Raw genomic sequence first — 445,508 nt, 5'->3', positions numbered from 1 at the left:
TCATCCCGGCCAACAAATCCTGCTCAAACGGATCAGCACCGTTACCCGGTAGCACCAACAAGTTGTCGAGCATGCTGCTTGACACTGCAACGTCGAGCAAACCATCAGCATCGAGGTCACCCCAGGCCGCCCGCAGAATCGATGTCGGATCGGTCTCCCAGTCGGTGAGTGTTTGAGCCCAGGGCTTCGGTGTGACCACATCGAAGCCAATACCTCCATCGTTCTGGAGCACCTCCACCACCGTTCGCGGAATGAAGTCGGCACCAGTGCGCTGGCCGCTCACCAACAGGTCAAGCCAGCCATCTCGATTCCAATCGCCCCATTCGGCTTGATGGATGCGATCAAATGCCGGCAAATCGAAGCTCGTCGTGAAGCTGCGTTGACCGGCTTCATCAACATCGTTTATCAGAATCTGGGATTCTCCGTAGCCCAACTGATCAAAACCCCAATGGAGTAGATCCAGGTCACCGTCGTTGTCGATATCGCCCCAAGCCACACCGCTTTCCCATCCCTCGGTGTCGTGGTTGTAGAGATCTCGATTGAGTTGGGGCACAAGAAGGTCAGTGCTGCCCAGTACGTCAAAAGAAGTGACGGTGACGCCAGTGCGAAGACTGTCGCTGTCAATTGTCTTGAACGCATCGCCGTTGAAGCTCCACTCGAGCTTCACAGCGTGATCTCCAGAGGTACCGTTCACGGCTGGATCGCGCCAGCGAAGCTCTAGATCCACGGCCCGGTCGGCGCGAAGCTTCAGCTGCTCACCATCGCCATCGATCTTCTCGCCATCGATGAACAGCTCCCATGCATCCTGGCGACCTCCATCGGCGGTGACCCGGAAGCGGTAGTTGCCTTCCTGGCTGGGTGTCAGCTGACCATTCCAGCGGGCCGACAGCGCTCCATCCCAAGTGCTGGGTAGGTCTATTGCATTGTCGAGATCAATTCCAGTGGGCAGTAGATAACCCCAGTCGAAGTCAATCGAAGCATCGAGGCGGCGCAAGAAATGCTCCTCAAAATCGGCGCCGAAGTAGTAATCACCCACCAGTCCGTACTGGCGGATGGCACTGATGGCTCCAGACCCGGTGCCATCTCCCGAGAAATAGTCCTCAATCGTGAGGTCGCGATCGGGATTCACCACCCCATCGGCATCCAGATCGATGATCAAATCGTTGTTGCCGCTTCGGCCGGCGCCGTTGGCACGGACAAAGCCAATGCTGCCGCTCTGCACGCCATCAAGCGTGAGCAGCATGGGGAGCTCCAAAATCAATTCGTCTTCAGCTCCTGTCAGGCCACCTATGTCACGAATGACGGTGCCGCCTGCGGTATGACGCAACCAGCCAACCTGTTCATCAGCCGCAGCTCGTCTGTAGAGGAGTTGATCGGGCAGGAAGCCAAGTCGTTCATATTCATGCCACTGCACCTCACCGCGCCAACGGCGCGGATCGGCCCAGAGGCGGAATTTCTCCCAGCTGATCAGCTCACCATCGAGCTCGACCGGTTGCAGTGAATCAGGATCACCCCCGAGGGCCCGGAACGCCTCCTCCAACGTCAGAAGCGGCGTCCGCAAGCTGTAACGGTCATCACCGGAGCCACCGATCAGCAGATCTCGACCGCCGCCACCCTCGATCTCATCATGACCCTCGCCACCATGGAGTCGGTCGTTGCCAGGACCGCCATCGAGATGGTCATCACCACGACCACCCATCACCAGGTCGTGACCGCTGCCTGCGCGGATCGTGTTGTGCTGGGTGTCGCCTAGCAGCACATCATTAAAACTCGATCCATCAACGTTCTCGATCTGAGAGAGCACGCCGCTGAGAGCTTCAGCCACAGCGCGACTGCTGAGCGAAGACGGCTGCTCGCTTGCTATCGCCTGGGCAAAAGCATTGAGCCAAATCTCGAGATCACCGCTCTGACCCGACTCGATCAGCTCATCAATGGTGGAGACACTGAAGCTGTCACGTAACTGATTCCGGATCTCGTCTGCCAGAGGGGTGGCGGGCTGGGACTCTGGATCGTCGGCAGCCGAGACGTCCTGCAGCGTTTCCCATTCCTGCTGCAACTGAAGCGCGAGGTCTTGCAGGGTGTTCGTGGGAACAGCCAGCAAACGGGCTGCATCACGGGCAAGCGCTGCCTCTGCGACATCACTGCCAGGCAGATCAACAAGCAGGGTTTCAATGCGGTCGCTATCACCCCAGCCGTCTTGGCTTGCATAGGCGGAGACATCCGTGGTCAACAGCTTGAGGCTGCCAAGATCAACGAGCTGGCTTGAGGCGGCCAGTCGACTGGCTTCCACCACAGTGAGCGTTGAGCGAGGACTGACCCCCTGACGCAACAGAGCCGTTTCGATGCTGATGCGAACATCAGGGTCAACGTCCCGCAGCAGAGCATCACGGCTCAGACGTACCAGCATCCCGCTGGGATCGCTGGGGATCCAAAGCACCGGGTTCGATGTGGTGACGTCCGCAAGCTCAGGAAGCAAGGCTTGCTCGCCGATACTGAGCTCGACCGCGAGTTCTTCGAGCCGAGCTGAGGGATCAAAGCGACGGAAGCCACGGCTTGCCATCGCACTGAGCAGGTTCAGCAGCTCCGTGGGAAGGTCTGCAAGGGGCGTGTCGGGATTCAGCTGAAGGGCTTCACCACTGCCTGGGAGCACGAGCACCGGGCGTTGGCGCCAACCCAGGTTGACCTCAACTCCGGAAGGATCGTGGCGATGGCTGACCGCATCAAAGCCTTCTCCACCAATCAGGAGGTCTTCACCAGAGCCGCCGACCAAGGTGTCGTTGTTGAAGCCACCAACCAGGGTGTCGCTGCCACTGCCACCCTCCATCCGGTTGGGACCGCGCAAACCGGCGATGATGTCGTTGCCCTCCTGGCCCAGGAGCACATCGGTGTAGCTGTCAACATCACTGCCGATCAGGGTGTCATCACCCTGGCCTCCGTCGAGATAAACCACAGGAACAGCCGCCAAGGCGCGGCTTCCCTGCAAAAAGTCGTTGCCATCACCACCAGTGAGGACCCCAAAGAATTCCGGCAACTCGGTGAAGGCCTCTGTCAGCCAGTCACCCAGCAACGAGCTTCTGAAGGGAATCCGGTAAGCATCCCCTTCATCAAGGTTGTTGTCTCCATCGGTGCCGTTGTTGGAAACAATGAATCTCAGCTGACGTCGCGCATCGTCATCAGCTGAGGCGAAGCGCAGGCGACCTTCGTTGAAGCTGGTCTGGAACTGAAGAAGATCCTGATCGATGCCATCAAAGAAGATGAGTGTCTCCGGCGCACGCACCCCATCGATGATCGAATTGATGCGGAGCACAGCACCACGCAGACCCAGGTCCACGGAGGCATCGTCGAAATCATTGGGCCTGTATTCCTGCAGCACGTAGCTGTGAATCACTTCGCGGCCGTAGCTGTCGAGAATCGGCTGACTGAGGAAGCGTTCGGCGGCCCTTTCATTGCCCCCTTCATCCGAGGCAAGCACCCGATCAGCGAAACCATCCGGATCCTTGCGATACAGGATCTGATCCCAGACAAAGCTGGCATCCTCAGGAAGGTACAGTTCAACAGTGTCGAGGAAAGGATTGAAGTCATTGATGACGACGATCGAGCCCTCAGCCCCAGCCGTCACCGGAACCCCGTAGAGGTTTTGGCGGCTGTCACCAATCCGGAATTCGTCCTGCACAGCAGTGCCTTGAAGCACTTCAAGGAGGTCATAGTTTTCGATCTCCTGCTGTCTTTGACTCGCTGTGAAGAGTTCCAGTGCAATCAGGAAGTGCTCGGCTGGTGTTTTTTCGTTGTCGGAAGAATATTCACCGAGCCAGAAGTCCACAAAATCGGGGAACTCCGGGGTGCTGATCGTGTAATTGCTGCTTTCAGGGGTCCACTCCCAAATACCGTCTGCGATCTGAGCATCCAAACCAGCGGGGCTGGTGGTGAGCAGAGCAGCTTCATTTGAGGTCTGGGTGTATTGCGGCTCAGCGAAGATTCGCTCCATTGCCAGCACCACGCCTTCGGCTAGCTCGCGTTTGAATTGCTCGATGTTGTAGTTGCCGACAACACTCGGTCCGTTGTGAAGAGTACGATCGGGCTCGGTATAAGGATGGGTTGTCTCAATCCCGGCCCTGCGATGGTCGGTGGCATGAAGTTCAAGCTCATAAAGACCGGCCAGGGCATCGCGCTGCTCTGCACTCAATAGATCGAGAAGATCGAGTGTGCCCGTGTTGAGCAGATAATCCCTGTCGAGAGCAACAAGATCACTAGTATTTGTGTTATAAAGCGTGTCAAACAACTCATCACGGTTGAAAGCAATGAGATCAGAAGCGCTGGTGTTGATCTGATCCTGCTCATTGACAGCGACAAGATCGAATCTGCTGGCATTGAGGAGATCCTGTTTATTAAAAACAGCAAGATCAGAAGTGCTCGATTCAAGAAGCGTGTCAAGAAGATTTTGCTTGTCAAAGACAACCAGATCTGAAGCACTGGTGTTGACCAAATCTTGCTTATTGAAACCAACAAGATCAGCACTAACAGTGTTGAGCGATTGTGTTGTGAGTAGCGACCGCTCTGCTATGCCACTGTTGAATTGCGTGACCTCATATTCGAGGTCACCCACGTAATCGAGCGGGTCGTAATCATCGAAGAGGATGCTATCAAGCTGAGAGCCGTCATATTCGAGGTCAGCACCGTAATCGAGCGGGTCGTAATCGAAAAGGCTCGAATCGAACGAATCGTATAGGGAGCCGTAATCGATGCCGGACGGACTTCCATACCCCGCATCTGACACAGCAGAAAGCTCAGAAGCATCAAAGGCATAGTCGAAACTGGCCCAACGCGGATCGTGGATATTGGGCAAGAAAAGTGCGTTCTCAAAATCGAGATCGCCGGAATCGCCGTAACGAGCTCGGTTATCTTCGAGCAGGTTGCGATAGATCAGCGTGACCGGGTTTCCCCCAGCCTGACTGGAATCAGAAAGATTGTTTTCACTGCCGGGTAGAGCGAAGAAGTCCTCTCCATTGAGCAACAGATCAAGATCACCATCACCATCAATGTCGCCACTGCTGATCGTGCCGTTAGCGAGGCCGTAAAGATCCAGATCGGCATCGCGCAGGATTGGCGTGCCATCGGCCAAGGTGCTGTGGAAGAGGAAGAGATTGGTTTCCGGAATCGCCAGGGTGCTGCCATCGGCGGCGCGGCGGGTTCCGGCACCGAAGCCCGCCGTTGCCAAGTCACCAAAACCATCGCCATCGGCATCAAACACATGCAAATCACCGGCATAAATGCCAAAGGGCTGCAGCTCTCCCCCCTCTCCGTCGTCGATTAAGCCATCGTTGTTGGAATCACGCCAGATCATCGGGGTCACCCCCCGCCAGCCGCCGATCGCCTCGGGATCCTTCAACAGCAACGCCAATAGCGGATCGGCCTGACGGGGGTTGGCGCTGTTGCTTGTGTTTCCTGCCAACAACAGTGCTGCGTTGCCGAGAACAGAGCCCGGCTGCATCGCTTGAAATCCCGAATCGGGATCCACGTCGATCCACAGTGCTGCAGCTTCCGCCAAGTCCACGTCGCGGGGTGCAACATTCCCCCGGCTCGTGGTGAGGCCTTCCAAGCTGATGTTGAGGTCGAGATCAAAGCTTCCAGGGGTGTCGCGCAGCAAAAGCAGTGGCCGCTCCTGATAAGCGCCGGCAATCGTCGGATCGGGTCGGCTGATCACTCCCTGAATCAGCAGCGACTCTTCGCTGTCGTTCCCATCGAGATCGGCGGGAGCCTGGCGACGAATCAACGCCTGCTCATCGCTGCCTAGAGGGAGGCTCAGCTGATCGCTCAAATTCAGCGTTACAAGAGATTGGTCGCCTGCCTCATCAATGAACAGATTCAGGAGGGTGACTGTGCCTGTGCGCTGAAGCTGGACCTCCGCCAAAGACTGGTCCTGCACGAGGTCAAGCAAGGAGTAACGCTGACGGATCCAGGCCTGGGGAAGGATGGTTTCTTCCTCGGGCGGTGTTTCAAGACCCGAAACATCGAAACGGAGCAACTCCAAAGAACCGTCATCCCGCCTGGTGATGGCGTGCCCGTCTTCAATGATCTGCAGCAAGGTGCCGTAGGCATCGGGCACAACCCACCGGCCAGAGTCTTTGACCAAGAGTTGGCGCTGATCACCGTCAACGATGACTTGAAGAACTCCTGCATCAAAGGCATCAGCAGCAACTGTCGTTCCTTCGGGAATAAAAACACTGGCCAATTGAGTGTTCTCAAAAGCACCAGATTCAATCGATCTAAGTGTTTTAGGTAGCTCAACACTGGTGAGCTGAATACCCTGGAAGGCGCGGGGATTAATGACTGCAATCCCTTCCTTAACCACAACATCCGAACCTTGTTCATCGACTAACAATTCAGCAGCCGCTCGTGTCAAAGCGAGATTTATATCCACACCCTCATCAAAGGAATCAGGAGCAAATTTGGCCTTTTCAGGAATAACAACACTGCGCAGCTGAGTTCCAATGAAGGCGTTGGAACCAATTTTGACGACACTCTCAGGCATAAAAATATCTAGCAGTGGAACCCCTTCAAAAGCGCCAGCTTCAATCGAGACGACCCCTTGTGGAATAGCAATACCCTTATCTTGCTCCTCGATTTGTCTTTCGACCAAAGCCAAAGCAACGTCCCGCTTCAAATCATTGCCTATGACTTGAACAACACCGCCATCAAAGGCTTCGAGATCAACTGTTGCGGCCTCAGGGAGAACAACACTGTCTATCTGAGTATTCAGGAAAGCCCCATTTTTAATAGACTTAATTGTGCTGGGCAGGACAACACTGGTTAGCCCAGTATTCGCGAAGGCAGCAGAACCAATTGATGCAACCCCTTCAGGAATGACGACACTGGAAAGCTGAGTGCCCTCGAATGCTAGAGATTCAATAGCAACCACACCGGTTGGGATGACAACATCTTTTCCTTGCCTCTCAATCAAGGCACGGGCACTCTCTTTGGTTAACAGACCGTCAATGACCTGAATACCATCAATGACTTTGGCTTGAACAACCTCAGGATCAAAAGCATCAACAGCAACGAATACCCCATCAGGGATAACTACATTGGCGAGCGAAGTATTCTTGAAGGCACCAGCTTCAATTATTTCAAGCGTGCTGGGCAGAACAACACTGGATAATCCAGAATCCCTAAAAGCATCCGGCTCAACAATAGTTATACCCTCGGGAATAACAACTTCTGCACCCTGACGAGCGACCAAATCCAGTGCATTGTCCCGAGACAAAGCACTTCCTAGAACCAAAGTTACATCGTCATCAAAGGCATTGAAATCATCAATCTCAACCCCATTAGGAACCACAACACTGGCCAAGTGCGTGTCCTGGAAGGCATGAGATTCAATGGAGACAAGCGTGCCAGGAAGCTGAACACTGTTTAACTGAGTGCCCCAAAAAGCGCCTAAGCCAATAGACGTGACACCTTCAGGAATGACAACGCTTGTCAGTGGAGGATACCAACCGAAAGCAAACGTTTCAATTGAATTGAGTGTGGCAGGAAGGTCAATACTGGCCAGCAGAGTGTTCTCGAATGCATGGGGACCAATAGAAGTGACACCTTCAGGGATCACAACTCTTGTTAAGGGGGTATCTCTGAAGGTGCTGTAACCAATAGACGTAACACCTTTAGGAATGACGACACTGGTTAGAGGAGTGTTCCGGAAGGCTGACTCTTCAATAGAGGTAACACCTTCAGGGATCACAACATCCGTGCCCTGTTGAGCGATCAAAGCTGCCGCATTCGCTCTTGTTAAGACGCCATCAATGATTGGCAGCCCAGGGGACACCTGCAAGAGCTCAGTTGGCTCGACAAGTTCTGCAGACTGTTCGTTCTTGATGAGTGGGTCACTCCATAGCCAATTGCCAAGCAATAGATCAGGAGAGCCGTTTCCGTTCACATCGCCCCACACTGGCGTGAGCGACACATCGTCGCGCCAGGCTGGATTGTCTTCAGGAAGATGCAGATTGAGCGAACGGGCCAACGACGTCTTGACGTCATTGACGCGGTCATTTGCATCAACTTCTGCCTGAAGGTCGTAAACCCAGGCCTCGAAACTCAGCGGCTCGACGCTCAATTCATCAACTCCGCGGTGCCAGCCCGCCTGGAGCAACCGGTGAGTGAGTGGATCATCGTCAGAGATGAGACTGAAGCTTGCGTTGAGCTGCGGCTTTAGGCCAAAGGGATAACGGCGATCGCGCGAAGGATCGGAAAACACCTGGGGGCTGGAAGCCGAAGCAACACCGGACGGCAACATCGTGATCTCGCGGAAGCCCGTGCCTGCCTCGTCGAAGCGGGCCTCACCATCGCCATCGAGATCCGTTGCTCTGGTGGTGTTGAGATACAGAGCACTACCGGGAATGGCAGTGTTGATGCTCACGGTTACCCGACCGGTGGAAGCTTCGCTGGTGGGTTCGCCGGCATAAAACAGCTCTTCCACCAGCTCCCAACCGCCGGCGTTGACCACATCAGCCACGAGGTTGAGGCTGTAGTAGGCCGGAGCATCCAGATCATCAAGATCGGAGCCCCAAACTCGGATGTAGTCAAACGGCCCCGCCGGCTCTTGATTAGGCTCGATTCCTTCTGGGCGGTTGGTGAGCGGCAAAGTAAGGCGGTTATCGCCGTCCCCATCGACCCAAACCAGGTCGTTACTCCAAGGATCAGTGTTGGCTTCGACCGTGTACGAAAGAGCTTCGTAGGGCGGCCCACCGAGGGGATTGGGTACATCAACGCTGTAGTCCGCGGACAGATTCACAGCCATGGGCAAGTCTGCCGAGATCAGCAATTCGTTCTGATAGGCAGGGAGAGGGCTGTTGGGATCGCGGATCTGCAGTGCGGCTGCGCCGTAAACCCCGTTGGAGCCCAACAGACCATCGCCATCGAGATCGGTACCCCAAATCCGAAGTTGGCGATCAATCCGCTCCTGGATCGTGCTGCCGGCTGTAATCAGCAGCTCAAGACCATCGGCCGGGTTGTCGTTGAGATCGAACCAGTGACTGCTGCCGAACTTGGTGCCCAGCAGTCCCAAGCCCCGCCAGTTCTGCCAATGGCCCGTCGCAGTGCCATCAGGAGATATCTCAGTGATCTTGCGAATCTGGGCCTCAATCGCCGCCAGATCCGTGGCGCCATTGGGGTCGCGGGCCATGCCCTCAGGCACCGTGACCCGCTCGCTTGCGGAGAACACGGCTTTGCCTGGTTCAGCCACAAGCCGATCAGGAGGGACGTTCTGTTCATCGATGTTGTGCCGACCAATGGCGTCCTCGCTGACATTGAGGAAGCGGGCCAGAACCTGATCGGTGTCGCGATCGATCAGCGACATCACGCCCACACTGTTGTTGAACAGCTGGTTGGGGGCGTAGCTCTGGCTTAAAGCGATCCAGAGTTCGTGCTGGTTTTCAGCGAAAAACTCTGAAGTGGGCTCTTCTCGGTCGTCAACCGGTGTGTCGAAGTAATTCTGGATTGCATCCCAATTAAGAGAAACAGCATCGATGCCGCTGCCCGCCACACCTTCGTCTGGCAGGTCTCCAGCATTACGGCCCAGATACTGACCGAGCAAATTGAGGGCCTCGGCATCGCCCAAATCGCTCACCAATTGCTGGGTGAGATCGGGGATGCTCCAGCTGCGCCACTCCAGATCGATCGATCCGAAGCTGAGGCCAGCTGTGAGGTAAATCACATCAGTTTCGACTGGATTGAGATCGAGCGCAAAACGCATCTCGCTCTCGCCATCCACCAGCGCAACCTCGTTAACACTGAGGTCGAGGGTGTAAAGCTCACCGGTGATCGCGGCTTCAGCACCAGTGCCATCATTCGGCCGACGGCGGGTGCCGTCGTGGCTGCCGGCATAGAAATTCCACACCAGGTCCGTGCCGGCCCCTGGGGCCAGTTCAAACACCACCCCGTCCGTGCTGCGACGGTTGAGCACAAAACCACGGGTGCCTTCTTCTCCTTCGCTAAGCCGGAAACCGTTGTCATCGGTCAGATCGCTCAAGCCATCGATCAGCAACTCAGCGGTGTCACCAACCGAACCATCTGCCACCTCACCGTCTTCGTTGAGATCAATGCCGAGGTCTTGCTCCTTCCAAACGTTCAGCGACGCCAACAACTCAGCTTCGCCAACAGGGCGGAGACGGTGGCCAACCAGCGTGTCGCTGTCGATGCCACCCACCAGTTGATCAAAACCGAGGGAGCGAACATTGGTCGCCGTGTTGTTGAGCCCCTGCAGGAACTCAAACGCCGCGGCACTTAAATCCCCTTGATCAGGATCGAACAACGCAAAGCTGTCAGCAGCATCTGCGCCCCGATCCGAGCGCTCCGGCCCTTCACCTGCGAACAGAACATCTGCACCCAAGGCTCCGAAGACGGTGTCATTGCCGGTGCCGCCTGCGAGCACATCAAGGCCGGCATAGTTCTGTCCCGGCCGAGCGCGGCTCAGCAGAATCGGATCATCGGAATCGTCGCCGACCAGCTTGTCGTTGCCCTCACCTCCGGTGAGCAAATCGTTGCCGATGCCACCCCAGAGTTCGTCGTTGCCATCCCCCCCGTACAGGGCGTCATCGCCATCGGAGAACTGCTGCTCCAAATTGATGGTGGCCTGATAGCCGTAAAGCACATCGTTGCCAGTGCCGCCGAACAGGAGGTCGCTTTCAACGCCGCCTTCCAGCAGGTCGGGGCCGCTGCCGCCAAACAGCCAGTCGTTGGCCCCACCGCCCTGGAGTCGGTCTTCATTGACAGGGCTGCTCAGGGCCGAGTTCCCGGGATCGGCATCAAGCAGCCGCAGCAGTTGCCACTGCTCATCGGAAAGGTGGCTCCAGTGCTCTACACCGAGTTGTGCCTGCAACCAGCGCAAGGCCGGCGGCTGAGGGCCAGCAACCAGTTCGATCGATAAGTGATCCCCTCCCGCATTGCTGAAGATCTCGTTGAGCTGGAACGGCTCAGCATCCTGGAACTCATTCCCGACTCGGTGGGCAAGGAGGGCGGCAAAGCCGGCACGTGCTTCGCTCTCGTCATAAAGATCGCCAAACAACCAATCGTCGTCGTCTTCACCCACCAGCTGGTCCTTGCCGGACCCACCGATCAACAGGTCAGCACCTTCGCCGCCGAAGAGTTGGTCGGCGCCTTCAGAACCGGAGAGCTGGTCGTCACCTTCCTCGCCAAAGAGCTCATCGTTGCCGCTGCCTCCCTCTTGCTGATCATGGCCGCTACCACCACGCAACAGGTCAACCCCGGCACCAGCGATCAGGCGATCCTCGCCAGCACCACCCTCCAGCAGATCATCTCCCTCATCGCCAAACAACCAATCGTTCTCGGCCTCGCCTAGCAAATGGTCATCGTCGACACCGCCCATCAGCAGGTCTTGGCCATCTCCACCCTCGAGACGGTCGTCACCGCCACCACCTTCGAGGGTGTCGCTGTTGGCATTGCCCTTCAGCAGGTCGTTGCCACTCTCGCCACGCAACACGTCATCACCATCGTTGCCCTCCAGAAGGTCGTCACCCGTGCCACCGAACAGGCTGTCCTGATCGGTGCCACCACGCAGCGTGTCGTCGCCGCCATCGCCAGAAAGAAGGTCATAACCACTACCGCCCTCGAGTAGGTCACTGCCTTCGTCACCCTCAAGGGTGTCGTTCCCTGCATCACCCCTCAGAACGTCAAATCCTGTGCCACCCGCCAACAGGTCGTTCCCCAGGCCACCACTGAGCAGGTCCTCACCGCCACCACCCTCGATCAGATCGTTGCCATCACCACCCTCGAGACTGTCATTGCCCGACCCACCGCGGAGCAGATCTTCATCAGCTCCACCATGGATCAGATCGTTGCCATCACCACCCTCGAGACTGTCATTGCCTGCATCGCCATGGAGCTGGTCGTCACCTGCATCACCGAAGACTTGGTCCAGTCCTTCACCGGCATGAACGCGGTCGTCATCGTCTCCACCCCGGACCAGATCGTCGCCGGCCTCGGCAAAGATCAGATCGTCGCCAGCACCGCCATCAACGGTGTCATCCCCTGCACCAGCAGCAACTGTGTCGTCGCCAGAATCGCCATTGAGCTGATTGGCACCGGCATTGCCCACCAACAGGTCATCGCCGTCGCCACCACTCAACGTGTCGCTGTCGAAGCCGAGCACAGCACTGGAATCGCCGCTTCGGAACTGATCGAGAGGCAACGCGCCATCACCGGCAATAGTGCCGGCAATGAGCACGTCATCACCGGAATCTCCGTCGAGCTGATCAATGCCGCTAGCGCCGATCTGGGTGTCGTCACCATCGCCACCGCTCAGGGTGTCGGCACCAGCTCCACCATCGAGCCGGTCATTGCCGTCGTTGCCCTCAAGAACATCGTCACCCTGATCGCCGGCAAGGGTGTCATCGCCAACTCCACCCTGCAGGGTGTCGTCTCCCAGGCCACCGTCGAGCTCATCATCGCCAGCGCCGCCGTCAAGCGTGTCGTTGCCGAAACCGCCAAGCAAGGTGTCGTCTCCTGCATCACCGCGAAGCAGATCGGCACCGTCCTGGCCCTCAAGCTGATCGTTACCTTCTCCACCCTCGAGCGTGTCGTTGCCGGCGCCACCGAGCAGGTTGTCGGCACCTTCATTGCCCTGCAACAGATCCTCACCCTCATCACCCTGCAGCTGGTCGTTTGCTGCACCGCCCTTGAGGGTGTCGTCGCCGTCATTGCCGCGCATCTCCAAGCTGCGACTCACCGCATCGGCGTCGATGACGTCGTTGCCATCTCCGGTGTCGCCCTTGATCTTCTGGATGCCATTGAACTGCTCACTTTGGGCTCCAGGCCCCTCGATCACCACGGCATCGCCATCCATGCGCAGCGTCATCGACTCAGCGCCATCACTTGGGTCGATGTTGCGCTCTTCAGCACGCGGCCCGACATTCAGCAGCAGGACTGAGGCTTCGTCGGGGGCAGAGGCGTAGTAAGGCTTCGGGGGAGAACCACCGGGACGATCGACGCTGAACAGCTCGAATTCAGGCGTCTCGTAGATCGTGAATGACGCCGAGAAGGGCGAAAAGCCTGCTTCAACTCCAATCGAGGCCGCGAGGGCAACCCGCACGGACGCATCGAAAATCGCGAGGGGTTCGTAATTGAAGTTGTCGAAGAGCTCCTGAAAACGAACACGGCCGTCACCGTTCGGATCATTCAGTTCAATTTCAAGGTTGCCGCGGATGTGTGCATCCCCGCGGACCTTCAAGCCTGGGATGCCAACACTGACGCCACCACTGACTTCCAGACGCACTTCGGCACCAGCGCCCGGGTATTGGGTGCCATTGACCAAATTGCCGGGCTCGTCATCGAGCACATAGAAACCGTCGGCCAGGGCCATCAGCTCCCCGGTTTCGATCAAGCCGGCCAGACCGGTGAGGTCGTAGCCAAGAATTGTGGGGCGCAGATACGGCGTGATCGAAGCACCCACCTCGATACTCACCGGAGGAGGGGCATAGATCGGTCCGATGGACTGATCAAAACTCCAGCTGGTGGAGAAACCCTGGATCTGCAGGCGAATCAGATCAAGCTCATAGCGGCTTGCCGGTTCAGTGCCCAGCAAGAGATTGATCAATCGTTCGGAGGTGTACGCAAAATCGAGGAAGGGGAAGGTGACTTCTGTTTTCCCTAGATCGGGAGAGCTGTAGTCGTCGGTGTTAACACCCACGCCACCGCCATTGCCCATGGCACCGCTGAGGGTGTCGACTGCACCCTGCAGAACACCCTGAGGGGAGCCCGCGCCAGGGGAGCTGCCTCTGATTTCGTTTTCAATTCCGTTGGTTCGGAATATTTCTGCAACAGGCCCCGCAACATCATTCGAACCACGTAGAGCGACCGTGTGCAGATCGTTGTCCAAGAACAACCAAGAGGGGATGCTGATGCCATCGGAATCCTGTAGGCGAGCTACAGCATCAACAACTGAATCAATGCCCTTGTAGAGCGTCACCCACTGGGTAACGGCGCCGTTGGGGGTGTTCTCAACACCTAAATCAATGAGATTGTGCAGCTTGCCGTCTCCGATGAGATTGAGACCGGCAATCGAGAACTCGGTCTCGAGCAGCTCCACGAGAGGCTGGAGCGGATTGAGGAAATAGTCGTTGAGGAAGAGAGCAATCTTGGCGAAGGGTCCACTGGTTGCGGCCAATTCATCGCCAAGATTGAGATTGATATCCCCAGGGCGGAAGACAAACGGCGTAAAGCCGAATTCGGCGGGTTCAGAAGCTGAAGCATCAGCCCCAGGTTCAAGCTCAAACTCTGCATAACCGCCGACGAGCATCTCACCATCGATTCCAATCACATCCCCAAGAGACGCAGTGATCTGGGGATCGATTTCGAAGCCTGCCTTGGCACTAAAACTGGGCGAGAGCTGATCTAAATCGGTCAGCGGTAGAAGTCCATTTCCATTGCCTGGAACCGATAGATCCAGCCCGAGCAAAAGTGCTCCACTCAGGAATGGGTCGTTCTCCGGAGCAATCTCAGGGGCAACCCCTTCAGCAGCAGAGCCGACACCGAGAACGTTGGTGTCTGAGCTGGAGGCAGCCAGCTCGAGGAAGCCGAGGCGACCCACCAGATCTTGCGTGCTTTCCAAACTGGCGCCCACGACCAGCTCTGGAGCACCCTCTTCATCGCCACCCAGCAGCATCTCCATATCGTCAGACAGGAGATGACCAAGCTCCTCACCCGTGCCAGCGGCGCTGTCGAACAGGAACGTGGAGCCAAGATCAGGGGCGTTGGCGTCAAAGGCAAAACCAATCCCACCTTCAGCGAAAAGGTTGAGGTCGAAACCTCCGCTCAGTTCAAGGATGCCGGCAAGGCTGGTGTCGAAATCGAGATTGAGGGTGGTGGATAGTCCGTCGAGTTTGAGATCGAAGCGGTAGTAATCGGGGGCGTACTCGCCAAGACGAGTGGCGTCGGAGCGAACATCAGAGAGATAATCCTTCAAGTTCGCAAGACGATCACCAGAAGCTCCGAGCCGCTCGAAGTTACCCAGATCGTGTTCAGACTCAAAGTTGAGCTCACCACCATTCTCATCCTTAATTCTCGCGGAAGGATCATGGCCATCGAGACCTTGAATGATCAACAGATGCTCATGACCACTGGATGGATCCAGACGTTGCAGAACGGTGTAGACCTCGAGAGATTGATTCTCTGCCTCAGTAAGGTCTAAATCGATACGTTGGTATTCTTCCTGCAACCTGATTGTGTCGCCAGAATCCAAGAAAATATGAGTGGTGCGATCTTCTCCATTCAGTTCAAATAAATCAGGAATAAAGTAGGTAATTGGGCCACCCAACGCATTGGTATAGCGAGCACTAGTATCAAGCCGCACCTGCTTAAGGCCTTCGTCGTCGAGATTGGCGACACAGAAGTAGGCATCAAAGATCGGCCGGAACTTCAGCTCCAGGCTCAGAAACTCCGGGAGCACACTGTTGATAGTGGGGATCAGATTCCAGGGCAGGACCTGCTCACCGAGCTCACGCAAATCGGCCAAGGCCTGCTCCGCCGTATCAAACGTGCTGGTGAAACGTTTGATGTCCGCCCCCAGATCGGGAGCGAAGGTTTGCATCAAGGGGTTATCGGCGATCCCTACCTCGATGGCGTTCTGCAAGTTGTCGACCGTTTGCTCCAGCTGAGACAGGATGAACAACACCTGCTGGATGCCAAAACCGCTGCAATTGAGCAGATCAGCAGCATCTTCAAGGGCCTGCAATCCAGCGCCGTAGGCATCCTCAAAAGGCCCAAACATGTTGAGGGCTTCGTCACCCAACTGCTCCGCCAGTTCCAGCAGCAAGCCCGGATTGAACTCCAGGTCAGCATCAAAACCGCTCTCCAGACTCAGGACACCAGCAGACGCCTGGCCGGCCTGGACAAGTTCGGGGCGCAGGTAATCGGTGCCATTGCCATCCTGTAGTTGGAGATCCAAACCCACAGCCAGGCCGGCCTGCAGGAGAGACTGACCGTCTTCGCTGCTGGCGTGTAAACCTGTAAGGGTCATCTCCAGGTTGTTGACATCCAACCAGGCACTGGCAAACAACTCAGTGCCGTTGGCAGTGAGGTCGTCGAAAGCATCCGGTTGAAGAGCTGCCGGCAGGTTGAAGGCAGTCTCACCAGGTTCCGTGTCCAGCACGAAGAATTCACCCGCCGCGCGGGCATCTAAATCAAAGCCAAAGCCAAGTCGGGCATCAACATCGATGCCGAGGCTCCATTCACCCGTGATATCAAAGATGCCTTCTGGAAAATTGATATCGGCGAACTCACCGATCAGAGACGTAAGGCTGGCGTTGTCATCACCAACGCTCCAATCCAATCCGTCGCCGAAATCCAGCTCAAACAGATAGAGCATGGGCGTGCGCACAGCCGGATCGTGCTCGGGACACTCACCAGCGAAAGCATCCGGGCTGGCCTGCTCCACAAGACTGAGCGTGATATCGCCCAGCCCGGCCTGATCCATGGCCTGGTTGAAGCGCAGGACCCACTCATCGGGAGGCAGAATTTCATCAGTGAAGCTGCGCACCGTGTTGGCCACGGTGATGAAGCCATCGGCAACATCATCGAAATCGAAACCCAGCGCTCCGGCCACGCTGCTGATCAGCGGATCGGAGCCAAGATTGCCCACGAGGGCATCGCTCAGATCCTCAATGCGATCAGCCAAACCGGTGAGCATGGCCAGCCAGTTGGCGGGCGTCAGCGCTCCTTCATCAAGACCGCAAAGGGCTTCGTCGACGGCGTTGGTGACCGCATTGAGAGCATCAGCAATCGCATCAGCCGTGGAACCCAGGGGGTTTCCCGCCGTAATGAAACTGAGCAGCTGATCAAGATCAAGGTTGAGGGAGCCAGCGGCAAATCCAGCAGCCTCAACATCCTGGACAGGCACCAAGCCCTGATCACCAGCCTCAGTGAGCTCAGGATGGAACAGTTCGAAGGCCAAAGCCGCCTCCAAGCCCAGAAGAGCCCGGGTGTCGGGCAATTCCACCAGGGCAGTCGCACGGAGATCGGCATCTGCCACATCACCTGGATCGGCGTCTACTCTTAGACGCAGTGCAGAAGGCAGATTGGCCTTGTAGACGGGGTTTTCTGAATCGCTGCTGTCGAGGCTGAGAGCCAGGGTGATGGGCCCCTCCAACGGCGATGCGCCTGTTTCACCATCTGTTTCATGCACAAACAGATGGCTGGACTCCTGGACCGGCTCCAGTTCGAGCAGCAGGCTCGATGGGCGCTCATTGCTTTCGCTGAAGACCCGAAGCTGGGAAAGAGGATTGTTGGAGTCGGCGAGGGAGAAGCTGAGTTCGTCACCGCTCTGACTAACCCAGTCCGGCAGGAGCGTTGCTCCATTGAGCTTGAAGCGATCGGGGCGCTGAAGCCGATCCAGGCCAGCATCCAGGCGAAGCAATGCTTCAGCAAAGCCGGGGTCGTAGCCGTCCTGGGCGGTGTCGAAACCCCAAAGGTCCGAAGGCTGCCCTTCAACCCATTGGGCAAAGGGCAACACTCCGCGGGTGTCGATGTAGAAGAAGTCTTCGAGGTCGGCGGTGCGGGTGTCATAGCCCGCGATCAAGCCGCCATTCATGCCAAAGGCATAAGAGAATTCCGCCTCGTAGTCATCGGCCACAGAGCCAATGGCCTCGAGGAAGGGATTATCACCTAACAGACCAATGAGATCATTAAGCCGCAGATTTGCTGATCCACTGCTATTGAAACCATCGCCAAAATCAAGGCGGTAAACGTAGAGATCCGGAGGACAATCGAGACTGGGTGGGTTGACAATTAAACCGCCCTGAACAGGATTCTCCCCGCGGAAAGTAACAGCAACAAAGCGGTTGATTGGCTCATTCAGCCTTGCATCACCTGGCGCAACAGCACCACCTTCCGCATCAGGCATGTAAAGGTTATTAGGATCATTCTCAGGCAAAATGCGAATGTTCAGCTCAAAGTTTTTCCCAGGGACTTGTGTTGCCCCAGCTGGACCAGTGGCAAGATCAACAAGCTGTTCAGGGGTGATGATCCTCTGATCAACGAGCTCCTCTAACGCGCCTCCGAGCCGGAGTTTGGCAAGCGTGATATTGGCTGCATCATGCAGTTCCGCCCGTTCAAGCGCCGCAGCTGGCTCAAACCTTTCCTCAGGCAGATTGTGTTCATTGATATCGGTCAAATCTTCTTCATCCAGGAGTTCCCATTCGGATTCGGCTCGCTGGAGCAGCATTCCAATCGCTTCAGCTTTCGCACTGCCCGTGGTCATCGCCACGAGATCAGAGGCCATCCGACGCTCCAGATCTGCACTGATCGACTGATCATCAGTGGAGGCAATTAGGGTGATCTCTTGAAGACCAGTGGTTTCGTTCTCTCCATTCGTGAATTCGGCCCAGGCCGCAGCGATCTTGGCAGCACGATGTGGATCAAATTCATAACGGCCGCTGGCAAAATCAACCTGGCTGCCAACATCCGGTTGATCGATCGTGATATCACCAGCCGTCTCACGAACGAACTCAAGCTGTTCTGCCTTATCTGAATCGGCAAACAGACGCAACCGGCCAGAGCCACTGATGGCTTCACCGGTTGAGCCGTCGTCGGCCGTCACACTGAAATAAAAGAGACCATCCAGTGGTTGGCCATCGAGTGTCCGAAGCGGGTTTGAGGGATCCACCTGGCTGAGTCGGACCCTTAGCGAATCCAGCAAACTTTCGGCCGTTGCCTCGATGGAGATCTGCTGGGTTGAGTCATCCACCTCAGCAACAAGACGCGACCCCTCCGTCTCTGCGTCGTAAAGACCAAAGCCGGTACGGCTCTCATCCCATTCCAACCAAATTGAGGTTTGCGGCACCTCTGCGCCATCACCAGTACGCAGGGTTAGAGCATTATCTTGATCAGATATCGAAACTTCGATTCGACCACGATCACGGGAGATTCCAAAGAAGTTCTCTGAGAGATTGAGCACCCATGCGAGGTCATCCTCAGCGGCCACATTGCTGAAGAGGTCGAGCCGCACATCGCTGTTAACAGCTTCAGCGGTGAACGCATAACGTGTGACATCTTCAACCTGGATCCAGGAATCATTTCCTTCAGATCCGAAATCACCGTCCCGGGTGAGAAACACCTCGGGAGGCAGTGCTTCATACTCCTCATCGCAGCATGTGGTGGAAGGATCCGTTGGCTGCGCAAGAAGACTCAAATGAACATCAAGATCATTCGCACTGAAAATCGAGTTAATGCTTGAGACAAATCCTTCGGAGGTGAGCCAGCGATCGCGGAAAGCAGCAACGTCATCGGTGATGGCATCGAAACGATCGGCGATGCTGGAGACATCGGCGAGCCAGCTGGTGGGCACCCAGGCTGGGAGGGTCGCAGCTCGACTCTCAAGAGAGTCAACTTGATTCGCTAGCTGGTGCGCGATTTGGTCGACGGTGTCGACGAAGCCATCGACAAAGGCCAACCAACCTGCGGTGCACTCCGGTATGGAGAGATCACCGAAACCTTCCAGCAACGCATCAAATTCGCCCGCCAGAGCCAACCCGGCGGCACGGATGTCATCCCCAACTTTGGATGCCAGTGTGACGAGATCTGTTTCGCTGAGGTCGAGGGTGGTGCCACCCTCAAGCTGGGGTGCCGGTGCATCCGCGAGCGAAACAGAGGCCTCGGGCAGCGCATCGTCAAAAAGATCCAGCCCCATCCCCAATCGAAGACCAAAGGTCTGCTCCGGATCTCCAGATCCGATCTCACTGAGCAGATAGACACGGGGGTCTCCCTCTTGATCGGTTAGCAGAGGAGTGGAGAAACTGACCTCGCTCAGACGCAAGGCGGAGGCAATCGCCAGCTCCTGGTCCGACAGGCTGGGGGTGGCTTCGCCTGGAAGGGTGAAAGAGAAGAAGTGGGGCTCATCGAAAGCCGGCCATAGGCCCGCAAGCTCTGGATTGGCAGTGGTGTCGACAAGGCGAATGCCTTGCTCGCAAGATTCCACAATTGCGACGCTGCCGGCAGCGGCCAGATCAAACTCGAAGTCGGCGGTGAGCTCACCAAGGGTGAGCCCAAGGATGTCTTCCAACACGGTGCCGACCTGGCTGCCATTGCCGGCCAATGCCTGGGTAAAACCAGCGGCGTCAAGTGAGAACTGGCGGGTGAGATGCAGTTCTTCAGTGGGGGCAAGCTCCCAGCGGTGCTCCCTGCTCATCTCTTCGCCCTCTTCGCCTATCTCGCTGTGCATCAGCTCAAAAGGCAGATCCGCAGCCCTGAACAGAGCGTTCACCCGGGCCACCAGCGCCGCTGGCTCCAAGTAGGTGTCCTGGAAGGCCTGAATCGAATCGCTGATCTCGACAAGGCCGTCACCGATGCCACCCAGCAGCGAAGCAGGTTGATCAGGCATCCAGGCAGGTAGACGACTGAGCAGGTCCTCACCCGCCTGCAATCGACCACCCACTTCAGCGATGAGATCTGCAATGGCGGGCAACAAGGTGTGCCAACAACCCAATTGCGCTGCAGTGGGCAGTTCGATGTGGTCGAAGAGAACATCAACCTGAGCGGCCAGGTCGTCTCCAATGGATTCCGCCAAATCCGTCACCAGATCAAGCAGGGGCCGCTCATCAAGATCCAGATCAAGCCGCAGCCCCAGTGCCGTGCTGAGCTGTGGATCGGAGAGCAGTGCCAAAGAATCCGGCAATGCCTGACCATCGACATCAACTTGGTGTATGTCGACTGCAGCGCCGGCGTTGAGACGCAGCACTGACTCAGGATCGGACAGCTGCAAAGAGTGGAGGTCGGTCAGACCAGGAACCCCGGCAGACAGCACCAGTTCCTCAAGCTGCAGCTCCAATTGGGCGGTAATTTCAGCATTCTGAGGATTGAGCGTGTCGCCGACGCTGAAACTGAGGGTGTGGCCAGACGCAGAATCACCATCAGGCCAATCCAATCGAGGCTGATCCAGGCCGATGGTGTCGACGTAGAGAAATTCTTCGGTGCTGGTGCTGCGGGCGTCGTAACCAAACACCAACCGACCATCAACGTCGACATTGAGACCAAACGATCCCTGTAGATCGGCATCCACCAGAGATAGTGAGGCGTCAACGGCCTCGGCCAGTTCGCCACTGACACCAGCCAGCACTGATGTCACATCAGCACGATCCAAGCTAAAGCGCTCTTCAAGCTCGGCCCCATCGGCAAAGCTCAGTTCGTAGATGTACAAGGACGGATCGCAACCCTCCGGTGCAGGGGGACGCACCAACAACTCCACGGGAGGCTCAGCTGTGAGCTCCAAATCCACCTGCACAAAACGGTGCTCAGGATCAGGATCTCCCGTTGAGCCTGGCTCATTTTCAGGAAGAAGCCGCAGGTGCAAACCGCTGCCATCGGGGGCTCCAAGGATCAGCTGAGCAGCGGGCAGTTCCTGGCCGTCAGGCTGGTGGAAACGATCGATGGCGGCCTGGAGATCCTCCTTTGTAAGGCCCCTGACATCCGGTGCCAGCAAAGCCTTAAGTGCAGATAGAGCGCGGGTCTGAGCCAGCAGCTGGTTGGCAGAATCTCCTTGTTCGCCGACAGCTTCACCAGGTACATCGCCGAGCTCCCATTCGCGCAGAGCCCGCTGAAGCAGGGTGTACAACAGCGCGTCTTCGCTGTCCTCCGGGGCAGAAGCGAGGGCATCAATGGTCGTCGCAAGCGTGTTGGTCAGCGCATCGGAGACGCCCTCATCATCAGTGGAGGCCGTGATCAGGATGCGTTGCTGTGCAACAGGGATTGCACTCGGAACCGCCGCAAAGGCCCGAGCGTGTTGCTGCAGGCTTGTGAGGTCTGCCTCACCGAGGCCAAAGCCACCGCTTTCGAAAGAGGCAATGCGGAATGCCTGCAGGGTCACAGGGTCTCCAGCAATCCTCAAGCTCACGTTCTGATCACCAGAGCGCAGTTGAACCTCTGCGGGATGATCCGCCGTCGGGGACACGGCGCTGAATGAGAAGCTTTCGCTGGTCGCGAACGTCTCCCAGCTTTCGCCATCACGACTCAGTTCAAGCTCGCCACCGGGATGCACATAGCTGACGAGCCCGATCTGGCCGCTCCGCAAGGTGCCAGCAGGCAAGTGAAGCTCAAGCGTGTCATCGCTGCCGCTCTTGAAGTTCACCCGCTCGGGCATCACCGCTTGGTCGCCGACCAACACCACAAAACGACCCGGGTGGAGAGTGCTGGTGGTCAAATCAATGCCGACCAGAGTCAGATCCAGCTGTTGGTCGCCGCTGACGGTTGCCTCACGATTGAGGAATGGCGCCATAGCGCTGCCGTCGGCATTGCGAAGCGTGGCGCCATCGAGGCGGATCACCTCCAAGGTGGCATCGTCGCTCAACCCTTCCGGCAGAGTGAAACGAAGGGTTCCATCAGCACCAATGGTGCTGTCCGCAGCTTCCAGATCCAAACTGCGCAGAAGGGTTGGTGGAGCCAACTCGATGGGTGGCTGATCGCAGCACTCCGGATCTGGATTGGTAGGCTGCGCCAACAGCCGCAGCCGCAAGCTGAGGCCTGCATCGGCAAACAGGTCGTTGACGAGGCCGACAAAATTCTCTGCATCCAGCACTTGAGAGCGGAAGCGCTCCATCTGGCTGGCCACCACTTGCAGCCCTGCCGCCAAGCTGCCGTAAGACGATTCGGCTTCATTGGGAAGCCAGGCCGGAAGTGCTGGGAGCTGGTCCAGCCGTTCCGCAAGGGTGCTCACCAGACCGATGAACCGATCCACAAATGCCAGCCAGGCACCGGGACAGTCGCCGAGTGAACCAAGGTCGAGATCCTCTCCAAGAGAGGACAATTCATCGCTGATCGCCTGGCCGAAGCGCTCAAGCATTGCGTGGGCATCGACACCGCTGGCGAAACTCAAATTCAGGTCGACATCACCACGGATATCGAGCGATTGGCCGGCCTGGGCTAGAGGCAATACTCCCGAAGGAAGACGCGGATCATCCGCCAGGCTCACCAAGTCGACGTAGGCATCGCCATCAAGGCTCACCAGATCAGTGAGATCGATGCCATCCAACCAATCCGGCAAGCTCGCTGGATCGATAGACAAGTCGGCGCGGAAGTCGGCCAGCAGTTCAGCCCGGGTGCCATCAAAGGCCTCCAGGTCGCCGTTGGTATCGAGCCAAAGGGCCTGGGATGGCACGGTTGTCGCGAGATCAATGCCAAAGCGAAGTCCGCCTTGCAATTCAGCGGTGAGATTGGTGTTGAGCTCCGGCAGATCAACAAGGTTCACCCCAAGGGCTGAAGAGACAAGGGCATCGATCGGCAGTGGCAGCGAAACGCTTGTGCTCAGACCGGAGAAATCCAGTTCCAACCAATAGTTGGTTGGGGTTGCCGGCAGGTCACCGATGTCAGGGAGAGTCCCTCGAACGTCAACACGATGAGCACCCTCAAGCTCCAGTGGGTTGTTGATGGTGATGTCAATCAGGTCCTGGAGCCGCGCTACCAGCTGGTTGGGTAGCACTGGGCCCAACTGGAGCAGTTGGTTCTGAAAATCACGCAGCGGTTTACTGAGGGTGCTGGCATAGCGCTCTCGTTCCGACTCACTGAGTAGGGATGCAAGGTCAGCTGAATCGAGCAGACCACCTTCAAGCTGGTCTGCAACAACATCAGTGAGCATCACGAGCCCAGCCAACACGCAGTGCAGCGTGGAAAGATCCCAGCTCGTCAGGCCCGCTAAGGAATTGGTATCTCCATCGCGGATCGCCCTAAGGATGTGAAGCCCGTAGTTGTCGAAATCAAAATGGCGAATCGCTGACCAGACCCTTGGGCTCAGATCTGCAAGCTGTTGCCACTGGTGCAGTTCGTCGTGATCAAAAGCGTTGAGAATCGGCCAAGCGCTGGGATCGAGGCGCAGGATGCGATCACTCGGAGCTTTGTCCAGCTCAAAGAACCAATCCGACAGCGCTGCGTTGTTGGTTAACAACGTGGCAAGAATGTCGCGGGAATTGGAATCCTCCAAGAGCGGAGGCAACCCATCGACCAAATCGATGGCACAGACCAGGTCGCAGAGGTCGAGGTCGAAATCAGTGCGTTTAAACAGGTTGTAGATATCAACGACTGCACTTGGCGCGGCAACGAGAGCAGCAGCGCTGGTGATGCTGTTGCCAATGCTGTTAAAGCGAAAACCATCCTCGGGTGAGAGCCAGATCGGCAGCAGCGACACAGCAGGATCACCAAGAGCCGTCAACACCTCGCCGGCGACGCCAGGGAGAACAGCACTACGCAATTTCTCAGTTTCTTGACGGCTGGAAAGGGCCTCCTTGAACTGCTCCTCCAGGTTGTTGGGAATGCGATCAAGAATGCGGGTCAACATTCCACGATCACCTTGCGATTGGAGAGCGTTGTCGTATCCCCAAAGGAGCAGCCCAGCAGCTATTGCTTCGCCAGTTGCCCCCTCCCAAAACTCACTGTCATCGTCGCTATCCGGAAAGAGCAGGTTGAACACCCTGCGCAAGTCCTGCACCCCATAGGAGGCAGTGAAGCGGCAGAGCAAATCGCCAAGATCCAGCTTCAGCCCTTCGGCCTCACCGGGCTGCTGTTCACGGGTCGTCCAGTTGGTGAGAAGAGTCCCTGATCCCTCAAGGAGGGTTTGGACGGTGAACGTTGCTGTAGCAAAGCGAGCTGTGGGGTCTCGTGGGGTTGAACCCTGCTCCCAGGCCAGGGTGTAAATCTCATCTTGATATTTGCGATCTCCGGCGTTGGCGTCTGGACGCCGAGGCACGGGTGGAAGAAGCTCGCGGATCTCGTCGGCATCGAGGTCGGGCAAAGTCCCGAGTGCGTCAACCAGATAGCTCCGCATCGAATCGGCACGGGCCACTGCCAGGCCTCGATTGCTGCCTTCGTACCCCCGCCGAATCAGGGAGTTGGCGAGGTTGGTGCTGAGCGGTTCAGGATCAGTTGAGGCACTGATCCGCAGGTCAGAAACGGATTGGTTCCCCGATGCAATCGAATCGATTAATCGATTGAGTTCGTCCCGATCTGATTCGGGCAAAAGGAATTCACCCGAGTTGAGAAAATCACGCTGGGTGTAGGGAACATCTTCAAGCGCGGGCTCTAGATCGAGACGGCCCACCGGCAGACCACGGACATCTATCCCGGCGTAAAGCTCGAATAAATCGCTACCAACTTCAGAGGGTTTGAGGTAGAGCGACTGGGGCCTCCCTTCGTTCCAGCCACGTGGGACGGAACTACCGTCAGCGATGATTGGGAGACGGGTGCCAACGGCGAGGGTGAAGTCCAACATGCGGCCATCGCCTATGTGGGCCCTCAAGGCGGGATTCTCAATGAGTAGTAGATCGGTTTGGGTGTTGAGAGAACCCAGGTCAATACTGGCGTTGTGAGTGGTTTCACGCTCCTCGTCTTGAGGTGGCGCCTCCATCAGACGTCGCAAAAGGGCAACAAAGTCGTCGACCATCCCCATCACATGGAGGATCCGCTGGCGATGCAGCAGCCAATGAAGATCGCCGCTGTCTTCGAAGTTGCCTGCAGAGCTCCCGAATCCATCCATCAGGGATGCGGGGGACTCTTCATCTCCAGCAGGAACAGCACCGATCCTGTGGATGCCATTGGTCTCAAGACCTGGGGTCTCCAAAGACTCCAGCTGCAAGGGGATCTGGTTATCGATCAGCTGGATCAGCTGCTCGCCAGGCGCTTCTGCAAGATTGGAATACGCGGTTAAACCGACAGGATGGAATGCAAGGTTGCTGTGCAGATTGACAAAGCCACTGACCAGTCCATCGATATCTCCGGGCAGATGTGGAGAATTACGCAGGGGGTCGAAACCGCGGAAACTGACTTCACCAGGAAGGTGCAGATCACCGGCGAGAGCAACGACATCGCCAATCGACAACTGATATGAGACATCGGCGATCGGTTGGCTATCCCAAGACCTCGTCAGGGACTCGAACTGCCAATCCTGAATGCCTGGAGCATGGAAACCCACCATCCGGTAAAGAGGAAGACTCATGCCATCAACATCGGCATCGATGAGGTTGGAAATAGCCTCGCCATAGCCACGAATGCTGGCGACCAAATCCGAACCCAAAGCAGCGGCCTGGTCAAGCAGCCCGCCAGAGTCGCCGATCAAATCGTCGAGCAGCGCAATGTTGACGCTGGCGCTCAAGAAGCTCAGCAAGTTTTCGGGGTTGATGCTCTCGCCTTCTGGCATGGCTAAAGAGTCCAGCGGCCCCCTCAGCAAATTGGCCTCAATTCCCTCGAGGGTGCCCAGAGGGTCTAGAGCGGTGAGGGCGAACTGCTGGGCAAGTGCAGCCCCTAGGCTGTTTCCGGTGAAACTGAGAGGAGCAAGGCTGCCATCAGCAAGACCAGGCGTGATTGATGACGTGAGGTCGGCCATGATCTGACCGACATTGGTGAGGTACTGAATGACGCCGACCCCCAGAGGGTTGGCGTCATCGAGAATTCCCTCAAGATTGTCGGTGCCCTGCAGACCAAGGATTGGATAGGAACTCGCCGGCCGGACCATGGCTTCGGTCCAAAAGTCGTCTTCAGCAACGGGCAGAGAGCTATCACTGGGAATCAGCAACCCAGTCCCCTGCAACAGCGCATAGCTGCCCATAAAGCCGCTTGGCGAGGTTTCACCGAAAGGGGTATCGGCCTCAGTTCGCTCGCTCTCCGCTGTGACGCCGTAGATCTCCTGAATCAACAAGTGATCCCGAATGGTTTCTGACTGCCAGCCCCAGAGGCCGTACAGACGATCGGCGTCCAGCACCAGCTGATCGGCCAATGCCGGATCAGCTCCTTCAATCGCGCTGAGGCTCAGGGCCGCATCAGCAGCGAGATTGATAGCGTCCTGATCAGGATCAACTGCCGTTAGGGCACGAAACAGCTGTAATGCCGCCTCTGCATTATCGAAAAGTTTGTACCCCTGCAGCACGCCTGGGTCGACAGCATCCCAGAAGGGAACGGCATAGAGATGAGACTCTGAAGGCTCCACTCCCTCACCCAGCACGACGTCGCCATCAGCGTTGGTGATCTCCACCGAAGCGCCTGAACCGTCACCCACGCGCTGGAGATTGAGCACTAGTGGTTGCGACAGGCTGGTTTGGTTCTGAGCACCAAGCTGAAAACCGAAATCGTTCCGATCCCATTGACCGGGCTCAGGCAACTGGCTTTGCGAGACACCCTCGGGAATCAGCCGCAGCAGGTCGGCATCAGCATCGATCAGGTAGCTCGTCAACGCGACACTTTGATCCAGCGCATAAACCCGTGAACCATCGGCAACCCGGCTGGCGTAAGAATCCCTAGCCACCGAAGGCGTGCCATCAATCAGGCCGGTGGAAGTGGCGGAATTGAAACCAAAAGCCTGCTGCGCTGCGGCTGCCGCACGTGCGCTGAGATCAAGCAGCGGCACCTCGCCATTACCCAGTAGCCGGGTGAAGCGTTCGAAAAATTGATCGCTGAGTTCACCTAGCTCCAGGGACTGCACGGCAGTTGTGTCTGTGCCGTCCGCAAACAAATACCCAAGGTCGTCGCGCCGACGCAGGGCCTCAACAGTGCCTTCAGGCACAACACGCTCTGAGCCCACCGGAACAAGGCCGGCTTGTAAACGCAAAATACCTTCGGCAAAAATTTTCCCTTCATCACCCGTGGGCTCCGGCAAACCCAATCGCTCCTGCAACCAGTGTCCGGCTTGCTCCAGCAACATCTCGGCAAGATCGACAACCGGAGCGTGCTCTCCCCAGGCCCGACTGATGAGCAACTCCCCATCGCCATCTCCCTCGCCTGCCCAGCCCGCGGTAAAACCGGAAAAGCGATCTTCAAAAACACGGTCAAAACCAAGAACAGCCGGCTGACCTTCTTCAGCTGTAGAAGAAAGACCAGGAAAGATTTGCTCGAGGTCAACTGAGCCGCCAACAGTGCGGGCAGATTGCAGCTGCCCACCTTCAATCAAGGTGGAGGGGAGCTCGTTGAGGAGAACCTGATCGAATTGCTCAGCACCACCATTCGTGAGCTGACGCAACAAATCGCCGGGAGTTTGATCTGCCGGATCGAGATCAAAGGCTTCGCAGATCAGCCGCTCGACATCCTCAGGTCGATCAGTCCACAGAGCCTGCAGCCACTGAGAGGAGAGGCTCCCCGCCGCCGCCAACCGGCTCTGCAGAGTGCTGAGAGACGGTTGGCTAGCTGTCATGGCAAATAAAAGCTGAGCAGGTTTAAAAACTGAACCGTTGCAGGGGATTCAGGCGAATCCCCTGCTTTCCATCAAGCTAAAAACGGTTCAGAAAAAGGACAATCAGGCTGCTTCCGCGGCAGTCTCCTGATCAGGGCTCTGCAAACGCTGGAAAGCATCCGGATTTTCAACAGCAAGACGCAGCTGCGCCACAAGAGCCCTGCGGCCTACATCCATCAGCGCCAGCTGATTGCGAGTGCTCTTCATCTCCTCTTCCGAGGCACGGATTGCAGAAACAAGCTGCCGAGCAGGATCCGAGAGGTCGTTCAGGGCGTATTGCTTGCCCGCGAGGGTAATGGTTGCGCTTGACGAATTTTCAGAATTTGAATCCGTTGCAGGGGAGGAGTTGTCCAAATCAGAAAAAAACTCTCGATTACTTGTAGCCGCGATCAGTACTTGCCCTTGCGTCATTCACAAAAATTCAATGACAGCCCCCGCGCCTTGCCGTCCTCCAAGATCAACCATTAACCAAGGCTTCAAACCTTCACACAAAATTAAAACCGTGATCTCAGCCGAAGGTCGTAGCAATGGAAGACATACTGATCCATTGACCGACATGATCCTCAAGAATATCCCCCTCAAATTCATCTTGTCTGCCCAATCACCAAGCCGCTTAACAGGAACAACCTCTTACCAGAAAGGCAGGAGATATTTCAGACAAAACAAGAGCCGAGCAACAAACAATCTGAAACAGAAAGATAAAAACACCTGGCCATCACCAATGACCCTCAACAGCAAGACATTTCATCATTCAGGATTCCTGACACTCAAAAGCAATATTTTCGCATTTTGACGATTCAACGATTGAGCCGGGGGTAATCAACCTTCTTGGCGGTGGGAAGCCCGTTCCAATCCGAGACTGAATTCAGGTCGCAGATCAGACTTGATGAAGCTGCACCGCTGCCCCCCCCCCTCAGCATGAAAACGCACAAGCCCTTGAGACAACTGGTGATCCAAGGCTGGCCAGCGGAGAGACGTTGGTCATGATCGATGTGATCGGCACCGACGCCGGGGCGCCCGCCTCGTTGCCCGCTCCACAGCAGACATTGCTGCGGGCGGCGGCCGTGATTGCAGCACCACAGCGGTTGCAGGCTGCTCTGCAGGACTGGCTGGGGGACGCCAAGCCCGAGCTGCTCAGCAGCGATGACCCGCGGGCTCTGGTGGACAGCCTGCAATCCCGGCCTGCGGAAAAGCCTGTAGTGGTGCTGGCCAGCGGCGATCCGCTCTGGTTCGGCCTGGGGCGCATTCTTTGCGACCGCATCGGGGCAGAGCGGCTGCGGTTTCATCCCGCCCCCACATCGCTGCAGCTGGCCTTCTCCCGCATCGGGCGCCCCTGGCAGGACGCCGACTGGGTGAGCTTGCACGGACGGGACCCCGAAATCCTGGCCAGCACCCTGCAGAAGCGACCCGCAGCCCTGGCGGTGCTGACGGACCCAAACCAGGGGGGCGCCGGCACCGTGCAGCAGATATTGCGCAGCAGCGGGCTGGAGGCCAGCACAGACCTGTGGCTCTGCGAAAACCTCGGGCACCCCGATGAACGGGTGCTGCTGATCGCCCCCGGCACCGCACTACCAACAGATCTGCAGCCGCTGCTGATTGCACTGCTGATCGCCCGCGAACCCGCCGCACCGGATCCGCATCAACTGCCCTTGTTCGGGCTCGATGACGGGCTCTACCTGCAGCACAGCGATCACCCCGGATTGATGACCAAGCGGGAGGTGCGCATCCAACTCCTGGCCGAACTCGCCTTGCCGCCGCAGGGCGTGCTCTGGGATCTGGGGGCCGGCACCGGCAGCGTTGGTCTCGAGGCGCTGCGCCTGCGCCCAGGGCTGCAACTGCTGGCGGTGGAACGCCGCGCCGGTGGCGCGCAACTGATCCAACGCAATGCACAACGGCTCGGCGTCAGCCCCGCGGCGGTGCTGGAGGCCGACGCCACCACGGTGCTGAACGAAGGGCTCCCCGATGGCCTCAGCCAGCCCGATCGGGTTCTGCTCGGAGGCGGTGGCGCCCAACGGGAACGCCTGCTGCAGGAGGTGCTAACGCGACTGCGATCTGGAGGTGTTGTGGTGATCCCCCTGGCGAGCATCGAGGCCTTGGCCAGCGTTCGGCCGCTGCTCGAGAACGCTGGGTTGGCCGTGCGCGTGCAGCAACTGCAGGCCTGGCGGGGACAACCGCTGGGGGATGGCACCCGCCTGGCTCCGATGAACCCCACCTTGATCGTGACGGGAATGAAGCCGGCTTGAGCCGACCTCACGGCGAAAGCTGGAGCGGGGTGATCCGAACCGGATCGCCGATGCCAATGCCAAGCCGCTGCGCCTCACCGGCACCGATCTCAATCACCGCATCAACGAAATCAGCCCGTCCATTGCCATCGGCATCGGCGGCGTAGGAGCGACAGGGCAGGGCACCACAGGTGGGAACGGCAGGCACCAGATCGAGCACGCGCCCATCGCGCACAAAGATCATGTCGAGAGGCGCAAGGGTGTTGAACATCCAGAAGCGCTGCGGCTGGGGGGTGGCAAAGGGAAACCACATCCCGCGCAAGGGCGGCAGAGCCGGCCTCTGCATCAAGCCCAGCCGCTGCTGCTCCGGACTGCGGGCCACCTCGAGATCAATACAATGCTGCTGGGCCACGCACCAGCGGGCCTCAGCCGGCAGCCATTGCGGCGGTGACTCAGGGGGCAGAGCATCCATGGCCGCTCAAGCCTCCGGCAACACCTGCCCGAGGCAATAGCCCCGGCCGCGCACGGTGTGCAGCAAACGGCGTTCTCCACCGGCCTCCAGCTTCTGGCGGAGATAGCGCACGTACACCTCCACAACATTGCTGCTGGAACGCTCCCCCTGCCACACCTCCTGAAGCAGCAGCTCGCGGCTCAACACCTGGCCGCGCCGCCGCAAGAGCACCTGCAACAGCATGAATTCCCGGGCCGTCAATGCCACCACACGGTCTCCCCGCCGCACCGTTCGGTTGGTGGGATCGACACTGAGATCGTCCAGCTCAAGCAACGCCGGTCGCTGGCCCGAGCGCTGTTGAATCGTGCGGTGCAGGCGCAGACGCAGCAACAGATCGCTGGGCCCGATCTCCGAGAGCCAGAAATCATCGGCACCGGTCCCCAGGCAGGCGGCGCGGGCCTCAACGCTGTCGCGTTCCAGATCCAACAGGATCGGCATGGCCCCGAAACGGCTGCGCAGGTCTTGAATCAATGCGGCCTGATCGGCCGCCAGCACAGCGGCCACTGGAGATTCACCCGGTTCAGGGGCATGGGCCGAGGGCCCGGCACTGAGCCAGTCGAGGGTGGCGTAGCCCGATGCAGCCAGACGGGGCGCCAGCGACACCGCCGAAGGGCCTGCCAACAGCAACAGGGGATCAGCGTTCATTCCCGCTCGGGCTTGGCGATGTGGGGCAGGCCCCAACCCAATTTGTTGCGCAGCACCTGGAAGAACTCATGGTCGGCGAGACGCACAAAGCGCACGGGGTGATCACTCCGGCGGATCAGCACCCGATCTTCCGGCCAGACATAGCAACCGGCACTGCCGTCCACCACCATCATCAGCCGCTCCGGCGTGGCTGGAAAAATCGTGACGGGTTCACGGTCGCTGAACACCAGGGCGCGGGAGGCCAGGGAATGGGGCGCGATCGGGGTGAGTTGCAGCACCGGACAATCCGGCGTGATCACCGGCCCCCCGGAACTGAGGGCATAGGCCGTCGAGCCCGTCGGCGTGGAGAGGATCACGCCATCGGCGGCAATATCCACCGGAGCGTGGCGGCCGATGGCGATCTCGAAGTGACACATGCTCGTGAGCGGCTCACGGTGCAGGGCCATCTCGTTGAGAGAAAGCGCCTCCCAGCGGCGCTGATCGCCCCGCATCACGCTCACCACAAGGTTGCTGCGTTCTTCGATCGTCCATTGCTGGGTGAGCACCACATCAAGGGCCCGGTCCAGATCATCGAGATAAGCCTCGGCCAGGAATCCCAGGTGGCCCGTGTTGATCGTGAGAATCGGAATCCCCACAGGAGCGGTCTGCCGCGCGGCGGAGAGCACCGTGCCGTCACCCCCCAGCACGATGGCCAACACCATCGATTGATCGAAGCCCTTGGGCACACAGGCGCTGTAGCCGCGCAGGCGCAGATGCTGATCAGGGTTGGCAAAGCCCACCATGCCCCCGGAACTGCTGGCCCGCTCCACGGCATGGCCGGCCGCCTCCAGGCGCTGCTGAATCGAGTCCGCCGTCTGCACCGCCAGCGGTTTGCCGTCATTGACGATCAGTCCGATCCGGGGCACTGATCCACGACGGGTAGAGGTCAGCCTCAGCCTATGGGACGCGCGAGAACTGAACGCCGCTCAGTAACGAAGGTTCCCGATCAGAACTGCTCGAGGAAGCGCAGATCGCTGGTGTACAGCCGGCGGATGTCGTCAATGCCATGACGCACCATGCAGAAGCGCTCCACCCCAAGGCCCGCGGCAAAACCGCTGTAGCGCTCAGGATCGAGGCCCAGCCCTTCCAGCACAGCGGGATCGACCATGCCGCAGCCCATCACCTCCAGCCAGCGGCCGCGCCACTGCACATCCACCTCGGCGGAGGGCTCGGTGAAGGGGAAATAACTGGCCCGGAAACGCACCGGCAGGTCACCGAAGAAGGCCTTGAGGAAGGCCATCACCGTGCCGCGCAGGTGGCTGAAATCCAGACCCTCATCAATGGCCAGCACCTCCACCTGGTGGAACACCGGCGAGTGGGTGGCATCAACGGCATCACGGCGATACACCCGTCCGGGAGCCACGATCCGCACCGGCGGCGGGTTCTCTTCGAGGTGACGGATCTGCACCGGGGAGGTGTGGGTCCGCATCAGCAGGTCACCTCCGAGATAGAAGGTGTCTTGCATGTCCCGGGCCGGATGGTCCTCGGGGATGTTCAGCGCAGTGAAGTTGTAGTGGTCCCGCTCCACCTCAGGCCCCTCGGCCACGCTGTAGCCGAGGCCCAGGAACAGATCGACGATCTCTTCAGTGGTGGTGATCAGGGGATGGCGATGCCCCATCCGCACCCCGGAAGCCGGGGCGGTGACATCGAGGCTTTCCCTGGCGATGCGCTCCGCCATGGCCGCCTGCTTCACGGCCTGCAGCCGCTCTCCCAACAGCGACTGCACCTGCGTTTTCAGCACGTTGGCGCGCTGGCCCACCAGGGGACGCTCCTCACCGGGCAACTTGCCCATCGCTCCCAGCACACCGGAGATGCGGCCCTTCTTGCCCAGCAGCCCGACCCGCAGTTGCTCCAGCGCAGCGGCATCAACCGCCTCGGCGATCTCCGCCGCGGCCTGCTGCTCGAGGGCATCGAGTTGGTCGGTGAGCTGCTGCAGGGTGACCGGTGCGCTCACAGGGATGGAACAGACAGCTGCCGACTGTAAGCAGCCGTGCCGCTTAGGTTCACCTCAGTGCATATGACCCCATGGCCCCGCTGCGGATCCTGATCAGCAATGACGATGGGGTCTTCGCCGACGGCATCCGAACCCTGGCCGCCGCAGCGGCAGCCCGCGGCCACCAGGTGACGGTGGTCTGCCCGGATCAGGAACGATCGGCCACAGGCCATGGCCTCACCCTGCAGACCCCCATCCGCGCCGAGCGGGCCGATGAACTATTCGCCCCAGGGGTCACCGCCTGGGCCTGCAGTGGCACCCCCGCCGACTGCATGAAGCTGGCCCTGTTCGAACTGGTGAAGGAGAAGCCAGACCTGGTGCTCTCCGGCATCAATCACGGCCCCAACCTGGGAACCGATGTGTTCTGCTCCGGCACCGTTGCCGCAGCCATGGAAGGCACCCTTGAGGGGATTCGTTCCCTGGCGGTGAGCAGCGCCTGCTTCCAGTGGCGTCAGTTCCAGGCGGCCGCCGATCTTGCACTGGAGGTGAGTGAACAGGCCATCGCCGACCAGTGGCCCGACAACCTTCTGCTCAACCTCAACATCCCCCCCTGTGCCCGGGAGGAGATGGGGGCACTGCGCTGGACCCGTCTCTCGATCCGGCGCTACGACGAGCAATTCAGCCGTCGGGAAGACCCCCGTGGCCGCGCCTACTACTGGCTGGCCGGAGAAGCCGTGCAGGATCTGGAATCAGCCGGAGAAGGCCCAAGGGATTGGCCCAGTGATGTGGCCCAGATCCACGCCAATTCCCCCTCACTCACACCGATTCAGCCCGACCTGTTCTGGCGGGGCCCCCTCAGCGGACTGCCGCAGCTCAAGCTCAAGGATCAACTGGTGCGGTAAACCCGCTGCAGCAACCAAAGGGAGAACAACACCCCGATCAGGTGGGCGAACAGCACCTGGGTGTTGCTGAGCACAGACAGCATTTCCAGGGAGGTGATCGCCAGGTTGTCGGCCATGCCGCGGCCGCCGATGGCAATGCCGGGAGTCTGCATCGAGGCCTGCACGAACAGGCTGCCGGCGAGGGCCTGATAGCCGATGGTGGCGAAGGTAAGACCCAGAAGATCCGCCAACAGTCCCCGTTTGATCAGCCGCGCCACCTCGCCCCGACTGGGACGGGCCGCGCTGTCGATGGCCCGACCGGTCCGAACGATCAGCCAGCCCTGCCAGAGGCTGAACAGCAGCACGAGGAAGGCCAGGGATGTGAGCGAAAGGCCAGGCCCCAGGCCCACGGCACGTTCGGAATTGCGGGCCAGGCTGCCGCCGATGTTGTTGAACAGCAGAACGCCCACTACAACGATGCCGAGGACCACCTGGATCCAGAACCGAATCCATCCCATCCGACGCACGCCGAACGACAACTTCTGGAAATCGAGGCGGTCTGGCATGCCCTGGTGCTCGGTCGTTCAAACTTGCCACCAAAGCGCCCCTTCTGCACCTCTTTGATTCCGCTCTGCTCTCCAGAGGAAGCCCGTCGGCCCACTGCCCTGGCGCTGGGGAGTTTCGATGGCCTGCATGCCGGCCATCGCCGCGTGATCGCCGAGGCCATCCAGGACAGCCCGGACGATGCCGTTGCCTCGGTGGTGAGCTTCTGGCCGCATCCCCGTGAGGTGCTGTTCGGGGAGGCACGCCTGAGGCTGGATCTACCCAGCGAAAAACTCGCTCTGCTGGAACCGCTGGGGATCCAGCAGCTCGTGCTGGTGCCCTTCACCCGCGAGCTGGCTCAGCTGAGTGCCGAAGACTTCGTCACCAGCGTGCTGCTGAACACACTTCAGGCCCGGCGCATTGCCGTGGGCACCAACTTCCGCTTCGGTCATCAGCGGCGCGGTGACGCCGAGATGCTGGAACGGCTGGCGGCTCGCAGCGGCGTTGAGGTGAAGGTGGTGCCGATCGTTGAAGACCAAGAGGGCCGGATGAGCAGCAGCCGCATCCGCGCGGCCCTCGACCAGGCCGACCTCACCACCGCCAAAGCCTTGCTGGGTCGGGCCTACCGCTTTCAGGGACGGGTGGTGCGGGGCCGAGGCCTGGGGCGTGAACTGGGCTGGCCCACCGCCAATCTCCAGGTGGATGGCCGTAAGGCCTTGCCAGGGCTTGGCGTCTACGCCGCCTGGGCCCAATTGGATGGGGATGGCGATCGGCTACCAGCCGTGATGAACCTCGGGCCCCAACCCACGATCGATCCCACGTCCCCTTCAGCCGTGGAGGTGCACCTTCTGGATCAGAGCCTGGAACTGGAAGGCCGGCAGCTGGGCGTCGAGCCGGTGCAGCGCTTGCGCGGCCAGACCAAATTCAGCGGCCTCGAGGAGCTCAGCAGCCAGATCGGCCGCGACGCAGCCCAGGCCCGCGAAATTCTTCAGACCGGCTCTCAGGCCACGGTCGGATAGGCATTCACCAACCCCCAGACGATGAACACGCCGATGCCGCCGAGAAGGACGATTCCCCAGACCAGAACGTGCATGGTGCTCTCAGAACCACCGTTCTCCATGACCGACGCCGAAACCGTTGCCCACAGGGTGCCATGAATCCAACCCCAAGCGATGCATCCCTGGATCCACGGGTGGCACGCCTGATCGACGCCAACCTCGACCGTGCCCGGGAAGGCCTGAGGGTGGTTGAGGACTGGTGCCGCTTCGGGCTGGAGCAACAGGATCTGGTGGTGCGCCTCAAGGACTGGCGTCAACGCCTGGGTCAACTGCATCACGACAGCTACAAGCAGGCCCGCTCCACCAGCACCGACACCGGCGCCGGACTGGAGCATCCGGCCCAACTCGATCGCCACAGCCCCGACAACGTGGTGGCGGCCAACTGCGCCCGGGTGCAGGAGGCGTTGCGGGTGCTGGAGGAGTACGGCCGCACCATCGATCCTGCGCTGGCCGCTGAAGCCGCAGCGATCCGCTACGGGCTTTACGACCTGGAGGTGACCTGCCTCAACGCCACCCTGGGAGCACGGCGACGCAACAAGCTCAAGGACGCTCGCCTCTGCCTAATCACAACCCCCTGCGATGACCTGAGCGATCGGGTGGAGGCCGCCCTGCGGAACGGCGTGGGGATGGTGCAGTACCGCTGCAAAGCGGGGAACGACCGCGAACGCCTGCGGGAAGCTCAGCAGCTCAGGCAGCTCTGCAACCGCTTCGGGGCGCTGTTGTTCATCAATGACCGTGTGGACCTGGCCCTGGCGGTGGATGCGGATGGGGTGCACCTGGGCCAGGACGACATACCCAGCGAGGTGGCCCGCGATCTGTTGGGCGTTGATCGTCTGCTGGGCCGCAGCACCCACAGCATCGATCAGGTTCATCAGGCTCAGCAGGAGCCAATCGACTATCTCGGATTTGGCCCGATCCACTCCACGGCCGTCAAACCCGAGCGGCAGCCTGTTGGTGTGGAGCTCCTGGCACAGGCCACTGCGATCAGCCAACGCCCCGTCTTCGCCATCGGTGGAATCACCTCGACCAACCTGCCGGCCCTGCTCACGGCAGGGGGCCAGCGCGCGGCCGTGATCGGCGCGATCATGCACGCAGATGACAGCGGTCTGGCCTCGCGGCAACTGCTCCAGCAGCTGGACCACGCCACGTTCTGAGCCATGCCTCTCACCCTGATGGTCAACGGTGAAACCCGCGTGCTGGATCCAGCACCGGACCCCGCCAGCCTGGCGGCGGTTGTTGCCTTGCTGGCCAACAACCCCCAGCTGGTGGTGGCCGAGCACAACGGTGTGATCGCACCCCGCAGCCGCTGGGACAGCATCGTGGTGAAGGATGACGACACCCTTGAGATCGTCACCATCGTTGGTGGTGGTTCCTAGAGTCGCCGGATTAATGCTGTGGGCGCTGCTGTGGCCACTCCCCGACTGTTGACACGATCCCGACGACTGCTCGCATCGCTCCTGTTGCCGCTGGTGATTGTGGGGCTCTGCCTGTTGCAGGCACAGCCGGCTGATGCCGCCCGCGGTGGGCGCATGGGAGGGGGCAGTTTCCGCGCTCCCTCGATGCCGCGATCCGGTGGGAGTTACCGGGGTGGCAGCTACGGCGGTGGCTACCGCGGCGGCGGGATGGGCTTCCCCTTCCTCATCCCCATCTTCGGCTTCGGTGGGGGCGGGCTGTTTGGTCTGCTGATCCTGATGGCGGTCGCAGGCGTGCTGGTGAACGCCCTTCGTGGCGTTGGCAATGCCCCCTCGATCGGTGGTGCTGCTGCAGCGCCGGCCATGCCGCGCAACGTGAACATGATTCAGGTGCAGGTGGGCCTGCTGGCCAGTGCCAAATCCCTGCAGGACGATCTGCGCTCCTTGGCCGCCTCTTCAGACACCAGCAGTTCCTCAGGTCTGCAGAGACTGCTGCAGGAGACAACCCTGGCCCTGCTGCGCCAACCGGACCTCTGGGTTTACGCCAATGCCGAGAGCGGCAGTGTTCCCTTCAGTTCAGCTGAATCGACGTTCAATCGCCTCTCGATGAACGAGCGCAGCAAGCTGGACGCTGAGCTCACCAGCAACGTCGGCGGACAGCGGACGACGGACTCGAGTAACAGCACTGGAGACGCGGATGCCACCAACGAATTCATCGTTGTGACTTTGCTGGTGGCCTCCACGGCATCGGCCAAGCTCGCCGGGGCCGACACGGGAGAAGATCTACGCCAGACCCTGCGCATTCTTGGTTCCACAGCCTCCAGTGAACTCATGGCCCTGGAAGTGATCTGGCAACCGGAAGGCCGCGGAGATGTGCTGAGCGCCAACGACCTGGTGACGGCTTACCCCAACCTCCAGCACCTCTGAGACGCCAGAGCCATTGATGGCTCATCTACAGGTTTTCTGAGTATATCTCCCCAGCGATCAGGCCTAACTTGGCTTGATTAGATCTCGCACCTCCAGCGTTGGCTCCCGACCCCCGCTCCATGCAATGGCAACAGGACGGCGAGCTGGCGCAGGCTGATCTGGATGCTCTTGTGCATGCGCTTCAGCAGGTGGAGTGCGATCACAACAGCGCTGAACTGCAGCGTCTCGGCCAGATCGACCCTTCTGCTGCGGCTTGAAGCCTCAGCTTGAAGCGTCCGGGGCACAGCCCCTGAGCATCCGCAATGCAGCCATGGCTGCGCCGTAGCCGTTGTCGATATTCACCACTGTCAGGCCTGGAGCACAGCTGGCGAGCATGCCTTCCAAAGCGGTTCGTCCCCCTGCGCTGATTCCATAGCCAACGGAAACCGGGACGCCGATCACGGGTTGCGGCACCAGACCAGCCAGCACCGTCGGCAACGCACCCTCCATTCCCGCGCAGGCGATCAGGATCCGCGCCGTAGTGAGACGAGGCAGTTGATCCAGCAAGCGGTGCAATCCAGCCACCCCCACATCCATCACAGGATCCACGCCGATGCCATGGCAACGAAGGGCCAAGCTGATCTCCGCTACCACCGTGCGATCACTGCTGCCTCCGCTGAGCACCGCCACCGCAGCCGGTGGCGCAGGCGCAGGAGGCAGTGCACCCAGGGTGATGCAGCGAGCATCGGCATGCAGCTCCACCGCCGGCAACGCCTCACACACCCGTGACGCCTTTTCGGGAGCCACCCGGGTCACCAGACCCATTTCTCCTGCTGCGGCAAAGCTCTCAAGGATGGCGACGATCTGATCGGCTGTCTTGTGTTCTCCCCACACGGCCTCGACCATGCCCAAGCGCTGTCGGCGCTGCAGATCGAGGCGAGCGTCCGGCGTGGTCACTGCGGCAACAGTTCCCCTTCAAACACCAGCGGGAACGGATTGCCCTGGCGTTGCCCCGTTGCCTCACGGGCCAGCGTCTCGAAGCGCTCCTGAACCGTCTCCACCTCGGCCATGGAGATCGATTTCCATGCCTTACGACTGCTCCAACGAATCAGCAGGGTTCCCTCCTCGGTGGCCGGATCCCAGAACAGATCACGGCCCAGAAAACCCGGCTGTTGCTTCAGCCAAGGCTCCCAGCTGCCGCGTTCCGCTGCCATCCACTGCTCACGGCTCTCCCGGGGGACCTGCAGCCGCAGGTGCTCCACCACAGCCACAGCATCACCAAGATTCGGGCTGGCCTCTGCCCGCACCTCTGTCTCCGAAAGCCCGCCCAACAACAGAACCAGCGCCAAACAAGGTGCAATGACCCTAAGCAGAACAGACCTGAGGCGATGCACGGTTCAGCTCCGCTGCAGCAGGGCCACAGCCTGGCAACTGATGCCCTCTTCCCGTCCCTCCGGCCCCAGGCCTTCGTTGGTGGTGGCCTTCACACCCACGGCATCGGGGGCAATGCCGATCGCTGACGCCATCCGGCTACTCATCTCGGCGATGTGCGGCTTGAGCTTGGGGCGCTCGGCGATCACCACCGCATCGATGTTCACCACCGACCAGCCGCGCTCCTTCACCAGCTTCACCACCTGAACCAGCAGCTCCAGGCTGTCGGCACCTTTCCATTGGGGATCGGTGGGGGGGAAGTACTTGCCGATGTCGCCGAGGGCAAGGGCTCCGAGCAGCGCATCCATCACGGCATGCACCAACACATCGGCATCGCTGTGGCCATCCAGACCAAGACCATCGGGATGGTCGAGGGTCACACCCCCCAGGATCAGGGCCCGACCGGGCACCAGCCGATGGATGTCGTATCCGTTGCCGATGCGCAGCTCCATGCCGGGATCTGAAGGGTCGTTCATTGTCGCGGTCTGCCAGCGGGCAAACAAATCGGGCCGCCGCTCGCGGGTGCGCTGCTCCCGCTGCTCCTGGCGCCATCGGGCGATGGCACCGTGGTCGCCACTGCGCAGCACATCCGGAACGGACATGCCGCGGAAGTCGGCGGGGCGGGTGTAATGCGGGTGTTCCAGGAGGAGTGCACTGTGACTTTCCTCCACCAGGGAATCGGCGGTCCCCACCGTGCCGGGCAGCAGGCGCACAACACCGTTGATCACCGTCATCGCCGGCAGCTCACCACCGGTGAGGACGAAATCACCCATTGACACCTCCTCATCGGCCAGGCCGCGAATCCGTTCGTCGAAGCCCTCGTAGTGACCGCAGAGGAAGACCAGTTGATCGTGGTTGGTGGACCAACGCTGCAGATCTGCCTGCTGGAGGGGACGCCCCTGCGGTGACATCAACAGCACCCGGCTACGGGGACTGCGGGGGATCGCCTCCATCGCGGCGAACACCGGCTCGGGCTTAAGCACCATGCCGGCGCCGCCCCCGTAGGGCTCGTCGTCCACCTTGCGATGGCGATCCGTGGCGAAGTCCCTGGGGTTGTGCAGATGCAACTCGGCAATGCCCGCGTTGAAGGCACGACCGATCACCCCCAGCTCCAGCAGAGGAGCAAACGCCTGCGGCGCCAGGCTCACCACATCAAGGCGATAGGGCGCCATGCCGCCTCAGGCCGCGGGTTTGGACACCCTGCGGATGTCCGTGCAGAAACTGCCCTGCACCGGTGTTCCCTGGGCATCCACCGCCGTGGTACTGCGCAGGCGCAGGTTGGCCCGCGTGAACCAGATCCGCTCCTGAACCTGCACGCCGTCAGCCCGGCTGAGGTTCAACTCCATGCTGCCGTCAGGCCAGAACCTCCAGTTGCCTGGCGAATCACCATCGAGGATCAGCTGTCCATCAGCGGCGAAGGTGAGGGTGCTGCTGGTTCCACCAGGGGCCTGCACCTGCAGTTGACCGAGAGCCCCCTGCTCGCTCACGCAGCGAACGGTGAGTTCACCCCGTTCGCTGCTGTGCCACTCGTCATCACCACCGGCAGCCAGCTCAAAGCAACTGCGCAGGCTCATCCACTCCCCGTCGCAGAGGCTCAGAAAGGAGCCAGGGTCTTCCGGGGGAAAGGCTTGTTCACTCATGCCCCCATCCTCTCAGCCGGATCACCAGCTGATGGGGAGGAAGGGATAAGGGCGGTTCCAGCCGTAGAGCGCCAACCGCTGCTGCCCCTGGGCGGCGGCTCCGCGCCGGTGAAAGCCGAACACATCCGCCAGCACCAGGGTGTTGGCAGGGCAGGTGAGGGCAACAGGCCTTGGCAGACCCAGTTCGGCCAGGGACTCTTCCTGGATCCGGAACGATCCAGACACATCCGGCTGCCGGCGGTGTTCTGCAGCTGCCGTGGCTGTGGCCTGCTCCCACCGCAGGCGAGAAGGATCGAGACGATGGCTGCCCGGCACGTATTCGAAGGGACCGTCCTGACGTTGCACCGGCCGCAGAAAGAACCAGAACTTCAGAGCGCGGAAGAACGTGTCGCGATGCAGCACCTTCTGGAGATCCGGCGTGCGGGTCTCCTCGCCATGCACGGTGAGGTAGATGTCCAGCTTGCGCGGATTCATCGGCAAGCCGATGACCTGGCGCGATCCCGCACTGAGCCGCTGGTCATGGGAGAAGGCAGCGGCCCGAGCCATCTGCTCGGGGTCGATGTGGAGAAAGCGGTTGAGGGTTCCTCCATCGAAACGGTCAAACCCCCCGGGGAAGGGTTGTTTTGGGCGAAAGCCAGGCCGGCTGTTGTCCGGTGCCGGATGCAGGCGTGAGGCGCGAGCCACCACGGCCTCGACCTCGTCGCGCAGGGCCTCAAACTCCGGCTGCGGCAGAAAGTTTTCAAGCACCACAAAGCCATCCCGCTCCAGACTGGTCAGCTGAGCTGGTCGCAGCAGGCGCCTCCAGAGGCACAGCGTCTCCGCCAGCTGAACCCGGCGTCGATGCAGCTGCCAGCGTCGGTTCAGATCCGGGTGACCGACCCAGGGATCCCGAAAGCTCTTGGTGCGCGTCAGCAGCGAAAGCATGGGCGCGACGTTACGCGCTGATGCCGGAGAGCGGGCGGTTATTGATCCCCTGTGTAACCCAGCTCCGCCAAGCGGGCCGGTTTGCTGCGCCAATCAGGCACCACCTTGACGAACAGCTCCAGATACACCGGGCCATCAATCAGCACCTGCATCTGCAACCGCGCCCCCTGGCCGATCGTCTTGAGCATCGCCCCGCCCTTGCCGATCAGGATCCCCTTCTGACTCTTCCGTTCCACAAGAACCGTGGCCAGGACAGCCGTACGACCCGCACCCTTGCCCTTGGCCGGCAACTCCTCAACGCGATCGATGGTGACGGCAACGCTGTGGGGCACCTCCTCCCGCGTGTGCAGAAGCACCTGCTCGCGAATGAGTTCCCCCAGCAGCACCCGCTCCGGTTGATCACTCACCATCTCGGGCGGATACAGCTGTGGCCCCAAGGGCAACTGAGCCGCCATGGCTGCTGTGAGCTCAGCACAGCCATCGCCTGACAGGGCGCTGCAGCGGTGCACCGGCCAATTCGTCTCCTGCAGCAGGGCGGCATAGGCCTCTTCCGCTTCAGAGCGGTGCTCCTCCGCCAGCTTGTCCCACTTGTTCAGGGCCACCAGCACCGGCAGGGACTGCTGCTGCAGCAGATTCACGATGAAGGCATCACCGCGCCCCGGGCGCTCGCAGCCCTCCAACAGCAACACCACCAGGTCCACTTCACCGATGGCGCTGCGGGCACTCTTCACCAGCCGTTCCCCCAGCAAATGGTGGGGTTTGTGGATGCCAGGCGTGTCCACCAGAACCATCTGGGCCACCTCCGTGGTGAGGATGGCCCGCAGGCGGTTGCGGGTGGTCTGGGCCACGGGCGATGTGATGGCCACCTTCTCCCCCACCAGCTGATTCACCAGCGTGGATTTGCCCACGTTCGGGCGACCGATCAGTGCGATGAAGCCAGAGCGGTAATCCTCTGGCAGGGGAGTTGCATGCATCCTCTAAGTCTGCGCCGCCATTGGATCGACCCGTTGAATCGACCCATAGCCTTAGGGCAGGAATTGAACAGGTCCATGGCGGATCAACAGCCCACCTTCCAGCAGGCCATGGAGATCACAGCGGCCTGGCTGCAGCAGTGGGACAACGAGGAGATCAGCGATGAGGTGCTGGCCGACCGCATCGGTGAAATGGTGGCCAGCCGCGATGGTGCCCGGGGATTTTTCGTGGTGAGCCTGGCGGGCGAGAGCGTACTGATGGATCGTTTGCCCGATGCCGTCGTCGGCCAACTGCGGGGCGCCGGTGCTGGCGTTGTGGATCTGAGCGTTCGCAATCTGGCCATGAGCACCGCCATGGCCGTGCATCACCGGCGCGCGGGAGATGAGGCCCAGCAGGCCGGCTCGGAGCGGGTCAGCAGCCGTTGCATTGAACTGCTCAGACTGCTGGAACCAGCGGAGGTGAAGGAGCGCCTGGAGCAACTGCTGGCCGCAGCCCTCGACAACCGCGGGGAAGACGTCGCCTTCCTGGAGAGGTGGGGGTACGACGCCGAGCAGAAACAAGCCATCGGAGACAGCGTCTATGCCGTGGCTGAGGGCTGAGCCACAAAAAAAGCCCCGGACAGGCCGGGGCTAAGGCTGATTCGATTAGGTTGAAATCGTCAGTCGCGACGACCGCCACCGTTGAGCACGATGATCAGGCGCAGGATGAAGATGAACAGGTTGATGTAGGTGAGGTACATGCTCAGGGCACCTGCCAGGTATTGGTCATCCCGGTAGGAGCGGGGCATCGTGTAGAAGTCGACGAAGGCGGCGCCCACGAAGAGAACGGTGCCAAATCCGGCGATCATCAGCTCAAAGCTGGTGCCATGGAACATGGCAGGGGCAAAGATGCCGCCGATGAACTGGACGACCATCGCCAGAATCAGGCCGATCAATCCAAGACCCACCACTCCGGAGAGCGCCTGGCCAACGGAATCACTCATGCGACGGCCAACGATCGAGGCAATCACGAAGGTGATTCCAGTGGCCAGTGCGGCGGTGCCGACCGCACCCACACCCGCAACGGCTCCGGCCAAAGCCACGAGACCACTCAGGGTGAACCCGGTGATCAGGCTGTAGACCGACAGCAGCGGCAAGGCTGTGGCGTTGTTGCCCTTCAAGGCGACATTCTGCGCCACGAAGAACAGCACCAGGTTGCCGATCACAGCCACCCAGAACAGGGGCATGAACAGCGGTGTGGCCATCATCGAAAGACCACCAATCACCCCGATTGAGGTGAGCACCATGCCGCCGCCGACGTAGGGCAGCGCTTTATTGACAACGTTGGGGCCGACGAGGGCGCTCGATTGCGCCTCGCGGATCGCCTCCTGGAAATTGCTGCTTGCTGGCATGTCGACCAGGTCACCAAAGACTCATCACATCCTGCCAGCGGTGACAAGGGATTGGGGTGTGGATCTCCCTATCGACGCTGAACTTTGGGCGTTTTGCGTTCGTCCCGGCGGGCATAGGCCTCCACCACCCGCTGCACGAGGGGATGGCGCACCACATCCGCAGCGGTGAGGCGGCAGACCGCAACCCCTTCAACGCCCTCCAACACCTCGGACGCCTCCACCAAACCGCTCTGCACGGTGGACGGAAGATCCACCTGGGTGATGTCTCCGGTCACGACCATTCGCGAACGCTCCCCCAGGCGGGTGAGCACCATGCGCATCTGAGCCGGCGTGGTGTTCTGAGCCTCATCCAGGATCACAAAGGCATCGCTCAGGGTGCGGCCTCGCATGTAAGCCAGGGGAGCGACCTCAATCACGCCCTTCTCCAACAGCACAGTGGTTTTCTCCGCTCCGAGCAGGGAGTGCAAAGCGTCGTAGAGCGGACGCAGATAGGGGTCCACCTTCTGCTGCAGGTCGCCCGGCAGGAAGCCCAGGCGCTCCCCGGCTTCAACAGCCGGCCGGGTGAGAATCAAACGCTCCACCTTGCGTTCGGTGAGCATCCGAACCGCGAGAACGGTGGCGAGAAAGGTTTTGCCGGTGCCGGCAGGACCGAGGGCAAAGGTGAGGTCGTGGCGCTCCATGGCGTCCACGTATTTCTTCTGGCGCAGGGTGCGCGGGCGCAGCAGATTGCCCTTCTGGCTCTTCGCCAACACCTGCTCGCCCATGGCGGCATGGTCATCGCCGCGGCCGGTGTTGAGTGCTCCCAGCGCTGATTGGAGGTCCACCGGTGACACCGACTGGCCGTCCTGCCAGATCGGGCGCACCAATTCCACAACCGCAGCAGCCCTCTCAATCTGCGTTGGCCGCCCGGTGATCACCAGTTGAAGACCCCGCAACACCATGGAGGCTCCTGTCAGAGCTTCCAGGCGATGCAGGGTTGTTTCCGCTTCACCGGCGAGGGCCAGTGCAGCATCGGGATCAGGCAGGTCGAGAACGAAACGGCCGCGTTCGCCGTCGTCAGACACCGGAATGATCAGCCCTCGGTGGATTCGGATTCTGCGGAATCAGAGGCTTCAGCTTCTGCAGCCTTCTCCTCAGCAGCTGCAGCCTTGGCCTCAGCAGCCTCCTTGGCGGCTTGCTTGGCATCAGCTTCACGCTTGGCCGCTTGCTTGGCTTTGCCCACGGTCTCTGCAGGACGCACGGTCTTTTCCAGAAGACCGCCGCGCTCGAGCAGCGTGCGAACCACATCGGTGGGTTGGGCACCCTGACCCAGACGCTCACGGATGGCCTCGGTGTCGAGGCGCGTTTCCTTCGTCCGCGGGTTGTAGAAGCCCAGCTCCTGCAGGGGACGACCGTCCCGACGTGAGGTGCTGTTGCAGGCCACGAGGCGGAAGCTCGCTTCCCGCTTCTTGCCAAACCGCTTCAGGCGGAGCTTGATCATCGTGGCCCTGGAATGAAGGAAAAGAGGTGGTCCGGCGATGCCAAAAGGCCCGCCAAACAACCACCATACCGTTCCGCCCTCACAGATCCCCGAAGCCCTTCTTCTTCTTGGCGGGTCGCTGCCGCTTCGGTGGTCCACCGCGACCGGGACGACCTCCACCCCCGGGCATGCCACCCATTCCAGGCATTCCTGGCATTCCGCCCATGCCCGGCATGCCACCCATTCCGGGCATCCCAGGCATTCCACCCATCCCGGGCATGCCTCCCATGCCGGGCATGTTGCCCTGGCTCATCTGCTGCATGAAGCCGCGCATTTTCTGGAAGTCGGCCAACACCTTGTCCACATCTGCGGCCTGATGGCCGCTGCCGATGGCAATCCGGCGACGCCTTGAGGGTTGACTCGCCAGGAGGTCGGGATTTTCCCGCTCCTGCTGGGTCATCGAGCCGATCATGGCCTCGATGCGCTTGAGCTGCTGCTCCCCCTGCTTGAGCATGCCGTCATCGATCTTGTTCATACCCGGGATCATTTTCATCAGACCCCCCAGCGAGCCCATGCGCTTGATCAAGCGCATCTGCTTCACGAAGTCCGAGAAATCAAACGTCGCCTCCTGCAGCTTCTTCTGCATCTTTTCGACGTCGGCGAGTTCGACCTCCTTCTGGGCCTTCTCCACCAGCGTCAGCACATCACCCATGCCGAGGATGCGGCTGGCCATCCGTTCGGGATGGAACGGCTGCAGGGCCTCCACCTTCTCTCCGGTGCCGATGAACTTGATCGGCTGACCGCTCACCTTGCGGATCGAAAGGGCGGCACCACCGCGGGAATCACCATCAAGCTTGGTGAGCACCGCTCCGGTGATGCCCACCTGGTCGTGGAAGGCTCGGGTGAGTTCGGCCGCTTCCTGACCGATCATCGAATCCACCACCAGCAGCACCTCATCGGGCTGCACAGCGGTGCGGATCCGCACCATCTCCTCCATCATCTCGGTGTCGATCTGGAGGCGACCGGCGGTGTCGACCAAGAGCGTGTCGAAGCCTTCCTCTTTCGCTTTGGCCAAACCAGCGGCTGCAATGTCTTCCGGTTTGGCCTCGGCACCGAGGCTGAACACCTCCACATCGATCTGAGCACCGAGCGTTTTCAACTGCTCGATGGCGGCTGGTCGGTAAACGTCGGCGCCCACCATCAGGGCTCGTCGACCCTGATCCTTGAGGTGGAGGCCCAACTTGGCCGTTGCGGTGGTTTTACCGGCACCCTGAAGACCGGCCATCAACACAACGGTGGGAGCTTCAGCCGCCTTGGCCAGAGGAGCGTTATCGCCCCCCATGACCTGCACGAGCTGTTCATGGACCACCTGGATGAACTTCTGATCCGGGCTGACCCCGCGCACCACCTCCGCACCAACGGCTTTGTCGCGGACCTCAGCCACGAACTCCTTCACCACCGGCAGGCTGACGTCGGCTTCCAGCAAGGCCCGACGGACGTCCTTCAGGGCTCCATCGACGTTGGTTTCGCTGATGCTGTCTTGGCCACGCAGCCCCTTGACCGCATCCTCAAAACGGGCTGAAAGCTCGTCGAACATCGGCGTTACGCCCCTGGATCAATGGGGTGATCGTAAAAAGCGACGGTCAAGCAACCCAGGCAAGCAACTCAGGAGCCCGGGATGTAGTCGTGCAAACGCCATTGGGTTCCATCTCTGCCAAGCACGTAGGTGACGATGAAATCAGTCGGTGCCGTCTCATCAATCACGGTGCCGTCAGCAGCCTGAAGGCGATCGCTGTAGGCCACCTGGGCCAGCAGTTCGATCCTCTGAGGGCTGCGATCGACCACCTCGATAGTGGTGATGGAGGCATCAATCGACTTGGATCGCTCTGCAGCCTGATCAGCTTCCCGCTCCTGCTCTACGCGCTTCACCAGGGGCTCCCTCGCCACAACGGAAAGATCAGCCGGCTCACCGGAGAGCATCAACGCCTTGGCATCAAGCCATCCCTGGAGCAAGGCCTGAAGCTCGGCTTCCGTGGGGGCATCACTCACCAGTGGCTCAGAAGGTGCTGAAGGCTCAAGGTCGGGCTTCAGGCTTGCGATGGGCTCGTCATCCACAGGAGACGAAGCAGCATCGAGCTCCTGCGTCTCGTCAACCTCGTCACCTTCCTCCTCCTCAAAGGAGCGTGAAGCGGTTTCCGGCAACAGCGGCGCAGGATCCCAGTTGCGTCGAACCAGGCCAAAACCCGCAACAGTGATCCCGACCAGTGCAACAGCGGCAGCAGCGGGGCGAAACCAACTTTGCTGCCAAAAACGTTGCTGCCAGAACGGCGTGGCATCCGCGTCTTCGGCGTCAACGCCCTGGTCTGATTCAGCCGCTTCGCTCGAGGCACCAAGGGATGCATCGCCTGCCATTGCCCAGGCCAGGCTGATTTCTTCGGCACCAATCTGGCGCGACGCCTTGCGATCGAGACGATCGACAAAACCCTGCACGTCACGATCAGCGAACCAGGCATCTAAGTCAGCACCGGAGGCATCGACGTCGCGATATCCCGGCAAGACATCGCGTTCAAGCCAGGCCCGGCAGTACTCGCATTGCGCGGCCAGACGATCACCTGGGTGGTTCAAAAACCAAGCCTGCAGATCCGGATCCCGCAGGACGGCGAAATGCCGATCCGCATCCTTGACGTTGCCCAACAGCAGATCCAGGCAGCCAAGCAGCGGCATGGGATCGAGGTCTGCATTGGCAAGCGTCTGCAGCCGGTCGCGAGCCTGCTCGAGGAACTCAGGCTTGCGCCGCGAGAACCCCGCTGCGGTGAGCGCCAGAACCGTGAGGAAACCGGCATCGGCGGCACCCCCCTCAAACCAGCGGCTGAACAGATCGATCTGCTCCTGAACGGTGAGGAAACGGCGGATCTGATGGAAGAACGATTCAAAATCCTCCTGACTGAGGCTGCCGGGCTGATCACCATCAGCATCGGCAGCCTCCAGACCACCACGGGCCACGACCAGCTCATCCAACAGCGTTAAACCCCGTTGATGGGAGTCCTGATCGCCAAGATCACGGCTGAGCAAATCCAGAATTCTGAAAGGAGTCAGCCCTTGCAAGGCGTCTTCCAGCTGACGCTGCTGATCGGGCAGCTTGCCCATCCGCTGTTGCAGCTCAATGCCGTCAATCAAAAGTTGGGCCGCTGACTCGTAGCGCCGTTGGTCTTGTTCCTCCACGGCCGCATCGCGGCAGGCCAGGGCAGCCAGGAGCGTCAGGTCCGCTTCACGACCACTGCCGAGGGCCGGGGCCTGGGGGGGTTGGAGCCCCTGCCGTGCCAACTGAAAGGCCTCGAGAGCGCCATGGGCCTCCCAAAGCAACATCAGACCCGCCACCTCACTGCTGGTGGGAAGGTCCAAGCCCACCGTGCCATTGGGATGGGATTCACTGAGGCGCAACAGGGCTGCTTCGTACTCGGCCCTATCGGCGGGATCGGTCAACAGATCAGCTGAGCGGCGCAGCAGATCAGCCCGTTGGAGCAGAACCTCGTGGGTGAAGCCTTGATCCGGAGGACTGTCACAGCGGCTTTCCAAGCGGCGCAGAATCGCCTCTGGCCCTGCCGATGGACTGACGCCCAGAAGTCGGAAATGATCGATGGGCAGATCCAACAGCACCGCTGCGAGGAGACGCGGATCTTAGTCAGTGTCAGGGGTTTTGCCCATCGCTCATCGCTTGGCCCTTAAAGTTGAGCGCAATCCCCTAGGTGGACATGGGTCAGGACCTCGCTGTCGATTCCGCTCCGATTGGCACTGCGACTGCTGGTCCCCATGCCGAACGGCTCTCCAAATTGGTGACGGCACAACGGGCCACCGTGGACCGGGAGACCGGTCTGGAGCTGTACCGGGACATGACCCTGGGCCGGCGCTTCGAGGACAAATGCGCCGAGATGTACTACCGGGGCAAGATGTTTGGCTTCGTGCACCTCTACAACGGTCAGGAAGCGGTGAGCACCGGTGTGATCGGTGCGATGAAGCGTCAGCACGACTGGTTCTGCAGCACCTACCGCGACCATGTGCATGCCTTGAGTGCCGGCGTGCCGGCCCGCGAAGTGATGAGCGAACTCTTCGGCAAGGAGACCGGTTGCAGCAAGGGTCGTGGCGGCTCAATGCACCTGTTCTCCAAGGAGCATCACCTTCTTGGCGGCTTTGCCTTCATCGCTGAGGGCATTCCCGTGGCACTCGGATCTGCCTTCACAAGCCGCTACAAGCGCGACGCTCTCGGTGATGCCTCCAGCAACGCCGTGACAGCAGCGTTCTTCGGCGATGGAACCTGCAACAACGGTCAGTTCTTCGAGTGCATGAACATGGCGCAGCTGTGGAAGCTGCCGATCATTTTCGTGGTCGAGAACAACAAGTGGGCCATTGGCATGGCCCACGACCGGGCCACCAGTGACCCGGAGATCTGGCGCAAGGCCAGCTCCTTCGGCATGGCCGGAGAAGAAGTGGACGGCATGGACGTTCTGGCGGTGAGGGCAGCGGCCCAACGCGCCGTGGAACGGGCCAGGGCGGGTGAAGGTCCGACCTTGCTGGAGTGCCTCACCTATCGCTTCCGCGGTCATTCCCTTGCCGACCCGGACGAACTGCGGGCGGAGGAAGAAAAGCAGTTCTGGGCCAAGCGTGATCCCCTCAAAGCCCTCGAGCGGGACCTGACCCAAGCGGGTCTGGTGAACAGCGAAGAGCTGCGCGCCATCGAAAAGGAGATCGACGGCATCGTTCAGGACTGCGTTGACTTCGCCCTCTCGGCACCCGAGCCAGATCCCGCAGAACTCACGCGCTACATCTGGGCGGAAGACTGATTCAACCGAACGGGATCCGTTGAAACCAACGTCTCCCGAGGCGGCTCAGATGCCGCTTGGGAGAAGGCGGGTGAGGTTGCGCAGCTTGCGCAGCGCCTTGAGTTCAACCTGACGCACCCGCTCGCGAGACACCTCCATCAGGCGTCCGATTTCAGCCAGGGTGTGACGCTCGTTGCCTTCAAGCCCGAAGCGCATGCGCAGAACGTGCTGCTCCTGTTCGCTGAGGTGACTCAACCAGCGGCCCAGCTGCTCGTGATGAATCCGCTGTTCCACGATCTCGAGCGGTTCATCGAGGGATGAATCAGCGATCAGATCCCCAAGGAAGCTGCGCCCCTCCTCACCGTTGACGGGAGCATCCAAGCTGCTGGTGGTGAGCGCCTGACGCAGCAGCGAATCCAGCTCATCCAAGGGGATGTCCATGGCTTCGGCAATCTCCACACGGCTGGGCATGGCGCCGAGCTTGTGGGCGAGATCAAGACTCACCTTGCGGATCGTGGTGAGCCGCTCACTGAGATGAACAGGAAGCCGGATCGTGCGCGACTGGCAGGCAATGGCGCGGGTCATGCTCTGGCGGATCCACCAGAAGGCATAAGTAGAGAACTTGTACCCCCGGGTGGGATCGAACTTCTCGACAGCACGCTCCAGGCCGAGGGAGCCCTCCTGAATCAGGTCGAGCAATTCCAGACCTTTGCCTTGATATTTCTTGGCAACGCTGACCACAAGACGAAGGTTGGCCTTCATCATCCGCTCTTTGGCGCTGCGACCGATCCTCAGGAGACGGCGCTGTGCCGTGGTGAGTTCTCCATCCTCGAACTCACGGGAACCGTCTTCGGTGAGGGCCATCATGGCCTGCACCTGATTGCCCAACTCGATTTCTTCAGCTGGGGTGAGGAGTGGAATTCTGCCGATGGTGGCGAGATACCAACTGACGGGATCGCTGCTGCGCCGGCGTTGCGTCTCCAGCGGTTTGGAAGCTGTGGACACCTTGGGTGCTGCGGAAGTGAATTGACTTTCCTACGAACAGAAAGAATCTCGAAGTGTTTTCAGCAACCCTTCAGATTCAGAACAGTAAACCGCAACATTTCAGATTTGCGAAAGATTTAAAACCAAGAAAAGCTCTTTTCGGACCTGCCAGCCGAGGCAATCCAAACGACTCATTTGTTCAGACTTCGTTGAACATCGTTGTTTTCTTTTTCTGACACTGTGCTGTATTGATTTTCAGATAATCCGCAATCGCAGAAGCATCGCTTGAGCGAGCACGAACTGCCGCCAAACCATGCAAAGCCGCAGCGGCAGTGAAGCTTTCCAGCCCAGGCTGCTGCTCTGCCGCCACCGCCTGGGCGCCCCAACCGGTGGCAAAACCGGCCAGCACGTCACCCAGGCCGGTGCGGGCCACCCGAGGAGTCGTGCCGGTCAGCACCACGGCTGCACCTGATGGATCCGCCAGCACCGAATGCGCCCCCTTCAGCAAAATGCAGCAACCGCTGCAGCGGGCTGCGGACATCGCCCTTTCCAGCGCGTCACCCGCACCACAGTCTGGAAACAACCGCGCAAACTCGGCCGCATGGGGCGTGAGCCAGGTGGGCCCCCGCCGCTTCAACAACCAACGCCACCCCTCCGGACTGGCCGCCAGACCATTGATGCCATCGGCATCGAGCACCAGCAAACCGGCGACGTTGAGCATCTGCTCCGACCACTGGTTCCACCAATGGCTGGACTCCCCCAGACCGGGACCCACCAAAACCGCATCCAGCCGCTCTGGAATCACCCCGTCCTCCAGTTGCATCACCTCCGGCAACACCTGCCACAAGCCGGATTGCAGACGGGGCGGCACAACGGCCTGAACACAGCCGCAGCCACTGGCCATGGCCCCCCGCAGCGCCAGATGTGCTGCGCCGGGATAACGATCACTGCCCGCCACCACCAGGCAGCGGCCCCGTTCGTACTTCATCGCCGTGGGCGGCAGCGGCGGTAACGGGGCCGAGCAGGCCTCTGTCACTGGCAGGCGGCGCGGCAAGACCGCAGCGGCGTTGTCCATCACCGAAGGCGGCAAGCCCAGATCGATCCGCACCAGCGCACCCACCCAGTGACGGGCCGGGTCCAGACACAACCCGCGCTTGATCCAGCCAACGCTGAGGGTGACCGAGGCACAGGCTGCCTGCTCGCCCAGCACGATTCCTTGGTCGGAACAAAGGCCTGACGGCAGATCCAGACTGATCAACGACCCAGGCTGCAGCTGCTGCCGACGCCGGAACAAATCCGCCAAGAACTCAGGCAGGGGCCGACTCTGGCCGAGCCCGAACACCGCATCCAGCCACAATGCGGCTCCGCCGGGGTCGGGCTCGTCAGCCAGGCGCTGCAGACCAAGCCACTCGCCATGGCGCAGATGTTCAGCGGTGAGGGGCTTGCGAATCGGCAGGGGACACCACAACGACACCTCAACGCCAGCCAGGTGCAACTCCCGAGCCACCACCAGACCATCGCCACCGTTGTGACCGGGCCCCACCAGGACAACCACGCCATGGCGCAGCAGATCCCGGCGCGCCAGCAGCCAAGCCGCCATGGCCAGCCCCACCTTCTCCATCAAGGCCGCAACGGGCATGCCGCTGTCGAACAACCTCTGTTCGAAGGCGGCCATGGACGCGGCATCCACAAGCAGGTGATCAGAATCAGCGGGAGGCCACACCAGTTGCGGTTGCCGGGACCTCACTATGGAGAGAACTCCCTGCGCCGCCCATGGCCGTTGGATCCACCACAACCCGCGCTGGAGAGGCTGCTCTTGAGCGCCTGCGGCAATGGCCCGGGGAGCACCGCGTGGCCGTTGGTCTCTCTGGAGGCGTCGACAGTTCCCTGACGGCGGCACTGCTGGTGGAGGCGGGCTGGCAGGTGGAAGGACTGACCCTCTGGCTGATGAGCGGGAAAGGGGCCTGTTGCGCCGAGGGGCTGGTGGATGCAGCCGGCATCTGTGAGCAGCTCGGCATTCCCCATCACGTGGTGGACACACGGGAGACGTTCCAGCAGGAGATCGTGCAACGGCTGGTGGATGGTTATCGCGATGGGATCACGCCACTGCCCTGCTCCCAGTGCAATCGATCGGTGAAATTCGGACCGATGCTTGATTGGGCCTTGCAAGAGCGCAAGCTGCCCCGCATCGCCACCGGCCACTACGCCCGGATCCGCCATGGCGGCGATCAAGGGCGCCATCAGCTGTTGCGGGGCCTCGATACCCGCAAGGACCAGAGCTATTTCCTCTACGACCTGCCCCAGGAGGTTCTGGGGCGCATCGTTTTTCCCTTGGGGGAACTGACCAAACCCGACACAAGGCTCGAAGCCGCCCGCCACGGTCTGCGCACCGCAGAAAAACCGGAAAGCCAGGATCTTTGCCTGGCTGACCACCACGGATCGATGCGGGCGTTCCTGGATGCCTATCTGCCCCCGCGGCAGGGGGAAATCGTGCTTTCGGACGGAACTGTTGTGGGCGAGCACGACGGCATCGAACACTTCACCATCGGCCAACGCAAAGGGCTCGGTGTGGCCTGGCGCGAACCGCTTCACGTCATCCGCCTTGATGCTGCGATGAATCGAGTGGTCGTCGCACCACGGGCCGAAGCCGGCCGAGACAGCTGCGTGGTGGGTGCGGTGAACTGGGTGTCGATTGACCCGATCGAGGCGCCACGAACCGTTGAGGTGCAAGTGCGCTACCGCAGTACGCCGGTGCGTGCGGAGCTTTCACCCCTCCCGACCACCGAGGCCGATCAGCAGCGGGAGCGGCCCCACCGATGCCGCCTCAGCTTTGAGGAGGAGCAGTTCTCGATTACGCCAGGCCAGGCGGCGGTTTTCTACGACGGCGACACCGTTCTGGGTGGGGGGCTGATCCAACGGGAATAGGGCGTGACGCGCTGGCGCACCTGAACGAGGGCCTCAGCGACGCCTGAAGCCTCAGGCGCAAGCAACCACTGCACCGACCCATTGGCCGAAATCAGCGCCGTGGGGCCCGTGTTGCCGACGCTGAGCAGATCCCGTCCTGTCTCGATCGCCCGTAACTGCGCCAGGGCCAGGAACTGCTTCTGCAGCTGCAGCGGGTAGGGGTCGAGATTGGCAATGGCCAGGAGCCAGGTGGCGCCATCGGCAGCAGCGCGCGCCAGAGCCACACCATCGGCGATCTCGTAGCAGATCGCAACGGCCGCAGGGGGTTCAACCACCGCCATCGTTCTCGGGGCCGGACCGGGGGTCAACCCACCGACCGCAGACAGTCCTGCCGTCAGCCCGGCGGGCAGGGGCGGGATCCATTCCCCGATCGGCACCAGACGGTGCTTGTCAGCCAAGGGAACAGGAAACCAGTCGGGGGGCTCATACAGCAACAGAGAACTGCGTTGCTGCCCCCGAACCCAACGAAATCCGCCACTGATCAGAGGAATGGCTGGAGCCTCAACCGGCAGCTGAAAACGCGCCGGCAGCGCTCCTTCCGGAGCCACCACAGCAGCCGGATTGTTGGGCTCCAGCTGACGCATCGCCTCCACCAGAGCTTGTGGAAGCGCCCGTTGACGCTCCAGATCGAACTTTTCTCGGGTGGGAACGGCGGGTTGCCAGACCCCCAGAGCAACGGAGCCGACCGGCGGCGGCGGCGCCAACAACAACCAGCTGCCTAAACCATGGGCCAGCAGCACACTGGCCAATCCGAGCAGACCCCAGCGACGCCAGGCTGAGGGTTGCTCGAACAACACCAGCAGGCAGCAGCCCCAACACAACTGCAGCCACGTCAGCCCTCCGGAACCGAACCAGCGGGCCAATCCCGCCAGGGGGCGGTCCCAGGGAAGGGTGGTGCCGCCGACGCCGATCCAGAACAACGGCGTCCCCGACAGCACCAGTTCAGCCAGGGCCCAGAGCCCGGCCAACAGCATCAGCCGCACTGGACGCGGCCAACGGCGAGGCAGCCGCCGCGCCAGCACAGACCATCCGGCCAGAAGCAGAGCAGCAAGGCTCCCGCAGGCCAACCAGAGGGCCACTGCCACAGGCAGGCTGAGCCAGGCGGGAACGCCCATCCAGGTGAGTGGATGCAGGGCCAGCAACCAACGGTGGCTGATCAAAACGGCCAGCAGTCCCCAGGCCGCCGACCAGCGGGGACGCTCAACCACGGACCAGAGCAGCGCCAGGGCGGGGACCATCAGCAGGGGGCCGCCGAGGGATGGAGCCACACCAGCCAGAACGCCGCCCAACAGGGCCCGCGATCCGGCCTGCAGTTGGTGATTGCCCATGGTCAGCAGTCCCGGCCAAAGGCATCCTGGATCGGACACGCCCACCTGTCGCCATGGATGCCGCGAATCCTCTTCAGCAACTGCTGCTCCGCGGCCTGGGCACCACCACCCTCGTTGCTGAGCGTCTGCGCGGCGTCACCCAAAACTGGGTGAGCAGTGGCCGGCTGGATCCGAACGAAGCGTCCGCATTGGTGGACGACGTGCTCAAGGCCCTGCGCGGGGAAACCCCCGAACTGGAACAGCAGATGGGGCGCAACCTGGAACGCAACCGCGACAACCTTCTCCAGGACTTCGGCGTTCCAAGCCAGAAGGAAGTGGATGAGCTGCGCGGCCGCATTGATCGCCTCGAGCAACAGCTGCGGCAGATGAACCGGCCTGAATGAACGCCGACGCCGCGGACCGGGGGTCAGAATCAGCGCAACAGAAGCCTTTCCGTGCGCGACATCATCATCAGCACAACGGTCTGTGTGGCCTGCCTGCTCCTGGCCCTGGTCAGCCAGATCGTGGCCCCCTCCACCGTTTCCGCAGCACCGGCGCAGCCTGCTGCCGTTCGCAGCGAGGCTTCGAAACCCCAGAAGGCGTTGAGCTTCGAACTCGACCCTGACGACCCCAACCCGACTCTTTTCGCCATGGCCAACGATTCCGCTCCCACCGATGCCTCAGCCCTGGGCGGCCCCCTCGATGCACCAGACACCACCATCACCGCCAGTGGTCTGAAAATCATCGAGCTGGAGGTGGGCAGCGGCGACGAGGCCACCCCCGGCCAAACGGTGGTGGTGCACTACCGCGGCACCCTGGAAGATGGGCAGCAGTTCGATGCCAGCTACGACCGGGGAACCCCCTTCAGCTTCCCCCTCGGGGCTGGCCGGGTGATCAAGGGCTGGGATGAAGGCGTCGCCGGCATGAAAGTGGGCGGCAAGCGCAAGTTGGTGATTCCTTCCGACCTCGCCTACGGAAGCCGTGGCGCCGGTGGTGTGATTCCCCCCAACGCAACCTTGATCTTTGAGGTGGAACTGCTCGACGTGAAGAAGTAAGCGGAAGCTAGGCTCACCTCAAGCCAATTCCGCTCTGAACCGATGCTGCGCTCGGCCCTTTCCGCCCTTGCATGTGCCCTCCCTGCCCCCGTGGCAGAAGCCCACTGCGACGGTCCTTGTGGCGTGTACGACCCGGCTTCCGCTCGCGTGGCAGCCGAAGCCGTGCTTTCGATGACCAAAAAGCTGAAGGCGATGGAAGCTCCCGCCGCTGGTGACGCCGCTGCCCTGGCTGCTTACAACAACACCTTCGGCCGCTACGTGGCCATCAAGGAAGAGGAAGCACAGAAGACCAAAAAAGAGCTGTTGATCCTCTGGACCGACTACTTCAAGCCCGATCACCTGGCCACCTTCCCCGACCTGCACGACACCTTCTGGAAAGCAGCCAAGCTCTGCAGCGCCTGCAAGGTGAATATCGATCAGGCCAAGGCTGAGGAACTGATGGCCGCCGTTGAAAAAATCCACGGCATGTTCTGGCAGTCCAAGGGCCGTTCCGACGCCTGGGTCACCGCATCCTGAGTTCAAACAGAATCCATCCCCCCATCGCAGCAGCAGGTCTTCGCGACCTGTTGCTGCTTTTTTGTGGGCGACGTCTGCTGCTGCGCATCGAAGGACGATCGATGCAACCCACCCTTGAACCGGGAGACCGGGTTTTGGTCAGACGGCTTGGACAGAAGGCCGCACCCAGCCTGGGATCCGTGGTCGTGACCTGGCATCCCCAGCGAAGCGAGCTGCGCCTGATCAAGCGCCTCAGCCGAGTGGACACCACAGGGCTTTGGTTGCTGGGAGACAACCCCGCTGAAAGCACCGACAGTCGCCAACTCGGAGCGGTGCCAGCCAACCTGTTGATTGGTGAGGTGGTGGGCCGGCTCCAGCTCGGGGAATCAGAACAGAGCCGGTGAGGTCTTCTGCAGCCAGATGGCCCCGGTGATGATTGAGAGAGCACCCGTACCGCCCACGAGGAAGGGCATCAGACGGGCACCGCTGCGGAGGGTGAGAAACGAGACCACCGACACAACGGCCACCATGGCGCCGATGGATCCAAGCAAGTAGGCCACGAGGTAGCCCACAGCGGCATGGGGAGGCAGGGCCAAAGCAGGGATCACAGCCAGCAGGTGACTGGCCCCCGCCAGTCCATGCAACAAGCCCAGGCCCGAGGAGGCATGGACGTGGCGACGGTGGTTGCTGGCGCCGCGCACATGCAGATGTAGATGACGATGCTCTGCGGCACCGTCGTGGCGGTGCTCATGGGTGTGCAGTTCCAGCCCGAACGCCGTGCGCACGGCCAGGGCACCCACCACCAGCAGGGCCACACCTACCAAAAATTCCGCCCAAGACGACATGGCCTCCACGTGGGCCAGGTCTTTCAGACCAATGGCGATCAACGCCAGAACCACAACTCCGGTGGAATGACCAGCACCCCAAGCCAGGGCATGTCGAAAGGCGGCCCATGGCTTGCTCAGGGAGAAGGGCGCCATTGCCACCAGGTGATCAGCACCACCCACCACATGAACGGCCCCGGCTGCAACACCGGTCAAAACGCTAATCAGCACAAAGAACCGCCTGAATGTCGCAATTCTGCATCAGCAGTGAAAGAGGAACGGCCTTAACCGGGCTGGATCAACTGCACCAGACCAGCTTCAACATCCGTCTGCCGCATCAGGGCTTCCCCCACCAGCACAGCCCCGGCACCGGCGGCCTGCACACGGTCGAGATCGGCCCGACTGAACAGACCCGATTCACTCACCAGCAGCACCCCCTGTTGGTTCAACCGGTCGTTGAAGTCGACCAGCAGCCGTTCGGTCGTGGCCAGATCCGTCTCGAAGCTGGTGAGATCACGGTTGTTGATTCCAATCAGGGGGAAGTCACCAATGTTCAGCACACGGTCCATTTCGGTGGCGTCGTGAACCTCCACCAACACGGTGAGGCCCAGAGCCGCCGCAGCCTTGTTGAGATAACGAAGATCCTGATCCGAAAGGATGGCAGCAATCAGCAGCACCGCGTCAGCCCCAGCCGCCCTGGCCTGGAACAGCTGATAGGGGCTCAACACAAACTCCTTGCAGAGCAGAGGCAGGTCTACGGCCTGACGCACCTGCACCAGGACATCAAAGCCACCCTGGAAGAAGGTTTTATCGGTGAGCACCGAGAGGCAACTTGCACCGCCAGCGGCATAGGCCTTGGCGATCGCTACCGGATCGAAATCCTCACGGATCACCCCTTTGCTAGGGCTCGCTTTTTTCACCTCAGCGATCACCGCAGGTTTCGTGGCGGCCGCCTGAAGCGCCCCCAGGAAATCCTTGGTGGGGGGAAGCTTGGCAATCTGCTGCTTCAGGTTGTCGAGGGGAACCTTGTCGCGGGCGGCATCGATCTCACGATCTTTTTCCCAGACAATCTTCTCGAGGATGTGACGCGGTTCCTCGTCGTCGTGGGGCACCGCATATTCGAGATGGGCCACCCGCACCTTGGGGTTGGGGGGACGACGTCGGATCTCCATGGAAGAGGGAAAAGACTGGAACGAAAAAGTGGGACGGGATCAGGCCGCCAGCTGGGCGGCTGCTTGCTTGTAAGCGACCTCCACCACCTCGCTGAGGGTCGGGTGGGTGTGCACTTCGGTGGCGAGCTGACGCACGCTCTGGCGCCGGGCAACGGCATTGGCCACCTCCTGGATAAGGTCGGCGGCGTGAAGTCCATAGATGTGGGCGCCAAGCACTTCACCACTGGTTTTGTTGAACAGCAGCTTCATCAGGCCATCGCTATCCAGCTCAGCCAGAGCTTTGGAATTGGCCTTGAAGTAGCTGCGAACGGAACCAAGCTGGAAGCCATCCTTCTCCGCCAAAGCTTTGGCATCCGCCTCGGTCAGGCCAACAGAGCTGATCTCGGGATGGGTGAAGGTGGCTGCCGGAATGCTGCGGTAATCGATCTCGCGCCCATTGCCAAGGATGTTGTCCACCGCAACGGTGCCTTGGGCAGCAGCCGTGTGGGCCAGCATCAGCTTGCCGGTCACGTCGCCGACGGCCCAGAGATGGGGAACAGGTTGGCCATTCACCAGAACGCGCATGGCGTCGTCGATCGGAACGAAGCCACGGTTCGTCTCCACATTGAGTGACTCGAGGTTGAGGCCCTTGCTGCTGGGAACACGCCCGGTGGCCACCAGAACGGCATCCACCTCCAGGGTCTCCACCAGTTCACGGCTGTTGAAATCAGCCAGTTCGATCTGCACGGGACAGCCCGGGGTGACCTTGCGGGCCAGCAGACCGGAACGCGCATCGATATCGCGACCATCAATCAGATGACGCCCAGCGATCTTGGCGATGTCGGGATCAAAGGTGGGCATCACCTTGTCCATGGCCTCGATCATCGTCACCTCGCAACCGAGGGCGGTGTACACATCAGCGAATTCAAGGCCGATGTAACCGCTGCCGATGATGGCGATCCAACGGGGCAGCCATTCCAGGTTGATGGCTTCGTCGCTGGTGAACACCGTGCGGCCATCGGTTTCGATGCCTGGCGGCACAAAGGGATCAGACCCCGTGGCGATGATCACGTCCTTGGCGGTCAGCACCCTGTCCACCCCGCTGGGCTCCCGCAGCCCCACCTTCTGGCTGCCCTCCAGACGGCCGTGGCCTCGGAGGATCGTCACCCCTGCCCGCTCAAGGGTTTTGGTGAGGTTGGTGCGAATGGTCTGAACCAGCTGATTGGCGTGATCAGCGATCTTCTGCCGCTCGAACCGCACAGGAGCAGCATGAATTCCAAAGCTCGCGAGGTGCTTGTCGTCCGCCAGTTCCCGCACTTTTCCACTGGCAGCCAGCAGCGCCTTGGAGGGAACACAGCCCCTGTTCACACAGGTGCCACCCATATCTCGGGATTCAACGATCGCCGTCTTCAGGCCGTGTTCGGCGGCATGTTTGGCAGCGTCGAAGCCGCCGTAGCCGGCTCCAATAACAATGACGTCGAAGTCGAAGCTGGCGTCGCTCACCCGAACTGCTGCGATGTGGCGGTCATTGTCGCTCTTCGCCGCTCCAGAAGGAGAGGAACAGCTGCAGACGCCACATTCAGGGATTCCACCCGTGCGCTGTGGGGGAGCGTGACGGCATGGGTGCAGCAGGCTTGCAGGTCCGGATGCAGACCTGCACCCTCGGTTCCCAGCACCAGCGCCGTCGGCAGCGTCCAGTCGAGATCCCAGTAGGGAACAGGGGGGTCAGCCTTGGTCGCATCGGGCACAAGGGTGGCCACCACCTGCACACCCAAGGCCACCAGGTGCTTCAGTTCCTGCTGAAGCTGTGAAATCGCCATCGCTTCGCTCGGGCCAAAGCGTTGATGCGGCAGCTGAAGCAGAGCACCGGCAGAGGCCCGCAACACCTTCGTGCCGAGGGGATCAACACCAGCTCCCATCCAGACCGCGTTGACGTCAGCCGCCAGGGCTGTGCGCAGCAATGTGCCCAGATTTCCAGGATCCTGAATCCGATCCAGCACAAGGAGAAAATCCAGCTCTGAAGGGACAGTGGGCAGTCGATCCAGGGGGCTCAGGCAGGCAACACCATCGGGTGTGACTGTTGTGAGCGCAGCCCGCAACACCTCATCGGTGACGATCCGCCATCGCGCCTGAGAACAACGTGCAGCCAGGGCCGAATGACCTTGCAACCAGGCTTCGGTCGCGATGATTTCCTCGGGCGCGTTGCCCTGCCTGAGAACTTCCTGCAACAGGTGGGTGCCCTCAAGAAGCAACAGCCCCTCGGCCTCTCGCCCCGCACGGGTGGCCAGGGTTCTCAGCCGTTTGACCAGGGGATTGCGTCGGCTGCTGATCAGGGGAGAGGAGGAATCCAGGGAACGACTCAGAACGCTGCGTGTTTGCGCACGTTCAAGCCTTTGTGGACGCTCAGATTTTCGCCTTCCAACTCAAGGCCGTTGATGGCTGCGATCTCCCCCTTGATTCCCTCCGCCGCAAGGTTTTCGATCATCTTTTTGATCACTTGATCCTCAACGGTGGTGTGATCGATGGAATCAGGAGTGAGCAGCTCAAGGAACTTGCCAACCTTGGAAGCAACAACTTCCGAAGCATTGGAGATCTTGAGAACGATCATGGTTGTCGAGAGCTGCTACCCGACAAAGTTAGTGCGGATGGGGAGACTTGAACTCCCACGATGTTGCCACCACTAGTACCTGAAACTAGCGCGTCTACCAATTCCGCCACATCCGCTGGCGTGTCGTGTTCGACCGGATGAACATAGGGCATCGCCGATCCGTGGCTGCCCCTGCCCCGTAACAAACTGTCCAGTTTGGACGCCGGCCGTCTAGACGGTCTCAAAGACTGTTGCCAAAATCCGGACATAGGGGATCAGCTCATCGATGATGGCCGTTGCAGAAGCGTCTCAGGAGAGTCTCAAGCAACGCCTCAACGTCAGCGGCGGACACGCCTTGAAGGGAACGCTTCGCGTCAGCGGCGCGAAGAACTCCGCCCTGGTGCTGATGACAGCCAGCCTCCTGAGTGAGGAGACCATTGAGCTGACCAACATTCCCTCCCTGACAGACATCGATGGCATGAGCGCCATCCTTGAAGCTCTGGGGGTTCAGGTCGACAGGCAGTCGGACTGCATTCGCCTCACAGCCGCCGAGCTCAGTGGCTCGGCCCCTCCCTACGAGCTGGTCAACAGCCTTCGCGCCAGTTTTTTCAGTATTGGCCCCCTGCTCGGACGCCTGGGACACGCGCGGGTCCCCCTTCCAGGGGGTTGCCGCATCGGGGCTCGTCCCGTTGTCGAACACATCCGCGGTCTGAAAGCCCTCGGCGCCGTCGTCAACGTGGAGCACGGAATTGTCACGGCCTCAGTACCCGGCAGCAAAAAACGCCTGACAGGCGCTCAGATCGTGCTCGACTGCCCCAGCGTTGGCGCCACCGAAACCATTCTGATGGCAGCGGTGCTGGCCGATGGGGTCTCCACCATCGAAAACGCTGCTCAGGAACCTGAAGTGCAGGACCTGGCCAACCTGCTCAACAGCATGGGCGCCCAGGTGAGCGGCGCTGGCGGCCCGGTGATCACCGTTCAAGGGGTGGAGCGGCTCCGTGGTTGCACCAACTATCCGGTGATCCCGGATCGCATCGAAGCCGGAACGTTCCTGATGGCGGCCGCCATCACGCGCTCACCACTGGTGGTGGAGCCCGTGATTCCCGAGCATCTCAGCGCTGTGATCCAAAAGCTTCGCGATTGCGGCTGCTCCATCGAGATCAAGGGGAGAGCCGTGACGATCACCCCCGGCGAGATCACGGCCGTGGACATCACCACCCAACCGTTTCCCGGGTTTCCAACCGATCTTCAGGCACCGTTCATGGCCCTGATGTGCACCGCGAAGGGCACCAGCGTGATCAGCGAGAAGATCTATGAAAACCGGCTGCAACATGTGGCCGAGCTGCAGCGCATGGGGGCATCGATTCGGCTCAAGGGCAGCACAGCCATCATTGAAGGCGTGGCTCAGCTGAGCGCGGCGCCCGTCACCGGCACCGACCTCCGTGCAGCCGCTGCCATGGTGCTGGCTGGCCTCTCCGCCAAAGGAATCACCGAAGTGGCTGGTCTGAAGCACCTTGATCGGGGCTACGACGACCTCGAAGCCAAGCTCAGCGCTGCTGGCGCTGAGGTGAAGCGCAACATCCTCTGAAGAGGGGCCCTTCAATCAATACAATCCCTGTGCGGGAGCCTGGCGGAATTGGTAGACGCAGCTGACTCAAAATCAGCCGGCCACTGGTCTTGGGGGTTCAAGTCCCCCGGCTCCCATCCCTCCGCCGTCATGAACACCTACGGCCGTTTCCCTTTGGCTCTGGCCAAGGGAAAGGGCTGCTGGGTCAAGGACACCCAAGGGCGGCGCTACCTGGATGCTGTTGCTGGCATTGCCACCTGCACCCTGGGCCACAGCGACAGGGCCATGCAGCGGGCTCTGCGCAAGCAGCTGGGACGGCTCCAGCATGTGTCCAATCTCTATCGGATTCCGGAACAGGAAGAGCTGGCCAGCTGGCTGGTGCGCAACAGCTGTGCCGACAGCGTCTTCTTCTGCAATTCCGGCGCCGAAGCCAATGAGGCCGCGATCAAGCTGGCGCGCAAGCACGGCCATCAACGGCGCGGCATCGAACAGCCGGTGATCCTCACGGCAGCAGCCAGCTTCCATGGCCGCACGCTCGCGGCGGTCACCGCCACCGGTCAACCCAAGTACCACAAGGGTTTTGAGCCCATGGTGACCGGGTTTGATTATTTCCCCTACAACGATCTGAAGGCCCTCGAAGCCCTGATCCACCGCTACGAACAGTCCGGTCCCTCGATCGCGGCCGTTCTGGTTGAACCCCTGCAAGGAGAGGGTGGCGTCAACCCTGGAGACCGCGCTTTCTTCTCACGCCTGCGCGAGATCTGCACGGAGCGGAACATCCTGCTGATCCTTGATGAGGTTCAGGTGGGCATGGGGCGGAGTGGCCGCCTCTGGGGTTATGAGCAACTGGGGATCACCCCTGACGCCTTCACCCTGGCCAAGGGCCTGGGCGGTGGTCATGCCATTGGTGCCCTGCTGGTGAACGCGTCAGCTGATGTGTTTGAACCCGGCGACCATGCCAGCACCTTCGGCGGCAATCCCTTTGCCTGCCGGGCGGGGTTGACGGTGGCCACCGAAATCGAACGACGGGATCTGCTGACCAACGTCACAGCCCGAGGCGAACAACTGCGCGACGGGCTCCAGGAGCTTGTGAACTGTTTCCCCGAGCACCTGCAAGGCGTGCGGGGCTGGGGCCTGCTGCAGGGCATCGTGATCCGGGAGGGCAGCAGTTGGACGGCCCCCGCACTGGCGAAATCCGCCATCGACCACGGTCTGCTGCTGGTGGCGGCCGGCCCCTCGGTGCTGCGCATGGTGCCCCCACTGACCATCAACAAGCGCGAGGTGCGCGAGCTGCTGCGCCGTCTTGCGGCGACCCTCTCCACTCTCAGCTGAGTGGACGATCTGTCTGATCTGATCCCACGCTTCGACCTGCGTGGCATGGATCTGCAGTTGGATCGCATGGATGCGGCCCTGCACGAGCTCAACCATCCCTGTCGGACGATTCCCGCGATTCAGGTGCTGGGCACCAACGGGAAGGGATCCATCGTCAGCTTTCTGGAATCAGCCCTCTGTGCCGCCGGCCTCCGCTGCGGGGTCACCACCTCCCCTCACCTGGTGAGCTGGTGCGAACGCATCCGGATCAAGGGGACCCCCATTGCGGTTGAAACCCTGCGCAGCCGGTTGCAGGCGCTCCAGCCGCTGAGCGAACGGCATCGGCTCACCCCGTTTGAACTGCTGGTGACCGCCGCCCTGTTGGAGTTCCACCGGCACGCCTGCGAGCTGCTGGTGCTGGAAGTGGGGCTGGGGGGACGGCTTGATGCCACCACGGCCCATCCCTGCCGTCCTGTGGTGGCCGTCGCCAGCATTGGGTTGGACCACTGCGAGCACCTGGGCCACAGCCTCACCGCCATCGCAACCGAAAAAGCGGCAGCGATCCCGCCTCAGGCGACAGTGATCAGTGGCGCCCAAGCCCCTGAAGTGCAGGAGGTTCTGGAAACAACCTGCCGCACTCAGCAGGCCACGCTCCACTGGGTGAAGCCGCTGAATTCCAGCTGGCAACTGGGCTTGCCCGGCGCCATTCAGCGCAGCAACGCCGCTGTAGCCCTCGGTGCCTTGCAAGCCCTCTCGGGCCTGGGCTGGTCGTTACCTGAAGCGGTGATTCAGGAGGGCTTCGCCACAGCCCACTGGCCCGGTCGCCTGCAAACCGTGCATTGGGGCGTCCACACGCTTCGCCTCGATGGAGCCCACAATCCACCGGCCGCAGTGCAGCTGGCCGAAGAACGCAGCCAGTGGAGTGGTGCCCGCAACGGTGTTGTTTGGATCCTGGCGATTCAAGCCCATAAGGACGCTGTCGCCATGCTCCAGACGCTGCTGCAGCCCCAGGACCAGGCCTGGATCATTCCGGTGCCGAGCCACAGGAGCTGGAGTCGTTCGGCCCTCCTCCAGGCACTGCCCCAACTCGAGCACCAGCTGCAGGAGGCCGACGGCCTCGAAAGCGTGCTGCACCAGCTCAGCAGCAATGGATGGCCGACACCGATGCCGATTGTTGCCGGATCGCTGTATCTGATCGGTGACCTGTTCGCTCGCGGCGTTGTAACGGCAGAGTGAGCACAGCTTGGGCGTCAACTGTGCTGCGAATCTCCCGGTTGCTGGGCCTTCTCCTGCCCCTCCTGCTCATGGCAACGCCGGTCCCGGCCCTGGACACCTCAGCTGGGGTGGGACTGCAGGATCGTGCCCTGTTCCAGGAAAAGGTGGACTACACGCTCACCAACCAGAGCGACGGCGACTTCGAGGGGCAGAACCTGGCCAACACATCCTTCGCCGGTGCCGTGGGCCGCGGAGCGAATTTCCGAGGCGCCAACCTGCATGGCGCGATCCTCACCCAAGGGGCCTTCGCCGAAGCTGATTTCCAGGGAGCTGACCTCTCCGACGCCCTGATGGATCGCGCCGACTTCGTCGCCACCGATCTACGCAATGCTGTGCTGACGGGGATCATTGCCTCGGGCAGCAGCTTCAGCAACGCTCAGATCGAGGGGGCCGATTTCACGGATGCCCTGCTCGATCGTGATGATCAACGCCGGCTGTGCAGCGAGGCCGATGGCATCAACCCCAGCACCGGAGTTTCCACCTTCGACAGCTTGGGCTGCTGATCCTCAGGAGCGCTCCTCCCAACCTCGAAGCTTGCCGGGATTCAGCAGGCCCTCGGGATCAAAGCGCTGCTTGGCCGCCACTTGATCGGCATCGATGACGCCAAGGCCGCCGTCTTCCACCGTGATCACGTGGGGGTTGAACAACACGGCACCCGCGGCCCTGCAGTCGTCCATCACACGGTTCAGCTGATCTGCCCCCTGCCAACGCACCAGCGGTAGAGCCGCCAGCCGAGGACAGCCCTGCTGACGCACAAGCTCGAGATGCCAGAGCAGGGCATAACCCCAGCGCTGCTTCAAGGCCGCCATCGCTGGGGCCTCCGGTTGCGGCAACAACATCTGCAGGTAGGTCCATCCCGGCTCTGAAGCCCGCACATGCAGGGTGGTGTGGTTCCAGCTCAGCTCGCGCAAGCCATTGCCCCCGGAGAGATCCTCAGGGCCGAGATCCCGCAGGATGGCGCCAGCTGACTGCGCCATCCGTTGCAGGCTGTTGAGCCCATCGGGGGCAACGAGCAACAGCAGCCGGTGCGCCGAGACGACAGGACCACCCCAGCTGGGCATCCGGGGCAACAGCGGCTGTTCCAGCAGGCTCGCCAAATGGAGATCCAAGGCCGAGGCAGCGATCCGTTGCATCAGCTCAATCGCCTGCTCCCAGTGCTCGCAGTCCACGCTCACCTGGTGCCAGTTGACCGCTGGAGCTGTGGCCAGGCTGAGGGCCGTGATGATGCCGTTGGTGCCGTAGGCGTGATTCAAAGCCTCCGCATCCATCTCGCCGAGTTGATGGCGCCGGGCATCGGGGCGTAGCGGCACGATCTCCAACCCGAGCAGATGGCCTGGATCCCGCAGGAAGCCCCAGCGCAGGGAACCGATGCCCCCAGAGCCCCCTGCCACAAAGCCGCCAATGGTGGCGCTGCGCCAGGTGCTGGGCATCAAGCGCAGCTGGCGTCCATGGCGGCGCAACTCCTGATCCAGATCGCGCATCACACAGCCCGGTTCCACGGTCACCACCCCGGTGATCGGATCAATCGAGCGGATCTGCCGCAGGGCCGTGGTGAGCATCACCACGCCGCCCTGCAGAGGCACACACTGGCCGTAGTTCCCTGTCCCAGAGCCGCGCAGGGTTAAGGGAACCTGGTGCTCGGCGCAGGCCGAAGCCAGCCGTTCAACGGCATCCACCGTGCGCGGACGCACCACCAACTCAGCACGGCAGGCCTCCAGCCGCGGCGTCAGCACGGGGGAGTACTCAAAGGCGTCCCGGGAATGGCGCTGCAGCTCCCCCGGTTCATCCAACAACTCCAGTTCCGGATCAACGCTGAGGGCTTGCCGCAGGGCAATCAAGGCTTCGGCGCGACCCATGGCGTGGCGGAACACTGGTCAGGGTCTAGCGCCTGGCGACGACTGCCAGTGGCCGTCCACGAGAACCTGACGCTGCGGAGCAGAACGAATCAGGTCCGACCATCCCTGGCCCTCCATGCTGATCAGATCGGCAGGAGCGCCGGCCCGCAGCACCCCATCCCATTCCAGTTGAAGAATGGCCGGCGGTGCCGTGGTGAAAGGGGCCAGGCCCAGACGCTGCCAGGGCAACAACTGAGTCAACGGCATCGATGCAGCCAGCAGGGCCAAGGGGTCGAAGTCGCCTCCCGGGAACCAGGGGTCGGCCACATTGTCACCCGCCACCGCCACCGGAACACCGGAACGTTGCAACTGACGGATCGGGGCCTGCGGACGCTGAAGGGGGGTGGCATCGTCCGCCCGTGCGAGCAACCAGGCATTGGTCAGGGGCAGGGCAATCACACTGAGCTGCGCTGCTGCCATGCGCTCTGCCAACCGCGCCAGAGATGACGCCGACAGAAGGGAAAGACTGCTGGCATGGCTGCAGGTGACGGGAACCTGCACCGGCACGCGCTGCAGGGCCTTCAACAGCTGAACGATGCCCTGCGCCGCACCGTGATCCGCCTCATCGATGTGCAGATCGACGCCGCAGTTGTGGCGATCAGCCAGGCGCAACAACACCTCCAACTGCTCCGTGACCACGGCCGATCCACAAGGAGGTGTCAGAACACCACCAAGGCAGCCGCCACTGGCGGCCACACGACGCGCCAGAGCATCCGCTTCAGCTGAACACCAGAATTCCAAGGGCACCAGCGCCACCAGTTGCAAGTCGATGCGGCGGCGCCAGCGCTGCTGCAGGGTGAGCAAGGCATCCCAGCTGGGTTCAGCGCCAGGGCCACCACTGTCCACATGGCTGCGCATGGCCCGCAGCCCATGGGCGAATGCTCTCTCCATGGCGCGTTCTCCGCGTTGAAGCACGCAGGCCAAGGTTCGGGAGCTGTGCTCCCGCAGGTTGGCCTTCAGGGCACCCCCGTAGCTGCCGCTGAGGTTGGGATGCTCCTGCCAGGTGTAGGCCTTGTCCAGATGGACATGGCAGTCGACCAAGCGCGGCAACACCGTTCGAGATGGTGGCACGCGTTCGGCAGACAGGGGCTGGGGCTCCCGCAGACGCCCCTGCTCCCAGGCCAGGCGCACGGGCGTCAGCCCTTGCTTCTCGACGTCAGGCAGGGGCGTTGCAGGGGCGAAATCCAGCAGTCCCAGGGGTGCCCAGGCCTCAAGGGCACCACTCCCCGGCTGGGCCTTAAGCGACGGGGCGACCATCACCGCTCAGCTCCGTTGCTGGCATCGGTGCTGAGAACCACGAAACGACCAGCCACACCAAGGCTGAGCACTTCAAACCCAGGCAGGTGCAGACCGGGCAGCACCTCCTTCCTTTCCATCCGAGTGGAATACAAACTCGCCACAAACAAGTTGCGGCGGGTGGTGAACTGACCCGCCAGCGCCCCCAGTGCATCCCGCTGGGAGGCAATCAGTTCAGGGCAATTGCGAATCCAGAGACGCAGGACCATCGGCAGGGTCGGATCGTCGCACAGTTCCTTGGTGCCCAACTGGACCAGCTGATCACCGGCGTGAGCTTGGTAGTCCTCCAACGACGGGTTGGACACCACCAGCGAGAGCACCCCGACCGCTGCAATCCCCCCCGCCAACATCGCTAGAGCAGACCGACCTTGCGGACGCGATGAAGGGGACACCAGGCAGGCTGCAGCTCGTGTTGGTAGATTCTCACGGACGCGGCGGGCGTCGCCAAGTGGTTAAGGCAGCGGCTTGTGGCGCCGCTATTCGGGGGTTCGAATCCCCTCGCTCGCCCTTTCAACAACTCAACAAACCCCTGAGAAGCGGTTCTGCTCCCCAGCGGATCGGATCCGTGCAGGGCAGACCCAGCGTCTGGCGGATGCGCTCCACCTCGTCTCGAGCCTGAGCCTCATCAAGGCGGGCGGTGTTGAGGGCGACAGCGGCCACCTTGGCTGGCTCAGCAGCCCCATCAGGCCGCGCCCAGCTCGCCAGGGATTCTGTGGTGGCCACCAAGGCCTCAAGGCTTGGAAGCGGGATCTGAGGCAGCCGATCGATGGTCTGCTGTGCTGCCCGATGCACGAGCAACAGGGCCGTCGGCTGCGTGCCCCGCAACAGGGGCAACGTGGCCGTGGAGGCCGGATGGCAGAGCGATCCCTGACCCTCCACCAGCACAAGACCCTGCTCCGGCAGAGCCGCCGCCGCGCGAAGCACCGCCGCCTCCACCGCACCGGCGGCGTAATCGACGCGCACAGCATCCAGGGCGACCCCTTCTCCGCTGATCAGAATTCCGGCCTGCCCTGTGCCCACAAAGCGCGCGGGGATCCCGGAGCGCTGGGCTGCCTCCAGGAGAGACAGGCATGCGCTCATCTTGCCGACAGCCATATCGGTGCCAATGGCCAGAAGGCGCCGGCAGGGAAGCTCTGCGGCGCGTGCCTGGCCAACGTTGAGGCCTTCCGGCTCCCGGCGCAGATCCCAGATCCAACGGTCGCGCCAGCAGGCGTCTGCCAGTTCGGGATCATCGGCCAGGCGGGTGTGGAGTCCGCTGGCGAGATGAAGGCCTGCGCGCAACGCCGCCAAGGCGTCGTGGCGAACAGGATCAGGCAGCCGCCCCCCCGAAGGAGCCAGGCCCACCACAGCAACCTCAGGCGCGTAGGGCAGAGCCGCAGACAAGTCCGCCACCACCGGCACATCACGCTGGATGCCGGTGACGCGTTGCAGAGACTGGCCCGCATGGTTGGGATCGATCACCGCGACGATCGGTCCAGCACGGTGTCGGAGCATGGCCAGACCGGTCTTGCCGGTGAGGCTGGCCAAACCGCCGTGTTGGAGCAGCACCAACCGCATCTCCCGAAATCCCGACGGCGCTTGAATCCCGCTCATCACGCTGCTGTGCCTCCTGCCTGGCGGATCCCCAATCCAGCCATCGCCGAAGGCCGCAGACGATCGTCCTGCAACTCAAGGCCAACAAAGGGGTCATCCACCAAGTTGAGATGGCTGTCGAGATCCGGCCAACGAATCAGAGGCAAGATCTGGGCCGCTGCACCGTTCAACAACGAACTGTCGGAGTAGCAACCCACCATCAGGTCCAGCCCCTTCTTCTGTGCCACTTGGGCCATTAACAAGGCCTGACTGAGCCCCCCGGTCTTGAGCAGCTTGAGATTCACGCCATCCACCACTGGGGCCAGACGCAGCAGATCCTCCAGATCCCAGCAACTTTCATCCGCCACCAAGGCCATCGGACAGTGCGGGTGCAGCGCCGCGAATCCCGCTGTGTCCTGCGTGGGATCCAGATCTGGAGCCAGAGGCTGCTCCAGCAGCACCACCTGGTGTGCGGCCAGGGGCTCCAGCATTTGCCTGGCCTGATTCACAGTCCATCCGCCATTGGCATCCACCTGCAGTTCGATGGCCACACCCTGCCGCTGGGATCGATCCGTGATGGCCTGAGCCACCGCCCCCAACAGGTTGAGGTCGTGGTCCAAGCCGTCGGGGCTGCCCAGCTTGAGCTTCACCCGCGTCGCCGGCAGCTGCGTCCACCAGCGTTCGAGACGATCCAACACGGCATCCACAGAAGCCAGTCCCAAGGTGACGCTGGTGGCCACACCCTCGGTTGGGTCCAATCCCCAGAGCCGCCACAGCGGATGGCCGAGCCGTTGCCCATGCCAGTCCCACAAGGCCAGGTCGATGGCACAACGGGCCGGGGGACTCAGGGATGCAAGCAGGGGCTCAAACCGTTGCGGACGGTGGGGATCCAGAGCTTCCAGTTGCGGCAAAAGCCCCAGCAGTTCCTGTTCCACAGCCTCAAGGGCAAAGGCTCGGTGGCCGGTCTCAAATCCCCCGGTCTCGCCTCGGCCCACCAGCCCATCACGTTCCAACCTGAGCTCCAACCGCACCACGGCAGCGGTGGTGCCCCGGCTGATCGTGAGGGGCACGGCCTTGGTGAGCGAAAACCGTGTGAGGGCCCAGCCCATCGCCATCCGGCTGTCAATCTCCAAACTGACACAACACCGCTGTGACTCACACTGAGAAGGCTTGAGCCAGAGATTTGGTCGCCTCCGCCCCCCTCGCCACTGACGCCACCGCCAACCCCCAGCGCGGCAGCTACTGGATCACCACGTTCGGCTGCCAGATGAACAAGGCGGACTCCGAACGGATGGCGGGAATCCTGGAGGCCATGGGCTATCGGGAGGCGTCAGCCGAACTGGATGCCGATCTGGTGCTCTACAACACCTGCACCATCCGGGACAACGCCGAGCAGAAGGTTTACAGCTACCTCGGCAGACAGGCCCAGAGGAAACGCAGCAACCCCAACCTCACCCTGGTGGTGGCGGGCTGCGTTGCTCAGCAGGAGGGCGAGTCCCTGCTCCGGCGGGTGCCGGAGCTGGATCTGGTGATGGGACCGCAACACGCCAATCGGCTTGAAACCCTTCTGCTGCAGGTGGACAGCGGTCAGCAGGTGGTCGCCACCGAAGACCACCACATCCTTGAAGACATCACCACGGCCCGCCGGGACAGCAGCATCTGTGGCTGGGTGAACGTGATCTACGGCTGCAACGAACGTTGCACTTACTGCGTGGTGCCCTCCGTGCGCGGCAAGGAACAATCACGGCTGCCCCAGGCGATCAAGCTGGAAATGGAGGGTCTTGCCGCCCAGGGCTACAAGGAAATCACTCTGCTCGGCCAGAACATTGATGCCTATGGACGGGATCTGCCGGGCATCACGCTGGAGGGTCGCCGCCAACACACCCTCACGGATCTGCTCCATCACGTCCACGACGTGGAGGGCATTGAACGGATCCGTTTTGCCACCAGCCATCCGCGCTACTTCACCGAGCGGCTGATCGATGCCTGTGCCGACCTGCCCAAGCTCTGCGAACACTTCCACATTCCGTTTCAGAGCGGGGACAACGACGTGTTGCAGGCCATGGCCCGGGGCTACACCGTTGAGCGCTACCGGAGGATCATCGACCGCATCCGTGAGCGCATGCCCGATGCCTCCCTCAGTGCCGATGTGATCGTTGCCTTCCCCGGAGAGACGGATGCGCAGTACCGCCGCACCCTCGATCTGATCGAGGAGATTGGCTTCGATCAGGTGAACACAGCGGCCTATTCACCCCGGCCCAATACCCCTGCAGCCCATTGGCACAACCAGCTGCCGGAGGAGGTGAAGGTGGAACGCCTGCGCGAAATCAATGCCCTGGTGGAACGCTGCGCCCGCAAGGCCAATGCCCGCTACGAGGGGCGCACGGAAGAAGTGCTGGCGGAGGGCATCAACCCCAAGGACCCATCGCAGCTGATGGGGCGTACCCGCACCAATCGCCTGACCTTCTTCAGCTCCACCGGAGCGGATGGTCGTGCCTACGAAGCGGGCGATCTCGTGCCGGTGCGCATCGATGCGGTGCGCTCCTTTTCACTCAGCGGAAGCCCCCTGCCCCACTGAGCACAACGCTGATACCTTTGGCGCTCCCACCGCTCAGGGGTCGCCGCATTCATGCCGTCCAGTCCCATCACGGTCGGGCTCGTCTTTGGAGGCCGCTCTGGAGAGCACGACGTGTCGATCCGATCTGCGGCGACCGTCGTGCGAGGCCTGCGCAGCGGGCAGAACCGAGAGCGATACACGGTGCAGCCGATCTACATCGACCGTGATGGTCGCTGGTGGGGAACAGATCTATCCGAGGCAACCCTGGCCTCCGAAACCGCACCGGAGCTCAACCCACCTCTGCCCCCATCAGGATTCCAGGGGTTCCCGGAGGGATGTGATGCGGTCGACCTCTGGTACCCGGTGCTGCATGGTCCCAATGGAGAAGACGGCACCATTCAGGGGTTGTTCCAGCTGACCGGCAAACCGTTCGTTGGTGCCGGCGTGCTCGGCTCAGCCGTCAGCATGGACAAGCAGGCGATGAAATCTGCTTTCGCCAGCGCCGGCCTATCCCAGGTGCCCTATGTGGCCCTTCACGCGTCCGAACTCGAGAACGCGATCAGCCGATCGGCCCTCATGGATCGGATTGAACGCGAACTGAACTACCCCTGCTTTGTGAAGCCCGCCAATCTCGGCTCCTCGGTGGGCATCAGCAAGGTGCGTTCCCGCCAAGAACTGGAAGCAGGCCTCAATCAGGCTGCAGCGCTCGATCCAAGGCTGGTGGTGGAGCAGGGCGTCAACGCCCGAGAGGTGGAATGCGCCGTCCTGGGGGGACGCATGCTCGAAGCGTCGGTGATCGGTGAGGTTCGTTTTGATGCGGACTGGTACGACTACGAGACGAAATACACCGCAGGGCGCAGCACCACGTTGATTCCCGCTCCACTACCCGATGAAGTGGCTGACCGCATCCGCGCCCAGGCCCTGCAGGCTTGCGCTGCCGTGGGCGTCAACGGCATGGGTCGGGTGGATTTCTTCTACGACGACGCCAACGACCAGCTCTGGATCAACGAAATCAACACCCTGCCTGGTTTCACGGCCCAGAGCATGTTCCCGATGCTCTGGGCGGCCAGCGGCGTAACACTCGAACAGTTGGTGCACAAACTGATCCAAACCGCAGGAGAATGAACGCAGCGTCCTTCGCCTAACCCATGAGCCACGGACTGCTCTGGTTTCCTCTGCTGCTGGCCTTTGTGCTGCTGGCGTCGCTCGGATGGCTGGAACGGCGGCGCCAAAACCTCTTTCGCACCTGGGCCGAAGGCTCCGAACTCGCCAAGCTCGATGGTTGTGGTGGTGCCCGTCTGAAAGACGGTGAACTGCACTGGAGCAGCTTCGAAGCTGGAAGTTTTCAGGATCAGGGCTCGTTTGACGTCTGCAAACTCGAGCTTGTGGAACTGATGTCGCTGGCGTCCGGTGATGCGCCCCTCACCGACGAATCCCAGGGGCGTTGTCGGCTGCGCCTCATCGGGAAAAATTTGCAGATGGATGTGCCCTTTTCTGATGCCGACCGCGCGCGCAGCTGGGGTGAGCAGCTGATGGCACGGGCCCGATGCGACCTGTGAGCCGGGTCTCGACCAACAACAAATCCTCCCAACGGCCGGTTTCCGCGCAGGTCGCCCGGCGCCGGGACTTGCGCCGGCAGCGCCGCCAGACCCTGTTGCTTCAGCTCTGGCGCTTTGTGGCCTTGCTGCTGCTCAGTGGAGGATTCAGCTGGATCTTGCTGCGCCATGGCTGGACGCTGCGGAGCCCTGAGGCAGTCATCCTGACCGGAGGTGCTGCCCTTGAGAGCAATCAGGTGATCGAGGCGGCCAAGCTTCGCTTTCCCTCACCCCTGCTGGAGGTCAGTCCGAGGGAGCTGGAACAACAGCTGGTCGGGGTCTTGCCGGTTCACAGCGCTCACGTGCAGCGCCGGATGTTCCCCGCTCGCCTCGTCATCAGCCTGAAGCCGGAGATTCCCATCGCACGCGCTGAGCGTCGGGGACCCGCTGGACGGGAACGGGGGCTGCTCAACGCCGCAGGTGAATGGATTCCCTTGAGCGACGCCGTAGCAGATCCGCTCACGGAGATCATGGTGCGCGGCTGGAATAGCCCGCAACGCGGTCAGGTCGCTGCGCTGCTGCAACAACGGAATCGCTTCGCCGGGATGCTGAAAGCCATCGTGCTTGATCCCGACGGCAACATCAGTCTGATCACCACCGAGCTGGGCCGGATTGATCTCGGTGGCGAACCGGCCCTCTTAAACACCCAGATCGAAACGATCCTCCATCTGAACAAGACGTTGCCAAAGCACCTGCGCGGGGCCCATCACAGCAGCCTTGATCTCAGCAATCCGGACCGCCCGGAACTGCAACTGCCGGCGCCACCCGCCCCCAAGCAGCCCAAAACTGAACCCTGAAACCAACAGGTGGAAAATCTGGAGACCACAACCTCAGCTCCTGGTTTGTGATCTGTTGAAGCCGAGACAAGGCTTCAGGGACATAATGCAACGCAACCACACGGTTCTGCCTCGACGATGGAGATGGTGAGCGGCTCAGGGTCTTTCACGGCAGCGGGTATCCAGCCCAGCCAGTCCGCCCGCATCGAGGTCATCGGCGTTGGAGGTGGCGGCAGCAATGCCGTCAACCGCATGATCCTCAGCGACCTTGAAGGGGTTGGATACCGCGTTCTCAACACCGATGCCCAGGCCCTGATCCAGTCGCAGGCCCAGCAACGGCTGCAGTTGGGGCAGACCCTGACCCGCGGACTAGGTGCCGGCGGCAACCCCACCATCGGCCAGAAGGCAGCTGAGGAATCCCGCACGGATCTGCACGATGCACTGCAGGGCTCCGATCTGGTGTTCATTGCCGCTGGCATGGGCGGTGGAACGGGGACTGGTGCAGCACCAGTGGTGGCCGAAGTCGCCCGTGAAGTCGGTGCTCTCACCGTGGGCATCGTGACCAAGCCGTTCAGCTTCGAGGGCCGTCGTCGCATGCGTCAGGCCGACGAAGGCATCGCTCGGTTGGCGGAACACGTGGACACCCTGATCGTGATCCCCAACGACCGCCTGCGTGATGCCATCGGCGGAGCTCCCCTTCAGGAAGCCTTCCGGAGTGCGGACGACGTCCTGCGCATGGGCGTCAAAGGCATCAGCGACATCATCACCTGCCCGGGCCTGGTGAACGTTGACTTTGCTGACGTTCGCTCCGTGATGACCGAAGCAGGCACGGCGCTGCTGGGCATTGGCATCGGTTCCGGTCGCTCAAGAGCGGTGGAGGCTGCCCAGGCTGCGATCGCCAGCCCACTCCTGGAAACCGAGCGCATCGATGGCGCCAAAGGCTGTGTGATCAACATCAGTGGTGGCAAGGACATGACCCTCGAGGACATGACCACTGCTTCCGAGGTGATCTACGACGTTGTCGATCCTGAAGCCAACATCATCGTGGGCGCTGTGGTGGATGAGGCCCTCGAAGGGGAGATCCACGTGACGGTGATCGCTACAGGCTTCGAGAACAAGCAGCCGTACCGCAGCGAGCGCAGCCGCTCCGTGCCCGGAATGCTGAATCGTGGGGAGCCCGAAGAGAACGGCGCCCGCATTCCTGAGTTCCTGCGTCGCCGTCAGCAACAGGACAATGGCACGTTGTGATGCCCCCGTCAGGCCCACGGTCTGACGGCTCATTTGAATGTGGTGACCCGGAACCCACGCCTGCCCTGAGCATCCCGTGTGGCTGCTCCCTTCCGGTCCTGACCAGATTTGGGCGTCAGAGCCGCATGGGCCCGAATCGGCTGAATGCTAGCAATGAGCCCCCGAGGGGTTCTGAAGCTGCATGCGTCCTTCTGATCTGACCCGCTTCAAGCAGAAGGGCCAACCCATCGCCGTGCTCACCGCTTGGGACAGCCTCTCTGCAGCTCTGGCCGAGGCCGCCGGTGCAGACGTGCTGCTGATCGGTGATTCACTGGCGATGGTGGCGCTGGGCCATGCCACAACACTCCCGGTGAGCCTGGACCAGATGCTCCATCACACCCAGGCAGTCGCCCGGGGATTGACGGCCATGCCGGCCGACCAGCCTCTGCTGGTCTGTGACCTGCCCTTTCTCAGCTACCAGTGCGGCGAAGACCTCGCCGTGGCGGCTGCAGGGCGTTTGTTGAAGGAGTCCAGCGCAGCGGCGGTGAAATTGGAGGGGGCGGAACCCGAGGTTGTCGCCGTCATCGACCGTCTTGTGCGCATGGGCATTCCCGTGATGGGGCATCTGGGCCTCACCCCGCAGGCCGTGCATCGCCTGGGGTACAGGCGCCAGGCCACGGACGCCATCAGCCAGGAACGCCTGGTCGATCAGGCGCGCACCCTCGAGCAGAAGGGCTGCTTCTCCCTGGTGCTGGAACATGTTCCTGCCGAGCTGGCATGCCGGGTGCAGCAGGCCCTGACCATCCCGGTGATCGGCATCGGGGCAGGTGACGGCTGCGACGGCCAGGTGCGCGTCACCGCAGACCTGCTGGGGCTCACCGCCAAACAACCTCCCTTCAGCCCAGCGCTGGTGGATGGCCGCCGCCTGTTCATCGACGCGTTGAAGGATTGGGTCCAGCAGACCCGGAAGAACACTCTTCCCACCACAGAATCACCTCAATCAGCACCTGATTGCTGAGGGCCATGCCCTCGGGGTCGGTGAGGCACCAACGGCCTGCCCGCTGCTGCAGCCATCCACGCTCAACGAACGGTTGCCAGCGGCGCACCAGGGCATCGGCATCAAGACCTTGAAGGGTCACCCCTTCCCGGCGCCGCAGACCCACCAGCAATTGATCATCCAGGGGGAGTCCAGCCTCGGCGACTGATTCCTCAGGAGGATGATCCAGCCATTCCGCGTAGGCGGCGCGGGTGCGGGGTCGCGCCAAACGCACCCCCCAGGGTGCTGATGTCGCTCCCATGCCAAAACCCCACCAGCCGGCACCGCTCCAGTACACCCGGTTGTGACGGGAGGCATGGCCCGGACGGGCGTGGTTGGAAATCTCGTAGCGGCTGAGTCCAGCAGCCGACAGCCGTTGTGTGGTCCGCTCCATCAAGGCAACGGCCAGGTCGTCCTCCGGCAGCTGCAACAGGCCAAGCGTTCGTCGGCGATCAAACACCGTGCCCGGCTCCACCGAGAGGTCGTAAATCGAGAGATGGGGAGCCTGACTGGCAATGGCCTGATCCAACTGCGCATCCCACCCGGCCAGGGTCTGGCCCGGGAGGTTCTGGATGAGATCGAGACTCCAGGACCGAAGCGCGCCATCGCGCCAGGCCTGAACCAGCCAGTCGATCGCCGCATGGAGGTCGCTCTGGCGATGCCGACGCCCCAGCTGCTCGAGCACCGCATCATCAAAGCTCTGCCCCCCCAGGCTGATGCGGTTCACGCCATGGGCCAGAACGGAGGCCAACTGCGCGGCATCAAAGGTGGCCGGATCCATCTCCAGGGTGATTTCCGCACCCGGTTGAAGACCGAATTTGTTGGCCAAGGCATTGATCAGTGCTCCGATCTGATCGGGGCACAACAGCGATGGCGTTCCCCCGCCGATGTAAACGGTGGATAAGGGAGGACCCCCTGGGGCAGAGGCGATTTCCCGATGCAGCAGGCCTAGGTACTCACGGATCGAGCGACTGCCAGGCCCGTTGTCGGCGCGGGCCTGGTCCCCCAGGGGAACCACGGCGAAATCGCAGTAGTAACAGCGCCGGTGGCAGAAGGGAATGTGGAGGTAGGCGCTGCGGGGCGGGATGGGATAAGGCATGCTTCTGGCATCCGGATCGAGCTGCCACGACCTGAACCCATGGTGGATCCGCTCATCCTGCTTCTGTTTGTGGTTTCCGGTGCAGCTGCCGGGTGGATGGGGATTCACTTGCTGCCCGACGGCCTGGTGAGTGCAACCACCAATGCTGAACAGTTGCGTCTCCAGCTCAGCGGAGCGGGAGGTGGCATTGGCTTGATCGCAGGCCTGGTGTTCAAAAAGCTGCGCGTGCGCCTGATGCAGCAGGTGCGCACCATGCCCACCGATCTGCTGGTGAGCCGGGCTGTCGGCCTGATCCTGGGGCTGCTGGTGGCCAACCTGCTGCTGCTCCCTGTTCTGCTGCTTCCGTTCTCCGGAGGAATTGTTCTGCTCAAACCCCTTCTGGCGGTGGTGAGCAATGTCTTTTTTGGAATTCTCGGAAGCAACCTGGCGGAAGTTCACGGCCGCACGCTGCTGCGCCTGTTCAATCCCGCGAGCACGGAGGCGCTGCTGGTGGCTGATGGGGTGCTGACCCCCGCCACGGCCAAGATCCTGGACACCAGCGTGATCATCGATGGCCGGATCCGCGGCATGCTCGCCTGCGGATTGCTGGAAGGGCAGGTGATCGTTGCCGAATCGGTGATCGATGAGATGCAGCAGCTGTCGGATTCCACCAACATCGAAAAGCGGGCCAAGGGCCGACGTGGCCTGAAGCTTCTGAAGGATCTGCGGGAAACCTACGGGCGGCGGTTGGTGATCAACAGCACCCGTTACGACGGCAAGGGAACGGACGACCGATTGCTGCAGTTGGCATCCGACACCGGCGGCACGCTGGTGACCGCAGACTTCAACCTGGCGCAGGTGGCCCAGGTCAAAGACCTGAAGGTGATGAATCTGAGTGAGCTGGTGATCGCGTTGCGGCCTGAAGTGCAACCAGGCGATGAGCTCAAACTCAAGATCGTGCGAGAGGGCAAGGAGGACAGCCAGGGTGTCGGCTACCTCGATGACGGAACGATGGTGGTGGTCAACGAGGCGAAATCGCTGATCGGCCAACGCAAACCTGTGGTGGTGACCGGTGCCCTGCAAACCCCAACCGGACGCATGGTGTTTGCACGGTTGGACGAGAACGATGCATCAACGGACACCAAGCCCTCATCCAAATCGAAAAGTCAGGGAAAACCGGCCAAAACCAGCAACCGCAAGCCCGCTGACCCCGGCTAGGCTCGCCCCACCGCGATGGTGGAGATGACAACTTCGGCCCCGTACTACGGCGACAGCGCCGTGATGCGCACACCACCTCCTGACCTTCCCTCACTCCTGCTCAAGGAGCGAATCGTCTACCTGGGCTTGCCCCTGTTCTCTGACGACGACGCCAAGCGTCAGATGGGCATCGATGTGACTGAGCTGATCATTGCTCAGCTGCTTTATCTGGAGTTCGACAACCCAGAGAAGCCGATCTACTTCTACATCAACTCCACTGGCACCAGCTGGTACTCGGGTGATGCGATCGGATTCGAAACCGAAGCCTTCGCCATCTGCGACACCCTTCGTTACGTGAAGCCTCCGGTGCACACCATCTGCATCGGCCAGGCCATGGGCACGGCGGCGGTGATCCTTTCGGCAGGCACCAAAGGTCAACGGGCCGCGTTGCCTCACTCCTCCATCGTTCTGCACCAGCCCCGCAGCGGCGCCCGCGGCCAGGCGACGGACATCCAGATCCGGGCCAAAGAAGTGCTGCACAACAAGCAGGCGATGCTCGAGATCCTCTCCACCAACACAGGTCGTTCTGTGGAGGAGCTGAGCAAGGACTCCGACCGCATGAGCTACCTCACCCCTCAACAAGCCGTTGAGTACGGACTGATCGACCGCGTGCTCAGCAGCCGCAAGGACCTGCCTGGCAATCCCCCCGTCTGACCGACGGCATCAGACCCAACCCTTCTGCCCTTCCCTCATCAACGTTCTGAACCATGCCGATCGGTACCCCCAGCGTTCCCTACCGCCTGCCCGGCAGCCAGATGGAGCGCTGGGTCGACATTTACACCCGTCTCGGGGTGGAGCGGATCCTCTTCCTTGGCTCTGAGGTCAATGACGGCATCGCCAACAGCCTGGTGGCCCAGATGCTCTATCTGGACTCGGAAGACAGCAGCAAGCCGATCTACCTGTACATCAACTCCCCCGGCGGCTCCGTCACAGCTGGACTGGCGATCTACGACACGATCCAATACGTGAAGAGCGAGGTGGTGACCATCTGCGTTGGCCTTGCTGCCTCCATGGGCGCCTTCCTCCTCGCCGCCGGCACCAAGGGCAAGCGGGTCGCCCTGCCCCACAGCCGGATCATGATTCACCAGCCCCTGGGCGGCACCAGCCGTCGCCAGGCCAGTGACATCGAAATCGAGGCACGGGAAATCCTGCGGATGAAGGAGATGCTGAACCGCTCCCTGGCCGACATGAGTGGCCAGAGCTTCGAGAAGATCGAAAAGGACACCGATCGGGACTACTTCCTCAGTGCCGAAGAAGCCAAGGAATACGGCCTGATCGACCGCGTCATCTCCCATCCGAACGAGGCCTGAACCGAACGGGTCAGGCCGCTGCGTAAGCTCGTCCACTGCAGTGTTCCGCAAGCCCGCCCCGGATGGCCCAGCTCTTTTACGACTCCGACGCCGATCTCGGTCTGCTGAACGGCAAGACCGTGGCCATCATTGGTTATGGCTCCCAGGGTCATGCCCACGCTCTGAACCTGAAGGATTCAGGCGTGAACGTGGTGGTGGGCCTCTATGACGGCAGCCGCTCCGCCGAGAAAGCCAAGGCGGATGGTCTTGAAGTGCTGAGCGTGGCCGATGCCTCAGCCAAGGCCGACTGGATCATGGTCCTGCTGCCCGATGAATTCCAGAAGGACGTCTACGAGAAGGAAATCGCACCCCACCTGAGTGCAGGCAAGGTGCTCAGCTTCGCCCACGGCTTCAACATCCGTTTCGAGCTGATCAAGCCCCCCGCCGATGTGGATGTGGTGATGATCGCCCCGAAGGGCCCTGGCCACACCGTGCGTTGGGAGTACCAGAACGGCCAGGGCGTGCCCGCCTTGTTCGCCATCGAACAGGACGCCTCCGGCAACGCCCGCGGCATGGCAATGGCCTACGCCAAGGGAATCGGTGGCACCCGTGCCGGCATTCTGGAGACCAACTTCAAGGAAGAGACCGAAACCGACCTGTTCGGTGAGCAGGCTGTGCTGTGTGGCGGCCTCTCTGAACTCGTGAAGGCTGGTTTCGAGACCCTGGTGGAAGCGGGCTACCAGCCCGAATTGGCTTACTTCGAATGCCTGCACGAAGTGAAGCTGATTGTGGATCTGATGGTGAAGGGAGGACTGACCTCCATGCGCGATTCGATCTCCAACACCGCGGAGTACGGCGACTACGTCAGCGGCCCCCGTCTGATCACCGCCGACACCAAGGCCGAGATGAAGCGCGTTCTGGCCGACATCCAGGACGGCACCTTCGCCAGGAACTTCGTGGCCGAATGCGAAGCCGGCAAGCCAGAGATGAAAAAGGTGCGCGACCGTGATTCCCAGCATCCGATCGAGAAAGTGGGCAAAGGCCTGCGCTCGATGTTCAGCTGGCTGAAGGACGCCTGATCCAGCGCAAGCGCTGAACAGCCGGTGGCATCAGACACCATGACTCAGCTCACCCCCCGCTCTGTTGCCCTAACGGTGCAGAGCGGGGATTTTTGTTGGTTTCTGGCCACGCCCCTCCGATGAGTTCAGAAGCGTTGGGAGGCCTGCTGGTGATCGGGGCAGCCGTGCTGGATCAGTTGATCGGTGACCCGCGCCGGTGGCTCCACCCCGTGGTGGTGATGGGGTGGGGCATTCAGCAGTTGCGCCATTGGGTCGAGCCATGGGCGGGGGACCATCCGATCAAGCTGCGGATCGGGGGAGGCCTGATCAGCCTGATCGTGGTGCTTGTCAGCGTTCTGACGGGCTGGTGCCTGGAGCGGCTGCTGTGGCTTCCCTCCCCATGGGGATGGCTCAGCATTCCGATACTGACCCTGAGCCTCGCCAGCGCCCTGGCGGCTCGCAGCCTCAGGGACAGTGTGCTCGCCGTGGTGGATGCACTGCCCTCAGCGGCGGTGGGGGATCTCGAACCAGCCCGCCGGAACTTGAGCTGGATCGTTGGACGCGACGTTCAGAGTCTGGATCGCACGGGACTGCTCAGGGCCGCAGCTGAAACAGCCTCAGAGAATGCTGTGGATGGCGTGTTCGCACCGCTGTTCTGGATGGGGATCGGTGCCCTGCTGTGGATGGTCCTGCCCGCTGGCCCTGGTCCGCTGGCGCTGGCCTGGGGCTTCAAGGCCAGCAGCACGCTGGATTCCATGCTCGGGTACCGCAGCGGTCGGCTGCGCTGGTTGGGGACAGCCGGCGCTCGCCTCGATGATCTGCTCACCTGGCTGCCCTGCCGTCTGGTCATGCTGACGCTGCCCCTGGTCTGCCCACCCTGGACGCAATGGGTGCAACGGGTGCAGGCAGCAGAGCGGGATGGCTCTGCGGATCCATCCCCCAATGCAGGTCGTTCAGAAGCGATCTACGCCCACTGCATCGGGATCCAACTTGGCGGCGAGAACAGATACGGAGAGCGCTTGGTGCATAAACCTGTGCTTGGGGCCGGCCAACCAACAGCAAGCGGGCCTCTGGTTAGAGCAGTTCTGCAGGCATCAAGCCGACTGGAGATCGTCTGGATCAGTGGTCTTGGAATCATCCAATGGACCATGAGCCGCTGAGCACAAGTCAGTAAGCACCTCGGTCCATCGGCAGGAGCAACACGCCAAACGTGCGCAGGATGATGGCGAAGTCCAGGCCGAACGAACGACCACGGGCATAGGCCAGATCCAGCTTGACCCGTTTCTTGTAACTCAAGTTGTTTCTGCCACTCACTTGCCAAAGGCCGGTCAACCCAGGGCGGACTGAGGCAACTTCATCCATGTAGGGGCCATAACGAACCAGTTCTTTCTCGACGATTGGGCGTGGACCGACCACGCTCATCTCCCCACGCAGAACATTCAAGAACTGCGGCAGCTCATCAAGACTCGAGCGGCGCAGGAAACGGCCTAGGGGAGTGATTCGGGGATCACGTTTCAGCTTGAAGTCACGCTCGAACTCAGCACGCAGCGAGGAATCTGCCTCCAGAACACGCGCAAGAACGGCATCAGCATCCGCCCGCATGGTGCGGAACTTGATGCAGCCAAAACGTTGATAGCTCCGGCCCACCCGACGCTGGACGTAAAACACAGGCCCCGGTGAACTGAGCTTCACCAATCCCGCCAGAAGCAGCAACACCGGTGAGCCGATGCTGAGTACAGCCAAAGAAAAAACAATGTCTCCGGTGCGCTTGAAGACTCGGCCCCAACGGTTCTGGTGGCGGATCAGCGTGCCGGTCGACAGAACCGATGGCGGAGCTGAGATCAGCGCAAGGTGCGGCTTGTACTTGCCGCGGCGAGCGACACGCCCTGCGGACTGAATCAAGGATGGCCGGGAGGCCGAGGTCAATGGCTCAACCTGGGACTCACCACACTCAACGTCACAGGCGCAGCCCTGGCATCTCCGCAGGGTCACTCGCTGCAACGGCACAGCCCCGCCGATGGGCACTCCAGGCTGTTCGCAGAGCCGATTCAAAGCGCGCCGCGAAGGCTTCCGGTCTGAAGCGCTCGGCCCACGCACGAATGGCTTCTGCATCCAAAGAACGCCAAATCCGTTCTTGTTCAAACCACTCCACGGCCTGCACCAACGACTCGACGCTTTGATCCGGGAACAGAACCCCAGTGGGCTCAGAAATCCCTGCAGCAGCACAACGCACGGTGTCCAACAAACCGCCCCGCCCCAACCCAATCACCGGGGCTCCAGACGCCATTGCTTCCACCGGGGCAATGCCGAAGTCCTCCAGGCCGGCGTACACAAAGGCCCGACAACGAGCCATGAGCTCTTCCACCTGCTGCTGGGATTGACGGCCAAGCAAGGTGACCGTGGGACCCGCCAGTGCTTCCAATCGCGCCCTCTCCGGACCATCCCCAACCACAAGCAGGGGTAGACCCAAGCGGTTGAAGGCTTCCACCACAAGATCCACCCGCTTGTAAGGGACCAAACGGCACAGACAGAGGTAAACGTCGTCTCGATCGGCATTCCAGCGAAAGCGCTCCACCTCCACGGGGGGATGGATCACGCTGGCCTCGCGCCCCCAGTACTTGCGGATGCGACGCGCCGTGAAACGGGAGTTGGCAATGAGGTGATCCACCCGCTGGGCACTGAGTTGGTCCCATTGCCGCAGAGCATGCAACTGCCAGCGGATCAAAGGGCTCAGACCACGCCGAGCCAGCGCCGAACGCTGCAGATAAGCGTGCATCTGGTCCCAGGCGTAACGCACGGGTGTGTGCACGTAACTGATGTGCAGCTGATCCGGAGCCGTCAGCACGCCCTTGGCCACCAGGTGGCTGCTGCTGATCACCAGCTCAGCGGCACCAAGATCGATCTGTTCGATGGCAAAGGGCAACAGCGGCAGATACTGCTGCACATGGCTGCGACCCCAAGGCAGGCGCTGAATCGGGCTGGTGAGGATGGATCGTCCCTGCAACCAACTGCCCGGCCGTCGAGATTCGGCGTCGATCAGGGCCGCCATCTGCGGCTCGCAGCCGAGGCTGCGCAGAAGGGAATCAAGCTCTTGAACAACCTGCTCTGCCCCACCGACAGAACGAGGCGAGAACCACTCATGAACCAGAGCGATGCGCTGCGGGAGGAGATCCGAAGCCGAGGCCATCCCTCAGGAGTGAAGCGAACGCTACGAAGTCTCTCAGCTCATTGCAGGAGCAGGCCAAGATCACGATGCTGGTGCACATGTCCAGCACGAACATCACCATCAACATCCTCCTGGAGGAGGCATTGAACGAACCGGACATCGGCACAACGAGCCGATTCCGTTGGCATGCCACAGCGGTGGGGATAGCGGCACTTTGGATTGACAGCGCTCCGCCATCAACACCGCCCTTTGAGGACGCCCTTAAAGAAGGGCTCAATGTGGGACTCGACCTCAGCCGAGAGGAGCGAGAATTTCATCAAGTGGAGCAGGGGCTGGTTCTGCTGTTTCATTCATAAAAACAGCTCAGAAACACCCTCTAATAACCCAATCAATAAGCTCAAAGATCAAGCATTTGCGATAAACCACTAGAAGCCTTGATTCATGAATTCTTGATCCAGCAATCTCTTTATTAGACCAATTCAGCAATCAACAAAAACGGAGAGGGTGGGAGTTCATATAGGTTCTAGCAAGACCTTATGACTTGATTTAGGACAAAGAAACGAAGTCATCACTCATTTCCAACAACACATCCAACAACACAATAACGGGACAACCTGGGTCCTACTGACCCCTGGTATGGACTCCACGGGAAAACCGAAATCGATTTCACGAAGCAAACACCCCTACACGATTTCAAATCGTGCCTCTCAGGGTTCTGCGTCAGGACCCCAAGCAACAGACCAAGCACCTGCTGCTCTGGATGACTTGGTGGCATCTGTCCGCTCAAGCGAAGACAAGGACCCCAAAAAAAGGTGGGTCCCACCCCACCTGCTCGACGCAATCACCAACCTCGGCGGGTCAGCGCCTCAACCATAGGTTCGTCCCGCTACACAATCAACGGGAGAAATGCTTGCGCCCATACGCCCTACCCACCTCTGCCGTAGCGAGATCACCAGTGACTCACAAGTGTTGTGGCGTCAAGGGAACTTGCGCTAATTCCGCACTTATGGGATCACGCCTGGGATCAAGATGGACTTGATAAAACAATGAAGATCCATTTACGTGCAGCATCCTGGGTCTGATTTCCCGTCACCCGATAAAGAGCACTCCGCAAGTCGTGGTCAGGGACTCACAAGGTCAGTAAGGGTCCCGTCGCCATCCACGATCCTGAACCGCTTTCCTGTCGCCGCTGCCCGCGACTTAGCAGTCCTGTAGGCATCGCCCTCGTTGTGCTTCTCCTGGTAGAGATGCCATTTGCCGAACTAATCCTGGTATTGGAGGACGAACTTCATCTGAGCGAGTGCTGGAGCGGTGAGGGGCAGGAGCAATAGGGGGAGAAGCAGAAACCTCATCAGTCGCCCATCAAGGACTTGATATTGATGGATCCACTTCATGGAGGACTTCTCCGTCCTCGCCCAGAACTCGGGTCTTCCTACCAATCATCCTGGCGATCCTGTTCGCTTCCTTTGAGGCGACCTCTAACGAAGGCGCTGAGGCGTGGAGGTGCCATTCCATGAAGGGATTCAGTTCTTGGACACGGAACTGGTCTCCTGCCATCCCTCAGTCGTCCTCCACAATTGTCTCCACCACTGCGTCCTTCACCCTGTCCTGAAAGGTCTTGCCGTCTTGCTCAGGGGCAATCGCATTCGCAGTTGCTCTCAGTAGGTCTGCAGTGATCTGTCTTGCTTCTGGGTTGGTGAAGAGGAGGAACCCCAGACCGACTCCGATAAGGATCTTCAGCACGACACCGCCTCCTGTTCAGCAATGATCCGCCTAATCGTTGAGAGGGCGAGACCTGTCTGCTCACGAATGGAGCGATAGGAGCAACCTTCATCCCTCAGTCGCAGCACCAGGCGCTCCTTTGCTTCGTTGGTCTTCGGGCGACCGCCCAAGTTCCCACCTGTTGATCTGCGGTGCTGGATGCTCTCCAGGGTTCGCTCCTGGATCAGTGAGCGTTCCACTTCCGCCAAACCAGAGAGCAGACCAATAAGGACAGGTGCGAACTTCCCTAGTCCTTTGGTGTTGACCAATCCATCCAGCGTTCGGACATGGATCCCTTGCTCCTGCAGTTGGTGCAGACGGGAAACCACTTCAACCTGGGTTCTTCCAAGACGATCCAACTTCGCCACCACCAGTTCATCGCCTGCCACGACGGCATTCAGTGCCGCTTGTAGTTGAGGTCGGTCTTTCTCTTTGACCCTCGTACTGATGGTTTCCTCAAAGACGACCGCACAACCTGCTCCCTTCAACGCCGCAACCTGAGCGTCTGTCTTCTGGGATGCCGTGGAACAGCGGGCATATCCAACGCTGCGGGCAGTCATTGTTCCAAAAAGGGTGTTAGCGAAACTATAGCAACCGAACACCGTTATTGGAACACCCTGATCCAAGTGCCTGTTGATTTTCCTGGTGTTATCGCAACCGAACGGTTGTTGGAACACCTGCAAATCCATGCGTCTTCAGCAATGACCGCTGAGATCCCTCAACTGGGGGAGGCGTACTTGCCTAGATGGATTCAAAATCAGGACAGGTAGAAGACCTCCGTGACGGACTCGGCGAATAACCCTCTCGCTCAAGGTGTAGACCAAGCACCTGCTGGTCTGGATGATTTGGCGGCATATATCCTCTCGGGCGAAAAAGAGTTTCCGAATGAGTTAGTTAGACGTAAGAAGAGGGATACAACCATGTTTTTATGCGGTTTTCGAATAAAGGGATACAACCAGGTTTTATGCGGTTTTCGCATAAAATGCTGAATACCGTGACCGATCAATCGAGGAGAGGTATGGTTAGTTAGTTAGTTAGTTAGTTAACCAACTTGCTCAACACTTGATCGCATGAATTTTTGGTCAGTTGATAACAGTTGACGACCTAGAATTGCTGGACACCCTGATTTGGGTCGGGTCAGGCGAAGAGTGTGCAAGAAGGTGCTTCACTAATCAAAGTACTGTGTCAAGAAGAAATACTACCACTTTGGATTTCTTAGGGTTAAAGTTAGAAAGAAATGCAATGAGTGAATGGGAACTATGCGGTGATTGTGGACTGTTAAACATGGAAAGAAAAGTTCACCAGTATCGTAGATTTAGCCATAAAAAGGAATTTCTACGCTTAGAAGCAACCCCCTGGGCAGGACCGACGCTTGCAACCGCTGCTCCACAGAATTGGACCCAAGGAACATGGAACCACGTTGGCATGCAGCGCCCCCTGTATCTATTAAAAAATAGAATTATTGACGCGTGGATAGGAAGTTATCAACCAGACATGCCTGACAAGCAAAATCCTGATTTTCTTGTTATAGATTTATGCCAAACTCCCGTAAATCTGTGCGCTAATCAAGGACATCCACTAATTAAAAAAGAAAAAGTAACAAGAGAAGATTTGGACGACTTTCCCTCGCTGGCACTACCATCAGGATTTTTTCCAAAAACAGAACGAATACTCAGATCCCATGGGTTATGGTCAACCTCTGCGAGGATGAAAAAGTATAAACCAGAAAAATGGGAGGGCAGAACTAAAGACAATTCAACACTTTGTTACGCAACATGCTTAGGTCTAGAGATTATGACAGAACTTGAGAAAATAAATTATGATCTTGGTCTACTGTCAGGCGAGAGTTTGGTCGTACTTAGAGAATTTGCAAATGAAAAGAGGATTTTACAACTCTTGAAAAATCTGGGGCACAGAGTCATGGAGAAATCACGCATGCACCCTGACCTCACTCCGTGTTTTGATTCCACGTCTGCATTTGACTAAGCAATCAAGTACCACTCATGGAATAAAGATGCTGCTAATGGTGGCGTCATAGACAGTGCTTGACACCAAATAATCTTTAAATTCCCTGCCAATCAGAAAAATGCTGATATTGCATAAATTCTTGTCAATAGAAGCAACTAGCAACTAACTTTTACCAGTTGCAAGTTTCACATCACAGGTGGATCCTTCTGTTATACCAATTAAAGAGTTTATTAACCTTCTCGATAAATGCGAGAAGTTGCAAGCATTGGTCAAGGCGGCAAAGACGCCAGAGGAAATTATTCACATAGCAGAATCAGAAGGTATGAAAATAAGTATGAAGCAATTGCAATTTTGGTCAAAAGAATTGAAGGCGCCATATTTTCCTTGGGCACAAATGGGCAGGCAATGGCGGGAGGAATTCTTCGCAAGAAGTAATCATGAGTAGCAATCTTAGGCAGAGAACACGCTCCCGCAAGCGGGAACTCTTTTGCCCAAAACATCCTGAGCAAAGAATTAATGGTAATGGCAAGAAATACTTCTTGCATCTGCTATCTGCAGATGAATTACGCTCTAGAGGAATGCCAAGTGCCAAGGCAAAATTAATTATCAATGCTTATCCCGTTCTCGTCTTAAGCAATGAGTGGTTAGAAGAACTATTTTGCCCTTTATGTGGTCAAAACACTTGGTACCACGTTATAAGGCATGACCGAGTGAGGCATTCTGTCCGCATTGCGCCACGCGAATTATGGATGCAGGTTGCACATGTTGATCCTTATACGGCAAATCCTAGTGTAAGTGAATTTACAAGAAGATCGTCTAAGCGAGCAAGTTGCAAGCGATCAGATGGCAAAAGATACTGGGACAAGTAGAAAGTACAAGGCAGACGCTTGCAATTCATCAAGTATGTCAGGAGATTGGAACCGTCAGCAACATCTCCAAATACAGAGAGGAGTTAGAGCAACTGATCAAGGGAGAGGCGAAGACCCAGGCACTCGTTAGTCAGGAACCGACCGTCGAGGACGCCACCGTCTTCGCCCTGGAGAAGCACCTTGAGGACTTTCTGGTTGCGAACTGGTCCAGCACACCTCTTGGCAGAACCCATGACCTCTACGAAACGGAGGAATCGAGTGGGCAGCAGTTCCCTACGGATACGGGTCCGATTGACCTACTCGCTATCAGCAAGGACAAGCAGGAGTTGCTTGTCGTCGAACTGAAGAGGGGACGCGCCAGCGATGCGGTGGTCGGACAGATCCAGCGCTATATGGGTTACGTCAAGGAAGACGTTGCCGAAGACCACCAGAGGGTTCGGGGCGTGATCATCGCTTTGGACGATGACAAGCGGATCAGAAGAACACTTCAGATCGCCCAGGGCATCGACTTCTACCGATATGAGGTCAAATTCAACCTAATAAAGACCTGATCAATCAAGATCGGCATAGTTTCCCTGATCATCCCAAACACCCCTGAAGCGTCCTCTTTTGCTTGGGTTATACAGAGGGGCATACTCAATTCTTCGTCCTCCTGAGGGCGCTGCAGAGGTCTTTCCGTAGAACCTTTTACTGGTCATGAAGGAGACATCATCAAACTTCAGACCACGCTGCTTTCTGATCTCAGTTGCTTTGCTTTTTGCCTGCTCAAATCCCACTACCGTACCAAGCACAGATCTAGTGGCAGTCCGGAAGATGACAAATTTGTCCTGAGCGCCATAACCTTCGCAGATTGCAACGTATTCCTGAAAACTAATCATCGAAAATCTCACACGATTTACCCTCGCAAATATTTATATGCCTGAAGAATCAACAAAAACCGGTACAAGAAAAAGGGTCAGACACCACCCTGACCCTGGTCTGACAACCCAAGACGCCACGCACACCCAATATTCCTATCGCTTCTGCCCCTCAGGACGAACTCAAGGTAGCGACAGGCGTACATACGCACAAGCAATACGGACAATACGCGAACCGGTACATACCTCCGACGCATCCCGTCAATACCGTCCATACTGATCTCGTTCCACGCAGTCGAACCCATGGAGGTCTATCCCAAACCGCTCCACACCAGATGCATTTCAAGGAGATCCCGATTGAAGAGAGGGGAATCAACGACGCCCCCCTTTATCAAGCAAGCAGGAAGCACCAGTTACAACAAATCGATGACAACTGACCACAACACACCCAAAAATCAATGAACGCAAAGCACATTTCAAAATCCGATGGCATTCCTCAGGAAACCAATCCCATAGGCAACAGACAGATGAACACATATATACCAAACAGCACAATTCAAGTCCTTGAGAAATTCACCTCCCCCAGTGAAATAGCAAGGATTCAAAAGAAAGATGTACTTAGAACCCAGGGATCATCTACGACATGCGATTTCAGGGCAACAAGGCACAAACTAACTTGACAAACCATCTAAAATTGAATAGAATCTGTTTGTTCCCGTTGAAGAGAAAGATTAAGAACTTCAAGTCAATTAGGAGCAAATAAAACAAATCATTCCTTACTCTGAAAATGAACTCAGATTTCTTGCGTCTACAACAAGTCAAAGAACTGACCTGCCTTTCTAAATCGTCAATTTATCGCCTTATGGAGCAGGGGGACTTCCCAAAACAAGTCCCTTTGGGCGCTCGTTCTGTGGTCTGGGTGAAATCTCAGGTTGAGGATTGGTGCTCTAAAAAAGTTCACTCAGCACTTGGTTGAGCAGGCATAGTCGCTACACCGACTAAAAGTCCCATCGGGGAAACTCGAAAAAACACACACGTACCTCGTCTACTTTCATCATGGATTATTACAACATTTTCTTGATTCGGACACAGGATGTTCCCTGCATTGAACCAAAAACTTTTACGTACAAGGAGACCATCCTGTGGAATGGTATCGCCTCCGACGTACCAGATTATCTTTCTGGCGGATGTACGGGTCACATTGCTCTGGGTAACAACAAAGAGGCGAGATCTTTAGCAAACGAAATTCATCGATTACTGAAAGAAGAGAAGCACAGATTTGATCAAATTGATACCGAACAATTGACATCGCTTGCCGATGCAGTACGCAGCATCAAGGAAATGGATGGTGGACAGTATTCACTATTTGTTGACTAACAAAAATGACAAGCAAAAAACCTGCATCGTCTTACCACGAATCAAACATGAACCAAGACCTAAGCACATTATCAATCAAGTTTGACAAGAAAAAACTCAACCTAATTCTTCAAGAATATCCTAAGTGGAAGAAAAATTTCGATAATGAGATTGCCAAATCAGTTCATCATTCTTTCAGGGATCACCCACCATTCTCCGACTTTGGAGAATACCTCTACGAGGAATGGGACAATGTTCAAGGCAATGATAAGATCTCCACGACTTACAAATTCCTGAGAGACAACGGAATAGCAATTCGTCCCGCTGGATATGAATGCTATACTGTGGAGGAAGAAATAACTAAGAAAAGGGAGAGTGGACCTTATATGAGATTCCCATATAAGAACCAGTCAGGAAAGCACCAAGAGCAGTGAACTTTACCTGCAGTGCTTCGACTTCTAAGGCGAAAATACTAATCGGTCTAAATAACTTATATAAGTTATCGGACTTATCGAAGACAGGACATTTCAGTCAGGAATACTGCATGGTCACTGGGTGCTATTCATTCAACGACTGAATTGAGAGAACTATCCATCATCCGGAGGATGGGTAGTTCTCTTCTTGCACCCTTAAGATCCAATAACTTCCTATATCACATGAATACAAGAAGCATAATGAACCAAGATTACGACTCCCATGAATTAAATCCACTGGATACCACCAGGATTCAACCACTCATGAAAGAGATCAAATCAAAGAACTTATGTTTTGAGTTTTTCATTAGCAGCGTGTATTGGTCATCAACTCCTTATGTTGTGGTACAAAGACACAATAGGGAAATCAGAAGGACCATTAGATCCTTCTACAAAGAAAACATTCGCATGTGGTTTTTCATTGAGAAGCATAAGGAATCAAACTCTTGGCACCGACACATCCTCATGGAAGATGCATCAGCAGATCGATGGAAGTATCCGACTACAAGGATGAGGAACTTCCTGATAGAGAATCCAGAGGTTTACTTTGCCTCCACAATCGGATCAGGAATCACCAGTCAACAGAAGATGGAATTATTGAATCGGGTGTTCCGCTTAATGCCCTTTATTCCCAATGGTCGCAGTGGATTGGACATTAGGTCCATCCACAATCTTGAAAAACTGACTGCCTACTGCACCAAGCAGTTTGAGATAGTGAAACCCGCCTATGAAATCATCGACCCTGTAAGCAGTGATATTGACATCAACTATCTCTTGAAGTACACGCAAGATGGTACACATTGGACCACAAGGCATGAGAAAGAAACCACTAGAAGCAATCACTCACTACCAATCAAGATACCAAAATACTGTTTACCCATCATCTAAACCAAACAAGTCACTACAGGAAGAAAGCACAAATGAACATTTATCCCACTCAAAGAGAAAGAAACAGATACGCAGGCAATGACGTGGGCAAGTCAATCTGCATCAGTTTTGGATACCACGAACTTGACCTGATTAACGTACTTGATAAACTTGCCCATTCTGAATGCGTCAATCGCAGTCAGTGGATCAGACGACGAATAAGGGAAGAGAATCTCAAACTGAAAGAACAAGAATCTTCTTGGAACCAACAAGGAAATCAGAACTTTGTTCAGCAAATTTAAAAAATAAAATCTCCGAACTCTTGAATCAGTCGCCTTATAGAAAAAAACAACTCCAAGCAGGATTTTTAGGGAAAATCAGTTCATAACCATGCAAGTTTTTATGCCTATCCCAATGGAGCATTGACGAAGCATCAGGCGCATAGGTATTGTCGGTACATACGTCAATACCTTCATGCCTGCACGACCAGGTGCGTTTACCGCAAACTTTGCACCAGAGACCCTTAATGATTTCAGGGAAACCTGCAAAAGAAGTGGTCTTCAGTACACGAAAGTTCTAGAAGAACTTGCAAATGGATATTTGGTGCAGGAAGGAACCGTCATTCGGTGCCCTGATCCTGGAAAATTATATGTCTCGATGATGACGCGGCACACAGAAACGATTAGAAGAATTTTTGATCATCTAGAGTCAAAAAATCTTTTAGACAAAGAAACAAAGCGGGAGTTGACGCTAATTGTCGAATCCAGCAAGACAGTGAATCTGGACGATCTAACGAAAGTGGAACCTTCCGAAAAAGACGGTGCCCCGGAGAACCAATCAAGTGCTCGATCTAGCAAGTTCTCTACATCACCAGAGAAATCAACCAACCGCCAAGAGGATATCCACAATCTAAACGAAAAAATGCAATTATTTGAATCACAAAGGGAGGATCTAGTACGCCAACTTGAGGACATGAAAGAACAACTTGCTGCTATTGGCAAGAAAATTGAGTTCTAAATCCTCATGCCCTGAGCAAGCAGTGCATCGCACCACGCAACCATGAACTTTCTCCTCTCATTCAGCATCTCAGACCTATCGTATGCCTTGCGAACTTTGTCTCCGATGCTGTGCGATAACTGCCTCTGAATCAGTTCTGCAGGGAACCCAAGAACCTCTTGCCCTGCCGTCATCGGAATGGAACGCACTCCATGCGCCCTGAGAACGGACTTGTATCCCATCCGAATCAGGTGTTGGTTGATGGAAGCGGGGTTGATGTGAGGAGTGCCCCTAGACCTATGGGAGAAGAACACGAACTCTTCATCCCCATTTACCTTCCGCAGAGAGTCCAGAACCTCTTTAAGTGGATCCGTCAGAGGAACCAGGTGGTCTTGCCCGTTCTTCATACGGTTGCCTGGGATGACCCAGAGGTCCTCTGACTCATCCAGTTCATCCCATCGCATGGGAACTAAGGAACCAACCCTGAGGAAGGTCATGAAAAGGACCTTCACCGCACCCACCATCACCAGGGTTCCGTTTGCTTTGTTCCCCTCCAACTCCTGGAAGAACTGAGGAAGTTGGTCCCACCGCAAGGACGCATGGGGAGTGGGTTTGTGCTTGGTCTTGGTTCCTTTGGTTCCCAGAGCAGGGTTCTGGTCCCTCTCCATCCACCCCTGGTCAATCGCATGGTCAAACACCCCACGCATGACCATCAGGTTCTTCTGTGCCTGGACAGGTGCCCTGACCTCCATGGAACGGAAGTAATCCATCACCTGTTCCCGTCCCTTCTTCCCTCCTGTTCCTTTGTAGTCCCAGGACAGATGCTCCACGGGTGTCTCTGCTCCGAACTTGGGAATCACCTGGTTCCACAAGACATTTCGGTAGTCCTTCTTGGTTCTCTCCTTTGCCGTTGAGGTGGAGAGATAGGACTCACATGCCTGCTCGAAGGTCGGACCTGAGGACTGCTGAACCTTTGCCTGCTGTTCCTCCTTTTTCAGTTCCCTGGGGTCTCTGCCTGTCTCTCTGCTCCAAGACCTGATGCGGTCCCATTCGTCTCTTGCCTGCCTGAGAGACCACTTCCCAACACCTTTCCCATAGACACCAATACGCACAGGGACTTGCTTTCCCTTCCTTCCAGGAGGGAACCGCATCCGTCCCTCAAAGGACTTTCCACCTCCCCTGGATTCTGATTCGATGACCAGAATCAGAGAGTCCCCAACTGAGACATTTCGTTTGCGTGGTCCTGCCTGCTCTGCCTTGACTTGCGAGTCAGAGAGAGGCATCTCAAAAATCCAACAACACCAATTTTATCCAACAACACAACCCCTATTTCCAACAACACATCCAACAACACTTTTTCGGAACAACCTGGTTTTTCTTGGGACAAACCAGGACGACCAAACACTAAAAAAGTCCCTCACCGCAACGGGTTTGGGACTTTCAGGGTCTCAACAGGACTTACTCAGAACGGAGAGGGTGTTTGTCGATTTCATGTTCTGACGCCCCTGTGCGAACGAACACGAACTTATTTTCCGAAATCGTCGGCAAATACCCCATCACATACCCCATCACAAGATTACGGACGTCCACGAACTCCTGCGAACAACCCATCTCACGACAGAAATCGGTCTGGAGCATTTCGAATCGTGCGCAATCAGAAAGGTTCCATAGGGCACAAAAAAAGGCAGAGCACCCGTGAGTGCCCTGCCTGCTGAGGTCTATTGGTGCTGGGGTCATCGGTTCGCCATACGGTCTTCCATCCACTTGATGACCTCCTGCTCGTTCCAGACGACTGACTTGCCACCCAGTTGGATCTGCTTAGGGAAGGTCCCGTCGTTCATGCGGTCATAGATGAAGGTCTTGCCCATGCCCGTCATCGCAAGCACCTCTGGGAGTCGGAGGAACCGGGGTGCGGAAACTTGCTTAGGCATCAGACCGTTGCCTCAAGTGAATCGAAGAGGAAGTCGGAGAAACGTCCACCAGTCACAACGGGTTCCGGTTCAGGTTGAGGTTCCTGGGGGGTGTCACCGGACTCCGCACCAGTCATGACTCCCTTCTGGGCATCAAGGAGGTACCAGTCCTTGTTCTCACCGTTAACCGTCTTCAACCAACGACCATTAGGTCGATCCGGGTTGACCCGGTATCCCAGTCCAGTGCAGACGTTCTTAAAGGTGCTGGTCTTCCACTTGGAGGAGTACTCAGAGAACCGTTCGAACTCCGGGTAATACCCGTAGAAGGCAATGACCTCGTCCTTGCTGACCTCTGATCCGTTGGAGACCACACCCTTAATGAACTTGGTCAGTTCGTCCAGGAGCATCTGATCGCCGTAGCAGACCTTGAGCAACTGACGTTCTGCCATGACGTTGTCCTCGAATTTGACCAGACCGTTCTTGAGGTATTGGTCCAGGCAGTAGACGCAGGTCGAATAGAAGGCAGACCACTCATTGGAATCCCAGACCTTCTTGTCGCAGAGACGACCACCGTGGAAGTCAGCAGGGGTTTTTCCGGTCAGATCTTCCTGCTCGCCGTAGTAGGTGCTGATCGGTGCAAACCAGATACGACGACGGTCTGACCGGTGGGTCGTGGAGATCGTGTAATTGGTCGTGATGACCAACTTGGGTGCCTTGTCCTCATCGATTACCAACTTGTCGACACCCTTGTCCTCAACGGTGAAACCGTCGGTGATCTGGTTGTAGAGGGTCTCCAGTTCGAAGTCCTTGGTCGTGTCGGACAGCACAACGATCTCTTTGTCAGGGGTGAAACCGGACATCAGGAATCTGTTCTCCCCTGTCTTCTCCTTCTTCATGTCCACGAAGTGCCAGGGTTTGATGTGCTGGAAGGACTTGGCGATGATCGACTTGCCATTGCCCCCTGCCTTCCACTCCGTGGTGCGGTCGTAGAAGACGATTGCCCGTCGGTTCTCAGGTGGATAGAAGTTGTGGAGCAGGTATCCGTAAGAGGTCACGAGGGTCTTGAGCATCCCGTGATTGACCACCCAACGACCTGACTGCTTCTCCTGCGCCAGGTTCTGCATAAAGTCCCACCAAATGCCGTGGGGTCCTTCCTCCAGGTTCTCCTCCTGAAAATCGGCAGGACGGATCTGCTTCTCCCAGACAAAGATTTCGGGAGGCAAGGAGAAGTAGGGAATCAGGGTCGGGGGACGGTGCTTGGTGACCACAACCACCCCGTTCTGAAAACAGACGTGTGCCTGCTCGTCCATGTCCTTCAGGGGACGTTGGGGGACTAGATCGACCTTGCCCTCATCGTCGGTGGATTCCACCAGGGGGAGAGCAGGCAAGAACTTGAGGGTCCAGGTCGTGAACAGATCACTTCGGTCATGAACCCGTTCGATCAGGTGCTCGGTATTGATGTCCCCTGCCATCCCCCCGATGACCTCAAGGGTGGTGAGGGTCCAGTCGAAGATCTTCTCTGAAACCTCCATGTCCTTGACGGACCCAAGGACCTTCACACGACGACCAAGTTTCTGAACAATCAGGTATGGACCTTCCTCCTGGTCTGGTTCGCGAAATTTGTAGAACCCAAAAGCAGGGAGGAACTCTTTGACGTATCGGAAAGCATTGTGCTTCGAAAGTCTTGCAATTCTCTTCTTGTCTTTCTTATCCGGATACCAGAAGAAAGATTTGCGAAAAGAACCATTCGGATCGATCACCGACATAGTGTTCGAACCGATAATTTCTTTTGCTGTAAACATAGAACCCTCTGTTAATCTGTTATTGTGTTATTTGTATAAATTGTGGTATAATACAATCATATTTACTAGGCAAATATGCAAGTGGTTATCGATAAGGAAAAAGAGAAGGAAGTGAGCAAGTCGAAGACTCAACTCACTCTCAAAAGAACTTCCCCTTCACCCGGTGTGTATGTGTATAAGTGGGTGTGAGCAACAAATTAACGGAATAACACTTAGAAACTAAATTCCGGAGTGCTTTCCAATTGGAGAGAAGAGACAAAACGATTGACGTCATCCTGAAGACGTTTTTGATACGGACCACCGGCACCAGGACCAGGGACAGTAAAAGAACGTTTTTGTCCTCCGTAGAAGGCAACCAAACGTTGATGCCCACCACGTCTCTTGGAGACACGGAAGGTTCCGTCGTCAGAAATTTGATCCAGGAACTTCACTACCTTGCGAGTGTATGTAAGTGCAGTACTCATCTTTTTAGTTTTCAGCAGTTGCAGAGGTCATCCATTGGGAGTTAGCGAGATGGTCTTGAATCTGATAAGACAAAAGAGCAAGAGTCTCTAGCGGCATATCAATGCAGAGGAAGTCCCCCTCGATATGTGATGCAAGAGATCGATTCAAAAAAAGAATGCGATCTTCACAGCACGTACACTTGGAAACATGAGTATTAGGCATTAGGAGTCAGATGGCAAAACAACAATCGTTTGAAGACGAAAAAAGTTGTCGGGGTAGTTCACCCCAGACGTGGGACCAAACCATGAGTAGTCCCAATACTCACTTGCGCACTGAGGAAACTTGTTCTGAAAGTCAAGAGGTTTTAGTCGCGCATTATGGAATAACCAACCTGTGTTTTTCTCGAACCACTTGAAGACGGCATCTGCGTAATAGTCCACTCCTTCACTACCAGAGAGATCATCAATTTCGATAACCTCTCCAATCCACTCTTCCGCTAACTGCGTTTGTTTTCTCTTGTCCTCTTGGATAGGGTTTTTGTTTTGATGTGAACGGGTATCAAAAGAAATGTCTTCGATCTTCAGTTTCATAATGCTTTAAATCAGTTAGGAAAAGGTTTAATTAGACAGGTTCTCCATCTCTCTCATAGGTCCAGTCAGCATCTTCATCTTCGATCTCAGGTTCGATCTGCTGACGTTCTGCCTCTGCAACGATCGAATCAAGGTCATCAAGGATTTGATCAGAGTCAAACCAATACTTGTAGAGCATGGGTTTGCAGTAGTAATAGGAATAGGTCATGTCGTATTTGGATACAAGGAATTAAAGGGACTTTTACCAGCAGTTTCCTGGTCCCCTGCAGGGTTTAATGACGGTCTGAGGTCGTCAGGCAATCAGTCTTGGTCGTCACCTTGCTCAGACCATCCATCTGCCCTCATTTCATCTTCAATATCGCAATGACAGTATTCACAGATAGTTCTTTCTTCTTCTCCCTTATTCCAAACAAAAATAGAGATATTTTCGCGCAGGACTTGCCCGCACTCGTTGTCGCATAATGCTTCGTACTGATTCAAACTGAATAAGAAGAAGGGAACAAGAAAGCAAACTGTCCTTTGACGGGAATACCTACACGACGACAGAGACGTGCTGATCTTTCACAACAAACAACTGACGGAGCAACGAAATCGATTCGATCACGCACTTCATTCACAAGGGTCTGGAGTGAATCGAGGTCATCCATGACCATTGCCTGCCATTGCTTATAGACAACACTTCCGTATTTACGAGTGATATCTTCTTCGATTACATCTGGATGGAAACGGTAGCAGTTACCTACGCAGACAAGAATAGTGATATCCCATAATTTAAGATGTGTATCCCAAAGGACTGCGATACTCCACAGTCCTTTTTCAGCAAGAACCCGTACCTTTAGATGCATATGCGACGGGTTGACCCAATCATCATGCGGGTCAATATCAACAGACAAGTCTGTGTATTTTGGGTTTAGAAGATCCGATAAAGAGTAAGAGTACCTTCGTGACGAGTAATCCTTGTACCAATCTTCTTGCTGACCATAAGGATCAAATCTTGTTTGATTTTGCTTTAGAAAGTTTTTAATGTATTGATCAGAAGTTTCCGTTGTTTTGCCAAATCCAACTGCCATATCAGTTCTGAATTGCGATTGAGGTATTAGGAATTTGCTGAACACTCATGAAGACCTTTCCGACAACAAAGTCGACCAGATAGTCTTTGATGTGCTTGTAGTAGTGATCTGAATAAACAAGGTCTTCGATTTCGATATCAGAGAGTCGACCTTCTGCTTGCAAGTGCTCCGGGAAACGATCCAGAACACGTCCAATACAGTCTTCGAATTCGTGCGGTATTTCATCGCGCACGAAAACCATCGCAAGATTGCGCAGTTCTTTTTGAGTCATTTTTTAAAAGATGAGTAAGAGTGTTCTTTGCCCTTTGGAGTCCTTCCAGAACTGAATCTTCCAGACCCTTCCTAGAAACCACTTATGCCAGTACATGGTCCTCAAGTGATTCTTCGGACTTCTCCTCTACCCAAAGCAAGTCGTCTTCAGGCAAAGGCAGGTAGAGACCTTCTTCCAGTTCCTGGAAGATCTGTGCGTACAGGTTCATGAATAAGTAGCGAGTGAATATGACTGATCTGCTCAGGAGCAAATCGGTTGCTTCTTCTCTCGCGTATAGACAGAGGGCATACCTGCAAGCAGTTCCCCAGAGGTAATGCCCTCCTTCTGAACACTTGCCGGTGCCTTCCAAGTAGCAAGGGACTTATCAACCCACACACGGGCACGACCGGTGCGACGACGGTTGGAACGTTTGGGTGCTCCGGACGGTGCTGCCCCGGACCAGGTGCGTTGAGTCTTCCCTTTGAGGTGCTCAGCAGTGGTGGTGGCACCTGAACGAACCAGGGGGTTCACATGGAATGCCTGGTATCTCTTGAGAAAACGACCCTCTTCTCTGCTGAGGGTGGAATATCCAAATTTGTCTGCTTGCTCTTTGAGTTGGTTGTAGATCTCAGTGGCAGTGAGCAACGTTGATGCTGCGAAGGACAGATGACCCGTTGACCGAGGGGTCGTCTTGATCGAGGAAGTGCTCCTCTTTCGCGGGGGCAGAGGGTTTAGAGGCAGTTGCCGATTGCCTGGATGGAGAGGAGGTGTGGTGCCAACCCTTGCCCCCTCTCTGTTGAACTAAGTATAGGACGACATCTCCGCGCAGAGACGCAGTGGAGGACACCTTCTGAATCGTCCCTTCTTTACGACGGTCTCCGCACGGAGACGCAATATGGGTGTGTGCTGGAAGAGATGCCTTGAGGGGCACCACCAGCACTCCAAATCAGATTTCAAAACCAATGACTTTCCCTTGCATTGCCGTCTGGGCACTGGTCCTGCTGCTGCTGCCCCTCCATCTCCTGCTCTGGATCACTGAGAGCAAAAGCACCCGCATCCAGAGGATGAGGAAGAGAGGAGCAACGTGGAAGGAGATAGGTGCCCGTTATGGGTGCTCACCATCCACAGCAAGGAGGTGGTGCATGACCTGAGCACCTCTGGACTGACGGTCAGGTGTCGAGGTCTGGAAACTCCAGTTCGGCAGTCGGCAGGACCTGCTGGAGTGCCGTCTGGACATATCGAAAGGCAGCAAGGCAACCACTGTTGAAACCGTGGTTCCAGTCATCCGACAAGGCACTGACCTCTGAGGGGTATGCCTCCTGAACCCTTGCCCGGGCATTCAGAGCACCTTCACGGATGTGATCTGGGACCTTCTCCCAATAGGCAGTGTCTTCCTTTGGATGAGATCGGGCATACCAGACCAGATCGCAGTACTTCCGTTCCTTTTCAGAGAACCGGTCTGCGTGTTCCCTCCTGTAGATCCTCATCACCCGACCTCCACTGGTGGGGTGGTGGTCAAAAAAGAGACCTGCTTCAGGACCTGTTCAATCAGTTCATCCTCCTTGGCATCCAGGTGGTCGTATACGACCTCACCCATCTCATCGCACCAGAGGTCGAACAACTCATCCACGGCATCTTCGTCCTCAGGATTTTCTGCCTCCTCCCAAAGACCAGGGTGGTTCTCCTTTGCCCAGGACTCCTTCAACTTGCTGATCTCGGTGCAGTAGTCCAGAACCACTCCGTCCTTAGCGACGGTGACTCCGCAGAAGTCATCCCCTTCCTCGTCGTAGGAGTTGGTGAGGACGGCACCAGGGAACTGCTTGGAGAGGACCTCCATGCACTTCTCATTCAGAGGTGACCATGCCGTCTGAAAAGAAACAGAGAAGGAGTCAGACGGTTCCTCAAATTCGTTGAAACAGTTGTAGATGTCCCACTTAGTGCCCCAGTTATCGATCCTCCAGTCGTACCAACGTTGATCGGTAGTTCCATCAGGGAAGACCGGAGACTCTGCGAACACAGTCTTTGGAGTGAGGGCAGGCAAATCCCCGAACGGAAAGACAAATCCTCTCTTCTGGTAACCCCGTGAACTCATGTAGGAGGGACCTGGCAAATGTCCCTTTTTATTTGGGGTGTTCTGCCAATCGGGTTCTGGGAAGAAGGTCTTCAGAAAGTCCTGTTGATAACCCTCGCCACGAACTTGGAATGAATCAGCAAGTTGTTGCCATTGGTCAGCAGTGACCTTAGAAACAGTGAAATTATTAGAGCAGTCGTTAGGCATTTTTAGTATTCGGGAAATTCAGAAATCTTGTATTCAGAAAGGGCATGGAGCATCGTCCATACCCTTTCACCAGAAGCACACTGCTCATTGCAGAAATACTCCACCATATCTTCAGTTATCTCAAGCAGATCTTCTGCCTGATCAATGTATTCGCTAAGAGAGAATTCCAATGTTAATCCGTTAATCTGTTATTACCTGATAATTCTGATGTGAGGACCCGAAACAAGATCCATTAGTTCATCAGGGTCGAGATCATTGCCATCAGCAAAGTCTCTAACAATTTCACAGACATCGCTATGAATTGAGTCATATACTCGGTCTAAAGCACATTGGACTGACTGCTCCAGTTCATCAAGCAGTTCCTTCGTGAGTACTGTTGTTATAGAAAAATAGGCAAGAAAATATCTCAGTACTTCATGAGAAGCAGGGTTTAACGACGGTCTGAGTTGATCGTCGGCAGGTCTATGCGTTCGCCAAACGAATTAGATAATCAACCCACAGTTCATTTAGCACCTGATCTGGTTCAAGATAAGTTTTGGGAAAGTAATCCCATACAGAGCACCCATTTTTTACGGCATGCTCAAAGCAGTCCTCAATATCGTCTGACACAAAGAGACGGAAGAGATCAATGCCCTTTTGCAAGATCTCTGGATCTCCATCCGAAGTGTCACCAGTCATAAAGAGTGTGAGTAGTTCTTCCATTTCTATGATTTGTATTCAAAGCAATTGGTGACTATTTCCCAAGTCGTTCCATACATTTCCTGTGCCGCATCAACGTCCTCGACCAGAAGAGTGGCGAACTCCTTGGGGGTCATCCCATGCAGGTCAAGAATCCAACCCTCCTCAACAAACTCCCAGAAGGCATCCGTAGATGCCCTCTGAAATAGACGGGTCAGATGGTTGATCGCAGGTGACCCCTCACCACCGTGATCAAGCAGGTCCCAAGAATTGTCGAAGCAAATGCCACCCTGCCAAATGCGAGTGAGTGCCGGGAACGACTTGGAAAAGGTCATGGGTCAGTAAATGGGTGACCGTTCGGAACGGCATGTAGGGAGTGGCGAGTGCCCTCAACCACGAGCACTGCAATGTTTGGAGGTTCCACCGATGGCACCTGCTCCCTGAGCAAGTCCTCATATCCATCGGGGAGTCGTGGACGGAAGACAGAAAGGAACCTCTCCATCTCCTGAAGGGGGACAAAGAACTTGTCCCCGTTAATTCGTGGGAAATAAACCCAGAGACCCCTCTCAGTCGAAGGCATAGGAGTGCCCCCCTCAGTCGAGGTCTGCATAGTTCCCGTCTGCATCCCAGACACCCTTGAACCTGGTGCCCTTCGAGGGGTTGTAGTTGTTCGAGTACTCGATGCGGGCATAACCACGATCACCCCCCTGGTCGTAGTTGCGGGAGTAGTTGCGTCGGTAGTTGCCGGAACGGTTGTAGGTGCTCATGGAGTGTTTAAGGAGTGGTGTGGGAGGTGTGTACTGAATTCAGAACTGAGGTGCTTTCGAATAGATCGACAACTCGGTCAGTTGCTCCATGACCTCGGCGAAACCAATCAAGTCAGAGAGGCACATCTCGGTCTGAGGAGTGGTGTTCTCTTCGGAAGGAACGTCTTGGTTCAGAAAGATCGGCATTGAGTTCATGGGTTCAGAGGGCAGGGGTTGGTGCTGTCCTCAGAGGTCGGAGAGGCAGTCATTCAGTTCTTCGTGGTCCAGTGCTGGATCGGTGAAGGAGATGCCGTCTGGTGTCTCCGTCTTGCCGAAGGTGTGGACCAGAACTTCCGCAAGGTCCTGGTAAGTCCCACCTCCACTGGTAATGCGACGGGCAAGGACGTTGAGGGACTCTTCATTCCCGATCCACAGAGCAACGTTCCAGGTCTGGTGATTTGCCCAACCGTTGAAGGTGCTCATGGTGATCAGGAGGAGAGGGAGTGCGGAGAGGTCGTCCCTCCCCCTTGCTTGCTACTACCATAAACGACTCTCTCCGCACGGAGACGCAGTCTGTGCCACTTCTCCCAACCGTCCACTATCTACGACACTCTCTGCACGGAGAGAGTCATAGAAAAGCAGTTTTCCCCGTATTTCTGTGTGCTTAAGGCAAGGGAACACCCCTTGGCACAAGCAGAAATCGACAAAATTCGCCCTTTACAACCCTCGATACACAGAAACGACAACCAATCTCGGAGAAATCATTGAATCTCCGCAGAGAACGTCGTAGGGTTTGAGTACAGAGATGACCAGATGAGTAGCAAGACCACCACTGCCTTCCTGAAAGAACTGAAGGACGGAGACCTCAAGGGAACGGTGAACCAGGTGCTCGCTACCTGTGCCGTGATCGCACGTGCCAAGGACGTCCTATCCGATGAGGACTTCAGGGACCTGCGTGATCAGTCCCCATATACGGAGAAGGTCTGGTCGAAACTGCTGCAGGTCGGAATGGACAACCGACTGGAAGGGGTGAAGGAGCATCTGCCCCCCAGTTACACCACCCTCCACAAGATCCACTGCCTCACGGACGAGGAACTCAAGAAGGGAGTGCAGGACGGGCACATCCACCCCAAGGTCTCTCAAGGATCACTGGACCGATGGTTGAAATTCGAACGGTTCCAGAAGGACGAGGAAGCACCACCTGAAGACTTCTCATCACTGGTAACGATCCTTGGTCCCTCAGGCATCGAAGAGGACACCCTGAGTCGGTTCAAGGGAGACCTGGAAAAACTGGTGGGGATCTATGGGTTCAGAACTCAATACGAGGGAGGACAGACGATGGTTGCCCTCCGTCAGCAGAGATCGCAGGACAACGCAGGAGTGCTGGCACAGACCCTGAACAAGGAACTCAAGAGCACCTGGGAGGCAGCAACAGAAGAACTGAAAACCCAGTTCTCCCTCACCTCACTGGACGACCTGATTCAGGCACCCATGACCACCTTCACGGGGTTCCTCAATAGGCACCGGAAAGGCAGGGACGAGTTCTGGACATTCCATGCCCACGACTACATCCACAAGATTGCCCTGGAGTATCTGAAGGCATCGTCCCGTGCCCAACGATTCAACTACCGACGTCGACTCAAAGAAGTAGCAGAGACCCACGAGCACTTGGCATCCAAGGTTCAGGAGACTCTGGATGGAGTCATGAATTACTAGAAATATGCATTTGCATTGTTAATCTGTTATTCCGTTATTCATCAAACAAGAGTTGCAATTTTCGCTTTAATAATGTATAATTAAGAGATCTCAGTTAATCGCCAGGTTGGTATTCAGAAGCAAATACTCTCGTTAGTATTCAGAACTCAATACCCAGGTCGTGATTCAAAAAACTGAGACACTTTTATCGTTGACACCTGGCAGCAGGTGAGCATGGAAAACTCTTTTTTATAAACCCGATATCCTTTCATCCAATCTTCTGCCAGGTGAGATTGGATTTTTTGTACACATATTCCTAACCATATGAATACCAATGAGAAATCAATTAAAGTCCCATGTTGGGCAACACGTCTTGTGTCGTGGATGGATTACTGACTGGGAAGAACTAGAGGATGGTATTACACGCATCTACATCAATAATCCACTCATAAAAATACCAAACAAAGATGTTAGGTTCGACAACCTCGAGGTCCTTTCCAAAGAGGATCACATCAATCTTTTCATCAAGGATGAGCACATAGGCAGGCACACCCTTGCGATGTACAAACCTGTCGAATTTGCAGGCAGTGTTTATCACTACACTCGAAGCAATGGAACACACGACTACGGGATTCAGACAGAACCATTCTCCTTCTTTGACAAAAAACTAAACCGTTTTATCGAGACCTCAAATCGAATTACATCTGAGTTCTCTATCTCCATAGAGTCTCTTACGTGGACAGAAAAGATCGCCCCAATAATTCTTGAAAACATGCTGGAAGATCTTGAGGCATCGGGAGACCTCCTGCCAACCTTTGACGGGACTTACTCTGATTTCAAAGGATTGATAGAGAAAACAAAAACAACAACTGCCGAGAATGCACGTCAGATCAGGTGTATAGCAAGTAGTCGCAAACTCAGACGTGAGTATGGTGTGAAGTCAAATTTCTGCTTAGAACCAATAGATCTAGATTCCATTCGTCCAAGACTGGAGGCATTTTTCTAAGTTCTGGCAACTCGAAGTTGCCCTTCTGAACCGTTAAATAGAACTACGGGGCAAGGGGCAACAAAATAACAGATTAACAACAAGAAACCAGAAATGAGAACTAAGTCTGGGACTAGATTGGATAGACCCAAATGCAATTACCTCACAAGCACAGATCGATTAGAGGATGAACTCAGAGGTGTGCTGGTTGCCATGAGATGGAAACACCTCACCAATCGCACCAAAGCAAAAGTGCTCCTGAATATCCAAAAGGACTTCGGGTGAAATACCTGATACTTCTCAGGCAATCTCAGGGCACCACCCAATCTCCACTTCCCGTCTAACGGTCCAATGACGGCACTTCTTCGTCAGGTGCTCTCCATGGGGGATCAGACGTTCCCTGAGAGCACAGGTCAGCAGGGTGTGGCAGTGGTTGTCAGTCGTGTAACTGAAGTGCTGGCAGGTCATACAGACCCTGCTGGTGCGGGTCTGCCTAAGCACTCCGTGGTCCACGTAGTCCCATTCATCCATCAACCGAACAGCAAGTACACCTGTACTAGTTCAGCAGCAGATTTTTGGCAACCACGCAGCAACACAACCCCTACGACGGCAGACCAGGAGACGTAGTAGAACTGTCTCATTTCTCGTCTCAATTCCACCCGTAAATCCAAACCCACTGCAAACACTGGATTCCTTGGTTGGTCTTCTGTAAAAACACCAACCAACCACAAAAAGACGACCCTCTCCGCACGGAGACGCTATATGATTTGGGCATCCGCAAGGAACCCATGACCCTCTTTCACAAGGTCAACCGTTCAGGGAAGGCAAAAGTCCTTTCGAAGAACGAACGAGACCTGATCCACTCCCAACTGCCTGAGAAATACCGACTGATATCCGAAGTCCTCTATTGGTCAGCAGGACGAATCAGTGAGGTCTTGAGCATTCGTGTTCGAAACCTGGTTCCAAGCACCGGAATGGTGGTGCTTGAGAGCAGGACGACCAAAACCAAGAAGACAAGGGAGGTTTTTCTGCCAAAACCCCTTATGCAGCAACTGGTTTTAAGGGCATCAGGTCTTCGCCTCAAACAAAACGACTTCCTTTTCTTCAACCAGTCCCCAACACAGACGAACGGGAGATTCACCCAACCCTTGAGCAGTCAGTCCTTCGACAAGGAACTGCGTCGTGTCTGCGACTGGAACGGTCTGTCTGGCATCTCAACGCACTCCTTCCGTCGCACCCAACTAACGGAGTTGTACCGGGAGGGGTGGTCCCTCAGAGAGATCCAGCACATCTCTGGTCACCGTTCTCTTCAGTCCCTGCAGGAATACCTGGACATCGACAAAGAGAAGGTGGTCGACAAATTCCGGCAGCGGATGGAGGTTGGATCGTGACCTCCTGGTCCCAAGAACGTCGTCTGGAACTGATATACGACAAGACACTCAACGACATTCACCGACGAATGAAGAAAGTCTCCAAGGGGGACAGGAAGGCACTTAGAAGAGAGTTCCAGGGTTGCTTCAGCAATGACTGGAATGACCTGGACGTCCTGTGGTTGCAGCACTTTCAGCAATGGGGGGACAAATGAAGTTCGTCATCCAATGGCGTGACCAGTTCGGCAATTACCGCAACTACCAGACTCAGCACGGCAGAACCTCTCCCTACAGAACCGCTGAAACCAAGGCACAACAGACAGGCAAGGTCTTTCGAATCGTTGATGGGGACGGGAATTTGGTGGATCTCTTCTATCCCTAACTACCCGTCAAAGGGGGGCATATGCCCCCCTTTTTTTGTGCTCAATCCTCTTCTTCAGACCCACCAACGGGGATGAGGCGGATTGCCTTTTTGCCGAGTTTGATCTCGAACTCATCGCCAGGTTCCAGGTCGAGCATGGCGGTGTATGCCTTGCCCACGAGGAGGTTGCCGTTGCCTTGCACCTTTGTCGCGTAGGACAACTTGCGACCGCCTTTGCCTACGCCAGCACCAGCACCAGCACCAGCACCAAGGTCGATGCCTTTGGCGTTCAGGAGTGCCTCATAGAAGGCAGTGAAGTTGACCCGGTCAGACCCGTCTTTCTTCTTGGATACGTATCCGCAGGCAGTTGCCATTTCGGTCTTGGATACGTCCCCCAGTTCCTTCACCTTCGCAAGAATGTCAGCACCAGTAAGCATTAATCAAAGAGAGAAACGTACCGATCGGTTTTACCGTTTATCCAAGCAGTAGCAAGGCGTTATTTCGTTATTTCGTTAGTCGACTCTGCCTGTTCTGACCTCTGCTTTCTTCTATATGGAACGCTGTCGCTGCTGTTGTAGTTGGAGCAGCAGACGATGTGTGAATCCTTGACCACGAAGTTGCCAAGGTCATCGTCGAGATAGAACTTGGTCAGGAACTCAAATCCGGGATTGTCAGGGATGGGTTACCCGTCATGACGATGGAATCAGCGAGAACTTGACCTCGTAGCGATAGAAGTCGATGCCCTGAGCGACCTGAAGTGCTCTTCTTATCCGCTTGTCATCGTCCGAGGCGATGATCACGCCTCGCACCCTCTGGTGGTCTTCAGCAACGTCTTCTTTGACGTAACCCATATATCGCTGGATCTGTCCGACCACCGCATCGCTGGCACGTCCCCTCTTCAGTTCGACGACAAGCAACTCCTGCTTGTCCTTGCTGATGGCGAGTAGATCGATAGGACCGGTATCCGTCGGGAACTGCTGCCCACTCGATTCCTCCGTTTCATAGAGGTCATGGGTTCTGCCAAGAGGGGTGCTGGACCAGTTAGCGACCAAGAAGTCCTCAAGGTGCTTCTCCAAAGCAAAGACAGTGGCGTCTTCGACGGTCGGATCCTGACTAACGAGTGCCTGGGTCTTCGCCTCACCCTTGATCAGTTGCTCTAACTCCTCCCTGTATTTGGAGATGTTGCTGACGGTTCCAATCGACCCTGCGGAGTGGCGCAGCGAATCGCTCATGTCGGATCGATCAACGAGTTCCTCATGCCAGGAAACAGACCGCTGATGCGGTTGGTCACTACCAGCGACGAAGCGGTATTGACCCGTCACTTCGCCAACGAAATAACGCCCCTGCCCGTTTGGGGACAACACGATGTCGCCCACCTGTATCCCCTTTGAGATCGTCCAGAGAGCACCACAACTCAGACCCGCTGCGATCTTGCTCTTACTGGGATTCACCTCCAGAAAGATTGGGATGAACTCCTGGTTGAACTCACGCCAATTTTCTGGGAGGGAGTCCTTCAGGTCCTGCGTGATGTCGAACCCCGCGCCAATAAACCCCTGCTGTCGACAGACATCTGCATACTTGCTTCCTCTGCCCAGCATCACTCGGTAGTAGTTCCTCATCCCGCCTCCGCCAGGTCCTCGCCCAGGGTCTCTGCCTGCTGGAGCACCAAATCAATGGCAGTGACCTGTTGATCTGGCGGGTATTTGTATCGCTTGAGCAGCGTCTTGATCTTGAGGCGGAGTTTCGCTCTGACGTTCTCCTTGAACTGCCAGTCGATGGTGGCGTCACGTCTGAGCATCTCCGCCAGTTCCCGTGCCATGGTCGCCAGCACGTCTTCCTTCATCAATTCCTGTGCTGACGGGTTGTCTGCCAAGGCGTCATAGAAGGACTGCTCGGCATCAGTCAGACCGAGAGCAACACCACGCTCAAGTTCCTCTCGGAACTTTTTCGCCATCTCGATCAACTCAGCGATCACCTGTGCCGCCTCGACAGCACGGTTGGAGTATTTGTTCAGCGATGCCGTCAGCAGTTCACTGAACCGCTTCTGCTTGACGACGTTGGTCTTGAACTTGGTCTTCAGTTCGTCCTTGATCAGACGCTGGAGCAGTTCCACCGCCAGGTTCTTCTGGGGGATCTTGGCGACCTCTGCCAGGAACTGGTCCGACATGATGCTGATGTCGGGGTTCTTCAGACCAGCAACCTTGAAGACATCCATGACGCCCTCTGCCACCAGCGACTCAGACAGCAGTTGCTGGAGTTCGTAGTTCACATCGATTGGGTCCCCTGACCCGCTGCCATCACCCTTGATCAGGGGTGCTCTCACTGCCTGAAGGAACGCCACCTCTTCGGTGACCGCCATCGCCTCTTCAGTGGTGCCACAGAGGGCGAATGCCTTGGTGACCTTCAGAACGGTGTCACAGAACCGCTGCTTGCCATCGGCAATGCCAAGGATGTGATCCAGGCAGTTGGAGATCAGTTCAAGTGCTTTGCCCTTCTCCCTGAACCCGCTCCAATCGACGGGGTGAAGGATGTCCTTGGCGATCTGGAGTTGCTCCTTGAGGATCCGAACCGCCTCGCTGGTGTCGAGGGTGGGTTTGCCTTTGCCCTTCGCTGCTGTGTAGGTCGCCAATGCCTCCTTCAGTTGAGGAGCGATGCCGATGTAATCGACGATCAGACCACCTGGTTTGTCCTTGAAAACCCTGTTCACACGGGCGATTGCCTGAGCAAGGTTCGCCCCTTTCATCGGTTTATCGACATACATGGTCGCCATACATGGGGCATCGAAACCTGTTAACCACATGTCTCGGACGATCACGATCTTCAAGGGATCGGCAGGATCCTTAAACCGCTTCTCCAAGTCCTTCTTCTGCTGCTTGCTGGTGTGGTGAGGTTGAAGGTGCTGCTCGTCTGATGCCGATGCCGTCATCACGACCTTGAGGGCACCTTTGCTCGTATCGGTGTCGTGCCAATCAGGTCGTAGAGCAACGATGGCGTCATAAAGGCGGGCACAGATATCCCGACTCATTGCCACAACCATTGCCTTGCCTGGTTGGGTCTTGGATCTCTGCTCGTAATGAGAGACCAGATCTGCTGCTACTTGCTTCAGGCGAGGTTCAGCACCCACCAGTGCCTCCAGTGCTGCCCACCGACTCTTCGCTCGCTCAGCAGCAGGGATGTCGTCTTCATCGCTGAAGAGTTCATCCACTTGGTCGTCGACGCCAGAGAGGACGCTCTCCTTCAACCCCAACTTCGCTAGTCGGGACTCGTAGTAGATCGGCACCGTGGCGCCGTCTTCCACTGCCTGCTGGATGTCGTAGACGGAGACGTAATGCCCAAAGACCGCCTGGGTGTCACGGTCGTCTTGGGAGATGGGTGTTCCTGTGAAGGCAAGGAAGGTTGCCTCGGGGAGGGCATCCCTGAGTGCCTTTGCCAGTCCGTATTTGATCTCGCCCGTTTTGGTGTCGAGGCGTCCTTTGAACCCGTATTGGGTCCTGTGTGCCTCATCACAGATCACCACGACGTTGTTGCGGTCGCTCAGGGTGGGGAACTTGTCTTCCCCCTCTTCAGTGCCGAACTTCTGGATCGTGGTGAAGATGATTCCGCCGCTGGGTCGATTGGCGAGCAGGTCCCGTAGTTCTTGCCTGCTGTCTGCTTGCTGAGGGTTCTCGCCAAGAAGATCCCCTGCTCCAGCGAAGACCCCAAATAACTGCCCATCAAGGTCTTGGCGGTCGGTGACCATCACCAGCGTTGGGTTCTGGAGGCGTGGGTCGGTGAGCAACTTGCCCGCCAGACATGCCATCTCAATGCTCTTGCCAGCACCTTGGGTGTGCCAGACCACGCCACCCTTTCGGTCGCCGCCTGGTTTGCTTGCTTCTGCCACCCGCTCCACTGCTGCTCTTACGGCATGGAACTGGTGATAAGCAGCGATCTTCTTGATGATCTTGCCGTCGTCCTCAAACAGGCAGAAGGAGCGGATGAAATCGAGCAGTCGCTTCTGATCGAACAGACCACGGATCAACGTCTCCAGTTCACGGAACTTGCCAAGTGGGTCCAAGTCCTGCTCGGCATCGATCACCCGCCACTGCTGGAAGCGTTCCTTAGAAGCGGATAGCGATCCCACACGGGCATAGGTGCCATCACTGATCACCATCAGCACGTTGGAGGTGAACAGGTCGGGGATGTTGTCCTTGTAGGTCTGAAGTTGGTTGAACGCTGCCCAGATATCTGCCTTCTCGTCGGCAGGGTTCTTCAGTTCCAGAACTGCTATCGGGAGACCATTCAGGTAGACGACAACATCAGGACGGCGGTTGTGCTTCGGACCTTGGATCGCCAACTGGTTCACCACCAACCAGTCGTTGGATTTGGGGTCGTCAAACCCGATCACCTTGAGGCGGATACCGACTTCTTGGTTCCCATCCAAGTAGGTGATGGGCAGACCCGTCGTCATCCAGCGATGGAACTGACGATTGGAGGGCAGCAGACCAGGGGTATTGGGATTCGCCAGTTGAAGCACTGCTGACTCAATCGTTGCCGCTGGCACCCCTGGGTTGAGTTTCGTCAGTGCTGATCGAAGACGACCCGTGAGCACCACTTGGCGGAAGTCATCACGCTCAGGTGTCTCTCCATCAGGAGTAAGCAGTGGTCCATGGATAAAGGTGTATCCGATCTCCTGGAACCACTCCAGGGACATCTGCTCCAGATCGTCTTCTGAGATGAATGCCATCAGACACCTGCCTCCTCAAGCATCTTCTCGGCATCGGGGACCCTTAGTTCGCCAGAGATGAGGCGGGGCAGGAGGGCATCACGTAACTGCTCAAGAAGAAGATTCTGTTTTCCAAGATGAAACTGCCTTGCCGTGAGTGCCTCCGTCACCTCGGCGAAGACCTTGAGAACCGACTGGGCAGGTTTCACGAACACAGAAGATCTGACCTCCTGCTGATTCAGACCAGGTTGTGCCCCCTTTGAAGATCCCATGTGAATGATTTGCTCACGGACCAAATCAGACCCAAAAAGTTGATACAAAAATGATTGACCAAGTTCTACGCTTCTGAGCAGGAAGACGTGCTCATTGACCATAAACCTTCGGAACGGAAAATCACTTCCGTAAATAGCAACTCGAGGTTTGAACTCTCCTGGTTTTCCTCCATCTTTGTAAAGCGCCACGTCTAACTCACGAACCCAACCCTTCGTGACAGAAGAAGCAAACTCGTCGGAAACATACTTGGTCTTTCCAAAGTCAAACAACCCAGCAGCATCAACGCTTTCAGCGCCAACAGATGGCACTCCAGAAGCAAGTCCTTTATTTATTCCTCCCTTGGGGCGCTTGCCCGACTCAATCTCCAAAGAGCAATCGCCTGCTTCAGCGAGACTCCATCCACTCGGAATCTCACCCAGTTCCGACTCCTCAAATGAATCTGGGAACAACTTGCTGATTTCATCAGGCAGTCCAGTCGATCGCCCTTCTGCCTTTGCTCTTACAGGGTCAAAGTCTACAAACCAGGACTTGAATAGTGCCTTCGCTATACCTTCAAGGGTTTCGTTCGTCTTTCGATTGAGTTCGATCTTGTCGTCGAGAGTCCCGAGGACATGAGCGATTGCCTTCTGGTGTGCCAGCGGAGGGAGAGAGACATCGATATCCGCCAAAGCATCTTGAGATAGATTGAATATGGTTGTCCCATTGGCGATTCGCTGAAAGAGTTCTCGATATTCTGGAGATCGAAGAACGTAGTTCAGGTATTCGGGTATAGCGGTGTCGGCATCGCTAACTCTATACCTAATGATAAAACCACTGAAGATCAGATCCTTGGGTGGTCTTCTGACAATGGCAACCTGTCCAGACCCCTCTCTTTTAACTGAGGATCGAGCAAAGAGAATATCGTTGTCCTTTAGAAATAGGGATTCAGGTTTAGCAATGGAGGAGCAAATGACCTGATCAAGATCCTGGAAGCAGGCAAATCTGCCCCTGAACAACTGCTTGACATTCACTACTCCATACCCATCGCCGAAGTCCTTCTTGGAGAAGTTTGCTCCATTTCTGAAATCGCCAATCTGACCAAGTTTCACTTCTACATTTTGATCAGGATTCAAAACCAACCCTCCTCAGATTCTCGGCAATCTGTTGGTCTAACTTCGCCCCTTCTTCTTGCTGCTGCTTGAGCAGAGTAGTGAGGCGCTTCATCTTCTGGTCAAAAGGTTCGTCGTCTTCTTCCTGATCTGCTGCCCCCACATAACGACCAGGGGTGAGGACAAAACTGTTCTTCTCGATCTCGTCGAACTTGGCGGAGTAGCAGAACCCAGAGACATCCTCGTAAGGGGTCTCGACCTCACCATCACCACGCCAGGCATGAACGGTGTCAGCAACCTTGGCGATGTCTTCATCGGTGAGCACTCGCTCCACCCGACTGACCATTGAACCCATTTGGCGGGCATCGATGAACAAGGTCTCCCCTCTCCTATCCCGACCACGCTGGGTTTTGTCGTTGGTCAAAAACCAAACACAGACAGGTATGGGGGTATTGAGGAACAACTGCCCAGGCAGCGCCACCATCACCTCCACGGCATCACCACGAACCATCGCCTCACGGATCTGCCCTTCACCGCTGGTGTTGGCACTCATCGATCCATTGGCGAGCACTACACCTGCTTCACCACCAGGGCGAAGTTTCCAGAGCATGTGCTGTAACCAGGCGTAGTTGGCATTCCCAGCAGGAGGACGACCAAAGGTCCAGCGGGGGTCGCTGTCGTATTTCTCCCCACCCCAGTCCGAAATGTTGAAGGGTGGGTTGGCAAGGATGTAGTCGAACTTCTGGTCGGGGTGCTGATCACGAGCAAAGGTGTCAGCAGGTTCCTGTCCGAGGTCAGCAGCAAACCCACGGATCGCCAGGTTCATCGCTGCCAACCGCCAGGTGGTGGGGTTGCTCTCTTGCCCATAAATGGAGATGTCGTCACGACGTCCGCCGTGACTTTCAACGAACCGCTCGCTCTGGACGAACATGCCGCCCGATCCACAGCAGGGGTCGTAAACCCGACCCTTATGAGGTGCCAGCACGGCAACCAGGGTCTTCACCACATGGGCAGGCGTATAGAACTGACCGCCCTTCTTGCCCTCAGCACTGGCGAACTGACCAAGGAAATACTCGTAGACCTCGCCCAGAACATCTCCTGACTTCTTGCCTTCGCCAAATCCGATGGTGGATATGAGATCAACCAGTTCACCCATCCGCCCTGGTTCCAGTTGGGCGGCACCGAACCGCTTGTCCAACTTCCCCCGAAGCGTGGGGTTCTCGTTTTCGATGGCAACCAGTGCCCTGTCGATCAGTTGCCCGATGTCGGGTTGCTTTGCCTGGTTCCTCAGCGATTCCCAGCGAGCATCAGCAGGCACCCAGAACACGTTCTCCTGGGTGTAGTAGTCCCGATCTTCCAGCGCCTCCTGGTGGTCGGCAGGGTCATCGCCCAGGTAGTAGTCGGACTCTGGGTTGCTCACCGTCGCCAGCACCTTCTGCTGCTGCTCAACGAAGGTGTCGGAGATGTATTTGAGGAAGATCAGTCCCAGGACCAGATGCTTGTATTCGGCAGCATCCATCTGGGCACGGAGTTTGTCCGCTGATGCCCAAAGCACTGCCTTGAAGTCCTTGGCGGGAGACTCTTTCTTCGCCCTGCCACTGCCGCTGGTTGGAGCGGTAGGCGGTTCGTAGCGACTGCCCCCCTCGATGCCTTCACCCAGAGCAATGGATCCACCACGTCCACGTCCCTTCTTGATGGTGCCGAGCAGCAATGCCTTGTCCCTGATCTGGTCGTATTCCTCTTCCCCGACCTCTCGCTCCGCCACTTTGCTCAGTGCTTGACGTGCTGACAGGTTCCCGAGGGTGCTTCCGTCGGGCGGCAGGACCTCAAGAAGGAGATCTCCCAGTTCGTTGGCGTCCTGGAGGGGTGTGGTTGGCGCTGAGTCGGTCATTTTTCGGGATTTGCTGGTTGGTCGCTTGCAAGACTTGTAAATTTGTTCTCCATCCTTCCTTTCACTCTGTTTCTGACTGACTGTTTCCAGGTGGCATCGTCAATCAGGTTTGCCGCTTGGAACAGTTCTGGGTCAACATTCTTGGATAACCACTCATAGACAGCATCTCTTGCAAGAGCACTTACTCTGACTGCTCGTTCTTGAGCGCATTGCTCAAGCAACTGATACTTAGCGTTGTCTAAAAGGACTTGCAGATATTGTTTGTTCCCATGCTGTCTTGCCATGAGTCGTTACCCAAAGAAGTCACGAATAAATTCACGCAAATCATTTGCTGCGGCGGCATCACTCTCAATCCAACCGTCCTGGAACCAGTTCCAGTAGGGCAAGTACTTGATTGACCAGTCCGCTCTTTTTAGAGCATTCGCCCGCTCTAGATGTTCATCTGTATAACTACTGCCATCATCAAAGTAATGGTGTTTTCCATCAACCTCAATCCCTACCGCTTTTTTAGTGGTTTTGTCATACACAACAAAGTCCAGTCTGAATCCGCAGGTATAAACCTGGTTGTAGAGCGATAATTGAGTGGGGTACTCTCTTGCGATGAGATCCTCAAGTACACCTGCTACAACCAATTCAAAATTAGATTCGCATTCAGACTTCTTGTATGTCCAACCAATAGGAAGATAACCTTTGTCCATCTCTTTGATATCACTCTTACCTTGCCCCATCTTTGTAAGCATCTGCTGCATTAGAAGCATGTTTGACGGAAGTTTGCCATGAATAAAGTACTTAAAGTACTTTGCCCTGCTTGTCGCGACATTAAATCGACGTCGGTCTTCCATAAATGCTTTTGATCTCTTTTGCTCTTCGTCAATCGCAGGAGTGAATATCATTACATCCCTTTCATTGCCCTGGAATTCTTCTGGAGTTCCGATCATCAGTGATATCCGTTCCTGCTGCTCGTCGGTCAACCGACGCAGGACTTCCTCTTTCATAAAGTTCACTTGCTCTCTTATAAAGCAGACGACACCTACAGAAATCGGTTTGCCATACAATTGGGGTATTTCAAAAACCTCTCTAGTGAGATCTGTCGGCAAGACCTTCGCAAATGACTGAATCACTTCAAACGCCTTATCAACTTCCCCTTTGTTAATCTGTGAGTTCTCCTCTCTCTTAGTTGATACCTCTATATCCATAAATGCATTGAGTGCTTTCTTATCAGGAACTGCAGTCATGATCCGTAGTCCCGAGTCAGGACTCTCATCTTTATAAAACTGCTCGCTCGTGAATTCAGCGAGCATGGGCAACGATCTGAAGTGTTCGTTAAGAAGTACTGGCGCAGCAGTAACAGGATTCAGATCATTTCTTATTAGATCAAGGATAGATGATTCAGAAACCAGAAGATCCCTGTCTTGTGCTGACTTAAAATCCAGGGGGTATCCAGGAAGACCAGCGAATTGTTTTTGCCAAGTCAACTTCTCAAAAACCTTACTTATGAATATCACGCCACCTGCTTTGATCCCAAGTTGATTGTGGTCACCAACAATGCAGAATCTTTTTGCCCTAAATAGGATGGGGAAGATCTCTGCGAGATTGACTTGTGATGCTTCGTCCAGTATCAGTAGATCAATTGACTCTTCTTTGAAGGGCAAATAAGGATGCAAAGACTTGATTTCTCCCATCACAATCGGAAAGATTTTAAAAAGAAGGTCAAAATTAATCTTGGCGTTTGCGGACCTTGCTCTTCTGGCATTCTTCCACCTAAGTCTTCTGTGAAACGCATCTAAAGCATCTCTATACTCCTTGCCTTGCAGAAGTTTGTTGATTCGTACAGAGTGATGCGATGCCAGGTACTCTGCTAAAACTGAATCCTTTGGGTCTCTCGGGTATAACTCTGAATTCCTTCTGTCAAATGTCTTGCGTGTGACCTCAAGAGGTTGCCCCTTAATTACTCGTTGTATTGCCTGGGCATCTGCAAGGTTGGAAGAGTAAGTTAATGTCCTAACAAGAATTTCTTCTTGGTACTTTTTGTAGTACTCAATTTCAAAATCAAGTGCTCGTAGTACAGCACTTGAGAGAATCTTCAATCGCGCTCCATTCTCAAGTGTAGTCGTTCCGCCAGACTTTCTTGACTCTTCCCGAATACTTCGGCACTCATTGAGTAGCAACTTTGCCTTTTCTTTAGTCTCGTTCCCTCGCAGCAGATTAATCTTTTTTACCGAAATCTCGGGCAGACCAAAGTCCTCTTTAAGTACTTGGCGAGAATCTTGTGCTACTTGATTCGTATCATAATAATGACGCAATTCTGATTCATACTCCTGAATTCTCTTTGCGTAGTCAAGTCGCTCCGCAACGAGATTATCCACATGGTCAGACAGACGTCTGAGTTCACTCTCTTCACTTGTTGTCTGATAATCCGTTGCCTTGCTTAGTAAGCGGTCAATAATTCCTCGGGTGTTCTGTTTTCGTTGTTGATCATCCGAGATATACAGACACGCAGCGTCCCCCAGTACCTCTGTTACCTTCTCGTAAACAATGTCAACCGCTGGAGTCTTTTGTGACGCAACAAGAACCTTCAGACCTAGTTCACCTGCCGCTATCGCAAGCGCAGAAATCGTAAATGACTTACCTGTACCAGGAGGTCCTTGGATGTAGGAAATATCATTTCTTAGTGCTCGATAGATTGCCGTCCGCTGGGATTTAGACAGTGAGTATGGAAGTCTCGCGAGGATATTGAAGATTTGCTCCTCAGTAACTGGTGTGTGTTCTGACTCAAACTTCTTGCCGCTGAATACAGACTCTAGTAATCGCTCCAGTGTTGTCGTCATGACCCCACCTCCCTCGCAAGATCGTCCAGTGCTCTATATGTGCTGAGTCCAGGAGGAACAGGAGCAAAAAATATCCAGTCTCCAGGGCAGAAAAAGAATTTTCTAACCTTTTGAACATCCCTCGCTTCAATCGCTGCTTCTACACAGTGCAAGGGAGTCTCAACTCGTTCGCAAGTGGTTTCTGTGATTTCCTTGAAACCACTTAAATACTTCTCCGATAGCGGAAGCACACTGCCAAGATCCTTGGTGCTAACACTTTCTAATATATCCTCAATCTCTTGAACGATCTGACCTCCCGTCTGACTTGCTTCGGGGTCAAACGCAGCATATGCTTCTTCTTCTTCATCGGCATTTCTCCCGATAAGAGCAGTTGCAATGTCATAGTTCACTACCCACTCTGTAACTTCCGCCTCCCCACTGTCCTCAAAGACAACCTGACCGTAGATCGTCGGGGCAGCAATTAATCGCAGATTGCTTTTACTACCAACGCGCTTTGTGTAGGTGCCAGCAAGGATCCCTACACCACAGAAAATTCCGTTGCCTATCTTTTCCTGATCTAATTCTCTTCGATATCCCTCAGTTCCACTACTCATAACCTGATTCAAGTGCAAATCAGTTATGCGTTGGAACTTCTTTTGCGATTTCCTGCGTGATGTTGTTATTAGGACCTGTGAATAGTCGCCCGCTGCGCCAGAACCAAACACAACCTTCTTGCTCATATCTCTCAGATAGAGAAGATATCGCTCGCTTAGTGTTCTAGACATTTCTTCAAAGTGTCACGGTACTCTTGAGTGTTTCCTGTAATTCCTTGATTGATTTACTCGTATGACTGATTTCTAGAGTTAGTTTTGCAATCAAATCTGAGGAAGTTTTTGCTGATTCTGCTTGTGCTGTCTCTACACGCTTCACTTCTTCTGCAATCTGTTTCAGTGATTCTGAGGTCTTTGTTGCGAGATCAGCAATCGCCTGCAATGATACTTCCTTGCTGGCGACTTGTGTTGCCTCAACCCTGGCAACTTGTTCTGTCACTGACTTGAGTATTTCTGCTGTCTTATTGCTCAGTTCATCAATTGCATTGGCACTTGTATCACTAAACTTAGTTGATAAATCTGTGTTCTTGAGTGTTAGTTCAGAAATTGCCTGGGTAGATGCCTCCTTGCTGGCGACTTGTGCTGCCTCAACCTTTTTGATTTCTTCACTCACTGCCAGCAATGACTCGGCATTCTTTGTGCCTAGTTCGCTGACTGCAAGAGTTGATGCCTCCTTGCTGGCGACTTGTGCTGCCTCAACCCTGGCGACCTGATCGGCAACTTTATTGATCGCATCCGCTGTCTTCTTGCCTAGTTCTCCAATCGCTGTAGTACTTGCTGTGGAGACCTTTGTTGAAAGATCCGTAACCAATTCTGCCACTGATGTGGCATGTAACTGAAGTCCTTCAGTTACGCCTCCAAGTGCTTTTGCGCTCACTGCCGAACTATCCGTAAGGGCGGTTGAGAGTCCAATAAAGGTTGCTGCTGACTTTTCTGAATCTTTAGATAGTGCTTCTAATCTGTCAGCGATATTTGTGAAGTCCTGCTTCTGTGCCTCAATAGTCTTGACGACTGACGCATTTCCATCTTTAAGTGCTGTTTCAATGTCTACGGATCTTTTCCGTAATTTGTCTTTTTCTAAGAAGACAATAATTGTCAGAAGTGCAGTGATTACAGGGTTTGCAACCGCCATCGCAGCAAGCAGACCGTTCATCCTTGAGGAGTGCTGTTGTTACACAGTATGGTCCACTTGTATAGATCTGGCACCTTTTCTTCGCAGACCTTTGTCTGCACTTGGTGTCTGCGTACCCTCTGTATGAACCTTACGGGATCTGAGTGGCAACCCTTAAGGCGGTTTGTTAACCAATGCCCCCATGCTCCGTTGCCCCCATCTCTCTGTAACTTCTCTGAGGAGACCTCTTCAACTGCTGTCGTGCTGTCTGGTTGCCCATCTTGCTGCCATCGCCAGGGAGCACCTCCAGCAGCAGATCCCCCAAGTCCTCATCGCCTGCTTCGGGGGTGGTGAAGGTCGCTGAGTCGGTCACTGGGACTAGTCGCTTCCTCCCATTGTCGCCTCTGCGTCTGGGGTTTGCCCTCCCTCAGTTGAGGGAGAGAAACCATTCAATGCGAATGCGCGTTGTCCTTGACCGTTCGGAAATCCTTGTGGTGCCTCCCACACCCTCGTGTTTGCTTCGATCAGTCCGCCTTGTTACGGGTCTGAAGATCCAACCAGGACTTACCCGTTGAATCCGTGAACCAGGAACGGTTTGCCTTGCGTAATCCAAAGGCACAGTAGGCAGTGCTGATGCCGTGTCCAACCCGCTTACGGAACATCTCACCTGCCTGCTTCAACTCTTCCGCCTTGAACGATTGGGCGACCTCACCCCTGATCCGTTCCTCGAATTCGTCCTTGCCAATGAGGACACGTTCATCATCAAGGGAGTCCTCCAGACACCGCAGTGCAACCTCCAGAGCAAGAAGACGAGCAGGTTCACCACGCTCATAGCGTCTGTATCGCTTGGAGACGACCTCTTCCTTCTTCTTGCTCTTGTACTTCTGCTCTGCCTTCTTGGAGTTCTTCTTGACCTTGTCGAACTCCTTCTGGAACTTCTCCTTGTCCATCTCCTTCCCGATTCGGAAGGACGGATCTAGAAGATCCTCCCTAAGACGGGTGACCGCAGTGTCCTTGGCACCTTCACCTTCCAGGGTCTCCTCCACAAAGAGAATGAGGTCCTGTCGTCTGACCTCATAACGGTCATAGGAAGATCGACTCCTCTTCATTGCCCGGGCATAGGTCTCATAACTGCTCTGGGTGACCTTCTGCTCACCGATGGACTCCCTAATCAAGTCCTCCACTTCGCTGCGCTTATCGGCATCCAGAGTCGCCAGCAGAGATTGCACCATGGATTGCCCCAAAACCCAATCCACCAAAGCAGTCTTCTTCTTTCCGCTGACGTATCGCTTCTCATACCCCTTGCCCGTTGAGTAGTTCATCAACGAGTAGATGGCGATACCGATCTCCAGGGTCAGGTCCTCAAGGATCTCCTTGGCGACGTTCCCTGGATCTGAATGCGAACGTTGCTTCAGACGGAAGAGAAGGTCATAGATGGTCTCTTTGGAGAAGGCATCACGACATCCCTTTAGACGGGTGCTGACAAAGGTCCGATACCCCTTGCGAAGAAGGCACCATGCACGAAGGACGAAGACCCCGTCGTCATAGGCATAGACCTCCTCAACACGGATACGCCTCCTGGTGGCATTGCCTGACTTGTCGACGTAATCGATCAGGAGGTAGTCCTTGACCAGAAACTTCTCACAGAGGAGTGGACGCTGCTCCTCCTCTAGAACGTCGATCTCTGGTTCCTTGGGGGCAACCTTTGCCTCCTCCAACTCTGGAGCAGCAGCAAGTGCCTTGCTGGGAGAGACCCACTTGTATGTGGAGGCACCAACCGACTTCCACGCGGGATCACTCAGGTCTCCTGTTAACAGTTTGTCCCTCTTGTCCTTCTTCCGACCCTCTTCGAAACCCTCCTGCAGACCTTCCGTCACTCCCTCCCAAACTGCTTTGAGCATCGAGAACGGAAACTTGACCAGGATCTTGGTCAGGTCCCAGAGTTCCGAACGGAGACCCATGCATCAAGGGTGTAGTTGGATCGATTTTATCCCGATTCCCTACTCCAGTCCTTTCCAAATGGAGTCGTCATTTTTCAGATCTCGAATTTTCTGAGAACGATCATCCATTGGTTCTGCTCCTGGTCTTTTCCCCTTCTTCTTCCTACGACTTTTTTTCTCAGAAAGAAGGGATAAGTTTGCTTGCTCACGAAATTCTTTAAACGACTTAGTCGGGTACTTGCCGTTCTCTTTTGCTTCATGATACAGAGCATTACCTCCGACATAAATCAGGTTCTCATCTGATTCAGGTTTATCAGCACTCGGAGCATCAACAGTCTTGTCTATTTGATCAGGGGAAATTGCCTTCACCCTTTTGCTTTTGCTCTTTCTTTTCTTAGTCATTATTGCTGCAACTTCAAAAATGATTGTTAGCACTCCTTCGAATACTGAAGGTTCGATTTCCTTGTCCATGCCCTTCCCTGCAGTGAACTAATGAAGACCACTAGAGAAAGCATTTTGCATTGTCAGTGAACTCAGCAGTCTTGGATTAATCTCCTCCATTCCATCTGGTTTCGTGGAGACAATCCAATTGGTTATTTGTGGCGTAATTTTGTCCGCAAAAATATTTTATTGCATCCGAATGGTCCTACCTTGCTTGGAATCATCAGGGTGGGTTTGCCAGAAAACCTTTCCAATAAGTGGGTTCCACTGACGCATGTCTCTCATGTTTCTTTCATTTGGATCTGAATACATCTTTTACCTCGATTGGGTTTGTTAATTCGTTAATCTGTTGGAACACGGTTAGAGAACCTTCTTACCGGTCCTCTTCATCTGCTGATACATCATTGCCACCAAACTTTCCAACACTGCAGTTGGAGTCATGGCATGCTTCTTTGATAACTCCAACAACATTGAATTAGTTGGATCGTCAACCTTAACTTGCTTACTCATGAGGCAACCATCATATTCTCTTGGACTGTTTCAGGCAGTGCCTTATAGATCTTGTTTTTGATCCACGCAGAACGAGTGGAATACTCTTTCTTCCGCATAAGATCAAATGCTTCTAAAAGGCAAAGTTCGTCTTCGCTGAAATGGACGGTGATTTGCTTTCCTTTTGGTAGTGTACGCATAAACTTGCTTCCCTGATGTTTCGTAATTTGGTTTCTTGTTTGCAGAGTTCCTCTTCTAAAAAAGGATGTAACCAGTCAAGATTCTCATCGTCAAGTTTTGACTTGTAGTCTCCAACTAGTTCCGCTAAATACGAACAGAACCCCTTCCTTTCTGTCATGATTTCCCCTTCCATTTTTGGGAGGGGATTTTTTGTGCAAACTCAACAAAATCCCCTGTTTTTAGATAATATAAGGTAAAATAAAGTCAGGCACACTATTATTTATATAAATCTGCATCTCTGCGGCACTTTTTTCTTTAGAGTGCAGACTTAGATGCATCACGCAAGTATATTTAAAAAGGTTTTTAATTGAATCCAATACAACAGAATAACGGATTAACAGACAAATTTGCGATATAATTAGTATAGAATATACGTTAAACTTATGGACTTTAAGAGACTAGAAGACGGCAATAGACAGATCGTTATCAGCAGAAATGAGACGCAGGACTTTGAGATCTGCATGTGTGGTGAAGGTGGTTTATATCTGGCAGCAGACAAGAAGCATCTCAAAATTTTCCGTCATACACCAAGTCGCGCAGAAGATCCCTACCAACCTCTTTGTCAGATAGAACTGGTCGACAACTTTGCGCAACTAAAAAGAGATTGATTATATCGCCGCAGTCGTAAGTCTTCCTGCCCCTATCGTCATCAGGAAAGTCATCATGATCACAACATCCCATGCCTTCGATTTAATGAAATAAGGCACTGAGATAATCATTGCTGCCAGGTGAACAGCAACACCAGTCACAACATCAAGATTCAGAGTGATGAAATAGGCAGCAATGATTAATCCGCTACCAACAATCCTCATTCGTTGAAGTAAATCCACCGAACTACAACTAAAGTCTGTTAACCGTAAAGTTAACGTTGTGCTTTCTGTGAGCAATGGTCTTTAGTGATAACCGTCAGGAGGTGATAACCGGCATGAGTAATCATCGATACTTTTATGTGATTAACCCTTGTTCCACTAGGGCATCAGACCAGGCAACCATGAAGTCCCGTCGTTCCTCCATCATCTGACTCTTGTCATAGGAACCACGGATCTTGTCTCCAAAGGTGTGTGCCATCTGCCTCTGGATAATTTCGTGGTCGACCTTGAGCACCTCTTGACCAGCAGTCAGAGCAAGGTGCCTGAACCCATGAGCAGTGGTCAGACCCTTGTATCCCATGTTCTTGAGGTGATTGTTTAAGGAGTCCCGATGGATGTGCTGAAACGTCCGACCTCGGGGACTGAAGAACACAAACTCTTGGTCACCGTTGAATGATCGAAGTTTCTTGAGAACGTCTTTGAAAGGGTCTGTCAAAGGGACCTGATGCTCTCTACCCGTCTTCATCCGGTCAGCAGGAATCGTCCATAGGTCCTTCTTGAGGTCGAACTCCTCCCACCGAGCAGGAGTGAGTGATCCACCACGCAAGAAGGTCATCACCAGAACCTTGACCGCAAGCAAGGTCACCAGAGAGGCACCTGGTTCATTGCGTTCCAGGTCCTCAAAGAACTTGGGTAACTGCCCCCACTCCAAGGAAGGGTTGGGTTTGGGTTTGTGCTTTGACTTCGCCTGCTTCGACCCCATTGCAGGGTTGGGAGGTTGCATCCAACCCCTGTCGATTGCGTAGTCGAACATCCCCCTCATCACCATCAGGCACTTGTCCGACTGATACAGAGACCCTCTCTCCTCAATGGATTCCTTAAGGGACAAGACTTGCTGCCTACCCCCATTGCTCCACTCCAAACGGTTCACAGGAGTGTCAGGACCAAGTACAGGCAGCACTTGGTTGAACAGCATGTTGCGGTAGTCCTTGACCGTGCTGGGTTTGCTCTTGGATCGATCCAGGAACCCCTCTGCTGCCTTGATCAATGAAGGGGTTGTCGCCTGCTTGATCAGTTCCTTCTTGCTCTCCGACTTCAGGAGACGAGGGTCCTCACCTGCTTTGCGGAGTTGATCCAGACGAATGACCTCGTCCTTTGCCTGCTTGAGGGTCCACTTCCCTGGACCCTTCCCATAAGGACCGATTTGGTAGTCCCGGAACTGACCTGATCGGTTTGGAGGAAACCGATATTTCCAGACGAAGTACTTGCCACCATTCGGGTAAACGAGCACATACAGGGCATCGCCTACTGAAACGCGATACTTCTTCTCCTTAGGAAGCAGTGCCTTCAGACCACTGTCTGTAAGTGCCATTCGAGCAATACCCCATCACAGAATTTATACCCCATCACGCAAGAGAAATACCCCATCACATACCCCATCACAGGATTTGGACATAGACGTCCTCTTGCGAACGACTACGTGCTTTAAATTCGCCCAGATCCATTGCAGGGCAGTCGATTACGGACGAAGACGACCCTTCGCGGAAGTACTTGGAACGGAGAGGGTGGGATTCGAACCCACGAGGGTGTTACCCCTACACGATTTCGAGTCGTGCGCGATCAACCGGACTCTGCCACCTCTCCACACGCCATCGGGCGTCCCCGCAGTTTAAAGGCCGACGACCCGGGAACCCGCTCCATGCTTCAGAAGCCAACGGCGCTGGGGGGCGGAAGGCTTAAACCCCAGCCAGGTTCCGGTGATCAAGTCCTGGGGTTCTGATCGCTGCCGTTGCTGCAGTGCCCACAGTGCCTGAGGGCTTGGGACCAGCTGCCAGCGCTGATGCCCCACCCGCATCATCAGTGCGCCAGAGCGAGACTGCAGGCGCTGCACCGAGAGGCCATCGCTCCGCAGCACCTGGCCGATGGCGATGGGAGCTTGGCCTTGCTGGGGAGCCTCAACGCGGTGGGCCAGCGCTTGCCAGCAGGCCAGCACGTCTGTGGCCACAGGATCCAAAAGCAGCACCCAGTCCAGACGGGCGTGGCCGTGCACAGCGGCGAGCTTCTTGGCCATCCGGCAACTGCGCGCATCGCCATGGGTGCTCACCAGAGCGGCACGCCCACGATGGCGAGCCAGCAACCAGTGACGATCAAACCGCTCCACCGTCACCAAACCATCGCCCAACTGCACGAGGCCGTGGACGAGCAGGGCGGTTGCCAGGGGGATCAACGACCAGCAGCGGCGACAGGGCCCTGCCCCCAGCAACCATGGCAGCAAGCCCAGCACCAGCACGGCAACCACCCACATCTGGGGACGTCCGGTGAGCAGTTGAGCCCCAGGCCAGTGGCTGATCCAGCTGGCCATGGTGATCACCAGGCCCGCCAACTGATGAATGGGCCACAGCAGCAGGGGCAGCACAGCCGTAGGCCCCATGAGAACCAACAGTGCCGAGAGCATGGCCAGCAGCGTGAGCGGCGCCAGCAGCGGGCCAACGAGAAGGTTGGCCACCAGGGCGTACACCGGCATGGCACCGAAGTGGAGCAACTGCAGCGGCAGCGTCCAGAGCAAGGCCGCCAGAGGAATGGACAACGCTGCTGCCAGGCCCTGGCAGCGATCCGGCAACCACGCTTGAACAGCGTTCTCGAGACGAGGAGCCGTCAGGATCAGCCCAGCGGTGGCCGCCGCACTGAGTTGAAAACCAATCGATAGGGCCCAGGCCGGGCGCAACAGCAACATGCCGCTGAGCGTCAACAACAACACACCGACTGGACGGCTGTGATGACCTGCCTCTCGAGTCAGCAAGGCCATCGCAGCCATCAGCACCGCCCGCACCACCGATGGCTGGGCTCCAGCAAGGCAGAGAAACAGCAGCAGCGCCGTGGCCGCAAGGGGAAGCCGCAGGCCAGGAGGCCAGCGGCGGGCCAGCATCAGCACACTGCCGAGCAGTACGGAGAGGTGAAAACCCGATGCCGCCAGGGCATGGGACAAGCCGGCCATGCGGAACGCCGCTCGGATGTCTTCCGGGAGCTGCACCTGGGCGCTGCCCAGCACCAGAGCAGCCAGGAAACCGCCCCGCCGCGGCCCCACGGCCTGTTGCAGACGTTGAGCAACATCGCGCCGCAGATCAGCCAACGGCGTCCATGGACGCTGCAGCACTTCGATGCTCTCGACACGCAGCTGACTCCAACTGCCTTGGCGGGCCAGACGTTCTGCCGATCCCGGCAACAGCGGGTGCGCCGCTGGCAGCGGACGCCTCAACACCCCCGTGGCCTGGACTCGCCAGCCCTGCAGCAGGGGTGCAGGGCACTCAGGCAACTCCAGCTCGGTTCGCCCGTCGACCCGACGAGCCTCAACCCGATCCACCTCCAACAGACCGGAACACCCCGAGGGAAAACGGCGCACATCGGCAAGCAAGCGCCCGCTGATCGCCACGGCCGCCGGTGGCGTCTGGATCAGGCGAGATGGATCGGATCGGCTCGGCGTTGGCGCCCCCCACAGCACCCCTCGAAGCACAAAGAGCGCCAGAAGACAGAGGGCAATGGCATCAGCAGAACGACGTCGACGCAGAAACCATCAGGCCGCTGTCTCGAGAGTTCCCCCTTTCAAGAGCGGGAAACCAAGGGCGTCCCGTTCCGCCAGCCAGGCCTCGGCCACCTTGCGGGCCAGGTTGCGGATGCGGCCAATGGTGGCGGTGCGCTCCGTCACGGAAATCACGCCACGGGCCTCCAGCAGGTTGAAGGTGTGGCTGCACTTCAGAACGAAATCCAAGGCCGGTGCCGGCAGCTGCTTCTCGATCAGATCTGCCGCTTCCGCTTCATAGATGGCGAACAACTGCTTGAGCCGCTCGGGATTGGAGGCCTCAAAGTTGAAGTGGCACTGCCCCTTTTCAAACGGCAGCCAGATCTCGCCGTAACTGCGCTCACTGTTCCAGCTGAGGTCCCAGATGCTTTCCACGTCTTGGAGGTACATGGCCAGCCGCTCGAGCCCGTAGGTGATCTCAATCGAAACGGGCTTGCAATCGATGCCGCCGCACTGCTGGAAATAGGTGAACTGGGTCACCTCCATGCCGTCGAGCCACACTTCCCAGCCCACACCCCAGGCGCCGAGGGTTGGAGACTCCCAGTTGTCTTCGACGAAACGGATGTCGTGGTCAGCGGCCTTGATGCCCAACGCCTCCAGTGACGCCAGATAGGTCTCCTGGATGCCATCTGGGGATGGCTTGATCAGCACCTGGTACTGGAAATAGTGCTGGGCCCGGTTGGGGTTGTCGCCATAACGGCCATCGGTGGGGCGACGGCAGGGTTCGGGATAGGCCACGGCCCAGGGCTCCGGGCCAATGGCCCGGAGCACCGTGTGGGGGCTCATGGTGCCGGCACCCTTTTCGGTGTCGTAGGGCTGCAGCAACAGACATCCCTGGTCTGCCCAGAACCGGTTGAGCGTGCTGATGATGTCCTGAAAATGCACTGGGCCGGGGCGTCCTGGGTTCCGATTCTGCCCAGTGGCCGGTCAGCCCTCCAAAGCCAGGCAACGGTGCAGGTGCGCGATGGCGTGATGGCGATGCGGATTGTTGCCGCTGGGACCAATCATTCCGAGCCAGAAACTGCCATCCCCCTGAAAGACCAGGACTGGCTTTGCACCCCCCTTGCCATGGCAATCCAGTAAGGACATGCAGAGCTTTTCAGCGACCTCAGGGCCCTTGGGGCGCTGGCGCAGGCGACGCAACAGTGGATCCACCTGCGAGAAGGAGACGAAACAGGCGCGGTCGGAATCGGTGATCAGGATCAGGCCATCCAGCCACTGCACTTCCTGAAGCAGCTCTTCAATGCGGGGCAGCAGCTTCGGCAGCGGAAACGCCAAACCGGAACCTCCCCTTAACGTTCTCTTCAGCTTTCCTACGTCAGCAGCGGGGTGTGTCGCAAGCGACGCAGGTGAAGATTCATGCCCTAAGGATCAAAACGCCCATCTGCCCGGCCACGAGCGAGCGGTGGTTCGCTTCGGCAAATCCCGCCTGCCGTGCCAGCCGCTCCTGTTCAGGCCCCGCAGGAAAGTGCTCCAGGCTTTTCTCCAGGTAGGCGTATTCCTCCCGTAAGCCCACAGAGGCGGCAGCGGGAACCACCAGGCGACGCAGATAAAAGCGCTGAAAGGCAGCCGCCGCGCCGCTCTGGGGCAGACGGTTGAAATCCAACACCCCGGCACGCCCGCCGGGCTTCAAGAGCCGGCGCAGTTCCTTCAGCCCCTGCAGGGGGTCCGCGAGATTGCGCAATCCGTAGGCCATCACCGCACCATCAGCGCAGGCACTGGGCAGTCCGGTGTCGAGGGCATCCCCTTGCTGGAAGGTCACCGGCAACCAAGGCTGCTGGCGCTGGCGCTGGCGGGCGCGCTCAAGCGGAGCAGCGGCGGCATCCAGACCGGTCACCGCACCAGCGGGGCGGACCCAGCGCCCCAGTTCCAAGGCCAGGTCCCCCGTCCCGCAGCACAGATCCAGCCAATGCTCGCCAGCAGTCGGCTTGAGGGCGCGCACCAACTGACGTTTCCACTGGCGATGCAACCCGAAACTGAGCACATCGTTGAGGCGGTCGTAGCGGGGAGCGACAGCGTCAAACAGCTGTTCCACCGCCGCGGGATCACCAGGCTTCATGGACGGATCGTCAGGCCACGGGAAAGCAGATCTTGCTTGATCTGTTCCACGGTGAGAACACCGTCGTGCAGCAACGAGGCCAACAAGGCTGCGGAAGCATGGCCTCCCTCGGGGCCCACGTCCAACGCCTCAGCGATGTGATCCAGGCAACCCGCACCACCGGAGGCGATCACCGGGATGGGGACCGCATCGGCCACGGCCCTGGTCAGGGCGAGGTCATAACCAGCCTGGGTGCCATCACCATCCATGGAGGTGAGCAGGATCTCTCCAGCCCCGAGGCCAGCCACCCGCTGGGCCCACTCCACAACATCGAGGCCCGTGTTCTCGCGGCCTCCCTTCACGTACACATCCCAGCCGCCGGCATCACGACGACGGGCATCAATGGCCACGACGATGCACTGGCAGCCGAACTGATCGGCCCCCTCTCGCACCAGCTCAGGCCGCCGCACCGCCGAGGAGTTGAGACTCACCTTGTCGGCACCGGCCCGCAACAACTCGGTAATCCCTTCAACGGTGCTGATGCCACCGCCAACCGTGAAAGGAATCGTGACCGATTCAGCTGTGCGACGCACCATGTCGATCAGGGTGCCGCGCCCCTCATGACTGGCTGCAATATCGAGGAAAACGAGTTCATCCGCCCCTGCCCGGCTGTAACGGCAAGCCAGCTCCACTGGATCGCCGGCATCGCGCAGGCCAACGAAATTGACACCTTTCACCACCCGTCCCCGGGCGACATCCAGGCAAGGAATCAGACGCAGAGCAACCATCGATTCGGCGCAAAAGCGACTGTTAGGGTTGCGCCACTCTCCAAGCCTCGCAGGCCATGTCCCAGGCTGACGCCATTTCGATCGGCTCCAAGGTTCGCGTGACCCGCGTGCGTGATCGCATTCCCCAGGCCATGGTTGACCTTCTGAAGAAGGATGCCAACGGCACGGTGAAGGATTTCCGCACCGTCGACGGCAAAGGAATCGGTGTGGTTGTTGAGCTCAGCGATGGCTCCACCAGCTGGTTCTTCGAAGATGAAATCGCCGCCGCCTGAGGACTTTCTCTGTGAGCGACGCGCGTCAGCTGCTTGGGATGAAAGGTGCCTCAGGCACCACCAACATCTGGAAGCTGCGGCTGCAGCTGATGAAACCGGTCACCTGGATCCCCTTGATCTGGGGGGTGGTCTGTGGTGCTGCAGCCAGCGGCAACTACGAGTGGCGTGTGGATCACGTGCTCGCCGCCTTTGCCTGCATGTTGATGAGCGGCCCCCTGCTGGCGGGCTTCACCCAGACCATCAACGACTACTACGACCGCGAGATCGACGCGATTAACGAGCCGTATCGGCCAATCCCGTCGGGAGCGATTCCACTGGGCCAGGTGAAGCTGCAGATCTGGGTGCTGCTGCTCGCCGGTTTGGGCGTGTCCTACGGACTCGACCTCTGGGCCGACCACACCACCCCTGTGGTGTTTCTGCTGGCGCTGGGTGGCTCGTTTGTGAGCTACATCTATTCAGCACCTCCGCTGAAGCTGAAGCAGAACGGTTGGCTGGGGAACTACGCCCTCGGCGCCAGCTACATCGCCCTGCCCTGGTGGGCCGGCCAGGCCCTGTTTGGGCAGCTGACCTGGGGCACTGCACTGCTCACCCTGGCCTACAGCCTTGCGGGCCTTGGCATTGCTGTCGTCAACGACTTCAAGAGCGTTGAGGGCGACCTTGAACTCGGTCTTCAATCGTTGCCGGTGGTGTTCGGCATCAAGCGCGCCAGTTGGATCAGCGCCGCGATGATCGATGTTTTTCAGCTGGCGATGGTTGCCGTCTTGATCGGGATCGGCCAGCATTTTGCAGCGGTTCTACTGGTTCTGTTGATCGTTCCCCAGATCACCTTCCAGGACATCTGGTTGCTGAGAGACCCCGTGGCCTTTGACGTGAAATATCAGGCCAGTGCCCAGCCCTTCCTGGTGCTCGGCATGCTGGTAACCGCTCTGGCCGTGGGCCATAGCCCGTTGACCCAGGTGATGTGAACCGTTCCCGCCTGCACTGGGCACTGATCGCTGGCACAGCAGCTGCAGTGGGCGTGGGCGCTGCTCTAAGCATGCGCGCCCTGACGGAACTGGTGGATGCCACGCTTCCGGATGCCCGGGGGATAGCCAGCTTCAATCGGCCGGGAACGATCACCCTGCTCTCCACCAACGGCAAGGTGATCCAGAAGCTGGGGCCAGCCACGCGGGAGAAGGTGAAACCCGGTGCGATGCCGCCAACGGTGGCTGAGGCGTTCATCGCTGCCGAAGACCGTCGCTTCTATCAGCACGACGGTGTTGATGGCTGGGGCATCGCCAGGGCCATCGTCACCAATGTCCGCCAAGGGGCGGTTCGGGAAGGGGCCAGCACCATCACCCAGCAGCTGGCTCGAACCGTCTTCTTGAGCCAAGACCGCACGATCACGCGAAAACTCAAGGAAGCGGCTCTGGCCATGAAGCTGGAGCGCCAGCTGAGCAAGCAACAGATCCTCGAGCAGTACCTCAACTACGTCTACCTGGGCTCCGGCGCCTATGGCGTCGCCGATGCGGCCTGGATCTACTTCTCCAAAACCCCGGAGCAGCTCACGGTTCCTGAGGCAGCCATGATCGCTGGGCTGCCGCCGGCGCCATCGATTTATTCACCCCTGGTGAACCCGGATCTGGCCAAGGAACAGCGCTCGATCGTTCTGGACCGCATGGCCCAGTCCGGATTCATCTCCGCCAGCGAGGCAGAGCGCGGTCGCAACAGCCCCCTCGGCCTGAAGCCCGCAACACCCAAGTACTTCAACAGTTCAGCGCCTTACTTCACCACCTGGATTGCCCAGGAGCTGCCCAAATTCTTAACCCCCGAACAACTGGAGGTGGGTGGGGTCAAGGTGCGCACCAGCCTGAATCTCGACTGGCAAAAGAAAGCTCAGCAGGTGATTCGAGCCAATGCCCCCTTCGACACAGAAGGGGCGATGGTCTCGATCGATCCCGGCAACGGACTGGTGCGGGTGATGGTGGGCGGCAAGGATTTCTCCAAGAGTCAGTTCAACCGCACCATCCTGGCGCTGCGCTCTCCGGGCTCCACCTTCAAGCTGTTTCCCTACGCCGCGGCCATTGATCGGGGCATGAAGCCCGAAACCAAAGTGTTTGATGCCAAGCGGTGCTGGAACGGCTACTGCCCCAAAAACTTCGGCAACAAGTATTACGGCAACATCTCCCTGGCCGATGCCCTGAAGAACTCACTCAACACGGTGGCGGTTCAACTGCAGGACATCGTTGGATTTGATGCCGTCATTGAGGTTGCCAACAACTTCAACATCGGCACCGATCGGCCTCTCGGGAAGTACTACCCCATGGCCATCGGGGCCTACGAGCAAACCATCCTCGACATGACCGCCGCCTACGCCGGCATGGCCAACCGCGGCGTGTTCTTCTCACCCAGCCCCTTTGAGGAAATCCGTGGACCGAAGAATGAACTGCTTTGGAGCCGGCGCCTGAGCGACAACCGAGGCAAGCGAGCGATTGATAGTGATGTGGCGGACACCATGAACTGGATGCTGCAGCGGGTGGTGACCGGCGGCACCGGCATCGCCGCCAAACTCGATGATCGACAGGTGGCAGGCAAAACGGGAACATCAGAGAACACCCGTGATCTCTGGTTCATCGGTTCGATTCCTCAGCTCACAACAGGCGTCTGGTTCGGATACGACGACGACCGCGCCACCAAGAGCACCAGCGGCGAGGCGGCATGGGCTTGGAAACAGTTCATGCTCCAGATCAAGGACGAGATCCCCGTCCGAAACTTCCCCGACAAACCCAAGCTGAAACGCAAAGTGCGCTTGGCTGTCGACCCGAAAACGATCGCCAAGCCACCGAAGACCAAACCAGAGCAAGAGAAGGGGAATGGCAGCGGCGAGCCTGATGGAGCTCAACCGACGGGGCAGACCGACCTGCCCGATCTCACGCCCTTGGCGCCTCCGCCTCGCCAGATCCCCTATCTCTGGAGAGATAGCTCGCCAGGCAGGAGCGTCGATCGCCAGGGACGCCGCTGGACGCGGGATTGATCCAAGGCCTTAAGCCCGCTTGAGCACAGCCCAATAGAAGCCATCTCCTCCGCTGGCTTGATCCGGCCAGAGCTGGCTCTCCTGCTCCAGGCAGAGCCATGGATGTCGCTTCAACAACGCCTGGATCTGTTGTTGATTTTCATCGGGATGAATGGTGCAGGTGGCGTACACCAACACGCCTTGGGGAGCCAACAACGGCAAAAGCCCATCAAGGAGAGCTTGTTGTTGGGGCAAAAGACCACGAATGGATTGGGGCGTCACCCGCCAACGGGCATCGGGGTGACGAGCCAGGGTTCCCAGCCCTGAGCAGGGGGCATCGATCAGGATCCGCTGAAAGGATTCACGCCAGTGGGGGCGCTGCTCCAAAAGATTGGCAGCATCCGCAGCCAGGGCATTGATAGAGGCGAGGCCAAGCCGGGCGGCATTGGCCGCAACGCGCTTCAGCCGTCCGGCTGAACGGTCCACAGCCCAGATCTCCGCCTGATCTCCCACCAACTCCGCCAAATGGGTGGCTTTGCCCCCCGGAGCCGCGCAGGCATCCAGAATGCGATCTCCCGGCTGGGGATCGAGCAGAGGTGCAATCGATTGCGCCGAACAATCCTGCACACACCAATGGCCCTCGGCATAACCAGGCCAGTGGCGCAGATCGCCGCTGTGGCCTGAGATGCGCAGGCCGTCAGGACAGCCAACGATGGGCTCGCTGCTGATGCCAGCCACGGCGAGATCCTTCTGCACCTGCAGAGGGCTCGATCGCAACCGGTTCACCCGCAAATCCAGATCAGGTACGCGGTTGCAGGCGCTGGCCACCGCCGCGCCCCCCTCCGCACCGCGCCACTCGACCAACAACTGGGTGAACCAATCCGGCAGGGAATGGGCCTGGGCGAGCTGAGCCGGCAAATCGTTGGGCAATGGCAGGGTTTCGCCGGCCTCACGCGTCCGCAGCGCCGCCCGAAGAACCCCGTTCACCACAGGTGCTAGCCGGGCCAATCCCTTGCTGGTTTTGGCCAATTCCACAGCGGTATTCACCGCTGCTGAATCTGGAATCCGCTCCATCAACAGCAGTTGATAGAGCCCCACATGCAACAGCCAGCGCAGCTTGGGCGGTTGCTTCTCGGCCGGCACCTTGCCCAACCGATCCAGCCAGGCATCGAGAGTGCGCCGTTGGCGGATCGCGCCATAGGCCAGCTCGGTCACCAATCCCCGATCAGAAGGCTTGAGGTCCCGCTCCCGCAGCACCCGCTCCAGCGCCACATCGGCATAGGCCCCAGCCGCAACCGCCTGCAACACATCCCAGGCGAGGCGGCGCGGCAGCAGTCCAATCGGAGCCGAATCAGACAAGAGCGACACGCATCAGTCCCCAGCATGGGCGTCCGGGTGCCAGAGGAACTGACGCAGCGGCAAGCGTCCTTCCTCATCCACTGGAATGCCCTCAGCCAGCAGAAGATCCCGCTGGATCCAGTCACTGCCCTCACGGCTGAGGCTCATCGAAATCCGGCCCTGAGCGTTCACCACGCGGTGCCAGGGAACGCTGGACGGGAGCTTGAGCCGCCGCAAGGCCCAACCCACCTGACGCGCACAACCAAAGGCACCGATCAAATCAGCGATCTGGCCGTAGGTCGCCAACCGACCGTAGGGAATACGAGCCACCTGGCTCCAGACACGCTGATCAAACGTGCCGCCGGAGACGTACGGTTCAACGGAGGGATCCTTGGGCGGGATCTGGATGGCCACGGAAGCGCTGACTTCTTGATTGTCGTTCCAGACCCCAAAGCATGGAAGGACCCCACCTGTTTCTCTCTCCCGACTGACCGCCCATGCCCCTGCTGCCGCGACGGTTTGAGCGGCTGAAATCCGTGCTCAACCACCGCATGGCGGATCTCACGGTGCTGCTCGAACACGTGGAGAAACCGCACAATCTCTCCGCCATCCTGCGCAGCTGTGATGCCGTTGGAGCGCTGGAAGCCCACGCGGTGAGTTTTGACGGGCGACCACGCACGTTCAACAGCACGGCCCAGGGCAGCCAGAAATGGGTGCCTCTGCACGACCATCCCGACACCGAAACCGCCATCCGCCATCTCAAAGCGAAAGGGTTCCGGCTCTACGGAACCCATCTCGGGGTGGATGCCAAGGACTACCGGGAGTGCGACTTCACCGGCCCCACCGCCTTCGTGCTCGGGGCCGAGAAATGGGGGCTGACCGATCAGGCCCGGGACCTGATGGATGAAGCACTGTTCATCCCGATGCGCGGCATGGTTCAGTCCCTGAACGTGTCAGTGGCCACCGCGACCCTGCTGTTTGAAGCGCTGCGCCAACGCCAGGTGGCCGGACTGGCTCCAACCCAGGGCGAAGGCCTGAAGCCAGAGCAATACCAGCAGTTGCTGTTTGAGTGGTCCTACCCCGAGGTGGCCCGCTGGTGCCGGGAGCAGGAACGGCCTTACCCCGCCTTGAGTGAGGAGGGGGAGCTGATGGAGGAGTTGCCGCGAACTGTGAAGCTGCGCTGCTGATCCAAGGGAAGACTTGTATCTCCGTGAACCCTGGGCCATAACCAAAGCAGCGGATTGTCAGCAATGGACAACAAACAGCTGCACCAGTACGCGGTCACCTACCACTGCGGTAACGAATGGGGCGAAGAAATGCTCCAGTCCGCCGATCTCAGCCATGCCGTGGAAGCGGCCCACGCCATCTTCCCCAGCTCCTGCCGGATATCGATCCGTGAGGTGAAGGCACCGAAACCAGCCTGAGATCAGCGCGGTCGCCGCGGCACTCCAGGCAACTGAACCGCTGCGATCAACACCGCGGTTTCCAGCAGCAAATTGCGGCTGACCAGCACCACCACCAACATCAAGGTGGTGGCGAGGATCCGCTCGAGCAAGGCGATCACGTCATCGGAGCTGTCGCAGCTCTTTTTCCAGAGCAGCGCGGCCATGCTCAGCAACAGCAAGCTGATCCACCAGGCCATCACACCCGTGCCGATGGGGTCAGTCTGACGCGAGCCGGGCTTCTGCGCCGCTCACCCAGGCCTCAATGCCTTCCCCAAGGAAGGACAGCCCCAGCACCAGCACAAACATCGCCAAGCCCGGGAACAGCGCGGTCCACCACACCCCTGTGGGCACTGCGGCAAGGGCCAGATTGAGATCACCACCCCATTCAGGCACGGTCTCCGGCAGACCCAGGCCGAGAAATCCCAATCCGCCGAGCACCAGCACTGCATCGGCGGCATTGAGGGTGAGCAGCACCGGCACGGAGGTGATCACGTTGCGGAACAGGTAGCGCCGCAGGATCCAGAGCGGCCCCGCCCCGAGGCTCTGGGCGGCCTCCACAAACAGCTCGCTCTTCACCTGGGCGGTTTGGTTGCGCACCACGCGGAAATACTGCGGCACATACACCACACAAAGGGCGGCGGCGGCATTGGGGATGCCCTTGCCCAGCAGAAAGGCCAACACCACCGAAAGCAACAACACCGGCAGGGTGTAAAGCGTGTCCATCAGCAGCACCATCAGGCGATCGACAGCGCCGCCGAAATAACCACTCACCATGCCCAGGGGCACACCCACCAGCAAGGCCACACCCACCGCCAGCAACACCACCTGAAGCGCCACTCCACTGCCGGCCATGGTGCGCACACACACATCCCGGCCGAGCCGGTCGGTGCCGCACCAATGGGTCCAGCTGGGAGCGGAATAGATCGGGTTCTCCAGGCCGGCATTGGCGTCCGGAAGGACGCCAGCACTCACCAACAACGGTGTGATCAAGGCCACCAGCAGGTAGATCCCCACAATCACCAGGCCCCAACGGGCCATGCGGGTGGAGAGGCTGCGGGTCACAGGCAGGTTGGCCTCAGGCAGATGCATTGTCTCCCGAACCGCGGAAGAATGAAGCCATGGCGTCTCGCTACCGCTGGCGACAACAGCTGCTGGGCAGCCTGCAAGGGCAGCTGCAACTGGCCACCTATTTGGTGGTCTTCCTCGGCTTCACCGGGGCCTCATCGGTGGGGCTGTTGATCGGTCAACGCAATCTGCTGGTCAATGATCAACAGTTGGCCCGCCAAAGCATCGCGCTCTGCGACAAAGCCATCCGTGGCCTGCAAGACGACCCGGCCCGGCTCGAACAGGAGTTGCTGTTCCACTCCAACGCCAACACCAGCCTCTGGATCGAAGACAACAGCGGAACGCTGCTGAGGCCCCGCATCCACCGATCTCTTTCGGAGGCCGCCATCCAAACCGCCATGGCCACCAACCCCGGCCGTGAGCCGGGGTTGCAGCGCACGATCGACATCGGCAATGAGCGGCTGCTAACGGAGCTGGTGAAGCAGCTTCCTGATGGCTCCCATCTGTGGATGGCCCAACGGGCCAGCTCCAACCTTCAGGCCCTGAACAACTATCTGGTGTTGATGATCGTGGTCTGGGGCAGCTGCCTGGCCATCACCCTGCTGAGCGTGAGCTGGGTGGTGCGGCGGGTGGTGCAGCCATTGGATCAACTCAATGCCGCCAGCTCGCAACTCACCGCCGACACCCTGGCCACCGCCAAACTTCCGCTGGGCGAAGGCCCGATCGAAGTGATGCAGCTGAGCCGCACCTACAACGAGCTGCTGGAACGGCTGGCCCAATCCTGGAGCCAGCAACGCCAGTTCGTGAGCGCCGTGAGCCACGAACTTCGCACCCCCCTCACCATCGTTCAGGGCTATCTGCACCGCACGATCAAACGGGGCGACAACCTCAGCCCCAACCAGGTGAAGGGGCTGCAAACCGCCGAGGAGGAAAGCATCCGCATGCGCCGGCTGCTGGATGATCTGCTCGACCTCTCCCGCGGCGACTCCGGCCGGTTGGCGATCACCAAGGAGCCTGTGCGCCTCGCTGACCAACTGGAACAGGTGGCGGACCTGGCGCGCAACACCCTCAGCCGCAGCCTGCTGTTGGAGCTGCCTGAGGATCCAACGGCCCGTGATGCAGTGGCCCAGGCCGATCCGGCCCGCCTACGCCAGGTGCTGCTGGATCTGATTGAAAACGCCGCGAAGTATTCCGCTAAGGACGCGACCATCCGCTTGGTGCTGCGTCAGCGCGACGGTGCCTCGTTGATTGATGTAATTGACCAAGGCATCGGCATTCCTGAGACCGAGCTGAACAAGGTGTTTGAACGTTTTCAGCGCGGCAGCAACGCTCCGGAAAAAACAGGTCCGGGCTTAGGACTTTCCGTTGTGAAGCTGCTGGTGGAGGGCATGGACGGCAGCATTGAGGTGCACAGCCGCCTTGGCGAGGGCAGCTGCTTCACCGTGGTGTTGCCGTCATGATTCCGTTCTTGGTGTTCTGCTCACTGCTGATCCCGGTGAACCTCTGGGCTGCAATCACACCCCACATGCACAGCGATGTATCGATGCGGATCCTGCATGGCGTCTGCACGGTGGTGTTGCTGCCGCTGCTGTGGACGCTCTGGACGGAACGCCGTCTGCTGCGGCCTCTGCCTGCACTGCTCTTAGCGATCTTTGCAACGGTGATGGTGGTGGTGAACAGCTGGATCACCGCCATGGGCATGGGCGTGGAATTCGGCTGGCTGGATCACCTGTTCCTGGCCCTGTCTGAAGTGGCGCTGACGGTGTTCTTCCTGATGGCCCCGGAACCTGCTCCGATCAGCGAGCCTTAACCCACGCCCTGGAGGCGGACCCGGCCACCCTGACGGGTGCGTTGTTCGAGCTGCATCTGCAACACCGGCAGACCTGACGGCTGGTGGAGCTGAAAGCGATCCACACCATCCAAGACGACACGGTTCAGATAGCTGCTGCCGCTGCGGATCCCGCCCCTGAGATCAAAAGCAGGGCCGCAGCGCATCAACACATCACCACGCCAGATCGCCGACGGCGCTGGACCCAGGCTGTACACCACAGGATCGGAGCCATCTCGTGGCGTAATGGCGAGTTTGGGTTGTCGATCGGCCAAGGCACAGGGCCAATCGGCTGAAGCATCGGGGTCGATCTGCCACTTGGAGGCACGCTCCAGATCGTGCTTCACCAATTGCAGCGTGCGCCGTTGCCATTGCTTGAGCTGCAAGCTTTCAGCCAACGCGCCGCCCTGGCGGATTTCGGCAAACAACAGCTGAAACACCACACCGCAGAGAAACGTGCCCAGCAGAGCCGCCAGCATCAACTCCACCAGCGTGAAGCCTTGAGCGGAGCCGGACCTACACATCACTAGGAAGGCAGAGGGCACTGCTGAGGGGGCCGCTTGGATCACCGCGGTAAACACCGCTGCGGCTGATGCCCAAGGGCAGGCCAATCACCAGGCACAAGGCCTGGCCATGGCTGGGGTGAGACAACACCACCAGGCCGCCATCCAGGACCAGGCCATTGCTGCTGAAGCGAACGGCGTCCGGAAGGTTGCTGCGCAGCTCCAACACACCTTCACCGGTCTCCGTCAAAAGCGTCACGCCCCCACGGCAGGCCGGCAGGTCGCCTGCCGGAGGCGACTTCCAACCGGTCACACTGAGCTGCAGAGCGCAGGGCTGACGGTTCCGTTCTGCGGCCATCCGGCCCCGGTCGAGCCCCACCCGCAAGCGGCGTAGGCCACTGTCCAGTTCCAGGCGCCGTTGCACGGCACTGGAGCTGGGAATCGCCAAGGTCGCCAGGATCCCCAGCAGCGCCACAACAACCAGGCACTCCACCAGGCTGAAGCCATCGGGCTGATTCCTGCTCGACCCATCAGAACGCATCAAATCACTGGTCATCGTTGGCCTCCCGGGGGCAATGCCCCAGCCCCGCGGGGGTCAACAACTGACTCCGCTTGAACGCATTCGCAGCATTGGGACTCGACAGATCCGTCAGCTCAACAGCCAGCCAAAGGCCATCTGCTGAGGGTTCAAACCGCCAGGAGGTTTCGAGATCAGCGTTCTTGGGCAAACCCTCCAGAACCCCGACCACCGCCTCAGGCTCCCAACGGCAATCCACATCAGCGACGGCAGCACTGGCCAAGGCACGTCGACTGGCCAGGAGCCGTTGCTCCAGCAACCGCACCTGCTGATCGGTACGGACCGAACTGGCAGTGGCCTGGCTGGTGCGCGACCAACCCTGGAGGGACACCTGGCTGCTGATCCCCAGGATCACCGCAGAAACCACAACTTCCGTGAGCGTCATGGCAGCAGCTCCAGATCCAGGCGGCTCTGATGGCCATCGCTCCAACGCAGCTGCAGCGTCCCAGCCATCACGCCATGGGGTTGCCACTGCAGCAGTTGCCAATCGCGCTCGGCGACGCGGCCGGATTGAAGCGCTGCAGGGTTTGCACCGGGGCAGCGCTTTGATCCCTCCCACTCCGAGGAAGGCAACACCAACAGGCAGGCATGGACACCGGCGGCGTGCTGTTGAAAGGCCATCGCCACCGAACGCTCGGCATCGCGGGTTTTGGCGGTAGCCAACGCCTGGCTGCTGCGCTGGCGCGCATGCAAAACAAGGGTCTGCAACGACAAACTGCTGAGCAGCAGAACACCTGAAGCGGTGAGAGCAAGAGGCAACATCAGCAAAGTGGTGCTGCTGCAAAGCATTCCCCTGTGCAGTGGCCAACAATCTGAACAACCTCAAGAGCTCAATACATCAGCGCTCAAGATCGGTGGCTGACTTGATGGATGCACGATCCAAACAAGAAGCGAATACAGCTCAAGGATCGGGAAAGGAACGGCTGACAAGAAAACAACATCAGTTGCAAAAGCTTCAGGCCACCGGGTTCCAAACGAAGAGCTAATAAAGGTCTCCAAAACCCTCTAAGGCGACTCTCAGCAAGCTTTAGCCGTTCTTACCTACATAAGCCAGCGCGATAGGTAATGGTTGATCTGTGAGCACGTTCTGTGCCGAAACCAATCACCAAATACAGATCAATCATGACAACACTCAACAGCAACCTGCGGCTGGCCTCGCTCAACCACAACAAAACCGAGAGTGCCCTGCAAAAAGGATTCACCCTTATTGAACTCCTGATCACCGTTGTTATTCTTGGAGTACTTTCGTCCGTAGCAGTACCTGGCTTCCTGGCACAAAAAGACAAAGCAGATATTGCGGCAGCAAATGCACAAGGCAAGGCACTTATGACAGCCTGCAAGGCTGCGCTTCAGGAAAATCCGGTGGCAAAAGTTGATTTGAATCTTAGAGATCCAATCCCTTTCGGAAAAGTTACGTGGACACCAACACTAGGAACAGATTTCGGCGGCACAAATACAAGTAATACCAAATTATGCCAATCAACAACATCAGGAACAACGACACCTCAAGAATACTTGCTGAATGCGTCCACCGGCGAAGTCACAGATTTCGCTGCCACGCCAGCAAAAGCACAAGACGCTGAATGACACAAACAGCGGCTCAACACAACATTACCGCCTTCGATCACAAAACCCAGACAAAGCTCCCTGGGAGCAACCCCAGGGAGTTACTGAGCGATGCACAAAGATGGCACAGATACCTGATGGAAAAGGGAGCAAAAAGCTCACAGATTTAATACGCAAAGCAATGCACTTATCAAAACTGTGAGCAAACAAAACCACAACTCCGCCAGGAATACTGCAAAATATTTAAATTAAAAAATTCACCACTACGAACAAAATGACTAAGACAAGAACCCCAAAAAATACCACCAATCTGAGAAAAAATGGATTCAGCATCACAGAGCTAGTGGCTACCGCTGCCATGATGGGAACTCTTGGATCAATTGCCTATCCCAATTACATAGCAAGCCAACAAAAGGCAAAATGTAGTGAAACAAGGGCAAAATTAATGACAATCCCTCCAATCATCAGTGCTCACATTGATGCAACAGGAGAGGCGCCAAGAACCTGGGACGACTTATCAAGTATCGCTGCAGTCATGACAAGCAACGGACCTGCAACTGGTGATCTTGACACCCCAATCACACTACCGAGAACCAACTATGAACTCTCTGTAGAGGGTCCAAGTGAATCAACCTACTTACTAACAGCAAACTGTTTCGTCAAAACACCCGTCAGTGATCCAGACGATCGCGAGGAACAGGAACTTAAAGAAGCAGCTTTCCACAAAATCCGCAGCTGCTTCAACGTCAGCAACGGTGCCAGCGATCTAACCAGCGGCAGTGGCACAGATCCCGCCAATACCCCCAACTGCGGCTAAGCCATGACCAACCAAACCTTTCCCAACAAAGCCAACACATCAAAGCAACGAACAGTCGCGAAAGGCGAGGAAGGAATGGCCATGGTCATGGCCTTGTTGATGGGAACGGTACTGGTGGCAGGAAGCACAAGCTTGATGGTGCGTCAAATCATGGCACGCAAGCTTGGTGCATCAGAAAGTTATCAACAGATGGCTGAATCTGCAGCGCTGAATGGCCTGAACCGAATCATCAGCGACATCAACCGTGATGACCGCAACAAGTACACAGGCTATCTGCTCTCGCTCAACAACAGTGAAGGGCAATGGGGTTGGGCATCACCCAATTCAGAGGGTTTTGAACTGGTTGAGCTCTGCACACCAGTCAACAACTACACCAAAGCATACCCAGCGCAAACAGAAGCAGAAGCTCCAAACATAACCATTAGCAGCGGCACTGTTCGCAACGATGGAGGAAGCCAAGATGTACAGGTGGGCTACAGACTGCGGAGCTACAACACAACAGCCGCAGCAGGCAATGGAGAAGGAACGTTCTACATCGAAGGGATCGTCAGTCGCGGAGATACGGTCATGGCACGAGCGTTGTTGCGACGATCGCTTTATGTGAGCTCCAAAGTTGCTGGCGCTGGAGACTGGAGTGTGATGAGCGGCCACAATCTCCGCTTGAATGATACGAAGATCAATGGCCCAGGCAACATCTTCTATCTCACGAACACGCCAGGCAATTACCTGGCATCCCAATACGCAAGTGGCTGCAGCGATTCATCGCTCCTGGCAGATGTGGGATCCAGCAACGACGCCTTAGCAGGGAAAGACCTGGTCAACCAGGTGTGGCCAATCAATATCGACACCCAAAGACGTGGTGTGAGCGGTATGCCGCCGGCCAACCTGTTCGAAAAAGACCCCATCAACGACACCACCAATGGAAGCGGAGGAGAAACAATTCGCATGTGGAGCTTTGACGACAGTGCACCAGCAGCAGGTGATCGAGATGGAGACGGCGCTATTGACCTCAATGCCGATGGCACACCCATTCTTTATCCAGCACTTCCCTGTGGCGAAGCAGTGTGCATACGTGATGCTGATCAAACCGATGCTGGAGACTATGGCCTCACGAATTCAGGAGATTTTCGAACAGCAACAAACGAAGGAATCGAAATTAATTCAGATGCATCAATAATCACACTAACAACAGACATACTCTGCAAAGAATCAAATCAATTTGACTGTCATGTCTATCTTGACCATATCAATCTGAACGACACCGAGCTGCATATTGAGACAACAGATGAGAGGGCGGTTGTCTTGCATCTGGAACAACCAGTTGCTTACCCAGAAGACCCAAAGTTCACACGTGCAATCAACCTCACAGGTTCAGCAAAAATTTGCAGCGTGAATCCAGGAGGTTCAACCTGCAATGAGAACCCTGAACAACTGGTGATCATGGCAACCACGGGAGCTGCTCCAGCAGACTCCTGCAACACAAAGGTTCGATCACTAAGTTTCACCGGTGACAACCTCCCCTACGCCCTGCTTTATCTTCCTACCGGCACGATTCGGCCCAGCAATGCAATGCTCAACGGGCTCGCATGGGCAAGCAGCATCTGCGTTTTAGACGAGAACGACAATCCCGCATCATTCACGTTAAACACCAATCAAAGTGGGACACCTATCGTTCAACGAGCGAACGACAATTGGGGGTGGCTGAGCCGATTTAATTATGCAGGATATGGGCGAATGGTCACCAGAGCCATTCGAGGCACAAGCCTTGATACCTTTGAGCGCTGGTAGATACCTAGAGATGCAACAAAGATCCTCAGGGAACATTCAGCCATCCCTTCCAAACATTTAAAGCCGTTACACAGAAAAACTCAGATCAAGCAAATCGATCTCCCTTAAACTATTTTTAGTAAACGACGGAGGAATCAAGAAGCATTTAATGAACCATATCAGTGAAGTGAAGTCATCTCGATGAAACATCCATTCATTCAACTCCGATCCAGAGCCAAAAGATCTTCTGATGCTTCTGGTTTCACCATGATCGAAACCTTGATTGCCGGCCTCATCGTGGCCGCAGTGATGACAGCCGTCGGCCGCTTTGGGGTTAGCGCAATGGCGGCAAGTCACAACCAATCCTCGCGCAACAGGATTGAAGCTGCAATCAATGATCATATCCAATTGGTTCAAATGCAGGATTCCTACTTAACAGTGGATGCCATCGAATCCGAGACGGGGCTCGACACAAGTCTGGAGACAGCTTGCCAAGACCCCAGCACATTTCTAATGAATCACCTTCAAAGAGCTGATGTAGCAGGCAACAGTCCAAACCCTGAAGTAGCAATGGAATGGAACAACAGTGATCCATATCTCTTGGTATTGACCTACAGCTTCGAAGCACCTGAAACCGCAGTTGGTGGTGAACAACGGAGAATCGAAGTCAATCCAAACTTTTCGTCCCAATGCTATTCCCTCCTATGAAAAGGCAAAAAAATGGATTCACTTTAGTTGAGATGGTGGTTGCACTATCACTTCTATCGATCGCCACAGCCGCGACAGTACCAACGATTGCGAGAAATCGCTGGCAAAAAGATGTTAACGGCTATGCAATAAAACTTGAGTCTGGATTACTGGATTTAAAGGCAAAACTTGGCAAGCAAAAAACCAGCTGTGAAATCGAATTCCCAGTAGCATATTCATTTAAATCACCAAGTGATCTTATTGAATTTAGTCAACAGAGCAGTAAAAATACAACAACAATGCAATGCTGCAACTCTGAGATCAGCGAGCTCACCAATAACCCTGACTGCAACACCGGTGCACCTGGTTATTCACTCAGCACGCTGACAGGCAGAGATCAAGACAATCTCCGGATGGTTCAATTCGAATCAACGCCAGAGTCAAAGGCTGTGCGTGTCGCCGTTAGCTCAACAAATTTCGGATTTACACCGCCAGGCACAACCTTGAATGCAGAGCAAATCACATTTCTCATCTGCCACAACCAATCATTGTCTACAGAAGATGCCACAGCTTGCGTAGCCAACAAGAACAAGCTCGATATCCGCTGTGTACAAATTGATGGAACCGGTGAAGTCTCTAACGGAATCTGGAAACTCGAGGATCCAACATTACCAATCAGCACCGGCTCTTGCACAACAACATAACAGAATGATTCAGGATATTCTCAGGAACAACTCACAGCTAATTTCTTTAAAAAAGCCATGGTAATGGCAGATTTATTCTACGCACAATCATCAGGTAACAGGCGATGATTAGACTCTCAAAGCAACAAGGTATTGCTCAAAGAGGAAAAGAAACTGGCTTCACAGTTCCTGAACTATTGATTGGCGTCATCGCTGGAACACTCATTATTGGAGCCGCATCGACTGGGCTGCGCACAAGCCAAACGTTGATCTCTGAGTCCCATGGCAAGGCAACACTGAGGCAAAATACAACAAACGGCTTACGCCTGATGCGCTCCGAGATTGAACGGAGCATGAATATCCTGGTTGCACGCACCGAAGGGGTGCAAGAAGGGGAAGAAGATACCGATCTCACGCAATACAACGACATTATCAACGACTGCAAAGCCTTGCCTCAAGCGGCGGGATTCAATCCTGTCTTTGGAATCAACATGGTCGAACTGGATGATCCAGTCATTTATGGAATTGGTCTGAGCAGAGATGGACGCGGATATGCGCTGCTGCGTTGCGGTTCACCACTCAACATGGATGGTACATATTTTTCAGAAGAAGACAACAAAACCGATACTTCAATAGCCAATGAACAGATTGAATCCGACATATTCATCAGCAGAATCCTGGATGATATTGGCACAATTCCCTGCGAAGAAGATGATTTACCTGAAAATGAACAATGCCCAGAAAGAAAAACACTGAGCAATATTTTAAATCAGACAAGCTTTGCATTCACTGGAAGCAAGTCTCCCGCACGAGTATCACAAGAGCCAGCACTGAGAATCCAAACAGACATCAACACAAAACTTGTAAAATTTATCGATCCATATGAACTTGACGACACCAAAAGCAATCCCTACAAAATCTCTGCAAGCTTTCTTGAGAACACCAATGGTGTGAAGTCCCAAACCAAACAGGATCTATACTTTTCAGCCTTTGCACGAGCTGATAAACGCGTTCGGTTTGGCTACAACGCAACCGATAGTGGGGAAGGAAGCGGATACCCCGGTGGTGCTTTCTTCCAGAACATTACCAGTAGAAATTTACGTTTTATCCTCGATGGCTCAGGCTCGATGAGTGCCTGCGTGGCCTGGAGTGGTGAATACGGGAACACGCGCAGACGCTTCTACGATCCCGAACGCGGCTACTTCCGTACGACCAGAATTTGCAGCTTCACCCGGATGGAAGCACTCCAACATGAAATGATCGACATCATCAACAATCTTCCTGATTACACAAAAGTTGGCCTTGCATCATTCAGCACAAGTGGATACCGAAACAACAAAGTCTGGGAAGACAGTCGCAATGAACTTGTCGAGCTGGGACCTAGCAATTCAGAAACACGTCAATCAGCCATCAGATTTGTAAATAGCCTCAGCAACAGCGATCCCAAATACTGGGGAGGAACAATGCCGTGGGACACATTGGACACCGCATTTAGCGACAGACTCACAGACACAATCTATTTCTTATCTGATGGCAAACCCAATAAAGACCGCGATGGGTTCACATGGAGCAGCAATGATTACGACTCCGTCGCTGACCACTACGCTGCTCTAAACGCATCGCGAGTAAGCGATGGCGACAAATCAATCAAGCTCAACACAACAAGCGTAGGCCTTAATTCAGAGTGGATGCAACTTCTGTCGAGCAAAACCTCTGGCGAATACATAAGAGTTGATGATATTTAATGCATTCATTCTCTTGAAAGACATAACGAAGTCAATACAATTTGCATTCAACTTCAAACGATCAAACTTCAATTCCCACTAGCCATCATTCAGCTTCAACACAGCCATGAAGGCCTCTTGGGGCACATCCACCTTGCCCATGGCCTTCATCCGCTTCTTGCCCTTGGCCTGCTTCTTCAGCAGTTTCTTCTTGCGTGAAATGTCGCCGCCGTAGCACTTGGCGAGCACATCCTTGCGGATGGCACTGATGCTGGTGGAGGCAATGATCCGGCTGCCGATCGAAGCCTGAATCGGAATCTTGAACTGCTGGCGAGGAATCAGCTCCTTGAGTTTTTCTACCAACGCTTTGCCCACGTTGTAAGCCTTGTCTTGATGAACGATCGTGGTGAGGGCATCGGCCCGCTCACCGTTGATCAGCACATCCAGCCGCACCAGCTGGTTCTTGCGGTAGCCAATCAGGCTGTATTCCATCGAGGCGTAGCCCTGGGTGCGTGTCTTCATCTGATCGAAGAAGTCGGTCACCACTTCGGCCAGCGGTAATTCGTAGATCAACGTCACCCGATCGGTAGTGATGTACTTCATGTCGATGTAATCGCCGCGCCGCTCCTGGCACAGGCCCATCAAGGCGCCGTTGTAGTCGTTCGGCGCATAGATCTCCATACGCACGTAGGGCTCTTCAATCGACTCACGCTTCTGCGGATCGGGAAGTGTGGCGGGGTTGTCCACCATCACCTCGGAGCCATCGATCATGTTCACCTTGTAAATCACCGATGGCGCGGTGACGATCAGATCGAGGTCGTACTCGCGTTCGAGCCGCTCCTGCACGATCTCCATGTGCAGCAGGCCAAGGAAGCCGCAGCGGAAGCCAAAGCCCATGGCGCTGCTGGTTTCCGGCTCGTACTTCAGCGCCGCATCGGAGAGCTGCAGCTTGTCGAGCGCATCGCGCAGATCCGGGTACTGATCAGCCTCGGTGGGGAACAGGCCGCAGAACACCATCGGCTTTGCCTCGGTGTAACCGGGCAAAGGCTCATCCGCCGGTGCGTTCACCAACGTGATCGTGTCGCCCACACGCGCATCAGCCACCGCTTTGATTGACGCAGCTAGGTAGCCCACCTCACCAGCGTGGAGCTCATCCACCTTCTTCTGATCCGGCGCCATGATCCCGATCTCATCGAGCTCATAGGTCTTCTTGCTGGCCATCAACAGCACCTTGTCTTTGCAGTTGATCCGGCCGCTCATCACCCGGAAGTAGACGATCACGCCCCGGTAGGGGTCGTAATAGGAGTCGAAGATCAGGGCCTTGGTGGGTTCCTCCACCGCATCCTTTGGCGGGGGCACCCGGTCCACCACCGCCTGCAGGATCTCGGGCACACCCATGCCGGTCTTGGCCGAGCAGGGGATGGCATTGTCGCAATCAAGGCCGATGATCGCCTCCACTTCCTCCTTGATCCGATCCGGATCCGCACCGGGCAGGTCGATCTTGTTGAGCACCGGGATGATCTCGAGATCGTTGTCCAGCGCCAGATACACATTGGCCAGGGTCTGGGCTTCTACCCCCTGGCTGGCATCCACCACCAACAGGGCCCCTTCGCAGGCCTGAAGGCTGCGGCTCACCTCATAGGAGAAGTCGACGTGGCCTGGGGTGTCGATCAGGTTGAGGACGTACTGCTCCCCATCGGCCGCCGTGTAGTTCATCCGGGCGGCCTGGAGCTTGATCGTGATCCCCCGCTCCCGCTCCAGGTCCATGTTGTCCAGGAACTGGTCCTGCATGTCGCGGTTGGCCACGGTGCCCGTGTCCTGCAGCAAGCGGTCGGCCAGGGTCGACTTGCCGTGGTCGATGTGGGCAATGATGCAGAAGTTGCGGATCCGTGAGACGGGGGCGTCGGTCATGCAGCGGCGGAATCCCGTCTCGGGTCCAGAAAGCGTCGTTGGAACAATCCTAAGGAGCGGCACCAGTGGTCATGAGCAATCCCTGGACCCTGCTGCTGCTGGCGATCAGTGCTGAGGTGATCGGCACCTCCTGCCTGCGCTTGTCGGAGGGCATGACCCGGCCACTGCCCACGCTGCTGGTGTTCAGCGCCTACGCCCTTGCGATGGCCCTGCTCTCCAAGGTGGTTCTGAGCATCCCTCTGGGGATTACGTATGCCCTCTGGAGCGGCATCGGCACTGTTGTGATCGTGCTGGTGGGCCGATTTGCCTACAGCCAGATGCTGCAGCCCGCCCAGTTGATCGGCATCGCTTTGATCACAGCTGGAGTGGTGTTGGTGAACCTGGGGGAATGACGCTCAGGCGCTGAGCCCCAGCAGGGCATCGCTGCGTTCCCGCATCCGGTTCAGCACCTGCGGATCCTGCTGCGGGTCGTCATGGATGCTGGGCAACAACGCTTGCAGGCGTTGCTGCCAGGCGTCGCTGTCGAGCCGTTGCTTGAAGCAGCGCTGCAGGACCTCCAACATGATCGTCACCGCTGTGCTCGCTCCGGGAGAGGCCCCCAGCAGCGCCGCCAGGGAGCCATCGCCGGAGGCCACCACCTCGGTTCCCAGCTGCAGCCGTCCACCCTGCTTGCTGCGTTTGATGATCTGCACCCGCTGGCCCGCCACCGAGAGGGTCCAATCGTCGGCGCGGGCGGTGGGCATGAACTGCTGCAGCGCCTCATGCCGCTCTGCTGGGCTCTGGCGCAGCTGATTGATCAGGTACTGCACCAGTTCGAAATTGGTGGCGCCCACCTGCAGCATCGGCAGCAAATTGGTGGCCCGCACGGACGCAGGCAAATCCAACAGGGAACCCTGCTTGAGGAACTTGCTGCTGAAGCCCGCAAAGGGGCCGAACAACAGCGACCGCTTGCCATCGATCCAGCGGGTGTCGAGGTGGGGCACCGACATCGGCGGAGCTCCCACCGCCGCCTTGCCGTAGACCTTGACCCGCTGACGATCCGCCAGCTGAGCATCACCGCAGACCAACCAGAGGCCGCTCACCGGGAAGCCCGCGAAATCAGCCGCCTCCGGAATCCCGGAGCGTTGCAGCAGCGGGAGAGCACCACCCCCGGCACCGAGGAAAACGAAAGGAGCACGCACTTCTTTTTTGCCCGAGGGGCCTTTAAGCACAACGCGCCAGTCGGCCTCGGTCATGTCGCTGCGGCGCAGACGTTTGAGGTCTTGCACCTGGGTGCCGTACTCCACGCTGAGCGCTCCGCTCTGCTGCAACGGCATCAGGTAGGCCCGGGTGAGGGTGCCGAAATCCACGTCGGTGCCCCGATCGATCCGGGTGGCCGCCACCGGCTGCTTGAGATCGCGGCCTGCCATCACCAGGGGCATCCACTCGGTGAGCTCGCTCTGGTCTTCGCTCCAGCGCATCCGCGCAAAGGCTGGTAGATCCTTCAGCTGGCTGAAGCGCTGACGCAGGAAGGCGATGTTCTCCGGCGTCCACACGGCGCTGATGTGAGCCGCCTGGTGGAGGAAGCTGCTGGTGTCGAGATCGCCCCGCTCCTGCAGCGAGCTCCAGAACTCCAGGCTGCGTTCAAACGAGGCATTGATGGCCACCGCTTTGGCCGTCGCGACGGTGCCATCCGCCTGCATCGGGGTGTAGTTCAGCTCGCAGTTGGCGGCATGGCCGGTGCCGGCGTTATTCACCGCTGCGCTGCTCTCCAGAGCAGGCGCTTCAAGGCGCTCCACCAGAAGAATTCGCAGCTGCGGGTCGAGTTCATGGAGCAGCGCCGCCAGGGTGGCGCTCATGATTCCAGCGCCCACCAGCACGGCGTCGTAACGGGCCTCTGGGTTGAACGAACCGTCGTGCTGCACCGGAGCTGGAGGGTTAACCGCTCTCGTCACCCTATGGGGCCACTCCGTAACCTTGGGGTCTTGACGTCTGGTTCATCCCGATGAGCACTGAAACCATGGCCCTCACGCTGGAGAACGTGGAGAAGGTGCTGGATGAGCTGCGCCCCTTCCTGATGGCCGACGGCGGCAACGTTGAAGTGGTGGAACTGGACGGCCCGATCGTGAAGGTGCGCCTGCAGGGAGCCTGCGGCAGCTGCCCCAGCAGCACGATGACATTGAAGATGGGCATTGAACGCAAGATGCGCGAGTCGATCCCCGAAGTGAGTGAAGTGGTGCAGGTGCTCTGAAGCGCCTCTTCGTCTACGGATCACTCAAAAGCAACGGCAGCGCCCATCACTTGCTGAAAGGCGCACAACGAGACCGCGACGGCATCGTTGACGGCTTCATCGAGATCCAGCACCGGGGCTACCCGATGCTGCAGCAAGGCAATGGGGCCATTTCAGGAGAGGTGTACTGGGTGCCCGAGCCTTGTTGGCCCGCCTTGGATGATTGGGAGGAGGTGCCTGAGGTGTATCAACGCAGCAGCGTGACCCTCAGGGATGGCCGCAGCGTGTGGCTCTATGAAGCAGCCCCAAGAATTAATTAATCGAAGAAAGTAAAATCCACAAAGCTAAATTTTTCGCACTGCACATTTACAGAAAATAAAAAGATCATGGCTTAGACCATTGGCATGCCTAGCGAGGCAAGCCCATGCAGGCAGCACCCAAACCGATCAACGAAGCAGCCAGGCTGAGATCACTCAGTGAATATCGGATCCTGGGGACCAAGCCAGAAAAGGCCTTTGACAACATCACCCGGATGGCGTCTGAGATCTGTCAATCTCCGATTGCCCTGATCTCCTTGGTGGATGAAAAGCGTCAGTGGTTCAAATCGAAGGTGGGCCTTGAAGCCAGCGAAACCGACCGGGATATCTCCTTCTGTGCCCATACGATCCTCGATTCAAAACCTCTGGTGGTGGAGGACGCGCTGTTTGATGAGAAATTCCGCGACAACCCCCTCGTTCAGGAAGAACCCCACATTCGGCTGTATGCAGGCTTCCCCCTGAAAACAGACATCAACCACCGTATTGGAACGCTTTGCGTGATTGATCGCATTCCCAAATCGCTCACGAATTCGCAATACAAGGTGATGGAAGGCCTGGCGGAACAGGCCACCACACTTTTGGAACTCAGACGCCGATCCCTGGCCCTGATGGATGAGTTCTGTCAGATGCATCACGCCCAAGGCTTAATCACCACCTGCAGCTACTGCAAGTCGATCCGGGACAGCGAAGGGTTCTGGCAACCGATCGAACGATTCCTGATGCAGCACAGCACGCTGAATTTCAGCCATGGCATCTGTCCGGACTGCATGAACGAGCACTTTCCCGACGTGCAAAGCAGTCGAGCGTAGTCATCGAACAATCAGGGTTGAGGCAATTCGAACTGGGCGATTGGATCAGCACCATCAGACACACTTGACATCGCCGGAAAATAAAAGGTAGTTCCAGTCATTCGCCATGCGAATTGCAGATTTTCTGTATCGCAAACTCGGGCTGAATATCTTCAAGGCCGCACCACACCTGAGAACGCAAACGCCTGAGATTCCTGCCCCTGCTTAGGTTGAGCCGGAACCTCTGGAGCCACCAACCCCGATCAACACATCAACCACCGATGTGATTCACATCGGACCACGGGGGGGGGGGGGCGCTACAAAATTGATGCCAACGGACGCAAGATTTACCTCAAGGCCAGCTGAAGTCGTCCAAGCCCACAGATTGAACGACAAACTGAGTTGAAATACTGATCAATTGGGTTCGGTAGCAAACACAACCACCATCGATTCAGCCTGCACGACAAGGTTGATTCAGATCAGGAGCTCGAGATGAACGCTGGTCCTGCTTGCCCCATATGGTTTGAAACCCCGAACAACCAAAAGGAATCACTCGCCGATCAATGCCTGACGGCCGCGGAGATCGAATGGCGACGTTGGTCGGGATGGCAGATGGAACGAACAGCGGAAAAACAGTTCAGAAAAAAGTGGGTCTGAGTCGTTTAACCAAAGAGCGAAGACTCTGAAGTGCGGCAAAGCCACTGCCAACGTGGTGGGACCCTCTCTTCGGCTCAGGCCACTGCCGTGACCATGCGCGACCTCTGCCCTGCCCTGCAGAACAAGACGTACTTCAATTACGGCGGCCAAGGGCCTTTGCCCAGTCCATCCCTGGAGGCGATCACCGCAAGCTGGGCGCGCATTCAGAAGTTGGGGCCGTTCACGGCGGATGTGTGGCCCTACATCGCCAAGGAGGTGAACAGCACCCGCCGCCTCCTGGCCCAGTGCTGCGGTGTTCCGCCCCACCGGCTTGCCCTCACTGAAAACGTCACCAGCGGCTGCGTGCTGCCGCTCTGGGGGTTGCCCTTTACCGAAGGGGACCGGCTGCTGATCAGCGACTGCGAACACCCCGGTGTTGTGAGTGCCTGTGTGGAACTGGCCCGGCGCCAGAACCTCACCATCGATGTGCTGCCGGTGAAGCACTTGCGGGGTGATCAGACCCAATGCGATGCCGCCGTGGTCGAGGCGATTGAGCGAACCCTCACCCCCCGAACCCGTCTGGTGGTGCTGAGTCATCTGCTCTGGAACACAGGCCAGGTGATGCCGATTACCGCCGTCGCCAAGCAACTCCATCAGCACCCCCAACAACCTTTTCTGTTGGTGGATGCAGCCCAAAGCTTTGGACAGATCCCCGTCGAAGACGCCGCTGCAGCTGCGGACATCTATGCCTTCACCGGGCACAAGTGGGCCTGTGGACCGGAAGGCCTGGGGGGCGTGGCGATTTCAGAGCGTGTGGTGGCCGAGGCGTCTCCAACCGTGATCGGTTGGCGCAGCCTGCGTGATGAAAGCAAGGTGGATCTGAGCAGCACTGATCTGTTTCATCACGACAGCCGCCGCTTCGAAGTAGCCACCAGCTGCGTTCCCCTGATGGCCGGCCTGCGCTGTTCACTGCAACTGCTGGAGAACGCGGGATCAGCCCAGCAACGCTGGGACCACATCCGAAGCCTCAGCGGCAAGTTCTGGCAGGCACTCGAGGGGCTGGATCACGTCACACCCCTGCTGGAAGTGCCGCCCGCCAGCGGACTGGTGAGCTTTCAGATCATTGGCGATGTGCCCCCCACAGAGCATGTGAAGCAGCTGGGGGGCCAGGGGCTGTGGATTCGCGATCTGGCAGACCCCAGTTGCTTGAGGGCCTGCACCCACATCACCACCACAGACGACGACATCAACGCTCTGGTGGCCGCGATCAGCGCCCTTTGATCGGCTCAGATAAACCGCGTCAGAGCAACCTGTTTCAAGACAGCCTCAAACGCAGGGCGCGTTCCGCCTCCTCGCGATCATCGAAATGCACCTTTTCGGTGCCGAGAATCTGGTAGTCCTCGTGCCCCTTGCCAGCCACCAACACCAGATCGTTCGGCTCTGCTTCGGCGATGGCTGAGGCAATCGCCTTGGCTCGATCAGCCTCCACAAGCAAATCGCTACCCGCCGGAATCCCCGCCACCACGTCATCCAGGATCTGCTGAGGATCCTCGGTTCGGGGGTTGTCGGAGGTGACCACCACGCGGTCAGCCAGGCGTGCTGCAATCGCCGCCATCTGCGGACGCTTGCCCCGATCCCGATCACCACCGCAACCGAACACACAGATCAGTCGCCCAGTGCAGAACGGACGCGCTGCTGAAAGCGCGTTGTCCAGGCCATCGGGAGTGTGGGCGTAATCCACCAGCACCGGCGGCAAATTCGCTGCATCTACTCCGTTCAGGATCACCCGCTCCATGCGGCCGGGCACGCCACCGAAACGGCCGATGGCCTCCAGCAACACTGATAAGGGCAGCTGCTGCTGAAGCAGCACCCCCACCGCCTGCAGCAGGTTCATCAGGTTGAAGCGACCCAACAAGGGCGAACGGAAACGACCCTCGCCCACAGGACTGATCAAGCGACCCTCCACCCCAGCAGCCGTCATCTGCAGGTCGCTCATATGCAACTCGGCCGAGGGATCCTCAAGGGAGCTGCGCCAACAGGCGGCCCCAAGCCGTTCGGCCAGGCGCGCCCCCCAGGGGTCATCGCTGTTGACCACCGATCGCACTCCGTCGGCCAGCAGCAGAGGATCCGCAAACAGCGACGCCTTGGCCTCGAAGTAGTCCTCCATCGAGGCGTGGTAGTCGAGGTGGTCCTGCGTGAGGTTGGTGAACACCGCGCCCGCGAAGCGACAGCCCGCCACCCGCTGCTGCGCCAGGGCATGGGAACTCACCTCCATCGCCGCCAGGCCGCAACCTGCGGAGGCAGCCTCGGCAAGTTGCCCCTGCAGAAGATCGGCAAAGGCCGTTGTGTGGGTGGCCGTGATGCTGTGGCCCGGCCAGCGGTTCACCAACGTGCCGAACAAGCCCACCGATTGGCCGGCCGAAGCGGCCAGATGCTCGATCAAATGGGTGGTGGTGGTTTTGCCATTGGTGCCGGTCACTCCAATCAGGGCCATGCGCCTGCAGGGGTGATCCCAGTACGCCGCGGCGATCTCACCGATCCGACGCGCCACCGGCTCCTGGATCACCACCACAGGGTCATCAGCAGCTGGAGGTTGCGCAGCAGCGGCTTCAGCTCCAATCACGGCAGCGGCGGCCCCGGCCTCAAGGGCTTGAGCCCAGAAGCTGCCTCCATCGACCCGTTCGCCCGGGAGACCGAGAAACAAAGTTCCAGGGCCGACGCGACGGGAATCGGTGGTGATGGCCTCCAACCCAGGGTTCACCAGCCCCGGCGGCACTGCGATGCCCGCATCACTCAACAGGGCATGCAACACCTGCGTCATCCCATCTCCCCTGTGCTTGGGGGAGTTTTAAGCCGTTCAAAGCGCCGTGGACAGACAGCGTTGCAACCAATTCAACAGTCCCTCACCCGTGAGCCGCGGGGAAACCCGGGGAAGCTCAGACCCATCGAGCGCGAGCACAGGCACCTCAAGGTCGTAGCGGGCCTTCAGCTCCTGGGCGGTGCCGGGCGCATCGATATCGACCACGGTCAGCTCGATCGAGAGCCCCAGGAGATCGAGGTCGCGCAAGCGGGATTCCAGGCCTTCACACAGGCAGCAACCGGTACGGCTGTAGAGGGTGAGCTGCTTCATCAATCGGGCACCGGGTCACAGCCGCAGGGCGTGAAGGGATGACAGCGCAGCAGCCGTTTCACGGTGAGCCAGCCCCCTTTCCACGGTCCATGCTTCTGGATGGCCTCCAGGCCATAGGCGCTGCAGGTGGGCGTGAAGCGGCAGCGAGGCCCAATCATCGGGGAGATGAAGCGCCGATAAAACCCAATCCCTGCCAGGAGAACAGCCACCAGAGCCTGGTTCAAGGCCTGTCGCAGCTTGGCCATCGGGCCGCCAGATACAGTGGCAGATTCGTGCATCGCGGCAGATGCCTGGAGCTGTTTCGGTTCCAGCATGCCCAACAACCGCACGAACTCAACACACACCTTCCCACCTATGTCTCGTTACCGCGGCCCTCGCCTGAGGATCACGCGGCGCTTGGGAGACCTCCCCGGTCTCACCCGGAAGGCCGCCAAACGGTCCTATCCCCCCGGTCAGCACGGCCAAGCCCGTCGCAAGCGCTCTGAATACGCGATCCGTCTCGAAGAGAAGCAGAAGCTTCGCTTCAACTACGGCGTCTCCGAGCGTCAGCTCGTGCGCTACGTGAAGAAAGCGCGCGCCCAGGAAGGTTCCACCGGAACCAACCTGCTCAAGCTGCTCGAGAACCGTCTCGACAATGTTTGTTTCCGCCTCGGCTTCGGTCCCACCGTTCCCGGCGCCCGTCAACTGGTGAACCACGGCCACGTCACCGTGAACGGTCGTGTGACCGACATCGCCAGCTACCAGTGCAAGCCCGGCGATGTGATCGCCATCCGCGAACGCAAGTGCAGCAAGAAGCTGGCTGAAGCCAACCTCGAGTTCCCCGGTCTGGCCAACGTGCCCAGCCACCTCGAGCTGGACAAGTCCAAGCTGAGCGCCAAGGTCACCGCCCGTTGCGAACGCGAGTGGGTTGCCCTGGAGATCAACGAACTGCTGGTGGTGGAGTACTACTCCCGCAAGGTCTGATCCAGATCCGCAGTTCACAACCCCACGATGCGCAACCCTGGGTTCAGGGTTGCGTTTTTTTTTGGCTGATCCCCAGGCACTGCAGTCGCTCACCGGCCACGACTGGATGGGATTGATCCACCCCGTGCTGATGATCCTGTTCGTCTACCCGGTGGTGGGCGCCACGATCCGGCTGGGAATCCTGGCGCGGGAAAAGCGGCTCAAGATCAACCCAATCGCCGACACGGTGCCTGTGGAGCATGCGCAGCATGGGGCCTGGGTGACCGGCGGAGTGCTGGTGGCGGTGCTGATCGGCTTGGGCCACAGCCTCTGGAGCAGCCATCCCCTGGGTCTGATCGTCACCGGCAGCGCCGTGCTGTTCAGCTTCGGACGGCTGCTAACGACCCGGCTGGTCTGGCAGCGCTTTCTCTGGGCTATCGCCAGTGCCTGCGGCCTGCTTCTGCTGGGGCTGCATCCGGCCGTGGAGCGGTTCAGCGATGTTCCCTGGAGCCCCCTGTTCTGGCAGTCCCATTTCTGGATGGGACTGTTGCTCACCGCTCTGTTGCTGAGCTCAACGGCGCTGCAGCCCTTGATTGGTCATTCCGTGCAGGCCAGGCGCATTCACATCAGCAGCAATCTGCTGGTGGCTTTGCTGCTGGCCATGCAAGCGATCTCGGGAACGCGAAATCTGCTGCTGCACTAAGCCAACGCTGAAAGCTGCTGACGCAACCAGGGAAGGCTCAGGCCGATCACGTTGGAATAACAGCCATCCAAGCCATCGATGCAGAGGCCGCCGCGGCCCTCGAGGGCAAAGCCACCAGCGCATTGCAGCGGTTCTCCACTGGCCACATAGGCCTCGATCTCGGCCTGGCTGAGCGCGGCAAAGCGCACCACCGTTTCCACGCAGGCCATCAGCTCAGGTTGTCCGCGACGGATCAGGCAATGGCCCGTCAGCAGTGATCCGCAGCCGCCAGCCATGCGCTGCCAACGCTCGATCGCTTCGGCTGGCCCTGAGGGCTTGCCGAACACCTGCCCTTCAAAACTGAGCACCGAATCACAGCCCAGCACAGCCGTGATCTCGGCATCGCCCACCGGGTCAAGCGTCTGGGCAACAGCTGTGGCCTTGGCCTGAGCCAGCAGTTTCACTAGCTCTGCGGGCTCCGCATGCTGGATCTGGTCTTCATCCACACCGCTGACGCGCACCTGATGCGGGATTCCCGCTTGCTCCAGCAAACGGCGACGCGCCGGCGAGGCGGAAGCAAGCATGAGCACGGGAACACACCGCAGAACAACGCTCCGTAGGCTGCCAGGGACGGAAGGCTTCGCCATCGCTCACCCCACCGACCTGCTGGATCGACGCAGCCGTGACCGGGCCTGCCGGGCCATGGGATGCCTGCCCTTCTCTGAAGCCCTCTACCGGGATCTTCAGCAGCAAGGCTTGGATGCCGGCGACCTCTGGAGCGAACCCAGCCGCTACGGCCGCAAAACACGCTGGTTCCGCAACAGCGAAGCCCTCGAAGACGACCTGCGTTGGCTGATCAGCGTTGGCGTGCTGCGCCGGGAAGTGGATGGGCAAGGGCTGACCAGCCGTTTCAGGCTCACGCCCCTGGGTCGCCAACTGCTCGATGACGACCCTGCACTCCTGCAGCGTTCGATTCCGGTGTTGGAGCGTCTGCGTCACAGCCTGCGTCGGCACTGGCCGCTGTGACCGGCACCACGCCGCGACCCCTGATGGTGCTGGGCACCTCCAGCGGTGCCGGCAAATCGCTGATGACGGCGGCGCTGTGCCGGGTGCTCCAACGCCGTGGGGAACAGGCGTTGCCCTTCAAGGGGCAGAACATGAGCAACAACGCCTGGGTTGATGCCGATGGCGGGGAGATGGCCTACTCCCAGGCCATGCAGGCCTGGGCGGCGGGCCTTGAGCCCTGCTGCGCCATGAACCCCGTGCTGCTGAAACCCCGGGGAGACAGCACCAGTGAGGTGATCCATGGGGGCCAGAGCGTGGGGATCGCCCGCGCCGAGCACTACTACCGCGACTGGTTCCGCCCCGGTTGGCAGGCGATCCGCAGCGGGCTGATGCAGCTCCAGCAGCAATGGCCCCAAGGCCGGCTGGTGCTGGAGGGGGCGGGAAGCCCAGTGGAAGTGAACCTGCAACGCCGCGACCTCACCAACCTGCGCCTGGCCCAGTACCTGCGGGCCAACTGCCTGCTGGTGGCCGACATCGAGCGCGGCGGTGTCTTCGCCCAGATCGTTGGGACGCTCGCTTTGCTGCGCCCGGTGGAGCGCCCGCTGATCAAAGGCATCCTGATCAACCGCTTCCGCGGCCGTCGGGAGCTGTTTGATGAGGGTTGCCAATGGCTGGAAGCCAACACCGGGGTACCGGTGCTGGGGGTGATGCCCTGGCTCAACGAGCTGTTTCCACCTGAAGATTCCCTCGATCTTCTGGAACGCAAACCCACCCGCGGGGCCACCGATCTTGAGATCGCTGTGCTGCGGTTGCCCTCCTTGAGCAACTTCTCCGATCTCGATCCGCTCGAAGCCGAAGCCAGCCTGAAGCTGCGCTGGATTCAACCCGGGGAACCCCTGGGGCAGCCGGATGCCGTGATTCTTCCGGGAAGCAAGCAGACGCTGCGGGATCTGGAGACGTTGAACAGCTGTGGACTGGCCGATCAACTCCGGGCCTACGCCCAGGCTGGGGGATCCATCCTGGGCATCTGCGGCGGCATGCAGATGCTGGGCAAAACGTTGAACGATCCGGAGGGACTGGAGGGCACCGATCAGCGGGGACCCCAGAGCGGCCTGGGCCTCCTGCCCCTGGACACCACCTTCAGCGGCACGAAACGGCTGAGCCAGCGCAGCATCGATGGCCTCTGGCCCATGGAAACACCGCTGAAGGGTTTTGAACTGCACTACGGAACGACCACCCCGGATCCCGGTCTTCAGCCCCTGAGCAGCGACCCTGGTTTGGGGTGGTGGGCTCCCGGCCCGAAGGGTTCGAGCGTGGTGGGCACCTACCTGCACGGCTTGCTCGACAACGGCCCCTGGCGACGGGCCTGGCTCAACCGGCTTCGCGAGCAGCGCGGATTGCAACCGCTGGCCAACGATCCCAAGAACCACAGCGCCCACCGTGATCTGTTGCTCGATCGCCTTGCCGATGCCTTCGAGCAACATGTGAACCTTGCTCCATTGCTCCAGCCATGACGTCGATTCCTGTGCGCTGGCCCGATGGGCGCATCACCCACGAAACCATCGGCGAGGACTGGTTGGTGGCCGCCAGTGGAGCGGGCATCAGCATTCCCACCGGCTGCCTGGGGGGCAGCTGCGGGGCCTGCGAGATCGACGTCAACGGCAAGACGGTGCGCGCCTGCATCAGCACCGTTCCGGCGTCGAAATCAGCGAAACTCAGCGTTGAATTCGCCACCGACCCGCACTGGTGACTCGCCTTCGCCTCAGCCTGATAGCCCTGCTCACCGGCACCCTGAGCGGCGCCGGTGTGGCGGTTGTGATGGGCTGGATCGGCGGCTTAAGCCAGCGGCTCTGGGGAGATCCGGTGCTCGAGGGCTTGGATCGCGGCCTTCCCCTGGGCTGGTCGCTGCTGATCTGCGGCGGCAGTGGCTTGATCCTCTCGCTGCTGCATCGCCCCGGCCCCACCACGTTGCTACCGGAGCTGCGGGACACCCTGAGTGATCTGCGTGATCCAGACCAGGCGCCGAAACGCGATGAAGCTCGCGGCCTTCTCGGAGCGGCGCTGGCCCAGGTTGGGGGAGGTTGCATCGGGCCTGAAGCCCTGATGAGCCGCATGGCCGCCCTGATCAGTCAACGGATCTGGCGTGGTCGTGACCAGAAGCTTCAGGAAGCAACAGTGGCAGGCAGCCTCGCCTTTTTCGGAGCTCCACTACTGGGGGGTGCTGTGGTGGGCGAGGTCACTCACCCCAAAAACCGCAAGCAGGCCTTCCTCGACCGCTGGTTGCCGGGCAGCCTTGGCGGTGTTGCCGGTTTTGCCGCCTTCAATGGCATGGGAACCGCCAGCGGTGGATCGCTGCAACGGCTTCCCTACATCTGGCCCAGCAACCTGGGGGAAGATCTCGGCAGCCTCAGCGCAGGCCTGTTGGGGGGACTCATCGGTTGCGGCCTGGGTTTGTTGTTTCTGCAGTGGCGAGGCTGGCTGGAGCAGCGCCAACTCCTGGCCCGATGGCCCTGGTGGCCGCTGCTGACCGGCCTGCTGTTGGGGGCCTGCATGCACTGGTTGCCGTTGGTTCCCTTCGCCGGGGAAGAGCAGCTGCGGCCCCTGCTGGAAGGCCAGAACTCAAGTGAGGCCTGGGTTCTGCTCCTCTCCTCGATCGTGAAACTGCTGATGCTCGGCCTTTGCCTGGAAACAGGCTGGCGCGGAGGAGTGTTCTTCCCCTTATTCCTCGTGGCCTGCGCACTTGGGATGGGACTCCACCTGCTGCTGCCCGATCTGGGCAGCCTGGGCAGCTGGTGCGGCGCCCTCACAGGTGCGTTGTACCGCTGCGTGCTTCCTGCACCCTTGGCGGTTCTGGTGCTCGGGGTTGCCCTCCTGCAGGGTCACGGCACAGCCGGCCTGCTGGTGGGCCTCGGCATGGCGCAGCTGATCAGGCGCCGTGCTGAGCGGGATGGTGGCCCTCCACTTCGCCCTTGAACACACGGCTGGCCCGGATGTCGGCCTCCTCAATCGTGGTGAGATCCTGCTTGGTGAGGGCTTCTCCCATCCGCGAAAACAACCGGTTGGCCTGGCGCAGACGGGCCCGGTCCAAGGCATTGCGTACCGAGCGCGCATTGGCGAAGAAAGGCAGCTGACGCCGGCGGGAGACATACTCCGCAAAGGCCGTCTGGGCATCGGCACTGAACTGGTAGTGCTGGGCCTCCAGCAGCAGCCCTGCGATCGCCATCAGCTCGTCGTCGCTGTAGTCGGGGAAATCGAGATGGTGGGCCACCCGTGAAGACAGGCCTGGATTGGAGCTGTAGAAGGTCTCCATCCGATCTCTGTAGCCCGCGAAGATCACCACCACATCGCTGCGCTGGCTCTCCATCTCCTGCAGGAGGATCTCAATCGCCTCGGCGCCGTAATCGCGTTCGTTGTCTGGTTTGTAGAGGTAATAGGCCTCATCGATGAACAGCACACCCCCTTGAGCGCGCTTGAGCATCTCCTTGGTTTTGGGCGCCGTGTGGCCCACATACTGACCCACCAGATCGTCGCGGGTGGCCGTCACCACATGGCCTTTGCGCAGATAGCCCAGGCGGTGCAGGATTTGCGACATCCGCTGCGCCACGGTGGTCTTGCCGGTGCCGGGGTGCCCGGTGAACGACATGTGCAAACTGGGCGCCGTGCTGGGCAACTCCAGTTGCTGCCGCGCCTGATCCACCAGCAGCAGCGCAGCGATCTCGCGAATCCGGGTCTTCACCGGCGCCAGCCCGATCAGCTCTCGATCCAGTTGGTCCAACACCTCAGCCACACCGGAATCGGCGTAGGCCGAAGCCAGATCAACCGAGGAGGGCATCGATCTCTGCGGTAAAGGCGCGATCGGCTTCGCTCAGCTGGGCATCAGGGCCGTCATCCTCCGGCCGAATCGTGATGTTCACGTAAGTGCGCCCAAAGCTGATATCAGGAAAGCGCTGGGTCGCCTCGCTGTGGTCGCCGAGCTTGTCGAGAAAATCCCTGGTGGCGTCGTAGCTCTCAAACTCAAAACGACACTCGAGGCATACGGGTCGTTTCCTCTCCTGCCACTGATTCATCAGAGTCCCCGTTCAGCCTGAACCTGCTGAAAACCTAGAGGAGCGCCACCCGCTGACAGCCCATCAAGCGCCCAGACCAGGCCTCGGCGTAGGCCCGATTGGCGGCCTGCTGCTCAGGATCATCGGTGTCCAGCGGGTGGGGCATCGTGCCGGCGATGGCTGCATTGGTGACGCAGAACATCGACTTCTGAAAGCTGACGCAGATCTGCACGTGCACATCCGTCTGCCCACGACCGTTGTCGTCGTACCAGAGGCTCAGTTCTTCGGGCAGGTGGCGGTACATGTCCTGCATGCAGAGGCTGGGGGGAATGCCCGCACCCATGCTCGGAATCGGATCGGCATACAGGGCGCCGTACTTGAAATCACTGATGTCTGGTGAAATCTGCCGGGCCTGGGCGTTGTACGACACCGTTCCAAGGAAGGGCATGCCGCGGAAGAAAACGGCCTCCACGTAGGGCACCGCCACATCCACGAGGAAGGTGAGACCCGCCTCGGGGGGGAGGACCCAGATCTCCTCACCACCGATCGTCACCATGTATTCAATCGGGCTTCCGGCCGCCGCCACCAGGCCATCGCGGATGTGATGCACCACATCGTTGACGCAGGTGACTTCCTTGATCGCGTAGCGACGGGCCAGGTCGACAAAGATGTCGCTCATCACGCGCCAGAACAAGCCGAGGCAATAAATCGTGGTGAGCGAACGGATGGCCTCGGGGGCGAAATCGGGATAGAGGCGGTTGTTGAGGGCCAGCAGAGGGTCACGAGCCGACTTGCGCTTGATGATCCGCTGGCAGGCCTCGGCGAATTCGGGCGTGTCGAGGTAGGCATCCAGCCCGCCAGTGCCATGCCAGAACATCGCCTTCTGGCAGTACTCGGCGTACTCGAAGTTGATGCGATCCCCTATCAGATGGGTCCAGAGGCGCTTGAGGTTGAACCCCTCGTGGAAAAAGCGGAACACCGGGAAAGGATTGAGCATCTGCTGCTCGCCCTGATCCACCAGGTTCTTGCTGTAAGCATCGAGAACAAGCCCATAGCTCTCGAGCACATTCACCACCTGCAGCAGATGGTCGGGGGTGTCCTTGAGCAGCGGCGTGTCGCTGAGCAAACGACGGATCAACTCCTCCTGATCAGGAAGCACCGGGGGTTGAACGGGGGATGCGGTTGGCGGGGTCATGACAGATCTCCAGTGATCAGGCTGAGGCCCGTGGTGGCCGCCTCACTGAGGTTCGACAGCAGCTCCGGAGCAAGGCCAAGCACCAGCACACCGAGGCTGAGGGCGATTGCCGGAGCCTGCTCCCGCAGCGCCACGCGGTTGAGGATACGGGGATTCACCACCTCGCCGGGGGCGATCGCCAGGCGACCGAAGAAGGCGCGGTTCACCAACAGCAGGAAATACACCGCCGTCAGTCCCGATCCCACCATGGAAAGCAGCGTGGCCAGGGGGAAGGGCTGCAGGCTGCCGCGGAAGATCAGGAATTCGGAAATGAAGCCGGCCATGCCGGGGATTCCGGCACTGGCCATCACGCCGATGATCATCAGAGATCCAGTGAGCGGCAGGCCGCGCTGGGGGTTGAGCAGGCCACGCAAGACGTTGAGGTCGCGGGTGCCGGTCTGGGCGTAAACGACACCCACCACCAGGAACAGCACGCCAGAGATCAGGCCGTGGCTCACCATCTGGAACAGGGCCCCCATCAACCCGAGCGGCGTGGCGGCGGCGGCGGCCAGCAGCACGTAGCCCATGTGGCCCACCGAGCTGTAGGCCACCATGCGCTTCATGTCGGTCTGGGCAATCGCCGCAAGGGATCCGTAAAGGACCGAGATCGCAGCCCAGCCGGCCAGCCAGGGAGCAGCCAGCTGCCAGGCGTCGGGGAACAAGCCAAGGCAGAAACGCAGCAGGCCGTAAGTGCCCAGCTTGAGCAGCACACCTGCCAGAAGAACCGACACCGGTGTGGAAGCCTCGGTGTGGGCATCCGGCAGCCAGGTGTGGAAGGGGAAGAGGGGGATCTTGATGCCGAAGCCGATCAACAGAGCACCCATCAGCAGCAGCTGGGCGGTCATGCCCAGTTCACCGGAAAGGATCGGCCGCAGGCTGAAGTCCATGGTTCCGGTGACCAGAGCAATGCCGAGGAAGGCACCCAGGATCAGCACGCCTGAGACGGCGGTGACGATCAGAAACTTCGTGGCGGCGTAGGCCCGGTTGGCACCACCCCACACGGCGATCAGCATCCACAGGGGGATGAGTTCGAGTTCGTAGAACAGGAAAAAGAGCAGCAGGTTCTGGGCCAGAAAGGCCCCATTCACCGCGCCAGAAATCACCAGCAGCAGGGCGAAGTAGACCCTGGGGCGGTTCTCGATCGTGCGCGACGCGATCGCCGCCACCAGGCAGAGCACCCCGTTCATCAGCACCAGCGGCAACGAGAGGCCATCCAGCGCCAAGGCGTAATCCAGGCCGATGGCATGGACCCAGCGGGCCTGTTCCACCAACTGCAAACCTGCATCGGCGGCATCGAAAGGCAGCAGCAGGGCAAAGCTCGCCAGGCACTGCACCACCAGCAGCACGATGGACACATCGCGCAGGCGTGCACTCGACGGGGATCCTGGCCAGAGGATCAAAGCCAGAGCCCCGAGGAAGGGAATCAGAAGCAGGAGGGAAAGAAGCATCTCGGGGCGATCAGGTAAGGAACCAGCTCACCGCGGTGAGGAAAAGAACAATGGCCAGAAGCACCGTCAGCACGTACGACTGGCTCTGGCCGCTGACACTGAGCTTGAGGCTGTCGGCACTGGCCAGGGAGAAGCGAGCCACCCCATTCAGCAGCCCATCCACCACATTGCGGTCAAACCAGGAGGCCAGGCGAGAGAAGCCCGCCACCACGTTGACGATGGTGAGGCGATAAAAGCGCTCGGTGTAGAAGTCGTAGGCCAGCAGGTCCTGCCACCAACGCAGGACAGGATTGAGCGAGCGGGACCAGGCCTTGCTCAGGGGGAGAACGGCGCCGGCCAGCAGGCCCAGCAATCCACTTCCCACCACCAGAGCTGCTGCCCAGAGGGGAAACGCCAGCAAACCATCGAGGGATTCAAGCCGTACCAGCAGCAGTGGCGTGATCAGAACAATCACGGTGAGCGCCACCATCGGGAACGCCATCTGCCAGTTCACCTCGGCAGCCCTGCGGGACTTGATCAGGGAATTCCCCATGAACACATGGCGGAACACCCGCACCAGACCCATGGCAGTGAGTGCGTTGGTGAGCAGGAACACCGCCATGAACGGCACCGAGCGCACGCTCAGCAGTTCAATCGATTGGGCCAGGGCCAGGAAGCCACCCAGCGGCAGGAAGCCCACCAGACCAGCACCACCCACAAGAAACGCCGTTGTGGTCGCCGGCATGCGGCTGCCCAGTCCCCCCAGCTCGGTGATGTCCTGACAGTTGGTGGAGGCAATCACGCCGCCGATGCTCATCGACAGCAGCGCCTTGGACACGGCATGGGTGAACAGCAGCAACAAGGCCAGAACAGGGATCTGCAGCGCAATGGCGATGAAGACAAGGCCCATGTGGGCCGTTGTGGAATACGACAGCGTGCGTTTGATGTCCACCTGAGCCAGGGCCACCAAAGAGCCACCGATCGCACTGATGCTGCCGATCACGAGCATCACGCCGATGGCGATGGGCGAGAGCTGAAGGATGGGCATCACCTTCAGCAGCACGATGGCGCCGCAGGTCACCACCACCGAGTTCCGCAGAATCGAAGCAGGGTTCGGGCCCTCCATGGCTTCGTCCAGCCAGAGGTGCATGGGGAACTGGGCGCATTTGCCCGTTGGGCCAGCAACCAGGCCCAAACCCAACAGCGTTGCCGCCAAGGGAGAGAGGGTGTCTTGAGCGGCCCAGGCGTAAAGGTCGTTGAACCCCATCACGCCGGAATAGCTGCAGAGCGCCACCACACCCATCAGCAGCAGCACATCACCAACGCGCTTGGTGAGAAAGGCATCCCGGGCTGCTGTGACCACCAGGGGTTGGGCATACCAGAAGCCCACCAATAAATAGGTGGAGAGCGTCAGCATCTCCAGCAGGAAGTAGCTCTGGAACAGGGAGTCGCTGAGCACAACACCACTCATCGCACCCTCGAAAAAACCGAGCAGGGCAAAGAAGCGGGCCAACGCCCATTCCTTGTCCATGTAGCCCAGGGAATACACCTGCGACAGCAAGCTGAGGCCCGTGATCAGTTCCAGGGCCACCAGGTTGGTGAGCGACAAGCTGAAGCTGATGTTCAGCTCCAGATCAGCCACGCTGAGCCAAGGGAAAGCCAGATCCACCGGCCCTGATTGGTACACCTCCTGCAGGATCAGACTTCCGTGGGCGAAGGCCAGCAGGGTGAGAAGGATGTTGAGGTAGGCCGCCGGGCGATGGGCATCTCGGCGGAACCAGCCACAGGCCCAAGGGAGGGAAACCAGCATCCCGATGAACCCATAGAGCGGGATCAACCAAGCGGTCTGGATGGGAAGCGAAAGCTCCGGGGTCAAAACGGCGAGCGGGATGGTGATCGAGCTGGTCGCTGGTTGGCCGGCGAATCTAGGAGCCGGTCAGGAGCAAAAGGGCTCTTTGTGAACGGCTGTGAGGCAGCTTTTGTGCAATCAGCTGCGGCGAGCTGCACCACTGCCGGCCAACACCGGCTCCACCTCTTTGTGGGGACGGGCAATGATGTGAGCAGCCACGAGGCCGTCACCCACGCGCTCGCAAGCATCGGCACCGGCACGAACAGCTGCATTCACCGCACCGGTTTCGCCCCGCACCATCACCGTGACGTAGCCACCACCCACATATTCTCGGCAGATCAGGCTCACTTCAGCAGCCTTGGTCATCGCATCGGCTGCCTCAATGGCAGGAACCATGCCGCGGGTTTCGATCATGCCCAGCGCCACACCGGGAACGACGGGGGAAGGGGTGGCAGCGGGCTTGGTCACGGCTGATCCGCCGCCGGATCCGGTGTTGGAAGCGCTGCTGCGACGCGTTGAGGTGGTCGCGCGACGGGTGGTTGGAGCAGGAGCAGCCTTGGCGGGAGTCGACGCGGGAGCAGGGGTGCTGGCCACAGGCTTCACATCCACGGTCTTGTTCGCCGCGGCGGTGCTGCGGGTGGTGCGACGACGGGGGGTGGGGGAAGGAGTGGCCATGGATTGGTAGGTGTGGAAGCGGAACGGAAACGGCGGAGGGAAATGAAGGATCCCTATCCGTCCGGATTCCAGAAATCGATGATGCCACCGATGGTGAGATCGGTGAGAACGGTGTTGTCAGGGCAGGCATGCCGGGCAGCCGAACCGCTGGCGGTGAACACCCAGTTGCCCTCACGGGCACCCACGGGGTCAACCGCCACCAGCTTCTTGCCCTTGTTGTTCTTGAGAATGCGCAGGTGCATGTGATCCAGACCGGCAACCCGGTAGGAGCAAACCAGCGTTCCCATCACCTGCATGATCTCCATCAGCTGGCCTTGCCTCCCGCGGGTTTGCTGGGGCTGGGGGATGGGGAGGGAGCGGAGGTCTTCGGGGGGTCGGGTTCCCAGTGGTCAATGATCCCCACGATCGTGAGGTCACTGGGATACGACTTGCTGCCGGCAGCTTCTCGGGCGGCCGAGCTGCTGACGCAGATCACCCAGTCCCCAGGTTTCGCACCCACCGCATCGACGGCCACCTTCTTGGTGCTGCCATCCAGCACCACCTGGAGATGCTTGTGCTCGAAATCAGGAATCCGGTTGGTGGAAACGAGCGGCTTGACGACCTTGACGATGAGCATGATCAGTGAGCCTCCGGAAGTTGCGGGTCGAGCGTGGAACCGACGACCTCGGCCGGAGCCGTCTGGTTGCGGTCGCGAATGGTGAGACAAGTGTGGAGCAGACCCTCATCAACGAGAGCTGCGTAGCGATCAGCGATGGCCTGGTTCACCCGTTGGCAATCAGCGATGGCCCGTTCCCGAGCACCGGGCACACGGCCGGAATAGTCGAAACGCACCACAACCGGAATCGGCAGATCCCGGGACACATTCAGACCCTTGAAAATTTTCACGCCCACATCGAGATCGGGGGCGCCCTCCTCGACGGTGTCGAGGTGGGCGAAATAGGTGAGGTTGCGCAGATGCACCTCTTTGAAACCAATGCCAACGCCAATGAAACGCTCGGCGTGCCCGGCATCCGGGTAGGTGCCCCCGTGAAGATCCTGGACGTAGTCGATCTGGGAGAAGTTATTGGCGAGCAAACGGGTCAGGAACGACACCATCCCGGCATCCATGGGGCCAGGAGCAGAGCTCTCAACGGCTTCAGCAATCTGTGCCATGGCTTGATCGGCACTCATCGATGCCGTTGCGGCATGCAGTTCCCTGGCGCAGAGCCAACGGTCGAGCACCATCTCGCTGTCACGGCTTGGGGGATGCACCCGGATGGCATCGGTGTCGGTGTCGAGGCCGATCAGCAGAAGATCAACGGAGGCACCGCAACAGAAGCTGTTTTCAACCGACTCACGGAAATCGAGCAGGCGTTGATGACCAGCCGCTGCCGCCAGTTCGTCATTGCTGCCATGGGCAGCGCAGCCCTGATGGGAGGGATCGAGAGAACTGAAGTGGTACGTCACCACCTTCAGGTAACGGGTCGGTTCCGTGGAGGGATTGGGTGAACCTTCGCGGTAGCGACGGTGCTCGGTTTTGACCCAGCGGTTCACCGTGTTCTCCACGTCGAACATGGCGCCAGCGTGGGAACGGCGACGCACAGCGCTGAAGGGAATGCGCAGGGCATAAGCCACGGTGTGGGCCAACCGACCATCGGAACAGGGCGTCAGGTCGAGCAGATGGATCCCACAATCGAGCAAGAACTGTTCGAACTCCCGGGAGGCAGCACTGCCCGTACCGGCATCCAGGGGATCGTCCTGGAAGAAGCGGTCACTGAACAGCCGGTGGCTTTCGAACACACACCAGGCGAACAGGGCGCGCATGTCGAGGGGGCGAACCCAGGCCCGCTGCAGGATGTGATCCGGCAGATCAAAGCCGAGTTCGGCCCGGCACAACCGCTGGGCCTGGGGAATGAAATCGGTTTCGTGCTGAAGCGCTGAAACCTGCTGGAGCAGGGGAACGATCCGATCAAAGCGGCCCTTGATCTCCTGCTCGTAGGCCTGAAGACGGGCATTCGCCGCTGCATCCGTCAACGGATGGCGCCGATGGATGATCGGCAGAGAGCTGCGGCTCAGATTGAAAGGAACCGCCCGGGTGGCTGCCTTCTCACGGCGGACCCAGTTCGGCTGAGCGGGAGCGGGACGCTGAACGTCCTTGCTGGAGCGAATCCGACCACCACCAACCGAGCCGCCACCGAGTTGAGCGGCCTTGCCCGCTGTGGTGAGGGCACGGCGACGATTCAGAGCGGCCTTGCGGGTGGAGGACTCCACATCAGACGTGGTCTGAACGGAATCAGAGGTTGCGGCCAGCTGTTGCAGCTGACGACGGGTGGGTGCCGAGGGGGCCTGAGGTCGCCCGCCACGGAGAGGCTTGGAGCGAACCATCAATGAATCAGCCCCGTGCGCCGCCGGAGACGGTGATCAGGGAGCCCTTTTCGGTGTTGCCGCTGGAACCGGTCACGCGGCTCACAGGCCATTCGGTCTCCTCGTTGCGCTTGCGCTCGAAGGAAGACATGGCACTCATCGGGCCGGGACGGGTGGGGTTACGACGGCGGGCCGAAGCACCCTCAGTACCGGTGACATGCTCCCCACGATCCCAGTCATCGCCTGTGATCTTGGTGGAGGAACCCTCGCCGGTCACCCGGGATGCAGGCTTTTCAGAGGGCTCGCTGACCACAGCCACGGTGGGCTGGAACTGGCGCTGCTGCTGACGGTTCTGGAACTCGCGGTTGTCGAAGCGGAACTGCTCGGTACCGGTCACCTTGCCACCAGCCATGTCAAAAGGGCCGGTGATGCGATTCCCCTGCTCGTAGGAGGTGCCCGTCACACCGGACGCGGCCTCACGTTGCTGCTGGGCAGCACGGGCGGGAGACATCACGCTGAAGCGGGTCCAGGCGGCACCCTCAGGAGCTTGGCCGTGGGTGTCGGTGCCAGCGGGAGCATCAGCGCCGCAGGCAGCGGCCAGCTGATCAGCACCCACGTAAGGCGTGCCGGTGACTGCTTCACAAGCGCCACGCTTGTCGCCGGTCATCACACCACCCACACCGGGTTGGATGCCGGTCATGGCAGCAGAAGGGGTACCGACACGCACTGGTGTGCGCTCACGGATGGCCTGAACAGCAGGGGTTCCGCAGTGTTGGCCGGCCTGCTCAAGGCCTGCATAGGGGGTGCCGGTGACGGCCTGGCAGCTGCCGGGCTCGTCGCCAGTCACGTTCTCCGAACGACCCGTGCGGGTGCCGCTCACCACCTGGTTGCGGTTGGTGACGCTGAAACCAACTTTGGCTGCTTCGGGTTCGGGCTTGGAACCACAGAAAGCATTCACCTGCTCGGCACTGATGTATTGATCACCCGTCACGCGGTGGCAGGAGCCGAACTCATCACCGGTGACCTGAGCAGAACGGCCCACCATGGTGCCGGTCACGCCAGTGCCGGAGAGAGTTCCGGAAAGGCCCACCTTGGCGGCAGGACGACCTTCGGGCAGGGGATCTGAGCCGAGGTACTGATCGCCGGTGAGGCTGCGGTTGGCACCGGCTTCGTCGCCAGTGACGCTGGCGGAGCGGCCCACCATCACACCACTCACAGGACGCCCCTGTTCGGTGAGGCTGTGGCCCACCTTGCGCGGGGAGGTCAAGCCACCACCGCAGTAGGCAGCGGACTGATTAGCGGAGATGTACTCGGTGCCGGTCACGCTCTTGCAGGTGCCGGGCTCATCGCCGGTGACCTTTTCGGAACGGCCAACTTCATTGCCGGTGACGCGGTTGCCGTGGCTGGTGGCGGTGACGCGCACCTTGGCCGGAGTGGTGGCTGCAGGAGCGGTCTGACAGAAGGTCTGGAAGACTTCGGCGCCCAGGTACTCGGTACCGGTGATCGAACGGCAGGTGCTGGCTTCGTTGCCGGTGGTTTTCACCGAGCGGTTGGCCTGGGTGCCGGTCACGGTCTGGCCACTTGTGGTGGTGCTTTCACCCACCTTCCAGTGGGCATCAGCGGCAGCGGCTTGCTTGGCGCCGTGGCGGTTGGGACCGGTGGGGCGGGTCACACCAGCGCTTTGTTTGTTGCGAGCGCCGGACTTGGTGCGCAGCTCACGCACCTGTTGGGCCAACTCACGGCTGGTGAGGTCAGGGTTGGCCTGACGGGCAACGGCTGCGGCGCTGGTGGGTTGCTTGCCAGCGGTTTTGCCGTGCTTCGCCATGGCTTCACGGCGGGCCAGCACCAGCGCGCGGCTGGGGTTCTCGATGGCACGACGCTTCGGAGTGGCCGAACGGCGCTCCGTGCGGGCAGAAAACTTGGGAGCCGGTGCGCTGAGGGAAGCCTTTTCAGCGGCACGCTTGCCACCACAGCCACAGCTCTTGGTGGTTTCAGCGGGTGCAGCTGCAGGAGCAGAGGCGTTGGTCTGGCGGGCAACATCAGCGCGGTTGCGATCGCGGCTGGTGTCGGCGGTCTTGCCGCGGCGGGACAAGGCCTCACGACGGGCCAGCACCAACTCGCGGCTGGGATCGCGATGGGGCTTGACCTGGGAGCTGCGTCTTGCGGGAGCAGCTGCAAAGGACGTGGTCCGCTGCGGGGCTACAGCAGCGGATGTAGCAGGTGCCGAAGGGGGCTCAGCAACCGCGGCCGCATTGGTGCGGGTGGGACGGGCATCAGCAACGGTGCGAACACGGTTGGCGCCATCACCAGCCGCTACCGAGGACTTCTTACCGGAAGTGGTCAGCGCCTTGCGGCGTTCAAGTGCGAGTTCGCGACTGGAGAGTCTTGCCATGTCCGCCCGAGGATGTCGTCGTGAGGTGGAAGGGCACTTGCCCCTCCGGAAAAAGCTGGAGCCCTGATCAGGTCAGGGCTCGGAACCAAGGGTTCGAAGGATCAGCGTCCTTCGAAGACCACGAAGCAGGCACCCTGGCTCTGGGTGTAGGCGTCGTAACCGACGATGCGCACGTGGTGGTCGGGGTATGCGCGGTGGCAAGCCTCGAGCTCACTGACAACGACGTTCAGATCCTTCTCACCGAAGAAGGGGAGCTTCCAATACGACCAGTAGGTGGCCATGGAGTTGCTGGGGTGGACGTGCTCGACGAGCGGGCTCCAACCCTGGGCAATGATGTAGGCGATCTGGTCGTAGATCTCGTCCTGGGTCATCGGCGGGAGGAAGCCGAAGGTCTCCAGGGTGGCGACTGTTTGATAGTCACCCACGGTGCTCTGGAAAGGCATGGGGATCCTGGGTGTAAGAAAAAGGGGTGGCCGGTTGCATCAACCGGCCGTTGAGACGATCAGTTCTGGACGTCGAGCTTGTCGACGGTGTCGAACTCGAACTTGATCTCCTTCCAGGTCTCGAGGGCGATGGCCAGCTCAGGGCTGTGCTTCGCGGCTTCCGTGAGGATGTCGCGGCTCTCTTTCTCGAGATGACGGCCGGCGTTGCGTGCCTTGACGCAGGCCTCGAGGGCCACACGGTTGGCAGCAGCACCTGCAGCGGAGCCCCAGGGGTGACCGTGGGTACCACCACCGAACTGAAGAACGGAGTCGTCGCCGAAGATGGTGACCAGGGCGGGCATGTGCCACACGTGGATACCGCCGGAAGCAACGGCGAACACGCCAGGCATGGAACCCCAGTCCTGATCGAAGAAGTTGCCGCGGCTGCGGTCTTCGGGCACGAAGGATTCGCGCAGCTGGTCGATGTAGCCGAGGGTGGTCTGACGATCACCTTCCAGCTTGCCGACCACGGTGCCGGTGTGGAGCTGGTCACCACCGGACAGACGCAGACACTTGGCGAGAACGCGGAAGTGGATGCCGTGCTTGGGGTGACGGTCGATCACCGCGTGCATGGCGCGGTGGATGTGCAGCAACATGCCGTTCTTGCGGCACCACTTCGACAGACCGGTGTTGGCCGTGAAGCCACCGGTGATGAAGTCGTGCATGATGATCGGCATGCCGAGTTCCTTGGCGAACTCAGCGCGCTCGTACATCTCCTCGGGAGTGTTGGCGGTCACGTTGAGGTAGTGACCCTTGCGCTCGCCGGTCTCCTGCTCGGACAGCTTGATGGCTTCCGCAACGAATTCGAAGCGGTTCTGCCAACGCTGGAAAGGCTGGGAGTTGATGTTCTCGTCGTCCTTGGTGAAGTCCAGACCGCCACGCAGGCACTCATAGACAACACGGCCGTAGTTCTTACCGCTCAGGCCGAGCTTCGGCTTGATGGTGCAACCCAGCAGAGGACGGCCGTACTTGTTCATCCGGTCGCGCTCGACCTGGATGCCGTTCGGCGGGCCGTAGCAGCTCTTGATGAACGCCATCGGGAAGCGGATGTCTTCCAGACGGAGGTGGCGCAGAGCCTTGAAACCGAACACGTTGCCGACCAGGGAGGTCAGAACGTTGGTGATGGAACCCTCTTCGAACAGGTCGAGGGGGTAGGCGATGAAGGCATAGAAAGACTCCTTGTCACCAGGGACGTCTTCGATGCGGTAGCAACGGCCCTTGTAGAAATCGAGATCGGTGAGGAGCTCGGACCACACAGTGGACCAGGTGCCGGTGGAGGATTCAGCGGCCACAGCAGCGGCAACTTCTTCCTTGGGCACACCTTCTTGGCCGGTGCACTTGAAGCAGGCCAGCAGGTCGGTGTCGAGGGGGACGTAATCAGGAGTCCAGTAAGTATCCCTGTACTCCTTGACCCCAGCGTCGTACTTCTTGCTCATGGGAAAACTCCGTTAGGTCGGTGAAGAGGTTGAGACGTTCGCGTGCCTCGTCAGAGGCTCAGCGGAAGATCTCAGTCCTTCTGACCAAGGAAGTTGCCGTTGCCCAGAGCAGGCTCCACTTCGCGGTGGGGGCGGGCAATGATGTGAGCGGCGACCAGGCCGTCACCGACGCGCTCGCAAGCGTCAGCGCCAGCGCGCACAGCAGCGTTGACAGCGCCAGTTTCGCCGCGAACCAGAACGGTGACGTAGCCGCCGCCGACGAACTCACGACCGATAAGGCGCACTTCGGCAGCCTTGGTCATGGCATCAGCTGCCTCGATGGCGGGGACCAGACCGCGGGTCTCGATCATGCCGAGGGCGATGCCCATGGTTTCGTTAGCCATTGCCTACCGGGAGAAGGGGTGGAATGTTCGCTGGGGACATTGCTCCGCCAGAACCCTTCCCGTCAAGCGATTTGGACGACTTTCTCGATCACTGTCCATAGTGAACCAAATAAGCCAGGCTTATCACCCTGTGCCTCACTGTTCCGGTCTGCTGTGGGGGTTCGTGTGATCACATCCCCACAAGTCGTTGTCGACGCTGGTGAAGCTGCATAGGTTTACGTTGCGTCACCCTCCCAAAGCCTTGCTGCGGGGTGGAATGTTCAACCCAAACGGGTGTCGCTGGGTCGAATTCAGAGATTGTTAGTTCTTAACCCCAACCAGCCCGCACAATGGAGTGCCTCTTTTGATGGCCCTCCTTGGCGCTTCAGCTCACCATCGCCACGGGCAACCCGATCAAGGTTGCTGAAATCGAGGCCATGCTGGGACCACTCCCACTGGATGTGCAGCGTCAACCTGCCGATCTGGATGTTGAAGAGACGGGAAGCACCTACCGCGAGAACGCTGAGCTGAAGGCCACTGCAGCAGCCCTGCGCACAGGCAACTGGGCCTTAGCTGACGATTCAGGCCTTGAGGTGGATGCTCTTCAAGGGGCACCGGGTCTGTATTCCGCCCGCTACGCCGAGGGAAACGACGCCAAGGTGCAGCGAATCCTGGAGGAACTGATGGGATCGCCTTATCGGAGTGCCTGTTTCCGCAGCACGATGGTGTTGTGTGATCCCTCTGGCAACTGTCGTGCCGCGGCGGAGGGAATCTGCTGGGGCGAACTCCTGAGTGCCCCGGCCTACGCCGGCGGCGGATTCGAATCCTTGCTTTGGGTGCGGGAAGCCCGTTGCAGCTACGGCGAACTGAATGCAGCTCAGCTCAGCCGCCTGGGCAGCCGCGGCAAGGCGGCGCGCGCTCTGGCACCACAGCTGCGTGAGCTGCTGCACCTGAGCTGATCCGAGCTGGTCTGAGCGCTCAGCGCAGCCTTGCGTTGCTGTTGATGTGGTCGATGGCGCGCATCGCCGCCGCGGCCGCTTCCTCCACATCACCTTCTCGTCCTGCCAGGGTGAGTCGCCCGAAGGCACCCACCGCTTTCACGTCCACCAACGTGATGTTGGAGGCTTTTTCCGCTTCGTTGGCAGCGATCAACACGTATCCGGCTGGCTCCGTCTCCAGGATGAACATGCTCATCCCGGCTTCGATCATTGAGCCGCGTCGGTTCTGCCGGTTGATCAGCACGGCATGGTCGGGCGTGATCGCCCGGATCACTTCCGTCCAGCTCACATCGGCTGGAGAACGCTGATCGATGGTGCTCCCGATCGCTTCGAGCACCACATCTCCGGAATGGAGCACCGTGCTCTGGTCGCGGTGATACAGGGCCATCGAACCGAATGCCCGCTCCACCACCATCTGGCCGAGACGGACGTTGCTGGCCTTCAGTGCGATGTCCGTCACCCGGTGCACCGCCATGCCCGGTGACACCTCCATCCAGAGGCAGGCATCTCCGGGGATGGGCAGAAATCCCTGGCTCACCGAACCCATATAGGCCGCGAGTTGCGGCTGCAGCGAGTCGATGAACACGTGGGTGCGCAGTTCGATCGACTGCACATGACTGTTCTGCCGCAACAGCCGAGGCGACTCCGAATCCGTTGTCACAACACAGCTTGCCCCCCCCTGCTGGGGGGTCACCTCAGTGCCGGTGACGAGAGCTCTACCGCCGCGTCGCCGCTCCCGAGCATCGAAGCTGGCAAAACGGGTCATGGCGGGGAGTGTACCGGACGAATTCAGCTGAAAAGGGCCAATGAAGAGTTAGAGCCTGCGGTCTTGCGCCTTGAAAAACAGCCGATAACTTCCGAAGAACCCCTCTAGAGATCTTGCAATGACTGAGCAGTCTTCTTTGAAGCCAGTGGATCTCAACGCTGATCAGGCCCTTGGGATGGTGAGCTTCGGCCTGATGCAACGGCTTGCGCAGGATGGCCAGGTGGATCTGCCCTGGCTGGAGGCATCAGGAAATGCAGACAGTGAGCGTCTGCGCCAGCTGCGTCAACGGCTGGAACTGACGTCATTGGCCATCGAAACCGGTGCTCCCCTCACCACCGCGGAGGTGAGCATGCTGCTGGGGGCTCGCCCTGGAACGGAACGGGTGGAACGCGGTGGTCTCGTCGCCCGCCGGGTCAGCCGCAACGTCTGGCGCCTGAGCAAAGCAGAGGAGAGTGATCGATCCGATCGTTACGACGGATTCCGTCGCCGCCTTTGAGCTCAAGCAAGGGTCTGCCTGGCCGGAGTGATCCCGAAGAGTTTGAGCGACCTTTCCACTCCTCAGCGGATTTATTCGCAGCTTGGAGAGGTTGATCATCAAGGGAGCGGCCGATGGCCGGGCCAACGCTGCTGAAGGAGTCGGGGCCGCGCGAGGTGTTCTGCGGCCTCACATCGATTGTGTGGCTGCATCGGCGCATGCCCGATGCCTTTTTTCTTGTGGTGGGATCACGCACCTGCGCCCATCTGATCCAGAGCGCCGCAGGGGTAATGATTTTTGCCGAACCCCGTTTCGGCACAGCCATTCTCAGCGAGCGGGATCTGGCTGGCCTCGCCGATGCCCACGACGAACTCGATCGCGTCTGCAAGGAGCTTCTGCAACGCCGCCCCGAGATCCGCACGCTGTTTCTGGTGGGATCCTGCCCCAGCGAAGTGATCAAGCTGGATTTGGCCCGGGCTGCCGAACGGCTCAACGACGAACTGACCGGCCGGGTGCGGGTGGTGAACTACTCCGGTAGCGGCATTGAAACCACGTTCACCCAGGGAGAAGACGGGGCACTGGCAGCCCTCGTTCCCCTGCTCCCCGCCAGCGATGAACGGCAGTTGCTGCTGGTGGGAACCCTTGCTGATGCCGTGGAAGACCGGCAGATGCACCTGTTCCAACGGATGGGCATCGAAACGATTCGCAGCCTGCCGCCACGGCAATCGACTGACCTGCCCGCCGTGGGAGCGGGAACCACGGTGCTGCTGACCCAACCCTTTCTGACGGAAACCGCGCGCCTGCTCAGCGACCGCGGCGCCACGGTGCTCACGGCTCCCTTCCCTCTGGGGGCCGAGGGAAGTCGCCGCTGGATGGAGGCTGCTGCTGCTGCCTTCCATCTGCCTGATGAACGGGTCGCGGCTGTGCTCGATCCGTTGATGGAGCGGGCCCAGAGCGCCCTAGCCCGCCATCGCACCGTGCTGGAGGGCAAGCGGATCTTCCTGCTTCCCGAATCCCAGCTGGAACTCCCCCTGGCCCGGTTTCTGCAACGGGAATGCGGCATGGAACTGGTGGAGGTGGGCACGCCCTATCTGAACCGTGAACAGATGGCTGCCGAGCTGGCCTTGCTCCCCGATGACGTCCCGGTGATGGAGGGGCAACACGTGGAGCAGCAACTGGACCGGGTGCGCGCCAGCCAGCCCGACCTGGTGGTGTGCGGGATGGGCCTGGCCAATCCGCTGGAGGCCGAAGGCATCGCCACCAAATGGTCGATCGAACTGGTGTTCAGCCCGATCCACGGCATCGACCAAGCCGGGGACCTGGCGGAACTGTTTTCGAGGCCATTGCGTCGCCGGCAACTGATCCGACCTGGCCTCCACCCCAGCAGCCCCGACCCAACCGTGCCCGCCTGATCCCATGCAGCTCACGCTCTGGACCTACGAAGGGCCACCCCATGTGGGGGCCATGCGCATTGCCGCCTCCATGCGCGGCGTTCATTACGTGCTCCATGCCCCCCAGGGGGACACCTATGCCGATCTGCTGTTCACGATGATTGAGCGGCGCGGACAGCGTCCGCCCGTCACCTACACCACCTTTCAGGCCCGGGATCTCGGCGGGGACACCGCCGAACTGGTGAAACGGCATGTGCGTGAAGCGGTGGATCGCTTCCAGCCCGATGCCCTGCTGGTGGGGGAAAGCTGCACCGCGGAGCTGATTCAAGATCAGCCTGGTGCCCTGGCCCAGGGCATGGAGCTCACCATGCCGGTGGTGAGTCTGGAGCTGCCGGCCTACAGCAAAAAGGAAAACTGGGGGGCCGCGGAAACCTTCTACCAACTGGTGCGCAACCTGCTGAAGGAGCAGGCAACCGCCAACAGCCAGCACGACCCCAGGGCATGGCAACACCAGGGGCGCCGGCCCCGGGTGAACCTGTTGGGCCCATCCCTGCTGGGCTTCCGCTGCCGCGACGACGTGCTGGAGGTGCAGAAACTGCTCACCCTGCACGGCATCGATGTGGGCGTGGTGGCGCCCCTGGGGGCTGGCGTGGAGGATCTGAAGCGGATCCCCGATGCGGATCTCAACGTCTGCCTCTATCCGGAGGTGGCGGAATCCAGTTGCAGCTGGCTGGAGCGCAATTTCGGCATGCCCTTCAGCCGAACAGTGCCGATTGGAGTGGGCGCCACCCACGATTTCCTCGTCGAAGTGCACGAGATGCTCGGGATGGAGCCCCCCGCCCCGGACGAGGGCTACCGGCGCTCACGCCTGCCCTGGTATTCGGAATCCGTGGACTCCACCTACCTCACGGGCAAGCGGGTGTTCATCTTTGGCGACGGCAGTCACGCCCTCGCCGCGGCCAGGATCTGCAGCGAAGAACTGGGTTTCACGGTGGTGGGGCTGGGCACCTATAGCCGGGAGATGGCCCGGCCCGTGCGGGCCGCCGCCAAAGCCCTGGGCCTGGAGGCCCTGATCAGTGACGACTACCTGGCGGTGGAAGCGGCCATGGCCGAAGCGGCACCGGAACTGGTGCTTGGAACCCAGATGGAGCGCCACAGCGCCAAGCGGCTGGGGATTCCCTGCGCGGTGATCAGCACACCCATGCATGTGCAGGACGTGCCCGCCCGCATGAGCCCCCAGATGGGCTGGGAAGGGGCCAACGTGATCTTCGACGACTGGGTGCACCCGCTGATGATGGGCCTGGAGGAACACCTGATCGGCATGTTCCGCCACGACTTCGAATTCGTGGATGGCCACCAGAGCCACCTGGGCCATGCCGGTGGTGCCGGCGCCGCCGACAGTTCCGGCTTGAGTGATATCCCGGGGGAGGGCGATGGTGCTCTGCATTGGACGGCCGATGGGGAAGCCGAGCTGAAGAAGATCCCCTTCTTCGTACGGGGAAAGGTGCGCCGTAATACGGAGGCTTATGCCCGCGATGTGGGCTGCAGGGAGATCAGCAGCGAAACGCTGTATGACGCAAAAGCCCACTTCAAGGCATGAGCATTTGCACTCATTTCTTTTTATTTAATTGAAAGAAATTCTGCTCTTGACACTCAACCAAGAACCAGATCTTTCATTTCTTGGTGAAAACCAACCTCTGCACATCTGCTGCTGTTGAATGAAACCGACATCTCTCGCAAAGGTCGCTGCATGACCACAACCCTGACGCGACCGGCGGACGGTGAAGGCAGCGTGCAGGTCCACCAGGACCCGGCACTGAACATCCAGGAAGAAACCCTGGTGATCGCGGTCTACGGCAAAGGCGGGATCGGCAAATCCACCACCTCCTCGAACCTGTCAGCCGCCTTCTCGAAGCTGGGCAAGCGGGTGCTTCAGATCGGCTGCGACCCCAAGCACGACAGCACCTTCACCCTCACCCACAAGATGGTGCCGACGGTGATCGACATCCTTGAGGAGGTGGACTTCCACAGCGAGGAGCTCCGGCCTGAGGATTTCGTCTTCACCGGCTTCAACGGGGTGCAGTGCGTCGAGAGCGGCGGCCCACCGGCGGGCACCGGCTGCGGCGGATACGTGACCGGGCAGACCGTGAAGCTGCTCAAGGAGCACCATCTGCTGGAAGACACCGATGTGGTGATCTTCGACGTGCTCGGCGATGTGGTGTGTGGTGGTTTCGCCGCCCCGCTGCAGCACGCCAACTATTGCCTGATTGTGACCGCCAACGATTTCGATTCGATCTTCGCGATGAATCGCATCGTTCAGGCGATTCAAGCCAAAGCCAAGAACTACAAGGTGCGGCTTGGCGGCGTTGTTGCGAACCGCTCGGCAGACACCGATCAGATCGACAAGTTCAACGATCGCACCGGCCTGCGCACCATGGCCCACTTCAGGGATGTGGATGCCATCCGGCGATCCCGACTCAAGAAATGCACCATCTTTGAAATGGATGATGCCGATGAGGCCGTGCAAGCAGTGCAGAACGAATATCTGCGGCTGGCCCAGAACATGCTCGACAAGGTGGAGCCGCTCGAGGCCACATCCCTCAAAGACCGCGAAATCTTCGACCTGCTGGGATTCGATTGATCCTCACTTGATCAACAAAGCCCTGGCCGCTGCGACCGGGGCTTGGTTGTGAAGAGCTCAGCTCAAGCGCCAACGAGCTTCATCGAGAGCTCCCACACCCGGCGGGCTGTTTCTGGATCAGTGGCTTTGTCGGACAGTTCCTGGCTGAACTGCTGTCCATCCTTCTTCTGGCGGTTGCCCCAGCTCCAGTGCACACCGGATTCGGCGAAGTCAGGATTGGCCACTACATCAGCCACCCGTTCCCCCGCCAGGGCCTGGGAGACATAACCGCCGGTGATGTTCTTCTGGAACCAGGGAAAGATCGTCTGAAAGGCCTTGGGGGTGTTGCGGAACAACGGTGTGTCCGCCACACAGCCCGGGTAGAGCGAGGTGAAGGTGATCCCCGTGTCCCCGTGCAGACGACGATGCAGCTCCTGGGTGGTGATCATGTTGCAGAGCTTGCTGTCTTTGTAGGCCTTGCCAGGCTTGAACGGCTTGCCACTGGCCATGGCAACGGGGTCTTTGAAGCCAGCTTCAAAGCCGGAGAGATCCCCCAGGTCCGCCGGAGCGGGGATGGGAATCTTGCCCCCCAGCTCTTTGGAGTTGGCGGTCACGGTGCCGAGGATCACCACCCGCTTGGAGGGGTGGGTGGAGGCCTTGAGCCGACCCAAGAGCAGCTGCACCAGCAGGAAATGGCCGAAGTGGTTGGTGGCCATCGAAATCTCGTAGCCCTGGGGGGAACGTTCCGGCTGCTTCAGCTTCGGTTTGTACACAGCTGCATTGCAGACCACGGCATCCAATCGCTCAGGCAAGGCATCGACCGCCCTGCGCACACTGTCGAGATCTCCCAGATCCATCAACACGTGCTTGAGCCGGTCTTTGGGGAGATCCAACTCATCCGCCGCCGCCGCGGCACGCTGCGGACTGCGGTTCGCCGTGATCACCGTCCAACCCCGCTTCACCAAGGCGCATGTGGCATTCAGGCCCACACCGGAGGTGGTGCCGGTGATCAGAACGGTGCCGGGCGTGGACATCAAGACAGGGCCAGGAAGGCTGCCAGTCTGCCGGTCAGCACTCAATCCCAACGCCGCTGGTCACGAATCTCAGCGCCAGATCACACGCAGACGGTTGGGGGCGATCCACTGATCCTGCTCGCTGATCAGACGCTTCTCTCCACCGATGCTGAACAGACGATCAAAACGATGTTGCAGCGTTTCCAATTTCGCCGACTCAATCGACACGACCGCCGCGATTTCACTGTGGCGATCCATGCGTTCCTGATAGGCCACGGACAGACGGATCAAGCTCACAGCGCCCAACAGAACAAGCCCAGCCTTGGCCGCCAAGGCGAGAAGGCTGCACTGCAGTTCCTGTTGGTCGGTCTGCCGCTGAATCGCCGCAGCCATGCTGGCTGCATCCGTGCGGGGAGCTGATCTTTGAACCTGACTGGCGGTCACCGCATCAGCACGAACATCCGCTTGTAACGCAATCCGTTCGCAGTGCCAAGACCAGCTCTACGCCCGTTGATCTGGGCTGTCTTTGAAATCAGGCCTCGTAAAGGCTGATGGAGAGACGCAGAGCCAGAACAGCGGCATGGGCAGCCACCACGAGGGCAATGAACACCTCAGGTGCAGACAGAACGGTTTCCATGGGAGCCATGCATCAAACGGTCCCATTCTTCTCTGAGGGAAGGGCTGCAGGCCATCATTCGCAAAGGCCTGTCACACCAGCCCATGGATCCGGTTCTGATCGATGCCCCTGCTATCCGCGCCTTGGATCTACGGCCGCTGGAGATCTGGAGCACTCAGCCGCTGGATGCACTGCTGAGCCAGGGACCAGTGCTCGAGCTTCGTTTCGATTGGCCCCGGGCGCAGGATGACCCACGCGAACTGCCGGAATGCCCAGAGCCTCGGCTCTGGGCCCTGCGGGCCGATGCGCGCTACCCCTGGCTGCCGCTGTTGCTTGAACGCGACCAGGGCAGCCTGATTCGCCATGTGGCCCTGGTGGTGCCCCACAGTTTCAGCCGCAGCGAAGGCCTGCGTTTTGACCCGGAAGCCTTGGAACTCTGGGTAACGCATCGATTGATGCTGTTGGACGACCTCTGCCAGCGAGAGCTCGGACGCCCGATGCGGGGCAACCTCTCCCAGATGGCCGCAGCCCTGGGCTACGAGCTGGATGCGGGATTTTGGAACCTGTTGGGCTGACCAGTCAGCTCAGCCAAAGCTGCAGGGCCCGCCTGGAGCTGTCGATCGCCAGGATGATGGCGAGTCCTCGCAGACAGCGCACCAGCAGGGCCGCATCAAACTGATCGAGCCGGCTGGCCGTCCACTGCGCCGCGATCGCCGCCACCGCCCCCAGCAGCAGGCCCATCAGAGGAACGCCGCGTCCTTCATGCAGGAACTGGAGGGATGCTGCGCTGGCCGAGCAGAGCACCGCCACCGTGCTCAGCCGCACGGCCTGATGAATCGGCACAGACATCGGACCGCTCATCAGGGGCACCATCACAAGCCCCCCGCCCAGGCCCAACATCCCAGCGGTCCAGCCGGCGATGCAGCCCACACCCGCCAACTGCGGAGCGCTGCCGTCATCAACGTCATCATTGGCATCCGCCTCGGGCCGCTCGCGAACGCAGAACGCCAGCACGATGTACATCAGCGTCTGCATCGCCAGCAGAATCCAGCCCGCTGCCAAACCGGCCAAACCACCGAACAGCAGTGCCGAGCCAAAGGCCGCCAAGCCGATGGCGAGTCCCGGCCGGGTCGGCAGCCGCCCCTGGCGCAGATGGGTGATGGTGCCCGCCAAAGCCGTGGGCACAATGGCGAAACTGCTGGTGGCCAGGGCCTGATGGGGCGGGAGATCAAGCCAGAGCAGGAGCGGGGCAAAGATCAAGCCACCGCCGATTCCCAACAACCCGGCCAGCCCCCCCGCCAGCAGGCCCAGGGCGATCAGGATCGGCACATCCCACCAGGGCACCATGGCGTGCGATCGATTCTTCCCTCCAGCATGCCCGCAACCGGGCGTTTGCTCCCCACCCAGCAAGCGGATGGACACACCCAGATGGCTTTGGATGCCTGGCTTCTGAAGCACAGCAACGGTCCGGTTCTGCGTTTTTACCGCTGGGATGGGCCCTGGCTCTCGCTGGGACGCCATCAACGCCAATGGCCTGAGCACTGGAATGAGCTGGCCCGCCGCGGCCGCATCAGCCTGGTGCGACGCCCGAGCGGAGGTCGGGCCGTGCTTCATGCCGGCGGTCTCACCTATGCCTTGATCTGGCCGGATGCACCCCGGCGACGCCAGGAGGCTTACCGCCAGGCCTGCCAGTGGTTGATCGATGGCTTTCAGGATCTCGGGCTAGCGCTGCACTTCGGTTCCGATTCGGCGGGTGCTGAAGCCAACAACTGTTTCGCCTCGGCAACGGTGGCCGACCTGGTGGATCCGTCCGGCGTCAAACGGGTCGGTAGCGCTCAGCGCTGGCAGAACGGTCGCCTGCTTCAACACGGTGAAATCCTGCTGGATCCCCCTGCTGCGCTCTGGGAAGAGGTATTTGAGGAAGCGGCTCCAGCAGCGGCTCCAGCCCGGATCAACCGGCTGGAGCTGGATCAGCGACTGCGCCAGAGCCTGATTCAATCCTGGAGCCGTTGCCCGTGGCAGATGCAGCCTCTGAAGGCTGAGGAAGTTCAGGAGTTGGAGGTCGAGCTGGCGTCCGGCTCTGCGCTCTGAGCCTGCATCGACTGCACCATCTGGGGAAGCATCGCCAAACCCAGGGGGTATCCATTGCGCTTGCGCGCCTCATCGAGGATCGCGGGGGGCAGGGTCACCCCGAGCCGCTTCAGCACCGCATCGCCCACATCCATGCGGTCGAGGGTGCCGGAGGGAAGGCCCGCAGCACTCATCACCAACAGGCGTCCCTGGGAGGCCGCCTCCAGGGCCGGCACCGCCTCCACCAGGGAAGCCGAACTGGCGATGGACGGCAGTTCAGTGAGGGGGCGCAGATGATCCTCGAGGCGCTGTTGGTCCCATTGCTGCACCGGCAGCAGTTTCAAGGGTTGATCGTCAATCCAACCCACCCAACGGCCGCTCTTGCAGACCAGCACCCAATCGGCAGGTCCCTCCGCCTCGCTGGCGGTCAGCCGCAGCTGACTGAGGCGCCGCAAGGTCTGATCCGCCTCGAGCACGCGGAAACGTTTGCCTGCCGCAGCCTCCACCTTCAACTCCCGCAGCACCGTCTGCAACTGCAGCATCTGGGTCTGACTGCGGTTGGCACTCAGGCCGAACCAACCGATCAACATCAGCAGGAGACCGTTGAGCCCCCAGCCCTGCCAGAGCAGAACACCGCCCAACAGGATCATCAGCATCGACAAAACCCGTCCGGACGCCGATGCCACCTGAACGCCTTTCTGCTGACTGCCGCTCAGCTGCCAGACCAAGGCCTTGAGGATCAGCCCGCCATCGAGGGGCAGCCCGGGCAGGAGATTGAACAACCCGAGCATCAAGTTGAGCAAACCCACCTGGCTCAACAACTGTGTGGCCAGGGGCTGGGTGTCCGACAGGGCTGCAGCCCCCGCCAGCATTCCGAAGGCCAGCACCAAACTCACGATCGGACCAGCCGCCGCAATGCGCAGATTCCCCATGGCGGTGGGGCATTCCTTCTCCACCCGCGCAATGCCGCCCAGATGAAACAGGGTGATGCTCAACACCTTCACCCCTTCCCGCAGGGCCATCACTGCATGGCCCAATTCATGCAGCAGCACGGAGCTGAACAGCAACAAGGTGGTCAGCAATCCCAGCCCCCAACTCACCGTTACCGAGGCCGTGGTCGCGTAGCGGGACTGAAACAACGTGGTGAAGATCGCCACGGCAAACAACCAGCTGGGCTGAAGCCGCAGGGGAATTCCGCCAATCTTGAGCACCTGCCAGCCCTCTCCCACCGCCAATCCCGTCGTGTGCCGCTGCCGCGGACTGTCATCCACGATCCTAGGGAGAGCAACCCATACAGCCCTTGCGTGATCCCCGCCCCACTCCAAACCTCAAGATCTGTGGGATCACCGACCCCGAGCAGGCTCAAGCCATCGCACAGATGGGGGTGCAGGCGATTGGCGTGATCGGCGTTCCCGCCACCCCACGCTTTGTGGAACCAGCCCAGCGCAGGGCCTTGTTCCAGCTTCTGGAACAACAGCACCCCCAGCTGCATCGCGTTTGGGTGGTGGCCGATCCCGACGATGCCGCTCTCGAGGAAGCGCTCAACGGTGCTGGGCAGCCCTCCGTGGTGCAGCTGCACGGCAGAGAGTCAGACCAACGCTGCCAACACCTGAAACAGCGCTACCCCCGGCAGCAGTGGTGGAAAGCATTGCGGGTGCGTGAACCCGACGATCTCAAGCAGCTCGAGCAGTACGCGCCCCATGTGGATGCTCTGCTGCTCGATGCCTGGAGCGCCGATCAACTGGGCGGCACCGGGCACCGGATCCCCCTTGATTGGCTGGCCGAAACCGAGCTTTCGGTGCCGTGGTGGCTGGCAGGGGGAGTGAGTGCGGAGTGGGTTCCAGAACTGCTCAGCCGCGTCACGCCCCAGGGCCTCGATGCCTCAAGTCGGCTTGAGGAACGACCGGGATGGAAAAACCTCGACAAGGTTCAAGCCCTTGTCGAGGCTGTGAGGTCGAGACCGTGAAGTCGAGGAGTTGAAAGAGCGTTGAATCGCGGCTGATCAGGTGCTGAGCAGCGCTTCCTGCTGACGCACCAGCTCAAAGAACTCCTGCTTGAGGCTTGGGTCGTGGCGGAAATCGCCGCGCACAACGGAGTTCACCATGCTGGTTTGGGGCTCTTTCACTCCACGCCACTTCATGCAGTAGTGCTGCGCCTTGATGATGATGCCGAGACCCTGAGGCTCACAGAGCTTCTCGATTTCATCGGCAAGGATCATCACAGCCTCTTCCTGGATGTGAGGGCGGGAGAAGACCCAGTCAGCCACGCGGGTGAATTTGGAGAGACCGATCACCCGGGCACCAGGTTTGATCCCGATCCAGCAGTTGCCCATGATCGGCACCAGGTGGTGTGAACAGGCGGAACGAACCGTGATCGGGCCAACGGTGTAGATCTCATCCAGCTGTTTCACATTGGGGAAGCTGGCCACCTTGGGCTGCTGGTGGTAGCGCCCCTTGAACACCTCCTGGAGGTACATCTTGGCGACGCGCTCCGCCGTCTCATGGGTGTTGTGGTCGTTATCGATATCGATCACGAGGCTGCGCAGCAGGTCGCGAACCTTGTCTGCAACTTCAACCTGCAGCTGATCCAGCTCACCCGGCTGGAGATGATCAGCGATGTTGTCGTTCGCCAAGAAGGAAGCACCCGCTTCCCTCAGGCGCTCACGGATGCGCGCAGAAATCTGGGGATTCAGGCTGCCATTGCCGTTGCCGTTGGCGACGCCGTTGGAAACGAAAGGGACTGTGGAGGTCATGGTGTTCGTTCAGAAGGCGCCGGCGGCCGGCATAAGGGTGAGGTCTTCGATCAGCTGGTTGCTGGGTTGCAACGCCAGATTCGCCAGTGTTTCTGCCGCCTGATCGACAGAGAGCATGGCACGACGATCGAAATCGCTTTGTACGGTTTCCGCGTCCCACAGTGGTGTGTTCACGGCCCCAAGAGTGAGGGTGCAGGCACGAATGCCATTGCTCCGTTCCTCTTCCGCCAGGCAGCGGGTGAAGCTGGCCAAGGCAGCTTTACTGACGCAATACGCCCCCCATTGAGGGAAGGCATTACGGGCGGCGTGGCTGCTGATGTTGATCACCAGTCCGCCGTTCTCACGCATGGCGGGAACAACTGCAGAACAAACCTGCATCACGCTGGTGACATTCAGCTGTAGCAGCCATTGCCAACGCTCAATCGGCATGGCCAATAGATCGCCGGTGTAGGCCGCACCCGCGTTGTTGATCAACACGGAAGGGGTCTCACCCTGCTGCAACAAGCCAGCCATCGCTGCTGCGATGCCATCGGGTTGCGTCAGGTCAATGGCGGCAGAGGCCACAGAAACACCTTTTGAGCTGAGCTGAGCACTCAGCTGCTCCAGTTGATCAGCGCTGCGGGCGGTGAGCAGCAAATCCCATCCTTGTTGAGCCAGAAGCTCAGCAGTTCGGCGACCTATGCCTCGGCTCGCACCTGTGATTAGAGCCGTTGGCAAAAACCGTTAGCAAACCTCGACACCTTAAGCGGCTTTGTCGACATCCTGTGACGTTTTTTCGAGGAACCGTCCCATAGCCCTGAATTTGGAGTAACGGGCCTCGCGCAGTTGCTGTTCCGAAAGGCTCAGCAGTTGGTCGAGGTGACGCTCGATTGCCGCACGCAGGTTTTCTCCGGCCTCCAATGGTGCCCAGTTGTTGCCGCCGGAGGGCTCCTCAAGCACCTCATCCACCACCCCAAGCTCCAGCAGGTCCCGGCCGGTGATCCTCAAGGCTGCCGCCGCATCAGGCGCTTTGGCCGCATCACGCCACAGGATGGAGGCGCAGGCCTCAGGGCTGGCCACCGTGTACACGCTGTGCTCGAACATCAGCAAGCGATCGGCCACCCCGATGCCCAAGGCACCGCCGGATCCGCCTTCACCGATCACGGTGGCAATCACCGGAACGCGCAAGCGGAACATCTCCCGCAGGTTGACGGCGATCGCTTCACCCTGACCCTGCTCTTCGGCCTCAAGGCCGGCATAGGCCCCAGGGGTATCGATGAACGTGAGAATCGGTAGGCGGAAGCGATCGGCATGATCCATCAACCGCATGGCTTTGCGGTATCCACCCGGAGCCGCCATCCCGAAATTGCGGGCGACGTTCTCCTTGGTGTCGCGGCCCTTCTGATGGCCGATCAACATCACGGGGCGATCGCCCACACGGCCGACACCGCCGATCAAGGCCTGATCGTCATTACCGCGACGATCGCCGTGCAGTTCAACCCAGTCGTCGCAGAACATCTGGATGAAATCCAGCGTGCTCGGACGCTGCGGATGACGGGCGACCTGAATTTTCTGAGCGGGAGTCAGCCCCTGAAAGATCTCCTGACGCCGTCGGGCCGCGAGGCTTTCCAGTTGCTGCAGTTGCTGCGAGACGTCGACTTCCGAATCTCTGGCCAGCTGACGGATCTGCTCAATCTGCTGCTCCAGCTCGACGAGCGGTTTTTCGAACTCAAGCAGGGGGCGACGGGGCATGGCTCTGGCTCTTCGAAGGTCAGGCAGCAGTGGCCTGCAGGTTGGGTTGAAGGTTCAAGGTGCTGAACCCATGGCGCACCGATGCCGCACCGATGAAATCCATCTTCTCGAGGGTGATGTTGTTGCGCCCCCAGCTGAAGTTGGTGTGGCAGCGCTCAAACTCGAGCAGCATGGCTTCGGCAAAGCAGGCAAACATCTGGCGCTGCGGCCGCTCCATCTCGGCGATAGCCATCATCGACCAGCCGATGTCGCGGCAGAACTCAACGATTCCACCCTTGAGAACGTGGATGCCACCACCGGCAACCTTCGTATCAAGGTTCTTGGGGTAGCCCCCATCAATCATCAGACAGGGCTTCTTGAGGCTGTCTTGATCGATCTCAAGGGTGCGGGGCATGCTTGCCACCCAGACGACCACATCGGCCTCAGGCAGGGCCTCATCGAGCGACAAAATCCGGCCACCACCCAGTTCCTGCTGAAGATCAAGCAGCGGTTGCTGCTGACGCGCCACCAGCAGGAGCTCACCAACTCCGGTGCGTGCCTGCAGCCAACGGCAGACGGCGGAGCCGATATCACCAGTGGCACCAACGACGGCCACCTTGGCTTTGCTGAGATCGATCCCGAGACTTGGAGCGTTGTTCTCCACCTGACGGCAGATCACCCAGGCCGTGTGGGTGTTTCCGGTGGTGAACCGCTGCCAATCCAGGGTGGTGCTCCGCACCGTCTGGTGCTGGAGCAGGTTGAAATTCTCGAAAATGATCGAGGTGAAGCCACCCAGGGCAGTGATGTTGATGCCCTTCTTCTGGGCGAGTTCCATGGCGTTGAGCACCTTTCGCCGGGCCGTCTTGAAGCGGCTCAGCATCTCGGGAACGAAGCAGGAGTCGATGTAGGCACCCTCGATGGTCGTGCCCACCGGACTGGTGACTTCCACGTGCTCAACGAGCTGCGGAGGTGCACTGCACCAAACATCCAGATCACCATCGGCGATGTGATCGAACCCGAGTTCCATCGCCTTGCGGCGAGCAGCCTCAAAACTCGTTGAATGTCCGATCAGACCAAACATGTCTTACTGCTGACGTCTCAAAGAACACCTCGAACAACCATGCTCCCATGGCAACCGGTATCGACGGCAACGTGCCTGTCGATAAACCGGCGTTGGATCAAGACCTGAAACGGATCAAACAGCAAGCGCTGCTGCGGCCATGCGGGCGATGTCGCGGGAGGTGAAGCCGATTTCACCCAAGGCTTCCTGGTAAGCGATCAGGAAGTCCTCGATCAGGTCTTCCTTCTCCATGTGAAGGACGGCCGCATCAGCAGCCACGTCTTCCAGCATCGAGCGGATGAGGGGCAGGTTGGCTTTGTTGGCCTCGAACAGTTCGTCCTTGCTGGCCTCGAAGTTGGCCTTCAGCCATTCCTGGCCGTAGTTGAGGTGGGTGTATTCGTCCTTCACCACACCCTCAGTGATTTTGCGGGCAAAGGGATCGGCCACAGGGATATAGATGTGATAGGCCGAAATGGCGAATGCTTCGATCAGCAGGGCCTGAATCAGCAGGCAGGTGACCACCTTGCCCTCCTTGAGAGCGGCCTGAAAATTGCCGTGAAGGGGTTCGAAAAACTTCTTGGCGAAGGGAAGATCGGCTTCAACCCCGAGGTTGCGTCCGCAGGAGGTGAAACCCTTCATGTGCTTCATTTCCATCCGCGCCAGACGCTTGAGTTCCTCGGCCTGTTCGGGGATCAGCGTGCCCAGGGAGATGTAGTTGTCGTGGGCTTCCTGTTCGCCCTCGATCACGATGGCGTTGATCCGGCTGTAGGCGTCTTTGTAGGCCTCGGTTGTGAAATCGGGAAGTGCGTCCTGGCCCTCCAGCACGGGTGCTTCAGGTGCATTGAGGGTCGTCATAGGACGCTGTCCACCACGTTCAGTGGGACTGACAATAACCAGTGCCTCAAGAGTTGGGGACACATGCGTCCAAAGTTCAGGACTTGGGCGTGATGTTGGACGGTTGGGAGAGAAGACTTTGCGTGGGTGGCCAGTCACTGGCCAGAAGGGCTTGAAAACGCTCCTGCCAGTGGTTGATCAAGCGATCTTGCAGGCAACGTCCCAGATCAGCGGAGGCCTGGCGCGCATCACCGATCACTCCCGTCGCGCTGAGGTCGTCGGTGAGCCAAGCGCAGGGCGCCGCCCCCTCGAGACTCCAGCCCGCTGGAGGATCCTGCGCAGATCCTGGAGATGGACGTCCATCCACCGGGCGGGCAGATCCAACCAGCTCTGGGGCCATCTGCAGCATCAAGCTGGTTTCGGCTTGGCCGGCATGAAGTCCATGGGCTAACTCCTGCTCAGGCAACAGATCCGCCAGCCCCTCCACGCCACTCCAGAGGAAGCAAGGCAGAACAGCCAACGACGGACAGCGAGCGCGCAGCTGTCGGGCTGCCACCTGAAGCAAACCGATCTGGCCGCCATGGGCGTTGAACAGAACCAGGCGCTGCACCCCCATCGCCGCCAGCTTCGTGCCCACCTGGTCGACCAGATCCAGAAGCAGAGGAGCTGAAAGGCTGAGGGTGCCGGGAAAGTTCTGGTGCTCAGGCGAAAAGCCGATGGCCTGACACGGCAGTCGCCAAATCGGCAGAGCTGGCTCAAGCCCGCGCAACACCGAATCGAGGATGCCCTCAGCAAACACAGCGTCCGTCGAAAGCGGCAGTTGGGGGCCGTGTTGCTCACAGGCTCCGAAGGGCCAGATCACCGTGGCACCAGGTTGGCTGGCAGCACTGCTGGCCTCGGGCCAGGTCAGCTGATCAAATCGCTTGCGGAGCTGGTCCATGGCGTTGCACAGGCACGGGGGTGCTGATCCCAACCCAGCCTGTCAAAATGAGCGATCGACAAGCCCAATGGTCAATGCCCGCAGCCGGCAGTCCGCAGCCCAACCGCCCCAAGGCACCCAAGCCGGCAGCGACGAAACCGCTGCAGGTGATGCAGATCAACCGCCGCGAAGAGCAGGAAAAGCTGGCTCGTGAAGCGGCTGAAGCACGGGCAGCAGCAGAGGCTGCGGCGGAAAAGGCACGCATCCTTGAGGAACGGGCGGGTCTCGCCACCCCGCCGCGACCGATCCAGCAGGACTCCACATCGTCTCCAGGCACGGATGACGACGCTCTGTTCGACATGGGCGGCATGGAAGGCATGACCATGGCCGACCTGATGGGCGCGCCGGATCAACAACCCAAGAAGGAGCAGCGCAATCAGACGCGCAGCGTGGACGACTTCGATTTCGATGAAGAAGCCTTCCTCGCCGCCCTGGACGAGAACGCTCCGGTGGGCACCACCGGTGAGGTGATCAAGGGCACGGTGATCGGCATCGAAAGCGATGGCGTGTACGTGGATATCGGCGGTAAAGCCCCCGGCTACATGCCCAAGAGCGAGGCGGGCCTGGGCGTGGTGACCAACTTCAGGGAGCGCTTCCCCAAGGGCCTGGAGGTTGAAGTTCTGGTGACCCGTGAGCAGAACGCTGATGGGATGGTCACGATCAGCTGTCGCGCCCTTGAGCTGCGCAAGAGCTGGGACCGGGTGAAGGAACTGGAGAAACAGGGGAAAGTGGTTCAAGTCATCGTCAATGGCTTCAACCGCGGCGGTGTCACCTGCGATCTCGAAGGGCTGCGCGGCTTCATTCCCCGCTCTCAACTCCAAAACGGTGAAAACCACCAGGAGCTCGTGGGCAAGACCCTGGGCGTTGCCTTCATCGAGGTGAATTCGGAGACGCGCAAGCTGGTGCTGTCCGAAAAACGAGCCGCCGTGGCCGAACGCTTCCAAGATCTGGAAGTGGGCCAATTGGTGGAAGGTCAGGTTGCTGCGGTGAAGCCCTACGGCCTGTTCATCGACCTTGGTGGCATCAGCGGACTGCTGCACCAATCAGCCATCACCAATGGCAGCCTGCGCTCGATCCGTGAGGTGTTCGACCAGGGCGACCGCGTTTCAGCCCTGATCACGGAACTGGACCCGGGCCGCGGACGGATCGGCCTCAACACAGCCCTGCTGGAGGGGCCTCCTGGAGAGCTGCTGATCGAAAAAGACAAAGTGATGGCTGAAGCCGCCGATCGAGCCAGCCGCGCCCAGAACACCCTGAAACAGCAGGAGCAATCGGCCGGATGAGCACTGCTGCCCTGACAGCCGCCGAAGACTGGGAACTCGACTTCTACTCCCGACCCATCCTTGAGGCCGATGGCCGCAAGCGTTGGGAACTGCTGATCACCTCCACCCCCGCCGCAACCGGCGATGCTGAGCCATTTCGCTTCGCCAAGGTGTGCCCCTCGGGTGAGGTGAACTCGCTCTGGTTGAGCCAAGCCCTGGCTGAAGCCAAGCAGGCATCCGCAAGCGGGGGCTGGGGTTCGCCCGTGCGCCTGCGCTGCTGGCGCAGTTCGATGCGCACCATGGTGCAGCGCGCCGCAGCCGAACAAGACCTCGAGGTGATTCCCAGCCGCCGCACCTTCGCCCTGCTCGACTGGCTTCAGCAGCGCGAAAGGGAGGTGTATCCCGAGGAGGAGGGCTTCATGGCCGGCCCACTGGCACCACCGCCGGCGCCGGTTCCCACCCCACCGGTGCCCCTGCCGGAGGAAGTTCAAGGAGACGCCTGGAGCTGGGCCGCCCTGCCGGCGAGCCTCCTGCTGGAGGCATCGGAATGGCCGATGAGTTTCAGCGGGCTGCTGCCGGTGCCCGATGGCATCGACCCCGAGGCCTCTGTACCGGGTCTGCGCCTGTTCAGCCAGAGCCGCTCCCTCGCCATGGCGGGCTGGTTGGGGGGACTGGAACCGGTGCGGATGATCGTTGAAGACCGCCAGCTGGTGCTGGAAGCTGGTCAGGATGACCGCTGGTTGGTGAGCGACCTGGAGCCGGGCGTCGCCGCTGAAATCTCCGAGGCCCTGGCCACTTCGCAGCAGCAGGTGCGCGGCCTCCAGTTCATCGCCATCCAGTCCAGCCCCGAAGAACAGACCTTCGGCGGCTTCTGGATGCTGCGGGACATCCCCATGGCCTGATTGCAGGGCTGATGAAAGACGGGCCGTTTGATCGACCAGACAGCCGCTTCAACACGTTGAAGGGCTGGACCTGGATCGGTTGTTATGGGGGCTATTACCTCCAGAGCGATCTGCTGCATGGGCAGGGTTTCGAGCACGGCTTCTTCACCCGGCTCTGGCACGGCCGTGGTCCTGACGAACTGGCGGGGTACGTCAGCGCCGGCATCAGCGTCCACCGGCCCCAGCAGATCCACAGTGGGATCGTGCTGAACGCCAGCGATGCCCGTCAGGATCCCTGGCCTGAAGCCGATGGCCTGGTGAGTGATCGCGGGGGCCAGAGCCTCTGGGTGTGCGGTGCCGACTGCACACCGGTTCTGATCGCGGATCCCGGCACCGGGCATGCCGCGGCCTGTCATGCCGGTTGGCGGGGGGTGGCGGCTGGAATCCTGATCACGGCCCTGGATCGGTTGGTGGAGCGGGGGGCCCGGCGGGAGGATCTGGTGGTTGCCCTGGGCCCGGCCGTCAGCGGCCCCTGCTACCAGGTGGGCGATGAGGTGGTGAAGGCCGTTAGCGCCGCAGTCCCCAACAAGGCTTCCCTGTCCGATGCAGGGGCCCTGCTGCCGGATGAGCAACCGGGGCGGCATCGCCTGGACATTCGAACCGCCGCCAGAGTGCAGCTCCAGGGCGCAGGAATTGCCAGCGAACGAATCGCCCACTGCCCGCTGTGCACCGTCAGTGAGCCCGAGCTGTTCCATTCCTGGCGACGGGATCAGGTGAAAGCCGTTCAGTGGAGCGGAATCGTGGCGCAAGCCCCCGTCTGCAGCTGAAACTTAAACAGGCTTGCTCCCCAGGATCTGCATGGCCAAGGCTTCAGCAGCCCGAATGCCATCGATTCCGGCCGAGAGGATGCCGCCGGCATAGCCCGCCCCTTCACCCGCGGGCACCAGCCCCTTCACATTGAGCGATTCCAACGCTTCATCCCTGGGGATCCGCACGGGCGATGACGTGCGGGTTTCCACGCCGGTGAGCACCGCATCGGGATGGTCATACCCCTTCAGCTTGCGGGCAAAGGCCGGCAACGCCTCCCGCAAGGCCTCAACGATGGCAGCAGGGAGCAGGTCATCCAGATCGGCGGGATGCACACCCGGCTGATACGACGCGGCGATTCCACCCAGACGGGTGGAGGGACGGGCCGACAGGAAATCCTCCAACCGCTGCGCCGGTGCGGCGTAACTGCTCCCTCCAAGCCTGAAGGCGCGCTCCTCCAGCTCCCGTTGGAGAGCAATCCCCGCCAGCGGATCCCCGGGGAAGCGTTCAAACGGTGCCAGATCATCGGCGTCCAGAGCCACAACCAAACCGCTGTTGGCGTTGCGCTCGTTGCGGGAGTGCTGGCTCATGCCATTGGTCACCACCCGGCCTTCCTCCGAGGTGGCACCCACCACAAATCCTCCGGGACACATGCAGAAGCTGTAGACGCAGCGGCCGTTTTCAGCATGGTGAACCAGCTTGTACTCGGCGGCCCCGAGACGCGGATGGCCCGCCGCCTCTCCCCAGCGGGCTGCGTCAATCAGATGCTGCGGATGCTCAATCCGCACGCCCACGGAAAACGGTTTGCGCTGCAGCTGCACACCGATCTGCTCCAGCATTTCGAAGCAGTCGCGCGCGGAATGACCGGGAGCCAGCACCAGATGGCGGCAGGGAATCTCTGTTCCATCGGCCAGCACCAAGCCATCGAGTTGATGCGGCTTCCCAGCGCTGCTGTCGCTGAGCTGAAGGCGTGTCACGCGACTGTTGAAACGCACCTCACCGCCCAGGGCTTCAATCCGTGCCCGCAGGCCACGCACCACGGTGGCGAGCTTGAAGGTGCCGATGTGGGGGCGGTGCAACGTGAGGATCTCCTCGCTGGCACCACAGGCCACCAGCTCCTCCAGCACCTTGCGGCCGTAGTGCTCGGGATCGCTCACCTGGCTGTAGAGCTTGCCGTCGGAGAAGGTGCCGGCTCCGCCCTCACCGAATTGGGCATTGGATTCCGGGTTGAAGGGGCTGGTGCCCCGCCAGAAGCCAAAGGTGTCAGCGGTGCGTTGCTTCACGGCCTGACCCCGTTCCAGCAACAGAGGTCGGAACCCCATCTGTGCCAACAGCAGAGCAGCGAAATAACCGCAGGGGCCTGCCCCCACCACCACAGGCCGATCGGCCGCATCCAAGGGGAAGCCATCGGGGGCCTGACCCACAGACCGGTAGCGGGTGTCTGGAGCCAGACGCACCCGGCCTTTGTTGCCGATGCGCCGTAACAGGGCGGCTTCACCCTTCACCTGCACATCCACGCTGTAAATCAGCTGAATCCGGTCGCGACGCCGCGCATCAACACTGCGCTTCACCAGGGTCTGACCCAGAAGACGATCCGGCGGAATCCTCAAACGCTTGAGCACCGCTTCCTGCAGCGCTTCCTCCCCATGGTCGAGGGGCAGCTTCAGTTCACTCAGGCGCAGCATCTCGAGGTCGTGTCCTCAGACCTCATTCGATCAGACCGGCCATGGCCTGGCCCGATGGTGCCAGGCCAGCACGAAAGCGGGAATCACTGGCCACCGCCTTCAGTCGCAGACGCTCCCCGCGGCGACGCTGATCAAAGGCCTGGCAAATCGGAACGACCTCCTTCTGATCAGGGTCCAACCAACCCATCGCATCGATGCCCCCGTCAGCGGACAACGGCAAGGGTGCTGCATCGGCCAAGGCCAACAGCCGAGCTGCATCAAAGCCCGCCCCCGCGAGCAACGATGGAGCCTTGCCGGTGGACTGCTGGAAGTCCTGTTGAAACTCAGCCCAGGCCGCCCCACGGGCTGGGTGCTGCAACCCAAGCTGTTGCCAGGGCACCGCGGGCGCGTCCTGCAGGTCTTCCGCCTCGGTGAGCCAAATCCAGTTCGGCGCCTGCGGTGCACCACCGCCGAAGCGCCCCTGCTGCTGCTCAGCGCGCAGCTCTCGGGAGAGGGGACCGTTCGGAGCATCAGCCACCACAACGGTGGGCACCCAAGACCAGGCCATGTCGTCCTTGAACCGTTGCAGACGCCCGTTGTTGCTGGGATCCACCCGCTGGACGGGCTGTGCTTCGTAGCTCTCAACAATGCCGCCAGCGGCCTTGAACAGCTCCACAAAGGCCTTGGAGCTGGTGGACTCAAGGGCAGAAGGGGCTTCGACCACCATCGCCCGTCCCCAGCCGGCCTCCATCGCCGCCGCCACCATCGCCTTGAGATCCTCCTGGCGGGAAGGAACCAGCGGCCAGAGCCGTTCACGGCCTTCCAGCCCGCGCAGAGTGTCCAACGACTGTCCACGCTGATAGGGGAGCAGAACGGTGATTTCCCGCTCGTCAGCGAAGGCGGCAAAGGCCCGCAGATCCGCAGACGGGGGAGCCACTAGCAGCTTGAGCTCCGTCGAGGGCATCAGCTGCGGATCGGGCGCATCGCCGGAGTTGGTCCCATGCCAGGCAACTTGCGGGAAGGGCTCTCCACAGGCCTCCACCGACGCCTGGCCCAGACGAAAGCCCTGGAGGAAGTTGTGCCGCAATTCAGCATCGCGGTGCCCCATCGGCAGCAGCACAGCCAGCCTTGGGCGGCTGACGCCACTGGCCACGAGCGACTGGCAGCCGATGAGCGTGGCTGCAACAACACACCACGACAGCCAAGGCCAACGTCGCCACTCAGGCTTCGACATGGGATCGGAGGGAAGCAACCCGATCCCCGCAAACTAGGGAGAGGGGTCAGACTCGTCTAGTTTTGTCACAGAGGATTCAGGCCCACCCTCAGAACCGCCACCCAACTGGGACAGCCAACCCGCCAAAAGCAAGCCAGCACCGATGCCGATGGCCAGGGTGCGGTTTTCAGCTGCGGCGCCCTGCCCCCAGGCCGCTGTGGCCAGAAAGGCACCCCCCAGCAGCAGACAGGGCACCAAGACAATGCCCCGGGCAATGCGGTTATCAGCCATCGCCCCCACAGCTGTTGCTAGCCAAACCCGCGGCAATCAGGCCGGTGCTGAGGTCACGCTCAGCACCGATCGGGGTCACCCTGGCCATCAGCTGCCCCTCGCTGGAGCCGACCGGCCGCAGATTGACCTTGCGACGGCGCGGCAGTTCCTGACGCAGCCATGCGGTGGCCTCGGCCTCCTTGCTTGCATCAACGGCGGAACAGGCCAGGGCAACGGTGTAAGTGCGGTTGTGATCTCCCACCTGCAGCAGGGAACTGCTGCGCACCTGAAGCACCTCTGCAGCCTGCACCGGTACGGCCCAAAGCAGCAGCAGAACGCCGATTAAGACAAGACGAATCAAGAGATCGAGGCGTTGAGAACCGGCATGGGAGCCGGAAGGCCCACCATTTCAGCATTGCTTTTGCCCGGGGGAACCATCGGATAGCAGTTCTCACCACGACGCACGTGGATGTCGATCAACATCGGGCCGGGGGCCTTGAGGGCCGCCTCGAGATCACGCTTCAACGCGTCCCGCTCGCGGATGTGCACGCCGTCCACACCGAAGGAGCGGGCGAGAGCGACGAAGTCCGGCATGCCATTGAGCATGTCGGAGGCGGAATAACGCTCCTCGTAGAAGCTCTCCTGCCACTGACGCACCATCCCCTGCCAGTGGTTGTTGACGATCACCACCTTTACCGGAAGGCCATAGGCCGCCAGGGTTCCCAACTCCTGAATGTTCATCAAGATGCTGGCGTCACCCGCGATGCACACCACCTGACGATCGGGGCACGCCACCTGGGCGCCCATGGCGGCCGGCATGCCGAAGCCCATGGTTCCAAGACCGGCACTGCTGATCCAGCCCCGGGGCCCATTGCGCAGGTACTGGGCCGCCCACATCTGATGCTGGCCCACGTCCGTGGTGACGATGGCATTCGGTGCCAGCTCGCGAACGGCCAGCAGCACCTCCTGAGGGAAGAGGGGGCCTTCGGTGGGAGGCACGGTGAGGGGATAGGTCTGTTTCCAATCGGCGATGCGGGCCAACCAAGGGGCCGTGCGGGGTTGCACCTGCTGCTGCAGGCTCAGCTCCACCAAGCGCGCCACGCTCAGGCCCAGATCACCCAGCACCGCCACATCGGGGCGACGGGTCTTGCCGATTTCGGCCGGGTCAATCTCAAAGTGGATCACCCGGGCCCGGGGGGCGAAGGTGTCGAGCTTTCCGGTCACCCGATCGTCAAAACGGGCGCCAACAGCAATCAGCAGATCGCATTCGGTGACGGCGAAGTTGGCATAGGCCGTGCCGTGCATGCCGAGCATGCCCACCGAGAGAGGGTCGTTTTCATCGAAGGCACCCTTCCCCATCAAGGTGGTGGTGACAGGGATCTGATAGCGCTCAGCGATCACCCGCAGGCTGTCGTGAGCACCGGCTGAGATCGCACCACCGCCCAAGTAGAGCAGCGGACGCTCCGCCTCGGCGATCAGCTCAAGCGCCGACAGGATCGGTTCATCCCGGGGGGGCTGAGGCTTGCGGAAGCCTTTGGGAACAATCGATCCGGGCTCAACCGGCACGTAATCGAACATCTCCTGGCCAACATCCTTCGGGATGTCGATCAGCACGGGGCCCGGACGACCACTGGCTGCAATCAGGAAGGCCTGGGCAACGATGGAGGCGAGATCGGCCGGATCGCGCACCACCCAGGAATGTTTCACGATCGGCAGGGTGATGCCGAAGATGTCGGTCTCCTGGAATGCATCGGTGCCAATCGCCGGACGCGGCACCTGACCGGTGATCACCACCATGGGCACCGAGTCCATCTGAGCGGTGGCGATGCCGGTTACCAGGTTGGTGGCACCCGGCCCAGACGTGCCAAAGCAAACGCCCACCTTGCCGGTGGCACGCGCATAGGCATCGGCCGCGTGGGTGCCGGCCTGCTCATGCCGCACCAGGATGTGCTTCACCCAACCCTCGCTCTCGGCGATGTGGAGTGCGTCGTAGATCGGGAGAATCGCGCCGCCGGGGTAGCCGAAAATCGTGTCGACGTCATGGCGCCGCAACGCATCCATCAGGGCTGTCGCCCCAGACATTCTCTGGCCACCGTGACCGGCCTGCTGCCCAGTGACGGCCGAAGACGCTGAGGTGAGAGTCACAGAGGCGACGGGTCAATGACCCCCAAGGTTAAGGGCCCGCAGCTCCCCTGGCTTGGTCAGAGCAGGCCGAGGGCGTGCAGCGGCCCTTGACCACTAATCAGCTCGAGCAAAAAGGCTGAAAAACCAACCATGGCCAGACGGCCGTTCCAGACCTCGGAACTGTTGTTCCAACCCCATTCCCACTTCTCCTGGGGATAGAGCTTCACCTTGTTGGGCAGCTCCGCCGCCGCATCGAGACTCACCTCAGGGCCCTGCAGGCTGGTGGCCACGAGATCCGCCAATCCCTCGATGAAGGGGGCATAGGTGTCGAGAGCACGCACCCGGCGGAAATTCACCACACCGGCTTCGGTGGCCAACTCCCGGTATTCGATGTCGATTTCCTCAAGCGTCTCGATGTGTTCGCTGACGAAGCTGATCGGCACCACCACCAGATCATTGGTCTTGGCTTGCCCCAATTCCTCAAGGGCCTCCTCGGTGTAGGGCTTGAGCCACTCCACCGGACCCACACGGCTTTGGTAGGCCAGGGTGAAGGGGTTCTCGTGGCCCATCTGAACGGCCAACTCCTTCATGATCAGACCGGTGCAGGTTTCGATCTCCTTCTGATAAGGGTCGCCCGCCTCTTCGACGTAGCTCTTCGGCACACCGTGGGCACTAAAGAAGACGTGGGCCTTCGTGGGGTCGTCGCTGTTGCGAACCTCTGCCGCGATCAGCTCGGCCATGGCCTTCACATAGCCCGGGTGGTCAAACCAGCTGCGGATGCAGCGAATCGGCAACTTCTCAAAGGCCGGATCCGCCTGACGCAGGCGCTGCAGTTCACGGAAACTGGATCCACTGGTGCTGATCGAGAAATGGGGGTAGAGGGGGAGCACCACCACCTCATCCATGCCATCGGCCTTGATGTCCGCCACAGCGGATTCGGTGAACGGATGCCAGTAGCGCATGGCCACGTAGCTGGTGGCATCGATGCCGCGCTGACGCAGCAAGCTCTGGAGTTCACGGGCCTGCTGCTCGGTGATGCGCCGCAGCGGTGATCCACCACCGATGGAGCGATAAGCCTCCTGCGACTTGCCACTGCGCAGGGTGCTGATCAACCAAGCCAGCGGCTTCTGCAGCGCCGGACTGGGAAGCCGAATGATCTCCGGATCGGCGAACAGGTTGTAGAGAAACGGGCCAACGTCCTGGATCCGCTCCGGGCCACCCAGGTTCAGCAGGACGACACCGACGCGAGACATACCGATCAGAACGGTTTTCGGGGGTTGAGCGTAGCCGTCGCGGACGCGATCCTTGGTTCCAACGACACATTTATGGAGCTCAAAAGTGCGCTGGAGACCGCCAATGCGCAGCTGGCGGCACAGGGGTCACGCCTGCGCATCGAACAGCGGGGTCGGCGACTGAACCTGCGCGGATCTCTGCCGTTGCGCAGTGATCCGAGCCGGAACGGCCTGCAACGGATCAGCCTGGGGCTGATGGCCGATGCAGCCGGACTGAATCAGGCCCTCAGCACCGCTGCCCTGGTGCAGTTGCAACTGGAGCAGAGCAGTTTTGATTGGACGCTCTGGTCGGCCGCCACCTCTGCAGCCACGGCCAGAGGCCGTTCGATCGGGATCCAGGCCGCCATCGAGGGCTTCGAAGCAGCCTTTTTTGCCGACCCGCGCCGACGCCGTTCCCCGGCGAGCAGTCGCACCACCTGGACCAGTGCCTATTTGCCCTACCTGCGGCGACTGGCGCGTCAGTGCGGTGATCAGCCGCTGGAGCCAGCGCTGCTGATGCAGACGCTGACCAGTTACGAGGACGGCAGCCGCAGCCGGCAGCAATGCGCCACAGCCCTGGCCGCCCTGGCCCGGCACCTGGAGCTGCCCTTGCCAGAGGACTGGCGCCAGGAGGCCGGCGGCTATGGCCTGCACCGGGCCCGGTTCCGCCAGCTGCCCACCGATCCACAGATCCTCGAGGCCGCAGGCCGCATCCCCAACCCACAGTGGCGCCTGGCCTTTGCCCTAATGGCCACCTACGGCCTGCGCAACCACGAGGTGTTCTTCTGCGATTGCTCCTCCCTGGCAGCGGGCGGAGATCAGGTGCTGCGGGTGCTGCCCACCACCAAAACCGGTGAGCACCAGAGCTGGCCGTTCCACCCCGACTGGGTCGAGCACTTCGGGTTGCAGGAGCTGGCGGAGAACCCGGCCGCTCTGCCAGCCATCCAGACCGACCTGCGGCGCACCACCCTGCAGCAGGTGGGACGACGGGTGAGTGAGCAGTTCCGCCGCTACGACCTGCCGATCACCCCCTACGACCTGCGCCACGCCTGGGCGGTGCGCACCATCCATGTCGGCCTGCCGGACACCGTCGCCGCCAGGATGATGGGCCACTCGGTGACGATCCACACCCGCACCTATCACCACTGGATCACCCGGCGTGATCAGCAGCAGGCGGTGGATGCAGCCCTGGCCCGGCAACCGGCCTGACAACACCCTGTCTGCTTTTTTCACTTCAACGATGACCTCATTTCTGAGGCCGCTGGCCTACCGCTACCGCTGGATTTACGACACGGTCACAGCGGTGTCGTCGCTGAGTGTTGGCGGGGTGGAGCGCCTGCGAGGCCTCGGACTCGAGGCGGTGCAGCCCCATCTCAAGCCCGGCGCTGCGGTGCTGGATCTCTGCTGCGGCAGTGGCGAAGCAGCGGCCCCCTGGTTGGCGGCGGGCTACGCCGTGACGGGGCTCGATGTCTCGCCCCGAGCCCTGGATTTGGCCGCCCAACGCCACCCCAACCTGAAACGGGTGGAAGGGCTGGCCGAAGATCCGCCCCTGGCCGATGCCAGCTTCAGCGCCATCCAGCTGAGCGTGGCCCTGCACGAATTCCCCCGCAGCGATCGGGAACGGGTGCTCCGCAGTGCCCTGCGGCTGCTGGAGCCGGGCGGCTGGTTGGTGCTTGTGGATCTGCATCCCGCCGGGCCTTGGCTGAAGCTTCCCCAGCAACTGTTTTGTGCCCTGTTTGAAACCGACACCGCCACCGCCATGCTGGAGGACGACCTCCCCACCGAACTGGAGCAACTCGGTTTCAGCAGCGTGAGCCAGGAGCTGCTGGCGGGTCGGGCCCTGCAACGCATCACCGCCACTCGGCCTCGATAGAACCAACACCCCCTCTCCCCATGAGCACCAACGACCTCGATCAATCCGCCGCGGAACTGGGCATGGGGGGCAAGCTCGCCCCAGAAACCGACGATGCCGGTTACCGCAAACGGATGGAGCGGCGCCAGCAGGTGCAGAAGCAACGGGTAGAGGAACGCAACAAGGAGAAGGGGCTGGTGCTGGTGTTCACCGGTCAGGGCAAGGGAAAAACCACCGCCGGGCTTGGGCTGGTGCTGCGCACCCTTGGCCATGGCGAGCGGGTGGCGATTGTTCAGTTCATCAAGGGGGGCTGGGAGCCTGGCGAAGCACGGGCACTGCAGGCCTTCGGTGAGCAGGTGAGCTGGCATGCCCTGGGGGAAGGCTTCACCTGGGAAACCCAGAACCGAGAGCGGGATCAGCAACTGGTGGAGGCGGCCTGGCAGACGGCCCTGGGCTATCTGCGCGATGCCAGCGTGAAATTGGTGCTGCTCGACGAGCTGAACGTGGCCTTGAAACTGGGCTACATCGAGGCCGGTGCGGTGATCGCCGGATTGAACGAGCGACCGGAGCTCACCCACGTGGCGGTGACCGGCAGGGGTGCACCAGCCGAGCTGGTGGAGCGGGCCGATCTGGTGACGGAGATGACCCTGGTGCACCACCCCTTCCGCGAACAGGGGGTGAAGGCCCAGGCGGGCATCGAGTTTTAGGGGTTGAACCAGCCGGCCTCAGGCCGCTTCAGCCGCCTCGAGATCATCCTGAAGATGACGGGTGGCGGCGGTGAGCACCGACAGCCCGCTCACCAGCAGAGCGCGATGCACCACCGGTTCACGCCAACAGTCGGGATCCTGACTGGCCCGTTCCAGGGCTGAAAGCGTGAGACGGGCCATCACACCGCTTTGGGTGGCATCGGTCTCTGGCATCAAACAGCCGCGGTTTCCCCATCCAAGCGGCGATCAGAGGCTTGTGCCAGTGCTTGCTACTGTCGAAAGGATCTGGACCGTAGATGACCTACACACGCGTCCTGCTGAAACTCAGCGGCGAAGCTCTGATGGGATCTCAGGGCTATGGCATCGATCCCGCCATTGTTCAGTCGATTGCCTCCGATGTGGCCAAGGTGGTCGCCAATGGCACCCAGCTAGCGATCGTCGTGGGCGGCGGCAACATCTTCCGCGGGCTGAAGGGGTCTGCAGCGGGAATGGAACGAGCCACAGCTGACTACGTCGGCATGTTGGCCACGGTGATGAACGCCATCACCCTCCAAGACGGGCTAGAGAGGGCCGGTGTTCCAACCCGGGTGCAGACCGCCATCGCCATGCAGGAAGTGGCGGAGCCTTACATCCGTCGCAAAGCGATCCGGCATCTGGAGAAAAACCGGGTGGTGGTGTTCGGCGCCGGTTGCGGCAACCCCTTCTTCACCACCGACACCACCGCTGCCCTGCGGGCCGCCGAAATCAATGCCGATGTGGTGTTCAAGGCCACCAAGGTGGATGGGGTTTACGACAAAGACCCGGCCAAGCACGCCGATGCGGTGAAACACGCGCAGCTCAGCTATCAGGATGTGCTCAGCGGCGAGCTGGGCGTGATGGACAGCACCGCCATCGCCCTCTGCAAAGACAACAACATCCCGATTGTTGTCTTCAACCTGTTTGAACCTGGCAACATCGGCAGAGCCGTGGCCGGGGAACCGATCGGGTCCCGCATCGGCGACCCCTCCTAAACAACGCCAACCCAGTTCGCACGCCTCCTCCCTCAGCAACCATGTCGACCCAGGACCTCGAAGCCAGCATGCGCAAGTCGGTGGAGGCCACCCAGCGCAACTTCAACACGATCCGTACCGGCCGGGCCAATTCCTCGCTGCTGGATCGCATCAGCGTGGAGTACTACGGCGCTGACACACCGCTGAAGTCGCTGGCAACCCTGTCGACCCCGGACTCCCAGACCATCCAGATCCAACCGTTCGACATCAGCGCCCTGGCCTCCATCGAGAAGGCGATTGCAATGAGTGAGCTGGGCTTCACCCCCAACAACGACGGCAAGATCATCCGCATCAATGTGCCGCCCCTCACCGAGGAGCGCCGCAAGGAGTTCTGCAAGCTGGCCTCGAAGTACGCCGAAGAAGGCAAGGTGGCCCTGCGCAACCTGCGCCGCGATGCGATCGACAAGATCAAGAAGCAGGAAAAAGAAGGCGAGTTCTCCGAAGACCAGAGCCGCGACGAACAGGACGGCGTTCAGAAAACACTCGACAAGTTCATCGCCGAACTGGAACAGCACCTGGCCACCAAGGAGGCCGACATCCTCAAGGTGTGAGCAACGAATCAGATCGCACCCACGACGTCCTGATCGTTGGGTCCGGTGCCGCTGGCGGTGCGGCGGCAGTTCATCTCGCATTAGCTGGCCATGAGGTTCTGACGCTTGAGCGCGACGCCGAGCCGCGGATCAAACCCTGCGGAGGTGGCATGGCGGCCTCAGTTCAGCAGTGGTTCCCTTTTTCCTTGGAGCCAGCGGTGGAGCAGGTGATCCGGCAGGTGGATTTCAGTTGGTGCCTGGAGGATCCAGTGGTGGCAGAGCTGCCCGGAGATGCACCGTTCTGGATTGTGCGCCGGGAAACGCTGGATCAGCTGCTTTCAGACCAAGCCATTCAGGCTGGGGCGGAACGCCTTACAGGCGTTGAAGTCAATGACATCCAACGCCATGGAGACGTCTGGCACGTCACGGCAACCGACGGACGCCATTGGCAAGGGCGAGCCGTGGTGATCGCCGATGGTTCGGGGTCCCCTTGGCCCCAACGGCTCGGCCTGGGGGCCAAACAACCCCAGATGGCCACCACCATGTCGGTACGGCTCGAGGGGCAAGGCAAACTCAGCGATGGCACCACACGCTTTGAATTCGGCCTGGTGAAACAGGGCTTCGCCTGGGCCTTTCCCCTCGCCGGTGGTGTGAACATTGGTGTGGGCAGCTTCATCGGCAAGCAGGACGCCGACCCGGAGCAGGTGCTGGCTCAGCTGTTGCCGGATCTGGGCTTCGCCGCCGATGCAGGCATCCGTCAGCGCGGCCAACTACGGGTGTGGAACGGCCATCACCGTCTTGATGGCAACGGCATTGTGGTGGTGGGCGATGCGGCATCGCTGTGCGACCCCTTTCTGGCGGAAGGGCTGCGCCCAGCCCTGATGAGTGGCTGCGAGGCGGCTCGACATCTGAACCTATGGCTCAAGGGCGACAGCAAGGATCTGCGGGGCTATAGCCGAAGCATGCGGGAGCGCTGGGGTGAGTCGATGGCCTGGGGCCGGCGCATTGCCCAAGTGTTCTATCGCTTCCCCGGTGTGGGGTATCAGCTGGGGATCAAGCGGCCCACCGCACCACGGCGAATTGCTCAGATCCTCTCCGGGGAGATGGGCTATGGCGACATCGCCCAACGGGTGATCAAACGGCTGCTGCTGCAGCGCAATTAAAAACCGAGGCTGAGCTGCTGGCTGCCGTTGTCGGGCTGCTGTGGTGGGCGCCGGCGGCGGCGAGCCGTTGTTGGCTTCAACCCCGCCTTGCGGGAGCCATGCTTGCGCTGAATCGCATCGGCATGGCGATCAAAACCGGCTGATCGGCGAATCTCCCAGATGCGATCTTTAGCGTCCTGCATCGATGCGGTGACATCAACGATCGGTGCTGGCATGCCACCACCCAGCATCCAAGGCTCATGGATGTGAATCGTGGGCACATCCTTGAGTTCAGGGCACCACTGACGGATGAACAGCCCCTGGGGGTCGTGGTCCATGCCCTGCTTGATCGGGTTGTAGATCCGAATCGTGTTGATCGAGGTGCTGCCCGATTGCATCTGGCATTGGCTCCAGTGAATCCCCGGTTCGTAATCCACAAACTGACGGGCCAGATGCAGGCCACTGTCTCGCCAGGGCAGCCAAAGGTTGTAGCTGGCAAAAGACATCAACATCGCCCGCATGCGGAAGTTGATCCAGCCATGGGCTCGCAAGGCGCGCATGCAGGCATCCACAAAGGGGACGCCAGTGCGACCTTCGCGCCAGGCCGTCAAGCGCTCGGCGTCCGCTGCGCGAATGCCCCGCATGAACGGATGGAAATCGCTGAATTCAATCGCCGGCTGATCCTCCAGCTTCTGAATGAAATGGCAGTGCCAGTGCAGCCGTGATTCAAAGCTGCTGACGCCCCGACCGCTGTGGGTGCGGCTGGTCTGCAGCACTTCCCGCATCGAGAGACAACCCCAGGTGAGATAGGTCGAAAGCCGAGAACAACCCTTGAAGGCCGTGTTGGGGCTCGACATCGACCGTTGATAACGCTGGGAACGGTGCTGCAAAAAGTCGTTCAACTCCTCCAGACCGATCGAACGCCCTCCGATCTGACGCTGCAGACATGCATCCAAAAGCAGCTCTGAACAGGGGCGCTCCGGGATCACTCCGGGATCAATGTCCTCCAGCGATTGCAATGCAGCTGGCACGGGTGTGATTGGCTCCGTCATCTGAACCTCCCAGCGTTTGGCCCAGCCATTGCGGCTGCGCATCCGGCGCGTCACCCCGAACTGCGGGATTTCCGTCCAGGCGATGCCGTGCCGACGAGCCCAGGCGCCAACGCGTTTGTCGCGCTGATACGTCCAGCCGTTGCCGGTTTCCTCATGGCTCCACAGCCCATCGATGCCGAACTGACGACGGGCCCGTTCCAGCACCTGCACCACATCCCCAGCACGAACCACCAAGGGTTGGCCCCGATCCGCTAGGGCCTGGCGCAACTCGAGCAGCGACTCCCGGCAAAACATCCACTGCCGCTCGGAGGCATCGGGCTGCCGCCACAACTCCGGCTCCACCACATACAGCGGTAGCACCAGACCACGCTCAACAGCAGCCGCCAGGGGCCGGTGATCAACGATGCGCAGATCACGCTTGAACCAAACGATCTGCAGCGCTGCCATTCACTGCAATGGAAGGGACACGGTTCTAGTGGATCCGGAGCTCCAGCCAAGCTTCAATCCACTGCCATGTCCATGACATCGGAAAAGCGGGTTTTCACCGTGTTGCGGAAACCCACCACATCCAAACGGCGCGTCATCAACGCGGCAGCGAGGAAACAAACCATCTGCAGGCCGAACACGCCGCCATAGGCAGCAAACAAATCACCTCCGTTCCAGGCTTTGAGCAAGGTGAGCAGCCCGCCTCCACTGATGGTGGCCAGGCCGCAGGAATAGGCATATCCCGCCCCCCAAACACCAAGCAGAAAGCCGGTGCGGCCGGGCTGCACAAAGCTGAACATCAAGGTGAGGCAGGCATTCATGCACACCCCAATCGACAGGCCAAACAAACCAACGGCTGTCCGCAACAGGAGGATGGACTGGCCAGAACCGGCCCAAAGCATCAACAGCAACGCCAAAGCAGCCAACACTGCACCCACCCGGGCCGTTCTGATGTTGCCGGCACGCTCAATCAAGCAGAAGCCACTCAGACCCAGGCCAGCAAAGAAGCCCAGGGCAATCAACACATTCAGCGATGTGGTGGCACAAACACTCATGCCAAAGACGGCGGCGCCATAGGGCTCAAGCACCGCATCATTGAGGAACATGCTGAAGGTGAACAGGCACAGCACCCCGAGGAAGCGGCCGGCCTGGGGGAGGTTGCGGAGTTGCAACAACAACTGGGGCAAAGCCAACCGCTGGGGGACATCGGGGGGGGCCTGCCCGGCAGTCAGGATCAAGCCTGTGGTGCGGCGCTCCATGCCGAAGACCGACACCACCCCAAGCCCCAGCAACAGCAGCGGCGTCACCAGCGACAGACGCTCCAAACCAGTCAGCACCGCAGTTCTGCTGGCACCAGCCGCACAGGCACTGCCGAACACCTGATTCACCAGAACACTTCCCAGCAACACCCCCAGGAGACGCATCCCCCAAACCACCGACAGCACCCGCGGCCGTTCGGCTTCCGTGGTGCGATCCGCAATCAAGGCTGAAAACGCAGTGCCACCCGCGGCAATCGCGGTGCCGATCCCAACAAAAACCAGGATCAACAAACCCATCAGCAGCGCATTCAGCTCACCGCCGGAGGCCTCCATGCTGGTGGCCAAGCGCAGCACCAGTTGGCAGGCAACACCGAATAACAGGGCAATCGCCACAGTGCTGCTGATTATGAAAGGCGTGCGCCGTAGCCGGCTGATGGGGATGCGATCGGAACGATGGCCGAACCAGGCGCGGGTGAACCCCATCAACTGCTGACCACCAACGGCAACAGCCGCCAGCACCGCCGGGACCTGAATGTCTTGAATCAACAGACGATTCAGAAGTCCCAGGATCAGGACGCCGAGAATCCCCATGCTGAGCTGGAAAAAACCCAACTGCAGCGCCAGACGCAGGGGACGGCTGTGCACCAAGCCAGACTCAAAAGTTGAGCAATTATGCCGTTTTCGCTTTAAAAATCGCCCCGCCCATCGATCATCCGTCGGCCAACTTGATGTCCCGCAAACGGGCATCAATCGATGCGAGGAGTTGCACTGCGAACATCGGCGTCTCCTGAACCGCAAACAGGAACTTGTCGCGGTTCATGGCAATCAAACGGCAATCACTGGTGGCCGTGGCGGTGCTCAGACGCTGATGGTCCTCCATCACCAAGGCCCCTGCGCCGAACACATGACCCACAGGGATGTCTTCATGTCCCTCATGGCCTGCTGAATCGATCCAGGTGAGCCGCACCGATCCCTCCAGCAGGCCATACATGCAGGTGCCGGTTTCGCCGGTACGAAACAGCACGTCACCCTGGTTGAGATGAATCACTTCGGCCTTGCTGGCCAAAGCACGCATGGTGTCGAGCGCATGCATGGAACCAACTCGACTCAGACAGAGGTCAGCGTCAGAGCTGCGCCAAAGCCTTGGCGCACGTCCTCCTGAGAGATCAGGCCGTCGTGGTCCTGATCGAGGGCATCAAAGATGGCATCACTGCCGAGCCATTCGTCGCGGGTGATCGAGCCATCGCCGTTCATGTCGTTGAGCATGAAGATCTCGGAAACGGCATGGCGGAAGGCGGATCCACCCTCCAGTTCAGCCAGACGATGGGCCAGTTGATGCTCCAGCGTTTCAATGGCTTTGCTGAAGCCTTTAATGCCCTCGGTGAGTTTGTCGCTGGCCATCCGATCGTCCTGCATCAGCGCATCAAAGGTGGCGCGATCGACGTGGATCTTGGCTTCGCCATCGGTGGGATGGGTGGCATCCAATTTCTGGGTCAGCACAGCATCAGTCTCACGGAGCTGATCCAACAACTTCGGTGAAATCGTGAGCAGATCACAACCGGCCAACTCGGTGATCTCATCAATGTTGCGGAAGCTCGCCCCCATCACCTCCGTGCCGTAGCCGTGGGTCTTGTAGTAGTTGAAGATCTTGGTCACCGAAATCACACCCGGATCCTCAGGGCCGGGGTAGGAGTCGCGCCCGGTTTCAGCCTTGTACCAATCCAGGATGCGCCCCACGAAGGGGGAGATCAAAGTGACGCCGGCTTCGGCACAGGCAACGGCCTGACCGAAACCAAACAGGAGGGTGAGGTTGCAGTGAATCCCCTCTTTCTCCAGCACCTCGGCGGCTTTGATGCCTTCCCAGGTGGAGGCAATTTTGATCAGAACCCGATCGTTGCTGATGCCGGCATCGTTGTACAGACGAATCAGCTTGCGCCCTTTTTCAATCGTGGCGTCGGTGTCAAAACTCAGGCGAGCATCCACCTCCGTTGACACTCGACGGGGAACAATCTTGAGAATCTCTTTGCCGAAGATCACACTGATCTCATCGAGCGCTTCGCGCACCACGTCTTCCACCGCTGCATCGCTGCCCATCAACTTGCGCGACGACCGCAAAGCCTCATCAATCAAGCTCTGATAAGCCGGAATCTGTGCAGCAGCCAGGATCAACGACGGGTTGGTGGTGGCATCCCGAGGGGTGAACTTGCGGATCGCCTCCAGATCACCCGTGTCGGCAACGACCACGGTCATTTGGGAAAGCTGATCGAGCAGGCTGGCCATGATGTACGACGGCTCAATACCCGTAACGTAGCCGCGCTTTTTGATGCGTCAGCTGTTCAAAAGCTTGTTCAATTCAGCAGGTTTTGAGGGGGCAATGCGCTCCACAACCAGCAAGGCATCAATGATCTGTTTGGCGACAGGAACGGCCACGGTGGAGCCATAGGCGTGTTCACCTTGGGGCTCATCCACCACCACAAACACCACGTAACGGGGATTCTCGATCGGCAAGGTCGCCACAAAGCTGCAGATCTTTGCTCCTGGGAGATAGACCCCATTCAGGGCCTTCTGCGCCGTTCCTGTTTTGCCACCAATTCGGTAGCCGGGTGTTTTCACACCCTTGCCACTGCCCTGATCCACCACAGATTCCATCCACTGGAGCACCGTGCGCGTGACCTCCGGGTTCAGCAACTGCTGACCACTGGGTGCCGCCGCCGGAGCCAAGGCATCACCCGAGCGGAAGCCACGGGTGATGTGGGGACTGATCAACTTGCCACCGTTGGCCAGCATCCCGTGGAGCTGCACCAGCTTGAGCGGTGTGAGCGAAAACCCCTGACCAAAGGCCGTCGTCGCCGGCTCGATCGGCTGACTGGTGAACTGCTTCTTGCTCTTGAGCTGACCAGCAACCGCTCCAGGGAGGTCGGTGTCAGGACGCTGATTGATGCCAAGACGCTCCATCCAGTTCCAGTAGGCGTCGTCGTCGAGACGGCGCATGGCCTGGACCATGCCGACGTTGCTTGACACCTGCAGCACGGTGGCGAAATCCACCAAACCATGGGCTTTTTTGTCGTGGTTGTTGATCGGCCAACCACCAACCATCAACTTGCCCACATCATTGACCCGATCCGTGGCCTGAATGGCACCGTCCTGGAGGGCCAGAGCCAGGTTGATCGGCTTGAACGTTGAGCCTGGTTCATAGAGATCCTGAACAGACCATTCACGAAACCGCCCCGTGGGGAAGTCCCAGTAGCGGTTGGGGTCATAGGTGGGTGTCGATGCCAGCACCAACAACTCACCGTTGGTGGCATCCATCACGATTGCGGCGCCCTTCTGGGCTTTCCACTTGGCAACCTGCTCCGCAAGAGCTTTGAGGGCCACCTGCTGAAGCCTGGAATCCAGCGTCAGCTGCAGGCGTAAATCATCGCCATAGAAGGCTCCCGGGGCGAGGTTGGCCGGCAATGGCGTGCCATCAGCACCCCGGCGGAGGTATCGGGTTTGCTCATGGCGAGCCAGATCCCCATCACGGCTCTGCTCAAGACCCGCTTGAGGTTGCCGCTCCGCATTGAGAAAGCCCACCACGTTCGCGAACAACGACGCCTGGGGGTACACCCGCTGGGGATAGGCCTCCAGATCCAAGCCGCTGATTCCAAGGGCCCGGATGCGATCGGCCGTTTCGGGATCCAGCTCCTCAGCCAATTTGATCCCCGAGGCCTGGGTTCCCATGGCCCTCAGCAGCGCAGGCGCAGGACGAGCCAAGGGATCGGCCAACACCGCCGCCACATCTTCGGCAGGGCGAACGAGGTTGGGGGCATCTCCCGGCATGTTGAAGTAGCGGGGATGGGCCCAGAGCCGGAACCGCTTTTCATCCATCGCGACCAAACGGCCGGTGCGATCAACAATCGGACGGCGTTGCCCCAAGGGTTGGGTGCGCTGGGTTTGCAGCTGACGGGCACGCTGCTCCAGGTCGGGGGCTTGCACCAACTGCAGCCAGGCCATGCGACCCACCAGCCCCAGCAAGCCTGCCGCCAGGATCCAGAAAATGATCCAGAGCCGCTTGGGGGGGACCTGGGTCAGGGGAACGACCCGCGCGCGGGAGCGGCGCGAACGGATGGGTCGACGCCCTGAAACCCGTGTCATCAGTACCCCGCCCGGATGGGCTGATTCCCCAGGGCCTCAAGCGATGCCATGGGCGAGGAGGCGGAGGCTTGCAACGCGCCCAGATCAGGGCGATCAAGATGAACAAGATTGGCCACCTGCGTTGGCACCAGGCGGTTGGGCTGCTGAGACCGCAGCAACAGATGCTGTTCCATCACAGCGGTTGATTCCGTCAACCGGTGCGCCTGGGTTCGGGTTGCCTCCAGCAGGCGGAAGGCCACAGTCCAGCGATGCTGCCAGTGCAGCGTGAGACCAGCCAGAACGGCAACCGCCGCAATCAATCCCAGCAGCGTGCCGTCCATCAGGCGATGGAGTCCCCCAAGAAGAGGCGAGCGTCGTGCAATGCGTCCGGAGGACAGTGAACCTTGAATCAGCTCGAAAGCCGTGGTCGATGCACGCTGTTCCGGAGCGGCAACCACCGGGATCACAGGCGAATAGGCCAGTGAACCACCTGCAGAAAGGCGGGGCAAGGTTCAGAGCAGCAGCAGGTTCAGGAACGTCACGGCGTTCCACAGCCCATGCATCAGCACCGAAGGCCACAGGCGTCCGCTGCGCAGCCGCACCAAACCGAGCCCAACCCCCAACACCGTGAGCGGCGCCAACTCGCCAACACTGATGTGGGCCATGGCAAACAACAGGCCACTGAGCAGGACCCCGGGGAGGGGACCAAGTCGCATCGCCAACACCGGCAGCAAGGCACCGCGGAAAATCGTTTCCTCGAACAGCGGCGCCAGCACAACCGCAGTGAGGGCAAGCAAGGCCAGGGCAAGCGGATCACGGCTGCCAAGCACCAACTCCAACAGGGGATTGCTGCCCCCTGGATCACCGACCAGGCGCACAAGCAACCACCCCGTGAGCATCACCACCGGCGTCACCATCAACCAGCCCGCCAGGGCATCCCGCAGAGCTGAAAGCAGCGGACGCACGCGCCACTGCATCCATCCCCCCAGTGGTGCCCTCTCCTGGGGCAACGAACGCAGTTGCCGCCAGAGGATCAGCAGGCTCGGCAGTGCCATCACGCCGTAGTTGATCACCACACTGACGGCTTCACGACGAGGACTGCCCAGCCCCGCCGTCAGTGCACCCACCAACGGGAACGCCACCAGCGGAACGCCAACGGCACTGATCACCACAAAGCCACCGGCCACCAGCAGGGCCATATCAACCAGGGTCAGCTCCGGCCCCTGAACATCGGACCAGGCCATCAGCCGACCTCGCAGCAGACGCCAGGCCTGACCAAGCAGCAACAGTCCACCGAGCAGGGCCGTCACCAGGGGCAGCACCGTGCTGACGGCCAAACGGAACGCCGCTTGCCCCGCGGCTGCAGCATCGATGCAGAGCGTCGGGTCAGAGGCGCCCGCTTCGCAATGCAACTGCTGGAGCAACGGGTCGTCGCCTTGGCGATCGAGCTCCGCTGATGCGGAACCTTGGCCCTGCAACAGCAGAAGCATCTGTTGCTGCCGCTCATTGCGCTCCTCTGGGCTGATGCCCTCCAGGGCCTTGAGCAGCGCATCCCGCGGCGACTCCCCCAGGAGAGCGTCCCGCAACGGAGGAGGCACCGCTGGTTCAGCCAGAAGCGTCAGCTCCTGCTGCTGAAGGCTCAGGGCCGGTGCCACCGAAGGTCGCGAGAGGCTGTCCATCAAGCCCGACAACCAGATGAAACCGGCCAAAGCGAGGGACAAGGCCGCCAGAAGTCCCTTCCAGCGCGGGGAAACCGGTTGTGGGGAACTGGGCACCAGCGGGCGTCAACTGCCCACGATTGTCCCCCCGAAAGGACGCTTCCATACGATGGCCGCGCCCTGACGCTGAACCGTGCCCCTTCGTCTTCTTCTGGTCCGCCACGGTCTCAGCAGTTTCAACAAGGAACGGCGGATCCAGGGCCGCGATGATCTCTCGAACCTCAGCGAGGAGGGGCATGAGCAGGCCCGGGCCCTGGGCCGCTCGCTTCAGGACGTGAGCATCCAGGCCGTCTACAGCTCCCCCCTGCAGCGGGCGGCTGCGACGACGGCGAGCCTGCTGGAGACCCAAGGCGGCCAGGCCCCAGATCCAGTCTTTGATGACGGACTGCTGGAAGTGGATCTTGAGCCCTGGTCCGGCCAGACCATCGACGAGCTGATGCAAGGCTCAACGGAGGCCTACAAGATCTGGAAGCAGCGGCCCATGGAGCTGGAGCTCCAGCGCCGTGATGGTTCGAGCTACAAGCCACTGCCTGAGCTGATGGAACAGGCGCGGGGCTTCATCAGCACGCTGTTGGAGCGCCATCCCGCCACCGGCAACGACACGGTGCTGGTGGTGGCCCACAACGCCATCCTGCGCTGCCTGATGCTGGTGCTGCTGGGGGAACCCGACCACGGCTTCCGGCGTCTCCGCGTCGACAACACTTCCCTTTCGATCTTCAACATCCGGCCGGGAGACAACGGCCCCCAGGTGCAGATCGAATGCCTGAACAGCACCACACACCTGCAACCGCTGCCGGAGAAGGGCAAAAACGCCAGGCTGATTTTGGTGCGCCACGGCGAAACCGACTGGAACAAAGCCGGGCGCTTCCAGGGGCAGATCGATATTCCGCTGAATGAGAACGGTCGCCGTCAAGCCGCGGCCGCCCGCGATTTCCTCAAAGACATCCCCATCGATCGGGCCTGGAGCAGCACGCTGTCGCGCCCAACCGAAACGGCCCAGATCATTCTCGAGGCGCATCCCGATGTGCCCCTGACCCAGATCGACGGACTGGTGGAGATCGGACACGGAGTCTGGGAAGGCAAGCTCGAATCCGAAATCAGAGAGGACTGGTCGGAGCTGCTGGACACCTGGAAACGGGCGCCGGAAACCGTGCAGATGCCTGAAGGGGAAACCATTCAGGACGTGTGGGCCCGTTCCGTCCGGAGCTGGGGGGAGATCGCTGGCGAGCTGAAGCCCGAGGAAACGGTGCTGGTGGTGGCCCACGACGCCGTCAACAAAACGATCCTCTGTGACCTGTTGGGACTGACCCCGGCCGACATCTGGGCCGTCAAACAAGGCAACGGTGGTGTCACGGTGGTCGACATCGCCGCCGATCCAGGCCAGCCTGCAGTGGTGACCTGCCTCAACCTCACCTCCCACTTCGGAAGCGTGATTGACCGCACGGCAGCAGGCGCTCTCTGACGTCATGAACGACACCTTGCTGCTGGATCCGGTGCGCGTCCTGCGTGGCCCCGGACATTCAGTGCAGCTCGGTGCAGTCCTGATCCACCAGGGGGTTCTCGTCGGCTTTGACGACGAGGCCCGGCAGCAGGCCCAGGGCCTGAGCATCAAGGCCAGCCCAGCACCGGATCAACTGGTCGCCCCCTGCCTGGTGGATCCCCATTCCATCCTTGAGACCCCCTTCAGTGGGGATCAAGAAACAGCCGTGAGCCTGCGCCACTGTGCCGCCGCAGGGGGCTATGGCCAGATTGGCCTGCTTCCCCGCAGCAGCAGCTGGCGCGATTGTCCGGAGCGGCTCCAGGGATTCAGCCTCGAGCAGGATCAAACAGCAACGGTTCGTCTGCACCTTTGGGGAGGCTTCAGCCGCGGCGGCAAGGCGGATGAACTCGCCCCCCACGGCGATCTTCTCGAACACGGTGCCATCGGACTGGCGGACGATGACGCCATGGTTCCAACCCCGTTGCTGGAACGGGGACTGCTGCTCGGAGAAATGGGGGGATGCCCAGTGCTCGTGGCACCCCGGGATCCCACGCTGCAGGGGGAGGGTCTGGTGCGGGAAGGCGTGGAGACGCTGCGGGCCGGGTGGCCAGCGGATCCAATCACCAGCGAGACCGTTCCCCTCAGCCAGTTGCTGCTGCTGCATCAACGCCATCCGGAACGACAGCTGCGGCTGATGAACCTCTCCACAGCAGCAGCGGTGCAGCAGCTTTCAGCCTGCGAGTTCCCGCCCCTGAGCAGCGTGAGCTGGTGGCATCTCCTCACCGACCGCAGCATGCTGGCCAGCAGCGATCCGGGCTGGCGCGTCTGCCCCTCCCTCGGTGGTCCGGACGATCGCGAGCAGTTGATCCAGGCCGTTCAGCAGCAAACGATCACTGCCTTGGCTGTGCATGCTGTTCCTCTGGATGCTGAGGACATGCTGTTGCCGGGCGATCAGCGCCCCGCAGGCCTCAGCGGCCACCATGTGGTGCTTGCTGCGCTGTGGAATGCCCTGGTGCGGCCGGGCCGCTGGACCGCGGAAGATCTTTGGCAGGCCCTCAGCTTTGGGCCTTCGGCTCTGATCGACCAGCCCCCTGAACAGCTTGAGCAGGGCAGCCGGCGCTGGCTGCTGTTCGATCCGGATCAACGCTGGACCATCAGCAGCAACACCCCCGGTGCACCGCGTGCCGCCAACATTCCCTGGCTGGGCCGCGAGCTTCAGGGACGCGTTGTGGCCTGTGGCCTCAATTGCTGAGCGAACCGATGCGCGAAGGGGGCCAAAAGCGGAAGACGGCACGGCCAATGATCTGATCGTCTGGCAAAAACGGGCCGCCTGGCCAACGACGGGCATCCTGGCTGTTGCGGCGGTTGTCGCCCAGAACAACAACGTTGCCTTCGGGGACCACGGCGTAGAGGCCCTTGCAGCCAATCATTCCGTCTCGATCGGAGCAGAAGTTGGTGACGTAGGGCTCCTTGAAGGCCGTGCCGTTGATGCTTACGGCACCACGGCTGTTCACCTCCACGACATCACCAGGGACACCCACCACCCGTTTGATCCAGGCCTCACATTCGGGATAACGCTGCAACAGCACACGATCCACAACCCAGCTGATGCCCGGGAAGGTAACGAAGCCGCACTTCAGTGGATTGGGTTGCCCACCCTCTAATTTCCACACAGGATCAAAGGCACTGGGGGAATTGAACACAACGATCTCCCCCCGCTGAGGAGGTCGGGAGCGGTAGGACAGCTTCTCGACGATCAACTTGTCGCCCACCTGAAGACCCGGCAGCATTGATCCCGAAGGGATGTAGCGGGCTTCAAAGGCGAACTGCCGAAGCAGGAGATACAGCGAAACCGTGAACAGAAAAGGGGCCCAGAACTCCCAGATCGCGCTCACTCTGCCCTTCACATCGGAAGGTTCTCTCTCCGCGTTCAATGTGGGCAGGCTCAATCTTTCGACCCACGATAGGGGGAGCCTGCAGGCCCCATGATCCGTCCACGCTGGCAAGCCCTCAAGCCCCAACACGGCCTGTTCAGCTGGCGCCGGTGGGACCAGGCCATTGCTGTCATCGCTGCAGTCAATCTCACCTGGGTCGCCATCGACCTCACCTACATCCCCCTGCGCAACTTCTGGCTGCAGCGCAATCTTTATCCGGTGCCATCGCTTCCCCTGGTGGTTCCCCTGCCCTGGCTACCGGACATCACCCCGTGGCTGGATCCCCTCAAGGGCATCGAGCCCCATCGCGACACCGAGGCTTACCTCAAGGCCTACACCGCCCTGGATCAGGCCCTGCAGCAAAACGGCCCGCGCACGGCGGAAAGCAACGATCTGCTGCAGCACCAGGTGGTGCTCACCACAGCGCTGATGGACAGCAATCCGTTCATCAGTTCAGGCCAAGCCGGCGCCCTTGAAAAATTCAAGAACCGACTGCGCGCCCGCACCGGCCTGGAATCAGCCCGTGACTCCGCCAACCTCCTCCTGAGCCCCGAACATCTGGAACGCTCCCCCTGGAGCCAGGAGCGTCAGTTCTGGAGCCAGCAGATCCTTCCGCTGGTGGAAAGCAACTACTGGCGAAGCATCGATGAAAACGGCCGCCCCAGCGATTTGAGCTGGCGCATCGACACGCCATTTCAACTGCTGTTTCTGCTCGACATTCTTCTGCGTGCCTGGCGCCTGAAACAGCGCTATCCGGCGATCCGCTGGCGCGATGCCCTGTTACGCCGCTGGATCGACCTGCCCCTGCTGCTGCCGTTTGCGCGCTGGCTCAGGGTGGTTCCGGTCACAGAACGGCTTTGCGGAGCGGGCCTCTTGCAACTCGAACCGCTGCGTGCCGTGATCAGCCGCGGCGTGGTGGCCCTGTTGGCTGTGGAGCTGTTTGAAGTGATCGCCATCAGGGTGGTGGATGCTCTTCAGCAACTGATCCGATCACCACAGCTGCCGGAGAGGATTCGCGGACTCTGCAGCTACAAGAGCAGTGATCTGAACGATGAGCGGGAAGTGATCGAGCTGCTGCGGTTGTGGCTTCCCCTTCTGCTCACCCGCATTGGCCCGGCCATGCGACCGCAACTGCAAGCCGTGATCAGCCATCTGGTGCAGCAGAGCTTGGACCGGAACGTGGTGCCGGATGCCCTGCGGCGGCTTCCTGGACTGCAAAACGCCGAATCGGAATTCAGCCGCCAGCTGGCAGAAAGCATGGTGACCTCCGTGCTCGACCTGTCCAAGGGAGCAGGAAACCGCATCGGTCAGCGGGATCCGGTTTTGGAATCGCTTGGATCCGAAGCCTTAGATCGGCTCTGGGAAGAGCTGGCCCACACCCTGGAACAGGGGCCTGTGCTGAGCCGCAGCCAGGATCTGCTGGTCGCCCTCCTGGAAGAGATCAAACGCTCAAGCTTCCGTCAGATCCGCGACCAAGGCGATGTGAACGCCCTGATCAGCGAATTGGATGGCTTGAACTTCAACCCTGGAAGGCCGACTCCCAAAGATCAGGCTTGAAACCGGTCAAATACGTGGAGGAATTCACCTCCACGAACGGACGTTTGATCAACTTGCCATCGGCAGCCAAGGCCTCGAGAGCCTCGTCATCTGACAGTGCCTTCACTGCTGCCGCGCCCATGGCGCGATAGCTCTGACCACTGGTGTTGAACAACAGCTTCCTATCGCCGAGGGATTGGTGAGCGGCCACCAACATGTCCTTGGACGGTGGAGTCAGGGTGATGTCGTGCACTTCATGGGCAATGCCTCGCTCAGTAAGCCAAGTCAATGCCTTTCGACAGGTGCTGCAACGGTTGTAGCTGTAGACCTGGAGAGTTCCGGCCAAAACTCAGCGGCCGAACAGGGATTTGATCGCACCAACGAGGCTGTTGGAGCCGCGGCCCACACCTTCAGCGGGACGGGTGCGAACGGTGACATCACCAAACACTGTGGTGCGGCAGCTCAGGCGGAAGTTTGCAGGACGGTCTGCCAAATAGACCTCTTCAACGTCGCTGCGGGGGGAGAGGTTGGCTTGCCCTTCAACCACCTCCATCACGCAAGTGCCGCACTGACCAACGCCACTGCAGTTGTTGAGGTTGTTGAGACTCTTGTAGGGGTTGACGCCCGCATCAAGTGCAGCCTTACGCAGATTCGCGCCCTCGATGCAGCCAACCTGCTGGCCTTCCTGCTCGAATCGGATGGTGGGCACGGTTACCGCAAATCTCTGTGCGCACCAACTTACAAGCATCCGGCCTGATCACGGGGCTCTTGCCTGAGATCAATCGGCTGCATTGATGCAGGAATCAAGCAACGGCTGAACCGCATCGAGGTCGCGCCATCCATCAATCGACACGACGCTGCCCTGCAACGTGCGGTATGTCCTGAAAAATTCCGCAACGTCCTCCAGCTGGGATGCGGCGATCTGACGAATGCTTCGGATCTCGTCCTGACGGGGGTCTGCGTCCGGGACACAGAGAATTTTCCCGTCGTAAACATCCCGGTCGTGGAGGTCCAACACGCCGATGGGGCGAGCCTTGATCAGGCAACCAGCGAAGGTGGGTTCAGCCATGATCACCATGGCGTCGAGGGGAGATCCATCCGCCGCCAACGTGTTGGGGATGAAGCCGTAATCAAAGGGATAACGCACTGAGGAGTGCATCACCCGATCGAGAACCATCACGCCGGCTTCGGCGGAGTACTCGTATTTATTTCTGCTTCCTGCCGGAATCTCAACGATGAGATTCACCAAGCCTGGCGAAGGTGACGGGGGGAGCTGATGGAGATCCATGCCGATCCGAAGCGGTGGGGATCAGTCGCGGAGAAGGAAAGGTTCGATCCGTGATCACAGCCACGAGAGGAGCACTGAAACTGACGACAGCAATCAGCAGTCCTTTGATGGCCGTCAATGAGGCGCGACGACTGAACGGCTCATCCGCCTCCGAAGACGCCATGGCGTCATCGTGAGACGGGTGGGGAACATCTGAGGCCATAAAGCGGGGAGCGGGAAAGCCCCCTCCTTCTTTAACAAGGTTGTTCAGTTCATTCTGTCACTGCCAAAAGCAGAACGCACCGATCATTAAGCGGCGGGCCGATCCTGCTGGTCGAGACGTGAACTCAGATCAGAGGGTGATGCCCCACTCGCCTCGAGATGGGTTCGGATCAGTCGAAGCTCCTCAAGGATCGATCCCAGGATTTGCTGGGTCGCCGTTGAAGGGGAATTGAGTACCTCAACGGTGACTTCCTTGATGCGTAGTACATCTTTGGCGAAGCGCGCCACCTCGTTGGGGTGGAACATCAGCGGATCTTTCTGATCGCTGCGGTACTCCGGGTTCAGCTTGCGGGGATTGAACGGAGGGTTGAGGTTGCGAGGATCTGTGTTGGTGTAGCGATACACCGAAGCGCGAGAGCGGTTCAGGGATTTCTGAACGTCGTCAATTCCCACCAGGGCCTCAGCTTGAACCGAAGCGGAGGCCGGATCCATGGAAAGTTCGGTCGCTTGTTGAACGCTTGTCGCCACAGATTCAACGGACCGAGGAAACATGAGACGGGCCTAGGACAGGCTGGATTGAGCTGGACGGTAGCAGCCGAGACTCAGGGCGCACAGAGGAATTCCAGCAAAACAGACACTTCCGCGATCGGCATGCTTCCGAAGCGGTGATAACTTCCAAATTCCATTTTGTTCCGATTGATGCGCGTCTCCCGCCTGCTGCTGGTGACGCTTCGGGATGTTCCCGCCGAAGCGGAGATCACTTCGCATCAGTTGCTTCTCAGGGCCGGGTACATCCGTCGCGTTGGATCAGGGATTTACGCCTACCTCCCCTTGATGTGGAGGGTGCTGCAAAAGATCACCACCGTGGTTCGCGAGGAGATGAACCGCGCCGGTGCCCAGGAAACCCTGCTGCCGCAGCTGCACCCAGCTGAGCTCTGGCAGAAGAGCGGGCGTTGGCAGGGCTACACCGCTGGCGAGGGGATCATGTTCCACCTCGAAGACCGCCAGGGCAGAGAACTGGGGCTTGGTCCGACCCATGAAGAGGTGATCACCAGCCTGGCGGGCGAGCTGCTGAGGTCATACCGGCAGCTCCCGGTGAACCTTTATCAAATACAGACCAAATTTCGCGACGAGATCCGTCCCCGCTTTGGACTGATGCGAGGCCGCGAATTCATCATGAAGGACGCGTACTCCTTCCATGCCAGCGAAGCGGATCTTCGCGAGACCTACGGCGCCATGGATCAGGCCTACCGCCGCATCTTTAAACGTTGTGGCCTGGATGCCGTCCCTGTCGATGCCGATAGCGGAGCGATCGGCGGCGCCGCCTCCCAGGAGTTCATGGTGACGGCGGATGCCGGGGAAGACCTGATCCTGATCAGCGATGACGGCCAATACGCCGCCAACCAAGAGAAGGCTGTTTCGATCCCATCCACCGCATCTCCTCTTCCCGACGGCCCGGAGGAATCGATTCCAACCCCTGGCTTGGGCAGCATCGAAAGCCTCTGCGACGCCAAAGGCTGGGATCCGAGCCAGGTGGTGAAGGTGCTGCTGTTTGTGGCGACCCTGGACGATGAGACCCTCCAACCGCTTTTGGTGAGCCTCCGTGGTGACCAGGAACTCAATCCCACCAAGGTCGTGAACGCGGTCAGCCGAACCCTCAACAAGGGTGTTCTCGATTGCCGTCCGATCACACCAGAGGACAACAACCGTCAGCAGATTGATCCGCTCCCCTTTGGATCGATCGGGCCCGACCTCTCCGATGACGTTCTGAAGGGAGCCAAGACCTGGGAACCAACATTCCTGCGCCTATCCGATGAAACCGCGAGCGAACTCGGCAGCTTCATCTGTGGTGCCAACACGCCCGATCTGCACCGTTTCAACACCAGCTGGACCGCCATCGGTCAGAAGCCAACCAGCCTGGATCTGCGTAATGCACGAGCCGGCGACGTCTGCCAACACAACCCTGAATCACGCCTGACGGAAAAAAGAGGCATCGAAGTCGGCCACATTTTTCAGTTGGGCCGAAAATATTCTGAGGCCATGGAGAGCCGTTTCACCAACGAGAACGGCAAGACCGAACCGTTCTGGATGGGTTGCTACGGCATCGGCGTTTCGCGATTGGCGCAGGCTGCCGTCGAGCAGCACCACGACGAAAGCGGCATCTGCTGGCCGACGGCCATCGCCCCCTTCGAGGCGATCGTGGTCGTGGCCAACATCCAGGACGAGACCCAGGCCCAGCTGGGGGAAGCGCTGTACTCGGAGCTTCAGAACGCTGGGGTGGATGTGCTGATCGACGACCGCAAAGAACGCGCCGGCGTCAAGTTCAAAGACGCCGATCTGATCGGCATCCCTTGGCGGATCGTGGTGGGACGCGACGCCAGCGAAGGCACCGTTGAACTGGTGTGCCGCAGCAGCCGCGAGGTGCAAAAGCTTCCCCACGCTGATGCTGTGACCTGCCTGATCAAGGCACTCCACCCCTAAAGTCAAATGACACTGAAGGGTTTCATGCTCTCCGCACTGACACGCCTGCTTCGCCCCCTCAGCCGGGCCGCCGTAGCCCTTGGCCTCGGGTTGTGCCTCCTCCTGACGGCCTGCAGTGGGGACGCTGAAGCTCGTCTGAGCGGCGACTACGTGGAAGACACCGTGGCGGTCTCCCGCACTCTGCTGACGGTGATCGACCTGCCTCAGGACGATCCCACCCACGCCGAAGCTGAGGCCGACGCCCGGGCCCTGATCAACGACTACATGTCCCGTTATCGGCCCCAGCCCCGTGTGAACGGACTCAGCTCCTTCACCACGATGCAGACCGCACTGAATTCGCTGGCTGGTCATTACGCCTCCTACGCCAATCGCCCCCTGCCGGAAGCGCTGCATGACCGCATCGCCAAGGAACTCAACAAGGCTGAGAAATCAGTGGTCCGGGGCAGCTGAGCCCCCCAAAACCAGTACGGTTTTGACGTGGCCACCCGAGATCTGAGATACTCGCGGATTGTGCAGATCTGCGGCTTCGGGCCGCCGTGTTCTTGGCCAACGTTGTCGTCATCGGAGCGCAGTGGGGTGACGAGGGAAAAGGAAAGATCACCGATCTCCTGAGCCGCTCCGCCGACGTGGTGGTTCGCTATCAGGGTGGTGTGAATGCAGGCCACACGATCGTTGTTGACGATCGTGTGCTCAAGCTGCACCTGATTCCCTCTGGAATCCTCTATCCCGACACGATCTGTCTGATCGGATCCGGCACAGTGGTGGATCCCAAGGTGATGCTCGGTGAGCTGGACATGCTCATCGCCAACGACATTGATATTTCAGGGCTTCGCCTGGCATCCACAGCCCACGTGACCATGCCCTACCACCGCCTGCTCGACCAGGCGATGGAGAAGCAGCGGGGAGCACGACGGATCGGAACCACAGGCCGTGGAATCGGCCCCACCTACGCCGACAAGTCGCAGCGCAGTGGCATCCGTGTGATCGACCTGCTGGACGAACAGCGGCTGAGGGATCGCCTTGAAGGCCCACTGCAGGAGAAGAACGAACTTCTTCAGACCATTTACGGCGTTGAACCCCTGAACGCCGAAGACGTCATCCATGAATATCTGGGATACGGCAAGCGCCTCGCCCCGCACGTGGTGGAGTGCACCCAGACGATTCATCAGGCAGCGCGAGATCGCAAAAACATTCTGTTCGAAGGTGCCCAGGGCACGCTGCTGGACCTGGACCACGGCACCTACCCCTACGTCACATCCTCCAACCCCGTTTCCGGCGGGGCCTGCATCGGTGCAGGCGTGGGCCCAACCCTGATTGACCGCGTCATCGGCGTTGCCAAGGCCTACACCACCCGCGTGGGTGAAGGCCCCTTCCCCACTGAGCTGAGCGGAAGCCTGAATGACCAGCTCACGGAGCGGGGTGGCGAATTCGGTACCACCACGGGCCGCCAGAGGCGCTGTGGCTGGTTTGACGGCGTGATCGGTCGCTACGCCGTGCAGGTCAACGGCTTGGACTGTCTGGCCGTGACCAAGCTGGATGTGCTGGACGAACTGGACGAAATTCAGGTCTGCGTGGCCTATGAACTCAACGGCGAGCGAATCGAGCACTTCCCCAGCAGCGCCGATGACTTCGCCCAGTGCAAACCCATCTTCGAAACACTGCCTGGCTGGCAGTGCTCAACCGAGGAATGCCGCAGCCTTGAGGATCTCCCCAAGCCAGCCATGGATTACCTGCGCTTCCTCGCTGATCTGATGGAAGTGCCGATCGCCATTGTCTCCCTGGGGGCGAGCCGTGATCAGACCATCGTTGTCGAAGATCCGATCCATGGCCCCAAACGAGCCCTGTTGAGCGCCTGAGCCGCTGACGTTCATACTTCGGGGCTGCTTTCCACGCCCCGATGTCACCAGAGACCCGTTTCCCCAGCGACTGCAGTCTCGATGTCGTTGGCATCGGCAACGCCATCGTTGACGTTCTGGTGCAGACGGACGACTCTTTCATCGCTGAACACGGCCTCCAGAAAGGGGGCATGGCGCTGATCGATGAACAACAGGCCGAAGCTCTCTACAAGGCCAGTGGAACGGGCCTCGAGACCTCCGGTGGATCGGTCGCCAACACGATGGTGGGCATCGCGCAGCTCGGCGGACGCGCTGGTTTCATCGGCCGCGTCCGGGATGACCAGCTCGGCAGCATTTTCAGCCATGACATCCGGGCCGTTGGGGCACGCTTTGAGACCCCAGCAGCCACCAGTGGAGCCACAACGGCGCGCTGCCTGATTTACGTCACGCCCGATGCCGAGCGCACCATGTGCACCTTCCTGGGGGCGTCCACCCAACTGGAGCCCGAGGATCTCGACCTCTCCATGGTCAAGCAGGCCAAGGTGCTTTACCTGGAGGGCTACCTCTGGGACAGTCCAGCCGCCAAACGGGCCTTCATCGCCGCCGCCGAAGCCTGCCGTGAAGCAGGCGGCAAGGTGGCTCTGTCCCTGTCCGATGGCTTCTGTGTGGATCGGCACAGAGCGAGTTTTCTCGAGCTGGTGAATGGCCACGTCGACGTGCTGTTCGCCAATGACGTTGAAATTCAGTCGCTTTATGAGACCGACGATTTCGACCAGGCCCTCGAGCGGGTGCGCGGCTGCTGCTCAGTGATTGCGATCACCCGTGGCGCCCAGGGGTCCGTTGTGCTGAGTGGAGACCAGCGCTGGAATGTCGGCATCTTCGGCCTGGGAGACCTGGTGGACACCACGGGAGCAGGCGACCTCTATGCCGGGGGATTTCTGCATGGCTTCACCCAGGGCGAGTCACTGGAGCGCTGTGGTGAGCTCGGCGCCCTCTGCGCCGGCCAGATTGTGACCCAATTGGGGGCCCGCTCCAAGGTCTCCCTCAAGCAGCTGGCGGAGACGCATCTGAACTGAGCTCAGCGATGGCCCAGGCCCCATAGGCCGGTGATGCCGTCACCGGCCAGCACAACCACTCGGGGGTGTCGTAGCTGTGGAGCTCGGAGACGGCCGAGCGCAGCGCGTCCAGGCGCTGCGCTGAGGTCTTCATCAGCAGCTGGACCTCATGGGACGCCTGCAACGCCCCCTCCCAGCGATAGAACGACTGAACGGGGTGGATGGACACACAGGCCACGAGATGGCGCTCCAGCAAGGCCTCTGCCAACTGTTGGGCGCGCTCAGCGTTCGCTTCCGTGGTGAGGGCCAGCACGAGCCCGCTCGCTTCAATCACGCTCAAGCCGGTCCATCAGGCTGCTGACATCCTCGACGCAATCCATTCCGTCGGGGGGGGAGGGACGCCGCAACAGCAGCAACCTCAGCCCCAGATCTGTGGTGAGTTGATGCCAGAGCTGTTCCGTCACACCACCGGACTGGCGGCAGAGCACCACGCCAATGCCCCAGCGACGGCAAAGAGACCGCTCGATCGCCCCCGGCACCTCCCCTTGCAGAGGGCGCACCACCGCCAGGTGATCCGGGGGAAGACCTGCCCGCAAGGCGGCGCGCACTCCATCGGGGGACGGAAGCGCACGGCCATAGGGGATGGCTCCGGCGCGGCGCACAGCAGCAGTCAAGGCCGGAAGATGACGGCCTCCAATGGCCAGCAGCAGGCGTTGGCCCTGGAGCGGTTGGGCCGCCAATGCGTCGGCATCAGCCAGGAGAGAGGCCGCTCCCAGCGGTTCAAGGCGACGCTCAAAACGCAGCAGCGGTTGGCCGAGATCGGCACAGGCCCTGACCAGGTCATGGCTGATCCGAGCCGCAAATGGATGCGTGGCATCCACCACCCAACGGAAAGGGCCGTTCTGATGCAGGGCTGCCTTGATTCCGCCAATGCCCTGCAGAGCACCAATCGAGATGCGCTCCACCGGCAATCCCGCGTAGGCCTTCGCTGCAGTTGCCGTCACCACACTCACGCTCACACGCCAATGGCGACGGGAGAGCTCCTTCACCAAGCGCGGCCCATCACCGGTTCCAGCCAGCAGCAGGACACGACGCTGGTCATTCGCGGGGCCTTGCATCAGGATGTGCGCCGACACCAGCTCAAGCCATGAACCATTGCGTGCTCGAAGTGGAGGTGATCGACGCACCGACGGTTCGATACACCCAGGACAACCAGACTCCCATTGCGGAGATGGCCGTGCGCTTTGACCCCCTTCGCGAGGGTGATCCGCCGGGTGAATTGAAAGTGGTGGGCTGGGGAAACCTGGCCCAGGAGCTGCAGAACCGTGTGCAGACCGGGCAGCGGCTGCTGATCGAAGGCCGACTGCGGATGAACACCATGCCCCGGGGCGATGGCATGAAGGAAAAACGGGCTGAATTCACCCTGGCTCGGCTTCATCCGATCGGCGCGGCAGCCACGGGTGCAGCTCCTTCCGGCAACCCCTCAGCCCCGGCCCCGAGCCGCAAGGCCCCCGCAGCTGCACCGAACAAGGTGGCGAAAGAGCCTGAACCGGCCAGCTGGAATGCGGCGCCCCTCGTGCCCGACACCGACGACATCCCCTTCTGAATCAGAGGACAATCGCGGGGCGTTGCCGCTTAACGACCCGCTTCGTCCTGCAGCTCTGACGCTCTGGTGATCAGTTGCCCGAGCTCCCGTTCAAGGGCGGCAAGATCCAGCCGCAGCTCGGGCCAGCGGCCCCCATCGATCTGCTGCAGCAACCAGCTGCGATCACGGTCGAGCTGCTGGAGCAGATCATCCATGCCGGTCGACGATGGATCAGGCATCTAGCTCGGGGCAGTGGATCTCCATCCTGATGGCCTAGAGGTCAAAATGACGATCAAGCCAAGGCCTTCATGAAGGATTTCTTCTCCCCCGGCAGCCTCGTCACCATCGCCGGAGGCATGCTGACCGTGGTCGGTGCCACCGCTTACGCCACCGGAAGCGCCAACCTCAGCCTGCCCACGATTTTCTACGGAATCCCGATCTTGTTGGGAGGACTGGCCCTGAAATCGTCGGAGCTCCCACCCGCCATCCGGGTCACACCGGTCAAGACGTTTCAGAAGGAACGCGAAGCTGCAGCCCCAGAACTGGGCAAATTGCTCGGCGATGTGACGCGCTGGCGCTACGGCCAGAAGGCCCACCTGGAGTCGTCGCTGGAAGCACTCAAACTCTGGGATGAAGACACCCCCCCGCAGTTGGAGGAGATCGAAGAGCTGCATTCCGACAGCGGCTATGGCCTGCGGATGCGATTCCTGCTGGGAGCCGTCCCCCTCGAACGCTGGCAAGAGCGGCAAGAGCGGCTGGGGCGTTTCTTCGCCAAAGGAATGCGAGCGGAACTCAAGGAACTGGATGGACAACGGCTGGACGTTGTTCTGCTGCCAGCGGGTGAGGCCTAAGCCATGGCCCAATCCACCCAGAACAACGATGACGCCCTCAGGGTGTCGGTGCTCAGCGAAGCCCTCCCCTACATCCAGCGCTTCGCCGGTCGGCGCATCGTGATCAAGTACGGCGGGGCCGCCATGGCCCATGCCGAGCTGCGGGCTGCTGTCTTCCGCGACCTGGCTCTGCTGGCCTGCGTCGGCGTCCAACCCGTGGTGGTTCACGGCGGCGGGCCCGAAATCAACCAGTGGCTTCAACGTCTGGAAATCCCCGCCGAATTCCGCGACGGACTGCGCGTCACCGACGCCGACACCATGGACGTGGTGGAGATGGTACTGGTGGGCCGCGTCAACAAGCAGATCGTGAATGGCCTCAATCAGCTCGGCACCCGTGCTGTTGGTCTGAGCGGAAGTGACGGAAGTCTTGTGGAGGCACGCCCCTGGGGGAATGGCAGCCATGGGCTGGTGGGGGATGTTGCCCGCGTCAATCCCGATGTGCTCGAACCGCTGCTGGAGAAGGGTTATGTGCCCGTCATTTCCAGCGTTGCCGCAACCCCCGATGACGGACGAGCCCACAACATCAATGCCGACACGGTGGCGGGAGAGCTGGCGGCGGCCCTGGAAGCCGAAAAACTAATCCTGCTGACCGACACCCCCGGCATCCTTGAAGACCGGGATGACCCCGACTCGCTGATCCGCAAACTGCGCCTCTCAGAGGCGCGACAGCTGATCGAGGACGGCGTGGTCGCAGGGGGCATGACGCCCAAAACCGAATGTTGCATCCGCGCCCTGGCTCAGGGCGTGTCAGCCGCCCACATCATTGATGGCCGGGTTCCCCATGCCCTCCTGCTCGAAGTTTTCACCGACGCCGGCATCGGCACCATGGTGGTGGGACGCGGCTAGAGGGTGAGCGAGCAGGACTCAGAACTGGACCTCTCTGAAGCGGAGGCAGCCCTGGAGCGCGGGGACTACGGCCAGGGCCTGGAGCTGCTTCTGCCCCTGGCGGAGCAACACCCGCTCAATAGCCCGGAGGGGCCGGGCCTTCGGCTCCTGATGATCACCGCCTGGATGGGCCAGGGGCAGGACGACAAAGCCATCGCCACCTGCAGGCTGCTGAGTCGCTGCCGCGATCACAAGTTGCGCCAGCAGGCCAAACAACTGCTCGGGGTTCTTGAAGCCCCAAGCCTGGATCGTCCGGAACGCTGGTCGATGCGGATGCCGCAACTGGAGCTGAATGGCTCCGGCAGCGGGCAGACATCCACCATGCGGCGGCGGCGGTCGCGGCGTCCCGAACCCCCGCCACCACCACCCACAGGGCCGACGCGTTCACCGGCGGCGGGTTTCGCCGTGCTGGTGATGGCGGTTCTGCTCGGGATCACGCTTTTGCTGAGTGGTTGCGTCCGAATCGAGGCTGATCTCGACCTTCGCGGCCCGGATCGACTGGCCCTCACATGGGACGTCCGGAGCACCCAGCAACGTCCGCTGCCCTGGCAGGAGCAATTCGAGCGAGACCTGCAACGGGACGTGCCCGGGCTGAAGATCGAACAAACAAGCCCAGGACGCCAACAGATCAGCAGCCGTGTTGCCTCATCGCACGAGCTGGCGCAACAGATGGCGGCCGTGGTTGCCGTGGCTGGTCGCGCGGCTGGAGTCTCACTCCCGGCACCAACGCTCAAGCTCGAAGAACGCAACTGGCTGCTGGGGGTGCAGCAGCACGTGCAGCTGATGGTGGACCTCAGCGATCTTCCCGAGATCCCCGGGCTCGATGTTCATCTGAGCCTGAACCACGGGCAGGTGGAGCGCACGGCTCTTTCCGGCACCACCACCGAAGTCAGCTGGCAGGGCTGGCGCTGGAATCCGCTTGGCCTGGGGGGAGTGGTGATCCTGATGCTGCTGATCAGCAGCATGGTGCTGCAGGTGGTGCGTCGGAAGCTGGGCTTTGGCTTCCCTGAACTGCCCTCCTGATCAAAGCTGCTGCGGGTCGGGATCCACAGTGAGCGCCACACCCTTGGGCAAGCCATCCCAGAGGGCTTGTCCCGGAGGCAGCGGAAGCGGGGAGCCCGCCGGACCGTGCAGCAACAGCTGCCATCGGCTTCGGCCAGCAACCCGGGCCACAGGCGCCGGGGCCGGACCCAACAACCACCAGCTCTGGAGCTGACAAATCGGCCGGATCCGCTCCGCCAGCACCGCTGCCGCCGTTGCTGTTTTGCTTGGGGAATCTCCAGACAGTCGTAGCAGACAAGCGCGACTGAAGGGCACCAGACCCGCTTCCTTACGGAGCGCCACCTCCTGGGAGAGGAACGCTTCATAGCGACCATCCACCAAGTGTTGAATCACCGGATGATCTGGGGTGTAGGTCTGCACCAACACCTGCCCCGGTCGTTCACCTCTCCCGGCACGGCCCGCCAACTGCAACAGCAACTGCAGGGCCTGCTCTCCTGCGCGGAGATCGGGGCGGTGCAGAAGCCCATCCGCCGCGAGCACTGCCGCCAGGGTGACCCGCGGCAGATCCATGCCCTTGGCCAGCATCTGCGTGCCGATCAAGACGTCGGCCTCTCCGGCAGCGAAACGGTCCAACAGGCGTCGATGGCCATCCCGCCCCCCGGTGGAATCGCGGTCAAAGCGGAGCAAACGAAGGCCTTCGAGCTCCTGAGAGAGCAGTTCCAACACCTTCTGCGTCCCGGCCCCAAATGGCTTGAAGGCCGTGGAACCACAGTGACTGCAACGGTTCTCCAGGTCTTCACGATGGTCACACCAGTGGCAACGCAGCCACTGACGTCCGGCCTTGCTGCGGTGAACGGTGAGCGCCACATCGCAGTGGGGGCACATCACCACCTCGCCGCAACTGCGGCAGCTCAAAAAGGGGCTGTATCCCCGACGAGGCACCAAAACCACAGCCTGTTCGCCCTGCTCCGGCAGCGCCGCAAGACGATCCATCAAGGCGCGACTGACCAGACGCTTGTGTCCTTCGGCCAACTCATGGCGCATGTCGATCACATGCACAGGCGGTAGGGACTGCCGGGAAATCCGCTGGGTCAGGCGCACAAGGGTCAATGCACCTTCGGGGCCCGTTTGAATCCAGCTCTCGAGCGACGGCGTGGCGCTGCCCAGCACAAGCCGTGCCTGTTGCATCACAACCCGGTCCAAAGCCAGGTCCCGGGCGTGATAGCAGGGCATGGGTGCGTCTTGCTTGTAAGAGCTGTCGTGCTCCTCATCCAGAACGACCAGCCCCAGCGGCTTCAACGGCACGAACACCGCGGAGCGGGTTCCCACCACCACCAACGGCTGTTCGGCAGCAAGACAGCGACGCCAGGTTCGAACCCGTTCGGCGTCACCACAACCGCTGTGGTACTCCACAACGCGCGAGCCGAAGCGTTTGCGGCAACGGTCAACGAGTTGGGGAATCAATCCGATCTCGGGGGTGAGCAGCAGCACGTGCCGGCCCCGCTCCAGCTCCTGGGCAGCTAGCTGGAGGTACACCTCGGTCTTGCCGGAGCCGGTGATTCCCCAGAGCAGCAGCCCTCTCCCCGGAGACAGCTGTTGGTAGGCCTTCACCACGTCCTGCTGCTCAGCCGTCAAGGCCTGGGGAAGCTCCTGGGGGCCAGAACCAGCTGAAGAGCCCTTGTCCTCACAACGACGCTGCTCACGCACCAGGTAGCCCTGCTGGATCAGCGGCGGCAGCAATTGCGCCCCAAACCCACTGGCCACCAGGTCCCGTTGCCAAACACCATCACCCTGGCCCTCCAACCAAGCCAGAAGCTCCCGCTGGCGAGGGGTGGGTGGGTTCGCTGCATCAGGGGAGACCCGGGCCTGAATCCACCACATCTGACGCCCGCCGGCCAGGGAACGCTGGCCAGCCTGACCAATCCAGCCCGACGGCAAAGCCGCCTTCAAGGTGCGGAAGACACTGAGATGGCAACGGTCCGCCACGCGCTCCAGCCAGCTGTACCAATCAGAATCGACAGCAGCACGCTGCAGGAGCGATTCCACCGGTTGCAGCTCCTGAGGATCCTGCTCAGCCCACTCCCGCTCCGCCACCACCAGTCCATGCATGGCTCGACCCCGGAGGCGCACCCGCACCAGATCTCCCGGCATCAATCCCATGCTGGGATCTGCGGCATAACTGAAGGAGCGTCCTTCCCGCCCAGCCTCCAGCCAGACCTCAACGCATCGCCGCGAATGCGACAGGACCTTGCAAACTTCGGAAGACTTCATTAACGTGGACAAGTTGGACAGTTTCTGCCAACCCTGCGCTCGATCCAGAGGGAAGACACAGAGTCTGAAGTCAAGGTCTTGTTCCTTGCCATTTTGACCGGTCTGAGACCACCCCAGACAGCACAGACACAATCAGTCCAAGCGTTTCGTCGACTCGCGGACACCACCATCAGCCCATGAACTCCGTCTCAGCGTCAGCTGTGTCGTTTTCTTTCGTTTGAACGGAAGTTCCAGGTTCCGGCCATTCCAGTTGGTGCGTTGTTGCCGCTGTTGCATCTCCCCTCTATCCGACTTCGACTAACACCATGACCCCTGCTGCCACCAAAGCTGCCAAGCCGGACATCGTTCTTCTGGCCAATGCTGACGGCAAGGTGAAGGAAGTCGCCAAGAGTTCCGACAAAGAGGCCAAGAAAACCCCTGCACGCCGACGAACCAGTAAGGCGAGCGCCAAGGACCTGAGCGCCGCAGCCGACGAACTGCTCGCCGCTGCAGATCAATCCAAGGCCTCGGGAACCACCAAAAAGGCTGCAGCGAAAACCACCAAGGCCAAAACCACAACGAAAAAGGCCACCACAACCAAGAAGGCAGCCACCGCCAAGAAGACCACGACTAAATCTTCAACAGCCAAAGCAGCGGCAGCGAAACCAACCGCCGAGGAGAAAGCCAAAACCGCAGCTGCTGAGAAGGAAGCCAAGGCCAAAGCCCTGGCCAGCATCAAGATCGGCCCCAAAGGCGTTTACACCGAAGACTCCATCCGGGTTTATCTCCAGGAAATTGGTCGGATCCGCCTGCTGCGTCCCGACGAAGAGATCGAACTGGCCCGCAAAATCGCCGATCTTCTCTATCTCGAGGAACTGGCCGCTCAATTTGAAAGCGACAACGGCCGGGAACCCGACAACAAAGAGTGGGCGGCCTTGGTGGAAATGCCGCTCATCCGCTTCCGCCGGCGCTTGATGCTGGGCCGACGGGCCAAGGAAAAGATGGTGCAATCCAACTTGCGCTTGGTGGTCTCGATTGCCAAGAAGTACATGAATCGAGGCCTGAGCTTCCAAGACCTGATTCAGGAAGGAAGCCTTGGCCTGATTCGTGCAGCCGAGAAGTTCGACCACGAAAAGGGCTACAAGTTCTCCACCTACGCCACATGGTGGATTCGCCAGGCCATCACACGCGCCATCGCCGACCAGAGCCGCACCATCCGCCTGCCGGTGCACCTCTACGAAACGATCTCCAGGATCAAGAAGACCACCAAGGTTCTCTCCCAGGAATTCGGCCGCAAGCCAACGGAAGAGGAAATCGCGGAATCGATGGAAATGACCATCGAAAAACTGCGCTTCATCGCCAAGAGCGCCCAGCTGCCGATCTCCCTGGAGACCCCCATCGGCAAGGAAGAGGATTCCCGCCTGGGTGATTTCATCGAAGCCGACATCGAAAATCCCGAGCAGGACGTTGCCAAGAACCTGCTTCGTGAAGACCTGGAAGGTGTGTTGGCCACCCTCAGCCCCCGCGAGCGCGATGTGCTGCGCCTGCGCTATGGCCTGGACGACGGTCGGATGAAGACCCTCGAGGAAATTGGTCAGATTTTTGATGTGACCCGTGAACGGATCCGTCAGATCGAAGCCAAGGCCCTGCGCAAATTGCGCCACCCCAACCGCAATGGGGTGCTCAAGGAATACATCAAGTAGGCCAGCACTGGGCCCGTGACCAAACGGTCACGGGAGTAATACATAAGTACATTCCCCCTAGCTGAATGGAGCAGAGGGCTCCTATAAAAGTGCTTGAGGGAATTGAGACGCCCTCCTCACACGGAAGAGATCAAACCCCAGTCCATGACTGGGGTTTTCCTTTAGTAAATAGAAAGAGACCGTTCGACAGGTTCACGGGTTTGCATCGAAGGTCTCCGTGAATTCCTGAAAAGCACGCTTCAGGCGCTCCACCGGTGTTTCCTCCAGTGGACACTCTTGGCGTGTTTCCAACGCATAAGCCTGGAGCAAGCGAGCATCCGGTTCAAGCACCGAGGCCACCGCCCCCTTGAACAGCACCAGATTGTGCTGCGACGTCAGCCCCTCCAGGTAAGGCTGAAGCTCCCAACTGGATTGACCCACCTGCGAGGGCTCTGCCGCTGATCGCACCAGACGAGGCCGCAGTAGTTGGTAGGCATGGTCTCCATCGCGATCTGTGGTGTGACGCAGCCGAGCCATCAGCACATCGCCACTGCACAACAGGATCAGACGGATGGAACCCTCAGCCACCAAGGGGAGCATGGGCTCCTGCTCTTGCGAGTCGGGGGCAACAGAGCCAATTGCTCCGGCCTGACGAACGCCATTGACGACGGGTCCGGGCATGACTGCGCTGCAATGCCTGCAAATGTTAAGCGTTCTTCATAAAGGGATCTTCCCTTTCGAAGCTTCACAACCTCGTGAAGGCGAACCAAAGAATCCAAGGCCAAAAGCGTAGGCTGGGCGGCTGATTCGCCCTTTCCATGGCCCTCACCGAACTGCGCATCGCCTCACGACGCAGCCAGCTGGCCATGGTGCAAACCAACTGGGTGAAAGCGGAACTGGAAAAGGCCCATCCCGGCCTGAAGATCACAGTGGAAGCCATGGCCACCCAGGGCGACAAGATCCTGGACGTCGCCCTGGCCAAAATCGGCGACAAAGGCCTGTTCACCAAGGAACTGGAAGCCCAGATGCTGGTGGACCGTGCAGACATCGCCGTCCATTCCCTGAAAGACCTGCCCACCAACCTTCCTGAGGGGCTGATGCTCGGCTGCATCACCGAACGGGAAGACCCGGCCGATGCCCTGGTGGTGAACACCAAGAACCAGGCTTACAAACTCGACACCCTCCCCGAAGGCTCAGTGGTGGGAACGAGTTCCCTGCGACGCCTGGCTCAGCTGCGTCACCACTACCCTCACCTGATCTTCAAGGACGTTCGAGGGAACGTGATCACCCGGCTGGAAAAATTGGACAGCGGCGATTACGACTGCCTGATCCTGGCTGCGGCAGGCTTGGGCCGGCTTGGCTTCGGCGATCGGATCCACCAGCTGATCCCCGGCGACATCTCTCTGCACGCCGTTGGTCAGGGCGCCCTGGGGATTGAATGCGTGGAGGGCAAGCCCGAAGTGCTTGAGGCGATCAAAGTGCTGGAGCACACCCCCACCTCCCAGCGCTGTCTAGCCGAACGCGCTTTCCTGCGGGAACTGGAAGGTGGCTGCCAGGTCCCCATCGGCGTGAACACCCGCTTCGAAGGCGATCAACTGATCCTCACCGGGATGGTTGCCAGCCTTGATGGCAAACGTCTGATCCGCGACCAGGCCAGTGGCGCGGCAAGCGACCCCGAAACCATCGGCATCGCTCTCGCCAACACCCTCAAGGGTCAGGGTGCTGGCGAAATCCTCAAAGAGATCTTCGACACCGTACGCCCGGAAGCCTGATCAACTACGAATCTCCAGGCGCGTCCCCACATCCACAGCGTCAAACAGCTGCCGAATGTGGCTGTTGAGCATGCGCACGCAGCCCAGGCTGACGGCCGCGCGAATTTGAACCCAGTGCGGCCACGCCGTTCCATGGATCCCAAACTCGCCGCGGCCATTGCGGTGAAAGGCCATGTAGCGATCACCAATCGGGCTACTGGGTCCGCGCAGCTCCCGCCGCTGACCAGACTTGTGGGTCACATAGACCGGATTGACCTTCTTATTGAGGATGGCGAATTCCCCTTTTGGGGTAGGAGTTTTGGGATCTCCAATCGCCACTGGCCAAGCGCCAAGCTGCTGCTCGCCCCGCATGAGGGTGATCTGTCGCTTGCTGAGGTCAAGCACGATGCGCGACTCACGAGTTGGTTGCCGCAAGACCAGCTCAACAGGTTCAGCAGCAAGGCATGGAGCAACAGACGCCGCCAACAGGCCAGCCAACAGCGCCGGCATCAATAGCCACTTCACGAGACGCACGAGACCCACTAGTCTCAACGTATTCATTGCTGCGAGAAAAAGCAGCAGCAATGGCTTTGAAGCTGAACTCTTCAGGATCTCTTAGGTCTCAAGCACGAGACGAGCGATCCAGCGGTACCCTTTTCCAAATCTCTCCTCTCCCTGTTGACCTCCACGGCGATCGCAACGGCGCGGCCAACCCTGCTCGAAGGCAAGGCCCTCAGCCAGGAGGTTGAATCCATCAGCTTTCGCTTCGGCGACCTGATCAGCAACCGCAGAACCTTCCTGACTGCGGCCTGGACACTGCGCCGGCAGGGGATCATCTGTCTACGGGAGGCAGCGCCTGCTGACCTGATCGCGTCGATCAACAGCGATGTCGGCCGACTGCTCGAGGAAATCGAATCAGGCGAGCACGCTCGCCTTGCATCCCTGGCCTATCTCAATCTTCCTGATCAGCGTGTGTTGAAGGGCTACAACAAGTTCCGCGACGCCGATCGGTCAGTCATCAACTACCGGGTCAAGCGCCCCGATGGACGCAGCGGTAGCGATGCGGGAATGATCGACATCTTCCATCCCGAGCGCCTCTCGGAAAGCCTCAACCGCAACATCCAGGCCTCCCTGCAGGAATCGGTGATTCAGCGGTTGCTCTTGTTGAGCAGCTTTAATCGAATGCGGGTGAAATGCCGCAACCTCTACCTCAACCGAGGCGTGCAAGACACGCGCAGCTACCACTGCGATGGACGCTCACTGAAGTTCAAATCCTTCGTGTACCTCAGTGATGTGCAATCACTGGCCGATGGGCCCTACTGCTTCGTACCCAGGTCCCAACGTCGACGACGGCTCTGGTGGCGCAACGCCCGCTTCAACAAACAAAACGGGCTTGGGCCGTTTGAATTCAGTCAGCTGCAGGGTGCTGAGGCCATTGCTCTGTTTGCCAAGGCAGGCGACATGGTTCTCTCCTCGCAGCGCGGTGCCCACTGCGGCCACCCCCAACACCCCCAGGCGCGCCGCGCCGTCTTGGTGAACATGTTCCAACGCTGAGCCATAAAAAAAGGCGGGGGATCTCCCCCGCCTGATCAGCAGTCGATCGCCGAGGTGTTCAGTCGACCAACTTGGGGTCGATCTCAGCCATGTAGCGAGCCTCGCAGCTCTTGATGATCTCAACGGCCTTTTCAGTACCGAAGAAACCGTTCACCGAGCAGGTTCCAGGCTTCTTCAGATCCTTGTAGTGCTCCCAGTAGTAGGTGGTCTCTTTCTTCCAGTGCTCACCGAGATCTTCCCAGCTCTTGATGTGATCCATGCGCTTGTCGTCGGCAAGCACAGCGATCACTTTGTCGTCGACTTCACCACCGTCGTCGAAGGTCATCACACCGATGATGCGGGCTTCCACAATCGAACCGGGAATCAGGGGCTCGGTGACACCGACAATTTCGATGTCGAGAGGATCGCCATCTTCATCCCAGGTGCGGGGAATGCATCCGTAGGCGAAGGGATAAGCCAGCGAGGAGTAACCAACGCGGTCCAGCTTCAGATGACCGGTTTCGGTGATCAGCTCGTACTTGTTGATCGTGTTGGAGTTGAGCTCCACGATCGTGTTGAGACGAAGTTCGGCTTCATCGGCGAAGGCCGGCAGCACGTGCAGCAGGTTGGGCATGCTGCGACTGGGTGCCTGATCGAGGTTGGCCATGGGAAGCGGCGTACGGCCGGTCGACTGTAGAAGCTCCCTTGCCCCACCATCCCCAAAACAGGCAGGCTGAGTATTCAAAAGACCAGATCCGATCAAAAGCAACTTGGCGCAGAGACATTTACAGCCTAAAAATCAAACAACAGAATCATTAGCAGACCTAATCTACGAAGCCAAAGAATCACTACAATCGAAGAAAGAGAGAACTTTGACGGGGAAAATTATCTAGAAATTTCAATCCAAAATGACCATCAATTAGCCAGAAACCTCACCAAAAGACCCATCACCATTAAAGTCAATATCATGGATATCTTCCAGGGCAAAGATGCGATCACTGACCAATTCAGGCGAACCCGATGCGATCGCAATTGAGTCGCTAATGCCGAAGGACTGTGAATAATAATCCCCAGACTGCTCATAGACGATCGAAGCAGAATTAGAACCTCCAAACGCTCCAACAACATCTCCATCAACTTCATAATAACCATCATTCCCGACAGACATCAATTGAACACCGTCAATAATTTCATCGCCCTCATCTAAGTCTTTTTCTCCAATCATCAAAGAACCATTGGTGGCGTCATAAATTCCTTGCCCCCAATCTCCTTGCAAACCATCAAAAAGCACAGTTTCGATCAAAGGAAGCTCTGGACCAATTAAAGAATCACCATTGAAATCAACGCCATGATCTTCTTCCAGCTCGGCAACTTGTTTGCTGCTCAAACTCTTGGGCTTGCCATTGGTTCGTGCCACATCTCCCGATTCACGGAAGTTCTGACGCATGATCTTTGCTCCGTCCTCATACAGAACAGCAAAGCCCTTATTAATCCAATAGCCACCCAATACATCACCATCCACAGCAAAGTCATCGCCCTTGCTCGTCACCAACTGGTAGGCCTCAGAAGGGGTATCGCCTTCCTCCAGCTCAGACTCAGACGCCACAATCGTCGCGTCATCCAGCTCATACAGCCCTCGGCCCCAACTGCCTTCATCACCAGCAAACAGAACGGAACTAATTTCCGCTGACTCCTCTCCGTAGACGCCGTCACCGTTGAAATCAACTCCTTGCTCTTCTTCCAGCTCAGCCACCTGTTTGCTACTCAAACTCTTGGGCCTGCCATTGGTTCGTGCCACATCTCCCATTTCACGGAAGTTCTGACGCATGATCTTTGCTCCGTCCTCATACAGAACAGCAAAGCCCTTATTAATCCAATAGCCACCCAATACATCACCATCCACAGCAAAGTCATCGCCCTTGCTCGTCACCAACTGGTAGGCCTCAGACGGTGTATCGCCTTCCTCCAGCTCAGACTCAGACATCACAATCGTCGCGTCATCCAGCTCATACAGTCCACGATCCCAGTCGCCTTCATCACCAGCAAACAGAACGGAACTGATTTCCGCTGACTCTTCTCCGTAGACGCCATCACCGTTGAAATCAACTCCTTGCTCTTCTTCCAGCTCAGCCACCTGTTTGCTGCTCAAACTCTTGGGCTTGCCATTGGTTCGTGCCACATCTCCCGTTTCACGGAAGTTCTGACGCATGATCTTTGCTCCGTCCTCATACAGAACAGCAAAGCCGTTATTTATCCAATAGCCACCCAATACATCACCATCCACAGCAAAGTCATCGCCCTTGCTCGTAACTAACTGGCGGATGTCAAACGGCGTATCGCCTTCCTCCAGCTCAGACTCAGACATCACAATCGTCGCGTCATCGAGCTCATACAGTCCACGATCCCAGTCGCCTTCTTCGCCTGAGAAGAGAACCGTTGAGATTGTTGCCAGCGGCTCGCCAATTTCATCATCTCCGTCAATATCCAGTCCGTATTGATCTTCCAACTCATACAAATTCTTTTGCTTTTCATTTTTCAAATTACCTTCTGATTTAAGTTGGCCATTCCTCTCACGAAACTCCTGACTATAGAGTGATTCACCATTCCAGAAGTAAAATTTAGGCCCCTTATTACCCCAATCTGAAAGCACAACATCTTCCAAAGTCACATCGCCAAAATCACTCTCTTCAATCGTCTGGTAATAGCCATCAATTTCATCTCCCTTTTCATACGAATCACCACTGCTCAACCATACAATCTCTCCACCTTCCAGCTCAAACAAACTTCCATTGCCATTATTAGATCCATCAAATAAAATACGTTCAATCACTACGGGAGGTGTACCAATCTCTTCATCTCCATTGAGATCCTCTCCAAATTGATCTTCCAGCTCATACAGACGATCTTCTTTCACACTCTTCAAACTGCCTTTAGCCTCTAAACGGCCGAATAGCTCACGGTATTCTTGAGAGAAGAGAGCCTCACCACTCCACAAATAGAACTTCGGACCTTCCCCACCCCAGCCCGACAAAACAACATCTTCAAGACTTACATTACCAAAATCTCTCTCATCTATTGTAAAATAATGATCATCGAGATCTTCGCCTTGTTCATAAAAACCACCGTTAATATACCAAACAATTTCACCACCTTCTAGTTCGAACAAATTGCCACTGCCATTGTTAGATCCATCAAATAAAACCCGCTCAATCACAACCGGAGGCTTGCCAGTCTCGCCATCTCCATTCAAATCTTCTCCAAATTGATCTTCCAGCTCATACAATTTATCCTCATCTAAACTCTTTAGATTGCCATCCGTCTCCAGCTGACCATTGCGATCACGGAATTCCTGTCTGTAGAGTGCGTCGCCACTCCAGAAGTAAAATCTAGGGCCATTATTGCCCCAATCTGACAAGACAACATCTTCAAGGCTTACATCACCGAAATCAGTTTCTTCAATCGTCTGATAATAATAATTATCGAACTGGTCTTTGTCTAACTCATCTCCCTTTTCGTATAATTCATCACCATGCAAAAATACAACTTCACCTCCTTCCAGTTCGAACAAACTACCATTACCATTCCTCGATCCATCAAAGAAAACCCGCTCAATCACAACTGGAGGTGTTCCGGCCTCGCCATCTCCATTCAGGTCTTCTCCAAATTGATCTTCCAGCTCATACAAGCGATCATTATCTACGTTCTTTAGGGCGCCATCCGTCTCCAGCTGGCCATTGCGATCACGGAATTCCTGTCTGTAGAGTGCGTCGCCACTCCAGAAGTAAAATCTAGGGCCGTTATTGCCCCAATCTGATAACACAACATCTTCAAGGCTTACATCACCGAAATCAGTTTCTTCAATCGTCTGATAATAATCGTAAAAGTGATCTAATTCGTCTCCTATTTCATACGATTGATCGCCATGTAAAAATACAACTTCACCTCCTTCCAGTTCGAACAAACTGCCATTACCATTCCTCGATCCATCAAATAAAACCCGCTCAATCACAACTGGAGGTGTTCCGGCCTCGCCATCTCCATTCAGGTCTTCTCCAAATTGATCTTCCAGCTCATACAAGCGATCATTATCTACGTTCTTTAGGGCGCCATCCGTCTCCAGCTGGCCATTGCGATCACGGAATTCCTGTCTGTAGAGTGCGTCGCCACTCCAGAAGTAAAATCTAGGGCCGTTATTGCCCCAATCTGATAACACAACATCTTCAAGGCTTACATCACCGAAATCAGTTTCTTCAATCGTCTGATAATAATCGTAAAAGTGATCTAATTCGTCTCCTATTTCATACGATTGATCGCCATGTAAAAATACAACTTCACCTCCTTCCAGCTCGAACAAACTACCATTACCATTCCTCGATCCATCGAATAAAACCCGCTCAATCACAACCGGAGGCTCACCAATCTCGCCATCAGAGTTCAGATCTTCACCATATTGACCTTCAATCTCATACAAACGCTCCTGACTTTCTTGCACAAGCGAGCCAACAGCCTCTAAATATCCATATTGCTCATCGCGATCATAAAATTTCTGGCTGTACAAATCTCCATCACTCAAGAAATAAAGCTTAGGCCCATTATTATCCCACTCGGTAAAGACTACATCTTCGAAAACAACTCCATTTAATTCGGTAATACTTATCCGCTTGTAAGAATCATATATTTTATCTCCACTCTCATAGTTTATTTCATTAGTGTATAGAATTACATCCCCACCCTCTAATTCAAAAAGATCACCATATCCTGATCCACCAAACAAGACTCTGCTTATGGTGACGGGAGGCCTGCCGGTCACACCATCGCTATCAAAATCAGTTCCATAACCATTTTCTAAATCGTATAATTGATCAATTTTTTCAGCCTTAAGACTTCCAACTGGTTCAACCTTGCCGTCATTAGTTTCTGTGAAGGCATGGCTATAAAAATTACCATCCTTCAAGAAATAAAATAATGGTCCTTGCGACCCCCACTGCTGAACAACAATATCCTCAAGAGCTACTTCTCCAAATTGACTCTGCGAGAAACTTCGATAACTGCCGACAAGATCATCACCAGCCTGGAAATATCCCCCATCACTATAAAAAACTATTTTGCCATCCTCGAGCTCGTAGATATGACCATAATTCTCATATGAGCCATCAAACAAAACATTAGTAATCTTAGCCATGCCGAGCATTAATAACTAATACAAGTATAACACCGGGCTCGCGCTTGTGGCTTAAGAAGCATTAAGATTAAGATTATGAGTTGAGTTTAAGCGCATGCGATAGTTCCTTAATTCTCAAGGTATTTTTTTTTAAAATCTAGCAGCAGACGAAAGATTATCACACCCCAAAGAACAACTATTGCTAAAAATAAATTCAACCAAGCCCTTCAGGCTTGATAGCAGGAAAGTGAAAAAGTAATTAGAGACAAAAATCAATCTAAACCAGAATATTTCATATGACCAAGCACTATGCACTAGCCAAATTTAAAAGCGTCGAAAAAAACACGGCACGAAAGCCTGCCCAAGCATTCATATCACTGAGATAACTGAATTATACTCGCGCCAAAAAGTAATTCCAACAGATGGCAAATTGAATTGCATTAAAGAAGCAATAAGCCTGATATTAAAGCAAAATCACCATTTACCACGATTATCTAATTTGGATTCAATGTAATCAAGAAAAGGCTGAGCAGAAAGTTGACGCGCACTTACTTTTTCAACCAACTGCTCTGCATTCATAGCTCGACCAATTCCATGAACATGTTCACGAAGCCAATGAAGAACCGTATCAAGACTTCCCTCCCGTACATGATGTTCAGGTTGACCAATTGAAACAGCCATCGCTTCGCTCAACTGTGCACTGATCAAGTGCCCCAACAGATACGAAGGGAAATAGCCAAACAGACCTTCACTCCAGTGCACATCCTGAAGGCATCCCTCGGCATCGTTCATCGGTCGCACCCCCAGGAGCTCCTCATAGCGCCGGTTCCATTCGTCGGGGAGATCCTTCACCTCCAAACCCTGCTCCAATAGGGAAATTTCGAGATCCGTGCGGATCAGGATGTGCAAGCCATAGCTGAGTTCATCGGCCTCCACCCGGTTCAAACCAGGCGCCATCGGATTCATCGCCTGCCACATGTCCTGGGCGCCGCTGAAGGGAGCCCCCACCTGCGCAAAACGCTTCCACCACTGCTCTGCGAACGGACGGCTCCGGGCAACACGGTTCTCCCAGAACAGCGACTGACTTTCATGCACCGCCATCGAAGTGGCCTGGCCTAATGGCCAGGCAAACCATTGGTGGCTCTGGTCCGGCAACCCCTGCTCGTAGAGGGAATGCCCCCATTCGTGGGCCGTGGCCAGGAAGCACGACAAAGGCTGGCCAGGCACAACACGCGTGGTGATCCGGTAATCCGCCGGTCCCAACGTGATCGAGAAGGGGTGAGGCGAACGTGCCATGCAGGTGATGGCGGGATTGCGGCCCCAGGCACCGAGCAGCTCATCACAGAGATCTTGCTGGCTGGACTCCTCGAGATCCCAGTCCGCTGATCGTGGGCGTGGCCGGGTGCATGCCTGAGCAACCAATTCCGGCAACCGTTGTCGTAACGGAGCAAACAAGGCCTCGAGACGCTCCAGACGCAGATCCGGTTCGAAGGGTTGCGCCAGGGTCTCCCAACAGGAGCGCGGCTCATCCAGCTGTTTGGCCTGCTCCTGACGCAAATCAATCAGGGTCTGAAGCGCCGGTGCGAAAAGGCTGAAATCAGAGGCCGATCGAGCCTGCTGCCACCGGTCGTAGCCGTCGGCCTTGGCCTGGGCCAAGGCGGCGACGAGGGCTGGATCGAGGGACTGCTGCCGCTGCAGGTCCTGTTCCAGCAGATCCAGATTGCGGCCCTGTTCAGGGCATCGCTCAGCGGAATTCCAGTGCTGACGCGCCGCGGCCAGCAGATCCGCATAGGCGGCAGAGCTCTGACGAGCATGAAGCTGGGTCGCCAGCAGCGTGAGCTGCTCACCTCGCCAGGACGCCCCAGCAGAAGGCATGCGGGTGTTCTGGTCCCAATACAGGGTGCTCTGAATCGAGCCAAGCAGCTGCGTTTCTCTCAGATGGGCGCCCAGCTGCCCCCAAGCCGTTGCGGCAGAAGCCATCTCGCCCCCTTTTCCATCACCCTAACGACACCTGGAGTGGCATCGAAGCAGCGATGCAGGCCATGGTGAAGCGGTTCAGACGTTCTGGACCCATGCGCCGATTGATGCTGCAGCTGGCCCTGGGGATCGCCCTGCCCATGGCTCTCTGGCCGCTCAAGCTGATCTACCGACAACCGCAGACCGTTCGGTAAGAACCGGTCAGTTCAGCTCACAGCGGCCTTGGCACAGGGTCTCAAGGTCGGCGCGCCCGGTGATCTGAAGCCGCCGGGCGGCCCAAATCCCATAGACCCAATCGACCACGCTGCCGATCAAAGGCCAGCGGGTCGGTGCGTAAAGCCACCCCAGACCAATCAGGCGATACGCCTCACGGAAGACGGCCACATCCCGCAGCACCTCCCCGGAGCCTGTGATGGCATGAATGCGGCCCATGGCCACCCGGTAACTGATGCCGGCATGGGCCGCTGCGTCGTAATCAGAGGCATCAATGTCGACAAAAGCCAGCCGGGCCTGACGGTCACGCTGCTGCAGAAAGCGAACTTCGCGCACACACAACGGACAACCTCCGTCAAACAGCAGGGTCAGATCGGGGGCAGATGGGCTGGCCATTGACTCAGACGGTGCTGCTGCACGCAAAGTAAGAAAAGAACGCTGGAGAGCGGTGGGTGTGCAGCAGATCCTGCATCAGATGACAGTGGCAACCCCGGGAAGAGGGTTCACCCGACTGGACGGGCAGTTGAACACCTGGATCCGCAGCACGGGTCTGGACCAGGGCGTTCTGCATCTCACCTGCCTGCACACCAGCGCCAGCCTCACGATCAACGAGAACGCAGATCCCCGGGTGCTGCAGGACCTGGATGAATGGATGGCCGATGCCGTTCCAGAACACCGCCGTTATCTCCATGACGACGAAGGAGCTGATGACATGCCGGCCCACATCCGAACCGCGCTCACCAGCCAAACCCTGAACCTGAGCGTCAGCAGGGGGCAACTGCTGCTGGGCACCTGGCAAGCCATTTACCTCTGGGAGCACCGCAGCGCTGCTCACACCAGAACGATCGCCTGCCACTTATTCGGTGAATCCTCCAGCCGCCCCACCCCTGAAAGCACCACGCAGACCACTTCAGCCACGCCGCAAACCCTGCTGAGCCTGCGCAATGGCGAACGGATCAATCAAGCCATTCAGGCCCGACACAACCCCAACGCCTGGGAAACCGACGACGGCGTCGATACCGACACCGATCTGATGATTGATCGATTGCATGACCTGAGCGACTGACAACCGGCTCCAGCCACGATGGAGGGGTAATTCAGGGCTTCCATGCCAGTTGAACCTCTCGATGCCGCCGAGAAGTCGGCACTCAGCACAACCCTGCCCAATTGGGTTGTGAACGGAGACAGGCTGCACCGCGATCTGCAGTTCAACAGCTTCGTGGAGGCCTTTGGATTCATGGCACAGGTGGCCTTGCTGGCCGAATCCAAAAATCACCATCCGAACTGGAGCAACGTCTACAACCGCGTTTCAATCGACCTGACCACCCATGATCTCGGCGGCCTCAGCAGCCTGGATGTGGAGCTGGCCAGCGCCATTGACGCTCTGCTGCCAGCATGAGTCGAGTGGGTTCTTGCGCATGACCACCGCACCAGCCAGTCCCGGCGTCCCGGTCACCATTCTCAGCGGCTTCCTCGGAGCGGGAAAAACCACGCTGCTGAATCACATCCTGAGCAATCAGCAGGGGGTGAAGACCGCGGTGCTCGTGAATGAGTTCGGTGAAATCGGGATCGACAACGATCTGGTCGTCACCACCGATGAAGACATGGTGGAGCTGAGCAACGGTTGCATCTGCTGCTCGATCAACGGCGAGCTGATGGAGGCGGTGGAACGGGTGATTGAACGCCCAGAACCGCTCGATTACATCGTCGTGGAAACCACCGGTCTGGCCGATCCCCTGCCGGTGGCGATGACCTTCCTTGGCAGTGAGCTGCGGGACCAAACCCGCCTGGATTCGATCATCACGTTGATCGATGCAGAAAACTTCGACGACGTCGTTCTGGACACGGAAGTTGGCCGGGCCCAGGTGATTTACGGCGACATCCTGCTGCTGAACAAGTGCGACCTCGTCTCAGAGGAGCGGCTTGAGGCTGTCGAGCAGCAACTCAGAGCCGTCAAGAACGATGCGCGGATCCTGCGGTCGGTGAAAGGGGAGGTGCCTCTTGCCCTGTTGCTCAGCGTTGGACTGTTCGAATCCGACAAGGTGAGTTCCCCTGCCGAAGATCCGAGCCTGGATCACAGCGACTGCGACCACGACCACGGCCACTGCAGTCATGACCATGGGCATGACCACAGCCATGGGCATGACCACAGCCATGGGCATGACCACGGTCACGGCCACAGCCATGGGGACGGTCATGACCACGGACACCATCACCACAGCCATGAGCACGGTGACCACCAGGACATCGAGGGCTTCACCTCCCTGTCGTTCCAGAGTGATGGGCCCTTTGCATTGCGCAAGTTCCAGAACTTCCTCGACAACCAGATGCCCCAGGAGGTGTTCCGGGCCAAGGGAATCCTCTGGTTCAACGAAAGCGAACGCCGCCATGTGTTCCATCTGGCAGGCAAACGCTTTTCCATCGACGACACCGACTGGACCGGTGATCGCAAAAATCAATTGGTGCTGATCGGCCGCAACATCGACCACAACAAACTGCGGAAGCAACTCAAGGCCTGTGTGGCACCGGATGCAGGAAAAGGTTTCAGCTGATTCAGCAGAACCCAGGAATGGTGCTTATTGTGCGTGCCATGGGAGAAACCTCAATGGTCGAACCACTGCTGCTTGGAACGGTTTTTGTTCTTGCCAGCCTGCTGCTGTGGCTTCTGGCTGATTCCGATGATGACAACGGCGGTGGCGGCTTACGCCAGCCGGTGCTTGTGCCCATCCCGGTGCGTCATCACCAACGCTGACACCATCAATTCTTTTTCCCCAATCCTCCGCTGCGGCGGGGGATTTTTTATACCAGCGCCTGGCCAAGCGGAAGCAGCGTGACTCTGGACCCATCCCTGAAGCTGAGGCGACAACGGGTGTGGGGAGGATGCTCCTGTTCGATCGGACAGTGGGCCCGCACCAGCACATCCGCGACACGGATTCGGTACTCCCATGCATCCCCCAGAAATTCACGGCCCAGGACGCTGGCCTCTCCTTCGGCATCGGCGACGACAGTGATGTCGTGCGGATCCACGAGCACACAACAGTCACCGGAGGCTTCGCGGTCCGCCTGGACCCATGGGGCCGATGCATCCAGATCTCCCAGGAGACAAGACAACTGGCCTTGGCCATGGGCCTGCACTGGAATCAAATTGCGTTGAAGCACAAAGGATCCAACAAAAGGCGTCGCCGGTGACCTCACGATCTCGGGGGGCGATGCACATTGATGCAGCACGCCGTCCCGCATGACGGCAACGCGATCGCAGATCGCCAGAGCTTCTCCGGGGTCATGGGTGACGATCACGCCGCTCGCACCGCAGGCGTCCAGTACGGAGGAGAGCTCACTGCGCAGGCGGAGCCTCACCTCCACATCCAGGCTTGAAAAAGGCTCATCAAGCAGAACCACCCTGGGCGCTGGGGCCAGAGCGCGTGCCAACGCCAGCCGCTGCCGCTGGCCACCGGAGAGCTGGTGCGGGTAGCGCTGCTCGAGCCCCTTCAGCCCCAGCAACGCGAACAACCAGGCCACGCGCTCACGGTTGGGATTCCGCCGGGGCAAACCGAAACTGGCGTTCTGCCAAGCGTTCAGGTGAGGGAAGAGGGCGTAATCCTGGAACACCATGCCAACACCCCGACGTTCCGGTTCCATCCAGATCCCATCTCCAGCCACCATGCGCTGATCCAGCTGCACCGTGCCGCGCCGGGGGCGTTCGAAGCCGGCAATCAAGCGGAGCAGGGTGGTCTTGCCACAGCCGGAGGGGCCCAGCAGGCCCAGCAGCTCCCCTGGCGCCACCTGAAGATCCACCCCCTTCAGGGTCCAGCCGTCAGAGGCGTCGCCGTAGCTGTGCCAGACCCCGTTTAAAGCAACCGTTGGCTCCATCGGGAGCAGCTGTTCCACAGATCAGATGAAGCTTGGGAACCGACCGAGCTTATGAGTGTGACAAATGATCGAAGCCGGTGTGCGGTTTGCACGCCCTCGATCAGATCCCCATCGTTCATCGCCAGACTCGTTCCATGGCAATGTCGCAACACCACGTCGCGACAACGGTGTCCGGCCCATCGCTGAAGTGAAGTTGCTGCCCAACCGGAGTGTTGTTCCAAGCCCAACCCGGCTGGCCCTGATCCTGATCGCCTCCATCACTGGCCTGGTTGCGATCTGGCCGGTGTTGACGCTGGTGAGGGAGGCCCTGACGTCTTTGCACAGCGGCTTCAGCGATCTTGGCCCCGATGGCATGCGCCAGATCGTTGGCACCATCCAGCTGCTGCTCGGAACAGCAACGCTGGGCACCTTGCTTGGCACTGCGAACGGTTGGCTGCTGTGCAACTGCCGTTTTCCCGGTCGGGCATGGCTGCGCATCGCCCAGCTGATTCCCTTGGCAACGCCGGCCTATCTCCTCTCGGCGATCCTCGTTGATCTGGGCAGTCGCCAGAGCTGGACCATTCACGGCATGGGGTGGGGCATTGCTGTGATGGCCCTGACGACCTACCCCTATGTGTTCCTGTTGAGCACGGAAAGTTTCTCCGTCAGCGGTCAGCGTCAGCTGGAGGCATGCCGGAGCCTGGGGGTTGGTCCCTGGTCAGCCTTCCGGCGTGTGGCCTTGCCCATTGCACTGCCCGCGATCGGAGCCGGCGTCGCTCTCATGGGCATGGAAGTGGTCAATGAGCTGGGTGCCGTGCAGCTGCTCGGCATCCCGAGTCTCTCCGCGGGCATCCTGGAAACCTGGCAGTCCAACGGCGATCCCGCAGGCGCCATCAGCTTGGCCTTGATCACGCTGGTGATCGTGTTGACGTTGGTGGTGTGTGAACGGAGCCTGCGCAGGCGCAGTCGGCGCTGGAGCGATGGCGTGGCCGGCGGGGATGCAACCGCTTGGCACCTGCATGGATTCCGCGCTGGGGTGGCGCAACTGCTCGCCGTGATCCCTCCGATCGTGAGCCTGGGAACCCCACTGCTGTGGGCCGCCAGCAACTTGGACCAGCTCCAAACCAGCTGGAACGACGATCTGATCAGTCTGAGCGGCCGCAGTCTTTTGCTGGCTCTGGTCGCTGCTGTTTTGGCGGTAACGGCAGCGCTGGTGCTGGCCATCGCCAAACGCTGGTCCAGCGCCCCATGGCTGAAAAGCCTCACCTTCCTGGCCGGAACGGGCTACGCCATCCCCGGCACCGTCCTGGCTCTGGCCCTTTTACTCACGGGCGCCCCCTGGCAGGTCGCCCCCTTGCTCCTGCTGCTGTGGGGCTACAGCGATCGATTTCTCGCGGTGGCGAAAGGAGGCCTGGATGCAGCCCTGGAACGGATCAGCCCGAGCCTCGATGAGGCGGCGACGGGGATGGGATCACCGTGGCAGCGCGTGCTCCAACGGGTGCATCTGCCTCTCTTGCGCGGACCGATCACCGTCGGACTGCTGCTGGTGTTCGTGGACACGGTGAAAGAGCTTCCCCTCACCTTTGCTCTGCGGCCTTTTGACTTCGACACGCTCTCGGTGCGCGTGTTCCAGTACGCCGGCGATGAACGGCTGGCCGAAGCGATGTTGCCTGCCCTGATGATCCTCGTTCTGGGGCTGGTCGCCGCCATGGCCTTGGTGCCAACCCTGGATCACGCCTCCAGACGAGAGGGCTCGTCACCCCCGCAGCAAACGCTCTGATGCGTTGCGCTGGAGCAAGCCAGCACGGGTGTTGAGACGGAGCGGGAGTGTGGACCAGGAGAGCGGCCGTCCCGTGGACACGGCGTAGGTGGTCTCCCGCAGGATGCCCCTGCCCCCATCGATCTCCAACAGGGTGAAGGTCTGCTGTGCTGGCGCTTCACCACGCAACAGGCGCCGGGGGCCGCTGCCCAAGGCGCCGAGCTGGATCAGATCGAGCTGGCCACGACGGCTGGAGAACCAGGTGTGGTGATGACCACTGATGTAGGCCTGCACGCCAGCGGCATCCATCAAGGCCTGAAGTGCACCTCCCCGCTCCAACACCTCACCGGGGCGATCTTTGCCCAGACCAACCCCAGCCAGGGGGAGATGACCCACCACAAACCGAGCACGAGCTTTTTGTGCCTCGGTGCTGGCCAACTGCTGTTGTGCCCAGATCAGCTGATCCTCAGGAACACGGGCTGAGCTGGCATCCCAGACCAGCCAGAAGATCCCTTCCTGCAGCACCGAGTAGCGAAACGGGAACTGCGAGGCATCCACAAACGCCAATCCCATCCGTTCACGGATCGGGGTCCAGAACCGACCCACAGCAGCACGATCCACGGGGAAACCCGGTGAACCGTCATGGTTCCCGATCGCTGGCAGCAGGGGAATGTCCGCCGCCTGAAGCCGCTGCAGAACCGACGTCTCAAAGCCCCGCCACATGGCATCCAGCTGCTGACCAGTGAGGCCTCGCATCTGACCCGCGACCATGTCGCCAGCACACACCACCAGATCCGGCTGCAGGCCAATGAGCTGATCCAGCCCCTGATCCACGGCAGGGATGTAGCGGGTGGAGCCATAGCTGCTGTTGAGATCGCTGATCAGCCCAACCCGTTGAACAGCTCCCCTGGCGGCTCTCAAGGGCAGGGCCGCTGCCGTAAGACCGGTGCCAAGCACCAACTGCAGCATCCGGCGACGACTCAGCAACACAACAGCAAGGGGTCAGCGGTGGCGTTTCAAACGTTGTCCCAGCATCCGATCGGCCACCAGGGCCCCGCTGGCAACAACATCAGCCAGGGTGGAGAGGAGTCGGTAGCTGAGAACCACCGCGAGCAACTGCGCCTCTGGTACGGCAGCACCCAAACGCAGCAGCAGGGTGGCCTCAAACACCCCGAGCCCCCCGGGGGCACCAGGCACCACCAGCCCAACGGCGTAGGCCAGACCAAAGGCCGCAAGCCAGGTGAACGGTGCCGGACTTTGAATGCCGAAGGCCTGCACGCTGCACCAGAACCCGGCAAAGCGGCAGAACACAAACAGCAGCTGAAGGCTGAGGGGCCGCCAGGGATAGCCGCCGCGGCCGCTTCCCTCACTTTCCAGTGCCCCACTGCCAACCGACTGCAATTGCGCTGCCTTGGAACGCTCCAGTCGACGCAGAAGGGGCTCGCGCCAGCGGGACATCATCAACAGCGCGGGCCATGGAGCCAGCAGGGCAAGGCCCTGCTGCCATCCACCGGCAACCACAACAAGAACGGACGCTGCGACGATCAGAAGCGGATCAAGGATCACCCCGGCCAGGGCCGGGCCGCCGCCAATCACCGGACGCAGCACCCGGACCCGCTCCACCAGATGCCAGATCCCTCCCGGCAGGTACTTGAGCAGGTTGCTGCGCACAAACAGCGGCACCACAGCGAGGCCCTGGGGAGGGTGTTTCAACCAAACCAGCAGATCCCGCCAGGCCAGACCATTGATCAGGATGCTGAGCCAGGTGAGGCCCAGCCCCAGCACCAGCCACCACCAACCGTTGGCCACCAAGCTCAGCTGGCGCAGTTGCCCCGCCTGCTGGGCCAGAGCCACAGCGATGAAGATCAGGCTGGCCAACGTGATCCACAGCTTGGGTTGACGGAGAAGCTTGACCATCAGGCCCAATCGTCCGTGCAAACGAATGGCGCTACTGCAACAGCAGCCCGCAGCTCATCAAGGGAACACCCTGTGCTGGCCTGCAGTGCCTCAAGGGCATCCGCCTCGGCTTTGACGGTGCAACGGCCATCGGGGCGACGCACCTGTTTGGCAGCGACGGGGCCCCAGGGCGTTTCGAGCACGCCATGCCGCCTTGGCAGCACCCAGCGTCCCTGACGCCGCTCCCGCAGGCCGATGCTGCTGCCAGCACTGAGCCAGAGGCGGCGGAGCTGATCGGCATCCCCATCCCGCACGAGTGCCGTCACCAACTGGCCACTGCGGCCCTTTTTCATCAGCAACGGCTGCACCGCCACATCGATCGCTCCGGCCTCACGCAAGCGATTGGCCAAGACCGCAACCTCCTCTGGAGTGGCGTCATCAATCCAGGCTTCCTGCACCACCAACCACTCCCACCGGGGAGCTTCCTCCGCAGTAACGGCTGGGGTGTGCAGCACCAGGCGCACCAGGTTGGGGCGATCCAGCTGGCGATGGCCAAGGCCGACGCCAACCTTTTCGGCAACCAAACGTTCAGGAGCAACAAACTGATCCGCCAGCACCGACACCAGGGCGAGGCCCGTGGGCGTCACCAACTCTCCGGTAGGCAGGTCTCCGCCCTGAAGCAGAGGAATGCGGTGACGTCGCGCCAGTTCAAGCACAGCTGGAACGGGCACGGGCAACAGGCCATGGGCAGTTGCCACCGTTCCGCTCCCCGCAGGCAACGGGGAACAGACGATCTGGGCCGGATTGAGATCGTCAATCGCCGCACAGACGCCCACCACATCCACGAGGGCATCGATGGCTCCCACCTCATGGAAGTGAACGGCCTCCACCGGAGTTCCATGAACGGTGGCCTCGGCTTCCGCCAGACGGGAGAACACGGCGAGCACCCGTTGCTTCAGCGATGGCGCCAAAGCAGCTGCATTGATCTGATCACGGATCCCCGACCAGTGGCGGTGGGGCGGCTGATCCTCAAGACCCTGCACATCAACCCGGATTCCCCGCAGCCCGCCGCTGCGCGCCTCCTGCTGGGTGATGCGATACCGCCCTGCCAACCCGAGGGCCGCCAGCGGCGACTCCACCACAGCCTGGTCCACGCCCAGATCCAACAGTGCGGCCAGGAGCATGTCCCCCGCCAACCCCGTCGGTGCATCAACCCAAAGAGCACTCATCGCCCCAGACGCGGAGCCGCCTCCAACAGAACACCGGCCTGCTGGTCAAGCGCCTCACGCTGCTGACGCAACTGCTGTTCAATCTCCCGGCGGGCGCGACGCTGCTCCCGCTGGGCCGTGGCCACGTCATGGCCTGACAGTCCCCACAGCCGTCCCAACAAAGCGCGGTCATCAGCCCCACCACGGGCCTTGCCGAAAACCACGGTCTCAGCGGCGATGCCGGCCTGAAGCACCCGGCTCCAACGGCGTAGATCTTCAAGCGGCATGCGGACGCTGTCCGGCACCGCGAACTCAGTGGCGCCGCTGCTGCGCAGTCCTGCACGCACACAGGCCAGGGTTCCCACCAGCACCTGCTGAACCGGAAGTTGCTCCTCTTCCGCGATCAGAACATGACCGGCCTCATGCACCGCAATCCGACGCAGACGCTCCTGCCCACCGGGCAGCGCTTCAGCAAGGATGTGTCCGCCCATGCCTTCCCAGGTGGCGACATCAACGCTGAGGGTGACCAGGGCACCCCCAACCGCCACCACGATCCAGGCAGCAGAGAGACCCAGGGCTGGACCAAAGGCGCCGAGGACAGTGATGCCGGCAACGGCGACGCCTGCCCGTAGGGCCCCTGTGGAGCCCTGCCCCCCCTCGGCCATCAGCTGCGAGCGCGGGAGGTGGCGCGGCCACGACCTCCCTTGGATTTGCCGCCACGCGTCGGCATGGGAGCAATCACCTCGTGGTTTTCGAGGTGCAGTTCCTGGCCCTGGCGACGCAGATCAAGGCTGACGAAGTGACGCAGGTGTTCCAGGGGAAGCTCTCCCTTGATCTGGAGTTTGAAGGGAAGCGGTCTTTGGCCGTCGGCGCGGGCCTGCTGCCGCACCTTCACCACCATTTCGCCAGTTTCTGGCTTGGTGAAGATCAATTCGCCTCGAACGGAGAAGAAGTCATCACCTTCCGGCAGGGTGTCTGAGGCATCGGCTTGATCTGGCGCCAGGGTGCTGGGTTCCCAGACCCCAGCAATCTGCAGATGCAGGTGATCGCTTTCACGGCTTCTGGGATAAACGACCCAGAGGTGGGGTTGATCCAGGGGCAGATGCCGCCGCATCAGGGTGAGCACACGTCCGAGCACGACGGTTTCCAGGGGGACCCCCTGGGCATCGGTCAAGGTGCCACGGGTGAGTTGCTCGGGATCGGTTGGGGTGTACGTGCCGCGCACAAGACCGATGGCCCGGTACTGCAACGGCTCTGTGACCGGGGGAATCGGATGGGCGCGCATTGATGCTGATCCGGGCGGAGTCAAAAGCCCTTGTAAAGACTGTAGCCAGGCCACTGCAATCTCCTCAAACTGAAGTGGCTGATTCGAGATCGGATGCCCAGCCTGCGCCGGATCCTGTTGCTGCTGGCGTCCATGGTGGGGGCTGCCCTGGTCGGTTGGATCGCTGCAGCCTCCATGGCCCCGGAAACCCGGGCACGCGCGAGTCGCCAGGCTGAAGAAGATCAGCAGGTTGAGCTGCTGATGCAGCAGCTGCAGCACCATGACAACCTCAACGAAGCAGAACGGGGCCTGCTGCTGGAACGCCTGGTGACACTGGAGCGCCTGCAGGACGCCGAAGTGGTGCTGCAACCGTGGCTGTCTGGCCGCTCCACGCCTCGCGAACTCACCCTGTTCAAAGCGGAACTGCAACGTCGCAATGGCCAGCCCGAGGCAGCCCGGCGGAGCCTCCAGCATCTGCTGCGGCTGCATCCGAATGATCTGCAGGTTCTGCAATTGCTGGTGCTCCTGGACCAAGAGCTGGGACGTCAGGGTCAGGTGACTGCTGAGCTCACCACCCGGTTCAAGGGCCTGGAGCCTGGCCAGCGCTTGGAGATCGGTTTGCTCCTGGCTGATCTGCTGCGACAGGGCGGATCCGATCAGACCGCGATGAAGCTGTACGGCCAGCTGGCCACAGAGAACACAACTGACGCAAGACCACTGTTGGCCCTAGCCCTGTTGCAGCAAGAGCGAGGCGATTCGGAAGCGGTTCAGACCCTGCTCAAGCAGGCCCGGGAACGGCGGGATGCCAACGGACGGATCAATCCTCTGATCGATGTGGTGGCAGGGCAGCTCGGATTGAGCGCAGCCCGCGCCACCGCGTCTGACCAACCCAGCGCTAAGGCGTTTCAGGAGGGTTCTGATAGGCCTTGAGGGCCGCATCAATGGCATCGGATGGTGGTGTGGCGTCGTCCATGGCGGTCGCCCGCCGGATCTGGTTCAAGAAATCCATCGGGTTGGCAGCATCCAGAATTGAACCGCTGCCATTGGTGTCCCCATAGATCTCGCGTTCCTCGCGGTTCTGAAAAGGCGCTTCAACCTGGGCCTCTGCACCCATCGGGATGGCTGTCACCACCAGGGAAGAAAACACAACCTGAGCGACAGCCGCAAGACGGCGAGACATCAGCGGAAACCAGAGTTGGCTGATGCTAAGGGTCTTTGAGGCCACTGAATCAACCGTGCAGATCGCCACCTGGAACGTGAACTCGGTTCGCACGCGATTGGATCAGGTGCTCAGCTGGCTGGATCGCGAGCAACCGGATCTGCTGTGTCTGCAGGAAACCAAGGTGGATGACCCTCTGTTTCCCGTTGAAGCCTTTAAATCTGCTGGCTGGCACGTGCACATCCATGGCCAGAAGGCCTACAACGGCGTCGCCCTGATCAGCCGCGAGCCCTTGGAGGATGTGCGCTGCGGCTTCGTTGGGGAGCTCCAGGATGATGCAGAAGCGGACGATCTCGGCGCACAGAAGCGCGTGATCAGCGCACTGCTGAATGGCGTTCGCGTGCTCAACCTCTACGTACCGAATGGATCGAGCCTGAAGTCGGAGAAATACCCCTACAAACTGACCTGGCTCGGCTGCCTGAAGCGTTATCTCGACGCTCAACAGCAACGTGGCGAGCCGCTCTGCATGGTCGGTGACTTCAACATCGGCCTCGAAGCACGTGATCTTCCTGATCCCGACCGCCAGACCGGCGGGATCATGGCGAGCGATGCCGAACGCCAGGCCCTTCGTGACGCGCTCGGTGACCGGCTCCAGGATGTGTTCCGGGTGTTCGAACCGGACTCCGGCCACTGGAGCTGGTGGGACTACCGCAGCGGTGCCTGGGATCGGGACCGCGGCTGGCGGATCGACCACATCTATTTATGCGACGAGCTGTTGGGACTCGCCCGCAGCTGCGTCATCCACAAGGGTATGCGTGGCAACCAGCAACCCAGCGACCATGCCCCGGTGAGCGTTGATCTCGACTGGCCTCCAGCCGACGACGACGAAGGCGATGAACCGCTCTTCTGATCCTGTTCAGTAGACCTCCACGCCAGCGGGCAGCGTCACCATCCGTTTGGCCGATTCCCCGCAGGTGCGCGGCGTGGGCAGCACCTTGCCCGGATTGGCGCGGTTGTCCGGATCAAAGGCAGACCGCAACAGCCCCATCGTTTCCAGGTCGTCCGAGCTGAACATCCAGTCGAGGTAGCAGCGCTTGTCGGCGCCGACGCCGTGCTCTCCGCTGATGCTGCCACCGGCATCAAGACACACCCGCAGGATGGCGGCACCAAGCTCCTTCACGCTCCGCTCCACATCGGGCTGATCCAGCGAATAGAGGATCAGTGGATGAAGGTTGCCATCGCCGGCATGGAAAACATTGGCCACGGGCAGACCGTGCTCCTGGCTGAGCCGTTCAATCGCCGCTAGCACAGGCGGAAGGCTGCTGCGGGGAACGACACCGTCTTGCACGTAATAGGTCGGCGTTATTTTTCCCACGGCTGAAAAAGCAGATTTGCGGCCTTTCCACAGCACTGCGCACTCCGTGGGGTCTTGGGCCCGACGTAGCCCGCGGGCCCCTGCCGCACGACAAAGCGCTTCAGCCCGTTCTGATGAGGCCTGCACCTCAGCCTCCTGGCCATCGAGCTCAATCAGCAGAACGGCTGCAGCATCACGGGGGTACTCGTCGTAACCGAAGAAATCATTGACGGCGTTGATGGTGACGTTGTCCATAATTTCCATTCCTGCCGGTAAGAGGCCGCTCGCGGTTACCGATCGCACCGCCTCCCCTGCTGCTTCCATCGTGGCGAAATCCGCCAACAGCACGTTCACGCACTCCGGAGCCCGAAGCAGGCGCAGGGTGATGGCCGTTGCGATGCCCAGGGTTCCTTCGCTGCCGATGAATGCACCACGGAGATCCAGTTCGCAGGATTCCGCCAGCCCGTTGCCCAACTGCGTGATGGTTCCATCGGGCAGCACCACCTCAAGCCCCAGCACATGGTTGCTGGTCACGCCGTATTTGAGGCAGTGCACCCCGCCCGAATTTTCCGCCACATTGCCGCCGATGCTGCACACCACCTGGCTGGACGGATCCGGGGCGTAATAAAACCCGTCACCTGCAACAGCTCGCGTCACCCAGCTGTTGATCACCCCGGGCTGCACCGTGACCCGGTGATTGGCCAGATCGAGGTCGAGCACCTGACGCATGCGACTGGTTACGACCAGCAGCGCCTGCTGATCCACCAACGCTCCCCCCGAGAGGCCGGTACCGCTTCCACGGGCCACAAACGGAACACCGTGTTGATGGCAGCACTGCAACACCGCAGCGACCTGCTCGGTGGTCTCCGGCAGCACCGCCAGGGGCGGACAGTGGCGCTCAAGCGTCAGTCCGTCACAGTCGTAACTGAGCAGTTCCTGACGCTTCGCCACGATGGCCCGAGGGGGCAGACATCGGCGCAGATCCCTCTCCAGCACTGACCAGTCGTGGGCCACATCGATCTCGATCTGATCAAAGACTACGCATCAAAATGCGTGCGAAGTGGGCAATTAAGAAACACAGCAAACGGAACCGGTCGTTCCTGAGTCAGGATGTTGCACGGTTTGCATCAGCCCTTTGGCGTCGGTTCCAGTGACAGCTCCCGCCTTGAACACCAGCCACTCCCAGGCCATCTTCGGCGCAGCACAGGCCCTGATGCCCGGAGGTGTCAGCTCCCCTGTGCGGGCGTTCAAGTCGGTCGGCGGTCAGCCAATCGTGTTCGATCGGGTGAAGGGTCCCTATGCCTGGGACGTGGATGGGAATAAGTACATCGACTACATCGGCAGCTGGGGACCGGCCATCTGTGGCCACGCCCACCCCGAGGTGATCGCAGCACTGCAGGAAGCGATCGAGAAGGGCACCAGCTTCGGAGCACCTTGTGCCCTGGAGAACACCCTGGCCGAAATGGTGATCGACGCTGTCCCCAGCGTTGAGATGGTGCGCTTCGTCAACAGCGGCACCGAGGCCTGCATGGCTGTGTTGCGCCTGATCCGTGCCTACACCGGCCGCGACAAGGTGATCAAGTTCGAGGGCTGTTATCACGGCCATGCGGACATGTTCCTGGTCAAGGCAGGTTCCGGTGTGGCCACCCTCGGCCTGCCCGACTCCCCCGGTGTCCCGCGCAGCACCACGGCCAATACCCTGACGGCCCCCTACAACGATCTTGAGGCCGTCAAGGCCCTGTTCGCCGAGAACCCCGACGCCATCGCTGGCGTGATCCTCGAGCCGATCGTCGGCAACGCCGGCTTCATTCAACCGGAACCAGGCTTCCTTGAAGGTCTGCGGGAACTCACCAAAGAGCACGGCGCTCTGCTGGTGTTCGACGAGGTGATGACCGGTTTCCGGATCAGTTACGGCGGTGCCCAGGCGCATTTCGGCGTCACCCCAGACCTCACGACCATGGGCAAGGTGATCGGTGGCGGACTTCCCGTGGGCGCCTACGGCGGCCGCGCCGACATCATGGGAATGGTGGCCCCTGCTGGCCCCATGTACCAAGCCGGAACCCTCAGTGGAAACCCCCTGGCAATGACCGCCGGCATCAAGACCCTGGAACTGCTCAAGCAGCCCGGCACTTACGAGAAGCTGACGGCAACCACTCAGAAGCTGGTGGCGGGCATCAAGGACGCCGCCCAATCCGCTGGCATGCCGATCACAGCGGCCAGCGTCAGCGCCATGTTCGGCTTCTTCCTCTGCGAAGGCCCCGTGCGCAACTTCGAAGAAGCCAAGGCCACGGATTCGGAACGCTTCGGCAAACTCCACCGGGCCATGCTCGAGCGCGGCATCTACCTCGCACCATCAGCGTTCGAAGCCGGTTTCACGTCCCTGGCGCACTCCGACGCCGACATCGAAGCGACGATCAACGCCTTCCGCGAAAGCTTCGCGGCCGTGGCCTGATCGATCCGTGCTGGCCTCAGCACCCCCTCCACCTCCACTGGTCTGCACCATTCAGACCGTGGAGGCCCGGTGGTCTGGCCATCCGATTGCAGGCATCCGACAGCTCAAGCAGCAGCAGTTTCGGGTTGAGCGGGGTGAGAACCCTGCGATTGAACCTCGGACGGTGATCGACAGCAGACTCACCCCCCTGGTGGAGCGCTTCAGCAGTTCCGGTGTTGAACAGATCGCGGGCTCTCGCATGACCTATCACTGGTCCTACGAAGCCCCTTTAGGAGCGCTCACATTCAATGACTCCGGCGCCTCCAGCGGTCCTGCCCAGGAGAAGGAGAGTCCTGTCGCTGTGAGCGGAGATCTGGTCATTGATGATCAAAAGGGATTCGAACTCAGCCAGCAGTCCCGGCTGACCCAATCAGCTGGGACGAAAACCCTGAGCAGCCTTTTGGAAACGGCCCATGGCTCCTGCCGAGAACAACGCTGAGTGTTTACTGGCGCGAGCGCGCCGGGCCGCCGAACGTGCCCATTGCCCCTACTCAAACTTCCACGTGGGGGCCGCAGTGCGGTGTGATGACGGCAGTGTGATCGACGGCTGCAATGTGGAAAATGCCAGTTATGGCCTGAGCATCTGCGCAGAGCGGGTCGCCCTTTTCACGGCGATCAGCCAAGGCAAACAACCGATTGAACTGGCCGTGAGCTGCATCGATGCCCAGAGCGATGCGCCTCCAGGATCCCGCATGCCGTGCGGCGCCTGCCGTCAGGTGATGCAAGAACTGCTGCCGGCCAATGCAGCAATACAGATGGACGGGGTAGGCACGAGGCAACTCGAGCAACTTCTTCCTGCTCCCTTCGAACTGAAACAAGCAAACACCAACTGATCATCGCCATCACAGCCCTGCAGCGCTCATCCAAAAGCGAGCTGCATCAACAGACCACGATTCACCCGAACATCAGGATCGCGCCCAACAGGCCAAGGCTTTATCGGGATCATTGATGTCAGCCACATCGCTGTAGACGTACTTCTGCCACTCCCGCTCAGGGAGACCGGCAAACACCATCAGGTTGAGCGGATACTGCTCGGAATCGGTGCACCTGCGGAAATCATCCCGAAACAGGAAGGTGGGTTTACCCAGGGCAATGGCGGCACCAAGTTCCACCATGACTCCCTCATCGGGAGGCGTTCCATTCACGATGGCGAACAGCGCATCCGCATCACGCACATCCTGCAGATCCCGCTGCGCGACGCGATAGGCCCATCCCGGTTCCGCCAGATTCACCTGACCATTGCGAGCAAAGGGCTCCCAGACCTCCAATCCCAGGGCTTCCAATGCCCCGATGAACTCCGGCAACAACAGCCGCTTCCATTGCTCCGAGAAGCCATAAGGAGACGCCAAATAAATCGTGCGCGCGCTGTTGTTCATCACAGGCCCCGTGAGGCGCGGTACGCCTGCTCATCGGCACGGGCCTGTTCAAGGTTCTCCCAAGGAAACACCAGCCATTCCGACGACGCGGCAACCTCGGCTGCCACCCACCAATCAGGACGCACCTTGCTGACCCAAACAGCAAAGGATGCCGGCGGCACCTGACCTTTCAACGCCTGCAAGGTGCGTCCGGTTTCATAGACATCATCCACAATCAGGGCTGATGGCTCAGGTGCTGAGAGCAAGGGGCGATCGATGGCATGGCTGAGCGCTACGGCAAGGCACAGGCCCCCACGGGGAACCCCATAAACGCCGGTCACCGCAGAACCGGAAAAGCGTGAAGCCAACTGCTGCACCGCCTGATCGAATTGGGCCCAGCTCAGTACCTGCATAGCCGGAGAATGACACATCCACGCTGTGATGCCCCTTGAGCCGAGACATCCCGCCCCAGGAACAAAATCGCAAATGGTTTCGCAGCCATCTACTCAGCCGGGAACTGGAATTACAGGAGCTCTATGACCTGCCGCAGGGAGAGCTGGATCTCTTGATGGCCGAGACCGCTGAAATCCGTTCGGACCCTGAAAACCGATCCCGCAGCCATGGGCGCTGGTGCACCGCCGGCTATGTGCTGGAACTGGCAAAGATCATCGATGCGCGACGGTCCCGGGACCTAAGCGCTTAAACGTCGCCCCTCAGCGAAAAAAATGACCCAACCATGAGCGACGAGACTGAAAATCCTTTCGGAGCAACTTCAACACTCTTTTTTGGTAACTGACCTTGCGCGGATCGGAAGCAAGCAGCTGTTGCGTGGCTCTAATTTCCCGACGGATTGTGCGATTCCGATAAACATTTTGAATCTTCGAAACACTGTCATGTAACTCTCGCTTTGCGGCTTCTGGGTCACCCTCAACATTGTCTCGGAGATGATCCAACATGGAACGATCCAACGACATGCTGTAGGGATCAGCCTGCTCGGGAATGAACCTGAGCACATTCAAAAGGAAGGCCACACGAGCGTGGCGGCTGGGGAAATCCATCGAAGTCTCATCAGCATTCAGATTCACCTGCTTCCGTCCTGAACTCTGCGCCAAAGTTCGCTTCACCACGCCACCCTCTTTCAGAAGAAGGTCATCAAGACCGCGCAGGTAGTAGTGCTGCACAGGAAATTGCTGTCCCTGTTCAATCCCCAGACATCTCCCTGAACCAGACGTGGCTGAAGCATGAAGACGAAGCCGTTGAAGGGCCGATGTTTTGACGATCGACTTCACTTGAGGGAAAACAAAAAATCTCTTTTGCTGAGTTTCAAAAAAACCATCATCCATTGATGCTGTCAACCTCCAAGGCATCAAGAGTGATTCCACCTTCTCCTCATCAAGAAACGAGAAAAGACCCGGATGCAAATATTCATCAGCATCAATGACGGCGACATAATCCTCACGAATCAGATTCTGAACAAAGCTGATTCTCTGACCATCCGACTCATGAAATGCAATTCCATTTCGCGCAAAAATTTCGCGACATAATGGCGCACCTCCTGGGGCAACCACCGGATAAAAAGCATCAACGCCAAGACGGCGATGGTGGTCAATAAAAGACTGCAAATAAGGAGCTTCGCCGTCAAAGACACGAACTACGATGGCGAAGCTGCTCACTTCAATTGAAGATATTGACTAAAGTTAGCATAAAAACCAGCACAAAATCTGTTAAGCACAGATTTGCAGCAAGAACTCACGATGACTAAAAGACCATCAAGACCACTTTTGGAGTTACATCACCTCAACGCCAAACCTTGCGATCTCCTTATCAGCGATAGTTCTCAAACTGCAGAGGAACATCAAGATCATCTTCCTTACTCTTGACGAGCTGAATCGCGGCTTGCAGGTCATCTTTGCTCTTACCGGTGATCCGCACAGTTTCACCCTGGATCGCCACCGTCACCTTTTTGAGCTCATCGCGCACCATCTTGCTCAACTTCTTCGCAATCTCATGACTGAGGCCCTTACGCAGCTTCACCACCTGCTTCACCCGGTTGCCTCCGACGGTTTCAGGTGTTTGAAAATCGAAAATCTTGAGGGAGAGGTTGCGTTTGGTCGCTTTGGTTCGCAGCACATCCTCCACCGCCTGAAGCGTCATATCACTGGCCGTGGTGATCACCAGCTCCGTTTCCTCAAGATCGATCTCGGTGCCGGAATCCTTGAGGTCATAACGGTTGCCAACATCACGACGAACCTGATCAAGGGTGTTCACCAGCTCCTGACGATCAAAGTCAGAGACCACATCGAAGGAATAAGTGCTGGCCATGTCGCAAACCTGTCGATCCTCCACTTTAGAAACCCATCGATCTCCAGCAGGGTGTGGCTCACCTGAGCCCGTTAGGGTCCCGGGGATTGATTGGATGTCATGACTCCTGCGTTTGCCTGGGCCCTTTGCCTGATGGGAGCCGTCGTGATGGTGAGCATCGTGCTCACCGGTGCCGGCCGGGCCAAAGCCGACTTCACCATGGCGGATCTTCAGGCGCCTCGGGCGATGTTTGAACGGCTGCCCGCCTTCGGGCAGCGCGCCGTGTGGGCACAGGAGAACAGCTGGGAAGCACTGACCCTGGGGGCACCGGCCATGCTGTTGTGTCTGATCAGCGGAGTCAGCAGCCCCACGGCCATCGCAGCAGCGTGGATCTGGCCAGGCATCCGATTTGTTTATCTGTTTGCCTATGTCGGCAACGTCCCACCCCTGAGGGGCCTCTGCTGGGCTACGGGGGTGACTGCCGTTGGCATCTGCTACGTGGAGGGACTGCGGGCCGTGATCAGCGCCGCCGGCTGATCAGTCGAAATACAGAAGGCTTACAACCTTCCCCATGTCCTCAGCAGTTCGTGCACTCGCCAGCAGGGTTTCACTGTCGTGAAATGCGAGACAGATCAACTGATCACAGCGGTTGATGATCTCTTGATTGCACAAACTGCTGGCCATCGGCAAGGGCAGGTCGTCCTGCTCCGGCTTGTCCACAAGGTGCAACACCCGATCCAGAAGATCTCGGATTTCAGGAACCTGCCGATCGAGGCTCTGGGGCAAAAGCACAGTGAGCTTGGAGGGATCCACCTCAAGACACCCGCGAATCACTGCTGCATTCACCCCCTGAGATCCGGATGTGATCAGAGAATGGCCTTCCTGCACCAATGAGCGAGCCACCAATTCGATCAGGTGAACCGCCACAACGGGCACATGGCGGCTACCGAGAATGGCGATCCTTCGTTGGCTTTTGTCCTGCAGCAGAGCGAGTTCCTGCGCAAGCGTGTCAACCCGATCAAGAGCCGGCAGATCCAGTGACTGACCCAAGGAAAACTTGCCGCCTGATTTCATCGGAAGTTAGCAACCATCAAGCGTGCTGAACCGTCAGATTCAATGCATTGAAGAGCTGATCAAGCTTGCAATGCTCCTCCACGAGACGGAAGGCGTAGGTGGCCTTCACGGCTTCATGCAGGCGCACATGGCCGAAGGCCTGCTCAATCACCCCCACCGTGGCCAGGGTGTCGTGCTCCACCTTGAGCAAGGGCACATCCAATTCTTCGGCGCGATTGATCAATTGAGGGAGAGGTTCCCCAGCCCCAGTGAGAATCAAACATTGGGTTGAAGCCTCAAGGGCGGCCAGCTGGATGTCGGTGCGATCAGCTCCCGTCACAACAGCCATGTTGCGTCGTTTGCGGAAGAACTCCATGGCGGAATTCACATTCATTGCGCCGATGCTCAGGGTTTCCACCAGCAGTTCCTGCCGTTCCTGGCAACAGATCACCCGGGCATTGAGGCGCCGCACCAACTCGCCGACCGTGACGCTGCGCAGCAAAGGAGAACGGGGCATGACGCCAAACACCTGCAAGCCGAGGCCCTGCAAGGCAGGAACCACCTGTCGCTCCAAGCTGTCGACCTCTTCTGGAGTGACGGCGTTCAGCACCACTCCAACCAGACGGTCACCCAGGGTCTGCTTGGCCGCGAGCAGCGCATCCACACTGCGGCTGTCCTGCCAGAGGTGCACCAGAACGACCTTGGCATCGAGACCTGTGGCTAGCTGCGGAAGGCTGAGGCCGTACAGCAAACCCTCCTGGAGGCTTCCCGCACATTCCAAGAGTGTGAGTCCATCGTCAGACTGAATGCACTGGCGCAGCTCCGCAAAACCTTGGCCAGCGTCCAACTCGCCTTGGCCAAGCCGCTGGGCGGCCGTTGTCGGCGACAACAGATGCATTGAAGGAATCAAACGCTCAGGCGGCAGATTCAGCGTTTCTCCAACAAATCGAACGTCGTCGTCGATGAGTGGTTGAGGCAACGGCCCCTGGTTCGGATCCCAGTCCAGGCTTGTGGCCAGGGGCTTTCCGAACCTGATCTGCTGTCCGGCACGGGCGAGCTGCTGAGCAATTCCAAGAACAAGGGCCGACTTCCCACTGAACGGCTCACACGATCCGATCAACAGAGTCGTTCCCATGAAGGTGATGCTTGACACCACTGAATCTAGGCCTGTTCAGGAGCATCTCCGCGCTCGATCAACAACCACTGCCAGAACCCATTGGGCAAATCGGGCTCCGATGGCTGCAGATGGGAACAATCCATCAACCAAACCACCAGCTGATGGGTGGTGACGGCGAAATCAAAATCTCCCTCGGGATGACCGGGAAAACGAAGCTGACAGTCCAGCCTCTCCATCGGTGCAGCGACTCCATTCCAGCGGAGTTCGTAGTGGTGTCCATCGCTTCCGGCCACCGGACGCCGCCCCTGCAGTGCGCCCCGCCCCAGGATCTGCAGGGCTGCGGATAGATCCTGCTCGCGACTGACGCCACCGCAATAAGGAGCGAACAGAACCAGTTGGGCGGCATCTGACACAGCTGGTGCTTGATTCGTGCTCCGCTCGCTTCAAGGATGCCCCAAGCTGGCTCCATGGCCCAGTCCCCCTTTCTCGGCAAACGGATCGGCATCACAGGCGCTCGTGGAGCCCTCGGCGCAGCTCTGGCCCGTTGCCTCCGTTCCGCAGGCGCCCACGTCGTCGGTTTCACCCACGGATCCATACCTCCAGAGCAAGCGGACGGCCCACACCGTTGGGTGAGCTGGAGCTGCGGAGACGAAGCCAGCTTGGACGCCGATCTGGAGGAGCTCGACGTTCTGGTGCTGAACCACGGGATCAATCCTCAAGGCGGCCAAAGCCCTGAAGTGATCAATCAGGCACTGGAGGTCAACACCTTGAGCAGCTGGAGGCTGATGCAGCGATTTGAGGCCATCAGCAGAGCATCGCCGCAAGCTGATCCGAGGGAGGTGTGGATCAACACCTCAGAGGCTGAAATTCAGCCTGCCGTCAGTCCCGTGTATGAACTCACCAAGCGAATGCTGGGGCAACTGGTAAGCATCCGCGGTGCGGTGCTTGATGCCACCGGACGCGAAGCCCTGATCCTGCGCAAGCTGGTGCTCGGCCCCTTTCGCTCATCGCTCAATCCGATTGGGGTGATGGGCGCCGATTTCGTCGCAAGCCAAGTGGTTCGCCAGGCGAGCTGGGGATTTCGCCTGGTGATCGTGACACCAAACCCACTGACGTATGTCTTGATGCCTCTGACCGAGCTTGGACGGCGGATTTACAGCCGGATCCTCAGTCGCCCCGATCGGTAAGGATCTCGCATCCATCACTGGTCACCAAAACGGTGTGCTCCCACTGCGCCGAGAGAGAGCCGTCGCGAGTGACGACTGTCCACTGATCCCGCAAGGTGCGGCAGGCCTTGCTGCCGGCATTAAGGATGGGCTCAATCGCCAGGGTCATGCCAGGACGCAGGGTGACGTTGGGGAGCTCGTCGGTGCGGAAATTGAACACGGAAGGTTCTTCGTGCAGGTTCCGGCCGACACCGTGGCCGGTGTAATCCTCCACAACACTGAAACCGTTGGCCTTGACGTGGTCTTCAACGGCTCCAGCGATATCCAGCAGGGTGTTACCTGCTTTGACCTGGCTCAGACCAGCCATCAAGGCTTCCTTGGCAACACGGCTCAAGGTCTGTGCTTCCTGGGGTGCATCTCCCACGCAGATCGTGATGCAGCTGTCGCCGTGGTAGCCCTCGAAATAGGCGCCGGTATCCACCTTCAGCAGATCGCCCTGGCGGATCACACGCTTCGGACTGGGGATGCCATGCACCACTTCGTTGTTGATGCTGGCGCAGATGCTCGCCGGAAAACCGTGATAGCCCTTGAAACTTGGGGTCGCCCCCATCTCGCGGATGCGTTTTTCCGCATAGGCATCAATATCTCCCGTCGTCTGACCTGGCTCCACCATTCCCATCACCTCCCGCAGCACGGTGGCGACGATGTGGCTGGCCTGGCGCATGATCTTCACTTCACGGGCTGATTTGATCTCAACGCCGCGACGCTTCTGAATGCGCGGGCCCGTCGCCGTCACTTGCCCCTGCGCTGCCTGGGTGGATGCCAGAAGATCAGCAAAGAGATTCATGGCTCAGCCCAATATCCGTCACGCTATCAACAGCAACCGAATTGATGCCGGTCATGTCGCTGCTTGCGCGCTTGCGGGAACTGCATCGAAGCGTTGCACCCTTCGTTCTGGCGCCCTTGGTGGTGACGGTGTTCTCCGGTGTCAGTTACCGCCTGGCCCGGGACTGGTTCGGAGCCAGCCGAGACCAGGTTCACTGGTTAATGGTCGTGCACGAGGGGGAATGGCTTGGTTCCACCCTGGAACCGGTCGTCGTTCTTCTCAACGCCATCGGCCTGCTGTGGATGCTGATCACAGGCATAGGGCTGCTGATGGAGCGATGGCGTCGAAAGGTACACTCATAGTTTGGCGATTCAACGCGGAGCTGGGATGGCAGCCGATTCGAAGGACACAGTGGTGACCGACGACAACACCGAAACGGCTGTGGAAACAGCACCTGAGGCAGCGGCGAAAGCCAGCAATGCTTCCGGTGCCCCTGCCAAGAAACTGAGCCCTGAGGCCCTCATTCGCTCCTTTGAGTCGTCTCAGCAGAAGGATGATCTCCCTGAGATCTACGTGGGCGACACCGTGCGGGTTGGTGTCCGCATCAGCGAGGGCAACAAGCAGCGTGTTCAGCCCTACGAAGGCGTGGTGATTTCCAAGCGCCATGGTGGCCTCAACCAGACCATCACCGTGCGCCGGATTTTCCAGGGCATCGGCGTTGAGCGGGTGTTCATGCTGCACAGCCCCCAGGTGGCTTCCGTCAAGGTGGAACGGCGCGGTAAAGTGCGCAGGGCGAAGCTTTTCTATCTGCGGGAACGGGTGGGCAAGGCCACCCGCGTGAAGCAGCGCTTCGATCGCTGAGGTTTCGACCTCGTTCAATCAGTTGCCAACTTCAACGTTGGCTGAGGGGTACATCGCCTTGCGCCGTTAGTTCAGTTGGTAGAACGCAGGTCTCCAAAACCTGATGTCGGGGGTTCGAGTCCTCCACGGCGCGTCCGATGTTCCCCTCGTGCAGTTTCCCGGTTCTGAGCATGGAGTTGGATCTTCAACCTGGTGATGTTGTGAAGGTGTTGGAGTCAGCCGCCCTCGGCTGGGTCCGTGCCCGAGTGATACGCGTCAAGTCTGGCGGCCGTGTGGTCGTTCAGAGTGATCAAGGGCGTGAATTCACAGCCCGCGGCAATCAGGTTCGGCTCATCGAACCTGCAGGTTTCCGTCCCTGAACCGTTGGTTTATCGGCGTTGCGCCGATGTTTTCCCTCCTGTCCCGGCGACTCTGTCGTCGGGATTTTTTATGGCGGCGCCTGGATGACAAAACCAGGCTGATCCATGGCTCAGTTGTTGACGGAGGGCAGGGCGACAGTTGATACTGATCAGGTCGCGCAAGCGACACAGATCAGATTCTTCGGAGCGCGTCTCGCGAGTTCTGAATCAGATCTGGGACCGTAGTTCAACCGGTTAGAGCACCGCCCTGTCACGGCGGAAGTTGCGGGTTCGAATCCCGTCGGTCCCGTTCTCACCAACAAGAGCCACGATGGTGCGCGTTCGATTGGCCCCCAGCCCGACGGGCACGCTTCATATTGGAACGGCGCGAACCGCTGTTTTCAATTGGCTCTACGCCAAGCACGAGCAAGGCGCGTTCGTGCTGCGCATTGAAGACACCGACAAGGAGCGGTCCAAGCCCGAGTACACCCAGAACATTCTCGAAGGCCTGCAGTGGCTCGGGATCGATTGGGACGAGGAACCCGTCATCCAGAGCGAACGAGTGGGTCAGCACCGTGATGCCATACAGACCCTGCTCGATCGGGGACTGGCCTACCGCTGCTACGCCAGCGAAACGGAACTCACGGCCATGCGCGATGCGCAAAAAGCGGCCAATCAAGCGCCGCGCTACGACAACCGCCACAGGTCTCTGACCCCCGAGCAAGAGCAGGCATTTCAGGCAGAAGGCCGTGAAGCCGTGATTCGCTTTCGCATCGATGACGCTGCCGAAATTCGCTGGAATGATCTGGTGCGTGGCGCCATGAGCTGGCGAGGCTCAGACCTTGGCGGAGACATGGTGATTGCCCGCCGCGCCCCGGCGGATCAAATCGGCGACCCCCTCTACAACCTTGTGGTGGTGGTGGATGACGCCGCGATGGACATCACCCATGTGATCCGCGGTGAAGATCACATTGCCAACACCGCCAAGCAACTGCTCCTCTACGAAGCGCTTGGCCTGCCATTGCCGACCTTTGCCCACGCTCCTCTCATCCTCAATGCCGAGGGACGCAAGCTCTCAAAGCGGGATGGGGTGACCTCCATCAACGACTTCCGCGCCATGGGTTACACCCCTGACGCCATCGCCAACTACATGACCTTGTTGGGATGGTCCGTACCGGAGGGCATGGAGGAACGGTTCAGCTTGCGTGAAGCCGCAGCCGTTTTTGGTTTCGACCGCGTCAACAAAGCCGGGGCGCGTTTCGACTGGGACAAGCTCAACTGGCTGAATGCCCAGGTTCTGCACGGCTGGACAGCGGACCATCTTCTGGAGGAACTGACGCCGCTTTGGACCGAACGGGGTTGGACCACTCCCAGCGACAAGGGCTGGTGCCTGGACCTCTGCACCTTGCTGGGGCCATCCCTCACCTTGCTCAAAGATGGCGTCAATCAAGCGGAACCGTTCTTTGATCGTCCGGAACTCCAGGACGATGCCCTCGAGCAACTCGCGATCGAAGGAGCCAAGGCAGCCATTGCCGATCTGGTTCAGCGGCTCGAAAACAACCCTTGGAACGGCAGCGACGTTGATCAAGCCAAGGCTTGGCTGGGGGATGCCGCCAAAGCAGCCGGTGTGAAGAAAGGGGTTGTGATGAAATCCCTGCGCGCCGCTCTGCTGGGGCGTCTTCAAGGCCCCGATCTGATCACCACCTGGTCATTGCTGGCCCGAATCGGTGAGGACCTGCCGCGTTTGCGCCGCTGCCTCGGCTGAGGCAGGTTCGTCATCCTCAGCTTTGACTAGGCCAAGAGCCTGAGCCAACGGCTGAGCCGTGAGGCCCTGAAGACCAACGGTCATCAGGATGGTGAGGAACACCAACCCCTGAAGGCGTCCTGCCCCCAGGATGCCGGCCTGCTCCAAGCGAATCGCGAAGAGAGAGGCCACCGCTGCGGTGACGATGCCTCGCGGAGCGAGCCAGCCCAGGAACAGCCGTTGTTCAAGCTTGTAGGGCAACCCGATGGTGGCCAGACCCACGCCGATCGGACGCACCACGAGCATCAACGACAGCACGCAGAGGATGCCGCCCCAACCCAGCGGACTGAGTTCAGCCCAGGAGACGTCAGCAGCCAGCAGCGGAAACAGCATCGTGATCGCCAACTGCGCCAGTTCCTGAATCAAACCATCCAATTCAGCGGTGTGGGGGCCTGGACGTCGACCCACAACGATGCCCGCCGCCACCGATGCAGGCAGGGCGGATTCCGGCAGCAGCCATTCACTGACGCCATACATCAGAAACAGCAAACCCAGACTGAGCTGAAGCGGGAGCCCCTTCAACTGATCGGGTTTGAGCCGTCGCAGCAGTTCTGACAGCAGCCAGCCGACGCTCGCTCCAATCAGCACACCACCGCCCAATCGATACAGCAGGCCGAGCATCACCTCCCGCCAGCCATGCAGGTTGCCAAGAACAAGCTCCAACAGCAGTAGGGCTAAAACAGCGCCGATGGGCTCAAGCACCAGTCCCTCAGCCTCCAGCACTTCGCCCAGAGGAGGTGCGAGCCGAATTTGACGCACCAGGGGTGTGACCACCGTTGGCCCCGTGGCCAGCACGATGGCACTGAACACAGCCGCAAGCGACCAGCTGAGGCCCGCAAGCCAATGGGCCGCCAACAGACCGCCTCCCAGGGAGATCAACAGACGCAGGGTTGCGATGCGCTGCACCGTGGCCTTGATCGTGTCTCCAGGCAGACGCAGATTCAGTCCGCCATCGAACAGCACCAGGCTGACAAGAAGACCCACCACGGTTCCAAGCCCGGAGCCGAGATCAAGGGGTTCCACCCAACCCAGACCAGAGCGACCGATCAGCAGCCCCGACAGGAGCAACAACACCACCCCAGGAAATTCCGACTTGGCCGCCAGAAAACGGGCTGCAGCACCCGAGGAAACCGTGACGCCCCAGAGGAGGCCCAGACGCTCAGGCGTCATCGACAGAAGAGAACTGAGGTTCCACGCGCACGCCGATCACCGCTTGGGGGCGTACGACCAGATACTCGCCCTCCAGATCACTGAGGGGAACGTTGACGAAACCGCCCTGGTTCTCGGCATTGACCACCCCTTGGTACCACTCCTGGAAGGTCTCGAGTTTCGGAAAAAACACCCGTTCGGTTTGCCCTCCCACAAGGTGGAGATGGACGGCGTAGCGGCGGGGCGTACGGGACATCAGCGCGGAAAGACATCCATCACGGTCCCCACAGGATGACGGATCGGTTCCGTGTCTGCCCAGAGAAGAGGGCGAAGACAGGCGTTACGCGGGGCATAAAGCGGATGGCGCGGTTGCCCCGAGGCCGTCTGCCCCAGCATCAGAGGATGCGGCGAGTCGGGAACAGAGCGTCGGCGGTTCGGCAGCAAACGCTGAATGATTCCAAGAACCAGCTGAGCCCGGTCCCATCGCGCCCCATTCGCCCCCCATCCACACCAGAGATCAACCCCAGATGTTCGGGACCAGTGGTTGAACCAGCGGTTCAAGATCGCGTCGTTCTGCTCACCGATGGGGTCCTTCACCCGCAGCAGCGCCGCCGGAGACGGCGACATCCGGGCGAACAGATTCAGCACCAGCAACTCCCGATATCCCCATTGCCTGGCAAAGCAGATCAAGCGGCGCAGGGTCGGATCATCACGCTGGCCATCAGCTCTCGAGGGATTCAGACCCACGAAAAGGAGGCACCCTTCGCCGGCACCCAGGCAGCGCCGCAGCCACCAGCGGTAACAGCCATCGCTGCTGAGGGACGCTTCAGACCCCGAGCTGTCGCCGACAGCGTTCAAGGATGCGTTCGCTGGCGTGACCATCGCCGAAGGGGTTAACGGCGCGGGACATCTCTTGATAGGCCGTGGCATCCCCAAGCAGCCGCGAGGTCTCCTCCAGGATCACATCGGGATCGGTACCCACCAGCCGGGCGGTGCCCGCATCAACGGCCTCCGGCCGCTCTGTGGTTCGCCGCAGAACCAGCACGGGTTTACCGAGCGCAGGGGCCTCCTCCTGGAGACCACCGGAATCGGTGAGCAACAGGCAGCAACCTTTCATCGCTGCAACGAGACGGTCGTAGTCAAGAGGTTCGGTCAGAACGACTCGGGGATGGCTTCCAAGCAGGGCCTGCAGCGGTTCACGCACCGTCGGGTTGCGGTGCATCGGCAGCAGCAGCGCCGTATCGGGGTAGCGCTCAAGCACCTGCAGCATTCCTGCAGCGATGTCGTGCAGCCGCTCACCCCAGTTTTCACGGCGATGCACCGTGGCGAGGATCACCCTCTGTTGATCCCAGTTGAGGCCATCGAACTGAACATCCGGCGCCGATTCCGCCATCAACAACAAGGCATCGATCACGGTGTTGCCGGTCACGGAGATCTCCCCGACCACCCCGGATGCTTTCAGGTTGGATTCAGCCTTGAGCGTCGGCGCGAAATGAAGGGTTGCGATCTGAGAAAGGAGCCGACGGTTGGCTTCTTCCGGGAAGGGATCCAGAAGATTGTCCGTGCGCAGGCCGGCCTCCACATGACCAACCGGGATCTGCTCGTAAAACGCAGCCAAACCAGCGGCAAACGCCGTGGTGGTGTCGCCCTGCACCAGAACCAACTGCGGGGGGTAGGCCTGAAAGTCTTCCCGCAGCCCCTGCAGCGCAGCACAGGTGACATGGGTCAGGGTCTGACGGGGTGCCATCAGATTGAGATCCTGATCCGCCTGGAGATGGAACAGATCCATCACCTGGCCCACCATTTCGCGGTGCTGACCTGTCAGGACGACACGGGTCTGCAATGCATCACAGGCTTGGAACGTCCGGATGACCGGAGCCAGCTTGATCGCCTCCGGACGCGTTCCCAGAACGATCGTGACGCGGGGCTGTTCAGCCATTCCATCCAGACGGACCGCTGGAGTTTACGGGCGTTAACCCGGAGAGAACAGTGAGAAATCCTTGCCAGTTCCAGCATCGAGACGATCCTGAAAACAGATCCCTCGCCATCAACGTGGCTCAGCCGGTTTTCCCCCCCAGCTTCCCGCCGCGCCCAACCGCCGCCCGTAGCCCAGAACGATCTCGGGAGGTTCACAACCCGGCGCCCCGATCCGCTGCAGATGGCTCTCCAAGCCTCGAGAAGATCGTTCAAATCGCCCATGATGCCGGCTATTCCGATGTCCACCTGGGGGTTGGGGAAGTGCCGCGCTACCGGGCCCGGGGAGACATGCAGGGCACGGAATGGCCGGTCACCCGCGCCGAGGTCTTTCAGGGATGGCTCCAGGAAATCCTGACGCCACAGCAGATCGATGGCTTCAACCGCGACAAGGAATTTGACGGCTCCCATGCCTTCCCCTTCGTGCGCGTGCGCATCAACCTGATGGATTCACTGCGGGGGCCGGCGATGGTGCTGCGCCTGATTCCGCAGACGATCCTCACCATGGAGCAGCTGAATCTCCCCAGCGTGCTGGAGAGCCTCGCGGCCCGGCCGAAGGGACTGATCCTGGTGACCGGTCCGACAGGGTCCGGCAAAAGCACAACCCTGGCGGCCATGATCGATTGGATCAACCGCAACGAGGCACGCCACATCCTCACGATCGAGGATCCCGTCGAGTTCGTGCACGAGAGCCGCAAGTCCCTCATCCGGCACCGGGAAGTGGGGTTGCACACCCTCAGATTCCACAACGCCTTGAGGGCTGCTCTGCGGGAAGACCCCGATGTGATTCTGGTGGGCGAAATCCGGGATCAGGAAACCCTTTCAACGGCCCTGGAAGCGGCCCAGACCGGCCACCTGGTGTTCGGAACGCTGCACACCAATTCTGCAGTGAAGACCGTGGAACGGGTTCTCGGCATGTATCCGCCTGAAGAGCAGGAGAGTGTGCGCCGTTCGTTGTCCGAATCGCTGCTGGGGGTGATCGCCCAGGGATTGATCAAGACAACAGATGGAAAACGGACGGCGTATCACGACATTCTGATCAACACCGACGCCTGCAAGGACTACATCCAGCGGGGGGCTCTCGATGAGGTGGAGGAGATCATGGAGCGCAGCGGATTCGATGGGATGGTGACCACCAATCAATCGCTGCTGGCCCTGGTGGAGTCGGGTCGCATTGACGGTGATCAAGCGGTGGCCGTCAGCCTCAAACCCAACGAGCTGGCTCAGGCCCTGCGGGGCCGAAGCTGATCAGCCACCGCTGAACACACGCACCAAAAGAACAACAGCGATCCCTGCGGAGAGGCCGATCATCGCCAGACGACCGTTCCAGATTTCGGCCTGTGGGGTGAAGCCACGCTTCCAGGCGTTCAGCTCATCAGCCTCCACGGGTTCCGGAGCATCTGACCTGGTTTCCGGTTGGTCCAACACGCAGAGACCGAGCAGTGCCCTTCAAGCCTAAAGGCTTCCTAAAAAGGTGGGTCTGGTGTGTAAAGCGCATTGGCCTGATCCAAGGGCCAGCGAGCTGCAACGCCGGATTCAAGAGACGTGCAAGCAGGGTTCTGGCCCAGACGCAGCAAGGCCGCAGCCCCGATCATGGCGGCGTTGTCGGTGCAGAAGGCCAGCGGAGCGATGGAGACCGTTATGCCCCGCTGCTTCCCCTGTTCAAGCATGCTCTGGCGCAAGCGACGGTTCGCTGCGACGCCCCCAACCATCACCAGTTGCTGAACACCATGGTCTTCAGCACAGCGAAGACTGCGCTGCACCAGAACATCGGCCACCACCTGTTCAAAACTGGCCGCCAGGTCGGCAAGAGGCAGCGGATCAGGGTTTTGCCGCAAAGTTTCCACAGTGCGGAGCATGGCGGTCTTCAGACCACTGAAGGAAAAGTCGTAGGGGTGAAAACCGCCGCCCGGCAATGAAATCCGCCCCTTGGGCAGGCGAAAGCGCGTTGCATCACCCGTTTCGGCTACAGCCTGGATGGCAGGGCCTCCGGGGTATCCCAGACCAAGCAGGCGGGCCACCTTGTCGAAAGCTTCTCCAGCGGCATCGTCATGGCTTCGGCCGAGCCGCGTCATCCCGCCGTCGTCAGCCACCAGGATCAGCTCCGTGTGGCCCCCGCTCACAAGCAGCACCAGATAAGGAACCTGCGGTGGGGCATCTCCAAGCATCACCGAGGCCAGATGGCCCTCCAGGTGATGAACGCCGAGAAAGGGGCGCTGATGCAGCGCAGCGAGGGTGCGACCCGTCACCGAGGCCACCATCAGAGCCCCGGCCAGACCTGGAGTGATCGTGGCCGCGATGGCATCCAGCTGCCCCAGAGCGACACCCGCCTCGTCAACCACGGTCTCCACCAGCCCCGGCAGGGCCTCAACGTGGCGGCGCGACGCAATTTCGGGCACAACACCACCCCAACGGGCATGCTCCTCAACCTGAGATGCAATCCGCGACGCCAGAACCTCGATTCGCCCATCCGCGTGACGGCGCAGGACCGCTGCAGCGGACTCGTCACAACTTGTTTCGAGGGCAAGCACTGCATGCATCGAAGCGATGCGCCTCCCCTACTCTCCGACTTGTGACATCTTGCCCTTTCGGGGCACCGTTCAGAGGAATTGTTCCGATGCGTCGTCTCTTCGCCGTCGTGCTTTCAGCACTCCTGGTGTTCGGCTTCGCCCCCGTCGCCAAGGCGGATGTGGCTGGCCTCACCCCCTGCTCAGAAAGCGCCCGCTTCCAGCAGCGTGCTGCCGCTGCCACCACGCCTCAGGCCAAAGCTCGCTTCGAGATGTACAGCCAGGCCTCCTGTGGTGAGGATGGCCTTCCCCACCTGATCGTCGATGGCCGCTGGAGCCACGCCGGTGATTTTGTGTATCCCGGGATCATGTTCCTGTACGTCGCCGGCTGCATCGGTTGGGCCGGTCGTGAGTACCTGAAAGCAACTCGCGGCAAGAATGCTGCCCAGTACGAAATCTTCATCGATCGCAGCATCGCCATCAAGAGCCTTCTGGCTGCTGCCACCTGGCCTCTGGCTGCCTTCGGTGAATTCACCAGCGGCAAGCTGCTCGAAGACGACAGCAAGGTGACTGTTTCACCACGCTGATTCAAACGACTTCAACCATTGCTCCCTCAACAATGAACAAGTTTCTGACCGCAGCTCCAGTGGTTGCAGCCATTTGGTTCACCGCCACCGCAGGAATCCTGATCGAGTGGAACCGCTTCTTCCCCGATCTTCTCTTCCACCCGATGTGAATCTGGGTTGATTTTCTAGAGGCAAGGGAACCTTCGGGTTCCCTTTTTTTGTGCCTGCCCCTGTTGCGAAAGACAGGTTTACGACGATCAGCGTTGCAAAAAGGAGCTCTGCTTTATCCCAGCCCCATCAGCGTCTCCACCTGGTTCAACGCTGATTCGAGATCGTCATTGATCACAACAGCATCGAATTCCTGTTGGGCCTCGAGCTCCTCGCGAGCGCGAGTCAAGCGGCGCTGAATGGCATCCTCCGCATCGGTTCCGCGCCCACGGATCCGGCGCTCCAATTCTTCAAAACTGGGGGGAGCCAGAAAAATCTGAAAACCGTCCGGAAAACTGCGACGCACCTGGCGGGCACCTTCCAACTCAATCTCCAGAAGCACAGGGCGCCCCGCCGCCATCTGTTCTTCCACAGGACCTCGGGGGGTGCCGTAGCAATTCCCCGCGAATTCCGCCCACTCGAGAAAACCTCCCTGCTCCACCAAGGCCTCAAACCCCGAACGGCTGTGGAAGAAGTAGTTGATGCCGTTCTGCTCCCCCTGGCGCGGAGAACGGGTGGTGGCCGACACCGACAGCCAGATCTGGGGGTGCCGTTCCAGCAGCTGGTTCACCAGCGTTCCCTTGCCGACTCCACTGGGGCCGGTGATCAAGGTGAGCTTTCCACTGGTGGACATCGCGGCGTCTGCGTGGGTCAGCAGAGTAGGAAGCCCCAATGCCCCACCCGGTGCTCCAGGTGATCGCCTCCACCAGCCTGCAGCCAATGGATCTCACCACGCTGCGCGCGGTGCTCTGGGATCTGCGCCCAAAGCTGGTGCCCAGCCGCTTCGAGAAGGCCCAACAACCGGACCCGGCAACGATTCAACTGGGATGCCGCAGCCTCAAGGGGATGGTGTGGCTGGAACTGAGCTGGCAAGCCGAGGCCCCTCGGCTGGTGGAGGTCAACCCTCCCCCGCGCAGCGGCAGCGGCAGCACCTTCGCCCAACAGTTGCAACACAGCCTTCGCCAGCTGGCTCTGGTGGAGCTCCACCAGCGTGGTTTTGAACGGGTGGTGGAATTCCGGTTTGCCCAACGCCCTGGGGAACCGATCCAGCGGGTGCTCGTGCTGGAGCTGATGGGACGGCACAGCAACCTGCTGCTGCTGGATGAGCAGCGCCGGATCATTGCCCTGGGGCGACAGGTCCGAGACCATCAGTCCCGCGTGCGCCCTCTCTCCACCGGTGATTCCTACAGCCCACCCCCGATGCTGCAGGGGTTGGCACCGGATCCAACGGAGGGCTTTGAACGCTGGAAGGAGCGGCTCTCTCTCGTTCCGATCGCCCTGCGCAAGGCCCTGCAGCAGACCTATCAGGGGATCAGCCCAGCCCTTGCTCTACAGCTCGCCGGCGACCATCTGAACACCCCGGTGGACAGCCTGGATGCACGCCACTGGTGCCACCTGTTTGAACGCTGGTCCCTCTGGTTGGACCAGCTCGAGCGTGAGCAGTTCGCCCTGGTGGTGGAGAACGACGGTCGTTACCGGGTCTGGGGGTCTCCCCAGGGTGAAGTGCATCCACAGCCCGCTCTGGCGCTCACCCTGGGATCCCTGCACCAGCAATCCCAAGAGCAACGGGCCCTGGCACGGGTCAGCCAAGACCTGCGTCAACGCCTGGAGCGTTGGCGCAGCAAAGAACAGGCAGCCCAGCAGGACCAACACCAGCGCCTGAAGGCCACCGAAGGGCACGAGGCTCTTCAACGCCAGGCGGACGCTCTCCTCTGCCTCGGAAACCCAAGCCGCGACCAGGTCGATGAAGCCCAGTCGCTCTATCGCAGGGCCAAAAAACTGCGGAGATCGCGCCCGATCCTTGAGCAGCGGCTGGAGCACCATCAGCAACGGCTTGAGCTGATCAGCGCGAGCGAAACCTTCATCGAAGATCAACTGAGTGCCACCTGGCAGGACGGCCCGGCGCGCCTCGCCGCCCTGAATGATCTGCGGGAGGAACTCGATGAGCTGTTACAGCCCAAGGAACGCCGTCGCAGCACGCGACAGCAGCGTCAACGGGACCAACCCAAACCGCTGGAACTGAACACTCCCGGAGGTCTCAAGGTGCAGGTGGGGCGGAATCACCGCCAGAACGACTGGATCTCGCTGCGCCAGGCCCGCAGTGGTGACCTCTGGTTTCACGCCCAGGAATGCCCAGGCAGTCACGTGGTGTTGAAGAGCTCCAACGGGCTGGCCGAGGAATCCGATCTGGCGATGGCAACGGACCTAGCGGCCTATTTCAGCCGCGCGCGGGGCAACACGCGGGTGGCGGTGGTGATGGTGCCCACCGATCAGCTGCAGCGCATTCCCGGTGCCGGCCCGGGCACCGTGCGCCATGGACAAGCTGAAATCCGCTGGGGGGATCCCCAGGGCGCGGAAGAGCGGCTGCTTGCCCCTAGCCTGAGCCCACATTCGGGCTGACCTGTTGCGCCGCCCGTCCTGCGTCCGTGTCTGAGCGCCCCGAAGGTCCCCCAGCTCTGCAGCCACCACCGCCCATTCGCATTGGGAGGGCACCTGGCGATGCAGATCTGCCCAATGAGGTGGAGATGCCCCTGGTGGATCACCTGGAGGAACTGCGTCAACGGGTTCTGCGCAGCTTGCTGGCCGTTGTTGTTGCAGCGCTGACCTGCCTGCTGGGGGTTAAACCTCTGGTGCGCCTGCTGGAAGCGCCAGCAAGCGGAATTCATTTCCTTCAACTGGCACCGGGCGAGTTTTTATTCGTCTCACTGAAGGTGGCCGGCTACGCCGGCCTCACCCTGGCCCTGCCCTATGTGCTGTTTCAGATCCTGGCCTTCGTGCTGCCGGGCCTGACGATCCGCGAACGACGCCTGATCGCCCCTGCCGTCGCCGGCTCCGCGGTTCTGTTCATGGCGGGCCTGGCCTTTGCCTGGTGGGCCCTGGTGCCAGCCGCCCTTCGTTTTCTGGTGAGCTACGGCGCCGATGTGGTGGAGCCGCTCTGGTCGATCGAGCGGTATCTGGATTTTGTTCTGCTGCTGATGCTGGCCACCGGGCTGGCGTTTCAGCTCCCTGTTCTGCAACTGCTCCTCGGGGCCCTGGGGCTGGTGCGCTGGCGGCCGATGCTTGGGGCCTGGCGCTGGGTTGTTCTGGGCTCAGCCCTGGCTGGAGCTGTGCTGACGCCATCCACCGATCCGATCACGATGCTGCTGCTGGCTGGAGCGATCACGGCACTGTTCCTGATCGGCGTCGGCCTGGTGGCCCTGACCGAATCCTTCAGACCAGAAACTCCTTGATCAGCGTTTCCGCCTCCGGCCCTGTCGCCTCCAGCGGAAGACTCAACGCCTTACCAAGACGGGGTTTGTCACGGGTGGAACCGAGCCATTGGCGCACCTCACCCGCCAAACCAAGACGATTCACAACATCCAGCACCTCACCGAGATGCTGCCGATAGGCCTCAAGGTCCATCGGAAACGACTGTTGCTCGAGATAGGCCCACATCACCTGGAGGTACAAACGACGGCGTCGAACCACCAGCTGAAGGTCGTAAGTCGCCCGCCAGCGCTGGCGTAAGCAGGCCATCACCTCGTCAACACTGAGCGGCGGCTCGGGCACGGGCTTGGCGATTTCAAGCACAGAAGATGAAGCGGCAGGGGTAGGTAGACGCCTGTCGTTGCAAAGCTTGACAAGCACTTAAGCATCCATAATGGACGCCATTCTGAGCTGGATGAACGTCCGCCATGACCCAACTCTCCTCGAGCGATGTGCCCGGAATGGGTCGTCGGCAGTTCATGAATCTGCTGACGTTCGGCTCCGTCACCGGTGTGGCCCTGGGAGCCCTCTACCCGGTGGCGAACTACTTCATCCCCCCCAAGGCCGCGGGCAGTGGCGGTGGCACCAGCGCCAAGGATGAGCTGGGCAACCCGATCACAGCCAGCGGCTGGCTCTCCAGCCACCCCGAGGGCGATCGCAGCCTGGTGCAGGGCCTCAAAGGCGATCCCACCTATTTGATCGTTGAAGGCGAAGACGCCATCGGCAGCTACGGCATCAACGCCATCTGCACCCACCTCGGTTGCGTTGTTCCCTGGAACAGCGGCGCCAACAAGTTCATGTGCCCCTGTCATGGCAGTCAGTACGACGCCACCGGCAAAGTGGTCCGTGGCCCTGCCCCTCTCTCCCTGGCCCTGGCGAACGTCAGCGTGGAGAACGACAACGTGTTCGTGAGCCAGTGGACCGAGACCGACTTCCGAACTGGTGATAAGCCCTGGTGGGCCTGATCTTTCCCTTCCCTACGCCTGCATCCCCTCACCGTCCCATGCGTCGTCACCTCTCGCTTTTCCTTGGATCGCTGGTCATCGGACTGGCTCTGCTGATCGCTCCGGCTGCCAGCTGGGCCTATCCCTTCTGGGCTCAACAGAACTACGACAGCCCCAGGGAAGCCACCGGCAAGATTGTTTGTGCCAACTGCCACCTGGCCAAAAAGCTGACCCAGGCTGAAGTTCCTCAATCGGTCCTCCCCGACAGCGTCTTCACCGCCAGCGTCAAGGTTCCTTACGAAAAGGGCCTGCAGGAGATCGGTGCCGACGGCAGCGATGTGGGTCTGCAGGTGGGCGCTGTTGTGATGCTTCCTGATGGCTTCACCCTGGCTCCTCAGGACCGCTGGACCGACGAGATCAAGGAAGAAACAGAAGGCGTCTACTTCACCCAGTACAGCGACGACCAGCCCAACATCCTGCTGGTGGGACCGATTCCTGGTGATGAGCACCAAGAGATCGTCTTCCCTGTGCTGTCCCCTGATCCCGCCACCGACAACAACATCCACTTCGGCAAGTACCAGATCCACGTGGGTGGCAACCGTGGCCGTGGCCAGGTGTATCCCACAGGTGAGAAGAGCAACAACACCGTCTACACGGCTCCTGCCAGCGGCACCATTGCCTCCATCGAACCCGGCGACAATGGCGCCAGCGTGGTCAGCATCAAGGCTGCTGACGGCAGCAGCTTGAGCGAGACCATTCCGGTTGGTCCTGAAGTTCTGGTCAGCGTTGGTGACAGCATCGAAGCCGGTGCTGCCCTGACCAACGACCCCAACGTGGGCGGCTTCGGCCAAGTGGACGCAGAGATTGTTCTGCAGAACCCCGTTCGGATCTATGGCCTGCTCGCCTTCTTCGCGGCGGTGGCTCTGGCTCAGATCATGCTGGTGCTGAAGAAGAAGCAGATCGAAAAGGTTCAGGCCGCTGAAGGCAACTTCTGATCGCTATGGCTGTTGAAGCCCTGTTTCCCCTGGCGACCTTCCAGTCGCCAGGGGAATTTTTGCCTCACACCCAAAACTGGTTCCTTCCCCTGCGTTGGTACGGGCTGCTGATTGCAACAGCCGTCTTGATTGGACTGAACCTCTCCAGCCGACTGGCCAAGCTTCGACAGCTGGAGAACGGCTTGGTCAGCGATCTGCTGCCCGTGCTCGTGCTGTTTGCCGTGATCGGAGCACGGATTTACTACGTGGCCTTCGAGTGGCACAACTACGCCTCCAACCCGCTCAAGGCCCTGGCCATCTGGGAGGGAGGGATCGCCATACACGGTGCTTTGCTGGCAGGAACAATCACGCTGATCCTGTTCTGCCGCTGGCGCCAGCAACCTTTCTGGGATGTGCTGGATGTGTTGGTTCCCTCCGTGGCCTTGGGACAGGCCATCGGTCGCTGGGGGAATTTCTTCAATTCCGAGGCCTTCGGGGTTCCAACTGACCTGCCGTGGAAGCTGTTCATCCCGGCGCAGAGCCGCCCTGTGATGTACAGCACGTCGGAATTTTTCCACCCGACGTTCCTCTACGAATCGATCTGGAACCTGCTGCTCTTCGGACTGCTGATGCTGCTCTTTCGCCGCGGACTCAAAGCTCCTGGGATGCTCCCATCGGGCGCCATGAGTTGTGTGTATTTGGTGGGCTACAGCCTTGGCCGTGTCTGGATCGAAGGTCTGCGCATTGATCCTCTCTGCATCGGTTCGCTTCCACCGGCTTGCGACGGGGGAATCCGCATCGCCCAATTGATGAGTTGCACCCTGGTTGCACTCGGCGTCCTGGGGCTTTGGTGGCTATATCAACGGAAGCGACCCCTGCCTGATCCATCAGGCCAACGCAGTTGAGTCACGTTGTCAGTTTCGTCGGCGCAGGCCCCGGTGCTCCAGACCTGCTCACTCTTCGCGCGGCTGACCGCCTGAACAAGGCCGACGTGCTGATCTGGACCGATTCACTGGTCTCTCCAGCCATCGCCGATCTGGCGCCGGCGGATTGCGAACGCATCCGCACAAGCACCACCACGCTCGAAGAGCTGATCCCGCTGCTCATCGACCGGCAGCGCCAGGGCAAACGGGTGGTGCGGCTTCACGATGGAGACACGGCGCTCTACAGCGCCATCAACGAGCAGATCTGCGCCCTGAGCGACGCCGAAATCCCTGTGGAAGTGATTCCCGGGATCAGCGCCTACCAAGCGGCAGCCGCCGGACTCGCCAGCGAACTCACCCTCCCAGGCGTGGTGCAAACCATTGTTCTCAGTCGCGCTGGGGGCCGCACGGGCGTGCCGGAACGGGAACAGCTGGATCGGCTGGCCGCCCTGCGCGCCAGCCTTTGCATCTATCTGAGTGCACGACACGTTGAAGAGGTGCAAACCACCCTTCTGGAGCACTACCCCGCCGACACGCCCGTGGCCATCGGACATCGGGTGAGCTGGCCTGATCAGATGCTCACCGTTGTCCTTCTCAGGGAGATGGCTGCGGTGAGTCGGGAACGCAATCTGATTCGCACAACGCTTTATGTGGTGAGTCCGGCCCTTGCCGGTGGTCCCCAGCGCTCACGGCTTTACTCGCCTGACCACGACCACCTGTTCCGTCCGAAACCCCAATAGGCGGTGGTTTAAGATCAATTTGTGCGGGCGATTAGCACAGTGGTAGCGCACTTCCTTCACACGGAAGGGGTCACTGGTTCGAATCCAGTATCGCCCATATTTTTTGGTGGGATTTAATCCTTTTGGTGCTGACTGCACTGTTGGATCGGCCTAAGTTCAGCTTTGAACGAGGTCGATCGACCCATTGATGAACGAGCGGAGTCTTGCGGACGACCAGGGCAAAGCCACGGGCCTGGTTGAAGCAGGGCGACAGTTGGCCGAGGCGCGGGCTGCTGCGAGCCTGAGCCAGAACCAACTCGCCAGCCAGCTGCACATGGGCGAGGAGCAACTGGCAGCACTGGAACGGGGCGATCAAACCGAACTGCCTGAACCCGTGTTCATCAAGGCCATGGTGCGCCGGATCAGTTCGCATCTGGGTTTGGATGCTGATGCCATGGTTCAAACCCTCGGCCCCCTCACCACCAAACCGCCCAAACGGGCGACTCCCTGGGCAACACCGCGGGGCATCGCTCCTCAGAACCGAAGAACATTCAATCCACTTCCCCTCGTGGCCCTCGCCGGGCTTGCTGGCCTTGGCTTTGTTGTGTGGAGCAACGCCTCCGAGTTGACGCGCTTCGCCCAGGGGTTGAAGCCTGCCAATCCAACCCTTGAGCCAAGCGAAACCGATCTGGAGGTGACCAAGGTTGCAGATGAGCGCGATGCCCTCATCGTTTCAGCGCCACCAACGGCCGACCTGGGCCTCACGATCAGCAGCAGCGAACCCAGCTGGATCGCCCTACGGCGTGAGGGAGTTGTGGAATTCGAAGGGCTACTGAAAGGTGAGCGCAGGATTGACAATCCCGACCTGGTGGAGATCTACGCCGGCCGGCCTGATCTAGTGCAGCTCAGTTCTCCCGACGGCGAGACACGCACCCTTGGCGCTGTGGATGACATCCGCTGGATCCCGCTCAGCCCTGCACCCTGACGCGCAGATTCACGCCAACCGCCTCCTTCACCACCTCAGCGCAGCCTTCCAAGCTCCACTGTTCAAGGCTGACGTTCTGGTTGACCCGCTCAGGGACGATCTCCAGATCCAGACTTCCCTTCACCGCATGGATGCGGAGTGCTGAGATCACCGGCTCAGGCCTGCGATCCAGAGCCGCGGCCAAGCGCAGCAGCAGGGCCATCTGATGAACACAGCGACGGTTGTCTCGGGTGGCCACAAGCTGCCAGGACTCATGGCGTTTCTTCGGCAGGCTGCGGCGGTGATAGCGGGCAATGGCCGCCACCATCAGGTGCTCCGCCTCGGAATAGCCCAGCAGCTCACCATGACGAATCAAGTACCAGGTGTGCTTGTGGTAGGCGCTGATGTTGATGTGCTGGCCACAGGTATGGAGCATGGCGGCAGCCCAAAGCAGTTCACGCCCTTCGCCACTGTCGTCATGCATCACGCCTCGCGTGGCGTCATAGAGGCTTAGGGCATGGCTGGCAACCCGTTCAGCCCTGCTCTGGTTCACCGCAAAGCGCTGCACCTGATGGAGCACAGTGCGCTGCCGAATGCTGCTCTGAAAGCTGAAGCGGTCTTCCAGAAGACCCTGACGAAGCATCCAATCAACGATCAAACCTTCCCTGAGCGCCCGCTCACTGAGCACGAACTCCCCCACACCCAGCATCTTCATGGTGGTTTGCAGGATCAGCGCACCGGGAACGATGATTTCGGCCCGACGATCGTTGATGGGAGCCAACTCCCGTCGCTGCGCAGGAGTCATCGTGATCAAACGATCAACCACCTGATTCAGGCTCTGCCGGGTAACGCAATACCCATGCAATTTGCGGGGTGGGCGCTCCTCTTCACTCGCCGCAAGGGAGCCAATCGCCATCGCCGTGCCGCTGGTGGCTACCAAAACAGGAGTTTCACCGGGTTTGATCCTGCGACGCACTTTGTCGACCGCAGGTTCAAGCGACCCCTGAATGAAGGCCTGCAGGAATGACCGCCGTTGAGGGGGCATCGGATCATCCCGAACAAAGTCCCGCTGGAGTCGCACAGCCCCCACACGGGTGCTGGTCAGGGCGCGGGCATCACGACCATCGGCAAGGATCAGTTCCGTAGAGCCACCGCCGATATCGAGCAGAAGATGCGGACGGTCTCCAAACGGCATTCCTGAGAGGACGCCCAGATAGATCAACCGTGCCTCCTCGGGGCCGCTGACCAGATCCACCTCTATCCCCAGATCGTCGAGGATGGTCTGGAGGAAATCGCGACCATTGGGTGCTTCTCGAACGGCACTCGTCGCCGCTGTGACGATCTGCTCAACCCGGTGACTGGCGGCGAGATCTCTGAACTGGCGAAGGGTTTCCAGCCCCCGTTGCATCGCCGCCGCGGTCAGCTCACCGGTCTCGGGATCACGCTCCCCCAGACGCGTGGTGGCCTTTTCGGCCTGGATGATCCGAAACGTGCGCAGCTTCGGATCAACGGCTGCCACCAGAAGATGAAAGGAATTGGTCCCGATATCGATGGCGGCGATCCGACGCTGATCAGCGTTCACTGCCTGCGACGCGCCGTTGTTCTGTTCCGTTGGCTGGGCTGGGGCCTTGGCATCCAGCATCAACGTCAGAGCGGCAATGAAGTCCACTCTGACACTGACGGCCGAGGCCATCGGGCCCTGACTAGGGTTCTTCAAATCCCGTTGATTGTGATCAGCAGCTCTGCCCGTCTTCAGCCTTGGATCGAACTGCTCCGCTGGAACAAACCCACCGGCCGGCTGATTCTGCTGATCCCAGCAGGCTGGGCCCTCTGGCTGAATCCAAGCGCTCCCCCCAGTGTTGTGCTGATCCTGCAGATCCTGCTGGGGGGCCTGGCGGTGAGCGGAGCAGGCTGCATCGCCAATGACCTGTGGGACCAGCGCTTCGACGGCCAGGTGGAACGCACCCAACATCGGCCTCTGGCCAGAGGTGCGCTGCACCGAGGGCCAGCCTTCGCTCTGCTGCTGATCTTGCTGGGCCTCAGCCTGGCTGTTGTGCTGAGTCTGCCGGCCGCCAGCCTCGGGCTCTGTCTCGCCCTGGCCTGCACGGCCGTGCTGCCGATCCTTGGCTATCCATCGGCAAAGCGGTGGTTCGCCTTCCCCCAGGCGATCTTGGCGCTGTGCTGGGGCTTCGCAGTGCTGATCCCCTGGGCCGCAGCCACGGCCGCCTTGAGCGGGAGTCCTGCCCTGGTGTGCAGTTGGCTGGCAACCGTGGTCTGGACCTTCGGCTTCGACACGGTCTATGCCATGGCCGACCGACGTGACGATGCCCGCCTCGGCCTGCGCAGCAGCGCCCTGAGCCTCGGATCCCGCGTGGTTCCTGTGGTGCGGGGCTGCTACCTCGTGACAGCCATCACCCTTGCCATAGCGGCATGGTCGGCTCAGATCCCAGCACCGTTCTGGCCTCTCTGGTTGCTTGCCGCCGTCTTCATGCAGCTCAGCTGCAACCCCTTGAACAAACAGGATGCCTCCATGGGCACCTACGGGAAGCACTTCGCCCAGCAGGTGCAGGCAGGGACGCTGCTCTGGCTCGGCCTGGTTCTGGCCAGGGGATGGGGAGCCTGATGCACATCACCCCGGCTCCTCCGCTCCGCACTGGAGACCGTGTGGCCTGCGTGGCCGCCAGTTCAGCCCTGCAGGACGACATCAAGCTGCAGGAGGGCATTGCGGTCCTGCAGAGCTGGGGCCTCGATGTTCAACCCCAGACCTTGGCCAGCCGACGTTGGGGCTACTTCGCAGGGCGCGATGACACGCGCCATGCCGATCTGCATCCGGCAGAACCGGCAGCGCTGCTCGCCTGTGCGCGCGGTGGATGGGGGGCTGCTCGGCTGCTGGAGCAGCCCATCCGCTGGCAGAGCGGCTGGCTGTTGGGCTTTTCCGACGTGACAGCTCTGCTCTGGGCCCGCCAGGCAGCAGGGTTTGCGGGGGGCATCCATGGCCCCTTGCTCACAACACTTGCGGAGGAGCCGCAATGGAGCCGAGACCGCTTGCGCAACCTGCTCTTCGGCAACACCGTTCCTGAGCTGCAAGGTCGGGGTGGCGGCGACGGGGTGGGAAGCGGTCCCCTGCTCGTGGCCAATCTGACCGTGGCCACCCACCTGTTGGGAAGCCGTTTCGTGCCCCCCCTCAAGGGAGCCGTTCTGGTGCTGGAGGACGTGGGTGAAGCGCCTTACCGCATTGATCGGATGCTGACTCAGTGGAGGCTGAATGGCAGCTTGCAGGGCCTGGCGGGTCTGGCATTTGGCAATTTCGAAGGGTGCGCCGATGAAACCAGAGACGCCTCCGAAAGCTTCAACCTTGAGCAGGTTCTTGAGGAACGCACGGCCGATCTCGGCATTCCCAGAGTGATGGACCTGCCCGTTGGTCACCGATCCGGAAACGCAGCCCTGCCCATGGGGGCGATGGCACGCCTGGACGGCGAAAACGGCCGGCTCAGCCTGCTGACCTGAGGGCGAGCACGGCCTCCGCCACGGTGAGGTCAAACGGTGTGGTGACCTTGATGTTGGCGGGGCCGGCATCCAAGACCTGCACAGGCCACCCCAGACGCTCGTACAACGACGCATCGTCGGTGACCGTCCAGCCCTGAGCCACCGCCTCAGCGTGGCCGCGACGCAGCTGATCAACGGCAAAGCCCTGCGGCGTCTGCGCAGCCCAAAGCTCCGATCGATCCGGCGTCTCACAAATCACACCATCAGATCCCACGCGCTTGATCGTGTCGCTCACCGGCGTTGCAGCAATCAGCGCCGTGCCGGCCTCCACCACAGCTGCACAGCGATCAAACAACTCCGGTTCAGCCAAACAGCGGGCGCCGTCATGAATCAAGACGTGCCGAGCCTGCTCCGGCAACCCCGCCAGACCACAAAGCACCGACTCCTGCCGCGTGCTGCCGCCCTGGATCCAGTGCACCGGCTTGCTGGGTGCATCCAGCACCGCAAGGATGGCCTCTCGATCGACCTCCTGGCCGACGATCCCGATCCATTCGATCCGCTTGGAATTCAGGGCCGCCTCCAGGGTCCAGGCAATGACGGGGCGTCCAGCCAGCGGCAGCAGCAGCTTGTTGCGATCCGCACCCATGCGCCGACCGCTTCCCGCCGCAGCAATCAACAGATGCACAATCGACTCCTGCCCCAGACAGGCGTAAACGACCTCCATACAATCAGCTCGCACCATGGATGGCGGCGCTGCATGCGAGTTCTTGCCCTGAGCCCGGGTTCGCTCGAAGACCAGCTGGACCGTCTACCGGCTCTGGCCGACATCTGCCAGAAGCTCAACGCCAGCCTGCAGGTGGCCTGTGACCCCCAGCAGGCAGCTCCATGGAAGCTTCTGCCGTGCCTGGACAAGCTGTTGCCGTTCAGCTTCGAGGCCAACCCCACCCTTGCGGACTGGGCCAACCTGCTCGGTTGTGTGCGCGAACCCGACTTTCAGATCTGCATCAACTTCGCTGAAGGGCAGCAGGTGAACCTGATGCTGTCGATGAGCCATATCCCCAAACGGTTGGCGGTTGAGGGATTTGCCTGCACCGACCAGGTCAGCGTCGGTCCCGGCTGGACGGCGCAGCGTCTGAACCCCTTTCTTCAAGCCCTGGGCCTTGATCTCAAGGCCGATCAGTTCCGCCTGCCCCTTGCGGCAGAGGCGCTTGAGGAAGCCCGTGAAGCACTGCCCAGCGGTGACGGCCCCCTGCTGTTGCTGTCGCCATCCGGCCAGGCGAATGACTGGCCTGCAGCGGAATGGCACCAGCTGCCTGAGACGATCAAAAGCCGCCTACCGGCGCTGCGCAGCATGGTGCTGCCAGCCGAGCTCAGCCTGACCAAACGGGCGGCTTTGGTGGCCAATGCCGATGTTGTGCTCAGCAGCTGCCCGGTGTCCCAGCGCCTGGCGACCTATTGCGGCACCCCCCTGGTTGCCCTCGGAGCCGAGGCCGCAGACCTTCCCGAGCGCCAGGAGATCCGCTGCCTCAGCCGCCCGCAGGAGCTCGCCACGCTGCAGAGCAGTGATGTGCTGACGGCCCTCGGTTTCTGAGGAGACGTCCGATGAGGCGGCGCCGAGCCAGGGGACAGCTGAAGCTGATCACGGCTCCATGGCGGGGGCCCATCAGTGCCCTCAGTGCTGTGATCTTCGCTGGTGCCCTCGGTTATCGGATCACGGAGGGATGGGACTGGGGCGATTGCCTCTGGATGGTGCTGATCACCATCAGCACCATCGGTTTTGGAGAAGTCGCCCCGCTTTCACCTCCAGGCCGCCTGGTCACCGTCTTGATCGTGGTGGGTGGCTTGGTGGTTGTGCAACTGGCCATCCAACGCGTTCTCGGGCTGAAGGAGTCGGGATATTTCCGCAGACTTCGGGAGTTCCGCTTTCTCCGCATGCTGGAAGGCCTTCACGACCACGTGATTCTTTGCGGCTACGGCCGGATCGGACAGGAGATTGCAGCCCAACTGCAACGGGACGCGGTGCCCCTCGTGGTGATCGAAACCGATCCAGAACGAAAGGCCGTGGCAGACGAGAATGGCCTCTGGGTGCTTCAGGCCGATGCAACCCTCGATGAAACCCTGCTGGACGCAGGTCTGGAACGCTGCTGCAGCCTCGTGGCAGCCCTACCCAGCGATGCCTCCAATCTTTACGTGATCCTCAGCGCCAAGGACCTACGACCGGATTGCCGCTTGATTGCCCGCGCCAACAGCGATGAAGCCGCCTCAAAGCTGCGGCTTGCGGGCGCCACTGTGGTGGTCAGTCCCTATGTGGCTGGTGGCCGGGTGATGGCCGCTTCGGCGCTGCGACCGCTGGCCCTCAACTTCATGGAGCTGTTGGCGGGCTCCGACTATGAAATCGAGGAATTCCAGCTAAGTCACGACCCTCAGCACCTGATGGAGATCCGCGGGAGGAGCCTGGCGGAGCTGGAGCTGGGCCGTCGCAGCGGGGCCATGGTGCTGGCAATCCGGGAAAACGGAAAGCTGATCGCCAATCCAGGCGGCGACACCCAGATGGCACCGGGGCAACTCCTGATCGTGCTGGGAAGCAAAACCCAGCTCGCCACCTTTCAGTCGTTGCTTGGGGAGGCCGTCGACACGATTGAAACCATGCCGGGTTGAGCTGGATGGCGACGGCTCCGTACGATCCTCCGATCAACGGTGCCTCCATGTCTCCCAGCGCTTCTCTTGCCGGACAGACCGCCCTGGTGACGGGAGGAGGTCGCGGCATCGGCCGGGCGATCGCCCTGGCCCTGGGCGAAGCCGGTGCAGAGGTGGTTGTGAACTACTCCAGTTCCGCCGCCGCAGCCGATGAAGTTGTCGCTGCCATCACCACAGCAGGGGGCAAGGCCTATGCCCTGCAAGCCAACGTGTCGGTTGAGGCCGAAGTGGATGGCCTAATCAAGACGGTGCTGGAGCGCAGCGGCCGTTTGGATGTGTTGGTGAACAACGCCGGCATCACGCGGGACGGCCTGCTGATGCGGATGAAAACCGACGATTGGCAATCGGTGATCGACCTCAACCTCAGTGGAGTGTTCCTCTGCACGCGAGCCGTGGCACGCCCGATGCTCAAACAGAAGAGCGGTCGGATCATCAACATCACCTCCGTTGTGGGGCTGATGGGCAACGCAGGACAGGCCAACTACGCCGCCGCCAAAGCGGGCGTCATCGGTCTCACCCGCAGCACCGCCAAAGAGCTCGCCAGTCGTGGCATCACCGTGAACGCAGTGGCTCCGGGTTTCATAGCCACAGACATGACCAAGGACCTCGATGCGGAGGCCATCCTCAAAGACATCCCCCTGGGAACCTTTGGCACCCAGGAGCAGGTGGCCGGGGCCGTGCGCTTCCTTGCCGCCGACCCGGCCGCGGCCTACATCACAGGCCAGGTGCTGCAGGTGGATGGCGGCATGGTGATGGCCTGACCCTCAGGATCAGGAATCAAGGGGTTGGGCCAACTCATCCCGCAGGCGGCGGATGCGCTGGAGCAGGCGTAACCGACGACTGCGGGCTGTAGCGGTGAGAAAGATGCGCAAGGGCACGTAAACCAGGGCCATCGAACCGCCCAGCCCCGCCATCAGAACAAAAAACAGCGCTCCGGATTCAGCCATGACCGGACCCTAATCAGTTCATTTGACAGCGGCATCCGGGCAGCCCCCAACCATTCGGCTTTCCCCACCACAACGCCTCTCCACGGGGGCCACATCGCTGTGGGACAGTGACCAACGGCGTGCCCGCGACTATGGCCAAACTCCTTTCCTTCTCTGACGAATCCCGCAGCGCCCTTGAGCGGGGTGTTGATGCACTCGCCGATGCGGTGCGGGTCACGATCGGCCCCCGCGGTCGCAACGTTGTGCTCGAGAAGAAATTCGGCGCACCCGACATCGTCAACGACGGCGACTCAATCGCCCGTGAAATCGAACTGGACGACCCGTTCGAAAACCTTGGCGCCAAGCTGATGCAGCAGGTGTCCTCGAAGACCAAGGACAAGGCCGGTGACGGCACCACGACCGCAACCGTTCTGGCTCAGGCCATGGTGCGGGAAGGTCTGCGCAACACCGCTGCTGGCGCAAGCCCTGTGGAACTCCGCCGAGGCATGGAGAAGGCCGCTGCACAGGTCGTGGCTGGACTGGGCGAGCGGAGCCAGGCCGTGGCCGGCGATGCCATTCGTCAGGTGGCCACGGTGAGCTCCGGGGGAGACGACGAAGTCGGTCGGATGATCGCGGAGGCGATGGAAAAGGTGAGCACCGATGGGGTGATCACGGTTGAGGAATCGAAGTCTCTGGCAACGGAACTGGAAATCACCGAGGGCATGGCCTTCGACCGGGGCTACAGCTCCCCCTACTTCGTGACGGATGCCGACCGTCAGGTCTGTGAATTTGAAAACCCCCTGATCCTGCTGACGGATCGCAAGATCAGCACGATCACGGATCTGGTACCCGTGCTGGAAACCGTTCAGAAGAGCGGTTCCCCCCTGCTCATCCTGTCTGAGGAAGTGGAAGGCGAAGCCCTCGCCACCCTGGTGATGAACAAGAGCCGTGGGGTTCTGCAGGTGGCCGCTGTTCGGGCACCCTCCTTTGGCGAACGCCGCAAGGCCGCCCTCGCCGATATCGCCATCCTCACGGGCGGAACGCTGATCAGCGAAGACAAGGCGATGACCCTCGACAAAGTGACCCTCGAGGATCTCGGCAAGGCGCGCCGCGTCACCATCAGCAAGGAGAGCACCACGATCGTCGCCACCGACGACCATCGCCAGGCGGTGAGCGAGCGCGTCGGCGCGATCCGACGTGAACTGGAGGCCACCGAATCCGAATACGACCGCGAAAAGCTCCAGGAGCGGATCGCCAAGCTGGCCGGCGGCGTAGCTGTGATCAAGGTCGGTGCACCGACGGAAACGGAACTGAAGAACCGCAAACTGCGGATCGAGGATGCCCTGAATGCCACCCGTGCCGCCGTCGAGGAGGGCATCGTTGCCGGAGGCGGCAGCACGTTGCTGCAACTCTCCGACAGCCTGGACGCCCTGGCTTCATCCCTGAACGGCGACCAGCGCACCGGCGTTGAGATCGTGCAGCGGGCACTGACGGCGCCGATTCATCAGATCGCCACCAATGCCGGTCAGAACGGTGACGTTGTGATCGCGGGCATGCGCAGCAGCGGCCAGGGATTCAATGCCCTCAGTGGTGCCTACGAAGACCTGATGGCTGCTGGCATCGTTGATGCCGCCAAGGTTGTGCGCCTGGCCGTGCAGGATTCGATTTCGATCGCTTCTCTGCTGATCACCACCGAAGTTGTGATTGCCGACAAGCCGGAACCCCCTGCACCAGCTCCCGCCGGAGACGGCGACCCCATGGGTGGCATGGGCGGAATGGGTGGCATGGGCATGCCCGGAATGGGCGGCATGGGCATGCCCGGGATGATGTGATCAGCTGATCATTCCCTGGCGATAGGCGATCACCTGGAGGTCCACTCCGGTGATCGCCGTCCCCACCACAACGGTGTCGGCTCCGGCCTGCAATGCCAACCGTGCATCCGCTGGAGAGGCAATTCCCCCCTCACAGATCAGACGAACCGAGCTGGGAAGTTCAGCGCGAAGTGGGGGGAGCAGATCAAACGCAGGGGGGCGCTGCTGTGCCGTGTCTTCTGTGTAGCCGTAGAGCGTGGTCCCAACCCAGTCACAGCCCAGTTCGGCTGCACGCAGACCGTTCTCGAGCGAATCCACATCAGCCATCAGAGAGGCCCTCAGCTCATCACGGCTGCGCTGGATCAACACGGCCAGGTCCTGCCCTGCAGGCCGCGGTCTGGCTGTGGCATCGATCGCGATCACATCGGCCCCCGCAGACCACACCGCCTGAATTTCCTTCCAGCCAGGGGTGATGTACACAGAGCTGTCCGGGAACGTGCATTTCCAGAGGCCGATGATCAAGGCATCCGGACAGCGCCGACGCACAGCACCGATGTGTTCAGGGCTTTCCAAGCGCACACCCACAGCACCATTGCGCAGGGCTGCATCCGCCATGGCTGCGATCACATCGGGATCGCGCATCGGCGAACCCTGGGGGGCCTGCACCGAAACGATCAGGCCCTGATCCAGGGATTCAGGGTTGGGAATCATGCTGTTCAGGACGCCTTGGGGAAAGCGTCATCCTCCCGGTGGGGGAGCCAACGCCGCAGAGAACGGGGCGTGCTGATCGGCGGGGCAGGCACAGGTGCCGACGCAAAGCTGCGTTGAAGCGGCTTTTCTTCAGCTGCACTCTCGTCGTCTTCGACGATCGGTTCTTCTTCAGCGACCACCCCGTTCGGAATCACCTCGCTCTCAATCAACACGTCGTCTTCAGCCGCAATCTGCTGCTCTTCTTCAACGACCACCTCGTCCTCAGCAACCACTTCGACCTGACCATCCACCTCGTTCTCAACCAAAACGTCGTCTTCAGGAGCAATCTCCTCCTCCGCGACAGGCATCGGCACGGAACTGAACCCATGCTTCGTAGCTGAAGTTTCCGGCAAACTCAGATCAAGCTCAGCTGCTCCGTCAAAGCCGTAACGGTGAACCCACTGACTGATCAGACCCGCGAGCAAGGCCTGATCACCTGAGGTTCGGGCCTCCCGGATCTGTTGGGCCAGAGCGTTCTGTCGAGGTGATGGCTGCTGGAACGGAGAAGAGAGCACGGATTCAGGAAAGTTTGCGGTTGAGCAAAGGGCGAATCGCAAGAAACAGCCCGATGGTGAGGACCAGAAGGATCAGCAGGCAACTGGTGCCGGTGACATCCCCATAGGGGGCCTCCAGCAGAACGGCCGAAAGGTCCAGAGGACCCTGGTAAGCCGCTCGAATGGGTTCTATCGCGAAGGTAAGGGGATTCAAGGCCGCAAGCCAGCCCAGCCAGGTGGGCATGAATGACAACGGGGCCAAGGCCGTGCTGGCAAACAGCAACGGCAAGTTGGCCACAAAAATCACAGCGATCAACTCGATGTGCCCCGGCAAAGCGAAGGCCAATCCGAGGCTGAGGGCCGTCACAGCAAAAACCAGAAGCAGCAGCGTCACCAGCACCAGGGCGAGGCCGCTGATGCCGGGCCATCCGTAACCGAGCACTGCTGCCGTGCCCATGATCGCCAGACTCTGCAAAAGACTCAGCGCCGTGATGTAGATCACCGACGCCAGCACGATGGAACTGCGGCTTCGCAGCGGTGCCACCAGCAGCCGATTGAGGAAACCGAATTCGCGATCAAACATCACCGGCAGGCCGGCATTCAAAGCACCGCTGAAGGCTGTGAAGACAATCACTCCAGCACCAAGAAAACGGCCGTAGCTCATGCCCCCTGGCAACAGCCCCTCGGGGGCATTGGCGAACAGTGCACCGAAGAGAATCAACCAGATCAGGGGTTGCAGAACCCCGGCGATCAAGGTTGAAGGGCGACGCATCAACTGAAGAAACAAGCGCCGGGTGAGGGCCAACGTTTCCTGGCTGAGCTCGGCGAGGGCTCCGGATTGCTGCTGCTGGAGAGCAACAGATGCTGTTGGGGAAGTCATCGTGGCACTCAACGCATGGATTGACGCTTTTCCTGTTTGACGTCGCGCTGGCCTGCGATCGCCAGTTCAGCGTCCATCAGGGTGCGTCCTGTGGCCTGAAGATAGACATCATCCAGGCTGGGACGACTCTGGGCCAGGGCAAACACAGGCAAACCTGCAGCCTCGAGGGTCTGACGCAGCTGATCGATCACGGCCCCTCCCTCAATCACCAGGTTGAGGGAAAAGCCCTGGGAGCGGTTCACCACCACCTGACGCACCCCATCCAAGGGTTCGAGCAGGGCACGCACCTGGGTCGCCTCATCGGCATTGCTGAACTCTCGGATTCGCAGAGTCACGCGATCACCCCCCAGCCGTTGTTTGAGCTGATCAGGGCTGCCTTCGGCAATCACACGGCCGGCGTCGATGATCGCCAACTGATCCGCCAGGGCCTCCACTTCTTCGAGGTAGTGACTGCTCAGCAGAACAGTGGTGCCCTCATCAACCAGCTGACGCAGCAGCTGCCAGATGGCACTGCGGCTCTCGATATCCAGTCCCACGGTGGGTTCATCGAGCACGAGCAACCGAGGGCGATGCAGCAGACCGGCAGCCAGATCCAGACGCCGACGCATGCCACCGGAATAGGTGCCGCAGCGACGGTCAATCCAGTCCCCCATCGCGAGGCGGTCAATCAGATCAGCGATTCGCGTCTCGCGATCGTTCCGCGGCAGGTGGTACAGATCGCCTTGCAATTGCAGCAGTTCCCTGCCACTCAGGATCTTGTCGATGGCCACCTCCTGGGCCACATAACCCATGAGCTGGCGCACTTCTCGTGGCTGCACCAAACCGTCAACACCCCCAACAACAACTGAGCCGCTGTCGGGGGCGAGCAGGGTGGCCAGAATGCGCATGGCCGTTGTTTTGCCGGCACCGTTCGGGCCAAGCAGCCCGTACAGGCATCCTTCAGGAACGGTGAGATCAAGCTCACGCAGAGCCGGTACCGAGCCGTAGGCCTTGGAGATCTTGCGCAGTTCAATCAACGCCATCAGGCACCGTCAGGGACTTGCTCGGCCAATTCAGGGAATCTAGAGAGTGCTCATTGCACCGCCGTTGGCAGGGCGAGAAGTTGCATCACCTGGTGAGCAAAGCCTGAGGCCAGATCCGTCCGGCTGAGAATGAGAAGCAGGCACAGACCAAACAAATAAAGAATCGACCAACGGAACAGGGCCTTGGCATTCACAAGACTGTCGGGATCCAGGGACAGCCGATCGACGAGCTGCAGCAATCGGCCGTTGTAGGGCAGCAGCATCACGCCATAGAAGGCGCCACCTGAAGGCAAAGCAAACACGCCCAAACCGCTGAGCAGAACGGTGATCCAGCCGTAGGTCTTGATCGCCCGCGCCGTCACCACAGGACCCTTCACCACGGGCAGCATCGGGATCCCGACAGCGCGATAGTCCTCGCGCAACAGCAGGGCCAAAGCCCAGAAATGGGCTGGCGTCCAGACCATCACCAAAGCGAACAGCCACCAGCCCCCGAGGCCAACATGGCCCGTGGCGGCCGCCGCCCCAACCAGGGGCGGAATGGCCCCGGCGACACCACCGATGACGATGTTCTGGGACGTCCGCGGCTTGAGCAAGGCTGTGTAGAGCAGCACGTAACTGCAGAGGCCGAGCAGGGACAACCCAGCAGCGAGACAGTTCACACCGCTTACGAGAAGCATCGCCGCCGCGAGGGTGCAGGCGATGGCGCCGATGAATGCACTGGTGGGCGACAGCCGACCGGAGGGGAGTGCGCGACCGCTGGTGCGGGCCATCCGGCCATCGAGATCCTGCTCCCACAAGCAGTTCAGAACCCCTGCAGCAGCGGAGGCAAGCGCCCCTCCCCCCAGGGTGCAGACGAGCCGAGGCGATGAGAGCGGCCAGCCTTCACTAAGAGCCATTCCACCAAGGGTGGTGGCCAGCAGCAGAGGGATCAGACGGGGTTTGGCAACTTCCAGCCAGGCCGGAAGTTTCACCCGCTTGCGGGAGGGCACCACCTCCTCACGGGTCGGACGAACGGTTGCAGTGATTTCAGCCATGACAGGCCTCCAACGAGGTGTCGTCGAGGACGACGGAACGGGACGGTGAGGGGCGGTCCGGCGAGCGGACCAGAAGCGCCGCCAACAGAGCGATCAACAGGGCCGCCACGAGCTGATGGGCAACGGTCACTGCGGGTTGCGACAAGCCAAGACGAAGGGTGAAAACGCCAAGGGCCACCTGAATCAGCACCAGGAGAACGACCCCACCCAGCCAGGGCCACTGCTGGCGAGCCCAACCACCCGCCAGGACTGCTGCCCCGGCGAAGCCGAGCACAACAACGACCACCGGCATCGCCGTCAGGCGATGGGAGAGAACCAGCTGGCAGGCCTCTCCTCCAGCAAGGCAACGCTGCCCTGCCCAGGCGGTGGCCATGCGACCTCCGAGCAGGCACTGCACAAAGACCGACATCAGGCCAAGCGATGCCCCGATGCGCCACCAGAGCGGCGCGACGACGGCCGTGGGATGAAGCAAGCGTTGGGTCAGCCCACTCAGAAGGGCCACAAGGGTGAGAGCGAGTGCCAGGTGGGCTGTCACCACACCGGAAGGCAGCAGCCGGGTCACCGTCAGCGCACCCAAGCCTCCCTGCATCGCCACCAGAACCATCAGACCGACGGCAAGCCAGGGCAGCCATCCCGGCAGCTGACGCCGCTGAAGCGTCGTCGCCACAGCCATCACCACCAGGGCAATGCCGATGACGAAGGCATCAAGGCGGTGAAACCATTCAAGGAACACCTGAACATTCATCTGGCGCCCTGGTAACAACGAGCCGAAGCACAGAGGCCAGTCCGGACAGGCCAAGCCGGCCTCCATCACCCGGGTTGCCCCACCGATCACCACCAAAGCGATCACGGCAACCACAAGGTGAGCCGATAACAACCCAAGACGTCGACGCAATGTCGACATTGAGGAAAGCATCATCGAACAAGCTCCATCCGATGCACCCAAACTGGATTGCTTGGACCGTAGCGATGCAGAAGATGACGTCACGCTGTGTGGATGTCTGCAACACAAATGAGAAAAAATCATCCCCTTTTCCTGACAGAAATAAGGCCTTAACAATCACTTCATGGAGAACCGCAGCCAGCCCCATACGCTGTTGAAAACCTGGGATTATTCAGGTGCAGATCCCATCCGCCATTCTCACGTTGGTGATCGGGATGGTCCTTGCTCTGGGCGGCCTTTGGATCGGCCAGAACATCAACCTTCTCCCCATCGATGCGAGCGCCAACGCGCCGATTTACGACGAGCTTTTTAAGGTTCTATTCACGATTGGCAGCATTCTGTTTATCGGAATCGTGGGCCTTCTCGTGTTCAGCTTGATTCGCTTTCGGCGACGCAGCGGCCAGCTTGGCGACGGCGTGGCCATCGAAGGAAACCTGCCCCTTGAAATTTTCTGGACAGCTGTTCCTGCTGTTGTGGTGCTGTTTGTTGGTCTGTACAGCTACGACATTTACGACCGGATGGGTGGCATGGTGCCTCTGGCCCATGACCACATGGGCGGAGCCCACGACGAACAGATCTGGGGAGGCATCAGTTCAGGCTCGATTGAATCCGCGGCCACCACAAATGCTTTGCCCGTTGAAGTGACAGCCATGCAATTTGCCTTCCTCTTTCATTACCCAGAGGGAGACATCACATCAGGTGAGCTTCATGTTCCAGCCGACCGGCCGATCACCCTGCGGATGGAAGCAAAAGATGTGATTCATGCCTTCTGGGTTCCTGAATTTCGCTTGAAGCAGGACGTCATTCCCGGCCAACCAACCCAGCTGAGTTTTACACCCACACGCACCGGCCGTTATCCAATTGTGTGCGCCGAACTCTGTGGGCCTTACCACGGTGGAATGCGCTCCACCGTTGTGGTGGAAAGCCCGGAGGACTGGGACAGCTGGTACAGGGACAACGCCAAAGCCGCACCTGAAGACGAAACGCTCACCATCGCGAACGCCTGACATGACCATCAGCTTGCCCCCGGAAACATCCAGCCCTCCACGGCTTCAACCCAGCGGCTGGTTGCGGTATTTCAGCTTCAGCGTTGATCACAAGGTGATCGGGCTGCAGTACCTCGTCTGCGGCTTTGTTTTTTATCTGATTGGCGGCGCGCTAGCCGGTGCCATTCGCACGGAACTCACCAGTCCCGTGTCCGACTTCATGGCACGGGATGTCTACAACCAGGTGCTGACCCTCCACGGCACGGTGATGATCTTTCTCTGGATCGTTCCCGTGGTGAATGGTGCTTTTGGGAACTATTTGATCCCCTTTTATGTGGGTGCTCGCGACATGGCCTTCCCACGCCTCAATGCCGTGGCGTTCTGGCTGATTCCACCAGCAGGTTTGATGCTGATCACCAGCTATTTCCTCACAGGGGCTGCGCAATCAGGCTGGACGGCCTATCCACCTCTCAGCATCACGACACCAGCAACTGGCCAGATCATCTGGATCCTGAGCGTGCTGCTCCTGGGCGGAAGTTCAATCTTCGGAGGCATCAACTTCATCGCCACCATTCTCAAACTGCGTCGCCCCGGTTTGAAACTGATGCAGCTCCCCATGTATTGCTGGGCGATGCTGGGCACCAGCATTCTTGTGGTTCTCTCAACACCGGTTCTGGCGGGAACGTTGGTGTTACTGAGCTTCGACATCGTTGCCCATACAGGCTTCTTCAACCCCACGCTTGGAGGGAATGTGGTGGTTTACCAGCATCTGTTCTGGTTTTATTCCCACCCAGCCGTTTACATCATGGTCTTGCCGGCCTTCGGCCTGGTGAGCGAAATCCTGCCGGTTCATGCCCGCAAGCCGCTGTTCGGCTACGTGACGATGGTGTATTCGATCATGGCCATCGTTGTGTTGGGCCTGATTGTGTGGGCGCACCACATGTTCACCAGCGGGACACCTCCCTGGATGCGCCTGTTCTTCACCATTGCAACAGCATTTATCGCCGTTCCCACCGGCATCAAATTCTTCAACTGGTTGGCAACACTCTGGGGCGGACGCATCAGTCTCAACAGCGCGATGCTGTTTTCCTGCGGCTTCATTGTGAACTTCGTGCTCGGAGGCATCACAGGGGTCGCCCTGGCGCAGGTGCCGTTCGACATTCATGTGCACGACACCTACTTCGTTGTCGCCCACTTCCACTACATCGTCTTCGGTGGATCGGTGTTCGTGATCTTCGCCTCGATCTACCACTGGTATCCCAAGTTCACCGGCCGGATGCTCAACGAAGATCTCGGCCGCCTGCACTGTGCCCTCACCTTCATCGGCTTCAACCTGTGCTTCGGCCCTCAGCACTGGCTGGGCCTCAATGGGATGCCGCGACGCGTTGCTGAATACGACCCCCAATTCACCCTGATCAATCAGATCAGCTCCGTTGGAGCCCTGCTGATGGCCATCAGCACCCTGCCTTTCCTCTGGAATGTGATCCACAGCGCCCTCAGTGGCCCAGTCGCAGGCGACAACCCCTGGAAAGCACTGACGCCCGAATGGCTGACCAGTTCTCCGCCACCGGTCGAAAACTGGATTGGTGAGGCCCCTCTGGTGGAAGAGCCCTACGGCTACGGCGTCCCACCGGACGAGCTGGATCTGACCGCAACCAGCGGTCGTGATCTCTGGAGCAGCGGCAAATGACCACCACAGTTCCCACGAAGGATCAGGGCCACAGCCATGGGGAGCATGCCGAGCATCCCGATCACCGCATGTTCGGTTTGGCCACATTTCTGGTGGCGGACGCCATGACCTTCGCCGGCTTCTTTGCGGCCTACCTCACCTTCAAAGCGGTCAACCCGCTCCCTGATGGAGCCATCTATGAACTGGAGCTGCCCCTGCCCATCCTCAACACCATTCTGCTCCTGGTGAGCAGTGCCACCTTCCACCGGGCCGGCCAGGCGATCCGACAGGACGACCACGGCCGCTGTCGACGCTGGCTGCTGATCACCGCAGGCCTCGGCCTGGCCTTTCTGGTGAGCCAAATGGTGGAGTACTTCACACTCCCCTTCGGCCTCACCGACAACCTTTACGCCAGCACCTTCTTTGCCGCAACGGGATTTCATGGTCTCCACGTGACCCTCGGTGCCCTGATGATCCTGATCGTCTGGTGGCAGGCGAGGCAGCCACAGGGCCGTGTGACGGCAGCCGACCACTTCCCCCTGGAAGCAGCTGAGTTGTATTGGCACTTTGTTGATGGGATCTGGGTGATTCTTTTCGTGATCCTTTATCTGCTCTGATCCCTTGCCTTGATTGGCGAGCGTGGCCAGAATTCAGTTGAATCAACTCCTGAAATGCTGGTCGGCAAGGAACTGCTGGACAAGGCCAGATCGCTCAGCAATCGGCCGGAAGATGACATCGCCCGCGGCTGCGGCTATGTGGGCCCGAGTGGTCGTCTGCTCAAGAAGAGTTTTTATCGGGCCCTGGTGGAGGCCAAAGCGGCGGCCCAGGGATGGCAACTGCCGAAAAGCAGCAGCAGTTCCTCAGGCGGTAGCCGGGGTCGCCAGGCCGAATTCCGCACCCGTGTGCATGGCAACGGCAACCTGCTGATCGGCCACGCCTACACCCGTCGGCTCGGCCTGGAACCGGGCCAGGAGTTCAAGATCGAGCTCCAGCGGGACTCAGGAATGATCGTTCTTCAACAGATGGATCAAGACCAGCCGTGAGCCGCCAGCCAGCTGGCTGACAGAGTCCCATTCTTGTTTTGGCCATCGGCGTTTCCAGCATCGGCAGCGGTGGCATGCAGCAGCCGCTCGGCGTAACGGGCCAGTTGATCGACCTCCAGATTCACAGTGTCCCCGACCGCCAGGTGTTTCAGGGTCGTCTCCTCCCAGGTGTGGGGGATGACAGCGAGGCTGAATGTCGTTCCATCGGCTGAACAGTCAGCCACCGTGAGGCTGATTCCATCCACCGCGATGCTGGCCTTCTCACAGACGTAACGGCCGAATCGGGGATCCGACCAGCGGATCGACACGTCCCAGGAGTGAGGGAGGCTCTCCAGGTGGGTGACTTCACCGGTGGCATCCACATGACCGCTCACCAGATGACCACCAAGGCGGTCGCTCAGCCGAAGCGCCGGCTCGAGATTCACCGCTCCCCCACGGTCCGCCTTGCGTCCCAACGTGGTGCGGCGCAGGGTCTCCTCACTCACATCGGCGCGGAAACCATCCGCCATCAGCTCTGCCGCCGTGAGGCAGACGCCATCCACAGCCACACTGTCGCCGAGGGCCAGGGGGGCAAAGGGAGCACAACCCCAAACCACCACCGCCCCGGCACGGCGCTCAATCCTTCCCACTGACTGCACCAGCCCCGTGAACATCGCTCGCAGCAGCTCTCTGGCCATAATCGGATAGAGCCGCGCCGCCGACATGGTCGAAATGAGCGTCGCCGGAATTGCCCTCGATGCCGCCAGCCGCACACCCATGGTGCTGCTGCGGGATCCCAGTGGCCGCCGTCAGGTGCCGATCTGGATCGATCAGGCGCAAGCCCACAACATCATGGCCGGACTGCAGGGGGGAGCACCACCACGCCCCCTCAGCCATGACCTAATGGCAGCACTGTTGGTGGCTGGGGGGCTCGAACTGGAACGCGTGATCGTCCACGCGATTGAAGACAGCACCTTTCATGCGGTGTTGAAGCTGCGACCCGATCTGGACGAAGCCGAGTTGGCTGAAAACGAAGTGCTGGAACTGATCGAAGTGGATGCCCGACCCAGCGACGCCATTGCGCTGGCGATCCGCACGGGCAGCGGCATCTGGATGCTGGAAGAGGTGGTGGCGGAAGCCTCGATACCGGTGGATGCGGAGGCGGATGCAGAAGATCAAAGTGCCTTCAGCCGTTTCGTCGACGACCTCAGCCCTGCGGCCTTGGTGCGCCATCTGCGCAACCAAGACAGCGAGACGCCCTCGGAGGAGTGAACACCCGCGCCTTCGGCAGCGGCCGCCCCGTCAGCCTGTTCACCCTCGGCACGATGCGTGCCCTGAACTCGGCGGCCCAGATGGCCGAGGTGCTTGACGCGGCAGCGGCAGCTGGGATCAACCATCTGGAAACCGCCCCGGCCTACGGACCTGCGGAACGTTTTCTGGGAGAGGCCCTTCGCCAGAACAGCCGCACAGGGTCTAACCACTGGGTGATCACCAGCAAACTGCTGCCAGGGCTGAGCTTCGAGGAAGGACAACGCCGCCTTGATCAGATTCTGGAGCGACTGGGCTGTCCACAGCTCGACAACCTCGCCATCCATGGCATCAACCGGGAGGAGCACCTGGACTGGGCCCTGGTGGGTGATGGGTCCAGGCTTCTGGACTGGGCCGTCAGCAGTGGACGCGTCAGCCAGGTGGGCTTCAGCAGCCATGGCAGCAACCCGCTGATCGATCGGGCGCTGCGCAGCCAGCGCTTCAGGTTCTGCAGCCTGCACCTGCATTGGCTGGATCCCCAGCGTCTGCCCCTGGCCCGTTGGGCCCTGGCGCACGGCCTCGGAGTGATGGCGATCTCCCCTGCCGATAAAGGCGGTCGCCTCCAGGCCCCCAGCCCAACACTGGTGGAGGACTGCACCCCCTTTGCCCCCCTCGAGCTGGCCTACCGATTCCTGCTGGCACAGGGCATCAGCACCCTGACCGTTGGGGCCTCAGCTGCAGGGGATCTTCAGCTCGCCGCAACCCTGGCGCAGGGGGATGAGCCCCTCAGCCAGGCCGAGCAACAGGCTCTGGTCACGGCAGAGCGGCGGCAGCAGGAACGGCTTGGCCAGGAGCATTGCAAGCAGTGCCAGGCCTGCCTTCCCTGTCCGAACGAGGTTCCGATCCCCGAACTCTTGCGGCTGCGCAATCTGGCCATGGGCCATGGGCTCACCGAATTTACGCAGGAGCGCTACAACCTCATTGGCCGTGCTGGCCACTGGTGGGAAGAGCACGACGCCTCCGCCTGTGAACGCTGTGGGGCGTGCCTTCCCCGTTGCCCGCATCACTTGCCCATTCCTGATCTGCTGGCGGACACCCACCAACGCTTGAAGGCTTCACCGCGACGGCGGCTCTGGAGCTGAATCACGCCAGCGCTCTTCCAGGGCGCTCCGGTCTTCGGGCAACAGCGGTGGCAGCGACCAGCAGCGCGACCAGGTGTCTGCGGACGGAAAAAGCAGAGGCCGCAGACGCGCCGATAGGGCGTTCTGATCCACCATCAGCCCTGGCGATGCAATCGGAGCACGCCATCCCTGCTGCACCAAGCGGCGACGCAGGGGATCCCGCCATCCCTGCTCAACCCAGCTCTGGGGAACCGGTTCACGACTGGCCTCCGGCCTGAGCAGAACAGTCCAGTGCAAGGGGGCACCGGAGGCAGGCAGGATCGCCCGAAGACGGGGGTCCCGCCCCAACAGAGCGATACAACGGCTCAGCGGAAGAACCACCACCTTGGCCTCACCCTTGAGCAGCCAGTTGGTGGCTTGACGGTCGTCATAGGTGAGGGCCTGGCGACGCAGCGCAGGCAAAGCCTGGCCTCCGCCCAAATGGTCCGCCAGGCTTATCACCATGCGAGGGCTGGCGGGAAGCACCACACGCCCTGCCATGGAGGAATCCAGCAACAGGGGCCACCCCTGCTGGGTCATGGCCGGGTCATCCCGCACCAGCATCACCCAGGGGCTGACGGCCAGCGGCAACACCCGATCCTGCAGGGCACCGAGGCTGGCCAGCAGAGCCTTGGCCTGACCATCCAACTGGCTGACGAGCGGTTCAGAGGCAATGGGCTGGAGCGTGTCCGCGGGATGGGAATCGAGCCACCCATCACCCATCACCAACACATCGGCACGGGCCTGATCCGCCGGCGTCCAATCCTGCTGAGCTGGAGCCAGCGTCAGGCGCCAGGGCTTGGGCAAGGCATCAGCCCACGGTTTCGGCAAAACCCCAGCCGGAGCCATCAGGGTTGGGGCGGAAGTCGCCGGACGACAGCCCGCCAGCAGCGCGGTTCCCGTCGCCCCGATCATCTGGAGCACATGGCGCCGGCTCAGGGGACCCAACCGCTCTCTCCAGACGTTCATGGGCTTGACGTTACGGGGCGACTGAGCAGCTGCTCCAGGGCATGCTCACAATCCAGCACCAGCTCGGCACAAGAGCATCCGCGCAGCTGGGCGAGCAGCAAAAGAGCGCCGGCCCCCACCCCCTCTTTCACATAGCCCCGTTCGTAATCCCGCAAGGGTTGATGGGTGCTGCCGTGAAAACGCACCCCACAGGCCAGAACGGACAGTGCGGCAGCCAGGTGGCTCGCGGTGGCATCCACCAACCCGCCGAAGGGGGACTGACCTGCAGCATCCGCACCCTCATCAGCGAGCCAACCGGTGGTGCCGATCAGCACCTGGGCCGCCAGGTGTTGCCGCTGACGGGCCGGCAAAGCCTGCATCGCCAAGGCCAGAACAGCCAGCATCTGGCAACCGCCCCCCAGCAGCAACGGTTGTCCCGCGGACACCGCACCCACCAACACCCCTGCGGTGAAGGCCTGAAAAGGGTCACCAACAGCGGCCAGGATCTGCTCGGCCGAAGGATGCGCACCAAGCGAAGCCCGCTGAAGCCCTCGGACAACGAGGTCTTTCTTGAGTTGCTGCGGCGGATGAAGAGCACTACCGCTGATCAGATGGGCAACCTCCACGCCGAGGGCCGTCAACACCGCTTGAGCGGTTGTGGTGCCCCCTGGAACACACTCCGCCACCACCAGGGGGCGTTGCAACCGCCGCCCCAGCAGCTCTCCCTGTCGCCACAAATGCTGCACCCGCGGCAATGGCATCGCCGCACCACTGGACAGGCAGGCCGAGGGGCCTTGGTCCAGGGGCTCAATGTGCAGGTGAGGGAAATCGGGTTTCTGGGCCAAGCCGAGGGCCGCCACCTGCGGCCTCAACGTCAAGCGTCGCGCCGCGACATGGCTGAGCAGGGCGGGGGAGACGCCAGCGGGCAGAGGCGGCAGAGGCCAACGGCGCTGTCGCGCCGGCCCGTGAATCAGAAGCTCCGCATCAGCCAGGGCGGTGTAGCGCCGCGAAGCCACGGTGGAGCCAGCGGCGGAAATCCCTTCATGCTCAGCCGTTTCTGTGGCCGCCAGAACGAGCAAAAGATCCAGCGGTTGATCGTTGGAGGTCCAGGGGCGAAGTGCCGCTGCGTCCAACGTTCGTGCACCGAGACCTCCCAGCTGCTGGCAGCCCTCAGGCAACACCGAGGCTTCAGAGGGGATCGAGGGCAATGAGTCCATGCAGCAGCCTCGGGGGCTCCGGAATCGGTGATTTCAGGCGGGGAAAGATCCAGTACGCCAAAGCATGAAGAGACAGCACATAGATGACCTCCTGAACCACCACCAACAGCAACGCCATCAATTGCACCTGGGTGAGATCCGGTGTGATCGGCAGATGCAGTACCGCGATCAAGCGCTCGAGCAGAGCGGAACCGGCCCGGGTGATCACGACCCAGAGGTTTTCTCCCACCAGCAACGAAAGCACCAGAACGCGCACCAAAAACCCTGCTGTTCCAAGAACAACGCCGCCCGACCAGCTCAGCCACCAGCTGATCCCCCGGCACCAGCTCCAGCCCAGCCAGAGCGACAAAAGGCCGTAGGGAAACAGCAGCAGCGGTCCACGCAAAGGGCCCATCAAGGCGGTGAGCAGAAGCACAGAGAGCAGCAGACCCTCTGCACCGGAACGGTTGCCACGACGCAACTGCAGCAGGATCAGGGGCAAGGGAAGGGCCAGACGGAACAGCGCACCACCCACCGGCAAGTAGTACAGAGCCAACCAGATCAGCCCAGTCGCTGCCGCGAGATATGCCCCCTCAACCAGCCTCAGAGCCTGCTGGCGGCTCAACCGGGGGGTCACGTCGGTCATGGTTCAACCCGCTCAATCCGTTCCACCGCAAAGCCAACATCCGCCTCACGCAGGGCGCGGGTGACGGCTTCAGCAGGAGCGGCAGGGTCGGCTCCGGCCAAACGGATGGTGATCCGGTAGGGCGCTTGGGGCAGACGTTGAGATGACACCGTCCGTGGTTTTGGCTGCGGAACAGGATCAGGAGCATCCGTTGCCTCAGGCAGGGAAACAGCCTTAGCCGCCGGCGTGGAGGGAGTCGCAGCAGTAGGGCTGGCAACCGATGGGCTGACAACTGTTGGGCTGGCCTTCACAACCGGTGCGGGCGCAGCTGCCTGGGCCGGCCTGGCTTCAGGCACCGCGAAGGAGCGTTCCAACTGTTCAGCGACCGGTGTGCCGGCACAGGCCTGCAGGAGCCCGACAGGCAGCAGCCAAAGCAGACGGGCCATCAGCTGTCAGCTGGCTTGATCACCCGCACCGCACTGGCCCTGAGCCGACCGGTTTTGGTGGTGGCGGGGGGTTTCTTGGCCGCTGGTTTCTTGGCCGCTGGTTTCTTGGCGGCTGTTTTCTTCGCAGCTGGTTTTTTCGCGGCGGTTTTACGACCGCCCTTCTTCGATGCTGCCTTGGCGGCAAGCAGTTCCACCGCTTCTTCAAGGGTCACATCGTCAGCGCCCTTGCCTTCCGGCAGCGAGGCATTCACCTTGCCCTGTTTGACATACAGGCCGTAAGGACCGTCATAGACCTGAATCGTTTCATCACTGCCCTCTGGCTTACCGAGGTCCTTGAGGGCGGTGCGGCCACCCCGACCCCGTTTGGGCATGGCCAGCAGCTCAAGGGCACGGCTCAGCCCCACCGCCAGAACATCGTCATCCCCCTTGAGCGATCGGTAATCCTTTTCGCCCTTGCCCTTGTCCCAGACGACGTAAGGGCCAAAGCGGCCCAGCCCCGCCTGAATGCGCCCACCATCAGGATGTTCGCCGAGAAGACGCGGCAAACGGAGCAGTCCGAGGGCATCCTCCAGGGTGAGATCCTCCGGCTTCTGCCCCTTGGGCAGAGAGGCACGTTTGGGCTTGGGGTTCTCATCACTCACCTGGCCCCGCTGCACATAAGGCCCGTACTGGCCGAAGAGCAGGTAGACCAAATCCCCCGTTTCCGGATCCTCACCGATGGCTTCGGGGCCGTCGGCCTTCTGTTTGAGGATCAGTTCGGCCTGCTCTTCATCCAGATCAGCCGGAGTGATCTCCCGGGGCAAGGTGGCCTTGATCAGCTCTTCCTCACCGTCGTCGCTGACCCGTTTGGCCTCCAGGTAGGCGCCAAAGCGGCCGATGCGAACCACGGAGGACAAACCCTCCAGATCGATGGTGCGGGATGCACCGGGGTCAATGTCCCCTTCCCGTTGCTGCACCTGGTTTTCCAGGCCTTCATCACCCTTGAAGAAGCCCTCCAGGTAAGGCAACCACTGCACCTTGCCGTGGGAGATCTCATCGAGGGTGTTCTCCATTCGAGCGGTGAAGCTGGTGTCCACCAGTTCAGGGAAATGCTCCTCGAGCAACGCCGTCACAGCAAAGGCGGTGAAGCTGGGGGTCAGCGCGTTGCCCAACAGCGTGGCGTAGCCGCGATCCACAATCGTTCCAATGATCGAGGCGTAGGTCGACGGCCGGCCGATGCCCTCCTTTTCCAGCATCTTCACCAGCGATGCCTCGCTGAACCGTGCCGGCGGCTGGGTCTGATGGCCAAGGGGCTCAACGGTCTTCGGCTCCGGTGCATCGCCAACGCTCAACGCCGGCAGCAACACTTCCTGACCCTCAAGGGCCGCATCGGGATCATCACTGCCTTCCACGTAGGCGCGAAAGAAACCGGGGAAGTCGATGCGCTTGCCGCTGGCCCGGAAACTGGCCTCGCCTGAGCTGAGATCCACCGAGAGCATCGTGAGCCTGGCTTCAGCCATCTGGCTGGCCACGGTGCGCTTCCAGATCAGCTCATACACCGCCAGATCTCGTCCATCCAGACCGGTCTCACCGGGGGTTCGGAAGCTTTCGCCGGATGGACGAATCGCTTCATGGGCCTCCTGGGCATTGCGGGCTTTGGTGCTGAACTGCCGCGGCCCTTTGCTCAGATATTCCTTGCCGTAAAGGCTCTCCACGCAGTTGCGGGATGCGTTGATCGCCTGATCCGACAAGTGAACCGAGTCGGTCCGCATGTAGGTGATGAAACCGCGTTCGTAGAGCCCCTGGGCACAGCGCATGGTTTCCCGGGCTGAAAGGCGTAGCTTGCGGTTCGCCTCCTGTTGAAGGGTGCTGGTGGTGAAGGGAGGCACCGGCTTGCGCACGGTGGGCTTCTCCTCCACCGCATCCACAGTCCAGGCGCTGGTTCGCACGGATTCAGCCAACGCCTTGGCCTCGCTCTCGCTGAGCAGCCGCACGGCACTGCCTGCCTTCAGCCCGCCGGTGCTCTCGTCGAAGTCGTTACCGGTGGCGATCCGCTGGCCACCCACATGGGTCAGCTTGGCCTCAAAGGCACTGCCCGACTGCTCAAGCTGGGCCTTGAGGTCCCAGTAACTGCCGCTGCGGAAGGCGCGGCGGGCCCGTTCCCGTTGAACCAGGAGCCGAACCGCAACGGACTGCACCCGCCCGGCGGAGAGTCCCCAGGCCACCTTTTTCCAGAGGAGAGGGGACAGGGTGTACCCCACAAGGCGATCCAAAATCCGCCGGGTTTCCTGGGCATGGACCAGCTCCATGTCCAAGTCGCGGGTCTGATCCAGGGCCTTGCCGATGGCCTCCTTGGTGATCTCGTGAAACACCATGCGCTTCACCGGCACCTTCGGCGCCAGCAGCTGGAGGAGGTGCCAACTGATGCTTTCGCCTTCCCGGTCTTCGTCCGTCGCCAGGAGCAACTGATCAGCACCCTTGAGGGCGTCCTTGAGTTCGCGAACCGTCTTCTTCTTGTCCTTCGGGACCACGTACAGCGGCTCGAAATCCGCGTCGGTGTTCACACCGAGATTGGCCCATTTCTGCCCCTTGGCCGATGCCGGAATCTCGCTGGCGTTGTTGGGAAGGTCGCGAACATGCCCCATGGAGGCTTCGACCTTGAATCCCTTGGGAAGGAAGCCACGGATGGTCTTGGCCTTCGTGGGGCTCTCAACGATGACGAGGGTGTGCGCCACTAGCGGCAGGTAAACCGTTCCCCTTCTTTATCGCACCGAGCAGCGCTCTGCATGACCATCGGCGCGTCAAGCGCCGCTACAGTCGCCCCAGCGCAACGGTTCCAGGCTGCCATGCCCGACATGGGTGCTTTCCTTCTCGCCACCCAGGCCACGGCTGCCCCTGGTGAGCTGCTGAATCTCTCTCTCAACGCCTCCGCCGTACTGCCCGAAGCTGCAGTTCTGCTGGCGATGATCGCCACCCTCTTGGTGGACCTGGCCGGCGAAAAGGTCGCCACACGTTGGGTGCCGCCGATTTGTTACTTGGGCCTGGGGACCTCCCTGGTGCTGCTGGCCCTGCAGTGGAACGCACCGCTGGAGCCCTCGTTCCTTGGAGCCTTCCTCGCCGACAACCTGGCGGTGGCATTCCGGGCTGTGATTGCCTTGTCCACGCTTCTGTCGCTGCTGATCAGCTGGCGTTACGCGGAGAAGAGCGGCACACCTGTTGGCGAGTACGCCGCCATCCTCCTCGCCGCAACCCTCGGCGCCATGCTCCTTTGCGGGGCAACGGATCTGGTGAGTGTGTTCATCTCGCTGGAGACGCTCTCCGTCGCCAGCTATTTGCTGTCGGGCTACATGAAGCGGGATGCCCGCAGCTCGGAAGCAGCACTCAAATATCTGCTCGTGGGATCGGCAGCCGCTGCTGTTTTCCTATACGGCTCTTCCCTGCTGTACGGCCTGAGCGGCAGCACCAGCCTCGACACCATCGGCCTGGCTCTGCAAACCAGCACCACACCTCTGGCTGCTTTGGCCCTGGTGTTCGTCTTGGCCACCGTTGCATTCAAGATCGCAGCCGTTCCCTTCCATCAATGGACGCCTGACGTCTACGAAGGCTCACCAACCCCTGTGGTGGCATTCCTTTCCGTGGGTTCCAAAGCGGCCGGATTCGCCCTGGCCCTTCGCATCCTGGTGGGTTGCTTTGGTGCCTTTGACGATCAATGGAAATTGCTGTTCACCGTTCTGGCGGTGTTGAGCATGACCCTGGGCAACGTTGTTGCCCTCGCCCAGACCTCGATGAAGCGCATGCTGGCCTACAGCTCCATCGGCCAGGCGGGCTTCGTGATGATCGGCATGGTCTGCGGCACCGAGGACGGTTTCGCGGCCATGGTTCTGTACATGGCGGCCTACCTGTTCATGAACCTGGGGGCCTTCGCCTGCATCATCCTCTTCTCGATCCGCACAGGAAGCGATCGAATTTCTGATTACGCCGGGCTTTATCAGAAAGATCCCCTGATCACCCTCGGCCTCAGTCTTTGCCTGCTTTCTCTGGGTGGCATTCCGCCAATGCTGGGTTTCTTCGGAAAGATCTATCTGTTCTTTGCCGGTTGGGCGAACCACGAATACCTGCTGGTGGTGGTTGGCCTGGTCACCTCCGTGGTGTCGATCTACTACTACATCTCCGTCATCAAAATGATGGTGGTGAAGGAACCCCAGGAGGCCTCCGATGTGGTCAAGGCCTACCCCGAGGTGAATTGGTCGTTGATGGGGATGCAGCCGCTTCGGGTTGCCCTGATTGGATGTGTGGCCATCACCGCCGTTGGTGGAATCCTCTCCAATCCCCTGTTCCAGTGGGCCAACACAGCGGTTGCAGGAACGCCATTGCTTCAACAGGCCATCGCCCTGTCAAGCCTGAAGGGTCTTGGCTGAGGCTGTGCAGCAGCCGGTTGCTGAGCTCAGGGGGATCAGCAAGATCTACGGATCTGGTGATCTCGAAGTCAAAGCCCTTGACCAACTGAATCTCACCGTTCAGGAGGGGGATTACCTGGCGGTGATGGGGGCCAGCGGCTCAGGCAAGAGCACGGCGATGAACATCCTTGGCTGCCTGGACCGGCCCACCAGTGGCACCTACCGGCTCAATGGCACGGCCGTTGAACAGTTGGATGACGATGCCTTAGCCGACGTTCGCAACCGCTCGCTCGGGTTTGTCTTTCAGCAGTTCCATCTGCTCGGCCACGCCAGCGCCATGGAGAACGTGATGCTGCCGATGATCTACGCGGGGGTGCCCAGGGAGGAACGGATCGAGCGTGCCCAATCGGCCCTACGCCGCGTTGGTCTGGCGCAGCGTTTGGAGAACAAGCCCAATCAGCTCTCCGGAGGGCAGCAACAACGGGTGGCCATCGCCCGGGCCATCATCAACCGCCCCAGTCTGTTGCTGGCGGACGAACCCACAGGGGCTCTGGACTCCAGCACCACCGCCGAGGTGCTGGAACTGTTTGATGAACTCCACCAACAGGGCATCACCCTGGTGATGGTGACCCATGAGGACGATGTGGCGGCCCGAGCACAACGCATTGCTCGATTCCAGGATGGTCGGGCGCTCACTGGATGCCCACAATGAGTGCAGTGCCCCTGCGCTAATGGAGGAGACCCCCAAGGCTCTTCGTGTTGCAGTCGTGGAGGATGATCCGCGCATTCAGCAGCTGATCAGTGCTGAAATCACCGATGAGGGGCACGCCTGCATCTGCTTCGGGTCCGCAGAAGACTTTCTCGACGAAGCCGGCTCCGATCGTTTCGATCTGCTGCTGCTGGACTTGATGCTGCCAGGCATGGACGGCTTGGCCTGCCTGAAACAGCTGCAGCTCCAAGCCGCTTACCAGCCTGCGTTGAGGGTGGTGATCGTGACGGCTCTCAATGACGCCGACAAGAAACACGAAGCTCTGGCGAATGGAGCGGAGGCCTACGTGCTCAAGCCGGATCTGTTCGAACAGCTGCCGCAACTGCTCCAGACGCGTTCGATGGTCTGAGCTTCAGATGCAAGCGAACGATTGTGGTGGTTCCTTGCGATGAGGGCTGCTGGTGGAGCTCCAGCGTTCCTCCACACCCCCTGACCAGTTCGCGCGCTAAGGCGAGCCCCAGACCCGGGCCCTCCACCCGTTCGCCATTCCGTTCGGGCTTGCCCCGGAAAAACGGTGCAGTCCAGCGTTCCAGATCCTCCGAAGCCACAGGAGCGTCAAGGCTCTGACTAGCGAACTCCAGAATGCAATGGTCGCGCCCGTCACTCCCAGCAAGGCTGAGCTGAATCGGCATGGATCGATTGGAGTGCTGGCAAGCGTTATCGAGCAACTGATCCAACGCCAGCATCAAGGCCCGAGGGTCGGTTTGAACCACCAGTTCATCCCCCCGTTCGATGCCCTTCAGCTGGAGACTCGGCGCCAGCTCCCGAGAGGATTCATACCAGCGCTGAAGCAACGGCACCAGGAGATGGTCGCCACAGCTGACCACATCCGGATCCACCTCCAGGCGTGTGAGCAGCGAGAGATGCCCGAGCAACTTCTGGATTCGCGCCATTTCCTCGCGGGCCATCGTGAGCCGGGAGCTAACGGCCTCCGGGAGAGCGCTCAGCCGAGCCATCCGTTGCAGATTTCCGCTCACGATCGCCAGGGGCGTGCGCAATTCATGGGTGAGATCGGTCATGAAGCGCTGCTGCTGAACCAACGCCCGTTCTTCGGGGCTGAGGTCGCGAAACGAGACCAGCAGAAAGGGCGACTGAATCAATTCCACAGGCCGCCAACGCAGCAGCTGCACAGGGGATTCATCCCCATGGGGGGACAGCACCTGGCAACGGCTCTCTCCAGAGGTCCGCGGCAAAGGATGTTGGGGGTCCAGCAACTGAAGGGCTGCCTTGGCATGGGCATCCAAGGGCCTCAGCTTCAGAACATCAGCCAGGGTTTGATTCACCAGCTGAATCGGCACGCCACCAACAAAGAGGTTGGCAGAAGCTTGATTGGCCCAGTGAATTCTGCGATCCACATCGACAATCACCATCGCTTCGCTGGCCGCGTCAAAAGCGACCTGAAGCATTCCAAGGGACTGCCGCAATTGCGCAATCAGCTCCAGATCCCTTGAGGATGACGACGATGAATCGGAGCTATTCATGCCGAATCGCCCATCTCAGCTCGATTCCATCAACGGTCGCAGTGTTGCCGCGAACGACCAGCTGCCATCACTGTGCTTCTCCGCCACGATGAAATGTTCACTTTCAATGGCGTTCCCATCAGAGCAAAACGTTGCCAGTTTCAACGGGTGATTCAGCACCTTGGACACCTCCGTCAGTTGGAAACGGGCAAACCCAGCGTGATGGGAATCGCGGAAGCTTGGCGGCAAGATCAAGCCCAGGGATTGACCAATCAAGGCAGCTTCAGACCAGCCGTAGACGGCCTTGAAACGGTCATTGATTTCCTGAACGATCCCAGAGGCATCGGCACGAACAAAGGGGAGGTCTTCCTTCTCACGCAGTGCTCGGATTCGATCTTCCGTCCAGGCTCCTGGGGTCGACATAGCGAAGAACAGCCAATTTCAATGTAGGGACAAAATCAGTGAACGTTCTTTTGATGCCTAGAGTGGAATAAGGTTTTAAGGCCGGATGTCCCTGGAATCCCAGCCCCGTCTCCGTGTCCTTCTTGTTGACGATGAACACAAACTGACTGATCTGCTTCGACTGGAGCTTGATGTTGAGGGATACGACGTTGATGTTGCTTCTGACGGAGCCAGCGGGCTGATCCGAAGCCGTTCTGAACCCACTCCCGACCTGATCATCCTGGATTGGAACCTGCCGGACTTCAGCGGCATCGACATCTGTCAACGCATCCGAGCTGGGGGAATCACCATCCCCATCCTGATGCTCACGGGGCACGACGAAATCACCGATCGGGTCAAAGCTCTCGATGCCGGCGTTGATGATTACCTGATCAAGCCATTTTCCATCGACGAATTAATGGCGCGCCTGCGGGCCATGCACCGCCGCGCTGAAACATTCTCAGGGCCTGTAGGCGGCTCAGACGTCAACGAAATTCTCAAGGTCGCCGACCTCAGCATGAACACGCGTACCCGGGATGTGATGCGGGGAGATCGTGCGATCCGACTGTCTGTGAAGGAATACGACCTGCTGAATTTCCTGATGCGGGGTGCAGGCCGCGTGCTTGAACGCCAGGAAATCATGCACGGTGTTTGGGGAGAAAATTTTTATGGGGACGACAATCTTCTCGACGTCTACATCCGCTACCTGCGTCAAAAAGTCGAACTGGACGACGCGCCAACCCTCATCAACACCGTGCGCGGTGTTGGATTCATCCTCAGGGAACAGACGAACTGACGTCTCTGTTTCGCTCGGCGTCGCTCTGGGCTAGGGCTGATCCCGTTCAAGGCTGCGCAACACCTGGCCGAACAGGAGCGAAATAGGATCGTTGTTGGCACGCATCACGGCGGAAAGATCCAGATCCCCTGGATCAACGGCCTGCCAACCGGCCCGCGATGGTGTGCGCAACTCGAAATGCAGGTGCGGCCCTGTGCTGAGACCTGTGCTGCCGACGCGGCCAATCACCTCTCCCTGGCGCACCGGTTGACCAGGTCGCACATAGATCTCCGAGAGATGGCCATAGAGCGTGCGGCGCAATGGCTCGGCGTGTTCCAGTTCGATGGCGACGCCATACCCACCGGAAAGACCACTGCTTAAGACCTGCCCGGAAAGAGCAGCCACCACCGGTGTGCCCTCCGGTGCCGCAAAGTCCCGCCCGGCATGCATCAGCCAACTCCCCAGGATCGGATGCAAACGCCAACCAAACTCACTGCTTTTGAAAGCGTCTCCAGCCACCGGGAAGAGCAGTTGACTGTCGCCATTGCCAGGAGTTGGCAGCGGACGGGGCGTGACCGCAAAGACGGATTCCAGCCGAAAGGTGCCGCCATCGCGGGCGAGAAGCGCTGACACGGGAACACGCAACGGTTGGCGGGAGGGGATCAAGCGAACCCGTGCGTCCGCCGGTGCCCCCGGCGGACGCCTGGCCACCCCAGAAGCACAGTCCTGCCGGGACAGAGCACCGGTGCGACAGGCCTCCTCAAAACGGCTTCGTTCGATGGGAACCGCCGCGCCACCGCCCCGAAGCAGCTTGCGCTCCTGGGACGTGATCACCCGTTGGCGAACCAGACCATCGAGCGACTGATCAAAACCCTGCGCAGCCGCGGCTGGAACCAACATCCAGATAAGCGCGAACCAAGCCAGCAACGGACAAGACGGCTGTGCTCAGGAATCCTATGGATGGGACACCAACTCAGGGCCAGCGGCGCCAGGTTTCAGTCCTTGAACCCTGACGCAACCGCAGCCCTCCATCCCGTTCAAGGCCAGCAATCCGCCAGATCTGACCGTCTTGAGGATGGACGAGCTGATCGGACCAGAGCCTGGCCTCAACGCCATCGAGGCACCAGGCCCCATCGACTCCTTGGTCGTGACAATGATCGAAGGCCAGCAAAACCTCCGCCGTCCATCGGATCGGATCCGCAGCCTGCTGCCCTTCCAGCCTTCTCAGGGCAATGGCATGGCCAGGAACTGCATTCCGCACATTGAGGCCCAGGCCGATGCGTAGCAAACGCAGCTGGGAGCCCCGCTGCACCACCCCTGGCAGAAGGCCCGCCAATTTGCGGCCGTTCACGAACAGGTCGTTGGGCCATTTGATCTGAACCGAAAGGCCCCGCTGCTCAAGCCGGTGGACCACCGAAAGGGCCAGCGCCAAGCCAAGCAAGCCGGCCTGACCGGACCCTTGGCTCCGCCAAGGCAAAGCAGCACTGATCCAGACACCACCTGGCGGAGAAACCCAGGCGCGCCCCCATTGGCCAACTCCCCGGCGCTGGTGGGTGGCAATGACGGCGCGAGGTCCCATCAATGAAGGCTGATCGCGCAACCAGGCCCCCAGCAGCTCCTCCGTGCTGCTGCACACAGGCACATGACGGATGGACCAGTGGCGTGCCGAGGCACCAGCGAGGCGGCGATACGTCGCCATCAACCGGCCACCACCGAAGTGTGGGAATCGATGTTGCTGCATGCGTGGATCAGTCATCCATCGCATCCGCGAGACGCGATGCAGCGTCCACCAACTCATTCACTGGCCGTACAAGCGCCATGCGCAGCCACTGGCGACCGCCACCACCAAAACCAGACCCAGGGGTCAAAGCGACACCACTGCGCTGAAGCAATTCCCTCGCGGCATCTTCATCACTCCAGCCCCGACGATGGGCCGCATCAGGCAAGGGGAACCAGAGGTACATCGCCATCTCTGGACAGGGAACCGACCAACCGCGTGCCCTGAGGGTCTCGACCACACGATCCCGTCGTTCGCGATAAGTCGGATGCAGTTGCCGCGGCCAATCGGGGAAGCGTTGCAAGGCCTGAATCGCACCCTGTTGCAGAGCCAGGCTCTGGTTGAAATCGATGACGGCCTTGGCGCGTCGCAGGGCGGCAATCAGCGGTGCAGCCCCAACTGCAAAACCGAGTCTGAATCCCCCAAGGCACCAGCCCTTCGAAAGGGAGAAGAATTCAATGCCGCACTCCCTCCAGTTCGGAGCCTGCAAAAGCGAGGGAGGCTCTCCATCCAGGGCAAGATCCACATAGGGATTGTCGTGAGCGATCACCACGTCATGCCGAGCTGCGATCGCCGTGATGCGATTGAGATCCTCCTGATCCCCCACCCGGGCTGAAGGGTTGTGGGGGTACCCCAAAACGAACAACTTCAGTTGATCCCAGAGCTGGGGGCTGATGGTCGTCAGGTCTGGCCGCCAGTCGTTTTCAGGGGAAAGGGGAAGGGCCGTGGTCCGGGCTCCCGCCAGATGCAAGCCACCGGTATGGGACGGATAACAGGGGTCCAGACGCATGGCGGCGTCACCGGAATCCAGCACCGCCAGCGGCAGATGGGCGGTTCCTTCCTGGGATCCCACCAACAACTGGACCTCATGATCAGGATCCACGGCAACGTCGAAGCGATACCGACACCAGTCCGCGACGGCGGCATGAAAAGGCCTCAGTCCAGCTTGAAGGCAATAGGAGCTGCTGCTGGACTCCATGACCGCTGAGGCCATGGAGTCCAACAAGGCCGTGGGAGGCCGAAGATCAGAGGATCCGATGGAGAGATCCACCAGATCCGGACGGACCGAAGAAGACGCCTTGAGCAGATAAGCCTGTTTGGAGGCATCAACACGGGCAAAAACAGCGCTACCCAGTGAGGCAAGCCGCTTAGAGGTTGGCATCCAGGAAGGACTTCAGCTGCGGTTTGGCGATGGCACCTTCATGCCGCGCCACCACTTCACCGTTGCGGAAGAGGATCAGTGTGGGAATGCCCTGAACCTGGTAAGCGTCACGGGTCTGAGGATTGGAATCCACCTCGAGCTTGCCGACGATGACGCGATCGCCGTAGTCGCTCGCCACCCAATCCATCAACGGTGCTATCAGTCGGCAGGGGCCGCACCAGGCAGCCCAGAAATCGACGAGGACCGTGCCGGAAGCCTTGAGAACTTCACGTTCAAAACCAGCGTCGGTGAAATCGGCAACAGCTCCAGCCAAGGCACTCAAATGACTGAACTGATCCTATGGAAAGCCGGACGACTTTCCTGGGTTGATCAGAGCTTGTCGATGGATCGTTTCAAGTCTTCGAGTTCAGCATCCACCTCTTCCACCTGCACGGTCTTCACGGCCTCGGAAGTCTCAGATGCGGGTAGAGCAACGGCTTCCGGGCCTCCCTTCAGCTGAGCGCGCAACGCCTCGAGATCATCATCAACACCGCCACCGCTTTCCAAAGCCGCGAACTGACTCTCCAGATCAGATCCAGCCAGCTCAGCCGCAGCCTGGCCGGTGGCCTCCAGGGCCTCCACCTTTTCCTCCATCCGCTCGAAGGCCGCCATAGCAGAATCAGTGCCGATGCTGCCAACGGCACTTTGCAACTGCTGCTGGGCCTTGGCCGCCTGGGCCCTGGCCTTGAGCATGTCCTTCTTGGTCTTGGCCTCAGCGATCTTTCCTTCGAGGGCAACCAGACTCTTCTTGAGCGATTCCACCTGACCGTCTTGGGCCTGCACCTGGGCCGTCAGCGAGGTTGCTGTCTCCTGGAACGTCTTGCGGCGGGTCAATGCTTCCCGAGCCAGGGATTCCTCACCCTTTTTCAACGCCAACTCAGCACGCTCGTACCAGGTCTTGGATTGAGCTGCAGCCTGCTCAGCCTGGCTGGTCAGTCGCTTCTGACTCGCGATTGCCAGGGCGACGGCCTGACGCAACTTGACCAGATCCGCCTGCATGTCTGCGACGGATTGATCGAGGATCTTGGCCGGATCCTCCATGCTGCTGACAGCAGCGTTGGCGTTGGCACGAACTAGCCTGCTCAGCCGATCAAAGAAACCCATCACTTGGCCTCAGACGAGCCGAGATTAGCGAGGTTCCTGCAGCAGTTCTGCCTAGGATCAGACCATGGCGGTTGCACCTGAATCCCAACGGCGTCGCCTTCCGGGCCTGGAGCTCTTGCAGTCAGCTACTCCAGCACCGGCGGAACCCTTAAAAACCTGCCTTGGCGCACTTCAAAGGGAGTGGCGCAAGGACGACCATCTGGCAGCGCTCTGGCAGGACTGGCCGAATGTTGCGGGAGGGCAACTGGCACCTCACTGCCGCCCACTATCGCTGCAACGCGGGGTGCTAACCGTGGGAGCCAGCCATCCCCAGTGGCGCCAAGCTCTCCTTTACAACAAACCCCAACTAATCAGCGCTCTGCATCAGGCCGGCCACGCTGTGCGTGATCTGCGCATTCAGCAGCACCACTCCCTCCAATCCCAGGTGCTGGAGAGTGAAGCCAGCATTTGGGCTCAGCATCCGAGCCGCACCGATGTGCATGGCATGGGGACATGCCCGAGCTGCCGCCGACCAGCACCCAACGGAGAAATCAAGCTCTGGGGGCACTGCGGTTTTTGCCACAGACAAACTCTTAACCACTAAATCCCAAAGAAAGTGAGCTTGTTCCTGCCCAAATATAATGCAATCTTTCTGCACATTCCAAAGTGCGCAGGACAATCGATTGAAAAGGCGCTGGGATTCAAGCACCATCACAAACACCACAAAGTCAACGATCTACCAGACGATTTAGAAAAATACTTTCGATTTACGTTTGCCAGGCACCCTGTACGACGCTTCATATCAGCATGCAAATACAACCTAAAAGTGGCCATCTTAACTCGCCATCATCTCGAGCGATCAAACTTCGAATCCCTAAGCCCAACCAAGAAATTCCGCCTACACCTTCTGAGCAGCAAACCAAACTTTTCATCCATCACAGACAATCTTGTCAGAGGCAATCTGCGCCAAATGCTAACTTTCAAGCATCAGCAGCATTGGCTTTCAGCAGGAAGACCTCAATTCATAGGCAGAGTAGAAAATATCGACAACGATTTTTCGCTTTTAGCAAACACCTTGAATTCAAATTTAAAATTAATTCATACAAACAAATCCAATAGCAGCTTCGAACTCGGAACCCTTTCACGCAAAGACTTTCGAAGGATTGCAGCCCATTACAAAGACGATTTCAAAACCCTCGGGTACTGCCCAAAATATTCAACTTTTGATCAGTAGCGTTCTGGGCGCGGCTCCTGCCAATCAGCATCTGCCCCATCGGCCGTGAGTGTTTGTGCCCGTTGCTCAAGGCGAGTGCGGTCCAGACGCCAAACGTTGTAGATCCCGATCTGTCCCAGCAGCTCAGGCTGCAGCTTCCTCCAATGATCCCGTTCTGCCGTTCCGCGATCGATCAGCACCAGCACGGTTCTGGAGGCACCGGGGCTCCCGAGGGGATATCCACTCCAGCCGCGTCGCTGTTCATGGGCCAGGCGATCCGCAATGTTGACCAAGGCCCCACCGGATTGGCCTTCGTAAAGGATCACCTGGCCTGTGTAGAAGTGCAGCGAAGGCTTCATGGCGCCAACCATGACCATGGGCTCTCCACGGCGCTGCTGCGACAACATCAGTGAGGCCGCATCACGCACGGGCTGCTGACGCAGACGATCGGCGAGTTCGGCGATGGGAACCAGAGCCGTAAGATGAAATCCGAGCAGACAGCCCTGCATGGCCAGCAACGCTTGAGCAGCAGCACGACGCTGAATCAACAGACCGGCTCCAAACACGGCTGCAGCGCTGAACCAGACCGCAGCCCACTTCAACAAACCGCTGGCAAGCAAATCCACCGACAGCGTCGGCATTTCCGGATCCTCGATCAAGGGAACCCAGAGCGATCCCAGCCAGAACCCAGCAGCCAGGACGGCGATCAAGGCCAGGCAAGTTGCCCAGGCCATCCGTTGCCAGCGCGAAGAGCCCACCTCGGAGCCAACCGTGGCCTGGGCCACCAACAGGGCCGCCGCGGGGGTGGCGGGCAACCAATAACTGGGGAGCTTGGTGGCTGCGGTGGTGAACAGCAGCAGCACCGCCAACAGCCAGCACGCTGCGAATTGATGCAACGAATGCTCCGGAGCAATCCGAGATCGGGGCACCCGCGCTAGTCCCAACAGCAGGTAGGGCGTGAAGGGCAGGGCAGCCACGAGCATCACCGGTCCGAAAAACCACCAGGGCTGCAGGTGATCGTTCACCACGGAGGTGAAGCGTTGAAGGTTGTGGTATCCGAAAAAGCTGTCCCAGAAGGGCTGTCCCTCCACCAGCAACTCCAGGGCGTACCAGGGAAGGCTGATCAGAGCGGTGAGTAGCAACCCAGGCAGCGGGCGCAGCCGCCGCCAGGGTCGAACAAGATCCCGTCGCAACGCTCCGAACATCAGCAGAGCGAGACCAGTCAGCACCACAGCAACAGGCCCCTTGGCCAGCACGGCGAATCCGAGGATCACCCAGGCTGGCCACCAGGCCACCTCTTGGGGGGCGGCAAAACGCCTCCACTGCAGCAACAGGCTGAGACCCAGCAGGCCACACAGCAGGGCATCACTCACCGCGGTGCGGCTCCAGACGAGCACCAGCGGCGAGAAGGCAAAGGCCAACGGTGCGATCAGAGCCGTCAAACGCGGACGGGCATCGCCGGAGAACGGCCAGCGCAGCACCGTATCGGCGAGGCCAAGCATCAGGCCGAGCGTGGCCAGGGCGGAAGGAAGCCGTGCCGCCCAACTGCCGAGAGGATCCCAAACCTCGCGTCCGGGCAAGGCATAGCCAAACCCCATCAGCCAATACACCAGGGGCGGTTTGTCGTAACGGGGCAAGCCGTTCACCCGAGGCGTCAGCCAATCGCCGGTGTCAGCCATGGCCCGTCCGGCTGCGGCAAACAACGGCGGAGTTTCATCCACCACGCCGGTGGATCCCAACCGCCAAAAGGTGATGACGAGTCCCAGGGTCAGCACAAGTGCCAGAACCTGGCGTCGCTGGCGTCCTGAAACATTGACCGACAAGGGACCATCAGCTCCTGCGGTTGATGCTGACATCCGCCATCAGTCCTTTTCGAACCCACGCTTCAACTCGCTGACTGAAGACCTCACAGGAGGCATGCTCTTCAGCCCAACTGCGGCAGAGGGAGCGCTCGATGCTGTCGACGCGCCGAAGCGCCTCCGTGAGGGCAGCAACGTCGTCGGGCGGCACCAACCAGCCAGTGCGACCGGAACAGATCAGCTCCCCCGGTCCACCTCGGTCATAGGCGACGACCGGAACACCACAGGCCAGGGCTTCAACCACAACATTGCCGTAGGCCTCATTCCATTTCGGTGTGTTGATCAGAGCGCGGCAGTGGCCCATCTCCTGCTGCAGCTCTTGGGTGGATCGAAATCCACGCCAGTCGATCGTGCCCTTGGGAACACTCGACTCCACCTGCCGCGCATAGGCGTCGTCTTCACGCAATCCCCAAACCAGAAGCTGTTCACCCAGGGCGGCAGCGGCAGCAGCAGCATCCTCCAGCCCCTTTTCCGGAGCGATGCGGCCTGCCCAACCCAGGGGGCCATTGGTCTGCCCTTGGAAGGTGTAGTTGCTGAGATCAAATCCGTTGCCCACAACACGGGGCGGAGAAGGCAGCCGGAAATCAGCGGCCTGGCGGTGGGTGTGAAAAGCAAGGCGACGGGAATCCCAGGCGGCGACGGCTTCGATCACATCGCGCATCACCGCAGCCACATCCCCCATGCTCACGAGATGAAAGAGCCTGGCGCTGACCCGTTGCGTCAGCCACAGCGGCAGCCAGTCGTAGCCACCGTTGATCACGGCGTCGGCGGACTGACCCAGATCGAGCGCGGCCTCCCAGAGAGCCGGCAGAAGCCCATTACGGGGAATTTCGACCGGCGCATGCTCGGCGGCGTGCTGCCAGCTGGGCTGGTTCACACCCTCCACCTCCAGCAAATCAACTCCGCTGCAGTCGGTGGGGAGCGTGGAGCCCTTTGCGGCCACAACCGTGAGCCTGTGGCCACGCCGCACCAACCCCTGCACCAAGGATCGGAGGGTGAGCTCCACACCTCCACCCTCGCCACTGCCGAGGGCCCCGATGGGCGTGTTGACGATGACGAGGTGAAGCGGCGACTCCGTCATGAGGAGGGGTCCGCAAGCGGTAGCGGCTCCCAGAACCGGCGACGTTGACTCACAAAGATCACCGACACGAGCACCATCACAACACCGATCCACTGGAGCAGATCAAGGCGCTCTCCAAGCAACCAACCTCCGGTGGCCAAGGCAAACACAGGGGTGAGAAATCCAAGGCTGCTGAAACTGGTGAGATCGCGCTGATTGGCGAACCAGAAGAACAATCCGTAGGCCAGGGCGCTACCGAGCAAACTTGCGTACCCCATGCGCGCCCAGTCCGTTGCCGTCCAGGCAAAGCCGGCATCCGTGCGCTGCAGGGCATGAACCCCGAGCAAGGGAAGTCCCCCCAGCACCATGTGCCAGGCCGTAACGCTGACCGGATCACTGTGGCGTGAGGCAAAGCGAATCAACACTGTCCCAGCTGCCATGGCGACGGCCGCCAGCAACATCCAGCCCTCACCGGGCTGAAACAACTGCTGCACCACCGGCGGGTCAGCCAGCAACCACCAATGTCCCAACAGCTCAGCCGGTAGGCCGATGCAGACGATTCCAGCCAAACCGATGGCCAGCCCCATCCAGCCGATGGGATTGATCGACTCCATGAACAACGCGCGTGCCATCAGGGCCACCAACAGAGGTTGGCAATCAATCAGGACGGAACCGAGACCCGCGCCTGTGCCCTCCAACCCCCGCGCCAAGAGGCCTTGAAACAAGGTGGCATCCACCAGGGTGAACAGGAGGAACCAAGGCCGATCACGGGAATCGATCGCCAGGCCTCGGCCGGTGCACTGGCCCCAGAGCAGAAGAGCCAAACCGGCGGGCACAAGGCGCAAGCCAGCAACCAGCCAAGGCCCTGCGCTGGCGAGCAATGGCGCCATGGCGGTCATCGCCGTTCCCCAGAGCGCGAAGGGCAACACCATCAGAAACCAGAGTCGCAACGACGGCATGGATGGGCGCTGGGGTGCTCTTTTTAAGATCTGGAGCGATGCAGATGCGCAACATGATCTGGCCCTGGCGGCGAAAATCCCGACGACGGATGGCGCGCATCGTTGTTGATGGCCCCATCACCGGTGCCACGCGGAAGCGAGTGCTCAAAGCGCTGCGGGAGGTGAAGCAAAGGGAATTTCCAGCACTGCTGCTGCGCATTGACAGCCCCGGCGGCACGGTCGGAGACAGCCAGGAGATTCATGCAGCCCTGCTGCGGCTCCGGGAACAGGGCTGTCGTGTGGTGGCCAGCTTCGGCAACATCTCCGCCTCCGGCGGCGTCTACATCGGTGTGGCTGCGGAGAAAATCGTCGCCAATCCCGGCACGATCACCGGTTCCATCGGGGTGATCCTGCGGGGCAACGACCTCTCGCGGGTGTTCGAAAAGATCGGGATTCGCTTCGACACGGTGAAGAGCGGCCCGTTCAAGGACATCCTTTCCCCGGATCGTCCGCTGAGCGATGCCGAACGTGCCTTGCTTCAGGAGCTGATCGACAGCAGCTATGGCCAGTTCGTTGGTGTTGTGGCGCAGGGACGAAACCTTGAGCTGGAAACGGTGAAGCGCTTCGCTGATGGACGGGTGTTCAGCGGAGAACAGGCACAGGCGCTGGGCTTGGTGGATGAACTCGGCGACGAAGACCATGCCCGTCGACTCGCGGCGCAACTGGCTGATCTCGACGCGGACGACATTCGCCCCGTCACCCTGGGCAAGCAACGCCGCAAGCTCAGTGGCCTGCTGCCTGGGTCCCAGCTCCTGCATCAACTGCAGCAGCGACTCTCGATTGAATTGATGGGGAGCGGTCAAGTGCTTTGGCTGTACCGCCCATGACCAGCTCACCCCTTGTTCTGAGAGGCCTGCGCGGGGCCACCACCTGCACGGAGAACAGCACGGAGGCCATCCATGCGGCGGTCAGCGCCCTGATGGACGCCCTTGTCGATCGCAATGATCTGACCCCCGATCAGCTGGTGTCGGTGATCTTCTCGGTCACCGCCGATCTCGACGCCTGTTTCCCGGCGGCCATTGCCCGGCGGCGGCCCGGCTGGGACACGGTGGCTTTGCTGGATTGCCAGCAAATGGCTGTTCAAGGCGACCTCCCACGCTGCATCCGTGTTCTGGCCCACGCCTTGATCCCACAGGACCAGCAACCCGTGCATCCTTATCAGGGCGACGCGCAGCGGCTCCGTCCAGACAGATCTGGTCACAACTGACAGATCAGCCTCCGACCCCTGAGATCACCGCCCACTGGTTGGACTCAGGAGAATCCCATCATTAAGATTCTTCCTATGGCCCGTTCCACCATCAGACGCTTGCTTGCTGGAGCCGGCACCGCTGCAGCTCTGTTGATGGGCTCAGCACTCACCGGAACCCCCGAGCAGATCGCCCACGCCCAGGGCACACCGGGGCTGATGGAATTCCGCTGGGACAACGACCGTGACTACCGGAAGCTGTACTACTACCAAACCTCGAGCATCGAAAACGACCGCTCGGAGTGGTATCTCACCCTGCGCGAAAAGGACCGCAAGACCGCGATTCTCAAACTCACCGTCACCGTTCCGGACTACTTCGACTCCAAGCTCAAGCCCCACCGCATGCGCATTTGCCGCACCAGTGTTGGCAGCATGATGAGCCGCAGCAAGTGTCTCGAAGAGATCCCGGCGGTGATCGAGGTCAACAAAGACCAAACAGAAATCGTGGTCTTCCCCGACACGCCGCTGCCTTCAGACGGGGACTACTCGCTTCACATCAAGCTGTTCAACCCCCAGGGGAAGCGCATGTATCAGTTCAACGCTCTGGTGCAGGCCCCCGGCGATGTGCCGATGTCCGGCTACCGCGGCAGCTGGCTGATCGATGTGGACTGACTGATAAAATCCCAGATTCAGATCGGCCGGTAGCCAGGAGACGTCCATGACCAAGCGCACCCTCGGGGGAACAAACCGCAAGAGGAAGCGCGTCTCGGGTTTCCGTGTACGGATGCGCTCCCACACCGGCCGTCGTGTGATCCGCACGCGCCGCAAGCGCGGCCGCGCCCGCCTCGCCGCTTGATGGTGTGGGATGAATCCAGAGGATTCATCCCAGCCTCGGCATCCCCAAACCGGATTGGTTGATGGTCCTTCCCGCTTCCATGCGATTGCGCGGGCATCGATGCTTCAACCGTTTGCACCGGTCCTCCAAGCGCCAAGACGGAACCTTGATGGTTCTGCGCGTCGCTGCAGGTGATTCCAACTTGCTTCGCCGGGAGTTGCGGGGCATCCAGGAAAGAACCTGCCGCTGCGCCTTGGTGATCAGCAACAAAGTGAGCAAGCGTTCCGTCAAGCGAAACCGGCTCAGGCGGCTTCTGCATGACCACCTGCGTCGACGTTTTGAACAACGAAACGATCTGGCGGGCCGGTGGTTGCTGATCAGCCTTCGCCCGGAAGCCGCGGAAGCCGAACCCACACAGTTGCTCGAAGAATGCGACAGTCTTCTGAGAAGCGCCGGACTGGATCCATGACCAGCATTCAGGAAGACCTCCACTACGACGGTGGACCAGCCCGCGGGGATCTGATCTTCAACATCCTGCTTGGCTTCACGCTGATCGGTCTTCCCTTCACCATCGGAGCCGTTGTTCGGGCCCTTTGGCTGCGCTTCCGCATCACCAGTCGCCGCATCTCGGTGACGGGGGGCTGGATGGGCAAAGACAAGACCCAGGTGGTGTATTCACAGATCAGTGAAGTGCGCACCGTGCCCCGGGGCTTCGGTGCTTGGGGAGACATGGTGTTGGTGCTCAAGGACGGCGCCAGGCTCGAACTGCGCTCGATGCCCCGATTCCGGGAAGTTGAGGCCTACATCCTCGAACGCATCAGCAGCCGTGCGGCCAAAGCCCAAGAGAAAACCACTGAAGGTTTCGCCGCCTGAGTGCAGCTGTTCATGCACACTGGCCTCACAACGTCCCGCCCCCCCGTTTCTTCAACGTGATCGGATACATCTCCGACAACCTGCTGATTCCAATCCTGGACTTCTTCTATGGATTGGTTCCGAGCTATGGCCTGGCCATCGTCGCCCTCACCCTCGTGATCCGGATCGCGCTCTACCCCCTGAGCGCAGGATCGATTCGCAGCGCTCGGCGCATGCGCATCGCCCAACCGGTGATTCAGAAACGTCAGGCTGAGATCAAAAGCCGGTATGCCAACAATCCTCAGAAACAGCAGGAGGAGCTGGGCAATGTGATGAAGGAATTCGGCAGCCCCCTAGCGGGATGCCTGCCGCTGCTGGTGCAGATGCCGATCCTGTTTGCACTGTTTGCAACCCTGCGGGGATCACCGTTCGCCGACGTCCCTTACACCTTGAACATGAAGGTATTGCCGGCCGACCAGATCGCTGCCGTTGAACCCAAACCCTTCAACAGCGCCAGCCATTCCATCTTTATCGGTGAAACCGACCACGTGCCGGTGATCGCCAGCCTGCCGCGTGGCACCAAGATCGGCGTTGGCGACAGCGCCACCGTGAACCTTCATACAAAGGACGGCCGCGCCTTCAGCGACGTGCTCACGGATGTTGAGAACCCTGGACGCTTCGCCCCCACCTGGGCAGTGACCAAAGGTGATGACATCGTCAGCGTCAGCGAGGACGGCACGATCACGGCGCTCGCCGCCGGTGATGCCACCGTGGAAGCGAAGATTCCGGGACTGGCAGCCCGCAGCGGCTTCCTGTTCATCAAAGCCCTGGGCCAGGTCGGCTTCTATGCCGATGGTGCCATCAACTGGGACATCGCCATTCTCGTTGCCGGCTTCGGCATCACCCTGTTCATCTCCCAACTGCTGTCGGGCATGGGCATGCCTGCCAACCCTCAGCAGGCCACGGCCAACAAAATCACTCCGGTGATGATCACGGGGATGTTCTTGTTCTTCCCACTCCCCGCCGGCGTTCTGCTCTACATGCTGATCGCCAACATCTTCCAAGGCCTGCAGACCTTCATCCTCACCAAAGAGGCACTGCCCGACAACCTGCAGAAAATTCTGGATCAGCAAATGGCCCAGAAAACAGTGACGGTCTCTGCCACCTCAGGCGGCTCACGCCTGCCCTTTGAACCGAAGAGCAAGTGATCGAGGCACTGGAGCCTGTTCCCCTCCAGGAGCTCCGGGCCCTCGGCACCGCGAAAGTCTGGGAGGTTGAGGGTGAGCTCGATGAGCTCCCCTCGCTCACACCAGTGCGAGGCCATGTTTCCGCAGAGCACCGCGGCAACGTCTTGGCGGTTGAGGGGAGACTCAACACGATCGTCACGCTCTGCTGCGATCGCTGCCTGAATCAGTTCAATCAGAAGCTCAGCTGCACGCCTTCCGAGCTGATCTGGCTGGGAGACGAGCAACCGACGGCCGACGAGCTGGAGCTTTCCGGAGAGGTGGCCGAGATGGAAGGGCTGGTGGATGTTCTCGATCCACGCGGTCAATTTGACCCCCAGCAATGGGCCTTCGAACAACTCAACCTGCTGTTGCCGGTCGTGAACCATTGCGGTGACCACTGCCCAGGCCCACCCGGCCTCCAGCAGCAGCCCGTGATCCCGGATACCAAGACAAAGGCTGTGGATCCCCGCTGGCAGGCCCTGCAGCAGCTTCAGCAGCAGATCGATCAGCCATGAGCAGTGCCACCTGGGGACATCAGATCGACCTTCTGGTGCGGGCGCGCACACCCCTGATCTGGGTGCGGAGCAATGAGGAAGCCCGGGTGGAGAGCCTGCTGGGAGAGGCTGCTCAGCGGCTTGCACGCCAGCTGGTCTGCTGGAATTTCATCGATGGCATCAGCGGGCCGGTGAATGCCGATGGCCAGGGGAGCCGTCAACCGATGGCCATGCTGCAGTGGCTTCAGCAACGGGATGCGGGCAGCCCAACCCTTCTGCTCGCCAAGGATTTTCATCGTTTCTGCGATGACCCGGGCGTTGCCCGGATGCTGCGCAATCTCGAAGCATCCCTGCGCAGCACCCCGCACACCCTGGTGTTGTGCTGCGGGCAATGGACACCCCCCGGCGATCTGGAAGAAAGCCTCACGCTTCTCGATCTCCCCCTTCCCGACAACGACGACCTGCGCCGGCTGATCAGCAGCATCGGCACCAGCAGCGGCAGCCCCCTGCCAGCTCCTGTCCTGGATGAATTGGCTCAGGCCTGCAGCGGGCTCAGCGAGATGCGTGTACGCCAGGTGGCCGCCCGGGCCCTGGCCCGCCGCGGCCAGTTGGGATCTGAGGATCTGCAGGACGTTCTGGACGAAAAACGCCAGACGATTGCCCGCAGTGAGGTGCTGGAGTTCTGTCGCAGCGATGCAGGCACCGAAGCCATCGGAGGCCTCGATGGTCTCAAGACCTGGCTGAACCAACGGCACCGGGCCTTCTCGGAAGATGCACGGCGTTTCGGACTGCCTCTGCCCCGTGGCGTCCTGCTCGTGGGTCCTCAAGGCACCGGCAAATCCCTCACGGCCAAGGCCATTGCCTGCAGTTGGTCGATGCCCCTGTTGCGGCTGGATGTGGGACGGCTGTTCGCGGGTTTGGTGGGGGCCAGCGAGGCACGCACCCGCGAGATGATTCAACGGGCTGAAGCCATGGCACCCTGCGTGCTCTGGATCGATGAGATCGACAAGGGCTTCGGCGGGGATGGCCGCAGTGACGGCGGCACAACCCAGCGGGTTCTGGCCAACGTGCTCACCTGGATGGCGGAGAAACAGTCACCAGTGTTCGTGGTGGCCACCGCCAACGGCGTTGAGAAGCTGCCACCGGAGCTGCTGCGCAAGGGACGTTTCGATGAGATCTTCATGCTCGATCTGCCCAGCAGCGCTGAGCGCCACAGCATTCTTGAGCTGCATCTGGAACGGAGACGACCGGGGCTGAAGCTTCCCCTGGACACGGTGGTGAGCCGCAGTGAGGGCTTCTCAGGTGCCGAGCTGGAGCAGACCGTGATCGAAGCGATGCACCTGGCCTTTGCCGACAACCGTGAGTTGACGGAGCCTGATCTAATTGGAGCGGCCTCCCAGCTCATCCCCCTCTCCCGCACCGCCAGCGAACAACTCGAACGGCTGAAGCAGTGGGCTGCCGGCGGCCGTGCCCGCCCCGCCTCTGTTGCTGCAGGTAACGAAGCCTGACGCGGCGTAACGAACACCCGCCTTGAGTAAGGCGCTGGCCGGCGCGCTCCCTACGGTCCCAACAACAGCAGGACCAACGTGGAGAGCCGCAACGACATCGCCACTCAGCTCTGCGTGGCCTGCCTTGGTGCCGGTGTGATCACGACCATGGCCGTCGCCCAGGGGCAAAGCCCCCTCACCGCCCTTGGCATCACCCTGTTCTCGGGCATCGCAGCGGTGATGGTCGGCCAGGTGCTCTGAAACGGACTGCCATAGGCTGCCGGCGCTGACGCCCCTGAAACCGTGCTCGATCAGCGCCTTGTGCGTGACAACCCAGAAACGATCGCCCAGCAACTGGGGCGTCGAGGTAAGGCTGTTGATCTCACCAAACTGCAGTTGATTGCCCAGCAGCAGCGCGATCTGGAGCAACAACGCAGCAACCTGCAGGCGGATGGAAACCGGATCGGCAAGGAAGTCGGCCAACTGATCAAGTCGGGCGCTGATCCCAAAGGCGACGAGGTCGCCGAACTCCGCCAACAGGGCAATGCCATCAAGCAGAAGGTGGCGGTGCTGGAGGAGGAGGAGAAGCAGCTCTCCAGTGAGCTCAAGCAGCAGCTGCTGGGGTTCCCCAACCTCCCCTCAGAGGCCTGCCCTGATGGGCGCAGTGAAGACGACAACGTTGAAGTGCGCCGCTGGGGTACCCCCCGGGTTGATGACAGCCTCGACGAGCACTGGCAGATCGCTGAGCGGTTACAGCTGTTCGACACCGAGCGCTCCGTCCGCATCGCGCAGAGCCGTTTTGTCACGCTGATGGGCCAGGGGGCACGGCTGGAGCGTGGCCTGATCAATTTCATGCTCGACCTCCACACGAGCAAGGGCTACCGCGAGGTGCTGCCCCCTGTGCTGGTGAACAGTGCCAGCCTCACCGGATCAGGACAACTGCCCAAGTTCGCTGAGGAAAGCTTCCGTTGCGCGGAGGACGACCTCTGGCTGACACCGACCGCTGAGGTGCCCGTGACCTCCCTGCACCGGGACGAAATCATCCCGGCAGATCAACTGCCCCTGCGCTACGCCGCCTACAGCCCCTGCTTCCGCCGTGAGGCCGGCAGCTACGGCCGCGACACCCGTGGCCTGATCCGCCTGCACCAATTCAACAAGGTGGAGCTGTACTGGTTTGTGCACCCCGATCACTCCGAAGAGGCGCACCAACAGATCACGGCCGATGCAGAGGCCGTGCTTCAGGCGCTGGAGCTGCCCTATCGGGTTTTGGACCTCTGCACCGCCGACCTCGGCTTTTCCGCCCGCAGGACCTACGACCTCGAGGTTTGGCTGCCGGGAGCAGGGGCTTACCGGGAAATCTCCAGTTGCAGCGTCTGTGGCGATTTCCAGGCGCGACGGTCCTCCATTCGCACCAAGGAAGGCAAGGCCACAAAGTTGGTTCACACCCTGAACGGCAGTGGCCTGGCCGTCGGCAGAACCATGGCGGCCCTGTTGGAGAACGGCCAACAGCCCGACGGCAGCGTCCTGCTGCCCAAAGCGCTGGTGCCCTACGTCGGCCGCGAGCGACTCCAGCCAGAATGATCCGACTGGACTCCTGACGGACATATGAACGCGTTGGCCGCCCTTCTGGTGCTCGCCCTGCTGATCGTGGTGCATGAGGCCGGCCATTTCCTCGCTGCCACACTCCAGGGCATCCGCGTCAGCGGTTTTTCCGTGGGCTTTGGCCCGGCCCTGATCAAGCGGCAACGGCGTGGGGTGACCTACGCCCTTCGGCTGCTGCCCCTGGGTGGTTTCGTCGCCTTCCCTGACGACGATGAGGAGAGCACGATCCCGGCTGATGATCCGGATCTGCTGCGCAACCGGCCCATCCCCCAGCAAGCCCTGGTGGTGGCTGCGGGGGTGTTGGCCAACCTGGCCTTGGCACTGGTGGTGCTGTTCGCTCAGGCAGCGTTCGTCGGCGTTCCCGCCGCGCCGGATCCGGGGGTTCTGGTGGTGCAGGTGCAACCGGGTGGCGCTGCCGCCCGCTCCGGGCTTCGTGCCGGTGACCAGATCCTCAGCCTGAATGCCCAACCCCTTGCTGCAGGACAACGGGGCGTTGAAGCGATGGTTCGGGATGTGAAAGCAGCACCCGAGCGAGCCATCCGTGTGGAGCGAAAGCGAGGAGACGAGACGTCCACCCTGGAACTCATCCCCGACGATCAACAGGGCACAGGAAAAATCGGCGCCCAGCTGCAGGCCAACATCAGTGGGGAGATGCGCCCCGTGCGCAATCCCGGTGAACTGGTGCTCACCACCGGCTCGCAATTCAGCCAAATGCTGAAGCAAACCGTGCGTGGCTACGCCGGCCTCCTGACCAACTTCCGCGCCACGGCGGGGCAGGTGAGTGGCCCAGTCAAAATCGTTGAGATGGGAGCTCAGCTCAGCCAGCAGGGGGGATCCGGGTTAGTGCTCTTCTCAGCCCTGATCTCCATCAATCTGGCGGTGCTCAATTCACTGCCGCTGCCGCTGCTCGATGGCTGGCAGATGATGATGCTGGCCATTCAATCCGTTCGGGGGCGTCCGGTGTCCGAACGGATCCAAATGGCCTTCGTGCAATCCGGTTTTCTTTTGTTGGTGGGGCTCACGCTTGTGCTGATCGTGCGTGACACCAGCCAGCTGCCGGTGGTCCAGCAATTGATGGGTCGGTAGGAGGGTGATGGCGCCCATGTATCGTTGACGATTCGTTCACTCGCTGCCCTCAGCTGCATGGCCAAGAAGTCGATGATCGCTCGCGATGTGAAGCGCAAGAAAACGGTTGAGCGCTATGCGGTCAAGCGCGCAGCACTGATGGCAGCCTTCAACGCAGCCGAAGATCCGATGGATCGCCTGGAAATCCATCGCAAGATTCAGGCTCTGCCCCGCAACAGTGCACGCATCCGTGTGCGCAACCGCTGCTGGGCCACCGGCAAGCCCCGCGGCGTCTATCGCGATTTCGGTCTCTGCCGTAACCAGCTGCGTGAGCGCGCCCACAAAGGTGAACTGCCCGGCGTGGTCAAGTCCAGCTGGTGATCAGCTTGTCGCCACGGCGTCGTGAGGGGGAGGCTTGGCCTCCCCTTTCTTGTGAAGAGCAGCCATGAAATGTCAGAATTGGGATTGACAAAAGGACATAAGACGTCGTGCAAGGACAAACCCAGTCGATCTCCTTTGACGGACGCGAGATTCGACTGACCACCGGGCGCTTCGCCCCTCAGGCGGGAGGATCCGTCTTGGTGGAGTGTGGCGACACCGCCGTGCTTGTGACCGCAACCCGTTCAGGCGGACGAGAAGGCATTGATTTCCTGCCGCTGATCTGCGATTACGAGGAGCGGCTTTATGCAGCTGGCCGCATTCCCGGCAGCTACATGCGTCGTGAGAGCCGCCCCCCCGAACGGGCCACGCTCACGGCCCGACTGATTGACCGCCCGATGCGGCCACTGTTCCCAAGCTGGCTGCGCGACGACCTGCAGGTGGTGGCCACCTGCCTGTCCCTTGATGAGCGGGTCCCCGCCGATGTTCTTGCGGTGACGGGTGCATCGATTGCCACGCTGCTGGCGGGCATCCCCTTCAACGGCCCGATGGCCGCCGTGCGGGTGGGACTGCTCGGGGATGACTTCGTGCTCAACCCGAGTTATCGGGAGATCGAACGGGGTGATCTGGACCTGGTGGTCGCCGGCACCCCTGACGGCGTGGTGATGGTTGAGGCCGGCGCCAACCAGCTGCCCGAGCAAGACGTGATCGAGGCGATTGATTTCGGCTACGAAGCGATCTGCGAACTGATCAAGGCACAGGAACAGCTGCTGAAGGATCTGGGCATCACCCAAGTGAAGCCGGAGAAGCCGGAGGAAGACAGCACCGTTCCTGCCTATCTCGAGAAGCAGTGCACCAAGGCGATCAGCGCTGTCCTCAGCAAATTTGATCAGAGCAAGGACGAGCGGGACACAGCCCTGGAAACCGTGAAGGGCGAGGTGTCCGAGACCATCGCAGGTCTCAAGGACGACCACGCCGTTCGCCAAGCCCTGGCCAGCAGCCCGAAACTGCTCGGCAACAGCTTCAAGGCGCTGACCAAGAAGTTGATGCGCCAGCAGATTCTCAAAGACGGCAAGCGTGTGGATGGACGCGGCCTCGACGAGGTTCGCCAGATCAGCGCCATGGCCGGCGTCCTGCCGCGCCGGGTGCATGGTTCTGGTCTGTTCCAACGCGGACTCACCCAGGTGCTCTCCACCGCAACCCTGGGCACCCCCAGCGATGCCCAGGAGATGGACGATCTCCATCCCAACACCGAGAAGCTGTACCTGCACCACTACAACTTCCCGCCCTACTCCGTCGGTGAAACGCGGCCGATGCGCTCCCCCGGTCGTCGTGAGATCGGCCACGGCGCCCTGGCCGAACGCGCCATTCTTCCGGTGCTTCCCGAGAAGGACACCTTCCCCTACGTGGTGCGCGTGGTGAGCGAAGTGCTCAGCTCCAATGGCTCCACCTCGATGGGTTCCGTCTGCGGCAGCACCCTGTCGCTGATGGATGCCGGCGTGCCGCTGAAGGCTCCGGTGAGTGGCGCAGCCATGGGTCTGATCAAAGAGGGCGATGAGGTGCGGATCCTCACCGACATCCAGGGCATCGAGGACTTCCTCGGCGACATGGACTTCAAGGTGGCCGGCAGTGAGAAGGGCATCACCGCCCTGCAGATGGATATGAAGATCACCGGCCTCTCGGTGAAGACGGTGGCAGAAGCCGTCAACCAGGCACGTCCGGCACGGCTCCACATCCTCGAGAAGATGCTCGAGGCGATCGACACCCCTCGGGACAACCTGTCTCCCCATGCCCCACGTCTGCTCAGCTTCCGGATTGACCCCGAGCTGATCGGCACCGTGATTGGCCCCGGTGGACGCACGATCAAGGGCATCACCGAGCGCACCAACACCAAGATCGACATCGAGGACGGCGGCATCGTGACCATCGCTTCCCACGATGGTGCTGCGGCTGAAGAAGCCCAGAAGATCATCGAAGGCCTGACCCGCAAGGTGAACGAGGGTGAGGTGTTCTCCGGTTCGATCACCCGGATCATCCCGATCGGCGCATTCGTGGAGATCCTCCCTGGCAAGGAAGGCATGATCCACATCTCGCAGCTCTCCGAAGCTCGCGTCGAGAAGGTCGAAGACGTGGTGAAAGTAGGTGACGAGGTGACCGTGCGGGTGCGCGAAATCGACAATCGCGGCCGCATCAACCTCACCCTGCGGGGCGTGCCCCAGGCCGGCGATGCCGCCGAAGTGGAGCCTCAACCCACCCCGGTGGCACCGCTCAGCTGATTAGGTCTCAGACCTGAAAGCCGGGATCGATCTCAGCCATGGCCCGCGTCGCACGCTCTCCGAGCTCGGCGTGGGCTTTTCCATGACTGGCGATCAGACAGCCGGCCTGACGCACATCGCCAGTGTTGTACGTGAGGTCGGCCTGATCGGCATGGGTGAAACGACCACCGGCCGCCAGCAGAACCGCCTCCGGAGCAGCCATGTCCCAATCCTTGGGAGCGCTCTTACCGGAGAGGGAAACGTAGAGGTCGGTTTCACCTCTCAGGATCGTGGCCACCTTGAAGCCAACGCTGCCCACGGCTTTGGAACCGCCGAGATTGAGGGCATCAATGAGCTTGACCAAACGGTCATCACGGTGGCTGCGGCTGGCCACCAGGATCAGATCTGAAACCTCGGTTCTGTCGCTGAAGCGAACCGGCGACCGCTCACCCTGACGGCCTTCACACCAGGCACCCTCACCAACGATGCCGATCCAAAGTTCATCGGCTTCCGGCAGGAGCACAACACCGATCACCGGCCGCTTGTCGCGCACCAGGGCCAGATGAACGGCGTATTCGCCTGTTCCCTGCAGGAAATCCTTGGTGCCATCCAGGGGATCGAGAATCCACAGCCACTCCGCCGGCAGCGGTTGGCCTTCCGTGAGCTGCTGCTTGGCGGTCTCCTCACTGAGCAGCGTCCAGTCAGCCTTGGGGAACGCGGCGGACAGTCCATCCAGCAACCACGTGTTCACGGCCAGATCAGCCGCAGACACAGGACCCTCTCCTCCTTCATCAACACTCAACGCCTTGGGAAAACCATGCGGGGGCTGCTCGCCGCGGGCATAGGCACGCAGGATGTCGGCGGCTCCCCAACTGAGGCGACGCAATTCCGTCAGCAGAGCCTCCTGGTTCACGCCAGCGGGGAGGACGGCAGAGCTGGGCATCATGATCAAGAGAGGCGCTCGCCATTGTGATGCAGCGTGATGAACCAAGCGGCGGCAGCCTTTATCTGGTGGGCACTCCCATCGGCCATCTCGGGGACCTGTCACCACGCGCCCGCGACTTGCTCCGCACCGTGGATGTGATCGCCTGTGAAGACACCCGGCACAGCGGACAGCTGCTCAGCAGCCTTGGAGCGGGCGGCCGCAAGCTGTCCTTTCATCAGCACAACACCCGCACCCGCGTGCCCCAACTGCTGGATCTGCTGGCGGAGGGTCAAAGCCTGGCGGTGATCAGTGATGCCGGGCTGCCGGGCATCAGCGACCCCGGTGAAGAGCTGGTGGCCGCCGCGCACCAGGCCGGCCATCCCGTGATCTGCATCCCTGGCCCCTGCGCCGCCACCACTGCTCTGGTGAGCAGCGGCCTGCCCAGCGGACGCTTCTGCTTCGAAGGATTTCTGCCGGCCAAAGGCAAGGAACGGCGGGCCCGCCTCGAAGCCATCAGCCATGAACCACGCACAACGGTGCTGTACGAAGCGCCGCACCGCCTGATCACGTTGCTCGAGGAACTCCAGCACCACTGCGGAGGAGACCGTCCTCTGCAGGTGGCACGGGAACTGACCAAACGCCATGAAGAGCAGGTGGGGGCGACGGTGGATCGTGCCCTGCTGCACTTTCAGCAGCACCCTCCCCAAGGGGAATGCACGGTTGTGCTGGGAGGAGCACCGTCGCAGAACGCGGAAGACCCCAACGACGAGGATCTGCTCAGGCAGCTGCAGGCGTTGCAGGACGAAGGCGCAAGCGCGAGCGATGCTGCCCGGCAACTGGCCCAGACCACGGGGCTGTCCAGACGACGCCTGTATGCCCTGTTGCACCAGGGCACGTCAAACTGAGGCCGTCGACGGTTGTGCTGTGTTGATTCGCCTGCGTCTTCTGCTGATCAGCTTTGGCGGTGGTCTGATGCTGCTGGTGCTGCTCTGCCTTGGAGCCCAGAACCTTCAGGATCGCCACACGCTCCAACTCGGCGGGCAGCGCTCAGTGCCTCTTCCCACGGGTTTTCTCGTGGGAATGGCAATGGTGATCGGCGTGATCAGCGGCGGAACCGCAACGGCCGTTTTGCTTCCCGATCAACGCGATCGCTTCGATTGAGAGCAATCAGGCAAGAGCAATCAGCTGCGGTGCTCAGGCATCCAGCGCAATCAAGGTTCCGTCCAACACCAGTCGTGTAATGCCCCGGGCCAGCAGGTAACTGCTAGTGCGCTGAAAGACAGCCGTATCAGGAACCTTGATCACCCGCTGACTCCGTCCGCACTGGCGCTTGGCCGCGCGGGGGCTGGCAAAAAGGCACAACCCTCGACGTTCCTGCTCGGCATCGTCGAGGGGGCCCAACTCGGGGAACTCCTTGAGGGGGCGCGCATCCAGCTCGACCACCTTGTCGACCAGCAGGTAGGCGCTGTCCGGCAACAGGTCGACACTGAACGGTTGGGCTTGATTCAGAGGGCGATCACTGAGATTTCCCACCCCAAGCAGGGGAACAAGCTCTGTGAACGTTTCAACGTTGCCGTTGTCATCGTCTTCGGCGAGCTCCTCCTCAGAGTCTTCGCCGAAGTCATCCGCGTCATCCAGGGCCAGGCTGCTGTCGTCTTCTTTGAGGGAGTCAACCTCTGGTTCTTCCGGCTGAGTGACGGTTGGCGGAGGAGGGGTGGCCAGCCCTTTTTGCCTACTGGCCTTCAGCGCGGCATAAGCATCAGCTGGCAACAGTGCTTTCACCGTGCGACTCACGGTGTTGGGGCTGCAGCCAAAGGCCTCAGCCAAAGCTGATGTTGACTCGCCGGCCTTGTAACGACCGACCAGATCCTGCTTCTCGCTGTCGCTGAGACGACGCGGGGCCATGGATGCCGATCAAGAGCCCATCACCTTAGGCGGCGCAAGGCTTCCCAATCCAGCCTGCTTCGAAGCAGCCTGCCAAGATGTGTTCGCTTGCTCCCTTAGCTCAGCTGGATAGAGCAACTGCCTTCTAAGCAGTCGGTCGATGGTTCGAATCCATCAGGGGGCGTGTACGACGAAGCCATTTCAACGAAAACGTCTTGGAATGGTTCAAACGGGTTTTGGAGCCCCCCTGAGTGTTGAGGAGCATTGCTTCCATCAGACGATCAGCTGTAGGCCTTGGCAATGAGGGGGCCAGCTTGCTCATCTGACAGCACTGGGGTGACCTCCCAGTCGAGGCACTCGGCCCACTCCGCGGCGTGCTCGTAACAGGCATCGGCTTTGTCTGCCTCCAAGAGAATCCAGCGTTCAACAGAACCAGGTGCATGCCAACGCTTCCATAACGTGCACTCGGGGAAAGGCGCACCCGTAGCCAGGAACTTCTTAGCAGCGATTTCGTGGTAGCCGGTCTTGAACGACCAGTGCATCAAAAAGGTCATGGAAGGTGTTGAAGCCAGCGAACATGCCCACAGGCCAAACAGCTTGTCTGTGAGGGCAAACACCGCGGTATGGAACGCTGCAAGCTTCCCTCAATCGTCGTCAGCAATCGTCTTGCATCCAGCGTCATGCGCGGTTACATGGGAGCCATGCAGCGAGATGGCGAAATGCCGGAGCTTCTCAAGCGTCAGATTGACCGCCTGGAAACCGCCATTGAGCTTTCGACTGACTGGCTTGAAATTCAATACCTGATGGTTGAGCTCGATCAGCTCAAGGCTCTGTATGAGGAGGAGGAATCAGAGGCTGCATAAGCGGGTTGAGACCTCAGCCTCAGAGCACAACCCCATTGGGGTCAGCAACACGTCAGGCCAGCTTGTTCGGCGTTATTGATCCAACCCTGCCAGCGTGGGGGATCACTGACGTTCCATGGCATGAATACCGAGCAACAGGCGGAACTCGAGCGCCTCGAACGAGTGCTTGCGGTGGCCAAGCGGAACAGGAACGAGCTGTTCATTCAGAACATCGAACGGGAGATCGCCGCAGTTCAGCGGGGTGAACACTCCCCTCTCATCGAGGAATACCTCACAGAAGAAGAACGGGCATCAATGGGCGTTGACAACCAGCCCGATGCTTGAAACCAACTGAAAGGCACGCCATCCCAACAATCGATCGTTCAGACCCTCAAGGCAATGCGCCTTAATGCTGATGACTTTGTGCCAGAAAGGCACAAAACTATGGGCATCGAGATCGGAGGGGCCCATGACGGACGACACTCCACCCCAGCAGACCGAAGAAGCAGACTGACTTTCTGGCCCCTGCTCCAACAGTCTCAACAATGACCTGGGTTGGTCCTTTGGTGGGCACGCAAGGGTCCGCCATGCCAATCGACGCTCCACTTGCACCGGTTCAGGTGCCCTCGGAGAAAACGACCCAACACCTCGAGCCCATGGCCCCAGGGCGCCTCGAGCCAGACGCTTCGACCTTTCACGTTCAGTTCCATTGCCATGGTGATCCCCAGGGGCAATACACGGACTGATTTGGTGGACTGCAATGCATAAACGAACGAACCAGGCCGTCTCTTCCACCAGGGAGGGACGGCCTCCTCTTTGAAATGATGCAGTCCTTGTTGTCTGTGGGGCGGAATCATTCAAGTGCAGTACACCCATAGCATGTACGACTGACAAATACCCACGAGACCCGCATTGTCTTACTCCTGACGAGAGAATTGATTACGGCAACGTGCACCAATGCCCCTCATACCTTCCGGAACTTGACATCCGAAGACATTCAACAGCTTGGAATAACACAAGATGGAAGAGCTGCTTTTAGGCCGTCTTAACTCATTTGTGACTGCTGCAAGGAAGGACAGGCTTCTAGTTCGGACTAGTGGCTAAAGCAACAAGCAATTTGGGGGTGGGTGGATGGCGAACCCAAAGTGTCGCTCACTTGAGGGAAGAGAAAGCCAGCACATACCCTTGGGCTGACCAATACACGCAAAAAGATCAGCTATATGTATTGGTGTTTTGTTCTCAATAAGTTAGCGAGATGCCCTCCTAAAAACCACGGGCAAGTCACTTCAATAGATCCACAAATAGTCACAATCGTCTAGCGGTAGACCACATTCCTGAACTTCTAGCGACTGACCACTTGCTGGCTCTATGCCCTGTCGCTGGCTACAGCATTTTTTTTGGGGGGGGATATTCCCGCTACACAATTGAAGGCGCCACTGTTAACAAGAGACGCCCCAACACCTCAGTTACCATCATTTGAACCAGTAACATCTGCCGCTGAAAACGTTTTGTCGTGCGGCATTGAGCAACAGTGGCACAACAAGGAATAGCAACGATACAGGTTTCCGACCCAATGGGTCACCTTCGAGCCCCATCGGACTTCGGCCAATGCATCTCGGCAACCCCTACCTGAGCCATTTACCTCTTGGTGAATACCTCCTGAAGCTCAAGTCGCTTGTTTACTGGGTTGCCGTAAAACCTGAATTATCTAACGACATTCACTTATTAATGCGCAACAGGAAGAGCCGCCTCAGGAGAATGCGCCGAGCGAGTCAACAAGCTTTAGGGAATGATCCTGAGCTATGAGTCCAACACCGCATGTCTTGCTCATGCGAGAAAGATGCGTGAGGCCTGAAAATTACAGAGGTCCCGGTTTCTTAAAAAGGCTTAGGCAAAGAATGACGACGAAGTGGATGAAACCAGCATCGACTGCAAAGAACAACTGAGCTGGTCAACCAGACGAAGATGAAGGCGGACCGACAGGCGATAACGCTGAACACCCCTATCGTCGATGTTTATACATACCTCCGACTCGATCACAGATCAGGCATTGGAAAGCAGCCATCTCAGTAAAGGCGTACGCCGTCGAGACTCAATACATCCTGTCAGATCATTGCCCAAGGGAGCACACAGATCAGAATGTAGACTGATTAATCGAATTCATTTCTAGGCCTGAGAGCATCATTTCCACTGACAAAAGGAGCCAGACCCAAAAGACTTACAAATACTTGCGACTCGAGAGATAAATCATTAAACTGTGACTTGAACACTTTGTTGACACATTTGCCAGCAGACAACATCGCTCTTTGGGTCTCTGCTGCTGGCCTCGAGCCTCCTTATTACCATTTTTATACCGACTCAGACGGCAGCCAAGAACTCAGCAAACTTATCTTCAATACGAACAACAGTCATACCTTCTATCGACTCAACGAGGAGACCTCGCATCCCTTCTTTATTTCAGACATCGGTTATAAGCAAACGTCCTCTGATGCAATCCTGATCACAGGTGACGGAACCCCTTCAACAGGTATTACTGGCGATCAAACCTTCAAAGTTGAATTTGTCGAAGCAGCGGGTGCCATTGAGGAGCTCCTGTATTACTGCACAAGCCACACGAGCATGTTGGGTGAATTTATAGTTTCAGCCGCTGAAAATCACAACCCAGGCATATCAACCGCGCACGATGAAATCAACAGATCAACAGCAGCCAGCTCGATTAACTTCAGCGACAATTACACCAAGTCCTACAAAGCTGAACTGAAATTCTTGCAGCAATATCCAAAAGAGGATGGCAGAATTAAAATAACTTTTGAACCTGATAATGGCCGGCCCAATGTAGATGATAGTGACCCAACTGCTACTTACCAACACATTGCTGGATTGAGTTCTCCATACGCCGTATCGAGCCCAGCAGCACCGGGAGCTAACGCCAGAACCACCCTGGTTCCAAGGGATTCAATTGGACAGCATCTCAATGGCTCCGCCGGTGGGACGATTGAATACATTCATCCAGATGCAAGCGGCGAAAATACGGCAACGCGGGTACATTTTTCGTTAAACAATATTGGACACGTTGTTAGCATCGATGAGCCAGATCTCGCGCGATTAAACGCAAATTCAAATATTGATCGGGGCATCAATACCACCTCTGGCTCAGATGCCGTAGCCGGCGATGATTATAAGCAGTTTCTAGAGATTGTGCCAAGCGAGACAAGCGAAGGTGGGCTCTCCGTATTCTTTAGTGGTACAACAGCAACTGGCGATACATTTTACATCCGATCACTGCATTCGGCTTCTATCTCATGGGCCGAGAGCAGAAGCGTGACGTCATCCTTGAGGTGACTGACATACACAACAACACAATTCTTGAGTATTTGACAGTTGAACCAACAGCAGCCAATACAGCGGTTGTTGAATACATCTCATTTGCAGTAGAAGAGAATGATGCACCCATCGCCTCGATCTCTCTGATAGAAGAATTTAACGAGGAGGCCGGCTCAAAACGCGACATCTTTAGCATCAATGATCTAAGCATTGCTCCAGCCAAGGAAATTCTATTTCTTCATTCAATAGACGATATCTCAACCCAAAAAAGCATCAAGAGCTTCACGCTAAATAAACCAGTTTTTCTCGGCAATCAAGATGTTTATAGCGTAATCACTGGAACCAATAAAAAGGATAAAATAACTGGTACTCCAAAAAGCGAAATACTCTCAGGGATGAAAGGTAAAGACATACTCAAAGGCGGTAAAGGTGCCGACGGATTCCTCTTCCATCCTTCAGGAAAATTTGGCAACAAGCACACAGACCTAATTAAAGACTATGACTCTTACGAAAGAGATTCAATATTATTAGACAACGATCATTTTGATCGTTGTCTAATAATATTGAATTCAAGTCTTGCAGCAGCAAGAATAAAACGAAAAAGCAGCACGGAGTAAAAATGATTTTGTGTATGACGATAAAAAGGGACTTCTTTACTTCAATGAGAATGGCAAACAAAAAGGGTGGGGTGATGGTGGTCTATTTGCCAAACTACAAGGTGGACCTGAGTTAGGTGCTGATGATTTCACCATTGTCTGAATTGCGATTACGTTGTTAAATACAGTTATCAAATGATTCTGCAGCCGGCAAGTGGTTGAGCAGAACAGGACCCTGCTGGATGCATCAGCAGCACACGTCGTTTTTAGATGGCCGTCGGCATTTCCGGTAGGTGATCTCTTAAGCCAGCTTTAAATTCAAACTGCAGAGAGAAGGCCACGCAACTTCGGTATCGACCAAGCTTTAGAACGGGGCCACAAAATGTTTACGTTCAAGAGCCTGAAGTACTCCTTCAGTTCGTACGGTTGTCCGTCTATATGTTAATTTTGCGCGCCTTGATTACAGCGAGTGCAGTATCGAGGAGCTCCAAACAGGTTGCTTGATCGTCTTCGAAAAAACAATCTGAGTAGAACTTACAAGCGAAATAAACAATTATAGCCAAGAGCCCCTTTCTGTTCAACATCTTGGGAAGATATCAGTCAACAGGCAGCGTTGAACAAGTTGATGACACTAGTTTCAACCTCGGAAATTCAAAAAGGCGTTGGAATCACGGGATCACTGGCAACAATATTCACCTCAATCACATCTTCCATGAACAATGTTCGCTTGGTATGAACGCCATAAATAGATAGATTGCAGTGGAAATAAGTAAGGGCTACTAAAAAAGACGCACTGTTACAAATACAGCTTAAGACCGGAGGACCAAGTACAGAAATCAAAGACAAGTCTTCCTCTCATGCATGGTCCTAATTCACCCGACTAGAAGCAGCTATTCTGGAATATATCTTCTCAAAAACAGACACCCAATTTACTAATTTCACCAATACCAACTGCACGAAACAGAAAGCCTCAAGGTGGCATCACAACAATATGATGATATTAGAACAATTCAGCCCAGCCCCCCGAACTAGGTGTATTATAACCCAGAAACGCAGTCACCCACAATGGCAAAAGCTAAAATCACTGATATTTTTGACAATTTTGGTGATATTGTAGGCATTTTAAAAAGTGGCCAAAGTTCAGACGATCTAAAGCCAACTCTTTCAGGAACTCTTTCCAAGGGCCTTAAGAAAAAAGAAGAGCTTCACATATTCAATGGTGATGAATTCCTAGGCCAAGCAAAGGTTAAAAAGAAAAAGTGGGATTTCACTCCAAAATCTGCTTTAGATGAAAACGAAACATATTCCTTCAAGGCAATACATGTCAACAAAAAAGGAAAGCAAACTAGTACATCTAAATCTTATATCTTAACTTTAGACAACGAAGATCCTACTCTTGTTATCAGCAATAATATCGATGGTATTGCGAAAGGGGATATCACTTTTGATCTAAATTTTTCTGAGCCCATTGATATCAAAGAGAAAGATATCAAAATTAAGGGAGGTAAAGCTGGAGACTTTACTGGCTCTGGTGCCAATTATCAATATGTCGTCACACCCAATGACAACTCTAAAGGCACTGTTTCCCTCTCAATTAATAAGGGTAAATTCGCTGATTTGGTTGGCAATAAGAGTGCCAAGAAATATTCAACTAAACAAGAATATGACACGAAGGAAGCAGACATTAAACCTCCTACTTTTGAAATTATTAGTGATTCTAAAGGTGTTACCAATGATAACGTTACCTTCGATTTTATTTTCTCAGAGGAAGTTCAAGGTTTTACATCTAAAGATGTGAAAATCTCTGGAGGTAGCAAGAATAAATTCTCCGGTTCTGGTGATAGCTACACTCTCATGGTCTCTCCTGACGAAAACTCCGAGGGCAATATTGTTATCAAAACTAAGGCTGGAATCGTTACCGATTTAGCTGGCAATAAAAACACTAAAAAACAAACTTTTAAGCAGGCTTTCGATACAAAAGCTCCAACATATAAAATCTCTAAAAATGGCGATAAAATTATAAATGGAAATATAAAATTTAAATTCGATTTTTCCGAAAAAGTCGATGGATTCACGTCCAAAGATCTTAAGATTTCAGGAGGAACCAAAGGTAAATTCTCGGGTTCTGGAGACAGCTATTCTGTGATCGTTTCCCCTGAAAAAAATAAGGAAGGAAATATTGTTATCAAAACGAAAGCTGGTATGGTTGAAGACTTGGCTGGTAATAAAAACACCAAAGGTCAAACAATTAAGCAAGCTTACGATACTAAATCCCCTACTCTTGAAATTACCAAGAATAAAGATGGCATCACAAGCGAAGATGTAAAATTCGAATTCCTCTTCTCTGAAGATATTGAGGGATTTAATTCTAAGGATATTAAGATCTCAGGCGGCAGCAGTGATAAGCTTAAAGGCTCTGGAAACAAATACAAGCTCACTGTTACTCCTGACAAGAACAAAGAGGGAAATATCACTCTGAAGGTAAATTCCGGAGCAGTGTCAGACTTGGCTGGCAACGAAAATGACAAGGGAGCAACTATTAAGCAAGCTTTTGACACTAAGTCTCCCGAGCTCAATATTATTTCAAACTCAGATTCTAACGACGATGTAACCATCGAATTCCTCTTCTCTGAGGATGTCGAAGGATTTAAGTCTAAGGATATCTCCATTACTGGTGGTACAGCAGGCAAATTCTCGGGTTCTGGTGGGTATTACAAACTTGTCGTATCCCCAGATGAAGATACAAAGGGATCCATTGATATTAAAGTTGCGAAGGGAGCTGCATCTGACTTTGCTGGTAATTCGAACGCTGTTAAGTCTGAGTACTCCCATGATTACGACACACGTATAGCCCCGAGAGCGAAAGACTTTGTTGTGCCATTGGAGGCCCAACTAGAGGATACTGTTGCTAAAGATCTTAATTTCGGTGTTGTTTATTCTGAGCTTGTCAAAGCTAAAGATTTCCCTGAGGGATATTTCAGTGCAGACAACTTTAAAATCAAAACCGTTTCCATTGATGGAGGTGATGACCTCTCTCCTTCTGAAGCTGGCATTACAGTTAATAGCGCTGGTTTCATCAAGATCGATACTTCAGTCGATGCTTATCAATACTTGAATGGTGGTGATGAAGTTGATGTGGTTACCAAATTTAAGGTCACTGCCAACAATGGATTATCTGATACAGGTACAGTTACTTTCAAGGTCGCAGGAGTTGATGAGGAAGATGATGGTACCCATTTGCCAGGTTTAGCGAAGAATTTTGTTTCTCCACTACCACCTCAGCTGGAAAATACAGTAGTCAAGGATCTTAACTTTGGCGAAATCTATTCAGAATTGGTTAGAGCTAAACGTTACCCAGACGGTACTTTTACTGCAGACAGTTTTGAGCTCATGGATGTTACGATCTTTGATACGATATTGTCACCATCAGAAGCGGGAATTACAGTCAATAAAAGTGGCTCTATTAAAGTCGATACAACAGGTCCCGCTTACGAGGACTTAAATGATGGTGAAATAGTTGATGTTGTAGCAACATTCAAAGTTACTGACGATGTCGATCAATTTGATTTCGGTACAGTAACCTTCCAAGTCCTAGGAGTCACGGACTAAGATTTAGAGACTTATTGAAATAAAGCCAAGAATAAGGCTAATTTCAAGCTTCAACCAAATAGTCCCCATCAATCGATTCTTGAATCGATTGATGGTTTTTTTATGAGATTCAAAGAAAATTTTATACAGCAGTGAAGAGAATTCAATCCATGTGATCGCAAAATCACTTCTTCCCGAGAATGTAATTTGAGAAAATACTATTGATCAACCAACAACATGAAAAATCCTACTATTGGCGCATGATATACCGATTGCATTAAAACAAAATACCAATGTATATCTCTATCCGATACAAGACACAGGCATTGACCCTGATGCCATCTCAAATGATTATCAATCCAATGGTGCTTTTGGCAGCAAAAAATTACTCTCGGTGACTGGCTAACAAACTCTTTTTGCGACATATATGCCAACTTTCATTCAATAGATTGATGCATTGTTGATTAAGCTTGAATCACGATTGAAACGAGGATGCATGAAAATAGTTTAGACAAATTTTAGGATATAGCCTTCTCAAGGCGAGATTAGAAACTGGGGCATACATTTAATCTTCGAATAAAAATATTGAGCTGAACATCCTCATGGTTAAGACCAATCACTCAAGACTTACACGGAAACTCTGAAGCAAACACTGCTTTATTGGTTCGTCGCGGGAAAAATGCAATCAAATCTAAACTTTTTAAACTATATTGACAGATATTTAGCATATAGCAATGCTTGTCATCCCAACCATAGAGTTTGCCTGCAATGGCATAAACATAAAACAGCAAGCGGCGCAGGAGCGCTACGTGCGTGTTCTTGCAATAGCAAAGCAGAACGAGAACGGGCTATTCATTTAAAAAAACATCGGCCGCGAGATTGCCACCATTCAGCGTTGTTACTACCTCCCACCCGACCCTCATCAACACCTTCCTCACTGAGGATTGAACAGGCCATCAGGGCAATACGTCTAATGCTAAAACTGTGTGCCCAACAGGTAGAAAACTATAAGCATCGTGATCGGAGAGCCCATGACGAAGGACACCCAACTTGCGCCTTCTCAGCTCCCCCCGGAGAAAACGACCAAACACCTCGAGCCCATGGCCCTAGGGCTCCTGGAGCCAGATGCTTAGCGCCCTTCTTCTCCTTATTTGAAGCAGATTTTTAAAATAATGCACACTAGAGAGTTAAGCCGTATTTCCATCGGGGGTTGCCTCGCTGTTTGGATGACCAGCAATTAGACAACACCAGTCCAATCTCATCTCAGACTCCTCTTTAAACACCTAAAAACGGCCATGCAGGCAATTTTCAAGCTTCTGCATCCTCAACATCGGCCCCAGAACCAACACCCTCTGCCACATTTTCCTGCCCTGGCCGCCAACCACTCTCCCAGATTCCACGCGTCTTGAGGTTCAACTCGTTGCGCGAAAGTCCCCATAGTGTGAGACATTTCTGCAGATCATCACGAATGTCTTCAGCGCCAGGAAAATCCGCATATCGCGAAAATAACGCGGCAATGGTTGTCAACTGCTGCGGGCTTGGTTCGCCCTCATGACCCAACACAGCATCGATTTGGTCGCGATCGATGGCGTAGAGCGGATGGGTTTGTTGCGTGTCGTCAGTCATCCGCCGATCATGCCCGATTGGAGGGGTAAAGCGACTGTTCAGAGCATGAACAGCAACAACAGCATGAGAAGAGCCACCACCGTCAACAAGAGCACCGTTGCAGGCCTCGGGTCTATGGAGCGCAAGGCCCGAACTCCACAGCGGCGGCATCGACTTCCACGCACCATAGACATCAGCTCAATACTTGATTCGTTGGAAGGAGCAAGATTTGGAGAGATCCTAGAGGGCCCCATTTAGGGCTCAGACGACAACGAGATCGAGCCGATGTGGTGAGCATCAGTCGAGCTCCCAGCACTCAGACCCACGACTGGTGAGCAGGCAGACAACGTGCTTTTCCTCGCTGATCAGGCGATACGTGTGCCCATCAGCATCACTACGGGCACGGGCATGCCAGAAGGCATTGTCTTTGGAAGCGTGTTCGGCACGATTGGACCAACCATCAACTGTTAGCTCTTGAACCGCAAACATGCGCCTGACTCGAACTGAACAAAGGCTCGAGGAGCACGCACGTTCTGTGCAGGATCAACAGAAACTCGTTGGGATCGCTTGATCAGCTGTTGTAATCAGCGCAAGGCCGAGATTTTGTCGACACTGGAACCAACTTCCTCAATAGAAAGACGCTCAGCTGAGGCGTCATTTTGAAGACGAAAGAGAAAGCCATTCACCCAAGCTGTCTCTTTATTGTTGACCTCATGGCCACGGTCAACGAATCCGGGCTGCTGCTGGAACAGATGCAGGAGAATGGTTAGAACGTCCTGCGGCGAAAGATTTTCTGGGTCAATCGATGGCAGTTGATCCCTTACATCCAGATACGACATTGACCCGGTGGTCGCAACATCAAAGGCCACTGTCGACTTGCACGCATGATCAGTCCATCCAAACAAAAAGCCCCACCGAAGTGGGGCTTCATCCCTTGAATGAAACAGGGATCAAAGCCAATTGGCACGCATGGCCTCGTAGGTCACTCCTCGGTATTTCAACTGAGTTGGAGCAACCTTCTCTTTCGCCAGCTTGACGGGAGAGAGATGTGCAGAGGTGTAGTCGCCGGATTCAGATCCGCGAGCCACGGCCTTTTTAGAGCTGTTGCGGAGCTGCACGCGCAGCTCACGCTCCTTCAGAAGCTGAAGAGCATTCATGGTGTTCCTCGTAGAAAGCTCAGGCCCCGTTCCATGCCCTGAGTCGAACTGCGCTTCGCTGTGTAGCGAAGTGAACGTTTGTAGCAATTGCTACAAAATAAATATAAGGCATCCAAGTCGAGTTGCGCTGTTCATCCCGTTACAGCCAGAGGCCATTAAATCAAGTTCAACCGCAAAAGCTGCGCCAATGCGAGCGAATTGTGGTCGTCTTCGTTGGTCGTTCTCAATTCAAGGTTGAAAAAGAGCGCTGATGGCGCCTGAACAAAAGGGCCTGCATGCCACGTTCCCGGATGCAGCTTGAAGGCTTCACCGGCCTGAAACTTGATCAGAGCGATAGAGGATGCGGGGGGCGGACAGCCGGAATCCGTGGAAGGGGCCATGGCCAGCCACCAGGGCTGAGCATCGGCAGATCCCAGACACTGACTCACGCGATGGTGCCGCGTCATCGACTTGAGCACAGGAGGCCGGCGGCGGATCCGCATCACGTAAAAGCGCGGTTGACCATCTGCAGCGAAATACAGATCTGCATCCGCTGAACCGAACAATGCAGGATCACTCTGCGGACGCAACAAGGTGCCACAGCGCTCCAGCCGAGGCGAGTCCGATGCAATCGGCGTCAGGCTCTGGGTTTCCTCATGATCCATCCCGTCAGGATATGAAAACCAGCCCATGCACCCGCGCAACAAATGGTGCCTTCGGCCACTGACGGCAGGGTCGGAACTCCCTATCACCTGAAAAAGGTGAACCGATCATGCTGACCACGTCGACACGCTTGAAACTGCAAAACATCTGCAGCCGCCTGGCGCAGGGTGAGTTCGTGTCACTCCAGGAACGCGTCTACCTTCAAAAATTTGCCGAACGCGATCGCAGCGTGAGCACGTGGGTGAGCAGAGCGCAACGCTTTCAACGGGAAGGCACACAACAAGGCCTCGACGGCTTGATGGCCGATCTCGACCTGGGGCGACGTCATCCAGACGACCCTGAGCATCCAGAAGATGATCTCGGCGACTGGTTCAGCAATGCTTCGCCTTGGCTGCGTCGCGACTGACGCGCCTTAGCTGGGATCGTCGAGGGGGCCGAAATGGTTGACGGCAACAGCCTGCAACGTCTTCAACGATTCCAGAACAGCCAGGCGTTGCTGAGCCTGAGCAAGCATCGGCTTGCCATGGGGGACGCATGATTCGATCAGAGATGCCGCCTCAGAGGCTTCAGCCTTCACCCAGCCCGTGCATCGCTCAAGGCGGGTGGTGAGATCACCATCACGCAATGCGCCCGAGTAGTTCGGCCCCGCGAAAACCTCGAGAAGTGTCGCCAGCGCATCCCTGGCCTGCTCCCGGTTCACCGTCATAGGGCTTGTGGAATACGGAACCACACTGGCAGCCCAGGCACAAAAAAGCCGCCTCATATGGGCGGCCGGGTGATGGGGATATCCACAGCTTACCCGAACGAACCAGTGATTGCAGGCCTTTTGAAGAAATGGCGACAACACGGGCTGCCAAAGTTTTCCACCTTCCTGTGGACAAACTGCCGCCAAACGGCGTTTTGTGAAATTCAATCCACCACATCTGGTGGATCAGCTGCACAAACTTGACGAGAAGCACTACACTTATTGAAAGGACGGGTGATGGGGATTACTTGGCTTATTCCTCCGTTTAACGGAGGTTTTTTTATGCCTTCTCCCACGACAAGGCAGCCCTGTCTGCAGAGCTCACATGGCCAACGAGCATGTCCATGCAGAAGAGGAAGCCACATCTGCACAACTTTGTTCACCGATCTGACTCATCTCAGTGAACTGAAGAGACTGATTCAAGTCTGATGACCCAGGCCAGTGAAATCAAACCAACAACTTTGTCAGGCAAGACTCAGATCCACGCCATAGGCTCCGTGCAGCAACACAAGATCTCGACCAGATGCGTGCCCTGAACGGATTGCTGCTGCTAGCGATTGCTCTGAGCGTGCTCCCTTTTTCAGCAGGCGCCCTTGAGTTGGGTCCTTGTGAACCGGTCGAAGCGGTGAAGATCATCGACACCAGCCTGGGACAAGGAAAAACGCTTCAACAAGCCATGCAGATGATGATCAAAGCGAAAGTGTTCGACGGATCCAAGGCGTGCATCACCTTCATCCGTGAGACCTCGATGAGCATGCGCGATTCATACCCAAGAGCCTTTAAATTGCTTTGGTTGAACTAGGCATCCTTCGGATCCTGATGATGTCGGTTTGGCGGAGAACCGGGCCTTAAGCCAACGGCCTACGAGCAAACCCGACATCATCGAGTCAGGATCTCGAACCATCATGCAAACCCCACGACGGATCAACGATCCCGCCAATAGCCTCGCCGTGGTGGTTGCCGTCGTTCTCAGCGCGCTGCTGTTGTTGGGGCAGGCTCTGTTCATCGTTCCGGCCGGCAAGGTTGCCGTGGTCACCACCTTGGGCAAGGTGAGCGGAGGATCGAGACTCCCGGGCCTCAATCTCAAGGTGCCGTTCATTCAATCGGTGTATCCCTTTGACGTGCGCACCCAGGTCAAACCGGAGGAATTTGCCACCCTCACCAAAGACCTCCAGGTGATCGAAGCCACCGCAACCGTGAAATATGCCGTTCGTCCCAACGAAGCCGGACGGATCTACAGAACGATCGCCGGCAACGACCGGGAGATCTACCCCCGAATCATTCAGCCGTCATTGCTGAAAGCTTTGAAGTCGGTCTTCTCCCAGTACGAGCTCGTCACCATTGCCACCGAATGGAACGACATCTCCACCCTGGTAGAGCGCACGGTCGCCGAAGAACTCGACAAATTTGATTACGTGGAAGTGCGCGGTCTCGACCTCACAGGTCTGCAAATCGCCGAAGAATATCGCGCTGCCATTGAACAGAAACAGATCGCAGAGCAGCAACTGCTCCGCGCCCAGACCGAAGTAAAGATCGCTGAGCAGGAAGCCCTGCGCTACGACACTCTCAACCGCAGCCTGGACGATCAGGTGCTTTACAAGCTTTTCCTCGACAAATGGGATGGGCAAACGGAGGTGGTACCGGCCCTTCCGGGCAGCAACGCCAGCACACCTCCAGTAATTGTGGGGCGACGCAGCTGAACCAACGCCAGCCGTGGTTGTTGATCAACAATCGCTTCTCGAAGACAAAGATCGTCTCGAAGAACTGCACCGCAGTTACGACGGTGAAGCACGGCTGAAGGAATCCTTCATCGTTCTGACGGTTGGCGCCAGCCTGATCGCCAGCCTGGGTTTGGTCGCCGACAACAATGCGGTGATCATTGGGGCCATGGTTGTGGCGCCGTGGATCCTGCCGCTGCGGGTGGCGGTGTTCGCGATCCTGATCGGGCAGGCCAGGCTGTTGTCACGATCACTGATCACCCTTGTCGCCGGAGCAGGGATCACCTTGATCCTGTCGATGGCATTGGGCCTAATCGCACGCAGTCAGGGCTTGCTTGTGGTCGAGGCCTTGCCGGAACAGATCGTCGCCCGACTTGAGCCCAACACATTTGATCTGGGAATCGCCTTGGCGGCAGGTGCCATCGCGACCTACGCCAAGGTCAACCCTGGGGCCGTGAGTTCGATGGCCGGCACGGCGATTGCCGTGGCCTTGGTGCCGCCGGTGTGCGTGATGGGATTGATGCTCTCCGGGCCAGACATCAGCAGCGCCCAGGGTCCTGCACTGCTCTATGCCGCCAACTTGCTTGGAATTCTGATTGGCGGGATCACGGTGCTGGCGATTCGTGAGCCGTACTTCCGCGACAAACTCAGGCGCCGCCGCCGCTCACGCTTACCCGTGCTGTTGGCATTGGGTTTGGCTGTGCTGGTGGGTCAAAAATTGTATGGGAGGTATGAGCAATACCGATACAGGCTGAATCGGGAGGTGGCCCAAAAACAGATTGAATCTGAGATCCGCTACTACCTCAAGAATGAAACGTTGACCTTTGGCGCCAACGACGCCGTGGAACTGGAAAAGATTGTCTTCGACTGGCCTGACTACTGGGAACAAAATCAAGCCCCAAGTTTCCTGGTGGTGGTGCGATCACTCGACCCCAAGCTGCCGAGTTACAAGCAGGTACAGAACATACAAGACACAATCAACAGCAGACTTTCATGGCAGTTTCCTGGCCTTGAACTGCAAATGCAGGTGCAACGCATCAACGTGAGCGTGGTGGAAGGCAATAAAGTGGACCTTGAGGTTGACCTCGAGCAAATTTTCAACGAAGCGGATACAAGCCAAGCACCGCCACAGGCGCTTGAAGATGAACCAAAGGTTCAAGCAGAAGATTCAGCCGTAGCTGAAATCTGTTCAGAGCCAGATTGCTGAAACGCGATTTATTTGCGGGTCAGGATGACAAACAGGGCGTGAATCACAGCGGCTGGCCACATGCCAAACAAAACTGGGAACCCAAGGCCACCAACGGCAAAGAGATAGATCACCAGGTTGATCCAAAAGGGCTGCGTCAATCCCACCTGAGTGAAGACGCCCAGAGGGGGAATGAACAGGGCAATGATGATCCGAAGGATGTCGCCGCAGGTCATCAGAGGAAGCACGGGGGTGCCCTTGTCTAGCCATCACCACCTGACGCGCAGATGGCTCCTCTCTATTGATGTTGCTTCTGCTGCTTCTGTCACGGCGATTGCCGATGCAGAACTGACCGTCTCCTCTGTTGAAAGATCCGAACGACAGGAGCTTCAGCCACAACAAAAAGCCCCCACCTTGCGGTGAGGGCTTGCGATTCAACCGAAGCTGAATCTCTTGGAGACTTCAGCCTCAACCGATGGCAGGAGCCTGCAGAGCCACAGGAGTGGACTCAGCAGCAGCCAGGTCGAGGGGGAAGTTGTGAGCGTTGCGCTCGTGCATCACTTCCATGCCGAGGCCGGCACGGTTCAGCACATCAGCCCAGGTGTTCAGGACACGGCCCTGACCATCAAGGATGGACTGGTTGAAGTTGAAGCCGTTCAGGTTGAAGGCCATGGTTGACACGCCGAGGGCGGTGAACCAGATGCCGACAACAGGCCAGGCAGCCAGGAAGAAGTGAAGGCTACGGCTGTTGTTGAAGGAGGCGTATTGGAAGATCAGGCGACCGAAGTAACCGTGGGCAGCCACGATGTTGTAGGTCTCTTCCTCTTGGCCAAACTTGTAGCCGTAGTTCTGGGACTCGCTCTCGGTGGTTTCACGCACCAAGGAGGAGGTCACCAGGGAGCCGTGCATGGCGGAGAACAGGCTGCCGCCGAAAACACCTGCGACGCCCAACATGTGGAAGGGGTGCATCAGGATGTTGTGCTCGGCCTGGAACACCAGCATGTAGTTGAAGGTGCCAGAAATGCCCAGGGGCATTGCGTCAGAGAAAGAACCCTGACCGAAGGGGTAAACCAGGAAGACAGCGGAGGCTGCAGCGACAGGTGCGCTGTAGGCAACGCAGATCCAAGGGCGCATGCCCAGGCGGTAGGAGAGTTCCCACTCACGACCCATGTAGGCGTAGATGCCGATGAGGAAGTGGAAAACAACCAGCTGGAAGGGGCCGCCGTTGTACAGCCACTCATCGAGGGAAGCAGCTTCCCAGATGGGGTAGAAGTGCAGGCCGATGGCGTTGCTGGAAGGAACAACAGCACCGGAAATGATGTTGTTGCCGTAGATCAGGGAGCCAGCGACGGGCTCACGGATGCCATCGATGTCGACCGGAGGAGCGGCGACGAAAGCGATGACGAAGCAGATGGTGGCAGCCAGCAGTGTGGGGATCATCAGCACACCGAACCAACCGACATACAGACGGTTGTTGGTGGAGGTGACCCACTCACAGAAGGCCTGCCAGCTGGAAGCGCCGGAGCGCTGCTGGAGGGTGGTGGTCATGAGAACGGAAAGAAATGTTCCCGAGGGAACGGTTTAAGGAAGGGCAGGAGAGCCCTGCCTGATAAAGAGTGTAAAGGAAGTTTGCGCTGTGTGTCCACAGATTGCGAAACCAACGCTTAAGCGCCCCAGGCGAGGAAAGCGATGCTTTTGAAAGACTTAAGATTCATGAGACTCACCAAGGCGCTTTTGGTTCTGATCCGCTGGATGCAAGCCGGCCATCGCTTGGAGGAAACCGTTCCTCTGACGCAGGCCCGCCACAGGCGAATGGAGCTGGAGGCTCAAGGCGCCACCGTGTATTGGAGTGAACGTCTGGCCCAGGGCCAGTTCTGTTGAGAGGCTGGGGCCAATCAGCACAGGCCCATGCAGCGTTTGATTCCTCTGATTTGTCTAGGGCTGACCTCGGTTGGTCTCACCAGCTGTGGACTGGTGAGCTCAAGCGGCGACCAACCCAACGCAAGCGCTTCGATCAAACAGCTAGAACAACGCATCAACCAACTGGAGCAGGAGCTGCAACAAATCAAGTCGCCCGGCGGCGATGCCGACAGCAAAACCCCGGCCGGTCCGCTGCGATCCCTCACCCTGCGGATCGGCACCGAGGACGACCGATTGCGGATGTACTGGGCCAATGGTCAGACGAGCAATCTGATCTGCTCTCAAGAAGGGAAAGGTGTTTGGGCCTGCGGTTAGGCCGCACAGAGCAGCTGCTGCAAGGCCGGCAGCCACGTGGGCTGCACGGGCCACACCTCCCGGCGCGTGAGGGAGAAAGCAATGCTTTTCTCCGCGTAGGCCGCCTCATTCACAAACACCGGAATCTCCCCCTCAACCCACGCTTCACCACGATCGGTGCCATCCGCAGCACGGAACATCGCCTGGGTTGAGCTGATGTCCTGCCAATCGCGTCCCTGCAGTTCGGGATGCACAAGGGCCTGAGGCTCTCCTTTCTCCGCCTTCGGAAGATCCAAACTCCCCAGGTGACGGTGCACCACCAGAGCATCCGGCAGCCGGGCCAAGCCCTGATGTGCCTGATCCAAGGCTCTCAGGCAGGTTTCCAAGCCAAGACGGGTCTGTTCAACGACCCGGGCATTGAGCAGACCTTGCGGCACAGGGCCCACCTCGATCACCAGGCCGCAGGGCCAGGATTCAACAAGGAAGCCGGTCTGCTGAGCATCGGCTTCGTGCAGATAAATCGGCAGGCCAAGCGCTCCCTGCACCAAAGCCGCGAGGGCGAGATCAGCAGGACGCCGGCCATACACCACCAGGGAGTTGCCCATGGCCGCTGTGGTGCTGTGCAGATCGATGGCCACAGCACAAGGCTGCTCGCCGCTCGGGCCATGCAAGCGCAGGAGTTCCCCAGCACGCTGGAACTCCAAGCCGGGGGCCCCCTGCTCCAACTGTTCCGGGAGGAAGCAGCGGTTGAGGTCACGATCGACGTAACGGCAGCGGCGGCGCAACGCTTCCGGGTTGCCGATCACCTTCTGCACCGCCAAGCCAGCAGCGTTGATCAGATCAGGGTTGGCCTGCCACTGCTGCAGCAACCAAGGGGCATTGACCTCATTGCCGTGGGTGCCGGCCACCACAAGAACGCCACAGCTGCTCATGGACCACAGCGAACCAAGTTCTGACTGAAGCACGAGTCACAGCGAGGATGGAAGCGATCCAAACCGCGCCATGTCGATCCCACCTGTCGTGGTCACGGCCGCCCGTCGCAGTTGGCGCTGGCAATGGCAACGGCTCATGGGTGGGCTGGGCCCAGCCGATGCGGCCGGCAATTACACCCGCCCAAGCAGTGATCCACTCAGCCCGCCGGCTTTAAACCCCGAAGACCTGCTCCAGCGCAGCGCAGACCAACGGCCAATCCTGGTGATCGGGCGCAGTTGCCCCTGGGCCCACCGCACCTGGCTGATGCATCAGCTGCGCCATCTGCACAACAGCCTCACCCTCGTGATGGCACAGGCGGATCACAACGCTGGACGCTGGGCCCTCAATCCAGCCTGGGAGGGGTGCGACACCCTGCTGGAGTTGTATCAGCACTGCGGCGCCCCCCCCAGCTACCGGGCCACCGTGCCTGTGCTGGTGGATCCGAAGACGCGCAGCCTGCTGAGCAATGACAGTGCACCACTGGTGGAGCTGTTGAACCGCTGGCCCCATCAAGACACTGTTGTGGACCTGGCACCGGCAGAAGAAACCGACAGGATCCAGGCCTGGCAGCAGCGGCTGCAACCGGCCATCAACGATGGGGTGTACCGCTGCGGTTTCGCCCGCAACCAAGCGGCCTACGACCGGGCTGAAGCCGATCTCTTCGCCGCCCTTGCTGCGGTGGAGCAGAGCCTCGAAACCAATGGTCCATGGCTGTGCGGCACAACACTGACCCTGGCGGACGTGCGGTTGTTCCCCACCTTGATCCGCTGGGAGCTGGTCTATGCGCCTCTGTTCGGCTGCAGTCGGCAGCCGCTCTGGCACTACCCACACCTCTGGGCATGGCGACAACGCTTTTACGCCTTGCCGGGCATTGCGGACACCTGCGACGGCCACGCCTGGCGAAACGACTACTTCGGTGCCTTGTTCCCCCTCAATCCCGGCGGCATCGTTCCAGCCGGTCCTGACCTGAGCACACTGGTGAACAGCACGGCGGCGTCGGGATGACCAGCGCAGATCCAACCTTTGAAGGTGTCTACGGCCCTTACTCGATCACCGCTACTGATCGCCAGGAGGTGCGTTCCTACCGGATCGCCCTGTTGATCACCGGCCTCAGCCTGGCTGCAGGAGTGCTGCAGTGGTGGCAGACCGATAGCCCCTGGGCATTGCTCTGGGTGCTGCCGATGGCCACGGCCCTGGGCCTGGCACTGCGCTGGATCCACATCTACCTCCGCCCCTTGCACCGCGCCCTGCAACTGTTCTGGCTCAGTGGTTGCGTCGGTTGGGGGGCCCTGCTGGTGAAGGCCGGCCCCACCGAAGTGCTCTCAACCCTCCAGGATCAGCCGCTGTGGATCCTGGCCATCGGGCCGCTGTTTGCCGCCCTGGCGGGCATCGGCTTCAAGGAGTTTTTCTGCTTCCAACGGCCCGAAGCCATCGGCCTCACCTTGCTGCTGCCGGCAGCGCTGCTGGGGCATCTAGTGGGTCTGATCAATGGCCCCCTCTGCCTAGCACTCCTGGAAAGTGCAGCGTTGCTACTGGTGTTGCTGGCCCTGCGCAAATTCGGCATGGAGGCAGCAGCGGATGTGGGCGACAAGAGCGTGTTTGCTTATCTGGACGGTCAACTGCCCGCTGGCACGCCGTGAGTCTGATCAGCCTGGTTGGTGCGGCCAAGGATTTCGGCATCCGCACCCTCTTTTCCGATCTCGATCTCCACATCGCTGAAGGAGAACGGCTCGGGCTGATCGGACCCAATGGCGCCGGCAAATCCACCCTGTTGAAGGTGCTGGCAGGGAAAGAGCCACTCGGTGAGGGGGAACGCCGCTGCTCACCCCGGCTTCGGGTGGAGCTGGTGGGTCAGGAGAGCCGGATCACCCCGGGGCTCACGGTGCTGGAGCAGGTGCTGGAGGGCTGTGGTGCCAAACGGGATCTGCTGGTGCGCTTCAGCGCCCTCAGCGACGCCATCGCGGAAGACCCCAGCAATGAATCACTGATGGCGGAGCTGGGTCAGCTCAGCCAACGGATGGATGAAGAGGACGCCTGGAGCCTGGAGCAGCAATGCCGGGAAGTGCTGCAGAAATTGGGCATCAGCGATCTCCAGCGCCCGGTCGACGACCTCTCCGGCGGATACCGCAAGCGGGTGGGGCTGGCATCAGCCCTGGTGGCCTGCCCCGATGTGCTGCTGCTGGATGAGCCCACCAACCATCTCGATGCCGCTGCCGTGGAATGGCTGCAGAGCTGGCTGGATCGCTATCCCGGCGCTCTGGTGCTGGTCACCCATGACCGCTATGTGCTCGATCGGGTGACGCGGCGGATGGTGGAGGTGGACCGAGGCCAGGCCCGCACCTATCAGGGGAACTACAGCACCTTTCTGCAGCACAAAGCCGAAGAAGAGGCCTCTGAAGCGGCCTCAGCGGCCAAGTTCAAAAGCGTGCTTCGCCGCGAGTTGGCCTGGCTACGCCAGGGCCCCAAGGCCCGCAGCACCAAACAGAAGGCGCGACTGCAACGCATCGAAGCGATGCGCGAGCAGAAACCCAATCAGGCCAAAGCAAAGCTGGAGATGACCGGCATCAGCCGGCGCATCGGCAAACAGGTGATCGAAGCGGAAGCCGTTGGGGTCACAGCCGATGGCAGCGGGGAAGGTCGCCCACTCCTCGATGGCTTCAGCTACAGCTTCAGCCCTGAAGACCGAATCGGCATCATCGGCCCCAACGGCAGCGGCAAATCCACCCTGCTTGATCTCATCGCCGGACGGCGCGAGCCAACCCAGGGCAGCCTGCTGCTTGGGGAGACCGTGCACATCGGCTACCTGGACCAGCACACCGAAGACTTCAACAAAGGCAAAGGGCTCGATCGCAAAGTGATCGAGTTCGTGGAAGAAGCCGCCAGCCGGATCGATCTGGGGGGTGAACAGGTCACTGCATCCCAGCTTCTGGAACGCTTTTTGTTTCCACCAGCCCAGCAGCACAGCCCCTTGGCCAAGCTCTCGGGAGGCGAGCGCCGCCGCCTCACCCTCTGCCGGATGCTGATCCAGGCGCCCAACGTGTTGCTGTTGGACGAGCCCACCAACGATCTGGATGTTCAGACCCTCAGCGTCCTGGAGGATTTTCTTGAAGACTTCCGGGGCTGCGTGATCGTTGTTTCCCACGACCGTTATTTCCTCGATCGCACCGTTGATCGCCTGTTCTGCTTCGACCAAGGACGGCTCAATCGGTTTGAAGGGAACTACAGCGCGTTTCTGGAGCAGCAGCGCCAGGAGGAACGCAGCCAAAGCCAGGCGAGCAAACCCTCCACACCAAAACCAGAGAGCAGCCGCAAGACCAAGCGCGACGGTCCGCGGCGGCGCAACTTCAAAGAAAACAAGGAGCTTGCGGCGCTTGATCAACAGCTGCCTGAACTGGAGCTGAAGAAAGAGGAGCTGGAACAGCAGATGACCCAGGCGGGCGCTGACATGGCCAAAGTGAGCCTTGATCTGGCTGAGATCATCAACCGCATTGAACAAGCGGAAGAACGCTGGCTGGAACTCAGTGAATTGGCGCCCTGATCAACGATCTGGAGCTGTGGTTGTAGCCAAGGCTACCGCCACTTCAAATCAGCGTTTTCGGATCGTCATGGGGTGGGATTCCACCACTCCAAAACCGATGAATCGCCGTAAGGTGCAGCCAGGCCACGGTCTGAATTCATGAAGTCCATCGACGAACACATCCAGAAGGATCAATCGGAAATTGAAGCTGCCAAAGCAGCTGGAGACGACGCCAAGGTTCGTCACCTCACCGATGAGTTGAAGTCGCTGGAGGAATACAAGGAACACCACCCCGGCGACAGCCACGACCCCACCTCCCTCGAGCTGCATTGCGAGGCCAATCCCGATGCAGACGAGTGCCGCGTCTACGACGACTGAGTCAACCAGCGCGTGAAATCCAACGAGGGCTTAATAGTCCTCGTTGAAATCGGAGGGGCTGCCGGTCAGGCTGCAGACGACAGCCTCCTCTTTCCGCATTGCCTTCACTTCAGCGATCGGGCGTCCCATGCGTTGAAGCACAGCAACATCCTCTTTCGTTTGGCACCGGGCGATCACGTCGCCCTTGTTGTCCAGACAGGTGTAAAAGGTCATGTCATGGGAGAGACATTCCCGTTATGGCTCCCCCGCGATCAGGCCACAAGCATCGGTGTGGCTGATCACATGAAGATTGTCTGGAGCATCAGCTCACACTCCGAGCTCGGCCCAGGTTTCGGCCAGCAACTGATCGAGGTTGGTTCCCATGGCGGCTGAAATGCACAGCACGGGACGACCACTCGCCGCTTCAAGGTCCTGCCGCAACCTGGGGAGATCCTCTTCTGCCACCAACTCTTGTTTGTTGATCACCAGCAGACGGGGTCGATCAACCAGACCATGGCCATAGGCCTCCAGCTCCTGCTGGACGACGTTCAGGTCAGCCACGGGATCCTCGGATCCTGCGTCCACGAGATGGATCAGCAGACGGGTGCGTTCGATATGACGCAGAAAGTCGTGGCCAAGACCAGCGCCCTGGGCGGCCCCCTCAATCAAGCCTGGAATATCCGCGAACACGGTTCCATCTCCACTGGGACGGCGCACCACACCAAGGTTGGGAACCAAGGTGGTGAAGGGGTAATCGGCAATCTTGGGTCGCGCTGCCGACAGCACGGCGATCAAAGTGCTCTTGCCGGCATTGGGAAGACCAATGATGCCCACCTCAGCCAGCAACTTCAATTCCAGCTGCAGGGGCCATTCCTCACCCTCACGGCCCTCGGTGAATTTCTCCGGAGCGCGGTTGCGATTGCTCAGGTAATGGGCATTACCCAAACCACCTCGCCCACCGAAGGCAACGGTGAGACGCTCACCCGGGGTGGTGAGGTCTCCCAGAAGAATGCCGGTGCGCAGATGGCGTACCTCCGTGCCGCAAGGCACCTTGATCACCAGGTCTTTCCCTGATGCACCGGTGCATTTGTTCGGACCACCGCGTCGCCCATCGTCAGCGGCGAACAGGCGTTTGTATTTGAAATCGAGCAGGGTTTGCAGGTTGCTGTCGGCCTCGAGAACCACTGGAGCCCCACACCCGCCGTCACCTCCGGAGGGGCCTCCGGCGGGCACATACTTTTCACGGCGAAATGCAGCGATGCCATCGCCGCCGCGCCCGCCTCGGACCGTGATCCGTGCCTGATCGATGAACTGCACGGTGCTGCCGGCTCAATCCAATCCATAACCCTAAGATTCAGCCGCTGCAGCTCTGTCGTTGGCCGGCGTCCGTTTCGAAGACCTCAGCAAGACCTTCCCAGGACGCGGCAGCGGTGATCCCGTTGAGGTGATTCGTCAGTTGAATCTAACGATCAACGATGGCGAGTTTTTGGTGCTGGTCGGTCCCTCGGGGTGCGGCAAAAGCACCTTGCTGCGACTGCTCGCTGGTCTCGACAGCCCCACCAGCGGCGAAATCAGAATCGGGTCCCGGCCCATCAGCGATGTACCGCCAGCGCGCCGCAACGTCGCCATGGTGTTCCAGAGCTATGCGCTCTACCCGCATCTCAGCGTGCGGGACAACCTCAGCTTCGGACTGCGCAGAAGCCAGGCGAGATCAACCGTCCAGCGCATCCAAGATCAAGCCTTTCGAGCCACGCGCGCCTTACCCAAACCACTGAGGGTGCGGTCGGTCAGAGAAGAACGAATCGAAGCCCGGGTGAACACCGTTGCCAGATCTCTGGAACTCACGGAATTGCTCGATCGGAGGCCCAAGGAACTGTCCGGCGGACAAAAACAACGGGTCGCCCTCGGACGCGCCATGGCGCGCAATCCTGAGGTGTTTTTGATGGATGAACCGCTGAGCAATCTCGACGCCAAACTCAGAACGAGCACGCGCCAAAGAATCGTCGAGCTGCAGCGAGAACTGGGAACAACGACGGTTTATGTGACCCACGACCAGGTGGAAGCGATGACCATGGGGGACCGCATCGCTGTATTGAACCAAGGGCGCCTGCAGCAACTCGGGACCCCCATGGAGTTGTACAGATGGCCCTCCAACATCTTCGTGGCCCAGTTCATTGGCAGCCCAGCGATGAGCCTTTTGCCCGTCACGGTGGGGCCCAATGCAACTCTGATGCTGGGGAACAAGCGCATTCAGGTTGAAGGCGCAATGGTCGAGCCTTTACTTCAACGAGAAGGCCAACACCTCACCGCAGGGTTGAGGCCTGAACACTGGCATCTGGCACCGGCAACAAACCGGAATCTGCAAGCCGAGGTGAGCCATTGCGAGCGTCTGGGCAATGAGCAGATCCTCACCTGTCGGCTCCTGGATGGTGATCAACTCATCCAGGTCCGAGCTTCAACGGAGATCAACATCACTGCCGGCGATGCCATCCACCTCGACCCTGACCCCACAGGCTGGCGGTTGTTTGATGCGGATGGTGAAGCGATCCGTTAGCCACTGAAGCGCCTGAACCAGCTCAGCGCACCCAAACAACGCTGCAGCCCGGTCCGCCGTCCCCCTGCTCGGCATCGGTCACCCGTTCCACATAGGGCACCGTGTCCAGCCAGGCGCGCAGGCCGCGCTTGAGCTTGCCCGTGCCGATGCCGTGGATCACCCAAACCGGCCCATTGGCACTGCGCAAGCATTCCTCAACCGCCGCTTCGGCCTCATGCACCCGCATGCCACGCACATCAAGGGTGTTGCGACTGGTGCGTACCTGTGCACCACCGCCACCGACGGAACGGGCTTGCACCTTCACCACCGGCTTTGGAGGTGGCTCCGGCTTACGCCCATCCAGGCTTTCCACCGCCGCCAGATCCACCGTGGTGCGCATCACCCCACAACGAACCGTCAGCTGAAGGCCGTCATCGGTGATGGCCAACACATCTGCAGCCTTGCCGAGGGCGAGCAAGCGCACGCGATCCCCCACAGATGGACGCCAGCCCGGCTTGGGTGCACGCCGTTCAGGGGTTGGGCGGTGATGGTCTTCCAAGCTGCGTAACCGTTGCCCAGCCTTTCGCGCGGTTTCCCCATCCGCGCGTTCATCCCGCAGACGGCGAATCAGCGTGCGAACTTCTTTCTGGCCCTGACGGATCGACTGCTCCAAGCGTTGACGGCCCTGCTCCTGGCGTTGCGCGGTCTGCTGCTTTTGCTTCTGCCAGCGCTGCAGCAACTCCTCGTGCAGCAGCTCCGTGCGTGCCAGGAGTGCTGCAGCGTCTTCTGCCGCGGCCTGCTGGCGCTGCCGTTGCTCCTCCAAGCCACGGATCACACTGTTCACCTCACCATCACCCCCTGGGGCCAGAAGCTGCTGAGCCTGGTGAAGCACATCGGAATCGAGCCCAAGGCGCGTCGCGATCGCCAGTGCATTGCTGCGTCCTGGAATTCCCCACAGCAATTCATAGGTGGGGGACAAGGTCTCAGGATTGAAAGCAACAGAGGCATTCTCAAAACGAGCGTCGTCGTATTTGAGGGCCTTGAGTTCACCGAAGTGGGTGGTGGCAATCGTGAGCCGAGCCCGATCCGCAAGAGCCTTGAGCAGAGCCGTGGCCAGGGCCGTTCCCTCGCTGGGATCCGTTCCAGCACCCACCTCATCCAGCAGCACCAGGGCTGGAGAACCACCGCGCTGCAGCGCCTCAAGAATGCGCCCGATGCGCTTCACATGACCACTGAAGGTGGACAAGCTCTGCTGGAGGGATTGCTCATCTCCGATGTCCGCCAGCACCTGGGCACACCAGGGCAGGGAAGGTTGCCCCGAACAGGGCAAAAGCATGCCGGCGCGTGCCATCAGTGCAGCAAGGCCAATGCTTTTCAGGGTGACCGTTTTGCCACCGGTGTTCGGCCCGGTGATCGCCACCACCCGCAGCTCCGGCGACACCTCAACCGAGATGGGAACCACGGGCGGCCCGTCCGCGCGCTTGTGCTGCCACACCAACAGTGGGTGCCGCAGACCTGAAAAGCGAAACGGAGCCTCCGCTGCCGCCTCAAGCTGAGGCTCAACGCCACCAAGCCAGCGGCCGTAACGCCCACGGGCCAGTGCAAGATCAAGCCCGCGCAGCACGGCCACCACCTGGTTGAGGGCGGACGCCTCTTCAGCCACCAGAGCACTCAGCTCCGCCAACACCTTGCGTTCCTCATCCCGGATGCGGGACTCCAGCTCCACAAGCTTGTTGCCCATGGTGAGCACCGAGCGGGGTTCAACAAAGAGGGTGCTGCCTGAGGCCGAACTGTCGTGCACCTGACCCGGCACCTGGCTCACCGCACCGGCCTTCACCGCCAGGACAGGACGGCCATGACGCTCGGCGATCACGCTGTCCTGCAGGGATGGGGCCAGGCGCCGCAGCAGCTCCTGAAGTTTGTCGCGACGTTCCTGGCGCAGACCGTTCCATTGATGCCGCAGCGCCGACAACGCCGAGCTGGCGCGATCAGCGACACGGCCGCCCTCTTCGAGCGCAAATTTGAGCCGCTGCTCCAACTCCGGCAGCGTCACCATCGTTTCAATCAACGCGGTGCAAACCGGGCGCAGCTCGGGATCGTCGATCTGACGGCGCAGGCGACGGGCCGCTGCCAATGTTTCCGCTACGGCCAGCAGCTCTTCACCGGAGGCCACGCCTCCCTTGCTGCAGCGCAGCACAACGGGCTCAAGATTCTGAACACCGCGGAAGCTGAGCCCCCCCTCAGTGAGGTCATCGAGCACCGCCATTTCAACCGTCTCGGCCAGGCGCTGTTTCGACTCCTCCAGGCTGGCGGGCAGCGGTTGAACCCGGGCCGCATCACGGCCCATGCCAGTGCTGGCAAAGCCGCTGAGATGGTCACAGACCCGATGCCACTCCAGCAGTTCAAGGGTTTCCTGCTGAGCCCGATCCGCCCCTTGACTCAAGTCAGTTGCAGTTGGAGGGGATGCCACCGGGGGGTTCATAAAGCATTTCGAGCCAGTTGCCTTCCGGATCTTTCAGATAAAAAGACGCCGTGCCGTCGCGGTGGTCATGGACGGCACCAACGTGCACACCCTGCGCCTTGAGACGGTCGTGAATCACATCCACCTCCTCACGATCGCGGAAATGGAAGGCGAAATGTGGGCCAGCGGCTTTGTAATCCGGGCCCAACAAGGCGAGTCCATCGCGACCTTCCCCGGCTTCCAGATAGCACCAGTCGTTGGCACGCCAGACCAGACGCATGCCCAGATCGGTGTAGAAGGCAACAGCCCGATCAACGTTCTCAACACGGATCGCAACGTGACCGAGACGATCCACACCTTTGGGTTGATCGGCTGTTGCCATCGGATCAAGCCTCCTTCAACCAAGCCGCTGCATCGCAGGCGTGGTACGTGAGGATCAGATCAGCACCGGCGCGCTTGAAGCTCAGCAACGTCTCCAGCACAACGGCCTTTTCATCGATCCAGCCCCGCTCCGCCGCGGCCTTCACCATCGAATACTCACCACTCACGTTGTAGGCAGCAATGGGGAGTTCCGACTCCTCGCGCAGTCGGTGGATGATATCGAGATAGGCCAAACCTGGCTTCACCATCATGATGTCGGCGCCCTCCTGCTCATCGAGCTGGGCTTCGGTGATGGCTTCCCGAGCATTGGCGGGATCCATCTGATAGGTGTCTTTGTTTTTGGGGATCGGCTTGCTGCCGGCGGCACGGGGAGCGGAATCAAGGGCCTCACGGAAGGGGCCGTAGTACGCGGAGGAGTACTTCGCCGTGTAGCTGATGATGCCCACATGTTCGAAGCCTTCGTCGTCGAGGGCTTCACGGATGGCACCGACCCGGCCGTCCATCATGTCGCTGGGACCGATCAGATCAGCGCCCGCTTCAGCCTGCACAACGGCCTGCTTGCAGAGCAGTTCAATCGTCTCGTCGTTGAGGACCACGCCGTCCTGGCTGACGATCCCGTCATGACCATCGCAGGAATAGGGATCCAGGGCGACGTCGGTCATGATCGCCATCTCGGGGATGGCTTCCTTGATCTGGCGGATCGCTCGCGGGATCAGGCCATTGGCGTTGAAGCACTCAGCCCCGTCTTCGGTCTTCAGTCCCTCAGACACCTTGGGGAAGAGAACGATGCAACGCACCCCAAGGTCGTAGGCACGCTGCACTTCGCCGGTGAGGGCCGCAAGGCTCCAACGGCTGGCACCAGGCATGGCAGCGATTGGCTCCACCTCAGCGCCTTCATGCACAAAGAGGGGATAGATGAAGTCTGCAGCCGAGAGGCTGTGCTCACGCACCATGGCGCGTAGGGCGGGCGTACGCCGAAGACGACGGGGGCGGTAGGTGAGCTCCATCAGACCCAAACACAAGGTGTGATCGTAAGGGTCACCCGATCAGAGGGCTGCCGAACGAAGCCACTCTTGACGTGGATGATCCGTGCGATTGGCACGCAGTTGCTCCAACAACCGACGCTCCTCCTCACTCCACGAGGCAGGCATGGCCAGCGTCAGCGTGAGCAGGAGATCACCGCGACCGGTCTTCGACGGCCAGCCTTTGCCCTTCAGCCGCAAACTGCGGCCCGGGGCGGTGCCGGCCGGAATGCTCACCTGGGCCTCACCATCGGGCGTCATCACCGACACCATGCCTCCAAGGGCCAGTTCATCGAGGCTGACAGGGAGATCGGCCCGCAGCTGATCCGACTCCAGGCGCCAGATCGGGTGATCCTGAATCTTGAGGTTGAGGTAGAGATCGCCGCGCCGTCCGGTTCCCGGTTGCAGGTTGCCCTTGCCCTTCAACCGCAGCCGCGAGCCGTTCTTCACCCCAGCGGGAATGCGCACCTGAACGCGCTCGTTGTTCACCGAGAGGCTGCGTTCTCCACCGCGAAAGGCCTCCGAAAAGGTCACATTCACCGATGCTTCGGCATCGAGATTTACCGGAGGGCGTGAAGCCTGGCCACCACGCGGGAAACCGCCCCCTGCGAATCCCCCGCCGGGAAATCCGCCCCCAGGGAAACCACCCCCCTGGAAGCCACCGCCGCCTGGACCACCGAAACGGCCCAGCAGGTCGTTGATGAAATCGTCGAAATTGCCGTAGCGACCGAAGTCGACATCCATCCCGGGTGCGGCTCCCCCGCCCATGCCACCGGCCTGGTTCCAGTACTGGCCGAATTGCTCATAACGACGCCGCTTCTCGGGGTCGGAGAGCACTTCGTAGGCCTCACTGATCTCCTTGAACCGCGCTTCAGCCTGGGCATCACCAGGGTTGACGTCAGGGTGGTATTGGCGCGCCAGGCTGCGAAAAGCTTTCTTGATGGCATTGGCATCAGCGCTGCGATCAACACCGAGCACCTGGAAATAATCCTTGTATCCGCTGCCTGCCATACCCATCCAGTGGTGAATCCAGTTTCACCGCAACAGGGCTTGCGTTGTTGCTTCCGCATGGAGGGAAGCCCGAACGCCTGAATGCGACCTAGCTTCAGGCCAACCACTGCATCAGCATGAGGAGCATGGCTTCATCCCTGCTGGCATCCGTGCTGGTCGCAGCTGGCGGAGCGATCGGTGGCCCACCGGTATTGGCAGCTCCCTGGACCAGCACGATCGGAGAGCCCCTGCAAGACTCAAGCCAGCAGGCCCTCGAGCTGACGCAGCATCTGAAGGCGATGGGGGCCAAGTTTTATGGCGCCTGGACCTGCCCGGCCTGTTTCAAGCAGATGAACCTGTTCGGCAAACAGGCCGGAGCGGACGTGATCTATGTGGAATGCCGCAAGCCGAAGCAGCTGCCGGAGCAAGCCGAAGCCTGCAACGCCGCAGAGATCCGGGCTTATCCCACCTGGGTTCTCCCCGATGGACGCCGAAAAGTTGGGGTTCAGTCCCTGGAAGCCCTGAGCCGCTGGAGTGGTCTGAACTGAGATGGCACTGATTCACGGCCTGCATCAACGCAACATCCGAGGCGACCTTCTCGGAGGATTGACGGCCGCCGTGGTCGCGCTGCCCCTTGCCCTGGCCTTCGGCAATGCCGCACTGGGGCCAGGCGGCGCCATTTATGGCCTTTACGGCGCCATCGTCACCGGATTCCTGGCGGCCTTGCTCGGGGGAACTCCCGCCCAGGTGAGCGGACCCACCGGACCCATGAGCGTCACCGTGGCGGGGATCGTCTCCAGCCTGGCCGCCATCGGCATCGGTCGTGATCTCAATGCCGGCGAGATGCTGCCGTTGGTGATGGCCGCTGTGGTGATCGGTGGTGTGTTCGAAACCCTGCTCGGGGTATTGCGGCTGGGGCGCTTCATCACCCTGGTGCCCTACTCGGTGGTCTCCGGCTTCATGTCGGGAATCGGTTTCATCATCCTTGTGCTGCAACTTGGACCCTTCATCGGGGTGAGCACCGGGGGCGGCGTGGTTGCGTCCCTGAGTTCGCTGATCGATGCCCCGAGCTGGAATCCAGCCGCGCTCGCCGTTGGCTTGATGACACTCGCTGTGGTGTTTCTGACCCCCCTGCGGATCCGCCAATGGGTGCCAACGCCTCTGCTGGCGCTGCTGATTGTGACGCCGTTGTCACTGCTGTTATTCAACGACAACCGACTGCTGGAGCTGGGCCTTGAACCCATCGCCCGGATCGGAGCCATCCCGGAGGGGGGCTTGCAACTGGTGGTTCCCGATTTCAGTCAGCACCTACCAGAGCTGGTGAAAGCCGGCATGGTTCTCGCCCTGCTCGGGGCGATCGACTCGTTGCTCACCTCCCTGGTGGCCGACAACATCACCCAGACCAACCACGACTCCAACCGTGAGCTGATCGGCCAGGGCATCGCCAACACCGCGGCCGGGTTTCTCTCCGGCCTTCCCGGTGCCGGAGCCACCATGCGAACGGTGATCAACATCAAATCCGGTGGCCAGACGCCCTGGTCGGGCATGACCCATTCCATGGTGCTGCTGCTTGTGCTACTGGGGGCAGGCCCCCTTGCGGCACAGATCCCCACGGCGCTTCTGGCGGGAATCCTGATCAAAGTCGGGCTCGACATCATCGATTGGGGCTTTCTGCTTCGCGCCCATCGCCTGTCGGCGAAAACAGCCGCGCTGATGTACGCCGTGCTGTTGATGACGGTGTTCTGGGACCTGATCTGGGGCGTTCTGGTGGGGATGTTCGTGGCCAACCTGTTGACCGTTGATGCGATCACGCGGTCCCAACTGGAAGGGATGGAAGAGGACAACCCCTCCGATGCCACGGATGCACTGCACGCCAATCTTTCCCCGGAGGAGGAAGCCCTGATCCTGCGCTGCGGCAAGGCCTTGATGCTGTTTCGTCTGCGCGGCCCTCTGAGTTTTGGCGCCGCCAAAGGCATCAGTGCCCGAATGGGCTTGATCCAGAGCTACAGGGTTCTGATCCTTGACCTCACGGACGTGTCCCGCATCGGTGTCACCGCAACCCTCGCCATCGAACGCATGGTGGAGGAAGCACGATCAGCGGGCCGCATCCTGTTCATCGCCGGAGCCAACCACAGCCTCGAACAACGGCTGCGCCAATTTGGCGTGGAGGGGGTGCTTCGGCCATCCAGGCTGGAGGCCTTGCAGGAGGCGGCTCAGCTGATCTGACTGCTGATCTGTGGGGCATCTACACCACAGGAATGCATCCGCACGTCTTCAGGGCGTTCTAACTCCCCTTCCAGCGCCTTCACTTCGGCCAGGGCCAGCACTTCGAGGCGCTCAACGATCAGCTCCCGCGGGTAGCGCTGCTCACACAACACCCAGTACAGGCCGAAGTGGCGGGCTTCACTCGCCAACAGATCGCTGTAAAGCTCCCTCAACTGAGGATCCGGGCTGTGCTGCGCCAGCAGGGCCATGCGCTCATGGCTGCGGGCTTCGATCAGACCCGCCACCAGGAACGAGTCGAGCATTCTCTGCGGCTCACCTTTACGGATCTGCCTGGCGAGATCAGCGCCGTAGCCCGGGGAAGGCAGCGGTTCCAGGTAGCGCCCCCGGGCCTTGATCAACGCCAGCACCTGCTCAAAGTGCTCCAGCTCTTCCCGCGCCAGAGGGCTGAGAGCTTCACCCAGACCCGGTTCGCAGAGGTAGCGGAACATCATCTGCACCGCAGCCCCGGCAGCCTTGCGTTCGCAGTGGGCGTGATCGATCAGCACCTCCATCGGCCTGGCGTTGGCCTGCTCCACCCAGCTCCAGCTGGTGGGCGCAGCCAGCCAGCGGATCGACGCCACTTTCTTTGACGGAACTGTCTTTGAAGGAACTGTCTTGGTGGGAGCTGTCTTGGAGGAAACAATTTGTGCTGGAGCAGTGCTGGTCATGCGTTCCGGCGCAGATGGCTGAGCAATCCCCTCAAGGCAAGGCTGTAACTGGCGGGACCGAACCCACAGATCACACCCACAGCCCGCTCAGCCAGAAACGAGTGATGGCGGAACTTTTCCCGTGCATGGGTGTTGCTGAGGTGCAATTCCACATAGGGAATCGTGACGCCAGCCAGGGCATCACGGATGGCGATGGACGTGTGGGTGTAGGCCCCGGCGTTGATCAAGATTCCATCGCAACGGCCCATGGCCTGGTGAATCCGGTCCACCAGGGCACCTTCGAAATTGCTTTGAAAGCAGTCCAGCTGCACGGATTCCTGCTCCGCCTCCCGGGTCAGCGCCGCTTCGATGTCCGCCAAGGAGGAATGGCCATAGATTCCAGGCTCACGCTGGCCCAACAGGTTCAGATTCGGACCGTTCAGCAGCAGAACGTGCATGGCTGGAGATCGGTTCAGCTCGGCAGATCGTATCGAGATCGTGGGGAAGGACACACCGACTGGTAAGTTCTTGCGGTGTGGTTCGGGTCGGTGCCCGAGTGGTTAATGGGGGCGGACTGTAAATCCGCTGGCTCTGCCTACGTTGGTTCAAATCCAACCCGGCCCATCCCCACATGCCCTTGTAGCTCAGCGGTAGAGCACTCCCTTGGTAAGGGAGAGGTCTCGAGTTCAAGTCTCGACAAGGGCTTTCTTGCTCCCCACGGCACCGGGGGGAGAGGGGTTAAGACCCCAGAACAGCCGCTGATTGCGGGCTGACGATTTGGTTGTCAACAAGCCCCAGCGTCCATAAGAGGGATTGTCCCGACTCGATGGTTAGGGGCACAGGGGTGGAGCGACTTCGGTTGATCACGACCCGCAGGCCATCCGCAACGCCCTCCAGCACGTCAGCCCCAGGAGCTGACCAGCGCAGACCATCCCTGCGCAAGACCCCATGGGCAGAGCGGAGTTCTGCAAGGGACTGGATGAATGGGCGCAGATCAGCACTCCAGGGAACGTCCCAGGGATAGGCCTCACGGCAGGCCGGTCCAGGACCGCTGGAGGGGCCCGGTTCAGGACCACCCGCGAGGGCAGCTTCAGTGCCGTAATAAATGCATGGCGCTCCCGGATGGAGGAAGAGCAGCAGCAGGGCCAACTTCAGGGCCGCAACGTCGTTGTTGAGGCTGTGAAGTGCACGGGGCACGTCGTGGCTGTCGAGCAGGTTCATCTGGGCCCTGTTCACCACCTCCCGGTAGGAACGCGTTGTGGTCGTCCAGATGGTCAACAAAGCCTGCCCATCCAGGGGGTCGAGGGGATAGTCGGAATTACGGTAATCCCGCCGCAACGCTTCAGCGGCGGCCCAGCAAAGGCTGCTCCATCCCAACCGGTAATTCATCACGCCATCGAAGTGGTCGCCCTGCAGCCAGGGGGTCGCATCACCCCAAACCTCGCCAACAATCCAGGCCTCCGGGTTGGTCGCCCGCACCATCTGCCGGAACTCAACCCAGAAGTCCGCCGGCACCTCGGCAGGGACGTCGAGACGCCAGCCGTCAATCCCCTGCTCGAGCCAGTGACGGCCCACCGCCAGCAGATGCTCCCGAACCCCGGGATTGGCATGGTTGAACTTGGGCAGATCCGGCAAGGCCCACCAACCGTCGTAACCGCAGTCCTCGTCAGGGGCGGGATAGGGCTGCAGGGGCCAACGGTGCACATGGAACCAATCCCGGTACGGCGAATCCGCACCGTTTTCCACCACGTGATGAAAGGCCCAAAAGCCGCGGCCGCAGTGGTTGAACACCCCATCCAGAACCAACCTCATGCCGCGCTGATGCACGGCATCGATCAGGTCCCTGAGTGCTGCATTGCCCCCCAGCAGGGGATCCACCTCGAAATAGTCGTAGGCGTGGTAGCGATGGTTGGCGGCTGAACTGAAAATCGGCGTGAGATAAAGGCAGGTGATGCCCATGCCTTGAAGCTCATCCAGGGCATCGATCACGCCATAGAGATCCCCGCCCTGGAATCCCCCCTCGCAAGGGTCGGAACCCCATGGCTTCAAGGCGAGATGGCGCTGCGCATCAACGCGGCCACTGCGCCGGAAACGATCGGGAAAGATCTGATAGATCACCGCATCCGCCACCCAAGCAGGTGGGTCTTGAAACGGCGTGGTCGCTGCCAAAACCTTTGCAGTCAGCCATCTCCTGGCTAGCAGGAGAGAAAGACATTGGCCATGGCTGAGCAGCCTCTCCTTCTTGCCCTCGATCAGGGCACCAGCAGCTCCAGAGCCGCGCTGTTCAGCAGCTCCGGAGATCTGGTGCTCAGCGCCAGTGCACCGCTGCCGATTTCCTACCCCGCCGATGGATGGGTGGAACAGGACCCGATCGAGATCTGGACCAGCCAGCGGCAGGCCCTGGTGCTGCTCGATTCGAAGCTCAGTGAGGGGCAGCGCAAGGCAGTGGTGAGCTGCGGCATCACCAACCAACGGGAAACCACCGTGCTCTGGCGCCGCAGCAATGGCCTCCCCTGCGGACCGGCCCTCGTCTGGCAGGACGGCCGCACCGCCGCCATCTGCGACGCCTGGAAGCAGCAGGGACTGGAGCAGGAGTGGTGCCGGCGCACGGGCTTGTTGCTCGACCCCTACTTCAGTGCCAGCAAGATCCGCTGGATGCTCGATCACTACGACGACGCCCAGGCTGCCGCAGCCAGCGATGACCTCTGTTTCGGCACGGTGGAAAGCTGGCTGCTCTGGCAACTCACCGGCGGCCAGCGCCACGGCAGTGACATGAGCAATGCCAGCCGAACGCTGCTGATGGACCTGGAGCAGCAGCGCTGGGTGGATGATTTCCGAGAGCCCACAGGGCTCCCCGCCAGCGCTCTACCCGAACTGCTGCCCTGCCGCGGAGAATTCGGGCGCATGGCTGCGGACCTTCCCTTTGCAGGCTTGCCGATCCAGGCCATGCTCGGCGACCAGCAGGCCGCCACCCTGGGCCAGCTCTGTCTGCAGCCCGGAGAAGGAAAGTGCACCTACGGCACGGGGGCTTTTCTGGTGATCAACACCGGCGATGTCGTCCGCCGCTCAGATGCAGGGCTGCTCAGCACCCTCGGCTGGACGGATGCCGCTGGAACACCCAGCTTCTGCCTTGAGGGAAGTCTGTTCAACGCCGGCACTGTGATCCAGTGGCTCCGGGATGGGCTGCAGATCATTGATCAAGCTCCCCAGGTGAACGAACTGGCGCGTTCGGTGCCGGATTCAGGGGGGGTGATGCTCGTGCCCGCCTTTACCGGCTGGGGGACACCGCACTGGGATCCCCAGGCACGCGGTGTTCTGGTGGGCCTCACCCGTGACAGCGGACGCGGTCACATCGCCCGCGCTGCACTTGAGGGGATCGCCCTGTCGGTAGCGACGTTGGTGGAGCTCGCCGAACAGGCCCTCGGGAGCGGCTTGGGTGAACTGGCGGTGGATGGTGGCGCCGCGGCCTCCGATCCTCTGCTGCAGGCGCAGGCGGATTGCACCGGTCTGACGGTGCGGCGACCCGCCAGCCTCGAGAGCACCGCCCGGGGGGTGGCGCTGTTCGCAGGCCTCCAGGCTGGGGTGATCAGCGACCTGGAGCAGCTCGCAACCGCAAGGAGGGACGGAGCGGAATTGTTCCACCCGCAGATGGATGCATCCCAGCGCGACCGCTGGCGCACACGCTGGCAGGACGCCGTCTCCAGAAGCCTGGGGTGGCATGGCTGATCACCAGGTGGACCTGCTGGTCATCGGCGCCGGTGCCAGCGGTGCCAGCGTGGCCTATGAGGCAACACGACGGGGGCTGAGCGTGGCCCTGCTCGAGGCCGGAGACATCGGCGGTGGCACCAGTTGCCGCAGCACGAAGCTGCTCCATGGCGGGGTGCGCTATCTGGAGCTGGCCTTTAAAACTCTGGACCTGGCCCAGCTGAGGCTGGTGCGGGAAGCCCTGCTCGAACGGAGCCACTGGTTGACCCAGGCACCGTTCCTGGCCCAACGACTCGAGCTGGCCCTGCCCACACAACAGCTCTGGGGACAGGCCTACTACCGACTTGGTCTGGGGATGTACGACGCCCTGGCCGGCCAGCGAAGCATCGGCCACAGCCGACTGCTGTCCCAGCAGCAGATGCGTCAGGCCCTGCCTCTGCTGAAGCCGTGTCAGGGCGGCGTGGCCTACAGCGACGGGCAGTTCGACGATGCACGCCTCAACCTGCTGTTGGCCCTCACCGCCGAGCAACGGGGGGCAACCCTGCGCACCCGTTGCCGGGTGGTGGAGCTGGAGACCGACGGCACAGGCCAGCTCAAGGCCGCCATCAGTGAATCCGCCACAGGCCAACGGGAACGCTGGCGCGCCTCAGCATTTGTGAATGCCACGGGCATCCGGGCGGATGAGATCCGCCAGATGGCGGAGGCTGATGCTCCCCCAAGGCTGCTCACCAGCCGTGGGGCCCACATCGTGCTGGAGCAGAACCTCTGCCCGGAAGGGCTTGGGCTTCTGGTGCCATCCACCGCGGATGGACGCGTGCTGTTCATGCTGCCCTTCCACGGCCGCACCCTGGTGGGGACAACGGATGAAGCCTGCACCAAGGAAAACGCCACATCCCCTTCTCCAGAGGAGGAGGCCTACCTGCTCAACTACGTGCGTGATTGGTTTCCCCTGCTCCAGCATCCGCAGGTGAGCAGCCGGTGGGCGGGGGGACGGCCGCTGCTGAAGCCAGCGGACCAAGCCATGGACAGCAGCCGTGTGGTGCGAGAGCACGAGGTGGAAACCCTGGCCTGCGGCCTGGTGAGCGTGATGGGGGGCAAATGGACCACCTGCCGGCCGATGGCTGAAGACACCCTGACCGCGGTGGAACGCCAGCTAGGAAAGGCGCTGCCCACCCCTGAAGCAATGCCCTTGCGGGGTGCAGCGGAGTCGCTGGAAGCCACCCAGGACGGGCTCCGCCGTCAGAGACAACAACTCGAAGCCCTGCTTCCCGACACCGCCCTCAAAGCCTCACAAGTCGCCCACCTCCAAAGCACCTATGGCTTGGAGGCAGTGGCCTTAATCGAGCCCGCGGAACCCAGCCGACGCGAACCCCTCAGCCCGGTGATCCCGCTCTGCGGCGCAGAACTGGACCATTCGATTCAGCGGGAACATGCGCAAAGCAGCAGCGATGTGCTGGCCCGCCGCTGCCGTCTGGCCATGGTGGATTTGAACGAGGCCGAACGACTGAGGCCTCAGGTGGAGGAGCTGCTGAATCAGGCGGGCGTGGCTGCGGGCTCCACTTCTCCGATCAACCACCAGTTGAATCCATAGGGCGGAAGATTCACAAACCACTCCGGTGAAGCAGGGGGGAATTCACAACCCCACATCACCTCACGGGTGCGCTGACCAGCCCACTCCGAAAGATCCAAACTCAGCGAGGCTCCGGCTGCGGTGACATTGGCGGCCACGAGCACCGTCATCGCCTCGGTGCAGCGGAGATACACCAGCACTCCGGGGTGGGGGCTGTGCAGCAAGCGGAAGCTTCCATGCCGCAGTGCTGGCAGCAGCCGGCGGCAGGTGAGCATGCGCCGGTGCCAATTCAGCAGCGACCCCGGCAGCTGCTTCTGCACCTCCACATTCACCACGCGGTAGTCGTAACCGGGAGCGGTGATCGGGGGCAGCACCAACAGCGGATCAGGAGCCGTGGAGAAGCCACCGTTGCGGGCCGGCGTCCAGGCCATCGGCGTGCGGTTTGGATCACGGTCCCGCAGACCGGGCCAGTCGCCCATGCCCAGTTCATCGCCGTAATACAGGCAGGGCATCCCTGGAAGGCTGTAGAGGAGCCCATGCAGCAACCGGTTGGAGCGTGGATCGCCATTGAGAAGAGGAGCCAGGCGTCGGTTGATGCCCCAGTTCAACCAATGCCCCTGTCCCTGGGGCAGGCCCACCCGGATGGTCTGAATCACCTCATCGCTGATGAGATGGCCATCCCCCAACCAAAGTTCATCGTGATTGCGCAGGGGCAGGGCCCAGCGAGCACCAGATACCGCCTGCTCGGCTTGCATCAGACACTCCCCGAGCTGGTGGGTGCGGCCACTGGCAATGGCGGCAAACAGATGGGCGGTGAGCACGAAGTTGAACGCTCCATGCAGTTCGTCATCCGACAGGTATGGAGCGGCCTCCTCCACCGGCTGAATCGCCTCTCCCAGCAAGAGCACATCACGGCCATGGGCATCCACCCGCTCCCGCAATCGCTTGAGGAAGGCGTGGGTCTCCGGCAACCCCTCGCAGCGGGTGCCCTCTGACTCGAACAGGAACGGAACCGCATCCAAACGGAACCCGTCAACGCCGCGATCCAGCCAGAAGTCGACCACCTCCAGCATCGTGTCCTGCACCCAGGGATTCTCGTAATTGAGATCGGGTTGATGACGCAGAAAACGGTGCAGGTAGTACTGCTCGGCAACCGGATCCCACTCCCAGTTGGAAGCCTCGAAGTGCCGGAACAGAACCGGTGCCTCGGCGTAGCGCTTGGGGTCGTCGCTCCAGACGTACACATCCCGTTCAGGACTGCCCTTGGGAGCCCAGCGGGCCCGCTGGAACCAGGGATGCAGGTCACTGGTGTGGTTCAGCACCAGGTCCAAAATCACGCGCATGCCCTGGCTGTGGGCCGCCGTGAGGAACCGATGGAAGGAGGAGAGATCCCCCAGGTCTGGATGGATTCCGGTGAAATCGGTGATGTCGTAGCCCCCGTCCCGCAGGGGGGAGGGATAGATCGGGGTCAACCAGAGGGTGTTGACCCCCAGCCAACGCAGATAGGGCAACCGCGCCGCAAGCCCCTTGAAATCACCGGTGCCATCGCCATTCCCATCGGAATAGCTGCGAACGATCAGCTGGTAGATGACCGTCCCTGACCACCACGGAAGCGCTGGGGTCATCCCCCGGTTGCAGATTCACCACTGCTAGACCCGACTGGCCTGATCGTCAGCCCTGTGGCCCTCACCCAAACGCAACTGAGCCGGATGAAGGAGCTCGTGGGAGCTGGGCTGACCCGTCCCCTGGCCTGGCGTCGAGAGCAATTGCAACGGCTCTCCGCTCTGGTGGAGGAGCACGAATCGGAGGTGCTCGAGGCCCTCGCCGCCGACCTCGGCAAACCACCCACCGAAGCCTTTTTTGAGCTGGTGGCCCTGCGACAGGAGCTCAAGCTCACTGGCCGGCAGCTGGAGCGGTGGATGCGACCGCACCGCGTGGCTGTCCCTCTCTCACTGCGCCCCGGCCAGGCCAAGGTTGTGCCGGAACCACTCGGGTGCGTTCTGGTGATCGGACCTTGGAACTATCCCTTTCAACTGACGCTGCGGCCCTTGATCAGTGCCCTGGCTGCTGGCAACACGGCCGTGCTCAAGCCTTCGGAACACGCCAGTGCCATCGCGGATCTGATTGCACGGCTGATCCCTCAGCACTTCGAGCCTGATGTGGTGCAGGTGGTGCAGGGAGATGGTGCCGTCGCAGCCAACCTGGTGGCCATGCCCTTCGACCACATCTTCTTCACCGGTGGCGGCAGCATCGGCCGAAAGGTGCTGGAGGGGGCCGCTGCCCACCTCACACCGGTGACCCTGGAACTGGGGGGCAAGAGCCCCGTCATCGTTCTTGAGGGGGCTGACCTCACGGTGGGAGCGCGTCGTTTGATCTGGGGCAAGGGGATCAATGCCGGCCAGACCTGCATCGCTCCAGACCATCTACTGGTGCCACCCGCCCTGCGTTCACCGCTGCTGAAGGCGATGGAGGAGGCCCGAACGGAGATGTATGGCTCCGATCCCCTCATCTCGAATCAGCTGGGGCAGATCATCAATGAACGCCAGTTCAATCGGCTGGAGCAGCTGCTGGAGTCCGCCAGAGCGGATGGGCGCATCCTGATCGGAGGTGAAATCAGCCGGGAGCAGCGGCGCATCGCCCCCACCGTGATTCGTGTGGATGACCGCAATGATCCGCTGATGGCCGAGGAACTGTTCGGACCTCTCCTGCCGGTGCTGGTGCTGGACGACCTCACCACAGCCCTTCAGGAGATCCGCCAGGGACCCAAACCGCTGGCGCTGTATCTGTTCGGCGGTAGTGAGGCCCAGCAACAGCAGGTGCTCAACACCACCAGCTCAGGCGGGGTCTGCCTGAACGATGTTGTGATGCAGGCCGGGGTGCCACAACTGCCCTTCGGCGGCGTCGGCGCCAGCGGGATGGGCAGCTACCACGGCCAAAGCGGCTTCGACACGTTCAGCCACCACAAGGCGGTGCTCAAGCGCCCCTTCCGCTTTGATTTCAAGCTGCGCTACCCGCCCTACAAGGTGGATCTCAACCTGCTGAAGCGGCTGGCGGGATAAGGCCCACGCATCACCAGCACATCCCTTCTGCAGCAGGTGCTCTGGGGGGCTGGCGCTTTACCTCAGGCACCGTATGTTGCGGGCATCTGCCGGAGACGAATGCGCTGTACCGCTCTTGCCGCCCTGCTGCTGACGGCCTGGTTCCCCCTGTCAGCCACGGCTGCCTCGGTGACGGTGCGGTCCGGCGAAACACTCTCCGATATCGCTAACCGTTACGGGGTGAGCGTCGGCACGCTGATGCGGATGAATGGGATCCGCAATCCAGACCTTGTTCAAGCCGGGAGCCGCCTGCAGGTGCCAGGCCCCACCGTGACGGCAGGCTCGGGCCGCCATCGCGTCAACAGCGGTGAAACCCTCAGCAGCATTGCCAGCCGATACCAGGTCCGCAGTCGCGACCTGATGGCCCTCAACAACCTGCGCAATGCCAACCACGTTGAGGTCGGCCAGACCCTGCGACTTCCCAGCAATGCCGTGATGCCCCGTCCGGCCTTCAAGCCGGTGGCTGTAACCCCGATCCCGGGAGCCACGGAACACACCGTTGCCAAAGGGCAGACCCTCACGCAGATCGCCAAGGCCTACAAGCTGCCGGTGGCCAGCCTGATCAGCATCAACCAGCTGAGTGACCCCAACAAAGTGGAGGTGGGCACGCGCCTCTACCTGACCGATCCCTCCTTCCAGACAGCCATCACCACCCAGGCGCAGCCGGCAACAACAAAACCGGTTCAAGCCAAGGCCAAGCCCGTCCAAACCAAGGCCGTCCAAACGAAGCCTGGCCAAACGAAACCGGTTCAGGCCAAAAAACCAGTGGTCAAAGCCAAGCCGGTCGAGGCCGCCAAGCCCAAGCAGACCCTGGCCAAATCGGCTGACTGGCGCACCTATGGCCCGCTCCAGGTGGACTGGGGCAACTGGCAAGCCATGGGTGGCAGTCAAGTGGTGCCCACCCTCAATGCCCAAGGGCAGGCTCTTTATCTGGCCGTGAACTGTTCCGCCAAGAAGATCAATGCCACCGGTGCCGATGGGAGCTGGAAAACCTGGGAAGCACCGAAGAACCGCTTCGAAAAAGACCTGGTGAAGGACCGTTGTCAGGTCAAGGTCTGATCTGAATCAGGCGGCGTAATCGAGCGGCCAGGGGGAATCCAGGAATCTCCGGCCGCTTTCGCGGAGATACAGCCGCTGAGCACCGTCGTTGCTTTCCTGGATCAACTCCTCTTGCACGAGCCGACGGGCCAACCAGGTCCAGCGGTCATGGCGTCCAGGTTCATGCAGAGCCAGGTGCTCTCCAAGGCGACGCATCTCCGTGCCGTCCTGCTCGGCCAGATGGGCCAGGAGCGTTTCCACCTGAGCTGACCAGTCGCGTCGTTTGGGGGACTCCACGCAGCGATCGCAGCGACCACAGGGACCCACCAACTCGCCGACAGCCAGCAGCAACGCCTGCTCACGGCACATTTCACCCTCAGCAACAGCCTCCATGCGACGCAGCTGCTGCTGAGCCAGGTCCAAGCGGCGACGATCCTCCAGGGAATCGCTGCCCCGGGTCGAGGCCCGCATGGCCCAGCCCAGGCTGGTGCGATCACCCGGCGAAAACAGCACCTGGCAATGGGCCGGCTTGCCGTCTCTGCCGGCGCGGCCCGATTCCTGCAGATAGCCCTCAGGTGTGGCCGGCAGATCGAGATGAAGCACCAGGCCCACATCGCCACGGTCAACGCCCATGCCGAAGGCCACCGTCGCCACCAGAACGGGCCGCTCGTGCTCAAGAAACAGCTTCAGAGCCTGCTGGCGGGTCTCCGGATCCAGACCGGCGTGATACGGCGTTGCCGCAACCCCTTGGTCAGTCAGACGTTCCGCCCACTGCTCCACCGAACGACGGGTGCGGGCATAGATCAGCGCAGCACCACGGGACATCTCCAGTGCCTCCAACACCTGCGGCATGGGGTCCCTGGGGCGCCGCTGCATCGTGTAGTGCAGGTTGTCCCGGCGGGCCGAACTCACCTGCACGAGCGGGCGACGCAGATCCAGCAGGCGAATGATGTCGGCCCGCACCCTTGGGGCTGCCGTCGCGCTGAGGGCCAGCATCGGCACTCCTGGGCAGAGGCTGCGGATCTGACCCAGGCGGCGGTAATCGGGGCGGAAGTCATGCCCCCAGGCACTGATGCAATGGGCTTCATCCACCGCCAGGGCCACCAGTCGGCCCTCCCTGGCATGACGTTCCAGCATCAGCCGGGTCTGCTCACCCTGAAGTCGTTCCGGCGCGATGTAGAGGAGTCGCAGCGTGGCGTCCTGCAGCTGCTCCAGGGCCTGCTGTCGTCGAGCTGGCTCGAGTCCGGCATACAGGCAAGCCGCAGCGATTCCCCGTCGCTGCAGGGCCATCACCTGGTCCTCCATCAGCGCCACCAACGGTGAGATCACCACCACCAGGCCCTCGCGCACCAAGGCCGGCAGCTGATAGCAGAGCGACTTGCCGCCACCGGTGGGCAGCACCGCCAGCGCGTCCCGGCCAGCCAGCACAGCATCCACCACGGGCCGTTGCCCGGGGCGGAAGCCATCCCAGCCGAAGTGGGTCTGCAGTGCACGCTCGAGCGAAGCCAGAACACACCAGATGTGGAGGCTTCAGATTATCGAGCACAAGATCTGGAGTCAGGCCAGCGGTGGCGGATCCAATTGATCGGGGGACTCCTCCACCAGCTGGAGCCGCACCCGCTTGCCACCCGCGAGCTCTCCCAACGACACCCGCAAGGTGGCGCCGCTGAGGGTCTGCAGAGCATTCAGCACATCGCGCAGGTAGGGCGTGCTGCTTCCGCTTTCAACCCAGAGCCGCTCCTGAAGCCCCCCCAAGCGCCGCCATGAGGTGTGCAGCTTGAGCACCGCCGACTCAAGGGCCTGGGCCTGGCCCACCGCATCAGCCAGCAGGCCGAGGGCATCCAAGCGCTGGGCCTCCTGCATGGCGCGGTCCAGGTCCAGTTCCCCCTGCTGGAAAGCCCGCACGGCAACACCCGACTCGGTTGCCTTGGTGATCCAGCGCGCAGTGCTGGTGACGTCCTTGATCCGGTCGAGTTCGGGCTCATCGCGGAGCACCTTGCGCAGATCTTCCTGCTGCGGCTCAGGAAGCTTGGCCAGTTCCCTTACCAGAGGGGCCACCGCACGGGGTGGCAGCAGGTTCTCCTGGGTGCGCTGACGAATTTCCTCCGGCAGCAAAGGGCTGGTGGCCGCCGTGAATTCATCCGTGAGGCGGCGCACCTGCTTGCGGGTGATTTCCTGCCCCTCGTTGGCGGCTTCGGAAATCATCAGCTGCACTTCGGGAACCGCCTGAGCGGTTTCCATGAAGGCCCGCTTGGAAAACTGATTGACGCTGCTCTCTTCCAAGGTGCCGTCGCTGAGCATGCTGTCGGCGGATTCCGCCAGTTGAATCAAGCCGTAGGCACGGGTCTTGCTGATTTCCCGCTCCCGCAGCCACTGCAGAAATCCTGCGCCCCGGGCTTCACCGCCTCGCTTCTCCTTGTCTCGCACAGCGCGGAGGATGCGACCGCGCCAGATCTCGGTCTGGAGATCAAAGCGATCGCAGACGGCCCAGGCCTGTTCCAGCCGAGCCAGAAATTCCATCGTGCTGATGTCGTCCTGCTCCGGGTCCGGCAAATCCAGCTGAAGCAGCGACGGATCTGGATCAAGGGCGATGGAACTGGTCAAAGGGACGCCGACGACGAAGGGACGACATTCTGTGACGCAGCGGTCATCACCCTCCATTCCACGAGATACGCTCCGATTGCATCTCCCTATGCCCAGCGATGGCGATCACCCGCGGCGCCAAGGTGCGCATCAAGCGTCCTGAGTCCTACTGGTTCAACGAAGTTGGCACCGTTGCCTCCATCGACACCTCGGGAATCCGCTACCCCGTTGTCGTTCGCTTCGAAAAGGTCAACTACAGCGGCCTGCAGGGCGTTGACGGTGGCATCAACACCAATAATTTCGCCGAAGCGGAACTCGAGCCGGCCTGAGGCCGTTGCCTGAACTCCCTGAAGTCGAGACGGTCCGTCGGGGACTGGCAGACCGTCTTGTCGACTTCAAAATCGCGCAGGTTGAAGTCTGCAGGCCAAGGGCCATTGCCAGCCCTGGAGGTCCTGATGAGTTTGTTGCTGGCCTCTGCGGAATGACGGTGGGGCAGTGGCAGCGCAGAGGGAAATATCTGATGGCAGCCCTGGAGCCCGAAGGAGGTGTTTGGGGTGTGCATCTGCGCATGACCGGCCAATTCCAATGGCATGAGCAGCCCTCAGAACCGTGCAAACACACCCGTGTTCGCTTCTGGAACACAAAAGAGCATGAGTTGCGCTTTGTGGATGTGCGCAGCTTCGGAGAAATGTGGTGGGTTCCTCCGGGCCAAGCGATGGAAGAGGTGATCACAGGCTTAACGCGACTCGGGCCTGAACCCTTCAGCACCGACTTCTCCGCCAGTTATCTGAAGCAGAAACTCAAGGGCAGCAGCCGACCGATCAAAACAGCGCTGTTGGATCAAGCCCTGGTGGCTGGAGCGGGAAACATCTATGCGGATGAATCCCTCTTCGCATCAGGCATCGCCCCTTTCACGCCCGCAGGGCAGCTGGAGCTCAAACAACTAGAAAAATTGCGGGATGCCCTGGTGAATGTTCTCACCATCAGCATTGGAGCCGGTGGCACCACCTTCAGTGATTTCCGCGATCTCGAGGGGGTGAATGGCAACTATGGCGGCCAGGCCTGGGTCTACCGACGTGGAGGAGAACCCTGCCGCAGCTGTGGAACGCCCATTCAAAGGGAAAAGTTGTCGGGCCGAAGCACCCACTGGTGCCCGACCTGTCAAAGCTGATTGGACAGCGGAAGCGCAGAGAGAACCTCCCGATAGGGAGGACGAAGCACGCCGAATTCGGTGATGAAACCTGTCACCAGATGAGCCGGAGTGATGTCGAAGGCAGGGTTCCAGGCCTGGGCCCCAGGAGCCGCGACTTCCACTCCCTCTGCGTGGGTGATCTCCTCTGCATCGCGTTGCTCAATGGTGATGGCGTCCCCATCAACCGTCGCTCGATCGATGCTGCTGCCAGGGGCGCAGACATAGAAGGGAATGCCGTGGGCTCGGGCCACAAGCGCCAGGTTGTAAGTGCCGATCTTGTTGGCAACATCGCCATTGGCAGCAACACGATCACAGCCCACCATCACGGCATCCACCTCACCCCGGCGCATCAATAATCCACTGGCTCCATCAACAATCACGGTGCAGGGAACTCCGAGACAACCCAATTCCCAGGCAGAAAGGGCAGCCCCTTGCAAGCGTGGACGCGTTTCATCCAGCCAGGCATGACGGAGCAGGCCACGGGCATGGGCGGCTGCAATCACACCGAGGGCGGTACCAACGCCTCCTGTAGCAATGGCACCCGTGTGGCAATGGTGCAAGACCCGGCAGCCCTGAGCCAACAGAGAAACGCCATGACCCACCAGCTGCTGGGTGAGCAGACGATCCTCCTGCTGAAGCGCAGCGGCCACACCGGCGAGCGCATCAACATCAACTGGAGCAGGGGACCCCAAGGCCGCCTGCATCCGATTGAGGGCCCAGCCGAGGTTGACAGCGGTTGGCCGTGATGCACGCAGGCCTCGGATCGCAGTGGGGAGGTCATCTCCGGAGCGTGCCGCCAGAACAACCCCCCAAGCCGCCGCGATGCCGATTGCGGGTGCACCGCGCACAGCCATGGAGGAAATCGCCTCAGCAACCTCCTGCCATCGGTGCAATTGCATGAAGACCACAGCACCGGGAAGTTGTCGCTGGTCAAGCAACTCCAGGTGATCACCGCTCCAGCGGCAACTGGGGGGAAGCGTCAATGCACGTGGGCCGCTATGTCCTGTATAGAAGACGGAGGGATCAGCGGATTGTGACCGCAAACCAAACCCAGCGCGAACGATTAACTGAGGTGATGCAGGGCATCCACCAACGCGGCTGGTGCGATGGCACCGGAGGGAATTTCAGCGTTGTGCTCCAACATCAGCCCTTGCAGTTGCTGATGGCACCCAGCGGTGTTGACAAGGGGCAGGTACCTGCCGATCAGGTGATTGTTGTGGATGAGCACGGCAAGGTTTTAACGGGCAAGGGAAAAGCCAGTGCCGAAACAGCGCTGCATCTGCGCATTGTTGAAGCAACCCAAGCGGGAGCTGTACTGCACACCCATTCCGTTCCCGGAACGGTGTTGTCCCGCCATTACGAAAACACAGGAGGGATTGTCTTGGAGGGCTGGGAAATGCTGAAAGGCCTGGTCGGAATCAAAACCCACGCCAGCAGCATCACCATTCCTGTTATCAGCAACAGTCAGTCAATGGATGAGCTGGGCGAGGCCATCGCACCCTTTCTGGAAACATCGCCCTACGGCTTTCTGGTGGCCGGTCACGGCCTTTACGCGTGGGGGGCTGACCTGGATGCAAGCAAACGACACCTGGAAATCCTGGAATTTCTATTACAGGTGAGATTGACCCAAATGCAGATTGGAGATCAATGATGAATCAACAACATCTCCTGCTCGACATCGAAGGAACAACATGCCCAGTGAGCTTTGTCAGCGACATTTTGTTCCCCTTCGCCAAGCAGGAACTGAGCCACTACATCAAACAACACTGGGACAAAAGCCCTCACGACAAGCCAATCCAAGCCGCCAAGAAGGAATGGCTGGATGACCAATCTCCCGAAAGCGTGCAGATCAAACAGCAGGTTGCAAAGCGGGAAACAGAGGAGATGGACGGATTAATTCAATACCTGAAACACTTGATTTGCATCGACAAAAAGTCGACAGCACTCAAAGACCTACAGGGGAAGATCTGGGAACACGGGTATAACGTTGGAGAACTCAAATCTCAACTGTTTCCAGAAACGGCTGAATGCCTACGGGAATGGCGCAAGCAAGGATTAACCTTATCCGTCTATTCATCGGGCAGCATTCAAGCTCAAAAACTGCTTTACAGGCACAGCCCTGCTGGTGATCTTGAAAAACTTTTCAGCCACTGGTTTGACACCCATACAGGCCCCAAAAAATCCACGGAGAGCTACATAAAAATTGCCGAACAGCTCGGCAGCTCGCCCACTAAAATCTGGTTTGTGAGTGACAACGGAGCGGAGTGCGATTCTGCTCGTTCGGCAGGAATGAACACCCTCTTCAGCCTTCGCGACGGCAACCCTGACCGTGACCCACGAGATCACACGGTGGTTCAATCACTCCGCGAGGTAAGTGCTCACATAACAGCAGAGCAATAGCCAACAAAAAAGCCACCTCAAGGAGAGGTGGCTTCTTCGCGGGTGGTGATGGTGATCGCTTCAGCAATCAGCACATCATCAACCCATTTGGAGAATGTTTTACCTGGCATCGAGCTATTTTCTCAGGGGGCTACCCCCCAAATATCGTCGCCGCTGATGCGTTTCACAACCGAGTTCGGGATGGATCGGAGTGGGACCACACCGCCATGGACACCAGGATAGATAAACATTCTCAAGGGATGAACCCTGAGAACTGCATAGGATCTGCAACTAACGCTGCACGTCTGAATCAAACAAAGAAATGAGTCTTCAGGCAAGAACCAAAATGTTGGTCAAGCCCTCGGTCTATTAGTACTCCTCCGCTGCATCCATTACTGGACTTCCACGTAGAGCCTATCAACGGGTGTTCTTCCCGTGACCTTACTGGGTTACCCCATGGGAACACTCATCTTGAGGTGGGCTTCCCACTTAGATGCTTTCAGCGGTTATCCACTCCGCACATGGCTACCCAGCGTTTACCGTTGGCACGATAACTGGTACACCAGAGGTGCGTTCCTCCCGGTCCTCTCGTACTAGGGAGAAATCCTCTCAATGTTCCTGCGCGTACACCGGATATGGACCGAACTGTCTCACGACGTTCTGAACCCAGCTCGCGTACCGCTTTAATGGGCGAACAGCCCAACCCTTGGGACCGACTTCAGCCCCAGGTTGCGATGAGCCGACATCGAGGTGCCAAACCTCCCCGTCGATGTGAACTCTTGGGGGAGATCAGCCTGTTATCCCTAGAGTAACTTTTATCCGTTGAGCGACGGCCCTTCCACTCAGAACCGTCGGATCACTAAAACCGACTTTCGTCCCTGTTCGACTTGTAGGTCTCACAGTCAAGCTTCCTTCTGCTTTTGCACTCATCAGCTGATTTCCAACCAGCCTGAGGAAACCTTTGTGCGCCTCCGTTACCTTTTAGGAGGCGACCGCCCCAGTCAAACTGCCCACCTGATACTGTCCGCTCCCCGGATAACGGGTGAACGTTAGAACCCTAGCTCTGAAAGAGTGGTATCTCACCAGTGACTAACTCATAGCCGCAACCATGAGATCAACGTCTCCCACCTATCCTGCGCATTCAGAGCCCGGGCACAATACCAAGCTACAGTAAAGCTTCATAGGGTCTTTCTGTCCAGGTGTACGTAGTCCGCATCTTCACAGACAATTCTATTTCGCCGAGCCTCTCTCCGAGACAGCGCCCTGATCGTTACGCCTTTCGTGCGGGTCGGAACTTACCCGACAAGGAATTTCGCTACCTTAGGACCGTTATAGTTACGGCCGCCGTTCACCGGGGCTTCAGTCGCCAGCTTCGCTTACGCTGACCGGCTTCCTTAACCTTCCGGCACTGGGCAGGCGTCAGCCCCCATACATCGTCTTGCGACTTAGCGGAGACCTGTGTTTTTGGTAAACAGTCGCCAGGGCCTCTTCACTGCGACCACCTTGCGGTGGCACCCCTTCTCCCGAAGTTACGGGGCCATTTTGCCGAGTTCCTTAGAGAGAGTTACCTCGCGCACCTCGGTATTCTCTACCACCCCACCTGTGTCGGTTTCGGGTACTGGCAGTCATGCCTTAACGGGTATAGAGCTTTTCTTGGAAGCTTGACGTCACCAACTTCGCTGCCGTAGCAGCTCGTACTCACGCCTCAGCTCGGAACGTTTTCACCGCTCCTCAACGCCTCGAACGCTTGAACCAGTAACCAACATCTGGCTTGGCTAGCCTTCTCCGTCCCTCTTCCCAAAACATGACCGGTACAGGAATGTTGACCTGTTATCCATCGACTACGCCTTTCGGCCTCGCCTTAGGTCCAGACTAACCCTCCGCGGACGAGCCTGCCGGAGGAACCCTTAGGGTTTCGGTGCATGGGATTCTCACCCATGTTTTCGCTACTCAAGCCGACATTCTCACTTCTATGCAGTCCACGCCCGCTCACGCTAACGCTTCGCCCCACATAGAACGCTCCCCTACCATAAAAATCCGCAGCTTCGGTACAACACTTAGCCCCGTTCATTTTCGGCGCAGGATCGCTCGACCAGTGAGCTATTACGCACTCCTTTGAGGATGGCTGCTTCTAGGCAAACCTCCTGGTTGTCTATGCAATCCCACCTCCTTTATCACTTAGTGTTGATTTGGGGACCTTAGCTGGCGGTCTGGGCTGTTTCCCTCTCGACCATGGAGCTTATCCCCCACAGTCTGACTGCCTCGCTACACACAGGGTATTCAGAGTTCATCTCGATTTGGTACCGCTCTCGCAGCCCGCACCGAAATGGTGGCTTTACCCCCCTGCTGGAGCACGAGACGCTACGCCTCAACGTATTTCGGGGAGAACCAGCTAGCTCCGGGTTCGATTGGCATTTCACCCCTAACCACAGCTCATCCGCTGACTTTTCAACGTCAGTCGGTTCGGACCTCCACTTGGTATCACCCAAGCTTCATCCTGGCCATGGTTAGATCACCCGGGTTCGGGTCTATAAACACTGACAAACGCCCTATTCAGACTCGCTTTCGCTATGGCTCCACCATTTCCGGTTTAACCCGCCAGTGCCTATAAGTCGCCGGCTCATTCTTCAACAGGCACACGGTCACCCTATAAGTAGGGCTCCCATTGCTTGTAGGCTCACGGTTTCATGTTCTATTTCACTCCCCTCCCGGGGTTCTTTTCACCTTTCCCTCGCGGTACTGTTTCGCTATCGGTCACACAGTAGTACTTAGCCTTACGAGGTGGTCCTCGCGGATTCACACGGAATTTCACGTGCTCCGTGCTACTCGGGATACAGCTAGCTCAGTTCAGTTTTCGGTTACGGGGCTTTCACCCTCTGTGGCGTGCCATTCAAGCACTTCTCCTAACTTCCCTGATACACGTTGCTGTCCCACAACCCCGATACTCGAAAGTATCGGTTTAGGCTCTTCCCCGTTCGCTCGCCGCTACTTAGGGAGTCGTTTTTACTTTCCTTTCCTCCAGCTACTAAGATGTTTCAGTTCGCTGGGTTGGCTCGTGCCAGCCTATGGATTCAGCTGGCCGTATTAAGGGTTGCCCCATTCGGAAATTCCCGGATCAAAGCGTGCTTCCAGCTCCCCGAGACTTATCGCAGGTAACCACGTCCTTCATCGCCTCTGTGTGCCAAGGTATCCGCCGTGAGCCCTTTGTAGCTTGACCAATTAACCTCCTGAACGCTTACCGCCGTTGAAAGCAGATTCTCAAGTTTTTATTGCTAAAAACAAGATCAAACTCTGATTGGCTCGACACCAATCAAAGAACGCTCAAGAGTCTCGGCTCTTGCTCAAAAGAATTTTCATTGTTCTAGATCCAATCTCCCTTTCAGAAGATCAGATTCAAAACAATGCATCTGTAAGATGCTTTGTTTTTTCCAGACTCACCTATGCAGTTGTCAAGGTTCTGCCAGAACTTCAAATCAAATCATCAATTGCTTGATCATTTGATCCGAGCCCAGCATCTTATCAACCAAATTCAAGGCTTTAACTTAAAACTTGGAATGACAGGAAGCTGGGGTCATCCAGCGGACACATCTAAATCACACTCCAATCGAGCTCAACTCCAAAAAATTGGAGATGGGAATCAAGTTCGGTCAGTGGAGGTTAGGAGACTCGAACTCCTGACATCCTGCTTGCAAAGCAGGCGCTCTACCAACTGAGCTAAACCCCCAACACCGAATGGGCCATCCTGGACTTGAACCAGGGACCTCACCCTTATCAGGGGTGCGCTCTAACCACCTGAGCTAATGGCCCAGGAGTCTCATCCCTTTTGGGGTGTGACCTAGACAAAGTTTAGGAACTGAAAATCTCCATCAAGCAATCAACATTGCTGCTGATCCTTGACTTCAAAGCTGAGGTACCGATCGACCTAAGGTGACAGGATTTCGGCCTAAGAATAAAAGCACTCAGGCATCAAAATCATTGTGTTGTCTCCCTGTTAGGAGGTGATCCATCCGCACCTTCCGGTACGGATACCTTGTTACGACTTCACCCCAGTCATCAGCCCCACCTTCGACGTCCTCCTCCACAAGGGTTGGAGTAACGGCTTCGGGCGTGGCCAACTTCCATGGTGTGACGGGCGGTGTGTACAAGGCCCGGGAACGTATTCACCGCAGTATGCTGACCTGCGATTACTAGCGATTCCGCCTTCACGTAGGCGAGTTGCAGCCTACGATCTGAACTGAGCCACGGTTTATGGGATTTGCTTGTCCTCGCGAACTTGCTGCCCTTTGTCCGTAGCATTGTAGTACGTGTGTAGCCCAGGATGTAAGGGGCATGATGACTTGACGTCATCCACACCTTCCTCCGGTTTATCACCGGCAGTCTCTCTAGAGTGCCCAACTAAATGCTGGCAACTAAAGACGTGGGTTGCGCTCGTTGCGGGACTTAACCCAACATCTCACGACACGAGCTGACGACAGCCATGCACCACCTGTCACTGCGTTCCCGAAGGCACTCTCCTGTTTCCAAGAGATTCGCAGGATGTCAAACCCTGGTAAGGTTCTTCGCGTTGCATCGAATTAAACCACATACTCCACCGCTTGTGCGGGCCCCCGTCAATTCCTTTGAGTTTCACACTTGCGTGCGTACTCCCCAGGCGGAACACTTAACGCGTTGGCTACGACACCGAGGGGGTCGATTCCCCCGACACCTAGTGTTCATCGTTTACGGCCAGGACTACAGGGGTATCTAATCCCTTTCGCTCCCCTGGCTTTCGTCCATGAGCGTCAGTGATGGCCCAGCAGAGCGCCTTCGCCACTGGTGTTCTTCCCGATATCTACGCATTTCACCGCTACACCGGGAATTCCCTCTGCCCCTACCACACTCAAGCCCAACAGTTTCCACTGCCATGATGGAGTTAAGCTCCACTTTTTAACAGCAGACTTGAAGGGCCGCCTGCGGACGCTTTACGCCCAATAATTCCGGATAACGCTTGCCACTCCCGTATTACCGCGGCTGCTGGCACGGAATTAGCCGTGGCTTATTCATCAAGTACCGTCAGATCTTCTTCCTTGATAAAAGAGGTTTACAGCCCAGAGGCCTTCATCCCTCACGCGGCGTTGCTCCGTCAGGCTTTCGCCCATTGCGGAAAATTCCCCACTGCTGCCTCCCGTAGGAGTCTGGGCCGTGTCTCAGTCCCAGTGTGGCTGATCATCCTCTCAGACCAGCTACTGATCGATGCCTTGGTGAGCCATTACCTACACCAACTAGCTAATCAGACGCGAGCTCATCCTCAGGCGAAATTCATTTCACCTCGCGGCATATGGGGTATTAGCAGCCGTTTCCAGCTGTTGTCCCCCTCCTGAGGGCAGATTCTCACGCGTTACTCACCCGTCCGCCACTAACCCGAAGGTTCGTTCGACTTGCATGTGTTAAGCACGCCGCCAGCGTTCATCCTGAGCCAGGATCAAACTCTCCGTTGTAGATCATTTCCTCTTGGACGTTTTCACGTCCTCAAAATGATTTGCGTCACCCATTACTCAGTGAAAACTGGTAACAGTTGAGGCCTCCTTTCGCTGACACAAAAGGGTTCTTAAGAGTGCATCTCTAGATTTCTCTGTCAATGACTTTCCGGGATCTCAGATCCGGTTGTTGCTCCACAATTCGCACACCGGCAACAAGAGAGCTCGTGAAAACCCTCCCGTTGCAGCGAATTGCTTCAGCGCAACGAAATTTTTTGACGGGACCTCACACCTTCATCGCTCTTTCATTCGACTCCTCACCTCACCTCTCGGCTTGGCTCAGAACCAAACGCGATAAAAGCGTCAGTTCCTAAACTTTTCAATTGTCCAGGTGCGACCAAACTTCTCTTCACTCCCTCTCAGGAGATCGGTTGGTTGGTCATCGCGGCCTCTCGCGACCGCTTGAAGAACTTACAACACCGTGGGATCGCTCCCTTCTGGTCTCGCAAGCCGCCTCAGACACATCAAAGCTTTCGCCTCAAGCGCTTCAGCCTGCACAGCAGCCTCTCGGCTCCCGCGCAGTCCAAAAACATAACCCACTGAACCCTCTTCTCGCAACATGCACACCCTCTGGAAGATCTGAAGGGTTGCTTCCACTGGCGAAACCCATTGCCAGAACTACATTTCAGTTGGAGGTCACCGCGATGCCAACGCGTTTCACCGAACAAAGCCAGCGTTTCCGCCCCAACTCAAACGAAGAGCAGGTGCTGCAAAAAGCACGGGAACACTTCGAAGCCACGCTGATTGGCATCCAGGGGGAACTCGCCGGCAGCGTTGCCGCGATGGAACATCGCCGCGCTGACGACGCCCTCAACTACGGCGAGATCTTCCTGCGGGACAACGTTCCCGTGATGATCTACCTGATGCTGGAAGGCCGCTTCGCCATCGTGAAGCAGTTTTTGAGCGTCAGCCTTCAGCTCCAAAGCACCAACGTTCAAACCCGCGGTGTCTTCCCCACCAGCTTTGTGGAGGAAGAAGGAGAACTGGTTGCGGACTATGGCCAGCGCTCAATCGGTCGCATCACCTCAGTGGATGCAAGCCTCTGGTGGCCGATTCTCTGCTGGATCTACGTCAAACGCAGTGGGGACATCGACTTCGGTCGCAGTCCGGAAGTGCAACGCGGTTTACAACTGCTGCTCGATCTGGTTCTTCACCCCAGCTTCGAAGGCACACCGGTGCTGTTCGTTCCCGACTGCGCGTTCATGATTGATCGCCCCATGGACGTGTGGGGCGCTCCACTGGAAGTGGAGGTGCTGCTCTTCGCAGCGCTGCGCAGCTGCGTTGGGCTGATGGAACTCTGCCAACGCCACGAGAACAGCGTTCTTCTGGGGGAACGATTGCGGCTGAGCCGGCAATGGACCCATGACTTGCGGCAGTTCCTGCTGAAGCACTACTGGGTGACCAGCAAAACGATGCAAGTGCTTCGGCGACGCCCCACGGAGCAGTACGGCGAAAACCAGCACCACAACGAATTCAACGTTCAACCCCAGGTCATCCCCGACTGGTTGCAGGACTGGCTCGAAAACCGTGGCGGCTACATGATCGGCAACATGCGGACCGGACGACCGGATTTCCGCTTCTACTCCTTGGGAAATTCCCTGGCATCACTGTTCGGGTTGCTGACCGCACCACAGCAACGGGCCCTGTTCCGACTGGTGCTGCACAACCGTGACCACCTCATGGCCCAGATGCCGATGCGCATCTGTCATCCCCCCATGGAGGGCGTGGAATGGGAGAACAAAACGGGCTCCGACCCCAAGAACTGGCCCTGGAGTTATCACAACGGTGGCCACTGGCCGAGCCTGCTCTGGTTTTTTGGTGCGTCCATCCTTCTGCACGAACGGCTGAATCCCCAGGCCGACGTGTTGCTGATGGGGCAAATGAAAACGCTGTTGGACGAGTGCTACTGGAGCCACCTCAACCAACTGCCCCGTCAGCAGTGGGCTGAATATTTCGATGGCCCCACAGGAACCTGGGTTGGACAGCAATCACGCACCTATCAGACCTGGACCATCGTTGGTTTTCTGCTGATGCACCACTTTCTCCACGTCAACCCAGACGACGTGCTGATGCTCAACCTCGACGAATCGATGGGTCACTGACGAACCACAGCAGCAATGGCACAAAAAACCCCGGCTCGACGAGCCGGGGTCCATGAACTGAACTCAAAGAACGGATCAGAACAGTCCGAGGGTGAGGGACTTGTCGATCGGAAGTGCTGCACCAATACCGAGGTAGATGGTGACAAGGGTTCCGGTCAGAAAGACAGTCATCGCCACGGGACGACGGAAAGGGTTCTGGAACTTGTTGAAGCTCTCGATGAAAGGAACAAGCATCAGACCCAGGGGAACCAGGGTTTGCAGAGCAATACCCAGAAGCTTGTTGGGAACAACCCTCAGAATCTGGAACACGGGGTAGAGGTACCACTCAGGAAGAATTTCCAGAGGGGTGGCGAAGGGATCAGCCTTGTCAGCGAGCATGGCTGGATCCAGGACGGCCAGACCAACCACACAGGCGATGGTGCCGAGGATCACCACCGGGAAGATGTAGAGGAGATCATTAGGCCAGGCAGGCTCGCCGTAATAGTTGTGACCCATGCCCTTGGCGAGCTTGGCCCGCATCTTGGGATCAGAGAGATCAGGCTTCTTGAGAATGTGCATCGTTTAGTCCAGGTGTTGAGGGAACAGTAGGAACGCAGATCACAAGGGACCAGAAATGCCCTGCTTCCGGATCATCAGGAAGTGCATGAGCATGAACACGGCCAGCAGCCAGGGCATCACGAAAGTGTGAAGGCTGTAGAAGCGAGTGAGCGTGGCCTGGCCAACGCTTTCGCCACCGCGAAGCAGTTCCACCATGAAATCGCCAACAACAGGAATGGCTGCAGGGACGCCGGAGACGATCTTCACAGCCCAATAACCAACCTGGTCCCAGGGAAGGGAGTAACCGGTCACACCAAAGGACACGGTGATGACTGCCATGGTGACGCCGGTGACCCAAGTGAGCTCACGGGGACGCTTGAAGCCGCCGGTGAGGTACACGCGGAACACGTGGAGGATGAGCATCAACACCATCATTGATGCGCTCCAGCGGTGCACAGAGCGGATCAGCCAACCGAAGCTGACGTCGGTCATCAGGTATTCGACCGACTTGTAAGCCTCAGCAACGGTGGGCTTGTAATAGAAGGTCATCGCGAACCCAGTCGCGAACTGGATCAGGAAGCACACCAACGTGATGCCCCCCAGGCAATAAAAGATGTTGACGTGGGGGGGCACGTACTTGGAACCAATGTCGTCAGCAATGTCCTGGATTTCCAGACGTTCCTGGAACCAGTCGTAAACCGGTGATGAGTTCGCCATGCACAAGCGGGCTCGAGTTGCGAAAGTCTACTGAGCACGCTTCTGCCACTGAGGCGAACCCACCGCGATGTATCCAACTGTTAACGATCTTTCAGACTGGCTGCGGCGCAAAGGTTTTCAGGCGCTGAGGCAACTGATCGCAGCGTCTCTTTGCTGCTTTTTGGTGCTGGGCAGCGCTTGCACAGCCGTTGCACTTAGCGACACACAACAGCTCGTGGTGGACAGCTGGCGGCTTGTGAACCAGGGCTTTTGGAACCCAGAGCAACTTGATGCGGTGCGTTGGAAGCGTCAACGGCAGAAGGCCATGGAACGCAGTATCGAGAGCAGCAACGATGCCTATGCAGCCATCGAATCGATGCTGGCTCAGCTGGGCGACCCCTACACGCGGCTGCTTCGTCCAGAGGACTACACGGCGCTGAAGAACAGCACCAACGGCAGCCTCAGCGGTGTGGGCTTGCAACTCGGGCCGGATGAAAGCAGCAATGGTGTTGTGGTGATTTCTGCCCTCGAGGGTTCACCTGCCGGCGAGGCGGAGATCACCAGTGGCACGCAATTGCTGTCTGTTGACGGCAAGGACGTGGTGGATCTGGGTCTGGAGGGAACCGTGGCAGCGCTGCGTGGAGACGTGGGTTCGCAGGTGGTGCTGACGCTGGACAACGGCAGCGGAGAAACAAGCGAGCTGACCCTGGAACGCCGCAGCGTGGACCTCAGGCCGGTGCGCACAAGGCGCTTGCGCAGCGGCAGTCACACCCTTGGCTATCTGCGGATCACCCAATTCAGCGAAGGGGTCCCCGAACAGGTGAAAGAAGCCCTCACAGAACTGCAGAACAAGGAGATCGAAGGGTTGGTGCTCGACCTCCGCAACAACTCAGGCGGCTTGGTGAGCGCTGGATTGGCGGTCGCCGACGACTTCCTTTCCGGTGGCGCCATCGTTGAAACCCGCAACCGCGAGGGCATCAATGACACCATCCAGGCCAGTCTCCAGACGGTGTACGACGGACCGATGGTCACCCTCGTGAACGGAGGAACGGCCAGTGCGAGTGAAATCCTGGCTGGCGCCCTTCAGGACAACGAACGCGCCACCCTTCTCGGAGGACAGACCTTCGGCAAAGGGCTGATTCAAACGCTGACCAACCTCAGTGATGGCAGCGGCCTCGCCGTGACCGTTGCTGGCTACGTGACACCGAGTGGACGAGACATTCAAGGGGAAGGCATCGCTCCCGATCGTGGGTTGTCAGATCCGGAACCCCTGAACCCTGGCGGTGAGGGTGATCGCTGGCTCTCGGAAGCTGAGCAATGGATGGAGGCCCTGCTGGAACAAACCGCTGACGAGACCGAGGCATGAGTCAGCGGACCTATCACGACCCTCTGCATCGCGGCATTGGTCTTGACCGCCAAGCCCCAGCAGAGGGAATGATGATGGACCTGGTGGACACGGCGCCGTTCCAGCGCCTGCGACGCATCCGCCAGCTGGGTCCGGCCTACCTCACCTTTCACAGCGCTGAATCCAGTCGATTCACCCACTCGCTGGGGGTCTTTCATCTGGCACGCCGTGCGTTTGAGCGGATGCTGCCGTTGGCACCCGAGTTGGAGCCGTATCGGGGGCTGCTATACGGAGCTGCTTTGCTCCATGACATTGGCCATGGCCCCCTCAGCCACACCGGCGAAGAGATGTTTGGCCTGCACCATGAAGCGTGGTCAGCGCGGGTGATCCGGCATCACCCAGAGATCCATGACTGTCTTGAGAGCCATGCATCCGGCACGGCTGAGGCGGTGGCGAACCTGCTGGAGCATGGACGCAGCCCTCACCCCCTGATCAAACACCTGGTCAGCAGTCAGCTGGATTGCGACCGACTGGATTACCTCCTGCGCGACAGCTACAGCACCGGAACGCGCTACGGGCAACTGGATCTCGACCGCATCCTGGGAGCACTGACCCTGGCCCCTGACGGGGACATGGCCATTCATCCCAAGGGTCTGATGGCTGTGGAGCACTACCTGGTGGTGAGAAACCTCATGTACAGGAGCGTCTACAACCACCGGTTGAATGTGGTGTGCAACTGGCTGCTGGAAAAACTGATCCTGACGGCACGACAACTGGGGCCTGAGCAGGTGTGGGCTGATGAGGTGATGGCCACCTGGCTCTGGCAACCAGACCAGATCCGATTGGAGGACTTCCTCGCTAACGATGACCAACGCACCGGCTACCACCTCCAGCGTTGGCAAGCCGAAGCGCCAGCAGCCCTGGCTGAACTGAGTGGGCGTTTCCTGGATCGACGCCTGCTCAAAGCAACGGCCGTTGAACATCTTTCCCCGGCGGATCAACTGCAATTGCTCGCAACAGCCAGGCGCCTGGCCGATCGTCATGGCCACGACCCTGAACTCTGCTGCGGATTGCGTCATCAACAGCTGCGCGGGTACCACCCCTATCGAGGCGGCTTGCGCCTCTGGGACGGGCAACAACTCCAAGCCCTGGAGAAAGCCTCTCCCCTGGTCGCAAGTCTGGCGACCCCGGCGGCAACCTCCTGGTTGATTCACCCCCGCGACATCAGCAACGAACTCAGGCAGGAGATGGACGTTGAATGGCCCCGAGCAGCAGCAGCGTGAAGCAGCCATGACCTTGAGGCTTCCCGACCAGCGACTTGATCACTGGAGGGATCGTTTGCCGGATCTGCTGAGCAGGTGTTCCCAGCCGATTGTTGATCTCGACTGCGGGGACTGGGTCCTGACCTGCGGCGACCTGGCTGATTTGTGCGCCGCCGTGAGCGAGGCAGGCCATCAACTCGGACGCATCACCGGCCAGGCAGCCGAGACCGTTGTGGGTGCTTCAGCCTTGGGACTGGACGCAAGCCGGTCCAACACGCCGTCCAGCCGTGAACTCCAGCCCAATCCTGTGGCGAAAGCCCCTTCCGAGCTGTTGTTTCACCACGGAACCCTGCGCTCAGGTGACCATCTCCAAAGCGAACGCACCATCCTTCTCTATGGCGATGTGAATCCCGGAGCGCGGATCAGTTCAGCCGCTGATGTTTTGGTGTGGGGTCGCCTGCGGGGCGTGGCCCATGCCGGATGTGAGGGGTCAACAACCGCGAAAATCGTTGCCCTGCAGCTGCGGCCACTGCAACTGAGGATTGCTGACGTTGTCGCCCGAGGCCCCGAGGATCTGCCCCAGGCGGGTTTGGCCGAACAGGCCAGGCTCAAGGATGGCGTGATCGCCATTGAACCCGCCGTCATCCAGAGCTTTCAAAAACGCTGACGTCGTTGTCAGGCCCAAAAGCCAGATTATTCTGGCCGCACCAAAGCAGAACCCTGGTGTCGACGACCCGAACCATCCTCATCTGTTCTGGCAAGGGCGGTGTCGGAAAAACAACGACCACGGCCAACCTTGGGATCGCCCTTGCTCGCCAAGGCGCCAAGACCGTGGTTCTTGACGCGGACTTCGGTCTGAGGAACCTCGATCTGCTCCTGGGCCTGGAGAACCGCATCGTCTACACCGCTCAGGAGGTGCTGGCCGAGACCTGCCGGCTGGAGCAAGCCCTGGTGAAGCACAAGCAGGAGCCCAATCTGGCCCTGCTCCCTGCGGGCAACCCTCGGATGCTCGAGTGGCTCAAGCCCAAGGACATGCAAGCCATCGTTGCTCTGCTGGAACGCCAGTTCGATTACGTGTTGATCGACTGCCCGGCAGGCATCGAAGACGGATTCAAAAATGCCGCGGCCGCAGCTCGAGAAGCAGTGGTGATCACCACCCCGGAAGTGGCCGCCGTGCGGGACGCTGATCGGGTGATCGGGCTTCTGAACACCCAGGGCGTGCAGCCTGTGCAGCTCGTGCTCAACAGGGTGCGGCCGAAGATGATGTCGAACCAGGAAATGCTCTCAGTGGACGACGTCACCGACATCCTGGCGTTACCTCTTCTGGGGCTTGTTTTTGAAGACGAACAGGTGATCGTGAGCACCAACCGCGGTGAACCCTTGACCCTGAGTGATTCGTCGTCCCCAGCGGCCCAGGCCTACGGCAACATCGCTCAACGGCTTCAGGGTGAAGACATTCCTCTGATGGACCCCTCCCAGGCCCGCCGCGGCCTCCGCGCCAGGATGCGCAAGCTGATGCAAACCCGGATTTTCTGAGGCGATGACACTCAAGGAATTCATCGACAAACTCCTGCGCCGTCAGCCCGCTAGTGCAGAAACAGCCAAAGAGCGGCTGCAGTTGGTGCTGGCCCACGACCGCAGTGACCTCAATCCGGAGCTGCTCGAACAAATGCGGCGCGAGATCCTCGAAGTGGTGGCCCGCTACGTGGAGATCGACCTCGCTGAAGGTGATGTGAGCCTCGAGACGGAAGATCGCGTCACCGCCCTGGTGGCCAACCTGCCGATTCGTCGCCCGATCGCCCAACCCGCAAAGGTGGAACCCTCTGAGCAGCAACCTGCTCAAGCTTGAAACCTCGAATCCCGAACCTCCTCACCCCCGCTGAACAGCGGGTGGTGCTGTTGTTGCTCGAAGGCCTGAACAACCGAGCCATCGCCCAGCGGTTGGTGATCAGTCATCGCACCGTTGAATGCCACATCAGCAGGGCACTCCGGAAAAGCGGATGTCGCAATCGACTCGACCTGGTGCTTTGGCTGATCAGCGATCAAGGCCCCGCCTTGAATCGCCTGGCAGCCGGTACGATGCAGCCCATGCCGGCTTAGCTCAGCGGTAGAGCAGCGCTTTTGTAAAGCGAAGGCCATCGGTTCAAATCCGTTAGCCGGCTTGATCTGGATCAGGGCGACGTACTGCGGTCTGATTCGCCCGCCAGCAGCCAGATGAAGAACACCCCCAACAACCAGGGGAGAAGTTTCAGTTGAAGCGTCCAGGTGAAGACCGCTTCGAGGGGTTCCAGAACCCAATGAAGCAAGGCCATCACCAGCAGGCAGAGCCCAACAAGCGAGATCACTCGAGCACCTCAACCCCTGCTGGAATCACAGCACCCCGTCGCACCAAGCGCCAGCGTCCTTGCTCCACCCAGACCAACACCGTGCTGGCCTGGCCCGAGGGTTGAGGCCAGGGCTGGGGACCCAGCTGCGCGACATCAGGGAAAACCAGAGCCGCCTCTGCTGCGGTCATGCTGGCGGGTTCACCGGAGCGATTGGCACTGGTGGTGGCCAACGGCCCGCTGATCTGAAGCAGCGCACGGGTCTGCTCACAGGCCGGAATGCGGCAGCCCAGGCTTGTTCCACCGGGGTTGAGATACCGGCCTGCACCGCCATCACGGGCAGGCAACACCAGCGTGAGCGCTCCAGGCCAATAGCGCTCAGCCAAAGCTTCAACCTCCCGATGGCAGGGCCCCTCAACCTCGTGGAGCAAGTCATTGACGGATGCACCCATCAAAATGAGGGGCTTATCGGCTGGTCGGCATTTCAAGCGCCAGAGGGTCTGGGCTTGATCGGGAAGCACCGCCAGGCCCGGCAGCGTGTCGGTGGGAATGATGGCGGCTTCACCGGCACGAAGCCGCAGCGTCAGGTCGGAGGCGGCCAGAACCGGAGCAGGCATGAATCCTTCCTTCATCGCAGGCGTTGCATCAGCTTGATGCGGCAGGTTTGCAAGCAAGCGCAAAGCGAAGGGTCCCCTCAAGATCAGCGGCCGCTCTGACCTCCACCAAGCCGGCATCGCGCAGCAGCTGCGTCACCTGAGCGCTCTGGTCGTGGTGGTGTTCGAGCAGAAGCCAACCTCCGGGCGACAGCCCCATTAGGGCGCCATCCACCACGCTGCGGATCGCATCCAAGCCATCTGCTCCCCCAAGCAACGCCAAGTGAGGTTCGTGGTCACGCACCACAGCCTCAAGACCGTCAACCACAGCACTGGGGATGTACGGAGGATTGCTGACCACCAAATCCAGGCTTCCCCACCAGCTCTTGAGGGGAGACCACCACGACCCGAGGTGCAGCGAACAGTTGTGATGCGGGGCGCAACGCTCAAGATTGCGTTCTGCCAACTGCAAGGCATCGGAACTGAGATCGACGCCATGCCCTGGTGCCGTGGGCCAGGCACGGGCCAGAGCCACAGCGATGGCTCCTGAACCAGTGCCGAGGTCAGCCCAACGGGCGGGAGGGGTGGCTGTGAACTGGCTCATGGCCAGATCCACCAGCAGTTCCGTTTCCTGACGGGGAATCAAGGCGGCAGGCGACGACTCAAGCAGCACATCCCGCCAGGGACAGAGCCCAACCAGGTGCTGGAGGGGAACATTCCCATGAAGGTGACGCTCCCACAGCTCAGAGAGCACCTCAAGGGACTGCTCCAGGGCGACGGTGCGCGTGGGGTCCAGCAACAGCCGTTGCAGGCTGGCCCAACGAAGACCAGCGGCAAGATCAAGCAACCAATCCAGATCAGCCGCGGTGCCACCCCGGGCGAGTTGTCGGCGCCGCCACTGCAACACATCAGTGCCGGCAACGGTTGTGCAGTCTCTCAAGGCCGAGGCTTGCGCCAATGCAATCCAGATTCACACAGCAGTTCGCGCCGACACTCAAGCGCCAAAAGCTGGGGGGCCAGCTCAGCGGGGGAGCACTGCAAACGAAGCACCAACTGATCAAAGGTCACCCCTGAGCCAATGGCCTCCATCAACCGTTGATGCTTGCCGCGTGACTCCTCTGACCTCAACGGGCCCTCGCCAATGGAAGCGAGCAGATCCTCAGGGTGAATCAAGGCCGTTGCACCATCGCGAAGCAGGGCATTGCTGCCCCGACAGGACCAACGGCGGGCATCCCCCGGAACCACCCATATGGGGCACTGCATCCGGCTCGCCCAGCGGGCCGAAATCAATGCTCCGCTGCGTTGCGGACACTCCACCACCACGAGCGCCTGGGCAAAGGCCACCAACCAACGGTTCCGCGCCGCGAAGTGCCCTGGGCGCACACGGCAGCCGGACCGACTCGGACTGATCAACAGCCCTTGCCTGCCGACCTGCTGTTGCAACGATCGGTGGTGGGCTGGATAGACACGGTCCAAGGGTGTCCCCAACACCGCGATGGGTGCACCGTTTCTGGCCAAACAGCCGCGATGGGCTGCAGCATCAATCCCTTCCGCAAGACCACTAAGGACGGGCCAACCCGCCTCGGCCAGACCACGGCCCATTTCTTCGGCCATGGCAAGACCATGGTCCGAGGCGGAACGCGTGCCCACCACTGCGATGGCTGTGCGGGCATGGATGTGCCGGAGCAGCGATCGATCCCCTTCGACGTAGAGCCCTGAAGGGGATGAGTGCAGATCATCCAAGCAACGAGGCCAATCAGGATCACCCGGCAAAAGGGCACAAGCAGGCACGTCAAGCTTCGGAGCAGCCCCGTGCTCGAACCTGTAACGCTCAACGTCGCGCAAACAGTGCGCCGGCCAGGCCAGCGCCTGGCCCAAGCGTTCGATCCGCCACCCCCAGAGCTGATCAGGGCCGATGGCTTGGTCGCGGCAAAGCCTGCGCAGATCAGCCATGCGGGCGTTGCCCAAGCCAGGGCAACAGGTCCAGAGCCACCACCACCCCCGCACCAGCCCCGAGCAAGTACATGTGTACTAGCACGGCAGCGGTGGCTCGGGGTTCGATTCAGAGCGATTGGCGCACCAGCTGATCCATCACCTCCTGCAGCTGCGCCGGCACGCGCCTGAGCACGCGCCCCTCACGCACCATCACCAGATTCACCGACGCCTCCGCAACCACCGCATTTCCGCAGACAAAGCGTGAGATCCATGGCCAGCGCACCCCCTGCTGACCAGGGCATCGGCTTTCAACACACACTTCGTCGCCGTGCCGGAGCGGCTGGCGGTAATCCAGGTGAAGGGACACCACCGGCATATCGACACCCATCGCGGTCATGGCGGCATAGCCAAGGCCCGCAGCCTGGAGGGCCTCAACCCTGGCCTCCTCCAGCCACTGCACATAGGCCCCATGCCACATCACACCGGCGTAATCGGTGTGCTGCGGGAGCACACGCTTGTTCAGGGTGTACATCATCCGCGTAACGCTGTGACATCAGCTTCTCTCCCCGGAGGCAACCACCCATAGGCTTCCGCAGAGGCTGCTTCATCTCCCTGTGTTCAGGAACCTTCTGATTGCCGACTCGGGCAAGGGTCACGTCGAGGAAATGATCCGGATGCTCCAGGACATTCCCAGCCTGAAGGCCGCAAAAATCAATTTGCTGCATGTGGTGTCGGAGCAAAGCAAGTCGCAATCCGACGGCCATCGCGACGAAGCAGAAAACCTCTTGAACAGCGCAATCACGCGCATGGGCCTGAGCCCGTCAAGCGTGAGCACCTTGATTCGCGAGGGCGACACCAAACAGACCGTGCTCAAGGTTGCCGATGAAGTTCAGGCCGACCTGATCGTGATGGGATCCCGCGGCCTGGGACGGCTTCAATCGATCCTGGCCAACAGCACCAGCCAATACGTCTTTCAGCTGTCCACGCGACCGATGCTGCTGGTGCGGGATGACCTCTACGTCAAGCATGTCAACCGCGTGATGGTGACGATCGACGGAACAGGCGTTGGGGACGACGCTCTGCGCACGGCCTGCGAACTGGTGCGAGAAATCCCTGGCGGAACGCTCACCGGCGTTCATGTCGTACGCCAGGAGTCAGCACCCTCGCGGGGAGGCCGCACAAAAGCAGACGAGGTTCTTGACGCCGCTGTTCAGCGGGCCAGGGGTTTCGGTGTCGACATGAAAGCCATCCACACCGAAGGGAAGGACATCGGTCGCAGCGTTTGCCTGGCTGCATCGGAATGCAACGCCGACCTGGTGGTCATCGCCTCTCAGGACCGACGTCCTCTTGTGGCCAGAGGGCTGGTGGATCTGGACAAGCTTCTGGGCGGATCAGTCAGCGACTACATCCGAGTGCACGCACCAGCCCCTGTGCTGCTGGTGCGTGAACCTGAACAAGGCTGAATCAGGCCTCGTTGTTCTGCGTGCCGATGTAGAGCACGATCAGGAAGATCGCCGGAACCAGGATGAACAGGAGGCTGGCGACGAATCCGAGATCGTTGGTTTCCATGGCCGTTGGAGGGATCCAGGCGAAGGTATCACCGACAAGAGGCCTGGGGAGCGTCTGCCCTAGGCCTCGTCACCGGCGGTAGCAGCCTTGGCATCTCGGCCGTCGCCATCGCCCCCATCCTGGTCCTCCTCATCGAGCTCACTGGCCGGAGGCGCTGGCCATGCCGTGGGACCCGCCGGCAGCGGGGCCTGCCTGGCCGCAGCCAATCTCGAATCGGCATTGGCGAGCCTCACCTGAGGCCGGGTGAGAACCATGACGGACTTCTCCACCAGGGCCTGGCATGCCAGACGCCACTCCTGGGGTCGACGGCGCAACTTGCTGTCTTCGACGGCAGTGCGTGCCGTCAGCGCATCGGCGTTGTCTTCGTCGACCACGGAAACGAAGCAGGTGATGCACTGACCACACCCTCCGCAGTTGCCCAGCTGCCCCTTCAGGCCGTAGAGCTCGATGCCCTCGCGACGGGCCACCTCACGCAGATTCTCACCGGGGTAACACTCCACATCACGCCCTTCGCGAACAAACCGGATCACGGGCATGAGCTCAAAGCAACCAACCCCCATCATGGGCTGAAGCATTGCGTTTTGTGAACAGCAGGGGCCTGACTTTCATGTCACTGACCGTTGCGGGCAGGTCACTTTTCCCCCGCCCCATGGACTGAAGCCCTTACGATCGCCCATGTCTGACTGCATAAGCAGTCTTGTCCCCCGAACCTGACCCATGGGATTGCCCTGGTATCGGGTGCACACCGTTGTCATTAATGACCCGGGCCGCCTTCTGGCTGTGCACCTCATGCATACAGCCCTCGTAGCCGGCTGGGCCGGCTCCATGGCTCTCTATGAGCTGGCCATTTTCGATCCGTCTGATCCTGTCCTGAACCCGATGTGGCGTCAGGGCATGTTCGTGATGCCCTTCATGTCCCGCCTCGGCGTGACCGGCAGCTGGGGTGGATGGAGCATCACCGGCGAAACGGGTGTTGATCCCGGCTTCTGGAGTTTTGAGGGCGTCGCTGCCGCTCACATCGTTTTCTCCGGCCTGATGATGCTGGCCGCCATCTGGCACTGGACCTACTGGGATCTGGAGATCTGGCAGGACCCCCGCACCGGCGAGCCTGCTCTCGACCTGCCGAAGATTTTCGGCATCCACCTGCTTCTCGCTGGACTCGGCTGCTTCGGTTTCGGTGCTTTCCACCTCACTGGCGTCTTCGGGCCAGGCATGTGGATCTCGGACCCTTATGCACTAACAGGTCATCTCGAGGCAGTTCAACCGTCTTGGGGCCCCGAAGGCTTCAACCCCTTCAACCCTGGTGGCATCGTTGCCCACCACATTGCTGCTGGCATCGTCGGCATCATCGCCGGCATCTTCCACATCACCACGCGTCCGCCCGAGCGTCTCTACAAGGCACTTCGGATGGGCAACATCGAAACGGTTCTGGCCAGCGCCATCGCAGCCGTGTTCTTCGCCGCCTTCATCGTGGCTGGAACCATGTGGTACGGCTCTGCTGCAACCCCCGTCGAGCTGTTTGGCCCCACCCGTTATCAGTGGGATCAGAGCTACTTCAAGACTGAGATCAACCGTCGCGTACAAACCGCGATGGACGATGGCGCGACCCAGGAAGAAGCCTTCGAGGCCATCCCTGAGAAGCTCGCCTTCTATGACTACGTCGGCAACAGCCCTGCCAAGGGCGGTCTGTTCCGCGTCGGTCCGATGGTGAATGGCGATGGTTTGGCAACCGCTTGGGTTGGTCACATCGCATTCAGCGACAAAGAAGGTCGCAACCTCGAAGTCCGTCGCCTGCCGAACTTCTTCGAGAACTTCCCTGTCGTTCTTGAAGATGAGCAGGGGATCGTTCGTGCCGACATTCCCTACCGTCGTGCAGAAGCCAAGTTCTCCTTCGAACAACAGGGCGTGACTGCCAAGGTGTTCGGTGGCGCACTCGATGGTCAGACCTTCACTGACCCTGCCGACGTGAAGCGCCTTGCCCGTAAGGCTCAGCTGGGTGAAGCATTCGACTTCGATCGTGAGACCTACAACTCTGACGGCACGTTCCGCAGCTCACCACGCGGCTGGTTCACCTTTGGCCACGCCACCTTCGCGCTGCTGTTCTTCTTCGGCCACATCTGGCACGGTGCTCGCACCCTGTACCGCGACGTGTTTGCCGGTATTGATCCCGACCTCGGAGATCAGGTGGAGTTTGGCCTCTTCGCCAAGCTCGGTGACAAAACCACCCGTCGCCTGCCCGAGGGCTACGTTCCCCCCGCTGGAACTCCCCTCAACTGATCGCCCTCTAGGAACAACACGATGGAAAGCTTCGCTTACGTCCTCATCCTTACCCTCGCGATTGCCACCCTCTTCTTCGCAATCGCCTTCCGCGATCCGCCGAAAATCGGTAAGTGATTTAATCTCTCAAAACCCCGCTTCGGCGGGGTTTTTTCATGCTTTCCATCACCCACCGTCGCAAGCCGGTCTCGTCCGTGCGAGCGGATCACAGCAGTCTCACGTCAGCAACAGCCGTCGACGGAATCCTCAAATGAGACTGATGTCCACGAGGCCCTTCTCAAGTCTCAAATCACTGTCTACAGTTGGTGCAACTAATTGATGCCCTCGGGGATGCAGTGCCCCTCCTGCCAAAACACAGATAGTCGCGTTCTCGAATCCAGGGCAGCGGATGGTGGACGCAGCGTGAGACGACGGCGTGAATGCCTCAACTGTGAATTTCGCTTCACCACCTACGAACGGGTGGAGACCGTTCCGATCACGGTGATCAAACGCAACGGCAACCGAGAAATCTTCAGTCGCAGCAAGTTGCTGCATGGATTGAATCGAGCTTGCGAGAAAACAGGCTTGGACACCTCTCGGCTCGAATCCCTCGTGGAAGAGCTCGAACTGAAACTTCAACAACGCACCGGCAAGGAAGTGAGCAGCACCGAGATCGGTGAATTCGTGCTGAAGGATCTCAAGCAGATCAGCGAAGTGGCCTACATCCGGTTCGCATCTGTTTACCGCCAGTTCCGAGGCATTGACGACTTCGTCTCGACCCTGGAAACACTTAACGCCGATCAGGAACAGAACCATCTGGCCACTGTTCGTTGAATCGTTTCGCTGAACCCGTGCACTGAATCGGTTCGTTGAACCCGTGCATGTCATCGCTGCGCAAGAAGAGCTGTCGGTCGTATCTGTAAACTCAGAGATTCTCCGTGGAACGTCGGCGGGCGTTTTACGCGATTTTTTCGAACTACCCACCTGAGGTAGACCGCCAGCCCCCCATGTCTGCGACTCCGACAGAAGAACAGATCCAGGATCAGGTTCAGGACGCGAACGCCACAGAAGCCTCTGCAGAAACCACCGCCGCCGAACAGGCGTTTGAGGGTGAGGATCTGAGCATTCCTGAAGACGTCCCCACCGCGGATGATCCAAGCAGCCGCGCTGCCAGCCGCAGCCTGGACGACGCCGGATTCACCATCGATGAGTTCGCGGCTCTCCTCAGCAAATACGACTACAACTTCAAGCCTGGCGACATCGTCAACGGCACAGTCTTCGCCCTGGAATCGAAGGGCGCCATGATCGATATCGGCGCCAAGACGGCTGCCTTCATGCCTCTGCAAGAGGTGTCGATCAACCGGGTCGAGGGTCTGAGTGACGTGCTCCAGCCCGGCGAGATCCGTGAGTTCTTCATCATGAGTGAGGAGAACGAAGATGGTCAGCTGGCGCTGTCGATCCGTCGGATCGAATACCAGCGGGCATGGGAGCGGGTCCGCCAGCTTCAGAAGGAAGACGCCACCATCTACTCCGAAGTGTTTGCCACCAACCGTGGTGGTGCACTGGTGCGCGTGGAAGGTCTGCGGGGATTCATCCCCGGATCCCACATCAGCACCCGCAAACCGAAGGAAGAACTGGTTGCCGACTTCCTGCCTCTGAAATTCCTCGAGGTGGACGAAGAGCGCAACCGCCTGGTGCTCAGCCACCGCCGCGCCCTGGTGGAGCGGAAGATGAATCGCCTGGAAGTGGGCGAAGTTGTGGTGGGTACCGTCCGCGGCATCAAGCCCTACGGCGCCTTCATCGACATCGGTGGTGTCAGCGGTCTGCTGCACATTTCCGAGATCAGCCACGAGCACATCGAGACCCCCCACTCGGTGCTGAACGTGAATGATCAGATGAAAGTGATGATCATCGATCTGGATGCTGAGCGCGGCCGGATTTCGTTGTCCACGAAGGCTCTTGAGCCCGAACCTGGCGACATGCTCACCGACCCCCAGAAGGTGTTCGAGAAGGCCGAGGAAATGGCTGCTCGCTACAAGCAGATGCTGATGGAGCAGGCCGAAGAGGGCGAAGATCCGATCAACTCCATGATGATCTGAGCCTGATGGCCCAACTGCTGCTGAAGGGACATCCCATCGGCAATTTCCAAGGGGTGCTGTTCGATAAGGACGGCACCCTTTCCCATAGCGAGCCGCATCTGCTGGCCTTGGCAGACGCACGCATCAACCAAGCCATCAAGGTTGCTCAGGAACAGGCCTCCGCGCTGAAACCCACTGAGCTGAGCCACACCCTGCGCAGAGCGTTCGGTGTTGATCACGGCATGCTCGATCCCGGCGGAACCCTGGCGGTTGCCTCCAGGCAGGACAACATCGCCTCGACGGCAACGGTGTTCTGCCTGCTGGGCTGCTCATGGCCCCAGGCTCTCTCCCTGACCCACACCTGCTTCGACGCGGTTGACCAGGAGGGCCTGATCGACACCACCCCAGCCCCGTTGATCAACGGGGCTGGGCAACTGCTGCGGAACCTGCATCAGCAGGGCGTCACCGCAGCTGTGATCAGCAACGACACCCGACCCGGCATTGAAGACTTTCTGGCTCACCATCAGCTCGGTGCAGGAGTTGCCGGCATCTGGAGTGCTGACGACCATCCGCGCAAACCCGATCCACAGGCCGTCCTGGAACTGTGCGACAGGCTTGGTCTGCCACCCCAACGATGTGCGCTGGTTGGCGATGCGGAGACCGACCTTCAGATGGCCCTTGAGGCCGGTATCGGCGGCGTGATCGGCTTCACCGGTGGCTGGAAGCGTGCTCCGGAACTGCCATCAGCACAGCATCTGCTCCACAGCTGGACCGACCTCGTCCTCAGTACAAGCGCGTAGAGTCGCCCGATCTGGAGCGCCGAATGAGCCGATACGTCTTTACGTCCGAGTCCGTCACCGAAGGGCATCCCGACAAGATCTGCGACCAGGTGAGCGACGCCGTTCTGGATGCTCTGCTGGCCCAGGATCCCGCCAGCCGTGTGGCCTGCGAGACCGTTGTGAACACCGGCCTCTGCATGATCACCGGTGAGGTGACCTCCAAGGCGCAGGTGGATTTCATCCATCTGGTTCGCAACGTGATCAAGGAGATCGGTTACAGCGGCGCTCGGGCTGGTGGCTTCGATGCCAACAGCTGTGCGGTGCTGGTGGCCCTCGACCAGCAGTCCCCCGACATCGCCCAGGGAGTGAACGAGGCCGACGACCACGCCGGTGATCCCCTTGATCTGGTGGGTGCCGGCGACCAGGGAATCATGTTCGGCTACGCCTGTAACGAGACGCCCGAGCTGATGCCGTTGCCGATCAGCCTGGCCCACAGGCTGTCGCGCCGCCTGGCCGAAGTGCGCCACAACGGAACCCTGGGTTACCTGCTTCCCGATGGCAAAACCCAGGTGAGCGTCGTCTACGAAAACGACAAGCCCGTCTCGATCGACACGATCCTGATCTCCACCCAGCACACCGCTGAAGTTGACGGGATCAGTGATGAGCAGGGCATCCGCGAGCGCATCACCGAAGACCTCTGGACCCATGTGGTGGAGACGGCGACCGTCGATCTGGCCCTCAAGCCCTCCCGCGAGGCCACCAAGTATCTGGTGAACCCCACCGGCAAGTTCGTTGTGGGCGGCCCTCAGGGCGATGCCGGTCTCACCGGCCGCAAGATCATCGTGGACACCTACGGCGGCTATGCCCGCCACGGAGGTGGTGCTTTCTCCGGCAAGGACCCCACCAAAGTGGACCGTTCGGCCGCCTACGCCGCGCGTTACGTGGCCAAATGCCTTGTGGCCGCAGGGCTCGCCGAACGGGCCGAAGTCCAGCTGAGCTACGCCATCGGCGTGGCCAAGCCCGTGTCGATCCTGGTGGAATCCTTCGGCACCAGCGCACTGGCCAACGATGCCCTCACCTCCTTGGTCCAGGAGCACTTCGATCTGCGCCCCGGCGCCATCATCGAGACCTTCGGTCTGCGCAACCTTCCCCAGCAACGGGGCGGCCGTTTCTATCAGGACACTGCGGCTTACGGCCATTTCGGACGCAACGACCTCAACGCCCCCTGGGAAGACGTGACAGAGAAAAGCCAGGAGCTGAAGCAGGTCGCCGCGGCCTGAAGCCATGACGGATTCACCGCTGGTGCTGGGAATCGACCTGGGCACCAGCGGCATCCGCACAGCGGTTGTGGCCGGTAACGGCGCGCTGCTCGACAGCAGAACCCAGGCCTACGGCGGAGACTTCGCCAACCCCCACAACTGGCGCGAAGGCTGTGGGGATCTAATCAGAGCGATCCCTGCCCAGCTGCGATCCCAGCTGAAAGCGCTCGCCGTGGATGGCACCTCCGGCACGCTGCTGGCCTGTGATCGCGATGGTTCCCCACGGGGGAAAGCACTGGCCTACTCAGAGAGCTGCCCTGAGCTGCAGTCAGCCCTGCAACCTTTGGTGGATCCCAGTAGTCCGGCCGCCAGCTGCAGCGGCAGCTTGGCCCGGGCCTTGCGGCTCCTCAACTGCCATGGCGAGACGATCCTGCTGCGGCATCAGGCCGACTGGATCAGCGGATGGCTGCTGAACGATTGGCGCTGGGGGGAAGAAGGCAACAACCTGCGTCTGGGTTGGGATCTCATCACCAGCAGCTGGCCAGCCCGTTTGGCCGAACAGTCCTGGCGGCAGGCACTGCCTGAAATCCGTCCCAGCGGCAGCATTCTCGGGACGATCGCACCGGAGCAGGCCAAGGCCTTGGGATTGGCGGACGATCTGATCATCGTAGCCGGCACAACGGATTCCAATGCCGCCGTGCTCGCCGCCGATCCGGGGCCCGGAGATGGAATCACCGTGCTGGGAACCACGCTGGTGATGAAGTGCTTCACCGAGACGCCCCTGAACGCCCCGGGCGTCACCAGCCATCGCGTGGCGGGACGCTGGCTCTGTGGAGGCGCCTCCAATGCAGGGGCCGGTGTGCTGCGGCGTTTCTACAGCGACGACCAACTCAGCGAACTGAGCCGCCAGATCAACCCGGACACCGACAGCGGACTCCGCCTGCGGCCGCTTCCCGCGCCGGGGGAACGCTTCCCTGTGGACGATCCAGAGCTGCTGCCGGTGCTTGAACCACGGCCGGTGAGCGATGCCCTCTACCTGCATGGACTGCTGGAAGGTCTCGCCGAGATCGAAGCGCAGGGTTGGCAGCGCCTGAACGAGCTGGGTGCTGCTGCACCCAGGCGGATCATCAGCATCGGCGGTGGAGCGCGAAATCCCCAATGGCGACGGCTGCGGGAACGCCGCCTCGGTTGCGCCGTAACGAGTTGCCAAACACCCCCCGCTGCAGGGGTGGCGCGACTGGCCCAACAGGCCCTGGTCGGGTGAGAATTCCGGCATCACGCCCAACCCCCATGCCCACCAAGCTCCGCGATGGTCTGGCCATCGGCCTTTTCGTCGTACTGGCCGGGTATGTGGGCTTCAGTGGCATTCGCCTCGGCCTTTTGTTGATCGAGCGCTTCGCTTGAGCCGATCACTGCAAAGATTGCACTCACCTGTTTGATCCCAATGCCTGCAGACCCCCTCACTGATGCCGTCAGCACACGGATCTGCAAACACATGAACGACGACCATGCCGAAGCGGTGCTCGCCTACGCCAAGCACTACGGCGGCGTCAGCAATCCCGCTGCAGCGCGCATGGTGTCTGTAAAAGCAGAAACCATGGAACTGGAGGTGGATGGCGCCAGCGTCAGCATTGCCTTTGATCACACCCTCACCGACAGCGAAGACGCCCACCGCACCTTGGTGGCGATGCTGCGGGCGATGCCCAAAGAAGGCGCCTGATCTCGGAGCGATTCAGCCCAACAGTGGAACGCTCGTTGCAGCGACCGACCTGCTGTGCATCGCCCGCTCCTGACCTTTGCCCAAACCCTTCTGATCGAGCCCCGCTGCCCGATCTGCGATGGACCTTGGGACAGCCCACTGCCGCCGACGGCTCCCTGCACCACGTGCCTCGATGCCCTTGCTCTCCCTTGTCAGGGACTCAAGGGCTTGCTGCCCTTGCCTTGGTGCGCCCTCGGGCCTTACGCAGGCCCGCTGCGCCAGCTGCTGCTGAAGCTGCGTCAACCGCACCAAGGCAAAGCGCTTGCGGCCTTGGTTCAGTTGCTCTCTGAGCGCTTCACCCTGCCTGCAACAGCAGTGCTGGTGCCGATTCCAAGCTGGAAGCGGCAACGATCCAACCCCCTGCCGCAGCGCATTGCCCTGGGCTTGGGCCGGCCGACGGCAGAGCTACTGCAGCGCACCCATGCCGGGTTAAGCCAACACCATCTGAACAAACGCCAACGCGAAACCAACCTGATCGGGGCGTTCCAGGCCTGCCCCTTGGACAGACAAAGAGCCCACAGCTCGGTCTGGCTTGTGGACGACATCCTCACGACCGGGTCCACCGCTTTGGCTGCCCGTCAGGCCCTTGAAGCTGCTGGCCACCACGTGGCTGGATTGATCTGCCTGGGACGAACCCCCGCAAGGGAGCGCAGGCGGTGATTTAAGATTCCAGAGTCGCTTCGGCGGCGCGCCGGGATAGCTCAGTTGGTAGAGCAGGCGACTGAAAATCGCCGTGTCCCCAGTTCAAATCTGGGTCCTGGCATCACATTGATGCCAAAACTGCCGTGTCATTCATCTCTCCAGATGCAGGCACAGATCGCGTTTTCGATAACGCGGACAGTTTTGCCATGGTGTTTGATCGCACCTGGAAGCAACTGCGAAGCAGCAACAAGGCTGAACTCAGCCAGGAAGAGCATCTCGAAGCCGTGCTCGAGGCGATGGCTGATCATCCCTTTCTGATCAGTTCACCCGACATGGCACGCCAGGTGGCTGCCTTCCGGATCAGGCTGCTGGAACTGGCCTGATTAGGCGGAAAGCAGATCGATCTGGGGATCATCCACATATTCCGTGTCATCGCTGAGGGTCTCATCACTGAAGGCCTCGTCCTCGACACGGTCGCCATCCATCTCCATCTCAGGGGTTTCTGAGACCTCCTGATCCTCGGCTTCTGGAACATCCTCAGCGGGGGAATCAGCGTGAAGCTCCACCACCTCGCCTGGGCTCAGACGATCCCGAAGCATCCGCACCTTTTCTTCACTGGCCAGGAGCAGTTCGCCGGCGTCATCACTGACCGCAGCGATCTCCGCATCTTCCAGCTGCTGCCCTTCAACGTCGGCCAACCGCGTTTCCAGTTCCATCAAACGATCCGCCAGCGTTTCCACCACCTCACTGAGGCTGAGCAAATGGGTGCACAGCTGTTGCTCGAACGCGGTGCGCGGGGAGGTGCTGGTCACCGGGCTGGCCTCGTGTTGAGAAATTTCGCTGATGGTATCGATGCTGAGCTTCGTGTCCACGGCCCTGGGAAAAGCCACGACTGGCCTACATTCCCCAGGGCTTTCGAGCGGTTGAAGAGATGTCCAGGCTGAAGACGGGGCTGAAGGTCAGCGCCTGGGTCGCCATCTTCATTGTTGCCGTCGTTTATCTGCAGCGATACGGCATCAGCCCTCTCCAGGAAGCTGTAGAGAGCATGGGTTGGTGGGCACCTTTAGGGCTGTTTTTGCTGCGGGGAGTCAGCATCATTCTCCCTGCCCTACCAAGCTCGGTTTATTCCCTGCTAGCCGGATCGCTACTTGGTTTCAAGGTTGGCTACCTCACGATCATCCTGTCGGACCTGGTGTTCTGCAGCGCAGCGTTCTTCATTGCCCGTCGTTGGGGGCGGCAACCAGTGAGCCGGTTGGTCGGCGCAAGCGCAATGGAACGCATCGACGGATTCTCGAAAAATCAACTGGAAGGAAACTTTTTCTTGATGACCGGGCTGCTGATGACCGGGCTATTTGATTTCCTCAGCTATGCCATCGGGATCAGCCGCACCCACTGGAGAATTTTTGCGCCTGCTCTGCTGATCAGCGTGCTGATCAGCGATTCGATCCTTGTCACCGTTGGTGCTGAAGCTGCCAAAGGTGTCGACGCTTCGCAAGGGACTGGGCTCACCCTGGGCTTGGCTCTGCTGGCGATGTTTGCTCTGGCCACCATCACCGGTGTGCTGAAAAAGAAATCCTCAGAGGCGCCCTCCAACAACCACTCCTGACAGGAGCCCTGGGGGATGACAGCCGATCCATGTCGATTCCCACGAACCAATGACTGGGTCGAGGAAATTCCTGGACACTGGTTACATTCGAGTTGATCGGCGTTTCTCGATGAGCGCACTGGCAGATCCGAGAATTGCCACCCTGCAGAACCAGGCCGGCAGCAGCGGTGAGCTGGATCTACCGGTGGGAGACGGTTGTTTTCGGATCAACCTCCGTGATGAAAACATCGCGCTCTGGCAGGAGACATTTGATCAACACACCACGGCGGACAATCTTCTTCTGGCTTGCGAAGAAAGCAATGGAGACCTCAAGGACACCCGCCTGACCTGGGTGGTGGGATCTGCCATCCGTACAGCGACGGCCTCAAGCCCAGACGCAGTCGGCTGGCTGTTAACGCAGTTGGGGGTACCAACTGAACTCACGGAAGCAGCCATCAGCCGTTGCCCTGGCCTGGGGGACGACCTGGTGTGGGCCTTTTACCTGGAACGCCACGGCTGGCTGATCGCCACACCGGTGGCCAGCGTTAACCCTTGAACCTTCAAAACACCGACTTCAAAACCCTGGTGCAAACCGCCCAGGTTCAAGGGCTGAGCCTCAACCAAGATTTGCCGCAGGCCACACGCCGCATTCTTGAGCGTGCCGATCAAGCCCAACGCCAGCTCACGAGTGAGGAGCTCGCCACGATCTGCCAGACCTCAGGCATTGATCAGTCTCTCCCCGGCAGCCTGATCCAACGATCGGATCAGCTGGTGAACCAGGCACGGGCACAGCTGCTTGCAACCCAGCCGCATCTGGTTCAACCGGGCGGAGCTCTTCACCCCCAGGACAGGGCAGAGGCCTGCTGGCGGGACTGCTGGAATTTTCTACGTGTGGTCATCTACGCGGTGGCCTGCAACCAGAGCTGCTTTACAAACCCGAGCGGCATGGCTGCCCTGCGAAAGCTGTACAGACGAATGAACGTGCCCATCGAGGGGATGAACATCGCCCTCGATCAGCTCAAAGAGCATGTGCTGGAAGGGGTCTCGCGATCGAACGAACAGCAGCTGATCAGCGACTGCTTCCAACACCTGATAGATCAGCTCAACAAAACTGCAGTTAAGAGCTGATAAGCGGCTGGCCTGAAACCGGCTTGTTCAAGGGAAGATTTCCGGCAAGTATTTCTACTCACGGCGCACGCCATGGCCATTCCGCTCCTTGGGTACCCGCTCAGCACGCAGAACGGTCGGGTGAGCAATCTCGCCGGAGACAACAGCACCGTTCAGAGCCAGCTCTATCCCTCCTCCGCTGCAGGTGACGACACCAACCGCAGCGACATGGATGCCGTGATCGAACAGGCCTACCGCCAGGTCTTCTTCCATGCGATGCGCAGTGATCGCGAACCATTCCTGGAATCACAACTCCGCAGCGGCAACATCACGGTGCGGGATTTCATCCGAGGCCTGCTGCTCTCGGAACGCTTCCAGCAGGGCTACTACCAGTGCAGCTCCAACTACCGGATGGTGGATCAGGTGGTGGGACGGGTGCTCGGCCGCCCGACCCATGGAGACGCCGAACGCCGCGCCTGGTCGATCGTGATCGGCGAAAAGGGCTTCACAGCCTTTGTCGACGCAGTGCTCGACAGCCCTGAATACATGGAGAGCTTCGGCTACGACCTGGTTCCTCAGCAACGCTCGCGGGTGTTGCCGGGTCGATCCCTGGGCGAGACCCCGATTTACCAGCAATTCCCGCGCTACGGGGCCGACTGGCGCGATGCCTTGCAGGATCGAGCCCCCAGCGACCAGGCCGCTCAGATGCAGCAGCTGGAGATGTCGTCGGCCTGGGTCAATGGCCAACCTCCTGCCTTCGCCCTCAAGCTCTGGCTGGGCCTGGCGGTTGTCGGCGGATTCGAGCTGGGCCGTGTGGTCCTTACCATCGCCTTCTCGATGCTTCGCAGCTGACTTCCTTGACGGCGCTCTCCAACCCCCTGAATCTGGACACCTGGCAGCCGCCGGAACAGACCCTCGCCTCAGGGTCCATCGATGGCGCAGTTGATGCTCGGGGCGCTGATTGGCGGGGAGTGACTGTTGAAAAGGGCGACCTGCGTGGCGCCAATCTCTGTCGCGCTGATCTCAGGGGAGCCGACCTCTCCAGCTGCCAGCTGGAAGGAGCCGACCTGCGCCTGGCGCGCTACGACGCCAGCACCCGCACGCCGGAGGGCTTTGATCTGCTCAGCAGCGGGGCCGTCGGCCCCAAAGCAAGGCTGAGTGGTGTGTTCTTAAACAGCACCGATCTGCGCGGCATGGATCTGCGCGGCGCCGTGCTGATGGGGGCCTATCTCAGCGGAGCTGATCTGAGTGGTGCCCTGCTCGACAACGTTCGACTGGTGGGTTCGGATCTTCGCCACGCAATCCTGCGAGGTGCCATGTGCAGGGGAACCCGCTTTGGCACGTGCCAGCTGGACTTCGCCGATTTTCGCGGCGCCGACCTCTCCGAAGCTGGTCTGGAGAGCGCGGAATCGATCAAAGGAGCCGATTTCTCCCTCACCACAGGGCTCAGTGGGCAGCGTGATGCGCTCTTGGCCCGCCCCTTCGAAGAACTCGACTGCTGGAATCCCCTGACGCGGAGCACCACACGCGACAGCCTCGAATCCTTGTCGTGAGAAGGATTACCCCGATCCACCACCCGAATACCGGGGCCGAATCGTCATGTCACGCAACATTCGGACACATTTGATTGAGCTTTATAAAGAACCCGCTCCAGGCCACCACTTCTGAATGACCATGGCGTGACGCACACGTCAGGTTGTCCATGCCCTTCGGTCCTGCCTCTCTTCTCGGGGTCGAGCGTTTCTCGCAAGAGAGCGAAGCTCCTCTTGAACTCATCCCTGGTGATGACGACGCCAAGAAGGAACAAATCATCCGCGCCGTTTACAAGCAGGTGCTGGGCAATGCCTATGTAATGGAAAGCGAGCGCCAGATCGTTGCCGAATCCCAGTTCAAACTAGGCGAGATCAGCGTGAGAGAGCTGGTGCGCCGCATCGCCAAGAGCGAGCTGTACCGCGATCGCTTCTTCGACGCCTGCTCCCGCTACCGCTACATCGAGCTGGCCTTCCGTCACCTGCTGGGACGCGCCCCCGTGGACTTCGACGAGATGCGTGCTCACGCCGAGCGGCTCGACAGCCACGGCTACGAAGCCGATATCGACAGCTTCATCGACAGCCCCGACTACCAAGACACCTACGGCGAGTGGACCGTTCCCTTCCAGCGGGGCTGGAAGACCGAATCCTGCACCACCCTGCAGGAGTTCACCTGGAGCTTCCAGCTGCTGCGGGGCAACAGCAGCAGCAGCTTGAAAGGCGATCTTTCCGGGATCAGCAGCAAGCTCGGCGGCAACGCCTACCAGAACCGCCCCATGGCGGTGGTGCCCCCCTCTTCCACCGAAGCCACGGGCTGGAGCTTCCGTCCCTCCAAGAACCTGCAGGACGCCCCCACCCGCCATGGCGTTGGTGCCGGCGAACAGGGCAAGACCTACCGGGTGGAAGTCACCGGCTACAGCGCCAACAACGTGCGCCGGATCTCCCGCTACACCCGCTCCAACCGGGTGTACTTCGTGCCCTTCGACAAGCTCTCCGAGCAGTTCAAGCGCATCCATGCCGAAGGCGGCAAGATCGCCAGCATCACGCCTGTGAACTGAGTTCTCTCACCAATCAGATCGGCGGCTGACCGGGCGTTCGCGCATGACCCCGCACTGCCGCCTCTGATCCGAACTCACTCCGCAACACCTCTTTCTCCCCTCACCTCTCCCCTCCCATGTCTGCCTCACAAGGCTTCGGCGCCGCCTCCCTCAACGATGCTCCCGTCTCCTTCAGCCGGACCCGCAACGCATCCGCAAAAGCAGCCCTGAGCAACGGCGAATTCCTGCGCCAATCCTGCGCTTCGATGAAGATCGCCATCGGGCCTCGCAATCATGAGGATTGCCCCCATGGCGTCACCGCGCAGCGCTACGCACCGGACGACTCCGCCGCCCTAGCCACAGCCATCAGTGCTGCGTACCGCCAGGTGTACGGCAACGCCCACGTGATGGACAACGAGCGCTCCGCTGAGCTGGAAGCCCGTTATGGCAATGGCGAGCTCACCACCCGCGATTTCGTTCGCGGACTGGCCAAAACCTCCTTCTACAAAGCCCGCTTTTTCGAGGGTGTTGCCCCTCAGCGCGGCATCGAACTGAACCTGAAGCACCTGCTGGGCCGTCCTCCCGTGGATCAGGCCGAGATGTCGGCGCACATTTCATTGCTGGCGAGCGGTGGCCACGATGCCGTGATCGATTTCATCGTCGATGGCGCTGAATACGCCGAAGTGTTTGGTGACGACGTGGTGCCCTACACCCGCTCCTTCACGTCCGCTGCTGGCATCCCCAACAACAGCTTCGCCCGTATGGCGACGCTCGAGCGCGGCTTTGCCATCAGCGACAGCGCCATCGGCAGCCGCAGCCAGCTGGCCAATGCTTTGGCACGCAACACCACGGCCTACATCCAGCTGCCTTACGGAGCCAACTTCACCGGCGGCGCCCAATCCAGCGGCCTGGGCACCACCGCCCAGTTCGCGGCCAAGAAGCGCGCCAGCAGCGATGGTGGAGATTCCACTCCGATCCGCAACGATGCCTACGTCGGTTTCGGCCTGGGACAGCGGGAGCAGGAAGTGTTTCAACGCTGCCCGGGTGACAGCGCCGATCAGATCAATGGTCTGATTCGTGCCACCTACCGCCAGGTGATGGGCAACCCCCACCTGATGGAGTCGGAGCGAGCAATGGCCGCTGAAAGCCGTTTTGCCGAGGGCTATCTGAGCACCAGAGAACTGGTGCGGGCCATCGCACTCTCCCCCGAGTACAGCCGCCGTTTCTTCGAAACGAACGCCCCTTACCGCTTCGTTGAGCTCAACTTCAAGCACTTCCTGGGCCGGGCACCCAAGTCTCAGGCCGAGCTGAGTGAGCACATCCAGATCCTGGCCAACGACGGCTATGAAGCTGAAATCAGCAGCTACCTCGACAGCGCTGAGTACCAGAACACCTTTGGTGAAGACACGGTGCCTTACATGCGCATCCTCACCGAAGAAGGACGGGCACAGGTGGCCTTCAACCGTCACCTCTCGCTGGCTGAAGGTTTTGCAGCCAGCGATGCCGTGCTCAACAGCGCATCACTGGTGACCTCCATGGCCACCAACTCCGTCCCCAGTGGCTGGAGAACCACCACGAGCCGGACCAACCGGAACGGTGCTGTGGCCGGATCTCCCTCTGCAACCACGAAGCGCTTCCGCATCGTGGTGCAGGCTCAGCCCCGCGGCGGACGCCAGCGCACGCCGAATGCGAGCTACCTCGTCTCCGGTAAGGACATGAGCAGCCAGATGAAGTACATCCATGCCCGCGGCGGCCGGATCGTCTCCATCACCGAAGTGATGTGATCACGCGGGTCATCACGACCCGCTTCGCACCACCCCCCTCCCTCAAGGGGCCCCATCACCCTCACTTCGATGCCGGCCCCTTTCGACGCACCTCCCCTCAACCCATGACCACTGCCACCCTGGCCACACCCGCCAACCAAGATCGCAGCCACGCTGAAGACATCATCCGTGCCGTGTACCGGCAGGTCTTCGGCAACCGCCACCTGATGGAGCTGGACGTTCAGCCCTCCATCGAAGCTCTCTTCATCAACGGCGACCTCACTGTTCAGGGTCTGGTCACAGCACTGGCCCAGTCGGAGAGCTACCGGCGGCTGTTCCTTGAGACCAACAACCCCTATCGCTTCGTTGAACTGAACTTCAAGCACCTGCTGGGTCGTCCTCCCCGGGATCAGGCTGAAATCAGTGAGCACGTGCGTCGCCTGGCCGACGAAGGTTTCGAAGCCGAAATCGCCAGCTACACCTACAGCGACGAGTATCTGAACAACTTCGGGATCGACTCAGTTCCCTACGCCCGTACGCAGACGAGCGTCGCCGGCGAAAGCACCGTGGCCTACCAGCGCAACCAGGCCATGGATCCTGGCTTCGCAGGCTTCGATGCCGATCAAGGCTCTGTGCTGCAGGTGAGCCTGGCCTCCAACTCGAATCCCACGGCAGCGGGCACCAGAAAAGTGGTGGGCGGCGGCAATCGCTTCACCATCCTCTGGACCTCCCGCGTTCAACTGGGTGCCGTGCGTCGCTCTGCCCAGCGCTCGGTGGTGAGCTATGCCTCCCTGTCCCGCACCATTCAGAGCATCCAGGCTCAGGGCGGGAACATTCTTTCTATTGCGAACGCTTAATCCTTGTGCTGATCCGGCCCTTGCGGCCGGATCAGTCCGTCATGATTGGTGCCTGAAACGTCTGGACCCAATCGGTGAATCCAGGGAGATCTCATCTCCTGAAACCGCCAGCTTTTGAATCATGCCCATCCTTCGTCAACCCACCAACAGCCAGCCGGGATCGAATCAGGGCTTTCAGTCTTCTGTGTCCTCCGTTCCTGTTGCCATGTCGATGATGATCGACTCCATGGTGAACATGGTGCAGAACAGCCGTCCTGATCTGAAGGCTGAGACCGACTCCAGCACCAAATGAACATCGAGCAATTTGTTGCTCAAAGCGAGGGAACGTGGCGATCAATGCGATCCGGCCACTCCCTCGCTTTTCAGCAATTTGAAGAAGTCCTCAGTGAAGTTCAAATATCACGGATTGAAGCTTCCGATAACGAGATCAACGACTTGATTCAATCGTCGAGCCTGAGTGAAGAATCAGAGGTCTCGGCACCGTTTCGGATGACTTGGGCTGCCGAAAGCGACTGGGAACCAGATGATCCCAATGAGGTGTCATCCGGTTCATGCCTGATTGTGCCCATTCCAAGCGATGACAGCAAAGGCGTTCTGCTGCGGAGTGTTGGCTATGCAGAAGCAGCGCCAGCGGAATCCAACTACAGCTTTCTCAGCGACGGAACATTTCTGCTCACCACGCAATACGAGCAATCCATCGCCGAAGAACGCATCTGGTTTGTCTCGGAGCATGTTCGCTGCCGCTCTTCTGTGCTCCGCACATCGGCTGGATCAGGTGTGTTGCAAACGTCCTTTGCTTCAGAAGTGCGGCGCCTGAGCAGCTGATCCCACGCCAATGTCAGACAACAACGAGGCTCTGCTCCTCTTCGCCAAGACACTTGCAGGGCACTACAGCAATCTCCAACAATCTCAGGAGAATCCCAAGGATTTCGCTCACATCAATATCTTTTTTCGCCCGCTTCCCTGGGATGTTCTGAAAGCACCTGGGTTTTATTCGGAGCAAAGTTATGACCATGATCCCTGGCGGCCCTATCGCCAAGGCATTCATCGATTGCTCCCGGCCGAGGGTGAGACGTTCATCGTTGAAAACTACGGATTCGCTGATCCCATCCGGTTGGCTGGTGCAGGCCAACGCCCTGAACTCCTCAACAGCCTCAAGCCTGAGTCTCTGAAGCCACGTTGTGGCTGTGGGATGCACTTTCGCGAGGTTGAAGCCGGTCGATACCTGGGTGAAGTGGAACCTGGCAAGAACTGCATGGTTCCCCGGGATGGCCGGCTCACGTATTTGGTCAGCGAAGTGGATGTGAACGCCACAGACTGGATCAGTCGCGATCGAGGCTTTGACCCCGACACGGATGAGCAGCGCTGGGGCTCCGAACACGGGCCGCTGCGATTCAAACGTGTGGCTCACCTCGGGAACGAGCTGGACCAGAACTGGCTCAAATGGTGAGCAACCTCCTCGTCTGAGCAGCTAGACGATGTCTGCAATTGAGGCCGAGAAACAACTGAAAACCTGGATCCGATCGCAGCATCTGATTTGCGAAGGAACCGATTTCATCTTTGAAACGGTGGATCAAACCCACCTCGAAAAATTCGAGCGTTGCATTGAAGCCATTGGTGGACGCGTGCGAAAAATTGCAGCTGCCGGCAACTGGCCGATGGGGCCAAGGCGCACCTTCAAGATCCTTCGCGCCACAGCAGCAGTTCCCAGGCCCGGTGGTGAGTCACTGGTGACCTATTGGGCCAAACGCGGCACCACACGCACCCGCTATGCGGAGATCAGCTGAAGCGATCAATCATCAAACCAACCAAACCAGGTGGGTTTGCTGAAGTCAGACACCTGACTCCAACTCCGCAACAGCGTGAGTGAATCAATCGCAAAACCCTGGGCTTGGGCCAAGCCAATCACTTCATCTTGGTTCCGTGCTGATTTCACCTGGTCCTTGAGATCAGGCCGTGTTTTCACCAGCTGGATGAACGACGCCAAAGCCGCATCTTTCTCTGCATCCGTCAGGCTGGATGCCGGGATGCTGGCCGGCTGGGCAACGGACTGATCCGGGGTTACTGCAAAATCTGCAGGGCCAAGCATGCCCTCGGATTCAGCACCATCCATCAACAGCGCACGCCAGCGGGACAATTGACGAAACGCCCAGCTCCAATGGGCTGGATCGGCCCGGTGAACAGAGGCCAGATCGGCATCGGAGGTCTGCAACCAATCCATGGCCAGATATCTCCCCCATTCCGCCAAGGTAATCGCGTAGCCGCGGATGTTGGCGTAGGCAACGACGTCGTAGTGGGAGCCAAGCGTCTTGATCCCCGTGGCTAGACCGTGATCATCAGCAATTGCCTGGACGAAACGCTCAAGTTCAGAGTTGGCCATCATCAACACTCCTGAATCCAGAGGGCAAAATTAACCTTTTCACAGATCATCTGCAGCACCAAAGGACCACCCGGACACTGAAGAATTCGCCAGGGCACCTTTGATTCTGTTACCCCCGAGTCCACCAGAATCTTGGGGGGACGCGTCGCCTGCTCAAGCGGGATAAGCGAGGCAGCCAAAGGGCTTTCAGCCTGCTTCAACAATGCATTGAGTTCATCAAGCGAGGCAATTTGATTCAACGCCGATCCGGATTGATGCAATTCAACAAATCGACGGATTTCTTGAGCTGCGCTTTCGGCAACGGCCATTCGGCTTAAGCTTTGGCTGGACGGGATCATAAGCCAAATGATCCATCCTCAGGTTTTTCAAATTCTTGATCGGCAATGAGCGAACGCTTCGACACTCTTTTCGCCGGAATGAGTGAAGAGACGGCGATGGAAACGTTGCTCAAGCCACCCGCCGAGCTCAAGAATCCTGGCCTTAAATATCTCGCCGCAACCCGTCTCGGAGCCTGCCAATCACCCGAGTCCCTTCAAAGACTCCTGGCAGCCGGAGCCAACGATTCCGACGACCTCTACGAACGCATCACCCGGCGCAAGGCCCTCGAAGCCCTGGGCCGACGCAAAGACCGCTCAGCACTTCCCGTTCTTCTTGCTGCCCTACAGGCCGATGACGAACCCACCGTCGTCAATGCGGCTGATGCCATCGCCCGGCTGAGTACACCCCTAAATAAGGAGGAGCAAACGGCACTTCTGCAAGCGCTTCAGGGCCCCGACAACCAACGCCGGGCGGTGCTTCAGGCCTTCTGCCGCTTGGGCATGAACGTTGCCAGCGGCCAGATCGATCATTGCCGCAACGACAGCAATCCCCTGGTGGCGGGAGCGGCCCATGCCTATGCCGTTCGGGTGCTGGGCGACCAGCAAGGCCTTCATCCGCTTATGGAGCAGCTCCGGGATGACAACCCCGGGCGACGACGGGCCGCCGTGATCGATCTGGGCGATGCGGGCCGGATCGAAGCCCTGGCGGAGTTGATTCGTTGCCCGGTCTCGATGCCCCTGCGCGCCAAGAGTGCGTTTCAGATGGCCACCAGCCAAGCGGGTGCCATTGATCCTGATGCGTCAGATCTGTTGAAGGAGCTGCTTCAGGACGATCCAAGGCAGTTGAACCTGGACGGCATCCCCGAAACCGCTGCTGAACCCGAAGCGATCAGGGAGGGACTGCAGCATCGGGACGAAGCCCGCCAGTACGCCGCCGCCAAAGCCTTGATGGCCTTGCCCAGAGCAGCGCAACTGGATCAGATCGATGCGTTGCGCTCCACCCTCGGCAGCGACTACGGCGTTCACTACCTGCTGGCGAGCTGCACCGGACTGCTGGAGCTGCATGAACGCAGCGACCTGGTGCGAGAGGCACTGGCGGAAACAGCACCGCAATATGCGAAGTCGCGAATCGCGGGCGCCTGGAGCTGCCTGCGGCTTGGGCTGCGGGATCAAACATCACTGCTGGAGGAGGTTGGCCGCAGCCATCCCTGGCAGCCGCTGCAGTGGAGCTGCCGTGAAGTGGCACTTCTTCTCTCTTAAATCGGAGCCACTTCGCACTTTCGTTTTTCTTTCTTTTTTGCAGTGCAAATTTGTATTGAGAAGCCTGAAGCAATTGCCCCCATGACTTGGCGGGCGGCGTACGGTCCCGGGGTGATGCATCGCATCTACCCCCCTCTCCTAAGCATTTGATTATGCTCGACGCATTCTCTAGGCAGGCTGTTTCCGCTGATTCCAGCGGCAGCTTCATCGGTGGCGCTCAGCTGAACGACCTCAAGGCATTCATCGCCGAGGGCAACAAGCGTCTGGACGCCGTGAACGCCATCACCGCCAACGCTTCCTGCGTGGTGTCCGACTCCGTTGCAGGCATCTGCTGCGAGAACACCGGCTTGACCGCCCCCAACGGTGGTGTGTACACCAACCGCAAGATGGCTGCTTGCCTGCGTGATGCTGAGATCATCATGCGCTACGTCTCCTACGCCCTGCTGGCTGGTGACGCTTCCGTGCTGCAGGACCGCTGCCTGAACGGTCTGCGCGAGACCTATGCCGCTCTGGGCGTTCCTTCCGGCTCCGCTTCCCGCGCTGTGGCCATCATGAAGGCCTCCGCCTGTGCGCACATCACCAACACCAACAACACCACTGGTGAGAAGCGCAAGATGCCTGTGACTGAAGGCGACTGCAACGCACTCTCCGCTGAGGCTGCTTCCTACTTCGACATGGTGATCAGCGCCATCAGCTGAACCGCCTGAGATTTTCAAGCACAACCTTCTTTTAAATCAATGAAGTCCGTTCTCACCACCGTCATCGGCGCCGCAGACAGCGGCTCCCGTTTCCCCACCAGCTCCGACCTGGAGTCTGTGCAGGGTTCCCTGCAGCGTGCAGCCGCCCGTCTCGAGGCTGCTGAGAAAATCGCTCAGAACTACGACGCCATCGCACAGCGCGCTGTCGACGCCGTCTACACCCAGTACCCCAACGGTGCCACCGGCCGTCAGCCCCGCCAGTGCGCCACCGAAGGCAAGGAGAAGTGCAAGCGCGACTTCGTCCACTACCTGCGTCTGATCAACTACTCCCTGGTTGTTGGCGGCACCGGCCCTCTGGACGAACTGGCCATCAACGGTCAGCGTGAGGTCTACAAGGCCCTCAGCATCGACCCCGGCACCTACGTTGCTGGCTTCACCCAAATGCGTAACGACGGCTGCGCTCCTCGCGACCTGAGCCCCCAGGCTCTGACCGAGTACAACGCTGCTCTGGACTACGTGATCAACTCCCTCGCCTGATTCTCAGCCGAGAGATTCGATTCGAACTCCATTACAGGGGGCGGTTCATCCGCCCCCTTTTTTTGTGCTCAACCAGCGGTGGCGTTGCAGGCGGCTCGCGCACGCATCGCCACGAAGGGCTCAGGGTCATCCAGGGCCGACGCCAACTGCGCGGGAGACGCCACCATCGCAGCGGCGTAGCGGGCTTCCCAGAACGGCGTAGCGTACGGATCAAGCCATGACGCCACCGTTGTGTCTGGATCCTTCAGGAGCTTCAAACCGGCCATGGCCAACACAGCTGCCGGCTTGGATTTCATGAATTGCGGCCGGCGTGTGGTGATGGCCTCCGCAAGGATGGCTTCGATCAGGCCGAGAGCCTCATCAGGCCAGGGCCCGATCCTTGAAAACAGGCGGATGAAAAAGTAATGCGCCCCATAGTCGTTGTGGGCCTCGGCATGCCATCGCTGCTCCAGAGCCGGCCAGAGCTGCTCCGCTGAATGGTCCTGCAAGGTCTGGAGTGCGAGGTAACTGCGACTGAAATCCGTACCGAAGAATTCCTGAATCAGGAAATCCGCTGAGGGCGGCTGGTCGTAGGCGTGCACCAGCTCCAAGGCTTCCGGTCGATCGACGATCAAGCCATCAAGCAGCTCGATCAGATCAAGACCATCGTTCTGCAGCCGGCCCTCAGGCCAGAGCGCACGCAACGCCCGCATCCGAAACACCGGCGAAACAGGTGCGCGCAGGATCTGAGGCAGAAGCTCCGTTGCTCCGGCATTGATCGCATCCTGAATCGCCGACTGGCGATCCATCTGATTGGGCAACAACGTCTGCTCGCCAAGAACGGAGACGTGCTCACGGCTGCCACCCAGACGGATGCTGGCACTGATGGCCGCACCGCGAACCCCCGGCTGATCAGACGTCTGAAAGCTCGCAATCAACTGCTCCGCTTCGGAGACGTTCAACGCGGCAAGGCTCTGAATCAACACCCGTCGGTTCTGGGCTGGGTCTGACAACAGCTGCTGCAACGCCTCATGAACGGCGGCGTCTTGGCAGTTCAGCTGCTGAAGCGCAAAAGCAGAGTTCTCAACCAGGTAGGGGTCGTCGCTGTTCAAACAGTTGGCGATGGCAGCCATGGCCTCCTGACAGCCCAGCCGTCCCAGCACTTCCACAGCCTTCCGCCGCGCCAATTTGCGTGGTTGCGCTTGCTCCGGATCCATCACCAAGGCGATCAACGCCGTTTCCGTTTCGGGGCCCGGAAAGTTGATCAAATGGGCCGCCGCCATGTAGGGATCACTCTGTGACTCCAGCTCCTCCAGCGGAGTGCTCAGCAGGCGGATCGCATCGCCTTGGGACAGCCCCGGATGGATGTTGTCAAAAGCTCCGGTCAAGGCAGCACGCTCTTGGGGGGTTAATTCTGCAGGACCCCACAGGCCGGAGGGCGTGGACCTGCTCTCGTAAGGAAGATTGCGAAAGGCTCGAAAATCCCGGCAGCTGCGGCATCTTCAACCCAGTCACATCGCCTGCCATGGGACCCACCCTCGCCACATCCATTGCTGTACGAACAGGGATTGAGCCCGGTTCTCGCCCTTGGACGGCACGCTCAGTACGGGTGCCATTTGCACAGCTCTGCCGCAGCATGCAGTCGATGCACAACCGTGGCCTTGCAATTGATTCGGTGGCGTTCTCCTACGGCTCCGGTGTAGCCAGCGCACCGACCCCAGCAGCCGCACCGGTGGCCGCCGTTACAGAGGAGGCTCCCAAAGCTGCGGCCAAGAAGCCAGCCAGACGCGCCGGACGTCGCAAGCGCGGCTGAACTCAAGCCGGGCGATCAATCACCTGGAAGATGCCGTCGGCCGGCCGGCCAGCCGTGAGTCCACTCCAATTGATCGCCTGCAGAAACCCGTCGGGATCGCGGGTTTCCACCACGTCCACACCCCAGCCGCCCTGCTGAAGCGGGGCGCCAGGCGTTCCCTCGGAATCCTTACGACCACCAAGCGCCATGACGGCATGGTCGGTGGAATGCCCCTGAACAGCACGGATCTTGCGCCAGGCCTGACTGATCTCTTCAGCCAACTGTCCTGGAGTCGCCGTGGACTCGAGGCTGATTTTCCAATGCGGGTGGCTGAGCGCTTCCGACGCTGTCACCGAATCGCACTGCTCCGCCAACGCCTTGGCCAGGGCATCAAAGGCGAGAGGAGGCACGGCGGAATCCTGGATCTGCAGGTTGTGGGAAAGGACGAATCGGGTCACAACAAACAGTGCAGTCCGGTGACCTTAGCGATGGGAGAAACGGATAATGAATGGCTGCTTCAGCCTTGCCGTGACCGAATCGATGTCTCCCGTAAGCAGCCCTGAAACGATTCAGCTGAGCGAAGAGGAAGCCGAGCAACTGGCTGAGGAGCTGAAGCAACAACTGCGGCAGGGTGAGCGTCTCGCTGGTGACACCCAGGCCATCGAGCGCATGGTGGCCGGCCTGGGAGACCGGCGTGGACTGCTGCGCCTCACCTTTGCCGAAAGCCTCGGCACCGTTGGTAGTGCTGCCGTTCCAGCCCTTTGCACCGCGATGTGCGACCACGAGAACGTGACGGTGCGCCGCGCGGCCGCCAAAACGCTGACGTTGATTTCCGATCAACGCGCCCTTCCATTCCTGCTGAAGGCTCTGCTCAACGATGCCGATCCGGTCGTCCAGGGATCGGCCGTTGGCGCTATGGCCGCCATTGGCCCCGCTGCCGTTGATGGATTGCTCGACATCCTGGTGGACCCTGGCAGCACGCCCATGCAGACGGGCCTGGCCAGCTGGGGCCTGGCCTTCGTGGGCGCACGGGCCCCGGAGGCCTTGCGCAAAGCTGCCCAATCCCCCCATGCCCAGATCCGCACGGCAGCCATCGCCGCCCTCGGGGATCAAATCCAGAACCTTGGTGATGAAGATGCGCGTCAGCTGCTCACCAATGCCCTGAGGGATGCCGATGAAGACGTGCGGGCTGAAGCGACAACCCTGATGGGCAAGCTCAACGAAAGCGAATGGGCCATCCCACTGCTGCTGCCGAACCTGCAGGACGAAGCAGCACTGGTTCGCAAAAATGCCGCGTTGTCGCTGATGAAACTGGAGGACCCTTCCGTGATCAGCCAACTCCAGCAGTGCATGGAGACGGAGAGCGACCCGTCAGTTGCTGTGGTGCTGAAACTTGCTGTGAATCAGCTCAGCAGAGACGACTGAACACAGTTGCACGCCTCGTTCACGTAATGTCACATCCGTGGTGTTCGCGTCGAGCACTGCATGCGCAACTACGGGACGAAGGCTGAGGGGCCTTTGTCCCGTATTTTTTGCCTAGCGGCTGCTCTCCAGCCGGCCGAGGGAAGCTTCCACCATCTGCCGGCACAGCGGATCGGTGGAGGGATCAGCCAGCACCTCTCTGAGACAGGCTTCCGCACTGGGATCAGGAATTTCAGCCAACGCCATGGCAGCTGACTGCACATGGGCGATGTTGTCTCCCTTGCAGATCTGAATCAGCAACGGAAGCGCTTGAACACCCACCTGGCCAAGGGCCATCACCGCCGACTGCGACACCACGGGGGAGTCGTCCGACAGTGCCTTCTCCAGCACAGCCATCGCGGCAGGAGAGAAGGTCTGATCCGGGTAGTTGGATGCAATCTGGGCGTAGGCCTTCACGCAGCTGGCGCGCACCGTGCCATCCGTACTGGCTTCAAACAGCTCCGCCAGGGGTTGCAGTGCTGTCGCACCAAAGGCTCCGAGCCCTCGCACGGCAGCGCGACGCAAGGACACATCGGGTTGATCCAACAGCGAGATCAGGCGTGGCATCGACTCGTTTGGCCAATGATCAACCATCGCCAAATAGGCCTGGGTCTGCAGATGGGGGTTGGGATGGGCCAGATCCGCGAACAACGCATCCAGATCCGGACGTTCAACCTGCGACTGCGAAGTCATCAGAACTTAAAAACTGCAAAGCCCCCTGAACAGCAGGGTTCTTTGCAGCCTAAGTGGAGCACTGCTGCCAATGAACATCATTCAAGTTGAACGACATCCCTCGACATGAGCATTAAAAAAGGAGGCCTTTCGGCCTCCTGATTCCTATGAATGAGTGACGCGAAACAGATGCTCAGGAAAGAGCGTTGATCACGTAGTCCAGGTAGGACTTGAACTCATTGAGAGCCTGGGGGCTCATGTCGCGAGGAGCGCAAGCGCGGTCGCGGGTGTAGGTCAGAGCTTCGACGTAAGGACCGGTGGGCAGACCCAGGGTGCGATACACCTCACGAGCGCCGGCGATGCCCCACTCGTCCAGAGGGCCGGTGCCGCCGACAACCAGGCAGTAGTTGATCAGGCGCAGGTAGTGGCCCAGATCGCGGTAGCACTTGTCCACCTTGGTCTGGTTCTCACCAGCCTCACCGGGCTGCTTGAGGTAGGGGTACTTGTTGAAGCAGGCATCGCCAGCTTCCTTGGTCACAGCGTCGAGGCCAGCAGCCAGCTTTTCAGCGGCTTCGAGGCGAGCGGCGGCGCGTTGGATGTTGCCCTGGACGGCCTCGAGGTCGTTCTGGGAGGGGAAGCGACCGGCTGCGTCAGCAGCGGTCACAACGGTGGTGACGACGGATTTCATCGTGGAGATCCTTTAGATGGAGGTTGGTGTTGAGGAAATGGGAAAACCCGATTGACTCAGGCGACGGCGCTGATCACGCGATCGAAGTAAGAGGCAGCCTCAGCAACAAGAGCGGAGCAATCGCCTTGGATGGTCTCCATCTTGCGGAACTTGGTGCCGCCGTTAGCCGGGGTGTTGGTCTCGCCGATGTGGGCGGTGGCAGAGGCCTTCATGATGGCCACAGCGCGGGCAGCGGACTGGGTGGGAACGCCCAGAGCGATGTAGGTCTCCTTGAGGCCGTTCAGGCAGCGGTCATCCAGCACGGATGCATCGCCAGCCAGCAGGGCGTAGGAGATGTAACGAAGAACGATTTCACCGTCACGCAGGCAAGCAGCCATGCGGCGGTTGGGGTAGCAGTTACCACCTGCCTGGATCAGGCCGGTGTTCTCGCAGATCATGCCGGTGACTGCATCGGACACGATGCAGGAGGCATTGGAGGTGATGGCGTTGACAGCGTCCAGACGCTTGTTGCCTTCAGCAACGTACTGACGGAGGGCGGCGATATCGCCAGCACCCACAGCAGCAGTTTTGGCGTCAGCGCTGACGACGGAACGGGAGAATGCGTCGAGCATTGGAAAGCCAGACAAGGGGGAGGGAATGCTTCTCGACTACCAGGTGAGAAACGACGGCGCTTTCCTCAAAAAGAGAATCGAGCTGAACGTTTCAGGTTTGGCCTGCGAAGCGCCCTAAAAAAGTAACTGGGTCAACGGGCCACCCCTGCGAAAGGGGGCTGTTCACGCAACGGTTCGTCACTTAGCCGACAAATATTGCGAGTTGATGCAGAACTCCCCAGCGGCGATAGGGCCATCTGGCGAGGAATCAGAGGGCTTTTCCAGCTTGATTTCAGGTTTTTAGACCCACATCTATTAATAAGTGGGCCGCCGTAGAGGCATCACCAGCAGATCCCTGATGCGGCTTACCCTCGTGCCACCGCAGAGCACCGATGGCCGAACCCACGCTGCAAGAACTGAACGATTCGATTGCCGAACTCGAGGCGTACCGCAACCGCCTACGCGATGACGTGATCGCCATGGGGAAAAAGCTGAAGCTGCCGCAGAAGCGAATCGACGCCACTGTTGCTGAGCATGCGGAACTGCAACGCCTCGAAGAGGTGCTGGAGCAACTGCTCAAGCAGCAAGAGATCATGACCAACGCCTGAGCGATGACGTCGTTTGTGCCGCCAATGACCATGGCGGACTTCCTCCAGGCCAGCCGCGGCACCTGGTTGAACCGCCGCTCGATTCATCACCTCGACCATCAGGACGATGAAGCAGCTGATTCCAATCTGGTGATCGAGCCATTCGATGCCTCCGACCCCGTTGTGCAGAGGGTTTGTGACGCACTGCAGGTGGCGACAGACCGCGCCGCCGGTGGAGGCCGCTTCTGGTGGGAAAGCAACCTCAAAAAGGCGGTTCGAAACGACGACTACGCCGCCGTCATTGTCGATGTGCCTGAACAGGGCAACCCTCGTAAGGGCTTTTTGCTTCGAGACGTGGGTTACGTCGAGAAGAAGTCGGTGGTGAGCACTTACACCTTCGCCGATGACGGCGTTCTCACCATCACAACCCGATACGACACGAACGTAGGAACAGAGCGTTGCTGGTTCGTGACCGATCAGGTGCGCATGCGCGTGAGTTCCGTGCAGTGCCTCGATGGCGTGTCGATGACGACGTACTGCACTGAACTGCGCTGCCCCAGCGACGACGACATCAAGGCCATGGCCGACAAGGCCCGCCAGGTCGCTGACTCACCCGTGCTGGAGACCACACACTGATGTTCGATTCCTTTCTCAACCAACTGCATCAGGGCATTCAGGAGCGGGGGGGCCAACCCGCTGCTGTACCCGAAGGATTGCAACACTGCCAATCCAGCAAAAGCGGCGGCAAGATCGAAAGCTGGCTATGGAGTGTTCCAGGCTTCCGCCGGTGGCGCGTCACCCGGCTCGATGCCGGCGACAGCCTGCAGGTTCTCAACTCAGTGGCCTATCCCGAGCACGGCCTGGACCACCCACTCATGGGGGTGGATCTGCTCTGGTTCGGCGCCCGCCAGAAATTGGTGGCCGTTCTCGACTTTCAACCGCTCATTCAAGACAAGGAGTACCTGGAGCGCCACTTCACAGGCCTCAGGGCGCTGCACGAGCAGTACCCCGAGCTGAACGGGGAGGAAACCATGCGCTCCTTCGATCCCAACCAATACTTCTCCCCTTGGTTGCTGTTCTGCCGCGGCGGTGCCGACGAAGCGGAGGGATCGCTTCCCCAAGCTTTCGATGCCTTTCTCTCGGCTTATTGGTCGATGCATGACCAGGCCAAGGGGCAGTCAGCATTGGCGGCATCCGAGGTGGAACGTCTCCAGAACGCCTACGACGTTTACAGCGCTGAACGCGATCCAGCCCACGGCTTGTTCACCAGTCACTTCGGCAAGGACTGGTCCGACCGATTCCTGCACGAATTCCTCTTCCCCGCCAGTCAGCCCGCATGAGCCTCCCCCTCCGCACGTCGAGTCTTGAACCCGTCCAGATCCCTGGATGGCGCTGGCAGCCTTTTCTCGACACCGCCGTCGCTGCTCTGGCCCCTCTGCAGCCGAAGCCTTATCCGGTGGCAGAACGATTCCTCCAAAAAGAGGGGAGCACGGGATCCAAGGCGAAACCCGTCCCCGTCAGCACGGCCACCTGGGCCTGCTCAACCGAAAAGCTGCGCCAGGTGCGCTGTGCCTGTGTTGAAGCCGGTGCCGCTGCATCAGTGCTCAATTTCGTGATCAACCCCAGCAGCCGTTTTGATCTTCCGTTCTTCGGAGCCGATCTGGTGACGCTGCCCAACGGGCACTTGCTTGCTCTCGACCTGCAGCCTGTCGACAAGACAGATCCCGATCACACGGGACCGGTCTGGCAGCGACTGATGCCCCTGTTCGAGCGCTGGCGCGCCGAACTGCCCGACGGGGGCCCCATCCCTGACGAGGCACAGCCCTATTTCTCACCTGCCTTTCTCTGGACTCGGATCCCGCTAGGGGAAGAAGGTGATGCGCTGATTGACCGCGTGATCCGTCCGGCCTTTGCGGACTACCTCAAGCTCTACCTGGCGTTGGTGGAGGAGGCACAGGCCGTGGACGATGAGCGTGCGGCACTCCTGCTCTCGGGCCAGAAGCGCTACACGGCCTATCGCGCCGAGAAAGATCCAGCCCGCGGCATGTTGACGCGCTTCTACGGCAGCGAATGGACGGAGTCGTACATCCACGGCGTGCTGTTTGACCTCGAAGAAGCCGCCGCCACTTCCTTGTCGCCGCAAGGGAGTTAAGCATTATGAACAGCTTTCGGGAGGCTCCCGAGCAGTTGGTCAGAATCGCGGACGTCGGGATCGAGGCAATAGCCTTCCGCCATCCCTCCAAGTCTGAAATTCCCTTCCAGACGTAGTTCACAGGAACAACAACCATGTTCGACGCCTTCACCAAGGTTGTCGCCCAGGCCGATGCCCGGGGACAATTCATCAGCACCAGTGAGATCGACGCCCTCGCTGCCATGGTTTCCGACAGCAACAAGCGTCTGGATGCCGTTAACCGCATCTCCAGCAACGCTTCCACCATCGTTGCTTCCGCTGCCCGCCAGCTGTTCGCTCAGCAGCCTGCTCTGATCGCCCCCGGCGGCAACGCTTACACCTCCCGCCGCATGGCCGCTTGCCTGCGCGACATGGAGATCATCCTTCGCTACGTCACCTACTCCGCTTTCACCGGCGACGCTTCCGTGATGGAAGACCGCTGCCTGAACGGCCTGCGTGAGACCTACCTGGCCCTCGGCACCCCCGGTGCTTCTGTCGCCGCCGGCGTGAACCTGATGAAGGACGCCGCTTTGGCCATCGTCAACGACAAAGCTGGCATCGCCGCTGGTGACTGCGCCTCCCTGAGCAGCGAAATCGGCACCTACTTCGACCGCGCCGCCGCCTCCGTCGCCTGATCGGCGCCTGGATTCGACGTCTTTCATTCACATAACGATCAATGAAAACTCCCCTCACCGAAGCTGTTGCAGCAGCTGATTCCCAGGGCCGCTTCCTGAGCAACACCGAAGTTCAGGCTGCCTCCGGTCGCTTCAACCGTGCCAAGGCCAGCCTCGAGGCTGCCAAGGCTCTCACCAGCAAGGCTGATTCCCTGGTGAACGGCGCTGCCCAGGCCGTGTACACCAAGTTCCCCTACACCACCCAGATGGAGGGGTCCAACTACTCCGCCACTGCGGAAGGCAAAGCCAAGTGCTCCCGTGACGTGGGCTACTACCTGCGCATGATCACCTACTGCCTCGTGGCAGGTGGCACCGGCCCTATGGACGACTACCTGATCGCTGGTCTCGACGAGATCAACCGCACCTTCGAGCTCTCCCCCTCCTGGTACGTGGAAGCTCTGAAGCACATCAAGGCCAACCACGGCCTCAGCGGCGATGCTGCTACTGAAGCCAACAGCTACATCGATTACGCCATCAACGCCCTGATCTGATCAGCCGACGTTGCGTTCCAAGCCCCCCTCGGGGGGCTTTTTTTATTGTTCTTTTTCGGCCCCATCAGAGCGCTGTGATCACCCCAAACGTTCGGCGTTTTCTCAACCTGCTCTGCGGCGAATACAGCAACCAGCAGCAAGCCTTCGACAACCCACCCCTCTATGCCCACATCTTTCTGAGGTATCGCCCGCTCATACAGCTCCATCCAGGGTCAATTCTGCTCGAACAGACCTATGCCGTTGATCCCAAGCATCCCTATCGGTTGCGCATGATCCGCGCTGAAGAGCAGGCCTCCGGCGCCATCAAGCTCTGGAATCACACCTTCCGTGATCCGGAACGCTTCGCCGGAGCCACGTTTGATCCACAACTGCGCCTTGCCATTCAGGACAGCGACCTGATCAGCCTGGATCAGTGCCACTACCAAGTGCTCGAACAGCCAGACGGCTACCACGGCGCCATGGAACCAGGCTGCAAATGCATCGTGCAACGGAATGGCAAAGACACCGTGCTGGTGAGCAGCTTTCATTTGCAGGGAGACTCCCTTGCGACCCTCGATCGCGGTCATGACCCGGAAACCAATGAGCGTTGCTGGGGCTCGGTGGCGGGACCGTTCCGGTTCAAACGAACTGAAAGCTGGACGGCCGACATGGCATCGGCCTGGGTGTGATGGAACCGCTGAGTGAAACGCAGGTGATCCAAAACCTCCGCCAGACGGAGGACCCTTCGGCGCAGTACTACGCCGCCTGGTGGCTCGGAAAAATGCGCAGCCAGCATCCCGATGCCATCCCTCTGCTGCTCAGAGCTCTTGAAGCACTGGATGCCACGCCGATTGATCCAGAGCAGCGCGGTGTCGCTCTCAACGCAATCCGTGCTCTCGGTCTGCTCAGGGACATGAGAGCGGAACAACCTCTTCTGGCGCTGCTGCACTCCAACGATTACACCGTGCGAGAGGAGGTGGTCCGCACGCTTGGTGCCATGGGCAGCTGTGGGGCTGTTGAGGGCATCCGCGCCTTGCTGTCCAGTGGATTGGAGGGAGCAGGAGCGGAGCAACCCTCATCCCCCTTGCTCAACGAACCCTGTGAAGCGTTGCTGGAAGCCCTCGGTGACATTGGTGATGGCAGCAGCAGCAACCTCGCTGTGATTCATCCGTTCACGGAGCACCCGCGGCCCTTGATTCGTTCAGCGGCCTGCCGAGCATTGCTGCAGCTGACCGGTCTTGATCAGTGGGGGATGGAACTGAAAAAGCTGCTGAACCATCCAGAACCCCTGGTGCGCCGTGGTGCGCTGCTCGACCTCGGCGCCACCGGCTGGCTCGCCGCCGTGCCCTCGATCCGCTCGGCTGCGGTGGAACCCAGCCTCAAGCTGGTTGCACTCCGAGAGGTGGCGGAACGCAACGACGACCCCGATGACGTTCTCGACGCAATGGACGGACTGCTCTGATGACCAGCACAGCATTGGACCAGGCGCTTCAGACGCTCGAGCGGGCCACCAGTACTCCTGAGCTGGTCAAAGCAACGCAAGCCCTTTGTGCACTGAACGACCTTGAGGCCGCCAAACCGCTCGTGAAGGTGCTGGGGTTCAACAATCCAGCGGTGGCAGCCGTGGCAACACAGGGGCTGATTCAACTGGGACGGGACACCATTCCCATCCTTCTGGTGAGCCTGGATGCCCGCAATTACGGCGCACGGGCCTGGGTGGTGAAGGTGATTGCCGCCCTGCGGGATCCACGGGGTCTTGACCTCCTGGAGCATGCCCTTCAGGCCGACATCGCTCCGAGCGTGCGGCGCTCCGCAACCCGTGGCCTGGCGGACTTGGAGTTCAGGGAAGACGCAGCGCACGATCAACTTGAGCGCTGTTTCAAGGGACTGCTCAAAGCCATGCGAGACGACGAGTGGGTGGTGCGTTATGCAGCGGCCTACGGACTCGAGCAACGCTTGAACAGCGCAGCTGTGTCAGCGCACCTCGCCGAACAGGGCCTGGCCGCACTGAACCAGCTCGCATCCGATGCGGAAGGTGTCAGGGTGGTGCAGCTGCGGGCTCTGAAAGCCCTCCAACGCCTCAACGCCGGATGACCCAGAAACTGTTGTTCGTCTGCCTCGGCAACATCTGCCGCTCACCGGCAGCCGAAGGCGTCTTCCTGCATCTGCTTGAAGAGCGTGGCCTCAGTGATCAGTTCGTGGTGGATTCCGCCGGAACGGGCGGATGGCATGTGGGCAACCCGGCAGACCGACGCATGCAGGCGGCCGCCAATCGCCGCGGCATCAACCTCCCCAGCCGAGCAAGGCAGATCAGCCTCGACGATTTTTCGAGTTTCGATCTGGTGCTGACCATGGATGACGACAATCTCGCAGCCGTCCAGGGACTGGCTCGCGAAGCCGGTCCCCGAGCAACGGCCAGCATCAAGCCCATGCTCAGCTACGCCGGACGGTTCTCTGAAACGGAAGTGCCGGATCCCTATTACGGGGGCGAGGCGGGCTTCGAGCATGTGCTCGACCTGCTCGAGGATGCCTGCGCCAACCTGCTCGACGAGCTCAGCCCGCCGGCGTAGGCCAGGCTTCTTCAGCCACCCGAGACCGGAACTGCCCCACCAGAGCATCGATCACAGCCTCGATGCTCATGCCATCGGTCATGAGCTCAACGGCATCGTCCGCCTGCACCAGAGGAGCCTCCTCACGGGTGCTGTCGAGATGATCCCGTTCGGCGATCTGTGCTTCAAGCTCAGATCGCTCAGGCACCGGGAAGCCCCGCTGCTCAAGATCCTGAGCCCGGCGCCGGGCCCGTTCGCCCACCGTGGCCGTAAGGAACACCTTCAGATCCGCATCCGGGAAAACAGCGGTGCCGATGTCGCGGCCTTCTGCCACCAAACCACCCTTGGCACCCATCGCTTTCTGTTGAGCGGTCAGCGCTTGCCTGACGCAACGGTGAGCGGCCACGACCGAAACCGACGCGGTGACCTCAGGCGAGCGAATCGCGTCACTCACGTCCTGCCCATTCACCAACACCTGCTGGCCACCACCGGGTAGCGACCGCAGCTGAAGGTCGAGGTCGTTCAACAGCGGTGCAATCGACGCTGCATCCTGGGGGTCCACACCGTTCTGTTGCACCAACCAGGTCACCGACCGATACATCGCACCGGTGTCGAGGTAAACCAGCCCCATCCGCTCAGCAAAGGCCCGAGTCACGGTGCTTTTGCCAGCACCGGCAGGGCCATCGATGGCAACAAGAGGCTGGCGGGTCATCAGGAAGACGTGATCAATCAAACGGGTCGTCCCGCAACGCACCGCCGCGGCCAACAGTGAGATGGCCGTTTCAGCGCCACAGGGCTGAAGGGTGCGGGGATCGACCCTCTCTACATACTCCACTTCAAGCCCTGCTTCAGCGAGGCTCTGCTGCACCGAAGTCTCGGGATCGCTGGGATCGGCACGACGCAGTGCCGCCGGCAGAGCAGCCGCTCGAGCCCGATCAGCAGAGGAGAGGTATTGGTTTCGGGAGCTCAACGCCAAACCATCGGATTCACGAACGGTGGGAACGCCCTGCACCGCCACGCCCAGATCAAGATCGGCCACGAGCCGGCGCAGGATCACCAGCTGCTGCCAGTCCTTCTCACCCAGCCAAAGGCAGGACGGCTCCACCAGCTGCAGCAGTCGGGCCACGACCGTGACCACACCATCAAAGTGACCGGGACGGGAGACTCCACAAAGATGGGTCTGCAGCTCTGCCGGTGCTGAGCGCGACACCACGGACTGGAGTCCACCGGGATAGACCGCGTCGACAGCCGGAGCCCAAAGGGCATGGGCGCCACAACGTTCGGCTAAATCGCGATCCGCTTCGAGGGTTCGCGGGTAGCGATCAAAGTCTTCAGCTGGCCCGAATTGGAGTGGGTTAACGAACACACTCACCAGCACAGGACCCCGTGCTGCAGCGAGGCGGATCAGCTCACCATGACCCTGGTGCAACCCCCCCATGGTGGGCACGAATTGCAGAGGTCCACCGAGGTTGGCCCGGAAGCGTTCCAGCTCGGCCTGGGTGGAGAGAACGACGCAGCTCAGCGCAGCACCTCAAGCTTGACCTGGGCAATTCCAGAGGCTGTCAGTCCCAGGTCAGAGGCGGCGCCGTGGCCCAGGTCGATCACCCGGTGATCAATAAAAGGTCCGCGATCGTTGATGCGGATCACGGCCGTGCGCCCGTTCCAGAGGTTGGTGACGCGCACTTTTGTTCCAAAGGGAAGCGTGCGGTGGGCCGCCGTCATCGTGCCGCGTTTGTAAACCTCACCGTTGGCCGTGAGGTTGCCGTAAAAACCGGGGCCGTACCAACTGGCCTCACCAGTGATGACCTTCACCACTTCTGGAACGACCTTCAGCTTCGGCTGAGGGAGTTCAGGGGAAGGATGGACAAGAACCGGTTTGACCTCCGCGGGAGAAAGCGTTGCCTGCAGCCCAGGGGCCTGGGGCTCGACCACCGGATCCAGAGGGTCAAGGGGCTCTGCACCGTTGAGCGAAAGGAAATCGCTGGCCACGACCGGCAGGAGTGCAGCACTGCCTGAGATCGCTCCGGAGAGCGTGGCCAACGTCAGGAGGACTCGCATGCAGAACGGCGTGGCCAAGGTCTTGGAACTGAGCGCGCAGTTCTCGACCGTTGGCAGGCATCACAAAAAAGATTGTTGTGAACTTAAAAAGGGTGCTCTTGGAAAGAAACTGGGCGCCATCAGAGCGATCGGCACAGCCACCCAGACCCGCCTCTTTCGCTAATCCGCGTGCCGACTGGCAGATCAACGCCGGAATGCAAGCACCCGGGCATAAGCTGAGAGAGGACAGTCGATAAGCACAGCTAATCAGCCGCTGTGCCGACAAGCCAATCAGCACAGGTTCTGCGGCATTGCAGGATCAATGCATCGGATTCATTCCATGGATTACAAGAGCGCTGGAGTTGACGTTGAGGCCGGGCGCGCGTTCGTGCAACGCATCAAGGCGTCTGTGGAAGCCACCCACCGACCGGAGGTCATCGGCGGCCTTGGCGGTTTTGGCGGGCTGATGCGTCTTCCAGCCGGATTGCGCAAGCCCCTGCTGGTCTCAGGCACCGATGGCGTCGGAACCAAACTTGAGCTGGCCCAGGAGCATGGCAGCCATCACGGCGTGGGCATCGACCTGGTGGCGATGTGTGTCAACGACGTGATCACCTCAGGAGCCGCGCCGCTCTTCTTCCTGGATTACATGGCCACCGGGGCCTTAGCGCCATCGGCAATGGCCGAGGTCGTTGAAGGAATCGCCGATGGCTGCAGGCAGAGCGGCTGCGCCCTCCTCGGCGGCGAAACGGCAGAGATGCCGGGGTTTTACCCGAAGGGGCGCTACGA

General features: G+C 59.6%; 464 protein-coding genes, 14 tRNA genes, 3 rRNA genes and 1 other RNA gene (2 of these 482 running past the window's edge). 244 read left to right on the top strand and 238 right to left on the bottom strand.

What is annotated here, in order from left to right; translation table 11 throughout:
- Positions 1-28,159 carry the 5' portion of a leucine-rich repeat protein gene (locus SynRS9907_RS04455; RefSeq protein ID WP_188021950.1) on the bottom strand. Its footprint begins 12,275 nt before the window's first position, so the window shows 28,159 of its 40,434 coding nt (coding positions 1-28,159); the start codon lies at positions 28,157-28,159; its stop codon lies off the left edge, out of view.
- 102 nt (positions 28,160-28,261) lie between these two features.
- Entirely contained in the window at positions 28,262-28,609 is a 348-nt protein-coding gene (locus SynRS9907_RS04450) for a DUF6447 family protein (protein WP_188021949.1), read from the bottom strand.
- Positions 28,610-28,622: 13 nt separating this feature from the next.
- Here SynRS9907_RS04450 and SynRS9907_RS04445 point away from each other — a divergent pair, with 13 nt between their 5' ends.
- Together SynRS9907_RS04445 and cbiE are read left to right on the top strand one after the other, a co-directional pair.
- Entirely contained in the window at positions 28,623-28,991 is a 369-nt protein-coding gene (locus tag SynRS9907_RS04445) for a hypothetical protein (protein ID WP_188021948.1), read from the top strand.
- A 190-nt stretch (positions 28,992-29,181) separates the two neighbouring features.
- Positions 29,182-30,441: a precorrin-6y C5,15-methyltransferase (decarboxylating) subunit CbiE gene (cbiE, locus tag SynRS9907_RS04440; protein WP_188021947.1), complete on the top strand. Its 1,260-nt coding sequence runs from the start codon at positions 29,182-29,184 to the stop codon at positions 30,439-30,441.
- Positions 30,442-30,448: 7 nt separating this feature from the next.
- Here cbiE and SynRS9907_RS04435 read toward each other — a convergent pair whose 3' ends face one another.
- The 4 genes from SynRS9907_RS04435 to pheS form a co-directional block, all read right to left on the bottom strand.
- Positions 30,449-30,892 (bottom strand): DUF192 domain-containing protein, encoded by a 444-nt coding sequence (locus SynRS9907_RS04435; protein WP_188021946.1) that lies wholly within the window; start codon positions 30,890-30,892, stop codon positions 30,449-30,451.
- A 6-nt stretch (positions 30,893-30,898) separates the two neighbouring features.
- Positions 30,899-31,576: a winged helix-turn-helix domain-containing protein gene (locus tag SynRS9907_RS04430; RefSeq protein ID WP_188021945.1), complete on the bottom strand. Its 678-nt coding sequence runs from the start codon at positions 31,574-31,576 to the stop codon at positions 30,899-30,901.
- Positions 31,573-32,481 carry an NAD(+) kinase gene (locus tag SynRS9907_RS04425; RefSeq protein ID WP_188021944.1) on the bottom strand — a complete coding sequence of 303 codons (909 nt, stop codon included), beginning with the start codon at positions 32,479-32,481 and terminating at the stop codon, positions 31,573-31,575. The genes SynRS9907_RS04430 and SynRS9907_RS04425 overlap by 4 nt, the downstream gene beginning before the upstream one ends.
- Positions 32,482-32,561: 80 nt before the next feature.
- Entirely contained in the window at positions 32,562-33,569 is a 1,008-nt protein-coding gene (pheS, locus tag SynRS9907_RS04420) for a phenylalanine--tRNA ligase subunit alpha (RefSeq protein WP_186542061.1), read from the bottom strand.
- Positions 33,570-33,640: 71 nt separating this feature from the next.
- Here pheS and surE point away from each other — a divergent pair, with 71 nt between their 5' ends.
- Positions 33,641-34,450 carry a 5'/3'-nucleotidase SurE gene (surE, locus tag SynRS9907_RS04415; RefSeq protein ID WP_114988405.1) on the top strand — a complete coding sequence of 270 codons (810 nt, stop codon included), beginning with the start codon at positions 33,641-33,643 and terminating at the stop codon, positions 34,448-34,450.
- Here surE and SynRS9907_RS04410 read toward each other — a convergent pair.
- The gene (locus SynRS9907_RS04410; RefSeq protein WP_006849623.1) at positions 34,435-34,995 is read right to left on the bottom strand and encodes a DUF3611 family protein; all 561 of its coding nucleotides are present in this window, start codon (positions 34,993-34,995) and stop codon (positions 34,435-34,437) included. The two genes, surE and SynRS9907_RS04410, sit on opposite strands and share 16 nt — an antisense overlap.
- Positions 34,996-35,049: 54 nt before the next feature.
- Here SynRS9907_RS04410 and SynRS9907_RS04405 point away from each other — a divergent pair, with 54 nt between their 5' ends.
- The 5 genes from SynRS9907_RS04405 to SynRS9907_RS04385 all read left to right on the top strand — a co-directional run bounded on the left by SynRS9907_RS04405 (position 35,050) and on the right by SynRS9907_RS04385 (position 38,626).
- Entirely contained in the window at positions 35,050-35,991 is a 942-nt protein-coding gene (locus SynRS9907_RS04405; protein ID WP_115161449.1) for a bifunctional riboflavin kinase/FAD synthetase, read from the top strand.
- Positions 35,992-36,125: 134 nt separating this feature from the next.
- Positions 36,126-37,184, top strand: a complete 1,059-nt coding sequence (locus SynRS9907_RS04400) for a thiamine phosphate synthase (RefSeq protein ID WP_188021943.1) — start codon at positions 36,126-36,128, stop codon at positions 37,182-37,184.
- A gap of 3 nt (positions 37,185-37,187) precedes the next feature.
- On the top strand, positions 37,188-37,406 hold the full coding sequence (gene thiS, locus SynRS9907_RS04395; RefSeq protein WP_114988409.1) for a sulfur carrier protein ThiS: 219 nt from the start codon (positions 37,188-37,190) through the stop codon (positions 37,404-37,406).
- An 18-nt stretch (positions 37,407-37,424) separates the two neighbouring features.
- Complete coding sequence (locus SynRS9907_RS04390; RefSeq protein ID WP_188021942.1) at positions 37,425-38,369, top strand: DUF1517 domain-containing protein; 945 nt, start codon at positions 37,425-37,427, stop codon at positions 38,367-38,369.
- Between the two features lie 98 nt (positions 38,370-38,467).
- Positions 38,468-38,626 (top strand): hypothetical protein, encoded by a 159-nt coding sequence (locus tag SynRS9907_RS04385; protein WP_156782983.1) that lies wholly within the window; start codon positions 38,468-38,470, stop codon positions 38,624-38,626.
- 4 nt (positions 38,627-38,630) lie between these two features.
- Here the strand turns inward: SynRS9907_RS04385 and larB are convergent, their stop codons facing one another.
- The 6 genes from larB to era all read right to left on the bottom strand — a co-directional run bounded on the left by larB (position 38,631) and on the right by era (position 43,317).
- A complete protein-coding gene (gene larB / locus SynRS9907_RS04380; protein WP_188021941.1) occupies positions 38,631-39,305 on the bottom strand; it encodes a nickel pincer cofactor biosynthesis protein LarB in 675 nt (224 codons plus the stop codon).
- On the bottom strand, positions 39,302-39,682 hold the full coding sequence (locus tag SynRS9907_RS04375; RefSeq protein ID WP_255446024.1) for a TIGR03792 family protein: 381 nt from the start codon (positions 39,680-39,682) through the stop codon (positions 39,302-39,304). Before SynRS9907_RS04375 ends, larB begins: the two co-directional genes overlap by 4 nt.
- Before the next feature lie 63 nt (positions 39,683-39,745).
- Positions 39,746-40,951 carry a tRNA (guanosine(37)-N1)-methyltransferase TrmD gene (trmD, locus tag SynRS9907_RS04370; protein ID WP_188021939.1) on the bottom strand — a complete coding sequence of 402 codons (1,206 nt, stop codon included), beginning with the start codon at positions 40,949-40,951 and terminating at the stop codon, positions 39,746-39,748.
- A 6-nt stretch (positions 40,952-40,957) separates the two neighbouring features.
- A complete protein-coding gene (locus SynRS9907_RS04365) occupies positions 40,958-41,419 on the bottom strand; it encodes a phycobiliprotein lyase (protein WP_115081985.1) in 462 nt (153 codons plus the stop codon).
- A gap of 21 nt (positions 41,420-41,440) precedes the next feature.
- Complete coding sequence (locus SynRS9907_RS04360; protein WP_188021938.1) at positions 41,441-42,343, bottom strand: phytanoyl-CoA dioxygenase family protein; 903 nt, start codon at positions 42,341-42,343, stop codon at positions 41,441-41,443.
- Positions 42,344-42,381: 38 nt separating this feature from the next.
- A complete protein-coding gene (gene era / locus SynRS9907_RS04355) occupies positions 42,382-43,317 on the bottom strand; it encodes a GTPase Era (protein ID WP_115081983.1) in 936 nt (311 codons plus the stop codon).
- Between the two features lie 75 nt (positions 43,318-43,392).
- On the opposite strand from era, the gene SynRS9907_RS04350 reads away from it, so the two are divergent.
- The gene (locus tag SynRS9907_RS04350; RefSeq protein WP_188021937.1) at positions 43,393-43,914 is read left to right on the top strand and encodes a hypothetical protein; all 522 of its coding nucleotides are present in this window, start codon (positions 43,393-43,395) and stop codon (positions 43,912-43,914) included.
- 59 nt (positions 43,915-43,973) lie between these two features.
- Here the strand turns inward: SynRS9907_RS04350 and SynRS9907_RS04345 are convergent, their stop codons facing one another.
- From SynRS9907_RS04345 to SynRS9907_RS04325, 5 genes are all read right to left on the bottom strand, one after another.
- Entirely contained in the window at positions 43,974-44,705 is a 732-nt protein-coding gene (locus SynRS9907_RS04345) for a Bax inhibitor-1 family protein (RefSeq protein ID WP_114988417.1), read from the bottom strand.
- Positions 44,706-44,773: 68 nt separating this feature from the next.
- Entirely contained in the window at positions 44,774-45,769 is a 996-nt protein-coding gene (locus tag SynRS9907_RS04340) for a PhoH family protein (RefSeq protein WP_186495699.1), read from the bottom strand.
- Positions 45,770-45,777: 8 nt separating this feature from the next.
- Entirely contained in the window at positions 45,778-46,185 is a 408-nt protein-coding gene (gene rpsP / locus SynRS9907_RS04335; protein WP_115133001.1) for a 30S ribosomal protein S16, read from the bottom strand.
- 79 nt (positions 46,186-46,264) lie between these two features.
- Complete coding sequence (gene ffh, locus SynRS9907_RS04330) at positions 46,265-47,761, bottom strand: signal recognition particle protein (RefSeq protein ID WP_188021936.1); 1,497 nt, start codon at positions 47,759-47,761, stop codon at positions 46,265-46,267.
- Positions 47,762-47,829: 68 nt separating this feature from the next.
- The gene (locus tag SynRS9907_RS04325) at positions 47,830-49,815 is read right to left on the bottom strand and encodes an IMS domain-containing protein (RefSeq protein WP_188021935.1); all 1,986 of its coding nucleotides are present in this window, start codon (positions 49,813-49,815) and stop codon (positions 47,830-47,832) included.
- Between the two features lie 101 nt (positions 49,816-49,916).
- On the opposite strand from SynRS9907_RS04325, the gene pdhA reads away from it, so the two are divergent.
- Positions 49,917-51,002: a pyruvate dehydrogenase (acetyl-transferring) E1 component subunit alpha gene (gene pdhA / locus SynRS9907_RS04320; RefSeq protein ID WP_186508997.1), complete on the top strand. Its 1,086-nt coding sequence runs from the start codon at positions 49,917-49,919 to the stop codon at positions 51,000-51,002.
- A 45-nt stretch (positions 51,003-51,047) separates the two neighbouring features.
- On the opposite strand, the gene SynRS9907_RS04315 is transcribed toward pdhA, so the two are convergent.
- On the bottom strand, positions 51,048-51,986 hold the full coding sequence (locus SynRS9907_RS04315) for an RpoD/SigA family RNA polymerase sigma factor (protein WP_188021934.1): 939 nt from the start codon (positions 51,984-51,986) through the stop codon (positions 51,048-51,050).
- 178 nt (positions 51,987-52,164) lie between these two features.
- A complete protein-coding gene (locus SynRS9907_RS04310) occupies positions 52,165-53,688 on the bottom strand; it encodes an NAD(P)H-hydrate dehydratase (protein ID WP_188021933.1) in 1,524 nt (507 codons plus the stop codon).
- A 50-nt stretch (positions 53,689-53,738) separates the two neighbouring features.
- On the opposite strand from SynRS9907_RS04310, the gene mnmA reads away from it, so the two are divergent.
- A complete protein-coding gene (gene mnmA, locus SynRS9907_RS04305; protein WP_186508998.1) occupies positions 53,739-54,890 on the top strand; it encodes a tRNA 2-thiouridine(34) synthase MnmA in 1,152 nt (383 codons plus the stop codon).
- Here the strand turns inward: mnmA and SynRS9907_RS04300 are convergent.
- Positions 54,842-56,257 carry an apolipoprotein N-acyltransferase gene (locus tag SynRS9907_RS04300; protein WP_188021932.1) on the bottom strand — a complete coding sequence of 472 codons (1,416 nt, stop codon included), beginning with the start codon at positions 56,255-56,257 and terminating at the stop codon, positions 54,842-54,844. The two genes, mnmA and SynRS9907_RS04300, sit on opposite strands and share 49 nt — an antisense overlap.
- A 53-nt stretch (positions 56,258-56,310) precedes the next feature.
- Here SynRS9907_RS04300 and SynRS9907_RS04295 point away from each other — a divergent pair, with 53 nt between their 5' ends.
- Genes SynRS9907_RS04295 through sodX form a run of 4 tightly spaced genes read left to right on the top strand, consistent with a single transcriptional unit; the run spans position 56,311 to position 58,190 of the window.
- Entirely contained in the window at positions 56,311-56,640 is a 330-nt protein-coding gene (locus SynRS9907_RS04295; protein WP_006850663.1) for a phasin family protein, read from the top strand.
- A gap of 51 nt (positions 56,641-56,691) precedes the next feature.
- The gene (locus tag SynRS9907_RS04290) at positions 56,692-57,291 is read left to right on the top strand and encodes an FKBP-type peptidyl-prolyl cis-trans isomerase (RefSeq protein WP_188021931.1); all 600 of its coding nucleotides are present in this window, start codon (positions 56,692-56,694) and stop codon (positions 57,289-57,291) included.
- 42 nt (positions 57,292-57,333) lie between these two features.
- The gene (sodN, locus tag SynRS9907_RS04285) at positions 57,334-57,807 is read left to right on the top strand and encodes a superoxide dismutase, Ni (RefSeq protein ID WP_114988428.1); all 474 of its coding nucleotides are present in this window, start codon (positions 57,334-57,336) and stop codon (positions 57,805-57,807) included.
- Between the two features lie 50 nt (positions 57,808-57,857).
- Positions 57,858-58,190 (top strand): nickel-type superoxide dismutase maturation protease, encoded by a 333-nt coding sequence (sodX, locus tag SynRS9907_RS04280; protein WP_188021930.1) that lies wholly within the window; start codon positions 57,858-57,860, stop codon positions 58,188-58,190.
- Here sodX and SynRS9907_RS04275 read toward each other — a convergent pair.
- The 6 genes from SynRS9907_RS04275 to SynRS9907_RS04250 all read right to left on the bottom strand — a co-directional run bounded on the left by SynRS9907_RS04275 (position 58,173) and on the right by SynRS9907_RS04250 (position 62,485).
- The gene (locus tag SynRS9907_RS04275; protein WP_186495707.1) at positions 58,173-58,841 is read right to left on the bottom strand and encodes a hydantoin utilization protein A; all 669 of its coding nucleotides are present in this window, start codon (positions 58,839-58,841) and stop codon (positions 58,173-58,175) included. The genes sodX and SynRS9907_RS04275 overlap by 18 nt on opposite strands.
- Positions 58,842-58,894: 53 nt before the next feature.
- The gene (gene trpC, locus SynRS9907_RS04270) at positions 58,895-59,782 is read right to left on the bottom strand and encodes an indole-3-glycerol phosphate synthase TrpC (protein WP_188021929.1); all 888 of its coding nucleotides are present in this window, start codon (positions 59,780-59,782) and stop codon (positions 58,895-58,897) included.
- A gap of 39 nt (positions 59,783-59,821) precedes the next feature.
- Positions 59,822-61,264, bottom strand: coding sequence for a dihydrolipoyl dehydrogenase (gene lpdA, locus SynRS9907_RS04265; protein ID WP_188021928.1), 1,443 nt, complete (start codon positions 61,262-61,264; stop codon positions 59,822-59,824).
- Positions 61,261-62,094: an RNA methyltransferase gene (locus tag SynRS9907_RS04260; protein ID WP_188022357.1), complete on the bottom strand. Its 834-nt coding sequence runs from the start codon at positions 62,092-62,094 to the stop codon at positions 61,261-61,263. Before SynRS9907_RS04260 ends, lpdA begins: the two co-directional genes overlap by 4 nt.
- Positions 62,095-62,120: 26 nt before the next feature.
- Entirely contained in the window at positions 62,121-62,369 is a 249-nt protein-coding gene (locus tag SynRS9907_RS04255; protein WP_188021927.1) for a hypothetical protein, read from the bottom strand.
- A gap of 32 nt (positions 62,370-62,401) precedes the next feature.
- Positions 62,402-62,485, bottom strand: a tRNA-Leu gene (locus SynRS9907_RS04250).
- A 149-nt stretch (positions 62,486-62,634) separates the two neighbouring features.
- Here SynRS9907_RS04250 and murA point away from each other — a divergent pair.
- The 5 genes from murA (at position 62,635) to SynRS9907_RS04225 (ending at position 67,004) form a co-directional block, all read left to right on the top strand.
- Positions 62,635-63,936, top strand: a complete 1,302-nt coding sequence (gene murA, locus SynRS9907_RS04245) for a UDP-N-acetylglucosamine 1-carboxyvinyltransferase (RefSeq protein WP_188021926.1) — start codon at positions 62,635-62,637, stop codon at positions 63,934-63,936.
- A 33-nt stretch (positions 63,937-63,969) separates the two neighbouring features.
- A tRNA-Leu gene (locus tag SynRS9907_RS04240) sits at positions 63,970-64,052 on the top strand.
- Positions 64,053-64,065: 13 nt separating this feature from the next.
- Positions 64,066-65,247, top strand: a complete 1,182-nt coding sequence (locus tag SynRS9907_RS04235) for an aspartate aminotransferase family protein (protein ID WP_188021925.1) — start codon at positions 64,066-64,068, stop codon at positions 65,245-65,247.
- Complete coding sequence (locus tag SynRS9907_RS04230) at positions 65,248-66,462, top strand: folylpolyglutamate synthase/dihydrofolate synthase family protein (protein ID WP_188021924.1); 1,215 nt, start codon at positions 65,248-65,250, stop codon at positions 66,460-66,462.
- 68 nt (positions 66,463-66,530) lie between these two features.
- Entirely contained in the window at positions 66,531-67,004 is a 474-nt protein-coding gene (locus tag SynRS9907_RS04225) for a pentapeptide repeat-containing protein (protein ID WP_255445985.1), read from the top strand.
- A 3-nt stretch (positions 67,005-67,007) separates the two neighbouring features.
- Here the strand turns inward: SynRS9907_RS04225 and SynRS9907_RS04220 are convergent, their stop codons facing one another.
- From SynRS9907_RS04220 to SynRS9907_RS04210, 3 genes are read right to left on the bottom strand one after another with little or no spacing between them, the layout of a single operon-like run.
- Entirely contained in the window at positions 67,008-68,357 is a 1,350-nt protein-coding gene (locus SynRS9907_RS04220; RefSeq protein WP_188021922.1) for an FAD-binding oxidoreductase, read from the bottom strand.
- A gap of 18 nt (positions 68,358-68,375) precedes the next feature.
- Positions 68,376-69,653, bottom strand: a complete 1,278-nt coding sequence (locus SynRS9907_RS04215; protein WP_188021921.1) for an amidohydrolase family protein — start codon at positions 69,651-69,653, stop codon at positions 68,376-68,378.
- The gene (locus tag SynRS9907_RS04210; RefSeq protein WP_188022356.1) at positions 69,653-70,042 is read right to left on the bottom strand and encodes a DUF4359 domain-containing protein; all 390 of its coding nucleotides are present in this window, start codon (positions 70,040-70,042) and stop codon (positions 69,653-69,655) included. Before SynRS9907_RS04210 ends, SynRS9907_RS04215 begins: the two co-directional genes overlap by 1 nt.
- An 84-nt stretch (positions 70,043-70,126) precedes the next feature.
- Between SynRS9907_RS04210 and SynRS9907_RS04205 the strand changes: the two genes are divergently transcribed.
- Positions 70,127-70,199 (top strand) — tRNA-His (locus SynRS9907_RS04205).
- A 3-nt stretch (positions 70,200-70,202) separates the two neighbouring features.
- Here SynRS9907_RS04205 and SynRS9907_RS04200 read toward each other — a convergent pair.
- Positions 70,203-71,285, bottom strand: a complete 1,083-nt coding sequence (locus tag SynRS9907_RS04200) for a DUF1611 domain-containing protein (protein WP_188021920.1) — start codon at positions 71,283-71,285, stop codon at positions 70,203-70,205.
- On the bottom strand, positions 71,285-72,373 hold the full coding sequence (locus SynRS9907_RS04195; RefSeq protein ID WP_188022355.1) for a dipeptide epimerase: 1,089 nt from the start codon (positions 72,371-72,373) through the stop codon (positions 71,285-71,287). The genes SynRS9907_RS04200 and SynRS9907_RS04195 overlap by 1 nt, the downstream gene beginning before the upstream one ends.
- 74 nt (positions 72,374-72,447) lie before the next feature.
- Between SynRS9907_RS04195 and miaB the strand changes: the two genes are divergently transcribed.
- The 5 genes from miaB (at position 72,448) to ftsZ (ending at position 77,440) form a co-directional block, all read left to right on the top strand.
- Positions 72,448-73,842 carry a tRNA (N6-isopentenyl adenosine(37)-C2)-methylthiotransferase MiaB gene (gene miaB, locus SynRS9907_RS04190; RefSeq protein ID WP_188021919.1) on the top strand — a complete coding sequence of 465 codons (1,395 nt, stop codon included), beginning with the start codon at positions 72,448-72,450 and terminating at the stop codon, positions 73,840-73,842.
- Positions 73,843-73,893: 51 nt separating this feature from the next.
- The gene (locus tag SynRS9907_RS04185; RefSeq protein ID WP_188021918.1) at positions 73,894-74,946 is read left to right on the top strand and encodes a D-alanine--D-alanine ligase family protein; all 1,053 of its coding nucleotides are present in this window, start codon (positions 73,894-73,896) and stop codon (positions 74,944-74,946) included.
- Between the two features lie 23 nt (positions 74,947-74,969).
- Entirely contained in the window at positions 74,970-75,380 is a 411-nt protein-coding gene (locus tag SynRS9907_RS04180; RefSeq protein WP_188021917.1) for a hypothetical protein, read from the top strand.
- On the top strand, positions 75,368-76,213 hold the full coding sequence (locus SynRS9907_RS04175) for a cell division protein FtsQ/DivIB (protein WP_255445984.1): 846 nt from the start codon (positions 75,368-75,370) through the stop codon (positions 76,211-76,213). Before SynRS9907_RS04180 ends, SynRS9907_RS04175 begins: the two co-directional genes overlap by 13 nt.
- Positions 76,214-76,330: 117 nt before the next feature.
- Positions 76,331-77,440, top strand: a complete 1,110-nt coding sequence (ftsZ, locus tag SynRS9907_RS04170) for a cell division protein FtsZ (protein ID WP_188021916.1) — start codon at positions 76,331-76,333, stop codon at positions 77,438-77,440.
- Positions 77,441-77,480: 40 nt separating this feature from the next.
- Here ftsZ and ffs read toward each other — a convergent pair.
- Positions 77,481-77,578: signal recognition particle sRNA small type (gene ffs, locus SynRS9907_RS04165), an RNA gene on the bottom strand.
- 43 nt (positions 77,579-77,621) lie between these two features.
- Here ffs and panB point away from each other — a divergent pair.
- Complete coding sequence (gene panB / locus SynRS9907_RS04160; protein ID WP_188021915.1) at positions 77,622-78,437, top strand: 3-methyl-2-oxobutanoate hydroxymethyltransferase; 816 nt, start codon at positions 77,622-77,624, stop codon at positions 78,435-78,437.
- On the opposite strand, the gene hemW is transcribed toward panB, so the two are convergent.
- A complete protein-coding gene (gene hemW / locus SynRS9907_RS04155; protein WP_188021914.1) occupies positions 78,349-79,554 on the bottom strand; it encodes a radical SAM family heme chaperone HemW in 1,206 nt (401 codons plus the stop codon). The genes panB and hemW overlap by 89 nt on opposite strands.
- Before the next feature lie 39 nt (positions 79,555-79,593).
- Between hemW and SynRS9907_RS04150 the strand changes: the two genes are divergently transcribed.
- The 5 genes from SynRS9907_RS04150 (at position 79,594) to cbiB (ending at position 84,297) form a co-directional block, all read left to right on the top strand.
- The gene (locus tag SynRS9907_RS04150) at positions 79,594-80,751 is read left to right on the top strand and encodes a PIN/TRAM domain-containing protein (RefSeq protein WP_115008736.1); all 1,158 of its coding nucleotides are present in this window, start codon (positions 79,594-79,596) and stop codon (positions 80,749-80,751) included.
- Between the two features lie 24 nt (positions 80,752-80,775).
- A complete protein-coding gene (locus SynRS9907_RS04145) occupies positions 80,776-81,444 on the top strand; it encodes an ATP-dependent Clp protease proteolytic subunit (protein ID WP_114988632.1) in 669 nt (222 codons plus the stop codon).
- Between the two features lie 53 nt (positions 81,445-81,497).
- Complete coding sequence (locus tag SynRS9907_RS04140; protein WP_006851781.1) at positions 81,498-82,100, top strand: ATP-dependent Clp protease proteolytic subunit; 603 nt, start codon at positions 81,498-81,500, stop codon at positions 82,098-82,100.
- A 62-nt stretch (positions 82,101-82,162) separates the two neighbouring features.
- Positions 82,163-83,158 (top strand): ketol-acid reductoisomerase, encoded by a 996-nt coding sequence (ilvC, locus tag SynRS9907_RS04135; protein WP_114988451.1) that lies wholly within the window; start codon positions 82,163-82,165, stop codon positions 83,156-83,158.
- A 119-nt stretch (positions 83,159-83,277) separates the two neighbouring features.
- Positions 83,278-84,297 (top strand): adenosylcobinamide-phosphate synthase CbiB, encoded by a 1,020-nt coding sequence (cbiB, locus tag SynRS9907_RS04130; protein ID WP_188021913.1) that lies wholly within the window; start codon positions 83,278-83,280, stop codon positions 84,295-84,297.
- A gap of 7 nt (positions 84,298-84,304) precedes the next feature.
- Here the strand turns inward: cbiB and SynRS9907_RS04125 are convergent, their stop codons facing one another.
- Positions 84,305-85,063, bottom strand: coding sequence for a sugar transferase (locus tag SynRS9907_RS04125; protein WP_188021912.1), 759 nt, complete (start codon positions 85,061-85,063; stop codon positions 84,305-84,307).
- A 31-nt stretch (positions 85,064-85,094) separates the two neighbouring features.
- Positions 85,095-86,324 carry a glycosyltransferase gene (locus tag SynRS9907_RS04120; protein ID WP_188021911.1) on the bottom strand — a complete coding sequence of 410 codons (1,230 nt, stop codon included), beginning with the start codon at positions 86,322-86,324 and terminating at the stop codon, positions 85,095-85,097.
- A gap of 65 nt (positions 86,325-86,389) precedes the next feature.
- Here SynRS9907_RS04120 and SynRS9907_RS04115 point away from each other — a divergent pair, with 65 nt between their 5' ends.
- Positions 86,390-86,659: a hypothetical protein gene (locus SynRS9907_RS04115; RefSeq protein ID WP_186510609.1), complete on the top strand. Its 270-nt coding sequence runs from the start codon at positions 86,390-86,392 to the stop codon at positions 86,657-86,659.
- Between the two features lie 1,204 nt (positions 86,660-87,863).
- Here SynRS9907_RS04115 and SynRS9907_RS04110 read toward each other — a convergent pair.
- Together SynRS9907_RS04110 and SynRS9907_RS04105 are read right to left on the bottom strand one after the other, a co-directional pair.
- Positions 87,864-88,046, bottom strand: a complete 183-nt coding sequence (locus SynRS9907_RS04110) for a hypothetical protein (RefSeq protein WP_188021910.1) — start codon at positions 88,044-88,046, stop codon at positions 87,864-87,866.
- A complete protein-coding gene (locus SynRS9907_RS04105; RefSeq protein WP_188021909.1) occupies positions 88,040-88,624 on the bottom strand; it encodes a recombinase family protein in 585 nt (194 codons plus the stop codon). Before SynRS9907_RS04105 ends, SynRS9907_RS04110 begins: the two co-directional genes overlap by 7 nt.
- Before the next feature lie 550 nt (positions 88,625-89,174).
- Between SynRS9907_RS04105 and SynRS9907_RS04100 the strand changes: the two genes are divergently transcribed.
- The 3 genes from SynRS9907_RS04100 to SynRS9907_RS04090 all read left to right on the top strand — a co-directional run bounded on the left by SynRS9907_RS04100 (position 89,175) and on the right by SynRS9907_RS04090 (position 91,452).
- On the top strand, positions 89,175-90,050 hold the full coding sequence (locus SynRS9907_RS04100; protein WP_255445983.1) for a LysR substrate-binding domain-containing protein: 876 nt from the start codon (positions 89,175-89,177) through the stop codon (positions 90,048-90,050).
- Positions 90,051-90,228: 178 nt separating this feature from the next.
- Entirely contained in the window at positions 90,229-90,477 is a 249-nt protein-coding gene (locus SynRS9907_RS04095; RefSeq protein WP_188021908.1) for a hypothetical protein, read from the top strand.
- Positions 90,478-90,861: 384 nt separating this feature from the next.
- Positions 90,862-91,452: an endonuclease NucS domain-containing protein gene (locus SynRS9907_RS04090; RefSeq protein ID WP_188021907.1), complete on the top strand. Its 591-nt coding sequence runs from the start codon at positions 90,862-90,864 to the stop codon at positions 91,450-91,452.
- Here SynRS9907_RS04090 and SynRS9907_RS04085 read toward each other — a convergent pair whose 3' ends face one another.
- Entirely contained in the window at positions 91,453-91,779 is a 327-nt protein-coding gene (locus SynRS9907_RS04085; protein WP_188021906.1) for a hypothetical protein, read from the bottom strand.
- A 766-nt stretch (positions 91,780-92,545) separates the two neighbouring features.
- Here SynRS9907_RS04085 and SynRS9907_RS04080 point away from each other — a divergent pair.
- The 4 genes from SynRS9907_RS04080 to SynRS9907_RS04065 all read left to right on the top strand — a co-directional run bounded on the left by SynRS9907_RS04080 (position 92,546) and on the right by SynRS9907_RS04065 (position 95,471).
- Entirely contained in the window at positions 92,546-92,734 is a 189-nt protein-coding gene (locus SynRS9907_RS04080) for an AlpA family transcriptional regulator (RefSeq protein ID WP_188021905.1), read from the top strand.
- A gap of 80 nt (positions 92,735-92,814) precedes the next feature.
- Positions 92,815-93,135 (top strand): hypothetical protein, encoded by a 321-nt coding sequence (locus SynRS9907_RS04075; protein ID WP_188021904.1) that lies wholly within the window; start codon positions 92,815-92,817, stop codon positions 93,133-93,135.
- 5 nt (positions 93,136-93,140) lie between these two features.
- The gene (locus SynRS9907_RS04070; RefSeq protein WP_188021903.1) at positions 93,141-93,548 is read left to right on the top strand and encodes a hypothetical protein; all 408 of its coding nucleotides are present in this window, start codon (positions 93,141-93,143) and stop codon (positions 93,546-93,548) included.
- Between the two features lie 1,380 nt (positions 93,549-94,928).
- Positions 94,929-95,471 (top strand): hypothetical protein, encoded by a 543-nt coding sequence (locus SynRS9907_RS04065; protein WP_188021902.1) that lies wholly within the window; start codon positions 94,929-94,931, stop codon positions 95,469-95,471.
- Here SynRS9907_RS04065 and SynRS9907_RS04060 read toward each other — a convergent pair.
- From SynRS9907_RS04060 to SynRS9907_RS04030, 7 genes are all read right to left on the bottom strand, one after another.
- A complete protein-coding gene (locus SynRS9907_RS04060) occupies positions 95,468-96,733 on the bottom strand; it encodes a site-specific integrase (protein ID WP_188021901.1) in 1,266 nt (421 codons plus the stop codon). The genes SynRS9907_RS04065 and SynRS9907_RS04060 overlap by 4 nt on opposite strands.
- A gap of 450 nt (positions 96,734-97,183) precedes the next feature.
- On the bottom strand, positions 97,184-97,381 hold the full coding sequence (locus SynRS9907_RS04055; protein WP_188021900.1) for an AlpA family transcriptional regulator: 198 nt from the start codon (positions 97,379-97,381) through the stop codon (positions 97,184-97,186).
- The gene (locus tag SynRS9907_RS04050) at positions 97,381-98,892 is read right to left on the bottom strand and encodes a primase-helicase family protein (RefSeq protein WP_188021899.1); all 1,512 of its coding nucleotides are present in this window, start codon (positions 98,890-98,892) and stop codon (positions 97,381-97,383) included. Before SynRS9907_RS04050 ends, SynRS9907_RS04055 begins: the two co-directional genes overlap by 1 nt.
- A gap of 935 nt (positions 98,893-99,827) precedes the next feature.
- On the bottom strand, positions 99,828-100,196 hold the full coding sequence (locus tag SynRS9907_RS04045; protein WP_188021898.1) for a hypothetical protein: 369 nt from the start codon (positions 100,194-100,196) through the stop codon (positions 99,828-99,830).
- 31 nt (positions 100,197-100,227) lie between these two features.
- Positions 100,228-100,404: a hypothetical protein gene (locus tag SynRS9907_RS04040; RefSeq protein ID WP_188021897.1), complete on the bottom strand. Its 177-nt coding sequence runs from the start codon at positions 100,402-100,404 to the stop codon at positions 100,228-100,230.
- A 268-nt stretch (positions 100,405-100,672) separates the two neighbouring features.
- Complete coding sequence (locus tag SynRS9907_RS04035; protein ID WP_188021896.1) at positions 100,673-101,266, bottom strand: hypothetical protein; 594 nt, start codon at positions 101,264-101,266, stop codon at positions 100,673-100,675.
- A gap of 1 nt (position 101,267) precedes the next feature.
- A complete protein-coding gene (locus SynRS9907_RS04030) occupies positions 101,268-101,537 on the bottom strand; it encodes a hypothetical protein (protein WP_188021895.1) in 270 nt (89 codons plus the stop codon).
- Between the two features lie 941 nt (positions 101,538-102,478).
- On the opposite strand from SynRS9907_RS04030, the gene SynRS9907_RS14160 reads away from it, so the two are divergent.
- Positions 102,479-102,667, top strand: coding sequence for a helix-turn-helix domain-containing protein (locus SynRS9907_RS14160; RefSeq protein ID WP_370586632.1), 189 nt, complete (start codon positions 102,479-102,481; stop codon positions 102,665-102,667).
- 18 nt (positions 102,668-102,685) lie between these two features.
- Here SynRS9907_RS14160 and SynRS9907_RS13920 read toward each other — a convergent pair whose 3' ends face one another.
- From SynRS9907_RS13920 to SynRS9907_RS04000, 6 genes are all read right to left on the bottom strand, one after another.
- Positions 102,686-103,003 (bottom strand): hypothetical protein, encoded by a 318-nt coding sequence (locus tag SynRS9907_RS13920; RefSeq protein WP_223157673.1) that lies wholly within the window; start codon positions 103,001-103,003, stop codon positions 102,686-102,688.
- Complete coding sequence (locus SynRS9907_RS04020; RefSeq protein ID WP_188021893.1) at positions 103,003-103,794, bottom strand: hypothetical protein; 792 nt, start codon at positions 103,792-103,794, stop codon at positions 103,003-103,005. Before SynRS9907_RS04020 ends, SynRS9907_RS13920 begins: the two co-directional genes overlap by 1 nt.
- A gap of 704 nt (positions 103,795-104,498) precedes the next feature.
- On the bottom strand, positions 104,499-104,807 hold the full coding sequence (locus SynRS9907_RS04015) for a hypothetical protein (RefSeq protein WP_188021892.1): 309 nt from the start codon (positions 104,805-104,807) through the stop codon (positions 104,499-104,501).
- Positions 104,808-105,065: 258 nt separating this feature from the next.
- The gene (locus SynRS9907_RS04010) at positions 105,066-105,239 is read right to left on the bottom strand and encodes a hypothetical protein (protein WP_188021891.1); all 174 of its coding nucleotides are present in this window, start codon (positions 105,237-105,239) and stop codon (positions 105,066-105,068) included.
- A 39-nt stretch (positions 105,240-105,278) separates the two neighbouring features.
- Positions 105,279-105,425 (bottom strand): hypothetical protein, encoded by a 147-nt coding sequence (locus SynRS9907_RS04005; protein WP_188021890.1) that lies wholly within the window; start codon positions 105,423-105,425, stop codon positions 105,279-105,281.
- A 39-nt stretch (positions 105,426-105,464) separates the two neighbouring features.
- Positions 105,465-105,701, bottom strand: coding sequence for a hypothetical protein (locus SynRS9907_RS04000; protein ID WP_188021889.1), 237 nt, complete (start codon positions 105,699-105,701; stop codon positions 105,465-105,467).
- A 330-nt stretch (positions 105,702-106,031) separates the two neighbouring features.
- Here SynRS9907_RS04000 and SynRS9907_RS03995 point away from each other — a divergent pair, with 330 nt between their 5' ends.
- The 4 genes from SynRS9907_RS03995 (at position 106,032) to SynRS9907_RS03980 (ending at position 109,650) form a co-directional block, all read left to right on the top strand.
- Positions 106,032-106,934, top strand: coding sequence for a hypothetical protein (locus SynRS9907_RS03995; RefSeq protein WP_188021888.1), 903 nt, complete (start codon positions 106,032-106,034; stop codon positions 106,932-106,934).
- A gap of 352 nt (positions 106,935-107,286) precedes the next feature.
- Positions 107,287-107,919, top strand: coding sequence for a hypothetical protein (locus tag SynRS9907_RS03990; protein WP_188021887.1), 633 nt, complete (start codon positions 107,287-107,289; stop codon positions 107,917-107,919).
- Between the two features lie 767 nt (positions 107,920-108,686).
- Entirely contained in the window at positions 108,687-109,289 is a 603-nt protein-coding gene (locus SynRS9907_RS03985; RefSeq protein WP_223157672.1) for a site-specific integrase, read from the top strand.
- Positions 109,290-109,479: 190 nt separating this feature from the next.
- On the top strand, positions 109,480-109,650 hold the full coding sequence (locus SynRS9907_RS03980) for a hypothetical protein (RefSeq protein ID WP_255445982.1): 171 nt from the start codon (positions 109,480-109,482) through the stop codon (positions 109,648-109,650).
- Between the two features lie 41 nt (positions 109,651-109,691).
- On the opposite strand, the gene SynRS9907_RS03975 is transcribed toward SynRS9907_RS03980, so the two are convergent.
- The 20 genes from SynRS9907_RS03975 to hisF all read right to left on the bottom strand — a co-directional run bounded on the left by SynRS9907_RS03975 (position 109,692) and on the right by hisF (position 132,434).
- Positions 109,692-110,066, bottom strand: coding sequence for an AbrB family transcriptional regulator (locus SynRS9907_RS03975; RefSeq protein ID WP_188021885.1), 375 nt, complete (start codon positions 110,064-110,066; stop codon positions 109,692-109,694).
- Between the two features lie 252 nt (positions 110,067-110,318).
- Positions 110,319-111,227 (bottom strand): endonuclease NucS domain-containing protein, encoded by a 909-nt coding sequence (locus tag SynRS9907_RS03970; protein ID WP_255446023.1) that lies wholly within the window; start codon positions 111,225-111,227, stop codon positions 110,319-110,321.
- A 17-nt stretch (positions 111,228-111,244) separates the two neighbouring features.
- Positions 111,245-114,352 carry a type I restriction endonuclease subunit R gene (locus SynRS9907_RS03965; RefSeq protein WP_188021883.1) on the bottom strand — a complete coding sequence of 1,036 codons (3,108 nt, stop codon included), beginning with the start codon at positions 114,350-114,352 and terminating at the stop codon, positions 111,245-111,247.
- Positions 114,352-115,716 carry a restriction endonuclease subunit S gene (locus tag SynRS9907_RS03960; RefSeq protein WP_188021882.1) on the bottom strand — a complete coding sequence of 455 codons (1,365 nt, stop codon included), beginning with the start codon at positions 115,714-115,716 and terminating at the stop codon, positions 114,352-114,354. The genes SynRS9907_RS03965 and SynRS9907_RS03960 overlap by 1 nt, the downstream gene beginning before the upstream one ends.
- Positions 115,706-117,583, bottom strand: a complete 1,878-nt coding sequence (locus SynRS9907_RS03955) for a class I SAM-dependent DNA methyltransferase (protein ID WP_188021881.1) — start codon at positions 117,581-117,583, stop codon at positions 115,706-115,708. The genes SynRS9907_RS03960 and SynRS9907_RS03955 overlap by 11 nt, the downstream gene beginning before the upstream one ends.
- Positions 117,580-117,867 (bottom strand): hypothetical protein, encoded by a 288-nt coding sequence (locus tag SynRS9907_RS03950; protein ID WP_188021880.1) that lies wholly within the window; start codon positions 117,865-117,867, stop codon positions 117,580-117,582. Before SynRS9907_RS03950 ends, SynRS9907_RS03955 begins: the two co-directional genes overlap by 4 nt.
- 6 nt (positions 117,868-117,873) lie before the next feature.
- The gene (locus tag SynRS9907_RS03945) at positions 117,874-120,411 is read right to left on the bottom strand and encodes an AAA domain-containing protein (RefSeq protein ID WP_188021879.1); all 2,538 of its coding nucleotides are present in this window, start codon (positions 120,409-120,411) and stop codon (positions 117,874-117,876) included.
- Positions 120,408-121,130: a hypothetical protein gene (locus tag SynRS9907_RS03940; protein WP_188021878.1), complete on the bottom strand. Its 723-nt coding sequence runs from the start codon at positions 121,128-121,130 to the stop codon at positions 120,408-120,410. Before SynRS9907_RS03940 ends, SynRS9907_RS03945 begins: the two co-directional genes overlap by 4 nt.
- 49 nt (positions 121,131-121,179) lie before the next feature.
- Positions 121,180-122,154, bottom strand: coding sequence for a hypothetical protein (locus SynRS9907_RS03935; protein WP_188021877.1), 975 nt, complete (start codon positions 122,152-122,154; stop codon positions 121,180-121,182).
- A gap of 145 nt (positions 122,155-122,299) precedes the next feature.
- Positions 122,300-122,485, bottom strand: coding sequence for a hypothetical protein (locus SynRS9907_RS03930; RefSeq protein WP_188021876.1), 186 nt, complete (start codon positions 122,483-122,485; stop codon positions 122,300-122,302).
- Between the two features lie 151 nt (positions 122,486-122,636).
- The gene (locus SynRS9907_RS03925) at positions 122,637-124,073 is read right to left on the bottom strand and encodes a transcriptional regulator (RefSeq protein WP_188021875.1); all 1,437 of its coding nucleotides are present in this window, start codon (positions 124,071-124,073) and stop codon (positions 122,637-122,639) included.
- Positions 124,074-124,112: 39 nt separating this feature from the next.
- Positions 124,113-124,523 (bottom strand): hypothetical protein, encoded by a 411-nt coding sequence (locus tag SynRS9907_RS03920; RefSeq protein ID WP_188021874.1) that lies wholly within the window; start codon positions 124,521-124,523, stop codon positions 124,113-124,115.
- 1,307 nt (positions 124,524-125,830) lie between these two features.
- The gene (locus SynRS9907_RS13915) at positions 125,831-126,052 is read right to left on the bottom strand and encodes a hypothetical protein (RefSeq protein ID WP_223157670.1); all 222 of its coding nucleotides are present in this window, start codon (positions 126,050-126,052) and stop codon (positions 125,831-125,833) included.
- A gap of 115 nt (positions 126,053-126,167) precedes the next feature.
- Positions 126,168-127,403, bottom strand: coding sequence for a site-specific integrase (locus SynRS9907_RS03915; protein WP_188021873.1), 1,236 nt, complete (start codon positions 127,401-127,403; stop codon positions 126,168-126,170).
- A gap of 185 nt (positions 127,404-127,588) precedes the next feature.
- Positions 127,589-127,675, bottom strand: a tRNA-Ser gene (locus SynRS9907_RS03910).
- 25 nt (positions 127,676-127,700) lie between these two features.
- A complete protein-coding gene (locus tag SynRS9907_RS03905; RefSeq protein WP_188022351.1) occupies positions 127,701-129,596 on the bottom strand; it encodes a ComEC/Rec2 family competence protein in 1,896 nt (631 codons plus the stop codon).
- A 6-nt stretch (positions 129,597-129,602) separates the two neighbouring features.
- The gene (gene glyQ / locus SynRS9907_RS03900; protein ID WP_188021872.1) at positions 129,603-130,493 is read right to left on the bottom strand and encodes a glycine--tRNA ligase subunit alpha; all 891 of its coding nucleotides are present in this window, start codon (positions 130,491-130,493) and stop codon (positions 129,603-129,605) included.
- Between the two features lie 42 nt (positions 130,494-130,535).
- Positions 130,536-130,886 (bottom strand): hypothetical protein, encoded by a 351-nt coding sequence (locus SynRS9907_RS03895; RefSeq protein WP_114988475.1) that lies wholly within the window; start codon positions 130,884-130,886, stop codon positions 130,536-130,538.
- 79 nt (positions 130,887-130,965) lie between these two features.
- On the bottom strand, positions 130,966-131,667 hold the full coding sequence (gene ubiE, locus SynRS9907_RS03890) for a bifunctional demethylmenaquinone methyltransferase/2-methoxy-6-polyprenyl-1,4-benzoquinol methylase UbiE (protein ID WP_188021871.1): 702 nt from the start codon (positions 131,665-131,667) through the stop codon (positions 130,966-130,968).
- Positions 131,664-132,434, bottom strand: coding sequence for an imidazole glycerol phosphate synthase subunit HisF (gene hisF, locus SynRS9907_RS03885; RefSeq protein WP_186509032.1), 771 nt, complete (start codon positions 132,432-132,434; stop codon positions 131,664-131,666). Before hisF ends, ubiE begins: the two co-directional genes overlap by 4 nt.
- Before the next feature lie 56 nt (positions 132,435-132,490).
- On the opposite strand from hisF, the gene SynRS9907_RS03880 reads away from it, so the two are divergent.
- Genes SynRS9907_RS03880 through SynRS9907_RS03870 form a run of 3 tightly spaced genes read left to right on the top strand, consistent with a single transcriptional unit; the run spans position 132,491 to position 135,719 of the window.
- A complete protein-coding gene (locus tag SynRS9907_RS03880; RefSeq protein WP_114988478.1) occupies positions 132,491-132,706 on the top strand; it encodes a DUF2862 domain-containing protein in 216 nt (71 codons plus the stop codon).
- Positions 132,707-132,717: 11 nt separating this feature from the next.
- The gene (gene chlG / locus SynRS9907_RS03875; protein ID WP_188021870.1) at positions 132,718-133,671 is read left to right on the top strand and encodes a chlorophyll synthase ChlG; all 954 of its coding nucleotides are present in this window, start codon (positions 132,718-132,720) and stop codon (positions 133,669-133,671) included.
- Positions 133,668-135,719 carry a transglycosylase domain-containing protein gene (locus SynRS9907_RS03870; RefSeq protein ID WP_188021869.1) on the top strand — a complete coding sequence of 684 codons (2,052 nt, stop codon included), beginning with the start codon at positions 133,668-133,670 and terminating at the stop codon, positions 135,717-135,719. Before chlG ends, SynRS9907_RS03870 begins: the two co-directional genes overlap by 4 nt.
- 9 nt (positions 135,720-135,728) lie before the next feature.
- On the opposite strand, the gene SynRS9907_RS03865 is transcribed toward SynRS9907_RS03870, so the two are convergent.
- Together SynRS9907_RS03865 and SynRS9907_RS03860 are read right to left on the bottom strand one after the other, a co-directional pair.
- The gene (locus SynRS9907_RS03865; RefSeq protein ID WP_188021868.1) at positions 135,729-137,066 is read right to left on the bottom strand and encodes a 16S rRNA (cytosine(967)-C(5))-methyltransferase; all 1,338 of its coding nucleotides are present in this window, start codon (positions 137,064-137,066) and stop codon (positions 135,729-135,731) included.
- Positions 137,067-137,069: 3 nt separating this feature from the next.
- Positions 137,070-137,450 (bottom strand): MGMT family protein, encoded by a 381-nt coding sequence (locus tag SynRS9907_RS03860; protein WP_244276054.1) that lies wholly within the window; start codon positions 137,448-137,450, stop codon positions 137,070-137,072.
- A gap of 83 nt (positions 137,451-137,533) precedes the next feature.
- Here SynRS9907_RS03860 and trmH point away from each other — a divergent pair, with 83 nt between their 5' ends.
- Together trmH and SynRS9907_RS03850 are read left to right on the top strand one after the other, a co-directional pair.
- Entirely contained in the window at positions 137,534-138,223 is a 690-nt protein-coding gene (gene trmH, locus SynRS9907_RS03855; RefSeq protein ID WP_188021867.1) for a tRNA (guanosine(18)-2'-O)-methyltransferase TrmH, read from the top strand.
- A 63-nt stretch (positions 138,224-138,286) separates the two neighbouring features.
- Positions 138,287-138,460 (top strand): hypothetical protein, encoded by a 174-nt coding sequence (locus tag SynRS9907_RS03850; RefSeq protein WP_188021866.1) that lies wholly within the window; start codon positions 138,287-138,289, stop codon positions 138,458-138,460.
- A 2-nt stretch (positions 138,461-138,462) separates the two neighbouring features.
- On the opposite strand, the gene SynRS9907_RS03845 is transcribed toward SynRS9907_RS03850, so the two are convergent.
- A complete protein-coding gene (locus SynRS9907_RS03845; RefSeq protein WP_188021865.1) occupies positions 138,463-138,678 on the bottom strand; it encodes a hypothetical protein in 216 nt (71 codons plus the stop codon).
- 19 nt (positions 138,679-138,697) lie between these two features.
- Positions 138,698-139,570, bottom strand: a complete 873-nt coding sequence (locus tag SynRS9907_RS03840; protein WP_188021864.1) for an ABC transporter permease — start codon at positions 139,568-139,570, stop codon at positions 138,698-138,700.
- Positions 139,571-139,599: 29 nt separating this feature from the next.
- Between SynRS9907_RS03840 and SynRS9907_RS03835 the strand changes: the two genes are divergently transcribed.
- Together SynRS9907_RS03835 and SynRS9907_RS03830 are read left to right on the top strand one after the other, a co-directional pair.
- A complete protein-coding gene (locus tag SynRS9907_RS03835; RefSeq protein ID WP_188021863.1) occupies positions 139,600-141,006 on the top strand; it encodes a sensor histidine kinase KdpD in 1,407 nt (468 codons plus the stop codon).
- Entirely contained in the window at positions 141,003-141,356 is a 354-nt protein-coding gene (locus tag SynRS9907_RS03830; protein WP_188021862.1) for a hypothetical protein, read from the top strand. The genes SynRS9907_RS03835 and SynRS9907_RS03830 overlap by 4 nt, the downstream gene beginning before the upstream one ends.
- Here SynRS9907_RS03830 and SynRS9907_RS03825 read toward each other — a convergent pair.
- Genes SynRS9907_RS03825 through SynRS9907_RS03810 form a run of 4 tightly spaced genes read right to left on the bottom strand, consistent with a single transcriptional unit; the run spans position 141,353 to position 143,216 of the window.
- Positions 141,353-141,898, bottom strand: coding sequence for a PilW family protein (locus SynRS9907_RS03825; RefSeq protein ID WP_188021861.1), 546 nt, complete (start codon positions 141,896-141,898; stop codon positions 141,353-141,355). The two genes, SynRS9907_RS03830 and SynRS9907_RS03825, sit on opposite strands and share 4 nt — an antisense overlap.
- Positions 141,891-142,418: a Tfp pilus assembly protein FimT/FimU gene (locus tag SynRS9907_RS03820; RefSeq protein ID WP_188022350.1), complete on the bottom strand. Its 528-nt coding sequence runs from the start codon at positions 142,416-142,418 to the stop codon at positions 141,891-141,893. Before SynRS9907_RS03820 ends, SynRS9907_RS03825 begins: the two co-directional genes overlap by 8 nt.
- A gap of 4 nt (positions 142,419-142,422) precedes the next feature.
- Positions 142,423-142,839 carry a hypothetical protein gene (locus SynRS9907_RS03815; RefSeq protein WP_188021860.1) on the bottom strand — a complete coding sequence of 139 codons (417 nt, stop codon included), beginning with the start codon at positions 142,837-142,839 and terminating at the stop codon, positions 142,423-142,425.
- Positions 142,836-143,216, bottom strand: coding sequence for a hypothetical protein (locus SynRS9907_RS03810; protein ID WP_188021859.1), 381 nt, complete (start codon positions 143,214-143,216; stop codon positions 142,836-142,838). The genes SynRS9907_RS03815 and SynRS9907_RS03810 overlap by 4 nt, the downstream gene beginning before the upstream one ends.
- Before the next feature lie 360 nt (positions 143,217-143,576).
- Between SynRS9907_RS03810 and SynRS9907_RS03805 the strand changes: the two genes are divergently transcribed.
- From SynRS9907_RS03805 to SynRS9907_RS03780, 6 genes are all read left to right on the top strand, one after another.
- A complete protein-coding gene (locus SynRS9907_RS03805; RefSeq protein ID WP_188021858.1) occupies positions 143,577-144,041 on the top strand; it encodes a type II secretion system protein in 465 nt (154 codons plus the stop codon).
- Positions 144,042-144,363: 322 nt separating this feature from the next.
- Positions 144,364-144,837: a hypothetical protein gene (locus tag SynRS9907_RS03800; protein ID WP_188021857.1), complete on the top strand. Its 474-nt coding sequence runs from the start codon at positions 144,364-144,366 to the stop codon at positions 144,835-144,837.
- A gap of 3 nt (positions 144,838-144,840) precedes the next feature.
- The gene (locus SynRS9907_RS03795; protein ID WP_188021856.1) at positions 144,841-146,625 is read left to right on the top strand and encodes a hypothetical protein; all 1,785 of its coding nucleotides are present in this window, start codon (positions 144,841-144,843) and stop codon (positions 146,623-146,625) included.
- 246 nt (positions 146,626-146,871) lie between these two features.
- Positions 146,872-147,312: a hypothetical protein gene (locus tag SynRS9907_RS03790; protein WP_188021855.1), complete on the top strand. Its 441-nt coding sequence runs from the start codon at positions 146,872-146,874 to the stop codon at positions 147,310-147,312.
- Entirely contained in the window at positions 147,294-147,995 is a 702-nt protein-coding gene (locus tag SynRS9907_RS03785) for a type II secretion system protein (RefSeq protein ID WP_188021854.1), read from the top strand. The genes SynRS9907_RS03790 and SynRS9907_RS03785 overlap by 19 nt, the downstream gene beginning before the upstream one ends.
- A gap of 104 nt (positions 147,996-148,099) precedes the next feature.
- A complete protein-coding gene (locus SynRS9907_RS03780) occupies positions 148,100-149,719 on the top strand; it encodes a VWA domain-containing protein (protein WP_188021853.1) in 1,620 nt (539 codons plus the stop codon).
- Between the two features lie 78 nt (positions 149,720-149,797).
- Here SynRS9907_RS03780 and lepA read toward each other — a convergent pair whose 3' ends face one another.
- Entirely contained in the window at positions 149,798-151,609 is a 1,812-nt protein-coding gene (lepA, locus tag SynRS9907_RS03775) for a translation elongation factor 4 (RefSeq protein ID WP_188021852.1), read from the bottom strand.
- 71 nt (positions 151,610-151,680) lie between these two features.
- Here lepA and SynRS9907_RS03770 point away from each other — a divergent pair, with 71 nt between their 5' ends.
- Positions 151,681-152,001 (top strand): multidrug efflux SMR transporter, encoded by a 321-nt coding sequence (locus SynRS9907_RS03770; RefSeq protein ID WP_186542016.1) that lies wholly within the window; start codon positions 151,681-151,683, stop codon positions 151,999-152,001.
- A 3-nt stretch (positions 152,002-152,004) separates the two neighbouring features.
- Here SynRS9907_RS03770 and SynRS9907_RS03765 read toward each other — a convergent pair whose 3' ends face one another.
- Positions 152,005-153,513: a malate:quinone oxidoreductase gene (locus tag SynRS9907_RS03765; RefSeq protein ID WP_188022349.1), complete on the bottom strand. Its 1,509-nt coding sequence runs from the start codon at positions 153,511-153,513 to the stop codon at positions 152,005-152,007.
- An 80-nt stretch (positions 153,514-153,593) separates the two neighbouring features.
- Here SynRS9907_RS03765 and SynRS9907_RS03760 point away from each other — a divergent pair, with 80 nt between their 5' ends.
- The 4 genes from SynRS9907_RS03760 to SynRS9907_RS03740 all read left to right on the top strand — a co-directional run bounded on the left by SynRS9907_RS03760 (position 153,594) and on the right by SynRS9907_RS03740 (position 156,840).
- Complete coding sequence (locus SynRS9907_RS03760; protein ID WP_011128549.1) at positions 153,594-153,839, top strand: NifU family protein; 246 nt, start codon at positions 153,594-153,596, stop codon at positions 153,837-153,839.
- Positions 153,836-154,138 (top strand): gamma-glutamylcyclotransferase, encoded by a 303-nt coding sequence (locus tag SynRS9907_RS03755; RefSeq protein ID WP_188022348.1) that lies wholly within the window; start codon positions 153,836-153,838, stop codon positions 154,136-154,138. Before SynRS9907_RS03760 ends, SynRS9907_RS03755 begins: the two co-directional genes overlap by 4 nt.
- A gap of 104 nt (positions 154,139-154,242) precedes the next feature.
- Positions 154,243-154,944, top strand: coding sequence for a GAF domain-containing protein (locus SynRS9907_RS03750; RefSeq protein WP_188021851.1), 702 nt, complete (start codon positions 154,243-154,245; stop codon positions 154,942-154,944).
- A gap of 729 nt (positions 154,945-155,673) precedes the next feature.
- On the top strand, positions 155,674-156,840 hold the full coding sequence (locus SynRS9907_RS03740; RefSeq protein ID WP_188022347.1) for an aminotransferase class V-fold PLP-dependent enzyme: 1,167 nt from the start codon (positions 155,674-155,676) through the stop codon (positions 156,838-156,840).
- A gap of 34 nt (positions 156,841-156,874) precedes the next feature.
- Here the strand turns inward: SynRS9907_RS03740 and SynRS9907_RS03735 are convergent, their stop codons facing one another.
- The 3 genes from SynRS9907_RS03735 to yidD are packed head-to-tail and all read right to left on the bottom strand — an operon-like array spanning position 156,875 to position 158,967.
- Positions 156,875-158,380: a UDP-N-acetylmuramoyl-L-alanyl-D-glutamate--2,6-diaminopimelate ligase gene (locus tag SynRS9907_RS03735; RefSeq protein WP_188021849.1), complete on the bottom strand. Its 1,506-nt coding sequence runs from the start codon at positions 158,378-158,380 to the stop codon at positions 156,875-156,877.
- Positions 158,381-158,416: 36 nt separating this feature from the next.
- Positions 158,417-158,689, bottom strand: a complete 273-nt coding sequence (locus tag SynRS9907_RS03730; RefSeq protein ID WP_188021848.1) for a glutaredoxin family protein — start codon at positions 158,687-158,689, stop codon at positions 158,417-158,419.
- On the bottom strand, positions 158,689-158,967 hold the full coding sequence (yidD, locus tag SynRS9907_RS03725) for a membrane protein insertion efficiency factor YidD (RefSeq protein ID WP_188021847.1): 279 nt from the start codon (positions 158,965-158,967) through the stop codon (positions 158,689-158,691). The genes SynRS9907_RS03730 and yidD overlap by 1 nt, the downstream gene beginning before the upstream one ends.
- A 76-nt stretch (positions 158,968-159,043) precedes the next feature.
- On the opposite strand from yidD, the gene rpsD reads away from it, so the two are divergent.
- Positions 159,044-159,652, top strand: a complete 609-nt coding sequence (gene rpsD / locus SynRS9907_RS03720) for a 30S ribosomal protein S4 (RefSeq protein WP_011363781.1) — start codon at positions 159,044-159,046, stop codon at positions 159,650-159,652.
- Between the two features lie 106 nt (positions 159,653-159,758).
- Positions 159,759-160,334, top strand: a complete 576-nt coding sequence (locus SynRS9907_RS03715; RefSeq protein ID WP_188022346.1) for a DUF4079 domain-containing protein — start codon at positions 159,759-159,761, stop codon at positions 160,332-160,334.
- Here SynRS9907_RS03715 and SynRS9907_RS03710 read toward each other — a convergent pair.
- Positions 160,331-160,897 (bottom strand): nucleoside triphosphate pyrophosphatase, encoded by a 567-nt coding sequence (locus tag SynRS9907_RS03710; protein WP_188021846.1) that lies wholly within the window; start codon positions 160,895-160,897, stop codon positions 160,331-160,333. The genes SynRS9907_RS03715 and SynRS9907_RS03710 overlap by 4 nt on opposite strands.
- On the opposite strand from SynRS9907_RS03710, the gene SynRS9907_RS03705 reads away from it, so the two are divergent.
- From SynRS9907_RS03705 to SynRS9907_RS03690, 4 genes are read left to right on the top strand one after another with little or no spacing between them, the layout of a single operon-like run.
- A complete protein-coding gene (locus tag SynRS9907_RS03705) occupies positions 160,896-161,339 on the top strand; it encodes an Npun_F0494 family protein (RefSeq protein ID WP_115132843.1) in 444 nt (147 codons plus the stop codon). The genes SynRS9907_RS03710 and SynRS9907_RS03705 overlap by 2 nt on opposite strands.
- A gap of 23 nt (positions 161,340-161,362) precedes the next feature.
- Entirely contained in the window at positions 161,363-162,832 is a 1,470-nt protein-coding gene (locus SynRS9907_RS03700) for a cobyric acid synthase (RefSeq protein ID WP_188022345.1), read from the top strand.
- Positions 162,829-163,068 carry a 2Fe-2S iron-sulfur cluster binding domain-containing protein gene (locus SynRS9907_RS03695; protein WP_115008710.1) on the top strand — a complete coding sequence of 80 codons (240 nt, stop codon included), beginning with the start codon at positions 162,829-162,831 and terminating at the stop codon, positions 163,066-163,068. Before SynRS9907_RS03700 ends, SynRS9907_RS03695 begins: the two co-directional genes overlap by 4 nt.
- Positions 163,065-164,291, top strand: coding sequence for a chloride channel protein (locus tag SynRS9907_RS03690; RefSeq protein WP_188021845.1), 1,227 nt, complete (start codon positions 163,065-163,067; stop codon positions 164,289-164,291). The genes SynRS9907_RS03695 and SynRS9907_RS03690 overlap by 4 nt, the downstream gene beginning before the upstream one ends.
- Here the strand turns inward: SynRS9907_RS03690 and cbbX are convergent.
- The 13 genes from cbbX to SynRS9907_RS03625 form a co-directional block, all read right to left on the bottom strand.
- Entirely contained in the window at positions 164,245-165,150 is a 906-nt protein-coding gene (gene cbbX / locus SynRS9907_RS03685; protein ID WP_188021844.1) for a CbbX protein, read from the bottom strand. The two genes, SynRS9907_RS03690 and cbbX, sit on opposite strands and share 47 nt — an antisense overlap.
- Positions 165,134-165,385 (bottom strand): 4a-hydroxytetrahydrobiopterin dehydratase, encoded by a 252-nt coding sequence (locus SynRS9907_RS03680; RefSeq protein WP_188021843.1) that lies wholly within the window; start codon positions 165,383-165,385, stop codon positions 165,134-165,136. Before SynRS9907_RS03680 ends, cbbX begins: the two co-directional genes overlap by 17 nt.
- Positions 165,386-165,419: 34 nt before the next feature.
- Positions 165,420-166,559 (bottom strand): CO2 hydration protein, encoded by a 1,140-nt coding sequence (locus SynRS9907_RS03675; RefSeq protein ID WP_188021842.1) that lies wholly within the window; start codon positions 166,557-166,559, stop codon positions 165,420-165,422.
- Positions 166,556-168,046, bottom strand: coding sequence for an NADH-quinone oxidoreductase subunit M (locus SynRS9907_RS03670; RefSeq protein WP_188021841.1), 1,491 nt, complete (start codon positions 168,044-168,046; stop codon positions 166,556-166,558). The genes SynRS9907_RS03675 and SynRS9907_RS03670 overlap by 4 nt, the downstream gene beginning before the upstream one ends.
- A gap of 10 nt (positions 168,047-168,056) precedes the next feature.
- Positions 168,057-169,901, bottom strand: a complete 1,845-nt coding sequence (locus SynRS9907_RS03665; RefSeq protein WP_115161380.1) for an NAD(P)H-quinone oxidoreductase subunit F — start codon at positions 169,899-169,901, stop codon at positions 168,057-168,059.
- Between the two features lie 111 nt (positions 169,902-170,012).
- Complete coding sequence (locus SynRS9907_RS14150; RefSeq protein ID WP_304623054.1) at positions 170,013-170,549, bottom strand: BMC domain-containing protein; 537 nt, start codon at positions 170,547-170,549, stop codon at positions 170,013-170,015.
- Positions 170,550-170,602: 53 nt separating this feature from the next.
- The gene (locus SynRS9907_RS03655; RefSeq protein WP_011363752.1) at positions 170,603-170,854 is read right to left on the bottom strand and encodes a carboxysome peptide B; all 252 of its coding nucleotides are present in this window, start codon (positions 170,852-170,854) and stop codon (positions 170,603-170,605) included.
- Complete coding sequence (locus SynRS9907_RS03650) at positions 170,854-171,165, bottom strand: carboxysome peptide A (protein ID WP_006850911.1); 312 nt, start codon at positions 171,163-171,165, stop codon at positions 170,854-170,856. The genes SynRS9907_RS03655 and SynRS9907_RS03650 overlap by 1 nt, the downstream gene beginning before the upstream one ends.
- Before the next feature lie 2 nt (positions 171,166-171,167).
- Entirely contained in the window at positions 171,168-172,913 is a 1,746-nt protein-coding gene (locus tag SynRS9907_RS03645; RefSeq protein ID WP_188021840.1) for a carboxysome shell carbonic anhydrase, read from the bottom strand.
- 7 nt (positions 172,914-172,920) lie between these two features.
- Positions 172,921-175,284, bottom strand: a complete 2,364-nt coding sequence (locus SynRS9907_RS03640) for a CsoS2 family carboxysome shell protein (RefSeq protein ID WP_188021839.1) — start codon at positions 175,282-175,284, stop codon at positions 172,921-172,923.
- Between the two features lie 101 nt (positions 175,285-175,385).
- Positions 175,386-175,727, bottom strand: a complete 342-nt coding sequence (locus SynRS9907_RS03635; protein ID WP_006043651.1) for a ribulose bisphosphate carboxylase small subunit — start codon at positions 175,725-175,727, stop codon at positions 175,386-175,388.
- A gap of 59 nt (positions 175,728-175,786) precedes the next feature.
- Positions 175,787-177,202, bottom strand: coding sequence for a form I ribulose bisphosphate carboxylase large subunit (locus SynRS9907_RS03630; protein WP_011363747.1), 1,416 nt, complete (start codon positions 177,200-177,202; stop codon positions 175,787-175,789).
- A gap of 71 nt (positions 177,203-177,273) precedes the next feature.
- Positions 177,274-177,585: a BMC domain-containing protein gene (locus SynRS9907_RS03625; RefSeq protein ID WP_006169870.1), complete on the bottom strand. Its 312-nt coding sequence runs from the start codon at positions 177,583-177,585 to the stop codon at positions 177,274-177,276.
- Between the two features lie 356 nt (positions 177,586-177,941).
- Between SynRS9907_RS03625 and SynRS9907_RS03620 the strand changes: the two genes are divergently transcribed.
- Positions 177,942-178,523: a non-canonical purine NTP pyrophosphatase gene (locus tag SynRS9907_RS03620; RefSeq protein WP_188021838.1), complete on the top strand. Its 582-nt coding sequence runs from the start codon at positions 177,942-177,944 to the stop codon at positions 178,521-178,523.
- A 19-nt stretch (positions 178,524-178,542) separates the two neighbouring features.
- On the opposite strand, the gene SynRS9907_RS03615 is transcribed toward SynRS9907_RS03620, so the two are convergent.
- Complete coding sequence (locus tag SynRS9907_RS03615; RefSeq protein ID WP_188021837.1) at positions 178,543-179,328, bottom strand: BMC domain-containing protein; 786 nt, start codon at positions 179,326-179,328, stop codon at positions 178,543-178,545.
- A gap of 118 nt (positions 179,329-179,446) precedes the next feature.
- Between SynRS9907_RS03615 and SynRS9907_RS03610 the strand changes: the two genes are divergently transcribed.
- The 4 genes from SynRS9907_RS03610 to bchL all read left to right on the top strand — a co-directional run bounded on the left by SynRS9907_RS03610 (position 179,447) and on the right by bchL (position 183,835).
- Positions 179,447-179,824 (top strand): hypothetical protein, encoded by a 378-nt coding sequence (locus SynRS9907_RS03610; protein ID WP_038556224.1) that lies wholly within the window; start codon positions 179,447-179,449, stop codon positions 179,822-179,824.
- A 113-nt stretch (positions 179,825-179,937) separates the two neighbouring features.
- The gene (locus SynRS9907_RS03605; RefSeq protein ID WP_188021836.1) at positions 179,938-181,215 is read left to right on the top strand and encodes a ferredoxin:protochlorophyllide reductase (ATP-dependent) subunit N; all 1,278 of its coding nucleotides are present in this window, start codon (positions 179,938-179,940) and stop codon (positions 181,213-181,215) included.
- A gap of 4 nt (positions 181,216-181,219) precedes the next feature.
- The gene (locus tag SynRS9907_RS03600; RefSeq protein WP_188021835.1) at positions 181,220-182,794 is read left to right on the top strand and encodes a ferredoxin:protochlorophyllide reductase (ATP-dependent) subunit B; all 1,575 of its coding nucleotides are present in this window, start codon (positions 181,220-181,222) and stop codon (positions 182,792-182,794) included.
- Between the two features lie 150 nt (positions 182,795-182,944).
- Entirely contained in the window at positions 182,945-183,835 is an 891-nt protein-coding gene (gene bchL / locus SynRS9907_RS03595) for a ferredoxin:protochlorophyllide reductase (ATP-dependent) iron-sulfur ATP-binding protein (protein WP_114988518.1), read from the top strand.
- Positions 183,836-183,897: 62 nt separating this feature from the next.
- Here the strand turns inward: bchL and SynRS9907_RS03590 are convergent, their stop codons facing one another.
- From SynRS9907_RS03590 to psaM, 3 genes are all read right to left on the bottom strand, one after another.
- Positions 183,898-184,848, bottom strand: coding sequence for a protochlorophyllide reductase (locus tag SynRS9907_RS03590; protein WP_188021834.1), 951 nt, complete (start codon positions 184,846-184,848; stop codon positions 183,898-183,900).
- A 69-nt stretch (positions 184,849-184,917) separates the two neighbouring features.
- Complete coding sequence (locus SynRS9907_RS03585) at positions 184,918-185,220, bottom strand: hypothetical protein (RefSeq protein ID WP_114988519.1); 303 nt, start codon at positions 185,218-185,220, stop codon at positions 184,918-184,920.
- 139 nt (positions 185,221-185,359) lie between these two features.
- Positions 185,360-185,464 carry a photosystem I reaction center subunit XII gene (gene psaM, locus SynRS9907_RS03580; protein ID WP_025362433.1) on the bottom strand — a complete coding sequence of 35 codons (105 nt, stop codon included), beginning with the start codon at positions 185,462-185,464 and terminating at the stop codon, positions 185,360-185,362.
- A gap of 83 nt (positions 185,465-185,547) precedes the next feature.
- Here psaM and SynRS9907_RS03575 point away from each other — a divergent pair, with 83 nt between their 5' ends.
- Positions 185,548-186,018, top strand: a complete 471-nt coding sequence (locus tag SynRS9907_RS03575) for a CRR6 family NdhI maturation factor (protein ID WP_186514907.1) — start codon at positions 185,548-185,550, stop codon at positions 186,016-186,018.
- 4 nt (positions 186,019-186,022) lie between these two features.
- On the opposite strand, the gene SynRS9907_RS03570 is transcribed toward SynRS9907_RS03575, so the two are convergent.
- Positions 186,023-186,790 (bottom strand): sulfite exporter TauE/SafE family protein, encoded by a 768-nt coding sequence (locus tag SynRS9907_RS03570; protein WP_115008694.1) that lies wholly within the window; start codon positions 186,788-186,790, stop codon positions 186,023-186,025.
- 27 nt (positions 186,791-186,817) lie between these two features.
- Between SynRS9907_RS03570 and SynRS9907_RS03565 the strand changes: the two genes are divergently transcribed.
- Positions 186,818-187,534 (top strand): lipoate--protein ligase family protein, encoded by a 717-nt coding sequence (locus SynRS9907_RS03565; protein ID WP_188021833.1) that lies wholly within the window; start codon positions 186,818-186,820, stop codon positions 187,532-187,534.
- Here SynRS9907_RS03565 and SynRS9907_RS03560 read toward each other — a convergent pair.
- Positions 187,492-188,742 carry a site-2 protease family protein gene (locus SynRS9907_RS03560; RefSeq protein WP_188022344.1) on the bottom strand — a complete coding sequence of 417 codons (1,251 nt, stop codon included), beginning with the start codon at positions 188,740-188,742 and terminating at the stop codon, positions 187,492-187,494. The genes SynRS9907_RS03565 and SynRS9907_RS03560 overlap by 43 nt on opposite strands.
- A 71-nt stretch (positions 188,743-188,813) precedes the next feature.
- Between SynRS9907_RS03560 and SynRS9907_RS03555 the strand changes: the two genes are divergently transcribed.
- Positions 188,814-189,479: a phosphoribosylanthranilate isomerase gene (locus tag SynRS9907_RS03555; protein ID WP_255445981.1), complete on the top strand. Its 666-nt coding sequence runs from the start codon at positions 188,814-188,816 to the stop codon at positions 189,477-189,479.
- A gap of 36 nt (positions 189,480-189,515) precedes the next feature.
- On the opposite strand, the gene folE is transcribed toward SynRS9907_RS03555, so the two are convergent.
- The 6 genes from folE to SynRS9907_RS03525 form a co-directional block, all read right to left on the bottom strand.
- A complete protein-coding gene (gene folE, locus SynRS9907_RS03550) occupies positions 189,516-190,265 on the bottom strand; it encodes a GTP cyclohydrolase I (protein WP_011363732.1) in 750 nt (249 codons plus the stop codon).
- A 9-nt stretch (positions 190,266-190,274) separates the two neighbouring features.
- Complete coding sequence (locus SynRS9907_RS03545; RefSeq protein ID WP_188021832.1) at positions 190,275-190,982, bottom strand: SDR family oxidoreductase; 708 nt, start codon at positions 190,980-190,982, stop codon at positions 190,275-190,277.
- Between the two features lie 24 nt (positions 190,983-191,006).
- Positions 191,007-191,996, bottom strand: a complete 990-nt coding sequence (locus SynRS9907_RS03540) for an acetyl-CoA carboxylase carboxyltransferase subunit alpha (protein WP_114988525.1) — start codon at positions 191,994-191,996, stop codon at positions 191,007-191,009.
- Between the two features lie 19 nt (positions 191,997-192,015).
- Positions 192,016-193,056, bottom strand: coding sequence for a long-chain acyl-[acyl-carrier-protein] reductase (locus SynRS9907_RS03535; protein WP_006850195.1), 1,041 nt, complete (start codon positions 193,054-193,056; stop codon positions 192,016-192,018).
- A gap of 114 nt (positions 193,057-193,170) precedes the next feature.
- A complete protein-coding gene (locus SynRS9907_RS03530; RefSeq protein ID WP_114988527.1) occupies positions 193,171-193,890 on the bottom strand; it encodes an aldehyde oxygenase (deformylating) in 720 nt (239 codons plus the stop codon).
- Between the two features lie 76 nt (positions 193,891-193,966).
- Positions 193,967-194,809 carry a creatininase family protein gene (locus SynRS9907_RS03525; protein ID WP_188021831.1) on the bottom strand — a complete coding sequence of 281 codons (843 nt, stop codon included), beginning with the start codon at positions 194,807-194,809 and terminating at the stop codon, positions 193,967-193,969.
- A gap of 74 nt (positions 194,810-194,883) precedes the next feature.
- On the opposite strand from SynRS9907_RS03525, the gene SynRS9907_RS03520 reads away from it, so the two are divergent.
- From SynRS9907_RS03520 to pgeF, 3 genes are read left to right on the top strand one after another with little or no spacing between them, the layout of a single operon-like run.
- Positions 194,884-196,131, top strand: coding sequence for a S1 RNA-binding domain-containing protein (locus SynRS9907_RS03520; protein ID WP_188022342.1), 1,248 nt, complete (start codon positions 194,884-194,886; stop codon positions 196,129-196,131).
- Positions 196,128-197,012: a Tab2/Atab2 family RNA-binding protein gene (locus SynRS9907_RS03515; RefSeq protein WP_115080706.1), complete on the top strand. Its 885-nt coding sequence runs from the start codon at positions 196,128-196,130 to the stop codon at positions 197,010-197,012. Before SynRS9907_RS03520 ends, SynRS9907_RS03515 begins: the two co-directional genes overlap by 4 nt.
- A gap of 11 nt (positions 197,013-197,023) precedes the next feature.
- Complete coding sequence (gene pgeF, locus SynRS9907_RS03510) at positions 197,024-197,818, top strand: peptidoglycan editing factor PgeF (protein ID WP_188021830.1); 795 nt, start codon at positions 197,024-197,026, stop codon at positions 197,816-197,818.
- A 3-nt stretch (positions 197,819-197,821) separates the two neighbouring features.
- Here pgeF and SynRS9907_RS03505 read toward each other — a convergent pair whose 3' ends face one another.
- Genes SynRS9907_RS03505 through hemH form a run of 6 tightly spaced genes read right to left on the bottom strand, consistent with a single transcriptional unit; the run spans position 197,822 to position 204,322 of the window.
- A complete protein-coding gene (locus SynRS9907_RS03505; RefSeq protein WP_188021829.1) occupies positions 197,822-199,483 on the bottom strand; it encodes an NAD(P)/FAD-dependent oxidoreductase in 1,662 nt (553 codons plus the stop codon).
- A gap of 22 nt (positions 199,484-199,505) precedes the next feature.
- Positions 199,506-200,696 carry an amino acid ABC transporter substrate-binding protein gene (locus SynRS9907_RS03500; RefSeq protein ID WP_255445980.1) on the bottom strand — a complete coding sequence of 397 codons (1,191 nt, stop codon included), beginning with the start codon at positions 200,694-200,696 and terminating at the stop codon, positions 199,506-199,508.
- 33 nt (positions 200,697-200,729) lie between these two features.
- Entirely contained in the window at positions 200,730-200,966 is a 237-nt protein-coding gene (locus SynRS9907_RS03495) for a GIVxVP protein (protein WP_188021827.1), read from the bottom strand.
- Positions 200,959-201,306: a nuclease gene (locus tag SynRS9907_RS03490; protein WP_188021826.1), complete on the bottom strand. Its 348-nt coding sequence runs from the start codon at positions 201,304-201,306 to the stop codon at positions 200,959-200,961. Before SynRS9907_RS03490 ends, SynRS9907_RS03495 begins: the two co-directional genes overlap by 8 nt.
- Entirely contained in the window at positions 201,303-203,090 is a 1,788-nt protein-coding gene (gene ilvB / locus SynRS9907_RS03485) for a biosynthetic-type acetolactate synthase large subunit (protein ID WP_188021825.1), read from the bottom strand. Before ilvB ends, SynRS9907_RS03490 begins: the two co-directional genes overlap by 4 nt.
- Before the next feature lie 56 nt (positions 203,091-203,146).
- The gene (gene hemH, locus SynRS9907_RS03480) at positions 203,147-204,322 is read right to left on the bottom strand and encodes a ferrochelatase (RefSeq protein ID WP_115161360.1); all 1,176 of its coding nucleotides are present in this window, start codon (positions 204,320-204,322) and stop codon (positions 203,147-203,149) included.
- Between the two features lie 72 nt (positions 204,323-204,394).
- Between hemH and SynRS9907_RS03475 the strand changes: the two genes are divergently transcribed.
- Genes SynRS9907_RS03475 through cobO form a run of 3 tightly spaced genes read left to right on the top strand, consistent with a single transcriptional unit; the run spans position 204,395 to position 206,899 of the window.
- On the top strand, positions 204,395-205,549 hold the full coding sequence (locus SynRS9907_RS03475; RefSeq protein ID WP_188021824.1) for a site-specific integrase: 1,155 nt from the start codon (positions 204,395-204,397) through the stop codon (positions 205,547-205,549).
- A 31-nt stretch (positions 205,550-205,580) separates the two neighbouring features.
- Positions 205,581-206,213 carry a class I SAM-dependent methyltransferase gene (locus SynRS9907_RS03470; protein WP_188021823.1) on the top strand — a complete coding sequence of 211 codons (633 nt, stop codon included), beginning with the start codon at positions 205,581-205,583 and terminating at the stop codon, positions 206,211-206,213.
- 20 nt (positions 206,214-206,233) lie between these two features.
- A complete protein-coding gene (gene cobO, locus SynRS9907_RS03465) occupies positions 206,234-206,899 on the top strand; it encodes a cob(I)yrinic acid a,c-diamide adenosyltransferase (RefSeq protein WP_188021822.1) in 666 nt (221 codons plus the stop codon).
- A gap of 18 nt (positions 206,900-206,917) precedes the next feature.
- On the opposite strand, the gene SynRS9907_RS03460 is transcribed toward cobO, so the two are convergent.
- Complete coding sequence (locus SynRS9907_RS03460) at positions 206,918-207,112, bottom strand: hypothetical protein (RefSeq protein WP_114988539.1); 195 nt, start codon at positions 207,110-207,112, stop codon at positions 206,918-206,920.
- Between the two features lie 83 nt (positions 207,113-207,195).
- On the opposite strand from SynRS9907_RS03460, the gene pyrH reads away from it, so the two are divergent.
- Genes pyrH through SynRS9907_RS03445 form a run of 3 tightly spaced genes read left to right on the top strand, consistent with a single transcriptional unit; the run spans position 207,196 to position 209,641 of the window.
- Positions 207,196-207,909: a UMP kinase gene (gene pyrH / locus SynRS9907_RS03455; protein WP_115008677.1), complete on the top strand. Its 714-nt coding sequence runs from the start codon at positions 207,196-207,198 to the stop codon at positions 207,907-207,909.
- A gap of 41 nt (positions 207,910-207,950) precedes the next feature.
- Complete coding sequence (gene frr / locus SynRS9907_RS03450) at positions 207,951-208,499, top strand: ribosome recycling factor (protein ID WP_115008676.1); 549 nt, start codon at positions 207,951-207,953, stop codon at positions 208,497-208,499.
- On the top strand, positions 208,496-209,641 hold the full coding sequence (locus SynRS9907_RS03445) for an NAD(P)/FAD-dependent oxidoreductase (protein WP_188021821.1): 1,146 nt from the start codon (positions 208,496-208,498) through the stop codon (positions 209,639-209,641). The genes frr and SynRS9907_RS03445 overlap by 4 nt, the downstream gene beginning before the upstream one ends.
- Here SynRS9907_RS03445 and SynRS9907_RS03440 read toward each other — a convergent pair.
- The 7 genes from SynRS9907_RS03440 to SynRS9907_RS03410 form a co-directional block, all read right to left on the bottom strand.
- On the bottom strand, positions 209,638-211,119 hold the full coding sequence (locus SynRS9907_RS03440; RefSeq protein WP_188021820.1) for a deoxyribodipyrimidine photo-lyase: 1,482 nt from the start codon (positions 211,117-211,119) through the stop codon (positions 209,638-209,640). The two genes, SynRS9907_RS03445 and SynRS9907_RS03440, sit on opposite strands and share 4 nt — an antisense overlap.
- A 53-nt stretch (positions 211,120-211,172) precedes the next feature.
- Complete coding sequence (locus SynRS9907_RS03435; protein WP_188021819.1) at positions 211,173-212,561, bottom strand: MFS transporter; 1,389 nt, start codon at positions 212,559-212,561, stop codon at positions 211,173-211,175.
- Between the two features lie 64 nt (positions 212,562-212,625).
- Positions 212,626-213,009, bottom strand: a complete 384-nt coding sequence (locus tag SynRS9907_RS03430; protein WP_115132113.1) for a cyclic nucleotide-binding domain-containing protein — start codon at positions 213,007-213,009, stop codon at positions 212,626-212,628.
- 14 nt (positions 213,010-213,023) lie between these two features.
- Positions 213,024-214,196: a transaldolase gene (locus SynRS9907_RS03425; RefSeq protein WP_114987958.1), complete on the bottom strand. Its 1,173-nt coding sequence runs from the start codon at positions 214,194-214,196 to the stop codon at positions 213,024-213,026.
- A gap of 48 nt (positions 214,197-214,244) precedes the next feature.
- The gene (locus tag SynRS9907_RS03420) at positions 214,245-216,050 is read right to left on the bottom strand and encodes a penicillin-binding protein 2 (protein ID WP_188021818.1); all 1,806 of its coding nucleotides are present in this window, start codon (positions 216,048-216,050) and stop codon (positions 214,245-214,247) included.
- The gene (locus SynRS9907_RS03415; RefSeq protein ID WP_370586620.1) at positions 216,050-216,538 is read right to left on the bottom strand and encodes a hypothetical protein; all 489 of its coding nucleotides are present in this window, start codon (positions 216,536-216,538) and stop codon (positions 216,050-216,052) included. Before SynRS9907_RS03415 ends, SynRS9907_RS03420 begins: the two co-directional genes overlap by 1 nt.
- Before the next feature lie 3 nt (positions 216,539-216,541).
- Positions 216,542-217,804, bottom strand: coding sequence for a CPBP family intramembrane glutamic endopeptidase (locus tag SynRS9907_RS03410; RefSeq protein ID WP_188021817.1), 1,263 nt, complete (start codon positions 217,802-217,804; stop codon positions 216,542-216,544).
- Positions 217,805-217,880: 76 nt separating this feature from the next.
- Here SynRS9907_RS03410 and SynRS9907_RS03405 point away from each other — a divergent pair, with 76 nt between their 5' ends.
- Together SynRS9907_RS03405 and SynRS9907_RS03400 are read left to right on the top strand one after the other, a co-directional pair.
- Positions 217,881-219,209, top strand: coding sequence for a histidine phosphatase family protein (locus SynRS9907_RS03405; protein WP_188021816.1), 1,329 nt, complete (start codon positions 217,881-217,883; stop codon positions 219,207-219,209).
- Between the two features lie 4 nt (positions 219,210-219,213).
- Complete coding sequence (locus SynRS9907_RS03400; RefSeq protein ID WP_188021815.1) at positions 219,214-220,479, top strand: dihydroorotase; 1,266 nt, start codon at positions 219,214-219,216, stop codon at positions 220,477-220,479.
- On the opposite strand, the gene lepB is transcribed toward SynRS9907_RS03400, so the two are convergent.
- Positions 220,469-221,134, bottom strand: a complete 666-nt coding sequence (gene lepB / locus SynRS9907_RS03395) for a signal peptidase I (RefSeq protein ID WP_188022340.1) — start codon at positions 221,132-221,134, stop codon at positions 220,469-220,471. The two genes, SynRS9907_RS03400 and lepB, sit on opposite strands and share 11 nt — an antisense overlap.
- A 78-nt stretch (positions 221,135-221,212) precedes the next feature.
- Between lepB and SynRS9907_RS03390 the strand changes: the two genes are divergently transcribed.
- Positions 221,213-222,718 (top strand): hypothetical protein, encoded by a 1,506-nt coding sequence (locus tag SynRS9907_RS03390; RefSeq protein ID WP_188021814.1) that lies wholly within the window; start codon positions 221,213-221,215, stop codon positions 222,716-222,718.
- On the opposite strand, the gene SynRS9907_RS03385 is transcribed toward SynRS9907_RS03390, so the two are convergent.
- The 5 genes from SynRS9907_RS03385 to SynRS9907_RS03365 all read right to left on the bottom strand — a co-directional run bounded on the left by SynRS9907_RS03385 (position 222,681) and on the right by SynRS9907_RS03365 (position 224,678).
- Entirely contained in the window at positions 222,681-223,043 is a 363-nt protein-coding gene (locus tag SynRS9907_RS03385) for an arsenate reductase family protein (RefSeq protein WP_188021813.1), read from the bottom strand. The genes SynRS9907_RS03390 and SynRS9907_RS03385 overlap by 38 nt on opposite strands.
- Before the next feature lie 3 nt (positions 223,044-223,046).
- Positions 223,047-223,406 (bottom strand): 2Fe-2S iron-sulfur cluster-binding protein, encoded by a 360-nt coding sequence (locus tag SynRS9907_RS03380; RefSeq protein ID WP_114987966.1) that lies wholly within the window; start codon positions 223,404-223,406, stop codon positions 223,047-223,049.
- A gap of 69 nt (positions 223,407-223,475) precedes the next feature.
- Entirely contained in the window at positions 223,476-223,985 is a 510-nt protein-coding gene (locus tag SynRS9907_RS03375; RefSeq protein WP_188021812.1) for an inorganic diphosphatase, read from the bottom strand.
- Entirely contained in the window at positions 223,927-224,148 is a 222-nt protein-coding gene (locus SynRS9907_RS03370; RefSeq protein WP_186494766.1) for a hypothetical protein, read from the bottom strand. The genes SynRS9907_RS03375 and SynRS9907_RS03370 overlap by 59 nt, the downstream gene beginning before the upstream one ends.
- A 125-nt stretch (positions 224,149-224,273) precedes the next feature.
- Positions 224,274-224,678, bottom strand: a complete 405-nt coding sequence (locus SynRS9907_RS03365) for a resolvase (RefSeq protein ID WP_255445979.1) — start codon at positions 224,676-224,678, stop codon at positions 224,274-224,276.
- 207 nt (positions 224,679-224,885) lie between these two features.
- Between SynRS9907_RS03365 and SynRS9907_RS03360 the strand changes: the two genes are divergently transcribed.
- The 4 genes from SynRS9907_RS03360 (at position 224,886) to SynRS9907_RS03345 (ending at position 229,578) form a co-directional block, all read left to right on the top strand.
- Complete coding sequence (locus tag SynRS9907_RS03360; RefSeq protein WP_188021810.1) at positions 224,886-226,667, top strand: proline--tRNA ligase; 1,782 nt, start codon at positions 224,886-224,888, stop codon at positions 226,665-226,667.
- Positions 226,668-226,691: 24 nt separating this feature from the next.
- On the top strand, positions 226,692-227,117 hold the full coding sequence (gene psb27 / locus SynRS9907_RS03355; RefSeq protein WP_011363694.1) for a photosystem II protein Psb27: 426 nt from the start codon (positions 226,692-226,694) through the stop codon (positions 227,115-227,117).
- Between the two features lie 86 nt (positions 227,118-227,203).
- Positions 227,204-228,523, top strand: a complete 1,320-nt coding sequence (locus tag SynRS9907_RS03350; protein WP_188021809.1) for an adenylosuccinate synthase — start codon at positions 227,204-227,206, stop codon at positions 228,521-228,523.
- A gap of 41 nt (positions 228,524-228,564) precedes the next feature.
- On the top strand, positions 228,565-229,578 hold the full coding sequence (locus SynRS9907_RS03345; RefSeq protein ID WP_188021808.1) for an adenosine kinase: 1,014 nt from the start codon (positions 228,565-228,567) through the stop codon (positions 229,576-229,578).
- Here SynRS9907_RS03345 and cutA read toward each other — a convergent pair.
- Complete coding sequence (cutA, locus tag SynRS9907_RS03340; protein WP_188022339.1) at positions 229,547-229,891, bottom strand: divalent-cation tolerance protein CutA; 345 nt, start codon at positions 229,889-229,891, stop codon at positions 229,547-229,549. The two genes, SynRS9907_RS03345 and cutA, sit on opposite strands and share 32 nt — an antisense overlap.
- Positions 229,884-230,675 carry a precorrin-6A/cobalt-precorrin-6A reductase gene (locus SynRS9907_RS03335; protein ID WP_188021807.1) on the bottom strand — a complete coding sequence of 264 codons (792 nt, stop codon included), beginning with the start codon at positions 230,673-230,675 and terminating at the stop codon, positions 229,884-229,886. The genes cutA and SynRS9907_RS03335 overlap by 8 nt, the downstream gene beginning before the upstream one ends.
- A 29-nt stretch (positions 230,676-230,704) precedes the next feature.
- On the opposite strand from SynRS9907_RS03335, the gene SynRS9907_RS03330 reads away from it, so the two are divergent.
- Positions 230,705-231,163, top strand: a complete 459-nt coding sequence (locus tag SynRS9907_RS03330) for a single-stranded DNA-binding protein (protein ID WP_188021806.1) — start codon at positions 230,705-230,707, stop codon at positions 231,161-231,163.
- A gap of 29 nt (positions 231,164-231,192) precedes the next feature.
- Here SynRS9907_RS03330 and SynRS9907_RS03325 read toward each other — a convergent pair whose 3' ends face one another.
- Positions 231,193-231,381, bottom strand: a complete 189-nt coding sequence (locus SynRS9907_RS03325) for a hypothetical protein (RefSeq protein ID WP_173402175.1) — start codon at positions 231,379-231,381, stop codon at positions 231,193-231,195.
- A gap of 69 nt (positions 231,382-231,450) precedes the next feature.
- Here SynRS9907_RS03325 and SynRS9907_RS03320 point away from each other — a divergent pair, with 69 nt between their 5' ends.
- From SynRS9907_RS03320 to SynRS9907_RS03310, 3 genes are read left to right on the top strand one after another with little or no spacing between them, the layout of a single operon-like run.
- Positions 231,451-231,993 carry a DUF2854 domain-containing protein gene (locus SynRS9907_RS03320; RefSeq protein WP_188021805.1) on the top strand — a complete coding sequence of 181 codons (543 nt, stop codon included), beginning with the start codon at positions 231,451-231,453 and terminating at the stop codon, positions 231,991-231,993.
- Between the two features lie 3 nt (positions 231,994-231,996).
- Positions 231,997-232,878, top strand: a complete 882-nt coding sequence (gene argB / locus SynRS9907_RS03315; RefSeq protein ID WP_114987976.1) for an acetylglutamate kinase — start codon at positions 231,997-231,999, stop codon at positions 232,876-232,878.
- A gap of 3 nt (positions 232,879-232,881) precedes the next feature.
- Positions 232,882-233,940, top strand: coding sequence for a DUF3153 domain-containing protein (locus tag SynRS9907_RS03310; RefSeq protein ID WP_188021804.1), 1,059 nt, complete (start codon positions 232,882-232,884; stop codon positions 233,938-233,940).
- On the opposite strand, the gene priA is transcribed toward SynRS9907_RS03310, so the two are convergent.
- Positions 233,941-236,190 (bottom strand): primosomal protein N', encoded by a 2,250-nt coding sequence (gene priA / locus SynRS9907_RS03305; protein ID WP_188021803.1) that lies wholly within the window; start codon positions 236,188-236,190, stop codon positions 233,941-233,943.
- 305 nt (positions 236,191-236,495) lie between these two features.
- On the opposite strand from priA, the gene rpoD reads away from it, so the two are divergent.
- The gene (rpoD, locus tag SynRS9907_RS03300) at positions 236,496-237,872 is read left to right on the top strand and encodes an RNA polymerase sigma factor RpoD (protein ID WP_188021802.1); all 1,377 of its coding nucleotides are present in this window, start codon (positions 236,496-236,498) and stop codon (positions 237,870-237,872) included.
- A 192-nt stretch (positions 237,873-238,064) separates the two neighbouring features.
- Here the strand turns inward: rpoD and SynRS9907_RS03295 are convergent, their stop codons facing one another.
- Entirely contained in the window at positions 238,065-238,532 is a 468-nt protein-coding gene (locus SynRS9907_RS03295) for a hypothetical protein (protein ID WP_188021801.1), read from the bottom strand.
- Positions 238,533-238,669: 137 nt separating this feature from the next.
- Here SynRS9907_RS03295 and hemC point away from each other — a divergent pair, with 137 nt between their 5' ends.
- Positions 238,670-239,623 (top strand): hydroxymethylbilane synthase, encoded by a 954-nt coding sequence (hemC, locus tag SynRS9907_RS03290; protein ID WP_188021800.1) that lies wholly within the window; start codon positions 238,670-238,672, stop codon positions 239,621-239,623.
- Here the strand turns inward: hemC and SynRS9907_RS03285 are convergent, their stop codons facing one another.
- Positions 239,624-240,145 (bottom strand): L,D-transpeptidase, encoded by a 522-nt coding sequence (locus SynRS9907_RS03285; RefSeq protein ID WP_255445978.1) that lies wholly within the window; start codon positions 240,143-240,145, stop codon positions 239,624-239,626.
- A 135-nt stretch (positions 240,146-240,280) separates the two neighbouring features.
- Between SynRS9907_RS03285 and SynRS9907_RS03280 the strand changes: the two genes are divergently transcribed.
- Positions 240,281-241,156: a hypothetical protein gene (locus SynRS9907_RS03280; RefSeq protein ID WP_255445977.1), complete on the top strand. Its 876-nt coding sequence runs from the start codon at positions 240,281-240,283 to the stop codon at positions 241,154-241,156.
- Between the two features lie 58 nt (positions 241,157-241,214).
- Here the strand turns inward: SynRS9907_RS03280 and SynRS9907_RS03275 are convergent, their stop codons facing one another.
- The 4 genes from SynRS9907_RS03275 to SynRS9907_RS03260 all read right to left on the bottom strand — a co-directional run bounded on the left by SynRS9907_RS03275 (position 241,215) and on the right by SynRS9907_RS03260 (position 248,882).
- Entirely contained in the window at positions 241,215-241,802 is a 588-nt protein-coding gene (locus SynRS9907_RS03275) for an inorganic diphosphatase (protein ID WP_114987983.1), read from the bottom strand.
- 252 nt (positions 241,803-242,054) lie between these two features.
- On the bottom strand, positions 242,055-246,317 hold the full coding sequence (locus SynRS9907_RS03270; RefSeq protein WP_188021798.1) for a hypothetical protein: 4,263 nt from the start codon (positions 246,315-246,317) through the stop codon (positions 242,055-242,057).
- A 453-nt stretch (positions 246,318-246,770) separates the two neighbouring features.
- Positions 246,771-248,276 carry a carboxypeptidase M32 gene (locus SynRS9907_RS03265; protein WP_188021797.1) on the bottom strand — a complete coding sequence of 502 codons (1,506 nt, stop codon included), beginning with the start codon at positions 248,274-248,276 and terminating at the stop codon, positions 246,771-246,773.
- 198 nt (positions 248,277-248,474) lie between these two features.
- The gene (locus SynRS9907_RS03260) at positions 248,475-248,882 is read right to left on the bottom strand and encodes a thiol-disulfide oxidoreductase DCC family protein (protein WP_114987985.1); all 408 of its coding nucleotides are present in this window, start codon (positions 248,880-248,882) and stop codon (positions 248,475-248,477) included.
- 52 nt (positions 248,883-248,934) lie between these two features.
- Between SynRS9907_RS03260 and SynRS9907_RS03255 the strand changes: the two genes are divergently transcribed.
- The 4 genes from SynRS9907_RS03255 to SynRS9907_RS03240 are packed head-to-tail and all read left to right on the top strand — an operon-like array spanning position 248,935 to position 251,238.
- On the top strand, positions 248,935-249,552 hold the full coding sequence (locus SynRS9907_RS03255) for a secondary thiamine-phosphate synthase enzyme YjbQ (RefSeq protein ID WP_188021796.1): 618 nt from the start codon (positions 248,935-248,937) through the stop codon (positions 249,550-249,552).
- A gap of 42 nt (positions 249,553-249,594) precedes the next feature.
- Positions 249,595-249,885, top strand: coding sequence for a 4a-hydroxytetrahydrobiopterin dehydratase (locus tag SynRS9907_RS03250; protein WP_188021795.1), 291 nt, complete (start codon positions 249,595-249,597; stop codon positions 249,883-249,885).
- A 19-nt stretch (positions 249,886-249,904) separates the two neighbouring features.
- A complete protein-coding gene (locus tag SynRS9907_RS03245; protein WP_188021794.1) occupies positions 249,905-251,038 on the top strand; it encodes a GTP-binding protein in 1,134 nt (377 codons plus the stop codon).
- A gap of 17 nt (positions 251,039-251,055) precedes the next feature.
- On the top strand, positions 251,056-251,238 hold the full coding sequence (locus tag SynRS9907_RS03240) for a hypothetical protein (RefSeq protein ID WP_114988287.1): 183 nt from the start codon (positions 251,056-251,058) through the stop codon (positions 251,236-251,238).
- Positions 251,239-251,285: 47 nt separating this feature from the next.
- Here the strand turns inward: SynRS9907_RS03240 and SynRS9907_RS03235 are convergent, their stop codons facing one another.
- Positions 251,286-252,356, bottom strand: coding sequence for an ABC transporter ATP-binding protein (locus SynRS9907_RS03235; RefSeq protein WP_188022337.1), 1,071 nt, complete (start codon positions 252,354-252,356; stop codon positions 251,286-251,288).
- A gap of 64 nt (positions 252,357-252,420) precedes the next feature.
- On the opposite strand from SynRS9907_RS03235, the gene SynRS9907_RS03230 reads away from it, so the two are divergent.
- A complete protein-coding gene (locus SynRS9907_RS03230; RefSeq protein ID WP_255445976.1) occupies positions 252,421-254,115 on the top strand; it encodes an iron ABC transporter permease in 1,695 nt (564 codons plus the stop codon).
- On the opposite strand, the gene SynRS9907_RS03225 is transcribed toward SynRS9907_RS03230, so the two are convergent.
- Genes SynRS9907_RS03225 through SynRS9907_RS03205 form a run of 5 tightly spaced genes read right to left on the bottom strand, consistent with a single transcriptional unit; the run spans position 254,092 to position 258,483 of the window.
- On the bottom strand, positions 254,092-255,063 hold the full coding sequence (locus tag SynRS9907_RS03225) for a metallophosphoesterase (protein WP_188022336.1): 972 nt from the start codon (positions 255,061-255,063) through the stop codon (positions 254,092-254,094). The two genes, SynRS9907_RS03230 and SynRS9907_RS03225, sit on opposite strands and share 24 nt — an antisense overlap.
- 33 nt (positions 255,064-255,096) lie before the next feature.
- On the bottom strand, positions 255,097-256,011 hold the full coding sequence (locus SynRS9907_RS03220) for a lysylphosphatidylglycerol synthase domain-containing protein (protein ID WP_188021793.1): 915 nt from the start codon (positions 256,009-256,011) through the stop codon (positions 255,097-255,099).
- Positions 256,011-257,219, bottom strand: coding sequence for a nickel pincer cofactor biosynthesis protein LarC (gene larC, locus SynRS9907_RS03215; protein WP_188021792.1), 1,209 nt, complete (start codon positions 257,217-257,219; stop codon positions 256,011-256,013). Before larC ends, SynRS9907_RS03220 begins: the two co-directional genes overlap by 1 nt.
- The gene (locus SynRS9907_RS03210) at positions 257,216-257,863 is read right to left on the bottom strand and encodes a hypothetical protein (RefSeq protein ID WP_188021791.1); all 648 of its coding nucleotides are present in this window, start codon (positions 257,861-257,863) and stop codon (positions 257,216-257,218) included. Before SynRS9907_RS03210 ends, larC begins: the two co-directional genes overlap by 4 nt.
- Positions 257,863-258,483: a hypothetical protein gene (locus tag SynRS9907_RS03205; protein WP_188021790.1), complete on the bottom strand. Its 621-nt coding sequence runs from the start codon at positions 258,481-258,483 to the stop codon at positions 257,863-257,865. Before SynRS9907_RS03205 ends, SynRS9907_RS03210 begins: the two co-directional genes overlap by 1 nt.
- A gap of 93 nt (positions 258,484-258,576) precedes the next feature.
- Between SynRS9907_RS03205 and SynRS9907_RS03200 the strand changes: the two genes are divergently transcribed.
- Complete coding sequence (locus tag SynRS9907_RS03200; protein ID WP_255445974.1) at positions 258,577-259,392, top strand: M48 family metallopeptidase; 816 nt, start codon at positions 258,577-258,579, stop codon at positions 259,390-259,392.
- Here SynRS9907_RS03200 and SynRS9907_RS03195 read toward each other — a convergent pair.
- Positions 259,358-259,642: a hypothetical protein gene (locus SynRS9907_RS03195; RefSeq protein WP_255445973.1), complete on the bottom strand. Its 285-nt coding sequence runs from the start codon at positions 259,640-259,642 to the stop codon at positions 259,358-259,360. The two genes, SynRS9907_RS03200 and SynRS9907_RS03195, sit on opposite strands and share 35 nt — an antisense overlap.
- Before the next feature lie 22 nt (positions 259,643-259,664).
- Here SynRS9907_RS03195 and xth point away from each other — a divergent pair, with 22 nt between their 5' ends.
- Positions 259,665-260,531, top strand: a complete 867-nt coding sequence (xth, locus tag SynRS9907_RS03190) for an exodeoxyribonuclease III (protein WP_255445972.1) — start codon at positions 259,665-259,667, stop codon at positions 260,529-260,531.
- A 6-nt stretch (positions 260,532-260,537) separates the two neighbouring features.
- Here xth and SynRS9907_RS03185 read toward each other — a convergent pair whose 3' ends face one another.
- Positions 260,538-261,989 (bottom strand): FAD-linked oxidase C-terminal domain-containing protein, encoded by a 1,452-nt coding sequence (locus SynRS9907_RS03185; RefSeq protein WP_188021789.1) that lies wholly within the window; start codon positions 261,987-261,989, stop codon positions 260,538-260,540.
- A 136-nt stretch (positions 261,990-262,125) separates the two neighbouring features.
- Between SynRS9907_RS03185 and hemL the strand changes: the two genes are divergently transcribed.
- From hemL to SynRS9907_RS03170, 3 genes are read left to right on the top strand one after another with little or no spacing between them, the layout of a single operon-like run.
- A complete protein-coding gene (hemL, locus tag SynRS9907_RS03180) occupies positions 262,126-263,427 on the top strand; it encodes a glutamate-1-semialdehyde 2,1-aminomutase (RefSeq protein WP_115160503.1) in 1,302 nt (433 codons plus the stop codon).
- A gap of 7 nt (positions 263,428-263,434) precedes the next feature.
- Positions 263,435-263,905, top strand: a complete 471-nt coding sequence (locus SynRS9907_RS03175; RefSeq protein ID WP_255445971.1) for a hypothetical protein — start codon at positions 263,435-263,437, stop codon at positions 263,903-263,905.
- Positions 263,880-264,299, top strand: coding sequence for a cytidine deaminase (locus tag SynRS9907_RS03170; RefSeq protein WP_188021788.1), 420 nt, complete (start codon positions 263,880-263,882; stop codon positions 264,297-264,299). The genes SynRS9907_RS03175 and SynRS9907_RS03170 overlap by 26 nt, the downstream gene beginning before the upstream one ends.
- Positions 264,300-264,371: 72 nt before the next feature.
- Here SynRS9907_RS03170 and SynRS9907_RS03165 read toward each other — a convergent pair whose 3' ends face one another.
- Together SynRS9907_RS03165 and SynRS9907_RS03160 are read right to left on the bottom strand one after the other, a co-directional pair.
- A complete protein-coding gene (locus SynRS9907_RS03165) occupies positions 264,372-264,842 on the bottom strand; it encodes a nucleoside 2-deoxyribosyltransferase (protein WP_188021787.1) in 471 nt (156 codons plus the stop codon).
- Positions 264,842-265,234: a phosphoribosyltransferase gene (locus SynRS9907_RS03160; RefSeq protein ID WP_188021786.1), complete on the bottom strand. Its 393-nt coding sequence runs from the start codon at positions 265,232-265,234 to the stop codon at positions 264,842-264,844. The genes SynRS9907_RS03165 and SynRS9907_RS03160 overlap by 1 nt, the downstream gene beginning before the upstream one ends.
- A gap of 35 nt (positions 265,235-265,269) precedes the next feature.
- Between SynRS9907_RS03160 and SynRS9907_RS03155 the strand changes: the two genes are divergently transcribed.
- Positions 265,270-265,524: a hypothetical protein gene (locus SynRS9907_RS03155; protein ID WP_188021785.1), complete on the top strand. Its 255-nt coding sequence runs from the start codon at positions 265,270-265,272 to the stop codon at positions 265,522-265,524.
- A 10-nt stretch (positions 265,525-265,534) separates the two neighbouring features.
- On the opposite strand, the gene SynRS9907_RS03150 is transcribed toward SynRS9907_RS03155, so the two are convergent.
- Positions 265,535-266,494: a glycosyltransferase family 2 protein gene (locus tag SynRS9907_RS03150; RefSeq protein WP_188021784.1), complete on the bottom strand. Its 960-nt coding sequence runs from the start codon at positions 266,492-266,494 to the stop codon at positions 265,535-265,537.
- Between the two features lie 151 nt (positions 266,495-266,645).
- On the bottom strand, positions 266,646-267,143 hold the full coding sequence (locus tag SynRS9907_RS03145; protein WP_188021783.1) for a YajQ family cyclic di-GMP-binding protein: 498 nt from the start codon (positions 267,141-267,143) through the stop codon (positions 266,646-266,648).
- A gap of 99 nt (positions 267,144-267,242) precedes the next feature.
- Between SynRS9907_RS03145 and SynRS9907_RS03140 the strand changes: the two genes are divergently transcribed.
- Complete coding sequence (locus tag SynRS9907_RS03140; protein WP_115161484.1) at positions 267,243-267,659, top strand: MAPEG family protein; 417 nt, start codon at positions 267,243-267,245, stop codon at positions 267,657-267,659.
- Here the strand turns inward: SynRS9907_RS03140 and SynRS9907_RS03135 are convergent, their stop codons facing one another.
- From SynRS9907_RS03135 to ebsA, 3 genes are read right to left on the bottom strand one after another with little or no spacing between them, the layout of a single operon-like run.
- Positions 267,660-268,196 (bottom strand): hypothetical protein, encoded by a 537-nt coding sequence (locus SynRS9907_RS03135; RefSeq protein ID WP_006851763.1) that lies wholly within the window; start codon positions 268,194-268,196, stop codon positions 267,660-267,662. It lies immediately after the preceding gene.
- Positions 268,197-268,212: 16 nt separating this feature from the next.
- Positions 268,213-269,310 (bottom strand): phosphotransacetylase family protein, encoded by a 1,098-nt coding sequence (locus SynRS9907_RS03130; protein WP_114988302.1) that lies wholly within the window; start codon positions 269,308-269,310, stop codon positions 268,213-268,215.
- A 26-nt stretch (positions 269,311-269,336) separates the two neighbouring features.
- Positions 269,337-269,705 carry a type IV pilus biogenesis protein EbsA gene (ebsA, locus tag SynRS9907_RS03125; protein WP_188021782.1) on the bottom strand — a complete coding sequence of 123 codons (369 nt, stop codon included), beginning with the start codon at positions 269,703-269,705 and terminating at the stop codon, positions 269,337-269,339.
- A gap of 36 nt (positions 269,706-269,741) precedes the next feature.
- Here ebsA and SynRS9907_RS03120 point away from each other — a divergent pair, with 36 nt between their 5' ends.
- Positions 269,742-270,479 carry an SDR family oxidoreductase gene (locus SynRS9907_RS03120; protein WP_188021781.1) on the top strand — a complete coding sequence of 246 codons (738 nt, stop codon included), beginning with the start codon at positions 269,742-269,744 and terminating at the stop codon, positions 270,477-270,479.
- On the opposite strand, the gene map is transcribed toward SynRS9907_RS03120, so the two are convergent.
- Entirely contained in the window at positions 270,460-271,305 is an 846-nt protein-coding gene (map, locus tag SynRS9907_RS03115) for a type I methionyl aminopeptidase (protein WP_006851506.1), read from the bottom strand. The two genes, SynRS9907_RS03120 and map, sit on opposite strands and share 20 nt — an antisense overlap.
- Before the next feature lie 53 nt (positions 271,306-271,358).
- Here map and SynRS9907_RS03110 point away from each other — a divergent pair, with 53 nt between their 5' ends.
- From SynRS9907_RS03110 to gltX, 6 genes are all read left to right on the top strand, one after another.
- Positions 271,359-271,646, top strand: coding sequence for a PepSY domain-containing protein (locus SynRS9907_RS03110; RefSeq protein ID WP_188021780.1), 288 nt, complete (start codon positions 271,359-271,361; stop codon positions 271,644-271,646).
- A gap of 25 nt (positions 271,647-271,671) precedes the next feature.
- Positions 271,672-272,145: a 50S ribosomal protein L19 gene (rplS, locus tag SynRS9907_RS03105; RefSeq protein ID WP_188021779.1), complete on the top strand. Its 474-nt coding sequence runs from the start codon at positions 271,672-271,674 to the stop codon at positions 272,143-272,145.
- A gap of 60 nt (positions 272,146-272,205) precedes the next feature.
- Positions 272,206-272,278, top strand: a tRNA-Trp gene (locus SynRS9907_RS03100).
- 37 nt (positions 272,279-272,315) lie between these two features.
- Positions 272,316-272,504, top strand: coding sequence for a hyperconserved protein Hcp (locus SynRS9907_RS03095; protein ID WP_006043540.1), 189 nt, complete (start codon positions 272,316-272,318; stop codon positions 272,502-272,504).
- 215 nt (positions 272,505-272,719) lie between these two features.
- A tRNA-Asp gene (locus SynRS9907_RS03090) sits at positions 272,720-272,793 on the top strand.
- A 21-nt stretch (positions 272,794-272,814) separates the two neighbouring features.
- Positions 272,815-274,248: a glutamate--tRNA ligase gene (gltX, locus tag SynRS9907_RS03085; RefSeq protein ID WP_188021778.1), complete on the top strand. Its 1,434-nt coding sequence runs from the start codon at positions 272,815-272,817 to the stop codon at positions 274,246-274,248.
- Here the strand turns inward: gltX and SynRS9907_RS03080 are convergent.
- Genes SynRS9907_RS03080 through wecB form a run of 4 tightly spaced genes read right to left on the bottom strand, consistent with a single transcriptional unit; the run spans position 274,192 to position 277,375 of the window.
- Positions 274,192-275,457, bottom strand: a complete 1,266-nt coding sequence (locus SynRS9907_RS03080; RefSeq protein WP_188021777.1) for a sodium:proton antiporter — start codon at positions 275,455-275,457, stop codon at positions 274,192-274,194. The two genes, gltX and SynRS9907_RS03080, sit on opposite strands and share 57 nt — an antisense overlap.
- Entirely contained in the window at positions 275,447-275,692 is a 246-nt protein-coding gene (locus tag SynRS9907_RS03075) for a hypothetical protein (RefSeq protein ID WP_115010390.1), read from the bottom strand. The genes SynRS9907_RS03080 and SynRS9907_RS03075 overlap by 11 nt, the downstream gene beginning before the upstream one ends.
- The gene (locus SynRS9907_RS03070; RefSeq protein ID WP_188021776.1) at positions 275,692-276,294 is read right to left on the bottom strand and encodes a DUF1643 domain-containing protein; all 603 of its coding nucleotides are present in this window, start codon (positions 276,292-276,294) and stop codon (positions 275,692-275,694) included. Before SynRS9907_RS03070 ends, SynRS9907_RS03075 begins: the two co-directional genes overlap by 1 nt.
- Complete coding sequence (gene wecB / locus SynRS9907_RS03065) at positions 276,263-277,375, bottom strand: non-hydrolyzing UDP-N-acetylglucosamine 2-epimerase (protein WP_188021775.1); 1,113 nt, start codon at positions 277,373-277,375, stop codon at positions 276,263-276,265. The genes SynRS9907_RS03070 and wecB overlap by 32 nt, the downstream gene beginning before the upstream one ends.
- Positions 277,376-277,488: 113 nt before the next feature.
- Here wecB and SynRS9907_RS03060 point away from each other — a divergent pair, with 113 nt between their 5' ends.
- A complete protein-coding gene (locus SynRS9907_RS03060) occupies positions 277,489-278,658 on the top strand; it encodes a type IV pilus twitching motility protein PilT (RefSeq protein WP_188021774.1) in 1,170 nt (389 codons plus the stop codon).
- Here SynRS9907_RS03060 and SynRS9907_RS03055 read toward each other — a convergent pair whose 3' ends face one another.
- Both SynRS9907_RS03055 and tsaD read right to left on the bottom strand, forming a co-directional pair.
- A complete protein-coding gene (locus tag SynRS9907_RS03055; RefSeq protein ID WP_188021773.1) occupies positions 278,659-278,838 on the bottom strand; it encodes a chlorophyll a/b-binding protein in 180 nt (59 codons plus the stop codon).
- A 38-nt stretch (positions 278,839-278,876) separates the two neighbouring features.
- A complete protein-coding gene (gene tsaD, locus SynRS9907_RS03050) occupies positions 278,877-279,950 on the bottom strand; it encodes a tRNA (adenosine(37)-N6)-threonylcarbamoyltransferase complex transferase subunit TsaD (protein WP_188021772.1) in 1,074 nt (357 codons plus the stop codon).
- Between the two features lie 77 nt (positions 279,951-280,027).
- Between tsaD and SynRS9907_RS03045 the strand changes: the two genes are divergently transcribed.
- Positions 280,028-280,504, top strand: coding sequence for a Photosystem I reaction center subunit III (locus SynRS9907_RS03045; RefSeq protein ID WP_114988265.1), 477 nt, complete (start codon positions 280,028-280,030; stop codon positions 280,502-280,504).
- A gap of 32 nt (positions 280,505-280,536) precedes the next feature.
- Entirely contained in the window at positions 280,537-280,653 is a 117-nt protein-coding gene (psaJ, locus tag SynRS9907_RS03040) for a photosystem I reaction center subunit IX (RefSeq protein WP_006850741.1), read from the top strand.
- Positions 280,654-280,766: 113 nt separating this feature from the next.
- On the opposite strand, the gene gmk is transcribed toward psaJ, so the two are convergent.
- Positions 280,767-281,324 (bottom strand): guanylate kinase, encoded by a 558-nt coding sequence (gene gmk, locus SynRS9907_RS03035; protein ID WP_188021771.1) that lies wholly within the window; start codon positions 281,322-281,324, stop codon positions 280,767-280,769.
- A gap of 38 nt (positions 281,325-281,362) precedes the next feature.
- Here gmk and SynRS9907_RS03030 point away from each other — a divergent pair, with 38 nt between their 5' ends.
- Positions 281,363-283,090, top strand: a complete 1,728-nt coding sequence (locus SynRS9907_RS03030) for an NFACT family protein (RefSeq protein WP_255445969.1) — start codon at positions 281,363-281,365, stop codon at positions 283,088-283,090.
- Positions 283,091-283,215: 125 nt separating this feature from the next.
- On the top strand, positions 283,216-283,920 hold the full coding sequence (gene tatC, locus SynRS9907_RS03025) for a twin-arginine translocase subunit TatC (RefSeq protein ID WP_170950543.1): 705 nt from the start codon (positions 283,216-283,218) through the stop codon (positions 283,918-283,920).
- On the opposite strand, the gene SynRS9907_RS03020 is transcribed toward tatC, so the two are convergent.
- Positions 283,901-284,317, bottom strand: a complete 417-nt coding sequence (locus SynRS9907_RS03020; protein WP_188021770.1) for a DUF3067 family protein — start codon at positions 284,315-284,317, stop codon at positions 283,901-283,903. The genes tatC and SynRS9907_RS03020 overlap by 20 nt on opposite strands.
- A gap of 47 nt (positions 284,318-284,364) precedes the next feature.
- On the opposite strand from SynRS9907_RS03020, the gene petC reads away from it, so the two are divergent.
- From petC to SynRS9907_RS02990, 6 genes are all read left to right on the top strand, one after another.
- Positions 284,365-284,901 (top strand): cytochrome b6-f complex iron-sulfur subunit, encoded by a 537-nt coding sequence (gene petC / locus SynRS9907_RS03015; protein WP_006850760.1) that lies wholly within the window; start codon positions 284,365-284,367, stop codon positions 284,899-284,901.
- Positions 284,902-284,939: 38 nt separating this feature from the next.
- Positions 284,940-285,875: a cytochrome f gene (gene petA, locus SynRS9907_RS03010; protein ID WP_188021769.1), complete on the top strand. Its 936-nt coding sequence runs from the start codon at positions 284,940-284,942 to the stop codon at positions 285,873-285,875.
- Between the two features lie 5 nt (positions 285,876-285,880).
- Entirely contained in the window at positions 285,881-286,759 is an 879-nt protein-coding gene (gene lgt / locus SynRS9907_RS03005) for a prolipoprotein diacylglyceryl transferase (RefSeq protein WP_255441884.1), read from the top strand.
- The gene (gene cobM, locus SynRS9907_RS03000; RefSeq protein WP_188021768.1) at positions 286,756-287,517 is read left to right on the top strand and encodes a precorrin-4 C(11)-methyltransferase; all 762 of its coding nucleotides are present in this window, start codon (positions 286,756-286,758) and stop codon (positions 287,515-287,517) included. Before lgt ends, cobM begins: the two co-directional genes overlap by 4 nt.
- A gap of 25 nt (positions 287,518-287,542) precedes the next feature.
- A tRNA-Val gene (locus SynRS9907_RS02995) sits at positions 287,543-287,614 on the top strand.
- Between the two features lie 90 nt (positions 287,615-287,704).
- Entirely contained in the window at positions 287,705-288,481 is a 777-nt protein-coding gene (locus tag SynRS9907_RS02990) for a RodZ family helix-turn-helix domain-containing protein (RefSeq protein ID WP_188021767.1), read from the top strand.
- On the opposite strand, the gene SynRS9907_RS02985 is transcribed toward SynRS9907_RS02990, so the two are convergent.
- Complete coding sequence (locus SynRS9907_RS02985) at positions 288,465-290,102, bottom strand: Ppx/GppA phosphatase family protein (protein ID WP_188022329.1); 1,638 nt, start codon at positions 290,100-290,102, stop codon at positions 288,465-288,467. The two genes, SynRS9907_RS02990 and SynRS9907_RS02985, sit on opposite strands and share 17 nt — an antisense overlap.
- A gap of 87 nt (positions 290,103-290,189) precedes the next feature.
- Here SynRS9907_RS02985 and SynRS9907_RS02980 point away from each other — a divergent pair, with 87 nt between their 5' ends.
- A complete protein-coding gene (locus SynRS9907_RS02980) occupies positions 290,190-291,083 on the top strand; it encodes a 4-hydroxybenzoate polyprenyltransferase (protein WP_255445968.1) in 894 nt (297 codons plus the stop codon).
- Entirely contained in the window at positions 291,083-291,967 is an 885-nt protein-coding gene (locus SynRS9907_RS02975; RefSeq protein ID WP_188022328.1) for an LD-carboxypeptidase, read from the top strand. The genes SynRS9907_RS02980 and SynRS9907_RS02975 overlap by 1 nt, the downstream gene beginning before the upstream one ends.
- Here the strand turns inward: SynRS9907_RS02975 and ispD are convergent.
- The gene (gene ispD / locus SynRS9907_RS02970) at positions 291,951-292,631 is read right to left on the bottom strand and encodes a 2-C-methyl-D-erythritol 4-phosphate cytidylyltransferase (protein ID WP_188022327.1); all 681 of its coding nucleotides are present in this window, start codon (positions 292,629-292,631) and stop codon (positions 291,951-291,953) included. The two genes, SynRS9907_RS02975 and ispD, sit on opposite strands and share 17 nt — an antisense overlap.
- Positions 292,632-292,703: 72 nt before the next feature.
- Here ispD and SynRS9907_RS02965 point away from each other — a divergent pair, with 72 nt between their 5' ends.
- From SynRS9907_RS02965 to fabG, 3 genes are read left to right on the top strand one after another with little or no spacing between them, the layout of a single operon-like run.
- Positions 292,704-293,537 carry a glycosyltransferase family 9 protein gene (locus tag SynRS9907_RS02965; protein ID WP_188021765.1) on the top strand — a complete coding sequence of 278 codons (834 nt, stop codon included), beginning with the start codon at positions 292,704-292,706 and terminating at the stop codon, positions 293,535-293,537.
- An 11-nt stretch (positions 293,538-293,548) separates the two neighbouring features.
- Entirely contained in the window at positions 293,549-294,604 is a 1,056-nt protein-coding gene (locus tag SynRS9907_RS02960) for a TrkA family potassium uptake protein (RefSeq protein ID WP_186514827.1), read from the top strand.
- Positions 294,605-294,651: 47 nt separating this feature from the next.
- Positions 294,652-295,404 carry a 3-oxoacyl-[acyl-carrier-protein] reductase gene (gene fabG, locus SynRS9907_RS02955; protein ID WP_114988294.1) on the top strand — a complete coding sequence of 251 codons (753 nt, stop codon included), beginning with the start codon at positions 294,652-294,654 and terminating at the stop codon, positions 295,402-295,404.
- 9 nt (positions 295,405-295,413) lie between these two features.
- Here the strand turns inward: fabG and SynRS9907_RS02950 are convergent, their stop codons facing one another.
- A complete protein-coding gene (locus tag SynRS9907_RS02950; RefSeq protein WP_188021764.1) occupies positions 295,414-295,590 on the bottom strand; it encodes a hypothetical protein in 177 nt (58 codons plus the stop codon).
- 131 nt (positions 295,591-295,721) lie between these two features.
- Between SynRS9907_RS02950 and groL the strand changes: the two genes are divergently transcribed.
- Entirely contained in the window at positions 295,722-297,401 is a 1,680-nt protein-coding gene (gene groL / locus SynRS9907_RS02945; RefSeq protein WP_188021763.1) for a chaperonin GroEL, read from the top strand.
- Here the strand turns inward: groL and SynRS9907_RS02940 are convergent, their stop codons facing one another.
- The 6 genes from SynRS9907_RS02940 to SynRS9907_RS02915 are packed head-to-tail and all read right to left on the bottom strand — an operon-like array spanning position 297,402 to position 302,479.
- Positions 297,402-298,091 (bottom strand): N-acetylmannosamine-6-phosphate 2-epimerase, encoded by a 690-nt coding sequence (locus SynRS9907_RS02940; RefSeq protein WP_188021762.1) that lies wholly within the window; start codon positions 298,089-298,091, stop codon positions 297,402-297,404. It lies immediately after the preceding gene.
- A gap of 5 nt (positions 298,092-298,096) precedes the next feature.
- Positions 298,097-298,645, bottom strand: a complete 549-nt coding sequence (locus SynRS9907_RS02935) for a hypothetical protein (RefSeq protein ID WP_188021761.1) — start codon at positions 298,643-298,645, stop codon at positions 298,097-298,099.
- Positions 298,646-298,649: 4 nt separating this feature from the next.
- Positions 298,650-299,504, bottom strand: coding sequence for an ABC transporter permease (locus SynRS9907_RS02930; protein ID WP_186497207.1), 855 nt, complete (start codon positions 299,502-299,504; stop codon positions 298,650-298,652).
- An 8-nt stretch (positions 299,505-299,512) separates the two neighbouring features.
- The gene (locus tag SynRS9907_RS02925; protein ID WP_188021760.1) at positions 299,513-300,526 is read right to left on the bottom strand and encodes an ATP-binding cassette domain-containing protein; all 1,014 of its coding nucleotides are present in this window, start codon (positions 300,524-300,526) and stop codon (positions 299,513-299,515) included.
- Positions 300,527-300,576: 50 nt separating this feature from the next.
- A complete protein-coding gene (locus tag SynRS9907_RS02920) occupies positions 300,577-301,560 on the bottom strand; it encodes a heme o synthase (RefSeq protein WP_188021759.1) in 984 nt (327 codons plus the stop codon).
- Positions 301,553-302,479 (bottom strand): heme A synthase, encoded by a 927-nt coding sequence (locus SynRS9907_RS02915; protein WP_188021758.1) that lies wholly within the window; start codon positions 302,477-302,479, stop codon positions 301,553-301,555. The genes SynRS9907_RS02920 and SynRS9907_RS02915 overlap by 8 nt, the downstream gene beginning before the upstream one ends.
- A 200-nt stretch (positions 302,480-302,679) precedes the next feature.
- Here SynRS9907_RS02915 and coxB point away from each other — a divergent pair, with 200 nt between their 5' ends.
- From coxB to SynRS9907_RS02895, 4 genes are read left to right on the top strand one after another with little or no spacing between them, the layout of a single operon-like run.
- Positions 302,680-303,510 carry a cytochrome c oxidase subunit II gene (gene coxB / locus SynRS9907_RS02910; RefSeq protein ID WP_188021757.1) on the top strand — a complete coding sequence of 277 codons (831 nt, stop codon included), beginning with the start codon at positions 302,680-302,682 and terminating at the stop codon, positions 303,508-303,510.
- Between the two features lies 1 nt (position 303,511).
- Entirely contained in the window at positions 303,512-305,179 is a 1,668-nt protein-coding gene (gene ctaD / locus SynRS9907_RS02905) for a cytochrome c oxidase subunit I (RefSeq protein WP_188021756.1), read from the top strand.
- Positions 305,176-305,775, top strand: coding sequence for a cytochrome c oxidase subunit 3 (locus tag SynRS9907_RS02900; RefSeq protein WP_188021755.1), 600 nt, complete (start codon positions 305,176-305,178; stop codon positions 305,773-305,775). Before ctaD ends, SynRS9907_RS02900 begins: the two co-directional genes overlap by 4 nt.
- Before the next feature lie 54 nt (positions 305,776-305,829).
- Positions 305,830-306,201, top strand: a complete 372-nt coding sequence (locus SynRS9907_RS02895) for an AbrB-like transcriptional regulator (protein WP_011363609.1) — start codon at positions 305,830-305,832, stop codon at positions 306,199-306,201.
- Here SynRS9907_RS02895 and SynRS9907_RS02890 read toward each other — a convergent pair.
- A complete protein-coding gene (locus tag SynRS9907_RS02890; RefSeq protein WP_188022326.1) occupies positions 306,186-306,854 on the bottom strand; it encodes a riboflavin synthase in 669 nt (222 codons plus the stop codon). The genes SynRS9907_RS02895 and SynRS9907_RS02890 overlap by 16 nt on opposite strands.
- Before the next feature lie 49 nt (positions 306,855-306,903).
- On the opposite strand from SynRS9907_RS02890, the gene SynRS9907_RS02885 reads away from it, so the two are divergent.
- On the top strand, positions 306,904-307,452 hold the full coding sequence (locus SynRS9907_RS02885; protein ID WP_188021754.1) for a bifunctional nuclease family protein: 549 nt from the start codon (positions 306,904-306,906) through the stop codon (positions 307,450-307,452).
- The gene (locus SynRS9907_RS02880) at positions 307,449-308,570 is read left to right on the top strand and encodes an aldo/keto reductase (RefSeq protein WP_188021753.1); all 1,122 of its coding nucleotides are present in this window, start codon (positions 307,449-307,451) and stop codon (positions 308,568-308,570) included. The genes SynRS9907_RS02885 and SynRS9907_RS02880 overlap by 4 nt, the downstream gene beginning before the upstream one ends.
- Here SynRS9907_RS02880 and SynRS9907_RS02875 read toward each other — a convergent pair.
- The 5 genes from SynRS9907_RS02875 to topA are packed head-to-tail and all read right to left on the bottom strand — an operon-like array spanning position 308,544 to position 314,517.
- A complete protein-coding gene (locus SynRS9907_RS02875) occupies positions 308,544-309,557 on the bottom strand; it encodes a substrate-binding domain-containing protein (protein WP_188021752.1) in 1,014 nt (337 codons plus the stop codon). The genes SynRS9907_RS02880 and SynRS9907_RS02875 overlap by 27 nt on opposite strands.
- Entirely contained in the window at positions 309,554-310,753 is a 1,200-nt protein-coding gene (locus SynRS9907_RS02870; protein WP_188021751.1) for a nicotinate-nucleotide--dimethylbenzimidazole phosphoribosyltransferase, read from the bottom strand. Before SynRS9907_RS02870 ends, SynRS9907_RS02875 begins: the two co-directional genes overlap by 4 nt.
- Positions 310,725-311,378 (bottom strand): DUF2232 domain-containing protein, encoded by a 654-nt coding sequence (locus SynRS9907_RS02865; RefSeq protein ID WP_115010362.1) that lies wholly within the window; start codon positions 311,376-311,378, stop codon positions 310,725-310,727. Before SynRS9907_RS02865 ends, SynRS9907_RS02870 begins: the two co-directional genes overlap by 29 nt.
- Positions 311,375-311,803 (bottom strand): hypothetical protein, encoded by a 429-nt coding sequence (locus SynRS9907_RS02860; RefSeq protein ID WP_115161513.1) that lies wholly within the window; start codon positions 311,801-311,803, stop codon positions 311,375-311,377. The genes SynRS9907_RS02865 and SynRS9907_RS02860 overlap by 4 nt, the downstream gene beginning before the upstream one ends.
- Positions 311,803-314,517: a type I DNA topoisomerase gene (gene topA / locus SynRS9907_RS02855; protein ID WP_188021750.1), complete on the bottom strand. Its 2,715-nt coding sequence runs from the start codon at positions 314,515-314,517 to the stop codon at positions 311,803-311,805. The genes SynRS9907_RS02860 and topA overlap by 1 nt, the downstream gene beginning before the upstream one ends.
- 111 nt (positions 314,518-314,628) lie before the next feature.
- Between topA and SynRS9907_RS02850 the strand changes: the two genes are divergently transcribed.
- From SynRS9907_RS02850 to SynRS9907_RS02840, 3 genes are read left to right on the top strand one after another with little or no spacing between them, the layout of a single operon-like run.
- Positions 314,629-316,200, top strand: a complete 1,572-nt coding sequence (locus SynRS9907_RS02850) for an NAD(P)H-quinone oxidoreductase subunit N (RefSeq protein WP_114988238.1) — start codon at positions 314,629-314,631, stop codon at positions 316,198-316,200.
- Complete coding sequence (locus tag SynRS9907_RS02845; protein WP_114988237.1) at positions 316,193-316,891, top strand: ABC transporter ATP-binding protein; 699 nt, start codon at positions 316,193-316,195, stop codon at positions 316,889-316,891. The genes SynRS9907_RS02850 and SynRS9907_RS02845 overlap by 8 nt, the downstream gene beginning before the upstream one ends.
- Positions 316,892-316,910: 19 nt before the next feature.
- Positions 316,911-317,297: a response regulator gene (locus SynRS9907_RS02840; RefSeq protein WP_188021749.1), complete on the top strand. Its 387-nt coding sequence runs from the start codon at positions 316,911-316,913 to the stop codon at positions 317,295-317,297.
- Here SynRS9907_RS02840 and SynRS9907_RS02835 read toward each other — a convergent pair.
- Positions 317,239-318,429 carry a PAS domain-containing sensor histidine kinase gene (locus tag SynRS9907_RS02835; RefSeq protein ID WP_188021748.1) on the bottom strand — a complete coding sequence of 397 codons (1,191 nt, stop codon included), beginning with the start codon at positions 318,427-318,429 and terminating at the stop codon, positions 317,239-317,241. The genes SynRS9907_RS02840 and SynRS9907_RS02835 overlap by 59 nt on opposite strands.
- A gap of 15 nt (positions 318,430-318,444) precedes the next feature.
- Positions 318,445-318,831 carry a PAS domain-containing protein gene (locus SynRS9907_RS02830; RefSeq protein ID WP_188021747.1) on the bottom strand — a complete coding sequence of 129 codons (387 nt, stop codon included), beginning with the start codon at positions 318,829-318,831 and terminating at the stop codon, positions 318,445-318,447.
- A gap of 85 nt (positions 318,832-318,916) precedes the next feature.
- Between SynRS9907_RS02830 and SynRS9907_RS02825 the strand changes: the two genes are divergently transcribed.
- Positions 318,917-319,645, top strand: a complete 729-nt coding sequence (locus tag SynRS9907_RS02825; RefSeq protein ID WP_115081660.1) for a response regulator transcription factor — start codon at positions 318,917-318,919, stop codon at positions 319,643-319,645.
- Between the two features lie 30 nt (positions 319,646-319,675).
- Here the strand turns inward: SynRS9907_RS02825 and SynRS9907_RS02820 are convergent, their stop codons facing one another.
- From SynRS9907_RS02820 to SynRS9907_RS02800, 5 genes are all read right to left on the bottom strand, one after another.
- Positions 319,676-320,524 carry a M23 family metallopeptidase gene (locus tag SynRS9907_RS02820; protein WP_188021746.1) on the bottom strand — a complete coding sequence of 283 codons (849 nt, stop codon included), beginning with the start codon at positions 320,522-320,524 and terminating at the stop codon, positions 319,676-319,678.
- A 73-nt stretch (positions 320,525-320,597) separates the two neighbouring features.
- Complete coding sequence (locus SynRS9907_RS02815) at positions 320,598-321,365, bottom strand: biotin--[acetyl-CoA-carboxylase] ligase (protein ID WP_188022325.1); 768 nt, start codon at positions 321,363-321,365, stop codon at positions 320,598-320,600.
- 7 nt (positions 321,366-321,372) lie between these two features.
- Positions 321,373-322,563, bottom strand: a complete 1,191-nt coding sequence (locus SynRS9907_RS02810; RefSeq protein WP_188021745.1) for an aminotransferase class I/II-fold pyridoxal phosphate-dependent enzyme — start codon at positions 322,561-322,563, stop codon at positions 321,373-321,375.
- Positions 322,550-322,876: a thioredoxin gene (trxA, locus tag SynRS9907_RS02805; RefSeq protein WP_188021744.1), complete on the bottom strand. Its 327-nt coding sequence runs from the start codon at positions 322,874-322,876 to the stop codon at positions 322,550-322,552. Before trxA ends, SynRS9907_RS02810 begins: the two co-directional genes overlap by 14 nt.
- Positions 322,877-322,932: 56 nt before the next feature.
- Positions 322,933-323,706 carry a PspA/IM30 family protein gene (locus SynRS9907_RS02800; protein WP_188021743.1) on the bottom strand — a complete coding sequence of 258 codons (774 nt, stop codon included), beginning with the start codon at positions 323,704-323,706 and terminating at the stop codon, positions 322,933-322,935.
- Between the two features lie 64 nt (positions 323,707-323,770).
- Here SynRS9907_RS02800 and SynRS9907_RS02795 point away from each other — a divergent pair, with 64 nt between their 5' ends.
- Together SynRS9907_RS02795 and SynRS9907_RS02790 are read left to right on the top strand one after the other, a co-directional pair.
- Positions 323,771-324,289: a DUF721 domain-containing protein gene (locus tag SynRS9907_RS02795; RefSeq protein WP_188021742.1), complete on the top strand. Its 519-nt coding sequence runs from the start codon at positions 323,771-323,773 to the stop codon at positions 324,287-324,289.
- A 12-nt stretch (positions 324,290-324,301) separates the two neighbouring features.
- The gene (locus tag SynRS9907_RS02790; protein WP_188021741.1) at positions 324,302-324,919 is read left to right on the top strand and encodes a sulfotransferase family 2 domain-containing protein; all 618 of its coding nucleotides are present in this window, start codon (positions 324,302-324,304) and stop codon (positions 324,917-324,919) included.
- Here SynRS9907_RS02790 and SynRS9907_RS02785 read toward each other — a convergent pair.
- The 3 genes from SynRS9907_RS02785 to SynRS9907_RS02775 are packed head-to-tail and all read right to left on the bottom strand — an operon-like array spanning position 324,913 to position 328,776.
- The gene (locus SynRS9907_RS02785; RefSeq protein ID WP_188021740.1) at positions 324,913-326,754 is read right to left on the bottom strand and encodes a glycosyltransferase family 39 protein; all 1,842 of its coding nucleotides are present in this window, start codon (positions 326,752-326,754) and stop codon (positions 324,913-324,915) included. The two genes, SynRS9907_RS02790 and SynRS9907_RS02785, sit on opposite strands and share 7 nt — an antisense overlap.
- Entirely contained in the window at positions 326,729-327,838 is a 1,110-nt protein-coding gene (locus tag SynRS9907_RS02780) for a glycosyltransferase (RefSeq protein WP_188021739.1), read from the bottom strand. Before SynRS9907_RS02780 ends, SynRS9907_RS02785 begins: the two co-directional genes overlap by 26 nt.
- Positions 327,835-328,776, bottom strand: coding sequence for a DMT family transporter (locus SynRS9907_RS02775; protein ID WP_188021738.1), 942 nt, complete (start codon positions 328,774-328,776; stop codon positions 327,835-327,837). Before SynRS9907_RS02775 ends, SynRS9907_RS02780 begins: the two co-directional genes overlap by 4 nt.
- Positions 328,777-328,829: 53 nt before the next feature.
- Here SynRS9907_RS02775 and sppA point away from each other — a divergent pair, with 53 nt between their 5' ends.
- The 14 genes from sppA to SynRS9907_RS02705 all read left to right on the top strand — a co-directional run bounded on the left by sppA (position 328,830) and on the right by SynRS9907_RS02705 (position 340,216).
- Entirely contained in the window at positions 328,830-329,642 is an 813-nt protein-coding gene (sppA, locus tag SynRS9907_RS02770; protein ID WP_115010417.1) for a signal peptide peptidase SppA, read from the top strand.
- Positions 329,639-330,022 (top strand): chorismate mutase, encoded by a 384-nt coding sequence (aroH, locus tag SynRS9907_RS02765; RefSeq protein WP_188021737.1) that lies wholly within the window; start codon positions 329,639-329,641, stop codon positions 330,020-330,022. The genes sppA and aroH overlap by 4 nt, the downstream gene beginning before the upstream one ends.
- Before the next feature lie 75 nt (positions 330,023-330,097).
- Positions 330,098-330,673 carry a DUF2808 domain-containing protein gene (locus SynRS9907_RS02760; protein ID WP_115081652.1) on the top strand — a complete coding sequence of 192 codons (576 nt, stop codon included), beginning with the start codon at positions 330,098-330,100 and terminating at the stop codon, positions 330,671-330,673.
- Between the two features lie 46 nt (positions 330,674-330,719).
- The gene (rpmH, locus tag SynRS9907_RS02755) at positions 330,720-330,857 is read left to right on the top strand and encodes a 50S ribosomal protein L34 (RefSeq protein WP_011363584.1); all 138 of its coding nucleotides are present in this window, start codon (positions 330,720-330,722) and stop codon (positions 330,855-330,857) included.
- Between the two features lie 61 nt (positions 330,858-330,918).
- Positions 330,919-331,305 (top strand): ribonuclease P protein component, encoded by a 387-nt coding sequence (locus tag SynRS9907_RS02750; protein ID WP_188021736.1) that lies wholly within the window; start codon positions 330,919-330,921, stop codon positions 331,303-331,305.
- Positions 331,302-331,709: a PH domain-containing protein gene (locus SynRS9907_RS02745; RefSeq protein ID WP_188021735.1), complete on the top strand. Its 408-nt coding sequence runs from the start codon at positions 331,302-331,304 to the stop codon at positions 331,707-331,709. Before SynRS9907_RS02750 ends, SynRS9907_RS02745 begins: the two co-directional genes overlap by 4 nt.
- 56 nt (positions 331,710-331,765) lie before the next feature.
- Positions 331,766-332,896, top strand: a complete 1,131-nt coding sequence (gene yidC, locus SynRS9907_RS02740) for a membrane protein insertase YidC (protein ID WP_188021734.1) — start codon at positions 331,766-331,768, stop codon at positions 332,894-332,896.
- Positions 332,893-333,429 carry a DUF177 domain-containing protein gene (locus SynRS9907_RS02735; RefSeq protein ID WP_115010347.1) on the top strand — a complete coding sequence of 179 codons (537 nt, stop codon included), beginning with the start codon at positions 332,893-332,895 and terminating at the stop codon, positions 333,427-333,429. The genes yidC and SynRS9907_RS02735 overlap by 4 nt, the downstream gene beginning before the upstream one ends.
- Positions 333,426-334,916, top strand: a complete 1,491-nt coding sequence (locus SynRS9907_RS02730) for an AAA family ATPase (RefSeq protein WP_188021733.1) — start codon at positions 333,426-333,428, stop codon at positions 334,914-334,916. The genes SynRS9907_RS02735 and SynRS9907_RS02730 overlap by 4 nt, the downstream gene beginning before the upstream one ends.
- A 78-nt stretch (positions 334,917-334,994) precedes the next feature.
- Positions 334,995-335,156 (top strand): hypothetical protein, encoded by a 162-nt coding sequence (locus SynRS9907_RS02725; RefSeq protein ID WP_006852120.1) that lies wholly within the window; start codon positions 334,995-334,997, stop codon positions 335,154-335,156.
- A gap of 42 nt (positions 335,157-335,198) precedes the next feature.
- The gene (serS, locus tag SynRS9907_RS02720) at positions 335,199-336,476 is read left to right on the top strand and encodes a serine--tRNA ligase (protein ID WP_188021732.1); all 1,278 of its coding nucleotides are present in this window, start codon (positions 335,199-335,201) and stop codon (positions 336,474-336,476) included.
- A 24-nt stretch (positions 336,477-336,500) separates the two neighbouring features.
- Positions 336,501-337,583, top strand: a complete 1,083-nt coding sequence (gene rseP / locus SynRS9907_RS02715; protein WP_188021731.1) for an RIP metalloprotease RseP — start codon at positions 336,501-336,503, stop codon at positions 337,581-337,583.
- Positions 337,584-337,640: 57 nt separating this feature from the next.
- The gene (gene rpsN, locus SynRS9907_RS02710; RefSeq protein WP_188022324.1) at positions 337,641-337,943 is read left to right on the top strand and encodes a 30S ribosomal protein S14; all 303 of its coding nucleotides are present in this window, start codon (positions 337,641-337,643) and stop codon (positions 337,941-337,943) included.
- 107 nt (positions 337,944-338,050) lie between these two features.
- Positions 338,051-340,216, top strand: a complete 2,166-nt coding sequence (locus SynRS9907_RS02705) for a polyribonucleotide nucleotidyltransferase (protein ID WP_188021730.1) — start codon at positions 338,051-338,053, stop codon at positions 340,214-340,216.
- 7 nt (positions 340,217-340,223) lie between these two features.
- Here the strand turns inward: SynRS9907_RS02705 and SynRS9907_RS02700 are convergent, their stop codons facing one another.
- Entirely contained in the window at positions 340,224-341,141 is a 918-nt protein-coding gene (locus tag SynRS9907_RS02700; RefSeq protein ID WP_188021729.1) for a 3'(2'),5'-bisphosphate nucleotidase CysQ, read from the bottom strand.
- Between the two features lie 26 nt (positions 341,142-341,167).
- Here SynRS9907_RS02700 and rsmI point away from each other — a divergent pair, with 26 nt between their 5' ends.
- Positions 341,168-342,025, top strand: a complete 858-nt coding sequence (gene rsmI / locus SynRS9907_RS02695) for a 16S rRNA (cytidine(1402)-2'-O)-methyltransferase (RefSeq protein WP_188021728.1) — start codon at positions 341,168-341,170, stop codon at positions 342,023-342,025.
- A 19-nt stretch (positions 342,026-342,044) separates the two neighbouring features.
- Positions 342,045-342,281, top strand: coding sequence for a hypothetical protein (locus tag SynRS9907_RS02690; protein WP_188021727.1), 237 nt, complete (start codon positions 342,045-342,047; stop codon positions 342,279-342,281).
- Between the two features lie 33 nt (positions 342,282-342,314).
- On the opposite strand, the gene SynRS9907_RS02685 is transcribed toward SynRS9907_RS02690, so the two are convergent.
- On the bottom strand, positions 342,315-343,025 hold the full coding sequence (locus SynRS9907_RS02685) for a helix-turn-helix domain-containing protein (RefSeq protein ID WP_188021726.1): 711 nt from the start codon (positions 343,023-343,025) through the stop codon (positions 342,315-342,317).
- An 89-nt stretch (positions 343,026-343,114) separates the two neighbouring features.
- Here SynRS9907_RS02685 and SynRS9907_RS02680 point away from each other — a divergent pair.
- A tRNA-Arg gene (locus SynRS9907_RS02680) sits at positions 343,115-343,188 on the top strand.
- 97 nt (positions 343,189-343,285) lie between these two features.
- Here SynRS9907_RS02680 and SynRS9907_RS02675 read toward each other — a convergent pair.
- Positions 343,286-343,558, bottom strand: a complete 273-nt coding sequence (locus SynRS9907_RS02675; RefSeq protein WP_188022323.1) for a DUF3303 domain-containing protein — start codon at positions 343,556-343,558, stop codon at positions 343,286-343,288.
- 69 nt (positions 343,559-343,627) lie between these two features.
- On the opposite strand from SynRS9907_RS02675, the gene SynRS9907_RS02670 reads away from it, so the two are divergent.
- The 7 genes from SynRS9907_RS02670 (at position 343,628) to SynRS9907_RS02645 (ending at position 351,375) form a co-directional block, all read left to right on the top strand.
- On the top strand, positions 343,628-343,867 hold the full coding sequence (locus SynRS9907_RS02670; protein WP_255445967.1) for a hypothetical protein: 240 nt from the start codon (positions 343,628-343,630) through the stop codon (positions 343,865-343,867).
- A gap of 120 nt (positions 343,868-343,987) precedes the next feature.
- On the top strand, positions 343,988-344,191 hold the full coding sequence (locus SynRS9907_RS02665) for a hypothetical protein (protein ID WP_188021725.1): 204 nt from the start codon (positions 343,988-343,990) through the stop codon (positions 344,189-344,191).
- A 1,263-nt stretch (positions 344,192-345,454) separates the two neighbouring features.
- Complete coding sequence (locus tag SynRS9907_RS02660) at positions 345,455-345,652, top strand: hypothetical protein (RefSeq protein ID WP_188021724.1); 198 nt, start codon at positions 345,455-345,457, stop codon at positions 345,650-345,652.
- A 456-nt stretch (positions 345,653-346,108) separates the two neighbouring features.
- Complete coding sequence (locus tag SynRS9907_RS02655; RefSeq protein ID WP_223157669.1) at positions 346,109-347,188, top strand: hypothetical protein; 1,080 nt, start codon at positions 346,109-346,111, stop codon at positions 347,186-347,188.
- Positions 347,149-347,787: a calcium-binding protein gene (locus tag SynRS9907_RS02650; protein WP_188021722.1), complete on the top strand. Its 639-nt coding sequence runs from the start codon at positions 347,149-347,151 to the stop codon at positions 347,785-347,787. The genes SynRS9907_RS02655 and SynRS9907_RS02650 overlap by 40 nt, the downstream gene beginning before the upstream one ends.
- Before the next feature lie 10 nt (positions 347,788-347,797).
- A complete protein-coding gene (locus SynRS9907_RS13975) occupies positions 347,798-347,929 on the top strand; it encodes a hypothetical protein (RefSeq protein WP_255445966.1) in 132 nt (43 codons plus the stop codon).
- 869 nt (positions 347,930-348,798) lie between these two features.
- Entirely contained in the window at positions 348,799-351,375 is a 2,577-nt protein-coding gene (locus tag SynRS9907_RS02645) for an Ig-like domain-containing protein (RefSeq protein WP_188021721.1), read from the top strand.
- Between the two features lie 1,287 nt (positions 351,376-352,662).
- Here the strand turns inward: SynRS9907_RS02645 and SynRS9907_RS02640 are convergent.
- The 4 genes from SynRS9907_RS02640 to SynRS9907_RS02625 form a co-directional block, all read right to left on the bottom strand.
- Complete coding sequence (locus SynRS9907_RS02640; RefSeq protein WP_188021720.1) at positions 352,663-352,980, bottom strand: DUF3288 family protein; 318 nt, start codon at positions 352,978-352,980, stop codon at positions 352,663-352,665.
- Between the two features lie 563 nt (positions 352,981-353,543).
- The gene (locus SynRS9907_RS02635; RefSeq protein WP_115010338.1) at positions 353,544-353,828 is read right to left on the bottom strand and encodes a hypothetical protein; all 285 of its coding nucleotides are present in this window, start codon (positions 353,826-353,828) and stop codon (positions 353,544-353,546) included.
- 81 nt (positions 353,829-353,909) lie between these two features.
- Positions 353,910-354,116, bottom strand: coding sequence for a hypothetical protein (locus SynRS9907_RS02630; RefSeq protein WP_114988190.1), 207 nt, complete (start codon positions 354,114-354,116; stop codon positions 353,910-353,912).
- 155 nt (positions 354,117-354,271) lie between these two features.
- Positions 354,272-354,787: a hypothetical protein gene (locus tag SynRS9907_RS02625; RefSeq protein ID WP_188021719.1), complete on the bottom strand. Its 516-nt coding sequence runs from the start codon at positions 354,785-354,787 to the stop codon at positions 354,272-354,274.
- An 80-nt stretch (positions 354,788-354,867) separates the two neighbouring features.
- Here SynRS9907_RS02625 and SynRS9907_RS02620 point away from each other — a divergent pair, with 80 nt between their 5' ends.
- Positions 354,868-355,164 carry a hypothetical protein gene (locus tag SynRS9907_RS02620; RefSeq protein ID WP_115010336.1) on the top strand — a complete coding sequence of 99 codons (297 nt, stop codon included), beginning with the start codon at positions 354,868-354,870 and terminating at the stop codon, positions 355,162-355,164.
- A 6-nt stretch (positions 355,165-355,170) separates the two neighbouring features.
- Here SynRS9907_RS02620 and SynRS9907_RS02615 read toward each other — a convergent pair whose 3' ends face one another.
- The gene (locus SynRS9907_RS02615) at positions 355,171-355,488 is read right to left on the bottom strand and encodes a hypothetical protein (RefSeq protein ID WP_255445964.1); all 318 of its coding nucleotides are present in this window, start codon (positions 355,486-355,488) and stop codon (positions 355,171-355,173) included.
- Between the two features lie 538 nt (positions 355,489-356,026).
- On the opposite strand from SynRS9907_RS02615, the gene SynRS9907_RS02610 reads away from it, so the two are divergent.
- The 3 genes from SynRS9907_RS02610 (at position 356,027) to SynRS9907_RS02600 (ending at position 358,428) form a co-directional block, all read left to right on the top strand.
- Positions 356,027-356,305 carry a hypothetical protein gene (locus SynRS9907_RS02610; protein ID WP_188021718.1) on the top strand — a complete coding sequence of 93 codons (279 nt, stop codon included), beginning with the start codon at positions 356,027-356,029 and terminating at the stop codon, positions 356,303-356,305.
- Positions 356,306-356,408: 103 nt separating this feature from the next.
- Positions 356,409-357,203 (top strand): prohibitin family protein, encoded by a 795-nt coding sequence (locus tag SynRS9907_RS02605; protein WP_188021717.1) that lies wholly within the window; start codon positions 356,409-356,411, stop codon positions 357,201-357,203.
- Between the two features lie 151 nt (positions 357,204-357,354).
- Positions 357,355-358,428, top strand: a complete 1,074-nt coding sequence (locus tag SynRS9907_RS02600; protein ID WP_255445963.1) for a DUF389 domain-containing protein — start codon at positions 357,355-357,357, stop codon at positions 358,426-358,428.
- A gap of 8 nt (positions 358,429-358,436) precedes the next feature.
- Here SynRS9907_RS02600 and SynRS9907_RS02595 read toward each other — a convergent pair whose 3' ends face one another.
- Both SynRS9907_RS02595 and psbA read right to left on the bottom strand, forming a co-directional pair.
- The gene (locus SynRS9907_RS02595) at positions 358,437-358,643 is read right to left on the bottom strand and encodes a YqaE/Pmp3 family membrane protein (protein WP_188021716.1); all 207 of its coding nucleotides are present in this window, start codon (positions 358,641-358,643) and stop codon (positions 358,437-358,439) included.
- Between the two features lie 232 nt (positions 358,644-358,875).
- Positions 358,876-359,955: a photosystem II q(b) protein gene (gene psbA / locus SynRS9907_RS02590; protein WP_006850357.1), complete on the bottom strand. Its 1,080-nt coding sequence runs from the start codon at positions 359,953-359,955 to the stop codon at positions 358,876-358,878.
- 165 nt (positions 359,956-360,120) lie between these two features.
- Between psbA and SynRS9907_RS02585 the strand changes: the two genes are divergently transcribed.
- Together SynRS9907_RS02585 and SynRS9907_RS02580 are read left to right on the top strand one after the other, a co-directional pair.
- Positions 360,121-360,288 carry a hypothetical protein gene (locus tag SynRS9907_RS02585; protein ID WP_188022510.1) on the top strand — a complete coding sequence of 56 codons (168 nt, stop codon included), beginning with the start codon at positions 360,121-360,123 and terminating at the stop codon, positions 360,286-360,288.
- A 27-nt stretch (positions 360,289-360,315) separates the two neighbouring features.
- Positions 360,316-360,642, top strand: a complete 327-nt coding sequence (locus SynRS9907_RS02580; protein WP_188021715.1) for a hypothetical protein — start codon at positions 360,316-360,318, stop codon at positions 360,640-360,642.
- Here the strand turns inward: SynRS9907_RS02580 and SynRS9907_RS02575 are convergent.
- Positions 360,639-361,553: an aspartoacylase gene (locus tag SynRS9907_RS02575; protein ID WP_188021714.1), complete on the bottom strand. Its 915-nt coding sequence runs from the start codon at positions 361,551-361,553 to the stop codon at positions 360,639-360,641. The genes SynRS9907_RS02580 and SynRS9907_RS02575 overlap by 4 nt on opposite strands.
- A 70-nt stretch (positions 361,554-361,623) precedes the next feature.
- Between SynRS9907_RS02575 and SynRS9907_RS02570 the strand changes: the two genes are divergently transcribed.
- The 4 genes from SynRS9907_RS02570 (at position 361,624) to SynRS9907_RS02555 (ending at position 365,488) form a co-directional block, all read left to right on the top strand.
- A complete protein-coding gene (locus SynRS9907_RS02570) occupies positions 361,624-362,598 on the top strand; it encodes a glutathione S-transferase C-terminal domain-containing protein (RefSeq protein ID WP_188021713.1) in 975 nt (324 codons plus the stop codon).
- Positions 362,595-363,233, top strand: coding sequence for a DUF2301 domain-containing membrane protein (locus tag SynRS9907_RS02565; protein WP_188021712.1), 639 nt, complete (start codon positions 362,595-362,597; stop codon positions 363,231-363,233). The genes SynRS9907_RS02570 and SynRS9907_RS02565 overlap by 4 nt, the downstream gene beginning before the upstream one ends.
- The gene (locus SynRS9907_RS02560; protein ID WP_188021711.1) at positions 363,230-365,131 is read left to right on the top strand and encodes an ABC-F family ATP-binding cassette domain-containing protein; all 1,902 of its coding nucleotides are present in this window, start codon (positions 363,230-363,232) and stop codon (positions 365,129-365,131) included. The genes SynRS9907_RS02565 and SynRS9907_RS02560 overlap by 4 nt, the downstream gene beginning before the upstream one ends.
- A gap of 138 nt (positions 365,132-365,269) precedes the next feature.
- On the top strand, positions 365,270-365,488 hold the full coding sequence (locus SynRS9907_RS02555) for a CP12 domain-containing protein (RefSeq protein WP_011363519.1): 219 nt from the start codon (positions 365,270-365,272) through the stop codon (positions 365,486-365,488).
- 30 nt (positions 365,489-365,518) lie between these two features.
- On the opposite strand, the gene SynRS9907_RS02550 is transcribed toward SynRS9907_RS02555, so the two are convergent.
- Together SynRS9907_RS02550 and cgtA are read right to left on the bottom strand one after the other, a co-directional pair.
- Positions 365,519-365,701, bottom strand: a complete 183-nt coding sequence (locus SynRS9907_RS02550; protein ID WP_188021710.1) for a hypothetical protein — start codon at positions 365,699-365,701, stop codon at positions 365,519-365,521.
- 93 nt (positions 365,702-365,794) lie between these two features.
- Positions 365,795-366,784: an Obg family GTPase CgtA gene (gene cgtA, locus SynRS9907_RS02545; RefSeq protein WP_186514716.1), complete on the bottom strand. Its 990-nt coding sequence runs from the start codon at positions 366,782-366,784 to the stop codon at positions 365,795-365,797.
- Positions 366,785-366,842: 58 nt separating this feature from the next.
- Here cgtA and SynRS9907_RS02540 point away from each other — a divergent pair, with 58 nt between their 5' ends.
- Positions 366,843-368,021: an ABC transporter ATP-binding protein gene (locus tag SynRS9907_RS02540; protein WP_188021709.1), complete on the top strand. Its 1,179-nt coding sequence runs from the start codon at positions 366,843-366,845 to the stop codon at positions 368,019-368,021.
- A 22-nt stretch (positions 368,022-368,043) separates the two neighbouring features.
- Here the strand turns inward: SynRS9907_RS02540 and SynRS9907_RS02535 are convergent, their stop codons facing one another.
- The 4 genes from SynRS9907_RS02535 to SynRS9907_RS02520 are packed head-to-tail and all read right to left on the bottom strand — an operon-like array spanning position 368,044 to position 372,875.
- Positions 368,044-370,482: an endonuclease MutS2 gene (locus SynRS9907_RS02535; RefSeq protein ID WP_255445962.1), complete on the bottom strand. Its 2,439-nt coding sequence runs from the start codon at positions 370,480-370,482 to the stop codon at positions 368,044-368,046.
- Entirely contained in the window at positions 370,445-370,843 is a 399-nt protein-coding gene (locus SynRS9907_RS02530) for a VOC family protein (protein ID WP_038556565.1), read from the bottom strand. The genes SynRS9907_RS02535 and SynRS9907_RS02530 overlap by 38 nt, the downstream gene beginning before the upstream one ends.
- A gap of 4 nt (positions 370,844-370,847) precedes the next feature.
- A complete protein-coding gene (hemB, locus tag SynRS9907_RS02525) occupies positions 370,848-371,849 on the bottom strand; it encodes a porphobilinogen synthase (protein WP_038557395.1) in 1,002 nt (333 codons plus the stop codon).
- Positions 371,850-371,888: 39 nt separating this feature from the next.
- A complete protein-coding gene (locus tag SynRS9907_RS02520) occupies positions 371,889-372,875 on the bottom strand; it encodes a DnaJ C-terminal domain-containing protein (protein ID WP_188021707.1) in 987 nt (328 codons plus the stop codon).
- 125 nt (positions 372,876-373,000) lie between these two features.
- On the opposite strand from SynRS9907_RS02520, the gene SynRS9907_RS02515 reads away from it, so the two are divergent.
- Positions 373,001-373,402, top strand: coding sequence for a vitamin K epoxide reductase (locus tag SynRS9907_RS02515; protein ID WP_188021706.1), 402 nt, complete (start codon positions 373,001-373,003; stop codon positions 373,400-373,402).
- Position 373,403: 1 nt separating this feature from the next.
- On the top strand, positions 373,404-375,080 hold the full coding sequence (locus SynRS9907_RS02510; RefSeq protein WP_188021705.1) for a SulP family inorganic anion transporter: 1,677 nt from the start codon (positions 373,404-373,406) through the stop codon (positions 375,078-375,080).
- Here SynRS9907_RS02510 and SynRS9907_RS02505 read toward each other — a convergent pair.
- Together SynRS9907_RS02505 and aroQ are read right to left on the bottom strand one after the other, a co-directional pair.
- Positions 375,068-375,787 (bottom strand): tRNA-(ms[2]io[6]A)-hydroxylase, encoded by a 720-nt coding sequence (locus SynRS9907_RS02505; RefSeq protein ID WP_255445961.1) that lies wholly within the window; start codon positions 375,785-375,787, stop codon positions 375,068-375,070. The genes SynRS9907_RS02510 and SynRS9907_RS02505 overlap by 13 nt on opposite strands.
- Entirely contained in the window at positions 375,784-376,224 is a 441-nt protein-coding gene (gene aroQ / locus SynRS9907_RS02500) for a type II 3-dehydroquinate dehydratase (RefSeq protein ID WP_188021703.1), read from the bottom strand. Before aroQ ends, SynRS9907_RS02505 begins: the two co-directional genes overlap by 4 nt.
- A gap of 84 nt (positions 376,225-376,308) precedes the next feature.
- On the opposite strand from aroQ, the gene SynRS9907_RS02495 reads away from it, so the two are divergent.
- A tRNA-Tyr gene (locus SynRS9907_RS02495) sits at positions 376,309-376,390 on the top strand.
- 9 nt (positions 376,391-376,399) lie between these two features.
- Positions 376,400-376,471 (top strand) — tRNA-Thr (locus SynRS9907_RS02490).
- A gap of 33 nt (positions 376,472-376,504) precedes the next feature.
- Here SynRS9907_RS02490 and SynRS9907_RS02485 read toward each other — a convergent pair.
- The gene (locus SynRS9907_RS02485) at positions 376,505-377,935 is read right to left on the bottom strand and encodes a glycoside hydrolase family 13 protein (protein ID WP_188021702.1); all 1,431 of its coding nucleotides are present in this window, start codon (positions 377,933-377,935) and stop codon (positions 376,505-376,507) included.
- Positions 377,936-377,986: 51 nt separating this feature from the next.
- Here SynRS9907_RS02485 and glpK point away from each other — a divergent pair, with 51 nt between their 5' ends.
- Both glpK and SynRS9907_RS02475 read left to right on the top strand, forming a co-directional pair.
- Positions 377,987-379,492 (top strand): glycerol kinase GlpK, encoded by a 1,506-nt coding sequence (gene glpK, locus SynRS9907_RS02480; protein ID WP_188021701.1) that lies wholly within the window; start codon positions 377,987-377,989, stop codon positions 379,490-379,492.
- Positions 379,485-381,062, top strand: coding sequence for a glycerol-3-phosphate dehydrogenase/oxidase (locus tag SynRS9907_RS02475; RefSeq protein WP_188021700.1), 1,578 nt, complete (start codon positions 379,485-379,487; stop codon positions 381,060-381,062). The genes glpK and SynRS9907_RS02475 overlap by 8 nt, the downstream gene beginning before the upstream one ends.
- Here SynRS9907_RS02475 and SynRS9907_RS02470 read toward each other — a convergent pair.
- The gene (locus SynRS9907_RS02470) at positions 381,005-382,666 is read right to left on the bottom strand and encodes an alpha-amylase family protein (protein ID WP_188021699.1); all 1,662 of its coding nucleotides are present in this window, start codon (positions 382,664-382,666) and stop codon (positions 381,005-381,007) included. The two genes, SynRS9907_RS02475 and SynRS9907_RS02470, sit on opposite strands and share 58 nt — an antisense overlap.
- A 54-nt stretch (positions 382,667-382,720) precedes the next feature.
- Between SynRS9907_RS02470 and SynRS9907_RS02465 the strand changes: the two genes are divergently transcribed.
- On the top strand, positions 382,721-384,100 hold the full coding sequence (locus SynRS9907_RS02465) for an aldehyde dehydrogenase family protein (RefSeq protein ID WP_188021698.1): 1,380 nt from the start codon (positions 382,721-382,723) through the stop codon (positions 384,098-384,100).
- A gap of 99 nt (positions 384,101-384,199) precedes the next feature.
- Positions 384,200-385,198: a LysM peptidoglycan-binding domain-containing protein gene (locus SynRS9907_RS02460; protein ID WP_188021697.1), complete on the top strand. Its 999-nt coding sequence runs from the start codon at positions 384,200-384,202 to the stop codon at positions 385,196-385,198.
- Positions 385,199-385,204: 6 nt separating this feature from the next.
- Here the strand turns inward: SynRS9907_RS02460 and SynRS9907_RS02455 are convergent, their stop codons facing one another.
- Together SynRS9907_RS02455 and SynRS9907_RS02450 are read right to left on the bottom strand one after the other, a co-directional pair.
- Complete coding sequence (locus tag SynRS9907_RS02455; RefSeq protein WP_188022321.1) at positions 385,205-386,665, bottom strand: ATP-dependent DNA helicase RecQ; 1,461 nt, start codon at positions 386,663-386,665, stop codon at positions 385,205-385,207.
- Between the two features lie 69 nt (positions 386,666-386,734).
- The gene (locus SynRS9907_RS02450; protein ID WP_115080199.1) at positions 386,735-387,838 is read right to left on the bottom strand and encodes a hypothetical protein; all 1,104 of its coding nucleotides are present in this window, start codon (positions 387,836-387,838) and stop codon (positions 386,735-386,737) included.
- A gap of 41 nt (positions 387,839-387,879) precedes the next feature.
- On the opposite strand from SynRS9907_RS02450, the gene SynRS9907_RS02445 reads away from it, so the two are divergent.
- Both SynRS9907_RS02445 and SynRS9907_RS02440 read left to right on the top strand, forming a co-directional pair.
- On the top strand, positions 387,880-388,089 hold the full coding sequence (locus tag SynRS9907_RS02445) for a photosystem I reaction center subunit IV (RefSeq protein ID WP_006851563.1): 210 nt from the start codon (positions 387,880-387,882) through the stop codon (positions 388,087-388,089).
- Positions 388,090-388,094: 5 nt separating this feature from the next.
- Entirely contained in the window at positions 388,095-388,931 is an 837-nt protein-coding gene (locus SynRS9907_RS02440) for a DNA-formamidopyrimidine glycosylase (protein WP_188021696.1), read from the top strand.
- Here SynRS9907_RS02440 and mtnA read toward each other — a convergent pair.
- Entirely contained in the window at positions 388,922-389,935 is a 1,014-nt protein-coding gene (gene mtnA / locus SynRS9907_RS02435) for an S-methyl-5-thioribose-1-phosphate isomerase (protein WP_188021695.1), read from the bottom strand. The two genes, SynRS9907_RS02440 and mtnA, sit on opposite strands and share 10 nt — an antisense overlap.
- Between mtnA and mtnB the strand changes: the two genes are divergently transcribed.
- Positions 389,935-390,603 (top strand): methylthioribulose 1-phosphate dehydratase, encoded by a 669-nt coding sequence (gene mtnB, locus SynRS9907_RS02430; protein WP_188021694.1) that lies wholly within the window; start codon positions 389,935-389,937, stop codon positions 390,601-390,603. The genes mtnA and mtnB overlap by 1 nt on opposite strands.
- On the top strand, positions 390,603-391,352 hold the full coding sequence (mtnC, locus tag SynRS9907_RS02425) for an acireductone synthase (protein ID WP_188022320.1): 750 nt from the start codon (positions 390,603-390,605) through the stop codon (positions 391,350-391,352). The genes mtnB and mtnC overlap by 1 nt, the downstream gene beginning before the upstream one ends.
- Positions 391,353-391,453: 101 nt before the next feature.
- Here the strand turns inward: mtnC and rrf are convergent.
- The 5 genes from rrf to SynRS9907_RS02400 form a co-directional block, all read right to left on the bottom strand.
- Positions 391,454-391,570 (bottom strand): 5S ribosomal RNA (rrf, locus tag SynRS9907_RS02420).
- A gap of 110 nt (positions 391,571-391,680) precedes the next feature.
- Positions 391,681-394,548: ribosomal RNA gene (locus SynRS9907_RS02415) — 23S ribosomal RNA — on the bottom strand.
- 434 nt (positions 394,549-394,982) lie between these two features.
- Positions 394,983-395,055 (bottom strand) — tRNA-Ala (locus SynRS9907_RS02410).
- Between the two features lie 9 nt (positions 395,056-395,064).
- Positions 395,065-395,138 (bottom strand) — tRNA-Ile (locus SynRS9907_RS02405).
- Between the two features lie 184 nt (positions 395,139-395,322).
- A 16S ribosomal RNA gene (locus SynRS9907_RS02400) occupies positions 395,323-396,808 on the bottom strand.
- Together the 16S, 23S and 5S rRNA genes with 2 tRNA genes alongside form the textbook arrangement of a ribosomal RNA operon.
- Positions 396,809-397,491: 683 nt before the next feature.
- On the opposite strand from SynRS9907_RS02400, the gene SynRS9907_RS02395 reads away from it, so the two are divergent.
- Positions 397,492-398,949 carry a glycoside hydrolase 100 family protein gene (locus SynRS9907_RS02395; protein ID WP_186497108.1) on the top strand — a complete coding sequence of 486 codons (1,458 nt, stop codon included), beginning with the start codon at positions 397,492-397,494 and terminating at the stop codon, positions 398,947-398,949.
- Positions 398,950-399,024: 75 nt separating this feature from the next.
- On the opposite strand, the gene petD is transcribed toward SynRS9907_RS02395, so the two are convergent.
- Positions 399,025-399,507: a cytochrome b6-f complex subunit IV gene (gene petD / locus SynRS9907_RS02390; protein WP_006851144.1), complete on the bottom strand. Its 483-nt coding sequence runs from the start codon at positions 399,505-399,507 to the stop codon at positions 399,025-399,027.
- Between the two features lie 39 nt (positions 399,508-399,546).
- A complete protein-coding gene (gene petB / locus SynRS9907_RS02385; RefSeq protein ID WP_011363493.1) occupies positions 399,547-400,203 on the bottom strand; it encodes a cytochrome b6 in 657 nt (218 codons plus the stop codon).
- Positions 400,204-400,270: 67 nt separating this feature from the next.
- Between petB and ctpZ the strand changes: the two genes are divergently transcribed.
- The 7 genes from ctpZ to SynRS9907_RS02350 all read left to right on the top strand — a co-directional run bounded on the left by ctpZ (position 400,271) and on the right by SynRS9907_RS02350 (position 404,951).
- Entirely contained in the window at positions 400,271-401,548 is a 1,278-nt protein-coding gene (ctpZ, locus tag SynRS9907_RS02380) for a carboxyl-terminal processing protease CtpZ (protein WP_188021693.1), read from the top strand.
- Positions 401,545-402,810 (top strand): HD domain-containing protein, encoded by a 1,266-nt coding sequence (locus SynRS9907_RS02375; RefSeq protein WP_188021692.1) that lies wholly within the window; start codon positions 401,545-401,547, stop codon positions 402,808-402,810. The genes ctpZ and SynRS9907_RS02375 overlap by 4 nt, the downstream gene beginning before the upstream one ends.
- A 7-nt stretch (positions 402,811-402,817) precedes the next feature.
- Positions 402,818-403,456, top strand: coding sequence for a septum site-determining protein MinC (minC, locus tag SynRS9907_RS02370; RefSeq protein WP_188022319.1), 639 nt, complete (start codon positions 402,818-402,820; stop codon positions 403,454-403,456).
- 56 nt (positions 403,457-403,512) lie between these two features.
- Positions 403,513-404,325, top strand: coding sequence for a septum site-determining protein MinD (gene minD, locus SynRS9907_RS02365; RefSeq protein WP_006849989.1), 813 nt, complete (start codon positions 403,513-403,515; stop codon positions 404,323-404,325).
- Positions 404,326-404,329: 4 nt separating this feature from the next.
- Positions 404,330-404,638, top strand: coding sequence for a cell division topological specificity factor MinE (gene minE, locus SynRS9907_RS02360; RefSeq protein WP_006851856.1), 309 nt, complete (start codon positions 404,330-404,332; stop codon positions 404,636-404,638).
- On the top strand, positions 404,635-404,889 hold the full coding sequence (locus tag SynRS9907_RS02355; protein ID WP_188021691.1) for a helix-turn-helix transcriptional regulator: 255 nt from the start codon (positions 404,635-404,637) through the stop codon (positions 404,887-404,889). The genes minE and SynRS9907_RS02355 overlap by 4 nt, the downstream gene beginning before the upstream one ends.
- Positions 404,880-404,951 (top strand) — tRNA-Thr (locus SynRS9907_RS02350). Before SynRS9907_RS02355 ends, SynRS9907_RS02350 begins: the two co-directional genes overlap by 10 nt.
- Before the next feature lie 9 nt (positions 404,952-404,960).
- Here SynRS9907_RS02350 and SynRS9907_RS02345 read toward each other — a convergent pair.
- Genes SynRS9907_RS02345 through SynRS9907_RS02325 form a run of 5 tightly spaced genes read right to left on the bottom strand, consistent with a single transcriptional unit; the run spans position 404,961 to position 408,173 of the window.
- On the bottom strand, positions 404,961-405,134 hold the full coding sequence (locus tag SynRS9907_RS02345; RefSeq protein ID WP_188021690.1) for a hypothetical protein: 174 nt from the start codon (positions 405,132-405,134) through the stop codon (positions 404,961-404,963).
- Positions 405,131-405,745 carry an L-threonylcarbamoyladenylate synthase gene (locus SynRS9907_RS02340; RefSeq protein ID WP_255445960.1) on the bottom strand — a complete coding sequence of 205 codons (615 nt, stop codon included), beginning with the start codon at positions 405,743-405,745 and terminating at the stop codon, positions 405,131-405,133. Before SynRS9907_RS02340 ends, SynRS9907_RS02345 begins: the two co-directional genes overlap by 4 nt.
- Positions 405,746-405,758: 13 nt before the next feature.
- A complete protein-coding gene (prmC, locus tag SynRS9907_RS02335) occupies positions 405,759-406,646 on the bottom strand; it encodes a peptide chain release factor N(5)-glutamine methyltransferase (RefSeq protein ID WP_255445959.1) in 888 nt (295 codons plus the stop codon).
- On the bottom strand, positions 406,643-407,713 hold the full coding sequence (locus tag SynRS9907_RS02330; RefSeq protein WP_370586619.1) for a DNA-processing protein DprA: 1,071 nt from the start codon (positions 407,711-407,713) through the stop codon (positions 406,643-406,645). The genes prmC and SynRS9907_RS02330 overlap by 4 nt, the downstream gene beginning before the upstream one ends.
- A 55-nt stretch (positions 407,714-407,768) precedes the next feature.
- Positions 407,769-408,173, bottom strand: a complete 405-nt coding sequence (locus SynRS9907_RS02325; protein WP_188022316.1) for a thioesterase family protein — start codon at positions 408,171-408,173, stop codon at positions 407,769-407,771.
- Between the two features lie 82 nt (positions 408,174-408,255).
- Between SynRS9907_RS02325 and SynRS9907_RS02320 the strand changes: the two genes are divergently transcribed.
- Entirely contained in the window at positions 408,256-409,104 is an 849-nt protein-coding gene (locus SynRS9907_RS02320) for a universal stress protein (protein WP_114987407.1), read from the top strand.
- Position 409,105: 1 nt separating this feature from the next.
- On the opposite strand, the gene psbM is transcribed toward SynRS9907_RS02320, so the two are convergent.
- Positions 409,106-409,210, bottom strand: coding sequence for a photosystem II reaction center protein PsbM (psbM, locus tag SynRS9907_RS02315; protein WP_025362091.1), 105 nt, complete (start codon positions 409,208-409,210; stop codon positions 409,106-409,108).
- A gap of 59 nt (positions 409,211-409,269) precedes the next feature.
- Positions 409,270-409,746, bottom strand: a complete 477-nt coding sequence (locus SynRS9907_RS02310; RefSeq protein WP_114987405.1) for a 2Fe-2S iron-sulfur cluster-binding protein — start codon at positions 409,744-409,746, stop codon at positions 409,270-409,272.
- Between the two features lie 181 nt (positions 409,747-409,927).
- Here SynRS9907_RS02310 and psbB point away from each other — a divergent pair, with 181 nt between their 5' ends.
- The 11 genes from psbB to SynRS9907_RS02255 all read left to right on the top strand — a co-directional run bounded on the left by psbB (position 409,928) and on the right by SynRS9907_RS02255 (position 418,366).
- The gene (psbB, locus tag SynRS9907_RS02305; protein WP_114987403.1) at positions 409,928-411,487 is read left to right on the top strand and encodes a photosystem II chlorophyll-binding protein CP47; all 1,560 of its coding nucleotides are present in this window, start codon (positions 409,928-409,930) and stop codon (positions 411,485-411,487) included.
- A gap of 21 nt (positions 411,488-411,508) precedes the next feature.
- The gene (locus SynRS9907_RS02300) at positions 411,509-411,604 is read left to right on the top strand and encodes a photosystem II reaction center protein T (RefSeq protein WP_011128841.1); all 96 of its coding nucleotides are present in this window, start codon (positions 411,509-411,511) and stop codon (positions 411,602-411,604) included.
- Between the two features lie 213 nt (positions 411,605-411,817).
- Positions 411,818-412,300: a transcriptional regulator NrdR gene (gene nrdR, locus SynRS9907_RS02295; RefSeq protein WP_186510489.1), complete on the top strand. Its 483-nt coding sequence runs from the start codon at positions 411,818-411,820 to the stop codon at positions 412,298-412,300.
- 173 nt (positions 412,301-412,473) lie between these two features.
- A complete protein-coding gene (locus tag SynRS9907_RS02290; RefSeq protein WP_188021688.1) occupies positions 412,474-413,565 on the top strand; it encodes a 30S ribosomal protein S1 in 1,092 nt (363 codons plus the stop codon).
- A 5-nt stretch (positions 413,566-413,570) separates the two neighbouring features.
- A complete protein-coding gene (locus tag SynRS9907_RS02285; RefSeq protein ID WP_188021687.1) occupies positions 413,571-414,344 on the top strand; it encodes an HAD family hydrolase in 774 nt (257 codons plus the stop codon).
- Positions 414,345-414,367: 23 nt separating this feature from the next.
- Positions 414,368-415,603 (top strand): methionine adenosyltransferase, encoded by a 1,236-nt coding sequence (gene metK, locus SynRS9907_RS02280; protein WP_188021686.1) that lies wholly within the window; start codon positions 414,368-414,370, stop codon positions 415,601-415,603.
- Between the two features lie 4 nt (positions 415,604-415,607).
- Complete coding sequence (locus SynRS9907_RS02275) at positions 415,608-416,846, top strand: FGGY-family carbohydrate kinase (protein WP_188021685.1); 1,239 nt, start codon at positions 415,608-415,610, stop codon at positions 416,844-416,846.
- Positions 416,847-417,026: 180 nt separating this feature from the next.
- Positions 417,027-417,302, top strand: a complete 276-nt coding sequence (locus SynRS9907_RS02270; RefSeq protein WP_011363472.1) for a DUF2470 domain-containing protein — start codon at positions 417,027-417,029, stop codon at positions 417,300-417,302.
- Between the two features lie 54 nt (positions 417,303-417,356).
- Positions 417,357-418,001, top strand: a complete 645-nt coding sequence (locus SynRS9907_RS02265; RefSeq protein WP_188021684.1) for a ComF family protein — start codon at positions 417,357-417,359, stop codon at positions 417,999-418,001.
- 30 nt (positions 418,002-418,031) lie between these two features.
- Positions 418,032-418,104: transfer RNA gene (locus SynRS9907_RS02260), tRNA-Phe, on the top strand.
- A 22-nt stretch (positions 418,105-418,126) separates the two neighbouring features.
- Positions 418,127-418,366: a hypothetical protein gene (locus SynRS9907_RS02255; protein WP_114987387.1), complete on the top strand. Its 240-nt coding sequence runs from the start codon at positions 418,127-418,129 to the stop codon at positions 418,364-418,366.
- On the opposite strand, the gene SynRS9907_RS02250 is transcribed toward SynRS9907_RS02255, so the two are convergent.
- Entirely contained in the window at positions 418,367-418,795 is a 429-nt protein-coding gene (locus SynRS9907_RS02250) for a hypothetical protein (protein ID WP_255445958.1), read from the bottom strand.
- A 119-nt stretch (positions 418,796-418,914) separates the two neighbouring features.
- On the opposite strand from SynRS9907_RS02250, the gene SynRS9907_RS02245 reads away from it, so the two are divergent.
- From SynRS9907_RS02245 to SynRS9907_RS02190, 12 genes are all read left to right on the top strand, one after another.
- The gene (locus SynRS9907_RS02245; protein ID WP_188021682.1) at positions 418,915-419,589 is read left to right on the top strand and encodes a TVP38/TMEM64 family protein; all 675 of its coding nucleotides are present in this window, start codon (positions 418,915-418,917) and stop codon (positions 419,587-419,589) included.
- Between the two features lie 109 nt (positions 419,590-419,698).
- Positions 419,699-420,124 carry a hypothetical protein gene (locus SynRS9907_RS02240; RefSeq protein ID WP_188021681.1) on the top strand — a complete coding sequence of 142 codons (426 nt, stop codon included), beginning with the start codon at positions 419,699-419,701 and terminating at the stop codon, positions 420,122-420,124.
- Positions 420,121-420,696: a phycobilisome polypeptide gene (locus tag SynRS9907_RS02235; protein WP_188021680.1), complete on the top strand. Its 576-nt coding sequence runs from the start codon at positions 420,121-420,123 to the stop codon at positions 420,694-420,696. The genes SynRS9907_RS02240 and SynRS9907_RS02235 overlap by 4 nt, the downstream gene beginning before the upstream one ends.
- Before the next feature lie 72 nt (positions 420,697-420,768).
- Positions 420,769-421,527 carry a phycobilisome rod-core linker polypeptide gene (locus SynRS9907_RS02230; protein WP_115010521.1) on the top strand — a complete coding sequence of 253 codons (759 nt, stop codon included), beginning with the start codon at positions 420,769-420,771 and terminating at the stop codon, positions 421,525-421,527.
- Positions 421,528-421,532: 5 nt separating this feature from the next.
- Positions 421,533-422,228 (top strand): pentapeptide repeat-containing protein, encoded by a 696-nt coding sequence (locus SynRS9907_RS02225; RefSeq protein ID WP_255445957.1) that lies wholly within the window; start codon positions 421,533-421,535, stop codon positions 422,226-422,228.
- Positions 422,229-422,377: 149 nt separating this feature from the next.
- Positions 422,378-423,262, top strand: coding sequence for a phycobilisome linker polypeptide (locus SynRS9907_RS02220; RefSeq protein ID WP_115010519.1), 885 nt, complete (start codon positions 422,378-422,380; stop codon positions 423,260-423,262).
- Between the two features lie 116 nt (positions 423,263-423,378).
- A complete protein-coding gene (locus tag SynRS9907_RS02215) occupies positions 423,379-425,025 on the top strand; it encodes a phycobilisome rod-core linker polypeptide (RefSeq protein ID WP_188021679.1) in 1,647 nt (548 codons plus the stop codon).
- A 104-nt stretch (positions 425,026-425,129) separates the two neighbouring features.
- Positions 425,130-425,861, top strand: coding sequence for a phycobilisome rod-core linker polypeptide (locus SynRS9907_RS02210; RefSeq protein WP_188021678.1), 732 nt, complete (start codon positions 425,130-425,132; stop codon positions 425,859-425,861).
- A gap of 121 nt (positions 425,862-425,982) precedes the next feature.
- Positions 425,983-426,153, top strand: coding sequence for a hypothetical protein (locus SynRS9907_RS02205; RefSeq protein ID WP_170950981.1), 171 nt, complete (start codon positions 425,983-425,985; stop codon positions 426,151-426,153).
- A complete protein-coding gene (locus SynRS9907_RS02200) occupies positions 426,150-426,686 on the top strand; it encodes a phycobiliprotein lyase (protein ID WP_188021677.1) in 537 nt (178 codons plus the stop codon). The genes SynRS9907_RS02205 and SynRS9907_RS02200 overlap by 4 nt, the downstream gene beginning before the upstream one ends.
- 10 nt (positions 426,687-426,696) lie before the next feature.
- On the top strand, positions 426,697-427,311 hold the full coding sequence (locus SynRS9907_RS02195; protein ID WP_188021676.1) for a chromophore lyase CpcT/CpeT: 615 nt from the start codon (positions 426,697-426,699) through the stop codon (positions 427,309-427,311).
- 28 nt (positions 427,312-427,339) lie between these two features.
- Positions 427,340-427,648: a CpeR family transcriptional regulator gene (locus SynRS9907_RS02190; RefSeq protein WP_114987367.1), complete on the top strand. Its 309-nt coding sequence runs from the start codon at positions 427,340-427,342 to the stop codon at positions 427,646-427,648.
- A gap of 5 nt (positions 427,649-427,653) precedes the next feature.
- Here the strand turns inward: SynRS9907_RS02190 and SynRS9907_RS02185 are convergent, their stop codons facing one another.
- A complete protein-coding gene (locus SynRS9907_RS02185) occupies positions 427,654-428,244 on the bottom strand; it encodes a Nif11-like leader peptide family natural product precursor (RefSeq protein WP_255445956.1) in 591 nt (196 codons plus the stop codon).
- On the bottom strand, positions 428,244-428,549 hold the full coding sequence (locus SynRS9907_RS02180; RefSeq protein WP_188021674.1) for a hypothetical protein: 306 nt from the start codon (positions 428,547-428,549) through the stop codon (positions 428,244-428,246). The genes SynRS9907_RS02185 and SynRS9907_RS02180 overlap by 1 nt, the downstream gene beginning before the upstream one ends.
- Positions 428,550-428,624: 75 nt before the next feature.
- On the opposite strand from SynRS9907_RS02180, the gene SynRS9907_RS02175 reads away from it, so the two are divergent.
- The 3 genes from SynRS9907_RS02175 (at position 428,625) to mpeA (ending at position 431,053) form a co-directional block, all read left to right on the top strand.
- Positions 428,625-429,818, top strand: a complete 1,194-nt coding sequence (locus tag SynRS9907_RS02175) for a HEAT repeat domain-containing protein (protein ID WP_188021673.1) — start codon at positions 428,625-428,627, stop codon at positions 429,816-429,818.
- 152 nt (positions 429,819-429,970) lie between these two features.
- Complete coding sequence (locus SynRS9907_RS02170; protein WP_114987359.1) at positions 429,971-430,516, top strand: bleomycin hydrolase; 546 nt, start codon at positions 429,971-429,973, stop codon at positions 430,514-430,516.
- 39 nt (positions 430,517-430,555) lie between these two features.
- A complete protein-coding gene (gene mpeA, locus SynRS9907_RS02165) occupies positions 430,556-431,053 on the top strand; it encodes a class 2 C-phycoerythrin subunit alpha (protein WP_043695066.1) in 498 nt (165 codons plus the stop codon).
- A gap of 68 nt (positions 431,054-431,121) precedes the next feature.
- On the opposite strand, the gene SynRS9907_RS02160 is transcribed toward mpeA, so the two are convergent.
- The gene (locus SynRS9907_RS02160) at positions 431,122-432,420 is read right to left on the bottom strand and encodes a HEAT repeat domain-containing protein (RefSeq protein ID WP_188021672.1); all 1,299 of its coding nucleotides are present in this window, start codon (positions 432,418-432,420) and stop codon (positions 431,122-431,124) included.
- 137 nt (positions 432,421-432,557) lie between these two features.
- Between SynRS9907_RS02160 and SynRS9907_RS02155 the strand changes: the two genes are divergently transcribed.
- Positions 432,558-432,845: a hypothetical protein gene (locus SynRS9907_RS02155; RefSeq protein ID WP_188021671.1), complete on the top strand. Its 288-nt coding sequence runs from the start codon at positions 432,558-432,560 to the stop codon at positions 432,843-432,845.
- A gap of 2 nt (positions 432,846-432,847) precedes the next feature.
- On the opposite strand, the gene SynRS9907_RS02150 is transcribed toward SynRS9907_RS02155, so the two are convergent.
- Entirely contained in the window at positions 432,848-433,282 is a 435-nt protein-coding gene (locus SynRS9907_RS02150; protein ID WP_188021670.1) for a DUF2656 family protein, read from the bottom strand.
- An 82-nt stretch (positions 433,283-433,364) separates the two neighbouring features.
- Here SynRS9907_RS02150 and SynRS9907_RS02145 point away from each other — a divergent pair, with 82 nt between their 5' ends.
- Complete coding sequence (locus tag SynRS9907_RS02145; protein WP_255445955.1) at positions 433,365-434,249, top strand: HEAT repeat domain-containing protein; 885 nt, start codon at positions 433,365-433,367, stop codon at positions 434,247-434,249.
- Between the two features lie 111 nt (positions 434,250-434,360).
- Here the strand turns inward: SynRS9907_RS02145 and SynRS9907_RS02140 are convergent, their stop codons facing one another.
- From SynRS9907_RS02140 to cpeB, 3 genes are all read right to left on the bottom strand, one after another.
- A complete protein-coding gene (locus tag SynRS9907_RS02140; protein ID WP_114987348.1) occupies positions 434,361-434,978 on the bottom strand; it encodes a HEAT repeat domain-containing protein in 618 nt (205 codons plus the stop codon).
- A gap of 172 nt (positions 434,979-435,150) precedes the next feature.
- Positions 435,151-435,645 (bottom strand): class 1 C-phycoerythrin subunit alpha, encoded by a 495-nt coding sequence (gene cpeA / locus SynRS9907_RS02135; protein ID WP_011932400.1) that lies wholly within the window; start codon positions 435,643-435,645, stop codon positions 435,151-435,153.
- A gap of 56 nt (positions 435,646-435,701) precedes the next feature.
- The gene (gene cpeB, locus SynRS9907_RS02130) at positions 435,702-436,256 is read right to left on the bottom strand and encodes a class 1 C-phycoerythrin subunit beta (RefSeq protein ID WP_115160586.1); all 555 of its coding nucleotides are present in this window, start codon (positions 436,254-436,256) and stop codon (positions 435,702-435,704) included.
- Positions 436,257-436,627: 371 nt separating this feature from the next.
- Between cpeB and SynRS9907_RS02125 the strand changes: the two genes are divergently transcribed.
- From SynRS9907_RS02125 to SynRS9907_RS02080, 10 genes are all read left to right on the top strand, one after another.
- Entirely contained in the window at positions 436,628-436,843 is a 216-nt protein-coding gene (locus SynRS9907_RS02125; RefSeq protein WP_188021668.1) for a hypothetical protein, read from the top strand.
- Positions 436,844-436,846: 3 nt separating this feature from the next.
- On the top strand, positions 436,847-437,458 hold the full coding sequence (locus tag SynRS9907_RS02120) for a phycobiliprotein lyase (RefSeq protein ID WP_114987340.1): 612 nt from the start codon (positions 436,847-436,849) through the stop codon (positions 437,456-437,458).
- Positions 437,458-438,162, top strand: coding sequence for a 15,16-dihydrobiliverdin:ferredoxin oxidoreductase (locus tag SynRS9907_RS02115; RefSeq protein ID WP_188021667.1), 705 nt, complete (start codon positions 437,458-437,460; stop codon positions 438,160-438,162). Before SynRS9907_RS02120 ends, SynRS9907_RS02115 begins: the two co-directional genes overlap by 1 nt.
- Positions 438,159-438,974: a phycoerythrobilin:ferredoxin oxidoreductase gene (locus SynRS9907_RS02110; RefSeq protein WP_188021666.1), complete on the top strand. Its 816-nt coding sequence runs from the start codon at positions 438,159-438,161 to the stop codon at positions 438,972-438,974. The genes SynRS9907_RS02115 and SynRS9907_RS02110 overlap by 4 nt, the downstream gene beginning before the upstream one ends.
- A gap of 134 nt (positions 438,975-439,108) precedes the next feature.
- Complete coding sequence (locus SynRS9907_RS02105; RefSeq protein WP_114987333.1) at positions 439,109-439,627, top strand: phycocyanin subunit beta; 519 nt, start codon at positions 439,109-439,111, stop codon at positions 439,625-439,627.
- A 41-nt stretch (positions 439,628-439,668) separates the two neighbouring features.
- The gene (gene cpcA / locus SynRS9907_RS02100; RefSeq protein ID WP_115010503.1) at positions 439,669-440,157 is read left to right on the top strand and encodes a phycocyanin subunit alpha; all 489 of its coding nucleotides are present in this window, start codon (positions 439,669-439,671) and stop codon (positions 440,155-440,157) included.
- Positions 440,158-440,231: 74 nt separating this feature from the next.
- Positions 440,232-440,825, top strand: coding sequence for a chromophore lyase CpcT/CpeT (locus tag SynRS9907_RS02095; RefSeq protein WP_114987327.1), 594 nt, complete (start codon positions 440,232-440,234; stop codon positions 440,823-440,825).
- Positions 440,825-441,598: a HEAT repeat domain-containing protein gene (locus SynRS9907_RS02090; RefSeq protein WP_188021665.1), complete on the top strand. Its 774-nt coding sequence runs from the start codon at positions 440,825-440,827 to the stop codon at positions 441,596-441,598. Before SynRS9907_RS02095 ends, SynRS9907_RS02090 begins: the two co-directional genes overlap by 1 nt.
- The gene (locus SynRS9907_RS02085; RefSeq protein ID WP_188021664.1) at positions 441,598-442,230 is read left to right on the top strand and encodes a HEAT repeat domain-containing protein; all 633 of its coding nucleotides are present in this window, start codon (positions 441,598-441,600) and stop codon (positions 442,228-442,230) included. Before SynRS9907_RS02090 ends, SynRS9907_RS02085 begins: the two co-directional genes overlap by 1 nt.
- Complete coding sequence (locus SynRS9907_RS02080) at positions 442,227-442,706, top strand: low molecular weight protein-tyrosine-phosphatase (protein ID WP_115010500.1); 480 nt, start codon at positions 442,227-442,229, stop codon at positions 442,704-442,706. The genes SynRS9907_RS02085 and SynRS9907_RS02080 overlap by 4 nt, the downstream gene beginning before the upstream one ends.
- Here the strand turns inward: SynRS9907_RS02080 and SynRS9907_RS02075 are convergent.
- Both SynRS9907_RS02075 and SynRS9907_RS02070 read right to left on the bottom strand, forming a co-directional pair.
- Positions 442,690-444,207, bottom strand: coding sequence for a bifunctional pantoate--beta-alanine ligase/(d)CMP kinase (locus tag SynRS9907_RS02075; RefSeq protein WP_188022314.1), 1,518 nt, complete (start codon positions 444,205-444,207; stop codon positions 442,690-442,692). The genes SynRS9907_RS02080 and SynRS9907_RS02075 overlap by 17 nt on opposite strands.
- Entirely contained in the window at positions 444,204-444,743 is a 540-nt protein-coding gene (locus SynRS9907_RS02070; RefSeq protein ID WP_188021663.1) for a septal ring lytic transglycosylase RlpA family protein, read from the bottom strand. The genes SynRS9907_RS02075 and SynRS9907_RS02070 overlap by 4 nt, the downstream gene beginning before the upstream one ends.
- Between SynRS9907_RS02070 and SynRS9907_RS02065 the strand changes: the two genes are divergently transcribed.
- Entirely contained in the window at positions 444,742-444,906 is a 165-nt protein-coding gene (locus SynRS9907_RS02065; RefSeq protein ID WP_188021662.1) for a hypothetical protein, read from the top strand. The two genes, SynRS9907_RS02070 and SynRS9907_RS02065, sit on opposite strands and share 2 nt — an antisense overlap.
- Positions 444,907-445,062: 156 nt before the next feature.
- Positions 445,063-445,508 carry the start of a phosphoribosylformylglycinamidine cyclo-ligase gene (gene purM / locus SynRS9907_RS02060; RefSeq protein WP_188021661.1) on the top strand. 592 nt of this gene lie beyond the right edge of the window, so the window shows 446 of its 1,038 coding nt (coding positions 1-446); it begins with the start codon at positions 445,063-445,065; its stop codon lies beyond the right edge, outside the window.

The sequence above is a fragment of the Synechococcus sp. RS9907 genome, assembly GCF_014279615.1.
GTDB lineage: Bacteria > Cyanobacteriota > Cyanobacteriia > PCC-6307 > Cyanobiaceae > Parasynechococcus.
The sequence above is the reverse complement of the archived record's forward strand: the minus strand, read 5'-3'. Positions and strand labels throughout refer to the sequence as shown.

What these genes read in the sequence shown, in the direction of transcription:
- SynRS9907_RS04450 (WP_188021949.1), bottom strand. Translation starts at nt 28,609, where the DNA reads ATGACGCAAGGGCAAGTACTGATCGCGGCTACAAGTAATCGAGAGTTT.
- SynRS9907_RS04445 (WP_188021948.1), top strand. Translation starts at nt 28,623, where the DNA reads ATGACAGCCCCCGCGCCTTGCCGTCCTCCAAGATCAACCATTAACCAA.
- cbiE (WP_188021947.1), top strand. Translation starts at nt 29,182, where the DNA reads ATGATCGATGTGATCGGCACCGACGCCGGGGCGCCCGCCTCGTTGCCC.
- SynRS9907_RS04435 (WP_188021946.1), bottom strand. Translation starts at nt 30,892, where the DNA reads ATGGATGCTCTGCCCCCTGAGTCACCGCCGCAATGGCTGCCGGCTGAG.
- SynRS9907_RS04430 (WP_188021945.1), bottom strand. Translation starts at nt 31,576, where the DNA reads ATGAACGCTGATCCCCTGTTGCTGTTGGCAGGCCCTTCGGCGGTGTCG.
- surE (WP_114988405.1), top strand. Translation starts at nt 33,641, where the DNA reads ATGGCCCCGCTGCGGATCCTGATCAGCAATGACGATGGGGTCTTCGCC.
- SynRS9907_RS04410 (WP_006849623.1), bottom strand. Translation starts at nt 34,995, where the DNA reads ATGCCAGACCGCCTCGATTTCCAGAAGTTGTCGTTCGGCGTGCGTCGG.
- SynRS9907_RS04400 (WP_188021943.1), top strand. Translation starts at nt 36,126, where the DNA reads ATGAATCCAACCCCAAGCGATGCATCCCTGGATCCACGGGTGGCACGC.
- thiS (WP_114988409.1), top strand. Translation starts at nt 37,188, where the DNA reads ATGCCTCTCACCCTGATGGTCAACGGTGAAACCCGCGTGCTGGATCCA.
- trmD (WP_188021939.1), bottom strand. Translation starts at nt 40,951, where the DNA reads ATGGCGCCCTATCGCCTTGATGTGGTGAGCCTGGCGCCGCAGGCGTTT.
- SynRS9907_RS04365 (WP_115081985.1), bottom strand. Translation starts at nt 41,419, where the DNA reads ATGAGTGAACAAGCCTTTCCCCCGGAAGACCCTGGCTCCTTTCTGAGC.
- SynRS9907_RS04360 (WP_188021938.1), bottom strand. Translation starts at nt 42,343, where the DNA reads ATGCTTTCGCTGCTGACGCGCACCAAGAGCTTTCGGGATCCCTGGGTC.
- era (WP_115081983.1), bottom strand. Translation starts at nt 43,317, where the DNA reads ATGCATGCAACTCCCCTGCCAGAGGATTACCGCTCTGGCTTCATCGCA.
- SynRS9907_RS04350 (WP_188021937.1), top strand. Translation starts at nt 43,393, where the DNA reads ATGGCGGATCAACAGCCCACCTTCCAGCAGGCCATGGAGATCACAGCG.
- SynRS9907_RS04345 (WP_114988417.1), bottom strand. Translation starts at nt 44,705, where the DNA reads ATGCCAGCAAGCAGCAATTTCCAGGAGGCGATCCGCGAGGCGCAATCG.
- rpsP (WP_115133001.1), bottom strand. Translation starts at nt 46,185, where the DNA reads ATGATCAAGCTCCGCCTGAAGCGGTTTGGCAAGAAGCGGGAAGCGAGC.
- ffh (WP_188021936.1), bottom strand. Translation starts at nt 47,761, where the DNA reads ATGTTCGACGAGCTTTCAGCCCGTTTTGAGGATGCGGTCAAGGGGCTG.
- pdhA (WP_186508997.1), top strand. Translation starts at nt 49,917, where the DNA reads ATGGGTCAGGACCTCGCTGTCGATTCCGCTCCGATTGGCACTGCGACT.
- mnmA (WP_186508998.1), top strand. Translation starts at nt 53,739, where the DNA reads ATGGCCGTTGGATCCACCACAACCCGCGCTGGAGAGGCTGCTCTTGAG.
- SynRS9907_RS04300 (WP_188021932.1), bottom strand. Translation starts at nt 56,257, where the DNA reads ATGGGCAATCACCAACTGCAGGCCGGATCGCGGGCCCTGTTGGGCGGC.
- SynRS9907_RS04295 (WP_006850663.1), top strand. Translation starts at nt 56,311, where the DNA reads ATGGATGCCGCGAATCCTCTTCAGCAACTGCTGCTCCGCGGCCTGGGC.
- sodN (WP_114988428.1), top strand. Translation starts at nt 57,334, where the DNA reads ATGCTGCGCTCGGCCCTTTCCGCCCTTGCATGTGCCCTCCCTGCCCCC.
- trpC (WP_188021929.1), bottom strand. Translation starts at nt 59,782, where the DNA reads ATGGAGATCCGACGTCGTCCCCCCAACCCCAAGGTGCGGGTGGCCCAT.
- SynRS9907_RS04255 (WP_188021927.1), bottom strand. Translation starts at nt 62,369, where the DNA reads ATGATCGTTCTCAAGATCTCCAATGCTTCGGAAGTTGTTGCTTCCAAG.
- murA (WP_188021926.1), top strand. Translation starts at nt 62,635, where the DNA reads ATGATGGCCGTTGCAGAAGCGTCTCAGGAGAGTCTCAAGCAACGCCTC.
- SynRS9907_RS04235 (WP_188021925.1), top strand. Translation starts at nt 64,066, where the DNA reads ATGAACACCTACGGCCGTTTCCCTTTGGCTCTGGCCAAGGGAAAGGGC.
- SynRS9907_RS04225 (WP_255445985.1), top strand. Translation starts at nt 66,531, where the DNA reads ATGGCAACGCCGGTCCCGGCCCTGGACACCTCAGCTGGGGTGGGACTG.
- SynRS9907_RS04220 (WP_188021922.1), bottom strand. Translation starts at nt 68,357, where the DNA reads ATGGGTCGCGCCGAAGCCTTGATTGCCCTGCGGCAAGCCCTCAGCGTT.
- SynRS9907_RS04215 (WP_188021921.1), bottom strand. Translation starts at nt 69,653, where the DNA reads ATGGTCGCCCCGTCGCTTAAGGCCCAGCCGGGGAGTGGTGCCCTTGAG.
- SynRS9907_RS04210 (WP_188022356.1), bottom strand. Translation starts at nt 70,042, where the DNA reads ATGTTGGCGGGGGGGATTGCAGCGGTCGGGGTGCTCTCGCTGGTGGTG.
- SynRS9907_RS04200 (WP_188021920.1), bottom strand. Translation starts at nt 71,285, where the DNA reads ATGAGCGGGATTCAAGCGCCGTCGGGATTTCGGGAGATGCGGTTGGTG.
- SynRS9907_RS04195 (WP_188022355.1), bottom strand. Translation starts at nt 72,373, where the DNA reads ATGGGCTGGGCCCTCACACGGTTTTCGCTCACCAAGGCCGTGCCCCTC.
- SynRS9907_RS04185 (WP_188021918.1), top strand. Translation starts at nt 73,894, where the DNA reads ATGCCGTCCAGTCCCATCACGGTCGGGCTCGTCTTTGGAGGCCGCTCT.
- SynRS9907_RS04180 (WP_188021917.1), top strand. Translation starts at nt 74,970, where the DNA reads ATGAGCCACGGACTGCTCTGGTTTCCTCTGCTGCTGGCCTTTGTGCTG.
- SynRS9907_RS04175 (WP_255445984.1), top strand. Translation starts at nt 75,368, where the DNA reads ATGCGACCTGTGAGCCGGGTCTCGACCAACAACAAATCCTCCCAACGG.
- ftsZ (WP_188021916.1), top strand. Translation starts at nt 76,331, where the DNA reads ATGGAGATGGTGAGCGGCTCAGGGTCTTTCACGGCAGCGGGTATCCAG.
- panB (WP_188021915.1), top strand. Translation starts at nt 77,622, where the DNA reads ATGCGTCCTTCTGATCTGACCCGCTTCAAGCAGAAGGGCCAACCCATC.
- hemW (WP_188021914.1), bottom strand. Translation starts at nt 79,554, where the DNA reads ATGCCTTATCCCATCCCGCCCCGCAGCGCCTACCTCCACATTCCCTTC.
- SynRS9907_RS04150 (WP_115008736.1), top strand. Translation starts at nt 79,594, where the DNA reads ATGGTGGATCCGCTCATCCTGCTTCTGTTTGTGGTTTCCGGTGCAGCT.
- SynRS9907_RS04145 (WP_114988632.1), top strand. Translation starts at nt 80,776, where the DNA reads ATGACAACTTCGGCCCCGTACTACGGCGACAGCGCCGTGATGCGCACA.
- SynRS9907_RS04140 (WP_006851781.1), top strand. Translation starts at nt 81,498, where the DNA reads ATGCCGATCGGTACCCCCAGCGTTCCCTACCGCCTGCCCGGCAGCCAG.
- ilvC (WP_114988451.1), top strand. Translation starts at nt 82,163, where the DNA reads ATGGCCCAGCTCTTTTACGACTCCGACGCCGATCTCGGTCTGCTGAAC.
- cbiB (WP_188021913.1), top strand. Translation starts at nt 83,278, where the DNA reads ATGAGTTCAGAAGCGTTGGGAGGCCTGCTGGTGATCGGGGCAGCCGTG.
- SynRS9907_RS04120 (WP_188021911.1), bottom strand. Translation starts at nt 86,324, where the DNA reads ATGGCCTCGGCTTCGGATCTCCTCCCGCAGCGCATCGCTCTGGTTCAT.
- SynRS9907_RS04115 (WP_186510609.1), top strand. Translation starts at nt 86,390, where the DNA reads ATGCTGGTGCACATGTCCAGCACGAACATCACCATCAACATCCTCCTG.
- SynRS9907_RS04105 (WP_188021909.1), bottom strand. Translation starts at nt 88,624, where the DNA reads ATGACTGCCCGCAGCGTTGGATATGCCCGCTGTTCCACGGCATCCCAG.
- SynRS9907_RS04085 (WP_188021906.1), bottom strand. Translation starts at nt 91,779, where the DNA reads ATGATTAGTTTTCAGGAATACGTTGCAATCTGCGAAGGTTATGGCGCT.
- SynRS9907_RS04080 (WP_188021905.1), top strand. Translation starts at nt 92,546, where the DNA reads ATGAACTCAGATTTCTTGCGTCTACAACAAGTCAAAGAACTGACCTGC.
- SynRS9907_RS04075 (WP_188021904.1), top strand. Translation starts at nt 92,815, where the DNA reads ATGGATTATTACAACATTTTCTTGATTCGGACACAGGATGTTCCCTGC.
- SynRS9907_RS04070 (WP_188021903.1), top strand. Translation starts at nt 93,141, where the DNA reads ATGACAAGCAAAAAACCTGCATCGTCTTACCACGAATCAAACATGAAC.
- SynRS9907_RS04065 (WP_188021902.1), top strand. Translation starts at nt 94,929, where the DNA reads ATGCCTGCACGACCAGGTGCGTTTACCGCAAACTTTGCACCAGAGACC.
- SynRS9907_RS04060 (WP_188021901.1), bottom strand. Translation starts at nt 96,733, where the DNA reads ATGCCTCTCTCTGACTCGCAAGTCAAGGCAGAGCAGGCAGGACCACGC.
- SynRS9907_RS04055 (WP_188021900.1), bottom strand. Translation starts at nt 97,381, where the DNA reads ATGCCTAAGCAAGTTTCCGCACCCCGGTTCCTCCGACTCCCAGAGGTG.
- SynRS9907_RS04050 (WP_188021899.1), bottom strand. Translation starts at nt 98,892, where the DNA reads ATGGAGGTTTCAGAGAAGATCTTCGACTGGACCCTCACCACCCTTGAG.
- SynRS9907_RS04045 (WP_188021898.1), bottom strand. Translation starts at nt 100,196, where the DNA reads ATGAAACTGAAGATCGAAGACATTTCTTTTGATACCCGTTCACATCAA.
- SynRS9907_RS04040 (WP_188021897.1), bottom strand. Translation starts at nt 100,404, where the DNA reads ATGACCTATTCCTATTACTACTGCAAACCCATGCTCTACAAGTATTGG.
- SynRS9907_RS04035 (WP_188021896.1), bottom strand. Translation starts at nt 101,266, where the DNA reads ATGGCAGTTGGATTTGGCAAAACAACGGAAACTTCTGATCAATACATT.
- SynRS9907_RS04030 (WP_188021895.1), bottom strand. Translation starts at nt 101,537, where the DNA reads ATGACTCAAAAAGAACTGCGCAATCTTGCGATGGTTTTCGTGCGCGAT.
- SynRS9907_RS14160 (WP_370586632.1), top strand. Translation starts at nt 102,479, where the DNA reads ATGACTTTCCCTTGCATTGCCGTCTGGGCACTGGTCCTGCTGCTGCTG.
- SynRS9907_RS13920 (WP_223157673.1), bottom strand. Translation starts at nt 103,003, where the DNA reads ATGAGGATCTACAGGAGGGAACACGCAGACCGGTTCTCTGAAAAGGAA.
- SynRS9907_RS04020 (WP_188021893.1), bottom strand. Translation starts at nt 103,794, where the DNA reads ATGCCTAACGACTGCTCTAATAATTTCACTGTTTCTAAGGTCACTGCT.
- SynRS9907_RS04015 (WP_188021892.1), bottom strand. Translation starts at nt 104,807, where the DNA reads ATGACCTTTTCCAAGTCGTTCCCGGCACTCACTCGCATTTGGCAGGGT.
- SynRS9907_RS04010 (WP_188021891.1), bottom strand. Translation starts at nt 105,239, where the DNA reads ATGAGCACCTACAACCGTTCCGGCAACTACCGACGCAACTACTCCCGC.
- SynRS9907_RS04005 (WP_188021890.1), bottom strand. Translation starts at nt 105,425, where the DNA reads ATGCCGATCTTTCTGAACCAAGACGTTCCTTCCGAAGAGAACACCACT.
- SynRS9907_RS04000 (WP_188021889.1), bottom strand. Translation starts at nt 105,701, where the DNA reads ATGAGCACCTTCAACGGTTGGGCAAATCACCAGACCTGGAACGTTGCT.
- SynRS9907_RS03995 (WP_188021888.1), top strand. Translation starts at nt 106,032, where the DNA reads ATGAGTAGCAAGACCACCACTGCCTTCCTGAAAGAACTGAAGGACGGA.
- SynRS9907_RS03985 (WP_223157672.1), top strand. Translation starts at nt 108,687, where the DNA reads ATGACCCTCTTTCACAAGGTCAACCGTTCAGGGAAGGCAAAAGTCCTT.
- SynRS9907_RS03980 (WP_255445982.1), top strand. Translation starts at nt 109,480, where the DNA reads ATGAAGTTCGTCATCCAATGGCGTGACCAGTTCGGCAATTACCGCAAC.
- SynRS9907_RS03975 (WP_188021885.1), bottom strand. Translation starts at nt 110,066, where the DNA reads ATGCTTACTGGTGCTGACATTCTTGCGAAGGTGAAGGAACTGGGGGAC.
- SynRS9907_RS03970 (WP_255446023.1), bottom strand. Translation starts at nt 111,227, where the DNA reads ATGCTGGGCAGAGGAAGCAAGTATGCAGATGTCTGTCGACAGCAGGGG.
- SynRS9907_RS03965 (WP_188021883.1), bottom strand. Translation starts at nt 114,352, where the DNA reads ATGGCATTCATCTCAGAAGACGATCTGGAGCAGATGTCCCTGGAGTGG.
- SynRS9907_RS03955 (WP_188021881.1), bottom strand. Translation starts at nt 117,583, where the DNA reads ATGACCGACTCAGCGCCAACCACACCCCTCCAGGACGCCAACGAACTG.
- SynRS9907_RS03950 (WP_188021880.1), bottom strand. Translation starts at nt 117,867, where the DNA reads ATGGCAAGACAGCATGGGAACAAACAATATCTGCAAGTCCTTTTAGAC.
- SynRS9907_RS03945 (WP_188021879.1), bottom strand. Translation starts at nt 120,411, where the DNA reads ATGACGACAACACTGGAGCGATTACTAGAGTCTGTATTCAGCGGCAAG.
- SynRS9907_RS03940 (WP_188021878.1), bottom strand. Translation starts at nt 121,130, where the DNA reads ATGAGCAAGAAGGTTGTGTTTGGTTCTGGCGCAGCGGGCGACTATTCA.
- SynRS9907_RS03935 (WP_188021877.1), bottom strand. Translation starts at nt 122,154, where the DNA reads ATGAACGGTCTGCTTGCTGCGATGGCGGTTGCAAACCCTGTAATCACT.
- SynRS9907_RS03925 (WP_188021875.1), bottom strand. Translation starts at nt 124,073, where the DNA reads ATGGGTCTCCGTTCGGAACTCTGGGACCTGACCAAGATCCTGGTCAAG.
- SynRS9907_RS03920 (WP_188021874.1), bottom strand. Translation starts at nt 124,523, where the DNA reads ATGGACAAGGAAATCGAACCTTCAGTATTCGAAGGAGTGCTAACAATC.
- SynRS9907_RS03915 (WP_188021873.1), bottom strand. Translation starts at nt 127,403, where the DNA reads ATGGCACTTACAGACAGTGGTCTGAAGGCACTGCTTCCTAAGGAGAAG.
- ubiE (WP_188021871.1), bottom strand. Translation starts at nt 131,667, where the DNA reads ATGAAGCCTGGTGATCCCGCGGCGGTGGAACAGCTGTTTGACGCTGTC.
- hisF (WP_186509032.1), bottom strand. Translation starts at nt 132,434, where the DNA reads ATGGTTGCTCTGCGTCTGATTCCTTGCCTGGATGTCGCCCGGGGACGG.
- SynRS9907_RS03880 (WP_114988478.1), top strand. Translation starts at nt 132,491, where the DNA reads ATGTCCCAGGCTGACGCCATTTCGATCGGCTCCAAGGTTCGCGTGACC.
- trmH (WP_188021867.1), top strand. Translation starts at nt 137,534, where the DNA reads ATGCCCCTGCTGCCGCGACGGTTTGAGCGGCTGAAATCCGTGCTCAAC.
- SynRS9907_RS03850 (WP_188021866.1), top strand. Translation starts at nt 138,287, where the DNA reads ATGGACAACAAACAGCTGCACCAGTACGCGGTCACCTACCACTGCGGT.
- SynRS9907_RS03845 (WP_188021865.1), bottom strand. Translation starts at nt 138,678, where the DNA reads ATGGCCTGGTGGATCAGCTTGCTGTTGCTGAGCATGGCCGCGCTGCTC.
- SynRS9907_RS03840 (WP_188021864.1), bottom strand. Translation starts at nt 139,570, where the DNA reads ATGCATCTGCCTGAGGCCAACCTGCCTGTGACCCGCAGCCTCTCCACC.
- SynRS9907_RS03835 (WP_188021863.1), top strand. Translation starts at nt 139,600, where the DNA reads ATGGCGTCTCGCTACCGCTGGCGACAACAGCTGCTGGGCAGCCTGCAA.
- SynRS9907_RS03830 (WP_188021862.1), top strand. Translation starts at nt 141,003, where the DNA reads ATGATTCCGTTCTTGGTGTTCTGCTCACTGCTGATCCCGGTGAACCTC.
- SynRS9907_RS03825 (WP_188021861.1), bottom strand. Translation starts at nt 141,898, where the DNA reads ATGTGTAGGTCCGGCTCCGCTCAAGGCTTCACGCTGGTGGAGTTGATG.
- SynRS9907_RS03820 (WP_188022350.1), bottom strand. Translation starts at nt 142,418, where the DNA reads ATGCGTTCTGATGGGTCGAGCAGGAATCAGCCCGATGGCTTCAGCCTG.
- SynRS9907_RS03815 (WP_188021860.1), bottom strand. Translation starts at nt 142,839, where the DNA reads ATGACGCTCACGGAAGTTGTGGTTTCTGCGGTGATCCTGGGGATCAGC.
- SynRS9907_RS03810 (WP_188021859.1), bottom strand. Translation starts at nt 143,216, where the DNA reads ATGTTGCCTCTTGCTCTCACCGCTTCAGGTGTTCTGCTGCTCAGCAGT.
- SynRS9907_RS03805 (WP_188021858.1), top strand. Translation starts at nt 143,577, where the DNA reads ATGACAACACTCAACAGCAACCTGCGGCTGGCCTCGCTCAACCACAAC.
- SynRS9907_RS03795 (WP_188021856.1), top strand. Translation starts at nt 144,841, where the DNA reads ATGACCAACCAAACCTTTCCCAACAAAGCCAACACATCAAAGCAACGA.
- SynRS9907_RS03790 (WP_188021855.1), top strand. Translation starts at nt 146,872, where the DNA reads ATGATCGAAACCTTGATTGCCGGCCTCATCGTGGCCGCAGTGATGACA.
- SynRS9907_RS03785 (WP_188021854.1), top strand. Translation starts at nt 147,294, where the DNA reads ATGCTATTCCCTCCTATGAAAAGGCAAAAAAATGGATTCACTTTAGTT.
- SynRS9907_RS03780 (WP_188021853.1), top strand. Translation starts at nt 148,100, where the DNA reads ATGATTAGACTCTCAAAGCAACAAGGTATTGCTCAAAGAGGAAAAGAA.
- lepA (WP_188021852.1), bottom strand. Translation starts at nt 151,609, where the DNA reads ATGACCGACGCCCCCGTCTCACGGATCCGCAACTTCTGCATCATTGCC.
- SynRS9907_RS03770 (WP_186542016.1), top strand. Translation starts at nt 151,681, where the DNA reads ATGAGCAATCCCTGGACCCTGCTGCTGCTGGCGATCAGTGCTGAGGTG.
- SynRS9907_RS03760 (WP_011128549.1), top strand. Translation starts at nt 153,594, where the DNA reads ATGAGCACTGAAACCATGGCCCTCACGCTGGAGAACGTGGAGAAGGTG.
- SynRS9907_RS03750 (WP_188021851.1), top strand. Translation starts at nt 154,243, where the DNA reads ATGCAGGCAGCACCCAAACCGATCAACGAAGCAGCCAGGCTGAGATCA.
- SynRS9907_RS03740 (WP_188022347.1), top strand. Translation starts at nt 155,674, where the DNA reads ATGCGCGACCTCTGCCCTGCCCTGCAGAACAAGACGTACTTCAATTAC.
- SynRS9907_RS03735 (WP_188021849.1), bottom strand. Translation starts at nt 158,380, where the DNA reads ATGACGCAGGTGTTGCATGCCCTGTTGAGTGATGCGGGCATCGCAGTG.
- SynRS9907_RS03730 (WP_188021848.1), bottom strand. Translation starts at nt 158,689, where the DNA reads ATGAAGCAGCTCACCCTCTACAGCCGTACCGGTTGCTGCCTGTGTGAA.
- yidD (WP_188021847.1), bottom strand. Translation starts at nt 158,967, where the DNA reads ATGCACGAATCTGCCACTGTATCTGGCGGCCCGATGGCCAAGCTGCGA.
- rpsD (WP_011363781.1), top strand. Translation starts at nt 159,044, where the DNA reads ATGTCTCGTTACCGCGGCCCTCGCCTGAGGATCACGCGGCGCTTGGGA.
- SynRS9907_RS03715 (WP_188022346.1), top strand. Translation starts at nt 159,759, where the DNA reads ATGGGATTGATCCACCCCGTGCTGATGATCCTGTTCGTCTACCCGGTG.
- SynRS9907_RS03705 (WP_115132843.1), top strand. Translation starts at nt 160,896, where the DNA reads ATGAGCACGGGAACACACCGCAGAACAACGCTCCGTAGGCTGCCAGGG.
- SynRS9907_RS03710 (WP_188021846.1), bottom strand. Translation starts at nt 160,897, where the DNA reads ATGCTTGCTTCCGCCTCGCCGGCGCGTCGCCGTTTGCTGGAGCAAGCG.
- SynRS9907_RS03700 (WP_188022345.1), top strand. Translation starts at nt 161,363, where the DNA reads ATGGTGCTGGGCACCTCCAGCGGTGCCGGCAAATCGCTGATGACGGCG.
- SynRS9907_RS03695 (WP_115008710.1), top strand. Translation starts at nt 162,829, where the DNA reads ATGACGTCGATTCCTGTGCGCTGGCCCGATGGGCGCATCACCCACGAA.
- cbbX (WP_188021844.1), bottom strand. Translation starts at nt 165,150, where the DNA reads ATGCCCTCCTCGGTTGATCTGGCTTCGGCCTACGCCGATTCCGGTGTG.
- SynRS9907_RS03680 (WP_188021843.1), bottom strand. Translation starts at nt 165,385, where the DNA reads ATGAATCAGTGGCAGGAGAGGAAACGACCCGTATGCCTCGAGTGTCGT.
- SynRS9907_RS03675 (WP_188021842.1), bottom strand. Translation starts at nt 166,559, where the DNA reads ATGACCCCGCCAACCGCATCCCCCGTTCAACCCCCGGTGCTTCCTGAT.
- SynRS9907_RS03670 (WP_188021841.1), bottom strand. Translation starts at nt 168,046, where the DNA reads ATGCTTCTTTCCCTCCTGCTTCTGATTCCCTTCCTCGGGGCTCTGGCT.
- SynRS9907_RS14150 (WP_304623054.1), bottom strand. Translation starts at nt 170,549, where the DNA reads ATGGCCACTCCTTCCCCCACCCCCCGTCGTCGCACCACCCGCAGCACC.
- SynRS9907_RS03655 (WP_011363752.1), bottom strand. Translation starts at nt 170,854, where the DNA reads ATGGAGATCATGCAGGTGATGGGAACGCTGGTTTGCTCCTACCGGGTT.
- SynRS9907_RS03650 (WP_006850911.1), bottom strand. Translation starts at nt 171,165, where the DNA reads ATGCTCATCGTCAAGGTCGTCAAGCCGCTCGTTTCCACCAACCGGATT.
- SynRS9907_RS03645 (WP_188021840.1), bottom strand. Translation starts at nt 172,913, where the DNA reads ATGGTTCGCTCCAAGCCTCTCCGTGGCGGGCGACCTCAGGCCCCCTCG.
- SynRS9907_RS03640 (WP_188021839.1), bottom strand. Translation starts at nt 175,284, where the DNA reads ATGGCAAGACTCTCCAGTCGCGAACTCGCACTTGAACGCCGCAAGGCG.
- SynRS9907_RS03635 (WP_006043651.1), bottom strand. Translation starts at nt 175,727, where the DNA reads ATGCCTTTCCAGAGCACCGTGGGTGACTATCAAACAGTCGCCACCCTG.
- SynRS9907_RS03630 (WP_011363747.1), bottom strand. Translation starts at nt 177,202, where the DNA reads ATGAGCAAGAAGTACGACGCTGGGGTCAAGGAGTACAGGGATACTTAC.
- SynRS9907_RS03625 (WP_006169870.1), bottom strand. Translation starts at nt 177,585, where the DNA reads ATGGCTAACGAAACCATGGGCATCGCCCTCGGCATGATCGAGACCCGC.
- SynRS9907_RS03615 (WP_188021837.1), bottom strand. Translation starts at nt 179,328, where the DNA reads ATGACCCGTTTTGCCAGCTTCGATGCTCGGGAGCGGCGACGCGGCGGT.
- SynRS9907_RS03610 (WP_038556224.1), top strand. Translation starts at nt 179,447, where the DNA reads ATGACTGAGCAGTCTTCTTTGAAGCCAGTGGATCTCAACGCTGATCAG.
- SynRS9907_RS03605 (WP_188021836.1), top strand. Translation starts at nt 179,938, where the DNA reads ATGGCCGGGCCAACGCTGCTGAAGGAGTCGGGGCCGCGCGAGGTGTTC.
- SynRS9907_RS03600 (WP_188021835.1), top strand. Translation starts at nt 181,220, where the DNA reads ATGCAGCTCACGCTCTGGACCTACGAAGGGCCACCCCATGTGGGGGCC.
- bchL (WP_114988518.1), top strand. Translation starts at nt 182,945, where the DNA reads ATGACCACAACCCTGACGCGACCGGCGGACGGTGAAGGCAGCGTGCAG.
- SynRS9907_RS03590 (WP_188021834.1), bottom strand. Translation starts at nt 184,848, where the DNA reads ATGTCCACGCCCGGCACCGTTCTGATCACCGGCACCACCTCCGGTGTG.
- SynRS9907_RS03585 (WP_114988519.1), bottom strand. Translation starts at nt 185,220, where the DNA reads ATGGCTGCGGCGATTCAGCGGCAGACCGACCAACAGGAACTGCAGTGC.
- psaM (WP_025362433.1), bottom strand. Translation starts at nt 185,464, where the DNA reads ATGGAAACCGTTCTGTCTGCACCTGAGGTGTTCATTGCCCTCGTGGTG.
- SynRS9907_RS03575 (WP_186514907.1), top strand. Translation starts at nt 185,548, where the DNA reads ATGGATCCGGTTCTGATCGATGCCCCTGCTATCCGCGCCTTGGATCTA.
- SynRS9907_RS03570 (WP_115008694.1), bottom strand. Translation starts at nt 186,790, where the DNA reads ATGGTGCCCTGGTGGGATGTGCCGATCCTGATCGCCCTGGGCCTGCTG.
- SynRS9907_RS03565 (WP_188021833.1), top strand. Translation starts at nt 186,818, where the DNA reads ATGCCCGCAACCGGGCGTTTGCTCCCCACCCAGCAAGCGGATGGACAC.
- folE (WP_011363732.1), bottom strand. Translation starts at nt 190,265, where the DNA reads ATGACCTCCACAGTCCCTTTCGTTTCCAACGGCGTCGCCAACGGCAAC.
- SynRS9907_RS03540 (WP_114988525.1), bottom strand. Translation starts at nt 191,996, where the DNA reads ATGCCCCGTCGCCCCCTGCTTGAGTTCGAAAAACCGCTCGTCGAGCTG.
- SynRS9907_RS03535 (WP_006850195.1), bottom strand. Translation starts at nt 193,056, where the DNA reads ATGTTTGGTCTGATCGGACATTCAACGAGTTTTGAGGCTGCTCGCCGC.
- SynRS9907_RS03530 (WP_114988527.1), bottom strand. Translation starts at nt 193,890, where the DNA reads ATGACGACCCTCAATGCACCTGAAGCACCCGTGCTGGAGGGCCAGGAC.
- SynRS9907_RS03525 (WP_188021831.1), bottom strand. Translation starts at nt 194,809, where the DNA reads ATGGACCAGCTCCGCAAGCGATTTGATCAGCTGACCTGGCCCGAGGCC.
- SynRS9907_RS03520 (WP_188022342.1), top strand. Translation starts at nt 194,884, where the DNA reads ATGCCCGCAGCCGGCAGTCCGCAGCCCAACCGCCCCAAGGCACCCAAG.
- SynRS9907_RS03515 (WP_115080706.1), top strand. Translation starts at nt 196,128, where the DNA reads ATGAGCACTGCTGCCCTGACAGCCGCCGAAGACTGGGAACTCGACTTC.
- pgeF (WP_188021830.1), top strand. Translation starts at nt 197,024, where the DNA reads ATGAAAGACGGGCCGTTTGATCGACCAGACAGCCGCTTCAACACGTTG.
- SynRS9907_RS03505 (WP_188021829.1), bottom strand. Translation starts at nt 199,483, where the DNA reads ATGCTGCGCCTGAGTGAACTGAAGCTGCCCCTCGACCATGGGGAGGAA.
- SynRS9907_RS03500 (WP_255445980.1), bottom strand. Translation starts at nt 200,696, where the DNA reads ATGTCGAAGCCTGAGTGGCGACGTTGGCCTTGGCTGTCGTGGTGTGTT.
- SynRS9907_RS03495 (WP_188021827.1), bottom strand. Translation starts at nt 200,966, where the DNA reads ATGGCTGATAACCGCATTGCCCGGGGCATTGTCTTGGTGCCCTGTCTG.
- hemH (WP_115161360.1), bottom strand. Translation starts at nt 204,322, where the DNA reads ATGTCTCGCGTCGGTGTCGTCCTGCTGAACCTGGGTGGCCCGGAGCGG.
- SynRS9907_RS03475 (WP_188021824.1), top strand. Translation starts at nt 204,395, where the DNA reads ATGGAGCTCAAAAGTGCGCTGGAGACCGCCAATGCGCAGCTGGCGGCA.
- SynRS9907_RS03470 (WP_188021823.1), top strand. Translation starts at nt 205,581, where the DNA reads ATGACCTCATTTCTGAGGCCGCTGGCCTACCGCTACCGCTGGATTTAC.
- cobO (WP_188021822.1), top strand. Translation starts at nt 206,234, where the DNA reads ATGAGCACCAACGACCTCGATCAATCCGCCGCGGAACTGGGCATGGGG.
- SynRS9907_RS03460 (WP_114988539.1), bottom strand. Translation starts at nt 207,112, where the DNA reads ATGCCAGAGACCGATGCCACCCAAAGCGGTGTGATGGCCCGTCTCACG.
- pyrH (WP_115008677.1), top strand. Translation starts at nt 207,196, where the DNA reads ATGACCTACACACGCGTCCTGCTGAAACTCAGCGGCGAAGCTCTGATG.
- frr (WP_115008676.1), top strand. Translation starts at nt 207,951, where the DNA reads ATGTCGACCCAGGACCTCGAAGCCAGCATGCGCAAGTCGGTGGAGGCC.
- SynRS9907_RS03440 (WP_188021820.1), bottom strand. Translation starts at nt 211,119, where the DNA reads ATGGCAGCGCTGCAGATCGTTTGGTTCAAGCGTGATCTGCGCATCGTT.
- SynRS9907_RS03430 (WP_115132113.1), bottom strand. Translation starts at nt 213,009, where the DNA reads ATGCATGCGCTCGACACCATGCGTGCTTTGGCCAGCAAGGCCGAAGTG.
- SynRS9907_RS03425 (WP_114987958.1), bottom strand. Translation starts at nt 214,196, where the DNA reads ATGGCCAGCCTGCTCGATCAGCTTTCCCAAATGACCGTGGTCGTTGCC.
- SynRS9907_RS03420 (WP_188021818.1), bottom strand. Translation starts at nt 216,050, where the DNA reads ATGACACGGGTTTCAGGGCGTCGACCCATCCGTTCGCGCCGCTCCCGC.
- SynRS9907_RS03400 (WP_188021815.1), top strand. Translation starts at nt 219,214, where the DNA reads ATGAACGACACCTTGCTGCTGGATCCGGTGCGCGTCCTGCGTGGCCCC.
- SynRS9907_RS03390 (WP_188021814.1), top strand. Translation starts at nt 221,213, where the DNA reads ATGATCCGTCCACGCTGGCAAGCCCTCAAGCCCCAACACGGCCTGTTC.
- SynRS9907_RS03375 (WP_188021812.1), bottom strand. Translation starts at nt 223,985, where the DNA reads ATGGATCTCCATCAGCTCCCCCCGTCACCTTCGCCAGGCTTGGTGAAT.
- SynRS9907_RS03370 (WP_186494766.1), bottom strand. Translation starts at nt 224,148, where the DNA reads ATGGCGTCTTCGGAGGCGGATGAGCCGTTCAGTCGTCGCGCCTCATTG.
- SynRS9907_RS03365 (WP_255445979.1), bottom strand. Translation starts at nt 224,678, where the DNA reads ATGGATCCGGCCTCCGCTTCGGTTCAAGCTGAGGCCCTGGTGGGAATT.
- SynRS9907_RS03360 (WP_188021810.1), top strand. Translation starts at nt 224,886, where the DNA reads ATGCGCGTCTCCCGCCTGCTGCTGGTGACGCTTCGGGATGTTCCCGCC.
- psb27 (WP_011363694.1), top strand. Translation starts at nt 226,692, where the DNA reads ATGCTCTCCGCACTGACACGCCTGCTTCGCCCCCTCAGCCGGGCCGCC.
- SynRS9907_RS03345 (WP_188021808.1), top strand. Translation starts at nt 228,565, where the DNA reads ATGTCACCAGAGACCCGTTTCCCCAGCGACTGCAGTCTCGATGTCGTT.
- SynRS9907_RS03335 (WP_188021807.1), bottom strand. Translation starts at nt 230,675, where the DNA reads ATGCAAGGCCCCGCGAATGACCAGCGTCGTGTCCTGCTGCTGGCTGGA.
- SynRS9907_RS03330 (WP_188021806.1), top strand. Translation starts at nt 230,705, where the DNA reads ATGAACCATTGCGTGCTCGAAGTGGAGGTGATCGACGCACCGACGGTT.
- SynRS9907_RS03325 (WP_173402175.1), bottom strand. Translation starts at nt 231,381, where the DNA reads ATGCCTGATCCATCGTCGACCGGCATGGATGATCTGCTCCAGCAGCTC.
- SynRS9907_RS03320 (WP_188021805.1), top strand. Translation starts at nt 231,451, where the DNA reads ATGAAGGATTTCTTCTCCCCCGGCAGCCTCGTCACCATCGCCGGAGGC.
- argB (WP_114987976.1), top strand. Translation starts at nt 231,997, where the DNA reads ATGGCCCAATCCACCCAGAACAACGATGACGCCCTCAGGGTGTCGGTG.
- priA (WP_188021803.1), bottom strand. Translation starts at nt 236,190, where the DNA reads ATGAAGTCTTCCGAAGTTTGCAAGGTCCTGTCGCATTCGCGGCGATGC.
- rpoD (WP_188021802.1), top strand. Translation starts at nt 236,496, where the DNA reads ATGACCCCTGCTGCCACCAAAGCTGCCAAGCCGGACATCGTTCTTCTG.
- SynRS9907_RS03295 (WP_188021801.1), bottom strand. Translation starts at nt 238,532, where the DNA reads ATGCCCGGACCCGTCGTCAATGGCGTTCGTCAGGCCGGAGCAATTGGC.
- hemC (WP_188021800.1), top strand. Translation starts at nt 238,670, where the DNA reads ATGGCCCTCACCGAACTGCGCATCGCCTCACGACGCAGCCAGCTGGCC.
- SynRS9907_RS03275 (WP_114987983.1), bottom strand. Translation starts at nt 241,802, where the DNA reads ATGGCCAACCTCGATCAGGCACCCAGTCGCAGCATGCCCAACCTGCTG.
- SynRS9907_RS03270 (WP_188021798.1), bottom strand. Translation starts at nt 246,317, where the DNA reads ATGGCTAAGATTACTAATGTTTTGTTTGATGGCTCATATGAGAATTAT.
- SynRS9907_RS03265 (WP_188021797.1), bottom strand. Translation starts at nt 248,276, where the DNA reads ATGGCTTCTGCCGCAACGGCTTGGGGGCAGCTGGGCGCCCATCTGAGA.
- SynRS9907_RS03260 (WP_114987985.1), bottom strand. Translation starts at nt 248,882, where the DNA reads ATGGCCAGCCCATCTGCCCCCGATCTGACCCTGCTGTTTGACGGAGGT.
- SynRS9907_RS03250 (WP_188021795.1), top strand. Translation starts at nt 249,595, where the DNA reads ATGCCAGTTGAACCTCTCGATGCCGCCGAGAAGTCGGCACTCAGCACA.
- SynRS9907_RS03245 (WP_188021794.1), top strand. Translation starts at nt 249,905, where the DNA reads ATGACCACCGCACCAGCCAGTCCCGGCGTCCCGGTCACCATTCTCAGC.
- SynRS9907_RS03240 (WP_114988287.1), top strand. Translation starts at nt 251,056, where the DNA reads ATGGTGCTTATTGTGCGTGCCATGGGAGAAACCTCAATGGTCGAACCA.
- SynRS9907_RS03235 (WP_188022337.1), bottom strand. Translation starts at nt 252,356, where the DNA reads ATGGAGCCAACGGTTGCTTTAAACGGGGTCTGGCACAGCTACGGCGAC.
- SynRS9907_RS03230 (WP_255445976.1), top strand. Translation starts at nt 252,421, where the DNA reads ATGATCGAAGCCGGTGTGCGGTTTGCACGCCCTCGATCAGATCCCCAT.
- SynRS9907_RS03225 (WP_188022336.1), bottom strand. Translation starts at nt 255,063, where the DNA reads ATGCTGCAGTTGGTGCTTGGCACCGGTCTTACGGCAGCGGCCCTGCCC.
- SynRS9907_RS03220 (WP_188021793.1), bottom strand. Translation starts at nt 256,011, where the DNA reads ATGGTCAAGCTTCTCCGTCAACCCAAGCTGTGGATCACGTTGGCCAGC.
- larC (WP_188021792.1), bottom strand. Translation starts at nt 257,219, where the DNA reads ATGAGTGCTCTTTGGGTTGATGCACCGACGGGGTTGGCGGGGGACATG.
- SynRS9907_RS03210 (WP_188021791.1), bottom strand. Translation starts at nt 257,863, where the DNA reads ATGGCCGAGGGGGGGCAGGGCTCCACAGGGGCCCTACGGGCAGGCGTC.
- SynRS9907_RS03205 (WP_188021790.1), bottom strand. Translation starts at nt 258,483, where the DNA reads ATGCGCGCCCATCCGATTCCCCCGGTCACAGAGCCGTTGCAGTACCGG.
- SynRS9907_RS03200 (WP_255445974.1), top strand. Translation starts at nt 258,577, where the DNA reads ATGCCCAGCCTGCGCCGGATCCTGTTGCTGCTGGCGTCCATGGTGGGG.
- SynRS9907_RS03195 (WP_255445973.1), bottom strand. Translation starts at nt 259,642, where the DNA reads ATGTCTCGCCGTCTTGCGGCTGTCGCTCAGGTTGTGTTTTCTTCCCTG.
- xth (WP_255445972.1), top strand. Translation starts at nt 259,665, where the DNA reads ATGCTAAGGGTCTTTGAGGCCACTGAATCAACCGTGCAGATCGCCACC.
- SynRS9907_RS03170 (WP_188021788.1), top strand. Translation starts at nt 263,880, where the DNA reads ATGGCTCCTGCCGAGAACAACGCTGAGTGTTTACTGGCGCGAGCGCGC.
- SynRS9907_RS03165 (WP_188021787.1), bottom strand. Translation starts at nt 264,842, where the DNA reads ATGAACAACAGCGCGCGCACGATTTATTTGGCGTCTCCTTATGGCTTC.
- SynRS9907_RS03160 (WP_188021786.1), bottom strand. Translation starts at nt 265,234, where the DNA reads ATGCAGGTACTGAGCTGGGCCCAATTCGATCAGGCGGTGCAGCAGTTG.
- SynRS9907_RS03145 (WP_188021783.1), bottom strand. Translation starts at nt 267,143, where the DNA reads ATGGCCAGCACTTATTCCTTCGATGTGGTCTCTGACTTTGATCGTCAG.
- SynRS9907_RS03140 (WP_115161484.1), top strand. Translation starts at nt 267,243, where the DNA reads ATGACTCCTGCGTTTGCCTGGGCCCTTTGCCTGATGGGAGCCGTCGTG.
- SynRS9907_RS03135 (WP_006851763.1), bottom strand. Translation starts at nt 268,196, where the DNA reads ATGAAATCAGGCGGCAAGTTTTCCTTGGGTCAGTCACTGGATCTGCCG.
- SynRS9907_RS03130 (WP_114988302.1), bottom strand. Translation starts at nt 269,310, where the DNA reads ATGGGAACGACTCTGTTGATCGGATCGTGTGAGCCGTTCAGTGGGAAG.
- SynRS9907_RS03120 (WP_188021781.1), top strand. Translation starts at nt 269,742, where the DNA reads ATGCCCCAAGCTGGCTCCATGGCCCAGTCCCCCTTTCTCGGCAAACGG.
- map (WP_006851506.1), bottom strand. Translation starts at nt 271,305, where the DNA reads ATGAATCTCTTTGCTGATCTTCTGGCATCCACCCAGGCAGCGCAGGGG.
- SynRS9907_RS03110 (WP_188021780.1), top strand. Translation starts at nt 271,359, where the DNA reads ATGTCGCTGCTTGCGCGCTTGCGGGAACTGCATCGAAGCGTTGCACCC.
- rplS (WP_188021779.1), top strand. Translation starts at nt 271,672, where the DNA reads ATGGCAGCCGATTCGAAGGACACAGTGGTGACCGACGACAACACCGAA.
- SynRS9907_RS03095 (WP_006043540.1), top strand. Translation starts at nt 272,316, where the DNA reads ATGGAGTTGGATCTTCAACCTGGTGATGTTGTGAAGGTGTTGGAGTCA.
- gltX (WP_188021778.1), top strand. Translation starts at nt 272,815, where the DNA reads ATGGTGCGCGTTCGATTGGCCCCCAGCCCGACGGGCACGCTTCATATT.
- SynRS9907_RS03080 (WP_188021777.1), bottom strand. Translation starts at nt 275,457, where the DNA reads ATGACGCCTGAGCGTCTGGGCCTCCTCTGGGGCGTCACGGTTTCCTCG.
- SynRS9907_RS03075 (WP_115010390.1), bottom strand. Translation starts at nt 275,692, where the DNA reads ATGTCCCGTACGCCCCGCCGCTACGCCGTCCATCTCCACCTTGTGGGA.
- wecB (WP_188021775.1), bottom strand. Translation starts at nt 277,375, where the DNA reads ATGGCTGAACAGCCCCGCGTCACGATCGTTCTGGGAACGCGTCCGGAG.
- tsaD (WP_188021772.1), bottom strand. Translation starts at nt 279,950, where the DNA reads ATGCATGCAGTGCTTGCCCTCGAAACAAGTTGTGACGAGTCCGCTGCA.
- SynRS9907_RS03045 (WP_114988265.1), top strand. Translation starts at nt 280,028, where the DNA reads ATGCGTCGTCTCTTCGCCGTCGTGCTTTCAGCACTCCTGGTGTTCGGC.
- psaJ (WP_006850741.1), top strand. Translation starts at nt 280,537, where the DNA reads ATGAACAAGTTTCTGACCGCAGCTCCAGTGGTTGCAGCCATTTGGTTC.
- gmk (WP_188021771.1), bottom strand. Translation starts at nt 281,324, where the DNA reads ATGTCCACCAGTGGAAAGCTCACCTTGATCACCGGCCCCAGTGGAGTC.
- SynRS9907_RS03030 (WP_255445969.1), top strand. Translation starts at nt 281,363, where the DNA reads ATGCCCCACCCGGTGCTCCAGGTGATCGCCTCCACCAGCCTGCAGCCA.
- tatC (WP_170950543.1), top strand. Translation starts at nt 283,216, where the DNA reads ATGCCCCTGGTGGATCACCTGGAGGAACTGCGTCAACGGGTTCTGCGC.
- petC (WP_006850760.1), top strand. Translation starts at nt 284,365, where the DNA reads ATGACCCAACTCTCCTCGAGCGATGTGCCCGGAATGGGTCGTCGGCAG.
- petA (WP_188021769.1), top strand. Translation starts at nt 284,940, where the DNA reads ATGCGTCGTCACCTCTCGCTTTTCCTTGGATCGCTGGTCATCGGACTG.
- lgt (WP_255441884.1), top strand. Translation starts at nt 285,881, where the DNA reads ATGGCTGTTGAAGCCCTGTTTCCCCTGGCGACCTTCCAGTCGCCAGGG.
- SynRS9907_RS02990 (WP_188021767.1), top strand. Translation starts at nt 287,705, where the DNA reads ATGAACGAGCGGAGTCTTGCGGACGACCAGGGCAAAGCCACGGGCCTG.
- SynRS9907_RS02985 (WP_188022329.1), bottom strand. Translation starts at nt 290,102, where the DNA reads ATGCTGGATGCCAAGGCCCCAGCCCAGCCAACGGAACAGAACAACGGC.
- SynRS9907_RS02975 (WP_188022328.1), top strand. Translation starts at nt 291,083, where the DNA reads ATGCACATCACCCCGGCTCCTCCGCTCCGCACTGGAGACCGTGTGGCC.
- SynRS9907_RS02965 (WP_188021765.1), top strand. Translation starts at nt 292,704, where the DNA reads ATGCGAGTTCTTGCCCTGAGCCCGGGTTCGCTCGAAGACCAGCTGGAC.
- SynRS9907_RS02960 (WP_186514827.1), top strand. Translation starts at nt 293,549, where the DNA reads ATGAGGCGGCGCCGAGCCAGGGGACAGCTGAAGCTGATCACGGCTCCA.
- fabG (WP_114988294.1), top strand. Translation starts at nt 294,652, where the DNA reads ATGTCTCCCAGCGCTTCTCTTGCCGGACAGACCGCCCTGGTGACGGGA.
- SynRS9907_RS02950 (WP_188021764.1), bottom strand. Translation starts at nt 295,590, where the DNA reads ATGGCTGAATCCGGAGCGCTGTTTTTTGTTCTGATGGCGGGGCTGGGC.
- groL (WP_188021763.1), top strand. Translation starts at nt 295,722, where the DNA reads ATGGCCAAACTCCTTTCCTTCTCTGACGAATCCCGCAGCGCCCTTGAG.
- SynRS9907_RS02940 (WP_188021762.1), bottom strand. Translation starts at nt 298,091, where the DNA reads ATGATTCCCAACCCTGAATCCCTGGATCAGGGCCTGATCGTTTCGGTG.
- SynRS9907_RS02930 (WP_186497207.1), bottom strand. Translation starts at nt 299,504, where the DNA reads ATGACTTCCCCAACAGCATCTGTTGCTCTCCAGCAGCAGCAATCCGGA.
- SynRS9907_RS02925 (WP_188021760.1), bottom strand. Translation starts at nt 300,526, where the DNA reads ATGGCGTTGATTGAACTGCGCAAGATCTCCAAGGCCTACGGCTCGGTA.
- SynRS9907_RS02920 (WP_188021759.1), bottom strand. Translation starts at nt 301,560, where the DNA reads ATGGCTGAAATCACTGCAACCGTTCGTCCGACCCGTGAGGAGGTGGTG.
- SynRS9907_RS02915 (WP_188021758.1), bottom strand. Translation starts at nt 302,479, where the DNA reads ATGATGCTTTCCTCAATGTCGACATTGCGTCGACGTCTTGGGTTGTTA.
- ctaD (WP_188021756.1), top strand. Translation starts at nt 303,512, where the DNA reads ATGACCATCAGCTTGCCCCCGGAAACATCCAGCCCTCCACGGCTTCAA.
- SynRS9907_RS02900 (WP_188021755.1), top strand. Translation starts at nt 305,176, where the DNA reads ATGACCACCACAGTTCCCACGAAGGATCAGGGCCACAGCCATGGGGAG.
- SynRS9907_RS02895 (WP_011363609.1), top strand. Translation starts at nt 305,830, where the DNA reads ATGCTGGTCGGCAAGGAACTGCTGGACAAGGCCAGATCGCTCAGCAAT.
- SynRS9907_RS02890 (WP_188022326.1), bottom strand. Translation starts at nt 306,854, where the DNA reads ATGTTCACGGGGCTGGTGCAGTCAGTGGGAAGGATTGAGCGCCGTGCC.
- SynRS9907_RS02885 (WP_188021754.1), top strand. Translation starts at nt 306,904, where the DNA reads ATGGTCGAAATGAGCGTCGCCGGAATTGCCCTCGATGCCGCCAGCCGC.
- SynRS9907_RS02875 (WP_188021752.1), bottom strand. Translation starts at nt 309,557, where the DNA reads ATGAACGTCTGGAGAGAGCGGTTGGGTCCCCTGAGCCGGCGCCATGTG.
- SynRS9907_RS02870 (WP_188021751.1), bottom strand. Translation starts at nt 310,753, where the DNA reads ATGGACTCATTGCCCTCGATCCCCTCTGAAGCCTCGGTGTTGCCTGAG.
- SynRS9907_RS02865 (WP_115010362.1), bottom strand. Translation starts at nt 311,378, where the DNA reads ATGACCGACGTGACCCCCCGGTTGAGCCGCCAGCAGGCTCTGAGGCTG.
- SynRS9907_RS02860 (WP_115161513.1), bottom strand. Translation starts at nt 311,803, where the DNA reads ATGGCCCGTCTGCTTTGGCTGCTGCCTGTCGGGCTCCTGCAGGCCTGT.
- SynRS9907_RS02850 (WP_114988238.1), top strand. Translation starts at nt 314,629, where the DNA reads ATGCCCGACATGGGTGCTTTCCTTCTCGCCACCCAGGCCACGGCTGCC.
- SynRS9907_RS02840 (WP_188021749.1), top strand. Translation starts at nt 316,911, where the DNA reads ATGGAGGAGACCCCCAAGGCTCTTCGTGTTGCAGTCGTGGAGGATGAT.
- SynRS9907_RS02835 (WP_188021748.1), bottom strand. Translation starts at nt 318,429, where the DNA reads ATGAATAGCTCCGATTCATCGTCGTCATCCTCAAGGGATCTGGAGCTG.
- SynRS9907_RS02830 (WP_188021747.1), bottom strand. Translation starts at nt 318,831, where the DNA reads ATGTCGACCCCAGGAGCCTGGACGGAAGATCGAATCCGAGCACTGCGT.
- SynRS9907_RS02825 (WP_115081660.1), top strand. Translation starts at nt 318,917, where the DNA reads ATGTCCCTGGAATCCCAGCCCCGTCTCCGTGTCCTTCTTGTTGACGAT.
- SynRS9907_RS02820 (WP_188021746.1), bottom strand. Translation starts at nt 320,524, where the DNA reads ATGTTGGTTCCAGCCGCGGCTGCGCAGGGTTTTGATCAGTCGCTCGAT.
- SynRS9907_RS02815 (WP_188022325.1), bottom strand. Translation starts at nt 321,365, where the DNA reads ATGCAGCAACATCGATTCCCACACTTCGGTGGTGGCCGGTTGATGGCG.
- SynRS9907_RS02810 (WP_188021745.1), bottom strand. Translation starts at nt 322,563, where the DNA reads ATGCCAACCTCTAAGCGGCTTGCCTCACTGGGTAGCGCTGTTTTTGCC.
- SynRS9907_RS02800 (WP_188021743.1), bottom strand. Translation starts at nt 323,706, where the DNA reads ATGGGTTTCTTTGATCGGCTGAGCAGGCTAGTTCGTGCCAACGCCAAC.
- SynRS9907_RS02795 (WP_188021742.1), top strand. Translation starts at nt 323,771, where the DNA reads ATGGCGGTTGCACCTGAATCCCAACGGCGTCGCCTTCCGGGCCTGGAG.
- SynRS9907_RS02785 (WP_188021740.1), bottom strand. Translation starts at nt 326,754, where the DNA reads ATGTCAGCATCAACCGCAGGAGCTGATGGTCCCTTGTCGGTCAATGTT.
- SynRS9907_RS02780 (WP_188021739.1), bottom strand. Translation starts at nt 327,838, where the DNA reads ATGACGGAGTCGCCGCTTCACCTCGTCATCGTCAACACGCCCATCGGG.
- SynRS9907_RS02775 (WP_188021738.1), bottom strand. Translation starts at nt 328,776, where the DNA reads ATGCCGTCGTTGCGACTCTGGTTTCTGATGGTGTTGCCCTTCGCGCTC.
- sppA (WP_115010417.1), top strand. Translation starts at nt 328,830, where the DNA reads ATGATCTGGCCCTGGCGGCGAAAATCCCGACGACGGATGGCGCGCATC.
- aroH (WP_188021737.1), top strand. Translation starts at nt 329,639, where the DNA reads ATGACCAGCTCACCCCTTGTTCTGAGAGGCCTGCGCGGGGCCACCACC.
- SynRS9907_RS02760 (WP_115081652.1), top strand. Translation starts at nt 330,098, where the DNA reads ATGGCCCGTTCCACCATCAGACGCTTGCTTGCTGGAGCCGGCACCGCT.
- rpmH (WP_011363584.1), top strand. Translation starts at nt 330,720, where the DNA reads ATGACCAAGCGCACCCTCGGGGGAACAAACCGCAAGAGGAAGCGCGTC.
- SynRS9907_RS02750 (WP_188021736.1), top strand. Translation starts at nt 330,919, where the DNA reads ATGGTCCTTCCCGCTTCCATGCGATTGCGCGGGCATCGATGCTTCAAC.
- SynRS9907_RS02745 (WP_188021735.1), top strand. Translation starts at nt 331,302, where the DNA reads ATGACCAGCATTCAGGAAGACCTCCACTACGACGGTGGACCAGCCCGC.
- SynRS9907_RS02730 (WP_188021733.1), top strand. Translation starts at nt 333,426, where the DNA reads ATGAGCAGTGCCACCTGGGGACATCAGATCGACCTTCTGGTGCGGGCG.
- rseP (WP_188021731.1), top strand. Translation starts at nt 336,501, where the DNA reads ATGAACGCGTTGGCCGCCCTTCTGGTGCTCGCCCTGCTGATCGTGGTG.
- rpsN (WP_188022324.1), top strand. Translation starts at nt 337,641, where the DNA reads ATGGCCAAGAAGTCGATGATCGCTCGCGATGTGAAGCGCAAGAAAACG.
- SynRS9907_RS02700 (WP_188021729.1), bottom strand. Translation starts at nt 341,141, where the DNA reads ATGATGCCCAGCTCTGCCGTCCTCCCCGCTGGCGTGAACCAGGAGGCT.
- rsmI (WP_188021728.1), top strand. Translation starts at nt 341,168, where the DNA reads ATGCAGCGTGATGAACCAAGCGGCGGCAGCCTTTATCTGGTGGGCACT.
- SynRS9907_RS02685 (WP_188021726.1), bottom strand. Translation starts at nt 343,025, where the DNA reads ATGGCCCCGCGTCGTCTCAGCGACAGCGAGAAGCAGGATCTGGTCGGT.
- SynRS9907_RS02675 (WP_188022323.1), bottom strand. Translation starts at nt 343,558, where the DNA reads ATGACCTTTTTGATGCACTGGTCGTTCAAGACCGGCTACCACGAAATC.
- SynRS9907_RS02670 (WP_255445967.1), top strand. Translation starts at nt 343,628, where the DNA reads ATGGAACGCTGCAAGCTTCCCTCAATCGTCGTCAGCAATCGTCTTGCA.
- SynRS9907_RS02665 (WP_188021725.1), top strand. Translation starts at nt 343,988, where the DNA reads ATGAATACCGAGCAACAGGCGGAACTCGAGCGCCTCGAACGAGTGCTT.
- SynRS9907_RS02660 (WP_188021724.1), top strand. Translation starts at nt 345,455, where the DNA reads ATGCATCTCGGCAACCCCTACCTGAGCCATTTACCTCTTGGTGAATAC.
- SynRS9907_RS02650 (WP_188021722.1), top strand. Translation starts at nt 347,149, where the DNA reads ATGGGCCGAGAGCAGAAGCGTGACGTCATCCTTGAGGTGACTGACATA.
- SynRS9907_RS02640 (WP_188021720.1), bottom strand. Translation starts at nt 352,980, where the DNA reads ATGACTGACGACACGCAACAAACCCATCCGCTCTACGCCATCGATCGC.
- SynRS9907_RS02630 (WP_114988190.1), bottom strand. Translation starts at nt 354,116, where the DNA reads ATGAATGCTCTTCAGCTTCTGAAGGAGCGTGAGCTGCGCGTGCAGCTC.
- SynRS9907_RS02625 (WP_188021719.1), bottom strand. Translation starts at nt 354,787, where the DNA reads ATGGGCTGGTTTTCATATCCTGACGGGATGGATCATGAGGAAACCCAG.
- SynRS9907_RS02620 (WP_115010336.1), top strand. Translation starts at nt 354,868, where the DNA reads ATGCTGACCACGTCGACACGCTTGAAACTGCAAAACATCTGCAGCCGC.
- SynRS9907_RS02610 (WP_188021718.1), top strand. Translation starts at nt 356,027, where the DNA reads ATGCGTGCCCTGAACGGATTGCTGCTGCTAGCGATTGCTCTGAGCGTG.
- SynRS9907_RS02605 (WP_188021717.1), top strand. Translation starts at nt 356,409, where the DNA reads ATGCAAACCCCACGACGGATCAACGATCCCGCCAATAGCCTCGCCGTG.
- SynRS9907_RS02595 (WP_188021716.1), bottom strand. Translation starts at nt 358,643, where the DNA reads ATGACCTGCGGCGACATCCTTCGGATCATCATTGCCCTGTTCATTCCC.
- psbA (WP_006850357.1), bottom strand. Translation starts at nt 359,955, where the DNA reads ATGACCACCACCCTCCAGCAGCGCTCCGGCGCTTCCAGCTGGCAGGCC.
- SynRS9907_RS02585 (WP_188022510.1), top strand. Translation starts at nt 360,121, where the DNA reads ATGAGACTCACCAAGGCGCTTTTGGTTCTGATCCGCTGGATGCAAGCC.
- SynRS9907_RS02580 (WP_188021715.1), top strand. Translation starts at nt 360,316, where the DNA reads ATGCAGCGTTTGATTCCTCTGATTTGTCTAGGGCTGACCTCGGTTGGT.
- SynRS9907_RS02575 (WP_188021714.1), bottom strand. Translation starts at nt 361,553, where the DNA reads ATGAGCAGCTGTGGCGTTCTTGTGGTGGCCGGCACCCACGGCAATGAG.
- SynRS9907_RS02570 (WP_188021713.1), top strand. Translation starts at nt 361,624, where the DNA reads ATGTCGATCCCACCTGTCGTGGTCACGGCCGCCCGTCGCAGTTGGCGC.
- SynRS9907_RS02565 (WP_188021712.1), top strand. Translation starts at nt 362,595, where the DNA reads ATGACCAGCGCAGATCCAACCTTTGAAGGTGTCTACGGCCCTTACTCG.
- SynRS9907_RS02555 (WP_011363519.1), top strand. Translation starts at nt 365,270, where the DNA reads ATGAAGTCCATCGACGAACACATCCAGAAGGATCAATCGGAAATTGAA.
- SynRS9907_RS02550 (WP_188021710.1), bottom strand. Translation starts at nt 365,701, where the DNA reads ATGACCTTTTACACCTGTCTGGACAACAAGGGCGACGTGATCGCCCGG.
- SynRS9907_RS02535 (WP_255445962.1), bottom strand. Translation starts at nt 370,482, where the DNA reads ATGAACCCCCCGGTGGCATCCCCTCCAACTGCAACTGACTTGAGTCAA.
- SynRS9907_RS02530 (WP_038556565.1), bottom strand. Translation starts at nt 370,843, where the DNA reads ATGGCAACAGCCGATCAACCCAAAGGTGTGGATCGTCTCGGTCACGTT.
- hemB (WP_038557395.1), bottom strand. Translation starts at nt 371,849, where the DNA reads ATGGAGCTCACCTACCGCCCCCGTCGTCTTCGGCGTACGCCCGCCCTA.
- SynRS9907_RS02520 (WP_188021707.1), bottom strand. Translation starts at nt 372,875, where the DNA reads ATGGCAGGCAGCGGATACAAGGATTATTTCCAGGTGCTCGGTGTTGAT.
- SynRS9907_RS02515 (WP_188021706.1), top strand. Translation starts at nt 373,001, where the DNA reads ATGGCTTCATCCCTGCTGGCATCCGTGCTGGTCGCAGCTGGCGGAGCG.
- SynRS9907_RS02510 (WP_188021705.1), top strand. Translation starts at nt 373,404, where the DNA reads ATGGCACTGATTCACGGCCTGCATCAACGCAACATCCGAGGCGACCTT.
- SynRS9907_RS02505 (WP_255445961.1), bottom strand. Translation starts at nt 375,787, where the DNA reads ATGACCAGCACTGCTCCAGCACAAATTGTTTCCTCCAAGACAGCTCCC.
- aroQ (WP_188021703.1), bottom strand. Translation starts at nt 376,224, where the DNA reads ATGCACGTTCTGCTGCTGAACGGTCCGAATCTGAACCTGTTGGGCCAG.
- glpK (WP_188021701.1), top strand. Translation starts at nt 377,987, where the DNA reads ATGGCTGAGCAGCCTCTCCTTCTTGCCCTCGATCAGGGCACCAGCAGC.
- SynRS9907_RS02475 (WP_188021700.1), top strand. Translation starts at nt 379,485, where the DNA reads ATGGCTGATCACCAGGTGGACCTGCTGGTCATCGGCGCCGGTGCCAGC.
- SynRS9907_RS02470 (WP_188021699.1), bottom strand. Translation starts at nt 382,666, where the DNA reads ATGACCCCAGCGCTTCCGTGGTGGTCAGGGACGGTCATCTACCAGCTG.
- SynRS9907_RS02460 (WP_188021697.1), top strand. Translation starts at nt 384,200, where the DNA reads ATGCGCTGTACCGCTCTTGCCGCCCTGCTGCTGACGGCCTGGTTCCCC.
- SynRS9907_RS02450 (WP_115080199.1), bottom strand. Translation starts at nt 387,838, where the DNA reads ATGGAGGGTGATGACCGCTGCGTCACAGAATGTCGTCCCTTCGTCGTC.
- SynRS9907_RS02445 (WP_006851563.1), top strand. Translation starts at nt 387,880, where the DNA reads ATGGCGATCACCCGCGGCGCCAAGGTGCGCATCAAGCGTCCTGAGTCC.
- mtnB (WP_188021694.1), top strand. Translation starts at nt 389,935, where the DNA reads ATGCACGTGGGCCGCTATGTCCTGTATAGAAGACGGAGGGATCAGCGG.
- mtnC (WP_188022320.1), top strand. Translation starts at nt 390,603, where the DNA reads ATGAATCAACAACATCTCCTGCTCGACATCGAAGGAACAACATGCCCA.
- SynRS9907_RS02395 (WP_186497108.1), top strand. Translation starts at nt 397,492, where the DNA reads ATGCCAACGCGTTTCACCGAACAAAGCCAGCGTTTCCGCCCCAACTCA.
- petD (WP_006851144.1), bottom strand. Translation starts at nt 399,507, where the DNA reads ATGCACATTCTCAAGAAGCCTGATCTCTCTGATCCCAAGATGCGGGCC.
- petB (WP_011363493.1), bottom strand. Translation starts at nt 400,203, where the DNA reads ATGGCGAACTCATCACCGGTTTACGACTGGTTCCAGGAACGTCTGGAA.
- ctpZ (WP_188021693.1), top strand. Translation starts at nt 400,271, where the DNA reads ATGTATCCAACTGTTAACGATCTTTCAGACTGGCTGCGGCGCAAAGGT.
- SynRS9907_RS02375 (WP_188021692.1), top strand. Translation starts at nt 401,545, where the DNA reads ATGAGTCAGCGGACCTATCACGACCCTCTGCATCGCGGCATTGGTCTT.
- minC (WP_188022319.1), top strand. Translation starts at nt 402,818, where the DNA reads ATGACCTTGAGGCTTCCCGACCAGCGACTTGATCACTGGAGGGATCGT.
- minE (WP_006851856.1), top strand. Translation starts at nt 404,330, where the DNA reads ATGACACTCAAGGAATTCATCGACAAACTCCTGCGCCGTCAGCCCGCT.
- SynRS9907_RS02340 (WP_255445960.1), bottom strand. Translation starts at nt 405,745, where the DNA reads ATGAAGGAAGGATTCATGCCTGCTCCGGTTCTGGCCGCCTCCGACCTG.
- SynRS9907_RS02325 (WP_188022316.1), bottom strand. Translation starts at nt 408,173, where the DNA reads ATGTACACCCTGAACAAGCGTGTGCTCCCGCAGCACACCGATTACGCC.
- psbM (WP_025362091.1), bottom strand. Translation starts at nt 409,210, where the DNA reads ATGGAAACCAACGATCTCGGATTCGTCGCCAGCCTCCTGTTCATCCTG.
- SynRS9907_RS02310 (WP_114987405.1), bottom strand. Translation starts at nt 409,746, where the DNA reads ATGCCCGTGATCCGGTTTGTTCGCGAAGGGCGTGATGTGGAGTGTTAC.
- psbB (WP_114987403.1), top strand. Translation starts at nt 409,928, where the DNA reads ATGGGATTGCCCTGGTATCGGGTGCACACCGTTGTCATTAATGACCCG.
- SynRS9907_RS02300 (WP_011128841.1), top strand. Translation starts at nt 411,509, where the DNA reads ATGGAAAGCTTCGCTTACGTCCTCATCCTTACCCTCGCGATTGCCACC.
- nrdR (WP_186510489.1), top strand. Translation starts at nt 411,818, where the DNA reads ATGCAGTGCCCCTCCTGCCAAAACACAGATAGTCGCGTTCTCGAATCC.
- SynRS9907_RS02290 (WP_188021688.1), top strand. Translation starts at nt 412,474, where the DNA reads ATGTCTGCGACTCCGACAGAAGAACAGATCCAGGATCAGGTTCAGGAC.
- SynRS9907_RS02285 (WP_188021687.1), top strand. Translation starts at nt 413,571, where the DNA reads ATGGCCCAACTGCTGCTGAAGGGACATCCCATCGGCAATTTCCAAGGG.
- metK (WP_188021686.1), top strand. Translation starts at nt 414,368, where the DNA reads ATGAGCCGATACGTCTTTACGTCCGAGTCCGTCACCGAAGGGCATCCC.
- SynRS9907_RS02275 (WP_188021685.1), top strand. Translation starts at nt 415,608, where the DNA reads ATGACGGATTCACCGCTGGTGCTGGGAATCGACCTGGGCACCAGCGGC.
- SynRS9907_RS02270 (WP_011363472.1), top strand. Translation starts at nt 417,027, where the DNA reads ATGCCTGCAGACCCCCTCACTGATGCCGTCAGCACACGGATCTGCAAA.
- SynRS9907_RS02245 (WP_188021682.1), top strand. Translation starts at nt 418,915, where the DNA reads ATGTCCAGGCTGAAGACGGGGCTGAAGGTCAGCGCCTGGGTCGCCATC.
- SynRS9907_RS02240 (WP_188021681.1), top strand. Translation starts at nt 419,699, where the DNA reads ATGAGCGCACTGGCAGATCCGAGAATTGCCACCCTGCAGAACCAGGCC.
- SynRS9907_RS02230 (WP_115010521.1), top strand. Translation starts at nt 420,769, where the DNA reads ATGGCCATTCCGCTCCTTGGGTACCCGCTCAGCACGCAGAACGGTCGG.
- SynRS9907_RS02220 (WP_115010519.1), top strand. Translation starts at nt 422,378, where the DNA reads ATGCCCTTCGGTCCTGCCTCTCTTCTCGGGGTCGAGCGTTTCTCGCAA.
- SynRS9907_RS02215 (WP_188021679.1), top strand. Translation starts at nt 423,379, where the DNA reads ATGTCTGCCTCACAAGGCTTCGGCGCCGCCTCCCTCAACGATGCTCCC.
- SynRS9907_RS02210 (WP_188021678.1), top strand. Translation starts at nt 425,130, where the DNA reads ATGACCACTGCCACCCTGGCCACACCCGCCAACCAAGATCGCAGCCAC.
- SynRS9907_RS02205 (WP_170950981.1), top strand. Translation starts at nt 425,983, where the DNA reads ATGCCCATCCTTCGTCAACCCACCAACAGCCAGCCGGGATCGAATCAG.
- SynRS9907_RS02200 (WP_188021677.1), top strand. Translation starts at nt 426,150, where the DNA reads ATGAACATCGAGCAATTTGTTGCTCAAAGCGAGGGAACGTGGCGATCA.
- SynRS9907_RS02195 (WP_188021676.1), top strand. Translation starts at nt 426,697, where the DNA reads ATGTCAGACAACAACGAGGCTCTGCTCCTCTTCGCCAAGACACTTGCA.
- SynRS9907_RS02190 (WP_114987367.1), top strand. Translation starts at nt 427,340, where the DNA reads ATGTCTGCAATTGAGGCCGAGAAACAACTGAAAACCTGGATCCGATCG.
- SynRS9907_RS02185 (WP_255445956.1), bottom strand. Translation starts at nt 428,244, where the DNA reads ATGATGGCCAACTCTGAACTTGAGCGTTTCGTCCAGGCAATTGCTGAT.
- SynRS9907_RS02180 (WP_188021674.1), bottom strand. Translation starts at nt 428,549, where the DNA reads ATGGCCGTTGCCGAAAGCGCAGCTCAAGAAATCCGTCGATTTGTTGAA.
- SynRS9907_RS02175 (WP_188021673.1), top strand. Translation starts at nt 428,625, where the DNA reads ATGAGCGAACGCTTCGACACTCTTTTCGCCGGAATGAGTGAAGAGACG.
- SynRS9907_RS02170 (WP_114987359.1), top strand. Translation starts at nt 429,971, where the DNA reads ATGCTCGACGCATTCTCTAGGCAGGCTGTTTCCGCTGATTCCAGCGGC.
- mpeA (WP_043695066.1), top strand. Translation starts at nt 430,556, where the DNA reads ATGAAGTCCGTTCTCACCACCGTCATCGGCGCCGCAGACAGCGGCTCC.
- SynRS9907_RS02155 (WP_188021671.1), top strand. Translation starts at nt 432,558, where the DNA reads ATGGGACCCACCCTCGCCACATCCATTGCTGTACGAACAGGGATTGAG.
- SynRS9907_RS02145 (WP_255445955.1), top strand. Translation starts at nt 433,365, where the DNA reads ATGTCTCCCGTAAGCAGCCCTGAAACGATTCAGCTGAGCGAAGAGGAA.
- SynRS9907_RS02140 (WP_114987348.1), bottom strand. Translation starts at nt 434,978, where the DNA reads ATGACTTCGCAGTCGCAGGTTGAACGTCCGGATCTGGATGCGTTGTTC.
- cpeA (WP_011932400.1), bottom strand. Translation starts at nt 435,645, where the DNA reads ATGAAATCCGTCGTCACCACCGTTGTGACCGCTGCTGACGCAGCCGGT.
- cpeB (WP_115160586.1), bottom strand. Translation starts at nt 436,256, where the DNA reads ATGCTCGACGCATTCTCCCGTTCCGTCGTCAGCGCTGACGCCAAAACT.
- SynRS9907_RS02125 (WP_188021668.1), top strand. Translation starts at nt 436,628, where the DNA reads ATGGCCGAACCCACGCTGCAAGAACTGAACGATTCGATTGCCGAACTC.
- SynRS9907_RS02120 (WP_114987340.1), top strand. Translation starts at nt 436,847, where the DNA reads ATGACGTCGTTTGTGCCGCCAATGACCATGGCGGACTTCCTCCAGGCC.
- SynRS9907_RS02115 (WP_188021667.1), top strand. Translation starts at nt 437,458, where the DNA reads ATGTTCGATTCCTTTCTCAACCAACTGCATCAGGGCATTCAGGAGCGG.
- SynRS9907_RS02110 (WP_188021666.1), top strand. Translation starts at nt 438,159, where the DNA reads ATGAGCCTCCCCCTCCGCACGTCGAGTCTTGAACCCGTCCAGATCCCT.
- SynRS9907_RS02105 (WP_114987333.1), top strand. Translation starts at nt 439,109, where the DNA reads ATGTTCGACGCCTTCACCAAGGTTGTCGCCCAGGCCGATGCCCGGGGA.
- cpcA (WP_115010503.1), top strand. Translation starts at nt 439,669, where the DNA reads ATGAAAACTCCCCTCACCGAAGCTGTTGCAGCAGCTGATTCCCAGGGC.
- SynRS9907_RS02090 (WP_188021665.1), top strand. Translation starts at nt 440,825, where the DNA reads ATGGAACCGCTGAGTGAAACGCAGGTGATCCAAAACCTCCGCCAGACG.
- SynRS9907_RS02085 (WP_188021664.1), top strand. Translation starts at nt 441,598, where the DNA reads ATGACCAGCACAGCATTGGACCAGGCGCTTCAGACGCTCGAGCGGGCC.
- SynRS9907_RS02080 (WP_115010500.1), top strand. Translation starts at nt 442,227, where the DNA reads ATGACCCAGAAACTGTTGTTCGTCTGCCTCGGCAACATCTGCCGCTCA.
- SynRS9907_RS02065 (WP_188021662.1), top strand. Translation starts at nt 444,742, where the DNA reads ATGCAGAACGGCGTGGCCAAGGTCTTGGAACTGAGCGCGCAGTTCTCG.
- SynRS9907_RS02070 (WP_188021663.1), bottom strand. Translation starts at nt 444,743, where the DNA reads ATGCGAGTCCTCCTGACGTTGGCCACGCTCTCCGGAGCGATCTCAGGC.